This is a genomic window from Xanthobacter lutulentifluminis (genome assembly GCF_043194675.2).
Taxonomy (GTDB): domain Bacteria; phylum Pseudomonadota; class Alphaproteobacteria; order Rhizobiales; family Xanthobacteraceae; genus Xanthobacter.
In genome coordinates this window covers 2,337,960-2,792,657 of record NZ_CM195525.1, presented here as the reverse complement: position 1 = coordinate 2,792,657, position 454,698 = coordinate 2,337,960, and the positions used below count along the sequence as shown (strand labels likewise).

General features: G+C 70.3%; 405 protein-coding genes, 2 tRNA genes, 4 pseudogenes and 3 riboswitches (2 of these 414 running past the window's edge). Of the genes and pseudogenes, 215 read left to right on the top strand and 196 right to left on the bottom strand.

Annotated features, from left to right (window positions below):
- On the top strand, window positions 1-354 hold the 3' end of the coding sequence (locus V5F49_RS12725) for a Gfo/Idh/MocA family protein (protein WP_394115444.1). It extends 645 nt beyond the left edge of the window; 354 of the gene's 999 nt are visible here — the last part of the coding sequence; the start codon falls outside the window, past its left edge; it ends in the stop codon at window positions 352-354.
- Window positions 355-517: 163 nt separating this feature from the next.
- Entirely contained in the window at window positions 518-1,651 is a 1,134-nt protein-coding gene (locus V5F49_RS12720) for a DegT/DnrJ/EryC1/StrS family aminotransferase (RefSeq protein WP_394115445.1), read from the top strand.
- A 114-nt stretch (window positions 1,652-1,765) separates the two neighbouring features.
- Here the strand turns inward: V5F49_RS12720 and V5F49_RS12715 are convergent, their stop codons facing one another.
- On the bottom strand, window positions 1,766-2,872 hold the full coding sequence (locus V5F49_RS12715; RefSeq protein WP_394115446.1) for a polyamine ABC transporter substrate-binding protein: 1,107 nt from the start codon (window positions 2,870-2,872) through the stop codon (window positions 1,766-1,768).
- Window positions 2,873-2,969: 97 nt separating this feature from the next.
- A complete protein-coding gene (locus tag V5F49_RS12710; protein ID WP_394115447.1) occupies window positions 2,970-4,367 on the bottom strand; it encodes a glutamine synthetase family protein in 1,398 nt (465 codons plus the stop codon).
- Window positions 4,368-4,640: 273 nt separating this feature from the next.
- Between V5F49_RS12710 and V5F49_RS12705 the strand changes: the two genes are divergently transcribed.
- From V5F49_RS12705 to V5F49_RS12695, 3 genes are read left to right on the top strand one after another with little or no spacing between them, the layout of a single operon-like run.
- Window positions 4,641-6,083, top strand: a complete 1,443-nt coding sequence (locus tag V5F49_RS12705; protein ID WP_394115448.1) for a sensor histidine kinase — start codon at window positions 4,641-4,643, stop codon at window positions 6,081-6,083.
- The gene (locus V5F49_RS12700) at window positions 6,076-6,513 is read left to right on the top strand and encodes a response regulator (protein WP_394115449.1); all 438 of its coding nucleotides are present in this window, start codon (window positions 6,076-6,078) and stop codon (window positions 6,511-6,513) included. The genes V5F49_RS12705 and V5F49_RS12700 overlap by 8 nt, the downstream gene beginning before the upstream one ends.
- The gene (locus V5F49_RS12695) at window positions 6,513-7,673 is read left to right on the top strand and encodes a response regulator (protein WP_394115450.1); all 1,161 of its coding nucleotides are present in this window, start codon (window positions 6,513-6,515) and stop codon (window positions 7,671-7,673) included. Before V5F49_RS12700 ends, V5F49_RS12695 begins: the two co-directional genes overlap by 1 nt.
- 42 nt (window positions 7,674-7,715) lie before the next feature.
- Here V5F49_RS12695 and V5F49_RS12690 read toward each other — a convergent pair whose 3' ends face one another.
- The 3 genes from V5F49_RS12690 to V5F49_RS12680 all read right to left on the bottom strand — a co-directional run bounded on the left by V5F49_RS12690 (window position 7,716) and on the right by V5F49_RS12680 (window position 10,469).
- A complete protein-coding gene (locus V5F49_RS12690; protein WP_394115451.1) occupies window positions 7,716-8,069 on the bottom strand; it encodes a (2Fe-2S) ferredoxin domain-containing protein in 354 nt (117 codons plus the stop codon).
- Between the two features lie 229 nt (window positions 8,070-8,298).
- Window positions 8,299-9,315, bottom strand: coding sequence for a sulfate ABC transporter substrate-binding protein (locus tag V5F49_RS12685; protein WP_394115452.1), 1,017 nt, complete (start codon window positions 9,313-9,315; stop codon window positions 8,299-8,301).
- Window positions 9,316-9,482: 167 nt separating this feature from the next.
- Complete coding sequence (locus V5F49_RS12680; RefSeq protein WP_394115453.1) at window positions 9,483-10,469, bottom strand: aldo/keto reductase; 987 nt, start codon at window positions 10,467-10,469, stop codon at window positions 9,483-9,485.
- Window positions 10,470-10,599: 130 nt separating this feature from the next.
- Here V5F49_RS12680 and V5F49_RS12675 point away from each other — a divergent pair, with 130 nt between their 5' ends.
- From V5F49_RS12675 to V5F49_RS12655, 5 genes are all read left to right on the top strand, one after another.
- Window positions 10,600-11,226 (top strand): TetR/AcrR family transcriptional regulator, encoded by a 627-nt coding sequence (locus tag V5F49_RS12675; protein ID WP_394115454.1) that lies wholly within the window; start codon window positions 10,600-10,602, stop codon window positions 11,224-11,226.
- Window positions 11,227-11,349: 123 nt separating this feature from the next.
- The gene (ndk, locus tag V5F49_RS12670; protein ID WP_394115455.1) at window positions 11,350-11,772 is read left to right on the top strand and encodes a nucleoside-diphosphate kinase; all 423 of its coding nucleotides are present in this window, start codon (window positions 11,350-11,352) and stop codon (window positions 11,770-11,772) included.
- 159 nt (window positions 11,773-11,931) lie between these two features.
- Window positions 11,932-12,633, top strand: coding sequence for a TerC family protein (locus V5F49_RS12665; protein ID WP_394115456.1), 702 nt, complete (start codon window positions 11,932-11,934; stop codon window positions 12,631-12,633).
- A 151-nt stretch (window positions 12,634-12,784) separates the two neighbouring features.
- Entirely contained in the window at window positions 12,785-13,528 is a 744-nt protein-coding gene (locus tag V5F49_RS12660) for a TerC family protein (RefSeq protein WP_394115457.1), read from the top strand.
- 56 nt (window positions 13,529-13,584) lie between these two features.
- On the top strand, window positions 13,585-15,705 hold the full coding sequence (locus tag V5F49_RS12655; RefSeq protein WP_394115458.1) for a molybdopterin-containing oxidoreductase family protein: 2,121 nt from the start codon (window positions 13,585-13,587) through the stop codon (window positions 15,703-15,705).
- 285 nt (window positions 15,706-15,990) lie between these two features.
- Here the strand turns inward: V5F49_RS12655 and purN are convergent, their stop codons facing one another.
- From purN to V5F49_RS12640, 3 genes are all read right to left on the bottom strand, one after another.
- On the bottom strand, window positions 15,991-16,659 hold the full coding sequence (gene purN / locus V5F49_RS12650; protein ID WP_394115459.1) for a phosphoribosylglycinamide formyltransferase: 669 nt from the start codon (window positions 16,657-16,659) through the stop codon (window positions 15,991-15,993).
- Complete coding sequence (purM, locus tag V5F49_RS12645; protein ID WP_394115460.1) at window positions 16,656-17,741, bottom strand: phosphoribosylformylglycinamidine cyclo-ligase; 1,086 nt, start codon at window positions 17,739-17,741, stop codon at window positions 16,656-16,658. The genes purN and purM overlap by 4 nt, the downstream gene beginning before the upstream one ends.
- Window positions 17,742-17,805: 64 nt before the next feature.
- Complete coding sequence (locus V5F49_RS12640; protein ID WP_394115461.1) at window positions 17,806-18,699, bottom strand: hydrogen peroxide-inducible genes activator; 894 nt, start codon at window positions 18,697-18,699, stop codon at window positions 17,806-17,808.
- 305 nt (window positions 18,700-19,004) lie between these two features.
- Between V5F49_RS12640 and V5F49_RS12635 the strand changes: the two genes are divergently transcribed.
- On the top strand, window positions 19,005-20,510 hold the full coding sequence (locus V5F49_RS12635) for a catalase (protein WP_394115462.1): 1,506 nt from the start codon (window positions 19,005-19,007) through the stop codon (window positions 20,508-20,510).
- A gap of 137 nt (window positions 20,511-20,647) precedes the next feature.
- On the opposite strand, the gene aqpZ is transcribed toward V5F49_RS12635, so the two are convergent.
- Window positions 20,648-21,337: an aquaporin Z gene (aqpZ, locus tag V5F49_RS12630; RefSeq protein ID WP_394115463.1), complete on the bottom strand. Its 690-nt coding sequence runs from the start codon at window positions 21,335-21,337 to the stop codon at window positions 20,648-20,650.
- Between the two features lie 429 nt (window positions 21,338-21,766).
- On the opposite strand from aqpZ, the gene V5F49_RS12625 reads away from it, so the two are divergent.
- A complete protein-coding gene (locus V5F49_RS12625; protein ID WP_394115464.1) occupies window positions 21,767-22,021 on the top strand; it encodes a hypothetical protein in 255 nt (84 codons plus the stop codon).
- A gap of 95 nt (window positions 22,022-22,116) precedes the next feature.
- A complete protein-coding gene (locus V5F49_RS12620; RefSeq protein WP_394115465.1) occupies window positions 22,117-24,624 on the top strand; it encodes a carbohydrate-binding family V/XII in 2,508 nt (835 codons plus the stop codon).
- 583 nt (window positions 24,625-25,207) lie between these two features.
- Here the strand turns inward: V5F49_RS12620 and mdoH are convergent.
- Window positions 25,208-26,965 carry a glucans biosynthesis glucosyltransferase MdoH gene (gene mdoH / locus V5F49_RS12615; protein WP_509210680.1) on the bottom strand — a complete coding sequence of 586 codons (1,758 nt, stop codon included), beginning with the start codon at window positions 26,963-26,965 and terminating at the stop codon, window positions 25,208-25,210.
- Window positions 26,966-27,111: 146 nt separating this feature from the next.
- Here mdoH and V5F49_RS12610 point away from each other — a divergent pair, with 146 nt between their 5' ends.
- From V5F49_RS12610 to V5F49_RS12595, 4 genes are all read left to right on the top strand, one after another.
- On the top strand, window positions 27,112-28,116 hold the full coding sequence (locus tag V5F49_RS12610) for a zinc-dependent alcohol dehydrogenase (RefSeq protein WP_394115467.1): 1,005 nt from the start codon (window positions 27,112-27,114) through the stop codon (window positions 28,114-28,116).
- 30 nt (window positions 28,117-28,146) lie between these two features.
- Window positions 28,147-28,575: a 6-pyruvoyl trahydropterin synthase family protein gene (locus V5F49_RS12605; protein ID WP_394115468.1), complete on the top strand. Its 429-nt coding sequence runs from the start codon at window positions 28,147-28,149 to the stop codon at window positions 28,573-28,575.
- A gap of 9 nt (window positions 28,576-28,584) precedes the next feature.
- On the top strand, window positions 28,585-29,625 hold the full coding sequence (locus V5F49_RS12600; RefSeq protein WP_394115469.1) for a glycosyltransferase family 4 protein: 1,041 nt from the start codon (window positions 28,585-28,587) through the stop codon (window positions 29,623-29,625).
- 324 nt (window positions 29,626-29,949) lie between these two features.
- On the top strand, window positions 29,950-30,807 hold the full coding sequence (locus V5F49_RS12595) for a class I SAM-dependent methyltransferase (protein WP_394115470.1): 858 nt from the start codon (window positions 29,950-29,952) through the stop codon (window positions 30,805-30,807).
- Window positions 30,808-32,102: 1,295 nt separating this feature from the next.
- Here V5F49_RS12595 and ftsY read toward each other — a convergent pair.
- The 3 genes from ftsY to dapF all read right to left on the bottom strand — a co-directional run bounded on the left by ftsY (window position 32,103) and on the right by dapF (window position 36,035).
- Window positions 32,103-33,461, bottom strand: a complete 1,359-nt coding sequence (ftsY, locus tag V5F49_RS12590) for a signal recognition particle-docking protein FtsY (RefSeq protein WP_394115868.1) — start codon at window positions 33,459-33,461, stop codon at window positions 32,103-32,105.
- Window positions 33,462-33,906: 445 nt separating this feature from the next.
- The gene (mtaB, locus tag V5F49_RS12585) at window positions 33,907-35,178 is read right to left on the bottom strand and encodes a tRNA (N(6)-L-threonylcarbamoyladenosine(37)-C(2))-methylthiotransferase MtaB (RefSeq protein WP_394115471.1); all 1,272 of its coding nucleotides are present in this window, start codon (window positions 35,176-35,178) and stop codon (window positions 33,907-33,909) included.
- The gene (gene dapF, locus V5F49_RS12580) at window positions 35,178-36,035 is read right to left on the bottom strand and encodes a diaminopimelate epimerase (protein ID WP_394115472.1); all 858 of its coding nucleotides are present in this window, start codon (window positions 36,033-36,035) and stop codon (window positions 35,178-35,180) included. Before dapF ends, mtaB begins: the two co-directional genes overlap by 1 nt.
- Before the next feature lie 270 nt (window positions 36,036-36,305).
- Between dapF and V5F49_RS12575 the strand changes: the two genes are divergently transcribed.
- From V5F49_RS12575 to V5F49_RS12560, 4 genes are all read left to right on the top strand, one after another.
- Window positions 36,306-37,010: a GyrI-like domain-containing protein gene (locus tag V5F49_RS12575; RefSeq protein WP_394115473.1), complete on the top strand. Its 705-nt coding sequence runs from the start codon at window positions 36,306-36,308 to the stop codon at window positions 37,008-37,010.
- A gap of 108 nt (window positions 37,011-37,118) precedes the next feature.
- On the top strand, window positions 37,119-38,765 hold the full coding sequence (locus V5F49_RS12570) for a DUF3300 domain-containing protein (RefSeq protein WP_394115474.1): 1,647 nt from the start codon (window positions 37,119-37,121) through the stop codon (window positions 38,763-38,765).
- A 229-nt stretch (window positions 38,766-38,994) separates the two neighbouring features.
- A complete protein-coding gene (gene thpR / locus V5F49_RS12565; RefSeq protein ID WP_394115475.1) occupies window positions 38,995-39,528 on the top strand; it encodes an RNA 2',3'-cyclic phosphodiesterase in 534 nt (177 codons plus the stop codon).
- A 136-nt stretch (window positions 39,529-39,664) separates the two neighbouring features.
- Complete coding sequence (locus tag V5F49_RS12560) at window positions 39,665-40,060, top strand: YkvA family protein (RefSeq protein WP_394115476.1); 396 nt, start codon at window positions 39,665-39,667, stop codon at window positions 40,058-40,060.
- A 372-nt stretch (window positions 40,061-40,432) separates the two neighbouring features.
- Here the strand turns inward: V5F49_RS12560 and V5F49_RS12555 are convergent, their stop codons facing one another.
- Entirely contained in the window at window positions 40,433-41,410 is a 978-nt protein-coding gene (locus tag V5F49_RS12555) for an NADPH:quinone oxidoreductase family protein (protein ID WP_394115477.1), read from the bottom strand.
- 421 nt (window positions 41,411-41,831) lie between these two features.
- Between V5F49_RS12555 and V5F49_RS12550 the strand changes: the two genes are divergently transcribed.
- The 10 genes from V5F49_RS12550 (at window position 41,832) to V5F49_RS12505 (ending at window position 53,503) form a co-directional block, all read left to right on the top strand.
- Window positions 41,832-42,368, top strand: a complete 537-nt coding sequence (locus V5F49_RS12550) for an invasion associated locus B family protein (protein WP_394115478.1) — start codon at window positions 41,832-41,834, stop codon at window positions 42,366-42,368.
- Window positions 42,369-42,490: 122 nt separating this feature from the next.
- On the top strand, window positions 42,491-43,783 hold the full coding sequence (rlmN, locus tag V5F49_RS12545) for a dual-specificity RNA methyltransferase RlmN (protein ID WP_394115479.1): 1,293 nt from the start codon (window positions 42,491-42,493) through the stop codon (window positions 43,781-43,783).
- Between the two features lie 2 nt (window positions 43,784-43,785).
- Window positions 43,786-44,355, top strand: a complete 570-nt coding sequence (locus V5F49_RS12540) for a hypothetical protein (RefSeq protein ID WP_394115480.1) — start codon at window positions 43,786-43,788, stop codon at window positions 44,353-44,355.
- 111 nt (window positions 44,356-44,466) lie between these two features.
- A complete protein-coding gene (locus tag V5F49_RS12535) occupies window positions 44,467-44,946 on the top strand; it encodes a hypothetical protein (protein ID WP_394115481.1) in 480 nt (159 codons plus the stop codon).
- 70 nt (window positions 44,947-45,016) lie between these two features.
- Window positions 45,017-45,862, top strand: coding sequence for a chorismate mutase (locus V5F49_RS12530; protein ID WP_394115482.1), 846 nt, complete (start codon window positions 45,017-45,019; stop codon window positions 45,860-45,862).
- A gap of 45 nt (window positions 45,863-45,907) precedes the next feature.
- On the top strand, window positions 45,908-47,047 hold the full coding sequence (gene hisC, locus V5F49_RS12525) for a histidinol-phosphate transaminase (RefSeq protein WP_394115869.1): 1,140 nt from the start codon (window positions 45,908-45,910) through the stop codon (window positions 47,045-47,047).
- Window positions 47,044-47,985: a prephenate/arogenate dehydrogenase family protein gene (locus V5F49_RS12520; protein WP_394115483.1), complete on the top strand. Its 942-nt coding sequence runs from the start codon at window positions 47,044-47,046 to the stop codon at window positions 47,983-47,985. Before hisC ends, V5F49_RS12520 begins: the two co-directional genes overlap by 4 nt.
- A 33-nt stretch (window positions 47,986-48,018) precedes the next feature.
- Window positions 48,019-48,747 carry a DUF1007 family protein gene (locus V5F49_RS12515; protein WP_509210679.1) on the top strand — a complete coding sequence of 243 codons (729 nt, stop codon included), beginning with the start codon at window positions 48,019-48,021 and terminating at the stop codon, window positions 48,745-48,747.
- A complete protein-coding gene (locus V5F49_RS12510) occupies window positions 48,744-49,790 on the top strand; it encodes a nickel/cobalt transporter (protein ID WP_394115485.1) in 1,047 nt (348 codons plus the stop codon). The genes V5F49_RS12515 and V5F49_RS12510 overlap by 4 nt, the downstream gene beginning before the upstream one ends.
- A 233-nt stretch (window positions 49,791-50,023) precedes the next feature.
- Window positions 50,024-53,503, top strand: a complete 3,480-nt coding sequence (locus V5F49_RS12505; RefSeq protein ID WP_509210678.1) for an indolepyruvate ferredoxin oxidoreductase family protein — start codon at window positions 50,024-50,026, stop codon at window positions 53,501-53,503.
- Between the two features lie 62 nt (window positions 53,504-53,565).
- Here the strand turns inward: V5F49_RS12505 and galU are convergent, their stop codons facing one another.
- On the bottom strand, window positions 53,566-54,453 hold the full coding sequence (galU, locus tag V5F49_RS12500; RefSeq protein WP_394115486.1) for a UTP--glucose-1-phosphate uridylyltransferase GalU: 888 nt from the start codon (window positions 54,451-54,453) through the stop codon (window positions 53,566-53,568).
- A gap of 271 nt (window positions 54,454-54,724) precedes the next feature.
- Here galU and V5F49_RS12495 point away from each other — a divergent pair, with 271 nt between their 5' ends.
- Entirely contained in the window at window positions 54,725-56,041 is a 1,317-nt protein-coding gene (locus tag V5F49_RS12495) for a lytic murein transglycosylase (protein ID WP_394115487.1), read from the top strand.
- Window positions 56,042-56,156: 115 nt separating this feature from the next.
- Here V5F49_RS12495 and V5F49_RS12490 read toward each other — a convergent pair whose 3' ends face one another.
- From V5F49_RS12490 to V5F49_RS12475, 4 genes are all read right to left on the bottom strand, one after another.
- Window positions 56,157-57,044 carry a hypothetical protein gene (locus V5F49_RS12490; RefSeq protein ID WP_394115488.1) on the bottom strand — a complete coding sequence of 296 codons (888 nt, stop codon included), beginning with the start codon at window positions 57,042-57,044 and terminating at the stop codon, window positions 56,157-56,159.
- A gap of 18 nt (window positions 57,045-57,062) precedes the next feature.
- Complete coding sequence (locus V5F49_RS12485) at window positions 57,063-58,319, bottom strand: cytochrome P450 (RefSeq protein WP_394115489.1); 1,257 nt, start codon at window positions 58,317-58,319, stop codon at window positions 57,063-57,065.
- Window positions 58,303-60,042, bottom strand: coding sequence for a di-heme-cytochrome C peroxidase (locus tag V5F49_RS12480; RefSeq protein ID WP_394115490.1), 1,740 nt, complete (start codon window positions 60,040-60,042; stop codon window positions 58,303-58,305). The genes V5F49_RS12485 and V5F49_RS12480 overlap by 17 nt, the downstream gene beginning before the upstream one ends.
- A 117-nt stretch (window positions 60,043-60,159) precedes the next feature.
- Window positions 60,160-61,296, bottom strand: coding sequence for a helix-turn-helix transcriptional regulator (locus V5F49_RS12475; protein WP_394115491.1), 1,137 nt, complete (start codon window positions 61,294-61,296; stop codon window positions 60,160-60,162).
- A gap of 346 nt (window positions 61,297-61,642) precedes the next feature.
- Here V5F49_RS12475 and V5F49_RS12470 point away from each other — a divergent pair, with 346 nt between their 5' ends.
- The 5 genes from V5F49_RS12470 to V5F49_RS12450 all read left to right on the top strand — a co-directional run bounded on the left by V5F49_RS12470 (window position 61,643) and on the right by V5F49_RS12450 (window position 75,829).
- Window positions 61,643-63,136 carry a peroxidase family protein gene (locus V5F49_RS12470; protein ID WP_509210677.1) on the top strand — a complete coding sequence of 498 codons (1,494 nt, stop codon included), beginning with the start codon at window positions 61,643-61,645 and terminating at the stop codon, window positions 63,134-63,136.
- Between the two features lie 267 nt (window positions 63,137-63,403).
- Window positions 63,404-72,616 (top strand): SDR family NAD(P)-dependent oxidoreductase, encoded by a 9,213-nt coding sequence (locus V5F49_RS12465; RefSeq protein WP_394115493.1) that lies wholly within the window; start codon window positions 63,404-63,406, stop codon window positions 72,614-72,616.
- 28 nt (window positions 72,617-72,644) lie between these two features.
- Window positions 72,645-73,868, top strand: coding sequence for an efflux RND transporter periplasmic adaptor subunit (locus V5F49_RS12460; protein ID WP_509210676.1), 1,224 nt, complete (start codon window positions 72,645-72,647; stop codon window positions 73,866-73,868).
- Between the two features lie 78 nt (window positions 73,869-73,946).
- On the top strand, window positions 73,947-75,092 hold the full coding sequence (locus V5F49_RS12455; RefSeq protein WP_394115495.1) for an ABC transporter permease: 1,146 nt from the start codon (window positions 73,947-73,949) through the stop codon (window positions 75,090-75,092).
- Window positions 75,089-75,829 carry an ABC transporter ATP-binding protein gene (locus tag V5F49_RS12450; protein WP_394115496.1) on the top strand — a complete coding sequence of 247 codons (741 nt, stop codon included), beginning with the start codon at window positions 75,089-75,091 and terminating at the stop codon, window positions 75,827-75,829. The genes V5F49_RS12455 and V5F49_RS12450 overlap by 4 nt, the downstream gene beginning before the upstream one ends.
- 20 nt (window positions 75,830-75,849) lie before the next feature.
- Here the strand turns inward: V5F49_RS12450 and V5F49_RS12445 are convergent, their stop codons facing one another.
- The 4 genes from V5F49_RS12445 to V5F49_RS12430 form a co-directional block, all read right to left on the bottom strand.
- A complete protein-coding gene (locus V5F49_RS12445; RefSeq protein WP_394115497.1) occupies window positions 75,850-76,305 on the bottom strand; it encodes a MarR family winged helix-turn-helix transcriptional regulator in 456 nt (151 codons plus the stop codon).
- 435 nt (window positions 76,306-76,740) lie between these two features.
- Window positions 76,741-79,101 (bottom strand): cytochrome c3 family protein, encoded by a 2,361-nt coding sequence (locus V5F49_RS12440; RefSeq protein ID WP_394115498.1) that lies wholly within the window; start codon window positions 79,099-79,101, stop codon window positions 76,741-76,743.
- Window positions 79,102-79,299: 198 nt separating this feature from the next.
- A complete protein-coding gene (locus V5F49_RS12435; RefSeq protein ID WP_509210675.1) occupies window positions 79,300-79,488 on the bottom strand; it encodes a hypothetical protein in 189 nt (62 codons plus the stop codon).
- Window positions 79,489-79,772: 284 nt separating this feature from the next.
- The gene (locus tag V5F49_RS12430) at window positions 79,773-80,888 is read right to left on the bottom strand and encodes a helix-turn-helix transcriptional regulator (RefSeq protein ID WP_394115500.1); all 1,116 of its coding nucleotides are present in this window, start codon (window positions 80,886-80,888) and stop codon (window positions 79,773-79,775) included.
- Between the two features lie 427 nt (window positions 80,889-81,315).
- On the opposite strand from V5F49_RS12430, the gene V5F49_RS12425 reads away from it, so the two are divergent.
- A complete protein-coding gene (locus V5F49_RS12425; protein WP_394115501.1) occupies window positions 81,316-82,464 on the top strand; it encodes a GGDEF domain-containing protein in 1,149 nt (382 codons plus the stop codon).
- Window positions 82,465-82,530: 66 nt separating this feature from the next.
- On the opposite strand, the gene V5F49_RS12420 is transcribed toward V5F49_RS12425, so the two are convergent.
- A complete protein-coding gene (locus V5F49_RS12420) occupies window positions 82,531-83,763 on the bottom strand; it encodes an MFS transporter (RefSeq protein ID WP_394115502.1) in 1,233 nt (410 codons plus the stop codon).
- 3 nt (window positions 83,764-83,766) lie between these two features.
- On the bottom strand, window positions 83,767-84,621 hold the full coding sequence (locus tag V5F49_RS12415) for an alpha/beta fold hydrolase (protein ID WP_394115503.1): 855 nt from the start codon (window positions 84,619-84,621) through the stop codon (window positions 83,767-83,769).
- Between the two features lie 121 nt (window positions 84,622-84,742).
- On the opposite strand from V5F49_RS12415, the gene V5F49_RS12410 reads away from it, so the two are divergent.
- Complete coding sequence (locus V5F49_RS12410; RefSeq protein ID WP_394115504.1) at window positions 84,743-85,204, top strand: winged helix-turn-helix transcriptional regulator; 462 nt, start codon at window positions 84,743-84,745, stop codon at window positions 85,202-85,204.
- A 189-nt stretch (window positions 85,205-85,393) separates the two neighbouring features.
- Here V5F49_RS12410 and panE read toward each other — a convergent pair whose 3' ends face one another.
- From panE to biuH, 9 genes are all read right to left on the bottom strand, one after another.
- Window positions 85,394-86,374 (bottom strand): 2-dehydropantoate 2-reductase, encoded by a 981-nt coding sequence (gene panE / locus V5F49_RS12405; protein WP_394115505.1) that lies wholly within the window; start codon window positions 86,372-86,374, stop codon window positions 85,394-85,396.
- An 11-nt stretch (window positions 86,375-86,385) separates the two neighbouring features.
- Complete coding sequence (locus tag V5F49_RS12400; RefSeq protein ID WP_509210786.1) at window positions 86,386-87,285, bottom strand: 2-hydroxy-3-oxopropionate reductase; 900 nt, start codon at window positions 87,283-87,285, stop codon at window positions 86,386-86,388.
- An 80-nt stretch (window positions 87,286-87,365) separates the two neighbouring features.
- On the bottom strand, window positions 87,366-88,652 hold the full coding sequence (locus tag V5F49_RS12395; RefSeq protein ID WP_394115507.1) for a TRAP transporter large permease: 1,287 nt from the start codon (window positions 88,650-88,652) through the stop codon (window positions 87,366-87,368).
- A complete protein-coding gene (locus V5F49_RS12390; protein WP_394115508.1) occupies window positions 88,649-89,221 on the bottom strand; it encodes a TRAP transporter small permease in 573 nt (190 codons plus the stop codon). The genes V5F49_RS12395 and V5F49_RS12390 overlap by 4 nt, the downstream gene beginning before the upstream one ends.
- Window positions 89,218-90,180 (bottom strand): TRAP transporter substrate-binding protein, encoded by a 963-nt coding sequence (locus V5F49_RS12385; RefSeq protein WP_394115509.1) that lies wholly within the window; start codon window positions 90,178-90,180, stop codon window positions 89,218-89,220. The genes V5F49_RS12390 and V5F49_RS12385 overlap by 4 nt, the downstream gene beginning before the upstream one ends.
- 26 nt (window positions 90,181-90,206) lie before the next feature.
- Entirely contained in the window at window positions 90,207-91,061 is an 855-nt protein-coding gene (otnI, locus tag V5F49_RS12380; RefSeq protein WP_394115510.1) for a 2-oxo-tetronate isomerase, read from the bottom strand.
- Window positions 91,062-91,528: 467 nt separating this feature from the next.
- Window positions 91,529-92,842: an MFS transporter gene (locus tag V5F49_RS12375; RefSeq protein ID WP_394115511.1), complete on the bottom strand. Its 1,314-nt coding sequence runs from the start codon at window positions 92,840-92,842 to the stop codon at window positions 91,529-91,531.
- Between the two features lie 124 nt (window positions 92,843-92,966).
- Window positions 92,967-93,575: a helix-turn-helix domain-containing protein gene (locus tag V5F49_RS12370; RefSeq protein WP_509210674.1), complete on the bottom strand. Its 609-nt coding sequence runs from the start codon at window positions 93,573-93,575 to the stop codon at window positions 92,967-92,969.
- Between the two features lie 892 nt (window positions 93,576-94,467).
- Window positions 94,468-95,148, bottom strand: a complete 681-nt coding sequence (gene biuH, locus V5F49_RS12365; RefSeq protein WP_394115513.1) for a biuret amidohydrolase — start codon at window positions 95,146-95,148, stop codon at window positions 94,468-94,470.
- A 536-nt stretch (window positions 95,149-95,684) separates the two neighbouring features.
- Between biuH and V5F49_RS12360 the strand changes: the two genes are divergently transcribed.
- The 6 genes from V5F49_RS12360 to nthA are packed head-to-tail and all read left to right on the top strand — an operon-like array spanning window position 95,685 to window position 99,627.
- Window positions 95,685-96,413, top strand: coding sequence for an ABC transporter permease (locus V5F49_RS12360; protein ID WP_394115514.1), 729 nt, complete (start codon window positions 95,685-95,687; stop codon window positions 96,411-96,413).
- A gap of 38 nt (window positions 96,414-96,451) precedes the next feature.
- Window positions 96,452-97,450 carry an ABC transporter substrate-binding protein gene (locus V5F49_RS12355; protein WP_394115515.1) on the top strand — a complete coding sequence of 333 codons (999 nt, stop codon included), beginning with the start codon at window positions 96,452-96,454 and terminating at the stop codon, window positions 97,448-97,450.
- A complete protein-coding gene (locus V5F49_RS12350) occupies window positions 97,447-98,286 on the top strand; it encodes an ABC transporter ATP-binding protein (protein WP_394115516.1) in 840 nt (279 codons plus the stop codon). Before V5F49_RS12355 ends, V5F49_RS12350 begins: the two co-directional genes overlap by 4 nt.
- Window positions 98,283-98,702 carry a hypothetical protein gene (locus V5F49_RS12345; RefSeq protein ID WP_394115517.1) on the top strand — a complete coding sequence of 140 codons (420 nt, stop codon included), beginning with the start codon at window positions 98,283-98,285 and terminating at the stop codon, window positions 98,700-98,702. The genes V5F49_RS12350 and V5F49_RS12345 overlap by 4 nt, the downstream gene beginning before the upstream one ends.
- Window positions 98,699-99,001 (top strand): SH3-like domain-containing protein, encoded by a 303-nt coding sequence (locus V5F49_RS12340; RefSeq protein ID WP_394115518.1) that lies wholly within the window; start codon window positions 98,699-98,701, stop codon window positions 98,999-99,001. Before V5F49_RS12345 ends, V5F49_RS12340 begins: the two co-directional genes overlap by 4 nt.
- Window positions 98,998-99,627: a nitrile hydratase subunit alpha gene (gene nthA, locus V5F49_RS12335; RefSeq protein WP_394115519.1), complete on the top strand. Its 630-nt coding sequence runs from the start codon at window positions 98,998-99,000 to the stop codon at window positions 99,625-99,627. The genes V5F49_RS12340 and nthA overlap by 4 nt, the downstream gene beginning before the upstream one ends.
- 151 nt (window positions 99,628-99,778) lie before the next feature.
- Here nthA and V5F49_RS12330 read toward each other — a convergent pair.
- Window positions 99,779-99,855: transfer RNA gene (locus V5F49_RS12330), tRNA-Arg, on the bottom strand.
- Window positions 99,856-100,012: 157 nt separating this feature from the next.
- On the opposite strand from V5F49_RS12330, the gene V5F49_RS12325 reads away from it, so the two are divergent.
- Entirely contained in the window at window positions 100,013-101,284 is a 1,272-nt protein-coding gene (locus tag V5F49_RS12325; protein WP_394115520.1) for a tyrosine-type recombinase/integrase, read from the top strand.
- Between the two features lie 19 nt (window positions 101,285-101,303).
- On the opposite strand, the gene V5F49_RS12320 is transcribed toward V5F49_RS12325, so the two are convergent.
- On the bottom strand, window positions 101,304-102,080 hold the full coding sequence (locus tag V5F49_RS12320) for a hypothetical protein (protein WP_394115521.1): 777 nt from the start codon (window positions 102,078-102,080) through the stop codon (window positions 101,304-101,306).
- Window positions 102,081-102,693: 613 nt separating this feature from the next.
- On the opposite strand from V5F49_RS12320, the gene V5F49_RS12315 reads away from it, so the two are divergent.
- Window positions 102,694-102,867 carry a hypothetical protein gene (locus V5F49_RS12315; protein ID WP_394115522.1) on the top strand — a complete coding sequence of 58 codons (174 nt, stop codon included), beginning with the start codon at window positions 102,694-102,696 and terminating at the stop codon, window positions 102,865-102,867.
- 21 nt (window positions 102,868-102,888) lie between these two features.
- Here the strand turns inward: V5F49_RS12315 and V5F49_RS12310 are convergent, their stop codons facing one another.
- A complete protein-coding gene (locus V5F49_RS12310) occupies window positions 102,889-104,229 on the bottom strand; it encodes a DUF805 domain-containing protein (RefSeq protein ID WP_394115523.1) in 1,341 nt (446 codons plus the stop codon).
- 119 nt (window positions 104,230-104,348) lie between these two features.
- Here V5F49_RS12310 and V5F49_RS12305 point away from each other — a divergent pair, with 119 nt between their 5' ends.
- Window positions 104,349-104,606, top strand: a complete 258-nt coding sequence (locus V5F49_RS12305) for a helix-turn-helix domain-containing protein (protein WP_394115524.1) — start codon at window positions 104,349-104,351, stop codon at window positions 104,604-104,606.
- A 1,242-nt stretch (window positions 104,607-105,848) separates the two neighbouring features.
- On the opposite strand, the gene V5F49_RS12300 is transcribed toward V5F49_RS12305, so the two are convergent.
- From V5F49_RS12300 to V5F49_RS12285, 4 genes are all read right to left on the bottom strand, one after another.
- Complete coding sequence (locus V5F49_RS12300) at window positions 105,849-108,146, bottom strand: hypothetical protein (protein WP_394115525.1); 2,298 nt, start codon at window positions 108,144-108,146, stop codon at window positions 105,849-105,851.
- 633 nt (window positions 108,147-108,779) lie between these two features.
- A complete protein-coding gene (locus tag V5F49_RS12295; protein WP_394115526.1) occupies window positions 108,780-109,853 on the bottom strand; it encodes a DUF4238 domain-containing protein in 1,074 nt (357 codons plus the stop codon).
- 190 nt (window positions 109,854-110,043) lie between these two features.
- Window positions 110,044-110,352 carry a type II toxin-antitoxin system RelE/ParE family toxin gene (locus tag V5F49_RS12290; RefSeq protein ID WP_394115527.1) on the bottom strand — a complete coding sequence of 103 codons (309 nt, stop codon included), beginning with the start codon at window positions 110,350-110,352 and terminating at the stop codon, window positions 110,044-110,046.
- The gene (locus V5F49_RS12285) at window positions 110,340-110,618 is read right to left on the bottom strand and encodes a CopG family ribbon-helix-helix protein (protein WP_394115528.1); all 279 of its coding nucleotides are present in this window, start codon (window positions 110,616-110,618) and stop codon (window positions 110,340-110,342) included. The genes V5F49_RS12290 and V5F49_RS12285 overlap by 13 nt, the downstream gene beginning before the upstream one ends.
- Window positions 110,619-111,244: 626 nt before the next feature.
- On the opposite strand from V5F49_RS12285, the gene V5F49_RS12280 reads away from it, so the two are divergent.
- From V5F49_RS12280 to rpsA, 4 genes are all read left to right on the top strand, one after another.
- Window positions 111,245-112,297: a hypothetical protein gene (locus V5F49_RS12280; protein WP_394115529.1), complete on the top strand. Its 1,053-nt coding sequence runs from the start codon at window positions 111,245-111,247 to the stop codon at window positions 112,295-112,297.
- A 98-nt stretch (window positions 112,298-112,395) separates the two neighbouring features.
- Window positions 112,396-113,862, top strand: coding sequence for a M48 family metalloprotease (locus tag V5F49_RS12275; protein WP_394115530.1), 1,467 nt, complete (start codon window positions 112,396-112,398; stop codon window positions 113,860-113,862).
- A gap of 106 nt (window positions 113,863-113,968) precedes the next feature.
- Window positions 113,969-114,436, top strand: coding sequence for a universal stress protein (locus V5F49_RS12270; protein WP_394115531.1), 468 nt, complete (start codon window positions 113,969-113,971; stop codon window positions 114,434-114,436).
- 386 nt (window positions 114,437-114,822) lie between these two features.
- A complete protein-coding gene (gene rpsA, locus V5F49_RS12265; protein WP_394115532.1) occupies window positions 114,823-116,526 on the top strand; it encodes a 30S ribosomal protein S1 in 1,704 nt (567 codons plus the stop codon).
- Between the two features lie 166 nt (window positions 116,527-116,692).
- Here the strand turns inward: rpsA and V5F49_RS12260 are convergent, their stop codons facing one another.
- The 5 genes from V5F49_RS12260 to thiO form a co-directional block, all read right to left on the bottom strand.
- Window positions 116,693-117,430 carry a carbonic anhydrase gene (locus V5F49_RS12260; protein WP_394115533.1) on the bottom strand — a complete coding sequence of 246 codons (738 nt, stop codon included), beginning with the start codon at window positions 117,428-117,430 and terminating at the stop codon, window positions 116,693-116,695.
- Between the two features lie 130 nt (window positions 117,431-117,560).
- Window positions 117,561-118,196: a thiamine phosphate synthase gene (locus V5F49_RS12255; protein WP_394115534.1), complete on the bottom strand. Its 636-nt coding sequence runs from the start codon at window positions 118,194-118,196 to the stop codon at window positions 117,561-117,563.
- A 16-nt stretch (window positions 118,197-118,212) separates the two neighbouring features.
- Complete coding sequence (locus V5F49_RS12250; protein WP_394115535.1) at window positions 118,213-118,992, bottom strand: thiazole synthase; 780 nt, start codon at window positions 118,990-118,992, stop codon at window positions 118,213-118,215.
- Between the two features lie 267 nt (window positions 118,993-119,259).
- Window positions 119,260-119,472: a sulfur carrier protein ThiS gene (thiS, locus tag V5F49_RS12245; protein ID WP_394115536.1), complete on the bottom strand. Its 213-nt coding sequence runs from the start codon at window positions 119,470-119,472 to the stop codon at window positions 119,260-119,262.
- A gap of 5 nt (window positions 119,473-119,477) precedes the next feature.
- Window positions 119,478-120,680 carry a glycine oxidase ThiO gene (gene thiO, locus V5F49_RS12240; RefSeq protein ID WP_394115537.1) on the bottom strand — a complete coding sequence of 401 codons (1,203 nt, stop codon included), beginning with the start codon at window positions 120,678-120,680 and terminating at the stop codon, window positions 119,478-119,480.
- Window positions 120,669-120,768, bottom strand: a riboswitch (TPP riboswitch). It overlaps the preceding gene by 12 nt.
- Window positions 120,769-120,854: 86 nt before the next feature.
- Between thiO and V5F49_RS12235 the strand changes: the two genes are divergently transcribed.
- The 5 genes from V5F49_RS12235 (at window position 120,855) to V5F49_RS12215 (ending at window position 123,935) form a co-directional block, all read left to right on the top strand.
- Complete coding sequence (locus V5F49_RS12235) at window positions 120,855-121,472, top strand: glutathione S-transferase family protein (protein WP_394115538.1); 618 nt, start codon at window positions 120,855-120,857, stop codon at window positions 121,470-121,472.
- Between the two features lie 167 nt (window positions 121,473-121,639).
- A complete protein-coding gene (locus V5F49_RS12230; protein ID WP_394115539.1) occupies window positions 121,640-122,080 on the top strand; it encodes an NUDIX domain-containing protein in 441 nt (146 codons plus the stop codon).
- 153 nt (window positions 122,081-122,233) lie between these two features.
- Entirely contained in the window at window positions 122,234-123,205 is a 972-nt protein-coding gene (sppA, locus tag V5F49_RS12225) for a signal peptide peptidase SppA (protein ID WP_394115540.1), read from the top strand.
- Window positions 123,206-123,316: 111 nt separating this feature from the next.
- Window positions 123,317-123,601 (top strand): integration host factor subunit beta, encoded by a 285-nt coding sequence (gene ihfB / locus V5F49_RS12220; RefSeq protein ID WP_024277130.1) that lies wholly within the window; start codon window positions 123,317-123,319, stop codon window positions 123,599-123,601.
- A 7-nt stretch (window positions 123,602-123,608) separates the two neighbouring features.
- A complete protein-coding gene (locus tag V5F49_RS12215) occupies window positions 123,609-123,935 on the top strand; it encodes a lipopolysaccharide assembly protein LapA domain-containing protein (RefSeq protein WP_394115541.1) in 327 nt (108 codons plus the stop codon).
- A gap of 187 nt (window positions 123,936-124,122) precedes the next feature.
- Here V5F49_RS12215 and cysW read toward each other — a convergent pair whose 3' ends face one another.
- The 3 genes from cysW to V5F49_RS12200 all read right to left on the bottom strand — a co-directional run bounded on the left by cysW (window position 124,123) and on the right by V5F49_RS12200 (window position 126,434).
- A complete protein-coding gene (gene cysW, locus V5F49_RS12210; RefSeq protein ID WP_394115542.1) occupies window positions 124,123-124,995 on the bottom strand; it encodes a sulfate ABC transporter permease subunit CysW in 873 nt (290 codons plus the stop codon).
- A gap of 1 nt (window position 124,996) precedes the next feature.
- Window positions 124,997-125,860 (bottom strand): sulfate ABC transporter permease subunit CysT, encoded by an 864-nt coding sequence (gene cysT / locus V5F49_RS12205; RefSeq protein WP_394115543.1) that lies wholly within the window; start codon window positions 125,858-125,860, stop codon window positions 124,997-124,999.
- A gap of 238 nt (window positions 125,861-126,098) precedes the next feature.
- A complete protein-coding gene (locus V5F49_RS12200) occupies window positions 126,099-126,434 on the bottom strand; it encodes a hypothetical protein (protein WP_394115544.1) in 336 nt (111 codons plus the stop codon).
- Between the two features lie 265 nt (window positions 126,435-126,699).
- Here V5F49_RS12200 and V5F49_RS12195 point away from each other — a divergent pair, with 265 nt between their 5' ends.
- Window positions 126,700-127,734, top strand: a complete 1,035-nt coding sequence (locus tag V5F49_RS12195; RefSeq protein WP_394115545.1) for an aspartate-semialdehyde dehydrogenase — start codon at window positions 126,700-126,702, stop codon at window positions 127,732-127,734.
- Window positions 127,735-127,815: 81 nt separating this feature from the next.
- Here the strand turns inward: V5F49_RS12195 and V5F49_RS12190 are convergent, their stop codons facing one another.
- Entirely contained in the window at window positions 127,816-128,718 is a 903-nt protein-coding gene (locus tag V5F49_RS12190) for a DMT family transporter (RefSeq protein ID WP_394115546.1), read from the bottom strand.
- A gap of 281 nt (window positions 128,719-128,999) precedes the next feature.
- On the opposite strand from V5F49_RS12190, the gene V5F49_RS12185 reads away from it, so the two are divergent.
- The gene (locus V5F49_RS12185; protein WP_394115547.1) at window positions 129,000-129,212 is read left to right on the top strand and encodes a Trm112 family protein; all 213 of its coding nucleotides are present in this window, start codon (window positions 129,000-129,002) and stop codon (window positions 129,210-129,212) included.
- Window positions 129,213-129,423: 211 nt separating this feature from the next.
- On the opposite strand, the gene V5F49_RS12180 is transcribed toward V5F49_RS12185, so the two are convergent.
- Window positions 129,424-130,686 (bottom strand): ubiquinone biosynthesis hydroxylase, encoded by a 1,263-nt coding sequence (locus V5F49_RS12180; RefSeq protein ID WP_394115871.1) that lies wholly within the window; start codon window positions 130,684-130,686, stop codon window positions 129,424-129,426.
- 209 nt (window positions 130,687-130,895) lie between these two features.
- On the opposite strand from V5F49_RS12180, the gene tesB reads away from it, so the two are divergent.
- From tesB to V5F49_RS12105, 15 genes are all read left to right on the top strand, one after another.
- A complete protein-coding gene (gene tesB / locus V5F49_RS12175; protein WP_394115548.1) occupies window positions 130,896-131,768 on the top strand; it encodes an acyl-CoA thioesterase II in 873 nt (290 codons plus the stop codon).
- Between the two features lie 318 nt (window positions 131,769-132,086).
- Window positions 132,087-132,425, top strand: coding sequence for a P-II family nitrogen regulator (locus V5F49_RS12170; protein ID WP_394115549.1), 339 nt, complete (start codon window positions 132,087-132,089; stop codon window positions 132,423-132,425).
- A gap of 29 nt (window positions 132,426-132,454) precedes the next feature.
- A complete protein-coding gene (locus tag V5F49_RS12165) occupies window positions 132,455-133,951 on the top strand; it encodes an ammonium transporter (protein ID WP_394115550.1) in 1,497 nt (498 codons plus the stop codon).
- Between the two features lie 451 nt (window positions 133,952-134,402).
- Entirely contained in the window at window positions 134,403-137,414 is a 3,012-nt protein-coding gene (gene ileS, locus V5F49_RS12160; RefSeq protein ID WP_394115551.1) for an isoleucine--tRNA ligase, read from the top strand.
- Window positions 137,415-137,571: 157 nt separating this feature from the next.
- A complete protein-coding gene (lspA, locus tag V5F49_RS12155; RefSeq protein ID WP_394115552.1) occupies window positions 137,572-138,102 on the top strand; it encodes a signal peptidase II in 531 nt (176 codons plus the stop codon).
- Between the two features lie 91 nt (window positions 138,103-138,193).
- The gene (locus tag V5F49_RS12150; RefSeq protein WP_394115553.1) at window positions 138,194-138,865 is read left to right on the top strand and encodes a hypothetical protein; all 672 of its coding nucleotides are present in this window, start codon (window positions 138,194-138,196) and stop codon (window positions 138,863-138,865) included.
- Between the two features lie 330 nt (window positions 138,866-139,195).
- Complete coding sequence (locus V5F49_RS12145) at window positions 139,196-140,536, top strand: insulinase family protein (RefSeq protein WP_509210673.1); 1,341 nt, start codon at window positions 139,196-139,198, stop codon at window positions 140,534-140,536.
- A gap of 77 nt (window positions 140,537-140,613) precedes the next feature.
- On the top strand, window positions 140,614-141,906 hold the full coding sequence (locus V5F49_RS12140; RefSeq protein ID WP_394115555.1) for a M16 family metallopeptidase: 1,293 nt from the start codon (window positions 140,614-140,616) through the stop codon (window positions 141,904-141,906).
- A 135-nt stretch (window positions 141,907-142,041) separates the two neighbouring features.
- On the top strand, window positions 142,042-142,980 hold the full coding sequence (locus V5F49_RS12135; protein WP_509210672.1) for a hypothetical protein: 939 nt from the start codon (window positions 142,042-142,044) through the stop codon (window positions 142,978-142,980).
- A gap of 195 nt (window positions 142,981-143,175) precedes the next feature.
- A riboswitch (glycine riboswitch) is annotated at window positions 143,176-143,275 on the top strand.
- Window positions 143,276-143,278: 3 nt separating this feature from the next.
- Window positions 143,279-143,389: riboswitch (glycine riboswitch) on the top strand.
- Window positions 143,390-143,448: 59 nt separating this feature from the next.
- Complete coding sequence (gene gcvT, locus V5F49_RS12130; protein WP_394115557.1) at window positions 143,449-144,594, top strand: glycine cleavage system aminomethyltransferase GcvT; 1,146 nt, start codon at window positions 143,449-143,451, stop codon at window positions 144,592-144,594.
- A gap of 3 nt (window positions 144,595-144,597) precedes the next feature.
- A complete protein-coding gene (gene gcvH / locus V5F49_RS12125; protein ID WP_394115558.1) occupies window positions 144,598-144,975 on the top strand; it encodes a glycine cleavage system protein GcvH in 378 nt (125 codons plus the stop codon).
- 2 nt (window positions 144,976-144,977) lie between these two features.
- Window positions 144,978-145,451 carry an OsmC family protein gene (locus V5F49_RS12120; protein ID WP_394115559.1) on the top strand — a complete coding sequence of 158 codons (474 nt, stop codon included), beginning with the start codon at window positions 144,978-144,980 and terminating at the stop codon, window positions 145,449-145,451.
- A 17-nt stretch (window positions 145,452-145,468) separates the two neighbouring features.
- Window positions 145,469-146,824, top strand: a complete 1,356-nt coding sequence (gene gcvPA, locus V5F49_RS12115) for an aminomethyl-transferring glycine dehydrogenase subunit GcvPA (protein ID WP_394115560.1) — start codon at window positions 145,469-145,471, stop codon at window positions 146,822-146,824.
- Entirely contained in the window at window positions 146,824-148,389 is a 1,566-nt protein-coding gene (gene gcvPB, locus V5F49_RS12110) for an aminomethyl-transferring glycine dehydrogenase subunit GcvPB (RefSeq protein ID WP_394115561.1), read from the top strand. Before gcvPA ends, gcvPB begins: the two co-directional genes overlap by 1 nt.
- Window positions 148,390-148,485: 96 nt before the next feature.
- Window positions 148,486-150,366 (top strand): ABC-F family ATP-binding cassette domain-containing protein, encoded by a 1,881-nt coding sequence (locus tag V5F49_RS12105; RefSeq protein ID WP_394115562.1) that lies wholly within the window; start codon window positions 148,486-148,488, stop codon window positions 150,364-150,366.
- On the opposite strand, the gene V5F49_RS12100 is transcribed toward V5F49_RS12105, so the two are convergent.
- The 22 genes from V5F49_RS12100 to V5F49_RS11995 form a co-directional block, all read right to left on the bottom strand.
- Window positions 150,335-151,276, bottom strand: coding sequence for a LysR family transcriptional regulator (locus V5F49_RS12100; RefSeq protein ID WP_394115563.1), 942 nt, complete (start codon window positions 151,274-151,276; stop codon window positions 150,335-150,337). The two genes, V5F49_RS12105 and V5F49_RS12100, sit on opposite strands and share 32 nt — an antisense overlap.
- Before the next feature lie 28 nt (window positions 151,277-151,304).
- Window positions 151,305-152,375 (bottom strand): YeiH family protein, encoded by a 1,071-nt coding sequence (locus V5F49_RS12095; protein ID WP_394115564.1) that lies wholly within the window; start codon window positions 152,373-152,375, stop codon window positions 151,305-151,307.
- A gap of 88 nt (window positions 152,376-152,463) precedes the next feature.
- Complete coding sequence (locus V5F49_RS12090) at window positions 152,464-153,012, bottom strand: SH3 domain-containing protein (RefSeq protein WP_394115565.1); 549 nt, start codon at window positions 153,010-153,012, stop codon at window positions 152,464-152,466.
- A 71-nt stretch (window positions 153,013-153,083) separates the two neighbouring features.
- Entirely contained in the window at window positions 153,084-153,857 is a 774-nt protein-coding gene (locus V5F49_RS12085; protein ID WP_394115566.1) for a ferredoxin--NADP reductase, read from the bottom strand.
- 7 nt (window positions 153,858-153,864) lie between these two features.
- Window positions 153,865-154,200 carry a ferredoxin FdxA gene (gene fdxA, locus V5F49_RS12080; protein WP_394115567.1) on the bottom strand — a complete coding sequence of 112 codons (336 nt, stop codon included), beginning with the start codon at window positions 154,198-154,200 and terminating at the stop codon, window positions 153,865-153,867.
- A 246-nt stretch (window positions 154,201-154,446) separates the two neighbouring features.
- Window positions 154,447-155,322 carry an ABC transporter ATP-binding protein gene (locus V5F49_RS12075; RefSeq protein ID WP_394115568.1) on the bottom strand — a complete coding sequence of 292 codons (876 nt, stop codon included), beginning with the start codon at window positions 155,320-155,322 and terminating at the stop codon, window positions 154,447-154,449.
- Window positions 155,323-155,398: 76 nt separating this feature from the next.
- Window positions 155,399-156,214 carry an ABC transporter permease gene (locus tag V5F49_RS12070; RefSeq protein ID WP_394115872.1) on the bottom strand — a complete coding sequence of 272 codons (816 nt, stop codon included), beginning with the start codon at window positions 156,212-156,214 and terminating at the stop codon, window positions 155,399-155,401.
- Window positions 156,215-156,372: 158 nt separating this feature from the next.
- Window positions 156,373-157,824, bottom strand: coding sequence for an ABC transporter substrate-binding protein (locus V5F49_RS12065; protein WP_394115569.1), 1,452 nt, complete (start codon window positions 157,822-157,824; stop codon window positions 156,373-156,375).
- Window positions 157,825-157,998: 174 nt separating this feature from the next.
- Window positions 157,999-158,772, bottom strand: coding sequence for a Crp/Fnr family transcriptional regulator (locus V5F49_RS12060; protein ID WP_394115570.1), 774 nt, complete (start codon window positions 158,770-158,772; stop codon window positions 157,999-158,001).
- 307 nt (window positions 158,773-159,079) lie between these two features.
- Window positions 159,080-159,505 (bottom strand): F0F1 ATP synthase subunit epsilon, encoded by a 426-nt coding sequence (locus V5F49_RS12055; RefSeq protein WP_394115571.1) that lies wholly within the window; start codon window positions 159,503-159,505, stop codon window positions 159,080-159,082.
- 46 nt (window positions 159,506-159,551) lie between these two features.
- Window positions 159,552-159,785, bottom strand: coding sequence for a hypothetical protein (locus V5F49_RS12050; protein ID WP_394115572.1), 234 nt, complete (start codon window positions 159,783-159,785; stop codon window positions 159,552-159,554).
- A gap of 33 nt (window positions 159,786-159,818) precedes the next feature.
- On the bottom strand, window positions 159,819-161,255 hold the full coding sequence (gene atpD / locus V5F49_RS12045) for a F0F1 ATP synthase subunit beta (protein ID WP_394115573.1): 1,437 nt from the start codon (window positions 161,253-161,255) through the stop codon (window positions 159,819-159,821).
- A 33-nt stretch (window positions 161,256-161,288) separates the two neighbouring features.
- The gene (locus V5F49_RS12040) at window positions 161,289-162,164 is read right to left on the bottom strand and encodes a F0F1 ATP synthase subunit gamma (protein WP_394115574.1); all 876 of its coding nucleotides are present in this window, start codon (window positions 162,162-162,164) and stop codon (window positions 161,289-161,291) included.
- Between the two features lie 36 nt (window positions 162,165-162,200).
- On the bottom strand, window positions 162,201-163,733 hold the full coding sequence (atpA, locus tag V5F49_RS12035; RefSeq protein ID WP_394115575.1) for a F0F1 ATP synthase subunit alpha: 1,533 nt from the start codon (window positions 163,731-163,733) through the stop codon (window positions 162,201-162,203).
- Complete coding sequence (locus V5F49_RS12030; RefSeq protein ID WP_394115576.1) at window positions 163,733-164,320, bottom strand: F0F1 ATP synthase subunit delta; 588 nt, start codon at window positions 164,318-164,320, stop codon at window positions 163,733-163,735. The genes atpA and V5F49_RS12030 overlap by 1 nt, the downstream gene beginning before the upstream one ends.
- A gap of 207 nt (window positions 164,321-164,527) precedes the next feature.
- Window positions 164,528-165,253 (bottom strand): amino acid ABC transporter ATP-binding protein, encoded by a 726-nt coding sequence (locus V5F49_RS12025; protein WP_394115577.1) that lies wholly within the window; start codon window positions 165,251-165,253, stop codon window positions 164,528-164,530.
- A complete protein-coding gene (locus V5F49_RS12020) occupies window positions 165,231-165,890 on the bottom strand; it encodes an amino acid ABC transporter permease (RefSeq protein WP_394115578.1) in 660 nt (219 codons plus the stop codon). The genes V5F49_RS12025 and V5F49_RS12020 overlap by 23 nt, the downstream gene beginning before the upstream one ends.
- Window positions 165,887-166,561, bottom strand: coding sequence for an amino acid ABC transporter permease (locus V5F49_RS12015; RefSeq protein ID WP_394115579.1), 675 nt, complete (start codon window positions 166,559-166,561; stop codon window positions 165,887-165,889). Before V5F49_RS12015 ends, V5F49_RS12020 begins: the two co-directional genes overlap by 4 nt.
- A 203-nt stretch (window positions 166,562-166,764) precedes the next feature.
- A complete protein-coding gene (locus V5F49_RS12010) occupies window positions 166,765-167,568 on the bottom strand; it encodes a transporter substrate-binding domain-containing protein (protein WP_394115580.1) in 804 nt (267 codons plus the stop codon).
- A gap of 225 nt (window positions 167,569-167,793) precedes the next feature.
- A complete protein-coding gene (locus V5F49_RS12005; protein ID WP_394115581.1) occupies window positions 167,794-169,143 on the bottom strand; it encodes a S41 family peptidase in 1,350 nt (449 codons plus the stop codon).
- Complete coding sequence (locus tag V5F49_RS12000; RefSeq protein WP_394115582.1) at window positions 169,140-170,501, bottom strand: murein hydrolase activator EnvC family protein; 1,362 nt, start codon at window positions 170,499-170,501, stop codon at window positions 169,140-169,142. The genes V5F49_RS12005 and V5F49_RS12000 overlap by 4 nt, the downstream gene beginning before the upstream one ends.
- 73 nt (window positions 170,502-170,574) lie before the next feature.
- Window positions 170,575-172,365 (bottom strand): M3 family oligoendopeptidase, encoded by a 1,791-nt coding sequence (locus V5F49_RS11995; protein WP_394115583.1) that lies wholly within the window; start codon window positions 172,363-172,365, stop codon window positions 170,575-170,577.
- Between the two features lie 174 nt (window positions 172,366-172,539).
- Between V5F49_RS11995 and V5F49_RS11990 the strand changes: the two genes are divergently transcribed.
- The 3 genes from V5F49_RS11990 (at window position 172,540) to V5F49_RS11980 (ending at window position 177,193) form a co-directional block, all read left to right on the top strand.
- On the top strand, window positions 172,540-173,301 hold the full coding sequence (locus V5F49_RS11990) for a response regulator transcription factor (protein ID WP_394115584.1): 762 nt from the start codon (window positions 172,540-172,542) through the stop codon (window positions 173,299-173,301).
- Between the two features lie 95 nt (window positions 173,302-173,396).
- Window positions 173,397-175,346, top strand: a complete 1,950-nt coding sequence (locus V5F49_RS11985; protein WP_394115585.1) for a L,D-transpeptidase family protein — start codon at window positions 173,397-173,399, stop codon at window positions 175,344-175,346.
- Between the two features lie 371 nt (window positions 175,347-175,717).
- Window positions 175,718-177,193: a peptidoglycan L,D-endopeptidase MepK gene (locus V5F49_RS11980; protein WP_394115586.1), complete on the top strand. Its 1,476-nt coding sequence runs from the start codon at window positions 175,718-175,720 to the stop codon at window positions 177,191-177,193.
- A gap of 18 nt (window positions 177,194-177,211) precedes the next feature.
- On the opposite strand, the gene V5F49_RS11975 is transcribed toward V5F49_RS11980, so the two are convergent.
- Window positions 177,212-177,475 (bottom strand): DUF2312 domain-containing protein, encoded by a 264-nt coding sequence (locus tag V5F49_RS11975; protein ID WP_394115587.1) that lies wholly within the window; start codon window positions 177,473-177,475, stop codon window positions 177,212-177,214.
- Between the two features lie 243 nt (window positions 177,476-177,718).
- Between V5F49_RS11975 and V5F49_RS11970 the strand changes: the two genes are divergently transcribed.
- Together V5F49_RS11970 and V5F49_RS11965 are read left to right on the top strand one after the other, a co-directional pair.
- A complete protein-coding gene (locus V5F49_RS11970) occupies window positions 177,719-178,723 on the top strand; it encodes a DMT family transporter (protein ID WP_394115588.1) in 1,005 nt (334 codons plus the stop codon).
- Between the two features lie 35 nt (window positions 178,724-178,758).
- Window positions 178,759-179,292 carry a DUF1036 domain-containing protein gene (locus tag V5F49_RS11965; RefSeq protein ID WP_394115589.1) on the top strand — a complete coding sequence of 178 codons (534 nt, stop codon included), beginning with the start codon at window positions 178,759-178,761 and terminating at the stop codon, window positions 179,290-179,292.
- A 22-nt stretch (window positions 179,293-179,314) separates the two neighbouring features.
- Here the strand turns inward: V5F49_RS11965 and V5F49_RS11960 are convergent, their stop codons facing one another.
- From V5F49_RS11960 to V5F49_RS11935, 6 genes are all read right to left on the bottom strand, one after another.
- Window positions 179,315-180,040: a tetratricopeptide repeat protein gene (locus tag V5F49_RS11960; protein WP_394115590.1), complete on the bottom strand. Its 726-nt coding sequence runs from the start codon at window positions 180,038-180,040 to the stop codon at window positions 179,315-179,317.
- 171 nt (window positions 180,041-180,211) lie between these two features.
- Window positions 180,212-180,337 (bottom strand): type B 50S ribosomal protein L36, encoded by a 126-nt coding sequence (gene ykgO, locus V5F49_RS11955; RefSeq protein WP_012114086.1) that lies wholly within the window; start codon window positions 180,335-180,337, stop codon window positions 180,212-180,214.
- Between the two features lie 231 nt (window positions 180,338-180,568).
- Window positions 180,569-181,051 (bottom strand): 23S rRNA (pseudouridine(1915)-N(3))-methyltransferase RlmH, encoded by a 483-nt coding sequence (gene rlmH / locus V5F49_RS11950; RefSeq protein ID WP_394115591.1) that lies wholly within the window; start codon window positions 181,049-181,051, stop codon window positions 180,569-180,571.
- Window positions 181,052-181,085: 34 nt separating this feature from the next.
- Window positions 181,086-181,445 carry a ribosome silencing factor gene (gene rsfS / locus V5F49_RS11945; RefSeq protein WP_394115592.1) on the bottom strand — a complete coding sequence of 120 codons (360 nt, stop codon included), beginning with the start codon at window positions 181,443-181,445 and terminating at the stop codon, window positions 181,086-181,088.
- A 109-nt stretch (window positions 181,446-181,554) separates the two neighbouring features.
- Window positions 181,555-182,181, bottom strand: coding sequence for a nicotinate-nucleotide adenylyltransferase (locus V5F49_RS11940; protein ID WP_394115873.1), 627 nt, complete (start codon window positions 182,179-182,181; stop codon window positions 181,555-181,557).
- Between the two features lie 62 nt (window positions 182,182-182,243).
- A complete protein-coding gene (locus tag V5F49_RS11935; protein WP_394115874.1) occupies window positions 182,244-183,485 on the bottom strand; it encodes a glutamate-5-semialdehyde dehydrogenase in 1,242 nt (413 codons plus the stop codon).
- A 410-nt stretch (window positions 183,486-183,895) separates the two neighbouring features.
- Here V5F49_RS11935 and V5F49_RS11930 point away from each other — a divergent pair, with 410 nt between their 5' ends.
- Window positions 183,896-184,732, top strand: coding sequence for an FG-GAP-like repeat-containing protein (locus tag V5F49_RS11930; protein WP_394115593.1), 837 nt, complete (start codon window positions 183,896-183,898; stop codon window positions 184,730-184,732).
- 6 nt (window positions 184,733-184,738) lie between these two features.
- Here V5F49_RS11930 and V5F49_RS11925 read toward each other — a convergent pair whose 3' ends face one another.
- The 5 genes from V5F49_RS11925 to V5F49_RS11905 form a co-directional block, all read right to left on the bottom strand.
- On the bottom strand, window positions 184,739-184,915 hold the full coding sequence (locus V5F49_RS11925) for a hypothetical protein (RefSeq protein ID WP_394115594.1): 177 nt from the start codon (window positions 184,913-184,915) through the stop codon (window positions 184,739-184,741).
- A 94-nt stretch (window positions 184,916-185,009) separates the two neighbouring features.
- Complete coding sequence (locus tag V5F49_RS11920) at window positions 185,010-185,948, bottom strand: hypothetical protein (protein ID WP_394115595.1); 939 nt, start codon at window positions 185,946-185,948, stop codon at window positions 185,010-185,012.
- A gap of 163 nt (window positions 185,949-186,111) precedes the next feature.
- Window positions 186,112-187,272, bottom strand: a complete 1,161-nt coding sequence (proB, locus tag V5F49_RS11915) for a glutamate 5-kinase (RefSeq protein WP_394115596.1) — start codon at window positions 187,270-187,272, stop codon at window positions 186,112-186,114.
- A 185-nt stretch (window positions 187,273-187,457) separates the two neighbouring features.
- A complete protein-coding gene (gene obgE / locus V5F49_RS11910) occupies window positions 187,458-188,492 on the bottom strand; it encodes a GTPase ObgE (RefSeq protein WP_394115597.1) in 1,035 nt (344 codons plus the stop codon).
- 69 nt (window positions 188,493-188,561) lie between these two features.
- Window positions 188,562-189,296, bottom strand: a complete 735-nt coding sequence (locus V5F49_RS11905) for a CHAP domain-containing protein (protein ID WP_394115598.1) — start codon at window positions 189,294-189,296, stop codon at window positions 188,562-188,564.
- 306 nt (window positions 189,297-189,602) lie between these two features.
- Here V5F49_RS11905 and V5F49_RS11900 point away from each other — a divergent pair, with 306 nt between their 5' ends.
- From V5F49_RS11900 to pdeM, 3 genes are read left to right on the top strand one after another with little or no spacing between them, the layout of a single operon-like run.
- Entirely contained in the window at window positions 189,603-191,777 is a 2,175-nt protein-coding gene (locus tag V5F49_RS11900; RefSeq protein WP_394115599.1) for a primosomal protein N', read from the top strand.
- 2 nt (window positions 191,778-191,779) lie between these two features.
- Complete coding sequence (locus tag V5F49_RS11895) at window positions 191,780-192,253, top strand: NUDIX hydrolase (protein ID WP_394115600.1); 474 nt, start codon at window positions 191,780-191,782, stop codon at window positions 192,251-192,253.
- A gap of 51 nt (window positions 192,254-192,304) precedes the next feature.
- Window positions 192,305-193,012, top strand: coding sequence for a ligase-associated DNA damage response endonuclease PdeM (gene pdeM / locus V5F49_RS11890; protein WP_394115601.1), 708 nt, complete (start codon window positions 192,305-192,307; stop codon window positions 193,010-193,012).
- Window positions 193,013-193,084: 72 nt separating this feature from the next.
- Here pdeM and V5F49_RS11885 read toward each other — a convergent pair whose 3' ends face one another.
- The 3 genes from V5F49_RS11885 to V5F49_RS11875 all read right to left on the bottom strand — a co-directional run bounded on the left by V5F49_RS11885 (window position 193,085) and on the right by V5F49_RS11875 (window position 195,671).
- Window positions 193,085-193,663, bottom strand: coding sequence for a Smr/MutS family protein (locus V5F49_RS11885; protein ID WP_394115602.1), 579 nt, complete (start codon window positions 193,661-193,663; stop codon window positions 193,085-193,087).
- Window positions 193,660-194,874, bottom strand: coding sequence for a murein transglycosylase A (gene mltA, locus V5F49_RS11880; RefSeq protein WP_394115603.1), 1,215 nt, complete (start codon window positions 194,872-194,874; stop codon window positions 193,660-193,662). The genes V5F49_RS11885 and mltA overlap by 4 nt, the downstream gene beginning before the upstream one ends.
- 86 nt (window positions 194,875-194,960) lie before the next feature.
- Window positions 194,961-195,671 (bottom strand): Tim44/TimA family putative adaptor protein, encoded by a 711-nt coding sequence (locus V5F49_RS11875; RefSeq protein WP_394115875.1) that lies wholly within the window; start codon window positions 195,669-195,671, stop codon window positions 194,961-194,963.
- A gap of 366 nt (window positions 195,672-196,037) precedes the next feature.
- Between V5F49_RS11875 and V5F49_RS11870 the strand changes: the two genes are divergently transcribed.
- Window positions 196,038-196,979, top strand: a complete 942-nt coding sequence (locus V5F49_RS11870; RefSeq protein ID WP_394115604.1) for a glucokinase — start codon at window positions 196,038-196,040, stop codon at window positions 196,977-196,979.
- 39 nt (window positions 196,980-197,018) lie between these two features.
- On the opposite strand, the gene V5F49_RS11865 is transcribed toward V5F49_RS11870, so the two are convergent.
- On the bottom strand, window positions 197,019-197,882 hold the full coding sequence (locus V5F49_RS11865) for a LysR family transcriptional regulator (RefSeq protein WP_394115605.1): 864 nt from the start codon (window positions 197,880-197,882) through the stop codon (window positions 197,019-197,021).
- 97 nt (window positions 197,883-197,979) lie between these two features.
- Here V5F49_RS11865 and V5F49_RS11860 point away from each other — a divergent pair, with 97 nt between their 5' ends.
- Window positions 197,980-198,906 (top strand): DMT family transporter, encoded by a 927-nt coding sequence (locus V5F49_RS11860; RefSeq protein WP_394115606.1) that lies wholly within the window; start codon window positions 197,980-197,982, stop codon window positions 198,904-198,906.
- A 6-nt stretch (window positions 198,907-198,912) separates the two neighbouring features.
- Here V5F49_RS11860 and V5F49_RS11855 read toward each other — a convergent pair whose 3' ends face one another.
- Window positions 198,913-199,731 carry a hypothetical protein gene (locus V5F49_RS11855; RefSeq protein WP_394115607.1) on the bottom strand — a complete coding sequence of 273 codons (819 nt, stop codon included), beginning with the start codon at window positions 199,729-199,731 and terminating at the stop codon, window positions 198,913-198,915.
- Between the two features lie 298 nt (window positions 199,732-200,029).
- Between V5F49_RS11855 and V5F49_RS11850 the strand changes: the two genes are divergently transcribed.
- Window positions 200,030-200,818 (top strand): Bax inhibitor-1/YccA family protein, encoded by a 789-nt coding sequence (locus V5F49_RS11850; RefSeq protein ID WP_394115608.1) that lies wholly within the window; start codon window positions 200,030-200,032, stop codon window positions 200,816-200,818.
- Between the two features lie 228 nt (window positions 200,819-201,046).
- Here the strand turns inward: V5F49_RS11850 and V5F49_RS11845 are convergent, their stop codons facing one another.
- Window positions 201,047-201,799 carry an SDR family oxidoreductase gene (locus V5F49_RS11845; RefSeq protein ID WP_394115609.1) on the bottom strand — a complete coding sequence of 251 codons (753 nt, stop codon included), beginning with the start codon at window positions 201,797-201,799 and terminating at the stop codon, window positions 201,047-201,049.
- Between the two features lie 91 nt (window positions 201,800-201,890).
- Window positions 201,891-202,994, bottom strand: coding sequence for a GTP cyclohydrolase II RibA (ribA, locus tag V5F49_RS11840; protein WP_394115610.1), 1,104 nt, complete (start codon window positions 202,992-202,994; stop codon window positions 201,891-201,893).
- 158 nt (window positions 202,995-203,152) lie between these two features.
- On the opposite strand from ribA, the gene V5F49_RS11835 reads away from it, so the two are divergent.
- From V5F49_RS11835 to ptsN, 4 genes are all read left to right on the top strand, one after another.
- Window positions 203,153-203,932, top strand: coding sequence for a RibD family protein (locus V5F49_RS11835; RefSeq protein ID WP_394115611.1), 780 nt, complete (start codon window positions 203,153-203,155; stop codon window positions 203,930-203,932).
- A gap of 16 nt (window positions 203,933-203,948) precedes the next feature.
- Window positions 203,949-204,440 (top strand): cytochrome b/b6 domain-containing protein, encoded by a 492-nt coding sequence (locus V5F49_RS11830; protein WP_509210671.1) that lies wholly within the window; start codon window positions 203,949-203,951, stop codon window positions 204,438-204,440.
- Between the two features lie 159 nt (window positions 204,441-204,599).
- Complete coding sequence (gene hpf / locus V5F49_RS11825; protein WP_394115613.1) at window positions 204,600-205,178, top strand: ribosome hibernation-promoting factor, HPF/YfiA family; 579 nt, start codon at window positions 204,600-204,602, stop codon at window positions 205,176-205,178.
- Between the two features lie 214 nt (window positions 205,179-205,392).
- Window positions 205,393-205,857: a PTS IIA-like nitrogen regulatory protein PtsN gene (ptsN, locus tag V5F49_RS11820; protein WP_394115614.1), complete on the top strand. Its 465-nt coding sequence runs from the start codon at window positions 205,393-205,395 to the stop codon at window positions 205,855-205,857.
- Window positions 205,858-205,961: 104 nt separating this feature from the next.
- Here the strand turns inward: ptsN and V5F49_RS11815 are convergent, their stop codons facing one another.
- From V5F49_RS11815 to V5F49_RS11790, 6 genes are all read right to left on the bottom strand, one after another.
- Window positions 205,962-206,225, bottom strand: coding sequence for a BQ00720 family protein (locus V5F49_RS11815; protein ID WP_394115615.1), 264 nt, complete (start codon window positions 206,223-206,225; stop codon window positions 205,962-205,964).
- Between the two features lie 43 nt (window positions 206,226-206,268).
- On the bottom strand, window positions 206,269-206,694 hold the full coding sequence (locus V5F49_RS11810; RefSeq protein WP_394115616.1) for an Hsp20 family protein: 426 nt from the start codon (window positions 206,692-206,694) through the stop codon (window positions 206,269-206,271).
- Between the two features lie 157 nt (window positions 206,695-206,851).
- The gene (locus tag V5F49_RS11805) at window positions 206,852-208,564 is read right to left on the bottom strand and encodes an FMN-binding glutamate synthase family protein (protein WP_394115617.1); all 1,713 of its coding nucleotides are present in this window, start codon (window positions 208,562-208,564) and stop codon (window positions 206,852-206,854) included.
- Window positions 208,565-208,807: 243 nt separating this feature from the next.
- Window positions 208,808-209,740, bottom strand: a complete 933-nt coding sequence (locus tag V5F49_RS11800) for a sugar phosphate isomerase/epimerase family protein (RefSeq protein ID WP_394115618.1) — start codon at window positions 209,738-209,740, stop codon at window positions 208,808-208,810.
- Window positions 209,741-209,894: 154 nt separating this feature from the next.
- The gene (locus tag V5F49_RS11795) at window positions 209,895-210,614 is read right to left on the bottom strand and encodes a glutamine amidotransferase (protein ID WP_509210785.1); all 720 of its coding nucleotides are present in this window, start codon (window positions 210,612-210,614) and stop codon (window positions 209,895-209,897) included.
- Between the two features lie 67 nt (window positions 210,615-210,681).
- Complete coding sequence (locus V5F49_RS11790) at window positions 210,682-211,161, bottom strand: tellurite resistance TerB family protein (RefSeq protein WP_394115619.1); 480 nt, start codon at window positions 211,159-211,161, stop codon at window positions 210,682-210,684.
- Window positions 211,162-211,477: 316 nt separating this feature from the next.
- On the opposite strand from V5F49_RS11790, the gene V5F49_RS11785 reads away from it, so the two are divergent.
- Complete coding sequence (locus tag V5F49_RS11785; protein WP_394115620.1) at window positions 211,478-212,023, top strand: PRC-barrel domain-containing protein; 546 nt, start codon at window positions 211,478-211,480, stop codon at window positions 212,021-212,023.
- Between the two features lie 296 nt (window positions 212,024-212,319).
- Window positions 212,320-215,169 (top strand): hybrid sensor histidine kinase/response regulator, encoded by a 2,850-nt coding sequence (locus V5F49_RS11780; protein ID WP_394115621.1) that lies wholly within the window; start codon window positions 212,320-212,322, stop codon window positions 215,167-215,169.
- 500 nt (window positions 215,170-215,669) lie between these two features.
- On the opposite strand, the gene V5F49_RS11775 is transcribed toward V5F49_RS11780, so the two are convergent.
- A complete protein-coding gene (locus tag V5F49_RS11775) occupies window positions 215,670-215,969 on the bottom strand; it encodes a hypothetical protein (RefSeq protein WP_394115622.1) in 300 nt (99 codons plus the stop codon).
- A 226-nt stretch (window positions 215,970-216,195) separates the two neighbouring features.
- Window positions 216,196-216,981 (bottom strand): response regulator, encoded by a 786-nt coding sequence (locus tag V5F49_RS11770; RefSeq protein ID WP_394115623.1) that lies wholly within the window; start codon window positions 216,979-216,981, stop codon window positions 216,196-216,198.
- Between the two features lie 238 nt (window positions 216,982-217,219).
- On the opposite strand from V5F49_RS11770, the gene V5F49_RS11765 reads away from it, so the two are divergent.
- The 3 genes from V5F49_RS11765 to V5F49_RS11755 all read left to right on the top strand — a co-directional run bounded on the left by V5F49_RS11765 (window position 217,220) and on the right by V5F49_RS11755 (window position 220,135).
- Entirely contained in the window at window positions 217,220-218,983 is a 1,764-nt protein-coding gene (locus tag V5F49_RS11765; RefSeq protein WP_394115624.1) for a sensor histidine kinase, read from the top strand.
- Between the two features lie 95 nt (window positions 218,984-219,078).
- Entirely contained in the window at window positions 219,079-219,363 is a 285-nt protein-coding gene (locus tag V5F49_RS11760; RefSeq protein WP_394115625.1) for a con-10 family general stress protein, read from the top strand.
- A 232-nt stretch (window positions 219,364-219,595) separates the two neighbouring features.
- A complete protein-coding gene (locus V5F49_RS11755; RefSeq protein ID WP_394115626.1) occupies window positions 219,596-220,135 on the top strand; it encodes a sigma-70 family RNA polymerase sigma factor in 540 nt (179 codons plus the stop codon).
- A 69-nt stretch (window positions 220,136-220,204) separates the two neighbouring features.
- Here V5F49_RS11755 and V5F49_RS11750 read toward each other — a convergent pair whose 3' ends face one another.
- Both V5F49_RS11750 and gloB read right to left on the bottom strand, forming a co-directional pair.
- Window positions 220,205-220,636 carry a cupin domain-containing protein gene (locus V5F49_RS11750; RefSeq protein ID WP_394115627.1) on the bottom strand — a complete coding sequence of 144 codons (432 nt, stop codon included), beginning with the start codon at window positions 220,634-220,636 and terminating at the stop codon, window positions 220,205-220,207.
- A gap of 3 nt (window positions 220,637-220,639) precedes the next feature.
- The gene (gloB, locus tag V5F49_RS11745) at window positions 220,640-221,413 is read right to left on the bottom strand and encodes a hydroxyacylglutathione hydrolase (RefSeq protein ID WP_394115628.1); all 774 of its coding nucleotides are present in this window, start codon (window positions 221,411-221,413) and stop codon (window positions 220,640-220,642) included.
- Window positions 221,414-221,857: 444 nt separating this feature from the next.
- Here gloB and V5F49_RS11740 point away from each other — a divergent pair, with 444 nt between their 5' ends.
- On the top strand, window positions 221,858-222,595 hold the full coding sequence (locus V5F49_RS11740; protein ID WP_394115629.1) for a class I SAM-dependent methyltransferase: 738 nt from the start codon (window positions 221,858-221,860) through the stop codon (window positions 222,593-222,595).
- Window positions 222,596-223,006: 411 nt separating this feature from the next.
- On the opposite strand, the gene V5F49_RS11735 is transcribed toward V5F49_RS11740, so the two are convergent.
- A complete protein-coding gene (locus V5F49_RS11735) occupies window positions 223,007-224,743 on the bottom strand; it encodes a heparinase II/III family protein (RefSeq protein ID WP_394115630.1) in 1,737 nt (578 codons plus the stop codon).
- Window positions 224,744-224,989: 246 nt separating this feature from the next.
- Complete coding sequence (gene rsmB / locus V5F49_RS11730) at window positions 224,990-226,393, bottom strand: 16S rRNA (cytosine(967)-C(5))-methyltransferase RsmB (protein ID WP_394115631.1); 1,404 nt, start codon at window positions 226,391-226,393, stop codon at window positions 224,990-224,992.
- A gap of 176 nt (window positions 226,394-226,569) precedes the next feature.
- Between rsmB and V5F49_RS11725 the strand changes: the two genes are divergently transcribed.
- Both V5F49_RS11725 and V5F49_RS11720 read left to right on the top strand, forming a co-directional pair.
- A complete protein-coding gene (locus tag V5F49_RS11725) occupies window positions 226,570-227,865 on the top strand; it encodes an adenylosuccinate synthase (protein ID WP_394115632.1) in 1,296 nt (431 codons plus the stop codon).
- 39 nt (window positions 227,866-227,904) lie between these two features.
- Window positions 227,905-229,269 (top strand): hypothetical protein, encoded by a 1,365-nt coding sequence (locus V5F49_RS11720; protein WP_394115633.1) that lies wholly within the window; start codon window positions 227,905-227,907, stop codon window positions 229,267-229,269.
- 890 nt (window positions 229,270-230,159) lie between these two features.
- Here the strand turns inward: V5F49_RS11720 and V5F49_RS11715 are convergent.
- The 4 genes from V5F49_RS11715 to V5F49_RS11700 all read right to left on the bottom strand — a co-directional run bounded on the left by V5F49_RS11715 (window position 230,160) and on the right by V5F49_RS11700 (window position 234,971).
- Entirely contained in the window at window positions 230,160-230,234 is a 75-nt protein-coding gene (locus V5F49_RS11715; protein WP_509210784.1) for a hypothetical protein, read from the bottom strand.
- A gap of 214 nt (window positions 230,235-230,448) precedes the next feature.
- A complete protein-coding gene (mutS, locus tag V5F49_RS11710; RefSeq protein ID WP_394115877.1) occupies window positions 230,449-233,121 on the bottom strand; it encodes a DNA mismatch repair protein MutS in 2,673 nt (890 codons plus the stop codon).
- A gap of 544 nt (window positions 233,122-233,665) precedes the next feature.
- The gene (htpX, locus tag V5F49_RS11705) at window positions 233,666-234,652 is read right to left on the bottom strand and encodes a zinc metalloprotease HtpX (protein WP_394115634.1); all 987 of its coding nucleotides are present in this window, start codon (window positions 234,650-234,652) and stop codon (window positions 233,666-233,668) included.
- 112 nt (window positions 234,653-234,764) lie between these two features.
- Window positions 234,765-234,971 (bottom strand): hypothetical protein, encoded by a 207-nt coding sequence (locus tag V5F49_RS11700; RefSeq protein WP_394115635.1) that lies wholly within the window; start codon window positions 234,969-234,971, stop codon window positions 234,765-234,767.
- Between the two features lie 504 nt (window positions 234,972-235,475).
- Between V5F49_RS11700 and fae the strand changes: the two genes are divergently transcribed.
- Window positions 235,476-235,982, top strand: coding sequence for a formaldehyde-activating enzyme (gene fae, locus V5F49_RS11695; protein WP_394115636.1), 507 nt, complete (start codon window positions 235,476-235,478; stop codon window positions 235,980-235,982).
- 309 nt (window positions 235,983-236,291) lie between these two features.
- On the opposite strand, the gene V5F49_RS11690 is transcribed toward fae, so the two are convergent.
- From V5F49_RS11690 to V5F49_RS11680, 3 genes are all read right to left on the bottom strand, one after another.
- Entirely contained in the window at window positions 236,292-237,206 is a 915-nt protein-coding gene (locus tag V5F49_RS11690; protein WP_394115637.1) for a beta-propeller fold lactonase family protein, read from the bottom strand.
- Between the two features lie 116 nt (window positions 237,207-237,322).
- Window positions 237,323-237,859, bottom strand: a complete 537-nt coding sequence (locus V5F49_RS11685; RefSeq protein ID WP_394115638.1) for an SRPBCC family protein — start codon at window positions 237,857-237,859, stop codon at window positions 237,323-237,325.
- A 113-nt stretch (window positions 237,860-237,972) separates the two neighbouring features.
- Window positions 237,973-238,440 (bottom strand): DUF3280 domain-containing protein, encoded by a 468-nt coding sequence (locus tag V5F49_RS11680; protein WP_394115639.1) that lies wholly within the window; start codon window positions 238,438-238,440, stop codon window positions 237,973-237,975.
- Window positions 238,441-238,646: 206 nt separating this feature from the next.
- Here V5F49_RS11680 and pedA1 point away from each other — a divergent pair, with 206 nt between their 5' ends.
- From pedA1 to V5F49_RS11655, 5 genes are all read left to right on the top strand, one after another.
- Window positions 238,647-239,894, top strand: a complete 1,248-nt coding sequence (gene pedA1 / locus V5F49_RS11675) for a lanthanide ABC transporter ABC transporter substrate-binding protein PedA1 (RefSeq protein ID WP_394115640.1) — start codon at window positions 238,647-238,649, stop codon at window positions 239,892-239,894.
- 69 nt (window positions 239,895-239,963) lie between these two features.
- Window positions 239,964-240,944, top strand: coding sequence for a YVTN family beta-propeller repeat protein (locus V5F49_RS11670; RefSeq protein ID WP_394115641.1), 981 nt, complete (start codon window positions 239,964-239,966; stop codon window positions 240,942-240,944).
- Between the two features lie 41 nt (window positions 240,945-240,985).
- The gene (gene pedB, locus V5F49_RS11665; RefSeq protein WP_394115642.1) at window positions 240,986-241,783 is read left to right on the top strand and encodes a lanthanide ABC transporter ATP-binding protein PedB/LutE; all 798 of its coding nucleotides are present in this window, start codon (window positions 240,986-240,988) and stop codon (window positions 241,781-241,783) included.
- A 326-nt stretch (window positions 241,784-242,109) separates the two neighbouring features.
- Entirely contained in the window at window positions 242,110-242,940 is an 831-nt protein-coding gene (gene pedC / locus V5F49_RS11660) for a lanthanide ABC transporter permease protein PedC (protein ID WP_394115643.1), read from the top strand.
- Entirely contained in the window at window positions 242,937-243,548 is a 612-nt protein-coding gene (locus V5F49_RS11655) for a hypothetical protein (protein WP_394115644.1), read from the top strand. The genes pedC and V5F49_RS11655 overlap by 4 nt, the downstream gene beginning before the upstream one ends.
- Before the next feature lie 30 nt (window positions 243,549-243,578).
- Here V5F49_RS11655 and hpt read toward each other — a convergent pair whose 3' ends face one another.
- On the bottom strand, window positions 243,579-244,115 hold the full coding sequence (gene hpt, locus V5F49_RS11650; protein WP_394115645.1) for a hypoxanthine phosphoribosyltransferase: 537 nt from the start codon (window positions 244,113-244,115) through the stop codon (window positions 243,579-243,581).
- 161 nt (window positions 244,116-244,276) lie between these two features.
- Here hpt and ftsE point away from each other — a divergent pair, with 161 nt between their 5' ends.
- The 5 genes from ftsE to V5F49_RS11625 all read left to right on the top strand — a co-directional run bounded on the left by ftsE (window position 244,277) and on the right by V5F49_RS11625 (window position 248,199).
- Window positions 244,277-244,936 (top strand): cell division ATP-binding protein FtsE, encoded by a 660-nt coding sequence (gene ftsE, locus V5F49_RS11645; RefSeq protein ID WP_394115646.1) that lies wholly within the window; start codon window positions 244,277-244,279, stop codon window positions 244,934-244,936.
- Entirely contained in the window at window positions 244,923-245,897 is a 975-nt protein-coding gene (locus V5F49_RS11640; RefSeq protein ID WP_394115647.1) for a cell division protein FtsX, read from the top strand. The genes ftsE and V5F49_RS11640 overlap by 14 nt, the downstream gene beginning before the upstream one ends.
- A gap of 70 nt (window positions 245,898-245,967) precedes the next feature.
- Window positions 245,968-246,888, top strand: a complete 921-nt coding sequence (locus tag V5F49_RS11635) for a YdcF family protein (RefSeq protein WP_394115648.1) — start codon at window positions 245,968-245,970, stop codon at window positions 246,886-246,888.
- Window positions 246,889-246,897: 9 nt separating this feature from the next.
- The gene (locus V5F49_RS11630; RefSeq protein ID WP_394115649.1) at window positions 246,898-247,743 is read left to right on the top strand and encodes a lysophospholipid acyltransferase family protein; all 846 of its coding nucleotides are present in this window, start codon (window positions 246,898-246,900) and stop codon (window positions 247,741-247,743) included.
- A gap of 33 nt (window positions 247,744-247,776) precedes the next feature.
- Entirely contained in the window at window positions 247,777-248,199 is a 423-nt protein-coding gene (locus V5F49_RS11625) for a hypothetical protein (RefSeq protein ID WP_394115650.1), read from the top strand.
- Between the two features lie 1,142 nt (window positions 248,200-249,341).
- On the opposite strand, the gene V5F49_RS11620 is transcribed toward V5F49_RS11625, so the two are convergent.
- Entirely contained in the window at window positions 249,342-249,947 is a 606-nt protein-coding gene (locus V5F49_RS11620) for a gamma-glutamylcyclotransferase (protein WP_394115651.1), read from the bottom strand.
- 143 nt (window positions 249,948-250,090) lie between these two features.
- Here V5F49_RS11620 and V5F49_RS11615 point away from each other — a divergent pair, with 143 nt between their 5' ends.
- On the top strand, window positions 250,091-251,164 hold the full coding sequence (locus tag V5F49_RS11615; protein ID WP_394115652.1) for a DUF2125 domain-containing protein: 1,074 nt from the start codon (window positions 250,091-250,093) through the stop codon (window positions 251,162-251,164).
- Between the two features lie 233 nt (window positions 251,165-251,397).
- Here V5F49_RS11615 and V5F49_RS11610 read toward each other — a convergent pair whose 3' ends face one another.
- From V5F49_RS11610 to V5F49_RS11600, 3 genes are all read right to left on the bottom strand, one after another.
- Window positions 251,398-251,748 (bottom strand): SH3 domain-containing protein, encoded by a 351-nt coding sequence (locus V5F49_RS11610; protein ID WP_509210670.1) that lies wholly within the window; start codon window positions 251,746-251,748, stop codon window positions 251,398-251,400.
- Between the two features lie 437 nt (window positions 251,749-252,185).
- On the bottom strand, window positions 252,186-253,319 hold the full coding sequence (locus tag V5F49_RS11605) for an alpha-D-ribose 1-methylphosphonate 5-triphosphate diphosphatase (RefSeq protein ID WP_394115654.1): 1,134 nt from the start codon (window positions 253,317-253,319) through the stop codon (window positions 252,186-252,188).
- 68 nt (window positions 253,320-253,387) lie between these two features.
- Window positions 253,388-254,995: a hypothetical protein gene (locus V5F49_RS11600; RefSeq protein ID WP_394115655.1), complete on the bottom strand. Its 1,608-nt coding sequence runs from the start codon at window positions 254,993-254,995 to the stop codon at window positions 253,388-253,390.
- Window positions 254,996-255,364: 369 nt separating this feature from the next.
- Here V5F49_RS11600 and argB point away from each other — a divergent pair, with 369 nt between their 5' ends.
- On the top strand, window positions 255,365-256,264 hold the full coding sequence (argB, locus tag V5F49_RS11595) for an acetylglutamate kinase (protein WP_394115656.1): 900 nt from the start codon (window positions 255,365-255,367) through the stop codon (window positions 256,262-256,264).
- Here argB and V5F49_RS11590 read toward each other — a convergent pair.
- The 5 genes from V5F49_RS11590 to rpsT form a co-directional block, all read right to left on the bottom strand.
- Window positions 256,254-256,796, bottom strand: coding sequence for a GNAT family N-acetyltransferase (locus tag V5F49_RS11590; protein ID WP_394115657.1), 543 nt, complete (start codon window positions 256,794-256,796; stop codon window positions 256,254-256,256). The genes argB and V5F49_RS11590 overlap by 11 nt on opposite strands.
- Before the next feature lie 164 nt (window positions 256,797-256,960).
- Window positions 256,961-258,133, bottom strand: a complete 1,173-nt coding sequence (recF, locus tag V5F49_RS11585) for a DNA replication/repair protein RecF (RefSeq protein ID WP_394115658.1) — start codon at window positions 258,131-258,133, stop codon at window positions 256,961-256,963.
- Between the two features lie 372 nt (window positions 258,134-258,505).
- Window positions 258,506-259,627: a DNA polymerase III subunit beta gene (dnaN, locus tag V5F49_RS11580; RefSeq protein WP_394115659.1), complete on the bottom strand. Its 1,122-nt coding sequence runs from the start codon at window positions 259,625-259,627 to the stop codon at window positions 258,506-258,508.
- 307 nt (window positions 259,628-259,934) lie between these two features.
- On the bottom strand, window positions 259,935-261,485 hold the full coding sequence (gene dnaA / locus V5F49_RS11575; protein ID WP_394115660.1) for a chromosomal replication initiator protein DnaA: 1,551 nt from the start codon (window positions 261,483-261,485) through the stop codon (window positions 259,935-259,937).
- Window positions 261,486-262,570: 1,085 nt separating this feature from the next.
- Window positions 262,571-262,837, bottom strand: a complete 267-nt coding sequence (gene rpsT, locus V5F49_RS11570; protein ID WP_394115661.1) for a 30S ribosomal protein S20 — start codon at window positions 262,835-262,837, stop codon at window positions 262,571-262,573.
- Between the two features lie 268 nt (window positions 262,838-263,105).
- On the opposite strand from rpsT, the gene V5F49_RS11565 reads away from it, so the two are divergent.
- The 7 genes from V5F49_RS11565 to V5F49_RS11535 all read left to right on the top strand — a co-directional run bounded on the left by V5F49_RS11565 (window position 263,106) and on the right by V5F49_RS11535 (window position 269,825).
- Window positions 263,106-264,092: a complex I NDUFA9 subunit family protein gene (locus V5F49_RS11565; protein ID WP_394115662.1), complete on the top strand. Its 987-nt coding sequence runs from the start codon at window positions 263,106-263,108 to the stop codon at window positions 264,090-264,092.
- 96 nt (window positions 264,093-264,188) lie between these two features.
- The gene (locus V5F49_RS11560; RefSeq protein ID WP_394115663.1) at window positions 264,189-264,941 is read left to right on the top strand and encodes a phosphoribosylanthranilate isomerase; all 753 of its coding nucleotides are present in this window, start codon (window positions 264,189-264,191) and stop codon (window positions 264,939-264,941) included.
- Complete coding sequence (gene trpB, locus V5F49_RS11555; RefSeq protein ID WP_394115664.1) at window positions 264,938-266,149, top strand: tryptophan synthase subunit beta; 1,212 nt, start codon at window positions 264,938-264,940, stop codon at window positions 266,147-266,149. The genes V5F49_RS11560 and trpB overlap by 4 nt, the downstream gene beginning before the upstream one ends.
- Complete coding sequence (locus V5F49_RS11550; protein WP_394115665.1) at window positions 266,146-266,484, top strand: hypothetical protein; 339 nt, start codon at window positions 266,146-266,148, stop codon at window positions 266,482-266,484. Before trpB ends, V5F49_RS11550 begins: the two co-directional genes overlap by 4 nt.
- Before the next feature lie 36 nt (window positions 266,485-266,520).
- Window positions 266,521-267,348, top strand: coding sequence for a tryptophan synthase subunit alpha (gene trpA / locus V5F49_RS11545; protein ID WP_394115666.1), 828 nt, complete (start codon window positions 266,521-266,523; stop codon window positions 267,346-267,348).
- 180 nt (window positions 267,349-267,528) lie between these two features.
- Window positions 267,529-268,422 carry an acetyl-CoA carboxylase, carboxyltransferase subunit beta gene (accD, locus tag V5F49_RS11540; protein WP_394115667.1) on the top strand — a complete coding sequence of 298 codons (894 nt, stop codon included), beginning with the start codon at window positions 267,529-267,531 and terminating at the stop codon, window positions 268,420-268,422.
- A 38-nt stretch (window positions 268,423-268,460) separates the two neighbouring features.
- Window positions 268,461-269,825 (top strand): bifunctional folylpolyglutamate synthase/dihydrofolate synthase, encoded by a 1,365-nt coding sequence (locus V5F49_RS11535; RefSeq protein ID WP_394115668.1) that lies wholly within the window; start codon window positions 268,461-268,463, stop codon window positions 269,823-269,825.
- A 397-nt stretch (window positions 269,826-270,222) separates the two neighbouring features.
- On the opposite strand, the gene edd is transcribed toward V5F49_RS11535, so the two are convergent.
- On the bottom strand, window positions 270,223-272,055 hold the full coding sequence (gene edd, locus V5F49_RS11530) for a phosphogluconate dehydratase (protein ID WP_394115669.1): 1,833 nt from the start codon (window positions 272,053-272,055) through the stop codon (window positions 270,223-270,225).
- Window positions 272,056-272,194: 139 nt separating this feature from the next.
- Complete coding sequence (locus V5F49_RS11525) at window positions 272,195-272,656, bottom strand: Lrp/AsnC ligand binding domain-containing protein (protein ID WP_394115878.1); 462 nt, start codon at window positions 272,654-272,656, stop codon at window positions 272,195-272,197.
- A 279-nt stretch (window positions 272,657-272,935) separates the two neighbouring features.
- Between V5F49_RS11525 and putA the strand changes: the two genes are divergently transcribed.
- The 11 genes and pseudogenes from putA to V5F49_RS11470 all read left to right on the top strand — a co-directional run bounded on the left by putA (window position 272,936) and on the right by V5F49_RS11470 (window position 283,751).
- On the top strand, window positions 272,936-276,637 hold the full coding sequence (gene putA, locus V5F49_RS11520) for a trifunctional transcriptional regulator/proline dehydrogenase/L-glutamate gamma-semialdehyde dehydrogenase (RefSeq protein ID WP_394115670.1): 3,702 nt from the start codon (window positions 272,936-272,938) through the stop codon (window positions 276,635-276,637).
- 407 nt (window positions 276,638-277,044) lie between these two features.
- Window positions 277,045-278,227: pseudogene (locus V5F49_RS11515) on the top strand (tyrosine-type recombinase/integrase).
- Window positions 278,211-278,813, top strand: a complete 603-nt coding sequence (locus tag V5F49_RS11510; RefSeq protein ID WP_394115671.1) for a hypothetical protein — start codon at window positions 278,211-278,213, stop codon at window positions 278,811-278,813. The pseudogene V5F49_RS11515 and the gene V5F49_RS11510 overlap by 17 nt, the downstream one beginning before the upstream one ends.
- 54 nt (window positions 278,814-278,867) lie before the next feature.
- Window positions 278,868-279,143, top strand: coding sequence for a hypothetical protein (locus V5F49_RS11505; protein WP_394115672.1), 276 nt, complete (start codon window positions 278,868-278,870; stop codon window positions 279,141-279,143).
- A 180-nt stretch (window positions 279,144-279,323) separates the two neighbouring features.
- Entirely contained in the window at window positions 279,324-279,542 is a 219-nt protein-coding gene (locus tag V5F49_RS11500; protein WP_394115673.1) for a helix-turn-helix transcriptional regulator, read from the top strand.
- A 36-nt stretch (window positions 279,543-279,578) separates the two neighbouring features.
- Window positions 279,579-280,031 carry a RuvC family protein gene (locus V5F49_RS11495; RefSeq protein WP_138400628.1) on the top strand — a complete coding sequence of 151 codons (453 nt, stop codon included), beginning with the start codon at window positions 279,579-279,581 and terminating at the stop codon, window positions 280,029-280,031.
- On the top strand, window positions 280,028-280,240 hold the full coding sequence (locus tag V5F49_RS11490) for a hypothetical protein (RefSeq protein WP_394115674.1): 213 nt from the start codon (window positions 280,028-280,030) through the stop codon (window positions 280,238-280,240). The genes V5F49_RS11495 and V5F49_RS11490 overlap by 4 nt, the downstream gene beginning before the upstream one ends.
- Window positions 280,237-280,449 carry a hypothetical protein gene (locus V5F49_RS11485; RefSeq protein ID WP_394115675.1) on the top strand — a complete coding sequence of 71 codons (213 nt, stop codon included), beginning with the start codon at window positions 280,237-280,239 and terminating at the stop codon, window positions 280,447-280,449. The genes V5F49_RS11490 and V5F49_RS11485 overlap by 4 nt, the downstream gene beginning before the upstream one ends.
- A gap of 62 nt (window positions 280,450-280,511) precedes the next feature.
- Window positions 280,512-280,709, top strand: a pseudogene (locus tag V5F49_RS11480) (DnaB-like helicase N-terminal domain-containing protein); the annotation flags it as partial.
- 484 nt (window positions 280,710-281,193) lie between these two features.
- Window positions 281,194-282,858, top strand: a complete 1,665-nt coding sequence (locus V5F49_RS11475; protein ID WP_394115879.1) for a DnaB-like helicase C-terminal domain-containing protein — start codon at window positions 281,194-281,196, stop codon at window positions 282,856-282,858.
- Window positions 282,855-283,751, top strand: a complete 897-nt coding sequence (locus V5F49_RS11470) for a hypothetical protein (protein WP_394115676.1) — start codon at window positions 282,855-282,857, stop codon at window positions 283,749-283,751. The genes V5F49_RS11475 and V5F49_RS11470 overlap by 4 nt, the downstream gene beginning before the upstream one ends.
- A gap of 139 nt (window positions 283,752-283,890) precedes the next feature.
- Here the strand turns inward: V5F49_RS11470 and V5F49_RS11465 are convergent, their stop codons facing one another.
- Window positions 283,891-284,124 carry a hypothetical protein gene (locus V5F49_RS11465; RefSeq protein WP_394115677.1) on the bottom strand — a complete coding sequence of 78 codons (234 nt, stop codon included), beginning with the start codon at window positions 284,122-284,124 and terminating at the stop codon, window positions 283,891-283,893.
- A 291-nt stretch (window positions 284,125-284,415) separates the two neighbouring features.
- Here V5F49_RS11465 and V5F49_RS11460 point away from each other — a divergent pair.
- From V5F49_RS11460 to V5F49_RS11450, 3 genes and pseudogenes are all read left to right on the top strand, one after another.
- A pseudogene (locus V5F49_RS11460) lies at window positions 284,416-284,580 on the top strand (winged helix-turn-helix domain-containing protein); the annotation flags it as partial.
- Between the two features lie 4 nt (window positions 284,581-284,584).
- Entirely contained in the window at window positions 284,585-284,782 is a 198-nt protein-coding gene (locus V5F49_RS11455) for a hypothetical protein (RefSeq protein ID WP_394115678.1), read from the top strand.
- 90 nt (window positions 284,783-284,872) lie between these two features.
- Window positions 284,873-285,250 carry an HNH endonuclease gene (locus V5F49_RS11450; protein ID WP_394115679.1) on the top strand — a complete coding sequence of 126 codons (378 nt, stop codon included), beginning with the start codon at window positions 284,873-284,875 and terminating at the stop codon, window positions 285,248-285,250.
- A 105-nt stretch (window positions 285,251-285,355) separates the two neighbouring features.
- Here the strand turns inward: V5F49_RS11450 and V5F49_RS11445 are convergent, their stop codons facing one another.
- On the bottom strand, window positions 285,356-285,532 hold the full coding sequence (locus V5F49_RS11445; protein WP_394115680.1) for a hypothetical protein: 177 nt from the start codon (window positions 285,530-285,532) through the stop codon (window positions 285,356-285,358).
- A 166-nt stretch (window positions 285,533-285,698) separates the two neighbouring features.
- Here V5F49_RS11445 and V5F49_RS11440 point away from each other — a divergent pair, with 166 nt between their 5' ends.
- Both V5F49_RS11440 and V5F49_RS11435 read left to right on the top strand, forming a co-directional pair.
- Window positions 285,699-285,830 (top strand): hypothetical protein, encoded by a 132-nt coding sequence (locus tag V5F49_RS11440; RefSeq protein ID WP_394115681.1) that lies wholly within the window; start codon window positions 285,699-285,701, stop codon window positions 285,828-285,830.
- 84 nt (window positions 285,831-285,914) lie between these two features.
- Window positions 285,915-286,493, top strand: coding sequence for a sce7726 family protein (locus tag V5F49_RS11435; RefSeq protein ID WP_394115880.1), 579 nt, complete (start codon window positions 285,915-285,917; stop codon window positions 286,491-286,493).
- On the opposite strand, the gene V5F49_RS11430 is transcribed toward V5F49_RS11435, so the two are convergent.
- Window positions 286,467-287,495, bottom strand: a complete 1,029-nt coding sequence (locus tag V5F49_RS11430) for a beta family protein (protein ID WP_509210669.1) — start codon at window positions 287,493-287,495, stop codon at window positions 286,467-286,469. The genes V5F49_RS11435 and V5F49_RS11430 overlap by 27 nt on opposite strands.
- Before the next feature lie 753 nt (window positions 287,496-288,248).
- Here V5F49_RS11430 and V5F49_RS11425 point away from each other — a divergent pair.
- A complete protein-coding gene (locus V5F49_RS11425) occupies window positions 288,249-288,695 on the top strand; it encodes a Panacea domain-containing protein (protein ID WP_394115683.1) in 447 nt (148 codons plus the stop codon).
- A 502-nt stretch (window positions 288,696-289,197) separates the two neighbouring features.
- Here the strand turns inward: V5F49_RS11425 and V5F49_RS11420 are convergent.
- On the bottom strand, window positions 289,198-289,944 hold the full coding sequence (locus tag V5F49_RS11420) for a hypothetical protein (RefSeq protein ID WP_394115684.1): 747 nt from the start codon (window positions 289,942-289,944) through the stop codon (window positions 289,198-289,200).
- Window positions 289,941-290,423 carry a hypothetical protein gene (locus V5F49_RS11415; RefSeq protein WP_394115685.1) on the bottom strand — a complete coding sequence of 161 codons (483 nt, stop codon included), beginning with the start codon at window positions 290,421-290,423 and terminating at the stop codon, window positions 289,941-289,943. Before V5F49_RS11415 ends, V5F49_RS11420 begins: the two co-directional genes overlap by 4 nt.
- 254 nt (window positions 290,424-290,677) lie before the next feature.
- Here V5F49_RS11415 and V5F49_RS11410 point away from each other — a divergent pair, with 254 nt between their 5' ends.
- Entirely contained in the window at window positions 290,678-290,887 is a 210-nt protein-coding gene (locus V5F49_RS11410) for a hypothetical protein (protein WP_394115686.1), read from the top strand.
- A gap of 84 nt (window positions 290,888-290,971) precedes the next feature.
- Here V5F49_RS11410 and V5F49_RS11405 read toward each other — a convergent pair whose 3' ends face one another.
- Together V5F49_RS11405 and V5F49_RS11400 are read right to left on the bottom strand one after the other, a co-directional pair.
- Window positions 290,972-291,802, bottom strand: coding sequence for an NYN domain-containing protein (locus V5F49_RS11405; protein ID WP_394115687.1), 831 nt, complete (start codon window positions 291,800-291,802; stop codon window positions 290,972-290,974).
- Window positions 291,803-291,925: 123 nt separating this feature from the next.
- Window positions 291,926-292,141, bottom strand: a complete 216-nt coding sequence (locus V5F49_RS11400; protein WP_509210668.1) for a helix-turn-helix domain-containing protein — start codon at window positions 292,139-292,141, stop codon at window positions 291,926-291,928.
- 470 nt (window positions 292,142-292,611) lie between these two features.
- Between V5F49_RS11400 and V5F49_RS11395 the strand changes: the two genes are divergently transcribed.
- From V5F49_RS11395 to V5F49_RS11375, 5 genes are read left to right on the top strand one after another with little or no spacing between them, the layout of a single operon-like run.
- The gene (locus V5F49_RS11395; protein ID WP_394115689.1) at window positions 292,612-292,869 is read left to right on the top strand and encodes a hypothetical protein; all 258 of its coding nucleotides are present in this window, start codon (window positions 292,612-292,614) and stop codon (window positions 292,867-292,869) included.
- Between the two features lie 55 nt (window positions 292,870-292,924).
- Window positions 292,925-293,353 (top strand): hypothetical protein, encoded by a 429-nt coding sequence (locus V5F49_RS11390; RefSeq protein WP_394115690.1) that lies wholly within the window; start codon window positions 292,925-292,927, stop codon window positions 293,351-293,353.
- Between the two features lie 18 nt (window positions 293,354-293,371).
- The gene (locus tag V5F49_RS11385; RefSeq protein ID WP_394115691.1) at window positions 293,372-293,653 is read left to right on the top strand and encodes a hypothetical protein; all 282 of its coding nucleotides are present in this window, start codon (window positions 293,372-293,374) and stop codon (window positions 293,651-293,653) included.
- A complete protein-coding gene (locus tag V5F49_RS11380; protein ID WP_394115692.1) occupies window positions 293,653-293,841 on the top strand; it encodes a hypothetical protein in 189 nt (62 codons plus the stop codon). Before V5F49_RS11385 ends, V5F49_RS11380 begins: the two co-directional genes overlap by 1 nt.
- Window positions 293,838-294,134 (top strand): hypothetical protein, encoded by a 297-nt coding sequence (locus V5F49_RS11375; RefSeq protein WP_394115693.1) that lies wholly within the window; start codon window positions 293,838-293,840, stop codon window positions 294,132-294,134. The genes V5F49_RS11380 and V5F49_RS11375 overlap by 4 nt, the downstream gene beginning before the upstream one ends.
- 184 nt (window positions 294,135-294,318) lie before the next feature.
- Here V5F49_RS11375 and V5F49_RS11370 read toward each other — a convergent pair.
- The 3 genes from V5F49_RS11370 to otsB form a co-directional block, all read right to left on the bottom strand.
- Window positions 294,319-294,405, bottom strand: a tRNA-Leu gene (locus tag V5F49_RS11370).
- Between the two features lie 89 nt (window positions 294,406-294,494).
- Entirely contained in the window at window positions 294,495-295,970 is a 1,476-nt protein-coding gene (gene otsA, locus V5F49_RS11365; RefSeq protein ID WP_394115694.1) for an alpha,alpha-trehalose-phosphate synthase (UDP-forming), read from the bottom strand.
- 3 nt (window positions 295,971-295,973) lie between these two features.
- Window positions 295,974-296,771: a trehalose-phosphatase gene (gene otsB / locus V5F49_RS11360; protein WP_394115695.1), complete on the bottom strand. Its 798-nt coding sequence runs from the start codon at window positions 296,769-296,771 to the stop codon at window positions 295,974-295,976.
- A 154-nt stretch (window positions 296,772-296,925) separates the two neighbouring features.
- Here otsB and V5F49_RS11355 point away from each other — a divergent pair, with 154 nt between their 5' ends.
- Complete coding sequence (locus V5F49_RS11355) at window positions 296,926-297,291, top strand: hypothetical protein (RefSeq protein WP_394115696.1); 366 nt, start codon at window positions 296,926-296,928, stop codon at window positions 297,289-297,291.
- A 46-nt stretch (window positions 297,292-297,337) separates the two neighbouring features.
- A complete protein-coding gene (locus tag V5F49_RS11350; RefSeq protein WP_012113747.1) occupies window positions 297,338-297,607 on the top strand; it encodes a YMGG-like glycine zipper-containing protein in 270 nt (89 codons plus the stop codon).
- Between the two features lie 189 nt (window positions 297,608-297,796).
- Here V5F49_RS11350 and V5F49_RS11345 read toward each other — a convergent pair whose 3' ends face one another.
- Complete coding sequence (locus tag V5F49_RS11345) at window positions 297,797-297,976, bottom strand: DUF1328 domain-containing protein (RefSeq protein WP_394115697.1); 180 nt, start codon at window positions 297,974-297,976, stop codon at window positions 297,797-297,799.
- Between the two features lie 217 nt (window positions 297,977-298,193).
- Here V5F49_RS11345 and V5F49_RS11340 point away from each other — a divergent pair, with 217 nt between their 5' ends.
- The 6 genes from V5F49_RS11340 (at window position 298,194) to purH (ending at window position 304,443) form a co-directional block, all read left to right on the top strand.
- Window positions 298,194-298,475, top strand: a complete 282-nt coding sequence (locus V5F49_RS11340; RefSeq protein WP_394115698.1) for a hypothetical protein — start codon at window positions 298,194-298,196, stop codon at window positions 298,473-298,475.
- A gap of 163 nt (window positions 298,476-298,638) precedes the next feature.
- Window positions 298,639-298,905, top strand: a complete 267-nt coding sequence (locus tag V5F49_RS11335) for a NepR family anti-sigma factor (protein WP_509210667.1) — start codon at window positions 298,639-298,641, stop codon at window positions 298,903-298,905.
- A gap of 208 nt (window positions 298,906-299,113) precedes the next feature.
- Window positions 299,114-300,298, top strand: coding sequence for an extensin-like domain-containing protein (locus V5F49_RS11330; protein ID WP_394115700.1), 1,185 nt, complete (start codon window positions 299,114-299,116; stop codon window positions 300,296-300,298).
- An 8-nt stretch (window positions 300,299-300,306) separates the two neighbouring features.
- A complete protein-coding gene (locus tag V5F49_RS11325) occupies window positions 300,307-301,068 on the top strand; it encodes a DUF429 domain-containing protein (protein ID WP_394115701.1) in 762 nt (253 codons plus the stop codon).
- Window positions 301,069-301,169: 101 nt separating this feature from the next.
- The gene (gene scpC / locus V5F49_RS11320) at window positions 301,170-302,696 is read left to right on the top strand and encodes a succinyl-CoA:acetate CoA-transferase ScpC (protein ID WP_394115702.1); all 1,527 of its coding nucleotides are present in this window, start codon (window positions 301,170-301,172) and stop codon (window positions 302,694-302,696) included.
- A gap of 157 nt (window positions 302,697-302,853) precedes the next feature.
- Window positions 302,854-304,443: a bifunctional phosphoribosylaminoimidazolecarboxamide formyltransferase/IMP cyclohydrolase gene (gene purH, locus V5F49_RS11315; protein WP_394115703.1), complete on the top strand. Its 1,590-nt coding sequence runs from the start codon at window positions 302,854-302,856 to the stop codon at window positions 304,441-304,443.
- Between the two features lie 37 nt (window positions 304,444-304,480).
- Here purH and V5F49_RS11310 read toward each other — a convergent pair whose 3' ends face one another.
- The 5 genes from V5F49_RS11310 to tlpA all read right to left on the bottom strand — a co-directional run bounded on the left by V5F49_RS11310 (window position 304,481) and on the right by tlpA (window position 311,978).
- The gene (locus tag V5F49_RS11310) at window positions 304,481-305,386 is read right to left on the bottom strand and encodes an alpha-amylase family protein (protein WP_394115704.1); all 906 of its coding nucleotides are present in this window, start codon (window positions 305,384-305,386) and stop codon (window positions 304,481-304,483) included.
- Between the two features lie 7 nt (window positions 305,387-305,393).
- Complete coding sequence (locus V5F49_RS11305; RefSeq protein WP_394115705.1) at window positions 305,394-307,508, bottom strand: glycosyl transferase family protein; 2,115 nt, start codon at window positions 307,506-307,508, stop codon at window positions 305,394-305,396.
- A gap of 20 nt (window positions 307,509-307,528) precedes the next feature.
- Entirely contained in the window at window positions 307,529-309,772 is a 2,244-nt protein-coding gene (locus V5F49_RS11300) for a hypothetical protein (RefSeq protein ID WP_394115706.1), read from the bottom strand.
- A 1-nt stretch (window position 309,773) separates the two neighbouring features.
- The gene (wecB, locus tag V5F49_RS11295) at window positions 309,774-310,976 is read right to left on the bottom strand and encodes a non-hydrolyzing UDP-N-acetylglucosamine 2-epimerase (RefSeq protein WP_394115707.1); all 1,203 of its coding nucleotides are present in this window, start codon (window positions 310,974-310,976) and stop codon (window positions 309,774-309,776) included.
- A 201-nt stretch (window positions 310,977-311,177) separates the two neighbouring features.
- Window positions 311,178-311,978, bottom strand: coding sequence for a thiol:disulfide interchange protein TlpA (gene tlpA / locus V5F49_RS11290; RefSeq protein WP_394115708.1), 801 nt, complete (start codon window positions 311,976-311,978; stop codon window positions 311,178-311,180).
- 16 nt (window positions 311,979-311,994) lie between these two features.
- On the opposite strand from tlpA, the gene argH reads away from it, so the two are divergent.
- The 4 genes from argH to V5F49_RS11270 all read left to right on the top strand — a co-directional run bounded on the left by argH (window position 311,995) and on the right by V5F49_RS11270 (window position 316,246).
- The gene (argH, locus tag V5F49_RS11285; RefSeq protein WP_394115709.1) at window positions 311,995-313,380 is read left to right on the top strand and encodes an argininosuccinate lyase; all 1,386 of its coding nucleotides are present in this window, start codon (window positions 311,995-311,997) and stop codon (window positions 313,378-313,380) included.
- A 98-nt stretch (window positions 313,381-313,478) separates the two neighbouring features.
- Complete coding sequence (lptM, locus tag V5F49_RS11280) at window positions 313,479-313,805, top strand: LPS translocon maturation chaperone LptM (protein WP_394115710.1); 327 nt, start codon at window positions 313,479-313,481, stop codon at window positions 313,803-313,805.
- 777 nt (window positions 313,806-314,582) lie between these two features.
- Window positions 314,583-315,848: a diaminopimelate decarboxylase gene (gene lysA, locus V5F49_RS11275; RefSeq protein WP_394115711.1), complete on the top strand. Its 1,266-nt coding sequence runs from the start codon at window positions 314,583-314,585 to the stop codon at window positions 315,846-315,848.
- Between the two features lie 35 nt (window positions 315,849-315,883).
- The gene (locus V5F49_RS11270) at window positions 315,884-316,246 is read left to right on the top strand and encodes a hypothetical protein (RefSeq protein WP_394115712.1); all 363 of its coding nucleotides are present in this window, start codon (window positions 315,884-315,886) and stop codon (window positions 316,244-316,246) included.
- A gap of 37 nt (window positions 316,247-316,283) precedes the next feature.
- Here V5F49_RS11270 and V5F49_RS11265 read toward each other — a convergent pair whose 3' ends face one another.
- The 5 genes from V5F49_RS11265 to V5F49_RS11245 all read right to left on the bottom strand — a co-directional run bounded on the left by V5F49_RS11265 (window position 316,284) and on the right by V5F49_RS11245 (window position 323,281).
- Complete coding sequence (locus tag V5F49_RS11265) at window positions 316,284-317,618, bottom strand: putative bifunctional diguanylate cyclase/phosphodiesterase (protein WP_394115713.1); 1,335 nt, start codon at window positions 317,616-317,618, stop codon at window positions 316,284-316,286.
- Window positions 317,619-317,807: 189 nt separating this feature from the next.
- Window positions 317,808-320,525: a bifunctional acetate--CoA ligase family protein/GNAT family N-acetyltransferase gene (locus V5F49_RS11260; protein ID WP_394115714.1), complete on the bottom strand. Its 2,718-nt coding sequence runs from the start codon at window positions 320,523-320,525 to the stop codon at window positions 317,808-317,810.
- 116 nt (window positions 320,526-320,641) lie between these two features.
- Entirely contained in the window at window positions 320,642-321,031 is a 390-nt protein-coding gene (locus tag V5F49_RS11255; RefSeq protein ID WP_394115715.1) for a response regulator transcription factor, read from the bottom strand.
- A gap of 107 nt (window positions 321,032-321,138) precedes the next feature.
- The gene (gene fixJ, locus V5F49_RS11250) at window positions 321,139-321,780 is read right to left on the bottom strand and encodes a response regulator FixJ (RefSeq protein WP_394115716.1); all 642 of its coding nucleotides are present in this window, start codon (window positions 321,778-321,780) and stop codon (window positions 321,139-321,141) included.
- Window positions 321,773-323,281 (bottom strand): PAS domain S-box protein, encoded by a 1,509-nt coding sequence (locus tag V5F49_RS11245; protein ID WP_394115717.1) that lies wholly within the window; start codon window positions 323,279-323,281, stop codon window positions 321,773-321,775. Before V5F49_RS11245 ends, fixJ begins: the two co-directional genes overlap by 8 nt.
- Before the next feature lie 141 nt (window positions 323,282-323,422).
- Between V5F49_RS11245 and V5F49_RS11240 the strand changes: the two genes are divergently transcribed.
- Complete coding sequence (locus V5F49_RS11240; protein WP_394115718.1) at window positions 323,423-324,133, top strand: helix-turn-helix domain-containing protein; 711 nt, start codon at window positions 323,423-323,425, stop codon at window positions 324,131-324,133.
- Between the two features lie 221 nt (window positions 324,134-324,354).
- Here the strand turns inward: V5F49_RS11240 and hemN are convergent, their stop codons facing one another.
- The 6 genes from hemN to V5F49_RS11210 form a co-directional block, all read right to left on the bottom strand.
- The gene (gene hemN / locus V5F49_RS11235) at window positions 324,355-325,782 is read right to left on the bottom strand and encodes an oxygen-independent coproporphyrinogen III oxidase (protein ID WP_394115719.1); all 1,428 of its coding nucleotides are present in this window, start codon (window positions 325,780-325,782) and stop codon (window positions 324,355-324,357) included.
- An 81-nt stretch (window positions 325,783-325,863) separates the two neighbouring features.
- Window positions 325,864-329,340 carry a bacteriophage N4 adsorption protein A gene (locus tag V5F49_RS11230; protein WP_394115720.1) on the bottom strand — a complete coding sequence of 1,159 codons (3,477 nt, stop codon included), beginning with the start codon at window positions 329,338-329,340 and terminating at the stop codon, window positions 325,864-325,866.
- A 178-nt stretch (window positions 329,341-329,518) separates the two neighbouring features.
- Window positions 329,519-330,520, bottom strand: a complete 1,002-nt coding sequence (locus V5F49_RS11225) for an alginate O-acetyltransferase AlgX-related protein (protein ID WP_394115721.1) — start codon at window positions 330,518-330,520, stop codon at window positions 329,519-329,521.
- On the bottom strand, window positions 330,517-331,605 hold the full coding sequence (locus V5F49_RS11220; RefSeq protein ID WP_394115722.1) for an alginate O-acetyltransferase AlgX-related protein: 1,089 nt from the start codon (window positions 331,603-331,605) through the stop codon (window positions 330,517-330,519). Before V5F49_RS11220 ends, V5F49_RS11225 begins: the two co-directional genes overlap by 4 nt.
- A gap of 6 nt (window positions 331,606-331,611) precedes the next feature.
- Window positions 331,612-332,997: an MBOAT family O-acyltransferase gene (locus tag V5F49_RS11215; RefSeq protein ID WP_394115723.1), complete on the bottom strand. Its 1,386-nt coding sequence runs from the start codon at window positions 332,995-332,997 to the stop codon at window positions 331,612-331,614.
- A 22-nt stretch (window positions 332,998-333,019) separates the two neighbouring features.
- Window positions 333,020-333,778 carry an alginate O-acetyltransferase AlgF gene (locus tag V5F49_RS11210; protein ID WP_394115724.1) on the bottom strand — a complete coding sequence of 253 codons (759 nt, stop codon included), beginning with the start codon at window positions 333,776-333,778 and terminating at the stop codon, window positions 333,020-333,022.
- 258 nt (window positions 333,779-334,036) lie between these two features.
- On the opposite strand from V5F49_RS11210, the gene V5F49_RS11205 reads away from it, so the two are divergent.
- The 3 genes from V5F49_RS11205 to V5F49_RS11195 all read left to right on the top strand — a co-directional run bounded on the left by V5F49_RS11205 (window position 334,037) and on the right by V5F49_RS11195 (window position 339,409).
- Window positions 334,037-336,223: a CHASE2 domain-containing protein gene (locus V5F49_RS11205; RefSeq protein WP_394115725.1), complete on the top strand. Its 2,187-nt coding sequence runs from the start codon at window positions 334,037-334,039 to the stop codon at window positions 336,221-336,223.
- A gap of 64 nt (window positions 336,224-336,287) precedes the next feature.
- Complete coding sequence (locus V5F49_RS11200) at window positions 336,288-338,927, top strand: ABC transporter transmembrane domain-containing protein (RefSeq protein ID WP_394115726.1); 2,640 nt, start codon at window positions 336,288-336,290, stop codon at window positions 338,925-338,927.
- Between the two features lie 38 nt (window positions 338,928-338,965).
- Window positions 338,966-339,409, top strand: a complete 444-nt coding sequence (locus V5F49_RS11195) for a Crp/Fnr family transcriptional regulator (RefSeq protein WP_394115727.1) — start codon at window positions 338,966-338,968, stop codon at window positions 339,407-339,409.
- 185 nt (window positions 339,410-339,594) lie between these two features.
- On the opposite strand, the gene V5F49_RS11190 is transcribed toward V5F49_RS11195, so the two are convergent.
- The 4 genes from V5F49_RS11190 to V5F49_RS11175 form a co-directional block, all read right to left on the bottom strand.
- Entirely contained in the window at window positions 339,595-339,960 is a 366-nt protein-coding gene (locus V5F49_RS11190; RefSeq protein WP_394115728.1) for a helix-turn-helix domain-containing protein, read from the bottom strand.
- Between the two features lie 218 nt (window positions 339,961-340,178).
- Window positions 340,179-341,003, bottom strand: coding sequence for a DUF2076 domain-containing protein (locus tag V5F49_RS11185; RefSeq protein WP_394115729.1), 825 nt, complete (start codon window positions 341,001-341,003; stop codon window positions 340,179-340,181).
- 114 nt (window positions 341,004-341,117) lie between these two features.
- On the bottom strand, window positions 341,118-342,437 hold the full coding sequence (ispG, locus tag V5F49_RS11180; protein WP_394115730.1) for a flavodoxin-dependent (E)-4-hydroxy-3-methylbut-2-enyl-diphosphate synthase: 1,320 nt from the start codon (window positions 342,435-342,437) through the stop codon (window positions 341,118-341,120).
- Window positions 342,438-342,545: 108 nt separating this feature from the next.
- The gene (locus tag V5F49_RS11175; protein ID WP_394115881.1) at window positions 342,546-343,052 is read right to left on the bottom strand and encodes a Fur family transcriptional regulator; all 507 of its coding nucleotides are present in this window, start codon (window positions 343,050-343,052) and stop codon (window positions 342,546-342,548) included.
- Window positions 343,053-343,268: 216 nt separating this feature from the next.
- Between V5F49_RS11175 and V5F49_RS11170 the strand changes: the two genes are divergently transcribed.
- Together V5F49_RS11170 and V5F49_RS11165 are read left to right on the top strand one after the other, a co-directional pair.
- Entirely contained in the window at window positions 343,269-344,051 is a 783-nt protein-coding gene (locus V5F49_RS11170; protein ID WP_394115731.1) for a 3-hydroxybutyrate dehydrogenase, read from the top strand.
- A 22-nt stretch (window positions 344,052-344,073) separates the two neighbouring features.
- On the top strand, window positions 344,074-345,114 hold the full coding sequence (locus tag V5F49_RS11165) for a patatin-like phospholipase family protein (RefSeq protein WP_394115732.1): 1,041 nt from the start codon (window positions 344,074-344,076) through the stop codon (window positions 345,112-345,114).
- A gap of 45 nt (window positions 345,115-345,159) precedes the next feature.
- Here the strand turns inward: V5F49_RS11165 and V5F49_RS11160 are convergent, their stop codons facing one another.
- Window positions 345,160-345,726 (bottom strand): hypothetical protein, encoded by a 567-nt coding sequence (locus V5F49_RS11160; RefSeq protein ID WP_394115733.1) that lies wholly within the window; start codon window positions 345,724-345,726, stop codon window positions 345,160-345,162.
- Window positions 345,727-345,786: 60 nt separating this feature from the next.
- Between V5F49_RS11160 and V5F49_RS11155 the strand changes: the two genes are divergently transcribed.
- From V5F49_RS11155 to V5F49_RS11145, 3 genes are all read left to right on the top strand, one after another.
- Complete coding sequence (locus tag V5F49_RS11155) at window positions 345,787-346,353, top strand: O-acetyl-ADP-ribose deacetylase (protein ID WP_394115734.1); 567 nt, start codon at window positions 345,787-345,789, stop codon at window positions 346,351-346,353.
- On the top strand, window positions 346,295-347,089 hold the full coding sequence (locus V5F49_RS11150) for an RluA family pseudouridine synthase (RefSeq protein WP_394115735.1): 795 nt from the start codon (window positions 346,295-346,297) through the stop codon (window positions 347,087-347,089). Before V5F49_RS11155 ends, V5F49_RS11150 begins: the two co-directional genes overlap by 59 nt.
- A 232-nt stretch (window positions 347,090-347,321) precedes the next feature.
- Window positions 347,322-349,919, top strand: coding sequence for a TIGR02302 family protein (locus V5F49_RS11145; protein WP_394115736.1), 2,598 nt, complete (start codon window positions 347,322-347,324; stop codon window positions 349,917-349,919).
- Between the two features lie 753 nt (window positions 349,920-350,672).
- Here the strand turns inward: V5F49_RS11145 and V5F49_RS11140 are convergent.
- The 6 genes from V5F49_RS11140 to V5F49_RS11115 form a co-directional block, all read right to left on the bottom strand.
- Window positions 350,673-351,113 carry an NfeD family protein gene (locus tag V5F49_RS11140; RefSeq protein ID WP_394115737.1) on the bottom strand — a complete coding sequence of 147 codons (441 nt, stop codon included), beginning with the start codon at window positions 351,111-351,113 and terminating at the stop codon, window positions 350,673-350,675.
- Between the two features lie 10 nt (window positions 351,114-351,123).
- On the bottom strand, window positions 351,124-352,119 hold the full coding sequence (locus V5F49_RS11135) for an SPFH domain-containing protein (protein WP_394115738.1): 996 nt from the start codon (window positions 352,117-352,119) through the stop codon (window positions 351,124-351,126).
- Window positions 352,120-352,417: 298 nt separating this feature from the next.
- On the bottom strand, window positions 352,418-353,428 hold the full coding sequence (locus tag V5F49_RS11130) for an esterase-like activity of phytase family protein (protein ID WP_394115739.1): 1,011 nt from the start codon (window positions 353,426-353,428) through the stop codon (window positions 352,418-352,420).
- Entirely contained in the window at window positions 353,425-355,308 is a 1,884-nt protein-coding gene (gene cobT / locus V5F49_RS11125; RefSeq protein ID WP_394115740.1) for a cobaltochelatase subunit CobT, read from the bottom strand. Before cobT ends, V5F49_RS11130 begins: the two co-directional genes overlap by 4 nt.
- A gap of 148 nt (window positions 355,309-355,456) precedes the next feature.
- Window positions 355,457-356,440, bottom strand: coding sequence for a cobaltochelatase subunit CobS (cobS, locus tag V5F49_RS11120; protein ID WP_394115741.1), 984 nt, complete (start codon window positions 356,438-356,440; stop codon window positions 355,457-355,459).
- A gap of 101 nt (window positions 356,441-356,541) precedes the next feature.
- Window positions 356,542-357,162 (bottom strand): J domain-containing protein, encoded by a 621-nt coding sequence (locus V5F49_RS11115; protein WP_394115742.1) that lies wholly within the window; start codon window positions 357,160-357,162, stop codon window positions 356,542-356,544.
- A 195-nt stretch (window positions 357,163-357,357) separates the two neighbouring features.
- Between V5F49_RS11115 and V5F49_RS11110 the strand changes: the two genes are divergently transcribed.
- The 3 genes from V5F49_RS11110 to gyrB are packed head-to-tail and all read left to right on the top strand — an operon-like array spanning window position 357,358 to window position 360,941.
- Complete coding sequence (locus tag V5F49_RS11110; protein ID WP_394115743.1) at window positions 357,358-357,660, top strand: BolA family protein; 303 nt, start codon at window positions 357,358-357,360, stop codon at window positions 357,658-357,660.
- A gap of 51 nt (window positions 357,661-357,711) precedes the next feature.
- Window positions 357,712-358,461 carry a 7-cyano-7-deazaguanine synthase QueC gene (queC, locus tag V5F49_RS11105; RefSeq protein ID WP_394115744.1) on the top strand — a complete coding sequence of 250 codons (750 nt, stop codon included), beginning with the start codon at window positions 357,712-357,714 and terminating at the stop codon, window positions 358,459-358,461.
- Window positions 358,462-358,514: 53 nt separating this feature from the next.
- Entirely contained in the window at window positions 358,515-360,941 is a 2,427-nt protein-coding gene (gene gyrB / locus V5F49_RS11100; RefSeq protein ID WP_394115745.1) for a DNA topoisomerase (ATP-hydrolyzing) subunit B, read from the top strand.
- Window positions 360,942-360,959: 18 nt separating this feature from the next.
- On the opposite strand, the gene V5F49_RS11095 is transcribed toward gyrB, so the two are convergent.
- Entirely contained in the window at window positions 360,960-361,907 is a 948-nt protein-coding gene (locus V5F49_RS11095; RefSeq protein WP_394115746.1) for a LysR family transcriptional regulator, read from the bottom strand.
- Between the two features lie 156 nt (window positions 361,908-362,063).
- On the opposite strand from V5F49_RS11095, the gene V5F49_RS11090 reads away from it, so the two are divergent.
- From V5F49_RS11090 to thiE, 4 genes are all read left to right on the top strand, one after another.
- Window positions 362,064-363,572, top strand: a complete 1,509-nt coding sequence (locus V5F49_RS11090; RefSeq protein ID WP_394115747.1) for an FAD-linked oxidase C-terminal domain-containing protein — start codon at window positions 362,064-362,066, stop codon at window positions 363,570-363,572.
- A 19-nt stretch (window positions 363,573-363,591) separates the two neighbouring features.
- The gene (glcE, locus tag V5F49_RS11085) at window positions 363,592-364,803 is read left to right on the top strand and encodes a glycolate oxidase subunit GlcE (RefSeq protein ID WP_394115748.1); all 1,212 of its coding nucleotides are present in this window, start codon (window positions 363,592-363,594) and stop codon (window positions 364,801-364,803) included.
- 44 nt (window positions 364,804-364,847) lie between these two features.
- On the top strand, window positions 364,848-366,167 hold the full coding sequence (gene glcF / locus V5F49_RS11080; RefSeq protein WP_394115749.1) for a glycolate oxidase subunit GlcF: 1,320 nt from the start codon (window positions 364,848-364,850) through the stop codon (window positions 366,165-366,167).
- A 424-nt stretch (window positions 366,168-366,591) separates the two neighbouring features.
- Window positions 366,592-367,227 carry a thiamine phosphate synthase gene (thiE, locus tag V5F49_RS11075; protein WP_394115750.1) on the top strand — a complete coding sequence of 212 codons (636 nt, stop codon included), beginning with the start codon at window positions 366,592-366,594 and terminating at the stop codon, window positions 367,225-367,227.
- A gap of 103 nt (window positions 367,228-367,330) precedes the next feature.
- Here the strand turns inward: thiE and V5F49_RS11070 are convergent, their stop codons facing one another.
- The 7 genes from V5F49_RS11070 to V5F49_RS11040 all read right to left on the bottom strand — a co-directional run bounded on the left by V5F49_RS11070 (window position 367,331) and on the right by V5F49_RS11040 (window position 375,985).
- Entirely contained in the window at window positions 367,331-368,575 is a 1,245-nt protein-coding gene (locus tag V5F49_RS11070; protein ID WP_394115751.1) for a phenylacetate--CoA ligase family protein, read from the bottom strand.
- A 237-nt stretch (window positions 368,576-368,812) separates the two neighbouring features.
- A complete protein-coding gene (locus V5F49_RS11065; protein WP_394115752.1) occupies window positions 368,813-369,649 on the bottom strand; it encodes an ABC transporter ATP-binding protein in 837 nt (278 codons plus the stop codon).
- A gap of 93 nt (window positions 369,650-369,742) precedes the next feature.
- Window positions 369,743-371,023, bottom strand: a complete 1,281-nt coding sequence (locus tag V5F49_RS11060; RefSeq protein WP_394115753.1) for an ABC transporter substrate-binding protein — start codon at window positions 371,021-371,023, stop codon at window positions 369,743-369,745.
- A 119-nt stretch (window positions 371,024-371,142) separates the two neighbouring features.
- Window positions 371,143-372,213 carry a branched-chain amino acid ABC transporter permease gene (locus V5F49_RS11055; protein WP_394115754.1) on the bottom strand — a complete coding sequence of 357 codons (1,071 nt, stop codon included), beginning with the start codon at window positions 372,211-372,213 and terminating at the stop codon, window positions 371,143-371,145.
- 4 nt (window positions 372,214-372,217) lie between these two features.
- Window positions 372,218-373,111 (bottom strand): branched-chain amino acid ABC transporter permease, encoded by an 894-nt coding sequence (locus V5F49_RS11050; RefSeq protein WP_394115755.1) that lies wholly within the window; start codon window positions 373,109-373,111, stop codon window positions 372,218-372,220.
- Window positions 373,112-373,166: 55 nt separating this feature from the next.
- The gene (locus V5F49_RS11045; protein WP_394115756.1) at window positions 373,167-375,125 is read right to left on the bottom strand and encodes a long-chain fatty acid--CoA ligase; all 1,959 of its coding nucleotides are present in this window, start codon (window positions 375,123-375,125) and stop codon (window positions 373,167-373,169) included.
- 8 nt (window positions 375,126-375,133) lie between these two features.
- Window positions 375,134-375,985 (bottom strand): ABC transporter ATP-binding protein, encoded by an 852-nt coding sequence (locus V5F49_RS11040; RefSeq protein ID WP_394115757.1) that lies wholly within the window; start codon window positions 375,983-375,985, stop codon window positions 375,134-375,136.
- 168 nt (window positions 375,986-376,153) lie between these two features.
- Between V5F49_RS11040 and V5F49_RS11035 the strand changes: the two genes are divergently transcribed.
- The 13 genes from V5F49_RS11035 (at window position 376,154) to mraY (ending at window position 393,085) form a co-directional block, all read left to right on the top strand.
- Window positions 376,154-377,785 carry an AMP-binding protein gene (locus V5F49_RS11035; RefSeq protein ID WP_394115758.1) on the top strand — a complete coding sequence of 544 codons (1,632 nt, stop codon included), beginning with the start codon at window positions 376,154-376,156 and terminating at the stop codon, window positions 377,783-377,785.
- Window positions 377,786-378,063: 278 nt separating this feature from the next.
- The gene (locus tag V5F49_RS11030; RefSeq protein ID WP_394115759.1) at window positions 378,064-378,804 is read left to right on the top strand and encodes a TetR/AcrR family transcriptional regulator; all 741 of its coding nucleotides are present in this window, start codon (window positions 378,064-378,066) and stop codon (window positions 378,802-378,804) included.
- A 312-nt stretch (window positions 378,805-379,116) separates the two neighbouring features.
- Window positions 379,117-380,724 carry a carboxyl transferase domain-containing protein gene (locus V5F49_RS11025; RefSeq protein WP_394115760.1) on the top strand — a complete coding sequence of 536 codons (1,608 nt, stop codon included), beginning with the start codon at window positions 379,117-379,119 and terminating at the stop codon, window positions 380,722-380,724.
- A 52-nt stretch (window positions 380,725-380,776) separates the two neighbouring features.
- Window positions 380,777-381,583 (top strand): enoyl-CoA hydratase/isomerase family protein, encoded by an 807-nt coding sequence (locus V5F49_RS11020; protein WP_394115761.1) that lies wholly within the window; start codon window positions 380,777-380,779, stop codon window positions 381,581-381,583.
- Window positions 381,580-383,580: an acetyl/propionyl/methylcrotonyl-CoA carboxylase subunit alpha gene (locus V5F49_RS11015; RefSeq protein ID WP_394115762.1), complete on the top strand. Its 2,001-nt coding sequence runs from the start codon at window positions 381,580-381,582 to the stop codon at window positions 383,578-383,580. The genes V5F49_RS11020 and V5F49_RS11015 overlap by 4 nt, the downstream gene beginning before the upstream one ends.
- Window positions 383,580-384,485, top strand: coding sequence for a hydroxymethylglutaryl-CoA lyase (locus tag V5F49_RS11010; protein ID WP_394115882.1), 906 nt, complete (start codon window positions 383,580-383,582; stop codon window positions 384,483-384,485). Before V5F49_RS11015 ends, V5F49_RS11010 begins: the two co-directional genes overlap by 1 nt.
- 386 nt (window positions 384,486-384,871) lie before the next feature.
- Window positions 384,872-385,345: a division/cell wall cluster transcriptional repressor MraZ gene (locus V5F49_RS11005; protein WP_394115763.1), complete on the top strand. Its 474-nt coding sequence runs from the start codon at window positions 384,872-384,874 to the stop codon at window positions 385,343-385,345.
- Window positions 385,342-386,379: a 16S rRNA (cytosine(1402)-N(4))-methyltransferase RsmH gene (gene rsmH / locus V5F49_RS11000; protein ID WP_394115764.1), complete on the top strand. Its 1,038-nt coding sequence runs from the start codon at window positions 385,342-385,344 to the stop codon at window positions 386,377-386,379. Before V5F49_RS11005 ends, rsmH begins: the two co-directional genes overlap by 4 nt.
- 5 nt (window positions 386,380-386,384) lie before the next feature.
- On the top strand, window positions 386,385-387,017 hold the full coding sequence (ftsL, locus tag V5F49_RS10995; protein ID WP_394115765.1) for a cell division protein FtsL: 633 nt from the start codon (window positions 386,385-386,387) through the stop codon (window positions 387,015-387,017).
- A gap of 259 nt (window positions 387,018-387,276) precedes the next feature.
- Entirely contained in the window at window positions 387,277-388,974 is a 1,698-nt protein-coding gene (locus V5F49_RS10990; RefSeq protein WP_394115883.1) for a peptidoglycan D,D-transpeptidase FtsI family protein, read from the top strand.
- Between the two features lie 94 nt (window positions 388,975-389,068).
- Window positions 389,069-390,541, top strand: coding sequence for a UDP-N-acetylmuramoyl-L-alanyl-D-glutamate--2,6-diaminopimelate ligase (locus V5F49_RS10985; protein WP_394115766.1), 1,473 nt, complete (start codon window positions 389,069-389,071; stop codon window positions 390,539-390,541).
- A gap of 2 nt (window positions 390,542-390,543) precedes the next feature.
- The gene (locus tag V5F49_RS10980) at window positions 390,544-391,992 is read left to right on the top strand and encodes a UDP-N-acetylmuramoylalanyl-D-glutamyl-2,6-diaminopimelate--D-alanyl-D-alanine ligase (protein WP_394115884.1); all 1,449 of its coding nucleotides are present in this window, start codon (window positions 390,544-390,546) and stop codon (window positions 391,990-391,992) included.
- A gap of 7 nt (window positions 391,993-391,999) precedes the next feature.
- On the top strand, window positions 392,000-393,085 hold the full coding sequence (gene mraY, locus V5F49_RS10975; RefSeq protein ID WP_394115767.1) for a phospho-N-acetylmuramoyl-pentapeptide-transferase: 1,086 nt from the start codon (window positions 392,000-392,002) through the stop codon (window positions 393,083-393,085).
- A gap of 82 nt (window positions 393,086-393,167) precedes the next feature.
- Here mraY and V5F49_RS10970 read toward each other — a convergent pair whose 3' ends face one another.
- The gene (locus V5F49_RS10970; RefSeq protein WP_394115768.1) at window positions 393,168-393,389 is read right to left on the bottom strand and encodes a YgaP family membrane protein; all 222 of its coding nucleotides are present in this window, start codon (window positions 393,387-393,389) and stop codon (window positions 393,168-393,170) included.
- Between the two features lie 197 nt (window positions 393,390-393,586).
- Between V5F49_RS10970 and murD the strand changes: the two genes are divergently transcribed.
- The 7 genes from murD to V5F49_RS10935 all read left to right on the top strand — a co-directional run bounded on the left by murD (window position 393,587) and on the right by V5F49_RS10935 (window position 403,824).
- Entirely contained in the window at window positions 393,587-395,158 is a 1,572-nt protein-coding gene (murD, locus tag V5F49_RS10965) for a UDP-N-acetylmuramoyl-L-alanine--D-glutamate ligase (protein WP_394115769.1), read from the top strand.
- A gap of 326 nt (window positions 395,159-395,484) precedes the next feature.
- On the top strand, window positions 395,485-396,387 hold the full coding sequence (locus V5F49_RS10960) for a TIGR01459 family HAD-type hydrolase (RefSeq protein WP_394115770.1): 903 nt from the start codon (window positions 395,485-395,487) through the stop codon (window positions 396,385-396,387).
- A 214-nt stretch (window positions 396,388-396,601) separates the two neighbouring features.
- On the top strand, window positions 396,602-397,552 hold the full coding sequence (locus tag V5F49_RS10955) for a bifunctional riboflavin kinase/FAD synthetase (protein ID WP_394115771.1): 951 nt from the start codon (window positions 396,602-396,604) through the stop codon (window positions 397,550-397,552).
- Between the two features lie 105 nt (window positions 397,553-397,657).
- Window positions 397,658-398,908 carry an aminotransferase class I/II-fold pyridoxal phosphate-dependent enzyme gene (locus tag V5F49_RS10950; RefSeq protein WP_394115772.1) on the top strand — a complete coding sequence of 417 codons (1,251 nt, stop codon included), beginning with the start codon at window positions 397,658-397,660 and terminating at the stop codon, window positions 398,906-398,908.
- 15 nt (window positions 398,909-398,923) lie between these two features.
- Window positions 398,924-401,413: a DNA translocase FtsK gene (locus tag V5F49_RS10945; RefSeq protein ID WP_445329375.1), complete on the top strand. Its 2,490-nt coding sequence runs from the start codon at window positions 398,924-398,926 to the stop codon at window positions 401,411-401,413.
- A 195-nt stretch (window positions 401,414-401,608) separates the two neighbouring features.
- Entirely contained in the window at window positions 401,609-402,418 is an 810-nt protein-coding gene (locus V5F49_RS10940) for a LolA family protein (RefSeq protein WP_394115773.1), read from the top strand.
- A gap of 125 nt (window positions 402,419-402,543) precedes the next feature.
- Window positions 402,544-403,824 carry a cytochrome-c peroxidase gene (locus V5F49_RS10935; protein WP_394115774.1) on the top strand — a complete coding sequence of 427 codons (1,281 nt, stop codon included), beginning with the start codon at window positions 402,544-402,546 and terminating at the stop codon, window positions 403,822-403,824.
- Window positions 403,825-403,831: 7 nt separating this feature from the next.
- Here the strand turns inward: V5F49_RS10935 and recR are convergent, their stop codons facing one another.
- A complete protein-coding gene (gene recR, locus V5F49_RS10930) occupies window positions 403,832-404,437 on the bottom strand; it encodes a recombination mediator RecR (RefSeq protein WP_394115775.1) in 606 nt (201 codons plus the stop codon).
- Window positions 404,438-405,026: 589 nt separating this feature from the next.
- Between recR and V5F49_RS10925 the strand changes: the two genes are divergently transcribed.
- On the top strand, window positions 405,027-405,491 hold the full coding sequence (locus tag V5F49_RS10925) for a Ros/MucR family transcriptional regulator (protein ID WP_394115776.1): 465 nt from the start codon (window positions 405,027-405,029) through the stop codon (window positions 405,489-405,491).
- 69 nt (window positions 405,492-405,560) lie between these two features.
- On the opposite strand, the gene V5F49_RS10920 is transcribed toward V5F49_RS10925, so the two are convergent.
- The 5 genes from V5F49_RS10920 to mnmE all read right to left on the bottom strand — a co-directional run bounded on the left by V5F49_RS10920 (window position 405,561) and on the right by mnmE (window position 411,428).
- Window positions 405,561-406,463 carry a ParB/RepB/Spo0J family partition protein gene (locus V5F49_RS10920; protein WP_394115777.1) on the bottom strand — a complete coding sequence of 301 codons (903 nt, stop codon included), beginning with the start codon at window positions 406,461-406,463 and terminating at the stop codon, window positions 405,561-405,563.
- A 28-nt stretch (window positions 406,464-406,491) separates the two neighbouring features.
- A complete protein-coding gene (locus V5F49_RS10915) occupies window positions 406,492-407,355 on the bottom strand; it encodes a ParA family protein (protein WP_394115778.1) in 864 nt (287 codons plus the stop codon).
- Between the two features lie 7 nt (window positions 407,356-407,362).
- Window positions 407,363-408,094 carry a 16S rRNA (guanine(527)-N(7))-methyltransferase RsmG gene (gene rsmG / locus V5F49_RS10910; RefSeq protein ID WP_394115779.1) on the bottom strand — a complete coding sequence of 244 codons (732 nt, stop codon included), beginning with the start codon at window positions 408,092-408,094 and terminating at the stop codon, window positions 407,363-407,365.
- 48 nt (window positions 408,095-408,142) lie between these two features.
- Complete coding sequence (mnmG, locus tag V5F49_RS10905) at window positions 408,143-410,020, bottom strand: tRNA uridine-5-carboxymethylaminomethyl(34) synthesis enzyme MnmG (protein ID WP_394115780.1); 1,878 nt, start codon at window positions 410,018-410,020, stop codon at window positions 408,143-408,145.
- A gap of 112 nt (window positions 410,021-410,132) precedes the next feature.
- Window positions 410,133-411,428, bottom strand: a complete 1,296-nt coding sequence (gene mnmE / locus V5F49_RS10900) for a tRNA uridine-5-carboxymethylaminomethyl(34) synthesis GTPase MnmE (RefSeq protein WP_394115781.1) — start codon at window positions 411,426-411,428, stop codon at window positions 410,133-410,135.
- 206 nt (window positions 411,429-411,634) lie between these two features.
- Between mnmE and V5F49_RS10895 the strand changes: the two genes are divergently transcribed.
- Window positions 411,635-413,662: a thioredoxin domain-containing protein gene (locus V5F49_RS10895; RefSeq protein ID WP_394115782.1), complete on the top strand. Its 2,028-nt coding sequence runs from the start codon at window positions 411,635-411,637 to the stop codon at window positions 413,660-413,662.
- A 208-nt stretch (window positions 413,663-413,870) separates the two neighbouring features.
- Here the strand turns inward: V5F49_RS10895 and dnaQ are convergent, their stop codons facing one another.
- From dnaQ to V5F49_RS10870, 5 genes are all read right to left on the bottom strand, one after another.
- Window positions 413,871-414,593: a DNA polymerase III subunit epsilon gene (dnaQ, locus tag V5F49_RS10890; protein WP_394115783.1), complete on the bottom strand. Its 723-nt coding sequence runs from the start codon at window positions 414,591-414,593 to the stop codon at window positions 413,871-413,873.
- 11 nt (window positions 414,594-414,604) lie between these two features.
- Window positions 414,605-415,207, bottom strand: coding sequence for a dephospho-CoA kinase (gene coaE, locus V5F49_RS10885; protein WP_394115784.1), 603 nt, complete (start codon window positions 415,205-415,207; stop codon window positions 414,605-414,607).
- Between the two features lie 3 nt (window positions 415,208-415,210).
- Window positions 415,211-416,059: a shikimate dehydrogenase gene (locus V5F49_RS10880; protein WP_394115785.1), complete on the bottom strand. Its 849-nt coding sequence runs from the start codon at window positions 416,057-416,059 to the stop codon at window positions 415,211-415,213.
- Entirely contained in the window at window positions 416,056-416,655 is a 600-nt protein-coding gene (locus V5F49_RS10875; protein ID WP_394115886.1) for a Maf family protein, read from the bottom strand. The genes V5F49_RS10880 and V5F49_RS10875 overlap by 4 nt, the downstream gene beginning before the upstream one ends.
- A gap of 207 nt (window positions 416,656-416,862) precedes the next feature.
- A complete protein-coding gene (locus V5F49_RS10870) occupies window positions 416,863-417,717 on the bottom strand; it encodes a pyruvate, water dikinase regulatory protein (RefSeq protein WP_394115786.1) in 855 nt (284 codons plus the stop codon).
- 337 nt (window positions 417,718-418,054) lie between these two features.
- Between V5F49_RS10870 and hemE the strand changes: the two genes are divergently transcribed.
- From hemE to V5F49_RS10825, 9 genes are all read left to right on the top strand, one after another.
- The gene (hemE, locus tag V5F49_RS10865; RefSeq protein ID WP_394115787.1) at window positions 418,055-419,101 is read left to right on the top strand and encodes a uroporphyrinogen decarboxylase; all 1,047 of its coding nucleotides are present in this window, start codon (window positions 418,055-418,057) and stop codon (window positions 419,099-419,101) included.
- Window positions 419,102-419,123: 22 nt separating this feature from the next.
- On the top strand, window positions 419,124-419,558 hold the full coding sequence (gene hemJ / locus V5F49_RS10860; RefSeq protein ID WP_394115788.1) for a protoporphyrinogen oxidase HemJ: 435 nt from the start codon (window positions 419,124-419,126) through the stop codon (window positions 419,556-419,558).
- A 251-nt stretch (window positions 419,559-419,809) separates the two neighbouring features.
- A complete protein-coding gene (gene rho, locus V5F49_RS10855) occupies window positions 419,810-421,081 on the top strand; it encodes a transcription termination factor Rho (RefSeq protein ID WP_394115789.1) in 1,272 nt (423 codons plus the stop codon).
- A gap of 239 nt (window positions 421,082-421,320) precedes the next feature.
- Window positions 421,321-421,881, top strand: coding sequence for a NifU family protein (locus tag V5F49_RS10850; protein ID WP_394115790.1), 561 nt, complete (start codon window positions 421,321-421,323; stop codon window positions 421,879-421,881).
- 129 nt (window positions 421,882-422,010) lie between these two features.
- A complete protein-coding gene (gene tsaB / locus V5F49_RS10845; RefSeq protein ID WP_394115791.1) occupies window positions 422,011-422,694 on the top strand; it encodes a tRNA (adenosine(37)-N6)-threonylcarbamoyltransferase complex dimerization subunit type 1 TsaB in 684 nt (227 codons plus the stop codon).
- Window positions 422,691-423,167, top strand: a complete 477-nt coding sequence (gene rimI, locus V5F49_RS10840) for a ribosomal protein S18-alanine N-acetyltransferase (protein ID WP_394115792.1) — start codon at window positions 422,691-422,693, stop codon at window positions 423,165-423,167. The genes tsaB and rimI overlap by 4 nt, the downstream gene beginning before the upstream one ends.
- Before the next feature lie 146 nt (window positions 423,168-423,313).
- Window positions 423,314-423,697, top strand: coding sequence for a Fur family transcriptional regulator (locus tag V5F49_RS10835; RefSeq protein WP_394115887.1), 384 nt, complete (start codon window positions 423,314-423,316; stop codon window positions 423,695-423,697).
- Window positions 423,694-424,569 carry a lyso-ornithine lipid O-acyltransferase gene (gene olsA / locus V5F49_RS10830; protein ID WP_394115793.1) on the top strand — a complete coding sequence of 292 codons (876 nt, stop codon included), beginning with the start codon at window positions 423,694-423,696 and terminating at the stop codon, window positions 424,567-424,569. The genes V5F49_RS10835 and olsA overlap by 4 nt, the downstream gene beginning before the upstream one ends.
- Window positions 424,570-424,618: 49 nt before the next feature.
- Window positions 424,619-425,494, top strand: coding sequence for an SDR family oxidoreductase (locus V5F49_RS10825; protein WP_394115794.1), 876 nt, complete (start codon window positions 424,619-424,621; stop codon window positions 425,492-425,494).
- Between the two features lie 72 nt (window positions 425,495-425,566).
- Here V5F49_RS10825 and trmB read toward each other — a convergent pair whose 3' ends face one another.
- The 10 genes from trmB to V5F49_RS10775 form a co-directional block, all read right to left on the bottom strand.
- Window positions 425,567-426,253: a tRNA (guanine(46)-N(7))-methyltransferase TrmB gene (gene trmB / locus V5F49_RS10820; RefSeq protein WP_394115795.1), complete on the bottom strand. Its 687-nt coding sequence runs from the start codon at window positions 426,251-426,253 to the stop codon at window positions 425,567-425,569.
- A gap of 96 nt (window positions 426,254-426,349) precedes the next feature.
- Window positions 426,350-427,543 (bottom strand): methionine adenosyltransferase, encoded by a 1,194-nt coding sequence (gene metK, locus V5F49_RS10815; RefSeq protein ID WP_394115796.1) that lies wholly within the window; start codon window positions 427,541-427,543, stop codon window positions 426,350-426,352.
- Between the two features lie 108 nt (window positions 427,544-427,651).
- Entirely contained in the window at window positions 427,652-428,059 is a 408-nt protein-coding gene (locus V5F49_RS10810) for a helix-turn-helix domain-containing protein (protein ID WP_394115797.1), read from the bottom strand.
- A gap of 99 nt (window positions 428,060-428,158) precedes the next feature.
- Complete coding sequence (gene lnt, locus V5F49_RS10805; RefSeq protein ID WP_394115888.1) at window positions 428,159-429,736, bottom strand: apolipoprotein N-acyltransferase; 1,578 nt, start codon at window positions 429,734-429,736, stop codon at window positions 428,159-428,161.
- Window positions 429,737-429,893: 157 nt separating this feature from the next.
- The gene (locus V5F49_RS10800) at window positions 429,894-430,862 is read right to left on the bottom strand and encodes a hemolysin family protein (RefSeq protein ID WP_394115798.1); all 969 of its coding nucleotides are present in this window, start codon (window positions 430,860-430,862) and stop codon (window positions 429,894-429,896) included.
- Between the two features lie 23 nt (window positions 430,863-430,885).
- On the bottom strand, window positions 430,886-431,365 hold the full coding sequence (gene ybeY / locus V5F49_RS10795; protein WP_394115889.1) for an rRNA maturation RNase YbeY: 480 nt from the start codon (window positions 431,363-431,365) through the stop codon (window positions 430,886-430,888).
- Between the two features lie 64 nt (window positions 431,366-431,429).
- Window positions 431,430-432,536 carry a PhoH family protein gene (locus V5F49_RS10790; protein WP_394115799.1) on the bottom strand — a complete coding sequence of 369 codons (1,107 nt, stop codon included), beginning with the start codon at window positions 432,534-432,536 and terminating at the stop codon, window positions 431,430-431,432.
- Window positions 432,537-432,538: 2 nt separating this feature from the next.
- Window positions 432,539-433,933, bottom strand: coding sequence for a tRNA (N6-isopentenyl adenosine(37)-C2)-methylthiotransferase MiaB (miaB, locus tag V5F49_RS10785; RefSeq protein ID WP_394115800.1), 1,395 nt, complete (start codon window positions 433,931-433,933; stop codon window positions 432,539-432,541).
- A gap of 138 nt (window positions 433,934-434,071) precedes the next feature.
- A complete protein-coding gene (gene queG / locus V5F49_RS10780) occupies window positions 434,072-435,256 on the bottom strand; it encodes a tRNA epoxyqueuosine(34) reductase QueG (protein WP_394115890.1) in 1,185 nt (394 codons plus the stop codon).
- Window positions 435,235-435,924 carry a glutathione S-transferase family protein gene (locus tag V5F49_RS10775; protein ID WP_394115801.1) on the bottom strand — a complete coding sequence of 230 codons (690 nt, stop codon included), beginning with the start codon at window positions 435,922-435,924 and terminating at the stop codon, window positions 435,235-435,237. The genes queG and V5F49_RS10775 overlap by 22 nt, the downstream gene beginning before the upstream one ends.
- Window positions 435,925-436,300: 376 nt before the next feature.
- Here V5F49_RS10775 and V5F49_RS10770 point away from each other — a divergent pair, with 376 nt between their 5' ends.
- A complete protein-coding gene (locus V5F49_RS10770) occupies window positions 436,301-437,107 on the top strand; it encodes an undecaprenyl-diphosphate phosphatase (RefSeq protein WP_394115802.1) in 807 nt (268 codons plus the stop codon).
- Window positions 437,108-437,134: 27 nt separating this feature from the next.
- On the opposite strand, the gene V5F49_RS10765 is transcribed toward V5F49_RS10770, so the two are convergent.
- Entirely contained in the window at window positions 437,135-437,332 is a 198-nt protein-coding gene (locus tag V5F49_RS10765) for a DUF1674 domain-containing protein (protein ID WP_394115803.1), read from the bottom strand.
- A 150-nt stretch (window positions 437,333-437,482) separates the two neighbouring features.
- Between V5F49_RS10765 and secB the strand changes: the two genes are divergently transcribed.
- The 14 genes and pseudogenes from secB to V5F49_RS10695 all read left to right on the top strand — a co-directional run bounded on the left by secB (window position 437,483) and on the right by V5F49_RS10695 (window position 450,598).
- Complete coding sequence (gene secB / locus V5F49_RS10760; RefSeq protein WP_394115804.1) at window positions 437,483-437,962, top strand: protein-export chaperone SecB; 480 nt, start codon at window positions 437,483-437,485, stop codon at window positions 437,960-437,962.
- Between the two features lie 171 nt (window positions 437,963-438,133).
- Window positions 438,134-439,783 (top strand): sensor histidine kinase, encoded by a 1,650-nt coding sequence (locus V5F49_RS10755; RefSeq protein ID WP_394115805.1) that lies wholly within the window; start codon window positions 438,134-438,136, stop codon window positions 439,781-439,783.
- A complete protein-coding gene (locus V5F49_RS10750; RefSeq protein ID WP_394115806.1) occupies window positions 439,780-440,478 on the top strand; it encodes a response regulator transcription factor in 699 nt (232 codons plus the stop codon). The genes V5F49_RS10755 and V5F49_RS10750 overlap by 4 nt, the downstream gene beginning before the upstream one ends.
- A 151-nt stretch (window positions 440,479-440,629) precedes the next feature.
- The gene (gene pqqA, locus V5F49_RS10745; RefSeq protein WP_081437156.1) at window positions 440,630-440,707 is read left to right on the top strand and encodes a pyrroloquinoline quinone precursor peptide PqqA; all 78 of its coding nucleotides are present in this window, start codon (window positions 440,630-440,632) and stop codon (window positions 440,705-440,707) included.
- Window positions 440,708-440,758: 51 nt separating this feature from the next.
- On the top strand, window positions 440,759-441,658 hold the full coding sequence (pqqB, locus tag V5F49_RS10740; RefSeq protein ID WP_394115807.1) for a pyrroloquinoline quinone biosynthesis protein PqqB: 900 nt from the start codon (window positions 440,759-440,761) through the stop codon (window positions 441,656-441,658).
- Window positions 441,655-442,753 (top strand): annotated as a pseudogene (gene pqqC, locus V5F49_RS10735) (pyrroloquinoline-quinone synthase PqqC). Before pqqB ends, pqqC begins: the two are co-directional and overlap by 4 nt.
- Window positions 442,754-442,839: 86 nt before the next feature.
- Window positions 442,840-443,979, top strand: coding sequence for a pyrroloquinoline quinone biosynthesis protein PqqE (gene pqqE / locus V5F49_RS10730; protein ID WP_394115808.1), 1,140 nt, complete (start codon window positions 442,840-442,842; stop codon window positions 443,977-443,979).
- Complete coding sequence (locus V5F49_RS10725) at window positions 443,976-444,701, top strand: hypothetical protein (protein WP_394115809.1); 726 nt, start codon at window positions 443,976-443,978, stop codon at window positions 444,699-444,701. The genes pqqE and V5F49_RS10725 overlap by 4 nt, the downstream gene beginning before the upstream one ends.
- Window positions 444,682-445,026: a hypothetical protein gene (locus V5F49_RS10720; protein ID WP_394115810.1), complete on the top strand. Its 345-nt coding sequence runs from the start codon at window positions 444,682-444,684 to the stop codon at window positions 445,024-445,026. Before V5F49_RS10725 ends, V5F49_RS10720 begins: the two co-directional genes overlap by 20 nt.
- Before the next feature lie 354 nt (window positions 445,027-445,380).
- On the top strand, window positions 445,381-446,718 hold the full coding sequence (locus V5F49_RS10715; RefSeq protein ID WP_394115811.1) for a molybdopterin-binding domain-containing protein: 1,338 nt from the start codon (window positions 445,381-445,383) through the stop codon (window positions 446,716-446,718).
- Window positions 446,715-448,364: a formylmethanofuran dehydrogenase subunit A gene (locus V5F49_RS10710; protein ID WP_394115812.1), complete on the top strand. Its 1,650-nt coding sequence runs from the start codon at window positions 446,715-446,717 to the stop codon at window positions 448,362-448,364. The genes V5F49_RS10715 and V5F49_RS10710 overlap by 4 nt, the downstream gene beginning before the upstream one ends.
- On the top strand, window positions 448,361-449,320 hold the full coding sequence (gene fhcD, locus V5F49_RS10705) for a formylmethanofuran--tetrahydromethanopterin N-formyltransferase (protein WP_394115813.1): 960 nt from the start codon (window positions 448,361-448,363) through the stop codon (window positions 449,318-449,320). Before V5F49_RS10710 ends, fhcD begins: the two co-directional genes overlap by 4 nt.
- Entirely contained in the window at window positions 449,320-450,147 is an 828-nt protein-coding gene (locus V5F49_RS10700; protein ID WP_394115814.1) for a formylmethanofuran dehydrogenase subunit C, read from the top strand. The genes fhcD and V5F49_RS10700 overlap by 1 nt, the downstream gene beginning before the upstream one ends.
- A 58-nt stretch (window positions 450,148-450,205) precedes the next feature.
- A complete protein-coding gene (locus tag V5F49_RS10695) occupies window positions 450,206-450,598 on the top strand; it encodes a c-type cytochrome (protein WP_394115815.1) in 393 nt (130 codons plus the stop codon).
- A 224-nt stretch (window positions 450,599-450,822) separates the two neighbouring features.
- On the opposite strand, the gene V5F49_RS10690 is transcribed toward V5F49_RS10695, so the two are convergent.
- The 4 genes from V5F49_RS10690 to mch form a co-directional block, all read right to left on the bottom strand.
- Window positions 450,823-451,839 (bottom strand): hydantoinase/oxoprolinase family protein, encoded by a 1,017-nt coding sequence (locus V5F49_RS10690; protein ID WP_394115816.1) that lies wholly within the window; start codon window positions 451,837-451,839, stop codon window positions 450,823-450,825.
- A complete protein-coding gene (locus V5F49_RS10685) occupies window positions 451,836-452,783 on the bottom strand; it encodes an ATP-grasp domain-containing protein (protein WP_394115817.1) in 948 nt (315 codons plus the stop codon). Before V5F49_RS10685 ends, V5F49_RS10690 begins: the two co-directional genes overlap by 4 nt.
- An 886-nt stretch (window positions 452,784-453,669) precedes the next feature.
- Entirely contained in the window at window positions 453,670-454,560 is an 891-nt protein-coding gene (locus V5F49_RS10680; protein WP_394115818.1) for a RimK family alpha-L-glutamate ligase, read from the bottom strand.
- A 1-nt stretch (window position 454,561) separates the two neighbouring features.
- Window positions 454,562-454,698, bottom strand: partial view of a methenyltetrahydromethanopterin cyclohydrolase gene (gene mch / locus V5F49_RS10675; protein ID WP_394115819.1) — the 3' end only. 847 nt of this gene lie beyond the right edge of the window; the window shows 137 of its 984 coding nt (coding positions 848-984); the start codon falls outside the window, past its right edge; it ends in the stop codon at window positions 454,562-454,564.

Here is a 454,698-nt window from a genome sequence, read left to right as displayed (position 1 = left end):
TTCCGCACCGCCTCCGGCGTGCTGGCGCACATCAACACCAACTGGCTCACCCCCTTCAAGGCGCGCACGGTGCACGTGGCGACCTCGAAGAAGTACGTGATCGGCGATCTCCTCACCCGCCAGGTGACCGAGCATTTCGACTACCGGCCGGACGGCTCCTATTCCACCCGGCACCTGCCGGTGGCCTATGCCGAGCCGCTGCGGGCCGAGCTGGAGAATTTCCTCGCCGCCGTGCGCTCCGGCCGCTCGCCGGAGGTGACGGGCGAGGAAGGCGTCTCGAGCCTCGAGATCGCCATCTCCTGCCTGCCCGGCGCCGCGCCGGCCCAGGCCAAGCGCCGCCTCGCCGCCGGCTGAGCCGGCCCCGGCGCGGATCTGGCTTCCGCGCCGGCCCGCCTTCCGGCTCGACCTTCAGGGTCTTTGCCCCGGCCCTCCGCCCGGCCCCGCCCCCTTCCCGCCGGCCCGGCCGGCGCTGCGGCGCGGCCGCCCCCTCCTCCGGGACACCTGTCAGGGATCCGAGATGACCTCTCCCATCGCCTTCATCGACCTCGCCGCCCAGCGCGCGCGCATCGGCCGCCGCATCGACGACGCGGTCCAGTCCGTGCTCCAGTCCTGCCGCTTCATCAACGGGCCGGAGGTGACCCAGTTCGAGGAGAAGCTCGCCGCCTTCGCCGGCGCGAAATACGCCGTCTCCTGCTCCAGCGGCACCGATGCGCTGGCGCTGCTGCTGATGGCGTGGGGCGTGAAGCCCGGCGACGCGGTGTTCTGCCCCGCCTTCACCTTCTGCGCCACCGCCGAGGTGGTGCCGTATCTGGGTGCAAGCCCGGTGTTCGTGGACGTGCAGGAAGACACATTCAACATGGACCCGGAGAGCCTGGAACAGGCCATCCAGGTCGCGATCGAGCAGGGGCTGACCCCGCGCGTGGTGATCCCGGTGGACCTGTTCGGCCAGCCGGCGGACTATGACGCCATCCTGCCGATCGCCGAGAAGCATGGGCTGAAGGTGCTGTGCGACACCGCCCAGGGCTTCGGCGGCACCTGGAACAACAAGCGCACCGGCTCCATCGGCGATGCCACCGCCACCTCCTTCTTCCCGGCCAAGCCGCTCGGCTGCTACGGCGACGGCGGCGCCATCCTCACCGACGACGCCGAGCTCGTGACCGTGCTCAAGAGCCTGCGCGAGCACGGCCAGGGCGTGGACAAGTACCAGAACGTGCGCATCGGCATGACCGCGCGGCTCGACACCATCCAGGCCGCGGTGCTGCTGGAGAAGCTCGCCATCTTCGAGGAGGAGATCGCGGCGCGCGACCGCGTGGCCATGCGCTACAACGCGATGTTGCGCGATGTGGCCACCGTGCCGGTGGTGGACCCGCGCGCCACCTCGGTGTGGGCGCAATACACGCTCCGCCTCGCCCCCGGCGTGCGCGACGGCCTCGCCGAGAAGCTCAAGGCCGAGGGCGTGCCCACCGCCGTCTATTACCGCCTGCCCATGCACCTGCAGCCGGCCTACAAGCACTACCCGGCCGCCGGCGCCATCCTGCCGGTGTGCGAGACCCTGGCCGAGGAGGTCATCTCCCTGCCCATGCACGCCTATCTCGACGAGGCGACGCAGGACCGCATCGTCGATGCGGTGCGGCGGGGGCTGAAGGGCTGAGGGCAGCCAAGGCAACATACTGGTGTAAAATAAAAAACGGCGGGACCCCGAGGTCCCGCCGTTGGTGTTTCCGAGGCCCGGCGCCGGTCGCCCGGCCGCCATCCTCAGGTGGGCCTACTTCCCGCGCTTGAAGGTGTTCCAGGTCTTGGTGATGACCCGCTGCACCGGCGCGTCGTTGGTGGTGACGATGAACAGCCGGCTGAACGTCTCCTTGTCGGGGTAGATGTTCGGGTTGTTCAGGATCTCCTTGTCGATGAACTTCTGCGACTCCAGATTGCCGTTGGCATAGGAGATGTAGTTGGAGTTCTTCGCAGCAACCTCGGGCTTCATCATGTAGTTGATGAAGGTGAGGGCGTTGTCGATGTTCTTCGCATCCTTGGGGATGGCGAAGTTGTCGAACCACATGAGCGCGCCTTCCTTCGGAATGGCGTACTCCACGTTCACCGGCGGCTTCTTGGTCTTCTTGGCGGCTTCGGCGGCGCGGGTCTTCGCCTGGAAGACGTCACCCGACCAGCCCACCGCGATGCAGATGTCGCCGCGCGCCAGGGCGTTGATGTAGCCCGAGGAATCGAACTTCTTGATGAACGGGCGAACCTTCATCAGCAGCTCGCCGGCCTTGGCGATGTCTTCCGAGCTCTTGGAGTTGGGATCAAGCCCCAGATACTTCATGGCGGAGGGGATCACCTCCTCCGGGCCGTCGAGGAAGTAGACGCCGCAGTCCTTGAGCTTGGAGAGGTTCTCCGGCTTGAACACGATGTCCCAGGTGTTCATGGGCACGTCGCCGAGGCGTTCCTTCACCTTGTCGGCGTTGTAGCCGATGCCGGTGGTGCCCCACATGTAGTTCACGGCATGGGCGTTGCCGGGGTCGTACACGGCGAGGCGCGAGACCACTTCCGGCCAGGCGTACTGCAGGTTGGGGATCTTGGCCTTGTCGAACGGGATGAAGATGCCGGCCTTGATCTGGCGCTGCAGGAACGAGCCGGAGGGCACGACCACGTCATAGCCGGTCTTGCCGGCGAGCAGCTTCGTCTCCAGCACCTCGTTGCTGTCGAAGACGTCGTAGCGGACCTTGATGCCCGTTTCCTTGGTGAAATCCTCGAGCACCGTGGGGTCGATGTAATCGGACCAGTTGAAGACATTGACGACCTTCTCCTGCGCCGAAGCCGCGCCGGCAAAGCCGAACGTGGCGCACAGGAGTGCCGCTACGATATGACGACGCATCCGCCGTTCTCCTCTGAAGGGGGAGGATCTTGTGTCCGTCCCCTGAATAAAAAGGCTATTCGCTCGCGCCGATGCGCTCAACAGGAAACAGCTTTGCTCACAGGTAGGTTTCGTACTCCAGCGGCAGGACGACGCGGGTGAAGGCGGCCATCTCCTCGCGCTTCATGACGGCGTAGATGCGCCGGTAGTCCGCGCCGAAGGCCCGGCCGACGAACTCCGAGCGGGCGAAGCGCTCCACCGCCACCGCCATGTCGGGGGAGAGGAGCTCGGCGTCGTGGTCGTAGGCATTGCCGGTGAGGGGGGCGGGCGGCTCGATCTCCCGCTCCAGCCCCTCCAGCATGCCGGCGAGGATGGCGGCGAGCACGAGATGAGGATGAGCCTCCGCCCCGGCGATGCGATGCTCCAGCCGGCGGGCGGCCGGCGGCCCGTTGGGCACGCGCACCGCCACCGAGCGGTTGTCGTAGCCCCAGCTCACCGAGGTGGGCGCGTAGCTGCCGGGCACGAGGCGACGGTAGCCGTTGAAGCTCGGCACGAAGATCAGCGTCAGGTCGGCCATGGTGGCGAGCATGCCGCCGGCGGCGTGGCGCAGCGCGGTGTCGCCCACCCCGTCCGGGCGCCCGAACAGGTTGGTGTCGCCCTCCATCAGGCTCACGTGCACATGCATGCCGTTGCCGGCGAAGTCCGTCAGCGGCTTGGCCATGAAGGTGGCGCGCAGGCCGTGGCGACGCGCGACGCCGTCGATGAGCCGGCGCAGCAGTATGGCGTCGTCGGCCGCCGCCAAAGGATCGGCGCGGTGATAGAGGTTCACCTCGAACTGGCCGGGCGCGGCCTCAGAGATCACCGTGTCCGCCGGCAGGCCCTGGGCGGCGCAGGCGGCGCGCATGTCGTGCAGCACCTCGGCGAAGGCGTCGAGGTCGGACATGGCATACATGTTCTGCCGTGCCTGCCCGCTGGCGGGAAACACCGGCTCCGGCGGCGCCCCGGGCGTGGCGGATGGCTTCAGCAGGTAGAATTCCAGCTCGAAGGCGACGCACGGCGTCAGCCCACGGGCGGAGAAGCGGTCCACGATGGCGGCCAGCTGCTGGCGCGGATCGAGCTTCCACGGCGCGCCGCGGGCGGAGCCGTCGGGCTCGTGCATGGTGATGAGCACCTGCGCGGTGGGCCGCGGCGCCCACGGCACCGGCTTCAGCGTGCCCGGCACCGGCCAGCACAGGCCGTCCTTGTCGCCGGTCTCCAGATGGATTTCCGTTGCGTCAACTTCGCAGCCCCAGATATCCAGTCCGAAGATGGAGAGGGGGATCGCGACCCCGTCCTTCCAGATCTTGCGGATGGCGGTTCCGGGGATCCACTTGCCCCGGAGGACCGCCGACGTATCGGGCAGAAGGACTTCCACCACGTCCGGCTCACCGTACGTGGACAAATAGGCAGCGACCTCGTCCGCGGCCTCGGCCGGCGCGGTGTCCTCGGGTCTGCAGCCGGAAACTGAGGCCGGCATGATACTCCAATCAAAAAAGCGACGCACAAGCCACATCCAAGCGCGAAGCTCGGGAACCTTCAAGCGTGGCGATGATTATGACCCTGGTGGCGGGGTGCCCCGGCCGCCGGTCCCGCCATGTTTCGGCATGGCGCAGGCCATGCCGGAGCATGCCGGCGATCCCGGGGCGCGAGGGGAAGGAAGGGACCGGGAGCAGGCATGGAGCTGGCGATGACGGAGACGGCGGCGGGCGGCGCGAGGCGACGCGTCCGCGTTCCAGCGCCGACGCTTCTGATGGCTCTCGGCCTGGCAGTGCTGGTCATCATCAGCGGTGCCGCGGTCACGCTGGTGAACCGCGCGCAGGACGACGCCGCCGCCGTCGCCCACACCCTCAAGGTGATGAACGCCATCTCGCAGATGCAGATCATGATCCGCCGCGCCGAGAGCGCCGAGCGGGGCTATCTGATCGCCGGGACCGACGGCTACCTGCGCTTCTATGAAGAATCGAAGGCGCGCACGACACCGACGCTGGAGGAGATCGGCGCGCTCACCCTCGACAATCCCGCCCAGCAGGCCCGCGTGACCGAGGCCCGGCCACTGCTCGCCGCCCGGCTGGCGGATTTCGACGCCGCCATCGCCCAGCGCCGCTCCGGCGACGCGGAGGGCGCGCTCGCCGGCCTGCGCGCCGATCGCACCGAGGGCGCCATGTCGCGGCTCGGCATCCTGCTGATGGAGATGAAGGCGGCGGAGGGCCGCCTGCTGGAGGAGCGCACCGCCGCCTCGCAGGGCAGCGGCAACTGGCTGACCGCAGTGAGCGCGCTCGGCTTCGTGCTGGTGCTCGGGCTCGGGGTGGCGGCGGTGCAGATCAACCGCCGCACCATCGGCGCGCTGGAGGAGGCGCAGCGCGAGCTCGCCGCCGCCAACGCCGGGCTGGAGCGCCGCGTGGCCGAGCGTACCGCCGACCTGAAGGAAGCCAACGACGAGATCCAGAGCTTCGCCTACATCGTCAGCCACGACCTGCGCTCGCCGCTGGTGAACATCATGGGCTTCACCAGCGAGATCGAGACCATGCGCACCGAGCTGTTCGAGCGCCTGGCCCGGCTGCGCGCCTCGGCCGGCGAGGACACCGCGGCCGACGCCGCGCTGGCGGCGGAGTTCGAGGAGGCGCTCGGCTTCATCAAGACCTCCATCAACCGCATGGACCGCCTGATCCACGCCATCCTCGCCCTGTCGCGCGAGGGGCGGAAGGAGTTCCTGCCCACCGACGTCGACGTGACCGCGCTGGTGACCGCCATCCGCGATTCCATGGCCCACCAGCTGATCGAGCGTGGCGCCGAGATCGTCATCGGCCCGCTGCCGGTGATCCATTCCGACCGGCTGGCGCTGGAGCAGGTCTTCACCAACCTGCTCGACAACGCCCTGAAATACCTGCGCGACGAGGAGCCGGGGCGGATCGAGGTGAGCTGCGTGCCCACCCCCGGCTTCGTCACCTTCCAGGTGCGCGACAACGGCCGCGGCATCGATCCCAAGGACCGCGGCCGGGTGTTCGAGCTGTTCCGCCGCTCCGGGCGGCAGGATCGGCCGGGCGAGGGCATCGGCCTTGCCCACGTGCGGGCCACCGTGCGCCGCATGGGCGGCCTCATCTCGCTGGATTCCACGCTGGGCGCGGGCAGCACCTTCCGGGTGACGCTGCCCCGTCGCCTGCCCTCCCCCAACGGACTGAAGGACCATGACTGAGCACGTCACCATCGTGATGATCGAGGACGACGAAGGACACGCGCGCCTCATCGAGAAGAACATCCGCCGCGCCGGGGTGCGCAACGACATCCTCGCCTTCTCCGACGGCACCAGCGCGACCCAGTTCCTGTTCGGGCCGGACGGCTCCGGGTGCGAGCACAGCGGCCGCGCGCTGCTGGTGCTGCTCGACCTCAACCTGCCGGACATGGCCGGGGTGGACATCCTCGCCCGCATCAAGAGCAACGAGCACCTGCGCCGCTCCCCGGTGGTGGTGCTCACCACCACGGACGACAAGGTGGAGATCCAGCGGTGCTACGATCTGGGCGCCAACGTCTATGTGACGAAGCCGGTGAACTACGAGAGCTTCGCCAATGCGATCCGCCAGCTTGGCCTGTTCTTCTCGGTGATCCAGGTGCCGGAGGCCGACTGATGGACAGCGTCGGGGCCGAGCCGTCCGCACCCGTCCAGACGGCGCCCGGCGCGCCGCCGGTGCCGCTGCGCGTGCTCTATGTGGACGACGACCCCGCGCTCGGGCGCCTCGTCCAGCGCCAGCTCGGGCGGCTCGGCTTCGAGGTGGTGCTGGCCGCATCCGGCGAGGAGGGGCTGGCGCGCATCGCCGCGGAGCGCTTCGACGTGGTGGCCCTCGACCACTACATGCCGGGGCAGGACGGCATCACCACCCTGCGCGCCATCCGCGCCCTCGAGACGCCGCCGCCGGTGGTCTACGTCACCGGCGCGCAGGACGGCCGGCTCGCCGTCGCGGCGCTGAAGGCCGGGGCCGCCGACTATGTGGTGAAGGAGGTGCAGGCGGATTTCGTGGAGCTACTGCGCGCCGCCTTCGTCGCGGCGGTGGAGCAGGTGCGCATGCGCCGCGCCCACGAGGCGGCGGAGGCCGAGATCCGCGCCGCCCGCGACCGGTTCGAGGCGCTCGCGGCCGAGCGGGCGCTGCTGCTGCGCGAGATGAACCACCGGGTCGGCAACTCGCTGCAGATCATCGTCTCGCTGCTGAACGTGCAGGCCAGCGCCACCGGCGACGGGCAGGTCAAGGAGGCGCTGAACGCCGCGCGCAACCGCGTCTCGGCGGTGGCGCAGGTGCACCGGCGGCTCTACACCTCGGACCAGATCGCCACGGTGGCGCTGGACCAGTACATCAACTCCCTGCTCGACGACCTGCAGGTCTCCGCCCAGCGCGAGCACGGCGGCATCCGCCTTTCCGTCGATGCCGACCCGATCCACATCGACCCCGACCGGGCGGTGGCGGTGGGCATCATCGCCACCGAGCTGGTGATTAACGCCATGAAGTACGCCTATCCCGCCGGCGAGGGGCCGGTGCGGGTGGCGCTGAAGCGGCGCGGCGAGCGGGTGGACTTCACGGTGGAGGACGACGGCGCCGGCCTGCCCCGGCCGGTGGAAGGAAGCGCGGCGGCGCCGCCGGACGACTGGCCGCGGGCGGACGGCGCCGGCGGCCTCGGCACGCGCATCGTGCGCGCCATGGCCACCAAGCTCGGCACCGAGCCGACGCTGGACGCACGCCCTCAAGGCACCTGCGTGCGCCTCTCCTTCCGCCTCACCGAGGGCGGCGCGGCCTGACGGACGGGCCCGAGGGCCCGGCTCCCGCGCCGGCCCGGGAGCTCAGACGCGCGGAACGACGATGAGCCGCTCCACCGGCTTGCCGCCGAGGAGGTGGCTCTCCACGATCTCGTCGATGTCTTCGGGGGTACGGGGCGTGTACCAGATGCCCTGCGGATAGACGACCATGATGGGCCCGGCCTGGCAGAAGGAGAGGCAGCCCGAGGAGGTCATGGCGATGTCGCGCCGGCCGGAGGCCTCCAGCTTCTTGCCCAGGCGCTCCCACAGGGGCTGGGCGCCGTTGGCGCCGCACGAGCCGCGCGGATGCTGGGGCGGGCGCTGCGTGAAGCAGCAGAAGACGTGGTGGGTATAGACCTGCGGAATGTCGAGGACTTCGGCTTCGGCGGCTTCGGACATGACGGCTCGCGGCTGTTCGTGGGGCTGGTCCGCCGTCCTTTCAAGATGTGTGCCGTCGCCGCGTCTGGGCCTCAGACTGGAATGATTGCAAAGACTTGCTCCCGGCGCACCGGAATCGAGCGGGCGGACCGCCCTTGCCCATTCCCGGCCAAACCCGACAGGGGTCGCAAACGCGACACGGGCGCGGCAGCGTGAGTCACCGCGCCCGTGCGGGTCGGATCGGAACGCCTCAGCGGGCGACGAACAGGGTGTCCAGCTTGCCGCCGGAGGCGAAATGCTCCGCCTGCAGCTTCTGCCAGCCGCCGAACACGTCCTCCACCTTCACGAGGCGCACCGGCGGGAACTGGTCCTTGAACTCGGCCGCCACCTTGGGGTCCACCACCCGGTGGAACGACTTGGCGGCCACCGTCTGGCCGGCCGGGGAGTAGAGGAACTCGAGATAGGCGGTGGCGGCGGCGCGCGAGCCGCGCTTGTCCACCACCTTGTCCACCACCGCCACCGGGAACTCGGCGAGCAGGCTGACGGAAGGAACGAGGGTCTGAAGCTTGCGGTCGGGGTAGAGGCCCTCGATGGTGCGGGTCTCCGCCTCGAAGGTCACCAGAACGTCGCCGGTCTCGCGCTCCACGAAGGTGGTGGTGGCGGCGCGGCCGCCGGTGTCGAACACCGGCACGTTGGCGAGCAGCTTCTGCACGAAGGCATCGGCCTTGGCGCTGTCGCCCTTGTTCTGCTCCAGCGCGTAGGCGTAGGCGGCGAGATAGGTGTAGCGCGCGTTGCCGGAGGTCTTGGGATTGGGGAAGATGACCTTCACGTCGTCCCGCACCAGGTCCGACCAGTCCCTGATGTTCTTCGGGTTGCCGGCGCGCACCAGGAAGGCGGGGAAGGAATAGTAGGGCGAGGCGGCGTTGGGGAATTTCGACGCCCAGTCCTTGGCCACGTAGCCGGCCTTGGCGAGGGTATCCACGTCGATGACCTGGTTGAAGGTCACCACGTCCGCCTCCAGCCCCTCGATGATGGCGCGCGCCTGCCGCGAGGAGCCGGCGTGGCTCTGGTTCACGGTCAGCTCCTGGCCGGTCTTCTGCTTCCAGAAGGGGATGAACTCGGCATTCACGGCGGTGAACAGCTCGCGCGAGATGTCATAGGACACGTTCAGCAGCGAGTTCGGCCCCTGCTGGGCCAGCGCCGGCGCGGCGCCGAGGGCGGCCAGGCCGGCGAACGCGGTGGCAAGGAGGGCGCGGCGGGAGATCATGGGACCAGCTCCGATTTTCACATTTCACAAATGGTGAACTGTGTTTTCCACATGCACCTGTCCTAGCATGTGAAATCGGGCGTGTGAACCACCGCCGGCCAACATTCCGCGAGAAACTGACGGAACGGCATCCGGCCGCGCCCCAGGGTGGCGCGGCCGGTGTCCGCTCACAGGTTCAGCATGGCCATGCCGGCCTCGGGATAACGCGCGCCGGCCACCGCCCCGGGCGCGAACAGCGCGTCGAGGGTGGCGATCTCCTCGCCCGAGAGGCGGATGGCGGTCGCCGCCACATTCTCTTCAAGGTATTTCAGGCGCCGGGTGCCGGGGATCGGGATCACGTGGTCCTGCTTGTTGAGGATCCAGGCGAGCGCGATCTGGGCGCTGGTGGCGCCCTTGGTGGCGGCGAACTCCTTCAGGGCCTCCACCAGCGCAAGATTGTGCGCCAGCGCATCGCCGCTGAAGCGCGGGTTGGCGCGGCGGAAATCGTCGGGCGCCAGCGCGTCCGGGGCGGTGACCGCGCCGGTGAGGAAGGAGCGCCCGAGCGGGGAATAGGCGACGAAGGAAATGCCCAGCTCGCGGCAGGCTTCCAGCATCTCCACTTCCGGATCACGGCTCCACAGGGAGTACTCGATCTGCACCGCGGTGATGGGATGCACCGCGTGGGCGCGCCGCAGGGTCGCCACCGAGCATTCGGACAGGCCGAGGAAGCGGACCTTGCCCGCCTCCACCAGCCCCTTCATGGCGCCCACGGTCTCCTCGATGGGCGTGTTGGGGTCCACGCGGTGCTGGTAGTAGAGATCGATGGTGTCGATGCCGAGCCGCGACAGGCTGGCATCGCAGGCGGCGCGCACATAGTCCGGCGCGCCGTTGACGCCCAGGCGCTCGCCGTTGGGCCCGCGGACGTTGCCGAACTTGGTGGCGAGCACCACCTGATCGCGCCGGCCCTCGAGGAAGCGGCCGATGAGCCGCTCGTTGTGGCCCACGCCGTACATGTCGGCAGTGTCGAAGAAATTTATGCCGAGGTCGAGGGCGGCTGCTAGGGTTGCCAGCGACTGCTCGTCATCGCTGGGGCCGTAGAATTCGGACATGCCCATGCAGCCGAGGCCGATGGCGGACACGGACAGACCCGAGCGACCGAGGGAGCGGTGGTCCATGGGGGACCTCATATGAATGTTGGAGAACGGCCGGGCGCACCGTCGCCGGCCATGAATGTAAACTACACTGTATAGTTTACTTATGTCAAGCGAGAGCCCTTCCCCCCCGGGCCCGGCCGCGCGCCCAGACGTGTCCGCCGCCGCACAGCCCGGACCCGACGCGCCGCAGCCCCGCCCCGACCGCCGGGGCACGCAGCCCCGCATCCGCGCCGCCGCGCGCCGGCTGTTCATCGAGCGCGGCTACGGCGCCACCTCCATGGATGCGGTGGCGGCCGCCGCGCCGGTGTCGAAACGCACGCTCTACCAGCACTTTCCCGGCAAGGCGGAGCTGTTCTCGGCGGTCATCGACGAGGCCTGGTCGCATCTCACCCGCGCGCCGCTGCTGCCCGCCGCCACCGCGGGTGACCCGCGGACAGTGCTGCGCGCCTATGTGGCGGGGCTATCCGCCCACTGGGACCGGCCGGATGTCATCCCCCTGCTGCGGCTGGTGATCGCCGAGGCGCCGCGCTTTCCGGAGCTGTCGCAGGCCTATTTCGCCGTCGGCAAGGCACCGGCGCTGAAGGGGCTGACGGCGTATTTCACCGCGCTCGCCGCCGAGGGGCGGCTCGCCGTGGCGGACCCGGCGCTCGCCGCCGCGCAATTCCTCGGCGCCATCAAGGAGCCGCTGTTCTGGCCGCGCGTGCTCGGCGTGCCGGTGGCGTTCGATGCGGGGCAGACGGTGGAGCGGGCCATCGACGCGGTGCTGGGCCGGGCCTGATCCCTGCCCCGGGCGGCGCGGGGCCGCTTCCCTTGCCCCGCCCGGCAGCGGCTGCTAGGAACCGCGCCATCCGTGACCGAGGGTCGCGGCAATGCAATCCCCAGAACAGACAGGACGGTTCCCATGGCGATCGAGCGCACCTTCTCGATCATCAAGCCCGACGCCACGCGTCGCAACCTCACCGGCGCCATCAACGCGGTGATCGAGAGCGCTGGCCTGCGCATCGTGGCCCAGAAGCGCGTCCGCATGACCCGCGAGCAGGCCGAGACCTTCTACGGCGTGCACCGCGAGCGTCCCTTCTTCGGCGACCTCGTGGCCTTCATGACCTCCGGCCCGGTGGTGGTGCAGGTGCTGGAAGGCGAGAACGCGGTCGCGAAGTATCGCGACGTGATGGGCGCCACCAACCCCGCCAATGCGGCGGACGGCACCATCCGCAAGCTCTTCGCCGAGTCCATCGAGGCCAATTCGGCCCACGGCTCGGACAGCGTGGAGAACGCCGGCGTCGAGATCGCCCAGTTCTTCGCCGGCAACGAAATCGTCGGCTGACCGGTTTTCCGGTACGGATTCCGCGGCGCGCGAACGAATTGGTGCGCTGCGGTGTCCGGTTTTGCTTGAGAGCGGACCCTGCGTCAGGTTAGCGTTGCGTCAAAATCCAAAATACCGCGCACAAGACGCAGAATACAAAAACGGTCCGGGGTAGGAACCATGTCGCTCGAGTCCCCAGTCCTGTGGCTGGCGCTGCTCCAGATCATCTGGATCAACGTCCTGTTGTCCGGCGACAACGCGGTGGTCATCGCGCTTGCCTGCCGCTCGCTGCCCGAGAAGGCACGGCGCATGGGCATCGTGCTGGGGGCGGGCGTCGCCGTCGTGCTGCGCATTCTCTTTACCGGCGTCGTCGCCACGCTGCTGGCGCTGCCGTGGCTGAAGCTCGTCGGCTCGCTGGCGCTCATGTGGATCGCGGTGGATCTCGCCGCGCCCGCCGAGGGCGGCGACGAGGCGGTCGAGGCCTCCGACAGCCTGTGGAAGGCGGTCGGGACGGTGGCCATCGCCGACGTGGTGATGAGCCTCGACAATGTGGTGGCGGTCGCCGCCATCGCCGATGGCAACTGGATGCTGCTGGTGTTCGGGCTCGCCATCTCCATTCCGCTGATCGTCGCCGGCTCCTCGCTGGTGATGGCGCTGATCGACCGCTTCCCGCTGCTGGTCTGGGCCGGCGCCGCCCTGCTCGGCTGGGTGGCGGGGGAGATGCTGCTCGGCGACGTGGCCATCATCGAGCGGATCGGCGCCGAGACCACCGAGCACCTGCACCGCATCGTCTCGGCGGCCGGCGCGGTGCTGGTGGTCGGCATCGCCCTCGGGCTGCGCCGCCTGCGGCACGCCCGCGCGCAGGACGACGCCGCGGCCTGACAGCCGTGGGCAAAAAGGGGCCGTCGCAGGCCCCTTTTTCTTGCCTTTCAAATAACGTAACGTCATTGACGCATCGCCACATAAGCATCGGCTGGGGACCGTCACGCGGCCGCGTGGCCGGGCGATGCTCTGCGCAGCCGGGAGTGGACCTATGGATTTCACCGCGCCGACCTTCTGGGTTTCGCTTCTGCAGATCATCTGGATCGACCTGCTGCTGTCGGGCGACAACGCGGTGGTCATTGCCCTCGCCTGCCGCTCCCTGCCGCCGAGCCAGCGCAAGTGGGGCATCCTCCTGGGCGCGGGCGCCGCAGTGGGGCTGCGCATCCTGTTCGCGCTCGCGGTCACGGTGCTGCTGGGCGTGCCGTTCCTGAAGGTGGTGGGCGGCCTGCTCCTGTTCTGGATCGCCATCAAGCTCGTGACCGACAATGACGGCGAGGCCCATGAGGTCGCCGCCTCCGACAGCCTGTTCAAGGCGGTGCGCACCATCGCCATCGCCGATGCGGTGATGAGCCTCGACAATGTGGTGGCCATCGCCGCCGCCGCCCGCGGGCACTGGGAATTGTTCGTGTTCGGCCTGCTGCTCACCATCCCGCTCATCATCTTCGGCTCGCAGCTGCTGCTCACCCTGCTCACGCGCTTCCCGATCCTGATCTGGGCCGGGGCCGCGCTGCTGGGCTGGATCGCCGGCGAGATGCTGGTGGGCGACGTGATGGCCATGAACTACCTGCAGCACCTCGACCCGTCGCTGGTGAAGGTGGACGAGCACGGCATGCACCCGGCCGCCCTGCCTCATTATGTGGCGAGCGTGGTGGGCGCGGCGCTGGTGCTGGGCGCGGGATACCTGCTGCGCGGCCGCGCCCGGGCCCGTGACGCCGAGGCCGGGCACGGCGCCTGAGCCGCCCGCGAAAATGTGGGGCGACGCCCGCCGTCGCCCCCGTTATCTTCGCCGGCATGAACGTGCATGCCCCGAACACGTCCCCCGCCTCCCTCAAGGTGGTGGAGACCCGCGCCTCCGTCTGTCCCCACGACTGCCCCTCCACCTGCTCCCTGAAGGTGGACGTGATGTCCGACGGCCGCATCGGCCGGGTGCGCGGCGCGCGCGAGCAGACCTACACGGCCGGCGTCATCTGCGCGAAGGTGGCGCGCTATGCGGAGCGGGCCAACCATCCCGGCCGGATCACGCACCCCCTCCTGCGCACCGGACCCAAGGGCTCGGGCGCGTTCACCCGCATCTCCTGGGACGAGGCGCTCGACCGCGTGGCCGCGGGCCTGCTCACCGCAGAGCGGGAGCACGGGGCGCAGTCGGTCTGGCCCTATTACTACGCCGGCACCATGGGCCTGGTGATGCGCGACGGCATCAACCGGCTGACGAACGCCAAGGGCTATTCCCGCTTCTTCGCCACCATCTGCGTGAACCCGGCGTGGAGCGGCTACATGGCCGGGGCGGGGCGCATCTCCGGCGCCGACCCGCGCGAGATGGCGGCCTCCGACCTCATCACCCTGTGGGGCACCAACGCCGTCTCCACCCAAGTCAACGTGATGACCCACGCCGCCCGCGCCCGCAAGGAGCGCGGCGCCAGGGTCGCGGTGGTGGACGTCTATCGCACCCCCACCATGGAGCAGGCGGACATTCCCCTGCTGATCCGCCCGGGCACCGACGGGGCGCTGGCCTGCGCGGTGATGCATGTGCTGTTCCGCGACGGCCTCGCCGACCGCGCCTATCTGGAGCGCTACGCCCGCGATACCGAGGCGCTGGAGGCGCACCTGAAGGATCGCTCGCCGGCCTGGGCCTCGGCCATCTGCGGGCTGGAGACGACCCAGATCGAGGCCTATGCCCGCCTCGTCGGCACCACGCCGCGCGCCTTCTTCCGCATCGGCTACGGCTTCTCGCGCTCGCGCAACGGGGCGGTGAACATGCATGCCGTCGCCTCCATTCCGGTGGTGGCCGGCAGTTGGCAGCACGAGGGCGGCGGCGCGCTGCACTCCATGTCCGGCGGCTATGGCTGGCGCAAGGGCATGATCGAGGGGCTCGACGCCCTCGACCCGCGCGTGCGCCAGCTCGACCAGTCGCGCATCGGCCCGGTGCTGATGGGCGAGCAGGATGCGCTTGCCGGCGGGCCGAAGGTGGCCGCCCTGTTCATCCAGAACACCAATCCGGTGGCGATCGCGCCCGAGCAGGAGAAGGTGCGCGCCGGCTTTGCCCGCGACGACCTGTTCGTGGCGGTGCACGAGCAGTTCATGACCGACACCGCCCGCATGGCCGACGTGGTGCTGCCGGCCACCATGTTCACCGAGCATGACGACATCTACCAGTCCGGCGGGCACCCCCACATCCAGCTCGGCCCGAAGCTGGTGGAGCCGCCGGGCGAGTGCCGCTCCAACCATGATGTCGTCTGCGCGCTGGCCGAGCGCCTCGGCGCCAGCCACCCGGGCTTCGCCATGAGCGCGCGAGAGCTGATCGACTGGACGTTGCGCGAGAGCGGGCGGCCCGGCCTCGACGTGCTGGAGGAGACCGGCTTCATCGATGTGGCGAAGCCGTTCGAGGAAGCGCATTTCCTCACAGGCTTCGGCCATCGCGACAAGCGCTTCCACTTCGCGGTGGACTGGCCCGCCCTCGCCTTCCCCGCCCCGGCCAAGTTCGGCCCGGTGGCGGACATGCCGGCCCTGCCCGACCATTGGGCGGTGATCGAGGAGCCCACCGCCGCCCATCCGTTCCGGCTGGTGACGGCGCCGGCGCGCAACTTCCTCAATTCCTCCTTCACCGAGACCCCCACCTCGCAGGCGCGGGAGGGCGCTCCCTCGCTCCTCATCCATCCGGAGGACGCAGCAGGCCTCGGCATCGCCGAGGGCGACCTCGTGGCGGTGGAGAACCCGCGCGGGCGGGTGGAGCTGATCGCGCGCCTGTTCGACGGCGTGCGGCGCGGCGTGGTGGTGTCGGAGCAGATCCAGCCCGCCGGCGCCCATCGCGGCGGGCGCGGCATCAACACGCTGACCGGCGCCGACCCGGTTGCGCCGGTGGGCGGCGCGGCGTTTCATGACAACCGGGTGCGGGTGGAGCGGCTGGACCGCTGACGCCATGCCGCGCGCCGAAGATCCGACGGCGCGTCCCGACTGTCGCCCGCTCGAGACCGGCCAGATCGGGGCTGGCCAGATCGCGACTGGCGAGTTCGAGGCTGGCCAGGCGGCCACGGCCTGCGCCTCGCGGGAGCGGTGCCGCCATGGCAACGCGGCGTGCGCGCCGGAGATAGGACTGAGAGCCCCGGCGGTCTCCAGGCGGACTCACACAGCTCCTCCGCCTCGCACGCCGGGCGTGTACGAACTTCCCGGCACCTGCGCAATCAGAAGGGGGCTGCCCGCCTACACCGCCGGCGCCACCAGCGGCGTCAGCCCGCCCTTGGCGCCTTCGATCTCCACCCGCTCGTCGGCCACCGTGAGGCGGCCCGAGGCGAGGAGCTCCAGGCCCTTGGGATAGATGATGTGCTCCTGCGTGAGCACCCGGGCGGCGAGGTCGTCCGGCGTGTCGCCGGTCTCGATGGGCACCGCCGCCTGCAGGATGATCGGCCCCTCGTCCATCTCGGCGCGCACGAAATGGACGGTGCAGCCGTGGAAGCGCACCCCCGCCTCCAGCGCCCGCTCGTGGGTGTGCAGGCCCTTGAAGCTCGGCAGCAGCGAGGGGTGGACGTTGATCATGCGGTTGCGCCAGCGCTCCACCAGCCAGGGGGTGAGCAGGCGCATGAAGCCGGCGAGGCAGACGATCTCGATGCCCTCGGCCTTCAGGTGCGCATCCAGCGCCGCGTCGAAGGCGAGGCGGTCGGCATAGTCCCGATGGCTGAGCACCATGGTGGGGATGCCGTGCTCGCGCGCGAACTCGAGGCCGCCGGCATCGGCGCGGTTGGACAGCACCAGCGCGATCTCGGCCGGGAAGTCCGGCGCCTCGGCCGCCTTCACCAGCGCCGCCATGTTGGAGCCGCGCCCGGAAATGAGAACGGCGGTGCGCCGCGGGCTCGCGCCGGGAGCAAGCGTCATGACGAAAATCCGAAGTCCGTCGCGCCTTCATAGGCCACGTAGGCGGTGCCTTGCGCCGCGCCTGAGGCGGGCTCGATCACGCCGAGGCGGATGACGCATTCGCCCGCGTCGGCGAAGGCGTCGGCCACCTCCTCCTCCCGCTCCACCGGCACCACCACGGCCATGCCGACGCCGCAGTTGAAGGCGCGCAGCATCTCCTCCGGGGCGACGCCACCGGTGGTGGCGAGCCAGCGGAACACCGGCGGCACGATGAGGTTCGACAGATCGATGCGCGCCAGCGTGCCGGCGGGCAGAACACGGGGCAGGTTCTCGGTGATGCCGCCGCCGGTGATGTGGGCCAGCGCCTTCACCGCGCCGGTCAAGCGGATCACCGAGAGCACGCTCTTCACATAGAGCCGGGTCGGGGTGAGCAGCGCGGCGCCGAGGCTCTGGCCGGCGGCGAACGGGGCGTCGGCGTCCCACGGCAGGCCGGAGCGCTCGACGATGCGGCGCACCAGCGAATAGCCGTTGGAATGCACGCCGGCCGAGGCGAGGCCGAGGATGACGTCGCCCGGCGCCACGTCCTTGCGCGGCAGGAGGTCGGAGCGCTCCACCGCGCCGAGGGAGAAGCCGGCGAGGTCATAGTCGCCGTCCCGGTACATGCCGGGCATCTCCGCCGTCTCGCCGCCGATGAGCGCGCAACCGGCGTCCTTGCAGGCGCGGGCGATGCCGGCGACGATGTGGGCGCCCACGTCCGGGGCAAGGCGGCCGGTGGCGAAATAGTCGAGGAACAGCAGCGGCTCGGCGCCCTGCACCACCAGATCGTTCACGCACATGGCCACGAGATCGATGCCGATGGTGTCGTGCACGCCGGTGTCGATGGCGATCTTGAGCTTGGTGCCCACGCCGTCGGTGGTGGCGATCAGCAGCGGGTCTTGAAAGCCGGCCGCCTTCAGGTCGAACACGCCGCCGAAGCCGCCGATGTCCGCATCCGCGCCGGGACGCGCGGTGGCCTTCACCAGCGGCTTGATGAGATCCACGAGGCGGTTGCCCGCATCGATGTCGACGCCCGCGTCGCGGTAGGAAAGTCCGTCCTGAGCCATTGGGTCCTCGTTCCAGCGCGCGGCTTAGCTGCGAATGCCGGGCAAAGCAAGGCGGCGAGGCGCATCATGCCCCGGGACGGCAGGCGCGCACCATGGCGGCCACCGCCTCCACGTCGTCGCGGCGCGGCAGGGTGCGGCGGAAGGCAAGGCCCACCGTGCGCGCCGGGACGGGATCGGGAAACGCCAGCAGCCGCACCCGCGGGATGCGCCCGCCCTCCTGGGCCACGTACATCTGCGGCAGCAGGGTCACGCCCTGCCCGTTGGCCACCAGCTGCACCAGCGTGGACAGGCTGGAGGCGCCGAAGCGCCGCAGGCGGTTGCCGTCCACCGTGCGGCAGACGCTGAGCGCCTGGTCGCGGAAGCAGTGGCCGTCCTCCAGCAGCAGCAGGTCCTCGGCGCGGATGGCCTCGGGAGAAGCGGTGGCCGCCACCTCCGGCGAGGTCTCCGGCACCGCCAGCACGAACGGGTCCTCGAACAGCGCCATCACCTCGATGTCCGGATGCTCCACCGGCAGGCTGAGCACCACGAGGTCGAGCTCGCCATGAGCCAGCTCGGACACGAGCTGCGCGGTCTGGCTCTCGCGCAGGGCGATCTCCAGACCGGGATGGCGCCGGCCCATCTCCGGCAGGAGGCGCGGCAGCAGATAGGGCGCGATGGAAGGGATGACGCCCAGCCGCAGCCGGCCCTCCAGCAGGCTGCCGTGATCGCGCAGCGTGCGCTCCATGTCGGCGAGCGCCGCCAGCACGCCGCGCGCCCGCGTCGCCGCCTCCTCGCCCACCGGGGTGAGGCGGACCCCGCCGCGCCCGCGCTCCAGCAGGCGGACGCCGAGCAGCGCCTCCATCTCGCGGATCTGCATGGAGAGGGCGGGCTGGGTGACGGCGCATTCCTCCGCCGCGCGGCCGAAATGGCGGTGGCGGGACAAAGCCTCGAAATAGCGGAGCTGGCGGGTGGAGAGCATTCGATAATTTTATCTGATCGAATGCGCCAAGCAATATGATTTGCCCTTATCGCTGGCCCCGCTCATGCTGCGCCAACGTCGAGCGCGGGCCCAACGGGACGGACGGCGCGCGCCGACGCCCGCACGTTCAAGACCGCGGTCTTCGGGTGCAAGACCGGCGCGGCGCCGGGTGCGACCCTCGGCGTGTTCCGTGGCGCACCACCGGCCACGGCAGGACATTGGCACGAGCATCCGCGGCCGCCCGGACGAGCATCACCGGACGGGCGCGCCCCAGCGAGACCAGAGACGGTACAGGGAGCCCATTCATGACGCGACCCACCCTCACCACCACCGCCGGCAACCCCATCGCCGACAACCAGAACTCCCTCACCGCCGGCCCGCACGGCCCGGTGCTGATGCAGGACTACCAGCTGATCGAGAAGCTCGCCCACCAGAACCGCGAGCGCATTCCCGAGCGGGTGGTGCACGCCAAGGGCTGGGGCGCCTACGGCACCCTGAAGATCACCGGCGACATCTCCAAGTACACCAAGGCCAAGGCGCTCCAGCCCGGCGCCGAGACGCCGATGCTGGCGCGCTTCTCCACCGTGGCCGGCGAGCTCGGCGCGGCGGATGCCGAGCGCGACGTGCGCGGCTTCGCCCTCAAGTTCTACACGCCGGAAGGCAACTGGGACCTCGTGGGCAACAACACGCCGGTGTTCTTCGTGCGTGACCCCTACAAGTTCCCGGATTTCATCCACACCCAGAAGCGCCACCCCAAGACCAACATGCGCTCGCCCACCGCCATGTGGGACTTCTGGTCGCTCTCGCCGGAGAGCCTGCATCAGGTGACCATCCTGTTCTCCGACCGCGGCCTGCCGGTGGGCGTGCGGAACATGAACGGCTACGGCTCGCACACCTATTCCTTCATCAACGGCGCCGGCGAGCGGTTCTGGGTGAAGTTCCATTTCAAGACCCAGCAGGGCCACAGGCACTGGACCAACGGCGAGGCCAGCGAGGTGGTGGGCCGCAGCCGCGAGACCACGCAGGAAGACCTGTTCACCGCCATCGAGGCCGGCGACTTCCCGCGCTGGAAGATGCAGGTGCAGATCATGCCGGAGCTGGATGCGGAGAAGACCCCCTACAATCCGTTCGACCTCACCAAGGTGTGGCCGCACGCGGACTATCCGCCCATCGACCTCGGCATCCTGGAGCTGAACCGCAACCCGGAGAATTACTTCGCGGAGATCGAGCAGGCGGCGTTCTCGCCGTCCAACATCGTGCCCGGCATCTCCTTCTCGCCGGACAAGATGCTGCAGGCGCGCATCTTCTCCTATGCCGATGCCCATCGCTACCGGCTCGGCACCCATTACGAGCACCTGCCGGTGAACGCCGCCAAGTGCCCGGTGCACCACTATCACAAGGACGGCGCCATGCGCTTCTTCCCGCAGCTGACGGGGAGCACCGACGCCTATTACGAGCCCAACTCCTTCAACGGCGCCGCCGAGGATGCCAAGTACGCCGAGCCGCCGCTGAAGATCTCGGGTGACGGCCAGCGCTACAACCATCGCGTCGGCAACGACGACTTCTCCCAGCCGCGCGCCCTGTTCGAGCTGTTCGATGCCGGCCAGCGCGCGCGCCTGTTCACCAACCTCGCTGAGGCCATGTACGGCATTCCGCAGGCCATCGCGGACCGCCAGATCGCCCTGTTCGCGCAGGTCCACCCGGAATACGGGGCGGGCGTGAAGGCGGCGCTGGAGCACATGACGCTGGCCAAGGCCGCCGAGACCGCGCAGCAGCAGAAGAACCCGGCAGGGCCGTTCGCCGCCGAGTGAGGCGGCGGCGACCTGTCGCCCGAGGCGGGGGATGACGGCGCGCCGGGCATGGCCCCGGCGCGCCGGCATCAGGAAAGGGGGCGCACCGGCATCCCGGCGCGCCCCCTTTTTTCAGCTCCTGCCGGAGGCGGGAGGTATCAGTCCTCGAGCACCTTCAGGCGGAACAGCAGGCCGGCGAGGAACGCGCCCACCAGCGGCACCAGGATGAACAGCCAGAGCTGCGAGAGCGCCTTGCCGCCGGCGAACAGGGCCGGGCCGATGGAGCGGGCCGGGTTCACCGACACGCCGGTGACCGGGATGAAGACGATGTGGATCATCACCAGCGACAGGCCGATGGCGAGGCCCGCTGCCTGGGTGATGCCGGCCTTCGAGGTGGAGCCGAGAATCACCACCAGGAACACGAAGGTGCCCACCAGCTCGGCCATCACGGCCGCGCCGAGGCCGTAGCCGCCGATATAACCCTCGCCCCAGCCGTTCTGGCCGAGGCCGGCGGTGCCCACGTCGAAGCCCGCGAGCTTGCCGGAGGCGATCACGTACAGGATGGCGGCGCCGGCGATGCCGCCGAGCACCTGCGCGGCCCAGTAGAGCGGCAGGGAGGCGGTGGGCAGGCGGCCGGCGGCCCATACGCCGAGCGTCACCGCCGGATTGATGTGGCAGCCGGAGACGTGGCCGATGCCGTAGGCCATGGAGGTCACCGCGAGGCCGAACGCGAAGGCGATGGCCAGCATGCCGATCGGCGCCGAGCCGTAGCCCGTGAGCACCGCCGACCCGCACCCGAACAGCACCAGCACCGCGGTGCCGATGAACTCGGCGACGAACGTCTTCATTCCGCTTCCTCCCGGGAGCGACGGCCCGCCGCGCCTGGCGACCGGCCCTCACCCCTGCCCAGCATGGGGGACGGATTCGCCGACCCGGCCGTACGGCCCCGGTCGGATCCGGCCCCGGCAGCGCCCATCCCTGAGGGACGCCCAGCCGATGCAAGCACAGGCTGCAGGAGGGCGAGGGTCAAGCCTCATCTGCCGCTGCGGGCGCCTCCCTCCACCGCCGCGCGCGGTTTGGCGGTATTATAGGAAGGGTGACGCGCCTCGCGAAAAGATGAACGGCTGCTGACCGCCTTCATGGCGTGCGGTTCAGCAAGCCCGCCGTACATAGGGGCGTAGGCTTAAGGGAAAATTCATCCTCCGTTGAGGGGACGACGCGGCCGCCCCGCGCGTTCTAATTCGACAGCAGGATGCCTCCAGCGTTCGAGACCGATCATGAAAACGTCCACCATCCTCGCCATGGCCGGGGCCACCCTCATCGCCGGAAGCCTGTTCGGCGGCGATCTTGTGCGCGCCTTCCCCACCATCGCCCCCGCCGCATCCGAGAGCGTGCGCGCGCCCTACCAGTGGACCGGCGGCCGCGCCGTTTCCTCCCTGCCGGCCGGCACGCCCTGCCCGGCCCGGCGCAGCTTCTCCCTCGGCTGGGACGGCCCGCGCCTGAAGTGGCAGCGCGACTGCTCCGCCGGCTGACCCATCGGTGGCGCTGACGCTTGGCCGCGAAGCTGACGCTTGGCCGCGAACATGATAGTCCTGCGCCGGCCCGCGAGCGGGCAGGGAGGATTCTCATGATGCGACTTCGCACCGGCGCCCCGGCGGCCGTTCTTGCTGCGGTGGCGCTGCTGTTCGCCCCGGCTGTCCATGCGCAGCAGCCGCCCCCGGCGGCGCAGGCCGCAGGGCCCCAGGCGGAAACCGCGGCGCCCCCCACCTGGCCGCGCGACTTCCCGCTCGAAGGCGACCAGCTGCTGCAGCTCTACCAGCCGCAGGTCGACAGCTGGGAAGGCGACCAGATGTCCGGCCGCGCCGCGGTGGCCATCGGCCCCAAGTCGGGCACGCCCACCTACGGCATGGTGCGGTTCTCCACCCGCGTCGCCATCGACAAGCCGGCGGGGCTCGTCCACCTCGCCACCATCTCCATCGAGGGGGTGGAGGTGCCGACCGAGCCGGCCAAGGCCGCGCTGATCCGCTCCACCCTCCAGTCCCGCCTGCCCGCCGACGGCATGACCGTGCCGCTCGACCAGCTGCAGGCCAGCTACGCCGTCAACCAGGAGCTGGCGAAGCTGAAGACCCAGCCGGTGGACAACACCCCGCCGCAGATCCTGTTCGCCACCACCACCACCGTGCTGGTGCCGGTGGCCGGCACGCCGGCGCTGCGGCCCATCACCGGCGTCACCGGCTTCCAGCGGGTGGTGAACACCCGTCCGCTGCTGCTGGTGGACGAGACCGGCACCTATCACCTCGAGGCCGCCGGCCACTGGTACGAGACGCCGAACATCGCCGGCCCGTGGTTCGTGACGCCGCAGGTGTCGGACGCCCTCGCCTCCGCCGGTAAGGCCGCGGCGCAGGAGATCCCGGCCGACCCGCTGCTGGACGCCAAGGGCAAGCCCATCAATCCCGCCCCTGCCATCGTGGTCGCGACCCAGCCCACCGAGCTGATCCAGACCGAGGGCCAGCCGCAGATGCTGCCGGTGCCGGGCACCAACCTGCTGTCCATGAACAACGCCGACCATGCGGTGTTCATGGAGACCACCTCCAACACCTATTACGTGCTCATCTCCGGCCGCTGGTTCCGGGCGCCGGACCTGAAGGGTCCGTGGGCCTTCACCGCCAGCAACGCGCTGCCGAAGGACTTCGCCAAGATCCCGCCGCAGGACCCCAAGGCCAACGTGCTGGTCTCGGTGGCCGGCACGCCGCAGGCCAAGGAGGCGGCCATCGCCGCCACCATCCCGCAGACCGCCACCGTCAAGCGCACGGCGGAGCTGAAGGTGGCCTATGACGGCGCGCCGCGCTTCGAGCCCATCGCCGGCACCGCGCTCGCCTATGCGGTGAACACGCCGACCCCGGTGATCCGGCTGGATTCCCAGCGCTATTACGCGGTCAACAACGGCACCTGGTTCGTGGCGGAGACCCCCGCCGGCGCCTGGCGCGTGGCCGACGTGGTGCCGGACGTGATCTACACCATCCCGGTCTCCTCGCCGCTGCACTACGTCACCTACGTGCGCATCTACGGCTCCACGCCGGATGCGGTGGTGGTGGGCTATACGCCGGGCTACATGGGCGTCGTGGTGGCGCCGGGCGGCACGGTGGTCTACGGCACCGGCTATTCCTGCCCGGGCTATGTGGGCACCTACTGGTTCTCCTGCCCGGTCACCTACGGCCTCGGCGCGGGCTTCGCGCTCGGCGTGGCCGACGGGTTCGCCTTCGGCTTCGCCACCGGCTGGACCTGGGGCGCGGCGGTGTGGCCGGCGTGGGGTCCCTACTGGCATCCCTACGGTCCTTATGGACCCTACGGCCCCTACGGCCCGTGGGGCGGCCACTGGGGCTACACCAACGTCAACCAGACCAATCTCTATGGCCGCTGGGGTGGCGCCGCCACCGTGAACCACGCGTGGGGCACCACCTGGAACGGCACCGAATGGTCGGGCCGCGACTGGGCCGGCACCACAGCGCGCGGCACCGACTTCACCGGCCGCTCGGCGGCGGCGTTCAACCCCTACACGGGCAACTACGCCGCCGGCCGCGAGAACGCCCGTTACAACCCGGAAACGGGCGCCCGGGGCCAGTCCCGCGCAGGGGTGGAGGGCAATGCCTACACCGGCAACGCCGCCGCCGCGCGGGAATCCACCGGCTACAATCCCACCACCGGCACCGGCCACGCCTCGCAGACCGCCGTCACCGACACCAACGGCAAGATCGGCGTGGACAGCCGCGGCGTCGCCGGCAACGTCAAGACCGGCAACGGCGTGGCGTGGAACAACGGCAACGTGATGGTGGACCACGACGGCCACGTCTACCAGCACTCGGACACCGGCTGGAGCCAGCACACCCCCTCCGGCTGGCAGAACGTGGACCGCAACGCCGACACCGCCCGGCTCGACGAGGAGAACCGCGCCCGTTCGTGGGGCGAGCAGCGCACCTCCAGCTATGGCGGCGACCGTTATGGCGGCGATGGCGGCGGCGAGCGCTTCGGCGGTGACCGCTACGGCTCGGGCGGCTTCGACCGCGGCTTCGGCGGCTTCGGCGGTGGCGACCGCTTCGGCGGGGGCGGCGGCTTCCGGGGCGGCTTCCGCCGCTGAGCCTCTCACGACACGGAACAGGAAAGGCCGGGCCGCGGGCCCGGCCTTTTCATTTGGCGGCGGCAGGCCGGGCGGCGACGCGCGGGGCGCGGGCCCACGGTCGCGATCGGGACCGATGCTGGCGCTGCCGGCAGGACGCGCGTGCTTCCGCGCAATACGTTGGCGCGGCCGTTGATGCCTGTGCGTCCGAGGCACCGGTCGGGACACCTGCGGCCCGGCGCTCGCCGCGCACCGGGAGAGCGATCCGCCTCTCGCGCGATGCAGGCCGATGGCCGTGCCGCCGAGATCTTCCGGAGGACACGGGGCGGTGGCGTCCGCCGTCCCCCGCGACGGCGGCTCGACCCAGCGCTCCCGAGGCCACGGCCCCGGCAGGTTCGATGCCAGCACCGTTGCCCAGAGGGAGCGCGCGGTTGGTGATGGTCCTTCGGGTGCCGGCCAGCCGCCAGCCCCGGCCTTCCATAGGACGGGACGCAGCCACGCGGGCCTGCCGCTACGGAGGACGAGCCAGTCGGCTGCACCGCGCTGCCCTGTCCGCTGCCCCGCAAAGCGATCCGGCAACCAGCCGACCCACCACCCCGGCCGTTCAGGCGGCGCGGCGCAGCTCCGGCGCGGTCCCGGCCAGCCGCTGCTGCACCGGCGTCGGCGCCAGCTCCTCGGGCACCGCGCACAGGCCATGGCGCACCATCCAGCGGCCGAGGCGCGGATCGGCGGTGGCGATGGTGAAGGGAATGGCCAGCACATAGCCTGCCAGCACCGGCGCCGCCCACAGCGCCAGCACCGGCGCGACCGCGAGAAGCGCGCCCGTCACCGCGAGGCCGAACAGGGTCTGCGGCCAGAAGGCGCGCGCGGCGGCGGCGAGGGACACGCCGTGACCGTCGCGCGCCTGCGCCTGCCAGCCCGAATGGGCGCGGCCGAGCAGCAGGCGCCCCATCTCCAGCGTCACCGCCATGGCGGTGATGGCGCCGAGCAGGAAGGAGAAGACGAGCTCCACCGTCACCGCCAGCGCGAAGCGCCCGGCCCCGCCATAGGCCGCGACCCCGCCGCGCGTCAGCGCCACGTCGGCGACGCCGGCGAGCTTGGGAGCGAGCGCCAGCAGCATCATGCCGCCATAGAGCGCGAGGGCGAGGCCCACCGGATAGCCCGGCGCCGCCCCGGCCGCCGCCGCCGGCAGCGCCGCCAGCAGCAGCGGATGGGCCGGCACGGTCACGAACATCAGGATCGCCCACACCAGCTGGAAGCGGCTCATGGGCAGGAGGCTGGCGGCAAGGCCCGGCTGGGCCAGCAGCCGCAGATACTGGAGATTGCCGAGGCACCAGCGCAGGTCGCGCGCCACGAAATCGGTGGCGGCGGGCGGGTTCTCCTCATAGCTCTCGCTCTCCACCGGCAGCGCCCGCACCTCGTAGCCGGCGCGGCGCATCAGCACCGCCTCCACCTGATCGTGCGACAGGATGGGGCCGCCCAGCGGCGGCGTGCCGGGCAGATGCGGCAGGTGGCAGGCGGCGCGGAACGGAGCGATGCGGATGAACGCATTGTGGCCCCAGAACGGGCCGCACTCCCCCGCCCACCAGGTGGCGCCGAGGGTGTAGCAGCGCATGCCGTGGCGCATGCCGAACTGGAAGATGCGGCCGAACGCGCTCTGCGCCGGCAGGCCCACGACAAGGCTCTGCAGGATGCCGAGGCGCGGGTGCGCCTGCATCAGCCGCGCCATGCGCACGATGGTGGGCGCGCCCATGAGGCTGTCGGCATCCAGCGGCAGCATGAAATCGTAGCGATCGCCGGCGGCGCGGCAGAAGTCGCGGATGTTGCCGGCCTTGAAATCGGTGTTCTGCGCCCGGCGGCGATAGAACAGCTGCCCCGCCCCCGCCTCGGCGCGCCAGCGGGCCATGGCCGCCTCCTCCGCCGCCGCGATCTCGGGTCGGGAGGTGTCGGACAGCACGTGATAGTCGAACGCGCCGCCGAGGCCGGAGGCGTCGAGGTCGGCCTTCACCGCCTTCAGCCGGGCGAGGGCGCGGGCCGGGTCCTCGTTGCGGATGGTCATGAGGATGGCGGTGCGCGCGGTGAGCGGCCCGTCCGGTTCCGGCGCGGCGAGGAAGGGCGCCGCCGCCTCCACCCCGCGCCGGCGGCCGTGCAGCAGCCAGAGGCCGGCGAGCGCGTTCCAGAACCCGATGGCGTTCCACGGCGTTATGGCGAGCGCGCACAGGAGCAGCACGCCGTCCACCGGGGAAAAGCCGTCATGGGCGGCCAGCGTCACCATGCCCGCCAGCACCAGCGCCAGCGTGGCCCCGTTGGCCGCCAGCATCAGGCGCCGGCGGCGGCGCAGGGTGGCCAGCGGCTGGAGCAAGGCGGGCGTGAGATCCGCCGCGGGGCTTTGACCGGGGGGTGGACCGGACCTCGAAGACATGCCTAGCTCCCGCGCCGGTTCCGGCCCTCGACGCGTCGCCGGGGTCCACCCGCAACGCCACCGTGGCGCTATACGAAGGCCAAGGCATGTCCGCTCAGGATGCGTCAGAATGTCACAATGCCGGATCCGGCCGCGCGCTCTGGTACGCGGCTCCCGGCACCTGCGAGCTGCGCCCCGCCCCGCTGCCCCCGCCCGGCCCGGAGGAGGCGGTGGTGGCGACCCTGTGGAGCGCGGTGAGCCGGGGCACCGAGCGTCTCGTCCTCGCCGGCCTGACCGATCCGGTGCACGCTGACCGCATGCGCGCGCCGATGCAGGACGGGAATTTCCCGTTCCCGGTGAAGTACGGCTATTGCGCCGTCGGGCGGGTGGAGGCCGGCCCCGCCGCCCTCGCCGGCCGGACCGTGTTCGCCCTCGCCCCGCACCAGAGCCGCTTTCTGGCGCCGGCCGACGCCCTCGTCCCGGTGCCGGAGCGGGTGCCCGCCCGCCGGGCAACCCTCGCCGCCAACATGGAAACCGCCCTCAACGCCCTCTGGGACGGTGGCGCAGGCCCGGGCGACCGCATCGCCGTCATCGGCGCCGGGCTGGTGGGCCTGCTGGTGACGCGCCTTGCCGCCGGCCTGCCGGGAGCCGAGGTGACGGCCATCGACACGGACCCCGCCCGCGCCCCGCTGGCCGAGGCGTTCGGCGCCGCCTTCTCCACCGCGCCGGATGCGGTGCGCGATGCGGACGTGGTGTTCCACACCAGCGGCACCTCGGCCGGGCTTGCGGCGGCGCTCGCCTGCTGCGGCGAGGAGGGGCGCGTGGTGGAGATGAGCTGGTACGGCGACAGGCCCGTGCAGCTCTCCCTCGGCGGCGCCTTCCACCATCGCCGGCTTTCCATCGTCTCCTCGCAGGTGGGCATGGTGAGCCCCGCGCGCCGGCCGCGCTGGAGCCACGCGCGCCGCCTCGCCACCGCGCTCGCCCTGCTGGACGATGCGCGCCTCGACGCCCTCATCAGCGAGGAGGTGGCGTTCGACGATCTGCCGCGCGCCCTGCCGCGTATCCTTGCAGACGGCGCGCCCGGCATCGCCACCGTGGTGCGCTACACTTGAGCTTGGCCGACGCGCCGGAGGAGACAAGGCATGTACGCAGTGGAAGTGCGGGACCACATCATGATCGCCCACAGCTTCCGTGGCGCCCTGTTCGGGCCCGCGCAGGCGCTTCACGGGGCGACCTTCGTGGTGGACGTGGCCTTCTTCCGCCGCGATCTCACCGAGGAGGGGGTGGTGGTGGACATCGGCCGCGCCCATGATGCGCTGAAAGCCGTGCTCGGCCCGCTGAACTACCGCAACCTCGACGAGCTGCCCGAGTTCGCCGGCCGCAACACCACCACCGAGGTGCTGTGCCGCCACGTGTTCGACCGCATGGCCGAGGCCGCGCGCACGGGCAGCCTCGGTGCCGGCAGCGAGGCCCTCACCCGCATCCGCGTGACGCTGCACGAATCCCACGTGGCGCGCGCCTGGTACGAGGCCGACCTCGCGGCCGACGCCGGCCTCCAGATGATGTCCTGAGCGCGACCGGTGCAGGTCGCCTTCGTCCATCCCGGCCCGCTGGAGACCGAGACCGGCGGCTATGCCTATGACCGGCGCGTCATCGCCGAGCTCGGGGCCGCCGGGCACGCCATCGCCCCGCTGCGGCTCGATGGCGCCTTCCCCCTGCCCTCGGCGACGGAGGTGGAGGACGCCCTCGCGCGCCTCTCCACCACGCCGCCGGACACGGTGCTGCTGGCCGACGGCCTCGCCCTCGGCGCCCTGCCTGCGGAGGGCCTGAGGCGCCTTGGCCGGCGGATCGTGGCGCTGGTGCATCATCCGCTGGCGCTGGAGACCGGGCTCTCCGCCGCCGACACGGCCCGGCTGCATGCGAGCGAGCGCGCGGCGCTGGCCGCCTGCGCCGCCGTCGTCACCGTGAGCCCGGAGACCGCGCGCACACTGGTGACGGATTATGGCGTGCCGCCGGGCCGGCTCACCCTCGCCATCCCCGGCACCGAGCCCGCCGCCCGCGCGGCCGCGAACGGCGATCCGCCCCGCCTGATCGCGGTGGGATCGCTGACCCCGCGCAAGGGCTACGACATCCTGCTCGCGGCGGTGGAGCAGCTGGCCGACATCGCCTTCAGCCTCGCCATCGTCGGCTCGCCGGCGCTCGATCCCGCGACGGCGGAGCGCATCGCCGCCCGCGCGGCGGCTGTGCCGCACGGCAGGGTCCGCCTGCTCGGCCAGCTCGATCGCGCGCAGCTGGACGCGGCCTATGCGGACGCGGACCTGTTCGTCCATCCCTCGCTCTACGAGGGCTACGGCATGGTGCTGGCGGAAGCCATGCGGCGCGGCCTGCCGGTGATCTGCACCACCGGCGGGGCAGCGGCGCAGACGGTGCCGGACGGCGCCGGCATCAAGCTGCCGCCGGGCGACGCGGACGCCCTCGCCGCCGCCCTGCGCACGGTCCTCACGGATCCCGCCCGACGCCGGGTGCTGGCCGATGCCGCCTATGCCGCAGGCCAGCGCCTGCCCGCTTGGTGCGACACCGCTGCCGTCATCGCACGGGTGCTGACGGAGGCGGCCGCATGAGAGCGCCCGACGCGCCGGCGCTTCGCCCGCATCCGCGATTTTGCCGGCGCAGGCCGCAAGCCGACGCGGCCAGCGCGCGGGCCCACGCCGGCCGGAGCGCCGCAGCCCGCGACACCGGCCATCCGCGCCGACTGGAGTGGCCGGAGTGGCCGATCACCGAGCGGCGCCAGCCGAACGGCGCCGGCGCCGCCCCCGGAGAAGCGACGCCATGACCGCGCGCCCTGCCCTCGCCGGCACCGCGGATCTCCTCCTTGCCGGGCCGGCGCGACGGCGGGCGCGCGCCGCCGTCGCCCGCCGGCCCCTGCCGCATAGGTCAGCCCGATGATGACCGACGCCGTCCCCGCCGCCCTGTTCTCGGACGACTGGCTGGCCCTGCGCGAGCCGGCCGACCACCGCGCCCGCAGCGCCGCGATCGAGCAGCGCCTCGCCGCCCATCTGGCGGACATCGACGCGCAGCGCATCGTCGATCTCGGCGCCGGCACCGGATCGAACCTGCGCGCCCTCGCCCCGCGCCTCGGCATGCGCCAGCACTGGACGCTGCTCGACCACGACAGCACCCTCGCCGACGCCGCGCGGGCCCGGCTGAAGGCCTTCGCCGACCGCTGGCGCGAGGAGGGCGACAGCCTCGTGCTGGCCCTCGGCGCGCGCGAGGTCCGGGTGGATTTCGCCATCGCCGACCTCGCCGTGGACCCCGCCGCGCCGCTCGCCTTCGCGCCCCGCCTGGTCACGGCGTCCGCCTTCTACGATCTCGTCTCGGCGGCGTGGTGCGGGCGCCTCGCCCGCGCGCTCGGGCGCTGCGGCATCGCGCTTCACACCGCGCTCACCTGCGACGGGGGCGATGCGTGGAGCCCGCCGCACCCGGACGATGCCGCCATCGCCGCCGGCTTCCACGCCCATCAGGGCACCGACAAGGGCTTCGGCCCCGCCGCAGGACCGGACGCGACGGACGCGCTCGCGGCGGCGCTCGCCGATGCCGGCTTCAGGGTGGAGACGGCGCCGAGCCCATGGCGCCTCGGCCCCGATGACCGCACCCTCATCGCCCGCCTCGCCGAAGGCACCGCCGGAGCGGCAGCGGAGAGCGGACAGGTGGACGCCGCCACCGCCCATGCCTGGGCGCTGGCGCGGGTCGAGGCGGCCTCCTGCATCATCGGCCACAGGGATCTGCTCGCCCTGCCGCGCTGAGAGCGGCGGCGGCCGGGGATCCGGTTCGGCGGTGCCGGCGATCAGGTCATCCCCTCCGACGGCACGCGGCGCGCGGGCTCCTCGTATGCCACGGGCGCCAGCGCGTTGGCGGTCCCGGCCGGCGCGGTGGAGCGGCGCAGGCGCGCCGCCCTCGGCAGGCGCGCGCCCGGACAAACCCGAGGGCGCGTTCAGCCGCGTGGGTCTCATTGCCCCGCCCCGGAGGCGGAACCACGGCGGGGCGACAGGCGCGCTCCCTCGTCGGCCGAAGGCGCGGCGAGCCGGCGGCATCCGGCGGGCGCAGGGGCAGTCTCCCGACGCGGTGGAACGGGTGAAGCGCGCCGCCCTCGGCACGCGCGCCCGGACAAACCCGAGGGCGCGTTCAGCCGCGTGGATCTCATTGCCCCGCCCCTGCCCAGGGGGAGGCCGGACCGCAGCGGATGACAGGCGGGCTGCCTCGCATGCCGAAGGCGCGACAGCGCCGGTGGCATCGAGCGGGAGCGGACGCAGACTCCGGCTGCCGTGGAACGGCGAATGCGCACCGCCCTCGGCTCAGGCGGCCCGGCATCCCGATGGCGCGTTCAGCGACGCGGACCTCATTGTCCCGTCCCCGCCCGGGGGGCCCGGCAGCGGTGGGACGATGTACCGGCTGCCTCGCCGTACAAAAGCGCAACGGCGACGGTGGCATCAAGCGAGCGAGGGCAATCTCCCGGCCACGGTGGAACGGCGCAGGCGCACCGGCCTCGGCACATGCCCGCCCGGCCGTGTGGTCGCTGGCCAGGATCGGCATGGGCGCGTTTGCGACGCGCTGCGCGCCGCCATCCGGAGCCAGGCCGGCTTGAAGCCGGTCATCTTTCCACCACCCCCGCCGGGGAGCGGCGCACCACCGTGTCAAGCCGCGTCCGGTGCGGCGTCCAAGTCGGCACTGCCGGGCCGGCGGGGAACCGCACGGCGGCACCGGAAGGGGCAGCCCGCGCAGACGCCGGGACCAGCCTCTGCCCGCGGACCGGCACGCACTCCCCGATGCGGAGCGCGCCGATGGCTGCGGCGTTCCCTCTGTGCCCTTGCCCTCCGTGCCCTTGCCGTACCGTTGCCGCGCGCCCCGCGCGCGGGGCGATGCCCGGTCGGGGCCGGGACGGGCGATCACTCCCCGGCCTCCCCACCTCCCGCGCAGGCGCAGGCGCGGCCCGGGCGAGCCTGGCCAACACGGCACGTCAGTTTCCCTGCCCTCCCGCCCGCGCATGCGTCGGCGGGCGCGGGCACCGCTTCCCCCGGCGCCCTTGCGCCCGCCGATGGCCTCAGTCGAGGCCGGCGATGGCGCGGGCGAAGTCGCGGGCGGCGAAGGGCTGGAGATCGTCCGCCCCCTCGCCCACGCCGATGAGGTGCACCGGCAGCTTGTGCTTGGCAGCGATGGCGACGAGGATGCCGCCGCGCGCGGTGCCGTCCAGCTTGGTCATGACGAGGCCGGTGACCCCGGCGATGCGGGTGAAGGCTTCCACCTGCGAGAGCGCGTTCTGGCCGACGGTGGCATCCAGCACCAGCAGCACCGCATGGGGCGCGGTGGGCTCCAGCTTGCGGATGACGCGCACCACCTTCTCCAGCTCGGCCATCAGCTCGGCGCGGTTCTGGAGGCGGCCGGCGGTGTCCACCATGAGGATGTCGGCGCCCTCCGCGCGGGCCTCGGTGAGCGCGTCGTGGGCGACGCCGGCGGCATCCGCGCCCTGCTCGCGGGCGATGACATGGGCGCCGGTGCGCTGGCCCCACACCTTCAGCTGCTCGATGGCGGCGGCGCGGAAGGTATCGCCGGCGGCGAGCACCACCTTGCGGCCCTCGGCGCGCCACTGGGCGGCGAGCTTGCCGATGGTGGTGGTCTTGCCCGAGCCGTTGACGCCCACCATCAGCACCACGAACGGCTTGTGGGCGGCATCCACCACCAGGGGCTTCGCCACCGGGGCGAGGATGGTCTCCACCTCCTGCGCGATCAGGCCCTTCACCTCCTCGGGGGAGATCATCTTGTCGTGCCGGCCCTTGCCCACGGCGGCGACGATGCGGGCGGAGGTCTCGGTGCCGAGGTCGGCGCGGATCAGCACGTCCTCCAGCTCCTCCAGCGTGTCGGCATCGAGCTTGCGCTTGGAGACGAGGTCGGTGATGCCCTGCCCGAGATTGCCCGCGGTGCGCGCGAGGCCGGAGACGAGCCGGCTCCAGAAGCCCTTGCGCCCCGGCTCGGCGGCGGGTTCTGCAGGGATCTCGGCCGGCGAAGGCGCATCGGCGGCCACCGGCGACGCCGCGGCCGGCTCACCACCCCCGGCGGGGCTATCGGAGGCAGGACCATCGGAGGCTGTCGCGGTGGCGTCCACCGCCGGATGCGCGGGCGCTTCGGAAGCCGGGGCCCCGGCGGGCGGCGCGGGCGAAGCGACAGGCGCGCCCGCCGGTGACAGCGCGGCGGGCTGTGCCGCCGGCTCGGCGGCGGCAGGACCGCCCGGCGCCGCCGGAACGGCAGGCACCGGGGCGGGCGCTGGGGTCGGCTCGGGCAGGCCCGAGAGCGAGACCGGCGCGGCAGGCGGGGGCGCGACAAGGCCGGACGCAGTGGCCGGCGCCGCCGGCGAACCCAGAATGGGTGCCGAGGCCGTGGCCGCCGGAACATCGGTCTGCGGCATGGCGAGGGGCGGCCCGGCATCATCCGGACCAGCCGTCGGGACATCGGCCGAGGCCGCATCGGATGCCGGCACGGCGGGCGCGGGCGGAGCGGAGCCTTCAGCCGGCGCAGGGACTTCGCCGGCCGGCGCGGGCGTTGCCGCCTCGGCACGGGGTGAAGGCGCGCCCGAGGCGGCCTGCTCCGGCGCCGAAGGCGCGTCGGCCTCCGTGGAGGCGGCGCGCGCGGCGCCAGCAGCGTCAGACGGAGCGGCATCGCCGGCGGGCGCCGGAACCTCCGGGCTGTCGGCCGGAGCCGGCGGAGCGGCATCACCGGCCGGCGCGGGGGCGTCGTGATCGCCGGAGCCGGACAGCCAGCTCCAGAAGCCCTTCTTGCGCTTGGGCGCCTCGGGGGCCGGGGGCGTGGTGGGATCGTCCTGGCTCATGTCTGCCTGCCGTTCATGATGGAGGTCACGCCGCGATCAGGCGCGCGCCGTCGTGCCCGGCGATGCGCAGCGCGGCGAGGCTCCCGCGCGCCGCCGGTCGGGCGAGGCGCACGGGGGTGAAATGCTCGGTATGGCCGCGTCCGCCGGCCTCCACCAGAATATGGCGCTGCCGCCCCACCTCTCCCGCCAGATGCCGGCGCAGGAGGTCGGCGGCGGTCTCGCGCAGGCGGCGGGCGCGCTCGGCCACCACGGCGGCGGGCAGCTGCGGCATGCGCGCGGCGGCGGTGCCGGGGCGGGCGGAGAAGGGGAAGACGTGCAGGAAGGCGAGGCCCGCCTCCTCGGCGAAGGCGCGGGTGGCGCGGGCCTGCGCCTCGGTCTCGGTGGGAAAGCCGGCGATCATGTCGGCGCCCAGCACCATGTCCGGGCGGGCGCGCCGCAGCGCCGCGATCAGCTCCAGCGCCTGCGCGCGCGAATGGCGGCGCTTCATGCGCTTGAGGATGAGGTCGTCGCCGGACTGGAGCGAGAGGTGCAAATGCGGCATCAGCCGCTCCTCCTCGGCGAAGGCGCGCAGGAGCTGGTCGTCCGCCTCCACTGCGTCGATGGAGGACAGGCGCAGGCGCTCCAGCTCCGGCACCTGCGCGAGGACCGCGCGCACCAGCCGCCCGAGGGCGGGCGCGCCGGGCAGGTCGGCGCCATAGGCGGTGAGGTCGACGCCGGTGAGCACCACCTCGCGGTGGCCGCCGGCCACCAGCCGGCGCACCTGATCCACCACCGCGCCCATGGGCACGCTGCGCGAGGGGCCGCGGCCGAACGGGATGATGCAGAAGGTGCAGCGATGGTCGCAGCCGTTCTGCACCTCCACGAACGCGCGGGTGTGGCCGTCGAAGCTCGCCGCGAGGTGGGGCGTGGCGGCGCGCACGGTGGCGATGTCCTGCACCCGTGCCTTCTCGCCCTCGGCGATGCCCTGCTCCAGCGCGGCGCGGGCCTGGGCCCACAGGGCGGGCTCGGTCTTGCCCACATTGCCCAGCACGAGGCTCACCTCCGCCATGCGGGCGAAGGCGTCGGGGTCGGTCTGGGCGGCGCAGCCGGTGACGATGACGGGGCGCGCCGGGTCCTCGCGGCGGGCACGGCGGATGGCCTGGCGGGCCTGCCGCACGGCCTCGGCGGTGACGGCGCAGGTATTGACGACGAAGGCATGCTCCAGCCCCGCCTCCCGCGCGGCGCGGGCGATGCCGTCGCCCTCCAGCGCGTTCAGCCGGCAGCCGAAGCTGATGACGCGCGCCTCCGCGCCTGCCATCAGGCGGCCTCCCCCAGCATGGCCGGGGTGAGCATGCCGTCGAACTCGCGCTCGGAGGGGCCGGTCATCAGCACATGGCCGTCGCGCGCGCGCCAGGCGATGGAAAGATCGCCGCCCGGCAGGGTGACGGTGACGGCGCGACCCGCCCGCCCCGTGCGCACGGCGGCGACCCCGGTGGCGCAGGCGGCGGTGCCGCAGGCGCGGGTGCGGCCGGCGCCGCGTTCCCACACGTGGAGCAGGATGCGGTCCGGCGCGGTGAGGCTGGCGAACGAGATGTTGGCGCGCTCGGGAAACAGCGGGTGACGCTCCAGCGCCGCGCCGGTCGCCTCCACGTCCACGGCATCGGCGTCGGGCACGAAGAAGACGGCGTGCGGGTTGCCCATGCTGACGAGGCAGGCCGGCCCCAGCGCCTCGAAGCCGGGAATGGCGACGGCGGTGGTGTCGCCCACGTCGCGGGAGAGGGGAATGTCGCGCCAGCCGAGCCGGGGCGCGCCCATGTCCACCTCCACCTGCCCGCCGGCGAGCACCCGGCAGTCGAGCAGGCCGGCCTCGCTCTCGAACAGGATGTGGTCGGCGCCGGTGGCGGCGGCCTCCAGCGCGGCGATGCAGCGGGTGCCGTTGCCGCAGGCGGCGGAGAATGAGCCGTCGTTGTTGAGGATGCGCACGAACGCCGCGGTATCCGCCCGGCGCGGCGGATAGAGCACCATCGCCTGATCGAACGGCAGCACGTGCGGCCGGGCCAGCGCCCGCGCGGCGGCCGGGGGCACCTCCACCGGATCGGCGCGCAGGTCCAGCACGAGGATCTCGTTGCCGAGGCCGTTCATCTTCACAAAGGGGCGATGGGCGAGCGGGTTCACGATGGGCGCCAGCGACTTTCCAGGGATGCGTGCGCCTTATATGGCGCCGATCGGCGGCCGACACCACCCCCGCCCGGCGCAGGCCCGGCAACGCCCGGCCGCCGGCCGCCCCGCGCCGCCGCCGGCGGCCGCGTGTTCCGCGGCCCGGACCTGCCCCCGCAAGCCCTGCCATGGATCCGCCCGCATCCCGCCGAAACGCCGCCTCCCCGGCGTTCGAGAACATGCTAGAAGCGCAGTTCGACTGCTTCGGCGGCGCGCGGAGGATGAGCAATGGCCGGGTTCCGGTGGGTCAATGTCGAGACGATGACACGGGCCGCAGGTTGTGCCCTCCTGGGCGCGCAGCTCGCCCTCGCGCCCGCGCTCTCCGGGCCGGCCCTGGCGCAGGCCCAGCCGCAGACGCCCCCCGCTGCCCAGCCGCCTGCCGCCCAGCCGCCTGCCGAGGCGCCGCTGACCCCGCCGCCGGTGGTGGACCCCAAGCCGGTGGAGACCACGCCGGTCGCCCCCGGCGGCCGCGCCCTCGCGCCGCAGGAGATCACGCTTTCGCCGGTGCCGGTGCTCGCCCTGTCGGGCAACGCCACCTGGGAGGAGGCCTACGACAAGCTGGTGGCAGCGGTGAAGCAGGTGAACGAGGAGCTGGCGCGGCTCGGCCTCACCCGCGCCGGCGACACCTTCATCGTCTACACCTCCAGCGACGACCTGAGCTTCGAATACGAGGTGCAGGTGCCCTTCTCCGGCGCCACCACCCAGAAGCCGGGCGGCGGCATGAAGCTCGCAGGCTCCCACGCGGGCAAGGTGCTGAAATTCGCTCACACCGGCTCGTTCTCGGATATGGACAATACTTACGAGCAGATAGCCAATTATCTGGACGAGAAGAACGTCGACCAGAACGAGATGTACATTGAACAATATCGTACGGACATCGTCACAGCTTCGCCGGAATCTCTGGAGATCGACATACTCGTCCCGTTGCCGTAACGATTCCGGTTGCGGAGCGGGGACGGACACGTCCCGTGCCGCTTCGCCAACACCACCCGGCGCGGCGGCGCGAACCGCCCGCGGGAACGCCGCAGGCAGGAGAGCCGAATGGCAGGTTTTTCAGTAAGCACATGCGCATCGGGGCGCGCGGGCAACTGGTCGCGCGTCACCGTCGCGGCGGTGTTCGGCTGGGCGACGGCGGTCTATCCCGTCCTGGCCCAGACGCCGCCCGCCGATCCGCAGGTCCAGTCCGCGCCGCCGCCGGTCGGCCAGCCGCTGCCGCCGCCAGATGCCGCGGCCGCGCCGGTGGTCGTGCCGCAGTCCGCCCCGCCGCCCGCGCCGCAGCAGTCGCAGGTGCCGCTGCCGACCGCCCCGGCGGTCGATCCCGCCGCCGCCAGCGGTCCGGTCTATTCCCTGACCGATCTCGAGTACCTGCTCGGCCCGGTGGCGCTCTATCCCGATCCGCTGCTGGCCATCCTGTTCCCGGCCACCCTGTTCCCCGAGCAGCTCGTGGAGGCCTACAACTGGATCGAGGCGAATCCGCGCCTCGTGCAGGCGCGCAACTTCGCGCAGGTCGACGGCATGGGCTGGGATTCGTCGGTGAAGGCGCTGGTGCGCTTCCCGGACGTGGTCCGCCTGCTGCATGACCACATGGAATGGACCGAATCCCTCGGCCTCGCCTTCTCCACCCAGCCGCAGGACGTCTCCAACACCGTCCAGATGCTGCGCGCCAAGGCGCAGAGCGTGGGCAACCTCGCCAGCACCCCGCAGCAGGTGGTGACCACCCGCGAGGAAGGCGGCCAGCGCACCATCTACATCGCGCCGACCAATCCCGAGCGCATCTACGTTCCCACCTACGACAGCTCCTCCGTCTTCACCACCTTCGCCACCGGCGCCCTGCTGTTCGGCACCGGCGTGCTGGTGGGCTCGGCGTGGAACAACCGCTGGGGCTGGAACAACCGCGGCTGGAACTCGGTGTGGGTGGTGCCGCCCGCGTGGGTGCGCCCGCCCTATTGGGGACCCGGCTGGGGCGGACGTCCGCCGGCGTGGGGCCCCGGCCCGTGGCGGCCGGTGCCGCCGCCGCCCGGCGTGCGTCCCCCGCCGCCCGGTGGCGCGTGGCCCGGACAGCCCGGCGTGCGTCCCCCGCCCATGCGTCCCGGCGTTCCCGGCCGTCCCGGTGGACCGGGTGGTCCCGGTGGGCCCGGTGGTCCTGGACTGCCCGGCCGTCCTGGTGGTCCCGGTGGACCGGGCGGCCCCGGTGGTCCGGGTGGGCCCGGTGGTCCGGGTGGACCCGGTCGCCCCGGAATGCCCGGCATCCCCGGCCAGCCCGGTGGACCGGGAGGACCGGGTGGACCCGGCCGCCCCGGTATTCCCGATCGTCCCGGCCAGCCCGGCGGTCCCGGTGGTCCCAACCGGCCCGGCATCGTGCCCCCCGGCGGGGAGAACCGCCCCGGCACCGGCGGCCCGCAGCGTCCGCAGCTGCCGTCCGAGCGCCCCGGCGCCGGCAACCGGCCCAATGTGGAGCGGCCCTCCACCGGCAACCGGCCCGGCAACGTGCAGCGCCCGACCCAGCGCCCCAGCGGCGAGCAGGTGCGCAACCGCGCCCAGCAGGCCCGCCCGCAGCAGCGCCCGCAGGCAAGGCCGCAGCATCAGGCGCGGCCCCAGCAGCGCGCCCGGCCGCACCAGCAGGCCCGGCCGCAGCAGCGGGCGCGGCCCCAGCAGCAGCGCGCCCGGCCGCAGGGCCGCCGCAACTGAGGCACCGGCTCCGCCCCCCGGCGGAGCCGCACGCTCGCGGCAAGGCGGACGCCGCGCCTGACCGGAACCGGGTCACCCGGAGCCGGAGCGACGCGCGGCGGCGCAGCCGAAACCACGCGGGAGGCGGCCATGGCGCCGCCTCTCTTTCCTTCGGGGCGCGAATCTCCTTCACTGTGGGCTCAGCCGGGCCCGCCCGGCGCGCCGAAGCCGACCCATCGCGGAGAGCCGCATGCCGCGACTGTTCACCGCCATCGAAATTCCCCGGGAGGTGGGGCTCGGCCTCTCGATGCTGCGCGGCGGCCTTTCCGGCGCGCGCTGGATCGATCCCGAGAATTATCACGTCACCCTGCGCTTCGTCGGCGACGTGGACGACGCCACCGCCCGTGACATCATGCTGATGCTCGGACAGGTGCGGCGCCCGGCGTTCGACCTGATGCTGGACGGGCTGGACCAGTTCGGCGGCCACAAGCCGCGCGCGGTGTTCGCTGCGGTGCGCGCCACCCCCGCGCTCATGGAGCTGCAGTCCGAGCAGGAGCGCATCATGCAGCGCCTCGGCCTCGGCGCGGAGGGACGCAACTTCAAGCCGCACGTGACCCTCGCGCGCCTGCGCGACGCCTCGTCCCGGCAGGTGGCCGACTATCTCGCCACCCGCGGCCCCTACCGCAGCCAGACCTTCCACGTGCCGCGCTTCGTGCTGTTCTCCTCGCGCGATTCCGTGGGCGGCGGCCCCTATCTGGTGGAGGCGGCCTACCCGCTGCTGTGATCCGGCGGGCTCTGGCGCGCCGCGACAGGGCCTGCTGTTCCGTCCGGCGCCGGTGCTGACCGCGGGGACCGCACGCAGCGCGCCGTCCGACGCCCCCTGCCCTTGCGGGCGGGCGCGCCATCCCCATGTGATTTCCATGTTTGACAGCACATCCCCCTTCGACGCCTTCGACAGCCTGTCCGGCGATGAGGAGGCGCAGGCGACGCGTGACGCATCGAGCGTCCGGCGCAGCTTCTGGGACAAGATGCGGGCCAATGCGGCGCGCATTCCGTTCGCCGAGGACGCGGTGGCGAGCTACTACGCCGCCTTCGACCGGCAGACGCCGCTGAAGGTGCGGGCGACGCTGCTCGCCGCCCTCGCCTATTTCGTGCTGCCGGTAGACTTGACGCCGGATTTCCTGCCGCTCATCGGCTTCGGCGACGACGCAGCGGTGCTGGTGGGCGCGCTGCGGCTGCTGTCCGGCCATGTGCTGCCGCGCCATTACGACGCGGCGCGCGACGCGCTGGACCGCCTGCGCTCCGGCAAGGCCTGAGGCCGCGACCGGCGGAGAGCGCGGACGGCGCCGGGCGCGCGTCCCGCTGCACATTCGGGCAGGGCCGTCGCGTCGCCCCGCCCGGATCACCAGACACGGCCGCCTGCGCCGTCCCGCCGGCGCGAGAGGCACCAGCCCCGACCGGCTTCCGCCACCCGGAGCAATGCGCCCGGTCCGAACGCGGGGGCAACCTGCGCCGATACCGGCAGTGCAGCCGAGCCCACCCGCGACGGAGGCGGGGCACGCCCGGCCCGCCGGTACATGGCCCGCGACTGCCGGACGGCACATCTCCCGTCCGGCTCAAGGCGGGCATCGCTCCGTCGGTCGTCCGCCGCGCCGTGCGGCCGAGCGGCGACGGCGGCTCCGCGGACCTCAGTCCAGCGTCAGCACCACCTTGCCCTTGACCCGGCGGCCGGCGATCTCGCCCAGCGCCTCGACGCAGCGATCGAGGGGGAAGGTCTTGTCCACATGGGCGGAGATGCGGCCGTCGCGGGCATAGCCCACCAGCTCGGCCACCGCATCGCGCAGCCACAGCGGGTTGTCCCGCGCATGGAAGCCGAAGGCGACGCCGCGCGCGTCGCAATTCTTGATGAGCAGCAGGTTGAGCGGGATCTTCGGGATCTCGCCGGCGGCAAAGCCCACCACCAGGAAGCGGCCGAGCGGGCCGAGGGCGCGCAGCGCCTGCTCAGCCATGTCGCCGCCGACCGGGTCGTACACCATGTCGAGGCCGCGCGGGGCGCCGAACGCCTTCAGCGCGCCCTTGAGTTCGCCCTTGGCATAGTCGAAACCCTCGTCGGCCCCGTGGGCGATGGCGAACGCCACCTTCTCCGGCGAGGAGGCGCAGGCGAGGATGCGCGCGCCGAGGATGCGGCCGAGCTCCACCGCCGCAAGGCCCACGCCGCCCGCCGCGCCGAGCACGGCGAGGCTCTCGCCGGCCTTCAGCTCGCCCCGGTCGCGCAGCGCATAGAGCGAGGTGCCGTAGGTGACGATGAGGCCGGCCGCCTTCACGAGGTCGAGGTCGTCCGGCACGCGCGCCAGGTAGCACGCCTTCACCGTCACCTGCTCGCGCGCCGCGCCGTAGGTCATGTACCCGCAGACCCGGTCGCCGACGGCGAATTCCTCCACGCCCTCGCCCAGCGCCGCCACGTGCCCGGCGAACTCGGCGCCGGGGGAGAACGGCATCTCCGGCTTGATCTGATACATGTCGCGGATGATGAGCGTGTCGAAGAAGTTCAGCCCGACCGCCGCCACCTGCACCACCACCTCGCCGGGGCCGGCCACGGCATCGGGCAGCTCGCGGACCTCGAGGGCCTCGGGGGGACCATGGCGCACGCAGACGACCGCTTTCATCAGCTCTCCTTCCCTCGCGACGGACTGTGCCGAACGCCGCGCCGGCCGGGATGTGTCCCGCAGGCGTGGCGGATTACCAAAATTTAACCCTGCTCCGAGGAAGCTCCGGCTAGAGATTCGGTCCCGCTGCGGCAGTCCGGTCCTGCCCGGGGGCGCCCGCGCGGGTCAACCGGGGCCGGGCAGTCCGCGCAAAGCCGCTCGCAGCCTCGAATCGCCGGTGGACGGACCCGGCATCTGGTGTGGAGCGGAGCCTTTGGTTTAGGAAAACGCAAGACGTCCACGCCATTTTTTTGTCCGGCTGCGCGGCTACCGCAGGCGTGTGCCACGCTGATGTCTGCCACGCTGACGTCCGCTACCGGCCCGGCCCCGCGCCGCAAGGGCCGGGAACGGGCAACCGGGCCAGAGTGAAATAGGAGAAGCCATGACGCTTCCTCGTGTCCACCCGACTCGTGTCCTTCCGGCTCTGCTGGGCGCCGTCCTTGCCTGCGCCATGGCGACCTCCGCCGGCGCGCAGGGGCAGCCGCAGTCCAAGTCCGTGGCGCAGTTCGGGGATTGGAGCGTCTACGTCTCCACCACCAGCCCCAAGGTCTGCTACGCCATCTCCCAGCCCAAGACCCGCGCGCCGGAAGGGCTGAAGCGCGATCCCGCCTATTTCTTCGTCTCCACCCGCCCGGGCGAGAACGTGAAGAACGAGATCACCGTGACCATGGGCTTCCCGCTGAAGGAAGGCTCGGACGCGCAGCTGACGGTCGGCAGCATGCAGCTGCAGCTCTACACCAAGAACGAGGGCGCCTGGGTGCGCAACGTGGCCGACGAGGCCAAGCTGGTGGACGCCATGCGCCGGGGCAAGGACGTGACGGTGGTCTCCACCTCGCTGCGCGGCAACCCCACCACCGACAAGTATTCGCTTACCGGCCTCGGGCAGGCGCTCGACCGCGTGGCGCAGGAGTGCAAGTAGCGCCAGGCGCCGGACAGCGGCTCCGGGGCCGCGCCTGATCCCGCATGCCCCGGCCCCCGCCCTGCGCGCGGGGCGGATCTCTCCCGTGGAAAGGCGGGGCGAGAGGGATTATGTGTGACGCCATGATGTCCACACCCAGCCCCGCCGACGCCGCGCAGGCGAGCGCGCCCGCGCAAGACCCTGTGCCCGCGCAAGAGCCTGCGCCCGCGCATGACGCCGCGCCCGTGACCTCGTCGGACGCCGCGCCGGAGGCCGCGCGCCCGTCCCTGGTCGGCCTCGACCGCGCCCGCCTCTCCGCCGCCCTCGACGCCATCGGCGTGAAGGGGTCGGAGCGGCGCATGCGCGTCAACCAGCTCTGGCACTGGATCTATCTGCGCGGCGCCACCGACTTTGCGGAGATGACCAACGTCTCCAAGCACCTGCGCGCGCGTCTGGAGGAGGCCTACACGCTGGCCCGCCCCGAGATCGTGATGGAGCAGGTCTCGCAGGACGGCACCCGCAAGTGGCTGCTGCGCTTCCCCGCCGATCATCCGGGCGAGCGGCCCCACGACATCGAGACCGTCTACATCCCAGAGAGCGACCGCGGCACCCTGTGCGTCTCCTCGCAGGTGGGCTGCACCCTCAACTGCTCCTTCTGCCACACCGGCACGCAGCGCCTCGTGCGCAACCTCACCGCCGCCGAGATCGTCTCGCAGGTGATGGTGGCCCGCGACCGGCTGGGCGACTATCCCGGCCGCGACCGCGCGGTGGGTCCGGGCCTGCCCACCGAGGGCGACCGGCTCGTCACCAACATCGTCTTCATGGGCATGGGCGAGCCGCTCTATGCCTTCGACAGCGTGAAGGAAGCCATCGAGATCCTCTCCGACGGCGACGGCCTCGGCCTCGGCAAGAGGCGCATCACGGTGTCCACCTCCGGCGTGGTGCCGGAGATCGAGCGGCTCGGCGCGGAGGTGGGGCCCATGCTCGCCATCTCGCTGCACGCCGTGCGCGACGACCTGCGTGACGTGCTGGTGCCCATCAACAAGAAGTACCCCATCAGGGAGCTGATGGAGGCCTGCCGCACCTATCCCGCCGCCTCCAACGCCAAGCGCATCACCTTCGAGTACGTCATGCTCAAGGGCGTGAACGACAGTCCCGCCGACGCGCGGGCGCTGGTGAAGCTGCTGGAAGGCGTGCCGGCGAAGATCAACCTGATCCCGTTCAACCCGTGGCCGGGCACGCAGTACGAGTGCTCCGACTGGGAGACCATCGAGCGGTTCTCGGACATCGTGTTCCGCGCCGGCTACGCGAGCCCGGTGCGCACGCCGCGCGGGCGCGACATCCTCGCCGCCTGCGGCCAGCTGAAGAGCGAGAGCGAGAAGCTTTCCGCCCGCGAGCGCCTCGCCTATCGCGCCATGATGGCGCAGGAGGAGTAGGCGTGGACAACCTCGCCCGCCTGCTGCTGCGCTTCCTGCTGGTCCCGCTCGGCTATTTCGCGGCGGTGATCGCCGGGGCGTGCGTGATCCTCATCGGGGAATGGCGCATCGGCACCCTGCTCGAGACGAACCGGACGGAGGATGCGGCGCTCGGTTTCGTGGTGGCCATCGTCACCACGGTGACGGTGCTGTTCGTGCTGATGATGCTCATGTGGCTGGTGGCGGCGGTGGGCATCCTGTTCTCGGAGGCGTTCGCCATCCGCTCGTGGATGTTCCATGCGGGCAACGGCGTGGTCTCGGCGCTGATCGGGGCGCAGCTGTTCGCCCCGTCCCGCGGCGACGCCGCCGTGGCGGGCGACCCGTTCTACACGGTGGCCGCCGGCCTCGCGGGGGGCCTCGTCTATTGGGTGGTGGCCGGCTCCACCGCCGGCTTCTTCAAGCCGATCCTGCGCTCGGGCGCGGAGCTGGCGGGCCGGCTGCCGCCGCCCGGATCGCACACCCCGCCCGCGGCCCCTGCCGCGCCCCCTGCCCCGCCCGCGCCGCCCCGCCTCCCGCAGCCGCCCGCGCAATGAGCCCCCGCGCGCGCCAGGTGACCCGCGCGCGTCAAGCGAAACGCCCCATCGGCCGGGACGCGTCATGAGCCCGCGCGCCATGAGCCCGCACACGATGAGCCGGGACGCACCATGAGCCCGCCGGCCGAGCCGCAGCCGCGCGCCCGGTGGCGCCGGCTCGCCCGCCTCGCCCTCGCCTATCTCGCGGGCACCATCGCCATGGTCAGCGCGCTGCCGGCCATCGGCGGGGTGATGGACCTGATCGCGCTGCAGGTGGGCTGGCCCGCCGGCATGTCCCTGATCTACATGGTCGCCATCGTCTCCGGCGGACTGGGATACCTGGTGGCGGCCGTGTTCGGCTTTCTGCCCGCAGCCTTCTGGATGGCGGCCTCCGAGCGCCACGGACTGCGCCGGGCGTGGGCGCACGTGCTGGCCGGAGGCATCGGCGCCGTGCTCGGCTGGCTGCTGCTGTCCCTCGTCGCCGAGCATCTCGGCGATCCCATCCAGTGGCGCGTGGCCGGCGACCTGTTCCTGGCGGGGAGCCTCGGCGGGCTGGTCTACTGGGCGATTGCCGGCCGCACCGCCGGCCTGAGGCCCCCGGGCGCGGAGTGAGCGGCCCAACTATCCTTTGCGTCCCCGCTATCTTCCCGGTAAGCCTCGCCCCCAAAGCTGCGCGAACGCCATGACACACACTGACGCTCCCCCCTCCCTCTCCGACCTGCGGGCCGAGATCGACCGCATCGACGAGGCCATGCACCGCCTGCTCATGGAGCGGAGCGAGATCATCGACCGGCTGGTGCAGGTGAAGCGCACCGCCGGCGCCGAGGGCGGCTCCGCCTTCCGCCCGGCGCGCGAGGCGGACATGATGCGCCGGCTGGTGGAGCGCCACGCCGGCCTCCTGCCGCTCGACACGGTGGAGAGCATCTGGCGCGTCATCATCGCCACCTTCACCTATGTCCAGGCGCCCTATTCGGTCCACGCCGACCTTGCGGTGGGCGAGCCGGCCATGCGGGATTCCGCCCGCTTCCACTTCGGCTTCACCGTGCCGTTCGTGCCGCACATGGGCGCGCGCGGGGTGATCGACGCGGTGAAGGGCTCGCGCGGGGATCTCGGCCTCATCGCCGCCACCGCAGCCCCCAGCGCCGCCGATCCGTGGTGGACCGCGCTGGAGGGCGAGGGCGCGCCCAAGATCATCGCCCGCCTGCCGTTCGTGGAGCGGGCCGACCATCCCGCCGGCCTGCCGGTGTTCGTGGTCTCCCACCCCATCGCCGATGCGGCGGTGCGGGAGGTGCGCGTCTATTCGCTGCGCGTGAGCGGATGGAGCGCGGGGGCCGGGCGTGCCATACCCGCCTTCGCCGAGGTGGTGGTGGCCCCCGACGAGGCGCTGGACGGCGCCGCTCTGCTGGTCTCCGTGCCGCCCGGTCATGCGGTGGCAACGGTGACCGACGCCCTCGCCGAGGCCGGCGCCGGCATCCGGTCGCTGACCGAGGTGGGCAGCCATGCCGCCCTGCACCGGGTGGGGGGCTGACGCGGCGCGCGCCGCCGCGATGTTGAGGTTCTGGAGTTGATCAAGATGTCCGCCGTGCTGAAAGACACCCCCTCCGCCACCGGGTCCCTGCGGCCGCAGCCGCGCCCGGGCGTGCTCGCCATCGAGGCCTATGTGCCCGGCAAGAGCCATGCGCCGGGGGTGGAGAAGGTCTTCAAGCTCTCCTCCAACGAGACCCCGCTCGGCCCGAGCGAGAAGGCGGTCGCCGCCTTCACCGAGGCCGGCCGCAAGCTGGAGGATTATCCGGACGGCTCCGCCACCGTGCTGCGCGAGGCCATCGCCAAGGCCTACGGGCTCGATCCCGCGCGCATCATCTGCGGCGCCGGCTCGGACGAGATCCTCAATCTCGTGACCCACGTGTACGTGGGCGCGGGCGACGAGGTGATCTACAGCCAGCACGGCTTCCTCGTGTACAAGATCGCGACGCTGGCCGCCGGCGGCACCCCGGTGGTGGCTCCCGAGCGCGACCTGACCGCCGACGTGGACGCCATCCTCGCGCGCGTCACCGACAAGACGCGCCTCGTCTTCCTCGCCAATCCCAACAATCCGACCGGCACCTATCTGCCGTTCGACGAGGTGAAGCGCCTGCACGCCGGCCTGCCGGCCAACGTGCTGCTGGTGCTCGACGCCGCCTATGCGGAATACGTGCGCCGCAACGATTACGAGACCGGCCTCGAGCTGGCGCTGACCGCCGACAACGTGCTGATGACGCGGACCTTCTCCAAGATCCACGGCCTCGCCGCGCTACGCATCGGCTGGGCGGTGGGCCCGGCCCATGTGATCGACGCCATGAACCGGGTGCGCGGGCCGTTCAACATGAACAGCCCGGCGCTGCTGGCCGGCGCCGCCGCCATCGCCGATGCCGCCCACGTGGAGAAGGCGGTCGCCCACAACGCGCAGTGGCTGCCGTGGCTCACCGGCCAGATCGAGGCGCTGGGCCTGAAGGTCACGCCCTCGGTGGCCAATTTCGTGCTCATCCACTTCCCCGCCGCCCCCGGCCGCACGGCGAAGGAGGCGGACGCATTCCTCACCCGCCGCGGGCTGGTGCTGCGCTCGGTTGCGTCCTACGGCCTGCCCGATGCCCTGCGCATGACGGTGGGCACCGAGGAGGCCAACCGCCGCGTGGTGGAAGCGCTGACCGCGTTCATGGCGGGGGCGGACGCGTGATCCGACCGCTCGTGCCGCGCCTCGCCATCATCGGCGCGGGCCTCATCGGCTCCTCCCTCGCCCGCGCGGCGCGGGAGAAGCACATCGCCGGCACCATCGTGGTGGCCGACGCGGACCCGGCGGTGTGCGAGCGGGTCACCGCCCTCGGCTTCGCCGACGTGGTGACGACGAGCGCCGCCGAGGCCGCGCGCGATGCCGACGTGGTGGTGGTGGCTGTCCCCGTGGGCGCCTCCGCCGCCGTGGCCGAGGCGGTGGGGCCGAACCTGAAGCCAGGCGCCATCCTCTCCGACGTGGGATCGGTGAAGGGCTTCGTGGTGGAGGCCATGGCGCCCCACGTGCCGGCCCACGCCCACCTGGTGCCCGCCCATCCGGTGGCCGGCACCGAATTCTCCGGCCCCGACGCCGGCTTCGCCGCCCTGTTCGAGAACCGCTGGTGCATCGTCACCCCGCCCGAGGGCGCGGACCCGGCGGCGGTTGCCACCATCGTCGGACTGTGGCGCGCGGCGGGGGCGAACGTGGAGACCATGAGCGCGCAGCACCACGACCTGGTGCTGGCCATCACCAGCCACGTGCCGCACCTCATCGCCTACAACATCGTCGGCACCGCCGCGGAGCTGGAGGACACGCTGGCCTCCGAGGTCATCAAGTTCTCCGCCGGCGGCTTCCGCGACTTCACCCGCATCGCCGCCTCCGACCCCACCATGTGGCGCGACGTGTTCCTGACCAACCGCGAGGCGGTGCTGGAGATGCTGGGCCGCTTCACGGAAGACCTCACCGCGCTCCAGCGGGCCATCCGCTACGGCGACGGCGACGCCCTGTTCTCGCACTTCGCCCGCACCCGGGCGATCCGCCGCTCCATCATCGAGCAGGGGCAGGAGACGGCCGCGCCGGACTTCGGCCGCCGCGCCGCCGAGAAGCCGCGCCACGAGCAGAGCTGAGCGGCACCCCGCTCCGGCCGTCATCCAGCCACCATGGAGCCGTGCCACTATTCCGCCGAACTGCCGGGCGACGTGAAGGACGAACAAGGACCGATCCAGATGATCCGCCCCGCTTCGGCGCGCCCCGGCCCGATTGCCGCGCTGTTTTCCGTGGCGCTTCTCGCCGCCGTGCTCGCCCCGGCCCCGGCCTCGGCGCACCCGCACGTATGGGTGACCATGAAGTCCGAGCTCGTCTATGGCGCCGACGGGAAGCTGACCGCCGTCAAGCAGAGCTGGACCTTCGACGACGCCTTCTCCGCCTTCGCCCTGCAGGGCATGGAGAAGAAGAAGGACGGCACCTACGGCGACGACGTGCTGAAGCCGCTGGCCGAGGTGAACGTCACCTCGCTGAAGGAATACAACTACTTCGTCACCGGCAAGACGGCGACGCAGAAGCTGGCCTTCAAGGACCCGACCGACTATTTCCTCACCTATGACAACGAGGTGCTGACCCTGCACTTCACCCTGCCGCTGGAGAAGCCGGCGCCGGCCAAGGGCACCACCACGCTGGAGGTGTACGACCCCACCGTGTTCGTCTCCTTCGCCTTCGCCGAGAAGGACCCGGTGAAGCTGGTGTCGGCCCCCGCCGGCTGCGCGCAGGAGATCATCGCCGCCCAGCCGCCCACCTCCTCGCAGCTGAGCGAGGCGTTCTTCTCCAACCTCACCTCCGCCAGCACCTATGGCGCCCAGTTCGCCGACAAGATCACGGTGAAGTGCCCGTGAGCGCTCTCGCTGCGGAACGTGGGCTGCGCCTGCGCCGGGCTGCGCGCTGGCTGGCAGTGGGCGCGCTGGCGCTCGCGGCCGCCCTGGCGCTGGCGATGCTGCTGACGCTGGTGCTGTATCCCGACATCGCCTTCGCCCAGGGCTTCGGCCCGCCCGGCGGTCAGAAGGCGACGCCGTTCGGCCTCGGGGGGGCCGCCCCCGCGCCCACCGGCATCACCGGCTACATCCTGGCCCGGCAGGCGGAATTCTACCGCGCGCTGGTGCAGGCGGTGCGCGCCAGCAAGCAGGACGGCAACGCCACCTTCCTGCTGGCCGGCCTCTCTTTCGCCTATGGCGTGTTCCACGCCGCCGGGCCGGGCCACGGCAAGGCGGTCATCTCCTCCTACCTCCTTGCCGACGGCGGCACGCTGCGGCGCGGCGCGGTGCTGGCGCTGGCCTCGGGCATGGTGCAGGCGGTGGTGGCCATCGTGTTCGTGGGGGTGCTGGCGCTGGTGCTGAACGCCACCGCCGTCTCCATGGCGCGGGCCATGAACGTGATCGAGATCGCGGCCTATGGCGGCATCGGCCTGTTCGGCCTCTATCTCGCGATCGTGAAGGGCCGCACCCTCGTTGCTGCGGCGCGGGGAGAGAGCGGCCACGTGCATGGCGACGATTGCGGCTGCGGCGACACCCATGCGCCCGATCCGGCGCTTCTGAACGGCCGGGGCGGCTGGCGGCGGGCCGCCGTGGCGGTGGTCTCGGCCGGGGCCCGGCCGTGCTCCGGCGCCATCCTCGTGCTCACCTTCGCCCTGTCGCAGGGGGTGTTCGCGAGCGGCGTCGCCTCCGCCTTCGCCATGGGGCTGGGCACCGCGCTGATGGTGACGCTGATCGCCGGCGTGGCGGTCTATGGCAAGCGCCTCGCGGTGCGGCTCGCCAGCCGCGACGACCGGCGCGCGCGGATCTTCGGCCTCGGCATCGAGCTCGGCGCCGCCCTGCTGGTGATGGCCTTCGGCTTCGCCCTGCTGACCGGCTATCTGGAAAGCGAACGGCTGCTGCCGGGCTGACCGGCCCGCCGCAGCGCGGCACGTTTTGCGTGCAGTGCGCCAAAATTCGTCAGGCCCATGTTTTGGGCAATTTCGTTGCGCCTTGATCTGAAACAACGAAATTGCCGGGTGCGACACTCCGTGCCAGCCTAAGGTCCATCTGCTGCGGCGATCCGGCACGGGGCCCGCCCCTCGCCATCCGCCGCGCCCGTCCGGGCACAGCCCGGGCAAGCCGCGTCCCACCGGAGGCGCCGATGGCCCTGAAGCCTGTTTCGCTCGACGACAAGTACGACCTTTCCCAGGAGCGCGTGTTCGTCTCCGGCACCCAGGCGCTGGTGCGCCTGGCCCTGATGCAGAAGGAGCGCGACCGCCGCGCCGGGCTCAATACGGCGGGCTATGTCACCGGCTATCGCGGCTCGCCGCTCGGCGGGCTCGACCAGCAGTTCCTGCGCGCCGAGAAGATCCTGAAAGCCAACGACATCAAGTTCCAGCCGGGCCTGAACGAGGATCTGGCCGCCACCGCCATCTGGGGCTCCCAGCAGGCTGAGCTGCGCGGCGAGGGCAAGTACGATGGCGTGTTCGGCCTGTGGTACGGCAAGGGGCCGGGGGTGGACCGCTCCGGCGACGTGTTCCGCCACGCCAACAATGCCGGCACGTCCCGCCACGGCGGCGTGCTGGCGCTGATGGGCGACGACCACACCTGCGAATCGTCCACCACCGCCCACCAGAGCGAATTCCATTTCGTCGACGTGATGATCCCGGTGCTCAACCCCGCGGGCGTGCAGGAGATCATCGACTACGGCCTCTACGGCTGGGCCCTGTCCCGCTTCTCCGGCGCCTGGGTCGGGCTGAAGGCGGTGAAGGACACCATCGAATCCACCGGCATCGTGGACGGCCGCCTCGACCGGGTGCGCATCGAGCCGGCGCTGGGCTTCGAGATGCCCCCCGGCGGCCTCAGCATCCGCCTCGGCGACACCCCGCTGGCGCAGGAGGAGCGTCTCCAGGAGTTCAAGCGCGACGCGGTGCTGCACTTCCTGCGCGCCAATCATCTCAATCGTTTCATCACTTCCGGCGGACAGCGCCCGCGCATCGGCATCGCCACCGTGGGCAAGTCCTACCTCGACGTGCGCCTCGCGCTCGACGAGCTGGGCATCGACGAGGTGCGCGCCAACGATCTCGGCCTGCGCATCTGGAAGGTGGCCTGCCCCTGGCCGCTGGAGACGCAGGGCCTGCGGGAATTCGCCCGCGGCCTCGACCTCATCATGGTGGTGGAGGAAAAGCGCTCCCTCATCGAGGTGCAGGTGCGCGAGGAGCTGTACGGCACCGCCAACCAGCCGGTCTGCATCGGCAAGAAGGACGAGGAGGGCCGCTGGCTGTTCCCGGTCAAGGGCGCCCTCGACCCCAACGACATCGCCATCCAGTTGGGCCGGCGGCTTCTGGCCTACGGCCATATCCCCGACATCGCCGCGCGCGTCGCCGAGCTGGAGGAAGCCCAGCGCGTGCTCGCCTCAACCGGCGATGTGGCCACCCGCATCCCCTATTTCTGCTCCGGCTGCCCGCACAATACCTCCACCAAGGTGCCGGAGGGCATGCGCGCCTATGCCGGCATCGGCTGCCACTACATGGTGCAGTGGATGGACCGGGAGACCACCGGCTTCACCCAGATGGGCGGGGAAGGCGCCAACTGGATCGGCGAGGCGTCGTTCTCCAAGCGCGGCCACGTGTTCCAGAACCTCGGCGACGGCACCTACAACCACTCCGGCTACCTCGCCCTGCGCGCCTCGGTCGCGGCCAGGGTGAACGTCACCTACAAGATCCTGTTCAACGACGCCGTCGCCATGACCGGCGGCCAGAAGCACGAGGGCGACCTCACCGTCCCCGTCATCGCCCGGCAGGTGGCGGCGGAAGGGGTGGAGCGGGTGGTGGTCGTCGCCGACGATCCGGGCAAGTACCCGGCCAATACCCTCTGGCCCGCCGGCCTCACCATCCACCACCGCGACGAACTTGAACTCGTACAGCGTGAACTTGCCGAAGTTCAGGGCGTTTCGGTGCTCATCTTCGACCAGACCTGCGCCGCCGAGAAACGCCGCCGCAGGAAGCGCGGCCTCTACCCCGATCCGGACACGCGGGTGCTCATCAACGAGCGGGTGTGCGAGGGCTGCGGCGATTGCGGGGTGAAGTCCAACTGCGTCTCGGTGCAGCCGCTGGAAACGGAATGGGGCCGCAAGCGCACCATCGACCAGTCCTCCTGCAACAAGGATTTCTCCTGCGTGAAGGGCTTCTGCCCCTCCTTCGTCAGCGTCCATGGCGCCCGACCGAAGAAGAGCGCCGGAGCGGCGGGAGGCGCCGGCGAGTGGCCGCAGCTGCCGGAGCCGGCGCACCCGGAGATCCACGGCACCTACGGCATCATCGCCACCGGCGTGGGCGGCACCGGCGTCGTCACCATCGGCGCCATCCTGGGCATGGCGGCGCACCTGGAAGGCAAGGCCTGCGGCATGATCGACATGGCCGGCCTCGCCCAGAAGGGCGGCGCGGTCTACAGCCACATCCGCCTCGCCAACGATCCCGCCGACATCACCGCCATCCGCGTGCCGGCGCGCGGCGCCGACGTGGTGCTGGGCGGTGATCTGGTGGTGGCCGGAACCAAGAAGGTGCTGGCGGCGGTGAAGCCCGGCCAGACCATCGTGGTGGTGAACACCCACGAGGTGCTGCCGGGCGATTTCACCCGCAACGCCGACTACTCGCTCCCCACCGAGCGCATCCGCCGCACCATCCGCGAGGCGGTGGGCGCGGAGCAGACCCACTTCATCGAAGCCAGCCGCCTCGCCGAGCGGCTGTTCGGCAACGCATTGGCGCAGAACATCTTCATGGTCGGCTACGCCTACCAGTTCGGCGCCCTGCCCCTCTCCGCGGACGCCATCGAGCGGGCGATCGAGCTCAATGGCGAGGCGGTGGCCATGAACAAGGCCGCCTTCCTGTGGGGCCGCCGTGCCGCCCATGATCCGGCTGCGGTGGAAGCCGTCGCCGCCCCCGGCGGCGAGGTGACGAGCGAGGCGCGCCGCCTGTCGGAAAGCCTTGACGAGGTGATCGCCCGCCGGGTGGCGGAGCTAACCGCCTACCAGGACGCCGCCTATGCCTCCCGCTACAAGGCGCTGGTGGACAAGGTGAAAGCCGCCGAGGCGGCGCGTGCCCCCGGCCGCAGCGGGCTCACCGAGGCGGTGGCGCGCAACCTCTGCAAGCTGATGGCCTACAAGGACGAGTATGAGGTGTCCCGGCTCTATGCCGACGGCGCCTTCCTCGCCCAGGCGCGAGCGGCGTTCGACGGGGAGCTGAAGTTCGAGTTCCACCTCGCCCCACCGCTCCTCGCCCGCCCCGACCCGACGACCGGGGAGCCGCGCAAGATCACGCTCGGCCCCTGGATGCTCAAGGCGTTCGGCCTGCTGGCGAAGCTGAAGGGCCTGCGCGGCACCGCCTTCGACATCTTCGGCTACAGCGCCGAGCGCAAGACCGAGCGGGCGCTGATTTCCGAGTATGCGAGCACCGTCAGCGAGCTGGTGACTGCCCTCGACGCCGGCAACCATGCCGTGGCGGTGGCCATTGCCTCCATCCCCGAGAAGATCCGCGGCTTCGGGCCGGTGAAGGAACGCCACCTTACGGCGGCAAAGGCCGAGGAGGCAGCCCTCCTCGCCCGCTTCCGCGCCCCGCCGCAGAGCCCCGCCATCGCGGCGGAGTGAGGCGGGGCAAACGAAAAGGCCGGGCGCGCGCCCGGCCTTTCTGCACGCTGGATCGGATTAGCTCAGCGGACGCCGAGCAGGCCGGTCAGCTCGGCGCGGAATTCCGGCTCGATGTCCGGACGCGAGAGGGCGTAGGCCACGTTCGCCATCAGGAAGCCGATCTTGGAGCCGCAATCGTAGATCGCCCCGTCGAACGGCACGGCGAAGAACGGCTCGCTCTCCTTCAGCTTCAGCATGGAATCGGTGAGCTGGATCTCGTTGCCGGCGCCCCTCTCCTGCTTGGCGAGCAGGTCGAAGATGGTGGGCTGCAGGATGTAGCGGCCGGAGATGGCGAGGTTGCTCGGCGCGGTGCCGGACTTGGGCTTCTCGACCATCTGGGTGATGGCGCGGGCGCCGCGGGCCTTCTCCTCGCCCACGCCGACGATGCCGTACTGGTGGGTCTGGTCGTCGGGCACCTCGTAGACCGCGATCATGTTGCCGCCGGTCTCGTCATAGGCCTCGACCATCGAGGCGAGGCAGCCCTTGCCGGTCTTCGACATGTGCAGCATGTCCGGCAGCAGCAGCGCGAACGGCTCGTCGCCGATGATGTCGCGCGCGCACCACACGGCGTGGCCGAGGCCCAGCGGCAGCTGCTGGCGGGTGAAGGAGGTGGTGCCCGCCTTCGGCGTGTCGCGGTCGAGCTGCTCCAGCTCCTTCTTCTTGTTGCGCTCCTCGAGGGTGCGCTCCAGCTCGAACTGGCGGTCGAAATGGTCCTCGATCACCGCCTTGTTGCGGCCGGTGACGAACACGATGTGCTCGATGCCGGCGGCGCGGGCCTCGTCCACCACGTGCTGCACCACGGGCCGGTCGACCACGGTGAGCATCTCCTTGGGAACGGCCTTGGTGGCCGGGAGGAAGCGGGTGCCAAGGCCCGCGACGGGAAGGATCGCCTTGCGAATGGGTTGACGCATCAAATACCGCCCCTTGTGAATGCCGACGGGCCTGTAGCACAGCTTTGTCGCGCGCTCGTGTCCGTTGTTCGACATCCCGGTCTTGGCGCACCGGCGGCGAGCGCAAAGCAGCCCGCGGCTACCTAAGAACGCTCGCCACGCCCCGGCAAGGGCCGTGCTGCAAAAACTTGCCTTCCATTAACCGCGGCGCAACCATATTGACGCCCAGTAGAGGCCTAAACGGACAGGAGAAAGGGCCGGGCATGCCCGTGCCGAAATGAAAGGCTTCGCGATGGCTCCGAACACCCGCACGGGCGCCGTGTGCGCCATGCTCGCGCTGGCAGCGGCCTCGCTCATCACCCCGGCCCGCGCGCAGGCGCAGACCACCGGCTCCATCTTCGGCTTCCCGCCCCTGGGCCAGCAGGCCCCGGCTGCGGGCGGCGGTCATCCGCTGATGACGCCGCAGGCGCTGGCGCAGGCGCAGGCCAACTTCCCCCAGTGCATCGCCTCCATGTGGCCGCTGGCGCAGGCCAAGGGCGTCTCGCAGCGGACCTTCGAGCGCTACACCGCGCAGCTCGAGCCGCAGATGAAGCTCATGGAGTTCATGGAAGCCCAGCCGGAATTCTCCAAGCCCATCGGCGCCTACGTGAACATGCTGGTGACCGACTGGCGGGTGAAGAAGGGCCGGGAGGTGCTGGAGCGCTACAAGCCCATCTTCGAGAAGGTGGAGAAGGCCTATGGCGTGGACCGCTACGCCGTCGCCGCCATCTGGGGCATCGAATCGACCTATGGCGATCCCGACGGCATCGGCCGGCGCAACGTGCTGGAATCCACCGCCACCCTCGCCTGCATCGGCCGGCGGCAGGACTATTTCCGTGACGAGTTCATCGCCACGCTCCAGATCCTGGAGAAGGGCGACGTGCCCTACGACCACATGAAGGGCTCGTGGGCCGGCGCGTTCGGCCCCACCCAGTTCATGCCCACCTCGTTCCAGCGCTTCGCCGTGGACTTCGACGGCGACGGCAAGCGCAACGTGGTGGATTCCATCCCGGACATCATCGCCTCCACCGCCAACAACCTGAAGCTGGACGGCTGGGAGTTCGGCAAGGCCTGGGGCTATGAGGTGGTGATCCCGCAGGGGTTCGACTATCGCAACGCCAACCGCTCCATCAAGCGCACCCTCTCCGAGTGGAACGCCATGGGCCTGCGGCGTCCGGGCGGCACCGGCTTCCCGCGCGGCGGCGAGACCGCCTACCTGCTGCTGCCGGCGGGCGCCAACGGCCCGGCCTTCCTGATGACGAAGAATTTCGACGCCATCCTGAAGTACAACCCGGCCGACGCCTACGCCCTCGCCATCGGCCACCTTGCCGATCGGCTGCGCGGCGGCAACGCCTTTGCCCAGCCCTGGCCGAAGGAGGAGCGCGGCCTCTCCAAGGCCGAGCGCATCGAGATCCAGAGCCGGCTGGCGCAGATGGGCTACGACATCGGCAACGTGGACGGCATCCTCGGCACCAAGACCCGCGTCGCCATCCAGGACTACCAGGCCCGCGCCGGCGCGGTGCCGGACGGCTATCCCAACCTCGCTTTGCTGCAGCAGCTGCGGCGGTAGGCAGCCGACGCCCCCCGTTCCCCGACGCCCGCCGGTGCCCCCGGCGGGCGTTGTCGTTTCAGGCGTCGGATACGTGGGTAGCCAAGCGGGGCACTACTCGGGGCGACGTGGGCACCTACTTCGGCGGCGACTTACGGAAGGAGTTCCGCACCAGATGGACGGCCAGGAAGCGCTCGATGCCGGCATAGACCGCCTCCCAGCGGGAGGCCGCGCCGGCCGGCACCTCCACCACGGCGGACCACTCCTCGTTCTGGAACCGCATGTCCACCACCGCGCCCGGCGCCCCGGGGTCGGGCGGCAGGCTGAGGATGAGGCAGCGGTCTTCCGAGATCCGCACCAGCCGGTCGCCGGCCGGAGTGGGAAACCGCTCCAGCGCATAGACGAAGCCGCGCCGCGCCTCCTCCTTGCGGACGGCCGCGATGGCCCGCGTCATGCCCATGAAATCCGCGTGCCGGCCCACATGGAGGGCGACGACGCGGACGACCATGTCCTCCGGCCCCGCCCCCTGCACCGACCGGCCGGAGGCGGCGGATTGGGCCGCGTCACGCTGATCGCTTGCTGAGACGGCACGAGTCGCCCCCCCGGACGCGATGGCAGCCGCGCTGGTGGTTGCCTGCCCAGTGGAGTTCGCGACGTGCGATTGAGGAGCGTCGGATTTGGCGGTGCCCGCGATAGCCGCGCTGCCCTTTGACTCCGATCCGGGTGCCACCGGGGCGGGGCCACCGTTCGCGGCCGGCTCCGGCGCCCCCTCCCCCGCCGGAGCGAGATCGGAGAGGCGGAAGGCGAACGCCACTTCGCGGGTGCGGGCGACGCAGCCGAAGCGGGCGAGGTCCGGCACCGTGAGGGCGTAGGCGGCGGGGAAGGACAGGAGATCGTCCCCGGCGCGAAAATAGAGCGTCTCCCCGAGCCGGCCGCGGGCCGCCGCGCGGCGCTGCTCAAGCGTCGCCGGAGCGAGCCGGGCAAGGTCCACCGTCTGGCAGATGGCGGGGGGCGCATCCATCATCGCCGCTCCGGCCCTGCCTCAGTCCAGCCCGATGCGGTAGCTCTGCGGGAACGGCGTGCCGCCCATGTCCACCGGCGCCAGCGGCCGGGACGCGGGGCGGCGCAGCACGCGCTTGACGATCTCCGGGATCATGGTGCCGCCCACATAGCGGCCGAGGCATTCGTGGTGGCCGTAGCCGAAATGCAGGTAGGTGTTGAACGGCCGGTCGGGCCGGAACGCCTCCGGCTCCGGCACGAAATCCGGATCGAACATGGCGGAGAGGCTGAGCGGCAGCAGCACCGTGCCCTTGCCGATCACCTTCCGGCGCGCCGTGCCGCCGGCGATGGTGGCGGTTGAGGCCGCCTCGCGGAACATGAAGGCGACGATGGGCGAGAAGCGCAGCGCCTCCCACACATAGCCGTCGAACGCTGGATCGTCCGCCACCGCCGCCGCCCGCGCCGCGCCCAGCACGTCCGGACGGGAGAACAGCTCCGCCAGCGCATTGATGGCGGCTTCCGCCGTGGTCTCGATGGCGCCGATGAGCAGGCCACCGATGTTGATGACCACCCGGTCCATGCCGAAATGGTCCGCCGCCGGCAGGTTCAGCGAGAGGATGCGCGTCAGGCTGTCGTCCGGCGCGGTGCCGGCCTTGATGGCGGCGATGCGGGCGGGGATCAGCTGGGCGAACAGGGCCCGCAGCTTCACCCGGCTGTCCTCCGCCGCCTGATGGATGGCGTCGGCGTCGGGGCGGCCGTCATAGGGCAGGTTGTTGAACTGGTCCATCTGGTTGGCATAGGACCATTCGAGCAGGTCGGCGTCCGGGCCGGCGATGCCGAACACCTGCTGCACGATGCGCAGCGGCACCAGCCGGGCAAGGCCCTGCACCGCCTCGATTTCCGTCCCGGCGGCATCGAGCGCGGCATCGGCCGTAGCCGCGGCGAGGCTGCGGATGCGCGGCAGGTCGTCGAAGGCGAGGATGGCGCGCATCACCGCCTTGTCACGGTAGTTCACCACCGTCTCGTCCATGGCGAGCATGAAGTCGCCCATCTTGGGCTTGTAGAGATCCACGGTGAACACGCTGGGCGCGGACAGGACCTCGATCACGTCCGCGCGCTTGGCCAGGAGGGTCACGTCCGGCGTCTCGTAGACGGGGGCGTGGGCCCGGAGCTCGGCGAAGAAGGCGCGCGGCTCGCTGGAGATCCAGTCGCGCGCGAGCGGCCAGCGCTCGGCCGGACGCACGGCGGCGAGGCGGTCGAGATAGGGCGTCGTCGAGACGGCCTCAGTGGCGGCGGACATCCGGCCCCTCCAGGATCTTGAGATATTCGATGATGGCGTAGCGATCATCCGGCGAGAGCCGCGCCACCGCCGGATCGGGGAAGGCGTGGCCCCGGTTGGAGTTGCCGGGCAGGCTGGTGTCGAACAGGGAGAGGCTCGCCTTGTCCTTGTCCGACAGCTCGTCGGGCGTGGAGACGAAGCCCAGCCGCGCCGGATCAAGGCGTGTGCTGCCCACGTAGAAGCGGGCCGGCCGCTCGTTCTCCGGCGAGAGCAGGTCATAGATGGTCGGCACCGAGCCGTTGTGCAGGAACGGTCCGGTGGCCCACACGCCAGCGAGGGGGCCGGCCTTGTAGCCAGCGGGCGAGAGCCATCCCGACTGGGGCGCGCTGCTGCCGGGGGCGAACCGCCAGCCATAGGCGGCCTTGCGGGCATCGCCGGTGATGCCGCGGGCGCGCAGGTCGTTCTCGGTGATGACGTTGACCGCCGCCAGCAGCACGGCGCCGGCCGGCACCTGTCCGTCCGGCAGGTGCGGCGCGTTGGCGAGCAGCGGGGCGAGCAGGCCGGGCCGGGCGAAGCGGCCGGTGAAGTTGGCCAGCATCTTCGGGTCGGTCTGCACCTTGGCGAAGTCGACCATCGTCACCGCCAGCCACTGGCGCCCGCCCTCGGTCTCGGCCGCGGGGGTGTAGCGATACTCCGGCCCGCCGTGGCAGCCGGCGCAGTGGGCCGCGAACAGCTCGGCGCCGCGCTTCGCCTTGGTGGCGTCCACCTTGCCGAGCTCCTTCTCCGGCCACGGCGGCGGCTTCAGCGTGGCCACCCAGGCCTCCAGCGCCACCAGATTGTCGAGCAGCGCGGTGGAGGAGAAGGCGGGCACGTTGCCGCCGGCGAAGCTCGGATGCCCGAACACGCCGAGCACCTCGCCGAGATTGCGGCCGAGGGGATTGCCGGCGACGCCGTTCCACTGCACGTAGCGCTGGGCCGGCGTGCCCCACAGGAACGGATAGCTCACCGGCGCATCGGGAATGCGGAAGTTGGCGGGCTCGCCGAGCGCGTCGGCCGCGACCGCGTTGAGGATGTGGCCGAACGCGTCGAGCCGCCCGCGACCATAGGGCACCGGGCTCCAGGAGACGGCCTCGAGCCGCCGGATCTCGGCCGCCGTCGCCTCCAGCGCCGGGCGCACCTGCTTCTGGTCCGCCGCCACCAGCCGCGCCGCGAAGCGCTGGAACTTGGCGGGGTCGGCCAGCGTCGCGTCGAGCGCCTGGCTGAGGCGCCCCATGAACAGCTGGTAATCGGCCTGGGAGGCGCCGCCGTCGATGCGGATGCGCACGCCGCCGGCCTCGATGTCCGAGGTGTGGCAGGCGGCGCAGGTCATGCCCACCATCGGGCCGAAGGCGTCGCCCGGCCGCGGGTCACGGGCGAAGCCGACGGGCAGCGCGTCACGGTTCAGCGGCGAGGGACCATCCGCCGGCACGAAGCCCATCTGCGCCATGTGGGCGGGATCGAGGAAGGGCTTGTCGCCGAACGGCTGCTCCAGCGCCCGCAGGAAGGTGTAGGGCAGCAGCTGCGAGCCCTGGGGGGTATAATAGAACTGCTCGCGCATGGCCTGCGACCAGCCCTGGTCGAGCACCTTGGGCGGCCCCGCGGTCTGCGCCGCCTCGCGCCGCGCCATGATCGCGTCGGTCGCGGCGGCGAGGCCGATGAAGCCCGCCAGACCCGCGAGCAGGATGAAAGCCTTACGCCCCTGCATCGTCTCCCCCAAAAAGATCGTCCCCGGCCCCAACGCCCCGGCCATGATGCCCCGACGCCCCTGCGCCGGCCGGACGGCCGGCGCATGCTTCGTCAGCGAGCCTCGCCCGTCACCGTGTCAGACGAGCGACAGGTCGAGGCTCTCGCGCAGCCGGGCCACCAGCTCGCCCTGGCGATTCGTGTCGGTCTTCTCGTACAGCGCCTTGAGCTGGCTGCGAACCGTGGACATGGCCACGTTCCGCTGCTGGGCGAAATCGGCGAGCGAGGCGCCCACCGCCAGCGCCGAGGCCAGCGCCGCCTCGGACGGGGTGAGGCGGAAGGTGGTCTGCAGCCGGCGCGCCACGTCGGCCCCGCTGCGGCCGGGCGCGCGCACCACCACCGCGATCTGCGACCGGGTGGCGAGCCGCGCCGGCCCCTCGCCCGCCGGGAGGGGATGCAGCGAGACCCGGAACGGTCCGCTGTCGGCATCGTGGCGCGGCACCTCCATGTGCTCGGCATGGGGCAGGTTCGCCTCGCCGCGGGCGGCCGCGAGCGCCAGCGCGACGGCCGCCGCCACCTGCCGCGAGGACTTGTCGTCGCGGAACGCGAGGCGTCCGCCGCGCACCGCCACGTCGCCCTCGCGCACCATGGTCTCGCCGGCGCGGTTGATGTGGCCCACCTGCATGTCCGCATCCACCAGGAAGATGCCGGCATCGACGATGTCGAGGGCGGCGGCGATGTCGCCCACCTTGGCCTTCGCCTCGTCCAGCAGCGCGTAATATTCGAACGCGCGGCGCAGGTGCGGCACCACCAGTCCCAGCTTCTGCTTTTCCTGCGATGCGAACGGACCCTGCGAGCGGCCGCGCATGGCGCACACGGTGGCCATCACGTCGGCCTCCTGCGCAAAGTAGGAGACGAGCGAGTGCTCGATGTCCATGGGCTCCACCACCTCGCGGAACAGGGGCGAGGCGCGGAACTGCTCGGGGTCCACGCCGTCCTCGCCGCAGATCACGCGGCCGGGGTTGGAGAGGATGTAGCTGAGGCGCGGGTCCTCGGTGGCGTGGCGGTAGAGGAAGGTCTTGTAGGCATTGTGGTCGTGGCCCCAGACGCGCCACGTCGGCCGCGTCTGCTGCTTGAGGCTGAAGACCGCGAGCTGGCCCACGCGGCCATCCACGAAGCGGGTGACGCCCTCCAGCAGGATGCCCCACTGGGAGGGGTCGCCGCTGAGCTCGTACACGTCGCCGATGAGGCGGGAATATTGATCGAGTTCGCCCATAGTTCGCCCGGTTCCATGTCATTTCCGCGCGCTGCCGCCTCCGGACGGGCCGGAGCGCCGCAACGCCTGATCCGATGGACCGCCGAGGCTCATCCCCGCGAGAGCCGGCCGGCGCGATGGCAGCTCCGGAGCCCGCGGAAGGCGGAGCCCGGAGCCGGGTGCGGCGGGCCTTGCGACCCGTCCCTGCCGTGAACGCCGAAGCGGTCATCCACTCCGGCCGCAGCATTGCACAACCACCTCAGGCTGCAAGACACCGGCGCCGACCTCATCCCCCATTCGCAGGATGCTGCGCGATGGCGCGGCGTGCTGCCCTGATCGCAAGGGGCCAACAGGACACCGACACAGAATGCATTTCGAAAGGTCTTTGGACATGTGCGCCGGGGCGGACGAGCCGCGCGGACCGCTGCGGGCGAGCATCGGCGATCGTGTGCGCGCGCTTGCGCTCGAGGCCGGCGCGCGGCCCAGCGATCACGGGTTCGGCCGCATGTTCCCGGCGCTCACCGGCGAAGCGCACCGCCTGCCGGCAGAGCCGCGCACGCTGCGCGACCTCGCCCGCCTCGCCGCCGTCATGGCCGATCCGGCGCCCGCGCCGCCCCCCCGCGCGCGGTCCGATGGCGACGGCGACCTGCCGGCAGCCTACACCTACCTCGTCGAGTTCGTGCGCAACGATCTCATCTGGGAGCGCCGGGCCAACGACGGGCCGCGCCCCGGGGCGGAGGCCTACGCGCCGCTGCCGAGCCTCTCGGGCCTGCTCAACCGCCGCTCGGGCGGCCTCGACCTCGACAGCGTCTACGATGCCCCGCGCGATCCGGGGGCGGTGCGGCGCATGCTGGTGGGCGACGTCTCGCCGAAGCCCAGGGGCTGCGCGCACGCGCGCCCGCCGCGCAGGGGCCTGCGCAACGACCTGCCGCGCCACCCGCGCAGCGCCGATCCCGGCCGCGACCGGCTGCCCCGCGCCAGCGACGCGCGCTGCGACGACAGCCTGATGCTGGGCCAGCTGCACGTGGCCTTCCTGAAGGCGCACAACGCCCTCATCACCTCCGGCCAGGCGTTCGAGGCGGCGCGGCGCGCGCTGCGCCGGCGCTACCAGTGGATGGTTCTGCACGACCTCCTGCCCAAGCTGTGCGCGCCGGACGTGCTGGAGGAGGTGCTGGAGGACGGCCCCCGCCTGTGGCGGGTCGAACGGCCGGCTTCCCTGTTCATGCCGGTGGAGTTCGCCGCCGCCGCGTTCGAGCTGGCGCCGGTGATGGCGCGGCCGAGCTATGACTACAACGGCAATTTCCGCAATGCGGAGAAGGCCGCCCTTGCCACCCGCGCCGCGCTGGCGGGCGGTGGCCGGGCGAGCGGCTTGCCCGAGCACTATCTGATCGGCTGGGAAGGCTTCCTGCCGCTGGAGGCGGAAGCCCCGCAGCGCGCCCGCCGGCTGGATACCAACCTTGCCGGCGCGCCCGAGAGCGTGGAGGCGGCGGCGGCGCAGCGGCTGTTCCGCGGGTTCCGGCTGGGCCTGCCATCGGGACAGGCGGTGGCGCGGCACCTCGGCCTCAGGCCGCTGCGGGACGACACCCTGCTCGCCGCCCTGCCGGACCACCAGCGCGTGGCCGCCCTGCCGTTCTGCGAGGCGACCCCGCTGTGGTTCTACATCCTCGCCGAGGCGGGAAACCCGGAGGGACCGGCGGGCCGGCACCTAGGTCCCGTCGGCAGCCGGATCGTGGCTGAAACGCTGGTGACGCTGGCCCGGCACTCGGATGCCTCCATCCTCGTCCCCGGCACGCCGCCCGACTTCGAACGGTTCTCCCTGAGCGACCTGATCCTGCTGGCGGCGGAAGAAGACCACGCCTGATGCCGCCGCGCCCCACCGTCTCCGCGCGGGACCGGAGACGGCGGTGTGCGCTGCACCGGAGCCTTGGCCTTCCCCGTCACGCGCGCCAATTGCCAAGATGATGCCAACGATGAATATTGCAGATATTAGGTACAATAGTGCCTCAATCTGCCTAATTTGCCGGCATTTACTTAATTTTCTCGCGATCTGCATGCCAAAGCAGGTGACAGATCACCTGCGCTAAGCATAGTTTGCGCTGCGGCAATCTTGCGAACCAGGGCGCCTCCCATGGACAGCTTGGACCTTCTCGACGGCGGTGCGCGTGCGGTCGGAACCAGCCAGGACACGGAGGCCGTCGCAGTCATCGGAATCGGCTGCCGGTTTCCCGGCGGCATCACCAGCGCCGAGGGCTACTGGTCCTTCCTCCTGGGCAAGCGGTGCGGCATCCGCGAGATCCCGTCCGACCGCTGGAACATCAAGAACTACTACGATCCCGACCCGGAAAGCGCCGGGCGCTCCTATTCCAAGTGGGGCGGCTTCCTCGCCGGCGACGTCTTCCAGTTCGATCCCGCCTTCTTCGACATGGCCCCGCGCGAGGTCATCTCCATGGACCCGCAGCAGCGCCTGCTGCTGCAGGTGGCCTACGAGACCATCGAGGATTCCGGCGTGCCGCTGCGCACGCTGCAGCGCAACCGCACCGGCGTGTTCGTCGGCATCTCCACGTCCGACTTCAGCTACAGCCAGCGCTACCGGCGCGTCGCCACCGACATCTTCGCCGGCACCGGATCGGCCTATTCCATCGCCGCCAACCGCATCTCCCACCGGCTCGACCTGAAGGGCCCGAGCATCGCCCTCGACACCGCCTGCTCCTCGGCGCTGGTGGCGGTGGACCAGGCCATGCGCCACCTCGCCATGGGCACCTGCGACGTGGCGCTGGCCGGCGGCGTGAACCTGATGCTGGACCCCGGGCCGTTCATCGCCTTCTCCAGCGCCAACATGCTCTCGGCCACCGGCGCCATCTACACCTTCGACGCCCGCGCCGACGGCTTCGTGCGCGGCGAGGGCTGCGGCCTGATCATGCTCAAGCCGCTCGCCCGCGCGGTGGCGGACGGGGACCGCATCTACGCGGTGGTGCGCGGCTCCGCCGTGAACCAGGACGGCCGCACCCCCACCCTGACCGCCCCCAGCGACGTGGCCCAGACCGCCATGCTGGAGACGCTGGTGGCCCGCACCGGCATCGATCCGGAGGACGTGGGCTATGTGGAGGCGCACGGCACCGGCACGCCGGTGGGCGACCCCATCGAAGCCAGCGCCATCGGCCGCGTGTTCGGCGCCCACCGGGTGGACCGCCCGGTGCGGGTCGGCTCGTTCAAGCCCAACCTCGGCCACCTGGAATCGGCCTCCGGCATCGCCGGCCTGATCAAGATCGTGCTCTCCACCCACCACGGGGTGGTGCCGCCGAACCTGAACTTCGCCACGCCCAACCCGAACATCCCGTTCGACGCGCTAGGCCTCGCCGTGCCCGTCGAACCCATGCCCTACGACGTGGAGAACGAGGCGCGCCTCGCGGTGGTGAACTCGTTCGGCTTCGGCGGCACCAACGCCTCGGTGGCGGTGGAGGGCTGGCGCGGCAGCGGCAAGCGCCCCCGCGCCGATCAGCGCGCCCGCCCGGCGACCGACGAAGGACCGGTGTTCCTCCCGCTGTCCGCCAACGGCAAGGCCGCGCTCGGCCTGTGGGCGGAGGAGCTGGCCGACGCGGTGGACGAGGGCGGCCCGCTGGAGCGCGTGCCTTACGAAACCCTCTCCGGCGCCCTGAAGAACACCCGCGACCACCTGACGGAGCGGGCCGCCATCCTGGCCGATGCCGGGGCGCACGACCTGCCGCTGAAGCTGCGCATCCTCGCGCTCGGCGCGGACGCGCCCGTCGACGAGGCGATCGCGCCCTACATCATCACCGGCCGGGCCCGGCCGCGGCGCCTGGCCTTCACCTTCTCCGGCCAGGGCGGCCAATGGTGGGCCATGGCCCGCCGCCTGCTCACAGAGGACAGGACCTACCGCAGCTTCGTCGAGACCTTCGACGAGGCGCTGAAGCCCTACACCGGCTGGTCCGTGATCGAGGAGATCACCAGGGACGAGGCGTCGAGCCGGGTCAACGACGCGGACGTGACCCAGGCGGCCATCTTCTCCAACCAGGTCGGCCTCTACCGCATGTGGCGCGAGCGCGGGCTCACCCCCGAGCTGCTGGTGGGCCACAGCTTCGGCGAGGTGGCCGCCACCCACATCGCCGGCTGCATCGACCTCGATACCTGCGCGAAGATCATCTATCACCGCGGCCTGATCCCGCATCAGAGCACCCGGCGCGGCGCCATGGCGACGCTGGGCATCACCTACGACCAGCTCGCCCCTCTGCTGCCCGACGACGGCACCGTGGTGGTGGGCGCCTACAACGGCCCCACCGCCCAGACCATCACCGGCATGGAAGCCCCCGTGGAGGCCGTGCTGGACGAGGTGCGCCGCCTCTATCCGGACGTGACCGCCCGCCGCCTGACCATGGATTTTGGCTGGCACTCGCCCCACCTCGACGATTGCGAGGCGTATTTCCGCGCCGGCCTCGGCGAGATTTCCTGGAAGCCGCCGTCCCTGCCCATCGTCTCCACCGTGACGGGCGTGCTGGAGACCTGCTTCGACAGCGAATACTGGTGGCAGAACCTGCGCCAGCCGGTGAGCTACAAGAAGGCCATCGACTTCTGCCTGGATCTCGGCATCGACGCCTTCCTGGAGCTGGGGCCGCACCGCACCGTCACGCCGCTCATCCACGGCATCGCGCAGGAGCGCAACGCCTCCGTGGTGGCGGTGTCCTCGCTGGAACGGCAGGGCGATGACCGGCTCGTCATGTCCCGCTCCATGGCCACGCTCTATGTCAACGGCGTCTCCTTCGACTGGATGGAGGGCGCCACGCGCGACGAGCACCTGCCGCTGCCGCGCCGCCCCTGGGCCACCGAGCGGCTGGTGCAGCTGCCGCTGGAGGCGCGCCAGTTCCTGTTCGACGGCGACCGCCACCCGTTGCTCGGCTGGCGCGAGACCGGGCCGGAGCCCTCGTGGACCAACGAGATCACGCTCAAGAGCCTGAAGTTCCTGGCGGATCACCGTCCCGGCGGGGACTGCCTGTTCCCCACCGTCGGCTATGTTGAGATGATGGCGGGCGCCCTGCGCGAGCTGTTCGGCGAGGCGCCGGTGGAGCTGCGCGACTTCCGCATCTACGACGCCCTGTCCATCGGCTCGGACGACGTGGTGCTGATGCGCACCTCGTTCGACCCCATCACCAACCGGCTGCGCATCTCCTCCCTCAAGCGCGACACGGAGGAGGACTGGCGCCTGCGGGTGGAGGCCTATGGCTGGCAGCACCCCTTCACCTTGCCCGCCCCCCGCTTCGACCGCGCCATCCTCGACACCGCGCCGGCCATCGCGCGCGAGGACTTCTACCGGCTCACCGCCCGCCACGGGCTCGACTACGGGCCGAGCTTCCAGGCGGTGGAGGAATTGTGGCTGCCCGGCCCGCGCCATGCGGTGGCGCGCATCTCCAGCGCCGAGGCGGCCAAGCGTGACGGCTTCATCGCCTTCCCCGGCCTGTTCGATTCGGTGCTGCAGGCCGGACTGATCGTGGACGACGTCGAGGCCGGCCTGTGGATCCCGGGTGAGCCTTTACCAGAGGAAGACGCCGTCGCCGGCCAGTACAAGCTGATGCTGCCCATCGGCATCCGCAAGGTGATGGTGGCCGGCCCGCTGCCGCCGGAAGTGATCTGCGAGTTCTTCACCGACCCGCGTGACGACACCGGAATCTACCGCGTCTTCGCGCCGGATGGCACGCCGTTGCTGGCAGTGGAGAACCTGCAGGTGAAGACCCTCGGCGCGGTCAAGGCGGCCGGCGGCGAGGGCGGCTCGACGGTGATCGAGGAGACGTTCGAGCCGGCGCCGGCCAAGCCGGACACGCCGCTGCGCCTCGGTCATTGGCTCGTGATCTCGGGCGATGCCGGCGAGACCGCGCCGCTCGCCGCCGCGCTGGCCGGCCTGGGCGCGACCTCGGAGACCCTCGCGCCGGACATCTTCACCGCCATGCAGGCGGATGCCGTCACCGCGCTCGTCGAGCAGAGGCTCGCCGCGCCGCAGGGGCTCGCCGGCATCGTCTTCGCCGGCACCGCCGGCACCCGGCTCGGTGCCGAGGAGACCCTCTCCACCGAAGCGCTGGTGACCGCGGTGGAGGCTGCATCCTTCGGCCTCGTCACCCTGGGCCAGGCCATGGACCGCCTGCGCGCCGCGCCGCTGCACCCGGCGCTGGTGGTGCTGGGGCACGCCAGCCGGCGGGTGCCCGGCGACGGCCCCATGGCGCCGGAGGGCCTCGCGGATTCGGCGCTGCTGGGCGTCACCCGCACCATCGGCAACGAATGCCCCGAGTTCGTGGTCCGCCATGTGGATGCGGACGCTGCCGCCTTCGCGGAAAGCGCCGCCCTCGCCCGCGCGGTGCTGGAGGACAGCGACGAGACCGAGCTGGTCCTGCGCGGCACCGAGCGCTCGGCGCCGCGTCTCCGGCAGGGGCCCCTGTCGGGCCTCGCGCCGCGCCACCGGGTGATCGCCCCGGCCAGCGAGAAGGCCAACTTCACCGTCACCATGACCAGCCCCGGGCTGATCGACAACGTGGTGCTGCGCGAGTGCCCGATGCCCAAGCCCAAGGCGGGCGAGGTGGTGGTGGAAGTCGCGGCGGTGGGCCTCAACTTCCGCGACATCATGGCCGCCACCGGCATCCTGCCCGACGAGGCAGAAGGCCCCGGCGCGTGGTGGCGCAACCTCGGCCTGGAGTTCGCCGGCACGGTGCGGCAGGTGGGCGAGGGCATCAGCGGCTTCGCCCCGGGCGACCGCGTCATGGGCATGGGCAAGGGCTTCCTGCGCCGCTTCGCCGCCGCCGACGCGCGCTTCCTGATGCACGTTCCGGACAGTGTGCCGCTGGAGGACGCGGCCACCTTGCCCGCGGCCTTCATGACCGCCCATTACGCGCTGGTGGACATCGGCCGCCTCGCCGGCGACGAGCAGGTGCTGGTGCACCTCGCCACCGGCGGCGTGGGCCTCGCCGCGATCCAGGTGGCGCGGGACATCGGCGCCGAGATCCTCGCCTCGGCCGGATCGGACGCCAAGCGCGACTACCTGCGCGAGCTCGGCATCAGCCATGTGATGAACTCCCGCAGCCTGGAGTTCGCCGAAGGGGTACGCGCCGCCACCGGCGGGCGCGGCGTGGATGTGGTGCTGAACGCCCTCTCCGGCGCCGGCATCGACAAGGGGCTGGAATGCCTCGCGCCGTTCGGCCGGTTCGTGGAGATCGGCAAGCGCGACCTCGCGCAGGACAAGCCCATCGGGCTCAAGTCCCTGTATTACAACAACTCCTACTCGGTGATCGACCTCTCCACCATCGCCGACGAGCGTCCGGCCCGCCTCGCCGCCTTGCTCCGCGCGGTGGAAGCCAAGGTGGCGGAGGGCCGCTACGTGCCGCTGGTCGCCACCCGCTTCCCGGTGTCGCGCGCGGCGGAAGCCATGCGCCTGTTCTCCAAGGCCCAGCACATCGGCAAGGTGGTGCTCACCTTCGACGAGCCGGCGGTGGCGGTGGAGATCGACCTCGACCAGCCCATGCGCTTCTCCGCCGATGCGAGCTATCTCGTCACCGGCGGCCTGCGCGGCTTCGGCGTCACAGTCGCCGACTTCCTCAGCCGCAACGGCGCCGGCCGCCTGCTGCTCGCCGGCCGCAACGGCACGCCGGACGAGCCCGCCGAGCCCATCCTTGCCGCCATCGCCGCGCGCGGGACCGAGATCGTGCCGGTCGCCCTCGACGTGACGGACACCGCGGCCGTGGATGCGCTGATCGCGGCCCATGCCGCGTCCGACAAGCCGCTGAAGGGCATCGTCCATGGCGCGGCGGTGATCCAGGACGGCTTCGTCAGCCAGCTGGATGCCGGACAGATCTCCCGCGTCATCCGCCCGAAGGCGGGCGGCGCGTGGAACCTCCACCGCGCAGTCACGGCCCATGGCGCCGACCTCGACTTCTTCGTCGGTTTCTCCTCGCTGGCGCAGATCCTCGGCAGCCCGGGGCAGGCCAACTACACCGCCGCCAACTCGGTGCTGAACGCCATGGGCTCGTTCCGCCGCGGGCGCGGGCTCGCGGGCTCCGCCGCCGCCTGGGGCTCCATCGCCGGGTCGGGCTTCGTCGCCCGCTCGGAGGCGCTGGGCAACTACCTCGAGAGCATCGGCATGAAGCCGCTGCCCGATGTGGAGGCCGCCGCCGCGCTCGGCACCATGCTGCGGGCGGAGGAGGAGAATCTCGGCTTCGCCCGCGCCGACTGGGCCGCCATCGGCCGTGCCCTCTCCCGCACCGCCGGCAGCGCCCGCGTGAAGCCGCTGCTGGCGCAGCGGGCGGGCGGCCGCTCGCGCATCCAGGCCGAGCTGCTCGCCGCCCCGCGCGAGGCGTGGGAAGGCCTTCTGGCCGATCTCATCCGCTCCGAGGTGGCGAAGGTGCTGAAGGTGTCCCCCTCCGACATCCCGCCGGACCGGCGCCTGTCGGAGCTCGGCCTCGATTCGCTCTCCTCGTTCGAGCTGAAGAACCGCATCGAGGCCCATGTGGATGTGAACATCCCGGTGGCCAAGTTCCTGCAGACGCCCACCGTCACCGGCCTGTCCGGCGTGGTGGCGGCCACCTTCGAGGCGACGCAGAAGGCGCGCGCCGCCAGCGCCGCCGCCGCAGCGGACGGCTCCGCCGGGAGCGGATCCGCCGGTGCCGGCGCCACCTTCCGCCCGCTGGTGCGGCAGGAGACGCTGCTCGCGCTCGCCGCCCGGCCCATGACCTCGACCGTCGCCCGCGCGGGGCTGGAGGTGGCGGCTTCCCGTCCCTGCGATCCCGCGCTCGGCTTCGAAGCGCTGGCCCAGGCGCTGGCGAGCCTTGCCGCCGCGCAGGATGCCCTGCGCCTCACCGCCACCGCCGAGGGCGCGGTCGTCATCGGCGAGGCGCCGGACCTCGAATGGGTGAAGGACGCGGCGAGCCTCGCGCCCGTGACCCTGCCCGGCCCGCTCTGGCGCTTCGGTCTCTCCAAGGCCGAAGACGGAGCGCTGACGCTGCACGCCCGCGCCCACCGGGCAGCCGCGGATCCGCTCTCTGCGCACCTCGCCCTCGCGGCGCTGGTTGCCGCCACGGCCGCTGCGCCGCCCGCCGGCGCGCCCTTCACCGCCTTCGCGGCAGCGGAGCGCCCGGCCGAGGGCACCACCCTCCACTCCGGCCACATGTCGTTCTGGAAGGAAGTGCTGCGCCTGCCGCCGAAGGCGCTGCCGGCGCCCGGCCGCACCCTCGCCCTCGCCCCCGCGGGCTTCGGCATCAATCGCGGCGCGGTGGGCCATCTCGACGCGCGCATCGCCCTGCCCGGCTTCTCCGCCCTCTCCGGCGAGGAGCAGGAAGCGCTCCTGCTCGCCGCCCTGGCGCGGGCGCTGGCGGCGGTCACCGGCGCCGACCGGCTGGTGGTGGACTGCCACGACGCCGCCCGGCCCGCCGGCCTGATCGGCCCGGTCGCAACCAGCGTGCCGGTGCTGCTCGACACGCTGGACGCGCCGGCCGAGCGGCTGGTGCGCCGGGTGCGCCAGCGCCTTGCCATGATGCGCGACCACCGCGCCCTCGACACGGCGGCGGTTGAGGCGCTGATCACCCAGCGCCTGAATGCCGCCGGCGCGGCGCTCGGGCAGGTGGGCTTCGCCTTCCGCGACCGCGCGGCGCTGGAGGCGGCCTCCAGTCTCGGCATCGCCGATCCGCTCGCGGCGCTCAGCGATCCCTTCGCCGAGATCCGGCTCGACGCGGCGGCGGACCAGGCCGGCCTCGTCCTGCGGCTCGGCCTCGACACCGCGGCGTTCGGCGACGACACCGCCCGTGCGTTGGTCGCCGCCCTCGCCACCGCCCTCGCCGACCTCACCGGGGCCGCCGCCACCGTGGGCGGAACCGCGTGGCACGCTCCGGCGGCCTCCGCGCACCACGCGGCAAGCCGCGCCGCGCCCGCGGTGGCGCCGGCCAGCGCGCCGGTATCCGTCCCGGTGCGGGTCAGCGGCGAGCGCGAGGTGCCCGTCTCGCTGAAGCAGGGGCTGCTGCTGCGCTCGCTGGTGAAGCCGGAGACCAATCACGCCTACCGAGTGTTCTGGACCATCGGCCGCGCCTTCCGCATCTCGCCCCGCATGGACATCGACCGCCTGCGGCGTGCCCTGCGGCTGGTGGAGGGGCAGCAGGAGGCCCTGCGCACCCGCTTCGTGCTGGGTGACGACGGGCAGGCCCGCGCGCTCATCCTGCCCCCCGGCGAGCCCTCCATCGTGGTGGAGGAGCTGCCCGGCGCCGACGCCGCCGCCATCGACGCGCGCCTCGCCCGGCTGCTGGACGACGAGCTCGACCCGTTCTCCAACCCGCCCTATCGCATCACCGTGCTGCGCGGCGCGGACGACGGCGACGTGGTGGTGGCCCATGGGCACCACTCGGTGTTCGACGGCTGGTCGCTCGGCGTGTTCGTGGAGCAGTTGTTCCAGGCGTTCCTCGGCCTGCCGCTGCCGCAGGCGGAGATGGGCGTCGCCGAATATGTGAACGATTTCGAGCGCGCCACCGACGCCGCCTTCATGGCGGAGCGCAATGCCTACCTGCGCGACCTCTACGGCGACGACCCGCCCCAGCTGCCGGACTTCGGCCGCAAGGCCAAGGGCCTCGCCCCCAACCTGGACCTGACCCACGGCGGCCCGGCGGGCGAGATCTTCGCCTTCCTCACCGCCGAGGGGCAGCAGCGGATGCAGACCCGGGCCCGCGGCTCCGGCGTCACGGAGACATCCCTCCTTCTCGCCGCCTACACCCAGACCCTCGCCGCCCGCGGCGACCGGGAGGACGTGATGGTGGGCGTGCCGGTGGCCATGCGCACCGACCGCCGGCTGCAGAACTTCATCACCTGGGTCGCCGGCACCACCCTGCTGCGCGCCCCGGCCCGCCGCATGCCGAAGCTGGAGGATCTGGCGGCCAGCCTTTCCGACCAGATCAACCGCTCCATGCCCTACGTGCCGTTCGACTACACCTGCGGCGACGGGCCGCTGCACGACGAGCTGGTGGGCAAGGGCTCCTACCTCAGCCTCTACATGGTGGGCATGCAGGCGCCGGAGCGCTTCGCCCGCGGCGCCACCACCTCCACGCTGCAGCGGCAGGGCAAGGCGGAGGAGCTGGACCTCGGCCTCATCAAGGTGGCGCCGCTGTCCACGCGACTGCTGCGCTACATGATCAACGAGATCGACGTGCGCTCCTTCCAGAGCGCCGACGGCCTCGCCTACCGCATCGGCTTCGACCGCACCGCCTTGACGCAGGCGGAAGGGCGCGGCTTCCTCGAGGAGATCCTCGATCGCATGGGTGTGGGGGGCGACTGCGCCGTGATCGAGGAAACGCAAGAGGAGGAAACCGCGTGACCGGCACCCCCACCCCTTCCAGACGGGAATGCGCGGGCGCGGCGATGGCGGGGCGGCGGCGGTGAAGCCGCAGCCCCTGCCCCCCTCGCTCACCGAGACGGATCATTCCGCCGGCTGGCGGCGGTTCGCCGCGGTGATGGCCATCGTGATCCTCGCCGGCGGCTACGGCGCCTATTTCTACGTCTTCCCGGGCAAGGCGGCGTGGCACCGGGTGGAGCCGCGCCCCATGAGCCTGGAGATCAACGGCCCCGGCATCCTCGACGCCATCAACCGCGTGGTGGTGACGAGCCGCATCCAGGGCTTCCTGAAGGCCATCGAGGCCGACCGCAACGACGAGATCAAGCGCGGCCAGGTGCTGGCGCGCCTTGAGGCGGCGGACCTGCAGAACCAGCTGGCTGCCGCCCAGGCCGAGGCCACCGCCGCCTCCCGCGGCATCAACGAGGCGGAGAGCGAGCGCAACCGCGTGGTCGCCGCCTTCGACAAGGCCAAGATCGAGTTCGAGCGACGCACCACGCTCGCCCGCACCAACGCCATCTCCCCGGCCGAGCTGACCAACGCCGAGAGCGCCTTCCGGCAGGCGGAGGCGGACCTCGCGCGCGCCGAGGCCGGCATCGAGCGGGCGCGGGCGCAGCTCCTCGCCCAGCAGGCCAACGTGAAGGTGCTGGAGGCGCGCCTCGCCGAAGCCACCATCACCGCCCCGCTCGACGGCGTGGTGATCTCGCGCGAGCGCAATCCCGGCGACCTGCTGCTGCCGGGGGCCAACCTGATGCAGGTGGTGGAGCTGTCCTCCATCATCCTCTCGGCGCGGTTCGACGAATCCGCCCGCTCCTCCATCAAGCCGGGGCAGCCGGCGCGCATCCGCTTCGCCGCCGACCCCTCCCGGGTCTGGACCGGCCACGTGCTGCGCCTGTCGCGGCAGGTGGATCAGGAAACCCGGGAGTTCACCGCCGACATCACCCTCGATGCTCTTCCGGAAAGCTGGGCCATGGGCCAGCGCGCCAACGTGGCGGTGGAGGCCCAGTCGCCGGCGGTCGCCATCGGCGTGCCGGAAGGCTTCGTCAGCCGGCGCGACGGGCGGGCGGGCGTCTGGCTCGCGCGGCGCGGGCGGGCGGCGTGGACGCCGGTGTCGCTGGGCTACGTGAGCGGCACCAACATCGAGGTCACGCGCGGCCTCGCCGCCGGTGACGTGGTGCTGTCGCCGACGGGACGCTATCCGTTCGAGCCGGTCGAGCTCGGCACCGAGGTGAAGTGAGCAGATGATGACGTGACCCGAGGGTGACGCGGACGCCATGACCACGAGACGCCCGCCGGGGCGAGGAAGGCGCGGGGCATGAACATCGCCCTGAAGGACATGCGGTTCTCGATGCTGCGCTTCGCCCTGACGGCGGTGGGCATCGGGCTGCTGCTCGGCGCCACCATGGGGATGATCGGCCTCTATCGCGGCATCGTCCACGAGGCCCTGCTCATCATCAACGACATCGGCGCCGATCTGTGGGTGGTGGAAGGCGGCCGCGCCGGCCCGTTCGCGGAGACTTCCGCCGTGCCCTCCAGCCTCGACCGGCGGGTGGAGGGCGTGCCCGGCGTGCAGGCGTCGCGCCGCTTCATCCAATACAACCAGCAATACGAGATCAACGGCAAGAGCGTGCGCCTCGCCGTCACCGGCGTCGACTATCCGAAGGACAGCGCCAGCTGGATCCCGCTCATCGACGGCCGCCTGTTCCGCTCCACCCGCTACGAGGCCATCGCCGACCAGTCCACCGGCCTCCTGGTGGGCGACGTGATCCGCCTCGGCCACGACGACTACACCGTGGTGGGCCTCACCCGCGGGCAGGTGGACATGGGCGGCGACGGCATGTTCTTCGTCACCATCCCGGATGCGCAGGCCATCAACCGCGTGCTCCCTTCCGAAGCGGTGCTGCTCAACCGCGTCGCCAAGGGCCGCTCGCGCATGGGCCTCGGCGACGGCGGCGCGCTGGCGGCGGTGATGGTGGAGCTGAAGCCCAACGCCGACCCGCAGGTGGTGAAGAACAAGATCCGCGCCTGGGGCGACGTGGAGGTGCTGACCAAGGAAGAGGAGCAGCTGATGCTGCTGGACGGGCGGCTGTGGCGGCTGCGCGTGCAGATCCTCGCCTTCACCGCCATGACGCTGCTGGTGGCCGGCAGCATCATCGCCCTCACCATCTACATGCTGACTCTGGAGAAGATAAACCAGATCGCGCTCCTGAAGCTGATCGGCGCGCGCGATCGGGTCATCATCGGGCTCATCGTGCAGCAGGCGCTGTGGATCGGCGCGCTGGGCTTCTCGGTGGCGCTCGCTATCTCCTTCACGCTCTATCCGAACTTCCCGCGCACCGTGCTGCTGCTGCCGGAGGATCTGGCCGGCATCGGCCTGTCGCTGCTCGTCATCAGCCTCGGTGCCAGCTGGTTCGCCATCCGCCGCGCCATGCGGGTTCGGGCGCAGGAGGTGCTGGCGTGACCGCGCAATACTGGCCGAGCCATGTGGTGATGGAGGTGCGCGGCGCCTCGAAGACCTATCTTACAGGCGCCAATACCGTCACGGCCCTCGCCGACATGTCGCTGGCGCTGCGGGCGGGCGAGCTGACCGGCATCGTCGGCCCCTCCGGCTCGGGCAAGACCACCTTCCTGATGATCGCCGGCCTGCTGGAGCCGCCCAGCACCGGGCATGTGCTGTTCCGCGACACGCCCATCGCCGATGCCGGCACCCGCCTGAACAGCCTGCGCGACTTCCGCCGCACCCATGTGGGCTTCATCTTCCAGAAGGCGAACCTGATCCCCTTCCTCACCGCGCTGGAGAATGTGCAGGTGGCGCTGGAGATCAACGACGTGCGGCCCCGCGCAGCCCGGGCGAAGGCGCGCGAGCTGCTCGCCCGCTTCGGCCTCGACCACCGCGAGGACAATTACCCCACCCAGCTCTCCGGCGGCGAGCAGCAGCGCGTCTCCATCGCCCGCGCGCTCGCCAACGATCCGGTGCTGCTGCTGGCCGACGAGCCCACCGCCGCCCTCGACGGCGTGCGCGGCCGGCAGGTGATGGAGGCGTTCCGAAAGCTCGCGGACGAGCACCGGGTGGCGGTATGCGTCGTCACCCACGATCCGCGTTGGTCGGACATCTTCGACCGCATCGTGGAGATGAGCGACGGACGCGTGGTGGAGACCCGCCCCGGCGGCGCCATGAAGGCGCGCCTGACGCTGTAGGCGGCCCGGTCCCCGCCCGCTCAGCGCAGGGAATCGAGCGTCCCGTCCGGGGCCAGGTGCTCGATCAGCAGCAGCGTGCGGTCGCCGCCGGCGGCGAGGCGCGCCAGCAGGGTGCGCAGCATGCGGAACTCGTACGCGGTGAGATCGAAGAAAGTGTCGTTGGCCGGGCTCTGGATGCGCGTCAGCTCGGCGAGGCGCCGCACGGCCTCGTCGGTCACCCCCAGCACCACGCGGCGGCGATCCTTCGGGTTGACCGCCTTGGTGGCGAGGCCGGCCGCCACCAGCCGGTTCACCTCGTTGGTGACGAAGGTGCCGGACAGCCGGAGATAGCCCGCGAGCGCGTTGATGCCGAGGTCCGGCTGGCGCGTGCCGAGCCGGGCGATGGCATTGAGGATGAGGTATTGCGTGCCCGACACGCCGATCAGCGCGCCAAACCGGTTGCGCACCTCGAGCGCGGTGGAGACCAGGGACATCATGTCGGTGATCAGCGCGCGCAGCTCGCTGTCGGAGCCGTTCGGGAGCAGGGAGGGCCGGGACGCGGTCAGGGGGAGGTTCCGCCGGGGCCCGCCCGGGTGTGTCGAAGGCATCGAAGGTCGCGCTCCCTGACGGCGCGGTGCCCGATGGCCCCGCCCCCTTGTTCCGCTCCCGGGATGAAGCGCCGCCCCCCAGCCGCCTTCCCGCCGGGTTTCTAGCCACGGTTGTGCCGCGCGTCCATCCGGATGGCACGGCTGTGACGCCCCTGTGATCCACGCGTCCGGCATTCAGGCGGGAGGGCGCCGGCACCACGCGCCGCGCAACGTCCTCCGCGCGCGCCGCCGGCCATCGGCCGGACGGTCCCTCGATCCATCCCGGCCCGGTTCGCCGGGACTGCCAGTGACGCGCCCCCGTGCCGCCGGCCTGCCCTGTCTCGGCTAGCGCGGCCGCGGGTCGCCCTGCAGGCGGGCGGAGAGATCCCGCACCTCGCGGTCGTCCGGCCGCATGCGGGAGAGGCGATCCGCCGCGCCGCGCGCCGCCGGCAGGTCGCGGCGGCCCATGGCGTCGTTGAGCGCGAGGCCGAGCAGGCCCACGTCGTACGGATGGCGGGCGAGGGCCTCCGCCACCACCGCCCGGCTCTGCGCCTCGTCCCCGGCCGAGCGCAGCGCCACCGCCTCCACATAGGCAAAGCGCGGATTGCCCGGCGCGAGGCGCGCGGCCGCCGCCAGCTCCGGCATGGCCTCCGCCATGCGCTTCTGCCGCACCAGCGCGAGGCCGAGGGCATGGTGGATGGGCGCGGGATCGCCCGAGCGGGCCAGCGCCGCGCGCAGCACCGCCTCGGCATCGGCCTCCCGGCCCTGCAGGCGGTACAGATCGGCCAGGTTGACCGCCAGCGCGGACGCGCCGGGCTCCATGGCAAGCCCCGCCTTCAGCTCGCGCTCGGCGGACGCGACATCGCCCTGCGCCAGCCGGAAGGTGGCAAGGTTCGCCCGCCCCTCGGGACGATCGGCATTGAGCAGGAGCTCCGCCTCGTAGGCCGCGAGCGCGGTCGACAGGCGCTTCGCGTCCGGCTCCGGCAGGCGTCCGGCCGGCACGTCCGCCACCGCGCGGGCGGCGGCGAGGCGCACCGCGCGCACCGGATCGTCCAGCAGCCGGCCGGCGAGGCGCCAGCGCGCGGCCGGCGGCTCGCCCTGCACGGCGCGAAGGGCGGCCACGCGCACCAGCGGGTCCGGATCGGCCAGCCCTTTCTCCAGCGCCTCGGCGGTGGCACGGGAGGGGAAGCGCGCCAGCTCGTCGAGCGCCGTGGCCCGCGCCACCGCCGGCACGGCGCCGTCCCGGGCGATGGCGATCAGCTGCTCCCGCGCCGCGGGATCGCCCGCGCGCGCCGCGTGGAATGCCTCCGCATAGGTCTGGAACCCCTTGCGGGCCGGGCCGTGCCAGCGCGCGACGGCCTCGGCCGCCCATTCGGCCGTGCGGTCCACGTGGCAGGCGTTGCAGGTGTTGGGCGTGCCGAGCCGGGCGGAGAGATCCGGGCGCGGAATGCGGAAGGAATGGTCGTGCCGCCGGTCCACGCGCATGTAGGTGCGCTCGGGCATGTGGCAGGAGATGCAGTCCGGCGTCCCCGGACCGTCGGGATGGCCGGTGTGGGCGCGCGCGGCGAACGTGTCCGGCGCGTGGCACTGGGCGCAGACCTGCGCGCCTTCCGCCTTCAGCCGGCCGGAGTGGGGATCGTGGCAGTCGGTGCAGACGACGCCGCGGGCGTACATCTTGGACTGCTTGAACAGGTGGTCGTTGAACACCTCGTCGCGCATCTGGCCATCCGCCTCGAACAGCCCCTCGGACAGGAAGGTTGGCGCGTGGGTGTCCATGAGCGGGCGCCCCGGCCGCCAGTCCTCCGAGACGATGCCGCGGCGGGAATGGCAGCGCGCGCACATCTCCACCTCGTCGCCGGCCGGGCGCGCGGCGGAGGTGCGCGGACTGCCGGTGTCGGGCGCGGGGGTGAAATCCACCGGCTGGCGCCGGGCGAAGGCCGAGACGAAGCCCTTCAGCGGCACGTCCGGGCGCGGCGTGCCGCTGGCCCAGGCCAGGTGGCCGGCGCCGGGACCGTGGCAGCTCTCGCAGCCGATGCTCACCTCGGAGAAGCGGGTGGCGTAGGTGTCGGCGGCCGGATCATAGCCCTTGGTGAGCGCGGTGGAGTGGCACTCCGCGCACATGTGGTTCCAGGTCTGCAGCGGGCCGGTCCAGTGCAGCGGGTCGCCGGCGCGGATCTCCTGCTCGTAGACATGGATCCAGCGCTGCCCGCCGTCCGCCTTCGGACGGCTGTCCCAGGCCCAGGGCAGCACCTGCATCCGGCCGTCGGGAAAGGCGACGAGATATTGCTGGAGCGGCGTCAGCCCGAAGGTGTGCGTGACCTCGAAGGTGGCGGGCCGCCCGTCCCTGCCCTCCGCCTCCACGCGGAAGCGCTCGCCCTCCTTCAGGAATCGCGCCGAGCTGGCGCCGTGGGTTGCCGTCACGCCCGAGAAATCGCCCAGCACGGTTCGCGCGTCCGCCGGCGCCATCGCCCTGGCGTGGTGGGAAGCGGCCCAGGCTTGCGCTTCCGCAGCGTGGCAGGATGCGCAGGCGCGCGAGCCCACATAGCCTTCAGGTGCGGTGGCGGCACGCTCGCCCACCGCAGTCCGGGGCACGGGGGCGCCCTCACCCGCCGCCGCCGGCATCGTCAGAAGCAGGCAGAGAGCCACCGCCAGCGCTCCCCACACACGCTGCGTCACCGCCCCGGCCCGCACGCCTTTCGCGATCATCGGGCCGCCCCTCTGGGGGGCGCGCCGATGGTGGAGCTGGACATGGCTGGCATCCTGGAGGCTCCCGCTGACGGACCGAACCGGCTGCCGGCATCCTAATGCGCGATCCCGCCTGATTGAATCCATCCCGTGGGCATCCGCCCGCTGATTGTGACGGGATGCTTCGCGTCACGGAGCGACCACCCGATGGCAAGCTGCTCAGTCGCCGGGGGCATCCTGCTCGGACATCAGCCCCCGGGCGAGGAACCCGCCGCAGAAGCCCACGAGGCAGAACAGGAAACCGATGGCCGCAGCCGTGAGGCGGCCCGCCAGGACGAAGCCGCAGACCGCCCCCGAGAGCGACGCCAGGATCGCCACCAGAACGGGCGCGCGGGGCGGCGTCTCCATGTCCCCCTGCGGGGCTTCGGGACCCTCCTCCCGCGGATGCCAGCGTCCGCCCCCGGGCAGATGCCGGCCCATCAGGTACACCACCGAGGGCTCCCGATCGGGGACGCCAGGCGCGAGCGGGAGCAGGCGCTCCCGGCGCGGCCTCGCTCCACCGGCGGCATGTTTCGTGTGCGGCGACATGGCGATCCTCAAGCCCGGGCGAGCTGGCGGCGACGGTACACGCCAATCTAGCCCGCGCGCTGCGCTGCCACATGCCCCGACCGGGTGAGGCTCCGGCCAAGCTGTCAAAGTCGCGCCACCACGCCAACGCCGCCGATCAGCTGGGCGAGCAGGGACTGGGAGCGCATCCCGGTCTTGTCGTAGATGGCCTTCATCTGCTTGCGCACCGTTTCCCGCGACACGCCATGCTCGCGCGCGATCTGCTCCGGTGTCTTCATGCTGGCGATGGCCCCCGCCACCCGCGCCTCCGCCGGGGTCAGGTCGAACAGCACGCTCAGCAGCGTCGCGCGGGGCGCGGCGGCGACGCCGACGGCCGTGGCGATCACGATGCAGGAGCCCCCGACGAAGATGTCGTGCGCGGACCGTCGCACGGGCAGGAGATGCACCACATGCCCGCGCGCGCCGCCCTCCGCGCCCTTGATGGGAATGGACGCCACCTCGGCCAGCCCCTGCTTCAGCGACAGCCGCTCCAGCGCGGCGGCGAAGAGCCCGTCGGCCGCCTTGCTGGCGAGCATCAGCCGGTCGCGCCGGTCCTGGAAGATGTGCGGGATGAGCGCTTCCAGCTCCGCATTGGCGGCCAGCAGCCGGCCGCTGGGGCGGACCACCGCGGCGGCGGTGCCGACCGCGGACAGGGCCGCCGCCGTGGCCTGCGCGTGGGTCAGCTCCAGGCGCATGGACAGATAGGCGGCGCGCGCCAGATGCGGCCGCAGGCTGTCGAGCACGGCGATCTCGCGCGCGGGAAACGGGCCCTTCGCGTAGGCCCGCTCCATGGTGAAGAAGATGCTGTCGCCATCCGGCAGGTCGATGGCGGTCCCCGCTCCCCAGCCGGCGCCCATCTTGCGGAAGAACTCGGTATAGACCGGCTCGCGGTCGAGCTCCTCGAGCGTGAACAGGTCGAGGTCGTGGACCCAGCCGGTGTGATCGTGGCCCAGCAGGCGCGTGGCCCGGGCGTTCCGCTCCAGCCATCCTCCGGCGCGAAAGCCCTCCCACAGCTCGGCCGCCCCGGGCGAAGCCACCCAGCGGGTGCGGGCCTCCCGCAGCAGGAACAGCAATCCGCCGAACGACCCGACCCGCTCCGCCACCTGCTGGAGCGTATTCTCCCACACGGCGGGGTTGGCGGCGGATTCGTAGATCAGGTCCACCAGGTTTTCGAACGTGTTCGGACTGCTGGTGCTCGGCATCTGGGACGCGCTTGGCCTTGCTCGGCGGCTTTCCGGCGCGAGCGGGAGCAGCGCGCCGGAAGTGGGATCCTCGGGTTCATCGGCCCCTCCGGAACTGGCCGCATGCGGAATGCCGCTGCCGTTACCGGAAGGCTGGCCCTCACTTTAAGCCGTTCTAAACTGGAGCGCACGGGTGAATTGCATCCGGCGCCGGATGCACGGTCGTCGAAGCGGGGCGCCCGGCGACGCTCCCGGCGGTCCGCGGGCTCGCGATCCGCGCGCGGAATGGCCGCGCGGCTCCGGCCCGGGCCGGCGGGCGCACATCCCCGGCTGCGGCGTCCTGCCACCGGCCACACGTCGAGATTGCAGCACGGGCGGGCACCGGGTATTCCGTTCGGCAGGGGCATGCCGCATGGCGCCTCGATCCCCGATCGCATCGGAGGAAGGGGTGCTCGACTTTTCATCGCTCCTTCTCGCGATCTTCTTCTCCACGGCCGGCATCAGCGTCGTCCTGTTCGCCGCCTGGGCGACATCCCGGCAGGACGGGTTCCTGCTGACATGCGGGCTCGGGGCGCTGCTGGTGGCGATCAGCACGGTGCTCTCCGCCCTCTATGCGCACACCCCGCAGGTCTGGCTCGTCACCAGCGCCTATGTGTTCCTGCTCGGCGGCCTGTCCACCCTCCACGGCACAGCGTGGCAGTTCCGGCACGACGCGCCGCCCGCGCGCGTGGTCATCGCCGCCGCCGCCATCACCATCGGCCTGACCGCCCCGCCGCATGCGCTCGGCTACAATGGCGTGGGCTTCGTGGTCGGCTTCCTGTGCGCCGCGGCCCTGCTGTTTCTCGCCGCGTTCAACTTCTGGACCGCGCGCCGGGAGGCCCCGGGAACGCTCATCAGCCTCTCCGCCTTCTATTTCGTGATGGCCCTCTCGTTCCTGCCGCGGGCCGCGCTGGTGGCGCTGGACGGCAAGGCGGTGATGCCCGGCCCGCCGCAGAACTGGGCCCAGACCGCCGGCCTCGTTCTGATCGTGGCGTCCATTCCCGCCCTCGGCGCGCTGACGCTGGCGCTGAACCAGCAGCGTCTCGTCCGCGCCCACCGGCAGCAGGCGTTCACCGATCCGCTGACCGGGCTGCCCAACCGCCGCGCGCTGCTTGCCAGCATGGCGGAGCTGAGCGGGGAGGCCGGCGTCGCCGTGTTCGACATCGACCGCTTCAAGAGCATCAACGACACCCATGGCCACGCCTGCGGCGACCAGGTCATCGCCCTGTTCGCCGAGACGCTCTCGCGCCACCTCTGCCCCGGCCAGATCGCGGCGCGCATCGGCGGCGAGGAGTTCGTCCTCGTCTGTCCCGGCGGGAACCTGCCCGATCTGCGGCGCCTGTCGGATCGGCTGCGCCACGACTTCTCGGAGCGCGCCCGCGGCCAGCTCTCCCTCGTCATCACCGCCAGCGGAGGCCTCGCCCACGGCGACGTGGCCGGCGAACGCTTCACGCAAACCCTCGCCGCCGCCGACAAGGCGCTCTATCGCGCCAAGCAGCTCGGACGCGACCGGCTGGAATGTGCCGAGGACGAGCGACCGGACACCGCCAGGGCATGAGGGAGACGCGTCGTCCGGGGGCCGCAGCCCTCCGGCCCGGCCCGGCCTGCGCCGTGCTGCGGCAGCTTAGGGGCGCGCGCCGGCCTTCGGCGTCCGGCCGCGCAGGCGCACGCGCACGTCCGGCCGGGTCGCGATCACCCAGAACGCCAGCGCGACAAGGCTCATGACGCCACCGGCCGCGCAGACCCCGATCCATCCGCCCACGGCGAATATGACGGTGGAGAGGAGGGAGCCGACCGCGCATCCCACCGAATACAGCAGCATGTAGGCCGCCGTGAGCCGCCCGCGTGCCCCCGCCCCGGACTGGTGAAGGAGCGCCTGGTTGGAGACGTGGACGCTCTGCAGCGCGAAGTCGATGACCAGCACGCCGAGCAGGAACCCGGACAGCGAGCGGTCCAGCATCGCGATCGGCGTCCATGAGACCAGCATGAGGCCGAGGCCGATGCCGGTGACCCGGTTGGCGTGCCCCCGATCAGCCAGACGCCCGGCGAAGGTCGCGCCGAGCGCGCCCATGGCTCCCGCGAGCCCAACGAGGCCCACCTGCGTGTGGGAGAGCGACCACGGCGGCGCGCTCAGCGGCAGCACCATGGGCGCCCACAGCATGGTTATGGTGGCGAAGATCAGGCACCCGATGGTGGCGCGGATGCGCAGCTCCCGGCTGCGCACGAACAGCCCGAGGGTGGAGGTGACGAGCGCCCCGTAGCCGAGCGGCGCCGGTGGCCGCCTGTCCTGCGGGACGATCCGCGCGAGGACCAGCAGCAACCCCAGCGTGAGCGCGCCTGCGACGAGGAAGACGGAGCGCCACCCCGCATGGTCCGAGAGCGCGCCCGAAACCGTGCGCGCCAGGAGAATGCCGAGAATGATGCCGGTGGTGACGATGCCCACGGCGCGCCCGCGCGTGCGTTCCGAGGCGATGTCGGCCGCGTAGGCCACGAAGGTCTGGGCGATCACCGACAGCAGCCCGACCACGCCGAAGCCCGCCAGCAGGGTGGCGGCGTTCGGCGCGATCGCGGGTATGAACAGGGCCAGCCCCAGCAGCGCCGTCTGCCACAGCAGAAGCCGCCGCCGGTTCAGGATGTCGCCGAGCGGCACGATGAAGAGGAGGCCGAGGAAATAGCCGATCTGCGTCGCGCTGATGATGACGCCCGCGACGGCGCGGCTGATCTTGACCTCCTGGGCGATCGTGTCGATCAGCGGCTGCGCATAATAGACGTTGGCGACCGCAAGCCCGCTCGCCAGCGCGAACATCAATCTGCCGGCAGATGAAAGACCGTCCGGCTCGGTGAACGGGTGGCGCATCGCTCACGCTCCGACGAAGGCGCGGATGTGGCGGGCGATCAGGGCGCCGTCTTCCTCCAGGGCGAAATGGCCGGTGTCGAGCAGGTGCAACCGGGCGTCCGGCAGGTCCCGCAGGTAGGGATGCGCCCCGCTCGCTGGAAAGATGACGTCGTTCTCGCCCCAGACAATCAGCACCGGCGGACGATGCGTTCGGAAATACTGCTGCCAGATAGGGTAGAGCGGCGGATTGCTGCCGTAGTCGTACAGAAGATCGAGCATGATCTCGCGCGCGCCGGGCTTGTCCAGAAGCGCTTGCTGTAGCACCCAGCTGTCCGGGCTGATGGCCTCAATGTCGCGCACGCCGTGGGTGTAGTTCCAGGCCAGGGCGTCGTCGGAGATGGCCGCCTCGCGGATGCGCCGGGCGTTTTCCGCGCTGCGATCCGCCCACAACGCCTTTGCCGGGGCCCAGAAGCTGTCGGGAAGCCCCTCCTCGTAGGCGTTGGCATTCTGCACGATGAGGCCGAGCACCCGCTCGGGGTGCCGCGTGGCGAGGCGGAAGCCGACCGGGCCGCCGAAATCCTGCATGTACAGCCAGTAGCTGCCGATCCGCAGACGCTCGGTGAACGCCTCGATCACCTGCGCGAGGCGATCGAACGTGTAGCCGAACGCCGCGCGGTCGGGCGCGGCGCTGTAGCCGAACCCGGGATAGTCCGGCGCGATGAGGTGGAAGTCGCCCGCAAGCCGACCGATGAGATCGCGGAACATGAAGGAAGAGGCCGGGAACCCGTGCAGCAGCAGCAGGGTCGGCCGGTCGGGATCGCCGGCCTCGCGATAGAACAGGCGAAGGCCATCGAGATCGATGTGTCGGTGCAGCGTCATGGGGGGCTCCAGGCGGCTGGCCATGTGGTTTTGTATTGAAACCACGCCTCCCTACCGCTTGAAGTTTCACATTGCAACCGATATCTCCGTGAGGAACCAACGGGGCGAGCAGGAGCATTCCATGGCCGCGCGCAAGAGCCACAAATCCGCGTCGTGCCCCGTCGCGCGACCGCTCGACGCCATCGGCGACTGGTGGGCGCTTCTGATTGTCAGGGATGCGTTCGACGGGCTCAGCCGGTTCGGCGAGTTTCACAAGAATCTCGGACTTGCGAAGAACATCCTCTCAGATCGACTGCGCAACCTTGTCTCGCACAATATTCTCAAGATGGTGCCGGACGAGGACAGCCCCTATCACCGGTATGTCCTGACGGAAAAAGGCCGCGCCCTGTTTCCTCTCCTGGTCGCGCTGCGGCAATGGGGGGAGGATTATTGCTTCACCGCCGGGGAGGAACACGTGCGCCTCGTCGACAGGCGCGACGGACTGCCCGTGACACCTGTGGAGGTCCGCGCCCAGGACGGCCGCGTCCTGATGCCGGACGAGACGGTCGTCGTCAGGCAAGCCTCAGCGACACCGACGACCTGATCGGCTCCGCACCCGGGCGATCATCGCGGCATGCCGGCGCATGTGCATGGAGGCCGTCGATCATGGCGAGGGATGAGCGCGCGGCACCGTTCCGCGACCGGGGGCGGACGGCATCATCGGGGCCACGCACCCGCCGAAACCCCGGGCACATGCGGGCGCTTCGCACTCGGTCGCTTGGCGCCGCTCCGGTCATCCCTGACGTCGGTGATCGTAGGCCTGGAGGCTGGCATAGGCGACTGACAGCAGCGGCATGGATATGCCCGCTCTGCGGCCCCGTCGCAGCATGTCGCCGACGATGTGCTCGTGCTCGGTGCGGGCGCCCCGCAGCATGTCGCGCATCATGGATGATGTGCCAGACGACTTCCGGTCGCCGAGAGTCGCGCGGGATTCCTCCACGAACGCAGAGCGCAACGGGTGGCCGGCTGCGATGGCGACGCGCGCGCACTCCTCGAACATCGCCAGGGCGAGATCCCGCCCGTCCGTGGTGGCGCAGATCACGCCGATCGGCGCGCGCATCAGGCATGTGATGCCGGCGTAAGTGGCGAGAAAGGCGAACTTCTCCCACATGTCCTGCATGATCGAGGAGCTGAGCCGAGGCGCAAAGCCGCCCCGGCCCAGAATGTCGTGCAAGGCCTCGACCCGGGCCTGCTGGATCTCGTCGCGCGCGCCAAGGGCAAAGAATTCGAGCGAGTTCAGATGCTCGATGTGGCCGGCCTCATTCAGCACCACGCCGATGTGCGCAAGGCCGCCGAGCACCCTCGACCGGCCGAAGCGGCCATCGAGTGCGTCGAGATGGCATAGTCCATTCAGCAAGGGCAGGACCAGGCTGTCCGGACCGACCGCCGGAGCAATGGCGTCCATTGCGCTCTCAAGGTCATAGGCCTTGCAGGCGAGGATCACCACGTCGAACGGGCGATCCGCCGCGCGCAGCGTCGGGGCGTTGAGCTGGGTATCCCCCTTGGGGCTGCGGATGACGAGCCCGTCGCGCGCGATCTGCTCGGCTCGCTTTTCGCGCACGAGGAAGGCGACATCGCCACCCGCGGCCAGAACCCGACCGCCATAATAACCGCCAACGCCGCCGGCGCCGAGTATCAGTATTCGCATGTATCCCTGCCGTTCCGCATCATCCGCGACCGCGATCGCCGACGCGCTCGCTTGCGCGAAGGCCATGAACCGCGCTGTCAGGCGTTATCGAGCGCGTCGGGTGACACCGTGTGGTTCGCCATCAGCTCCAGCGCCTTCACGAGCGCCGAATGATCCCAGGCCGAGCCGCCGTGCGCTGCGCAGGCGCTGAACAGCTGCTGCGCGATCGCGGTGGCCGGCAGCGACATCTGCAGCTGGCGCGCCCCGGCAAGGGCGAGATTCAGATCCTTCTGGTGGAGCTCGACCCGGAAGCCGGGGGCGAAGGTCCGCTTCACCATGCGCTCGCCATGCACCTCGAGGATGCGCGAGCCGGCGAACCCGCCCATCAGCGCCTCGCGGACCTTGGCCGGATCGGCTCCCGCCCTGGACGCGAACAGCAGCGCCTCGCCCACCGCCTGGATGGTCAGCGCCACGATGATCTGGTTGGCGATCTTGGTGGTCTGGCCGTCGCCGTTGCCGCCGACCAGCGTGATGGTCTTGCCCATGCGCTCGAACAGCGGCCGCACCGTCGCGAATGCGCGCTCCGGCCCGCCGACCATGATGGTGAGGGAGGCCGCCTTGGCGCCGACTTCACCGCCGGACACCGGGGCATCGAGATAGTCGCAGCCGAGCGCATTGATCCGCGCTGCGAAGTCCTTGGTTTCGAACGGCGCGATCGAGCTCATGTCGACGACGATCTTGCCTGCCGAGAGACCCTCGGCGACGCCGCCCTCACCAAACAGCACCTTGGCGACATCCGGCGTGTCCGGAACCATGATGAAGATCACGTCGGCCCGACGCGCGACCTCCTCCGGGCTGGCGCAGGCGATCGCGCCCGCATCCGCCAGCGTCTGGGGCACGCCGCTGCGGGAGTAGGCGTGGAGCGTATGTCCGCCCGTCACGAGGTGGCCGGCCATGGGAGCGCCCATGATCCCGAGCCCGATAAATCCGACGTTCATGTTCGTTCTCGCCTGTTCTTTCGAATGTGACCTTCGACCGGCACGGGCAGCCATCGTTGCTGCGGGTGGCCGGCAGCGTGTCAATGGCTGCCCATCAGCGCCGGCAGACCGAGGCTCAGCGCCGGCACGAGCGTGATCAGCGCCAGCACAACGATCTGGACCGCCAGCATGGGCCATAGCTCGCGGTTCAGCTCCGACATGGAGACCTTCGCCACCAGGGCGGTGACGAACAGCAGCCCGCCCACCGGGGGCGTGATCATGCCGATGGTGAGGTTGACGATGACGATGATGGCGAAGTGCGTCGGGTCGATGCCGAGCGAGGCCGCCATGGGGGCGAGGATGGGCGCCAGAACCATCACCGCCGGCAGCGGCTCGATGAAGATGCCGAACAGCAGCAGGAAGATGTTGATGACCAGGAGGAAGCCCAGCGGCGGCAGCCCGAGCCCGCCGATCCACTGGGACAGCGCCTGTGGCACCTGGACCACCGTCAGCACCCAGGCGAAGGCCGAGGACATGGCGACGATGAGCAGCACGGCCGCGGAGAGAAAGGCGGCCCGGGCCAGGATCGCCGGCAGCATGGCGAGGGTGAGGGTGCGGTAGACGAGAAAGCCGCAGGCGAGCGCGTAGAACACCGCCGCCACGGATGCTTCAGTGGGGGTGAAGACCCCGCCATGGACGCCGCCCACGATCAGCGCGGGCAACAGCAGCGCCGGCAGCGCCCGCCACCCCTGCTGGAGGATGGTCCGGAGCGTGGGCGCGCAGCCTTCCGCCCGGAAATGGCGGCGCCGGCTTGCCCAGAAATTGTAGAGCACCAGCGAACCGGAGATCAGCAGGCCCGGGATGATCCCCGCCAGGAACAGGTTGAGCACGGAGACGCTCTCGTCCTGCAGGGCATAGATGATCATGATGATGGAGGGCGGGATGATCGGCCCGACCACGGAAGCGGTGGCGGTGAGCGCCGCCGCGTAGGCTGCCGGGTAGCCCTGCTGGCGCATCATGCGGATGAGGATGGCGCCGGGGCCGGCCGCGTCCGCCAGCGCCGAGCCGCTGATGCCGGAGAAGAAGGTGATGGTGAGGATGTTGGTGTAGCCGAGCCCGCCGCGCTTGTGCCCCACCAGCATGGCGGCGAAGCGCAGCAGCACTTCCGCCAGCGCGCCGCTGGTCATCAGCTCGGCGGCCAGAAGGAAGAAGGGGATGGCCATGAGCGGAAAGCTGTCCGCCCCCGCCAGCAGCTTCTGCGCCACCGCCACCAGCGGCATCCCCTGGGCCAGCACGGCCAGCAGCGTGGACATGCCGAGCGCGAACGCGATGGGCATGCCGAGGATGATGAGGGCGGTGAGCCCGCCGAAGAGCACGCCGGCAATCATAGGGAGGCCGCCTGTTCGGGATCGAGGTCGGCGGAGGTCTCCAGCCGGCCGCATGCGATGAAGCCGCCCGCCACCGCGCAGAGGTGCCAGAAGGCGAGCGCGAAGCCTACCGGCACGGCGGCCGCCACGAAGCTGAAGGAGATTTCCGTGATGGCCGTGGACTGCACCCAGGTGCGTTCCGTGTAGACCACGCCGAGCCGGACGAACGTGGCGATGAAGGCCCCCAGCAGCACGACGATGATCGCCCGCACGATCCGTGCCCCCGCTGGCGGCAGCTTCTGCTGAAGCGTGTCCACCGCCATGTGGCCGCCGAGCCGCAGCACCGGCCCGATGCCGAGGAACGTCATCCACAGCATCAGATAACGGCTCACCTCCTCGGCCCAGACGAGGCCGTCATGGGCGAGATAGCGCAGCAGCACGTTGGCGAAGATCAGCACCGCCATCACCGCGAGCGCGATGATCATGAGCGCGCGGTTGACCGCGAGCACCGCCCCGTCGATACGGCGCAGAAGTGGCCGGCTGGGTGCGGCCGCCGGCAAGGCCGGGCTCCCCGTGGCCCCGTCGCTCATTTCACGTCCTGAATCTGCTGGATGGCGCTGGCGCCGAACTGCTTGCCGAATTCCGCGAAGGCCGGCGCCAGCGCCTTCTGGAACGCGGCCGTGTCCACCGGGTCGATCACCGTCATGCCGCGCTGCTTGAGGGTGGCGATGCCGGAGGTCTCGTCCTCGTCCACCCGCGCCCGATTGGCTTTCACGGCCTCCCTGGCGGCGGCGGCGAACATCTCCTGATCCGCCTTGGGCAAGGCGTCGAAGGTCGCCTTGTTCATGATGATGACCGCGGCGGAATAGGCGTGGCGGCTGATCGAGAGATACTTCTGAACCTGGTCGAACTTGTTGGAGATGATGATGGAGAGGGGGTTCTCCTGACCATCCACGGTGCCCTGCTGGAGCGCGGTGAACACCTCCGTGATGGGCATCGGGGTGGGCGCCGCGCCGAGCGCGCGGAAGGCGGCGATGTGGATGGGATTTTCCTGCGTGCGCAGCTTCATCCCCTTGAGGTCGGCGGGCTCCTTGACCGGCTTGTTCGCGGTGATGTTGCGAAAGCCGTTCTCGCCCCAGACCAGCGCCACCATGCCCTTCTTCGGAAAGTTCTGGAGCAGCTTGTCGCCGATGGGCCCGTCCAGCACCGCGCGGGCGTGGGCGTAGTCGCGGAACAGGAACGGGATGTCGAGGATCTTGGTCTCCGGCACGAAGCTGGGCAGCGCCGCGGTGGTGGCGAATGCCAGCTCATGGGTGCCGAGCTGCACCGCCTCGATCTGCTCGCGCTCATTGCCCAGCGCGCCCGAATAGAAGGTGAGGATCTTGTATTTGCCCCCACTCTTCGTCTCCACCGCCTTGGCGAAGGCGTCGATGCCCACGCCGAGCTGCGAGGTTTGCGGCAGGGCGATGGAAATGCGCATCTCGGTCTGCGCGGCGGCGGGCGTGGCAAGGCCCAGGATGGCAGCAAGGACGAGGACGGGGCGGTGCATGTCGGGTCTCCTGCGGTTCTGGGGGCTCAGCTGTGGGAAACGCGCGCGGCCTGCGCGGCCGGAAGAAGACCGTAGGGGCGTGCCCAGCCGAGGCCTTCGAGCGTGGTGGTGAGGGGCTTGTATTCGCAGCCGACCCAGCCGTTGTAGCCAAGGCGGTCGATGAGATCGAACAGGAATGGATAGTTGATCTCGCCACGCGCCGGCTCATTGCGACCGGGAACACCGGCAATCTGGATGTGCTGAAGCAACGGCATGGTCTGTTGCAGCGTCTCGGCGAGATTTCCGTCGGTGAGCTGCATGTGGTAGACGTCGAGATGCAGGCGGAGATTGTCGCGCCCCGCCATCTCGATGATGCGAACCGCATCGCGCGTATGGTTCAGGAAGAAGCCGCGCATGCCGTAGGTGGTGTAGGTCTCCCCGCCGATGATGAGGTCGCGCCCGCCGTTGATGGGCTCGATGACCGCGGTGATGCCATGGGGAGCGAAGCGGTCCGCGGCATAGCGCAGGTTCTCCACGAAGGTCGCCTCCGCGGCCTCGCGGCTCACGCCGGGCGGCACCACGCCGGCGATGGTATGCACCGTGTCGCAGCCGAGGGCGCGGCAATAGTCGATGGTGGTTTCCAGCGCGAGGCGAAACTCGTCCTCCCGCCCCGGCAGGGCCGCGATGCCGCGCTCGCCCGCGTCCCAGTCGCCGGGCGTGGTATCCATCAGCACCATCGCCAGGTCGTTCTGCGCAAGCCGCTCCGCGAGCACTTCCGCGGGGAACCCGTAGGGCACCTGGAACTCGACACCCTTGAAGCCGGCCTGGGCGGCAGCCGCGAACCGGTCGAGGAAGGGCACCTCATTGAACATGTAGTGCAGGTTGGCAGCGAACTTGGGCATGGCTTCCTTCTCTGACAATGCGCGACGGCTGAAGGTGCGCGACGGCTACTCGCCACTTCTCCAAGCGAGAAGCGTGCCATTACGGTAGATCACGATTCCGAAATGATACAATAGGAGAATTTTTTGAGACCCGTGCCGAGTTGCGGGCGAGTTGCGCGCGCCTTCATCACCGGACCAAGGCAAATGCCATTATTTTGAGCGATTCTTGGGCGCCCCCCGGACACATCGAGCGCCGCTTCCGGATTTCTTTCATAGGAGAATATCGCGAAACGGCACGGGGGCGGCCGGGCACCGAACCGGGAGGACGCAGCACGCAGGAGTGGGCAGGCAAGAGTGGCAAGCAGGAGCGGGCACGCGAAACGGACGGGGGCGGAAAGGCTCATCGCCCTCCCGCCCCCGCCGGCCTTCATCCCCCTGCAACCCGACACCCTGCCCGGCTGGAACCGTCAGGCGTCAGGCACCCGATGTCATCGCTTCGCCTTGGCCATGCCGATGGCCGAAAGGGCAGATGCGACAGCCACGCCTGCAAGGTAGACACCCACCATCCGCGCATTGCCGAAGCTCGCGACGATGCCGGTCGCGATGACCGGCGCAAAGCCGCCGGCGACGGCGCTCGCGAGGCTCACGCCCAGGGAAATCCCGCTGTACCGGAGCTCCGCCGGAAACTGGGACGAATACAGGGCAGGCTGGGGCCCGAAGATGAACGGAAAGATGCAGCCGAGCGGCACGATCAGCGCAATCGCCACAAGCGAAGGACTGCCCGTCTCGATGAGCGCGAACATGGGGATGGCGACGGCCGCGAGCGCCGAACAGCCGAGAACGTAGATCCGCCGCGCGCCGAACCGATCGCTGATGGCGCCTGCGACCGGAATGAGGGCGAATGCAAGAGCCGCACCCGCCAGCACCATGTTCAGCACCGTGGACCGCGGCATGGAGAGTGAAGTCGATGCATAAGAGACGAGATAGACCGTCACGAGAAAGAACAGCGTGACCTCGCCGACCTTCCCGCCCGCGGCGAGAAGCACCTGCCTCCAATGATCGCGGACAAGAACGGTGAATGGAAGCCGGACGATCTTTCCAGAGACGCGGCTCTGCTCGAATTCGGGAGATTCATCGATGCGCCAACGCATGACGATGCCGAAAATGACCAGAACGGCGCTGGCAAGGAACGGCAGCCGCCAGCCATAGGCGAGAAAGTCCGCTTCGGGCAGCTGGCTGACCAGCGCGAACGCGCCGAGGGCGAGCAGCACGCCGCCCGGCACGCCGAGCTGCGGAAGGCTGCCGAACAGGCCGCGCTTGCCGGTCGGCGCATGCTCCACGGCCATCAGGACCGCTCCGCCCCATTCGCCGCCCAGCGCAAAGCCCTGGATGATGCGCAGGAGGACCAGGCAGACAGGCGCCCACACCCCGATCGAGCTATAGGTCGGAAGCAGGCCGATCAGGACGGTCGGCACGCCCATCAGAAGGAGGCTCAGCATCAGCATGGACTTGCGGCCGAGACGGTCGCCGAAATGGCCGAAGATGATGCTGCCGACCGGGCGCGCGAGGAGCCCGACCGCGAAGGTCAGAAGCGACGCGAGCGTGCCCACGGCGGGATCCGAGGCGGGAAAGAACAGGCGGCCGAACACCAGCGCGGCCGCGGTGCCGTAGATATAGAAATCATACCATTCGATAATGGAGCCGACTGCGGTGGAGACCAGCACCCAGCGGCGCATGGCGTTTTTTGAGCGGTCTTCGGCCGGCTGGGACAAGTTGGAAACGACGTCCACGGGATAGGTCATCGAGCAGTTCCTTCAAGCGAGGGTGCTGCTGGCCATGCAAAACGGATTCCACTTTTCGGCATGAAATGATAAAATAGTAGAAATTTGCCCGAGGCGCCCGCCCGGTCGAAGGGATCCGGGCCACCTACCGGGTGGCGGTGCTGTCGACGACGATGAAAAACTCGACGTCCGCATCGGTGGGGTTGTGGAACTCGTGCTTGACGTGACCATGGTAGAACAGCGACGCGCCCTCCGGCACGGTGAAGCGCTGGGTATCGACGACCACATCGAGGACGCCCCGGCTGACATAGAGATATTCCTCGACGCCGTGATGATGCGGCGGAAAGGACACCTTCGAGCGGGCCGGGAGGCTGTTGAGCGCGAAGTCGACGGACCGGTCGGGAAAGAGCGGGGACAGCGAACGCCGCTCGAGGCCCGATTCCGGGTCGCGAAAGATCGCCTGGTCGATGGGATGAAGCAGCGTCGGCTCGCGTGTCTGGTAGCCCCCGACGAGCACCGACAACCCGGTGCCCAAACCTGCCGCCAGCTTGCCGAGCACCGTGGCGGTCGGGGTGGCGACCCCGCGTTCGATCTTCGAGATCATGGCCCGGCTGACGCCGCACCGCTCGCTGAGGCTGTCCAGTGTAAAGCCGCGTTCCTTGCGCATGCGGCGCAGGTTGTCACCGAGCAAAGGCCCCTCGGACGTCATCGACATGCCGGGCCGAGCCTGTGGCCGGCGGAACAAGGCAACCATCGGTCCTACTTTCCAAAATGGGCGATCAGGGGATCAAAGCCGGATGCGCCCGCGCTCGCGCATAGGGTGCGTCGCTCTCGCGCTACTCTATTCAGCCTGCCGGGGGGGTTCAACGCTCCGCGCCAAGGCGGGATGGCAGGGCGCTGCCCGGCAATCCTCAATCCGGAGATCGCGGAGCGGTGAGCCCGATAGCCTGCATTTCGGCGTGAAGCTCCGGGCCCGACGGTGTCCGTATTCGGTGTCGATTCGCGCTGTGCGAACGGGCTGGCCGCGGCCCGGCCTCGCGGGAGGGAGCCGTGACAGGCAACGCCGGGCGCGCCGCCTCGCACCCTACCGCTCGCGACGGACGCCGGAGCAATAGCCGATGAGCCGCATGCGGATGACCCACTGGGGGCGATCGAGGCGCCTTCGGCTTCAGTGCAAAAAGGCCCTGATCGCATTCACATGCCCGCAGGCGAATGAACCTGTCCGCGGCCCGCACGGATCGGCGGGCCGGAACCCGGCGGAGCCTCCTGTTCGAGGATGCCCTCCGATCGACACATCCTCGCCCTGAAGGAGAGCCGCTTCAGGACGTCCTCCCCGTCGTGGCGACGCCGGCTTCTTCAGCGCAAGCGGCGCGGTGGCTTTCGGACCTCCGCGCTCGCGTTCGCCGCCCTCGGCCTGCCGGCGAGCGCGCGGTCCCTTCGGAGCGCACAGTGGGACGCTCGGCAGGGGAGGCCGCCCCCCCAACCCAGACCTTCGCGGGCGCGGATCTTGCTGCGTTCGCTCCGGCGATGCCGGCATGCCAGCCGCACGCCTGCCGGATGCTCGGGGCGGGGTCGCCGGGCTCGGACATGAGCTGCCGGGCTTGCCGCCGGAGAGCCCCCGCATGTCCGGTCGCCCGCGGTCCGGTTCAGGCGGACAGCCCGGCGATGAAGGCCTGCGAGCTGGAGACCGCGCCGAAGACGCCACCCTGCATCTTCACCATCTTCACCGCGGCCGCATGGTTGCCGGCATCGGTCGCGCCGCAGCAATCCTCCAGCAGAATGCACTCGAAGCCGCGGTCGTTGGCCTCGCGCATGGTGGTGTGCACGCATACATCCGTGGTGATGCCCGTGAGCACCAGGTTGCGGATGCCGCGCGTCCGCAGGATCATTTCCAGGTCGGTGGCGTAGAAGGAGCCCTTGCCGGGCTTGTCGATGACGATCTCGCCGGGCAGCGGAGCCAGCTCGGGTATGATCTCCCAGCCCGGCTCGCCGCGCACCAGCACCTTGCCGCACGGCCCCGGATCGCCGATGCCGGCTCCGATCTGACGCGAGCGCCAACGCTTGTTCTCCGGCAGGTCGGACAGATCCGGGCGATGCCCCTCGCGCGTGTGGATGATCCAGTAGCCCGCCGCGCGCATGGCCGCGAGCACGCTCGAGATGGGCTCCAGCGGCGCACGCGTGAGCGAGATGTCGTACCCCATTGCATCCACATAGCCGCCGGGACCGCAGAAGTCGGTCTGCATGTCGATGATGACCAGCGCGGTGTTCTCCTGGGAGAGACTGCCGTCGAAGGGCCAGGCGTAGGGATCGGCGTCGATGACGGGCACGGGTTCCTCCAGCGTGATACGGACACCGTGACCCGGCATCCGCCTCGCCCGCAGCAAGATGCGGGCCGCAGGCGGGCCGTACCTTGAAAACATCAAGTATATCATGTGCTTATATATACAGATCGCGGCGTCGTGGGCGTGAGCCGGGATGCCTAGGCACCACATTGCATACAGATTGTATGCAGATGATGATTATTTAGTCTGTTTTTGGTGCAGTCGCTCCAAAATTGGAACGATTCAAACCAGCTTTGCGGTCCTCAAAGAGCGCGCCCCCGCCGACAGATCGGCGGCATCATACTGATTTTCCGTTTGTTTTCGAAACGTAACGTAACGGGATCGACAAACCGTCCCGGTCAACGCCCCTCTGGCACCTCGCTTGCTACGACTGCCGAGACACTCGGGAGACGGCGGGGCTTTGCGCACCGGATCAACAGCCATCGTCCCGCCCCACCACAAGTATGCAACTGGCGATCATTGATCACTAAATAGGCAAACTCATGCAGTCCGACATTTCAGGATGGCGCCGCTGGGGGTTCATGGCCATCGGGCCGCTGGCCCTCTTTCTCATCTGGTACGGGGTGTTCGCCGCGGGCCTCGTCACGGCCAAGCTGCTGCCCTCCCCCGTCCGCACGCTCCAGGCCATTTGGGAGAACCTGGGCGCGGGCCTGGGGCAGGACTTTCTCTTCACCCTGGAGCGCACGCTCCATGCCTTCGGCCTCGCCGCCCTGCTGGGCGTGCCGCTGGGCATCGTGGTGGGCGCCAGCGAGAAGTTCTACCGCTCCATCGAATTCCTCATCGATTTCTTCCGCTCCACGCCAGCCACGGCCATGTTCCCCCTGTTCATGATCATTTTCGGCCTCGGGGACTTCTCCAAGATCTCGGTGGCGGCGTTCGCTGCCTTCCTCGTCATCCTGTTCAACGTGGCCTATGGCGTGATGCATGCGCGCCCCACCCGCATGCTCGCGGCCCGCGTGATGGGCGCCTCCCGGCTGCGCGTGTTCAAGGACGTGATGTTCTACGAGAGCCTTCCGCAGACCTTCATCGGCCTGCGCACCGGCGTGTCCATGGCGCTGGTGGTGATCGTGGTGGCGGAGATGTTCATCGGCTCCGACAACGGCCTCGGCAAGCGCATCATCGACAGCCAGATCACCTTCGACCTGCCGCAGCTCTACGGCACCATCCTGGTGTCCGGCATCCTCGGCTACGGCCTCAACCTTCTCTTCCTCGCCGCCGAGAAACTGCTGGTCCACTGGGCCGGCCGCTGATCGTCCGTCCTCATCCCTGCCCCGTGAAGGAACCGACCATGACCACCCGTCGCAACTTCGTCCTCGGCGCCGGCGCCGCGACGCTCGCAGCCGCCTCCTCCTTCCCACGGCCGCTCCGGGCCCAGCCGAAGGAGAAGGTGGTCGTCTCCTGGCTGCCCATCATGCAGTCCTTCGCCTATTACGTGGCGCTGGAGCAGAAGCTGTTCGAGAAGCGCGGCATCGAGATTGAGTCCGTCCGTTTCCAGGCGCCCAACCAGATCATCGATTCCCTCGTTTCCGGCCGGGCCGATGCCGGCGCGCCCGGGGCCGCCGCCGGCATCGCGGTGATCGCCGAGACGCAGTTTCCCGGCACCTTCAAGGTGTTCGGCCTGCAGGGCGGCGGCATCAAGGTGAACCGCATCAACGATGCGCTCATCGTCGCCAACACCTCCCCCATCGCCACCTTCGCCGACCTGAAGGGCAAGTCGCTTGGCCATCTGCCCGGCATCCAGTGGCGCACGCTCTCGCGCTACATGGTGCGCAAGGCGGGCCTCGACCCGGACAAGGACGTGCGCCTCGTGGAGCTGGCCGTGGGCCTTCAGGTGCAGGCGGTGGTGGCGGGCACGGTGGATGCGACGCTCTCGCTGGAGCCGGTGGGCTCCATCGCCGTGGCCCTGGGCGAGGCCAAGCGCGCCATCACCAACCCCATGTCCCTTGCGGTCTACGATCCCTTCTACTCGGGCGTGTCGCTGCTCACCACGAAGTTCATCAAGGAGCGGCCCAAGGTGGCCAGGGCCTTCGTGGAAGCCCTCGACGAGGCCACCATCATGGCCGAGAAGAACTACACCTCCCTGCGCTCCATCCTGCCCGCCTACACGGCGGTGAAGCCGGACCAGGTGGAGATCGTGGCCCAGCCCTACCTGCGGCCCTGGACCGAGCTGAACGAGACCGACCTCGCCTCCTACCAGACCTTCGTCAACGTGTTCCGCAGCGAGGGCGCGCTGAAGCAGGACTTCGACATCAAGCCCTTCATTCTCAAGCCGGCGGACCTCGCATGACCACGCTGGAGCGCATCGCCGCGCAGGAGCGGCAAGGGGACACCCCCTTGCCGGACCTCTCCTGGTTCTCGCCCGGCACGCACATCACCATCCGCGGGCTCACCAAGACCTTCCGCGGCAACCCGGTCTACACCGGCTTCGACATCGACTTCCCCCGCGGCGGCATCGTCTCCATTTTCGGGCCGAACGGCTGCGGGAAATCCACGCTCATCAACATGATCTCCGGCATCCTGCCCTATGATGCCGGGCAAATCCTGTTCGACGGCAAGACCATCGCCGAGACGCGCATCGGCTATGTGTTCCAGAACTATCGCGAGGCGCTGTTTCCCTGGCAGAGGGCCATCGACAACATTCATTATCCGCTGAAGATGATGGGCGTGCCCAAGGCGGAGCGGGAGCGGCGGATCGAGAAGCTGGCGGCGCAGTTCGACCTCAAGTTCGATCTCAACCGCTACCCCTATGAGATGTCCGGCGGCCAGCAGCAGACCGTCTCCATCATGCGCGCGCTGGTGGTGGACCCGGAGGTGCTGTTCCTCGACGAGCCGTTCTCCGCGCTCGACTACGAGATGACGCTGACCATGCGCGACCTCCTGCAGAAGGTGCTCACCGAGACCCGCACCACCACCCTGCTGGTCAGCCACGACCTGGAGGAGGCCGTGTGGCTCTCCGACAAGGTGCTCCTGCTCACCCGCCGGCCGTCGCGCATCGCCGAATACATGGACATCGACTTGCCCCGGCCGCGCAATTCCGAAACCATCTCGGACCCGCGTTTCGTGACGCTGAAGGCCCGTGCGCTGGAGGTGTTCCAGACGGCGGTGAGGAGCAGCGCCCCATGAGCAGCCCGGACGCGCCGGACGGCCAGGCGGAAGGCCCCTATCGGGGCTACCACGACATCGGTGGCCGGCCGGCCGGCGCGGTCGTGAAGGACGAATACGCCTTTGCCGACTGGCAGAAGCTGTCCGAGGCGATCCGTGGCGCGCTGGAGGCCAAGGGGCGCATCGTCTCCCTCGACGAGATCCGGCGCGTGTTCGAGAGCTTCGGCGAGGATCTCTACAACACCCTCGGCTTCTACGAGCGGCGGGCGGAAGCCCTCACCGTGCTCCTCGACGAGAAGGGCATCGTGCCCCGCGCCGCCGTTCTGGCGCGCATGGAGGCCATCGCCGCCATGGAATGCCGGCAGGTGGACCATGCCGCCAAGGCGGTCACCGGGAAGGCGACGAGCGCCGCGCCCGCCGGGAGCCCGGCACCGTGAGCCCGCCCCGCTTCGCCCCGGGCGATCGCGTCCTCATCCTCGATATCGGCAAGCCCGGCCACGTGCGCATTCCCTGGTATGTGCGGCACAAGGTGGGCGTGGTGGAGCGCCATTGCGGCGCCTATCCCAACCCCGAGGACTTGTCGTGCGCGCGGCCGGGGCTGCCCGCCATCGACCTTTATCGCGTGCGGCTCGAACAGCGTGACCTGTGGCCCGATTATGCTGGGGCGCCGGACGACACGCTGGAGATCGAGGTCTACGACCACTGGCTCGCGCAGGCACAGGACGACACCCCATGACCGCGACACCCGCCCCTGCCGAGATGAGCGCCATCCCCGTGGTGGAGGGCCATGAAGGCTCGGACTATTACGCCCTCATGACGCGGGCCCTGCACCAGATCCTGCTGGAGGAGGGCCTGCTCGCCCCCGAGGAGACGGACAAGGTGATCGCCGCCCTGGAGGCCCCCCGGCCGGAATGGGGCGCGCGCCTGGTAGCCCGCGCGTGGGTGGATCCGGGCTTCAAGGCCCGCCTGCTGGCCGATGGCGCAGGCGCCGCCGCCGAGCTGGGATTCACCATCAAGGAGGCCCAGCTGGTGGTGGTGGAGAATACGGACCACCTCCACAACCTGATCGTCTGCACCCTGTGCTCGTGCTATCCGCGCTCCCTGCTGGGCCAGCCGCCGTGGTGGTACATCTCCAAGGCCTACCGCTCCCGCGCCGTGCGCGAGCCGCGTGCGGTGCTGAAGGAATTCGGGGTGGATCTGCCCGACAGCGTTCACGTGCGCGTCCACGACAGCAATGCCGACATGCGCTACCTGGTGCTGCCCCGGCGCCCCGCGGGCACCGAAGGCGCGAGCGAGGAGCACCTCGCCCACCTCGTCACCCGCGACAGCATGATCGGCACGGCCTGCATCACCGCGCCTTAGGAGGCGGGCCGCGAAGAAGACCGCGCCGAGGCCCACGAGCATGTCGGCACGCGCGAGCGATTCTACCGGAGATCAGCGCACCCGGCCGGACAAGAGATGCGCCCTAATTATTTGATTCAGCGTATGAAATAGAGGTCTTCGGACGGTAAAATGGTGTCCCGGAAGGGATTCGAACCCCTGACCTGCGGTTTAGGAAACCGCTGCTCTATCCTGCTGAGCTACCGGGACATAAGCCATTCTTGCCTATAAATGCCTGATATTTTATTGTTTTTTATATTTTACGTTATAGAATTGTTATTTCCCATACCCTCTCTTGCGGCTGCCTTGTGTTACCCAGGCGTTACCCCCATATTAGGTGCGTTACCACCATCCTTCAGAGACGCCCATGGCTGCCCACCTTACCGTAAGGGGCATTGATGCGCTCAAGCCAACGATATCCCGTCAGGAAATTGCCGATGGATATCTAACCGGCCTCTATTTGATCGTCCAGCCTAGCGGCGCAAAGAGTTGGGCTGTCCGCTATCGCTCCAAGGGCAAGCCGAGGAAGCACACGCTCGGGGCATATCCGGGGGTCAAGCTCGCCGACGCCCGCATATTGGCAGCTCAGGTTATGACTGCCGTCGCCGATGGCCGCGATCCGAGCGCAGAGAAGAAGCAAGCCAAGCGCGAAGCCGCCGAAGGGTTCAAGGATGACGTGATGTCGGTCGTCGAGGCCTATCTGGAGCGCCAAGCCCAAAAGCACCTCAGGAAAAGCTCCCTGCGTCGCGTTGAAGGCCTCCTGTCAAATGATGTGATTGCCGCTTGGAAGGGCCGATCCATCAAGTCCATAACGAAGCGTGACGTGAACGAACTGCTGGATGCCGCCATCAAACGAGGGGCGACCGTAACAGCCAATCGCCTTCTCGCGGTGGTTCGCCACTTTTTCAACTGGTGCGTGGAGCGAGACCTTATCGAGAAGTCTCCTATCGCCGGCATCAAGGCACCCACCGCCGAGAAAAGCCGAGAGCGCATCCTAAGCGATGAGGAATTGGGCTTGGTATGGAAAGCCTCTGATCGCCTTGGCTGGCCCTTTGGCCCCTTCGTTCATCTCCTCATTCTGACAGGCCAGCGACGCGATGAAGTGGCGGGCATGAGGTGGAGCGAGCTTGATATCGCCAACGCCACTTGGACCATTCCCCGTGAACGAGTGAAGAACGATAAGGCGCATGTGGTGCCTCTGTCGCCTGAAGCCGTGGCCATCATTGAAGGGCTGCCGCGCATGAAGGATGGGGAGGCAGATTCCGCCTTCGTGTTCACCACCACCGGCAAAACGGCCATTTCCGGCTTCTCGAAGGCCAAGGCCTCGCTCGACAAGGCGATTACGAAGCTCCTCAAGAGAGAGGACGAGGAAACGAGCAAGAACGAGGAGGAGGAAGCGCCTTCCATTCCCGATTGGCGCCTTCACGACCTTCGTCGCACGATGACATCAGGAATGGCGAGGCTTGGCGTTCCGGTGCATGTGGTTGAAAAGCTACTCAATCACACGAGCGGCACATTCTCGGGCATCGTCAGCGTCTATCAGAGGCATGAGTACGCGGATGAGAAGCGGCAGGCGTCAGAGGCTTGGGGATCGCATGTCGCGCAACTGACGATGAGCGCGCCCTTTACGAGTGAATGAGGCCCAACCCGAGAAGGGCCTACTCGATTGGACGAGTTGAAAAATCGGGAGTGAGACAGCTGCTGTCAGGCGCGAGATCGTGGAAGAAAAGAGCCTGCGCGATACACGCTCTTGCCGAATTATAGCTCCCCTGACCCGGAAGGCCATTAAGGGCTCCATCCAAGAAAAGATATGGCGCCTGATTGTTGGCGTTGTACATTTGGAGTGGTAGGGGATTGTCGCGCCGCCCATTTTGGAAAAGAAGCAGGACCTTATTATAATTTCCGGAGGGGTACCGCTCCACGTTCTGGTCTAGATTATATTCTACACTAGATTCATCATATTCTTCTATTTCGTCTACATCGAATTTTGAAAAATATCCCTTGTCCATCCCCCATCTTATCGTCGGCCTCTTGTAGATCAGATACTCTCCAAGATAGATACCGGCATCCAAGAACAGATTGCACCCGATAAACCGGCCGGTCCAAGCTGGATCATAATCGTTGTAGGAGCGCCAGATCATACGCTGTCCATCCAAGACGATCGAACCATTATAAAACTTCGCCCATCGGTCAAACATATCGATCGATTCTGGCTTGAACGAAAGACGAATTCGAAAGTTGCGCCACATCCATTCAAGGAATATTTCAAGGCGCTCATCCTTCACTCGCATGAAATAATCACAATTCTCCTGCGCCTCATCATCGGTCAAATCAGATTCGCACTTCAAATGTGGCGGTGCGTAGATTGGATAATCAACAAGCGCGCGAGACATGCGCATATAAGGATACCAATAGCGCGGCTTGAGAATTCTCATGCTGCATTCCCTTCAGCGTCGGAATAGGCTCAGAATCCAAATGCTAATCTTAATATTTTAACATTTTCGGCTATCGCCACCAGGAGCGCGATTGCGCTCGCAGCCGCGAATCCGAGTCCGATATGCCTCCACATCCATACGAACTTCTCTTCGCCAATTTTGCGTATGAAGGCCGACTTTCGTTCGCACACGATCTGCCAATGGCTCCAGTGGAATTTGAAGCTTTTGGAGCAGAGAAAGAAAAAAATAGCAAAATAGACACTGTTATCAGGTAGTCGATCTATGTACCGGTAAGGCAAGTCAACTCTTCCACATCCAAAAATAACCATGCATAGCATCGACACAATGGACAAGATCGCAGCACTCATCCATGTTACGCTACAGGATATCAAACCATATCTGATTTCGATTGGCCGAGGAATATCAGAATAAGACATGCGGACCGACCTGATCATTTCCTCAGCTCAAAGCGATCAGGTCCGGAGACGCCACATCGGGAGCCGATTGCTGCATTATCGAGCGCGTACCGGAACGATGCAACCGAGATGAATGCTCGCGCGAATGGCGGATTCAGCTACCGCAAGGTAATCACAACGTAATAATGGAGATGAAAGTGGATCAGGTCCAAATTCAACGTCAACGGAATTCGGGCGAGTGGGTCACGGTAATGATGGTCCAGAACCTCGCGCCGAACATCACGAACGCCATGAAGGCCACCGCCCGCTCAAATCCTGGCTCTCGCGTCAGAGCAATCGACGGCAGCGGGCGCGTGGTCGATATCCTGTGACGGGCAGGTGTTCGCGTAGAGCTATCTCTGACCTTGCTGTGCTGCGGCCCTCGCCCTGATCTCTGCAAGGGTAGGCATGTTCCTGTTGCACGCCTTCGTCATCTCCATGAACTGCCGATCCTTGTAGGAAATGTGAAGGTCTATTGGATCGGTTTTCCCTAACGCATTGAAACGATAAATGATCCCATCGGTGCCATCGTCTGCGGCTTCACCGGCAAAGTCTGGCCTGTTGGATTTATCGAAATCAGCCGGAACAACGATCTCAATTGAATTATTATAAAATGTGTCTCCCGCCCTTTCCAATCCTGTGAATTTTCGCTCAATATCTCCATTCGGAGTCATTTTGCGCTCATAGGATACGGTTCTATCATTCCGCAAAAAATGCACAGGTTCATCATTTTTATCAAATAACGATACGTTCAGCTTCATATTTCTGATGAAATTGTCCGGACACATGAAGGCGTTCCCATCTTTTCCGCAATAGGTCGCCATAGATATCAGGTCTCCTATTATCTCATCCTTACTCGTGCACTTGAAGACAGCTTCAAGCTGGAGGCCCTCTCCATTCCGTATGCGCTGATATCCGACATACACGCGCTCGTTCGTCATTTTATCTTTTTCAGACGAGAGCTGGAATCCGGAGCTACCACCGCCTGCGATAGCCCCTGTCGTGACACTGGAAACGGTGCTTTGCAGGCGGCTGAAGATGTCCTTCAGAGCGCCACCATTGTTCTGCGCGTAATAGGCGACGACGAAGGCCGCGAACGCGATAAGAAATATCAGAATCAAAGGCATGCCTTTGGAGCCGGATTGGTCCTTCGGCTTGGCCTGCGTTTCGACTCCGGAAACAGGGGGAGTCTTCGTCCAATCCAGCATGCCCCTTGGGGCCTCGCGGCTTTCGATAGGCGGGGCTGAGGCAGGCGCGCTATGGGCTTCAGGGGCGCTTTGAGGGGCCGGCTGAGGATGAGCCACTGGCGGAATTGGCGATGCAGGAGGAGTGCCTTTGTCGGCCTCAGGTTCTTCGCCGTATCGATTGGAGCCGGGCTGCGACGGCAATATCCACCAGAAGATAAGCACCACAACACCCGCACCCGTGAACAAGAGAAGCTGCCACCATCCTGTCCGTCCGATATCGTGTAAGCGCCGGCTTCCAACAGCAAGCACAGGGCACAGAACCACCAGATTGAAGGCCAAGGGCCCGAAATCCGATAAAGGCGGACCTGCCCTTTCTGAAAAGTATGAGGCCCCGATGGTCATTAGGGCCACGGCAAGCTGGAACCACCAGAATTCCGAGCGTGAAGCACGTCCGCTGAAGACAGCGTATTTCGATCGGCACGTAATGAACGCGGCCGGAAGATCCATGATATCCCCCTTCCTTCGGTATCCATATGAATGCCGGAAGCATCTTATTTTATGGGCTATATCCCATAGATTGATACCTCGCAAGACGCTCGCTTTGCGGGATGAAAGCGAAGCGGCTTGTGGCATGGAACGTGCGGCGATTGAGGGTTGAGAGGGGCCTCACACAGGAGGGGCTCGCCCTGTCGGCTGACGTGGATATGTCCCACCTCGCGAACCTGGAAATCGAACGGGCGAACCCGACAATCGAGTTTCTGGAACAGCTCGCCGACGTGCTCGGCGTCCATATCTCCGAGCTGTTTCGGCCTTTCCCTGAAGGCGCAAAGAAGCCAGCGGCTTTGAAGAAGGGACGGAAAGCGTCGAGTGCATCACGCGGCTGACTCCACTACCCTATCCGCTCATTACCTACAGGCAGGATTGACCGAATGATGCCCAAGGTTGCAGTCTGCATCTGATTTAGTGCCAAATTTGGCAGGAAAGACAAGAAGTAGAGCCTTTTAGAAAAAGTGGCTTAGATGGCCTTCCGCTGAGATGAATATCTCTTCCATTTGAAGAAACACTTATGAATATTATATATTTCTTTTGCCTTGCAGCCCTTCCTATCGCCGGATGCGGGTTCGATGACACCGCTCCCCAATCGAATCCGAAGGCCAAAATACTTGGCGAGGCATCTTGTTCATCAATGCACGGCTATCAGCTGGAAATTCGATCCCATTTCGTGAACGGATTCCCCGCCTTCAACAGTCAGAATTTGTTTCATTTTTATCTCAAATACAACGACCATAGTCGAACGATTTTGGTCACTGAGGGCACCAATCCGGTAGATGTTGATTTGATATGCGATGGTGTAATCCCAGAGATTCAGCTGAGATACGTTCCTGATATTATCGAATACAATCTGAAATGTGACAAATTTTGCGTCAAAATTTCAACGACGGAGCTGCGCTCTTTCCGGGGGTGATCGGCGAAAGAAATGGATGAACAATGAGTTTGCCAATGGCCGAATGAGCAAGAGCCAGTACGATATATATGACAGCGGACTGCAATTGGGGAAGACAATGTATCGACGATTTGTTGATCTCATAAATCAGACATCATCCGAGCGGTCATCGGAATAGACTATTGAAATTATTTTGCAATTGGCAGACGCTCGTCTGACGCATCAATCGCGATCGAAACGAGCGAACCAAAGGAGGGCCTCTGAGAATGAGGGCTTCCCACGGATATTACACATTCGATTTACGTTATTTAGGATCACTCAGAACCCGTCTCTGTCCATTCTCCCTCAGCCATTTCAGGACGCGAGGAACCTGCCTCCTGCGATCGTCGGCGCTGTGAGCCTGCTCGGCGCTGGCTATCAACAAGGTCTCCACCTCCTCCTCTGGCACCCCGCTGTTCCATTCGGCGCAACCGAACCTGAACAAGCCTCTGTCGCCTTCTACAGGAACGCCACCGATGGTCTCCCATTCGTCGATGGCCTCCTCCACCCGACGCCGGAAGCCCAAGAAGCCGATCTTGGTGCTCCGCCGGATCGAACATATCGAAAGGGGACGTAGGGAGAAGTCAGCCCCAATCCCCTCTCTGTTTCGTCCCTGATATATCCTATCAGAGATCGTCCATCCTCAGCCGTTGGGCCAGCCCTTTATGAAGCGCTCGACCTGTTTGCGACGATGCGCAGGCGACGTGGTTCTGTCTGCGGCTTCGTCCAAGATTGGCTTCGCTTCCTCCGCTGGCAACCCGAGCTTCAACAGGTCTTTTGCAAGGCCCGAAATCGCATCATCGCCATGGCGTGCACGAGTGCCAGTCTTATCGAATATTGCCACCGCCTCTTTGACCGCTTCAGTGATCTCGGGAGGCCAGTCCTCGCCTTCGATGAGCAAGGGAACTAGAGGAGGAGAAGACACATGGTGAGGCACCATTTCTAGCCAATGATCGACATCCATGAGCTGGCGATCATCGCCCGTTAAGCCCTCGAAGAAGGATTCCCCTTCATCGGCTTGGCATGGCAGATAGTAGACGTGCACGATGGATTGCCCCGAGCGATCGAAGCCGTGGTTGGCGTATCCCAGATCCTCGACTTCCATCAAGATCGCCTTGTAGAGACGACGATATTCCTCGGGCGACACAACCCTAGATAGAAACACAATTGCGCGCCATTTTTCTCGATCCGGAGTCGAGCTAAATGTATTGGATATAATCATTTTTGCGCTTCCGAAAATGTCCGCAAAATCGCTCCACGATAGGCCGCCACTGTCATTGTCAAGAATGAGCACCCGGGAACCAATGGCGTTGACGGTGCGCCTTGCTTCCTCCAACGAGTTCTTGAACAACGTAAAGTTGTATAGGGGCGTATCTTCTTTTTTCGCGTAACGTTGGCCGTGCGCATCCTTCATGAAGGTGACGACATCTCCAATCGTATTGAAGGTGATAACATGGTTTGCACCTGTCGTTTTCAACGCCTCATACCAATTCATCTTATAAATGATTGATTCATTCGATGTCACGTTATCTCCTCTTATAGAGTTTTCGTGACATGTCATATTGGGGAAGAAAGCGTTATCTTCTACAGGTGCGCTATCCTGTTTCCTGATTTTGTCTCGTTCCCTCTGCGCTCTCTTTCTATCGGTCGCATCGACATGCTGCCTTGGCCTGCCTCTCTTTCCGATTCCCTTAGGTAGTGGTATATCGATACTAACGAGGGTAGCGCCCTGAAAGACCTCGGCCAACCAATCTGCAACTCGTTTATCCGGAACGATCACCATCTTCTTCGTCGTCGATTTCGCATCTCTCAAGGACGATCGCATAAGGGCCTGATAGATGCCGTTGCAATGCATGCCGACATCGATTTCGGGATTGGAGAGCCCAAGATATCGAAGAAAATTCTTATGATTATCATTCGGGTTCAGGGCCGGAAATATGAACGCATTGTCTATGTGGCTGTAGCAGTTGAGCCCGTGGACTGTCCCTCCCAACTTCTTGCCGCCGGCCGCAACGAGAGCGGATGTGTCCATCTCCTTTCCATCGATCATCTTATTTGACTGAAAGATAAATTCCTGCCTTTTGAAGCGCTCGATCGCATAGGCCATAAGAGCGTCGATCAGCTCGGGATATCGCTTGATGATGCCTTTGGAAAATCGCTCGATCGGTAGATAGTGAATCTCCAGTAGATGCCCATTTTGGTGTTGATCGAAATCGAAACCGACTTCGGGATCATTGCGCATAGATGCATAACAGCGGCCGCCATACTCGACGAAATCAACGCCTCGATTGGAAAGAATGAGATAGAAAAACGTTTCCTTGAAACGCGCGGAAAGCACCGTACACGTCTTGAACTTACTCATGACGCTCGTGTTGCGAACGGCATAGACCGAGAGAGTCTTCGTCTTCCCGTTCTTTTCCAGAATGTTGTTAAAATGATCGCGCTTCGCGAACGAGGTCCATCCCTTGGACATCAGTCGCTTTGCCACGTCACGAAAGACCTTCAGAACGTCATCTTCCCCTCCTTTCTTGACGATCGTCTCCAAGGAACGCCTGCCATTCACAGTCAACGGTGCAAAAATACCATTTCCGTAAAGCTCCACGTGATCCGTCAAAAACCCATGCTCTTCGGGCACGTTCAGATTGAACGCCTCTTCCACTTTAGGGCACTCATCGAAAATGAGGTCCCAAGTGTCTGCGCGATGAAAGTGAGGCACCATGTCGAAGGCGGCATGCGTGATCAGAAGCACCTGCCCCCTTTGATCGGCGGCCTTGAAGTGCCTCACGATCGCCGATGCGACATTGGTTCCGCTCGTGGTGTCCTCGTGGATTTTCGTGACGGGAAATGCCTTCCCACATGCATCAACCAGATCGTCGTATGTCTGATTAATCAAAGCCTTGCTCGGCTGAACCAAAAGCACCTTGTGATCCCAACGAACCATCTCGCCGATCTCGGCTCGTACAAATCGTGTCTTTCCAGAACCTGCCGGCTTATCAATATACCTAAACTTCAATTCAATTTCCTTTTTTATGAATTAGACAAATATCGTCGTTCGCGGCCCAATATGGCGACCGCGTTGACTTGGTGAGTTCTGTTCATGAACGCTACTTTTATATCTCGATCCGAGGCCCGGGTCAAGAGGCAATCTTCATAAGCCATTGATAATCAAAGAGACTTTTCTTTTGAAATGAATTTCGTTCCTTATGGTTGCATCGCCTTGGTAAACATATTTTTGGTAGCGCCTTGAATTCGATGGGAAATCGCTCTCGGAGCCTGCGCCATTAACCCTGCGCTGGGAGCTGATCCAGCCGCAGGCAGCGGAGGCCGCACCCAATCCGAGGCGAGCTTGCTGCTTGGTGCCGGATGGGACCCTATGCGAAAGGCCACCACCCGCTTCCTTGGTTTATTGGGCGGAGAGTGCTCATAAGGGACCCATTTTTAGAAAAAGTCAAAGTCGAATCTTATTTTCGTTACCGCCTATTAGTTCAATGGTGTGATTTTGTGGAATCTGTCCAAGTTATTCTTCTAGTTGGCATTACGCATTTCGCGCCAGTGGGCTGATATCGTGGCCTTCTCAACCTCTTTTCTTCTTCTTACCGTCGCTATTTTTCGCTTCCTGCATTGAAGCGGCGGAAATTTTTTCAATTATATCAAATGCCACTGAACCGATTATGGCAGAGAGGTTCTCTAGCTCGTTGGAATTGCTCGGAGCTATAATGAAATCCCATGCACAACGCGCCAGTTCTTTCCGGGGGTCAATTGGAACATCGGGAACGCTGCGAAACCCAATGACTGCTCGTTGTGAATTAACCGGAAAAAATATGCTTTCAACGCCCTCGGTTCCCACGAGTGTGAGCGGCAACCAATCATTTTTGGAATATGCGATTGCAATACAATCACTAAGTATGAGGTTGGGAGTGTCACGGACTTGCCATTCGAATTCTGTTAGTTTACTTGTTCGTATTTGGGGAGCAACCCCTTGCATAAGCGCCTTTCTATGACCCCTTGCCGCTACTTGCGGAATGTTGGGCGCTACCGCGTTCACAACGGACGAAACCATCGACAACAAATTTAGGTGAAGTTGAGGGAACTCCGCCTTAGCTAGGTCAGCTGCAAACTCAACAAAACCTTCCTCCTTGAATCCTCTCTCACGCAGCTCCCGCTCGTGTTCTTTCCAGAATTCCTCGACGGCTTCCCGAACGTGGAAACCGACCTCTGGCCCAGCCAAACCAAGCAGGCTCCGAGCTTCCGCTTGGGTTGCCATGCTATCCGCGAAGTTGGAAAGGGTGCGAGCCATAGCGTGGCCGGCAAAATTGCGGAACTGTGCGTTTCGTATGGTTAGGTGATTTACCGCTTCTGAAGCAAGATCACGGTCAATCGAAGCTCCGTCGACAGTAGATCGCATTGTAGATAGTGCGACACTTAGCTTTTCCTGCTCATAGCGCGTTATCGTGTCGTCGAGGCTCTCATTTGCGTCATTTCCTAACGACGAATAGAATTCTCTTTCCGCTGCTATTCCATCGGTCGGAACAGAAAAGGGAGATTGTCCTTTTTTATATACAAAAACTTTTCTTTTCTTTCCAATCCCCGCGCTCGAAAAACCTTTTAGAAGCATCTGCGGAATGTAGTGCTGCTTTCGACCTGACATGTCCGCGTTCCTCGTCCTCTGCCGATAGGCCCCGCTAGATGCTTCGATTGAGAAGGTTGCGCCGACCTATGACCGATGGAAAGCGGACTCTGATTGCGGCATCACGCCCGAGCAAATGGCGGAGCGTGTGCCCGGACCCGTCATGCAGTTCGTTAAAAGAAGGGAGCTTGAAGGGAAGTGCGCCCAAAGCTCACTCCTCGCCCTTGTCGCTCCACTCCATCTCCTTCTGGTGTCGCACGAGAAGGATCGTCACCCCATCGCCACCGAAGTGGTAACGAGCGACATAGCCGCTATCACCAAAGGGGATGAGCCAGTCCCGGAACTGCTCGGGAAGACCGTCGATCGTTCGGCCCATGTGTGGATGCGCACCAAGGGCACGCACTCCGTCTATGATGGCCTGACCGGCTCTCTTCGCAGCCATCGGATTCTTGGGCTTCAGAAACACCCGCAGCCGTTCAAGGTCGCGGATCGCGGCCGGGGAAAATCTCACTTGCGGCATTGAGGCGCCGGCAGCTCGCTTTCACTTCCCCAACTCGACAACCATTTTTCGACGTCCTCGGCACTCGCGTGCAGACCTGTCGTCTGGAACTCGTCCCATGCCTTGAGGGTGTCCTGTCGCAGGGCCTCGCGCTTTTCCTCGCGCTCCACGTACTGTGCAATCGCTTCCCGCATGATCCAATGGGACGAGCGTCGGCGGACTTCGGCGAGCCGCTGGATGCGCCCTTTCAACTCGTCGTCGAGTTTGATGGATGTTGCCGTTGCCATGCGCAGGCCTCATAGTCAAAGGTATTACCTCTCGCTACTGTAGCCGCTCGATCCCTGTTGTCCACCGCGAATACCCTTTGCCGGGTTTGGATGGGCCTGCCGTTGAGGCTCCACCTCCTGCTTCCTTGGTTTCTTGGAGGGGAGTGTCTTGGAGGGACCCATTGTTCCAAATGGGAAGGTCAAGAGCGGCCGGCATTCACCACCGCTCTTGCGGCATCTCCGGTTGGCGCCAGCACGGCAAGGCTCCAGCGAGGTCCGCGTGTTACCCTGGCGTTACCCGAAATAAGATTCAACAAATCCGCCAGAGCGCGATGCTTAGAAATAAGCAGTAATATCAACCTATTATGAGAGATGTCGGGCGAAAATCGAACCACTGACCTGCGGTTTAGGAAACCGCTGCTCTATCCTGCTGAGCTACCGGGACACGCCCTCCTTCTAGAACGTGCGCGGGCTGGTGGAAAGGGTGGGGCGGAGGGTGGTGGAAAGATCGTGTAAGCACAGTTGATCGGCCCGGACTTCAGGCCGGCGCCGGCTTTCGGTATCCTTGCGGCATGTGGCACAGGCGGCAGGATCGGGACGGGCCCACCGGGGCGGCGTGGGTGGCGGGAACGTCCGGTGCAGGGGGAGTGCCCCTCGGTGGCGCGGCACGCCATCAGGCGCCCCGCCGCGCGAAAGGGACGGCGCGGTCCATTGTCCCGCCGGGGGCGGCAAGCCGCCGCGAGACCATCTGTCCGGACACGATTGCACCCGCAAGGCCCGATTGCACGCCGGCGCGGCGGCCGGCGCCGGCGATGCGCGCCGCTTCTGCCGCTGGAGCCGTCGGCCTTCTCGCTGCGCTGCTCGTTTGCGCGACCCCGGGTTTTGCCGCACCGCCCGCGACCGAAAGCGCCGCCCCGTGCCCGGTGACGGGCGAGATGTCCACGAGCGCGACCTCGCCCGCCCCGGTTGCCGGTGCCTGGGTGCCCGCGGCGTGGACCGAGGCCGGCGCGCTGGCGCTTTCCGACGGCCGCCGGCTGGTGCCGGAGGGCATCGCCCTGCCCTCGCGCCTCTCGGCCGACGCCCAGATGGCACAGGCCGCGGCGCGGGCCGGGTCCGCAGCGCTGGACGGATGCGCGGTGCGCCTCGCGGATGGCCCGACCGACCGCCACGGACGGCGGGCGGCGGCGGCGGTTGCGCGCTGTCCGGGCGCGAGCGCGAGCGAGGACCTTGCCGTGGTGCTGCTGCGGGCGGGCGCCGGCTATGCGCGCCCGGCGGCGGGCGATGCGGCCTGCCGGGCGGAGCGGATGGCGGCGGAGGATGCGGCCCGGACGGCGCGGCGCGGCCTGTGGGCGGCGACGGGGGCGATCGCTCCGGCCAACGACGAGGCCGCCATGGCGATCCACGCCGGCCTGTTCACCGTAGCAGAGGGACGGGTGCTTGCCGCCGGCGGAACCCGGGAGCGGATCTACCTGAATTTCGGCGCAAGCTGGCGGCAAGATTTCACAGTCATGATCGCGAGGGAGGATTTCGCCACAATCTTGGGCGATAGCCTCGATCCGGCCCTGTTGCGCGGCACCCTGATGCGGGTGCGCGGCGTTGTCCGTACCGATGGCGGGCCTGCCATCACGGTACGGCAGGCAGGGGAGATCTCGCGGCTTTCCGATGCGGGCGCGTCCCGCCGGCGCCGCGGCGGCGAGTGAAACGGGTGCGCGAGGTGCGGGTGCACGAGGCGAGGCAGCAAGGCCCCGGAGGGGGTGCGGCAAGGCGACTGGCGGACGGGCGTGCGCGGCGCGCGCGCATGCGTGCCCTTGCCTGGCTGGCGCCGCTGCTGCTGCCGCTCTGGCTCGGCGCCTGCGCCGGCATCGACCTCGACCAAGCGAGCGTCCCGCTCACCTCCGCCTCCGCCGCCTCCGAGTTCGCCGACATGTCGCCGGCCCAGCGACGCGAGCATGAACGGCTGGTGGCGAGCTATGGCGGCGCCTATGACGACCGCGAGCTCAAGGCGCTGATCCAGCAGGTGGTGGAGCGCCTGGTCGCCGCCTCCGAGCGGCCGGACCTGAAATACCGCGTGACGGTGCTGAACTCGCCCGCCATCAACGCCTTCGCCCTGCCGGACGGCTCGCTGTACGTCACGCGCGGGCTCCTGGCGCTCGCCAACGACACGTCCGAGCTGTCCTCCGTGCTGGCGCACGAGATGGCCCACGTCATCGCCCGCCATGCCACCATCCGCGAGGATCAGGTGAAGCAGGCGGTGCTGGTGAGCCGGGTCATCTCCGACGTGGTGAACGATCCCGACCTCGGCGCGCTGGCCATGCAGAAGAGCCGGCGCACGCTGGCCTCGTTCTCCCGCGGGCAGGAGCTGGAGGCGGACGCCATCGGCGTGGGCATCGCCGCGCGCGCGGGCTTCGATCCCTATGGCGCCTCGCGCTTCCTGACCGACATGGGCCGATTCGGCGACATGAAGAGCGCGGCCCTGTCCGGCTCGTCCTCCACCACGCCGGACATGGACTTCCTCTCCTCCCATCCGGCCACGCCGGAACGCATCTCCATCGCCATCGCCAACGCCCGCCAGTATGCGGAGGGCGGCAAGGCCACCGACGGCGAGCGCGACCGCACCGCCTATCTCACCGCCATCGACGGCATGGTCTATGGCGACGATCCCAAGGAAGGCTTCGTCCGCGGGCGGCGCTTCTTCCATCCCAAGCTGGGCTTCACCTTCACCGCGCCCGAGGGCTTCTCGCTGGAGAACACCTCCCAGGCGGTGCTGGGCGCTACCTCCACCGGGCGCGAGGCGCTGCGGCTCGATGCGGTGCGCGTCGCGCCCGACCAGTCGCTGGCGCAGTATCTCTCCTCCGGCTGGGTCGAGGGGGTGGAGATCAACACGGTGGAGACCCTCACGGTGAACGGCTTCACCGCCGCCACCGCCATCGCGCGCGGCGACCAGTGGTCGTTCCGCATGTTCGCCATCCGCTTCGGCTCGGATGTCTACCGGCTGATCTTCGCCGCCCGCGAGCTGACCCCGGAGCTGGACAAGCAGTTCCGCACCGCCGCCGACACCTTCCGCCGCGTCTCCTCCGGCGAGGCGGAGACGGTGAAGCCGCTGCGCGTTCGCATCGTCCAGGTCGGCCTCGGCGACGGGGCGGACAAGCTTGCCGCCCGCATGCAGGTGCCCGACCGGCAGGTGGAGCGCTTCCTGATCCTGAACGGTCTCGAGCCCAACGCCCGGCTGAAGTACGGCGACAGGGTCAAGATCATCGCCGAATGAGCGGGCGCGCGCCGGCGCGGCGCGACCACGCGGGAAGTTGATCGCCCGCAAGCGGGCCGCGCCCGGCCCCCTGCTATGATGCCGCCTCCCGGAAGGGGAGGAGACGATGTACCGCAACATCCTCGTCGCCACCGACGGCTCGGCCTTGTCCGGCCTCGCGGTGGATCAGGCCGTCGATCTCGCCGCCGCCCTGCGTGCGCGCCTCGTGATCATGACCGTGTTCGAGCCGTTCCACCTGCTCACCACCGATGCCGAGGAGATCGCCGACACTGAGGAGGAATATGCCCGCCACATGAAGCACCGCGCCGACGGCATCCTTGCCGCCGCGGCCCAGAAGGCGGCGGTCCGCGGCGTGGAGGCGGCGCAGGTGCAGGTGGAGGCGAACCTGCCCCATGAGGCCATCGTCGCCACGGCCACGCGGCACGGCTGCGACCTCATCGTGATGGGGTCGCACGGACACAGCAGCCTGTCGGCGCTGGTGCTGGGCAGCGACACGCTGGAGGTGCTCAACCACTCCAGCCTACCCGTGCTGGTGGTGCGGGCGCCGGCGAACGCGGCGGCCTCCGCCGCCTGAGTCCCGGCCCGCCGCCTTCGCCCGCTACCGTCCCGTCGCCGCGGGCGCGGCGGAAGATGCGCGCCGCGGGGCGCGGGGCCTTGCTTTTCAGGACCTGCTGGACTATCTGAGCCCGGTCCGAGCCGCGCTCCCCAAAAGGTGGGAGCCGCCCGGGCGGGCCGGGGTAACGCGGGATACGCGACCCCTTTCGTCGGAGGCAGCCCGCCCTGGCTTTCGCTGAGCGCGCATCGCGACACCGAATTTCCTATGCCCGTACCGCCCGGCTCAGCGCCGGCCCGCCGGTCTTGCCGGCGGCCGTTCGCCGTTTCCATTGGAACGGCGGACACCCCGAGCGGCTGCGGGCCTCGCAACGCGAGACGCCGGCGCAACTGAAGTCTGGAGTGTGAATGTCCGCCGTAGAAACCACCCGTGAGGATTTCGCCGCCCTGCTCGACGAGAGCTTCGGCCGCGCCGACGTGAACGAGGGTGCCGTCGTCAAGGGCATCGTGGTCGCCATCGAGAAGGATCTGGCGATCATCGACATCGGCCTGAAGACGGAAGGCCGCGTGGCCCTGCGCGAGTTCGCCGGCCCGGGCCGCGAGAGCGCCATCAAGGTGGGCGACGAGGTCGAGGTCTATCTCGAGCGCGTCGAGAACGCCATGGGCGAAGCCGTCCTCTCGCGCGACAAGGCGCGCCGCGAGGAGAGCTGGATCAAGCTCGAGAAGGCCTTCACGGCCAACGAGAAGGTCTTCGGCGTGATCTTCAACCAGGTCAAGGGCGGCTTCACCGTCGACCTCGACGGCGCCGTGGCCTTCCTGCCGCGTTCGCAGGTGGACATCCGCCCGATCCGCGACGTCGGCCCGCTGATGCACAACCAGCAGCCGTTCCAGATCCTCAAGATGGACCGCCGCCGCGGCAACATCGTGGTCTCCCGCCGCACCGTGCTGGAAGAGACCCGCGCCGAGCAGCGCCACGAGCTGGTGCAGAACCTCGAGGAAGGCCAGGCCATCGACGGCGTGGTGAAGAACATCACCGATTACGGTGCGTTCGTTGACCTCGGCGGCATCGACGGCCTGCTGCACGTCACCGACATCGCCTGGCGCCGCGTGAACCACCCGACCGAGGTGCTCAACATCGGCCAGACGGTGAAGGTCAAGATCATCAAGATCAACCACGAGACCCACCGCATCTCGCTCGGCATGAAGCAGCTTCTGGGCGATCCCTGGGAGGGCATCGAGGCCAAGTATCCGGTGGAGGCCCGCTTCAAGGGTCGCGTCACCAACATCACCGACTACGGCGCGTTCGTGGAGCTGGAGCCCGGCATCGAGGGCCTCATCCACGTCTCCGAGATGTCGTGGACCAAGAAGAACGTCCACCCCGGCAAGATCGTCTCCACCTCCCAGGAGGTCGAGGTTCAGGTGCTGGAAGTGGATTCGGCCAAGCGCCGCATCTCCCTCGGCCTCAAGCAGACCCTCCAGAACCCCTGGGAGGCCTTCGCCGAGAAGTATGCCCCCGGCGCGGTGGTGGAAGGCGAGGTCAAGAACAAGACCGAGTTCGGCCTGTTCCTCGGCCTCGACGGCGACGTGGACGGCATGGTCCACCTCTCCGACCTCGACTGGAACCGTCCGGGCGAGCAGGTGATCGACGAGTACCGCAAGGGCGACATGGTCAAGGCCGTGGTGCTCGACGTGGACGTCGAGAAGGAGCGCATCTCCCTCGGCATCAAGCAGCTGGCCGGCGATCCCTTCGCCGAGGCTGGCGATGTCCGCAAGGGCGCTGTCGTTACCTGCGAAGTCACCGACGTGAAGGACGGCGGCATCGAGGTGAAGCTGACCGGCACCGACCTCTCGGCCTTCATCAAGCGCTCCGAGCTCGCCCGCGACCGCAACGACCAGCGCCCCGAGCGCTTCTCGGTGGGCGACAAGCTGGATGCCCGCGTCACCCTGTTCGACCGCAAGGCGCGCAAGGTGCAGGTCTCCGTCAAGGCGATGGAAATCGCCGAGGAGCGTGAGGCCGTGGCCCAGTTCGGCTCGCAGGATTCGGGCGCTTCGCTCGGCGACATCCTGGGCGCCGCGCTCAAGCAGCGCGCCGAGGCCGACAAGGAAGACTGATCGCCACGCCGGCCCCGGCCGGGCGGGAGATCCCTTCAGCAAAAGGAAAGGGCCGGTGCGCTGCACCGGCCCTTTTTTCGTGTGCCCGTCCGTTTCGTGTGCCCGTCCGTTTCGTGGGGCCGTCCGTTTCGTGGGTCCGTCGGCCGGCGGGGCCGGGGCGCGGGCCTCAGTTCAGCCGCAGCAGGAACCGCCGGTTCACCGCCTGGAGCGGCCGGGCATTCATGGGGAAGATGGCGCGGAAGGCCGCGATGTCCGCCTCCGCCACCTGGATCGGCTCGGCGAACACGTTCCAGTCCACCACTTCCGAGCAGGGCGGCGTGGTGAGCGAGCCTTCATAGCGGTAGGTCGCCGAGGAGGCCGGCAGGAAGGCGCTCGGATCGAGCTCCGCCTTGCCGTCGCCCTTGGCCGCCGCGGCCATCACCGTGGAAAACGCCGCGTTGGCCTTGCCGGGCACCATGAACACGCCCGCCACCAGGAGGCTGCCATCCGGAGCGGCATGGACGAAATGCGCTTCCATGGCCGTGCGCTGGCCGTTGACGGCGTGCTCGCTCGGCGCGTGGAAGTGGAACTGGCGCAGGGCGTACGTCTTGTCGCCCATGCGCGCGGTGCCGGCGTCCGCCCCGGCGTTGGCCTGGATGGTGTGGCCGTTGTTGACCACGGTGAACGCCTCCGGCTTCCACGACAGCTTCGGCCCGGAGCCGGCCGCCTGCACCGAGCCCTCAAGATTGATGGGCGATTGCTGGTTGCCGAGCGAGCAGGCCTTGAATTCGGTTTCCAGCGTGCCCCATTCCTCGGGCCCGCCGTGGCCCTCATAGCTCCAGTGGGCGCCGGCTGCGCGGGCGGCCCCGGCGCAGAGCGGGCACAAGGCAAGCCCGGCGAGCAACGAACGACGATTGAATTTCATGTTTTCCCCCTAGACTCGAACCGTCCGGTGGCGAGACGCTAGCAAATCGGCGTGACGCATCAATGCAGCACCGCATTTTGGCGCGCCTTGCTTGCATGAACCTCGCAGAGGGGACCGCCAGCAGCGGGACTCAGCCCTGTTGGACGGTATTCCAAGCCGCGACCAGCCCTGCCAGCTGCGCCGCCGGATCCTCCGCCCGCATCACCGGCCCCATCACCGCGAGCCCGGCCGCTCCTGCCTGCCGGCAGAGCGCGGCAGTGGTCGCGTCCACCCCGCCGAGCGCGATCACCGGCACCGGGGCGGCGGCAATGAAGGCGGCGAGGCCCTGCGGCCCAAGGGCCGGGCCGTAGCCGGGCTTGGAGGCGGTGAGGAATACCGGGCTGGCGGTGATGTAGTCCACATCCGCCGCATCCACCCGCGCCGCATCCGCCACGGCGTGGATGGACAGGCCCACCAGCGCGTCAGGCCCCAGCAGCGCCCGCGCCGCGCGTGCGTCCGCGCCATCGGGCAGATGGACGCCATCGGCGCCGGCAGCGCGGGCGAGACCCGCCGGGCCGTGAAGGGTCAGGATGGCGCCGAACGGACGGGCCGCGTCCCGCAGGCGCGCGAACAGGGCGATCTGCGCCTCGGGGGCAAGATCCTTCTCGCGCAGGCTCAGCCAGCGGCAGCCGCCGGCGCAGGCCGCCGCAACCACGTCCGCCAGATCGCCCCGCGCCTGCGTGCGATCGGTGATGACGAGGAGCGGCGGATCTGGCAGGCGGGGCACGGCCCGGCGCCCCGCCTCAGCTCCCCACCAGCCCGAATTCGGGGCTGGAAGCCTCGGCGTGCAGCTTCTTGGGAATGCGGCCGGACAGGCGGGCGAGGCGGCCGCCTTCCACGGCGTGACGGAACGCGGCCGCCATCCGCACCGGATCATGGGCCTTGGACACGGCGGTGTTGAGCAGCACCGCCGAACAGCCCAGCTCCATGGCGAGCGCGGCATCGGAGGCGGTGCCGATGCCGGCATCCAGCACCACCGGCACCGGCGAGCGGGCGCAGATCAGCTCGATCATGTGCGGGTTGGCGATCCCGAGGCCGGTGCCGATCATGGAGCCGAGCGGCATCACCGTGGCGGCGCCGAGATCGGCCAGCTTCTGGCAGGTGACGGGATCATCGTTGCAGTAGGGCAGCACCACGAAGCCGCGCGCCACCAGGTCTTCGGTGGCCTGCAGCAGCTCTTCCACATTGGGATAGAGCAGCTCGCGGTCGCCGATGACCTCCAGCTTCACCCAGTCCGTCTCCAGCGCCTCGCGCGCCAGCTCGGCGGTGAGCACGGCATCCTTCGCGGTCTGGCAGCCGGCGGTGTTGGGCAGGATGTGGACGCGACCCGAGAGGAGGTCCGTCAGGCTCTCCTCATAGCCGGCGAGGCTGATGCGGCGGATGGAGGCGGTGGCCATTTCGGACCCGGAGGCCTCCAGCGCATCCAGGAACACCTTCTGGTTGGGATAGCCCGCCGTGCCCAGGAACAGGCGCGACGTGAAGCTGCGCCCGGCGATGACGAGGGGATCGGACGATGCGGTCATTCTGCTTCTTCCCGGCGCACGATGCGGCGCCTTTCCGGTGTTTCTTCCCCGGCGCCGGCGCGGGCGCCCTGTTGGTGCCGCCGGATGCGGGGCGGCGGTGGTCCCTGTCCTGAGGCAAGGCGACGCCGGACCTTCCGGCTGCCCGAACGCCTGCTCCGATCCCGACGCCGGCACCGCCGGACCTTCGGGTACGGCGCCGTTGGCCCGACGCCGGCAGATGCAGGCGGGGCGGCCAGCCGCCCTTGCACCCGCCCTTTGCCGGGGCGCTCACCCGCCCTGCTTGGCCTCGATGATCTCCACCGCGTCACCGGCGGCGAGCGGCGCCTCGGCCCAGGTGCGGCGGGGAACCACAGCGCCGTTGACGGCGACGGCGATGCCCTTGCGCTCGGGATCGAGGCCCTTGGCGCGCAGCAGGTCGGCCACGCTCGCCGCAGCATGGGTCTCGGCGGCGCCATTCACCTTGAGCGGCAGCGTGTCCATGGGTCTCACTCCGCCGCCGCGCGCGGGCGGAAGCGGTCCGGCCCGAACGGGGCGGCCACCTGAGCCATGCGGCCGTTCAGGACGTAGTCGGCAATCACGTCGGTGGTCACCGGCAGCAGCAGGATGCCGTTGCGATGGTGGCCGGTGGCATGGACCAGACCGTCCACCTCGCCGCTGGGACCGAGAATGGGTGCGTCATCGCGGCTGCCGGGCCGGAAGCCGACCCACTGCTCGAGGATCGACAGCTCCTCCAGCGTCGGCAAGGCGCGCCACGCATTGGTGAGCAGCGCCAGCTGGCCGCCGGCGGTCAGGTCCGGGTCGAAGCCCTTCTCCTCGGTGGTGGCGCCGATGATGAGGCGGCCGTCGCGGCGCGGAACCAGATAGGCGCTCGGCGCCCACAGCACGTGGGAGAGAATCGGCGCGGCCGGGTCCATGCGCAGCGCCAGCATCTGCCCCTTGATGGGGCGCACCGGCAGCGGCGCGGCGGGGGCGATGTCCACCCCCCGGCTCCAGGCGCCGGCGGCCAGCACCACCACGTCGGCGGGATGCAGCGTCTCCCCCGCGAGAACGCCGCGCACGCGGCCTCCGGCCGTCTCCACCCGCGCCACCGGGGTGTGCTCGAAGATGCGCGCGCCGGCCTTGCGGGCGGCCACGTCGAGCGCCGCGGCCACCTTGCGGTTGTCCACCTGATGGTCTTCCGGCGTGAAGATGCCGCCGGCGAGGCGCGGCGCGAGATAGGGCTCGCGCCGGCGCACCTCGGCGGCCGAGAGCCATTCCACCGGGAGGCCGAGGCCGGTCTGGAAGGCGAACAGATGCTTGAGCCGCGCAAGGTCGTCGGCGGTGAGGGCGATGGTGAGGGTGCCCTCGGTGCGCAGGTCCACGCTCTGCCCGGAGGCCGCCTCCAGCCCGGCGGCGAAGGCCGGCCACAGGGTCTGGCTGGCGCGGTTGAGGGCGAGCAGGCCCTCCTCCCCCGGCTCGGCCTCGGCGCAGGCGGCGAGCATGCCGGCGGCGGCGCGGCTCGCGCCCTGCCCCACGGCGCCGGCGTCGAACAGCTCCACCGGGCAGCCCGCCTCCGCAAGGCGCCAGGCCAGCGCAAGGCCGATGACCCCGCCGCCGACGATGGCGACGCGCGGACGCGCCTTCCCCGCCGCAGCGACGCCGGAGGATGTGGAAGACGGTGACAGAACGGACGACAAGCTCTCGCTCATCGGCATCTCCCTACGCTGGCATGATCCAGACAGGTTCGATGGGTGTGATCTCAGCCGCGCATGATGCGTGGCACCCCAGGCCGTTCTGGTATTATCCATGCCTTGCACCGGATCGCAAGCATCCCGGCAAATCATCGGGCCGCGTCCCGCCGCCCGGAACACGGAGGAGACCTCATGCTGAAGCTCTATTGGGCGCCGCGCACGCGCGCCTTCCGCATCCTGTGGCTGCTGGAGGAGGCGGGCCTGCCCTACGAGCTCGAGCTGGTGGACATCCGCGCCGGAGCGCAGGACACGCAGGCGTTCCGCCGCATCAATCCCATGGGCAAGGTGCCGGCGCTGGCGGACGGCGACGCCCATGTGAGCGAAAGCGGCGCCATCTGCGCCTATGTGGCGGAAAAGGCGCCCCATCTCGCCCCGCCGGTGGGCGATCCGCTGCGCGCGCGCTATCTCACGCTCCTGTTCTTCTCCTCCGGCTGCGTCGAGGCGGCCTATGTGCAGCGCATGGCGGGGGTGAACCTGCCCAAGGTCTCGGCCGGCTGGGGCAGCTTCGATCTGGTGATGGATGTGATCGACCAGTCGCTTGCCAACGGCCCCTGGCTGCTGGGCGATCGCTTTTCCGCCGCCGACGCCATGCTCGGCCTCGACCTGTGGTACGGCATCCACCTGCTCAAGGCGGTCGAGCCAACCCCCCGCATGGCCGACTACGTGGCGCGCCTCGCCGCCCGCCCGGCCTTCCGGCGGGCCGAGGCCATCGAGGCGGAGACGCTCGCCGCCGCCCCGACTGCCAGCTAGAGCCTTTCCGAACGGGGCCGATGCCGGACTGCGCGAGCGAGGAGGCGGATCGCAAGCCCCGGGTGGCATTTGCGTGCATCGATGGAAATGCGGAAGCGCCGGCTCCGCCTGCCACGGATGCATCACGGATACATGGCGGGGCCGTCCGCTTCAGCTATGCTCGCGTCATGCGTCCGGTGTTCTCCTTCCTGCGCCGCGTCCGCCACGGCATGACGCTCGGCGTGCGCGTGCTTGCCCTCGATGGCGCGGGGCGGGTGCTGCTGGTACGCCATTCCTATGTGGCCGGCTGGCACCTGCCCGGCGGCGGCGTGGATCTGGGCGAGAGCGCGGAGACCGCCGCCCGCCGCGAGCTGCGCGAGGAGGCGAACGTGGAGGCCGAGGGGCCGCTCAGCCTCGCCGGCGTCTATTTCAATCCGCGCGTGGGCGGGCGCGACCATGTGGTGCTGTTCCGCGCCGAGCGCCTGGCCATCGGCCCGCGTCCGGAGCGGAACCTCGAAATCCTCGCCACCGGCTTCTTCGCGCCCGACGCCTTGCCGGAGGACGTTTCCCCCGCCACCATGCGCCGTCTGGCCGAATGGCGCGGCGCGCCGGCAAGCGACATGTGGTGAGCCTGCCCGGGATGCACCCGCGGCGGCGCTGTCCGGACGTACGCCTTGCCAAGGCGGCGGCGCCTGCTTAAGTCCGGCCCATCATCCCGTCCGCCCGGCGCGGGCGCCCCGCGCCCCGGTTCGCCGCGAACACCCGCGCCAAGGAGGCCCGTCATGTCGCTCGACGCCGAACAGATCGTCGAACGCCGCCGGCTGCGGCGGAAGATCACCTTCTGGCGCACGCTCGGCGTGCTCGCCGTCATCGCCGCGGTGGCGGTGGGCGTGGGCGCGGTGGTCGGCGGCGGCGTGCCGTCGAGCTCGCCGCACATCGCCCGCGTCACCATCGGCGGCATCATCCGCAACGATCGCGAGCGGGTGGAGCTGCTGGAGGAGATCGGCCGCTCGCGCGCCCGGGCGGTCATCCTCTCCATCGACAGCCCCGGGGGCACGGTCACCGGCTCCGAGCAGCTCTATGACGCGCTGCGCCGCCTCGCGGAGAAGAAGCCCGTGGTGGCGGTGGTGGAGGGCATCGCCGCCTCCGGCGCCTATATCGCGGCGCTCGGCGCCGACCACATCGTGGCCCGCCGCAACGCGCTGGTGGGTTCGGTGGGCGTCATCTACCAGTATCCCAACGTCACCGACCTGCTCAAAAGCGTGGGCGTGACGGTGGAGGACATCAAGTCCTCGCCCCTCAAGGCCTCGCCCAACCCCTACACGCCTACCACGCCGGAGGCCCGCGCCGCGGTGGATTCGCTGGTGCGCGACAGCTACGCCTGGTTCAGGGGGCTGGTGGGCGAGCGCCGCAAGCTCTCCGACGACAGGCTGACGCAGGTGGCCGATGGCCGCGTGTTCACCGGCCACCAGGGCCTGGAGCTGCAGCTGGTGGACGAGCTGGGTGACGAGCGCACCGCCCGCGCCTGGCTCGCCCGCGAGAAGGGCATCCCGGAGACGGTGCGCGTGCGCGCCTGGCGCAGCCGCGAGGTGGGCGACGAGTTCGGCTGGCTCATGGGCGCGGTGCGCGGAGCGGTGGCGGCCCTCGGCTTCCCGCAGGCCGCCGCCCTTCTGACCGATGCCGCCCGCAGCGCTCTGGAAAGCACCCAGCTTGACGGTCTTCTGGCCCTCTGGCACCCTCGCACCGGTGGGTGATAAATGCTCTCCTAAGAGCTTGGCGTTTCAGCAATAAACGCGCCCGCCGCGTCCGGGGCAACACTCCGGGCCGGGGTTCTGCGGACGGTTCTCGAGGGAAAAGCTGCCACCATGATCAAGTCCGAGCTCGTCCAGAAGATCGCCGAGGCGAACCCGCACCTCTACCAGCGGGACGTGGAAAACATCGTCAACGCCATCCTGGAGCAGATCGCCTCCGCGCTGGAGCGCGGCGACCGGGTGGAGCTGCGCGGCTTCGGCGCCTTCTCGGTGAAGAAGCGCGACGCCCGTGTCGGCCGCAACCCGCGCACCGGCAAGCAGGTGGACGTCTCCGAGAAGACCGTGCCCTATTTCAAGACCGGCAAGGAGATGCGCGAGCGTCTCAACACCGGAAAGTAGGCCCGCCGTGGGACGCTTCCTCACCCTCCTCATCGGCCTGCCGCTCTCCATCCTGGCGGTGGCGCTGGCGGTGGCGAACCGCAAGCCGGTGACGCTCTCCCTCGACCCGTTCAACCCCGAGGCGCCGGCCCTGGCGGTGAGCCTGCCGCTGTTCGCGGTGGTGTTCGGCGCGCTGATCGTCGGCGTCATCGCCGGCGGAACGGTGGTCTGGGTGCGTCAAGGCCGGGCGCGCCGGGAAGCGCGTGCCGCCCGCAAGGCGCTGAAGCAGGCCGCCGCCGCGGCTCCCCCCGCCTCGCCGGCCGTCGCCGGCCTGAGCCTGCCCGCGCCGCGCTGATCCACCTGCGCTGATCCACCTGCGTTGATCCACCTGCGCCGGTCCGCCTCGGAGCGCCACCGGCGGGTGCCGCGACAGCGTGCGGGCCGCTGGCTTCCGGCCATGGACCGCATCGTGCCTTCACCAGAGGGAGTTTTCGGCCCGTGAGGCGGCGGCGCTCCGCGTCCGGCTCGGCCGAGACGGGCGATCAGTGACCCGGCCGCCGAGCCGGAGCCCGCTCCTCCCGGATGCGCTCGGCACGCTCGATCAGATACTTCGCCACCAGCGTGAACAGCGCGACGCCCGCCAGAACAGTCGCGGCGGCGAAGGCGGCGAGCACGTGGCTGTCCTGGTAGAGCAGCTCGATCTGCAGCGGCAGGGTGGACGTCTTGCCGCGGATGTTGCCCGATACCACCGATACCGCCCCGAACTCGCCCATCACCCGCGCGTTGCACAGGGCCGCGCCGTAGAGCAGCGCGAACCGCACGTTGGGCAGAGTGACGAGGCGCAGCACGTCGAAGCCCGAGGCGCCAAGGCTCACCGCCGCCTCCTCCTCGTCGCGGCCCTGCGCCATCATCAGCGGCACCAGCTCGCGCACCACGAACGGGGCGGTGACGAACAGGCTCGCGAGGATGATGCCCGGCACCGCGAACATCACCTTGATGTCGTGCGCCTCGAGCCACGGGCCGAACAGGCCCTGCGCGCCATAGACGAACAGGTAGGCGACGCCGGCCACGATGGGCGACACCGAGAACGGCAGCTCCACCAGCGCCAGGAGCACGTTGCGGCCGGGGAAGGTGAACTTGGTGACGGCCCAGGCGGCGGCGATGCCGAAGGCGATGTTTACCGGCACGCACACCAGCGCCACCACCACGGTGAGATAGATGGCGTGCAGCGTGTCAGCGCGCACGAGCGCATCGAGATAGGCCGGAAGGCCGCGCGCGAAGGCTTCCGCGAAGATCACCGAGAGGGGCGCGATGAGCGCCACCGCCGTGGCGCCGAGCACCAGCGCGAGCAGCACCGTGCGCGTCGCCCGGCCGTCGCCGACCCGCACCCGGCGGCGATTGAGGGGAGCGGCCATGTCAGCCCTCCCCCATGGCGTAGCGCTGGTGCCAGGCCTGCACCGCATTCACCACCAGCAGCATCGCGAAGGCGAGCGCCAGCATGGTCACCGCGATGGCGGCGGCGGCCGCATAGTCATATTCCTCCAGCCGGATGAAGGTGAGCAGCGCCACGATCTCGGTGCGGAACGGCTGGTTGCCGGCGATGAACACCACCGCGCCGAACTCCCCCAGCGAGCGGGCGAAGGCAAGGGAGACGCCGGCGAGGAAGGCCGGGAAGATGGTGGGGAAGATCACCGACCGGAAGATGGTGAGGTCCGAGGCGCCGAGTGTCGCCGCCGCCTCCTCCAGCTCCGGCTCCATGTCCTCCAGCACCGGCTGCACGGTGCGCACCACGAACGGGATGGAGGTGAACGCCATGGCGCAGGCGATGCCGGCCGGCGCATAGGCCACCTGGATGCCCCACTGCGCCAGCGGCGCGCCGAACCAGCCGTTCTTGGCGAACAGGGTGGTGAGGGCGAGGCCAGCGACCGCCGTCGGCAGGGCGAAGGGCACGTCCACCAGCGCATCGAGCAGCCGCTTGCCGGGAAACTCGTAGCGCACCAGCACCCAGGCGAGGCCGAGGCCGTACACCGCATTGAACAGGGCGGCAGCGGCCGCGGTGGTCAGCGTCACCTGGAACGAGGCCAGGGTGCGCGGCGAGGTCATGATGGCGAAATAGCGCGCGAGGCCCACGTCCGCCGCCTTCAGCACCAGCGCCCCGAGGGGCAGCAGCACGATCAGGCCGAGATAGAGCAGCGTCAGGCCCAGCGACAGGCGGAAGCCGGGAATGACGCTGCGCGGGGTGCGGCCGACGCCGGCGGGCGAGGCGGTACGGGGGAACATATCGGCGGTCCTGTCGGGCCCCGCCTCCCCCGCCATGGCCGGACCGGCGGGCGAGGGAACGGGCCGGTCGGCACGTTCGGTCGCGGCACGGCCGCGGGGCGAGGAAACGTTATGGCGTGGATGACGCGAAATGTCATGCCGGCGGCGGGTAAAAACGAAACCACACGACATGCACGTTGATTGCGGACACAAAAAAGGGCCGCGCCGGCGGCCCTCTTCCCTCCCGCGGGAGCCGGGCTCAGAAGCCCGGCAGGTCGAACTGACCCGGCAGCGGCCAGCGGATGCCGGTGATGGGACCGGGACCGGCCGCGCCGCCCTGGCCGTAGCCCGGATAGAACCAGCCCGGCGGCAGCGCATAGTCGAGGTAGGAGCGCGAGCCGGGCTTCACCACATTGCCGGGGTCCAGATAGGAGCGGCGGGTGATCTCGACGCGGTTGCGCTTCTTCACGGTGGTCTGGGCTTCGGCGTGGTCCGCCGACGCGAGGGAGACGACACCCGTCACGGCCACGGCGGACGTCACCGCGAGCGCCACCCGGAACGCAGCAGCGAAGGTGATGTACGGCGCGAAACGCATGGCAACCTCCCGAAACGGCATAGCGGCCGCCCCTGCCTCAATTAGGACACTCTCCGCGCCCGTGCAAGAAAACGCGACCCGGCAGGAGGATGTTCCCCCCGCAACGCCTCCGACGCGTTGCGCTGGCGCAACAGTCCGTCGCCCGGCAAAGCCCCGGGGGCGCATCTGCGCGGGCGGGCGCGCGAATCATCCTTTGCATGGACGGACCATTCGGCCTAAAAGCTCCCCTCCGGTCACCAAGGGCCGGCAGATCCCGAGGAATATCATGGGTTACAAGGTCGCCGTCGTCGGCGCCACGGGCAACGTGGGCCGGGAGATCCTCTCGATCCTCTCCGAGCGGGGCTTCCCCGCGGATGAGGTTGTGGCGCTCGCCTCGCGCAAGTCGCAGGGCGTCGAGGTCTCTTACGGTGACAAAACCCTGAAGGTGAAGGCGCTGGAGACCTACGACTTCTCCGACACCGACATCTGCCTGATGTCGGCCGGCGGGTCCGTGTCGAAGGAGTGGTCGCCCAAGATCGGCGCGCAGGGCTGCGTCGTCATCGACAACTCGTCGCAGTGGCGCATGGACCCCGACGTGCCGCTCATCGTTCCGGAAGTGAACGCGGACGCCATCACCGGCTTCTCGAAGAAGAACATCATCGCCAATCCCAACTGCTCCACGGCGCAGCTGGTGGTGGCGCTGAAGCCGCTGCATGACGCGGCGACCATCAAGCGCGTGGTGGTCTCCACCTACCAGTCCGTCTCCGGCGCCGGCAAGGACGCCATGGACGAGCTGTTCACCCAGACCCGCGCCATCTTCGTCTCCGATCCGGTGGAGCCGAAGAAGTTCCCGAAGCGCATCGCCTTCAATCTCATTCCGCAGATCGACGTCTTCATGGACGACGGTTTCACCAAGGAAGAGTGGAAGATGGTGGCCGAGACCAAGAAGATTCTCGACCCCAAGATCAAGCTCACGGCCACCTGCGTCCGCGTGCCGGTCTTCATCTCCCATTCCGAGGCAGTGAACGTGGAGTTCGAGAAGGAGCTCTCGGCCGAGGACGCGCGCAAGATCCTGCGCGAGGCCCCCGGCATCCTCGTCATCGACACCCGTGAGCCGGGCGGCTACGCCACCCCCCACGAGGCCGCCGGCGAGGACGCGACCTTCATCTCGCGCCTGCGCGACGACCCGACCGTCGACAACGGCATCGCCTTCTGGTGCGTGTCGGACAACCTGCGCAAGGGCGCGGCGCTGAACGCGGTGCAGATCGCCGAGGTGCTGGTGAACCGCAAGCTCATCACCGCCCGCTCACGCGCCGCCTGACCGGCGTCCGGGCAAACCGACACGAACGGCCCTCCCCCGCGGAGGGCCGTTTGCGTTTCAGGACCGTGCGAAAAACCCGTCTCAGCCGCTCTCGGCCGGGGTCCGGCGCTTCCCGCGGCCGGAGCGCTGCGCCAGCGCCACCACCAGGGCCACCGCGGCGGCGAACCCCAGCGTCTCGAGGTCCGGCACCTCGCCATTGATGGGCCAGGCGAGGCCCACCGTCACGAAGGTCTGCAGCAGCTGCACCTGGCCCACCCGGGCGATGCCACCCAGCGCCAGTCCGGCATTCCAGAAGAAGAAGCCGATGAACTGGCTGAACAGCGCCAGATAGAGCAGGGCCGCCCACGAGGTGTCGCTCACCACGCGCTCCCACGGAAAGGTGAGGAGCGCCAGCGGCGCCGTGATGGGCAGGCTGAAGATGAGCATGAAGGCGATCACCTCCCACCCCGCCATCTGCCGCGACAGGCGCCCGCTGACGCCGTAGCCGGCGGCGCAGATCACCACCGCGAGGAACAGCAGGGCATCGCCGGCCCCGAGCCCGCCCGCCGCGCTGTTGCGGAGCGCGAACGTCACCACCAGCGCCCCGCCGGCCGCGCTGGCCACGAACAGGCCGAGGCTCGGCCGCTCGCCGGCGAACACCATGGCGGCGATGGCGGTGCACAGGGGCAACAGCCCGAGCACGATGCCGCCATGGGCCGCCGGCACGGTCTGGGTGGCAAGGCCGATGCAGATGGAAAAGCCGAAGATCAGCGTCGCGCTGGCAATCGCGAGGTCGCGCAGGGTGCGCGGCGAATCCACCGGCCACGGGCGGCCCATGGCCAGGATGACGGCGAGCGCCACGACCCCCGCCAGCGCCGCGCGCCCGAAGCTGATGAACCACGGACTGAGATCGGCGAGGGCGAGCCGCGTCATGGGCAGCGTGGCGCCGAACATGACCACGGCGACGAGGCCGAGCAGGATGCCCGTGTGGGCGCGACGATCCATGGCGCCTCTGGGGAGGGAGCGGGAGAGGCCCGACTTGTATGGGCTCGGCGCCCGCGCGAACAGCAAATCCGGCTGATGGGCCCATCAGCCGCCGTGATGGATGCGGCGCGCGGGCCGATCCCGCCGCGCGAAGCAGGACCCGCCGCGCGAAACAGGACCCGGGCGGGCGGGACCAGCGCCCCGCACCTGTGGAGAGGGCTCGCACAATCGGGGGTGAACTGGCGGCGGACCGCCGCTATGGTGGCGCGCGCCCGCTGGCGGGCGAGCCAACGAGTGATGCCATGACCCAATCCCAGCGCCCCGGCCACGACGTGGACCCGAAGCTGCTCGAAATCCTGGTGTGCCCCCTCACGAAGGCGCCGCTGGACTATGACCGCGAGCGGCAGGAGCTCGTCTCCCGCGCCGCCCGCCTCGCCTACCCCATCCGCGACGGCATCCCGATCATGCTCGCGGACGAGGCCCGCAAGCTCGACGAGAGCGAGCTGAACCGCTGAGGCGCGGTCCGGCGGGCCGCGCGCCGTCCGGTCGGCCGGCTTCGCAAAAGGGATCCGGGCCGGGACACTCCCACGGCAGCCCGGGTGCAACGGGCTGAATCGCATTCACGCCCGGCTGCCGATCCTGCGATCCGATGGCCCGCCCAATTGGCGGCCGCGGGACTGCGGCCGAGCGCCGGACGCGCGGCGGGCGTCCCGATCGCAGGCGGCCTCAGAGCGCCTCGCCGCGCAGCAGCTTCGGCACGGCGCCGGTGAGGCCGGCGGCATCCTTGATGAACAGGCCCTTCAGGCGCGGCAGGCGGTCGACGAGGCCGAGGCCCACGTCGCGGATCGCCCGAAGCGCGTCGGAATGGTTGGAGAACAGGCGGTTGAGGCCGTCCGTCGCCACCCCCATGGCCAGCGTGTCGAACCGCCGCCAGCGCTGGTAGCGCTCCAGCACGGCGGGGCCGGCGAAATCGAGGCCCACGCGGGCGGCGTCCGTCACCGCCTCCGCCAGCGCCGCCACGTCGCGCAGGCCCATGTTCAGCCCCTGGCCGGCGATGGGATGGATGAGGTGGGCGGCATCGCCCACCAGCGCGAGGCGCTCGCCGATGAAGCTGCGCGCCATGGCGAAGCCGAGCGGGTAGGCCTTGGGCTTGGTCACCGGCCGCACCCAGCCGAGGCGATGGCCGAAGCGCTGCTCCAGCTCCTCCTGGAACACCAGCGCGGGCAGCGCCACGATGCGGGCGGCATCCTCGGTCCGCTCGGTCCAGACGATGGACGAGCGGTTGCCGGGCAGCGGCAGCACCGCGAACGGGCCGGCGGGCAGGAAATGCTCCTCCGCGCGACCCTCGTGCGGGCGCTCGTGCTCGACGGTGAAGGTGATGCCGCTCTGCCCGTAGCCCCAGGCCACGTTGGCGATGCCGGCCATGCCGCGGATGCGCGATTTCGCGCCATCGCACGCCACCAGCAGCTGCGCGGCGAGCGGCAGGCCCGATGCCGCGGCGAGCGTGACCCCGTTGCGATCGGTGGTGAAGCCATCCACCGCCTCGGCCCGCAGATCGATGCCGGCGGAGCGGGCGGCGGCGAGCAGCGCCAGTTGCAGGTCGGCGTTGGGCACCATGTGGGCGAATGGCTCGCCCGGCTGCACGTCGCCGTCGAAGGTGAGGAAGGTGGGCCGCGCCATGTCGCGGGTGCGGCTGTCGGTCACCACCATGGTGCGCATGGGCTGCGCGCTGGCCGCCACATGGTCCCACACGCCGAGCACGGTCAGCATGCGCCGCGCGCCGGCGGCGATGGCCGAGCAGCGGCCGTCGTCCACGGTGCCGCGGGCGATGAACGGGTCGAACAGCACGATGTGGGCGTCGCCCCCCAGCCCCTGCCGGAGCGCCAGCGCGAGGCTGAGCCCGGCCAGCCCGCCGCCGACGATGGCGACATCGGCGCGCGGCGCGGTCCCGGCGGCGGCGAAGCCGTTCGCGGCCTCGGCCATCGACATGTTCACGGAGCCCATCCCTTCACTCCTCGCCCTGTGTCCGGCCCCGCGCAGCGCGCCATGGGGCCGCCGGGCGCCCCGGGCGCCCATCGTATACGGAAAGCATCTCACGAATTGGGGTTGACGCGAGCGGTTGCGCCGTGGCGTCCTCGCGCCTCCCGTCCGTTTCCGCCCGAGCGCCCCGCGCGCCGGCTTTCAGCGAGCCAAGCCGCATGACCGGTTCACCGTCCGACGTGGATACGCTTCTCGGCATCCTCGACCTGGAGCCCCTTGAGATCAACCTGTTCCGCGGTCGCACCGTCGCCTCGGACGGGGCCCGGGTGTTCGGCGGACAGGTGGTGGCGCAGGCGCTGGTGGCGGCGCAGCGCACGGTGGAGGCATCGCGCGGCGTCCACTCCCTGCACGGCTACTTCCTGCTGGGCGGCGATTCGCGCGTGCCCATCATCTACGACGTGGACCGCATCCGCGACGGGCGCTCCTTCACCACCCGGCGGGTGGTGGCGATCCAGCACGGGCAGGCCATCTTCAGCATGGCGGCGTCGTTCCAGGTGACGGAGGAGGGCCCGTTCCACCAGAGCACCATGCCGGACGTGCCGCCGCCGGAGGACCTTCCGGAGGACCACGTGTGGCGCGAGAAGCTGCTGCGCCGCTTCCCGAATGCCGCCAAGCGCGACTGGATGGCCCTGCGCCCGCTCGAGATCCGGCCCACCAGCCTCGACCCGGCCTATCTGGGCTCGCCGGGCGTGAAGCCGAGCATGTGGCTGCGCACCCGCGGCCGCCTGCCGGACGATCTGCCCACGCATCAGGCGGTTCTGGCCTATGCATCCGACCTGTCGCTGCTCCAGGCAGCGCTGTTGCCACACGGCCGCTCGGTGCTCGACCGCGACATGCAGGTGGCCAGCCTCGACCATGCGCTGTGGTTCCACCAGCCGTTCCGGGCCGACGAATGGATGCTCTACACGCAGGAAAGCCCTGCGGCATCAGGCGCCCGCGGCTTCTGCCGGGGCGAGCTGTTCACCCGCGACGGCACCCTCATCGCCTCCGCCACGCAGGAAGGCCTGATCCGTCCCGTGGTCCCGCGCTGAGCGCATCCAGCTGCAGCGCAACAGCACGATCACGCAGGCGCGAGACAGAAATGGCGCCCGCGTAGGCAGACCGCACAAAAAATAGGCTAAGAAAGCGGCCGGCCGGCGGCGAAGCCATGTCGTCGCGCGGCATGGCTGAAAAATATGCACGCGACTCCGTGGCTGGCCCCATTTGGCACGGTACTTGATTCCTGACTGCGCAGGCTTGCCAGCCGCGGCGTGGATCGCCCCCCGACCCGCTCGGCGAAGCCGCCGCGAGAACCACCGATCGCGTCCCTTCCCGGGGCGCCTCGGCATCAAGGGAACAGGGACCGATCCATGAAGATCGTCATGGCCATCATCAAGCCATTCAAGCTGGAGGAAGTGCGCGACGCCCTCACCGGAATCGGTGTGCACGGGCTGACCGTGACCGAGGTCAAGGGCTACGGGCGTCAGAAGGGCCACACCGAGATCTACCGCGGCGCCGAGTACGCGGTGAGCTTCCTGCCGAAGCTCAAGATCGAGGTCGCGGTCGCGGCCGACCAGGTCAGCAAGGTGGTGGAGGCGATCACCTCCTCCGCGAAGACCGGTCAGATCGGCGACGGCAAGATCTTCGTCCTGCCGATCGATCACGCCGTGCGCATCCGCACCGGCGAGACCGACGCCGACGCGCTTTGAGCCTTCCTTATTCGACGGAGCCATAATCCATGACGTTCAAGACGTGGACCCGCGCGGGCCTTCCCGCGCTCCTGCTGGCGACGGCCATCGCCGCGCCGGTGCTGGCCCAGACGGCCGCACCCGCCACCGATGCCACCACCACCGCCGCGGCCGCCGCGGCCGCCCCTGTCGTCAACAAGGGCGACGTGGCGTGGATGCTCACATCCGCCGCCCTCGTGCTGATGATGTCCATCCCCGGCCTGTTCCTGTTCTACGGCGGCCTCGTGCGCGCCAAGAACATGCTCTCCGTGCTCATGCAGGTGACGTACAGCGTCTGCGTCGTGGGCATCATCTGGGTTCTCTACGGCTACTCCATCGCCTTCACCGGCGGCTCGCCCTTCATCGGCGGCTTCTCCAAGGCCTTCCTCTCGGGCGTCACGGCCGAATCGCTGGTCGGCACCTTCTCCGTGGGCGTCGCCCTGCCGGAGTGGGTCTACATCGCGTTCCAGATGACCTTCGCGATGATCACCCCCGCCCTCATCTTCGGCGCCTTCGCCGAGCGCACGAAGTTCTCCGCCGTGGTGCTGTTCGTGCCGCTGTGGGTGACCTTCGTGTACTTCCCGGTGGCGCACATGGTGTGGTACTGGGCCGGCCCGGACGCGATCGACGCCGCCGCCAAGGCTGTCGCCGCCGCTGCTGACGGCGCCGCCAAGACCGCCGCCCAGACCGCGCTCGACGGCGTGCTCGCCGATGCCGGCTACATCTTCTCGCTGGGCGCGATCGACTTCGCGGGCGGCACCGTGGTGCACATCAACGCCGGTATCGCCGGCCTCGTGGCCTGCATCATGGTCGGCAAGCGCCTGGGCTACGGCAAGGAGGCGCTCTCGCCCCACTCGCTGACGCTCACCATGGTCGGCGCCTCCCTGCTGTGGGTCGGCTGGTTCGGCTTCAACGCCGGCTCCAACCTGGAAGCCAACGCGGTGACCGGCCTCGCCATGATGAACACCTTCATCGCTACCTGCGCCGCGGGCCTCTCGTGGATGCTCGTGGAGTGGCTGGTGAAGGGCAAGCCCTCCATGCTGGGCCTCGCCTCGGGCATCGTCGCCGGCCTCGTGGCCGTGACGCCGCCGTCGGGCTTCGCCGGCATCATGGGCTCTCTGGTCCTCGGCCTCATCGTGTCCCCGATCTGCTTCTTCTTCTGCACCGCCATCAAGAACGCGCTCGGCTATGACGACGCGCTCGACGTGTTCGGCGTGCACGGCATCGGCGGCATCGTGGGCGCCATCGCCACCGGCATCCTGGTGAGCCCCGCCCTCGGCGGCACCGGCATCTTCGACTACACCACCGGCAAGGTCGCCGATTACGACATGGCCACCCAGGTCATCGCCCAGGTCAAGGGCGTGCTGGTGACCGTGGCGTGGTCCGGCATCGGCACCGCCGTGATCCTCTTCGTGATCTCGGTGGTGGTGGGTCTGCGTCCCTCCACCGACGTGGAGCGCGAGGGTCTCGACATCAACGAGCACGGCGAGCGCGCCTACCACTCGTGAGCCGGAAGGGGCGGGAGCTTCCCGCCCCGTTCCGGTCGCATCGGGGCGGGCTGTCCCACCCCGGCGCACCGCATCAGGAGCGGGCCCGTCCCGTCTCCGAAGGTTCAAAAAAGAGGGGAACCGGGAAGACCCCGGCGCGCAGGCGCCGGGGTTTTTCTTTGCCCGCATGCGACGCCCGCATGCGAGGCCCGCGTGCGACCGCCGCGTCCCCGCACCGGCGCGCGACCCCGCCGACCCGCCGCCGCCTGCGGCACATGCGGGCTTTTCGCCGCCCGGCACGCCTGCTAGAAGCCGGGGCATGTACGGCTCTTTCCGGATCAATGGGCGAGACGCCCGCGGCTGCTGCGGCCCGGCGCGAATTATCGGCCCGGCCCCCCGCCGGCGCGCCTGAGCGCGCGGGGGGCGCCGGGTTTTCCTCGCCCCTGATCCGCCCCCCTTGCCCGAGCGATCCATGACCGAGACCGAGACGTCCGCCGCCACGGACTATTCCAAGACCCTGCTGCTGCCGGAAACGGCGTTCCCCATGCGCGCCGGCCTGCCCAAGCTGGAGCCGGAGCTGCTCGCCCGCTGGGCGCGCCTCAAGCTCTACGAGCGCCTGCGCGAGGCCGGCCGCGGCCGCGAGCGCTTCGTGCTGCACGACGGCCCGCCCTATGCCAACGGCAACATCCACATCGGCCACGCGCTCAACAAGATCCTCAAGGACGTGGTGACGCGCTCCCAGCAGATGCTGGGCTATGACTCGAACTACGTGCCCGGCTGGGATTGCCACGGCCTTCCCATCGAGTGGAAGATCGAGGAGGAGAACTACCGCAAGAAGGGCAAGCAGAAGCCCGACTTCTCCGACGCCGCCGCCATGGTCGCCTTCCGCCAGGAATGCCGCGCCTATGCCGAGGAGTGGGTGGGCAGGCAGCGCGAGGAGTTCAAGCGCCTCGGCGTCGAGGGCGACTGGGACCGCCCCTACACCACCATGGCGTTCATGGCCGAGGCGCAGATCGCCCGCGAGATCATGAAGTTCGCCGAGAACGGGCTGCTCTATCGCGGCTCGAAGCCGGTCATGTGGTCGGTGGTGGAGAAGACCGCTTTGGCCGAGGCGGAGGTGGAGTATCAGGACTTCACCTCGGATACGGTCTGGGTGAAGTTTCCGGTGGCCTCCGAGGGCGACCTGAACAGCGCCACCGTCGTCATCTGGACCACCACGCCCTGGACCATGCCCGGCAACCGGGCGGTGACCTATTCGCCGAAGATCGCCTATGGCCTCTATGAGGTCACCGACGCCCCCGCCGACAACTGGGCCAAGGCCGGCGATCGCCTGATCCTTGCCGACAAGCTGGCGGACGAGGTGTTCAAGTCGGCGCGTGTCACCGCCTTCGAGCGACGCGGCGACGTGCCGGCGCAGGTGCTGGCGAGGCTGGTCCTCGCCCATCCTCTCGCGCGCCTCGGCCTCGGCGGCTACGAGTTCCAGGTGCCGCTGCTGGAGGCCGACCACGTCACCGACGACGCCGGCACCGGCTTCGTCCACACCGCCCCCGGCCATGGCCGGGAGGACTTCGAGGCGTGGGTGAGCCACCGCCGCTGGCTGGAGGAGCGCGGCATCAATCCCGCCATCCCCTACACGGTGGACGAGGACAGCTTCTACACCTCCCAGGCCCCCGGCTTCGAGGGCCGGCGCGTCATCACCGAGAAGGGCGAGAAGGGCGATGCCAACGGCGCCGTCATCGCCGCGCTGATCGAGGCCGGCAACCTGCTCGCGCGCGGGCGGGTGAAGCACCAGTATCCCCACTCCTGGCGCTCCAAGAAGCCGGTGATCTTCCGCAACACGCCGCAATGGTTCATCGCCATGGACCAGGACATCCGCGACGCGGACGGCAAGGCCGCGCCGCGCCCGGAGACCCTGCCCGGCAATGCGCCCGACACCCTGCGCGCCCGCGCGCTCGCCGGCATCAAGACGGTGGAATGGGTGCCGGCGGCCGGCGAGAACCGCATCACCGGCATGATCGAGAACCGGCCGGACTGGGTGGTCTCGCGCCAGCGCGCCTGGGGCGTGCCCATCGCCGTGTTCGTGAAGGACAAGGGCGACGGCTCGGTGGAGATCCTGAAGGACGCCGGGGTGAATGCCCGCATCGCCGAGGCCTTCGCCGCCGAGGGCGCCGACGCCTGGTTCAAGGAAGGCGCCGCCGCGCGCTTCCTTGGCGAGCGCGCCGCGCAGGGCTGGCAGAAGGTGGACGACGTGCTGGACGTCTGGTTCGATTCAGGCTCCACCCACGCCTTCACGCTGGAGGTGCGGCCGGATCTCAAGGCCGCGCGCCCGCCGGAAGGCCATGACAAGGTGATGTACCTCGAGGGCTCGGACCAGCACCGCGGCTGGTTCCATTCCTCGCTGCTGGAGAGCTGCGGCACCCGCGGCCGCCCGCCCTACGACGTGGTGCTGACCCACGGCTTCGTCCTCGACGAGGACGGGCGCAAGATGTCCAAGTCGCTGGGCAACGTCACCTCGCCTCAGGATGTCATCAAGCAGTCGGGCGCGGACATCCTGCGCCTGTGGGTCTGCGCCTCCGACTATGCGGACGACCTCAGGATCGGCCCGGAGATCCTGAAGACCACCGCCGACACCTACCGCAAGCTGCGCAACACCATCCGCTGGCTGCTCGGCTCGCTGCACCATTACCGGCCGCAGGAGCGGGTGGCGGTGAGCGAGATGCCCTCGCTGGAGCGCTATGTGCTGCATCGCCTCGCGGAGCTCGACGGGGAGATCCGCGCCGCCTATCGCGCCTTCGACTACAAGAAGGTGCACGCGGCGCTGACCGCCTTCATGAACATCGAGCTCTCCGCCTTCTACTTCGACATCCGCAAGGATGCGCTCTACTGCGATCCCCTGTCCTCGGTGACGCGGCGCGCCTGCCTCACCGTGCTGGACGAGGTGTTCAACCGGCTCGTGACCTGGCTCGCGCCCATCCTGCCCTTCACCTGCGAGGAGGCGTACATCGCCCGCACCGGGGACCAGGAGGGCTCGGTGCACCTCCTCGCCTTCCCCGAGACGCCGGCGGCGTGGCGCGACGACGCCTTGGCCGAGCAGTGGCGCCGGGTGCGGCTCATCCGCCGCGTGGTGCTCGGGGCGCTGGAGGTGGAGCGCGCCGCCAAGCGCATGGGCTCCTCGCTGGAGGCGGCGCCGGAGGTGTTCATCTCCGACGACGCTCTGGCCGATGCCCTCGCCGGCCTCGATCTTGCGGAGATTTCCATCACCAGCGCGGCGCGCCTCGTGCGCGGGGAAGGCCCGGCGGACGCCTTCCGCCTGTCCGACGTGCCGGGCGTCGCCGTGGTGCCGACCCGCGCGGAGGGGCGCAAGTGCGCCCGCTCGTGGAAAATCTCGCCCGAGGTGGGCAGCGATCCCGAGTTCCCGGACGTGACCCCGCGCGATGCGGCGGCGCTGCGGGAATTCGCCGCCGCACGCGCAGCCGCGCAGTAAGCGGACGTCGTCGCGGCCGACCGCTTCCGGCCGGCCGCCTGCCCCTGCGATGCGTTGCCGGCGGCCGCCCGCTCCTCTATGACCGGAGCGCGGGCGGGCGCCATCGACCATCGCGGCGGCCGCCCGGATCGCGGACCGGACAGCCCCGAGAGGCACCTTGCAGCGACACGCCATCCGTTTCGGCCTTCTCATTGCCCTCGTCGTGCTGGTCGCCGACCAGGCGTCGAAGGTCGCCGTCCTGTCCTGGGCCGAGCGCTGGCCGCAGCAGCTGCACCCGGTCACGCCCTTCCTCGATTTCGTCGCCCTGTGGAACTACGGCATCAGCTACGGCCTGTTTCCCCAAGGGGAGACCGGCCGCTGGGTGCTGGTGGCCATCAAGGTGGCGGCGGCCCTGCTGTTCGGCGTCTGGCTGACGCGGGCGCACAACCGGCTGGAGGCGTTCGCCCTCGGGTTGCTGATCGGCGGCGCCATCGGCAACGCGGTGGACCGGGTGGTCTATGGCGCGGTGTTCGACTTCGTCTCCCTGCACGCCCTCGGCTACCGCTGGTACGTGTTCAACCTCGCTGATGTGGCGGTGGTTGTTGGGGTGGCGCTGCTTCTTTATGATGCCTTCTTCAGCCGTGCCTCAAAATCGCCGCCCTCGGCCGCGCCAATGGCGCCGAATTCCGACGGCCCGCGCGAGGGATGAGCGCGGCTCCGCTCGGGTACTGGCGCTGCCCGGCATGGGTTGCGCCGGCTAATGGTCACGCTCGGGAACGAAGAGAGACAACAGGATGCGCGTGAGCCCGAAACGTCTGCGCGGCGCGGCCGCCGGCCTTTGCGGCGCCCTCGGCGCCGGCTTCCTCCTCGCGGCGGCCCCGGTCGCCACGCCCGCGATGGCGCAGGGCATCGACGGCAGCACCAATGTGTTCGACACCGCCCTCCAGCTGTTCGGGCTGAAGGACGAGGAGCCCAAGCCCGAGATCGACTACCGCGAGCGCGCGCCGCTGGTGGTGCCGCCCAAGGTGCCCGACACCCTGCCCCCGCCCCAGGCGAGCGCGGCGGATGCCAACCCCAACTGGCCCAAGGACCCCGACGTGGCGCGCCGCAAGCGCGAGGCGGAGGCCTCCAGGACGCCGGTGGTGCGCGATGATCCGGGCCGGCCGCTGCTGCCGTCCGAGCTGAACAAGGGCAAGCGCAAGACCCTCGGGCAGGCGCCGTCCTCCCCCACCGAGCCGGTGGGCGCGGAATCCAAGCGCGATGTGCTGCTGCCCGACCAGCTCGGCTTCACCGGCTGGATGAACGGACTGACCGGCAAGCAGGACCAGCTGACCTTCAACGGCGAGCCGGAGCGCGAAAGCCTCGTCCAGCCGCCGCCCGGCTACCAGACGCCCGCCCCCAACGCGCCCTACGGCACGGTTGAGGCGAAGAAGGAGCCGTTCAAGTTCCCGACGCTGTTCGACAAGCAGTGACGGCACGCGGCTGACGTGGCCGCCGCGCGAGCGGCCGTGACGCATCGGCGCACGGCGGAGCGGCGCACGGTGGTACAGCACACGGTGGAACAGCGCACGGCGGAACAGCCCGCGCGGGATGACCGCGCGTCTGCTTTCATCGGACCGAGGCCCGCCGGCTGCGTCCGGTCCCCGGCGCTGCGCCGGCCGCTCCGGGCCGGGATCATGCGCCGCCGAACCGCGGGCGCGGGCCTTCCGGCGAGCGCCGCCGTGACTATCTATCCTTGACGTGCCGCCCCATCGGCGCGTCGAATGCCGAAAGATCGCCACGTGTTCATGAGCCGTCTTGCCATGGTTGCCATTCTTGCCGCCGGTGCGGCCACCGCTGCGCCGCGCATCGCCGACGCTGCGGGGCCGGAAGTCTCCCAGTTCCAGCTCCCCAACGGCCTTCAGGTCATGGTCATCCCCGACCACCGCACGCCGGTGGTCACCCACATGGTGTGGTACAAGGTGGGATCGGCCGACGAGCAGGCGGGCAAGTCGGGCATTGCCCACTTCCTCGAGCACCTGATGTTCAAGGGCACGGACGCCCACCCGCAGGGCGAGTTCTCGGCCGAGGTGGCGCGCCTCGGCGGGCAGGAGAACGCCTTCACCTCGCAGGACTACACCGCCTATTTCCAGCGGGTGGCCAAGGAGCACCTGGAAAAGGTGATGGGCTTCGAGGCCGATCGCATGACCGGGCTCAAGCTCTCCGACGAGGTGGTGCTGCCCGAGCGCGACGTGGTGCTGGAAGAGCGCCGCATGCGCACCGACAACGATCCCGGCGCGCGCCTGTCCGAGGTGCTGCAGGCCACGACGTACGTGAACCACCCCTACCAGCATCCCATCATCGGCTGGGAGCACGAGATCAAGGGGCTCAACCGCGAGGACGCCCTCGCCTTCTACCGCCGCTATTACGCGCCCAACAACGCGCTGCTGGTGGTGGCCGGCGACGTGGACCCGGCCGAGGTGAAGGCGCTGGCCGAGAAGACCTACGGCAAGGTCGCCCGCGCCGACACCCCGCCCCGCGCCCGCCCGCAGGAGCCCGAGCCCCGCGCCCACCGCCGGGTGGCGCTCGCCGATCCGCGCGTGGCCCAGCCGAGCCTGCAGCGCACCTATCTCGTGCCGTCCCTGCGCACCGCCCAGCCGGGCGAGGCGGAGGCGCTGGAGGTGCTGGCGCAGATCCTCGGCGGCGGCCAGACCAGCCGCCTCTACCGCACGCTCGTGGCGGAGAAGGGCGTCGCCGCCGGCGCCGGCTCCTGGTATCAGGGGACGGCGTATGACGCCACGCGCTTCGCCGCCTATGCCTCGCCCCGTCCGGGCGTGAGCCTCGACGACCTGGAAGCGGCGGTGGACGCGGTGATCGCCGAGCTGCAGGAGAAGGGCGTGGACGAGCTGGAGCTCGCTCGCGCCAAGACCCGCCTGACCGCCGACACCATCTACGCCCAGGACAACCAGTCGACGCTGGCGCGCATCTACGGCGCCTCGTGGGCCACCGGCGTCTCCGCCGACGACGTCCGCGCCTGGCCGGAGCGGATCAAGGCGGTCACCGCCGAGCAGGTGAAGGACGTGGCGCGCCGCTATCTGGTGACGGATCGCGCCGTCACGGGCCACCTGAAGCAGGCCGAGCCCCGCAAGGACAACCGCTCGTGAGGGCAGGCGCCGCCACCCTTCCCTTCCGCGCCGCGCGCCGCCCTGGCGCCGGCCGGCTCCTCATCATGATGGCAGCGATGGCTCTCTCCCTTCTTTCCGCCGGCACCGCGCACTCCCAGTCCAGCCGCATCACCGAAGTCACGAGCCCCGGCGGCATCAAGGCCTGGCTGGTGCATGACACCACCCTGCCCCTGGTCGCCATGGAGTTCGCCTTCCTCGGCGGCGCGGCACAGGACGGCAAGGAGCTGCCCGGCCTCGCCAACCTCACCTCCTCGCTGCTGGACGAAGGCGCCGGCCCGCTGGACGCCGCCCAGTTCCAGAGCGCGCTGGCCGACCACGCGGTGGAGCTGCATTTCGACGCCGGGCGCGACGAGATCCGCGGCTCGCTGCGCACGCTCTCCGAGAACCGGGAGAAGGCGTTCGAGCTGCTGCGCCTGTCGGTGAACGAGCCGCGCTTCGAGACCGAGGCCATAGAGCGCATCCGCGCCGCCCACATGGCCATGCTGCGCCGGCGCTCCACCGAGCCGAACTCCATCGCCAACGAGCGCTGGTTCGCCCTCGCCTTCCCGGACCACCCCTATGGCCGGCCGGTGGACGGCACGCTGGAAAGCCTGCCGCGCATCACCCGCGACGACATCTCCGGCTTCGTGCGCCGCACCTTCGCCCGCTCCAACCTGCGGGTGGCGGTGGTGGGCGACATCACCGCCGAGGAGCTGGGCAAGCGGCTCGATGCCGTGTTCGGCACCCTGCCCGCCACCGCCACGCTGACCCCGGTGGCCAACGTGACGCCGCAGAAGATCGGCACCGTGGACGTGGTCTCCCTCGACGTGCCGCAGTCGGTGGTGGTGATGGGCACCGGCGGGCTGGAGCGGCGCGATCCGGACTTCATCCCGGCCTACGTGCTCAACCACATCCTCGGCGGCAGCGCCTTTTCCTCGCGCCTGTTCAAGGAAGTGCGCGAGGCGCGCGGGCTCGCCTACTCGGTCTATTCCTACCAGGTGGCGCTGGCCCATACCGGCCTGTGGTTCGCCGGCACCGCCACCAAGAACGAGCGGGCGGGCGAATCCATCTCCATCATCACCGACGAGTTCCGCAAGATCCTGAAGGACGGCCCCTCCCAGAAGGAGCTGGACGAGGCGCGCAGCTATCTCATGGGCAGCTACGCCCTCAGGTTCGACACCTCGCTGAAGGTGGCGGGGCAGCTGCTGCAGATCCAGCTGGACGATCTCGGCATCGACTATATCGACAAGCGCAACGACCTGATTGCGGCCGTGACGCTGGATGACCTGAAGCGGGTGGCGGGCCGTCTCGCCGTCGCCCGCGATGCGCTGACGGTGGTGGTCGGCAAGCCGGCGGGCCTCGGCGGCTGAGGGGGATCGCCGGGTAACCATACTTTGGTGCAAATTGCCCGTTACCGCCCCCACGGGTCGGCGGGAGGTTCCGAAGCCATTGCCCGCTTTGCTATAACGGCGTCCGGGACCGGAAAGCCGACGGAGTTGATCGACATGGCGGGTGGACAGACGACCGCTCCTCACGATGCCCCTGCGCGCGGTTTCGCCGTGCGGCATCGTCGGGCATGCGCATCCCGGCTGATCGTTCCGGCCCTGCTGGCCCTGACGCTGGCCGGCTGCGGCGCCGGCGAGGGGCTGGACGGGGCGTTCGGCTCGCAGGACGTGGGCGTGGCGGGCGGGACGCGCGTCGCGAGCGGCGCCAGCGCCACCTCGGCCGGCGTGGTCAACAGCGGCACCACCGGCGCCCTCACGGTCGGCTCCGGCGCCAACACCGAGACCTATGACTGCCCGCTGCTGACCGTGCGCACCGGCGCCGCCACCTGGCAGGTCACCGACAAGCCGTCCGGCGCCCTGCGCTATCAGGGCACCATCGGCCGGCTGGCGCGCGAATGCTCCATCGCCGGCGGCACCATGCTGGTGAAGGTCGGCATCGAGGGCCGCATCCTGCTGGGCGAGAAGGGCTCGCCCGGGCAGGTGAAGGTTCCCATCCGCATCGCCGTGGTGAACGAGGGGCCTAACCCGAAGACCATCACCACCAAGTTCTTCGCCGTGGCGGTGGACGTGCCGGCCGATCCCGGCCACACCGCCTTCACCGTGGTGGAGGACCAGATCTCCTTCCCGCTGCTGAAGCCAGCGGACATGGAGCGCTATGTGATCTACGTGGGCTTCGATCCGCAGGGCACGCCCGAGCCGCGTGACCGGCCGAAGCCGGCTCCCTCGGCAGCCGCCAAGCCGAAGCCCAAGCCCAAGCCCGCGGCGGCCCCGGCCGAGCCGGCAGCGCCCGCGGCCTCGTCTTCGGGCGCCCCGGCGAGCGACGTGTTCGGCCCGCCGCCCTCCAGCGGCAGCAGCGGCGGCGGCTTCTCGGCACCGCCGTCGAGCGGAGGATTCTCGGCACCGCCGTCCACCAGCACCTTCTCCCCGCCGCCCAAGTAACGCCGCGCGTAACGCCGCGCGCCGTTTCAGGCGGCCTGCGGAGGCATCTCGGCACCGTTTGCCGGATGGACACAGCGCCGGTCGGGGAAAAGCCGGTCTCCGATCGCGTCGCCGGTGGCGCGGCGCGTTGACGCCCGCCGCCGTTCGCCTATGCTGCGGATGCGTTCGGGCTTCGGCTCGGCCGCAGCATATCGGACGATCCCTGCGGGAGAGACCGGCAGCCCTTTGAGGGTGAGCCGGCGCCGAAGGCGCAACCGCCCCGGAACCGCTCAGGCAAATGGACCGCAGGGGGACGAATCTCTGGAAAGCAGCGTCGGCTGCCGCGTTCGCGCGTCGCCACCGCTCACCGAAGGAGTAAGCCGGCCCTTCCACGAGGCGCGGTGAAATCTCTCAGGTCCGTGAGACAGAGGGGGCGCCGCGCGGATCCCACCGGATCCGGAATTTGGCGCTATCGTCCGGGAGCCCCTCGTGGATCAATCCGAGCCGCTGCTCGAAACCCCGCTCGCCGCTGCCCACGCCGCCCTCGGGGCGCGCATGGTGCCGTTCGCCGGCTATCTCATGCCGGTGCAATATCCCGAGGGCATCCTCGCGGAGCACGCCTGGACGCGCACCCACGCCGGCCTGTTCGACGTCTCGCACATGGGCCAGGCCCTGCTGCGCGGCCCCGACCACGCCACCACCGCCCGCGCGATCGAGGCCCTCGCCCCCGCCGACGTGCTGAATCTCGCGCCCGGCCGGCAGCGCTATTCCCAGCTCACGGCAGATGACGGCGGCATCCTCGACGACTTCATGGTCACCCGCCCGGCCGACCCGGCGGCGGACGGCACCTTGATTCTGGTGGTGAACGCCGCCTGCAAGGCCGCCGACTTCGCCCACATCGCCGCCCGCCTGCCCGAGGCGGTGGCGCTGGTGACGCGGCCGGAGCGCGCGCTCCTCGCTTTGCAGGGGCCGGAAGCGGCGACCGTGCTGGCCCGCCATTGCCCCGACGCGGCGGCGCTGGACTTCATGGCCGCCACCGCCTCCACCTTCGACGGCGAGCCGGTGGAGATTTCCCGCTCCGGCTACACCGGCGAGGACGGCTACGAGATTTCTGTTCCCGCCGAGGCCGCCCCGGCCGTCTGGGCCGCTTTGCTGGCGGAAGCGGAGGTGAAGCCCATCGGCCTGGGCGCCCGCGACAGCCTGCGCCTCGAGGCCGGGCTGTGCCTCTACGGCCACGACATCGACACCACCACCTCGCCGGTGGAGGCGGGACTGGTCTGGTCCATCCAGAAGCGCCGCCGCGCCGAGGGCGGCTTTCCGGGCGCCGCGCGCGTCCAGCGCGAGCTGGCCGAGGGAGCGTCCCGGCTGCGCGTGGGCCTGCGGCTGGACGGCCGCGCCCCGGGCCGCGAGGGTGCCGAGATCGCCCATGAGGGCACGGTGATCGGCCGGGTCACCTCCGGCGGCTTCGCCCCCACCCTCGCCGCGCCCATCGCCATGGGCTACGTGCCGCCGGCCCTCGCCGCACCCGGCACCCGCCTCGACATCCTGGTGCGCGGAAAGGCCCTGCCGGCCACCGTGACACCGCTTCCATTCGTGCCGGCGCGCTATGCGCGCAAACAGAAGACGGGGGTCTGATCCATGACGAGCGTCCGCTACACCAAGGACCACGAATACGTGCGCATGGAAGGCGACCTGGCCGTGGTCGGCATCTCCGACTACGCCCAGCAGCAGCTTGGCGACGTGGTGTTCGTGGAGCTGCCCGACGTGGGCAAGGCGGTGGAAAAGGGCAAGGAAGCCGCCGTGGTGGAGAGCGTGAAGGCGGCGAGCGAGGTCTACGCCCCCCTCTCCGGCGAGGTGGTGGAGGTGAACGCCAAGCTGGAAGGCGCCCCCGGCCTCGTCAACGAGGACGCGCAGGGCAAGGGCTGGTTCCTCAAGCTCAAGCTCTCCAACCCGGCCGAGTTCGACGAGCTCATGAACGAGCACGCCTACAAGGACTATCTGGACACGCTGGGCTGACCATGGGCCACGATTATCACGCCACCATCCGCTGGGCCCGGGGCGATGCGGCCTTCACCGACGGCCGCTATCCGCGCGGCCATGTCTGGGCATTCGACGGCATCGAGGTGCCCGGCTCCTCCGCGCCCGGCTCGGTGCGGGTGCCGCTCTCCCGCGAGGACGCGGTGGACCCCGAGGAGGCGCTGGTGGCCGCCGCTTCCAGCTGCCACATGCTGTTCGCCCTCGATCTCGCCCGCCGCGGCGGCTTCCGGGTGGACAGCTACGAGGACGCGGCCGTGGGCGAGATGACGCCCAACGAGAAGGGCAAGCTGTTCGTCTCGAAGATCACGCTGACCCCCGTCATGGTCTTCTCGGGCGACAAGCTGCCGACCGAGGCGGACGTGGCCGCCCTCCACCACCGGGCGCACGAGGAGTGCTACGTGGCCCATTCGCTGCGCGCGGAGATGATCATCCTGCCGCGCTTCACCCTCGCCTGACACCGCAAGGCGGATCCATGCGCTATCTTCCCCTCACCGCCGAGGACCGCGCCGAGATGCTCGCGCGCATCGGCGTTCCCGCGGTGGACGACCTGTTCGCCGACATCCCCCAGTCCGTCCGCGAGACCGAGCTGCCGCACCTCGACCTTGCCCAGGGCGAGATGGAGGTGGAGCGCGCGCTCGCCCGCCTCGCCGCGAAGAACGTGCCGGCGGGCGCGGTCCCCTTCTTCGTCGGCGCGGGGGCCTATCGCCACCACGTGCCGGCGAGCGTGGACCATTTGATCCAGCGCTCGGAATTCCTCACCTCCTACACGCCGTACCAGCCCGAGATCGCGCAGGGCACGCTGCAATACCTGTTCGAGTTCCAGACCCAGGTGGCGGAGCTGACCGCGATGGAGGTGGCCAACGCCTCCATGTACGACGGCTCCACGGCCGCCGCCGAGGCGGTGCTGATGGCGCATCGCGTCACCAGGCGGCGCAAGGCGCTCGTCGCCGGCAACCTGCACCCGCACTATCGCGCCACCATCGAGACCGTCTCGCGCTACGCCGCCGATCAGGTGGTGGCGCTGCCGCCGGTGCCCGCCGGCGGGGAGGACATCCTCGCCGCCATCGACGACAGCTGCTCCTGCGTGGTGGTGCAGTCGCCGGACGTGTTCGGCAACCTCGTGGACCTCAAACCCATCGCCGAGGCCGCCCACAAGGCGGGGGCGCTGCTGGTGGCGGTGTTCACGGAAGCGGTCGCGCTCGGCCTCGTGGAGCCGCCGGGCACGCAGGGCGCCGACATCGTGGTGGGCGAGGGCCAGTCCATCGGCAACGCGCTGAATTTCGGCGGGCCCTATGTGGGCCTGTTCGCCACCCGGCAGAAGTTCGTGCGGCAGATGCCCGGCCGCCTCGCCGGCGAGACCGTCGATGCGGAAGGCCGGCGCGGCTTCGTGCTCACCCTCTCCACCCGCGAGCAGCATATCCGGCGGGAGAAGGCCACCTCCAACATCTGCACCAATTCCGGCCTGTGCGCGCTGGCCTTCACCATCCACCTGTCGCTGCTGGGGCAGGCCGGGCTGACGCGGCTCGCCCGCCTCAACCACGCCGCCGCCTGCGACCTCGCCGACCGGCTGGCCTCGGTGCCGGGGGTGAGCGTCCTCAACGACACCTTCTTCAACGAGTTCACCCTGCGCGTGCCCGGCTCCGCCGCGGAGGTGGTGGAGAAGCTGGCCGCGCGCGGCATCCTCGCCGGCGTGCCCTATTCCCGCCTCGTACCCAAGATTTCGCAGGAGGTGCCCGGCCTCGACGACCTCATCCTCGTCGCCGCCACCGAGGTGACCACCGACGACGACCGCGCCGCCTATGCGGCCGCCCTGAAGGAGGTGCTGTGATGAACCGCGAAGGCCGCGGCGCCACCACGCCGCAATCCGCCGCCCCGTTCGCGCCCGAGACCTTCACCGGCAACCGCGCACTGGACCTGGAAGAGGGCCTGCTGTTCGAGATCGGCCGCACCGAGGTGACGGGCGTGGACATCCCCGAGCCCGCCCCGTTCAAGGACCGGCTCGGAGCCCACAGGCGCGCCGTTCCGCCGGAGCTGCCCGGCCTTTCCGAGCCCGAGGCCATGCGCCACTACGTGCGCCTCTCGCGCATGAATTACGGCATCGACAGCGGCCTGTTCCCGCTCGGCTCGTGCACCATGAAGCACAACCCGCGCCTCAACGAGAAGATGGCCCGCCTGCCCGGCTTTGCCGACATCCACCCGCTTCAGCCCCTCTCCACCGTGCCGGGCGCGCTGGAGCTGATGGCGGAGCTGTCGCGCTATCTGCTGGAGCTCACCGGCATGGCGGCGGTGGCGCTCACCCCCAAGGCCGGCGCCCATGGCGAATTGTGCGGCATGATGGCCATCAAGGCCGCGCACGCGGCCAGGGGCTCCACCCGCAACGTGGTGCTGGTGCCGGAAAGCGCCCACGGCACCAACCCGGCCACCGCCGCCCTCATCGGCTATCAGGTGCGCGCCATCCCCGCCCGCGCCGACGGCACGGTGGACCCGGAGGCGGTGCGCGCCGCTCTCGGCGACGACGTGGCGGCGCTGATGCTCACCAACCCGAACACCTGCGGGCTGTTCGAGCGCGACGTGGTGGCCATCGCCGAGCTGGTGCACGCGGCCGGCGCCTATTTCTACTGCGACGGCGCCAACTTCAACGCCATCCTCGGCAAGGTGCGCATCGCCGACCTCGGCGTCGACGCCATGCACATCAACCTGCACAAGACCTTCTCCACCCCGCACGGCGGCGGTGGTCCCGGCGCCGGGCCGGTGGTGCTCTCCGAGGCGCTCGCCCCCTTCGCCCCGGTGCCGGCCCTCCTCGCCACGGCGGACGGGCTTGCGCTGGTGGAGGAGGAAGGGACGGAAGGGGCCGAGCAGGCGCTCGGCCGCATGAGCGCCTTCCATGGCCAGATGGGCATGTTCGTGCGCGCCCTGTCGTGGATGCTCTCCCACGGCGCGGACGGCATGCGGCAGGCGTCCGAGGATGCGGTCCTCTCCGCCAACTACATCCGCGCCTCGCTGATGGACCTCATGAGCGCGCCGTTCGCCGAGCGGCCGGCCATGCACGAGGCCCTGTTCGACGACGCCTGGCTCGCCGGCACCGGCATCTCCACCCTCGACGTGGCGAAAGCGCTGATCGACGAGGGCTACCACCCCATGACGGTGTATTTCCCGCTGGTGGTGCACGGGGCCATGCTGATCGAGCCCACGGAGAGCGAGTCCAAGGCGTCGCTGGACCTGTTCATCGCCGCCTTGCGCGATCTCGCCATGGCGGCGAAGGCGGGGGATACGGCACGCTTCCTCGGCGCGCCCTATTATGCGCCGCGCCGCCGGCTCGACGAGACCCGCGCCGCCCGCACCCCGGTGCTGCGCTGGGTGAAGCCCGAGCCGATCCCCGACGCGGCGCAGTAGCCGCCCCTACGGCGAGGGGCCGCGTCCGCTGCTCCTCGCCGCTGCCCCCGCTGCTTTCCCTTGCCCCTCCGGGCCGTTGTTGCGAAAAGCGCGGGCATGATCGTTCTCGACGATATCTCGCTGCGCCTCGCCGGCCGCCTCCTCATCGACCATGCCTCCGTCGCCATCCCCGAGAATGCGCGCGTGGGCGTGGTGGGCCGCAACGGCTCGGGCAAGACCACCTTGTTCAAGGCGCTGGTGGGCGAGCTGGAGCTGGAGAGCGGCGCCATCCGCCTGCCCAGCCGCACCCGCATCGGCCGGGTGGCGCAGGAGGCGCCCGCCGGTCCCGACAGCCTGATCGAGCGCGTGCTCGCCGCCGATACCGAGCGCGCCGCGCTGCTGAGCGAGCGCGAGACCGTCACCGACCCCACCCGCATGGCGGAGATCGAGCTGCGGCTGGTGGACATCGGCGCCCATGCCGCGCCGGCGCGCGCCGCCACCATCCTCGCCGGCCTCGGCTTCGACGAGAGCGCGCAGAAGCGGCCCTGCGCCGAGTTCTCCGGCGGCTGGCGCATGCGCGTGGCGCTCGCCGCCCTGCTCTTCACCGAGCCGGACCTCCTGCTGCTCGACGAGCCCACCAACTATCTCGACCTCGAAGGCACCCTGTGGCTGCAGGATTACCTGGCGCATTACCCGCGCACGGTGATCCTCATCTCCCACGACCGCGACCTTCTGGACGAGAGCGTGGACCACATCCTCAACCTCACCGGCCAGAAGCTCACACTCTACAAGGGCGGCTTCTCCTCCTTCGACCGGCAGCGCCGCGAGCGCCTGCTGCTGGACCAGAAGGCCCGCAAGAAGCAGGAGGCCAAGCGCGCCCACATGGAGGCGTTCGTCGCCCGCTTCCGCGCCAAGGCCACCAAGGCCAAGCAGGCCCAGTCGCGCCTGAAGGCGCTGGCGCGGATGGAGCCACTGGCGGCGCAGGTGAGCGAGGAGGCGGCGGCCATCTCCATCCGCCATCCCGAGCGCCTGCTCTCCCCGCCCATCGTGGTGATGAACCGCGTCAGTGTCGGATATGAGCCGGGCAAGCCGATCCTGCGCAATCTCGATGTGCGCATCGACGAGGACGACCGCATCGCCCTGCTCGGCCCCAACGGCAACGGCAAGTCCACCTTCGCCAAGCTGCTCGCCGGCCGGCTGGAGGCGGAAAGCGGCGCCGTCATCCGCGCCGACAAGCTGGAGGTGGCCTATCTGGCCCAGCACCAGATCGACGAGCTGATCCCCGGCGACAGCCCGGCCCAGCATGTGCGCCGGCTGATGCCGGACGCGCCCGAGGCCCGGGTGCGCGCCCGCGCGGCGGAGATGGGCTTTTCCGGCGGCGCGGCCGACACCAAGGTCTCCTCCCTCTCCGGCGGCGAGAAGGCGCGGCTGCTGCTCGGCCTCGCCACCTTCCACGGGCCGCACCTGCTCATCCTCGACGAGCCCACCAACCACCTCGACATCGAGGCCCGCGCCGCCCTCATCGAGGCGCTGAACGATTTCCCCGGCGCGGTCATCCTCATCTCCCACGACCGCCACCTGCTGGAAGCCTGCGCCGAGCGGCTGTGGCGCGTCGCCGGCGGCACGGTGAAGGCCTACGAAGGCGATCTCGACCAGTATCGCGGCGAGGTGCTCGCCCGCGCCGACGGCGACCGCATGACCGACGCCGGACGCAAGGACAAGGCGGAGACCCGCAAGGAGGCCGAGGCCGAGCCGCGCAAACGCATCGCCACGGGGCCGCTCAAGAAGCGCATCCGCGAGCTGGAAAGCGCGGTGGCGAAGCTGGAAGCGGAGATCTCCGGGCTCGATGCCAAGCTCGCCGACCCGCAGCTGCACGCCAGGAAGCCCATGGATGCCGCCCGCTTCGCCAAGGCGCGCGCCGAGGCGTCGGACAAGCTGACCGCGGCCGAGGAGGAATGGCTCACCGTCAGCGCCGAGCTCGAGGCCGCGGACGGCTGAGCGGGGCAGAAGGCGCGGGGGCCGGCGCCTCGGGCGCGCGCACCATTCCCATCAGCGCCTGCGCGGCGCGGGAATGGTAGCGGTCCATGTGGCGCAGCACGTAGAAGCGCCGGGCGGGAAAGCCGAGCGGCAGCTGGCGCAGGGTGCCGAGGGCAAGGGCCGCGGCAACGGCGAGGTCGGAGATGACGGTCGCGCCCGCCCCCGCAGCCACCGCGCTGATGACGGCTTCGTTCGAGGGCAGCTCCAGCACCACCTTCAGCGCGGCGGGATCGAGCCCCGAGGCGCGCAGGGCATCCTCGAACACCTGCCGCGTGCCCGAGCCTTTCTCCCGCAGCACGAACGGCAGGGCGAAGAGATCTTCCGCCGTCAGCGCGGCGCGCCCCGCCTGCGGATGGTCCGCCGCCACCACCAGCACCAGCCGGTCGCCGGGCACGGGCACGCGGGCAAGCAGCGGTTCCTCCACCTCCCCCTCAACGAAGCCGAGATCCGCCTCCCCCGCGCGCACCGCCGCCGCCACCTCCGAGCTGTTGCCGATGGCGACCGAGAGGGCGATGTCGGGATAGGCCTGGTGGAAGCGGTTCAGCAGCGGGCCGAGCCAGTAATTGGCGATGGTCTGGCTCGCCATCAGCGCCAGCCGGCCGCGCCGGAGGCCGGAGAGATCGGCGAGCACCGTCTCGGCCGCCTCGGCCCGGGCGAGCACGGCTTCCGCCTCCGGCAGGAAGGCGCGGCCCGCCTCGGTCAACTCGATGCGCCGGCCCACCCGGTGGAACAGGCCGACGCCGCAGGAGGCCTCCAGCGCCGCCACCGAGGCGCTCACCGCCGATTGCGTCATGTGGAGCGCCGTGGCGGCGCGCGTCATGTGCAGCAGTCCGGCGACGGTGACGAACACCTTCAGCTGTTCCAGCGTCATGCTTTCCGCCGCCTGAAGCGCGCGCCGGTCAGGTCAGCGCGCGGATGAGGATAAGGCTCAGCGCCGAGATGAACAGCCAGGCGGCGGCGCCGAGCAGCAGCGGGCGGGCGCCCTTCAGCCGCAGCTTGGCGATGTCCGTCTCCAGCCCCATGGCGCCGAGGGCGACGGCGAGGAGGAAGGTGGTGGTGGTCGCCACAGGCATCTTCACCTCGGCCGGCACCCAGCCGCTGGAGGCCAGCATCACCATGCCGATGAAGCCGAACACGAACCACGGCATGGGCGGGCTGGCGTGGCCGGCCTCCCGGTCGCCGCGGGCGCGGATGATGGCGGCGGCGCCGAGGCCGATGACGAGCGGCGCCAGCAGCATCACCCGCGAGAGCTTGGCCACGGTGCCGAACTCGCCGGCCTGCTGGCCGCCCTGGAAGGCCGCCGCCACCACCTGCGCCACCTCGTGGATGGAGGCGCCGGTCCACAGGCCGAAGCCGTGGGCGTCGAGGCCGGTATAGGGCAGCAGCACCGGCATCAGCAGCATGGAGAGCGAGCCGAAGATGGTGACGCAGGCCACCGCATAGGCCACGTCCTCGTCGGACCCGCGCGTCACCGTGTTGGTGGCGATCACCGCCGAGGCGCCGCAGATGGCCGTTCCCGCCGCGATCAGCTCCGACAGCTGGCGGTCCACGCCCATGAGGCGGCCCATCCAGCGGGTGACGAAGAAGGTGGCGAACAGGGTGACCGCGACGATGGAAAAGCCGGTGAGCCCCACCGAGCGGACCTGCGCGAACGTGAGCTGGAGCCCGAGCAGCACGATGGCGAAGCGCAGGATGCGCCGGAGCGCGAACTTCACCCCCGGCTTCACCGCCGCCGGCGTGCCGAACACATTGTGCAGGGCCATGCCGATGACGATGGCGAGGATGAGCGGGCTGACCAGGCCGAGGCCGGGAATGAACCGCAGGCCATAGGCCGCCCCGGCGATGGCGCCGGTATAGGCGAGGCCCGGCAGGATGCCGCCGAAGGCGGTGGTGAGGGGATGGGGGCCGGCCTCGCCCCGCCCTTCCTGGGCGAGGCCATCGGCCGGTGTGGACGCTGTATTTTCGGTCATCGCGTTGCTCCGGAATTGGGCGGAGCATCGCGCGGCCTATTCCATCAATCAAACGAGTTATATTTCTACAATCAATCGAGATTGGCGATCAACGCACCACCACGCCGCGCCGCACCACCGTGTTGCCGGCGGGCCCGCGGGTGACGCCCACATGGCGGCAGGCGCCGTTGTAGCAGCGCGTCGCCCCCGCATGCCCCACCGGACCCCGTGCATAGGGGCCGTAATAGCGGTTCCACTGGCCGTACCACGGACGGCCCACGTAATGGGTGTTCCAGTAGGACTGGTTGAACGCCACCGCGGCGATGCCGAGGCCGGCGGCCACCGCGGCCGTCATCACCACCGGCGAGGCGCCGGGGCTCTGGATCACCTGGATGTACTGCGCCGCCATCCACCCGCGCATGCCGCCCACGCCCACGTCGCACCAGCTGTAGTCGGCGAGGCAGCCGTGGGTGGTCAACCCCGAGCCGGCCTGCACCTGCACCACCACCGGAAAGCTGGTGCTGGGGCCGGCACGGAGGTTGACGTTGGACACGGCCACCGCCTCGGCCGCCTGCGCGGTGCCGCCGAAGCCGACCCCAGCCGCCAGCGCCAGCGCCGCGACCGCCATCCGCATCTTCGATCCGATCCCCGTCACCATGGGTGACCTCTCCTTCTGAAATCGGGACGGACCATAGCGCCAGCCGCTTACGAAGAGGTTGCAGCAGCGGTTCAGCGCTCGGCGAACGCCTTCTCCACCACGAAGGTGTCGGGCCGGTGCCCGGCGCCCTCGGCAAAGCCGCGACGCTCCAGCAGGGCGCGGGTGTCGGCGATCATCTGCGGCGAGCCGCACAGCATCACCCGGTCGTGGGCGGGATCGAGATCCGGCAGGCCGAGGTCGGCGAACAGGCGGCCGTCCTCCATCAGGTCGGTGACGCGGCCGCGATTGCGGAACGGCTCGCGCGTCACGGTCGGGTAATGCAGCAGCTGGGCGGCGGCATATTCGCCGAGCAGGTCATGGCCCTTCAGCCCCGCCACCACCTCCTCGCCATAGGCCAGCTCCGCCACCTCGCGGCAGCCATGGACGAGGACGATGTGCTCGTAACGCTCATAGGTCTCCGGATCGCGCGCGATGGAGACGAAGGGGGCGAGGCCGGTGCCGGTGGCGAGCAGGTACAGCCGCTTGCCGGGCTTGAGGTTGTCGAGCAGCAGCGTGCCCGTGGGCCGGCGCCCCACCAGGATCGGATCGCCGGGCCGCAGGATCTGCAGGCGCGAGGTGAGCCGGCCGTCGGGCACCTTGATGGAAAAGAACTCCAGCGTCTCCTCGTGGGGCGCGCAGGCGAGCGAATAGGCCCGCAGCAGCGGCCTGTCCTCCACCGGCAGGCCGATCATGGTGAACTGGCCGCTCTTGAAGCGGAAGGAGGCATCCCGCGTGGCGGTGAAGGAGAACAGGCGGTCGGTCCAGTGGCGGACCTCGAGGACGGTCTCGGTGTTGAGATTGCTCATGGCCGCCTCACGCCTGTCCGGGGGCCGCGGAGAAGGCGCTGTCGAACTTGCCGTCCACCTCCATCCAGTCGGTGGCGTCGGCCGGCGGCTCCTTCTTCTCGGTGATGTTCGGCCACAGGGCGGCATACTGGGCGTTGAGCGCGATCCAGGGCGCCGCCTCGGGCGCGCTGTCGGCGGAGATGGCGGCGGCCGGGCATTCGGGCTCGCACACGCCGCAGTCGATGCACTCGTCGGGATTGATGACGAGCATGTTCTCGCCCTCATAGAAGCAGTCCACCGGGCAAACGGAGACGCAATCCATGAATTTGCAGCGGATGCACTTGTCGGTGACGACGTAAGTCATGGGGCAGATCCGGTTGTTTCTTCAGATCCAAGATTAACCGGACGACGCCCGGCGCCTGAGCCTCAAGTCCTTGCCGGGTCAATTAATTGCGGATTTTCGGGAGGCCGGCGGGACGCGCGGGGCGCCGCGCAGGCGTCATCCTCCGGCGCCGCCGGAGGCCCCATCCGGAGGCCCCATTGCGCCGTGCGGCCGGCAGTTGATCCGTAGAGTGCAACCCTCCCGGCCGAACCGGAGAAGGGCGCCGCCTCACACCACCTCGGCGAGGCTCGCCCCGTTGAGGTTCACGGCGAGGCCCTTCAGCGCGTCCTCGTTCAGCTCGCCGCCCATGGCCTTCAGGCTCTCCTCGCGGATCAGCGCGCCGAGATCCGCGCGGAGCTGCACGAACTCCGGCGAGAGCTGGAGCGCGGCATCGCGCGGACGCGGCAGCGGCACCGTCACCTCGGCCTTGATGCAGCCGGGGCGCGCGGTCATGACGTAGATGCGGTCCGAGAGATAGATCGCCTCGTCGATGTCGTGGGTCACGAACAGCACCGAGATGCCGAGCCGCTGCCAGAGGTTGGTGAGGATCTGCTGCATGATGACCCGCGTCTGCGCATCGAGCGCGCCGAACGGCTCGTCCAGCAGCAGCACCTTCGGCCCCGTCGCCAGCGCCCGCACGATGCCCACGCGCTGCTTCATGCCGCCGGAGAGGCGGTCCGGATAATGGTCCTCGAACGCGGAGAGGCCGGCGAGGCCGAGCAGGGTGCGCGCCGCCACCGCCCGCTCGGACTTGCCCATGCCGCGCATCTTGAGCCCGAATTCCACATTCTCGCGCACGGTCTTCCACGGGAACAGGGAATATTGCTGGAACACCATGCCCCGGTCGGCGGATGGCCCCTTCACCGCTTCCCCGTCCACGGTGACGCGGCCGGCGGTCGGCTTCAGGAAGCCCGCCACGGCGTTCAGCAGGGTGGACTTGCCGCAGCCCGACGGGCCGATGATGGAGACGAACTCGCCCGGATGGACCACCAGGTCGGCATCGCTCACCGCGATCACCGCGCCGTCCACCGTGTCATAGGCGAGCTCGAAGCCGGTGACCTCGATGAGGCCGGTCTGGACGGGGGGAGTGGCTGGAACGGCCATGGCGCGCCTCTCTCGGCTGGCTGGAACGGGCTTCGGGCGATGGTCTGGGGTCACGCGGGCACCGCCATCCCGCGCATCACTTGCTGCGGGACCACGGCGTCGCGGCCCGGCCGGCTGCGCGCAGCAGGAAGGACGAGCCGAGCCCGAGCACGCCGATGGTGATCATGCCCAGCGCGATGTCCGGGTACTGCACCAGGGAATAGGCCTCCCAGGTGAAGTAGCCGATGCCGAACTGGCCGGAGATCATCTCCGCCGCGATCAGCGACACCCACGCCACCCCCATGCCCACGGTGAGGCCGGTGAAGATCTGCGGCAGCACTGCGGGGAAATACACCTCGCGGAACACGGCGCGCTCCTTCGCCCCGAGGCAGCGCGCGGCGCGCACCAGCACCTCGTCCACATTGGCCATGCCGTGCAGCGTGTTGATGAGGATGGGAAAGAACGAGCCGAGGAAGGTGATGAAGACGATGCTTTCCTCATTGGTCGGCCACAGCATGATGGCCATGGGCACCCAGGCGATGGCGGGGATCGGCCGCAGCACCTCCGTGACCGGGAACACGAACTCCTTGAGCAGCTTGAACCGCCCCATCAGCAGCCCCAGCGGCACCGCCACGAGGGTGGCGATGGCAAAGCCCAGGAAGATGCGCCGGCAGGAAATGAGGATGTGATCCAGGAACGCGCCGGAGGAGAAGGCCGTGCGCGCGCTTTCCAGCACCTGTTCCGGGGACGGGACGTTGACGAACCGCACGTAGAAGCTCATGCGGTTGGTGGTCGCCACGTGCCAGGCGAGGATGAACAGGCCGATGGAGAGCGCCCCCAGCAAGGTGGCGCGGATGGCCGGGGCGTTCAGCCGCAGCCATCGCCGGGCCCGCGCCGGCAAGGACCGGCTCATGGGCGGCTGCGCGGCGCGCTCCACCCGTTCCGGCCGCAGCACGATGGGGCCGGGCGCACCCTCCCCCCGCGTGCCGGCGAGCTGCAGGGGCGCCACGCTCAGTCCCATGGAAACCCCCGCCTTCATGCCGCTCTTGGCCACTGCGCCCTGCATGGCCCTCACCCCTTCGCGCCGGTGGCGGCCTTCAGGGCCTCGCCAAGGCCCATGACCTTGCCGCCGGACTTGGCCGCGGACGCCTCGGCATCGGCCTTCAGGAGGAACGGCAGCACCTCGGTCTTCCCGTCCTTGGTGGAGACGGCGAAGAAGGCCTCGCTGGCGAACAGCTTGATGCCGCGGGCGGTGTCGAACAGGTAGGTCATGCTCGCCTTCTTGCCCTGCTGGGTCAGCTCGGCGAGCGCCCCGAGCGTGCAGGCGGGGCTGGAATAGGGCTTGATGCCCTCGCCCTCGATCCAGATCTCGCCGGCCTTGCGCGGCTCCGTCACGCTCACCTTGCAGAAGGTGTCCTCGCCGGAGACCTCGTAATTCTTCAGGCTGGCGAGCTGGGCCTCGTAATCAAGCCCGAGCTCCTTGTAGGCCTGGCGCAGGTAGCTGTCGTTCACCCAGGCCTTGACGTCGAACTCCTTCATGCGGCCGAGCTTCTGCAGCACGCCGGCGTCCTCCGCCGCGTCGGCGACGAGCTGCGGCTTGATGGTGGGGTCCATGGTCATGATGCCGCCGGGGCCAAGGAAGATGTAGACCACCTCCTTGTCGATGCCGGTCCACTTGGCGATCTGCTCGGCGGCGGTCTTCGGGTCCTTGCGCACCCAGTCGTTGGCGGCGACGACCGCCTTCAGATAGCCCACCACCACTTCCGGATACTTCTCGGCGAAGTCGGTGCGCACCACCACGCCGTGCCAGGTGGGGGCGTTGGTCTCTACGCCGTCGAAGATCTTGCGCGCGAAGCCGCGGAACGGCAGCAGCTCGGCGAACGGCACGAAGTCGGCGTGGGCGTCGATCTTCTTTTCCTGCAGGTTGGTGGAGCCCACCTCCGGCGACTGGCTGACCAGCTTGAGGTAATCGGCCGGCCAGCCCTTGTCCTGCATGGCCTTCAGCACCATGCCGTGGGCCGCCGAGCCGAACGGCACGCTCAGCACCTTGCCCTTCAGGTCGGAGAGCTCGAAATAGGGCGAGTCCTTGTGCACCACCACGCCGTTGCCGGAGCCGTGGATGTTGTAGGCCGCCACCGCGATCAGCTGGGACTTGGACTGCGGATTGGACTGGAAGGTGTAGCCGTTCACCACCAGCGGAAAGTCGCCCATGCCGCCGAACTGCAGCTTGTCGGCCATCATGCCGTTGGTGACCGGCGGGCCGGAGGTGAAGTTCTGCCAGTCGATGTTGTAGCTGACGCCGGCGTACTTGCCGTCCTTGGGCAGGTACGTGTCGAGGAGCTTCAGCTCCTTGATGACCACGCCGGTGGTGACGGTGTTGGTGGTGGTGTCCTGCGTGCCGATGCCGATGTTGATGGTTTCCGCTGCGGCGGGGAGCCCGGCGAGGGCGCTGGAGGCGGCAAGCCCCAGGGCGAGGCTGCGCAGGCGGGGAGAGCGGGAAAGCAGGCAGGAAAGCGTGGTCATCGGGTCCACCTCTCGGGGCAAAGACGGCTCGTGAGGCTGATCTTCAGGCGCCGGCTTCGATCCGTTCAAAGGAAGATGCGGTGGGGGTGTCGATTAGTTGCCTCCTTTGCGAACGCGCCCGTCTTTTGGGCAGAGCGTGCCTGCGCGACCGGCGCAGGCCATCCTGACAGTGGCTCAGCGGTCGCCGCGCATGGCGTGCAGGGCTTCGAGGTCGTAGATGACGAGCTTGGCCTTTTCCGCCTTCACCACCCCCTGCTCCTGAAGGCGCTTGAGGCTGATGGTGACCCACTGGCGCGTGGCGCCCACCATGTGGGCGAGGTCCGCGTGGGTGAAGGCGGAGCCGATGACCGTGGCGCCGTCCTCCTCCACGCCGTAGGAATCGGCCAGATGCAGCAGCAGGTGCGCCAGGCGCTCGGTGACGGAGCGGGTGCCCAGCATCTGGGCAAGGGCGGAATAGCACTTGCCCTTGAAGGTGAGGCCTTCGATCAAGCCGATGGCGAAGGCGGGGATCTGCGCGATCAGCCGCCGCAAGGTCTTGCCGGAGAGGTGCACCACTACGGAGTTGGTCGCCGCCACGCCGGACCACACATGCTGCCCCTGCCCGAACAGCTCCGGACCGCCGACGAAATTGCCCGGATTCCAATAGGCCAGCGTGATCTCGCGCCCGGACGGCGCAATGTAGAACACGCGGATGCGCCCGCTCTCCACCAGGAACAGGCCATCGTTGGGCGTGCCCTGCGAGAACAGCATCTTGCCGCGATAGACGACGCGGCGCTGCCCCTCCCGCAGCACCTCCTCGCGCTCCCGCGCGGTGAGGCGCTGGAACAGCTGCGGCGGGCCGTTGGCGAGCGCGGCGTTTTCCGTGAGGAGCAGCGCCTGCGCGGCGGCCGTCGCGAGCAAGGGTGAGCCGGCAGTGGGGAGCTGGCCCTGGGGCGGGGCGGAAATCATGGACGCTCTCTCCCGTTGGAGCCATTCCAACCGCAAGAAGCGTACCAGACAATTATATATTATGTCGATTTATTTAGTTTATTATTGCGGTAAAGGCCCTGCGGTCACCGACGCAACCACGCCGCCTGACCGACGGTTTCCCAGCCACCTGCCGCGCAGCAGCAAGGATTGGAACCTGCGGGGTCCGTACGCTCGCGCCCGCCGCCTCCCGATCACGACCCGCTCAAGCTGCGCGGCTGCCCCCCAAACGCAGAACGGCGGCCCTGCGGCCGCCGTTATGCTGTTCCGAACTTCGCAACGCGCCCGATCAGTGGCCGCCGGCGCCGCCGCTGCGGCCCTGCTCCAGCGCCGCATAAACCTGCTCGAGATCGGCGAGGTGCCGCGCGGCGCGCTGGCGGGTCTCGTCGGTGGAGGCGTCGGCCACGTCCTCGCGCGCGTCCTGGATCTGCTGCTGCAGGGCGCCGAGATCGAGCTCCTCCACCGGCTTCGCCTCTTCGGCGAGGATGGTGAGGCCCGACGGGTTCACCTCGGCGAAGCCGCCGCGGACGAAGAAGGCGCGCGGGGCGCCGTCGCCCTTGATGGTGAGGATGCCGGGCTTCAGCATGCCGATGAAGGGCGCATGGCCCGCCAGCACGCCGAACTCGCCTTCCGCGCCGGGGACGATCACCTCGGTCACGGCGCCCGAGAACACAAGCCGCTCGGGAGAGACCAGCTCAAAGGGTAAGGTCGCCATCTTTATCGTCTCCGGGTCGGGCGGCCGGCCATCGCGGCCGGGCCCGTCAGCGCCGGCGGTCGGCCACGAAGCCGACGCCGAGCCCGATGATCGCGCCCACCACTGCGGCGAGGCCGATGTGGCGGGACTGCTCCGAGGTCAGGCCGCCGCGCGGCCCTTCCCCCTGCACCTTGATATCGATGCCCGGCAGGCGGATTTCCGCCACCTGCGGGCGGGTCAGCCAGCCGACGATGCCGCCGGCCAGCAACCCGAGGACAAGGCAGAGGATCTTCACGTTCATCGCGTCGCCCCCGCCTCAGGTCCCGGTCCGGGATCAGGCCGCCTCGGCAGCCAGCTTCTTGCCCTTCTCGATGGCCTCTTCCATGGAGCCAACCATGTAGAAGGCCTGCTCGGGCAGGTAGTCGTACTTGCCTTCCACCAGGCCCTTGAAGCCGGAGATGGTGTCCTTCAGGTCCACGAGCTTGCCCGGGGAGCCGGTGAACACTTCCGCGACGTGGAAGGGCTGCGACAGGAAGCGCTCGATCTTGCGGGCGCGGGCCACGGTGAGCTTGTCCTCTTCGGAGAGCTCGTCCATGCCCAGGATCGCGATGATGTCCTGCAGCGCCTTGTAGCGCTGGAGGGTCTGCTGCACCTGGCGCGCCACGTTGTAGTGCTCCTCGCCGATGACCAGCGGGGACAGGATGCGCGAGGTGGAGTCGAGCGGGTCCACCGCCGGGTAGATGCCCTTCTCGGCGATGGAGCGCGAGAGCACGGTGGTCGCGTCGAGATGGGCGAAGGAGGCGGCCGGGGCCGGGTCGGTCAGGTCGTCGGCGGGCACGTAGATGGCCTGCACCGAGGTGATCGAGCCCTTGGTGGTGGTGGTGATGCGCTCCTGCAGCGCGCCCATGTCGGTGGCCAGCGTCGGCTGGTAGCCCACCGCCGAGGGAATGCGGCCGAGCAGCGCCGACACTTCCGAGCCGGCCTGGGTGAAGCGGAAGATGTTGTCCACGAAGAACAGCACGTCCTGGCCCTGGTCGCGGAAGTGCTCGGCGACGGTGAGGCCGGTGAGCGCGACGCGGGCGCGGGCGCCCGGGGGCTCGTTCATCTGGCCGTACACGAGGGCGCACTTGGAGCCGGCGGCCGAGCCGTTGTGCTCGTGGGGGTCCACGTTCACCTTGGACTCGATCATCTCGTGATAGAGGTCGTTGCCCTCGCGGGTGCGCTCACCCACGCCGGCGAACACGGAATAGCCGCCGTGCGCCTTCGCGATGTTGTTGATGAGCTCCATGATGAGCACGGTCTTGCCCACGCCGGCGCCGCCGAACAGGCCGATCTTGCCGCCCTTGGAGTAGGGCGCGAGCAGATCCACCACCTTGATGCCGGTGACGAGGATCTCGGCCTCGGTGGACTGGTCCGCATAGGACGGAGCCGGCTGGTGGATGGCGCGCCTGGTCTCGCCGACCACCGGACCGAGCTCGTCCACCGCCTCGCCGATCACGTTCATGATGCGGCCGAGGGTGGCGTCACCCACGGGCACCAGGATCGGCGCGCCGGTGTCGGTCACGGCCTGGCCACGCACGAGGCCCTCGGTGGCATCCATCGCGATGGCGCGAACGGTGTTCTCGCCGAGATGCTGGGCCACCTCGAGCACCAGGCGGTTGCCGTGGTTGGTGGTCTCGAGCGCGTTGAGGATTTCCGGCAGGTGGCTGTCGAACTGCACGTCGACAACGGCGCCGATGACCTGGGTGATGCGTCCGGTGGGGTTCGCCATGTTCGTCGTCCTTTGTCCTCGTCCAGGCCGCGGTCAGAGCGCTTCGGCGCCGGAGATGATTTCGATGAGTTCCTTCGTGATCATGGCCTGACGCGTCCGGTTGTAGATCAGCGTCTGCTTCTTGATCATGTCGCCCGCGTTCCGCGTCGCGTTGTCCATGGCGCTCATCTGCGAGCCGTAGAACGACGCCTGGTTCTCCAGGAGGGCGCGGAAGATCTGCACCGCGATGTTGCGGGGCAGGAGGTCGGCGAGGATGTCTTCCTCCGCCGGCTCATATTCATAGACGGGGCCCGCCTCGTCGGCGTCCTGCGCCTCGAAGGTGGCGGGGATGATCTGCTGGGCCGTGGGCACCTGCGAGATCACGCTCTTGAACTGGGAGTAGAAGAGCGTGCAGACGTCGAACGCGCCGGCGTCGAGCATGGCGAGGATCTTCGCGGCGATGTCACTGGCTTCCTTGAAGCCGATGGTACGCACCGCGCGCAGGTCCACGAGCTCGATGATGCGGTCGGGAAAGACCCGCTTGAGCTGGTCGTAGCCCTTGCGGCCGACGCAGAAGATCTTGACGTCCTTGCCTTCGCCGATCAGCTGCTGCGCCCGCTCGCGGGCGAGGCGGACGATCGAGGTGTTGAAGGCGCCGCACAGGCCGCGCTCGCCGGTGGCCACCAGAAGCAGGTGCTTCTGGGTGGAGCCGGTGCCGGCGATCAGGACGGGCGCTTCCCCGCCGCCGATGATGCCGGCGGCGAGATTGCCCAGCACCGTCTCCATGCGCTCGGCATAGGGACGGGCCGCTTCCGCCGCCATCTGGGCACGACGCAGCTTCGCCGCGGCGACCATCTGCATCGCCTTGGTGATCTTCTGCGTCGCCTTCACCGAGGCGATGCGGTTTCGTAGGTCTTTCAGGCTCGCCATCGTGCCCGTCCGTCAGGTTCGAGGAACAGGCGCCGTTCAGGCAAAGCTCTTGGCAAAGGCATCCAGGGCCTTCGTCAGCTTCTCGGCGGTGTCCTTGGACAGTTCCTTGGACGTGCGGATGGCTTCCAGGATCTCCGGGTGCTGGGAGCGCAGGGCCAGCAGGAGGCCCTGCTCGAACTCGCGCACCTTGGAGACCGGCAGCGGGTCCAGGTAGCCGTTGGTGCCGGCGAAGATCACCGCCACCTGCTCCTCGACCTTCAGGGGCGAGAACTGGCTCTGCTTCAGCAGCTCGGTGAGACGCGCGCCGCGGTTCAGCAGCTTCTGGGTGGAGGCGTCGAGGTCGGAGCCGAACTGGGCGAAGGCCGCGAGCTCACGGTACTGGGCGAGCTCGCCCTTGATCTTGCCCGCCACCTGCTTCATCGCCTTGATCTGGGCGGAGGAGCCGACGCGCGACACCGAGAGGCCGACGTTCACCGCCGGGCGGATGCCCTGGTAGAACAGGTCGGACTCCAGGAAGATCTGGCCGTCGGTGATGGAGATCACGTTGGTCGGGATGTAGGCCGACACGTCGTTGGCCTGGGTCTCGATCACCGGCAGGGCGGTCAGCGAGCCGGCGCCGTGGGCGTCGTTGAGCTTCGCGGCGCGCTCCAGCAGGCGGGAGTGCAGGTAGAACACGTCGCCGGGATAGGCCTCGCGGCCCGGCGGGCGGCGCAGCAGCAGCGACATCTGGCGGTAGGCCACGGCCTGCTTGGACAGGTCGTCGTGGATGATGAGCGCGTGCATGCCGTTGTCACGGAAGTACTCGCCCATGGCGGTGCCGGTGAACGGCGCCAGGAACTGCATCGGCGCGGCGTCCGAGGCGGTGGCGGCGACGACGATGGAATACTCCAGCGCGCCCTGCTCCTCGAGCACCTTCACGAACTGCGCGACGGTGGAGCGCTTCTGGCCCACGGCGACGTACACGCAGTAGAGCTTCTGGCTCTCCGGGGCGTCGCCGGCGTTCAGGGGCTTCTGGTTGAGGATCGAGTCGAGCGCGACGGCGGTCTTGCCGGTCTGGCGGTCGCCGATGATGAGCTCGCGCTGGCCGCGGCCGATCGGGATCAGCGCGTCGATGGCCTTGAGGCCGGTCTGCATCGGCTCATGCACCGACTTGCGCGGGATGATGCCGGGGGCCTTCACGTCGACGCGACGGCGCTCGGTGTAGACGATCGGGCCCTTGCCGTCGATCGGGTTGCCGAGGGCGTCGACCACGCGGCCGAGCAGGCCCTTGCCGACGGGGGCGTCCACGATGGCGCCGGTGCGCTTGACGGTCTGGCCTTCCTTGATCTCGCGGTCCGAGCCGAAGATCACGATGCCGACGTTGTCGATCTCGAGGTTCAGCGCCATGCCGCGCGTGCCGTTCTCGAACTCGACCATCTCGCCGGCCTGGACGTTGTCGAGGCCGTAGACGCGGGCGATGCCGTCACCGACGGAGAGGACCTGGCCTACCTCCGAAACCTCGGCCTCCTGGCCGAAGTTCTGGATCTGCTCCTTGAGGATGGCGGAGATTTCAGCGGCTCGAATGTCCATCAGCGGACCTCTTTCATCGCATGCCGGATAGAATTGAGTTTGGTCTTGAGCGAGGCGTCGACCATGCGGGAGCCGAGCTTCACGATGAGACCACCGAGGATGGACGGATCGACGGTGACGTCGAGATTCACGTCCTTGCCGGTCTTGTCAGCCAGCGTCGCCTTCAGCGCGGCGAAGTGGTCGTCGCTCAACGGCGAGGCCACCGTCACCTGCGCCGTCGTCTCGCCGCGCTGGGCGGCCACGAGCGCGGCATAATCGGAAATCATGCGCGGCAGCGCGAACAGCCGGCGGTTCTGCGCCACCAGCTTCACGAAGTTTCCGGCCAGGCCGGAAATGCCGACGCTCTGGATAATCGCGGAGACCGCCTTCAGCTGCTCCTCGGCCGTGAAGGCCGGGCTCTTCACCAGGCGGGAGAAATCCGCGCTCTCCGCAATGAGGAACGCCAGCTGATCGAGATCCGCCTTCACGGAATCGACGGCGCCAGCCTGTGTCGCCAGTTCGAACAGCGCGGTCGCGTAGCGCCCCGCCATGCCTGACACGATCGTATCCGCCACCCCGCACCTCTCTCGGACTTGCAGCCCAGGCATGGCGATCCAAACGCCACGACGACCCAAGCCCTTGATCTGTTGGGAATATTCTTGTGCGACCTCGCGAGGGGGCTGAACCCGCCCCTCGAAATCCCGGTGTGCCTAACACAGGCCGATCAAGGCGGCAACATGACCGAAGGATGGCACCTAGGCCGCATTGCCGCACCGGGAGCCGACTTTACCATCAAACTCCCCCGGGAGGGGGTGTCAGGCCACCCCCAGGAACTGCTTCAGCTCGGGGGTCTGCGGATGGGCGAAAACCTCCTCCGGCGGGCCGATCTCATGCACCCGGCCCTGATGCATGAACACCACGCGGTCACACACTTCGCGGGCAAACCGCATCTCGTGCGTGACCATCACCAGCGTCATGCCCTCCTCGGCCAGCTCCTTCACCACCGCCAGCACCTCGTTCACCAGTTCCGGATCGAGCGCGGAGGTGATCTCATCACATAGTAGGGCCAGCGGCTTCATGGCCAGCGCGCGGGCGATGGCGACGCGCTGCTGCTGGCCGCCGGAGAGCTGGTCGGGATAGGCGTCGAACTTGTGGGCGAGGCCCACCTGCTCCAGCCGCACCCGCGCCTCGGCCTCCGCCTCCTTCTGCGCCACCTTCTTCACCACCATGGGCGAGAGCATGACGTTGCGCCCGGCGGTGAGGTGCGGGAACAGGTTGAAGCCCTGGAAGATCATCCCGACCTTGAGCCGGAGCGCCCGCAGGTGCACCTCGTCCGGCGCCAGCTGGGCCCCGGCGACCGTGATGGCGCCGGCATTGATGGTCTCCAGCCCGTTGATGCAGCGCAGCAGGGTGGACTTGCCGGACCCGGACTTGCCGATGATGGCGATCACCTCGCCGGCGGCGATGTCGAGGTTGATTCCCTTCAGCACCTCGTTCGCGCCGAAGCTCTTGCGCACCTCAGTGATGGTGATGAGCGACATTGAGCTTCCTTTCCAGGATCTGGCTCGACTTGGAGAGCGGCCAGCACAGAGCGAAATAGATGAGCGCCGCGAAGCCGTAGACGGTGAACGGCTCGAACGTGGCGTTGGTGATGATGGTGGCGGCCTTGGAGAGCTCCACGAAGCCGATGATCGAGGTCAGCGCCGTGCCTTTGACCACCTGCACCGAGAAGCCCACCGTGGGCGGCACGGCGATGCGCAGCGCCTGCGGCAGGATCACGTAGCGCAACTGCTCGAAGAAGCTCATGGCGAGGGAGGTGGAGGCCTCCCACTGGCCCTTCGGGATCGCCTCCACGCAGCCGCGCCAGATCTCGGCGAGGAAGGCGGACGTCCACAGCGTGAGCGAGAGGATGGCTGCCGCCCAGGGCGACACCTCCACTCCCAGCAGCGGCAGGCCGAAGAAGATGAGGAACAGCTGCATCAGCAGCGGCGTGCCCTGGAACAGCTCGATGTGCAGCACCGCCGCCCGGCGCGCCCAGGCGCTCCGGCTGATGCGCGCATACAGCACCATGAGCCCCACCGCGCCGCCGCCGATGAAGGCGAGGAGCGACAGCAGCACGGTCCAGCGGGCCGCCAGAAGCAGGTTGGAGACGATATCCCAGGTGGTGAAGGCCATCATGGCGTCGCCCTCCGGCGGGGGAAGACCAGCAGGCCAACGCCGCGCATCACCTGCCGCACCAGCACCGCCAGCACGAGGTAGATGAGGGTGGCGACGATGTAGGCCTCGAACGCGCGGAAGGTGCGCGACTGGATGTAGTTGGCGGCGAAGGTCAGCTCCTCCACCGAGATCTGGGAGCACACCGCCGAGCCGAACATGACGATGACCACCTGCGAGGACAAAGCCGGCCAGATCTTCTGCAGAGCCGGCACCAGCACCACGTGGCGGAAGGTCTGCAGCCGGCTCATGGCCAGCGAGGCGCCGGCCTCGAACTGGCCGCGTGGAGTGGCCTCGATGCCGGCGCGGATGATCTCGCAGGCATAGGCGCCGAGGTTGATGACCATGGCGAGGATGGCCGCCTGCATCTCGGTGAGCGCGACGCCCGCCGCCGGCAGGCCGAAGAAGATGAAGAACAGCTGGATCAGGAACGGCGTGTTCCGGATCAGCTCCACATAGGCCGAGACCGGTGGCCTCAGCCACCTTGGTCCCAGCGCCCGCGCCCAGGCGCAGGCGATGCCGAGGGCGATGCCAGCCGCCCCGCCCACCACCGTGAGCTCGACGGTGATGGCGACGCCCTTGGCGATCACCGGCCCGTAGTCGGCGAGTGCCATGAAATCGAAGCTGTAGGCCATGAGCCGGCTCCCCCTGGCGTCCGGTCGCCGCGCGACCCGGTCCGCCCCCAAACCCGTTCACCGATCCGCTGCGCGCCTCCGGCGATGCCCCCCGGCGCGGACGCCCTGGCCCGTGCACGGGTCGCGGACGCCGCGGGTACGCGTCAGCCGGCACGCAGGCGGGCCGCCGTGCGGCCGCGCCCCTGCGCCGGCTCCGCGACCGCTCAGAGATCCTTCGGCAGCGACGTGCCGAGCCACTTCTCGGAGATCTTGTCGAGCGAGCCGTCCGCACGGGCGGCGGCGAGGATGGCGTTGACCTTCTCCAGCAGCTTGGGCTCGTCCTTGTTCAGGCCCACGTAGCAGGGGGAGTTCTTGATCAGCACCTTCACCTGCGGCTTCTTCGGCGGGTTGCGGGCGAGGATCGCCGCCGCCACCACGTTGCCGGTGGCCACCACCTTCACCTGGCCGGAGAGGAAGGCCGAGATGGTGGAGTTGTTGTCCTCGTAGCGCTTGATCTCGGCCGTGGGCGGGGCGACCTTGGTCAGCTCCAGGTCTTCCACCGAGCCGCGGGTGACGCCAACGGTCATGCCGGCGATGTCCTCGATCTTCTCCACCTTCACGTCGGCGGGGCCGAAGATGCCGTTGAAGAAGGGCGCGTAGGCCACTGAGAAGTCGATCACCTTCTCCCGCTCCGGGTTCTTGCCGAGGCTGGAGATGACCAGATCCACCTTCCTGGTCTGCAGGTAGGGGATGCGGTTGGCGCTGGTGACGGGCACCAGCTCGGCCTTCACGCCGAGGCCCTTGGCGATGAGGTTGGCCACGTCGATGTCATAGCCCAGCGGCTTCAGGTCCGGGCCCACCGAGCCGAACGGCGGGAAGTCCTGCGGCACGGCCACCTTCAGCACGCCCGACTTGAGGATGTCGTCCAGCGCCTCCGCCCGCGCCGCCGTGGGCAGGGCCGGCAGGGCCAGCGCCAGGGCAGCGGCGAGGAGGCTCGAGGTCAGGAGGGAACGGCGGGTGGGCTGCATGGACTTCTCCGGGTCGCGCCGGGCGGCGCCTCGTGAGGGTCAAATCAGCAAGGCCCGTGCCACCGCCCGCAACCCCGGCGATAGCTGCCACGGTGCTTGGCGCGCACCGGGATACTCCTGCGCGCACCCGTTGCGGCCGCACACGAAAATGCCCCGCCCGGAGGGTCCGGACGGGGCATTTGCACAATCTGAAGGCAGGCAAACTGAAGAGCTGAGGCGGACGCCTCAGTTCGCCTTGGATTCCTTGTTGGGGGTGGCCGGGAAGGCGGCGTTCTTCACCGTGCCCTTCATCAGCTCCACCGCCAGCTTCAGCTGGGTGTCGTCCTTCGGATCCGGCGGGACATAGGACGGAGAGCCGGTCTGCTCATCCTCGCCGTTCTTCAGGTGGCCCTTCAGCGAGGCCTCGCCGCGGGTGGTATCCGCGGTGACGCCGAGCTTCTGCTTCATCTCCTCGGGCAGGTCCTGCACCAGCACGATGTCGGGCTCGATGCCCTTGGCCTGGATGGAGCGGCCGGAGGGGGTGTAGTAGCGCGCGGTGGTCAGGCGCAGCGCGCCCTGCTGGCCGAGCGGGATGATGGTCTGCACCGAGGCCTTGCCGAAGCTGCGCGAGCCCAGCACCGTGGCGCGCTTGTGGTCCTGCAGCGCGCCGGCGACGATCTCCGACGCCGAGGCCGAGCCGCCGTTGACCATCACGATCACCGGCCGGCCCTTGGTGATGTCGCCGCCGCGCGCGTTGAAGCGCTGGGTCTCTTCCGGGTTGCGGCCGCGGGTGGAGACGATCTCGCCGCGGTCGAGGAAGGCGTCGGACACCGCCACCGCCTGGTCCAGCAGGCCGCCGGGGTTGTTCCGCAGGTCGAGGATGTAGCCCTTGATCTTGTCCGGGCCGATCTTCGCGGTCAGGTCGTCGACGGCCTTCTTCAGGCCCTCGTAGGTCTGCTCGTTGGTGAACGAGTTGAGGCGGATGTAGGCGATGTCGTCGGATTCGACGCGCGAGCGCACGGTCTGGATCTTGATGGTGTCGCGCACCAGCTTGACCTCGATCGGCTTCTCCACGCCCTTGCGCAGGATGGTCAGCGTGATCGGGGTGTTCACCGGGCCGCGCATCTTGTCGACGGCCTCGTTCAGGGTCATGCCCTGCACCTGGTCGTTGTCGAGCTTGGCGATGAGGTCGCCGGAGAGGATGCCGGCGCGGCTGGCGGGGGTGTCCTCCATGGGGGTCACGACCTTCACCAGGCCGTCCTCCATGATGACCTCGATGCCGAGGCCGCCGAACTCGCCGCGGGTCTGCACCTGCATGTCGCGGTGATTCTTCGCGTCCATGTAGGAGGAGTGCGGGTCGAGCGACTGCAGCATGCCGTTGATGGCCGCCTCGATCAGCTTGGCGTCGTCCGGCTTCTCCACGTAGTCGGCGCGCACGCGCTCGAACACGTCACCGAACAGGTTCAGCTGCTTGTAGGTATCCGAGGAGGCGGCTTCCGCGGCGGTGCCGAGGATCATGCGCGGCTGGACAGCCGCCACGGCCACAAGGGCGCCAGCCGCCACGCCGAAAAGAAATAGAGACGTCCGACGCATCATCCACGTACCTTCTGACTGTCCGTTGCCGCCCACCAGGGGGTCGGGTCGATCGAGACCCCGTCTTTGCGGAACTCGACATACAATTGGGGCTGTCCCGTGGCCGCCATGGTCACGGAAACCGGAGCAGGCGCCGCGCCCGGACCTGCCGCAGCGCGAGGGCCGGGACCGCGGGACAGGCCGCCCATGACCCCCACCGGCTCGCCCGCGAGGACGAACTGGCCGAGGTCCACGGTGATCCGCTCCATGCCCGCCATCAGGACATGGTATCCACCGCCCGCGTTGATAATCAAGAGTTGCCCGTAGCTTCGGAACGGTCCGGCATAGACCACCCAGCCATCCGCCGGCGCGCTCACCGGAGCACCGGCGCGGGTGGCGATCGTCATGCCCTTCTCGGTCCCGCCCACCCCGTCGGCCGCGCCGAAGGCGCGCACGGGAACCCCGGCGACCGGAAGCGGCAGCAAGCCCTTAGCCTGCGCGAAGGCGATCGCCGGCGTGATGCGGGCGGGGTCCTTCAGGGCCGTCAGGTCCGGCTTGCCCGGCTCCAGCGGGCGGGTCACCGATTGCGCGGCATCGGCGGCGCGGGCGGACGGGCCCACCTCCGTCTCCAGCCGCGTCACGAGATCGTGCACGTCGCTGGTGGCCTTGGCGACCGCCTCCGCCTGGGTCTTGTCCGCCGGCGGAACGGGATGCTCCTCCGACTGGCGGCGCTGGCGCTCGCTCACCAGCGCGGAGAGGCGGCGCCGGTCGTCGTCCGCCTCGGTCCGCAGCCGGGTGAGGGTATCGCGGGCGGCGGACAGCTCGGCCCGCACCCGCGCCTGCTCGGAAAGATCGGCGGCCAGTGTCTCGGCCTCCACCCGCAGCTCCGGCAGGAGCGCGCCCAGCAGGATGGCCGAGCGCACCGCGTCGAGCGCATCGTCCGGCCGCATCACGAGGGCGGGCGGGGGCTCGCGGCCCATGCGCATGAGGGCAGCGAGCACCTGCGCCAGCACGCCCCGCCGCTTGTCGAGCGAGCTCGACAGCTCCGCCGCCGAGCGGTCGAGCTGGGCGATGCGGGCTTCCACGTCGATGAGCTGCTGCTCCACGGCGCGGGAGCGGGTGGCGCTCTCCAGCAGCAGCTGGTTGAGCCGGGCGCGGTCGCCCCTGGCGGCGTCGAGCTCCGCCCGCAGGCGCTTCTGCGCCTCCTCGGCGCCGCGCACGTCGGACTTCAGGGCGTCGGTATCGAGCCCGGAGCGATTCGGCACCGGCGGCGGCAGCGGCACCGGCGCCGACGGCTGGGCCTGAGCGCGCGACGGCGGGCCGCCCGGCAGCAGCGCGCCGGCCAGCGCCGAGGACAGGAGCAGGACCGCCCTGAGGTTCATGCCGCCATCCTCCGCCGCGCGGGGTTGAGGACAGGTAAAGCCCCCGCCCCGGCGCAGCCTGCCGCCGGACGGCTCAGCCTTCCATCCCTTCCAGCTCGACGATCATGCGCTCGATGAGCGACAGGCCGGTCTGCCAGAAGGCCGGGTCGCGCGCGTCTAGGCCGAACGGGGCCAGCAGCTCCGCATGGTGCTTGGTGCCGCCGGCGGCCAGCATGTCGAGGTAGCGCTCGGCGAAGCCGTCCGCCGCCTTCTCGTAGACCGCATAGAGCGAGTTCACGAGGCAGTCGCCGAAGGCATAGGCGTAGACATAGAAGGGCGAGTGGATGAAGTGCGGGATGTAGGTCCAGAAGGTCTCGTAGCCGGCGCCGAGATGGATTGCCGGCCCGAGGCTCTCGCCCTGAACCTTGAGCCAGATCTCGCCGAGCTGCTCGGCGGTCAGCTCGCCCTGCCGGCGCTCGGTGTGGACGTGGCGCTCGAAGGTGTAGAAGGCGGTCTGGCGGACCACCGTGTTGATCATGTCCTCCACCTTCTGCGCCAGCATGATCTTGCGGGCGCGCGGGTTCTCGGCCGCGTTCAGCAGGCGGCGGAAGGTCAGCATCTCGCCGAACACCGAGGCGGTCTCCGCCAGGGTGAGCGGGGTCGGCGCCATCAGCGCGCCCTGCCGGGCCGCCAGCACCTGGTGGACGCCGTGGCCGAGCTCGTGGGCCAGCGTCATCACGTCCCGCGGCTTGCCCTGGTAGTTGAGCAGCACATAGGGATGCGCCGACGGCACGGTGGGATGGGCGAAGGCGCCGGGCGACTTGCCGGGGCGCACCGGCGCGTCGATCCAGGACTTGTCGAAGAAGGTGCGGGCGATGTCCGCCATCTTCGGCGAGAAGGTGCCGTAGGCGGAGAGCACCGTGTCCTTCGCCTCGGCCCAGGCGATGTCGCGCGTCTCCACCTTGGGCAGCGGCGCGTTGCGATCCCAGAACTCCAGCTTCTCCTTGCCGAACCACCGGGCCTTCAGCGCGTAATAGCGGTGCGACAGGCGCGGATAGGCCTCGCGGATGGCCGCCACCATGGCGTCCACCACCTCCTGCTCCACCCGGTTGGCGAGATGGCGCGAGGAGGCGACATCCGGGAAGCCGCGCCAGCGGTCGGAGATTTCCTTGTCCTTGGCCAGGGTGTTGGTGATGAGGGTGAACAGCCGCAGGTTCTTGCCGAAGGTGTCGGCAAGGGCGAGGCCGGCGGTGCGGCGCACCTCGTCCTTGGGGTCCTGCATCAGGTTCAAGGTGGGCTCGATGGCGAGCTCCTGCCCGTCCACGCTGAAGCGCAGGGACGAGATGGTCTCGTCGAACAGCCGGCTCCAGGCGCTGCGCGAGGGGCTCGACTTCTCGTGGAACAGCTGCTCGATCTTGTCGTCGAGCTGATAGGGCTTGTCCTTGCGCAGGTCCTCCAGCCACGGGCGGTAGTGGCCCAGCACCGGCGCCGCCATGGCGGCCTCCAGCGCCACGTCGTCCAGCCGGTTCAGCTCCAGCGTGAAGAACAGCAGGTGGGTGGAGGCCTCGGTCAGCTTCTCCTGGATGTCGCCGTAGAACTTGGCGCGCGCCGGGTCGGAGGTGTCGCCGGCATAGACGAGGCTGCCGTAGGAGGCGATGCGGCCGATGAGGTCGTCGATGGTCTCGTAGCGGCGCACCGCCTCGGCCAGCACCGCGCCGGCATCGGGGCCGGCGAGCATGTCGGCCAGCTTGCCCTTGTAGGCGGTCTCGAAGGCGACGCACTCGGCGTCCGCCTTCGCCATGTCGGCCTTCAGCTCGGGCGCGTCCATGCCGGCATAGAGGTCGGTCAGGTTCCATTCGGGCAGGCGGAAGGCGGCTTCGGACATGGGACCTCCGGAAGGGGAGCGCGCGGGCCACGGCCGCGGCGCGCGAGTCACCGACAAAATCGCCGCATTGCGCCCCCGCCGCAAGCCGGCGGCGCCGGGGCGGAGCTTAAGGGTTCTTAACCAAGGCAGGCGAAGCTGGCGGCGAATCTCTCCGCCGGACCCCGCGATTCCCTCATGAGCCTGTCCCTGCTTCTGGTCGAGGACGACCCGCTGGAGGCGCGCCGCCTCGAAGGCGCCCTCACCCACCTCGGTTACGACTGCACCCTCGCCTGCGACGGCGATGCCGCGCTGGCGCTGCTTCAGGAGCGCACGTTCGACGTGGTGCTGCTGGATCTGGTGCTGCCCGGCCTCGACGGGATGGGCGTGCTCTCCGCCATGGCGGCGCGGGGCATCGCGGTGCCGGCGGTGGTGCAGGTGACGCCGGCCGGGCTCGATGCCGCCGCCGGCGCCATCCGCGGCGGCGCGCGGGATTTCGTGGTGAAGCCGGCCGGCGCGCTGCGTCTCGAGGTGGCGCTCGCCAATGCCGTGGCCCTCGCCCGCGCCGCGCAGCCGGCCGGTTCGCGTGCGGTGGCCTCCCCTTCCTCCGCGCCGTTCCGCGGCGGCAACGTCATCGCGTTCCATCCGGCGGCTGCCCCCGCCCGCGTGCCCGAGAATGCGGAAGCCGAGGCGGCGCCACCCGCTATCGACCCTCCGGCCGTGGCGCGCCTCGAATCCTCCGGCCACGCCCGCCGCCTCGAGCAGATCGAGGCCGAGGCGATCCGCTTTGCCTGCCATCTCTATGGAGGCCGGATGGCGGAAGTCGCCCGCCGGCTCGGCATCGGCCGCTCGACCCTCTACCGCAAGCTGGCGGCGCTGGAGGACGGCAATCCAAGCGTGGCGGTAGGCTGCAACCTCGCTTTGGAACCAACGCCGATCCGGGTTGTTGCCGCTGAGTGACAAGGCCGTGAAAAGCCGGATCAGGAACGGGTTGTGAGTTGATCCGCGCGCGGGAGCACGGCACCAACGAGCGGGGCAGTGGCGAGGAGACGGCCATGTTGAGGGCCAGGCGGTTCCGGGGCGAAAATTCGGTGGCGGAGACTCTGGGCCGGTTGATGGCGGCAGGTCTCGTGGGCCTCGCCATGGCCGGCGCGCTGGCGCTGCCGGCATCGGCCGAGCAGCCCGACCCACCCGTGACCGCCAATGCCGGCGTCGGCACCGACGCCCCGCTCACCACTCCGCTGCCGCCGCGGACACCCCGCGTCGCCGCTCCTGCCCGCGCCGGCATTGATGCCGCAGGCGACCAGCCCGTGGCCCAGCCCGCCCCTGCCCGCGCCGCCGAGGCGCCGAAGCGCGGCGGCGTGGATTCGGCCGGCGACACGCCTGTCGCCCTGCCCGCCTCCCCCGCTCCGGCGTCTGCCGTGCCTGCGCAGGCCGCTCCGGCCAGCCCGCCCGCGCCGCAGCCCGTGATCGCCGCCGCCGATCCGCTGGCGCCGGTGGCCGAAGGCATCGCCGCCCTACTGGCGACGCCCGAGACCCTCACCACTTTCAAGAAGGACCAGGAAGCCCTGGTCACCTTCTACGGCGCCCGGCAGAACCTGCCGGTGTTCGTGACCGCCCAGGGGCTCGACGCGCGCGGCAAGGCCGTGGTCGCCCGGCTCGATGCCGCCGCCGAGGATGGTCTCGACCCCGCCGATTATGCCGTGCCGCTGCCGAAGCCCGGCGCCGGCGCGCAGGATCTGGCGCGCACCGAGCTCAAGCTGGCGCTCGCCGCCATCACCTATGCCCGCCACGCGCAGGCCGGCCGCTTCGATCCGGGCCGCATCTCCGCCCTGGTCACCCCGGTGCGCGAGATCCCCGATCCCACGGGCGCGCTCGCCAAGGTGGCCTATGCGCCGGACGCCAACGCCGCGCTCGCCGGCTTCAATCCGCCCCACGCCGGCTACAAGGCGCTGAAGGCGCTGCTGGCCAAGGCATCGGGCCAGTCGCCGGCGATCGCCGCGATTCCCGGCGGCCCGCAGATCAAGCCCGGCGGCAGCGACGCCCGCATTCCCGCCCTGCGCACCCGCCTCGGCGTGAGCGGCGCGGCCGCCACCGATCTCGTCTACGACCCGGCGCTGGTGGATGCGGTGAAGGCGTTCCAGGACGCCTCCGGCATCAAGCCCACCGGCATCGTCGGCCCGTCCACGCTCACCGCCCTCAACGCCGGCGCGACGCCGGGCGGCGGCAGCGTGAAGGCCGACGTGATCGCCAACATGGAGCGCTGGCGCTGGCTGCCGCGCGACCTCGGCGAGCAGTTCGTGATGGTGAACATCCCCGAGTTCCTGGTGCGGGTGTACCAGGGCGGGAAGGAGATCCACGAGACGCGCGTGGTGGTGGGCAAGCCGGAGACGCCGACCCCGCTGCTGACGCGCGACATGCAGTACATCGTCGTCAACCCGGCGTGGAACATCCCGCCGTCCATCGCCCGCAACGAGATGATGCCGCTGCTGCAGCGCGATCCCTCGGCGCTGGCGCGGCGCGGCATCCAGGTGGTGCGCAACGGCTCGGGCGGCTATTCCTTCCGTCAGTCCCCGGGCGAGCGCAACGCGCTGGGGCGCATCAAGTTCATGTTCCCCAACGACCACTCGGTCTACCTGCACGACACCCCGTCGCGCACCCTGTTCCAGAACGACCGGCGCGCCTACAGCCACGGCTGCGTGCGCGTCTACGAGCCGCTGAAGTTCGGCGAGGTCATCTTCAACATGGGGCTGCCGGGCGACAACTGGAGCGAAGGCCGCATCTCCAAGATGTTCGGTTCTTCCGAGCGCTACGTGAACCTGAAGCAGCGCTTCCCGGTGCACATCGTCTATTTCAACGCGGTGGTGGACGACGCAGGCCGGCTCTCGATGCGGGAGGATCTTTACGGCATCAACGCCGAGACCAAGTCCATCCTCGGCCTCACCGGCAAGCAGCGAATCGCCGATGGAGCGCCCGCCAGGTCCACCGCGCCGAAGACCCGGTGACGGCAGCGGAAACCTCGCGAGAGCAGTCAGGAGCAAGGGTGGCCTTCGCGCCACCCTTTTTCTTTTCAAATGGTTAACATGCCCGCCGCCACTTTATCCGCGTCAGCAGGCCGCACTTTTTCTCCCCTGTCAGATACCGCTGCTTCTTGCCTGATGCGCTGAAGCCACAGCCTCGGGCAAGACCCGGCACGTTTTCGCCACACTGCGCCGATAACTCACGGGACCGTGACTTCGGCCCAAAAGATGGGTCCGCGGCACGTGGGGGCGAGGGGTGTCAACGCACCCTTAACCGAACCCGACAAGACTCCTGGTGCATCGCGTCGCGGCAACAGTCGCGGCGTCCGTGAAATCTGAGCCTCGGGTTCGAGACATTGGCCAAACGTTCCGCGCTGCATTCCGTCCGATCCCTGGGCCGCAAGGCCAAGCCCGCGCTGCGCGCGGCGGCCGTGGGAGCGACCCTGCTGGTGGCGGGCACGTCGGGTCTGCAGAACGCGGTCGCCAACGGCGACACCCGCACCCTCACCATGCACCACACCCATTCCGGCGAGAGCGGCACCTTCACCTTCAAGAAGAACGGCCGCTACGACCCCGAGGTGCTGGCGCAGATCAACCATTTCCTGCGGGACTGGCGAAACCAGAAGTCCACGCAGATGGACCCCCAGCTGTTCGACATCGTCTGGGAGGTCTACCGCGAGACCAACGCCACCGCGCCGATCCAGATCGTCTCCTCGTTCCGCTCGCCCGAGACCAACGCCATGCTGCGCTCGCGCAGCCGCGGCGTCGCCAAGTTCTCCCAGCACATGCTGGGCAAGGCGATGGACTTCTACATTCCCGGCGTGAACCTCTCCGACCTGCGCGTCGCCGGCCTCAGGCTGCAGCGCGGCGGCGTCGGCTTCTATCCCACGTCCGGCTCGCCCTTCGTCCACATGGACACCGGCAACGTGCGGCACTGGCCGCGCATGACGCACGACCAGCTCGCCCGCGTGTTCCCGGACGGCAAGACCGTGCATGTGCCCACCGACGGGCGCCCGCTCGCCAACTACAACGCGGCCGTGGCCGAGCTTCAGGCGCGCGGCGCGAAGCCCGGCGTGGCCGTGGCCTCGGCCGACGGCAAGGGCGTGAAGAACTTCTTCTCCGGCCTGTTCGGCAAGAAGGATGCGGACGACGACGAGGGCGGCGAGGCTCCGGTCCAGGTGGCCGAGGAGACCCCGGCGCCGGCCCCCGCCGCGCGCGGTCGAGCCGCCCCCGCGCCGCAGACCGCCGACGCCATGCCGGTTCCGCCCTCCCGCCCGGCGGAGATCGCGGCCGGCGCCATCGTCACCGCGCAGGCCGGCGCCTTGGCGCCCCTGCCCATGCGCCGCCCCATCGAGGCGGACGCTGCCCGCAACACCCGCTCCGCCAGCCTCACGGCCGGCCCGGGCGTGCCGCTTCCGGCGGTCATCACCCGCGGCAGCGAGTCTGATGGCGCGGCCGCGGCGCTGGGCTATGCCTCGCCCGGCCCGCTGGCGGACCAGCGCGGCACGCTCTCCGGCGGCATGATGCCCCACGCGGCCGCGCCCGCCGCCGCTGCGGCGCACGCCGGCCAGGGGCGCCAGCGCACCCGTCTGTCGGAAGTGGCGTTCGGCCGGCTGTTCCTGTCGCCGAGCCTGTCGACGGAGCTCTACCTGCGTCCGCCGGAGCTGCGGCAGCTCGGCGCGTTCATGGCGCCGCCGCACGAGGTGGTGGCCTCGGCCTTCTCGCGGGACGGCTCGTTCGGCCTGCGCGCCCGCTTCGCCGGCACCGCCGTGGCGGATCTGCCGACCTTTGTGTTCCGCGCGCCCGCCATCGCCTATTCCCAGCGCATGTGAGGCGGGCGCGGCCGGCGTTCAGACGATGATGCCGAGCGCCTGAAGGTAGAGATCCACGATCGCCTCGTGCTCGCGGCGCTCGTCCACGTCTTCCTTGCGGATCTTAAGAATCGCCCTGAGCGCCTTCACGTCGAAGCCGTTGGCCTTGGCCTCGGCGAACACATCCTTGATGTCGTCGGCGATGGCCTTCTTTTCCTCCTCGAGGCGCTCGACACGCTCGATGAAGGACTTGAGCTGCTCCTTGGCAAAGCCCGCGGGGGCATCTGACACGTCTTCAGCCACCTGGCCGGTCTCCTTGAACGCGGCACGCTCCCGTGCAGGCCGGGGCGCGCGTGAATGGGGATGGAGCCTCGCCGGCTCCGGGGGAAGACGATAGACGCCGCGGCGATGGCCCGCGTCAAGGATGCGTCCCCGCTTTCCCCGTTCCCCCCTGCGGCGTGCCCGCCCGGGCGTGACGGGAATACCAGCGCCTCGCCCGGCCCCGGCGCAGATCGGCTCTGGCCCGCCCGCCCGGTTCGTGCGAGCGTGGCCGCCCTTCCGGACCTGCCCCGCCCGCGACCTGTGACAGCCACCCCGCCCCGCTCCTCTCCGCGCCTCGCCCTCGGCGTGACCAGCCTTGCCCTCGGCGCGCTGGCCATGGGCGCATCCGTGCTGTTCGTCCGACAGGCGGAAGTGGGGCCGTTCGCCAGCGCGTTCTGGCGCGTCGCCCTCGCGCTGCCGCCGCTCGCCGTCTGGGCCGCGCTCTCCGAGGGACGAAGCGCCTTCCGCGCCGATCGGGCCAGCGTGCTGGCCGGGGTATTTTTCGCCGGCGACCTCATCTTCTGGCACCTCGCCATCCTCAACACCACGGTGGCCAACGCCACCGTGCTCGCCACTACCGCTCCGGTCTGGATCACCGCGTTTGCCGTGCTCGTGCTGCGCCAGAGCGTGCCGGCGCGCGGCTGGGCCGGCCTCGGCCTGTGCGTGCTGGGCGCGGCGGCTTTGGTCGGGCGCAGCTGGACGTTCGCGCCCGAGAACCTGTCCGGCGACCTCGCCGGGCTCGTCACCGCCCTCTTTTTTGCCGGCTACTTTCTCGCTATTAGCCGGGCAAGGATCGGCCGTGGCGCCGCCGCCGTCACGTTGGTCTCGACAGCCGTCACCGCGACGATCCTGCTGGCCGTTGCGCTCCTCCTGGAGCCGACGCTGCGCCCCGCGGGACCGGGCGGAATGCTGTCGCTCACCGCCCTGGCGCTGGTCTCCCAGGTCGGCGGCCAGGGGCTGATGGCGGTGGGCCTCGCGTTCGTGCCGCCGGCATTCGGGGCGCTGGTGTTCTTCCTGGAGGTCGTCTCCGCCGCCGCGCTCGGCGCCCTGCTGCTGGACGAGGCGCTGGCGGGGCTGCAGATCCTCGGCGGCGGGCTCATCCTCGCTGGATTGATGGTGGCGCGGCCCCGTCAGCCGTCCCCGACGACGGCCCCGCCTCGCTCCTGCCCCGATCCGGCGTCAGATGCTTCGCAGAGCGGCCGCCGCCCGCCCCGGGGAGGGCACCATTGACGGGCCGGCGCCGGAAAGGCACACACCCTCCTGACATGGCCTTCATTTCCGACGGCATGACCCCATCCCCCTCGACGCGCCGGCGGCGCGCGCGCCGTTGCGCCCTCGCCCTCGCGGCCTGCCTCGCGGGCGCGACCCTGCTGCCGGAGACCGCGGCGGCGGAGTTCCGCCTGTGCAACCGCACCCAGAGCCGCGTCGGCATCGCCCTCGGCTACAAGGACGGTGACACCTGGACCACGGAAGGCTGGTGGAACGTGGCCGCCAACAGCTGCGAGACGCTGATGCGCGGCGACCTGATGGCGCGCTTCTACTATCTCTACGCGGTGGACTACGACCAGGGCGGCGAGTGGGCCGGCAAGGCCTACATGTGCACGCGGGAAAAGGAGTTCACCATCAAGGGCGCGGAGGATTGCCTCGCCCGCGGCCTCGACCGCACCGGCTTCTTCGAGGTCGACACCCAGGAGCGCAAGGCCTGGACCGTGCAGCTGACCGAATCGGGCCAGACCAAGCCGGCGCAGGCCACCGCGCCGGTGCCTCCCCCGGCGGCGCCACGCAGCGGGCGCCCCTGAGGCAGCCGGCGCGCCCGGGCGCTCAGATCTCCCGGCCCTCGACCTTGATGGACAGCTGGCGCTCCATGTCGTCCGCGCCGTCGATGCGCGGGTTCACCGCCCGCGCCCGGCGCACGGCATCGAGCGCGCGCTTTTCGTCGCCGAACTCACGGAAGATCAGCGCGAGGCCGTAGAGCATGGCGTAATGGCGCGGCTCGCGCAGCAGCACCTCCCGCATGTCGATGAGGGCGCCGCCATAGTCGTCGCGCATGTAGAGGATGGTCGCCCGCCGGCTGAGCGCGCCGATATAGTCGGGCTCGATCTGGATCACGCGATCCAGCATCTGCAAGGCGAGGTCGTAGTCCCGCGCCTCCACGGCCGCATTGGCGCGGGCCATCAGGAGATCGACGCCGGGGCTGCCGGAATCGGTGAAGATCTGATCCAGCCGGTCGGCGATCATCTTGGCGCTGCGCTCGTCCGGCGCCACCTTCAGCGCGGCGAACAGGCCCTCGACCTGGGTGCGCTTGTCGCGCGGCAGGCGCGGACGCGCGGGCTGGGTATCGGAAGAAGGCGGGGCCGCCTTGGGCATGGGCGGCGGCGGGGCCGGAAGCACGTCGACGCGCGGCGGCTCGGCCAGCGCGGCCGTTGCAAGAACCATCAGCAGGGGAGCCGAAAGAAGGGCCGCGACCGGCCGGGTGCGCACCCCTCCCCGACGAAGCCCCCGGTGGGCGGGCAGGTGCGGAATGGGTGGCGTGTCGTCCGAGGTCATGGGCGAAGTGTCCGCCGCGACGGCACGCACGTCAACACGCCCGCTGCCACGGGGGGCAGCCGGCGCGGTCACGTTGCAGAGATGAAATCGCCGGCAGGCTGTCGGCGCGGCGCGCATCGCAGCGGACGCGCGCGGGACGCAGGGCGCGGGTCTGTCGCCCGCGCCGGCGCCTCAGCCCTGACGCGCCTTGTAGCGCTTCTGGGTCTTGTTGATGATGTAGACGCGGCCCTTGCGGCGGACGAGACGGTTGTCCCGGTGGCGCCCGAGCAGCGACTTCAGGGAATTGCGGATCTTCATGACAAGCTCGCTTGGTGCCAAACAATCCGGGCCGCCGCGGCGCGCTGCCGCGCGGCCCCATCGACACCGGATCAAATCTCTAAGGTGCGGGGCAGGCCGGACAGGCAGATCGCAATCCGCCCGAGCCCAACCCCAGGATCGAGCCGGCGTGATAAGGGGCGGCGGCGCGGATGTCAACAAAGCCGGCGGCGGGACGGCACCGAATCGGCCATCGAAGACCCCGCGGGGCGTTCAGGCCCGGTGGTAGGGATGGCCGGCGAGGATGGTCACGGCGCGGTAGATCTGCTCGGCCAGCATGGCCCGCACCAGCTGGTGAGGGAAGGTGGCGGCGCCATAGGCGATCGTGAGAGCCGCGCGGGCCCGCACGGCGTCGCTCAGCCCGTCCGCCCCGCCGATGACGAAGGCAAGCGCCGGCACGCCGGCGTCGCGGTCAGCGGCGATGCGGCCGGCGAAATCCTCGCTGGAGAGGCTGCGCCCGCGCGGATCCAGCACCACCAGTCCGGCCCCGGCCGGAATGGCCGCGAGCAGCGCCGCGCCCTCCTCGGCCATGCGGTCCTCCGGACGGCGGGCGGCGGATTCGGCGATCTCGATCATGTCGCAGGGGCCCAGCCCCAAGGGGCGGCCGGCGGGACGTATGCGCTCCAGATAGCGCGTCACGAGTTCGCGCTCGGCACCGGCTTTCAGCCGGCCGACACAGGCGAGGACGAGGCGCACGTCGTCTAGAAGCCCGCCATGGCCGGGGCGCGCATCAGGCGCGCGTCCCGGTCCACATCTTCTCGATGTTGTAGAAGCTGCGGACCTCGGGCTGGAAGATGTGCACGATCACGTCGTTCGCGTCGATGAGCACCCAGTCGCAGGCCGGCTGGCCCTCCACCCGCACGTGCTTGATCCCCGCCGCCTTGAGCGCCTCCAGGAGGTGCTCGGCGATGGCGCCTACGTGCCGCTGCGAGCGGCCGGAGGCGATCACCATGTAATCGGCGATGGAGGTCTTGCCGCGCAGGTCGATGGAGACGATGTCCTCGGACTTGTCGTCTTCCAGCCGGGCAGTGACGAGGGCGAGAATCTCCGCAGCGTCGGGCGCTTCGGAGACCGTGGCGGGAACCGTCATCTCGGCTGCCGCCAATAGAGCCGTCGTGGACAGGGGTCCAAATCCTCTCGATTAGGGCGACGGGCCAAACCGTCGCACCCCCACAGAATGGCTGCAAATCAACGCATTTTCAAGACGATTGCGCATCGGGTCGCGATTCGGCGCCCGATTCCGGTGCCCGCGCGGCCCTTATCCCCGTGGAGGACATGGGCGATTTGAGCCCGTGCAGGAACACCCACGCGGGTGGAGACAGGCCCGCCAGCAAAGGCGCGTCGCGCTCATCGATGCGGTAGCGGGCAAGGGCCTGCGCGGCCGGGGAGGACGTGGCGGCAAGGCTGTTGCCCATGCGGTCCACCACCGCGATGGGCACGAGATCGGCGATGGCGCGCCAGCGCTGCCAGCGATCGAACCGGGCGAGATTGTCCGCCCCCATGATCCACACGAAACGGACATGGGGCAGCCGCCGCACCAGCCAGGCCACCGTCTCGTAGGTGTAGCGGATGCCGAGATCCGCCTCGAAGCCGGTCACGTCGATGCGCGGATGGCGGGCCACCGCCCGCGCGCAGGCGACGCGGGCCTCCAGCGACGGCAGGGCGCGATTGTCCTTCAGGGGATTGCCGGGCGTCACCAGCCACCACACCCGGTCGAGGCCGAGGCGGCGCAGGGCGAGCAGGCTCGCCGCCCGATGCGCGCCGTGGGCCGGATTGAAGCTGCCGCCGAACAGGCCGACGCGCAGGCCGGGCGTTGCGAACGGCAGCCGGCGTGCGGCCCGGCGTTCTCCCGGCCCGCAGGCGGCGCCGTCCCGTTCCGCGCCGGATGTCACGGGCGGGTCTGCCCCGAGCCGTGGATGCGGTACTTGAAGGACGTCAGCTGCTCCGCCCCGACCGGCCCGCGCGCATGCATGCGGCCGGTGGCGATGCCGATCTCCGCGCCGAAGCCGAACTCGCCGCCGTCGGCGAACTGGGTGGAGGCATTGTGCAGGACGATGGCCGAATCCACCTCCGCCAGGAAGCGGGCGGCGGCGGGCTCGTCCTGGGTGACGATGCTGTCGGTGTGGTGGGAGCCGTGCGCCTCGATATGGGCGATGGCGCCCTCAACGCCGTCCACCACCCGCGCGGCGATGATGGCGTCGAGATACTCGGTGTCCCAGTCGAGATCGTTCGCCGGCTTCACCCGCGCATCCACCGCCTGCACGGCAGCATCGCCGCGCACCTCGCAGCCGGCGTCGATGAGCATCTCCACCAGCGGCTTGAGGTGGGTGGCGGCGACCGCGCGATCCACCAGCAGGGTCTCGGCCGCGCCGCAGACGCCGGTGCGGCGCATCTTGGCGTTCAGCACCACGGTCTTCGCCATGTCGAGGTCGGCGGCGCCGTCCACATAGACGTGGTTGATGCCGTCGAGATGAGCGAAGACGGGCACGCGCGCATCGCTCTGCACCCGGGCGACGAGGCTCTTGCCGCCGCGCGGCACGATCACGTCCATGTTGCCGTCGAGGCCGGCGAGCATCAGCCCCACCGCCGCGCGGTCCGCAACGTCCACGAACTGCACCGCGTCCTGCGGCAGGCCGGCGGAGGCCAGCCCCTGGACGAAGGCGCGATGGATGGCGCCGGAGGAGTTCAGGCTGTCCGAGCCGCCGCGCAGGATCACCGCATTGCCGGCGCGCAGGCACAGCGCCGCGGCGTCCGCCGTCACATTGGGCCGGCTCTCGTAGATGACGCCGATGACGCCGAGGGGCGTGCGCACGCGCTCGATGATCATGCCGTTGGGGCGGGTCCAGCGCTCGGTCACCTTGCCCACGGGATCGGCGAGAGCGGCCACCTGCTCCACGCCCTCGGCCATGGCCTCGATGCGGGCGGGGGTGAGGGTGAGGCGGTCGAGGAACGAGCCGGTCATGCCCTCGGCCCCGGCCTTCGCCACGTCGATGGCATTGGCGGCGAGAATATCGGCGGCGGCGGCGCGGATGGCGGCAGCAGCAGCGGTGAGCGCCTGCGTCTTCGCCTCGGGCGCCGTCAGCGCCAAAGTGCGCGAGGCCGCGCGGGCGCGCTTGCCCATGGCCAGCATCGCCGCCGCCAGCTCCGCCGGCGGCACGGCCCGGCCCGCGGTGGCGGCGGCATCGGTGCGGGCGGCGGAAGCGGTGGACATGGCGCAGTCTCTCAAGCTGGTCAGAACGTGGGCTGATCAAGAACTTGCCCCCCATATGGGGGCGCGCCTTCTCCCTAGCACATCGCCCGGCCGGTGCGACAGGTGGGCGCGGCACCGGTTCGAGCGCCCCGGGCGGCGCTCGCGTTCCGCGACAAAGTGCCATCCTGCCGCGCGCAAGCGCGCTTTGGTGCGTCTTCGCCATTGGAACGGGACGGAAACCGGCGCCCGCCAGCCGGCACCTCTCGGAAAATTCACCGCCGGAGCCGTGTGGATTGGAGAGCGGCCGCGCTAGGCTGCGCCCATCCCCGCCCACCCCCGCAAGGTCCCCCATGCGCACCGCCGGCCTGCTGCTGTTCACCTGCCTGTCGCTCGCCCCCTGCCTCGCGCCCGGCGCCGCCGCGGCCGACGACGGCCCCCTGCCCCACGCCCGCGCCGGCCGCAGCTCCGGCACCATGAGCGAGGCGAGGCTGGTCGGTCCCACGGACCGGTACCGGCACTTCGTGCTCGGCGCGACGGTGGAGGCCTCCGGTATCGAGGTGCGCATGCGCGACGGGCGGGTGCTCACCCTCACCCTGCCGCCCGACCAGGTGTTCGAGGATCGCCGCCCCCGCATCGTCGATCTCGACGGCGACGGGCGGGACGAGGTGGTGCTGGTGCGCTCCTCCACCATGACCGGCTCGTCCATCGTGGTGGTGGGAGAGCGCGAGGGCGGCCTCGCCATCATCGCCCGCGGCCCGGAGACCGGCGCGCCGCAGCGCTGGCTGAACCCGGCCGGCATCGCCGACTTCGACGGCGACGGCCATCTCGACATCGCCTACGTGCAGCAGCCCCACGCTGTCGGGCAGCTCCGCGTGCTGACGTTGCGCAACGGCGCGCTGGTGGAGATCGCCCGGACCGGCAACGCCTCCAACCATGTGGCCGGCTCGTTCCAGATGGGCCTTGCCGCCGTGGCGGACTTCGACGGCGACGGCATCGCCGACCTGGCGGTGCCGAGCTTCGACAGGAAGGCCCTGCGCTTCCTGTCGTTCAAGGGCGGGGTGCACGAGATCGCCGCACGGCCGCTGCCGGCGGCGGCAGTGGGCGACTTCGCCCTCGTCACCGGCGCCCGCCCGCCCGCGGTGGACGTGGCGCTCGCCGGCGGACGGCACGAGACGGTGGCGCCCTGACCCGGCTCAGTCGGCGGCGGTGCGCGCCAGAGTCGTCGCGTCAGGCGCGGTTGGCACCCGGGTACGGGAGGCGGCTCGGGCGCGCTTGCCCATGGCCAGCATCACCGCCGCCAGCTCCGCCGGCGGCACGGTCCGCACCGCAGTGGCGGCAGCTTCGGTGCGGGCGGCGGAGGCCGGGGACATGGCAGGGCTCTCACAACAGGAAATGCAATTCCGTCATTTAAGGACGGGCGCCTTGATTGACAGTCCGTGCGTGAGACAGGCAGGCGCGTGCACTTCACACCATGGGCGGCAAATAGGGATCAGGCTCATCGAGAACCGGCAGCAACCGGCCGTACACAACAGATAGAAAGGCGCAGTAGACGACGATCTCGAATGTGGAAATTGCGCTGTAGAGAATTGATACCAGCGCCTGAACGACTGAAGGCATGACCGGCAGCGCCTCCATCGCCGCTGGAAAATGAGCGGAAAACGGCGGCCACCCGGAGGCGTAGAGGAACATCACCGGCAAGGTGACGAAGATCAGCGGCAGTAGAAATATGATCCAGACGATTACATTCGCCCCCACGAGGCGCCACGTGTTGCCCCGCCCCATCCGCTGAACCTCGGCCCAAGGCAGAACCTGCCCCAGCGCCCGCCCCGGCAGGCGGAGCTCCAGCCGGGCCTGGATCGCAGCCATGGCAAGCCAGAATGCACCCATGGCTGCGACGGCGAATAACCCGTCCGGAAGTCGCAGCGCACTGGCCACCGCGCCAAAAAGCATGATGCCGATCATGATCAGCACCACCGCGAGGAAGGTGACGACTATAATTCTCAACACATCGAGCAAGTAGCCGAGGATCCGCCCCGGCCCCCTGCCCAATGTCTCGGCATCAAGACCCGCCCGGCCCCGCAAAACTTCATTGTGCGAGATAAGGGCCAGCACGATCAGCGGCACCGCGATCAAGAGGATGAAAGCGAATGTCAGGGCGATGCCCAGCACAATCAACCAAGCCGGAGGCGACGGGATCGCGCCCATCGGAGCCGCGATTGCTGCCGGCCGCACAACATTCCAGAGATCAAACCGAAGCTGCGACGCCGTCCATGGGCCACCCAGAACCCACCCTGCCAGTACATAGACCGCCATCAGCCGCCAATGCCTCCGGCAAATCACGATGCTCCATTCGAAGGCAAGCCTGACCGATCCCCAAACGGGAAGCTTCACCCGTTCGCTCATGTCTCCGCCCCCGGCGAGGGCATGGTGGAGCATGTGCCGGCCCGCCCCACAACCGCCACGACCACAACCGCTACGCAACAGCCTGCAACCTGTCGAGTACAACCGATGCGGCAGTTTGGCCGATCACGCAGCGGAAGATGGAGAACACCAGATTGGAGCTTCCTCACTCCACCCCGAGCGCCAGGTCGTCGCGGTGGACCATCTCGGAGCGGCCCTTCATGCCCAGCATGGCCTCGATGTCCGGGGTGGAGCGGCCCATGATGCGGGCGGCGTGGGTGGAATCGTAGGCGACGAGGCCTCGGCCCACCTCCGCCCCGTCCGGGCCACGCAAGACCACGGCGTCGCCGCGGTCGAACGTGCCTTCCATGCGCTTCACCCCGGCCGGCAGCAGGCTCGCGCCCCGGCGCAGCGCCGCCACCGCGCCCTCGTCGAGGTGCAGGGTGCCGCGCGGCTCCAGCGCCCCGGCGATCCAGCTCTTGCGGGCGCGCACCGGATTGGCGGAGGTGAGGAACCAGGTGCAGCGCCCGCCTTCCATGATCCGGCGCAGCGGGTTCTTCACGTGGCCGGAGGCGATGACCATGTGGGTGCCGGCCGAGGTGGCGATCTTGCCGGCCTCGATCTTGGTGCGCATGCCCCCGCGTGACAGCTCCGAGCCGGCATCGCCCGCAATCGCCTCGATCTCGGCGCCGATGCGCGGCACCACGGGGATCAGGGTCGCGTCGGGGTCCTGCGCCGGCGGGGCGGTATAGAGCCCGTCGATGTCGGAGAGCAGCACCAGAAGGTCCGCGCTGGCCATGGTGGCGACGCGCGCCGCGAGGCGGTCGTTGTCGCCGTAGCGGATCTCGGTGGTGGCCACCGTGTCGTTCTCGTTGATGATGGGAACCGAGCGCAGCTCCATCAGACGGCCCAGCGTCGAGCGCGCATTGAGGTAGCGGCGGCGCTCCTCGGTGTCGCCCAGCGTCAGCAGCACCTGCCCGGCGGTGATGCCGTAGTGGCCGAGGATCTCGGCCCAGGTGCGCGACAAGGCGATCTGCCCCACGGCGGCGGCGGCCTGGCTGTCCTCCAGCTTCAGCGCCCCGGAGGGCAGGCCGAGCACGGTGCGCCCGAGCGCGATGGCGCCGGAGGAGACCACCAGCACCTCGCAGCCGCGCGCATGCAGCGCCGCGATGTCCTCCACCAGCGAGGTGAGCCAGGCGAGCCGCACCCGCCCGCCGGCCCGATCCACCAGCAGGGCGGAGCCCACCTTGATGACGATGCGGCGGAAATCGGCGAAGGCGGGCGCTACGGGCGCCGGAGCGTCGGGGGAAGACTCGAAGGAAGCCATGGAAGCCAGAACCGCAGGGCGCACGGGCGCTGGGCCGCGCCGGTGCGGGGGACATCATCCCCCGAAGGGGACGGGCGCGTCATGCGCTCCGGCCACGGCATAGGCCATCGGGTCGCCGCTGTTCAAGCCCGCCGGCGCGGGCCTCTCATGCGCTGACGCCGGACGGGACCGTCGCAACGGCGCCCTCAGGGCCGCCAGGCGTCGCGCGGGGCCTCGTCCTTCTCGATGCCGCGTGCGTCCTCGACCACCGCGAGGAGGGCGCGCAGCGCCTCCTGCACGCCCTGGCCCGAGGAGGCCGAGAGCAGCAGCGGCTTCTTCTTCGCCGCCCGCTGCAGGCGCTCCTTCTGCTGCTTCAGCAGCTCGGGGGAGAGCGCATCGACCTTGGAAAGCGCCACGATCTCCGGCTTCTCGTCGAGCCCGTTGCCATAGGCGGCGAGCTCGGCCCGCACGGTCTTGTAGGCCTTGCCGGCGTGCTCGGAGGTGCCGTCCACCAGATGCAGGAGCGCCCGGCAGCGTTCCACGTGACCAAGGAAGCGGTCGCCGATGCCGACCCCTTCGTGCGCGCCCTCGATCAGGCCGGGGATGTCGGCCAGCACGAACTCGCGCCCGTCCACCCGCACCACGCCGAGGCCGGGGTGGAGCGTGGTGAAAGGATAATCGGCGATCTTCGGCTTGGCCGCCGTGGTGGCGGCGAGGAAGGTGGACTTGCCGGCATTGGGCAGGCCCACGAGACCTGCGTCGGCGATCAGCTTCAGGCGCAGCCAGATCCACCGCTCCTGGCCCTCGAGGCCGGGATTGGCGCGGCGGGGGGCCTGATTGGTGGAGGTCTTGAACTGGGCGTTGCCGAAGCCGCCGTTGCCGCCCTCCAGCAGCCGGATGCGCTGGCCCACCTCGGTGAGGTCGGCGAGGATGGTCTCCTCGTCCTCGTCGAGGATCTGGGTGCCGGCGGGCACCTTCAGCACCACGTCGGAGCCCTTGGCGCCGGTGCGGTTGGCGCCCTTGCCGTGGTCGCCCTTCTTGGCCTTGAAATGCTGCTGGTAGCGATAGTCGATGAGCGTGTTCAGGCCGTCCACGCATTCGATCCACACGTCGCCGCCGCGCCCGCCGTCCCCGCCGTCGGGGCCGCCGAACTCGATGAACTTCTCGCGCCGGAACGAGACGCACCCCGCCCCGCCATCACCGGAGCGCACATAGACCTTGGCTTGATCGAGGAATTTCATGGGTTCGAGGTAGAGAGCCTTCGCGCACAAAGCAAGGGCGTTGCGGCATGCGGAAGGTTTCCGCCCATTTCAGGGGGCGCGGCCGAACCCGAGCAGTTTGTCTATGCGGCCGAGAACGTAATAGAAGGCCGACACCTTGGAGGGGTAGGGGCCACCATTGCCCTCGATCGTATGCACGAGGCCGTCCTCATAGGCCGAGACGATCCCGATATGTCCGAGCCAGCCCTCTCGTGCGCCGCGCCACCACACGATGATGTCGCCGGGCGCGGGCGGGGTGATGACGCTGGCCTGAAAATCCCACCCCTTCCGCTTGAAGCGCTTCAGAACCTCGCGCGCGCCCGCCGTGGGCTCAAACGGCATGGCGCCGGGATTTCCCTCGGCGAAGCAATAGCTGATGAAGGACGCGCACCAGCTGTCGCCCGCCGACGCGCCGGTGACGGCGTGATACTTCATCACGTCCGGCCCTGCATTGTCGGCACCCTTCTCGCCGGCGCCCGCCGCGAGTTCGCGCCGCGCGATGGCGAGCGCGTTCCAACCTGTCGCGGAGCTTCCTGCCGGCCGTGCGCCCGCTGACGGGGACTTTTTCGATGACCGGCGTCCGCGGGCGACGTCGAGGGCCCAGCGCGTCAGCGGACCGACCTGCCCATCCACCACCAGCGGCAGCTGATCGGGACCCACATATTGCGACTGGAAGGCCTTCACGGCGGCCTCCATGTCGCCGTTGAAATTCTCCCCGATGGCGCCCGTGTAGAAGCCGAGCGCGGAGAGATCCTGGGCAAGCTGCGCGACGTCTTGGTGGATCATTCCCCGTTTCAGCAGCATGGATGCGTCCCCCTTTTCGCGGCCAGGCATTGCCGCGTGGACAGGCGTCGGCGCTGTTGCATCCGGGCTCGGCCCGGAGCCGGATGGAGGCCGGAAACACTCTTAAAGAGAGTATTTAAATATTTATCTCTCTTAAGTTGTATTTCGGTCAAGCCCAATCTCGGGCCTGGAACATCCGGCCCCATCCACGGACTGCGCGACCGGAAAGACTGAGACCTAGCCCCTCGTTCCGGTGCGAACCGCGGTTCCGGCTTTGACCTTTCTCGCGCGCCGGACCAAAAGAGGAACATGAGCCCGCGCACCGTCGACGTCCTGCTCCCCCTCGGCCTCGACGCCGCCTATTCCTACCTCCTGCCCGACGGGATGGAGGTGGCCCCGGGCGATCTGGTGCACGTGCCGCTCGGCACGAAGAGCGTCATCGGCGTCGTCTGGCCGCGCCATGGCGCCGGGCGGCCTGTGGATGCGGCCAAGCTGAAGCCGGTGAAGGCGAAGCTCGACTACGCCCCCCTGCCGCACGATCTCCTGCGCCTCATCGACTGGATGGCCGACTACACCCTCGCGCCCCGCGGCATGGTGCTGCGCATGGCGCTCCGCCATGGGGAAAGCCCCGGCGTGGCGCGCGAGCGGGTGGGAGTGCGCCTTGCCGGCAGCGCGCCGCAACGCATGACGGCAGCGCGCGCCCGGCTCATGGAGCTGCTCGCCGACGGCTTCGTGCGCGGCAAGACCGAGGCGGCGCGCGAGGCCGGCGTCTCCCCGTCGGTGGTGGACGGGCTGGTGGACGACGGCACGCTGGAGGCCGTGGTGCTGCCGCCCGAGCCCGCCGCCTACCCGCCCGATCCCGGCCACGCCACCCCCACCCTCTCCGAACCGCAGCAAGCCGCCGCCGATGCCCTGCGCGAGGCGGTGGAGGCGCGCGCCTTCTCCACCTTCCTGCTGGATGGCGTCACAGGCTCCGGCAAGACGGAGGTGTATTTCGAGGCGGTGGCGGCGGCGATCCGCGCCGGGCGGCAGGCGCTGATCCTGCTCCCCGAGATCGCCCTCACCCAGGCCTTCCTCGACCGCTTCACCACACGCTTCGGGGTGAAGCCGGCGGAATGGCACTCCGGCGTCTCCAGCCGCCGGCGGGCGAAGGTGCTGAACGAGGTGGCCTCCGGCAAGGTGCAGGTGGTGGCGGGGGCGCGCTCGGCCCTGTTCCTGCCGTTCCGCGACCTCGGCCTCATCATCGTCGATGAGGAGCACGACCCCGCCTACAAGCAGGACGACGGCGTCTGCTATCACGCCCGCGACATGGCGGTGGTGCGGGCGCGGCTCGCCGGGGCGCCCATCGTGCTCGCCTCCGCCACCCCCTCCATCGAGACCGAGGTGAACGCCCGGCGCGGCCGCTATCGCCGCCTCGCCCTGCCGGTGCGCTTCGGCGGCGCCAAGGTGCCGGGCCTCGCCCCCATCGATCTGCGCAAGGAAGGCCCGCCCCGCGGCCGCTGGATCGCGCCGCGTCTCGAAGCCGAGATCGCCGACACGCTGGAGGCGGGCGGGCAGGCGCTCCTGTTCCTCAACCGGCGGGGCTATGCGCCGCTCACCCTGTGCCGCTCCTGCGGCCACCGCATGCGGTGCCCCTCCTGCACCGCATGGCTGGTGGAGCACCGCTACCGCCGCCGCCTCACCTGCCACCATTGCGGCTATCAGGCCCCGGTGCCGGAGGAATGCCCTGCCTGCCACGCCAAGGACAGCCTCGTCCCCGTCGGACCGGGCGTCGAGCGGCTGCAGGAAGAGGTGCAGGCGCTGTTCCCGGCGGCGCGCTCCCTCGTCCTGTCCTCGGACCTGCTCGGCGGGGTGGAGCGCATGCGGGCCGAGCTCGACGCCGTGGCCAAGGGCGAGGTGGACGTGGTGGTGGGCACCCAGCTGGTGGCCAAGGGCCACAATTTCCCCGGCCTCGCGCTGGTGGGCGTGGTGGACGCGGACGTGGGCCTCGGCCAGGGCGACCCGCGCGCCGCCGAGCGTACCTTCCAGCTGGTGCACCAGGTGGCGGGGCGCGCCGGGCGCGGCAAGACCGAGGGGCGCGGCTTCATCCAGACCCACATGCCCGAGCATCCGGTGATGCGCGCGCTCGTCACCGGCGACCGCGACGCCTTCTACGACGTGGAGATCGCCGCCCGCGAGGACGCGCGCCTGCCGCCGTTCGGGCGCATGGCGGGGCTCATCGTCTCGGCCAGCGAGGGCCATGCGGCGGAAGCCCATGCCCGACGGCTCGCCGCGTCCGCGCCGCCATCGCCCGAGGTGCGGGTGCTCGGCCCCGCCGAGGCGCCTCTCGCCGTGCTGCGCGGCCGGCATCGCTGGCGCCTGCTGGCGCGCGCGCCCCGCGCCTTCGACCTGTCGCGCTATCTGAGGGAATGGCGCGCGGTGGCGCCCAAGGCGACAGGCAACATCAAGGTCACCATCGACGTGGACCCGCAGAGCTTCCTGTGAGCATGGACACACCCGTCACCGACCGCCCCGCCGCCCGCCTTCTGGTGCTGGACGGGGAGGACCGGCTGTTGCTGTTCAACTTCATCCACCGTACCGGCGCGCTGGCGGGCGACAGCTATTGGGCGCCGCCCGGCGGCGGGCTGGAGCCCGGAGAGAGCTTCGAGGCCGCCGCCTGCCGCGAGCTGTTCGAGGAGACCGGCATCGCCATCGCCCATCCGGGACCGCAGATCGCCCGGCGGGAGGTGGTGTTCCGCATGCCGAACGGAGGCATGGTGCGTTCGGACGAGCGCTATTTCCTCATCCGCGTCGCCCGGCCGGAGCTTTCCACCGACGGCTGGTCCGCGCTGGAACGATCGACGCTCGCCGGCCACGACTGGTGGACGTTCGCCGCCCTCGTCCGCTTCACGGGGCGGGCCTGGCCGCAGGACATGGCGCAGATGCTGGCGCAGGCCGGCGTCTGGCCTGCCGGTGCGTGAGCCGCAACCTCCGCCTTGCCCCGCCCACCGCTTCAGGCACAATCCGCCGCCATGCTCGCCCGTGCCGAATCAGCTGCTCCCGTCCGCACCACCGTCGCCCTTGCCGGCGCGGAGCTGGAGCTCGACCCCTCCGGGGCGCTGCTGTGGCCGCGCGAGCGGATGATGGTGGTGGCGGACCTGCATCTGGAGAAGGGCTCCGCCTTCGCCCGGCGCGGCCAGATGCTGCCGCCCTACGACACGCTCGACACCCTGCGCCGGCTGGCGGCGGCCGTTGCGTTCCATCAGCCGCGCATCGTGGTGGCGCTGGGCGACAGCCTGCACGACCGCTGGGCCGGCGAGCGCATGGCCGATCCCCTGCGCGACGAGGTGCGGCGCATCCAGGCCGGACGCACCTTCGTGTGGATCGCCGGCAATCACGATCCCCTGCCGCACGATCTCGGCGGCGAGGGCACGGCCGAGCTGGCGGTGGGGCCGCTGCGGTTCCGCCACGAGCCGCAGGAAGGCCCCGTCTCCGGGGAAATCTGCGGCCACCTGCACCCCGCTGCCCGGGTTGCTGTCCGCGGACGCGCGGTGAGGCGCAGGTGCTTCGTCACAGACGGCAATCGCATGGTGCTGCCGGCCTTCGGCGCCTATGCGGGCGGCCTCAGCGTGCGTGACCCGGCCATCGCCGGCCTGTTCCCCCGGCGCGGCTTCCGCGTCCATTTGCTGGGCGCGGACCGCACCTACGAGCTGCCCGCCAGCGCCTGCCACCCGATCTGAGCGGGTCGTCGTCCCGGCACCTCCAACCCCATCCCCGCTGGCGAAGCGGGCCACACGCCGGCGGCGCATCCGTTACCTGCGGCGGCGGATGCGCACATAAAGCGCGCCCTCCCCGCCGTGGCGGCGGCCGGCGGATTCGAAACCCAGCACCACCGCGCGCAGGTCCGGCTCGGCGAGCCACAACGGCACCGCCCGGCGCAGCACGCCTCGGCCTTCGCCGAACGCCGGGCCATGGCTGCCAAGCCGCTCCGGGTCGCCCTTGCCGGTGATGACCAGCACCACCCCGTGCCCGCTCGCCTGCGCATCGAAAAGGAACATGCGCAGCCGGCGGTGGGCCGCAGCCTGGGTGAGGCCGTGGAGGTCTAGCCGCGCGTCCACCTCCGCGCCGCGCACCAGCCGGCGCCGCGCCTTCGGCTCCAGCCCGGCGAGCGGGGGCGCAAGCGGTGCGGCGGGAACGGCGGCAGCCTTGCGGCCGGCAGCGGATGGCGCGGCGGCAGCGGAAGCGGCAACGGGCGCCGGAGGAGGCTCCGGCGTGGGCGCGGGCGGCGGCTCGACGGCCTCGGGGCGCAGCGGCATCACCGAGCGGACCACATGGTGCCACAGCGCCCGCTCCTCGGCGGAAAGCTGGCGCCGGCGACCGCGCCGGTTCATGGCACGCGGTCTCCTGCCCCGACCGGGGCGAAGCGCGGCACCAGCAGCGTGAAGCGGCCCGGATGGCGGATGCGCCCGGCCACCTCGCCCGCTTCCCGGCCGGTGCCGAAATAGATGTCCGCCCGCGCCGGCCCAACGATGGCGGACCCGGTATCCTGCGCGATCACGAGGCGACGGAAGGGCTCGGCGCCGCCGGGGGTGGAGAGCGGCAGGTCCGCCTCCACGAACACCGGCGCGCCATAGGTGTGCAGCGTCCGGTCCACGGCGATGGAGCGCCCGGCCGTCAGCGGCACCCCCTGCGCGCCCATGGCACCGGCGTCGGCGCCCAGCTCCAGCGCCTTGAAGAACACATAGGAGCGGTTCTCCCGCCTCAGCGCCCGGCCGGCGGCGGGGTCCGCCTCCATGAAGGCGCGGATGCGGGCCATGGACATCTCCTCGCGCGGCACCAGCCCGCGCTGGATGAGGAGCCGGCCGACCGGGAGATAAGGATGGCCGTTGTAGCCGTCATAGTTGAGCCGCAGCACCCGCCCGTCCGGCAGGCGCACGCGGGCCGAACCCTGGATCTGCATGAAGAACAGGTCGATGGGATCGCGCAGCCACACCACTTCAAGCCCGCGGCCGGCGAGCGCGCCATCCTCGATGGCGGCGCGGTCATGATAGGGCACGAGGCCGTCGGCGGGGCGCCGCAGGGCGCCGCCGGAATTGGGCGCCGGCCCCGCCCCCTGCATCAGCAGATCGTCCGGCCGGCGATAGACCGGTACGTCGAACCCGTTGCCGGGGCCGAGCGCCCCCGCCACCTCGGGCTCGTAATAGCCGGTGTAGAAGGCGGCGCCGCTGCCGCCGGGCACGACGCGGAACGGCCGGAACGCGACCTCGAAGAACAGGCGGGCCACCGTGTCCGACGGCTTCGCCGTGCCGAGGCGTCGCGCAAGGGCGCAGGCCCGGACCAGCCCGGCCTTCAGCGTGGGCGCGGAGGCGGGACCGATCTCGGCCGGCGGCACGGCGAAGGCCGCGCAGCTGGCGAGGAAGGTGGCGAAGGCCGCGGCGTGGTCGTCCTGCGCCCAGCCGTCGAGGTCGGCATAGGACTGGGGCAGCAGGGTCGCCCCGGGGATGTCGGGAGGGGGCACGGGGACCAGGGCGGCACCTCCTGCGGCCGCGGGCGTGCCGGCGAAGGCGGGACCCGAGGGCGCGAGGGCAAGGGGCATCAGCATGCCGAGCCCGCTCGCCACAAGGAGCGCGCGTCCCCGCGCCCTGATCCGGTCTGTCCAGCGGGCGCGGGGCGCAGACATGGCCGGCCTCACTGCGCGGCTTCGGTCGCCACCAGCTTCCAGTTGGGATCGCGCGTCCCGAGCTCGCGGGCGAAGGTCCACACGTCGGTCACGTCGGCCACCGTGTCGGGGCTGCCGTCCACCACCGCGCCGTCGGGGCCGTGGGTGACGGAGATGAGCTTGGACACGAAGCGCACCGTGAGCTGGGCGGTGCGCCCGCGCACGGTCACGTCCTCAAGGTCGGCCTGCTCGATGGAGACGAAGCGCGATTCCATCGTCTCGCGCCGGCTCTCCCGGTCGGCGATGGCGGCGGCGAAGCTGTCGTAGACGTCCTTGGCAAGGAGGTCCTTCAGGGTGCGGCGATCCCCCGCGGCGAAGGCGGTCACGATCATCTCGTAGGCCGAGCGGGCGCCGGTGAGGAAGTGCCGGGCGTCGAAATCCGGCTCGACGCGGGCGATCTCGTCCAGAGCGGCCGCGGCGGGCGAGCCCTCGGCGGCGACGCCCTGCCAGCGGAAGGCCGGGGGCTCGTCATTGTCAGCCGGCGCAGGCACGGCCGGGCCCGGCGTGCGCTCGGGCAGGTTCACCACCTTGTCGGAGCCGGGCTGCGGCGGGCGCGCGGTATCGCGGGAATAGGGATCGTAAGGCGGACGCTCGCGCCCCGTCCTCTGCCCCAGCACGCTGCGCAGCCGCACGAAAATGAAGACCGCGAGGGCCAGGAAGATGATCGTGTAGATGTCCAGCACTGCGCTTCGCCATGCCTTTCGGGCGCCACGGCATGCCGTGGCACTCTGTTGCCCCTGTCCGGTCTTCCGCGAGGGCAGCTACCGGACCCGACGTTCCTTATGTACGTCGAAGCGGCGATCCCGCCAGCCCCCGCGCCGCCGCAACCCACATTTTCACCGGAAGCTTACGGCAGCCGGCAGCCGCGCGCCACCGGGCGGGCCGACACATCTTCGCGGCCGGAGGCTGCGCGGGGGAACCTGCGGGCGCCTGCGGCACTTGGCATTCAGGCGCGGGCGTCGCTTTGGCGCTGCAGCGCGGCCCGCGCTTGCGTCCGGTTCACGACTGGCGCAGTAGAGTCACCCCACCTTCCACGGGAATCAGACATGGCTCCCACCGTACTTCTCGCGGACATCGGCGGAACCACGACACGCATCGCCCGCGCCGGCGTCGACGGCGTTCCGTTCGACATCCGGCTCGAGGCCAACGATTCCTACGGCTCGATCGAGGACCTGCTGCGCACCTATCTGGCGTCGGTGAGCGGGGAGGCGCCGCGCTGCGCCGCCCTGGCCGTGGCCGGCCCCATCGATGGCGACGACGTGCGCCTGACCAACCGCGACTGGCGCTTTTCCACCGCCGCGCTGGCGCGGGAATTGTCTTTCGAGCACCTGTGCGTGCTCAACGATTTCGAGGCATTCGCCCACGGCCTGCCGCTGCTGACCCGCGACGACCTGCTCGAAGTGGGCACCGGCCGGGCGGTTCCGGGCGCGCCCATGCTGCTCAGCGGACCCGGCACCGGGCTCGGCACCGCCTTCATCATTCCGCGCGAGGCCGGCTACGAGGTGCTGCCGAGCGAGGCCGGGCACATGCGCCTCGGCGCCGTCACCACCGACGAGGCCCGCATCGTCGCCCATCTGGTGCGCGATCTGGGACCGGTCACGGTGGAGCATGTGCTGTCCGGACCGGGACTGGTGCGGCTGCACCGCATCCTGTCGGGCGAGCAGTTGTCGTCCCATGCCATCATCAAGGCCGCCCTCGACGGCCAGCGGATGGAGAAGGAGAGCTGCCACGTTTTCCTGCGCCTGCTCGGCCGGGTGCTGGGCGATCTCGCCCTCGCGTTCGACGCCAAGGGCGGCGTGTTCGTGGGCGGCGGCGTGGGCCGGGCCATGGCCCGGCTGTTCGCCGAAAGCCCGTTCCGCGCCGCGTTCGAGGAGCACCCGCCCTACCATGACCGGCTCGGGCTCATCCCCATCCATGTGGTGATGCACGCCACCCCCGGCCTCATCGGCATCGGCGAGATCGGCCGGCGCCTGCTGGTGGACGGCTGATCGCTCCGGCCACGGGGCACCGCGTGCCGCGATGACGCCTCATGCCGCCAGCAGGCGGGAGGCCTCCGCATCGCAGAACCCGGCGATCAGGCCGGCGAGGTCGCGTGTCGCCGCGCAGGCCGGCTCGGCCACCTGCAACGCCAGCTCGGTGGGCGGGATGGCCGGCCAGGCCGCGCCATCGGGCAGCACGCGCAGGCGCGGCGTCACCGCGAGGCTGCTCAGCACCGCGACCCCCAGCCCGCCGGCAAGCGCCGCCTCCACGCCGATCAGGCTGGCGCACTCATAGGCGATGCGCCAGCTGCGGCCGGCCTTCTCCAGCGCGTGGATCGCCCGGCCGCGATAGAGGCAGCCCTGGCGGAACGCCGCGAGCGCCACCATCTCCTCGTCCGGCGTCGTATCGGTTCCAGTCACCCACACGAGGCGCTCGGGCCAGACGGCGGCCGCGGGGCCGGTGCCCGGCTCACGCTTCAGCAGCACCAGATCAAGCTCGCCCCGCGCGAACGCGCCCGAGAGGTCGCAGCTCAGCCCGCACTCCACGGCGAGCCGCACTCCCGGCCGGGCGCGGGCGAAGCCGGCGATCACCGAGGTGAGCGCCGACAGCGCGAAATCGTCCGGAATTCCGAGCCGCACCATCCGCGCCGCCGTGGTGCCGGCCAGCGCGGCCTGTGCCTCGGCGCCGAGGGCCAGGATGCGGCGGGCATAGCCCAGCAGCCGCTCACCCTCCACGGTCGGCCGGACACCGCGGGCGTCGCGCAGCAGCAGGCGATGGCCCAGCTGGTCCTCCAGCCGCCGCACCTGCTGGCTCACGGTGGACTGGGTCCGGTGGACGCGCTCTCCCGCCCGGGTGAAGCCACCCGCATCCACCACGCTGACGAACGCCCTGAGCAGGTCCATGTCGAGCATCGCCCGGCTCCCATCTGTTTTGTGAATATCGAACATCCAAACATTCAATTTTTCAATGGCGCAAATTCATGGTCCCTGTGAGGCAAGGAGAAAGTCCATGCCCGCCACCCCTGCCCCGCCCGTTCCGATCGCCGGCGCCCAGCGCCTCGACGCGCTGCCGGTGCTGATCGCCCTGTTCTGCCTCATCTGGAGCTCGGCCTTCGCCGTGGCCAAGGTGGCGCTGGCCGATTGCCCGCCCTTGCTGCTGCTGGGCACCCGCTTCCTGCTTGCCGGCGCGCTCATGCTGGCGGTGACGGCGGTGGTGCTGCCGCGCGAGCACTTCACGCGGCTGACGCGGCGCGACATCCTCGCCCTCGCGGTCATGGGTGTCCTGAACAATGCCTGCTACCTGGGCCTCGGCTACATGGGCATGACGACCGTGTCGTCGGGCTTCACGGCGGTGCTCATCTCCGCCAATCCGCTGCTGGTGGCGCTGGTGGCGGCGCCGCTGCTGGGGGAACGGCTGGATGCGCGCAAGCTCGCCGGGCTCGTCCTCGGCATGGCCGGCGTCGCCTGGGTGGTGCGCTCGCGCATCTCCTCCGGCCACGAGGACCCGGTAGGCGTCGCCTATGTGGCGGTGGCGCTGGTGACGCTGACGGCCGCCACCCTCATCTTCAAGAAGGTGCGCACCTCCGCCTCGCTGTGGGTCGGCAGCGGCATCCAGTCGCTTTCGGGCGGGCTCGCGCTCATGCCGCTGGCGCTGATGTTCGAATCCACCGCCGACGTGCGTTTCACGCCGTCCCTCATCGCCTCCTTCGTCTACCTGACGCTGGCGGCCTCGGTGGGCGCGTTCAGCCTGTGGTTCTTCATCCTCGGGCGCACCAGCGCCACCCGCGCCAGCGCGCTGCACTTCCTGATGCCGCCGCTGGGGCTGATGTTCGGCTGGCTGCTCCTGGGCGAGCACGTGCCGGTGCTGGACATGCTCGGCATCCTGCCCATCGCCGCGGGCATCCGCCTCGTCACCACGACGCCGCGCCCCGCCTGAGGTGGATCAGAAGCGATAGGCGGCGGTGAGGGTGACGCCGTTTTCCTGCGGAGCGTTGCGGGCATAGACGGTGGAAACGACCGAAAACCCCACCGTCACCGCCGCGTTCCAGTCATAGAGGGCGCCGAGCTGGAGCTTGTAATAGGCGTAGCTGTCGCCGAAATACGGCCCCTCCCCGGCGCCCTCGGAGATCACGTTGAAGGATTGCATCAGCAGCTGCCAGCGCTCCGCCACCCGCACCCCGAGGGTGAGGTCCACGTGCACCTCGTCCGGCGGCGGGCCGAAGCGCATGCGCTGTGCCGCCTGGAGATCGAGGAAGGCGGCCTTGCCGAACAGGGTGAAGGCGTAGCCGGCGAGCAGACGCAGGTCGAGCTCGGCGTCCTCATAGCCCACCGCCGCCGCGCTCTGGGAATTCCCCGTGCCTGAAAAGCGCCCCACCACCTGCGCCGAGACCACCCACGCCTCGTCCCGCCACAGCCGCACCCGGGCGCCGGCATCGGTATAGCCCGGCCCGGAATAGGACGATGGGAACGGCTCGCCCAGGTTCACGGAGAGATACTGCGGCGCCACCAGCAGGGTCAGCCAGTCGGTCGCGCCATATTCGAAGGAGAGCGTCACCTCCACCTTGTCATACGGGCGGCTGGCGTAGAGATCCGAGGAAGGGCCGAACTCGGAGCTGGAAGCGGCGCCATAGCCCTGCAGCAGCACCTGTCCGTGGCCTTCCTCCTGCGTCCAGGCCCCGGCCCGCGCGGGGGTGGACGCCGCGAGGATCGCCACGAGGATCGCCACGGTGGCGCCGGCAAGGTGATACCACGCGCGCCGCAAGTCCTTCCATCGGAACCGGGAAAAGCGCGGCCGCGCTGAAGGTTGCCGCAGCGCAGCAAAACCTCCCCGTCCCGCCGCCGGCACCTGCCACCACGCGCCCATCGCGCCTGATCCCTCGCCCCGGTTGCAATTATATGCAGGTGCGAAGAATGGTCACCACCTGACGTAAAGTGACCTTGCGTAAATTTCATCCGCGCTCGGCTTGCCCGCTCACCGCCAACCCACCATATTGACGCCGGACACGGTGCGTCCGGCTGCGGCCGGAGCGGGTGTCACGCAGTTTCAAAGGGGAACGACGATGTCCGATTATGATCGCAACGTCGCCGGGCGTTTCAACCCGTCGGTGGCACGCTCGCAGGCCGCGATCGACCAGGGCCTCCGGGCGTACATGCTCAGCGTCTACAATTACATGGCGCTGGGCCTCGCCATCACGGGCGCAGCCGCGCTCGGCATCTATCTGCTGTCGGTGACCACCGATCCCGCGTCGGCCGCGGGCCGGGTCGCCGGCGGCATCATGCTGACGCAGTTCGGCTACGCGCTGTTCGTGAGCCCGCTGAAGTGGGTGGTGATGCTCGCGCCTCTGGCGGCGGTCTTCTTCCTGAGCTTCCGCATCGATCGCATGAGCGTATCGGCCGCGCAGATCACCTTCTGGGTGTATGCCGCGCTGGTGGGCGTGTCGCTGTCGACGATCTTCCTCGTGTACACCCACGAGAGCATCGTGCGGGTGTTCTTCATCACCGCGGCCTCCTTCGGCGCGCTGAGCCTCTACGGCTACACCACGCAGAAGGACCTGTCCGGCATGGGCTCCTTCCTGATGATGGGCCTGTTCGGCATCATCATCGCCTCGCTGGTGAACATCTTCCTCGGCTCGTCGATGCTGCAGTTCATCGTCTCCGTGGTGGGCGTTCTGGTGTTCGCGGGCCTCACCGCCTACGACACCCAGCGCATCAAGGAGATGTACTTCGCCGGCGACGACGTGGCCGTGGCGGGAAAGAAGGCCATCATGGGCGCGCTCGCGCTCTACCTGGACTTCATCAACCTGTTCATGATGCTGCTCCAGCTGTTCGGCAACCGCGGCAACGACTGACGCGCACGACCGACCCACTGAACGCGAAGGCCCCGGCATTGCCGGGGCCTTTTTTGCATTCGGTCCGATGCCGGAGCGGGTTGACGCCCGGCGGTGGCCGTCCGATCCCCTTGGGCTCGGCCGCGGCCGGACTGGTCCTGAGTGGGTCAGCCGCTCAGCCACGGCCCAGAGCCTTGGGTGGGTCGGCCGCTCAGCCGCGGCCGGACCGGTCCCAAGTGGGTCGGCCGCTCAGCCGCGGCCGACCAGCGGCATCTTGGTGGCCATCACCGTCATGAACTGCACGTTGGCCTCCAGCGGCAGGCTCGCCATGTAGAGCACGGCGCTCGCCACATGGGCCACGTCCATCACCGGCTCCACCTTGATGGAGCCGTCGGCCTGCGGCACGCCCTGCTTCATCTTCTGCGCCATGGGGGTGTCGGCATTGCCGATGTCGATCTGCCCGCAGGCGATGTCATAGGCGCGCCCGTCCAACGAGGTGGACTTGGTGAGGCCGGTCATGGCGTGCTTGGTGGCGGTGTAGGGCGCCGAGAACGGGCGCGGCGCGGTGGCCGAGATGGAGCCGTTGTTGATGATGCGGCCGCCGCGCGGCGACTGCGCCTTCATCACCCGGAAAGCCTCCTGCGTGCAAAGGAACGGGCCGGTGAGGTTGGTGTCCACCACCTGCTTCCACTGGGCGAAGGTGAGGTCTTCCATGGGCACGGCCGGCGCGCCGGTGCCGGCATTGTTGAACAGCACGTCGAGGCGGCCGAACTTCTCCACCGTGGCGGCGAACAGGGCCCGCACCGAATCCGGATCGGTCACGTCGGTGGGCACGCACAGGGCGTCGTCTCCCGCCTCCGCCGCCGTCTCCTGAAGGGCATCCAGCCGGCGTCCTGCGAGGGCCACGCCATAGCCAGCCTGCACCAGCGCCACGGCCACCGCCCGGCCGACGCCGGAGCCGGCCCCGGTGACGATGGCAACTTTTCTCATCTTGGTGTCCATGGCCTCTCCTCCCGCGCGGCGTCAAGCCGGAGCCGGAGCGGTTTTAAATCGTTTCGCGCCCGCTGGACAACCGGTTTCCACGCGCCCCGGCTCAGTCCGGGGCGCGGGCGGCGAGGGTGTCGAAATCGATGTAATGGCCGGCGCGGTCGCGCTTGGAGGCGAGATAGCGCACGTTCTCGGCGGTGGGCCGGCCGAGCACCCGCTGGTCGGCCACCACGTCGAGGCCGGCAGCCTTCAGGGCGGCGATCTTCTGCGGATTGTTGGTGAGCACGCGCACCGCATGCACCCCCAGCTGGCGCAGCATGCCGGCGGCGAAATCGAAGCGCCGCTGATCGAGATCGAAGCCCAGCGCGGCATCCGCGTCATACGTGTCATAGCCCTGCGCCTGCAGGGCATAGGCGCGCATCTTGTTGGAGATGCCGTTGCCGCGCCCCTCCTGGTCCAGATAGAGCAGGATGCCGCCCGCGCCATGCGCCATGCGCCGTACCGTGTCGCGCAGCTGGTCGCCGCAATCGCACTTCAGCGAGCCGAACAGGTCGCCGGTCAGGCAGGCGGAGTGGAGGCGCACCGCCACCGGCTGGCCGAGATCCGGCCGGCCGACGATGATGGCCACCTGGTCACGCAGCCCCTCCCCGCCCCGGAACACCACGAATTCCGTCTCCGGCGCCCCCTCGAGCGGCACCGGAGCGCGGCCGACGATGCGCAGCCGCGCCACCTGCGTCGCGCGATAGGCCATCACGTCCGCCGCAGCGACCGTGAGCGCGTCCGTCTGCGCCGGAGCCGACCACACCACCGCGGCCGGCAGCACCAGCGCGAGCCCGAGCAGTTCCAGCGCCGCGAGATCGAGCGGACAGGCGGGCCCCACCGGCGCATCCACGTGGGCATCGGCGCGCAGGGCCAGATGGGCGATGCGCGAAGCGTCCACGCGCGGCAGCGCGACCACCCCGGCCTGCGCCCGTGGCGCGCCGAGCTTCATCAGCCGGGGCGCCGGCAGCACCAGACGGGCCTCGGACACGCGAGCAGCGTCGAGCGCCGCCGCGACCTCCGCGTCCACCGCTTCCGCGCCGAGGACGAGAATGGACGCTCCGGCGCCTTCGATGCGCACCGGGCGTCCCGCCCGCACCTCCGCGAGCGCCCGCTCCACCGCCACCTCGCTGCTGCCGCGCCCAAGGACGCCGTCCGCCGCCGATGCCATCGCGACCTCTCAGACCGGGGGAGCGCGCCGCTGCGCTCCAAAAAAGACGATCCAACCTCCTGCCCCCAGCGTAACATCTGGCGGCGACAGGCGTTGTGGCTACAAACGCAACTTACGGCGGGCGAGATCCGATGGATGACACGAGACCCCGGGACGTCATGCGGGACGTACCGGCCGCCTCACCCGAGATGGCGCCGCCACGGCCCCAGGGCAAGGGCGCCCGCTATGTGGTGGCCCAGCTCGGCCAGTCGCTGGACGGGCGGATCGCCACGCCCTCGGGCGAGTCCAAGTACATCAACGGCCCGCACGCGCTCGATCACCTCCATGCCCTGCGCGCCAGCGTGGATGCGGTGCTGGTGGGGGTGGGAACGGTCTGCGCCGACGACCCCCTCCTGACCGTCCGCCGCGTCCCCGGACACAGCCCCGCGCGTGTGGTGATAGACCCTTCCGGCCGCGTGGACCCGCACGCCCGCTGCTTCGCCGCCGACGGCGCACGGCGTCTCGTGGTGCGCCGCCCGGGGGTGGAGGCGCCGCTGCCGGCCGGCGTGGAGCTGGTGGAAGGCGCCGCCGACGGCCCGTTCGCGCCGGGAACGATACTGGATGCCCTCGCCGCGCGGGGGCTCGCCCGCGTGCTGGTGGAAGGCGGCGCCCACACCCTCTCCGCCTTCCTCGAGGCGGGGTGCCTTGATGCCCTTCACGTTTTCGTGTCCCCGGTCATCCTCGGGGCGGGCCGCATCGGCCTGACACGCAAGGCGTGCGACACTCTGGCCGACGCCCTGCGGCCGTCCACGCGGGCGCACGTGTTTCCGGACGGGGACGTGCTGTTCGCGTGCGACCTCGCCGGCGCCGGCGCGCCGGCGGGCCTCGCACCCGCCAGCGAGCAGGAGGCCCGCGATGCCCACACCCGACCAACCCGCCGCCTACGCGCCGCCGGCTAGGCGCATCCACTGGATCATGGCCGCGCTGGTCATCGCCGTGATCCCGGCCGGCTTCGCCATGATGAACGTGCCCTCGGGCCCCACCCAGGACCGGTTGTTCGACCTGCACCGCTCCATCGGCTTCACCATCCTGTGCCTCGCGGTGGTGCGGGTGGTGATCCGCATCCTCCACCCGCCTCCCGGCCGCCCCGCCTCCATGCCGGTGGTGCTGTGGGTAGCCGCCGAGGCCGTGCATTACGCGCTCTACGTGCTCCTGCTGGTGATGCCGGTGCTCGGCTGGCTCGCCTCCAACGCGTTCGGCGCCTCGGTGAGCGTGTTCGGCCTGTTCACGCTGCCCAATCTCGTCGCCAAGGACGACGCCCTCGCCGACCTGTTCGGCAGCTGGCACCAGCGCCTCGGCTACCTGATCACGGCCCTCGTGCTGCTGCACATCGGCGCCGGCCTGTGGCACGGCATCATCAAGCGCGACGGGGTGTTGTCGCGGATGCTGCCGCATCTGTCGCGCTGAGACCTGCCGCTACGGCTGCGGATGGCCGGGACCGGCCGAGCAAAGCTTGAGCGTCCGCCGTTGACATGCCGGCGAAGCACTCCTACCACTTGTACGGCCGGCCGGTTTGTAATGCAGGATGGGTCGAGATCTGGACCCGTCCCAAGGGGATCAAATCGCATGGCCCTACGCGTGTCCGGAAAGAACATCGACGTCGGCGAAGCCCTTCGCCAGCGCCTCACCGAGCGGGTCTCCGAAGTCCTCGCCAAATATTTCGATGGCGGATGGTCGGGACACGTCACCGTCTCGCGGGACGGCTCCGGCTACCGCTCCGAATGCATGCTCCATCTCGATTCGGGCGTGAACCTGCAGGCGCATGGCAGCGCCCAGGACGCCAATTCCTGCGCCGATTCGGCGGTGGAGAAGATCGAGAAGCGCCTGCGCCGCTACAAGCAGCGCCTGAAGGACCGCCACGGCCATGGCGGCGCCAACGGCTATGCCGCGCAGAGCTACGTCCTCAGCGCCGCCCCCGAGGCGGACACGGAGGAGGAGCTCGAGGGCTGGAGCCCGACCGTCGTCGCCGAGCAGGTGACGCGGCTGCGCACCCTCTCCGTCGCCGATGCGGTGGTGGAGCTCGACATCACCGGAGCGCCCGTCGTGGTGTTCCGCCATGCCGGGCACGGGCGCGTCAGCGTCGTCTACCGTCGCCCGGACGGGCATGTGGGCTGGATCGACCCGGCGGCGGAAGATCTCCACTGAGGCGTGCGCCCCGAACGGGGTGCCGACTTGAGACTGGAGCGCGATCCCATTATGGAGGCCGGTAACGACCTCCTGGAGGGATGACCCTCCGCGAGTTGAAAAGAGACGGATGGAGCCGGGCGGGGAAGTCGGGTCGCGATCTCCCCGCCCGGCCTCCGGCTCTCGCGTCCGCCGCTTTCTCGAGCCTCGGCCGCTCGCCGCAGGGATCCGATCCATGCCTCTTGCCGACCTCCTCGCCCCTGAAGCGGTCTTCCCGATGCTGCGGGCGAGCAGCAAGAAACAGGCTCTGCAGGAGCTGTCGCACCAGGCGGCGCTGCTGATCGGCCGCGACCAGCGGGAAATTTTCGAAACCCTGCTCCAGCGCGAGCGGCTCGGGTCCACCGGCGTCGGCAACGGCATCGCCATTCCGCACGGCAAGCTGCCGGGCCTCGGAAAGCTGTTCGGGCTGTTCGCGCGACTGGAGAAGCCGATCGACTTCGAGGCGCTGGACGGCGCCCCGGTGGATCTCGTCTTCCTGCTGCTGGCGCCCGAGGCGGCCGGCGCGGATCACCTCAAGGCGCTGGCCCGCGTGGCGCGGATGCTGCGCGATCCTGATGTGGTGGAAAAGCTGCGGGCGACCCGCGATGCCGGCGCCATGCACGCGCTGCTGACGGCGGCGTCGGCCTCCAACGCCGCCTGAGCACGACTCTTCCGGCGAATCACCCGCACCTCATCCGGCGGCCAAGGCGGCCGCGAGGCGGAAGAAAGCCCCCGCCCGGGACGGGCGCGAGCCGCTGCGGGCTGTCAGTGCACGCTCACCGGCACGAGGTCGTGCTCCATGGCATTCGCCAGGGCAGCCTCGCGGCTGTCGGTCAGCATGATGGGCGTGCCGTCGGCCGCGTGGAGGGTGAACAGCTTCATCCCCGGCGCGATCTCGGGCGCCTGCGGAAACAGCGCGCGCACATCCTCGGACCGGATCGAGCGCACATAGGCGATCTCACCGCCGCCCAGAACCGCGAGGGCTTCCGGGGTGATGGGGGTGATCTGGTGGTCGGTCTCGTAGGTCATCTCGATACTCCTCACTCCTGGCCGTGCCGGCATCGCTCCCCCCTCACGGGCGTGAGACGATGTCGATGCGCTTGGCGTGGCGAGCGGGTTCCGGGCGAACCAGATCCACCGACAGCAGTCCGTTCCTCAGTTCGGCGCCGAGCACATTCATGCCCTCAGCGAGGACGAAGGTCCTCTGGAACTGCCGGGCGGCGATGCCACGGTGGAGAAAGACCCGATCCTGCCCATCCTCGACCTGGCGGCCCCGGATGGTCAGTTCCTTCTCCTCAATGACGACTTCCAGCTGGTCCGCCGTGAAGCCCGCCACCGCCAGGGTGATCCTGAGGCGGAGCGGCTCGCCGGCGGCCTCGATCCTCTCCACATTGTAGGGAGGATAGCCGTCCGCGCTCTTGGCAACGCGATCGAGCGCCCGCTCGACCTCGTCGAACCCCAAGAGGAACGGGGACGACAGGGAAGACATCCGCGACATCGGTCAAAGCCCTCGTCAAGCGACTTTGCATGGCCGGGCGCGCACCTCTCCGGCCGCGCCCGCCGGAGCCCTTACGGCGCTCCGACCGTCCGGATATGGGGATGGGGGCAGGCGCCCGCAAGCGCCGCCCCCGGTCCTGATCCCGTTGGACCCCGGCTCAGGCGGCGCGCGCGGGGCCCACCGCCGCGCGCGGGCTGAAGCTGTCGGCGTCGGCCGCGTGCCAGTCGGCGGCATAGGGGGTGTCGTCGGGGGCATCCAGCAGCGCGCCGGCGGCCAGGAACGGGTAGAGCCGGTCCAGCGGCTTCACCTCGATCGGGCTCACCCGGTGCCAGACGTGGTGCGGCAGCAGCTCGCGCGGGTGGGTCAGCCCCGCCGCCGCCACCAGCTCCGCCAGCGCATGGACAGTGTGGCGGTGGAAGCTCGTCACCCGCTCCGCCTTCTCCGGCACCACGAGGCCGCGCTGCAGGTGCGGATCATTGGTGGTGACACCCGTCGGGCATCCCCCGGTATGGCAGCGCATGGACATGACGCAGCCGAGCGAGAACATGAAGGCCCGTGCCGCGTTGCACCAGTCGGCGCCGATGGCCATGTTCGCCGCCATGGAGAAGCCCGAGGTGACCTTGCCGGACGCGGCAAGCCGCACCTCCGGCCGCAACCCGGTGCCCACCAGCGCGTTGCGCATGAGGATGAGGCCCTCGCGCAACGGCATTCCCAGATGGTCCGCCAGCTCGTGGGGCGCCGCGCCGGTGCCGCCCTCCGCCCCATCCACCACGATGAAGTCGGGGCGGATACCTGTCACCAGCATGGCCTTGGCGAGGGCGAACACCTCGCTGGGATGGCCCACGCACAGCTTCAGACCCACCGGCTTGCCGCCGGAAAGCTCGCGCAGGCGGGCCACGAACTCCATCATTTCGGCCGGGGTGGAGAAGGCCGAGTGGCGGGACGGCGAGATGCAGTCCTCGCCCATGGGCACGCCCCGGGTCTCGGCGATCTCCGCCGTCACCTTGGCCGCCGGCAGCACGCCGCCATGGCCGGGCTTGGCGCCCTGGGAGAGCTTGATCTCCACCATCTTCACCTGATCGTCGGCCGCCCGCTCGGCGAACCGCTCGGCGCTGAAGGTGCCGTCGCGGTTGCGGCAGCCGAAATAGCCGGAGCCCAGCTCCCACACGATGTCGCCGCCATGGATGCGGTGATAGGGCGAGAGCCCGCCCTCGCCGGTGTCGTGGTAGAAGCCGCCATCCCGGGCACCGAGATTGAGCGCCTCGATGGCGTTGCGGCCCAGCGAGCCGAAGCTCATGGCCGAGATGTTGAGCACCGAGGCCGAATAGGGCCGGGCGCAGGCCGGGCCGCCCACGGACAGGCGGAACGGCGCCGTCGCCACCGGCGCCGGGGCCAGCGAATGGGTCATCCACTCATACTCGGCGGAATAGGTATCGAGCTCGGTGCCGAACGGCTGGCGGTCCTCCTCGTTCTTGGCACGGGCATAGACTACCGAGCGCTCGTCGCGGCTGAAGGGGCGGCCGGAAAGGTCATCCTCCATCAGATACTGGCGCAGATAGGGGCGCAGGGCCTCGAACATCCAGCGCACCGAGCCGATGACCGGATAGTTGCGCAACAGCGAGTGCTCGGACTGGGTGATGTCGAGCACCCCTACCAGCACCAGCGGAAACACGATGCAGAACACCCACAGCCATGCCTGCCGCTCGGCGAAGGACAGCATGAGGCTGACTAGCGCCACGACCACGAGGGCAATGAACACCCCGTAGCGCTGGAGCAGCCCGGCAAGGCTCGGGGACAACAGGCGAAATGGCTTTTCCGCCGGATGACGGTACGCGGCGTTGGACGATGCTGGCTCTTCGGCTCTTGGCATGGCGTGTCCTCCCGACGCCAAGCTAGAGCCATTCGGCCTGCCGTGGATACCGGTCGCCGCACGTCGGCCCATGACCGCTGTGGATGGGACGTGCGGAAGGAGCCGGCCGGCTCACCCGCCGCCCCGGGGGGAATGACCCCAGCCGGGCGGCACCCCCGGCCCCGGCGGGGACAGGCGTTAGCCGCGCCGGACCGCGTCGCCGCACGCGGGCGCGAGACGGCGCAGGGTGCGTCGGGGTGGAGCTCAGAGCGCCGCGGCCGGGCGTGGCGCGCAGGCCGCAAAGGCTTGCGCCAGCTGGCGCAGCAGCGGGATCTGGGCCGGCAGCTCGGAACGGTAGCGGGCATTCAGCTCCAGGTTGACGACGGCGCCGGGGGCGAGGCGGCAACGGGCTGCCACGTCGTTCCAGTCGATACCGCCCCAGCCCAACGGCAGGTGCAGGTCGCCCTCGCCCAGCGCCAGCCGCTCGGCCTCGTCGATGGCCCAGCTCTCCACCGGCCGGCCGAAGCTGTCATGCACGTGGACGTGCCGGGCGTACGGAGCCAGCGCGCTGATCTCGTTCAGGAAATCGACCCGCGCCTCGGTGGCGCGGAGGAAGGCGTGGCTCACGTCCAGGGTGGCGCGCACGTGGGGATGGTCCACCGCGTCCAGCTCTGCCGCGAGGCGCGAGGGCAGCGCCGTCTCGCGCATGGGCTCGAAGCGGAAAATGTTTTCCACGCAAAGCGTTATGTCCGCAGCGGCAGCCCGGTCCCCGGCCCGGAAAAGCGCCTCCCGCTGGCGGGAATAGGCGACCTCGATATCGTCCTCGGACCGGACGCAGCCGGTGTGCAGGACCAGGGTGACGGCCCCGAGCGCTCCGGCGACCTCGATGGCGGCGTCCAGCGCCGCCGCATGGCGCGGCAGGCGGGCGCGGGGGGCCATGAGGTTGATGGCGAGCGGCCCGTGGACCGTATAGCCGAACGGCCGGTCGCGGGTGGCGCGCACCAGCCGGTCGAGCCGGTCCACCAGCACCCGCCCGTCCACGACCAGCGTCCAGGCGAAGGCGGGAAGCTCAACGAAATCAACGCCCAGCGCCTCGGCCTCATCGAGCAGGGCGGGCAGGTCCTCGAACTCCGGCGAGGTCGAGCGAAGGGAATATCCGATGCCGCGGATCGGCGCGGCGGGGGCTCGGGCGTCCATGGGGTCTCCTCCGGCGGCGTCTCCTCGGCCGGGGTCGTCGATGCAGCGCGCCCCGTGCCGGCAGGCATGCTACCGGCGGCACATGACAGCCGTGCGGAGGCCCGCGCGGTTCATGAAGTTCGGCAGGATCGGCAGGGTTCGGCGCGGTTCGGCTTCAGGCTTGCGCCACACCCGCGCCGGTGGCCTCCGCGGACGCCGCCGCCGGCGCGAGGAAGGCCGAGAGGAAGCGGTCCAGCCAGCAGCACACCGCACCGTCATACCGCGCCCATCCCTCCAGATGGGACGCCCCCGGCTGCGCCCCCGGCCGGCTGAGGTGGTGGGCGCCGCGCTCGGTCCAGGCGCACATCATCTCCCGCGTCACCTCCGGATGGAACTGGAGGCCGAAGGCGGTGCCGCCATAGCGGAACGCCTGGTTGGGGAAGGCCGCGCCGGTAGCCAGAAGGTCGGCCCCGCCCGGCAGGTCGAAGCCCTCCGAGTGCCAGTGGTAGACGTGGCTGGGCCAGGGCATCAGCGCCTCCCCGGCGGGGGTGGCGCTGAGCGGATAATAGCCGATCTCGCAGGCGCCCTCCCGGTGCGGCGCCACCCGCGCCCCCAGCACCCGGGCCATCAGCTGGGCCCCGAGGCAGATGCCAAGCGCCGGCGTGCCGGCGGCGAGGGCGCGCTCCAGCAGCCGCATCTCCTCGGCGATGAAGGGGCTGTCGTCATTGGCGCTCATGGGCCCGCCGAACACCACCACCCCGGCATGGCCGGCGAGGGTGTCGGGCAGGGGCTCGCCCAGCGCCGGGCGGCGCACGTCGAGGGCATAGCCGCGCGCCTGGAGGCGGGCGCCGATGCGGCCGGGGGTGGAACGGGCCTGGTGCAGCACCACCAGCATGGTGCCGGCGGACGGCTTCAGCCCCTCCGCCGTCTCGAGGCCCTCGCGTCGCAATCCCTGGCCTGGCCTATTCCGGTCGCTCACCGTCCTGTTCCGTCTCGTCGCGGACCTCGCGGCGGATGCGGATCCGGTCGCGCGAGCCCACGTTCAAAAGCTCGGCCGCGCGCCACACGAGGTTGTCCTCGAACTCGCTGAGGCCGCCATCGGCATAAGCGACCTCGAACATCATCTCCACGATGCGGCGGCGCCCTTCGTCGTCCAGCGCGCGATTCAGCACGCTGGTGAAGGCATAAAGATCCACCGCTTCGGCATCCTTGGCAATGGCGAGCTCCACCAGCGCCTCGCTCTCCTGCGCATCGAGCCCGAAGCGGCTGGCGAGGATGGACCGCAGCACCGCCTGCTCTTCCGCGGTCACGGCTCCGTCGATGGACATCACGTGGACGAGGAGGGCGGCCGCGGCGAGGCGGTAGTCGCTCTCGTCGAAGGCTGCCGCCTCCCGTTGGCCGCCGGTGATCTCGGTGATGAAGTCGGAGAGGGTGCGGAACATGCGCCTGTCCTGATTTCGGGGTCTTTCGGCTCTGCCACGGCACCCGCCGCCACGCAAGTGCGGCGCCCGCCCTGCAGCCGCAGCGACGGCCGGGGATGTCGCGCAGTCAAGCTGGAACCTCCCCGCCGGGTCCGAGTTTACCTTACGCAGGCGGCGTCGAAAGCCGATGCCACCGCCTGAGTTCTGAAGATCAGGATGTGATTTCGCCCCCATGCCGAAAGCTTGAGGCTCGTTTCGTGCGCCCGATAAGTCTCATCTGGAAGGCGAGAGGGTGACGACATTTCCATCCATGCACCACAAGAGAGAGGAACACGACATGAGGAAGATGCCGATCTACGCCGTGGCCGCCGCCGCTCTTCTGTCGACCGCCGCCATCGCCCAGCAGACCACGCCGACGACGCCCGGCACCACCGTGCCCCCGGCGGCGCAGATGACGCCGCCGGCCGCCCGCGCCTCCACAGCCTTCATCGCCCAGCAGAGCGCCGACCAGATGCTGGCGTCCGACCTCATCGGCATGACGGTGCGCGGCGGCGGCGATGAGAATCTGGGCGAGATCAACGATCTGGTGGTCGACCGCAGCGGCACCGTGATGGGCGCGCTGATCGGCGTCGGCGGCTTCCTCGGCATGGGCGAGAAGGACGTCGCCGTGCCGTTCCAGGCGGTCGAGATCACCCGCGGGACCGACGGCAAGGAGCGCCTCGTGCTGCGCAAGACCAAGGACGAGCTGAAGGCCGCCCCCGCCTTCACCAAGTATGAGCGTCCGGCCCCCGCCGCCACCGGCAGCGTGAACCCGAACCGTCCGGCCGCGACGCCGCCGGTGGGCACCACCCCCCAGGCGACCACCCCGCCGGCGAGCCGCTAAGCCGGGCCAGCCCGGCGCCGCGCACCGGCGATCAGGCTCCATCCGTCCCGGCGGCACGCCCGCCGGGACGATCACGTTCCGCCGCCGCGCCGCGATCCGGATCGCCTCCGCGCACGCCCGTTCGCGGCAAAGCATCCGCCGGGTGGGCGGCCTCGTCCAGCCCGCCCCGGCGCGGGCTCTGCCTCATTCCGTTCCGGGCCCGGCCCGGGGCCGCTGCCGCGCCGGGCGGCCGCGGGAGGTTGAACCCGCCGCCCCTCTGGGGGCATTGTGGCGGCCCGATCGCCGCAGGAGCGTGGATGGATCTGTCCCGCCGGGGCCTGGCCGGCCTCCTTCTCACCGTCATCTCCGAGCCGAGGACGCGAGGCTGGCGCCTCGGCTTCGCCGTCGCCGTGCTCGGCGTGGCGTTCGGCCTGCGCTTCGCGCTCAGCCTGTCCCTGCAGGGGCTCTCCCCGTTCCTGTTCCAGCTGCCCGCCGTCCTGCTGGTCACGCTCATCGCCGGCCCGCGCATCGGCCTTGCCGGCATCGCGGCGCTGGTGGGCGGCAACATGGCCCTCCTGCCGCCCGACATCTGGCCGGGTGGGCCGATCGCGGCGGCGCCGGCCGCGCTGCTCGGCTCGTTCCTGCTCAATGCGCTGTGCCTGTGGCTGATCGGCGCCCTGCTGCGGGTGAGCGTGCGCCGCATGAACGATGCCCACGCCGCCGCGCTGAGCGCCATCGCCGAGCAGACCAACGTGGTGGCGACGCTGGAGGCGCTGCTGGCCCATGCGCCGGTGGGCTTCGCCTTCTTCGACGACCGGCTGCGCTTCATGCGCGTCAACGAGATGCTGGCCCGCATGGTGGGCATTCCCGCCGGCGAGCACATGGGCCGCTCGCTCGCCGACATGCTGCCCCAGCTCTCTGGCGCGGTGACGCCGGGGCTGGAGCGGGTGCTGGCCACCGGCGAGGTGGTCGCCGACGTGGAGGTGGAGGGCGCGACCCCCGCCGCGCCCGGCGTGTGGCGGCATTTCCTCGTCAGCTATTTCCCGGTGCGGGCGGCAACCGGCGCGGTGACGCTCGTCGGGATGATCGTGGTGGAGATCACCGAGCGCAAGCGCGCCGAGCGGGCCATCGCCGAGAGCGAGCAGCGCTATCGCCTGCTGGCCGAGGCCCTGCCGAAGATGGTGTGGACCGCCACCCCCGCCGGCCGCGGCGATTATTACAACCGGCGCTGGCACGACTACACCGGCGTCAATCCCTCGCCGGATGACGGGGAATGGCACGCCTTCCTCCACCCCGACGATCGCGGCTCCGTCCTGTGCGCCTGGGACGCCTCCATCGCCTCGGGCGCGCCGTTCTCGCGCGAGTGCCGGTTCCGCGCCGCCGACGGCAGCTTCCGCTGGTTCCTGTGCCGGGCGGTGCCGGTGCGCGACGAGGACGGCCGCATCGACCGATGGTACGGCAGCTGCACCGACATTTCCGAGATCGTCGCCGCCCGCGAGGCGCTCTCGCGCACCAACGAGGACCTGGAGCGCCTCGCCGCCGCCCGCACCACCGAGCTCGCCGCCGCCAACGCCCTGCTCAAGCAGGAGATGGACGACCGCCTGAAGGCCGAGGCGCAGCTGCGGCAGGCGCAGAAGATGGAGGCGGTGGGCCAGCTGACTGGCGGCATCGCCCACGATTTCAACAACCTGCTCACCGTCATCATCGGCAATCTGGAGGCGGCCGAGCGGCGCCTGCCGCCGGATGCAGCCGAAATCCGCCGCTTCCTCGACTATGGCCGGCAGGGAGCCATGCGGGCGGCGAGCCTGACCCAGCGGCTGCTCGCCTTCTCCCGCCGCCAGCCGCTCGACCCGAGCCCGACCGACGTCAACCGGCTGGTGGCCGGCATGTCGCCCATGCTGCGCAGCGCGCTCGGCGAGCAGGTGATGGTGGAGACGGTGCTCGCCGGCGGGCTGTGGCGCACCGAGATCGACCACAACCAGCTGGAGAACGCCATCCTCAACCTCGCGGTGAACGCCCGCGACGCCATGCCGGAGGGTGGCAAGCTCACCATCGAGACCGCCAACGCCTATCTGGATGCCGCCTATTGCGCCGCCCACGAGGATCTGGCGCCGGGCCAGTATGTGGCGGTGTTCGTCAGCGATACCGGCACCGGCATGAGCGAGGAGGTGCGCGGCCACGCCTTCGAGCCCTTCTTCACCACCAAGGGCCCGCGCGACGGCACCGGCCTCGGGCTCAGCCAGGTCTACGGCTTCGTCAAGCAGTCCGGCGGGCACGTGATGATCTACAGCGAGCCCGGCCACGGCACGACGGTGAAGCTCTATCTGCCGCGCCTCGACGAGGACCGGCGCGGCCGCCAGCCGGCCGCCCGCTTCGAGCGCGCCCCCTCGCGCGCGCCGGCCACCGTGCTGCTGGTGGAGGACGACGACCGGCTGCGCGGGCTGGCCGCCGCCAGCCTCGCGAGCGCCGGCCATGCGGTGGAGGTGGCCGCCGACGCGCAGGCCGCCCTCGCCCGCCTCGACGCCGGGGTGCGGCCGGACCTGCTGCTGACCGACGTGCGCCTCGGCGCGGGGCCGGACGGGCGCCAGCTGGCGGAGGAGGTGCAGCGCCGGCTCGGCAATATCCGGGTGCTATTCACCACGGCCTATGCGAGAAATGCCGTCGTCCATCATGGACGGCTCGATCATGGCGCGCGCCTGCTGACCAAGCCGTTCACGCAGGCGGAGCTCGTCGAGAAGGTGAAGGACGTGCTGGAAGAGCCGGCCAACCGGGGCGCTGTCCTCCTGGTGGAGGACGAGCCCTTCGTCGCGCTGGTGGCGCGGCAGATCCTGGAGGATCACGGCTTCGAGGTGACGGTCGCGTCCCATGCCAGCGTCGCCCTCGCCCATGCCCGCGCCGCGCGCGACGACGTGGGCCGCGCCGCGCTGGTGCTGGCGGTGGTGGACGTGGGCCTGCCCGACATGCGCGGCGACGAGCTGGTGCACCAGCTGGTGGCGATCACCCCGCAGCTTCCGGTCATCATCGCCACCGGCTACGGCACGCAGGAGCTGGAAAGCCAGTTCGGCGCGATCGGCCACGTCGCACTCATCGGCAAGCCCTACGACGGCGCCACCCTGCGCGCCGCCCTGATCCGCCTCGGCTTCGACGTGAGCCTGATGGGGGACTGAGGGGGATTGCGGGCGCCTGCCCAGTGGCGGGCCACGGCCCGGTCACGCGCGGCCCGTCTTTCCGCCCCCCACGACCGCTGCCTGTCCCAGGCCCGTGGCTGGCCGGGCGGCCATGCCAGCATGCGGGCAGGGAGCGCGCGGGTGCCGGAATGGTCGGAGGCAGGCCCGGCCGAGGCCTCGGAACGCGCGTCAAGGCGCGGGCAGGGAACAGGCAAGAGACGGGCAAGAGAGGGAATTGGCCGGCCCCGGCCTGTCCGGGCGGGCGACCGCCGCGCGCCCCGTAGTCTTGGCCTGGACCCCGTAGTCTTGGCCCGGACCCGTAGTCTTGGCCCGGATATGCAGGCCGGACTCGGGACCCGCAGCGGCAGCCCGGACTTGCGGGCTCGAACCGGCGCCGCCCGGCAATGGCCCGCTCCCGGGGCCGATGAACCGCCGCGCGGATCGTCCGGACCACGCCGGCCGAAGCGCCGCCGCCCGTCGCCGGGGGCGGCGCAGGCACCTCACCGCCGCAGCAGGATCTGGCCGAGGATGACGCCGACGCCGGCGGCGATGGCGCAGGCGGTGATGGGCTGGGCGCGGATGGTCTCGCGCAGGGAGACATACTGGTCCTCGGCCCAGTCCACCGCCTCGCCGGCGGCGGCCTCGGCCTCGCCCTTGGCCCCCTTGGCGCCGGTGCGCGCGGTCTTGCCCAAGGTGTCCAGCAGGCGGTTGAAATCCTCACGCAGCTGCTGGAGGTCGGCTTTCACGTCGGTGATGCCGGGCTCCTCGGACGGGGTCACGGTCTGCGGCTTGTCGGCCATGGGATGGTCTCCGGGAATGAAAGAGGGCTCCGGCGCCGCATGCGCCGGGTGGGACTGTCGCGCGCCGGCGCGGGGACGGCGGGACGGCGGACCCGCCGTCGGCAGATCCACCGGCGGCGGGCCCCGGTCGGGCCTTGCCGCGTCGGGCTGGTCCATATCCGGAAAGTCGGCCACCGAGGCATCGGTTCCGGCCGGAGGGGATGGCGCGCGGCGGCGGGCCACCGCCTCACGCGCTCCGGGCGGCCGGCGGGGCGGCCTTGGCCTCGTGGAAGAACAGCGCCTGCGCGATGGTGGCCTTCACCGTCTCGGTCAGGAACGGCTTGGTGATGAGATAGGTCGGCTCGGGCCGCTCGCCGGTGAGCAGGCGATCGGGGAAGGCGGTGATGAAGATCACCGGCACGTTGAAGGTCTCGAGGATCTCCGTCACCGCATCGATTCCGGAGGAGCCGTCGGCGAGCTGGATGTCCGCCAGCACCAGGCCGAAATTGCCGCCCTTCGCCAGCTCCACCGCCTTGGCATGGGTGGGGGCGACGCCGATCACCTCGTGGCCGAGCTCGGCCACCAGCGTCTTCAGGTCGAGGGCGATCACCCATTCGTCCTCGATGATGAGGACGCGGGTGGCCAGCTGGCGGTCGATCTCGCGCTGCGCGGCGATGACCTGCGCCTCCACGTCGTCGACGGTGGTGCCGAGGATGTTGGCGGCCTCGGTGAAGGAGAAGCCCTCCATCGCCGTCAGCAGCAGCGCCACGCGGGAGGTGGCGTCCATGGCCTGCAGGCGGGCATCGGCGCGGAACGGCACCGCCTCGCCCGAGGGCTTGCGGTTCCATGTCTCGTGGAAGGCCTTGTAGAGCGCGACCCGCGGCGAGACCGCCTCGTCCACGGCCACCTGCCCGTCGAGGATGGCCTTGAGCGTATTCTGGACCAGGAGATCGCCGGCCGCCTGGGAGCCCACGAGCGCGCGCGTGTAGCGGCGCAGGAACGGAAGCTGCTTGACGAGCGAATTCGATGCCATGCGAAATCCCTTGGAATCTCTGCTGGAGGGAGTCAAAGGCCCATAACGTCTCCGGTGCCGGCCAAGTTCCCTTGCGGTGGAACTTCCCGCGACGCAAGGCATTATAGAGCCTGCGCAGCGCGCCCGCAGCGCCGATTTCCGCATCTGTGCCCGCCGCGCAGCCGTGCGGAGGGGTGCTCGGTCCGGGGGGATGTTCAGCCGCGTCCGCAGGGGGCGGCTGTGGTAGTGGCGGAGACGAATGGAACCAACGGAGGCGGAGGCCGCCCGGGCCCGCCAGCGGGAACGCAGCGCCCTGTTCGCCACGGCGGCCGGGCAGCCGCGCTCCCTGTTCGACAGCGTCCGGCGCCGGCTGGTGCTGGTCGTGCTGCTGGCGCTCACGCCCATCGCGCTGCTCAACGTCATCCAGGGCGCGGCGCAGCTCGCCGCGGCGGAGAGCGCCGCGCGCCAGCGGCTGCTGCAGCACGCGGTCACCGCCGCCGCCTCGCTGCAGAACATCCTCGTCTCCGCCGAGAACGTGCTCTACGCCCTCTCCAACGTGGAGGAGGTGCGCGCCGCCGGCCCGAGCTGCATCGCCACCCTGCGCGGCGCCACCGTCAGCCTGCCCTTCGCCGCCAACATCGGGGTGGTGGATGCCGCCGGCGTCGTCACCTGCACCGCCCTGCCGGCCTCGGTGCGCAACGTGTCGGACGAGCCGTGGTGGAGCACCGCCATCGCCCGGCCCGGCTTCAGCATCGGCGGGCCCATGCGCAGCCCCGGCGCCGACACCACCGTGCTGGTGGGCGCCCTGCCGCTGCGCCGCAGCGACGGCCGGCTGGAGGGTGCCTTGGCCATGGGCATCGAGCTCGGCTGGCTCGACAACCTGCTGAAGCAGCAGACGCCCCCCTCCGCCGGCATCGTCGCGGTGTTCTCCCAGGCCGGGGAGGAGCTGGTCTCCAACTCGCGCGCCATGAGCGCCGCCCTGTTCGACCGCGAGCTGTTCCGCGGCCCGCTGCTGCCGCGCGGCACCGCGCTGCATGAAAGCACCGATCCCTCCGGCACGCGCTGGACCTTCGCCACCGCCCCGCTCGACCGCGACGGCCTCACCGTCGCCTTCGCCCTGCCCTCCGAGCAGCTGTTCGGCTGGACCTTCGTGACCATCGCCGCGAGCCTCGCCCTGCCGGCGCTCATCATCGCCTTGTCGCTGGTGGCGCTGTGGGTGGCGGTGGACCGGGTGATCCTGCGCTGGCTGCTCTATCTGCGGCGGGTGACGGCGGTGTACGCCCAGGGCCATTACGGCTTCCGCCCCACGCGGCTCGATGCCGCCCCCTCCGAGTTCCGGGTGCTCGGCCACGCGGTGGAGAACATGGCCTTCGCCGTGCGCCAGCGCGACGCGCGCCTGCGCGAGAACCTCGCCGAGAAGACGGCGCTGGTGCGCGAGATCCACCACCGCATCAAGAACAGCCTGCAGGTGGTGGTGAGCCTGCTCAGCCTGTACGGCTCCGGCATCGCCCGCGGCGAGGACCGCCGCCGCTTCGACCAGCTCCGCCTGAGGGTCAACACCCTCGCCCTGGTCCACCGCATCCTCTACGAGGCGAGCGACGGCTCGCAGGTGCGTTTGCGCGAGCTGATGGGCGAGCTCGCCTCGCTGATCGAGGGCAACGCCGACACCAGCGTGCGCATCGCGGTGGACGCGGACGACGCCCGCCTGCCCACCGACATGGCGGTGCCGCTGGCGCTGATGATGGTGGAGGTGGTGCTGAACCTCGCCCTGCCGGCGGGCGGCGGCTCCACCGAGATGACCCTGAGCGGGCATCTCGCCGACCAGCGCCTGCACCTCGGCCTGCGCAGCGCCGCCGGCCGGGTGGACGAGGACGCCGCCGCCGCGGGCCTCGCCGCCGGCTTCGCCTCCCAGCTCGGCGGCAGCCTCGCCTGGCGCGAGGGGGCCGGGGGCAGCCTCATCATCTCCGGGGATTTTCCCTGCCGGACCCGCGGGATGGGCCAGCCCGCCCCGCCTTTTGCCTGAACGCGTGCAGCGCAATCGGAACCGGAGCCGCGCTGTGCCGTTGTCCACTGGGTATCGCCGTGACGATACGTGTCCCACTCGCAGGAGCGCAGCACATGGACAAGGCTCGATCCAAGAGCAGCTCGCCTCGCGGCTTCGCCGCCATGGACGCCGAGAAGCAGCGCGCCATCGCCCGCAAGGGCGGCGAAAGCGTGCCGGCTGAAAAGCGCAGCTTCTTCCAGAACCGGACGCTGGCCGCCGAGGCCGGCCGCAAGGGCGGCCAGAGCGTGGCCGACGAGCAGCGCAGCTTCTCGCGCGACCGCACGCTCGCCTCGCAGGCCGGCCAGAAAGGCGGGCAGAAGAGCTCGCATTCCGGCGGCTCGCCCGGCGGCCGCACCTGAGTTGCGTCCCGCCGCCGCGCCCCGGGGAACCGGGGGCGCGCGCGGACGTTGATGTCCTTATGGCGTGCCGCCGTGGCGGCGCCCATCCGGGTTGCGCCCGCTGCGCGGGCCTCCGCCCGGCAAGCCGTTCTGGTCCGAAACCGAATGCCCGAGAGATAGGCCGACGATGCACTTGCCCGCCGATCGCGCAGAGGACCGACAGGGGGACCGCCCGGAAAAGGAACGCGAAGCGATGGACGCCGCCGCCCTGCGCACGCAGGTGCTCGAATTCCTGCCCGCCCTGCGCGCCTTCGCGCGCTCGCTGACGCGCAACCGCACCGAGGCCGACGACCTGGTCCAGGAAACGCTGCTCAAGGCGCTCTCCAACATCGACAAGTTCGACCCCGGCACCAACCTGCGGGCCTGGCTGTTCACCATCCTGCGCAACACCTACTACACCGAGATCCGCAAGCGCCGGCGCGAGAACGAGGGCATGGGCGCCCTCGCCCAGCAGGACACGAACATCGGCCCGAGCCAGGAATGGTCGGCCACGCTCTCCTCGCTCAAGGATGCGCTGGCCCAGCTGCCGGACGACCAGCGCGAGGCGCTGGTGCTGGTGGGCGCCGCCGGCCTCTCCTACGAGGAGGCGGCCGAGGTGTGCGGCTGCGCGCTCGGCACCATCAAGAGCCGGGTGAACCGCGCCCGCGCCAAGCTATTGGTGCTCATGGGCGCCGAGCAGACCGCCGACGTGGTGGCCGGCGACGCCGTCGCCCTCTCCGCCGCCCGCAGCTGATCTTTTCCCGGCCGCAACAGTGTTCCCGGGTGGCCGCGCGCCGCCCCGGACTGTGATGCCGGTGCCGCCTCAGTCCGGCGACCAGCCGGGCGGGGCCAGCTCGAAGCCGGCGAAGTCGAAGGCGGGGGCAACCGTGCAGCCGACCAGCGTCCACGCGCCCTGGCTTTCCGCCGCCTGCCACGCGCCCGGCGGCACCACGCCCTGCGGCCGCTCGCCGGCCTTCAGGTCCGCCCCCAGCCCCAGATCGCGCCGGCCGCCGGCATCGGCGATGGAGAGCGTGAGCGGCGCGCCGGCATACCAGTGCCACACCTCGGCCGCGTCCACCCGGTGCCAGTGGGAGCGCTCGCCCGCGCGCAGCAGGAAATAGATGGCGGTGGACGCGCCGCGCCCGCCATCCCCCGCGCCATCGCGGAAGGTCTCGCGGAAGCGCCCGCCCTCGGGATGGGGGGCGAGGCCGAGCAGGTCGATCACCTCCTCGGCGGTGAGCAGCGGCGCAGCCACCGCTCAGCCCCGGAACGTGTTCTTGCGGCCGCGCAGCTCGGTGAAGACGGCGGCGGCATCCGCCCCGGCAAGGCCGAGGCGCTCGGCGATGGCCGGGTCGTCCGCGCGCATGAAGGGATTGGCGGCGATCTCGTCGCCGAGCCGCGAGGGCACGGTGGGCTCCCCGGCGGCGCGCCGCGCCTCCGCCTGCGCCACCTGGGCGGCGAGGGCGGCATTGTCCGGCTCCACGGTGAGGGCGAACCGGGCGTTGGAGAGGGTGTATTCGTGGCCGCTGTAGACCGCGAGATCCTCCGGCAGGCCGCGCAGGCGCTGCAGCGAGCCCCACAGCACGGAGGGATCGCACTCGATGGCGCGGCCGCAGCCCAGCGTGAACAGGGTATCGCCGGCGAACAGCAGCTTCTCCCCCTCGAACAGGTAGGAGACGTGGCCCGCCGTGTGGCCCGGCGTCTCCAGCACCCGGCCGATGAGCGAGCCCACCGCCACCGGATCGCCGTCCACCACCGCCACGTCGAGGCCGGGAATCTCCGCCGCCTCCGCCTTGGGGCCCACCACGGTGGCGCCATAGCGCGCCTTCACCGCGGGAATGCCCTGGGTGTGGTCGGCGTGATGGTGGGTGACGAGGATGTGGGTGAGGCTCCAGCCCTCCTTCTCCAGCGCCTCGATGACGGGCGTCGCCTCCGGCACGTCCACCACGGCGGTGACCTGGTTGACGGGATCGTGCAGCAGCACGGCGTAATTGTCGCTGAGGCAGGGAACGAGGCGGATCTGGGCCGGCACGGTCTCGGTCTCCGGGAGAGGGGGCAGCGGGGCAGGCCCGCCGGGCAGGATGCCGGACGTTGGGAGTTGCGCCCGGGGCGGCATGATCCTCTATTAGAAAGCGGAGCGGAAGTGCGGCACGCCGGAGCGGTGGGGGAAACATCCTTGCCGGCGCCGGGCCGACCTGCCGGGAGAGACCTGCCGGGAGGTTTGCCGGACGGGCCTTGCCGGGCCTGCGGCGGCGCGGGCGGAATCGGACGCGGGCGGGCGCATGACGGGTGGCGCGGCGGGGACGGGTGGCGCGGCGGGATCGTCGGGGCGGGCTCATCGGGCCGGGATCGGTCGGGCCGGCCTTCCACGCAAGACGTCCGGCCGCTGCGGCCGGTGGAGGTCGCCCCGCACCGGCGCCGCGCGAGGCGGGGCCGGGCGAGGCGAGGCCGGGCGGCCGCGGGGATGAGAGGGGCAATGTTTCTCGACGTCGTCGACCTGCGCAATTTCTACGCCCAGCCCATCGGCATCATGACCCGCCGCCTTCTGGGCCGGGCCATCCGCGGCCGGTTCGACAATGTGACCGGCCTGCGCGTGCTCGGGCTCGGCTACGCCACGCCCTATCTCGGCGTGTTCCGCGAGGAGGCGGAGCGCTGCATCGCGGTGATGCCGGCGGCGCAGGGCGTGGTGCGCTGGCCCTCGGCCGCCCCCACCCTCGCCACCCTCGCCGACGAGACCCTGCTGCCCCTGCCCACCGCCAGCATGGACCGGGTGGTGGCCGTGCATGCGCTGGAAATGACACCCAACGCCGCCGAGATGCTGGGCGAGGTGTGGCGCGTGCTGGCGCCCGGCGGCCGGCTCTTGGCGGTGGTGCCCAACCGGCGCGGGGTGTGGGCGCGGCTCGACACCACCCCGTTCGGCAATGGCCGCCCGTTCTCGCGCGGACAGGTGGTGTCCCTGCTGCGCGAGGCCATGTTCACCCCCGTGGGCTGGAACGAGGCGCTCTACGCGCCGCCCAGCCGCTGGTTCCTGCGCACGGCGGTGGCGTGGGAGCGCATCGGCGCGCGCCTCGCCTTGCCGTTCTCCGGCGTGCTGGTGGTGGAGGCGACCAAGCAGCTCCACCGCCCCGCCCCCATCCGCCGCCCCCGCCTCGCCCCGGCCCTGGAACCCGCGCTGGAAGGCCGCCTCGTGGGCGGCGCCGCACCGGCGGGGTGAGGGGGGAAGAGACCGCCTGCCCCCGTCGCCGGGCAGCTGCCCCCCGGCCGGAAGCCCTTTCGGGATGAGGCGGTACCGCCCGGTCGCGGCCGAAGGTCGGAGGCGCGGGGCGGGCGACCGCAACCGTCACCCCGGGACCGTCACCCGCCGGGTGCCACAGCAGGACGGGTCCCCATGCAGATCTTCAGGATACGAGTGGCGCGATCGCGGCCCGGTCGCGGGTCCGGTGCCACCCGCGCGCCGGCGCGGTGCGATCCTGCCGGCGCGACGGACCACCGAGCAGGCTCTTCTGGCCGGCAATTGCGGGACGGGTCCCGGACGCGGATGGAGGATGCACCGACGGTACCATGGGCGGCGCCGACGCCGTGCCGGGTTCCGGCGGGAGATTGGCCAGCCCCCGCCCGCTCCGCCCTACCGCCCCACAGGACGGCCCGGCGGCACGCCCTGCGCCTCGCGGGTGCGCACGAAGGTCCAGATGACGCGCGGCGTCTTCGAAAGCTCGCCGGCCAGCACCAGCTGGGAAGTGCGGCGGGGGCCGCCGGCGGCGGCGAGGTCCACGCTCTCCTCCACCGCGAGCGGCACATGCGGCGCGGCGAACGCCCAGGCCTCGCCGTTGGGCAGGCTGAGCAGGGCGGTGTGGGGATCGTCGAGCCGCTCCACCGTCACCGCCGGATGCAGGTGGAAGCGCACGGCGAAGGCCTCGGCCGGCAGCTTGCCGCCCTCGGCCGCGGGGCGGAACACGTCCTCCCCGTCCAGCCTGTTGCCCTCCTGCGCGAGCCGCCACGAGCGCTGGTGCAGCACGCCGAAGGCCTCCGCATAGCCGTCATGGCTGGCGCGCAGGAGGATGGCGTTGTTGCGGGTGCCGCGCTGCACCTCCACATGCTTCGGCCCGGCCACGATGGGCGCGCCGAAGATGCGCGTCATGGAGCCGCCCTGCAGGAAGCGGCAGGAGGAGGTATCGGCGATCACGGCGGTGGAATGGGCGGCGGACGAGCGCGCCACCTGCCGCCACATCTCCCGGTGCACCTCCGGCACGCCGCAATTGATGACGATGCGGTGCCGGCCGGAGGAGAATTCGAACGCGAGGCAGCTGGCATGCGCCTCCCAGCTCGCCACGGCCGGCGGCGGCGGGCCGGTGTCGGCGATCACCATCAGCGCGCGGGCATCGAGCCGCTGGTAGCCGGAATAAGGCGCGTTCGCCACCGGCGCGCCGCGCGCGTCGTCGAAGGCGAGAATGGTGGCGAGCTGGTCCGCCGCCGTGTGCCCCATGCCGTGGAAATGGGCGAAGGCGCCGTCCCCGTGCCGGAAGAAGCGCAGCATGGGCATCATCCGGTCCACCGCATTCATCAGCGCCGGCGGCGCCTGATGGTTGCGGGCGGTGAAGGCCTGGCGCAGGGGCAGAAGATCGAGCAGCAGCTCGATGAGCATGCCGGGATTGCGGGTGAGCGGGCCGCCGTCGGGCAGGATCTGCCGGTCGAGCTCCTCGGCGAGGCGCTTCTGCGCCGCCTTCAGGAGCCGGCCCTGGTCCGACATGCACAGGCCGGCGAACACCAGCGCGGTCACCGCCAGCATGCGCGGATAGCCGTCCGGCGCGTCATTGGCGGCGCGGCGCAGCTGGCGCACCTGCCGGGCCAGCGAGCGCATGAAGCGGCGGTAGAAATCGTGGTCGGCGTCCTGCAGCAGGAAGGTGGCCTGCGTGAGCCAGGAGATGATGCGCCGGGCCGCCACATCGGGCCGGGCCGCCACCGCGCGGGCGCGGCCGGGATCGCGCATGAAATCGCCCACCAGCGCGCGGGCGTTGGCGCGGGCGATGGTGGTGCCGGCGGCCTTCAGGTGCCTGAGCCAGCCGAAGCCGTGCAGCGCCTCGGCCCATTCCACGGAGGGTGGCACCAGCTCGAACGGGGTGCGCCCGTCCAGCATCATCACCTTTCCGGCGAAGGCGAATCGGCCGGCATAGATCTCGCTGGCGAGGGTGGCGTCGCCGGTGCGCAGGTCCTGCGGGGCGATCAGCAGCCGTTCGGGGACGGGAACCGGGACGTAGCCGAGGGCCATGGCCCGGCCGCCGATGCGCGCGAGCACCGTCTGCGACCAGAGCTCCGCCAGGAGGGCCGCAAGTCGCGTGCGCTCTGCGAGGCTGCCTCGGCTCACGGAACTCCCCGGTGTGCGGGCGAGGCCCTTCGCTACGGCCTGAAGGGCCCCCGCCGGTCCATTCCAAATCCGCATGCGTCCGTCTTCACTGCGCTGGAGCGCGATCCGACCAGATGGAACCCATCTGATGGGTAAATCGCCCTCTCACTCAAGGTGAGAGGCCGCGGTATCCGATCCGGTCGCGGCGCGATCCGATCGGCGCGGGCTCTCGTTGCCACACGGGGACGAGGGTGCGGCAACGGCAGGTCAGCTCCTGCGCCGCAGCCGGGCGGCGAAGAAGCCGTCGAGACCCGACCGCTCCGCCTCCCCCCGCATCCAGTGACTGGGTAGAGTGCGCACATCCCCTTGAGGAGTTATGAACGGATCGAAACCTTCCACCTCTCCGGGCGCGAGCGGCACCCGTTCGAAGTCGCTGCGGGCGGCCAGCAGCCGCTCCACCTGCATCTCGCCCTCTTCCGGCTCCAGCGAGCAGGTGGAGTAGACCATGAGCCCGCCCGGCTTCAGCAGGTCCGCCGCGTGATCGAGCAGGCGGGACTGCAGCGCCGCCAGCGTCACGATGTCGGCCGGGCGCTTGGAGACCGCGATGTCCGGATGGCGCCGGAGCGTGCCGGTGGCCGAGCAGGGGGCGTCCAGCAGGATGGCGTCGAACGGACCGCCGGCAAACTCGGCGACATCCGCCTCCACCACCCGCGCGGCGAGGTTGAGCCGCGCCAGGTTCTCCTTCAGCCGGGCGAGGCGCGGGGCGGAGCGGTCCACCGCCGTCACCTGCGCTCCCGCCGCCACCAGCTGCGCGGTCTTGCCGCCGGGAGCGGCGCACAGGTCGGCCACCGCGCGGCCGGTCACGTCGCCCAGCAGGCGGGCGGGAAGCGCGGCGGCGGCGTCCTGCACCCACCAGTCGCCCTCGGCGAAGCCCGGCAGAGCCCGCACCGGGCCCGCCTGCAGCACGCGCACGGTGCCGGTGGGCAGCACCTCGCCCGAGAGCTTGCCGGCCCAGCCTTCCGCGTCGGCCTTCACGGTGATGTCGAGCGGCGGCTCCACCTTGTGCATGGCGGCGATGGCGCGGGCGGTCTCGGCGCCATAGGCCTTCACCCAGCGGTCGCGCATCCAGTCCGGCGCGTCGGCGAAATCGGGATCGATGCCGGCGAGCAGCGCCTCGCCCTCCCGCGTCAGGCGGCGCAGCACCGCGTTCACCAGCCCGGCGAAGCCGGCGGTGGAGCGATCGGTGCGGGCGAGATCGACGCTGAGGCCCACCGCCGCATGGTTCGGCACGTCCATGAACAGGATCTGCGTCGCCCCGGCCAGCAGCACGGATTCCAGCCGCGGCGCGGACTTGGGCATGCCGCGCTCCATCAGCTTGCCCATCACCGCCCGCAGCGTGCCGAGCCGGCGCAGGGCGGTGGCGACGATGCGGTAGGACAGCGCCCGGTCGCGCGGGTCGAGGGACGCGGGCGCGCTCTCCAGCGCATCCTCCAGCGCGGCGCCATGGCGCAGCACCGCCTCCAGCCCCTCCACCGCGAGGGCGCGGGCGGCAAGGCCGGGGGCGCCGGCGGCCGGGGCCTTGCCGGCCTGCGGGCGTGCGCCGCCGCCCGGTCCGGACTGGCGCGGCGGGCGGGAGGAGGGGGCTCTGTGATCGCGATTGGGTGGTCTCATTGCGTCACGTAGAGCATGAACCGGCCCCGCGCGCCAACGCCTTTGCCTTGCCTCCCAAGCCTTGATCCCGTAAGACGCTTGGGTAACGCCCCGGACCCAAGCCGGGGCTTTCCTTTGTGCGCGCCGGCGTGCCCCGGTTTCCCGGGATCCGGCGCCGGTTGAGGAGGCACCTGAAGGTGGCCAATGTGGTCGTGGTCGGCTCCCAGTGGGGCGACGAAGGCAAGGGCAAGATCGTCGATTGGCTGTCCGAGCAGGCGGACGTGGTGGTCCGCTTCCAGGGCGGCCACAATGCGGGCCATACGCTGGTGGTCGGCGGCGTCACCTACAAGCTCTCGCTGCTTCCCTCGGGCGTGGTGCGGCCGGGCAAGCTGTCGGTGATCGGCAACGGCGTCGTGCTCGACCCGCAGGCGCTGGTGGACGAGCTCGCCCGCCTTGCCTCGCAGGGCGTCGTGATCGGCCCGGACCGGCTGCGCATCGCCGAGAACACCCCCCTCATCCTGCCGCTCCACCGCGAGCTGGACGCCCTGCGCGAGAACGCCTCCACCGAGAGCGCGCGCATCGGCACCACCAAGCGCGGCATCGGCCCGGCCTATGAGGACAAGGTGGGCCGCCGGGTGATCCGCCTGGTCGACCTCACCGATCCCGCCACCCTTCCCGCCAAGGTCGAGCGCCTGCTGGCCCACCACAACCTCATCCGCCGCGGCCTCGGCGTGGAGGAGGTGGACGGCGCGGCGCTGGTCAACGAGCTGATGGCCCTCGCCCCCAAGGTCCTGCCCTTCATGGACCGGGTGTGGGAGCTGCTCGACAAGGCCCGCAAGGACGGCAAGAGGATCCTGTTCGAGGGCGCGCAGGGCGCGCTGCTCGACATCGACCACGGCACCTATCCGTTCGTCACCTCCTCCAACACGGTGGCCGGTGCGGCCTCGGCCGGCTCGGGCATGGGCCCCGGCGCGCTCGACTACGTGCTCGGCATCACCAAGGCCTACACCACCCGCGTCGGCGGCGGCCCCTTCCCCACCGAGCTGACCGACGAAGTCGGCAAGACGCTGGGCGAGAAGGGCCGCGAGTTCGGCGTCGTCACCGGCCGGCCGCGCCGCTGCGGCTGGTTCGATGCGGTTCTGGTGCGCCAGACGGTCCGCACCAGCGGCATCACCGGCATCGCCCTCACCAAGCTCGACGTGCTCGACGGATTTACCGAACTGAAGGTGTGCGTCGGCTATCGGGTGGACGGGAAGGACATCGACTACCTGCCGGCCGAGAGCGGGGCCCAGGCGCGCGCCGAGCCCATCTACGAGACCATGGAAGGCTGGCAGGACTCCACCGCGGGCGCCCGTTCCTGGGCAGACCTGCCGGCGGAGGCGGTGAAGTATGTGCGGCGCGTGGAGGAGCTGATCGGCTGCCCGGTCGCGGTGCTGTCCACCAGCCCCGAGCGGGACGACACGATTCTCGTCCACAATCCGTTCCAGGCTTAACGGGGTCCCCCGGGGCCCAAGGCGAAGCGCACGTCTCAGATGGCTGACTACTACCCGCTCTTGGTCCGCGCGATCTCCAGCCTGCCCCAGAAGACCGGGGAGGGCCGGCGCGCCGTCTATGACCGCGCCCGCACCGCCCTGATGCGCCAGCTGCGCGGCGTGGACCCGCCCTTGCCCGAGGGCGAGATCACCCGCGAGCGCATGAGCCTCGAGGAGGCGATCCGCCGGGTCGAGGCGGAATACGCCCAGCAGGACAACGCCGCGCCGGAGCCGGACGAGGACGACGACGCGGTGGAGGAGGTGGCGGCCCCGGCCCCGGTTCCGCCCAGGCCGCCCGCCTTCGAGCCGCCGGCCCGTCCGTTCACGCCGCCGCGTCCCGCTGCCGAAGCCGAGCCCGCCCGCGCGCCCGAGCCCGCCGAGGCGGACGCCGCCGAGCCGCCCGCCCGCTCCGAGCGCCGCCTGCCGCCCCGCCCGCGCGATGCCGACGAGGACGCCGACGGCGAGGCCCGCCCGCCCCGCCGGGGCGAGGTGCGCAGCCGCGGCTCCGGTGGCCCCCGCCTGCCGGCGCGCGGGGAAACGACCCGCCCCTCGGTGAAGAAGTTCGTGCTGTGGACGGTCGCCGCGCTGCTGGTGCTGGGCGGCATCGCCTTCGCGGTGGTGAACCGGGACCTCATCCTCGGCGGCAGCGGCGACCAGCGCCCGGCCGCGCCCGCGGTCTCCGGCTCGGCCGAACAGCCCAAGAGCGCCGACCGTATCAGCGCCAATTCGGGCGATGCCGCCCGCCGCGCGCCCAGCCAGGCGCCGCGCGCCACCGGCAGCAACACCGCCCGCGCGGTGCTGATGGAGGAGACGCCCGGCGGCGCCCAGCCCCAGACCTTCGAGGGCACGGTGACCTGGAAGACCGAGACGGTGAACGCCGGCCCCGGCCTGCCGCCCGACATCGGCCTGCGCGGCGACGTGGTGATCCCCGAGCGCAAGATCGCCATGAGCTTCGTGCTCCGGCGCAACACCGACCAGACCCTGCCCGCCTCCCACACCATCGAGCTCGGCTTCAAGCTGCCGGACGACTTCCCGTTCGGCGGCATCGCCAATGTGGAAGGCGTGCGCATGAAGCCCAACCAGCAGGCCCTCGGCACCCCGCTCGCCGGCCTCGCGGTGCGGGTGAACCCCACCCTGTTCCTGGTGGGCCTCTCCGAGAAGACCGCCGACCGCCAGCGCAATGTGACGCTGCTGCAGGCCTATCCCTGGATGGACGTGCTCATCGCCTACACCAACAGCAAGAAGGCGCTGCTGGCGTTCGAGAAGGGACCGGCCGGCGAGCAGGCGTTCAACGACGCCTTCTCCGCCTGGGGCGAGCTGCTCCAGCGCCCGCCGGCCCAGCCCGCCACCCAGAACGGCGGCTGACGCAGCGGCCTTGCGTCTTGGTCGCCCGGATGCGCCAGCCATCCGGGTGCCGCCAGCGGAGCTGAAGCGCTCGCCTGCCGCGGGCGGTGTCCCGGCAGCTTTCGCCATTGCCGCCTTTTCACCCGCGCGGTGGCCCTGCATGCGCACGGGTTGCATGCGAACGGGTTCGTCGCGGCGCCCCCACGGCGCCGCGCGCTCCGCCGACACGCGGACCGAACCGGCGCACCCGGTACTTCCGGCCGACACCCGAATCCCCCGATACGCGCCGGCCCGCCTGCGCAGCGCCAAGCCCCCTCTCGGCCCCGATGGGCGCCTGCGCGCCGAAGCGGACCAACCCGACCGCGTGAAGCCGGGCCCTCTCTGTCGCCGATGGGGACGGATGCGGCGCTGCTGATTGCGACTACGTGCCGGCCCCGATCGCCCCGGCCGACGAAAGCACCGGGAACCCGGCCTCCACCGCCGTCTCCACCGCGGCGCAGCGGAGTGGAGCCATTCGCCGAATCACCCCGAGACGCCTGCGGCCATGCCGGCGCCTTTGCCCGGGCGCTCCCCGGCCGCACGCGGCGGAGTGGCACGGCCCGCCGGATCACGCGGGACTCGGCCGCGCCGGCGCCTCCGACGCGGCGCCACCTGCGCCACCTGCGCCACCGCGCGCGGGGTGAGCGAATGGGGCAAGGCTGTCGAGGGGCGCCAGCACCGTCTTCAGATCATCGGCGACGGCGCGGCCGCAAGCCTGGGGCGAACGGCGAAGGCGCCTCGGTCGTCGAGGAGCCTCGGCAGCGGCGCGGCATGATCGGCCGTCTCCACGTCCATCACCGCAGCACAGGCGCCGGCTTCCGCTGGCCGCCGGAGAAAGGCGCGGCCCGGCGCCTCCTGCTTCCGCCCCGCGCTCACCCGTCCCGGCGCAGGCCCTTGAGGCGGTAGAGGGCGTCCAGTGCCGCGCGCGGGCTGAGTGAATGGGGCAAGGCTGTACCGGAGCTACAGCACCGTCTTCAGATCATCGGCGGCGGCGCGGCCGCAAGCCTGGGGCGAACGGCGAAGGCGGTCCGGTCGTCGAGGAGCCTCGGCAGCGGCGCGGCGCGCTCGGCCGTCTCCACGCCCATCACCGCAGCACAGGCGCCGGCTTCCGCTGGCCGCCGGAGAAAGGCGCGGCCCGGCGCCTCCTGCTCCGCCCCGCGCTCACCCGTCCCGGCGCAGGCCCTTGAGGCGGTAGAGGGCGTCCAGCGCCGCGCGCGGGCTGAGCGCATCCGGGTCGAGGCCATCGAGCGCCTCCAGCACCGCCTCCGCCTTCGGATCGGCAGGGGCCGGAGCAGCCGCTGGTTTCGGGCGGGCGGCGAACAATGGCAGATCGTCGATGAGCCGCTGCACCGGAGAGGCGCGCTCGGCCGCCTCCAGCTCCGCCAGCACCGACTTCGCCCGCGCGATCACCGCCTCCGGCAGGCCGGCGAGCTTGGCCACCTGGATACCGTAGGAGCGATCGGCCGCGCCCGGCACCACCTCGTGCAGGAAGATCACGTCGCCATGCCATTCGGTGACCTTCACCGTGGCGTTGGAGAGGCGGGGGCAGCGCTGCGACAGCGCGGTGAGCTCATGGAAATGGGTGGCGAACAGCGCCCGGCAGCGGTTCACCTCGTGCAGGTGCTCCAGCGAGGCCCAGGCGATGGACATGCCGTCGAAGGTGGCGGTGCCGCGGCCGATCTCGTCGAGGATCACGAGGGAGCGCGGGGTCGCCTGGTTCAGGATGGCGGCGGTCTCCACCATCTCCACCATGAAGGTGGAACGCCCGCGGGCGAGGTCGTCCGCCGCGCCGACGCGGGAGAACAGCCGGTCCACCACGCCGATTCGCGCCGCGCGCGCCGGCACGAAGGCGCCGGCCTGGGCCAGCACGCAGATGAGCGCGTTCTGCCGCAGGAAGGTGGACTTGCCCGCCATGTTGGGGCCGGTGACGAGCACGATGCGGCCGCCCTGCGCTGCCCCGGCTTTGGCGCCTTCCGGCGGGGAGAGATCGCAATCGTTGGGCACGAACGGCCCGCCCTCCTTCGCCAGCGCCTGCTCCACCACCGGGTGGCGGCCGCCTGACACCGCGAAGGCGATGCCCTCTTCGATGTGCGGGCGCACGTGGTTTTCCGCCGCCGCCAGCTCGGCGAAGCCGGCGGAAACGTCCAGCTCGGCCAGCGCCTCGGCGGCGGCGCGCAGGGTCTCGGTGGCGGCCACGACGGCTGCGGCGAGGCGCTCGAACACCGCCTGCTCCAATGCCAGCGCCCGCTCGCCGGCGCTGGCGATGCGGCTTTCCAGCTCGCCCAGCTCGACGGAAGAGAAACGCATGGCCCCGGCCATGGTCTGGCGGTGGACGAAGACGGCGTCGTGGGGCGACTCCCGCAGCTTCTCGGCATTCTGGGCCGAGACCTCCACATAATAGCCGAGCACCGCATTGTGCCGGATCTTCAGGGCGCGCACGCCCGTCTCCTCCACATAGCGCCGCTCCAGCGCCGCCACCACGCGCCGGCTCTCGTCGCGCAGGGCGCGGGTGGCATCGAGCTCGCCGTCGTACCCCTCGCGCACGAAGCCGCCGTCGCGGCGGTGATGCGGCAGGGCGTCGGCGAGCGCGGAGGCAAGGTCGAGCGCCAGGGCCTGCGGCACGCGGGACAGGCGCGCCGCCGCGCGGGCGATCTCCTCCGGCGCGCCGGTGCCGAGCAGGGCGGCGATGGCGAGCGCGCCCTCGAGGCCGTCGCGCACGGCGGCAAGGTCGCGCGGGCCGCCGCGCTGGAGGGCGAGGCGGGTGACGGCGCGGGCCATGTCCGGCGCGCGGGCGAGGCGGGCGCGCAGATCGCGCCGCAGGGCCCCCTCCTCCACCAGCCAGCCCACCGCATCGTGGCGGGCGCGGATGGCGGCAAGGTCGGTGAGCGGCTCGGCGATGCGGCGGGCGGCAAGGCGGGCGCCGGCGGCGGTCACGGTGCGGTCCACGGCGGCGAGCAGGGAGCCGCGCCGCTCGCCGGAGGTGGTGCGCACCAGTTCCAGATTGGCGCGGGTGCCGGCATCGATGGCCATGATGCCGCCCTCCGCCTCCTTCACCGGGCGGGAGAGCAGCGGGCGGGCGCCAAGCTGGGTGCGGTCCACATAGGCGGCGATGGCGGCGGCGGCCACCAGCTCCACGCGGGAGAAGCTGCCGAAGGCATCGAGCGCGGCGACGCCGAAGAAATCCGCCAGCCGCTTCTCCGCCCCGGCGCCGTCGAAGGCCGCACGCGGCAAAGGGGTCACCGCCGGGAAGTCGCGCAGCAAAGCGCGCAGCTCTGCGTCGTCCAGCAGCGCGTCGGAGACGAGGATCTCCGCCGGCTCGATGCGGGCGAGGTCGCCGGAGAGCGCGGCGCGGCTGGTCGCCGCCACCCGGAAGGTGCCGGTGGACATGTCGGTGAAGGCGAGGGCATAGGCGAAATCGTCGCCGCCGGAGCCGGAGCGCACCCGGGCGAGGGCGGCGAGCACATTCTCCCGCCGCGCGTCGAGGAGCGCGTCCTCGGTGAGGGTACCGGGGGTGACGAGGCGCGTCACGTCGCGCTTCACCACGCTTTTCGCGCCGCGCTTCTTGGCCTCGGCGGGGTCCTCCAGCTGCTCGCACACCGCCACCCGGAAGCCGAGGGCGATGAGCTTGTGCAGGTACTCCTCGGCGCGCTCCAGCGGCACGCCGCACATGGGGATGTCCTCGCCCAGGTGCTTGCCGCGCTTGGTGAGCACGATGCCCAGCGCCTGCGAGGCGGCCTCCGCATCGGCGAAGAACAGCTCGTAGAAATCGCCCATCCGGTAGAACAAAAGGCTGTCCGGATTGGCGGCCTTGATCTCCAGATACTGCGCCATCATGGGCGTGACGCGGGCCTCTGCGGCCGGCGCGGGGGCGGGGGCGGCCGTGCCCGCGGGTGTCTCCCCGGCGGCGGCCGGCTGTTCGGAAGCGGGGGCGGTCTGGCTCGCGGGGGCGCTCTTCATGGCCGCAGGCTAACGGGCGCGGCGCGCCCTGTCAGGGCAGGCGGCGGCGGCATCGACAGGAAATGCGGGGATGGCGGCGCGGCGCGCCGTCTTCAAATCGCCGGCCTGCCCGGCGCACGGGTGCCGTCTGTGGCTCCAAGGGACCGGCCGTTCGGGCCGCCCCTCGATCCGAGGTCGGTCAGGCGCGGGCGATCCCGCCCCTTCCTCTCAGCCGGGAGGGCCGGCGGCCGTGGATGCCGCCGGGCGCGGCGCGCCGTCTTCAAATCGCCGGCCGGGCCCGGCGCGCGGGTGCCGCCCGCAACCCCACGGGCCGGCCGTTCGGGCCGCCCCTCGATCCGGGGTCGGTCAGGCGCGGGCGATCCCGCCTCTTCCTCTCAGCCGGAAGGGCCGGCGGCCGTGGATGCCGCCGGGCGCGGCGCGATCAGCCCCAGGGGCCGGCGCGGCGGCCGGGCGCCGGGCCACCCCAGGGATTGCCCGTCGGTCCCGCGCCATGGCCCGAACCATCGGGCGGCGCGCCGGCGGGCGGAGACGGCGGGGCCGCATGGCCGCCGCCGGACCCACCCATGCGGCCGGCGAGATCGCGCAGGGCGGCGATGCGGTTCTCCACATTGGGATGGGTGGAGAACAGATTGTCCATCCGCGCCCCGGAGAGCGGATTGATGATGAACATGTGGGCGGTGGCGGGGTTGGCCTCAGCCTCATAATTGGGCACGTGATGGGCCGCGCCGGAGATCTTCGCCAGCGCCGCGGCCAGCGCCATGGGCCGGCCGAGGATCTCGGCACCGCCCCGGTCGGCCTCGTATTCGCGCGAGCGGGAGATGGCCATCTGCACCAGCATGGCCGCCATTGGCGCGAGGATGACCATCAGGATGGTGCCGATGGCGCCGAACGGATTGTTGCCGTTGCGATTGCCGCCGCCGAACAGCAGGCCGAAGTTCGCCAGCATGGAGATGGCGCCGGCGATGGTGGCGGTAATGGTCATGGTGAGGGTGTCGTAATGCTTGATGTGCGCCAGCTCGTGCGCCATCACGCCGGCCACCTCGTCGGGCGTCAGGCTCTGCAAGAGGCCGGTGGTGGCGGCGACCGCGGCGTTCTGCGGGTTGCGGCCGGTGGCGAAGGCGTTGGGCTGCGGGTTGTCCATGATGAACACGCGCGGCATGGGCAGGTCCGCCCGGCGCGCCAGCTCGCGCACCATGCCCACGAACTCGGGAGCGGTGGTCTCGTCCACCTCGCGGGCCCCGTACATGCGGAGCACCATCTTGTCGGCGTTCCAGTAGCTGAACAGGTTCATGCCCGCCGCCACCACGAACGCGATCATCATGCCGCCGCGCCCGCCAAGCGCGAAGCCCACCGCCATGAACAGCGCGGTCATGCCCGCGAGCAGGATGGCGGTCTTCAGATGGTTCATCCCTCTCCTCCCGGCGCCGGCGCCGCATGACGCCAGGTCGCGGCCGCGCACGGCAAGAGGATGGGAACACGGCCCGGCCGGCGCAAGGGGGAGGCGCGGCCGGCGCCCCGCCTCAGGTATCCCGGGACAGGCGGTTCGCCGGCACGCACTTCCAGCGGCCCACCTGCCACTGGGGATGGCTCTCGCTCCACTGGGCGATGGCGGCCTGGGAGGACATCATGCAGGCCGTCGGGGCGGCGGCCTCCATGGAGAAATTGATGTGCTCCTCGCGGCAGGTGGCCGGAGCGCTGATGAGGCAGGCATAAAGCACGATGAACATGGGCTCGACTTTCCGCTCGGTTCGCTTCGCGTGCGCTCCCCTGGTTCCACTCCCCGGCCGTGCCGCCTGCGGCCTGTGCGCGACCGCGCCGGACGGGTCCGGCTGCGGTCACGCCTTGCATTGCGCGGCCTGATTTTCCTAGCAATTCCGGTGCCATGGGCACCTTTCCGGCCCCGAGCCTCCGCCTCCTCCGGACCCGCCGGAACCACCCGCTACCACCCTCCCCGAGCCTCCGTGACCCCGCCCGGCGCGGGAGCGCCGCGATACCGCCGGCTAACATTCCGGAATCGCTGCATCGCACGGCGGTCCGCGCTGCGACGCGGGATGGAAAGACCCGTGCGCCGCCTTGCTGTGGCCGGCGCGCCACGCTAGGCTCCGCCCGCTATCTGGTGAACCGGTTCGGCGACTGCCGGGCGCTGACAACAAGGGTAGGCGGCATAGGACCGCTATCCGGAATGTCTTCGGGGCGGTCATCCCTGGTCGATCTACGAGGGAGGACAGAAGGTGGCTAAGATCAGCAAGGTGCTCGTGGGCGAGGCGCTGGTGGGCGATGGCAACGAGGTCGCGCACATCGACCTCATCATCGGCCCGCGCGGCAGCGCGGCCGAGACCGCGTTCTGCAACAGCCTCACCAACAACAAGGACGGCTTCACGTCGCTCCTCGCGGTCATCGCGCCGAACATGCCCTGCAAGCCCAACACCATGATGTTCAACAAGGTGACCATCAAGGACGCGCGGCAGGCGGTGCAGATGTTCGGCCCCGCCCAGCACGGCGTCGCCAAGGCGGTGCAGGACTGCGTGGCCGAAGGCACCATTCCCATGGACGAGGCCGACGACCTCTACATCTGCGTGGGCGTCTTCATCCACTGGGAAGCGGCGGACGACGCCAAGATCCAGCAGTACAACTACGAGGCCACCAAGCTCTCCATCGAGCGCGCCGTGGCCGGCAAGCCCACCGCGAAGGAAGCGACCGATCAGCGCGATATCGTGAAGCATCCCTTCGCGGCCTAGAGCGCGATCCGAGCGGATTGGCAGAATTCGCTCGGTGAATCGCCCTCCATACTTAAAAACGAGACCGCGCGATCCGATCAGATTGCGAAACAATCTGATCGGCGCGTGATCGAGAGCGGAAACCACCCTGGACGGAGCGGCGGCCCTCGGCCCCCCAAGCCGCAGGGGCTGCTCCAGCGGTTGGCCGCCATCATCCTCGGGCGCTGAGATCCGGCGCCCGCGCCATCCGGCCGGCGGCACCCCCGCCGGCCGCTTGCATTTCGCGCCGGGCGCGGTCGGGGGCGTGATGGCAATGCGCATGGCCGGGCCTCACGGGTCGCGGCGGATGAAGGCGCCGAACGCGCGCGGGCCATCGCCCACGGGCAGTGTCGCCACCACCTTCAGCGCCCCGACGTCGATGACCGAGAGCGCGTTGTCGAACCAGTTCGCCACATAGACGTGGCCGCCGTCGCCCGCCGCGGCGATGCCCTCGGGATATTCGCCCACGGGGATGGTGGCGCGCGGCGCCAGCGTTCCGGCATCGAACACGCTCACCGTGCCGGCATACTGGTTGGTGACGAATGCCAGACCCTGCGCCAGCGCCACCGCATAGGGCCGCGATCCCACCTTCACCGTGCCGGCCACGCGACGGGCGGCGACATCGATGACGCTCACGTCGTCCGAGCCCACATTGGCGGTGAAGGCGCGCGTGCCGTCGGCCGAAAGGGTGATGCCGAACGGCCGCTTGCCGACGCCGATCACCGCCACCCGCTGCAGATGCGCGGCATCGATCACGGAGACGGTGTCGTCGTCGCGGTCGGCGGTGAGCACGAAGGCGCCGTCCGGCGTCACCGCGACGCCCGAAGGCGAGGCCCCCGCCGGAGCGATGCGCGGCGGGGCGGGATCGTCCGGGTCCACCACCAGAAGGCGCGCGCCGTACCAGTCGGCCACATAGACCGGCGATCCCGATGGCGCGACGGCGACACCCAAGGGTCCGCCGCCGACGGGAATGCGCGCGGTGACGCGGCGCGCGGCGGTGTCGATCACGCTCAGGGCCTTGCCGTCCGGCGCGGTGACGAAGGCCCGCCGGCCGTCCGCCGTCACGGCGATGCCGGCCGGGGCGCCGGGCACGGGAATGCGCGCCACCAGCCGCCCGCCCGCGCCCTCCAGCGCCACCACCGCCACCTCGTCGGCCGGCTGGTTGGTGATGAAGGCTTCCTCGGCGCGCGTCGGTGCCGCCGCCATCCAGGCACTCGCGAGCAGCAGCGCGCCGAGGCCGCGCCGGGATACGGCGCCGCCGGCCAGGGGCAGCCCCGGTCCGCCCGCCCGGACACCGGGCGCGGCGGCATCGGCCTTCGCGCTCAGGAGCCTTTCTCCAGCCTCGCCTTCAGCCCGTCGAGCCCCGCCCGGTAGACGCCGGTGACGGCGGCGATGGCGGCATCGTCGTTCAGCTCTGGCGGGGGATCATTGTTGGGGTAGCCGCGATAGAAGGCGCCGCGCCACTCCACGCGGGTATGGGTGTCGTCCACGGGAATGACGATGAGGGTGGAGGAATAATTGGTCACGGGAAGGACTTTCACGTCCACCTCGGTGATGCGGTAGGAATAGGACTTCTGCTCCGGCTCGAACTTGTAGAGCACCTCGTCGATGGTGCCGCCGCCCTTCAGGGTCAGCTTGCGGGTGGCGTCGATGGCGTTGCCGCCCTGGCCGGTGGTGGACGCCACCGCCGGATGCCAGCCCATGTCCTGGAAATCGCCCATGGCCGCCCACACCTTGTCGGCCGGCGCGTTGATCTCCACCGCCTCGGTGATCTTCTTGCGGGTGGGGCCGTGGGCATCGGCGGCGAGCGGCGCGAGCGCGAGCGTCACCGCCGCCAGCGTGGCGACAAGGAACCTCATGAACATCATCCTCCGTGTGCGGCCCTGTTCCGGGCCGTGTGATGCGGCGCCGCGGACCGGAGCGGGCGAGCGCTTTCGCGCGCGGCGCAGACCGGTTCGCGGGCGCGACGACCTTACGGCGCGAGCGGCGGCTGGCCGGGCGCGAATATGCGGTTCTTCACCAGATAGCGGGCGCCGCGCAGCCAGGCTTCATCGGTATTGCCGCGGATATCCACCTGTCCGGCGCGCAGCACCTTCTGCTCCCCCTCCACCTCGCGCACCTGCAGCGACAGGGAGAGGATGAGGTTGGAAATCTTGCGCACCACGCCCACCACTTCCAGCCGCGCCCCGGCCGCGCGGGCGATGTCCGCCTCGCAGCCGTTGCACTTGAAGAACGGCCCGTCGTCGGCGATCCGCGCCGCCTGGGGCGCGAGGTCCACCGGCGCCATCTCGCCCGAGGCGGACAGCAAGGCGACGAGCTCGCCGTTCACCAGCTTCAGCCGCTCAGCCTGCTCGGCGCGCATGCTCTCGCGGGTGTCGAGCGTGTCGTCGAAGAACTCGAAGCCGAACACCGCCGTCGGCACCGGCGCCGCAAAGGCCACGGTTCCGCACGCCGTCATCAGCATCAAGGACAATACGAGGCACGCGTCCCGCATGAGCAAAAACCTGTTGGCGCACGGAGCGTCTCACAGCTCCGCGCCAGGTGGCAAGGCGCGAACATCTTATTGTTTTCTTAGATCTATTCGATTGCCTCGCCCGCCTGATGGTGTCTAGATCTTGCCATCCGACGCGCCGGGAATGCCCGCCCATGCCGACCGTCCGCCCTCGCCTCCTGACCTGCGCCGCCCTGCCGGCGATGCTGCTCGCGGCGCTCGCGGCCACCCCCGCCATGGCGCAGCCGGCCGCCCCGCCCGCGGCCGAGGCGCAGGCCGCTCCCACCGCCCCGGCGGTGGAGGTGCGGATGGGCCTTCTCACCCGCGAGGTGCCGCCCCCGCCCCTCTATGACCTCCTCGCCGTTCCCCAGGACGAGGCGGTGGCCGGCGCCGATCTCGCGGTGAAGGACAACAACACCACCGGCCAGTTCACCGGCCAGAGCTTCGCGCTGGAGACCACCACCCTCGCCGAGGGCGACGACCCGGTGGCGGCCGCCCGCGCGCTGCTGGAGAATGGCGCCCGCCTCCTCGTCGCCAACCTGCCCGCTCCCGAGCTGCTGGCGGTGGCCGACGCGGCACGCAAAGCCGGCGGCGTGGTGTTCAACGTGGGCGCCACCGACGATGCCCTGCGCGGCGAGGACTGCCGGCTCAACCTGTTCCACGTTGCCCCGAGCCGCGCCATGCTGGCCGACGCGCTGGCCCAGTTCCTCGCCGCCAAGCGCTGGACCCGGCTGTTCCTGGTGGTGGGGCCGCAGCCGGCCGATCAGCTCTATGCCGAGGCGGTGCGCCGCTCCGCCAAGAAGTTCGGCCTGAAGATCGTCGCCGACAAGCCCTGGACCTTCGGGCCGCTGGCCCGCGACCGCTCCGACAGCATCACCCGCTCCGACGCCCTGGTGTTCAGCCGCGGGGTGGAGGCCGATGTGATCGTGGTGGCGGACGAGGCCAATGACTTCGGCAATTACATCCCCTTCCGCACCGCCGAGCCGCGGCTGGTGACGGGCACGCAGGGGCTCACCGCCGGCACCTGGCATCCGGCGCAGGATGCCTGGGGCTCGGCCCAGCTGCAGAGCCGCTTCCTGCGCGCCGCCAGCCGCCCCATGCGCCCGGCCGACTACCAGGCGTGGGTTGCGGTGCGCATGATCGGCGAGGCGGCGACCCGCACCCACGGCGCCGATGCCGCCGCCATCGCCCGCTTCCTCGCCTCGCCGGACTTCAGCCTCGCCGCCTTCAAGGGCGTGCCGGTGAGCGTGCGCGCGTGGGACCTGCAGCTGCGCCAGCCGCTGCTCATCGCCCAGCCGCTGGGGATCGTCTCGGTGGCGCCGGAAGACGGCTTCCTGCACCGCCGCACCCCCCTCGACACCCTCGGCACCGACGAGGGGGAAACCCGCTGCCGGCTGAAATAGCCGCCCCGACCACGCCGACCAACGCCAACGAACGCGCGCAAAGCGCCGCCGACCCGGAGGAAACGCCCCATGATCTTCACCCGAAGGCTCGCCCCCCTGCTTGCCGGCGCGGCCGCCCTCCTCGCGGCGGACGCAGCGGCGGCCTTCACGGTCTATGTCTCCAACGAGCGGGGCAACTCCATCAGCGTCATCGATTCCACCACGCTGGAGGTGACCCAGACCGCCAAGGTGGGCCGGCGCCCGCGCGGCATCACCACCAGTCCCGACGGCAAGGTGATCTATCTGTGCGCCAGCGATGACCATTCCGTGCAGGTCATCGACCCCGCCTCCCTCAAGGTGCTGCGCAAGCTGAAGTCCGGGCCGGACCCGGAGCTGTTCGCACTGCATCCCTCGGGCAATCCGCTCTATGTGGCCAACGAGGACGACAACCAGGTCACCGTGCTCGACGTGGAGGCCAACAAGATCATCGCCCAGGTGCCGGTGGGCACCGAGCCGGAAGGCATGGCGGTGAGCCCGGACGGCGCCATCCTCGTGGCCACCTCCGAGACCACCAACATGGCGCACTTCATCGACACCAAGACCCACAAGATCGTCGCCAACGTGCTGGTGGACGCGCGCCCGCGCTTCGCCGAATTCTCGCGGGACGGCAAGCGGCTGTGGGTGTCGGCGGAGGTCGGCGGCACGGTGTCGGTGATCGACCCGGAGACGCGCAAGATCATCACCAAGGTCTCCTTCAAGATCCCCGGCGTCTCCAAGGAGGCGATCCAGCCGGTGGGCGTGCGGCTGACGCAGGACGGCAAGACCGCCTTCGTGGCGCTCGGCCCCGCCAATCGCGTGGCGGTGGTGAATGCGGAGACGTTCGAGGTGCAGAAGTATCTGCTGGTGGGCCAGCGGGTGTGGCAGCTCGCTTTGACGCCGGACGAGAAGCTGCTGTTCACCACCAACGGCAATTCCAACGACGTGTCCGTGATCGACGTGCCGGAGCAGAAGGTGGTCAAATCCATCAAGGTGGGCGGCGCGCCGTGGGGCGTGGTGGTGTCGCCGAAATAGGGACATTCCCGCGTTCCGGCGCGGGGCGGAAGACCGACCGTATGGATGTGCGCGACCCGCCGGCCCCCGCGCCGGCCCTTCAGATCGAGGATGTCAGCCACGCCTTCGGGGCGCGGCGGGCGCTCGACCGTGTGTCGCTCAGTGTGCCGCAGGGCGGCTTCGTTGCCCTGCTGGGGCCGAACGGCGCCGGCAAGACCACCCTGTTCTCGCTGGCGACCCGGCTCTACGCCACCCGTGCCGGCCGGGTGCGCCTGTTCGGCCGCGACCTTGACGCCGATCCCTGCGGCGGCCTCGCGGAGCTGGGCGTGGTGTTCCAGAGCCGCACCCTCGACCTCGACCTGACCGTGCGCCAGAACCTCGCCTATCACGCCGCCCTGCACGGCCTCGCCGGGCGCGAGGCGAAGGCGCGCATCGCCGCCATGCTCGCCACCGTCGGGCTGGAAGAGCGCATGGACGACAAGGTGCGCACCCTCTCCGGCGGGCAGGCGCGGCGGGTGGAAATCGCCCGCGCGCTGGTGCATTCCCCGCGCCTCCTGCTGCTCGACGAGGCAACCGTGGGCCTCGACCTCGCCTCCCGCGCCGCCATCGTCGAGATCGTGCGCCGGCTGGTGGCGGAGGAAGGGCTGGCGGTGCTGTGGGCCACCCACATCTTCGACGAGGTGCGCCCGGACGATCAGGTCTATGTGCTCGATCGCGGCCGCATCATCGCCTCGGGCACGGCCGGCGCCATCGCCAGCGCCCATCCCGCCCCGCCGGCGCGGGAGGCGGAGGCCGGCACCGCCGCGCTGGAGGCGGCCTTCCGCGCGCTCACCGCCGGCCCGCCGGGAGCCGCCGCATGAGCGCGCCCGTGCCGCGGCCCGACGATCCGCCCGGCGATGGCCCCGGAGCCGATGCGCCGCGCCGCGACGCGGGGCAGCAAGGCGATGTCGCGCGGCAAGGCGCCCCGCAGGCCCAGCCCGCGCCCGCCGGTGCAGCCCGCCCGGCGTCGCCGCGCACCCACTCGCCGCACGCCGACGCCGGACGTCGCGACGCCCCGCCCCGGGAGCCCGTGCCTTCCGATCCCGTCCCCTCGGCTTCGCCGGACGCCGGTTCCCCGCGGCCCGGAACAGCACCGGCGCACCCCGACACCCCGCTCCGCCAGCTCCCACCCCGCCCGGCAGCGCCCGTGCCCCGTCCGCTGGGCGCGGCGGGGCATCTGGTGTGCCTCGCCGGCATCGTGGCGCGCGAGCTCACGCGCTTCGTGCAGCAGAAGGAACGCTTCCTCTCGGCGCTGGTGCGGCCGCTGGTCTGGCTGTTCATCTTCGCCGCCGGATTCCGCAGCGTGCTCGGCGTCTCGATCATCCCGCCCTACGAGACCTACGTGCTCTACGAGGTCTATGTGACGCCCGGCCTTGCGGTGATGATCCAGCTGTTCAACGGCATGCAGTCCTCCCTCTCCATGGTCTACGACCGGGAGGTGGGCTCCATGCGGGTGCTGCTGACGAGCCCGTTCCCGCGCTGGTTCCTCCTGTTCTCCAAGCTGGTGGCCGGGGTCGCGGTGTCGCTGGCGCAGGTCTATGTCTTCCTCGCCATCGCCCGGCTGTGGGAGGTGGAGATGCCGCCCCTCGGCTATCTCGCCGCGCTGCCCGCCTTCGTTCTGACGGGGCTGATGCTGGGGTCCATCGGGCTGGTCATCTCCTCGCTCATCCGCCAGCTGGAGAATTTCGCCAGCGTGATGAACTTCGTCATCTTCCCCATGTTCTTCGCCTCCTCCGCCCTCTACCCCCTGTGGCGGATCCGCGACGCGAGCGAGACGCTCTACATCGTCTGCCTCCTCAATCCCTTCACCCATGCGGTGGAGCTGGTGCGCCACGCGCTCTATGGCGCGTTCGAGCCCACCTCTTTCTGCGTGGTCCTCGGCACCACCGTCGTCTTCTTCGCCCTTGCCGTCGCCGCCTATGATCCCGGGCGCGGCGTGATGGGGCGGCGGGGCGGCCCTCCGGGAGAAGCCGCATGACGCCTGCCCGCCTCGCCCTCGCGGTTCTCGCCGCGCTTCTCGTTTCGCCTGCCGCCGCCCAGCCGGCGCAGGACCCCGACTGGCCGTGCGTGCAGCGGCGCACGCCGTCCATCGATCTCGCGCAGGTGTGGAACGGGCCGGACCCGGCCGCCGCCGGCAAGTGGACCGACGACCAGGACGCCGCCACCCTCGCCCAGCGCCTCGCCTCCCGCCGCACCCCTCTGGAGGACGTGGACGGCCTGCTGGATGCCTATTCGAGGCAGGCCGGCGCCGGCGCGCGCGACGGGCTGCTGCGGGTGATGGCGGGGGTGTACGAGATCCTCAACACCGAGCGCTCGCGCATCGTCAGCGGCATCGAGCGCTACGCGCGCGGCCAGCAGAAGCTCGCCGACCGCATCCGCGAGGAGGGCGACAAGGTGAGCGCGGCGAAAGCGTCAGGCGCCGCGACGCCGGAGGCGGCGAGCCTCGAAGAGCAGCTGAAATGGGACAGCCGCATCTTCGACGAGCGCGCCCGCTCGCTCACCTATGTCTGCGAGACGCCGGTGCTGCTGGAGCAGCGCGCCTACGCCATCGGCGAGAAGATCGCCGCGCGGCTGAACGGCAGGTAGGGCCGGCGCGGACGCGGCGGGGAAGCGCCGTCAGTCCAGACCCTGGATGTGGCCGATGAAGGGGAGCTGCCGGAAGGCGTGGGCGACGTCCATGCCGTAGCCCACCACGAACACGTCCGGGCAGGTGAAGCCGACGAAATCGGGATTGATGTGCACCGCCCGCTTGCCGGGCTTCTCCAGCAGCACGCACACCAGCACCCGCCGCGCGCCCCGCGCCATCAGCAGGTCCTTGGCGAAGGCGAGGGTGCGGCCGGATTCCAGGATGTCGTCGATGAGCAGCACGTCGCGGCCGCGCACGTCGCTCTCCACGTCCTTCAGGATCTCCACCTGACCGGAGGAGATGGTCGCCTCCCGGTAGGACGACAGGTGGACGAACTCCACCTCCGGCTCCAGCCCGGAGGTGTGCATGGCCCGCAGCAGGTCCGCCGCGAACATGAAGGACCCCTTCAGCACGGCCACCGCCAGGAGGCGCTCCGGCGCCGCGGCGGCGATCTCGGTCGCCAGCGCATGGTTGCGGGCGGCGATGCGGTTCTCGTCGTAGAGGACGGTAATATGGGGCGGGCTCATGATTCCTCTGTCGCAGGGCCGCCGAGAATGGACCTTCCCGCCCGGGGCGTCCAGATCGGGGCCGGATCGGCGAGCGGGACCGGCCGGCGGTGGCGGCCGGCCGCGCTTGGTCTATGTTGGGGCGCAGCTGTGCGCGCGCGATTCGAGGGAAGGGCGGGGCGTTGGTCCGGTTCGAGAATGTCGGCCTGAGATACGGAATGGGGCCCGAGGTGCTGAAGGATGTCTCCTTCGGCATCGAGCCCAATTCGTTCCAGTTCCTCACCGGCCCTTCGGGCGCGGGCAAGACCACGCTGATGCGCCTCCTGTTCCTCTCGCTGAAGCCGACGCGCGGGCTCATCACCCTGTTCGGCCGCGACGTCTCCTCGCTCGATCCCGACGAGGTGGCGGTGCTGCGCCGGCGCATCGGCATCGTGTTCCAGGACTTCCGCCTGCTCGACCACCTCACCACCTACGAGAACGTCGCCTTGCCCCTGCGCGTTCTCGGCAAGGAGGAAGCGAGCTATCGCGCGGAGGTCACCGAGATCCTGAGCTGGGTGGGGCTGGGCGAGCGCATGCACGTTCTGCCGCCGGTGCTCTCGGGCGGCGAGAAGCAGCGCGCCGCCATCGCCCGCGCCCTCATCGGCCGGCCCGAGTTCCTGCTCGCCGACGAGCCCACGGGCAATGTGGACCCCACCCTCGCCCGGCGCCTGCTGCGCCTGTTCATCGAGCTCAACAAGTCCGGCACGTCGGTCCTGCTCGCGACCCATGACATCGCGCTCATGGACCAGTACGACGCCCGCCGCCTCGTGATCGCCGACGGCCGCCTCTATGTCTACGACTGACGCCGCCCGCCCCGACCGCAAGCCCGCGACCGCCGCCGCGCCGGGCGAGGAGGCGCGGCCCGCCAAGGCGCGCGGGCAGACCTCCATCGTGCCCTCGGCCACCATCGCCGGGCGGGCGTTGGTGGCGGTGGTGGCCATCATGACCTTCCTCGCCGGCCTCACCATCGGCACTGCCGTGGCGGTGCGCGCCACCGCCGGGCAATGGCGCTCCGACGTGACGCGCGAGGTGACGATCCAGATCCGCGCCGGCGACAAGGCCACCACCGACGCCCAGGTGCAGGCCGCCGCCGACATTGCCCGCCGCTCCCCGGGCATCGCCGACGCCCACGTCCTCACCGCCGAGGAGACCGCCCGCCTGCTGGAGCCGTGGCTCGGCTCGGGGCTGGACCTCGGCGACCTGCCGGTGCCGCGCGTGGTGGTGCTGCGGCTCGACGGCGCCGGCCAGGTAGAGCTCGCCCGCCTGCGCCGCACCCTCACCGACAAGATCCCCACCGCCACCCTCGACGACCATCGCGGCTGGTCGCGCCGCCTGGTGGCGGTGACCGACGCGGTGATGCTGGTGGGCATCGTGCTCCTGGTGCTGGTGGGCCTCGCCACAGTGCTCTCGGTGGTGTTCGCCACCCGGGCGGCGGTGGCCACCAACCGGCAGGTGGTGGAGGTGCTGCACTTCGTGGGCGCGCGCGACGGCTTCATCGCCGCCCAGTTCCAGCGCCACTTCCTGAAGATCGGCGCCCAGGGCGGCGTCATCGGCGGGGTGGCGGCGGCGGCCGTGTTCGGCGTGCTGGCGGCGCTGCCCCGGCTCGGCCTCGCCGGCGATCCGGAGCTGCCGACGGTGGTGGCGTGGCTCAATCCCGGCATCGCCGGCTTCCTCGGCATCGCGCTGGCGGTGGGGATCGTGGCGCTCGCCACCGCGCTCACCTCGCGGGTGACCGTTTACCGGACGTTGAGGACGATCCAATGAAGCTGGGCGGGCCGGCGCGCGGCCGCTCCTTTCCTCGCCTCTGCCGCATTCCGCCGGCATGGTTAAGTCCATGACCATGTCCAACGCCGGCAGACCCGCGGCGCGACCGCAGCAACCCGCTACCGTGCGTCCCGCCACCGGCCGGACGCAGGCGGGAGCGCGCCCGCGCCGGTCCCGCACGCTGCGGCGGATCGCGGTGGGCCTGGTGCTGCTCGCCGGCCTCGGCGGGGTGGCGGCGGCGGCCGGCTTCATCGCCTTCACCGCCCAGATCGCCGCCCGCGAGCCGGTGGCCGTGAAGTCGGCGGACGCCATCGTCGTCCTCACCGGCGGCCCCTCGCGCATCGTCGATGCGGTGGGCCTGCTGGCGGAAGGACGCGGGCGGCGCCTGCTCATCACCGGCGTGAACCCCTCCACCTCCACCGAGGAGATGCGCCGCGCCCTGCCCGACGGCGAGCACCTGCTCGGCTGCTGCATCGATCTCGGCCACAAGGCGCTGAACACCCGCGGCAACGCGCTGGAGGCGGCGGAATGGGCACGCGACCGGCGCTTCCGCTCGCTGGTGGTGGTCACCTCCTCCTGGCACATGCCGCGCGCCATGATGGAGCTGGGCCGCGCCTTGCCGGAGGTGGAGCTGGTGGCCTATCCCGTGGTCACCACCCGCACCCAGCCCGAGCGCTGGTGGAGCGATCCCGGCACGCTGAAGCTGCTGGCGAAGGAATATGTGAAGTTCATCATGGCCACGGTGAAGATCCGCCCGGCGCAGGCCGTGGCGGGGGCCGGCGCACCGCCGCAGGCATCCCCCGCGCCCGGGCCGGCCACGCAGGCGCCGGCATCGCTCGCGCCCGCCGCCCAAATCCCTGCGGCCCAGATCCCGGCCTCCCGGCCCGGCGCGCCGGCGCAGGTGGAGGCGCTTTCCGCCATGGCGACGCCCGCCCGCCCACCGGCCTCGCACCCCGTGACGCGCCCCGCGGAGGCAAGCCTGTCGCGCTGAGCGGCGGCCATGGAGAAACCCGACGTGATTGTCCCGCGCGTGCTCGGCTCGCTCGCCTTCCAGGTCGCCTTCTACGCGGTGACCACGCTCTACATGCTGGCGTTCCTGCCGCTGCTGCCGTTCATCTCCCGCCACACCCTGTGGCGTACCGGCGTCATGTGGTGGGTGGCGACGAACAGCTGGCTGCTGCGCGTGCTGGTGGGCACGAAGGCGGAATTCCGCGGCCTCGAGAACATCCCGCCCGGCCCGCTGCTGATCGCCGCCAAGCACCAGTCGGCGTGGGAGACGTTCGCGCTGCTGCCGCTGTTCTCCGATCCCGCCTTCATCCTGAAACAGGAGCTGATGCGCATTCCGGTGTTCGGCTGGTTTGCCGCCAAGGCGCGGATGATCCCGGTGGACCGCAAGGGCGGCTCGGGCGCGCTGAAGGCCATGACCCGCCGCGCCAAGGCCGACATGGCCGAGGGCCGGCAAATCCTGATCTTCCCGGAAGGCACCCGCCGCGCCGCCGGAGCGCCGCCCGACTACAAGTTCGGCGTGGCGCACCTCTATTCCAGCCTCGGCGTGCCGTGCCTGCCGGTCGCGCTCAATTCCGGCCTCTACTGGCCGCGCCGCGCCCTGCTGCGGCGGCCCGGCACCATCCTGGTGGAAGTGCTGCCGCCCATCCCGCCCGGCCTCGGCCGCGCCGCCTTCATGGCCCGGCTGGAGCAGGACATCGAGACCGCCAGCGACCGGCTGCTGGAAGAGGGGCTGAAGGCGCTTGGAAAGAACGCGCCGGAGCACCTGCGGGAGCGCGCCGCAGGTGCCTCCGGAAGCACTCAGTCATCCCCGTTGTCCACCCCTGTGGAAAACTCTTGATCGAGGGCGGCGGATCGTTCTAGTTTCGTTCTCATGAACGCAACTGATTCGCTCCTCGTCCCCCTCGTTGATGCCGGCAACCTCAATGGTTTGAAGGTCGGCGGGCTCGGTGCGCGCTATCGTTTCTGGCGCGACGAGAACGGCGCGCGCCATGTGTTCTCGGTGTATCCGTCCACCGCCTGTCCCGATTATCCGGACGCGCTGGCGCTGGTCACCCGGCGCACGCCGGCGGGCTCCATCGCCATGTGGGCCGGCCCCGCCGGCGAGCCGGCACGCCTCGCCGCCGAGCGTATGCGCGCGGACGAGATCCACGTGCATGTCTTCGGCGAGGAGGATGCGCCGCTGCTGCGTCGGCTGCTGGAGCGCGGCTCCGCCCGGCTCTCGGCCCGCGCCGCCGGACTGCCGGTTCCCGTCGTCCCCCTCCGCTGCCGTCCGGACCGCCGCCACGCGGCCTGACAGGGGCCGATCACGCCCGCCCGACTGCCGGGGCAAACCCAGCGCGCGAGCCACCGCGCCGGCATGAAGGCTGGAGCCGAACCGCTTGAGGGGTGGAGCGCCTGAGGGCCGAATGCCTCGGGGGTGAAGGACCTCAGGGTGAAATGCCCGGGGCCAGATGTCGGGGCCAAATGCCTGCCTCTGGCGAACGCACCTCCCCTGAACTCCATTGATTCAGCGCCCACGCCAGGCGCCAGGCGCCGGATACTGGGTTACCCGCCCCCGGCACGAAAACCCCTCCTTGCTCCGACCGGTCACCGCTGAGCGTGCAAGCGCGCCCTCCGCTATGCCATCCTGCCTCGCGCCGCCGGTGCGCCCGGCACAGGCGGCCGCCCCCATCCGTATCGGCGGGTCAGTGGCCCGGCGCCGTCTGGATCAGCCCACGCCAAAGCGCGCCGGCATCGTCCACTCCGAAACCCCGGCCGCGTGCTGCCGTCGCACCGCTTGATCCGCCGGCCTCAGCCCGTGCGGCCCGCCGCATCGCCGCGGGGGCGGATCAAGTCTGCATCCTGGCTCGCGCCGCCGGTGCGCCCGGCACTGGGCTGTGCCCCCTATCCGGATCGGTTGGTCAGTCGCCCGGCGTCGTCCGGATCGGCCCACGCCAAGGCGCGCCGGCATCGTCCACTCCGAAACCCCGGCCGCGTGCTGCCGTCGCACCGCTTGATCCGCCGGCCTCAGCCCGTGCGGTCCGCCGCATCGCCGTGGGGCGGATCGAGTCTGCACCCAGGCTCGGGCCGCCGGTGCGCCCGGCACAGAGGGGTGCGCCCTCATCTGGATCGGTTGGTCAGTGGCCCGGCGCCGTCCGGATCGGCCCACGCCAAGGCGGCCGGCACCATCCGCTCAGAGCCCCGGCCGCGTGCTGCCGCCGCACCGCTTGATCCGCCGGCCTCAGCCCGTGCGGTCAGCTGCATCGCCGCGGGGGCGGATCGAGTATGCACCCTGCCTCGTGCCGCCGGTGCGCCCGGCACAGAGGTGCGCCCCCATCCGGATCGGCGGGTCAGCGGCCCGGCGCCGGCCGGATCGGCCCACCCCAAGGCCCGCCGGCATCGTCCACTCCGAAACCCCGCCCGCGTGCTGCCGCCGCGCTGCTTGATCCTCCGGCCTCAGCCCGTGCGGTCCGCCGCATCGCCGCCGGGCGGATCGAGATCGCCGGAGACGGCCGGTCCCGCCAGATGGCGGGCGATGAAGGCCAGCCCGCTGTCGTGGATGCCGAGGTTCTCCAGCGCCCGCACCGTGGCCAGCACATATTCCGTGTTCGGCCCCGACTTGCCGTGCGAGCGACGCACCAGATGCAGCTGGTGCTCGAGCGAGAGGCCGCGCGCGTACTGCGTGTGGGCACGGTTGACCAGATAGGCGACCGCCGGCGCGTCGCGGTCCGAGCCATCCAGCAGGCGGATGCGCCGGTGCACCTCGCGGTACACGCCGGAGATCTGCTCGCGCTCGGTGAGATAGGCGTGGGTCGCGGGCCAGTCCGCCGCCGCCACCCGATAGGCGATGCCGCGGCAGGCGCCGCCCAGATCCAGCCCCAGCACCAGCCCCGGCTGCTCCGGCGTGCCGCGATGGTGGAACGAATAGACGCACAGCGCCCGGTGCGCCCCCGTCAGGCGCGCCTCGCACCGTTCCGCGAAGGCGAAGCCGGGGTTCCACATGAGAGAGCCGTAGGCGAACACCCAGACATCGCCGCGCGCTGCCGCGCCATCTTCGCCCATCGCGTCCGATCCGCCTCCGGTTCAGGGCGGCCCGCCGCGCCGGACGCACCGCGCCGTTGACAGAACCGCCGGAGCGTCGCCTAACAGCCGGCACCGGCCACCGCAAGCCAGCGTGCAGCCGGCGCCCGAGACCGAGGACGTTCATGACCGCAGCCGAAGCCCCCTCGCCCCGCCGCAAGCCCTGGATCGTCATCGTGCCGCTCGCGCTGCTGGTGATCCTCGCGGTGCTCTGGTCCGGCCTGTGGTTCTATGCCGCCAACCGGGCCGAGCGCGAGATCGACGCCTGGATCGGCCGCGAGGCCCAACTGGGACGGGTATGGAGCTGCGGCGACCGCAGCCTCGCCGGCTTCCCCTTCCGCTTCGAGCTGCGCTGTCGCGCGCCGAGCCTACAGACGCGCGGCGGCGACGCCTTCCGCTTCACCGCGGTCTCCGCCCAGGCGGTGGCGCAGGTGTGGGCGCCGAGCCACATCGTGGCCGAGTTCACCGGCCCCGCGCGGGTGGAGGACCTCGTGACCGGCGAGGCCTATGCCGCCAACTGGGCTCTGCTGCAGATGAGCGGGGTGGGTGACCTCTCCGGCCAGCCGCAGCGCCTGTCGGTGCAGGCGCATGAGCCGCGGCTGGAGCTGTCGGGCGCCACCGGCGCTACCGGCGCAGCCGCCCGTCCGCTGCTGTCCGCGCACCTGTTCGAATTCCACGCCCGCCGCGCTCCCACCACCGACGGCAAGCCCGACGGGGTGGACTACGCCGCCGGCCTGAAGGGCGGGGAAAGCGCGCTGCTGGCCGCCCTCGGCGTCGCCGGCCCGGTGGACATGACGCTGCAGGGCACCGTCACCGCCTCCGCCGACCTGCGGCCCATGCCGGTGGCGCAGCGGCTGCGCGCCTGGGCGGCGGCCGGAGGCGTGGCCAAGCTGGACCGCTTCGTCATCACCGCGCCGAAGGTCGCGATCAGCGCCACCGGGGCCGTGGCCCTCGACGCGCAGGGACAGCTCAACGGCAAGCTGGATCTCGCCTTCGCCGGCATCAGCGACCTGGTGCAGGGGCTGGACAAGGCCGGCGTGATCCCCCGCGACGTGGCGCCCATCGTCTCCGCGCTCGCCATGGTGGGCAAGCCAACGCAGGTGGAAGGCCGCAAGGGCGCCCTGTTCGCCCTCGGCTTCGATGCCGGCGCGCTGAAGCTGGCCGGGTTCCCCGTGGGCTACGTGCCGCCGCTGTTCTGAGCAGCGCCGGGTGGCCCCGGGCGCCGGACGCGGGACTGGCGCGCGAGCCGGAACGTGAAGGCCCGGCGCGGCCTTTCGGCGCCGGAAGCCTGCCGTCCTCCGGGTCAAGCCCGGTCCGGACACATGTGTCGGAACCAGCGTCGGCAATCCGCCGATGAGGCCCCGGCACGGAACGGCGCCGCGCCATCCGGGCCTGTCGCCCCGCCCGGTGCGGGCGGGCACCGGCGGCGCCTTCACTCCCTCAGATAGCGGCCATAGGCCCAGCCGGTGACGCCGGCCATCGTGCGGACCTTGCACCAGCGGCCGGCCGAGGTGCGGCGACAGCCCAGATTGGCGAGCTGCGCGCCCTCCCCCGCCCGCGCGACCTCGGCATGGGACCGCCCCGGCGCGGCCCGCACGGCGAGCGTGTCGCCCGCCGATAGGCCCACGACCCGCCATTGATCGGGGCCGCCGGCATCGCCGTCGGCGAAATCCCCCGCCACGGCCGGCACCGCGAGCATCAGGGCCAGCAGGGTGCCGATGGCCCCGGCGCGCAGGCGCCTCTCGCTCCGGACCACGCGCGCCCGCATCCTCATCGACTGCATCATGCCTCTCCTCGCCGCTGCGGCGCCGCCCCGTGGCTGCTTCCGATGGCTGATGCGGGTGCCCGGCGATTGCGGCAACACGCGGGACGTCCGCAGGGGATCGGGGCGGCATCGGCAAGGGGCGCACCCCCCAGCCGTAAAGAAGCACCCATGCAGGGGCGACGCGAAAGAGGCGCGGCGTATCCGCTGATCGTTGGCGCGGCCTCAGGACCCTGAGCGCCCAGCGGCTACGGGGCAAGGCGATGACGACGCGACCCGGTCCCGCGCCGGGAACGCAGCAGCGCTGCCCTCTTCCGACGCCACGCCGAATCCGGGCCAGGGGCGGCGGACGCGCGGCCCAGCCGGCACCGCGGCCGACCGGGCTCCCGACGCCGCATCCAGTCCTGTGCGCGGGGGCCCGCCGGTGACGGCCGGGCGGGTCCGCGAGCCGCCCGCGGTCAGAACACCCGCGCGCCTTCCACCAGCACCTGGCGGACCACCGGCGTGGTCTCGACGATGCGGAAGCGCAGCAGGTCGGCCCGCAGGCCCTCGACGAGGCGGCCGCGATCATCGAGGCCGGCCATGCGGGCGGGATTGCGGGTGACGAGGGCCATGGCATCGGCCAGCGGCATGGCGTCGGCGAGGTGCAGCCGCGTCGCCGCCTGCAGCAGGCTGGCCGGCACGTAGTCGGAGGCGAGGGCGTCCACCAGCCCCTCCTGCGCCAGCGCGCCCATGGCGACGCCGCCCGAGTGGGAGCCGCCGCGCACCACGTTGGGCGCGCCGCCGATGGTGGCGAGGCCGGCGGCACGCGCCGCCACCGCCGCCTCGCGGGTGGTGGGGAACTCGCTCACGGTGCAGCCGGCGGCCACCGCCTGCTCCACATGGTCGTCGGTGGTGTCGTCGTGGCTCGCCATGATCAGCCCGGTCGCAGCCAGCATGTCGGCCAGCGGGGCGAAATTGCGCTCCACGTTGGCGCGGCCGCGGGCGGTGCGCTCGGCGATCTCGCGCTCGGCCTCCTCGGCTTCCTTGCCGATGCCCAGCAGGAAGTTGCGCAGCACCTCCACGTTGCGCCACTGGCGGGCGCCGGGGGTGTGGTCCATGAGCGAGGCGAAGGCGAGGGACCGCCGCTCCAGCGCCGGCTCCACCAGCTCGATGAGGTCGGGGTCGGTCATCTCGCAGCGCAGGTGGATGCGGTGGTCGGCGCGGAACAGGCCGCCGCCCGCCTCCACCGCGTCCAGCATCACCTGGAACAGCTCGCGCCGCTCGGCCTTCGCCTGGTCGAAGCCGCCGGCGCAGATGGCGTCGAACACGGTGGTGATGCCGCTCGCCACCGCCTGCCCGTCATGGGCGAGGGCGGCGGCGCGGGCATCGGGCCAGACCACGCGCGGGCGCGGCACGAAATGGCCTTCCAGCGCGTCGGTGTGCAGATCGATGATGCCGGGAGCGATGAAGTCGCCCTCGCAATCCACCGCCGCCGGCAGCTGGCTGCGCCCGCCGTCCACCGCGGCGATGCGGCCGTCCCGCACCGTGAGCGTGCCGGCGACGACGCCGTCGTCGAGGATGAGGCGCGCGTTGGTGAGGACGGTTTCCATCTTGGCTCCACGGATCGGCCGGGCCGGCCTGCCTTGCACCGAAGGATGACGCCGGCGTGACACCGCCCTCAGGAGGGCGGCGCGGCCGGCGGGATCACCTGGTAGAGCTGGAAGCGTTCGCCCTCGAACAGCAGCTTGAGGCGGTCGCTGTCGGGATTCGGCGCGCCCCGCTCGGTGAACAGCACATAGACATAATCGAAATGCTGGGGCCAGAGGTCCCAGTAGCGCGGACCGTCGGCGGTGGGCTCCTCCTCGGTGATGAGCAGCTGCTCGATCTGCGGCGGGGTGCCGTCCTCGGTGTCCACGTGGCTGCGGTAGGGCTGGTTGGTGCGCAGGATCTGCTTGCCCTTCACCGTGAAAGCGGTGGTGACCAGCGACGACTTCTCGATCATGGCGAGGCAGGCGGCGTGCACCAGGCCGAGATCGGAGGGGTCGTTGCCGCCCTGCACGTCGGCATAGGCGACGAGGATGCGCGAGCCGGGCTTGATGAGGTTCACCGACTGGCGGAACGCCACCGTCCACTGGGACAGGCGGTCCCACACCACCTGCACCTCGCCCACGCGCACCGCCACCATCAGGATCAGCACCACCGCGAAGCCGCGCCGGGCGAGGCGGTTGCGCAGGTCCACCCGCATGGCCGCGAGCACGAGGAAGGCGATGGCCACCGGCAAGCGCTGGTCCGCCATGTAGGTGGCGAACACCACGCGCGGCATGGCGAGATAGACCGCGCCAGCCACCAGCACCAGCGGCAGCATCATGGAATGGATGTGCAGCAGCCGGTGGCGCGCCGCCCACAGGCCGGCCAGCACCACCACGCTGGTGAGGGCGATGGCGACGTAATCGAAATAGAGGTTCACCACCATCTCGATGCCGGCGACCTTGCCCTGCGGCTCCCAGGAGTTCTCGCCGGACAGGCCCCAGGTGGGGCTGGCGATCAGCAGCGGCACGATCAGTGCGAACGGCAACCCCGCCGTGACGAACGCCACGAGCCGCGGCCCGAGCGGGCGGCCGCGGGTCTGGCGCAGGCGGTCGAGCTCGAACGCCAGGATGCCGACGCCGTACACGCCGGCGGCGAACAGGTGGCAGAAGAACAGGGCGATGATGAAGAGGATCGAGACCCCGTAGCGCCAAGGCCACGGCCGGTCGCGCAGGTAGACCCATGCGGCCAGCGCGCACAGCATCAGGCCGATGCCGAAGTAATAGTTCATCACCCCGATGAGGAAGATGCCGTTGTACAGCAGCGGGAACGCCAGCAGCGGCAGCGCCGACCACAGGCCGAACAGCGCCCGGTTCAGCGCCAGCGTGCCGCCGGTGATGAGCGCGAAGCACATCAGCGTGTAGATCTCGCCGGCGGCGTAGATGTTCACCACCCGGTCGATGACCGGCACCACCAGGTCCATCATCAGGTTGGGCAGGATCGACCAGCTGAGGTGGTAGAACCGCGCGATGTCCTTGTCCTCGGGCAGCACGGCGATGACGTGCATGCGCGCGAGGTGGTTCACGTAGTCCGACAGGGGCGGGATCGGATGAGTGACGATGGGGATCGCCACCAGCACCAGGCAGGCCACGAACAGCAACAGGATCGAGCGGCGCCGCAGGTCATGCGGGCGGCGTTCCGGCGGCGGGTGGTGAGGGCCGGAGGCGGCGGGATGTGCGGCGGGCAGAATGGCGGTCATGTGGGGCCGTGCTAGTCTCTGGCGATGGCTCGAGGGGCAGGCTGCAGCGGGCGGGGCCGGGGCCGCATCCGGTGGCGGAGGCTCTGGCGCCGCGAATGTGTTGGCCCGGTGGCCGCTTCAGATCACCTTTCCGCGACCGGGGGAAGACTAACCCTGCGGAATGTAGCGCGTTGCCGCGCCGACGGCACGCACTTCCTCCGGACCACGCTGCCGGCGCCCCGTGCCCGCCTCCGCCGGGATTCAAGGCAACGCCTAGGGGCTTGAGTTGTCGCATTTTCTTCATGGGATCCGGTTTCCCCTCCGCGCGAAAATGCTCTAGAAGGGCGCCGCCCCGGCGGCCAGCAACCGCCGACCACGAGCGAGCCCGTCATGACCGATTCCACCGCCGTTTCGGATGCCCAGCTGCAGGCCGAGGTTCTGGCCCGCGCATTGCCGCACATGCAGCGCTACGACGACGCCATCGTCGTGGTGAAGTACGGCGGCCATGCTATCAGCGGCGAGGAGGGCGCGCGCACCTTCGCGCAGGACATCGTGCTGCTCGAGCAGTCTGGCGTGAACCCGGTGGTGGTGCACGGCGGCGGGCCGCAGATCGGCGCCATGCTGCAGAAGCTCGGCATCAAGTCCGAGTTCGCCGCCGGCCTGCGCATCACCGACAAGGCCACGGTCGAGATCGTCGAGATGGTGCTGGCCGGCTCCATCAACAAGCAGATCGTCGGCTTCATCAACGAGGCCGGCGGCACCGCCATCGGCCTGTGCGGCAAGGATGGCAACATGGTGCGCGCCCGCAAGGCGCACCGCGTGCTCGTCTCCAACGGCGGCGACGACGCGCACGAGGTGGACCTCGGCTTCGTCGGCGAGCCCGACACGGTGGACACCACCGTGCTCGACCAGATCCTCGGCCGGGACCTCATCCCCGTGCTCGCCCCGGTGGCGGCGGCGGTGGATGGCGGCACCTACAACGTGAACGCCGACACCTTCGCTGGGGCCATCGCCGGCGCGCTCGGGGCCAAGCGCTTCCTGCTGCTCACCGACGTGCCGGGCGTGCTGGACAAGAACAAGCAGCTGATCCCCCGCCTCACCGTCACCGAGGCGCGGGCTCTGATCGCCGACGGCACCATCTCCGGCGGCATGATCCCGAAGGTGGAGACCTGCATCTATGCCCTGGAGAAGGGCGTGGAAGGCGTGGTCATCCTCGACGGCAAGGTGCCGCACGCGGTGCTGCTGGAGCTGCTCACCGACCACGGCGCGGGCACGCTGATCACCCGCTGAAGCCGAGATCCGCCTCCTCCGGCACGCCCGCCGCGCCGGAGCCGAGGGCGCGCTGCATCAGCACCGTGTCGATCCACCGGCCGAACTTGAGGCCGGTGGCGGCGAGCACCCCCACATGCGCGAAGCCGCACGCGGCGTGGAGCGCGATGGAGCCGGTGTTGGCGCTGTCGCCGATCACCGCCACCATCTGGCGGAAGCCGCGCGCGGCGCATTCCTCCACCAGCGCCTCCAGCAGCGCCCGGCCGATGCCGCGGCCCTGCGCCGCCGGCGCCACATAGATGGAATTCTCCACCGTGTGGCGATAGGCGATGCGCGGGCGGAAGGCGCCGGCATAGGCATAGCCGAGGATCGTGCCCGCCTCCTCCATCACCAGATAGGGATAGCCTCCCTCCACCAGCGCGGCGTGGCGGCGCGCCATCTCGGCGACGCCCGGGGGGGTCAGCTCGAACGATGCGGTGCCGGTGCGCACGGCCTCGTCATAGATGGCAGCGATGGCGGGGATGTCGTCGGGGGTGGCGGGGCGGATGGGCATGACGGCCTTTTAATTCAGCCGCGTCGCCACCGGAAGGGCCCGCGCGGGCGGCTCCCCGGTTCAGGCATCGGGGCGAACGCCCGGGCGTCCCGCGCCAACACGCTGTCCGGGCGCCGAGCGCAGCGCCGGTCACGCTCCGGCGCGCAGGACGGCACTGCCCCGCCTCAGGCGCGGGCGATGACGCCCGGCGCCACCGTGAACCGCTCCGCCCCCTCCAGCGCGGCGAAGGCGGCAGGGTCGGCCCCTGTCATCCACACCTGCGCGCCGAGACGCCGCAGCGCCTCGAACAGGCCGGCGCGGCGGTCGGCGTCGAGATAGGCCACCACGTCGTCCAGCAGCAGCACGGGGGAGAGGCCCTGCATGGCGCTCACGAGGCGTGCGTGGGACAGGGTCAGGCCGATCAGCAGCGACTTCTGCTCCCCGGTGGAGCAGCGCGCCGCCGGCAGCCCCTTCTCCGCGTGGCGCACGGCAAGATCGGTGAGGTGCGGCCCCTCCAGCGTGCGCCCGGCGGCGCGGTCGCGCCCGCGGCCCTCGCGCAGGATCGCGCGGTAGCGGTCTTCCACCTCCAGCGCAGGATGATCGGCAATGAGGCGCTCCACCGCCCCGTCCAGCGCCAGCTGGGCCGAAGGGAAGGGGGAGGCCCCGTCGCGATGGGCGGCGATCTCGGCGCCGAGGCGCGCCACCGTCTCCAGCCGCGCCGCCGCCACCGCCACCGCCAGCTCCGCCACCTCGTGCTCCACCGCATCGAGGAAGCGGGCCGAGCCGTTCTCCTCCAAGAGCCGGTTGCGCGACCGGAGCGCCCGCTCCAGCCCGTTGACGCGGGTGCCGTGGCTGCCGTCCACCGCCAGCACCAGCCGGTCCAGATAGCGCCGCCGCTCGCCGGGCGGACCAAGGAACAGGCCGTCCATCTCCGGGGTCAGCCACAGCACCTTGAGGTGATCGAGGAAGGCGTTGGCGGAGGGCGCCGGCTCGCCATCGATGCGGCAGCGCCGCTGGCCGCCTTCCTGCGCGGGATCGAACCCGGTGCCGAGGCGTGCCTCGCTCAGCGCCCCCTCCACCAGCGCCGAGACCGCCCAGGGCGTTGCCGGTCCGGAAGCGTCATCGCCATGGCGATCCCCGGCGCGATGGCCCACCTCGGCCAGCTGCGCCCGGCGCAGGCCGCGCCCGGGGGAGAGGAAGGAGATGGCCTCCAGCACATTGGTCTTGCCCGCGCCGTTCGGCCCGGTGAGCACCACCGGCCCCGCGTTCCCGCCCGCACCCGCGCCGACACTCACCTGCGCCGCGCCATAGGAGCGGAAGGCGGTGAGGGAGAGCTTCAGGACGGCGGCATGGGGCATGAGGTTCGGCCGCGATGCGGGACAGGGAGCGTGGGCCGCATGACCACGCCATGGCAGCGGAGGACCGCCACCGCAGCATCGGCCCGGCCCGAGGACAGATCCGGCCCGCGCTCAAGGCGCCGGTCCGGGGAGAGGAGAGCCTTGGGGCGAGATCCCCGCCGAGCGCCCGCGCGTCAGGATGGTCGCTTCCGGGCTGGGCTCGAAGCGCTGGCCCGAAGATTTGGCTCAATCCCGTGGCGTCCGGACGCGGACGAGCATCGGGCACGGAACCTCGGCGCGGGATCGAGGCATGCCCGACCGGTACACGCCGGCGGAGCCTCCGCCCCGCCGAATCGACCGGGACGGCGGAACGGCAACCGCGCGGCCGCCGCCTCACACCCGCATGGGCATGAGGACGTAGAGCGCGTCGGTCTTGGTGGAATCGCGCACCAGCGTGGGCGAGCCGGGATCGGCGAGCTTCAGCTCCGCCGTGTCGCCCTCGAGCTGCGAGGTGATGTCCAGCAGGTAGCGCGAGTTGAAACCGATATCGAGCGGCTCGGCGGAATACTCCACCTCCAGCTCCTCGGTGGCGCTGCCCGAATCCGGATTGGTCACGGACAGGGTCATCTTGCCCTCGGTGAGGGAGAGCTTCACCGCCCGTCCGCGCTCGCTGGACACGGTGGAGACGCGGTCCACCGCGGCGGCGAACTCGTCCTTGTCCACGTTGAGGGTCTTGTCGTTGCCCTGGGGGATCACCCGCCCATAATCCGGGAAGGTGCCGTCGATCAGCTTGGAGGTGAGCACGATGGCGCCCACCTGCACGCGGATCTTGGTGGCGGACAGGGAGACGGTGGCCTCCGCTTCCTTGTCCTCCAGCAGCTTCTGGATCTCGGCCACGGTCTTGCGCGGCACGATCACGCCCGGCAGGCCGGCCGCGCCCTGCGGCGCCTCCAGCTCGGCCTGGGCGAGGCGGTGGCCGTCGGTCGCCACCGCGCGCAGCATGGACTTGCCGCCCGCGCCCTCGGTGACGTGCAGGTAGATGCCGTTCAGATAGTAGCGCGTCTCCTCGGTGGAGATGGCGAACTGGGTCTTGTCCACCAGGCGGCGGAAGTCCGCGCCCTTCACCTTGAAGGTGTGGGAGAACTCGCCGGCGGCGAGGTCCGGGAAATCGGCCTCGGGCAGGGTCTGGAGCTGGAACCGGGCGCGGGAGGCGCGCACGGTGAGGGTGCCGCGGTCGCCGCCGGCCTCCAGCTGCACCTGCGCCCCCTCGGGCAGCTTGCGGACGATGTCGTAGAGCACGTGGGCCGGCACCGTGGTGGCGCCCGGCTGGCCGACCTCGGCCGTCACGCCCTCCACCACCTCGAGATCGAGGTCGGTGGCCTTCAGCTCGAGCCCGCCGGGGCCGGCCTTGATCAGCACGTTGGCGAGGATCGGGATGGTGTTGCGCCGCTCCACCACGCGATGCACGTGGCTGAGCGATTTGAGAAGCTCGGCGCGCTCGACGGTGACCTTCATGGTCCTGACCCGTTCACTCTTCGCTTCCGAGCCGGCCGGCCGCAGGATCTTGAACCCCGCAGGTCAGGTCCGCCTCGTCGTTCGGGAAAGGCGTCCGCCGCGCCCGCCGGAACCGACGGGGTGCGTTCACCGGGTGGCTGGCACGCGGAGGGACGGATGTCCCCTTGCGCGGGCGCCCGCCGGGACGGGCGCCGGGCCGCCGACATTGCCGCCCGCGGCGCGCCAAGGCAAGGCCCGCAGTGCGATTAAAGCGGGCATGGCGCCGGATTTCGCACAACGCCGCGCAGGCGCTGGCCCGGCGCGCGGCTCAGGCTTCCAGGGTGAGGCGCTTCAGCACCTCGATCTCGTCCGCCAGCGCCCGGTCGGTGGCGATCAGGCCGTCGATCTTGCGCACCGCGTGCAGCACGGTGGTGTGGTCGCGCCCGCCGAAGCGCCGGCCGATCTCCGGCAGCGAGCGCAGGGTGAGGGTCTTGGCCAGATACATGGCGATCTGGCGCGGCTTCACCACGGTGGCGGTGCGGCGCTGGGACAGCAGGTCGGCGCGCGACACGTTGTAGTGCTTGGAGACCACGCGCAGGATGTCGTCCACCCGCACCCGCTTGGGGTCGGCCGGGCGGACGAGGTCCTTCACCGCGTTCTCGGCCATCTCCAGGGTCACCGGCTCGCCGGTGAGCTGGTTGAAGGCGAGCAGCTTGTTCAGCGCGCCATCGAGGTCGCGCCCGCTCTGGCCGACGCTGCGGGCGAGGAACTCCAGCACCGGCGCCGGCACGGCGAAGCCCTGGTGCTGATCGGCCAGCGCCTGGTAGCGCGACTTGAGGATCTCGAGCCGCAGCTCCTCCTCCAGCTGGCCCAGCTCCACCACGAGGCCGCCGGCAAGGCGCGAGCGCACGCGCTCGTCCAGATGCTCCAGCTCGCCGGGCGGGCAGTCGGCCGCCACCACCACCTGCCGCCCGCCATCCAGCAGGGCATTGAGGGTGTGGCAGAATTCCTGCTGCAGGTTGTTGCCCTTCAGGAACTGCAGGTCATCGATCACCAGCGTGTCGATGGTGCGCAGGGCGTCCTTGAAGGCGATGGCCGAATGGGTCTTCAGCGCGGCGACGAAGCCGTACATGAAGCGCTCGGCGGTGAGATAGGTGGTGCGCCGCCCGCCGGTCACGCCGGCGCGCGCCACCGCCTGCAGCAGGTGGGTCTTGCCGAGGCCGACCGCCGCATGGAGATAGAGCGGGTTGAAGATGGGGGCGGCGCCGCTGGCCGCCTCGGCCACCTGGCGCGCGGCGGCGAACGCCAGCGAGTTGGACTTGCCCACCACGAAGGTCTCGAACGTCAAGCGCGGATCGAGCGGCGAGCCCGAGGCCACATCCGCCACGGCGCCGGAGAGCGCGGCGCCCGGCTGGGCGGCCTGCGTCTCGCGCGGCTCGGAGCGGGTCTCGGCGGCGCGGGCGGGAGCGCGCGGCTCGATGGCGCGCGGCTCGGTGCGCTCGCTCACCACCTCGCGCGGGGCGGACGCCTTCAGGGCCACCGGGCGGGCGAAGGCATTGCGCACGGCAAGGTCGACGCGACGGCGCGTGCCGCTCTCCTCGGCCCAGATGTCGGCGATGCGCGGGAGGTAATTCTCCTGGATCCAGGACTTGAGGAAGCGCGTGGGGACCGAGAGCTGCACCACGTCGGCGGTCAGCCCGTCGAGGTCCATGCGCGCGAACCAGCTGGTGAACTTCTCCTCGCCGATCTCCTCCCGCAGGCGCTGGCGCACCCGCTCCCACGGGGTGGTCGTCCCCTCGGCGTCGGCGGCCCCGGCGAGGGCCGGACGGAACGGGGCGGAACCGGAGCGCGGGGCTTCCGGGGAATGAGGCTTGAGCATAGAGCTCCCACCGCCTTTCAAAGCGGTTCCCTGGTTGGAGACGCCAAGGCCTGTCGCGCCCGTGAGGGCAGCGCGCGCCTTGCGGATGAGGTTGATTTCAGGTGCGCCGCCGGGGCGCCGTCACGGCCTTCAGCGCAACATCATGCGCACGTCCGGAAGCCGCTGGGGGAGGTGGCGCACAGGCGCCCGGAGCGGAGCTCTCCGGCGATCCGCGCAGAGCGCGCGAAAGCCGGAACTGAAGCTGGAACTGCTGCCGCGTCCGCTGCCGCCTGAGTGCCTGAAGTCATAGCCGCCCCATTTCCGCCGACGAAGAAACATCGGCGGCCGTTGGAATGAACCAGATTTTTGCTTGTTCTAAAAGGTGCCGGGAGATGGGATCAGATCACCACTCTCAGCATAGCGCCGATGAATGAAGGTCGTACGCATACAAAACACGGCGATGGCCAGGAGGGCGGAGAATGAATACTGGCACAGTACACCCCCTCCTCATCCACGAAGAGCCGTGAAAACTTCATTCTTTCGGTGAACCCCGGTGTCGCTCCCGGAGTGAGGTTGAACATACACAGGCCCCTTTGGGGGTGCAACGCCTTTCCCCCACCCAGTGGAATAGCGGGAAAAAGTGCCGCCCCCGCCGCTTCCGACCGACCGCTGACATCAGCCGGCAAACCTCTGTCGGGACAGTGAGATTCCATACGTCACCGCGCCACCCGGCCGGGCGCCCGGCTCTGCGCGGGACGGTCTTCCCATACCCCTGAAATGGGTCCGTTTCGGAGCTTTCGGACCTTTGGCCAGTAAGCCTTTCAGGAGGATGTCATTTTTCTGATCGGTCTCAGACCGGCCCTATTTTGCCGGTGCGGGAGGCGCCCGGGGGCCCTCTTGACGCTGCCGCAGAATCGGAGTCGCGCCCGTGGCCGGTCGCACGGCCCTGCCCGGCCCACTCCGGCGGGAGGCCACCTGCCGCCCCGCCCGCGCCCGTGGGCAAGTCGAGGCGCGTCGCCCGGCAGTGAAACCGGGGCGACGTCAAATCAAAAAGGCCCGGCAGTGCCGGGCCTTTTGATCTGGTCAGCAACCGCGTGGCGGCAGGATCAGGCGCTGAGGCTCTTCACCCGGGCCGCGAGACGCGAAACCTTGCGGGAGGCCGTGTTCTTGTGGATCACGCCCTTGGTCACCGCGCGCATGATCTCCGGCTCGACGGCCTTGAACGCGACGGTGGCAGCGGTGGCGTCGCCGGTGGCGATGGCATCCTCGAGCTTGCGCAGGAAGGTGCGCACGCGGGAGCGGCGAGACCGGTTCACTTCGGTGCGGCGCGCGATCTTGCGCACCGCCTTCTTGGCGGAAGGCGTATTGGCCATCGGCCGTCCTTGCTGGTTCGCGCCCGGCGTCACGGCCCGAATGGCCGATCCGCGTCGCGCATGAATGGCGGAACAAGCCGGCGGACATGCCGCCAGCGAAGTGCCGGGCTTATAGGGTCGGCGCGCGTCCGCGTCAATACGTCAGTTGCCGGAGCGCCCCGCGGCAGCGGCAAAGCGGCGGCTTTACGGACCGGTGCCGCATCGCGTATGTGCTCGACACATTCTATATAAGGCAGACCGGCAGAGCGCCGGCGAGCGGGGGTTCGGCATGAGCGAAGTGACGGTGACCGATCGTCCTGTAAGCGACAGCCTGGTGACGGTGTTCGGCGGATCGGGCTTTCTCGGCCGCCACGTGGTGCGCGCGCTGGCCATGCGCGGCTATCGCGTGCGGGTGGCGGTGCGGCGCCCCGAGCTCGCCGGCTTCCTCCAGCCCCTCGGCTTCGTCGGCCAGATCCAGCTGAGCCAGGCCAACGTCCGCTACCCCGACAGCGTCGCCCGCGCGGTGGACGGCGCCGAGGCGGTGGTGAACCTCGTGGGCGTGCTGGCCCAGTCCGGCCGCCAGAGCTTCGATGCGGTCCATGTGGCCGGCGCCCGCGCCATCGCGAAGGCGACCACCGCCCAGGGCGCGCCGCTGGTGCATGTCTCGGCCATCGGCGCCGACGCCGCCTCCCCCTCGGGCTACGGCCGCAGCAAGGCGGAAGGCGAGGCCGCGGTCCGCGCCGCCGTGCCCGACGCCGTCATCCTGCGCCCCTCGGTCGTGTTCGGCCCCGAGGACGACTTCTTCAACCGCTTCGCGGCGCTGGCGCGCTTCTCCCCGGTGCTGCCGCTGATCGGCGGCGGCGAGACCAAGTTCCAGCCGGTGTTCGTGGGCGACGTGGCCGCCGCCGTGCTGCGCGCGGTGGACGGCAAGGCCACCGCCGGCGCCACCTATGAGCTGGGCGGGCCGGAGGTGCGCACCTTCCGCGAGCTCATGGAGCTGACGCTGCGCGAGATCTGCGCCCGCCGCATCCTGCTGCCGGTGCCGTTCGGCCTCGCCAATCTCGGCGCCAAGCTGACCCAGTGGGCGCCCGGCGCGCCCTTGACCACCGATCAGGTGGCCATGCTGCGCGTGGACAATGTGGTGTCGCAGGCCGCCCAGGCCGAGGGCCGCACCTTCGCCGGGCTCGACGTGTCGCCGGCCGCGCTCTCCACGGTGCTGCCGACCTACCTCTGGCGCTTCCGCAAGGCGGGCCAGTTCACCCGCGTGGAGACCTGAGCGGCGCGGCCGCCCGGCGCTCCTCCCGCAGCGAGGATGGGCGCGGTCCGGCGGGCCGCGTTGCGCGCCGGACGGCCGGTGCTCTAGGTTGATACGATGGCAAGCGATCACAGCGGCCCCGGCGCGCGGCGCCTCGAGGTCAAGATCTGCGGCATCCGCACCGACGATGCGCTCGACGCGGCCCTGGAGGCCGGCGCGGACCTCGTCGGCTTCGTGCATTTCCCCAAGAGCCCGCGCCACCTGCACTTGGCGCTCGCGCCCGCGCTCGCCGCGCGGGTGGCGGGCCGGGCCGGCAAGGTGGCGCTGCTGGTGGACCCGGACGACGATCTCGTCGCCTCCGTCATCGCCGCGCTCTCGCCCGACATTCTCCAGCTGCACGGCCATGAGACGCCCGAGCGCGTCGCCGCCGTCCGCGCCCGCTTCCGCCTGCCGGTGATGAAGGCGCTGCCGGTGGGCCGGCGCGAGGATCTCGACGTGCTGCCGGCCTATGCCGCCGTCGCCGACCGCATCCTGTTCGACGCCCGGCCCGATCCCGGCGCGCTCCTGCCCGGCGGCAACGGCCGCCCGTTCGACTGGAGCCTGGTGGCCGGCCTTGACGTGGGGCGGCCACTCATGCTTTCCGGTGGCCTCAATGCCGACAATGTGTCGCAGGCGCTGCGCGAGGTCCGGATGGACGGTGTGGACGTATCGTCGGGCGTGGAGGATGCGCCCGGCGTGAAGTCGCCCGACAAGATCCGCGCCTTCGTCGCGGCGGCCCGCAAGGCGGCCGCCGGCGCTCCCGACCACCCGGCCCGCGCTGCGGCGGCGGACGGACCCGAAGATCTCTCACCGAAAGTTCCCGCGTCGTGACCGCTCTCAATTCCTATCGCACCGGACCCGACCATCGGGGCCACTTCGGCATCCACGGCGGGCGTTTCGTCGCCGAGACGCTGATGCCGCTGATCCTGGAGCTGGAGCAGGCCTACGAGGCGGCCAAGGCCGATCCCGCCTATCACGCGGAGATGGCCGGCTATCTCACCCACTACGTCGGCCGCCCCTCGCCGCTCTATTTCGCCGAGCGCCTCACAGAGCATCTGGGTGGCGCCAAGATCTATCTGAAGCGCGAGGAGCTGAACCACACCGGCTCCCACAAGGTGAACAACGTGCTCGGCCAGATCCTGCTGGCCCGCCGCATGGGCAAGGGCCGGGTGATCGCCGAGACCGGCGCCGGTCAGCACGGGGTCGCCACCGCCACCCTGTGCGCGCGCTTCGGCCTGAAGTGCGTGGTCTACATGGGCGCCGTCGACGTGGAGCGGCAGGCCCCCAACGTGTTCCGCATGAAGATGCTGGGCGCCGAAGTGGTGCCCGTGCAGTCCGGCTCGCGCACCCTGAAGGACGCCATGAACGAGGCGCTGCGCGACTGGGTGACCAACGTGCACGACACCTTCTATTGCATCGGCACCGTGGCCGGCCCGCACCCCTATCCCGCCATGGTGCGCGACTTCCAGTCGATCATCGGCCGCGAGACCCGCGAGCAGATGCTGGAGCTGGAAGGCCGCCTGCCGGACAGCCTGATCGCCTGCGTGGGCGGCGGCTCGAACGCCATGGGCCTGTTCCACCCGTTCCTGGATGATCCCTCGGTGGAGATCTACGGCGTGGAGGCGGCCGGGCGCGGCCTCGACACCCACGAGCACGCCGCCTCCATCGCCGGCGGACGCCCCGGCGTGCTGCACGGCAACCGCACCTACCTGCTGATGGACGACGACGGCCAGATCATCGAGGCCCATTCCATCTCGGCCGGCCTCGATTATCCCGGCATCGGGCCCGAGCATTCCTGGCTGAACGACGTGGGCCGGGTGACCTACCTCAGTTGCACCGACCAGGAGGCGCTCGACGCCTTCCAGCTCCTGACCCGGCTCGAGGGCATCATCCCGGCGCTGGAATCGGCCCATGCCATCGCCAAGGTCATCGAGCATGCGCCCAAGCGGGCGAAGGACCACCTGATGGTCGTGAACCTCTCCGGCCGCGGGGACAAGGACGTGCCCCAGGTGGCGGAGATACTGGGGACGAGACTATGACGCCCTTCCGCTCCGCGCTCACCGTCGCCTCTGCCGCCTGCGCCGTTCTGCTCCTTCCGGCCGCGGCATCGGCCGCCACGCTCGAGCTCACGCCCGGCAAGGTGCGCACCGACCCCGCCGGCGCCTATGTGACCGTGGCGGTGAAGAACAACGGCGCCGACGTGGTGGCGCAGACGCAGGTGACCTGCGCGTTCTTCGCCGGCAAGCGCGCGCTGGGCAAGTCGTCCACCGTGCTGTTCGCCATCGTTCCCGGCGTGACCGGCACCGATCAGGTGCGCATGCTCGGCGCCTCCTCGGCCACCCGCGCCGACTGCGCCATCGACGGCCAGAAGTAGGCCGTCGCCCTCCCCCTTCTCCAGCCAGGCAGGCTCATGACCACCCGCATCTCCGACCGTTTCGCCGCCCTGAAAGAGGAAGGCCGCCCCGGCCTCGTCACCTTCATCACGGCCGGCGACCCCGACGGGGAGACCTCGCTGGCCATCCTGAAGGCCCTGCCGGGGGCCGGCGCCGACGTGATCGAGCTGGGCGTGCCCTTCACCGATCCCATGGCCGACGGCCCCGCCATCCAGGCCGCCGGCCTGCGCGCGCTCAAGGCCGGGCAGACGCTGGCCAAGACCATCGCCATGGTCCGCGCCTTCCGCGAGGAGGACCACACCACCCCCGTGGTGCTGATGGGCTACTTCAACCCCATCTACGTCTACGGCGTGGAACGCTTCCTCACCGACGCCAAGGTGGCCGGGGTGGACGGGCTGATCGTGGTGGACCTGCCGCCGGAGGAAGACGAGGAGCTGTGCCTTCCCGCCCTCTCCGCCGGGCTCGACTTCATCCGCCTCGCCACCCCCACCACTGACGACAAGCGCCTGCCGACGGTGCTGAAGAACACGGCGGGCTTCGTCTATTACGTCTCCATCACCGGCATCACCGGCTCGGCCACCCCCGATGCCGGCGTGGTGGCGCAGGCGGTGGCGCGCATCAAGGGCCACACCCCGCTTCCCGTGGCCGTCGGCTTCGGCGTGAAGACGCCCGAGCAGGCGAAGGCCATCGCCGCCGGCGCCGATGCGGTGGTGGTGGGCTCGGCGCTGGTGGAAGTGGTCCGGCGCACCCTCGACACCGAGGGCAAGGCCACCGCCAACACCCTGCCGGGCGTCACGGCGCTGGCGGAGGAGCTGGCCGAGGCGGTGCGGTCCATCCGCCGCTGAGCGTCGCGCCGGCGCGTTCCGACGGGCCGGGCAGGACCGTTTCCGGCCGGACCGTGAGGCAAATGAAGCGTCACAGTGGCGATCGCCGCACTTTCGCCGTGTCGGACTTGCCATTAAGGCTGAGGGAGGACTATGTGCGCTGCAGCGCGGCGCCGCGTCCTCCGTGCCGGAGATGACCCCGTGAACTGGATTTCCAACGTCGTCCGCCCGAAGATCCGCGACTTCCTGGCGCGGCGCGAGGTCCCCGAGAACCTCTGGGTGAAGTGCCCGGAGACCGGGCAGATGGTGTTCCACAAGGATCTCGAGGCGAACCTCTACGTCATTCCGGCGTCGGGCTATCACATGCGCATGGACGCGGTGACCCGGCTGAAGTCCACCTTCGACGACGGCGCCTATGACGAGGTGCCCCTGCCCGAGGTCGCCACCGACCCGCTCAAGTTCCGCGACGAGCGCCGCTACATCGACCGCCTCAAGGACGCCCGCGCCAAGACCGGCTACCAGGACGCGGTGAAGGTGGCCACCGGCCTCCTCACCGAGCTGCCGGTGACCATCGCGGTGCAGGATTTCGGCTTCATGGGCGGCTCGCTCGGCATGGCCGCCGGCGAGGCGGTGGTGAAGGGGCTGGAGACGGCCGCCGCCAAGGGCACGCCCTTCATCATGTTCGCCGCCTCGGGCGGAGCCCGCATGCAGGAGGGCATCCTCTCCCTCATGCAGATGCCGCGCACCACCGCCGCCATCCAGGAGCTGCGCGAGGCGAAGAAGCCCTACATCGTGGTGCTCACCAACCCGACCACGGGCGGCGTCACCGCCTCCTACGCCATGCTCGGCGACATCCAGATCTCCGAGCCCGGCTCGCTCATCGGCTTCGCCGGCCCGCGCGTGATCGAGCAGACCATCCGCGAGAAGCTGCCCGACGGCTTCCAGCGCGCCGAATACCTGCGCGAGCACGGCATGCTCGACATGGTGGTCCACCGCCACGAGATGCGCGACACGCTCGGCCGGCTCTGCCGCCTGCTCATGAAGGCGCCGGCGCTGCCGCCCAAGGGCCGCCTGCCCCGCCCCGAAGCCGCCTGACGAGGGGACGAGAGCGGGCGCCCGGCGCCCGCGCCGGAATGACGATGCCGCTGCCCTCGACCCCGCCCCGGCCCGCGCGCGCCACCGACGAGATCCTGACCCGCCTCGCCGGGCTCCATCCCAAGAAGATCGACCTCACGCTCTCGCGGATGGAGCGTCTGCTCGACGCGCTCGGCCATCCCGAGCGGCGGCTGCCGCCGGTGATCCATGTGGCGGGCACCAACGGCAAGGGCTCCACCATCGCCTTCATGCGCGCCATGCTGGAGGCCGCCGGCCAGCGGGTGCACGTCTACACATCGCCCCATCTGGTGCGCTTCAACGAGCGCATCCGCCTCGCCGGGCGGCTGGTGGAGGACGCGCCCCTCGCCGATGCCCTCGACCGGGCGGAGGCGGCCAACGCCGGCGCGCCCATCACCCTGTTCGAGATCACCACCGCCGCCGCGCTGCTGCTGTTCGCCGAGCATCCGGCCGACGTGCTGCTGCTGGAGGTGGGGCTCGGCGGCCGGCTCGACGCCACCAATGTGGTGGACGCGCCGCTCGCGACCGTCATCACGCCCGTCTCCATCGACCACGTGGACTTCCTCGGCACGACGCTCGCGGCCATTGCCGGCGAGAAGGCCGGCATCATCAAGCCCCGCACCCCGGTCGTGGTGGGCGCGCAGGCGCCGGAGGCGCTGGAGGTGGTGGAGCGCGCAGCCGCCCGCAAGCTCGCCCCGCTGTTCGTGCGCGGCGAGCACTGGAACGTCGGAGAGGAGGCCGGGCGCCTCGTCTATGCCGACGAGAATGGCCTGATGGACCTGCCGCGCCCGCGCCTCGTGGGTCCGCACCAGATCGACAATGCCGGCCTCGCGGTGGCGGCGCTCCGGGCGGCGGGCCTTGCCGCCGGCAGCGATGCCACCGCGCTTCAGGCCGGGATTCTCGGCGCCGACTGGCCGGCGCGGCTGCAGCGCCTGCCGCCCGGCCCGCTGGTCGCGCGCGCCCCCGCCGGCGTCGAGGTGTGGCTGGACGGCGGGCACAATGCCGCCGGCGGCGCCGCCCTCGCCCATGCCCTGTGCGAGCTGGAGGAGCGCTATTCGCGGCCGCTGGTGCTGGTGCTCGGCATGCTCGGCACCAAGGACGTGACAGGCTTCCTCGCCCCGTTCGCGGGGCTGGTGCGCGAGGCCATCGCCGTGCCGGTCCCCGGCGACCATGCCGGCCTGAAGCCCGAGGACGTGGCCGCCGCCGCCGCCGGCCTCGGCATCGCCGCGCGGGTGGCGCCGGACGTGGCCAGCGCGCTGGACGCCATCTCCATCGCCCGCCCCGCCGATGGCATGCCGCAGGTGCCGCCGCCGCGCGTGCTCATCGCCGGCTCGCTCTATCTGGCCGGCGCCGTCCTCGCCGCCAACGGGACCGAGCCGGGCTGACCAAGCCGTCTGGACGCGCTCGGCGCTTCGCGAACGGGACCGACCGGACATCGAGCGATCATCGCCCCCTGCTCCGCCACGGCTCGGCGGCGGGCGAACGAGGACCGGCGTCGCGCCGGAGCCACAGGCCGCCCCCATCCTCCGGGCGCCTCAAACCCATCCACGGGCAAGACCCGACCCCGCCGTCTCCGGGCGCGCCGCCCACGCGGCGGCAGTCGCCCCTCGTCCGGAGGATGGCCACCAACCTCACGCGACGAGCAGAGGCATGGTCCAAGGCCATCGCCCACATGATCGATGCCGTCAGGGCACGGCGGCGGCCTGCCGGGGGTGGCGCCAGCATCGGCCTCACCCACCAAGGCTGCTTTCCCCGATCCGCCTGCCGCACGCGCGCCGCGCCTCAGCCTCCGAAGATGGCCGCCCCCCGGTCCGCCGGCCCCACCGCGGCGCGGAAGGGGGCGAACAGCTCGCGCCCCACGCCGGCATGGGAGGCGGAAAGGTCTGCTTCCGCCGGCGCGCGGGCGGCCCATTCGGCTTCCGGCACCAGCACTTCCAGCCGGCCGGTGACCGCATCGACCCGCACCATGTCGCCATCTCGGATGCAGGCGATGGCGCCGCCCTCCACCGCCTCGGGCGTGACGTGGATGGCGGCCGGCACCTTGCCGGAGGCGCCGGAGAGGCGCCCGTCGGTGACCAGCGCCACCCGGAGCCCGCGATCCTGCAGCACGCCCAGCGGCGGCATCAGCTTGTGCAGCTCAGGCATGCCGTTGGCCTTCGGCCCCTGGAAGCGCACCACCGCCACCATGTCGCCGGTGAGCTCGCCGGCCTTGAAGGCGGCCTGAAGCTCCTCCTGCGCGTGGAACACCCGCGCCGGGGCCTCCACCACATGCCGCTCCGGCGCCACCGCCGAGGTCTTGATGACCGCCCGGCCCAGATTGCCGTCCAGCACCTTCAGCCCGCCGGTGGGCTGGAACGGCGCAGCGACGCCGCGGAGCACCTTCTCGTCGCCCGAGGCCTCCGCTGCCTCCCGCCATGCGAGCGTGCCATCGTCGGCCAGCACCGGCTCGCGGGTGTAGGCCTCCAGCCCCTGCCCGAGAATGGTGCCGGCATCGCCATGCAGCAGCCCGGCGCCCAAGAGCTCGCGGATGACGTAGGGCACGCCGCCGGCCGCATGGAAATGGTTCACGTCCGCCGTGCCGTTGGGATAGACGCGGGCGAGCAGCGGCGTCATCTCGGCCAGCACCGAGAAGTCGTCCCAGGTCAAGGTGATGCCGGCCGCCGCCGCCATGGCCACCAGATGCAGCGTGTGGTTGGTGGAGCCGCCGGTGGCGTGCAGGCCGACGATGCCGTTCACGAAGGCCTTCTCGTCCAGCATCCGCCCGGCGGGGATGTAGTCGTTGCCGAGGGCGGTCATCGCCAAAGCGCGCTGGGCCGCCGCCCGCGTCAGCGCGTCCCGCAGCGGCGTGTCGGGGGTGACGAAGGACGCGCCGGGCAGGTGCAGGCCCATGATCTCCATGAGCATCTGGTTGGTGTTGGCGGTGCCGTAGAAGGTGCAGGTGCCGGGCCCGTGGTAGGACTGGCTCTCCGCCTCCAGCAGCGCGTCGCGGCCCAGCTTGCCCTCGGCATAGAGCTGGCGCACGCGGGATTTCTCCGCATTGGGCAGGCCGCTGGTCATGGGGCCGGAGGGGATGAACACCGCCGGCAGATGTCCGAACGCCAGCGCGCCGATGACGAGCCCCGGCACGATCTTGTCGCAGATGCCGAGGAACACCGCCGCATCGAACGTCTGGTGCGACAGGGCCACGGCGGTGGAGAGGGCGATCACGTCGCGCGAGAACAGGGACAATTCCATGCCCGCCTCGCCCTGGGTGATGCCGTCGCACATGGCCGGCACGCCGCCCGCCACCAGCGCCACGCCGCCGGCCTCCCGCGCGGCCTCGCGCAGAAGCTCGGGGTAGCGCTCGTAGGGCCGGTGGGCGGACAGCATGTCGTTGTAGGCGGTGACGATGCCGAGGCTCGGCCCCTGGCCCTCGCGCAGCATGGCCTTGTCGCCCGGACCGCAGGCAGCGAAGCCGTGGGCCTGGTTGGCGCAGCCCAGCGCCTGCCGGCGCGGATGGTGGTCGGCCGCCGCGGCGATGCGGTCGAGATAGCGGGCGCGGCCGTCCCGGCTGCGGCGGACAATGCGTTCGGTGACCTCGCCGACACGGGCGTCGAGGGGGGCGCGGACGGACATGGCGGTCTCCTGCCGAATTCAGATGCCGGGCGGACGTGCCGGAGACGTTCCGGAGGCCCCAGCCTAAACGAGCGCTCCCCGGCCGCGAACCTCCCGCGCGGGCAAAGCACCCGTGCGCGGCGGGCGAGGCCGTGGGGCCTCAGACCTTCTGGCGGCCGGCGAAGCCGGTCTCCTTCACCGTCTCCATGGCCACGTTGGTGGAAGTGGAGGCGACATAGGGCAAGGCGGAGATCTTCTCCCCCAGCACCAGCCGGTAGCGGCGGATGTCCCGGGTGCGGATCTTCAGAAGGTAGTCGAAGCGTCCGGCGATCATGTGGCACTCCTCCACCTCGCGGATCGCCTTCACCGCCGCGTTGAAGCTCTGCAGCGCCTGCTCATGGGTGTGGGTGAGCTTCACCTCGGCGAAGGCCACGTGGGCGAGGTCCATCTTTCCCGGATTCAGGATGGCCCGGAAGCCCTCGATGTAGCCCTCGGCGATGAGCTTGCGGAAGCGGGAAAGACACGGCGTCTTCGACAGGCCGACGCGGCTTGCGAGATCGGTGATGGAGATGCGCCCGTCCTGCGCCAGGACGCCGAGGATGCGCCGGTCGGCGGCGTCCATATGACCGTCCACCTCGTCATCTGCAGACACTCTGACCTCCATATGGCCTGAACAAAGAGCATATGACCTGCCAATTGCCCCCATCAAGTCGAAATGCCGTCCGGGCCGGTGCTAGCCTTTCGCGAGATGCCGAACAGGAGATGCACCATGGCCGCCGCGCCCGAAACCGCCCCCGCGCAGCCCGTCCAGCCGCCGGACGCCCTGCACGCGGCGCCGGCGGCATCCCGGGTGGAGGGATCGCCGGCGAATGGCCCGCGTTCTCCCCTCGAAGGAGCCGCGATGACCACCCCCACGGCCGCCGGGCCGGCCATTCCGCCCGCATTCACCTCTGAGCCGCCGTTCCGCCGGTTTGCCCCGCCGCCCGCGCCCCGCACCGCGCTGCGTGAGGCCATCACCGCCGCCTGCCGCCGGCCCGAGCCGGAGTGTCTGCCTCCGCTCATCGCCGCCGCGCGCGTGCCGGCGGACGCGAAGGCCGCCATCGCCGCCACCGCGCGCGATCTGGTGGAGGCGCTGCGGGACAGGCACCGGCCGGACGGCATCGAGGGGCTGGTGCACGAATATGCCCTCTCCAGCCAGGAGGGGGTGGCGCTCATGTGCCTTGCGGAGGCGCTGCTGCGCATTCCCGACACCGCCACCCGCGATGCCCTCATCCGCGACAAGATCGCCGGCGGCGATTGGGCGGCCCACATGGGCGGGGGGCGCTCGCTGTTCGTGAATGCGGCGAGCTGGGGTCTCGTGGTCACCGGCCGCCTCACCGGCGCCAGCGAGGAGCCGGGGCTTTCCGCCGCCCTCACCCGCCTCGTCGCCCGCTGCGGCGAGCCGGTGATCCGGCGCGGCATGGACATGGCCATGCGGCTGATGGGCGACCAGTTCGTCACCGGCGAGACCATCGCGGAGGCGCTGCGCCGCGCCCGGCCGCTGGAAGAGCGCGGCTTTCGCCACTCCTACGACATGCTCGGCGAGGCCGCGACCACCGCCGAGGATGCGGCGCGCTATCTGGCCGCCTACACGCAGGCCATCGACGCCATCGGCGCGGCAGCGGCCGGGCGCGGCATCCATGCGGGGCCGGGCATCTCGGTGAAGCTCTCCGCGCTCCACCCGCGCTATGGCCGGGCGCAGGCGGAGCGGGTGATGGGCGAGCTCCTGCCCCGCCTGCGCAGCCTCGCGCTGAGGGCGCGGGACTACGGCATCGGCCTCAACATCGACGCCGAGGAGGCCGACCGGCTGGACATCTCCCTCGATCTCCTGGAGGTACTGAGCCTCGATCCCGCCCTCGCCGGCTGGGACGGCCTCGGCTTCGTGGTGCAGGCCTACGGCCGGCGCTGCCCGTTCGTCATCGACTTCCTCATCGACCTCGCCCGGCGTTCCGGTCGGCGGCTCATGGTGCGGCTCGTGAAGGGGGCCTACTGGGACGCCGAGATCAAGCGCGCGCAGGTGGATGGGCTCGCCGATTTCCCCGTCTTCACCCGCAAGGCGCACACGGATGTCTCCTACCTCGCCTGCGCCCGCCGGATGCTGGCGGCGCCGGACGCGGTTTTCCCCCAGTTCGCCACCCACAATGCCCAGACGGTGGCGCGCATCCATCACATGGCCGGGCCGGATTTTCACCCCGGCCAGTATGAGTTCCAGTGCCTGCACGGCATGGGCGAGCCGCTCTACGAGGAGGTGATCGCCCGCCTGAACCGGCCCTGCCGCATCTATGCGCCGGTGGGCACCCACGAGACCCTGCTCGCCTATCTGGTGCGCCGCCTGCTGGAGAACGGGGCCAACGCCTCCTTCGTCAACCGGATCGCCGACCCGGCCGTGCCGGTTGAGGATCTGGTGGCCGATCCGGTGGACGTGGCGGAAGCGCTGCCCGTCCTCGGTGCGCCACACCCCGCCATCGCGGCGCCGGCGGCGCTTTATGGCGCGCGCGCCAACTCGCGGGGCATCGACCTTGCCGACGAGGCGAGCCTTGCCGCCCTGTCGGACGCGCTCGCCGCCTCAACCGCGCGGCCGCTCAGCGCCGGCCCGCTGCTGGCCGACGGCAGCACGCCGGGCACGGCCCGCCCGGTGCGCAATCCGGCCGATCATGCGGACGTGGTGGGTCATGTGACGGAAGTCCCGCCCGACGCCGTGGCCCGCATCGCCGCGCTGTCCGCCGAAGCGGCGGCGGACTGGACGGCGGTGCCGGTCGCGACGCGCGCAGCCTGCCTCGACCGCGCGGCGGACCTGATGCAGGCGCGCATGGCGCCGCTGATGGGCATCGTCATGCGCGAGGCCGGCAAGTCGGCGGCGAATGCGGTGGGCGAGGTGCGCGAGGCCATCGACTTCCTGCGCTACTACGCCGCCGAGGCCCGCGCCACGCTGGGTCCGCGCCAGCGCCCGCTGGGGCCGGTGGTGTGCATCAGCCCGTGGAACTTTCCCCTCGCCATCTTCACCGGACAGGTGGCGGCGGCGCTGGCGGCGGGCAACGTGGTGATGGCCAAGCCGGCGGAGGAAACCCCGCTGATCGCCCAGGCGGCGGTGGAGATGCTGCATGAAGCCGGCATCCCGCGCGGCGCGCTGCAGCTGGTGCCGGGCGATGGCGTGACCGGCGCGGCGCTGGTGGCCGCCCCGCAGACCGCCGGCGTCATGTTCACCGGCTCCACCGAGGTGGCGCGCCTCATCCAGGCGGAGCTGGCGCAGCGCATCTCCCCCACCGGCCGGCCCATTCCCCTCATCGCCGAGACCGGCGGGCAGAATGCCATGATCGTGGATTCCTCCGCCCTCGCCGAGCAGGTGGTGGGCGATGTCATCGCCTCCGCCTTCGACAGCGCCGGGCAGCGCTGCTCGGCCCTCAGGGTGCTGTGCCTGCAGGAGGAGGTGGCAGACCGCATCCTCGCCATGCTGCGCGGGGCGATGCGCGAGCTCACGGTGGGGCGCACGGACACACTTGCCACCGACATCGGCCCGCTCATCTCGGCGGAGGCGAAGGCCGGTATCGAGCGGCACATCGGCGGGATGCGCGCCCGCGGGCAGCGGGTGGAGCAGCTGGAGCTGCCGGCGGAGACGGCGCGAGGCACCTTCGTGCCGCCAACGCTGATCGAGATCGCGCGGATGGAGGACCTCGCCCGCGAGGTGTTCGGCCCGGTGCTGCATGTCATCCGATACCGGCGGGAGACCCTCGACCGGCTGGTCGACGCCATCAACGCGTCCGGCTACGGCCTCACCTTCGGCCTGCACACCCGCATCGACGAGACGGTGGCGCATGTGACGGCGCGGGTGAAGGCGGGCAATCTCTACGTCAACCGCAACATGATCGGCGCGGTGGTGGGGGTGCAGCCGTTCGGCGGGCGCGGGCTGTCGGGCACGGGCCCCAAGGCCGGCGGGCCGCTCTATCTCGGCCGGCTGGTGGAGACGCCGCCGCTGCCGCCCGGCGCGGGCACGGGCCGCGCCGATCCCGCCCTCGCCGCCTTCGCCGAATGGCTCGACGCGCGCGGCCTCTCGGCCGAGGCGGGTGCGGCGCGCGCCTGCGCCGCCCGCTCCGCGCTGGGGCACCGGCAGGAGCTGGCCGGGCCGGTGGGAGAGCGCAACCTCTATGCGCTCCATCCGCGCGGCCGCATCCTGCTCGTCCCCGCAACCCCGGCGGGCCTGTTGCGCCAGCTAGCGGCGGCGCTCGCCACCGGCAACACGGTCGTCATCGACACCGCCTGCGGCATTGCCGGCGCGCTCGACGGACTTCCCGATGCCGTCGCCCGGCGCGTCGCCTGGAGTTCGGACTGGGCGGCCGACGGTCCGTTCGCCGGCGCCCTGCTGGAAGGCGACGCGCAGGCGATCCGCGTCCTGAACCGACGCATCGCCGCGCTGCCGGGACCGCTGGTGCCGGTGCAGGCGGCGACATCCGCCGCGCTGGCATCCGACCCCGACGCCTATGCCCTCCCCCTGCTGCTGGAGGAGGTCTCGCTCTCCACCAACACCGCCGCCGCCGGCGGCAATGCCAGCCTGATGGCCATCGGCTGAGCGCGCGGCATGCGGAGGACGAAAGGGCGCACGGGACGGGGCGCGGCGACGGCCGAAGCCGGCCCACGTTGGCCGCGCGCGGTCAGGAAAGGCGAGCAGGAGCAGCAGCGGTGAAGCCCCGCATGGGGCTCCGCGAGGCCGGACGTTCCAGGATGCCGACGGGGCGGGGAGGGGGTCGCCGCAGCAGAGAGAGGGCGCCCCCCGCGCCGGGTTGGCGGGCGGCGGCGCGCAAGAAAAAATGGTGCGGGCGGTCTGCATCATATTGTAATATCATCGTAAATCGTACTCTCTCAGGCGAAATCTATCCTGTTGACGCACGGCTTCGTTCTTGTTTCGTTCGCCGTCATCCGCTATCGTCCGTGATCAACTCATCGCGGCTCAAAAGGTGGATTGGCGGGTGGATTGAAATGGGGCGCGGATTGAACCGTTTGTCGGCGATCGCCGTTCGATCAGCCCCCGCCGGGAAGCATGCCGACGGGGGCGGCCTGTGGCTCCACAAGCGGCTCGACGGTGGCGCCCAATGGTTCTTTCGCTTCACGGTGCACGGCCGGCGCCGGGAAATGGGGCTGGGGGCCGCAACTGACGTGTCCTTGAGGGAGGCGCGAGAGGCGGCCGACCGCTGGCGCGCCTTGGTGCGCCAGAGCCTCGACCCGATCAAGGAACGGGAGCGTGAAAGACGGGAGGCCGCGCGCACGCTGCACTATCTGAAGGACATCGCCCTCGATGCCTTCGAGAGCCGAAAGGCCGAACTGAAGGGCGACGGCAAGGCCGGCCGGTGGTTCACGCCGCTCGAATTGCACGTCCTGCCGAAGCTTGGAAGCGTGCCCGTCGCTGACATCGACCAGAAGGACATCCGCGACACCCTGGCGCCCATCTGGCACGCCAAGGCCGAAACTGCACAAAAGGCCCTGAGCCGGCTCGGCCTCTGCCTGAAGCACGCTGCGGCGCTCGGTCTCGACGTGGACCTGCAGGCGACCGAGAAGGCGCGCGCCTTGCTCGGACAGCAGCGACACAAGCCCGAGAACATCCCCGCCATGCCGTGGAGCGACGTTCCGGGCTTCTACGCCAGCCTGAACGAAGGAACGGTGACGCACCTGGCGCTGCGCCTTCTCATCCTGACGGGCGTGCGATCCAGACCGTTGCGGTTCATCCGGGAAGACCAGATCGCGGGTGACGTCTGGACCATTCCCGGCGAGGCGATGAAGGGCCGGAAGGACAAGACGCCCGATTTCCGGGTGCCCCTGACAGGCGCGGCCGCTCGCGCGCGGCGGCTACCTGCTCCCAAGCCAACGCAAGGGCGTCATCTCCGACATGACGATGGGCCGCTTCATGGAGCGCGCTGGCCTTGAGGCGCGGCCGCACGGCTTCCGCTCCAGTCTGCGGGATTGGATCGCTGAAGCGACTGAAACGCCCCACGACGTCGCCGAGACGGTACTCGGGCATACGGTAGGTGGTGCAGTCGAACGCGCCTATCGGCGGACAGACTTTCTCGACCAGCGCCGGGCCCTGATGGAGCGGTGGGCGCAGCATGTGACGAAGAGCAATGGAATGGCGCTCCAGGAGCGAGGTGGCAATGAAGACGAAGAGTGATCCTCGATGCCTCGATGAGCTTCCCAAAAAACGCGTGGGAGCCCAGCAGTTTGTGAAGGCCACACTCGGCTGGATGTTTCCGACGATGATAGACAAATTGCCGATCAATCCTTCGGATGAGATTTGGCTGCGCCATGAGCCACCGCATGAGCTTGAGGAGTTTCCAAGCAATCCGGACCTTGACGATTTTGGAACGTTCGTCAGCTCGGGGATCGCCTCATACTATTTGGACAATCAGCCCCAAGAGCCCTGCAAAGAAGGGGAGCCAAGACGCTTCTCAGCAAGGCAGATCGAGGTCTTCGACGAAGATACATGGCTTTGCGAATGCACCAGCGTTCTTGAAGAACATCGATGGATGTCCGGCGACCTCTGCGCAGCCCAACACCTGATCGAAAATCTCTCTGGAATTCTGGGGAGCAATTACATAGCTGACCTAAAGGCGTCTCATCCCCAAAATTGGAACATTGCTGTCTGCGAACTCGCGGCATTGCACTTTTCAACGCCTCTTAGCCGCGTATGGTACGTCGCGAATATGCTGGCACTCTATTATATTCATTGCGACTTTTTGAAAGTTAGCTTCCTCTGAAATGAATACAACACAAGAATTCGGTATGAAGTCTTTATTTTGAAATACATGGAGATGATGGAAAAGAACCGAGAGAATGGAGCGAAGGGTGGCCAAGCTGACCGGAAGGCGGACCGTTACCGTGTTCTCAATGAAATCGGCCGGCGCCGCTCCAACGAGATTGCCTTTGTCACGGACAACCAGGGCGTTCGCCTCGCCATGCGCTGGGCCGCAGAGTATGACGCCAAAGCCGAGGTTCCGCTATTCAGGCTGAACGGTCGGCCCCTGAGCAAGAAATGGTATGCCGAATGGCTTGCCGATTTCCGTATCAAGGCCAGGGGTGTCGAGTAGGATCAAGCGCTTAGGCGAACGCGAACCACCGGTTCGTGCCATTTACGTAACCGAACCACCGGTTCGCTGAGGAACGTTGGTCGAACCGGTGGTTCGAAACAAGATCGCGGGTGAACCGTCGGTTAGGCTCTGAATTCATTGATACCTTCACCTCGCATCACTCGACTGCGAGGCAATTCAATGAACCCTGTCGATCGCCTGCTCACCGTCCGCGAAGGCGCGGCGCTTCTCCACATCAGCGTGCCCACCTTCTGGCGGCAGGTGGCCGATGGCACCGTGCCGAAGGCGATCAAGATCGGTGCTCTTTCGCGCTGGTCGCAGGCCGAACTCGAAGCCGTGATCGAGCGCGCCAAGTCCCGCCGCGTGCCCGTGGCAACCGAGGCCGCGTGCCACGCGTGACCGGGCATCCGCTCCCCCTTCCCATGGAGACGCCGCGTGACCGTCCTCGGCATTGATCCGGGCATCTCGGGCGCATGGGCGCTGCTGCACACCGACGGCACGCTCGCCGCGGGCGACCTGCCGGTGGCCGGCGGCCAGATCGATGCCGCCACATTCTCGGCTTTGATCCGCAGCACCCGGCCGGTGGCGGCCTTCGTTGAGGCGGTGCACGCCATGCCCAAGCAAGGCGTCGCTTCCACCTTCAAGTTCGGGATGGCGCATGGGACCATCATCGGCGCCCTGTCCGCTCTGCAGGTGCCGACGAACCTCGTCGCGCCGACCTCATGGAAACGCCACTTCCGCCTCGATGCAGACAAGGAGAAGGCCCGCGCCCTCGCCTTGCGACTGTGGCCGGCGGCGGGGTGCTTCGCCCGCAAGAAGGACCATGGGCGCGCTGAAGCCGCCCTGATCGCCCGCTTCGGCTCCGAGGTGTGGGGAGGCGGGCGATGATCGACTTCGACGGCATCAACGATGCCGCCCGCCCTGCTTTGCCCGCCCTGGTGGCGCGATGGCTCCCCGCTGGCCACCGCGAAGGCCGCGAGTGGGTGGCCCGCAATCCGCGCCGCGCCGACCGGCATCCCGGCAGCTTCCGGGTGAACCTCACCACCGGGCGGTGGGCCGACTTCGCCACCGGTGACAAGGGCGGCGGGGCGCTATGATCCGCGTCAAGATCCTCCCCCCGGAAGGGAGCCGGCAGCTTCTCTTGAATGTGCGCTGGTGGACCTATTGCGCAGCGGTGGCCCGTGCGCAGGCCTCCAGTGACATGCGGGACGGCACCGCCGCGGGCGAGGCCTGGCGGAACTGGCTCGCGCCGTTCCTGCCCGACGAACACCAGACCGTACTCTCCGGCTTCGGGGGGCGCCAGTGACGGCGGTTCCCTCCGAAATCCACAACGTGGAGGCCGAGCAAGCTTTGCTCGGCGCCATCTTCATGGACAACACCGCCTTTGGGATTGCCCATTCCATCGTCCGCCCGGAACACTTCTACGAGCCGATCCATTCCCGCATCTTCGAGATGTGCGGGGAAATGATCCTCGAAGGCCGGGCGGCAACGCCCGTCACCCTGAAGACCAAGCTACCGGCGGATCTGGATATCGCCGGGATGACGCCCAGCCAGTACATGGCCCGGCTCATGGCGGAAGCCACTCCGGCCATCACCCTTCCGGACTACGCCCGGACGGTGCGCGACGCCTGGGCCGCCCGCTGCGTGGTGGAGGCCTCGCGCAACGTGGCCTCGGAAGTGGCGGCCCCCGGTGCCAACGTGAAGTCGGCCATTGCATCGCATTTTGCCGACCTCGATCGTATCCGGGCGGAAATCGACGACAGGCGGGTGGCGCGCCAGCCCCTAGCCACCTGCCTCTCGGACGTGCTCCTTCGGGTGGACGCGATCAGGGAAGGACGGATGGAGCCGGGGCGCCGCCACCGGCCTTTCCGATCTGGACCGCATGATGGGGGGCCTGCAGCCGGGTCGCCTCGTCATCGTCGCCGGTCGGCCGGGAATGGGGAAGGCGCAGCCTCTGACATCTCGTGTCAAACTCGCCAACGGATCTTGGGCGACGATGGGGGGTCTGAAGTTCGGCGACAGGATTGCCAGCATCGACGGCCGAGAGTCGATGGTCGCCGGCATCTTCGATCAGGGCGAGAAGGACATCTTTCGCATCACCTTCTCCGATGGCCGCAGCGCGGAAGCCTGTGCGGATCACCTGTGGGAGGTTGATAGCTGCAAGTTTTCCGGCCCGCGCGTGCTCGCCACCAGCGAGATTGCGGCACTGATCAGCCGCGAGCGGTACCAGAACCGACTTTATGTTCCGAGGGCCTCGGGACATTTCGGGCATAGCCGAGAGCTGCCACTTTCCCCTTGGCTGCTTGGGGTTCTGATCGGAAACGGTTGCCTCCTGTACAACCGCGTGTCCATCAGCACGGCGGACGCCGCGACCCTGTGGCGTGTTCAGCAGGTAGTGGGCACGACGGGCCGCGTCACGGCCGCAAACGGCTACGATTACGGCATCCGCGGGCTCAATGGCGAGAATGCCGTCATGCTCGCCCTGCGGTCGCTGGGCCTGATGGGAAAGCGGAGCGAAGAGAAGTTCATCCCCGAATTGTACCTGACCGCAAGCCGCGAAGCTCGCCTTGAACTGATGCGCGGCCTCATGGACACGGACGGGTGGGTGGAGGCCTTCGGTGTCGTGCGCTTCTCCACCAGCAGCCCGCGGCTGGCTCAGGATGCTGCCGAATTGGCCCGCTCCTTGGGCGGCCTGTGCACCATCGCGGAGAAGGTCCCGCATTACGAGCACAAGGGTGAGCGCCGAGAGGGCTTGCCGCACTTCGTCTGCACCATCCGCCACGACACGCCCAGCGAGTTGGTGACGCTCCTGCGGAAGAAAAGGCGATGCGTCCGCAAAAAGGTGCCGCGCCTCACGATCCAGACGGTTGAGTTTGTGGGGCGCCAGCAGGCGCGGTGCATCTCCGTCTCGCACCCCTCGCACCTTTATGTGACTGACGATTATATCGTCACGCACAACACCATCGTCGGGGCGAACATCGCCCGCGCGACCGCGGCGGCGGGCAACGGGTGCCTCCTGTTCTCGCTGGAAATGCCCGCCGAGGAAATCGGCGCCCGCATCCTGTCCGATCAGGCCTTCCGCCACGGCTCCCCCATCACCTCGAAGGCCATCTTCGAGGGGCATCTGGACGCCCACCAGATGCAGGAGGTGGAGAAGTCGGCATCCGACCTCGCCGGCCTCAACCTGCTGATCGATACGTCGGCGGGGCTCTCGGTCGGGGAGATCCTCGCCCGCACGCGCTCGGCGGCGGACGAGATGAAGGCCCGCGGTGCACGGTTGCGCGTGGTCGTGATCGACTATCTCAAGTTCGTCCGGGCTTCCGACCGCTACCGGGGCCAGCGCGTCTATGAGGTGGGCGAAATCACCGCCGGGCTGAAAGCCCTTGCGAAGGACCTCGGCGTCTGCGTGGTGCTGCTCGCCCAGCTCAGCCGGGCGGTGGAGCAGCGCGCCGACAAGCGCCCGGAACTCTCCGACCTTCGGGAGAGCGGGGATATCGAGGCCGACGCGGACGTAGTGCTGCTGCTGTTCCGCGAGGCCTATTACCTGAAGGACAAGACCGACCCGGATTCCATGGCGCGGCTGCTGGCCTGCGAGAACGCCCTGGAAATCATCATTGCGAAATGCCGCATGGGCGCGGTCGGCGTGGTGGAGACCTTCTGCCATCCCGGCGCCAGCACCGTGCGGGATCGCGGAACCCGAGGCTATGGCCGATGAAGGACCCGTGGTCGAAATTCTTCTGGTCGGATTGGGAAGCCGATCAGGGATTGCGCCTGTGCTCGCTAGCTGCACAGGGGCTTTGGATGCGTATGCTCTGCGTTTGCGCGAGGCACGAACCCAAAGGCTATCTCGCCATCAATGGCAACCCGCTCGTTGTTGAGGACATCGCCCGACTGGCCGGTGTCGCCGAAACCGAGGCGGGGATCCTGATGGAGGAGTTGGACCGAAACGGCGTGTTCTCCCGCAACCGTTCCGGCTGCATCTATTCGCGCCGCATGGTGCGTGATGAAAAGCGCTCGAAAGAAGGGCGTAAATGGAAGAAACAGGGACTTGCACAAGCTGCTGAAACAACAGGAGAAAAGTCCGGACCTTCAAGGGTCTCTGCAAGGAGACCTTCGCCCCATATTCCAGAAGCCAGAAGCCAGAATAGAGATATCCATTCGCTTCCTTCGGAAGCTCATTCCCAAACCACTGCGCGCGGGCGCTCGCTTCCAGATGATTGGAAGCCGAGCGACAAGCACCTGCAGGAAGCTGGCAGACTTGGCCGGAATGCGGAATGGGTATCCCGCCAAGCCGAGGCCATGCGTACGTGGGCCATGGCGAACCGCAACCGGCAGGTGGCCCGCAAGGCGGATTGGGATCTGACGTTCCTCGGCTGGATGCGGCGGGAGCACGAGAAAGGCCAGCCAGCACAGGCCCGCATGCCATCCCGGCCAGCCACGAGCACCGTGGACTGGCCCGTGCATGTCCGCAGGTTCCGGAACGGACATACCTGGCCTTCGAGCCTCGGCCCCCAGCCGGGTTATGCGGGATGCCGCGCCCCCGCCGAGGTGCTTCAGGCTCACGGCTTTGGCGAGGCCGGCGACCGGCAGGCGGGGGGCGCGTCATGAACGGCCTCCCCGATCCGGCCTCGCGTGCGTGCAGGCACACGCGTGCGAGACCAACGCCCGTCATGGGGATTCCCACAGCGCCCGAACCGGGAATTTCCGGTTCGCCTCCCGCCCTCGGTATGCCGAGGGCGCCAGACTTTCAGCTCACCAGCCGCACCGGGATCCGCATAGCACGGGTAAACGTCTCGAACGCCTGCCAGGCACGGCGTTCCATCTCCGGTTCGTCCGCAGCCTCCATCACGTCGATCAGCGGCTCGGTGTGCTCAGCGATGGGCAGGGTGCGCAGGAAGTCCACCGCCTCATCGAGGGAAGCTAGGACGACGGCCGGCTGGATGGTGCGGACCTGCATCGGGCGGGTGTTGGCGCATTGCATGGTTCGGTTCTCCTGCATGAACGGTCGCCCCCGTCATCGCGATCCTGGCGGCGAAACGCGCCCCCACTTTGGGGGAGATGTGACAATTCCGGGGAAGGCGGCCGTGGTCGTCATTTGTTGTCACCACCGAGCAACATCCGTGCCGGTGCTGCTGCGGCCAGTTTCGGCCAGTAGGCATTGGCCTGCGCCCTCCATGCTTGCGAGGCCCTGATGGCGAGGCTCGATATTGAGAAGCTGCGCAAGGTGCATGGCCTGATGACTTGCGGCGCGACCGAGGGCGAGCCTGCCGACGTGCTGTCCATGTTGGACACCCACCCCGAGCTTTCCGAACGGGAGATTGCCCGGCGGGTGGGTGTGTCTCCTCAGACCGTGAGCACCTGGCGAAGGAAAGCGGAAGGCGTCCGGCCCCGCCACCGCACCCCATCCGATCAGCGATCCCCCATCAGGAAAGAATGAGCCGATGAACGACCGCACGAATCTGCATGTGGAACCCAATGCCGAGGGCACCCACGACGTGATCGACGGGAAGGGCGAACCCATCGCCAAAGGCTTCAGCAGCAATGCGGCAGCCTGGGACTGGATCGACCGGCATAGCCCCGAGGGGCGGGCCGACACCGACCGTCACCACCGCATCCGCCAGTCGCCCGGCTTTGCCTGATGGGTACCTGATGAACCGGCGCTCCGCCCCCGGCTCCGGGTTTCGCGGAAACGAACGGATTTCACCAAGTTCGGAAGGAGAGACGAGACGATGCCGTTCCACGCCCCCTACATCTGCGGCTGCGGGAAGGAGGTCCCGCACGGTGTGAAGTGCGAATGCGCAATCAAGCGCAAGCGGGACTATGATCGCCATTATGATGCCCGCCGGCCGACCGCGAGCCAGCGCGGCTATACCGACAAGTGGCGCGCCGCCAGCAAGGCCTTCCTCGCCGAGCCCGGCCACGAGACCTGCGTATCCTGCGGCAAGCCTGCCACGATGGTAGACCACCGCATCCCCGCGAAGGGCGACATGGCCCTGTTCTGGGACAAGAGCAACTGGCAGCCTATGTGCCGCCGCTGCAACCTCTCGAAGAGCGCCAAGCACGAGGGAGGCTTCGGCCACCCCGTCAGGACGCCAGGAGGACGGTGAGGCAGCCGCGGCCTCTCTCCTGCGACTGGGAGGGCGACGCGAACGGCAGCCGCCCGGCGAGGCCCTGAAGCCATCGGCGGCACCGGCGGAGGGAGGGGGGTGGTTTCAGACTTTCCCCCTTCGTCGCAGCACCAGTGGGGGTCCACCGCGCGAGATGGAGCCTAATTGATGTTTTTTCCGTCGGGGGAATGGCGCAATGACGCCATTCTCGATCATCTCGGGCCTGAAATAGGCCTTCAGGCCCGACTGCATCGGGCCGCCCGGCGCATTGAAAAGCTCCATCCACCTTCTGTTGTTGCGATCAGACCCATGCGGAACGGAGCCGACAGAATGTCCGCCGCCACACCCTCCATCTTGGCGCTTATGCGGAAGTCGGCGGCGATTGTCGCCGCATCCACCGGCCGGAAATCCTAACCCCGCATGCAATCGCGGCCGACCTGAAGCGGACGTGGCGAAGCTCAACGGGCTGATGTTGGACAAGAACGAGAGCGTGAATTGCGACTACCACATCAGCGACGAGCCCATGTCGGATGAGAAATGGGCAGCGGAGTACGGGCCGGAGGCTGCCGGTGCTGCGTGACGGCTGAAGCCCAGCCGACGTCCTGCCACCCCTGAGGCGATATGATTCAGCGACTTTTATGAGGATCTGACTATCTTGCCACTTATGCGCGACCGGGATGTACGAGTGGCGGTGCGACGTTGGCTTGACATGCTTCATGCCGGCGACGAAAACACGCGAGTTGTCGAAGAAATGGGGATTTGGGCGGGATCTGTCCGTATAGATGTTGCTGTTATAAACGGAGAGCTGCACGGTTTCGAACTAAAGAGCGCTAGGGACACTCTCGGGCGTTTACCAGGCCAAGCCTCCCTCTACAGCGAGGTCTTTGATCGAGTGACTCTCGTGACCGCCGAAAAGCACTTGGAGAAAGCGGCAGGACTGGTCCCAAATTGGTGGGGTTTGTCGCGGGCAATAGGAGATTCCGAAGTTCAGATTGACCACGTTCGCGTGCCAGAGCGGAACCCGAACCCCAACCTGTTGCAGGTGGCTCGTCTCCTCTGGCGAGCCGAGATGGCAGATATCCTCGAATTGCACGGGCTCATCCGCGGGGTAAAAAGCAAACCAGCGGACATCCTGGCCCACCGGCTCGCCGCAGAGTTGCCCGCTGATCTACTTCGCTTCGAAGTTCGTGCCGCCCTGAAGGCAAGACAGAACTGGCTAAGGCAGGCGGTGGCACACCAATGAGATGTGACGGTTGACGCCGATTTGAACCCAAGTTTGGCGCCCGCCGGCCGCTCCCGCCCCGCCGCGGCTCGCAATCTGAGAAATCTCTGCATCTGCCCAACAGCCTGGCACTTGCCCAAATCCGGGATGGCGAACGATGGCCTGCGCGTGGCTATGGTATTGGGCTGTCATTGGCTGCCCCCTGACCCCCCTCGTGGAACGCCCCTTTCGGATGAGCCAATCGGCGTCAAGGGTGTAGCGAACACTGACGGTGGCGTTGGCCATCGCGTAGCCGGGCGGCTCCGTCAAATCGCGATGTGCGATTCCATAGTCGCCATAGTGGATGCCGGGGAACTGCATTACGACGGCTTGCCAGAGCTGCCAGTCTCGCCTCGGGATCATGTTCGGCCCCGTAGCGAGGGCGCTCGCGTCCTTTGGTGCCGCTGACGCCGTTAATGTAATAGAGCGCCACCCCACCAGTGGGACCGTACCAAAGACGTTTGTTACGAGTTGGAGAATGAGCTGCGGGTCGATGTCAGCGATGTGCCCACAGTCGACAAGCAAATCCGCATCAGTGGTGCTCCAACTGAGAGTGGTAAACCAACTTGCCGCGTTTTGCACGCTGTGCAGCGGCGCCCGGAGGATCAACCCGGGAGCATACTTGTTCACAACAGCTGCGACCGCACCGAGATACGGCTGTGCAGCCCCTATGTCGACGACCGGGATAATTGGCGATCCAGAATTGCCTAGCGCCGAGAAAAGAGAATTGAACCCTGCAGCCGTACCCGTATTCGCCGTTTCAATTGCCCCATCGAGCGCAATTGGAAGTAAATACCATGGATTAGCAAGATCTTCCGCAAATCTGGTAGACAGCCGTGGTGCCAGCTGAAAAATCGGGACAGTCCTCTGCTTGGTGAGCGGCTGTAAATTGCGCAACGCAACTACCTCCCCGGCTTTTGTACGGAGAGTAGGGACATATTGAAATTGGTGGCCTGTCGCCGCGAGGTTAGAGGTAACGCCCACAATACGACTCCCGTCCGGGTGATTCGAAGTTAATTGTACCACCTTGGGTTGGGCTACGGCGTGGCTGTTGATGCGGGAGGGTCCGAACCGGCTGCCGCTACCGCGTCGCCACGAAGATGACCGACGAGGAGTCGATGCGGATTGGGGCGGGCGGTTGACTACTGCACATCCGCTAGCTTGCGGCGGCGTCGGCCCTCACGTTCGGCGAGGGCGAGGTGGTGCATAGAGGGAGGGCCGGGCGACCCATGGGGGCAGATCGCTCGGCCCCCGTGCGCCCGGTCAGGGCTTGGGCCGGAGCCGCAGCGTATCATGGGCGGCAGCAAAAAAGGCCGGCGCCCGGCTCCCACGACGCCAGCCGCAGTGCTTCAGGCCATCTCTGCCTCGCGGATCGTACCCGCCATCGCCTGCGCACAGGCGACGTAGGTTCGGCGGCGCAAGTCGGCCTCTCTAGGGTGTTGCGGACCGGCGCGACGGCCTTCAGCTGCGAGCGGGAGGTGCAGCCGCCGCCCCGCATCGGGCCCCTGGCGGGAGGGCATCGAAGGGGCTACTCGCCGGCAACGAGGGAAAGCCGGCGCGGGTTAACAGGGGCGCGCGAAAGGAGTCGGGGGCTAGAGTTTGGGAGAGCATGATAACGAGTTTGTGATTGATCATTTCACGGCCTGACACGCCAACTTGTTGACAAACCCACCACGTATGAATCCATCCAACCTTAAAGACCGACCTATCAAGCGGCCGCAAATTGGAGGGTGAAAGATGGCTGCGAGGCTCGATTCCGTCGCCAAATATATATGTGAAAAAGGAAGGTGGAGACTATCTAATCTCCAGCTTCAGAAAATATTTTATATGGCACAGATGGTGTATATGGGCCAGCACTCCGGAGAAAGGCTAGCTGACGCCGATTTTGAGGCTTGGGATTACGGCCCTGTGGAGCCATCCCTCTATCGCAAAGTGAGGATGTTCGGATCGGCACCTATCGGTGACGTTTTTTATGAAGCTCTACCATTCAAAGAAAATGATCCTCGGCGGTCAGTGCTTGACGAAGTGTGTGAGGAGCTTGTTAAGCTAAGGCCGGGTGAACTTGTAGATATAACTCATTGGCCTGAGGGCGCGTGGGCAAAGAACTATGTCCCAGGAGCAAGAGGTATCCAAATCCCTGACGCCGACATCTTCGAAGAATATAACAAACGCGTTGATTCATAGTCGGATCAAGGCGGCTCTCAGGTCGAGGGATGGGCTACAGCCTGCCGAAAAAGCGGCTGCAGCCTTAGAGGCCGAATTGCAGAGAGTGAATGCCGAAAGAAAAATAGAACGTTTTTTTGGGCATTCTGCACGGTCGGTTTATTCAATCTTATGGTATCGGCCCTTCACGGCTGGTCGGAGGTATTGGTACTTCCGTTTTCTTTGATTCTACTTATCGGGTTAGCCCGATGGTGGGAGGTCCCCTTTGTCGTTCAGCATCTTGAGGGGTGGCTGGAGCGAACAAATACAACTAAGCCCAAAAAGGTTACAGAGGAGCCGATCCCCTCTGCGCCTTCTGCCAATAGCACTTCCACGAGCGACTAACCGGGTGCGCCAGCGCAGCGCCAGCCCTCATCAGATGCTGCGCGCCCTTGCTGGCGCGGCCCGATCCTCGCGCCACGCCATGTCGGCAGAGTATGCGGCTCGATGGCGCGGCCGAAGGTGTCTTGTCACGGGCCATGGTTCAGTTCTCGCCCTGAGTGGCCGGATAGAAGGTGGAAACCCACTGCCGCTTCATCTCGGCGAATGCCACGCTACTGGGCAATCGTCGCATTCGGTCCGTCGGGAGAAAGGCGTTGATTTGTTCACCGACTTGCACAGCAAGGCAACCGATCTCTGAGATGACCGCCTCGAGAGCGGTTGCCTCCATGAACGGACCGATGACAGCATCACAGTCCTTTTGCGGTCGCATCATCCAGTCCGATTTCATGGTGGGATGGCCGGCAAGCTCGGAAAAGAGTTCGTACATCTCAGCACGCCGCTTTGCGGTGAAGCCGTCACGGGCGTCTAACGCCTCACGGACTTTGACCGGCGAAAAATCCCTCATGCGCATCTTCCTGTCGGCGAGGCGCCATCGCTCGATGAGGGCCCGGTCACCGGCGAAAAGGTTGAGTAGAAAGACCGTCTCAAGCACGTCGCGGAGGATCAGGGCGCTATTCTGATGGTAGCCGGACAGTGCCAACTTGAGGCTTGCTCCGAACGCATTGAACGTCCGCATCGACAGGACCTGAGCGACCTTTAGGTCTTCATCGCTGGTGTCGAATTGGCGGAAGACGTCGGTGAGATCCATTGACGCTTCGACGACGGCAAGGTGCAGCTGGAGCCGCTGGTTACCTGCGACGATACCAAGTCCTTGCTCGCGAAGCAGTTCCTCCCCGCCGTGTAGGGCACTGAGATTTGCCGGGATGGCAGTTCGGCCCGCGTTGATCATTCCGCCCCCTCCAACCTCACGTCGGGCCCCTCGCCGTCCTCCGCCACGAAGATGACGCCTGCGGCTTGGAGGGCAACACGGATGGCCGGCTCATCCCGATCCCGATCCCGTAGGAGCCGCCTCTCGCCATTGTACCCAAGGTCTGAGCAGCAGATCACCACCAGCCTCAACCCCTGCTCTGGCAGCACCTGGCGCCGGCGCTCGTCATAGATCCGGCGCTGCTCGCCGCGCGGGATGCCAGCCGCTGTGATCCGGCGATCGAAGAACGGCACCGGCTCATCATGCTGGCGCTCGTGATACTCCACCACAAGGCCAAGCTCTGGATAGTAGGCATCCACCGGCAGGCGGGCGCGCCTCCCGCTCCGGCCGGGATCACCCAGGAGAAACGGGAAGCGCTGTTGCCGGCGCGCTTTCAATCCGAGGATGCGGTCGCATAGGTCGATCACATAGGCTTCGTCGCTGCGGCTACGTGATGCCATTTCCGCCCCCGTCCGCCCTACATCGCCCGCGCAGCGGCGCCGACGCCGAGCCCGCCTCAAACTTGATGGGGACTTGATGAAATTCGGCCGTGATGCAGTGTCAGGATGCCCCAAAAAGCTTGTATACACAATGCTTTGTGGCTGATGCACTGGCTCGCAGGCCGCTGAGACCATCAAGGGAACCCTACGCCGATCTGGTCTGGCAGGGGGCGGGCACCACCCATGCCATCACCTAAACCGAAATGCTCACGGCCATGGTGGAGGAAGTGTGTGCCCTCCAGCCCACGCCGAACCTGATCACGCGAGCGCTCAACGCCACGCTGGACCGAGGTGCCTTTCCCGAGGATCTGCCATCCTGGCTGTCCCGAGCGGACGGTGCAATCGTCGCGGAGGAGCACGCGGCCGATCGCGCAATCCTCACTATGGTTCGGCGGCTTGTCGAGGCGCTGGCGGATCAATCATGAGCGATGGGCTCACCTACGAGATGATCTGCTCAAGGCCGTGGCCGACGCGACGGCGCGAAAGATCTCCGCGGCGATGAAGGGGCGTTAATCGACCGACCGCCCCTCGGGCTCTTCGCCATCCTCCGGCGGACCAAGGCTTGCCGGAGCGTCAAGACCATCCTCATATTCTTCGAATGCTGCAACCTCAGGGGCAGGAGGAACAGAGATAAGCCGCTTGGCCTTTGGCCTTGGCGCATAGGGTGTTCGCACCCCATCGGTATGCTCGTGCAGATGGTCGTGAACTTTTTGACCGAGAGGATCAAGAATTATGTCAATACCTTCACGCCTTGCCAGCTTTGCTGCAGGTACAAAATCACTATCGCCCACTATCAACACAATCTGATCTACAAGTTTCTTATAAGACAAAGCCGCGACGTCCAAACCGAGCCGCATGTCTACACCTTTTTGTATTGTGTCTAAAGTGAAATCAGCGTCTGTCATTTCTTCAAATTTTCTCTCCCCCCGTAGAAGATTCTGCAAAGCGCTATTATTTAATTTCCAATACGACGTATCAAGAAGATGGCCAAGACGAAGAGCCACCTTTCTTTTCTTTCTCAATTCATCGTGCAGCGCGCTTCGGAAGAGCGCCTGCGGAGATTTAGAAAAATCTATAGCTTTCTTTGTTATTGGGTGATGCATTTTCTTGGAAAAAGGAGGGCAGTCATAATAAAAAATTCTATATAGATCGAAACTTTCGTATATTTTATGGCCCAACTCATCTCGGCCTGTTTGCTGGGAACGGTGGCGTATTGCGTGACCATGAATAAGACGCGCGACCTCTTGCGGATCCTCGGCGTTCCACCCTGGAAACTGATTGCGAACTCGCTTTAGGAAAAATCCGCCATCTACAAGGACCGCGACGCGTTGCCGATGCATGTGGACGCCCGATATGCAAAAGCCCCTGGGCTCGGCTTCCCATTTATAATCAGCGTGAGCTGATGGAAAGCGTACTGCCAGGGGCCTGTAAACGGTAGCGTTACCGTGTGAAACCTAACGCTGTCAAGAGGGGGAAGTTCCTGCCCCGCCCTTCCTCAGCCTCACACCCGGCCCCTCGCCGTTCTCAGCCACGAAGATGACACCGGCGGCTTCGAGAGCCTTCTGGATCGCTAGGAGGGTGGACGCTTTCGGGTCGGCCGAACCACGCTCGATATTGTTGAGGGCGGTCGCCGAGATACCGGCGGCTTTGGCAAGGTCAGCCTGCGTGAGGCCTAGCATGGCTCGGGCTCCGCGGATCTGCTGGGGCGTAATCATGGAGCTGGTATATCGCTGACTTGTTTTTTTCTCAAGCCCGCTTGACGATCATGCAAGTTGAGGTTAATCCAATCCTACTTGAGAAATTCTCAAGCGGAGACGATTATGCCCAACCTCTCCCACATCATGCGCCGCGCCTGGTCGCTCTTGCGGCAGTCCATGGCGCCCTTCAGCCGGCCCACCTTCGCGGCCCACCTTCGGCAGGCGTGGGAAGAGGCTCGCAACGCCCCGGTGACGGACTGGGCGGTGCTGCAGCGCTATGTGTCAGTGTCGCGCGGCTGCCATCGCGCCGAGGTTATCCGCCGCGCAGAGCACGCCCTGAACGCCGCCGTATCACGGCGGCGCGCTACCGGAACGCACCCGAGCCCCGCGACGCCTATGCGGCTCGCAAGCGCAGCGCCGACATCCAGCGGCTCAACGGCCTCGAATTGATCGTGCGCGATGAGAAGGCCGCAGCCGGCATCGCGGCAACCTACACCGCCAAGCGCGACGGGGCCGGCTTCGTCCTGAAGCGAAACGGAGTGGAGTTCGGCCGGCTGACTGGCCAAGCCGGCGCGCTCACCTTCACCACCACCGATACCGCCCTCGCCGAGCGGGCCCGCACTGCCTTCGCATCGTGGGAGGACCTCCCCGTCGCTCTCGCCAAGGTCCGGGCGGCTGACGAAGCCCTTCGCCTGTCCCGCATCGCCTAACCGTCGGGGCGGCGGGTCCGCCCCTCTGACCTTTCCACACCACCGGAGCCTACCAATGCCGAAGCCCACCGCGGCGGCAAACGCCACCGCTATGCCTGAACCCACCCGCCGGGCCTTCCTGAAAGCAGGTGGTGTGCTGGGTACCGTCGCCGCTCTGGCGGTGCCCGTAGCCATCCTGCCGAAGGCGGACGCGGCGGCGGCTGGGACCGCCATCGCCTCGCTCTGGCCCGAACGCCTGCAGTTGAAGGCCGAAGCCGAGAGGCTGAAGGCCATCCACGATGCCGCGAAGGCCCACTACAACGCCCTCAAGCCACCGCTCCCGAAGGAGGCGCGCGCCCATCCGGCCCTGTTCGGCTATGGCGTCGAGTGGCAGGAGACGCGGCAAGCGGACGGCTCCTGCATCATCTGGGGCGACGGCGCCGAGTGGCGCGAGATTGCCGCGAAGATCACCGGCGCGACGGCGGCGGCGTTCAAGGCGGGATGACTGCGCCGGGCGAAGGTGATGGACGCCTATAACTGCCACCTCTGCGACCTGTGGGAACAGTGCGGCATCGAAGAAGCATGGGACGCCTGGGATGTGGCAGACACCGCCCTCGCCGACATCGAACGGCGCATCCTCGCCCTGCCGGTGACTGACTTCAGCGTCGCCGCGCGCCAAGGCCAGATCCTGCGGCATTGGGGTTGCGGCGAAGACGACGAGCCGCTGACGGCCTTCTTCGATCAGATCGAGCAAGCGGCCGCCCGGGCCGGCGATCGTGCCTTCGCCGTCAGGGAGACTGCCTGATGCCCAAGCGTGCCACCGCGACACGCCTCGCGCCGTCTCCCCGCACCGCCCTGTTCAACATCCACGACTGCATCGTCCTGGCATTGGACATCCTGGACAGCCCTTCACCCTTCCCCGAGGAAGCTTGCGAGCTGCTGCGTGAGGCCCTGGCCGAAACGAAGGCCCTGCTTGATGGAAAGCGCCAATGAGCAGCGTCAGCCTCAAGGACGGCCGTGTCCTGCATGTGCCCGGCGCGCCGTTCATCCTCGATGCAGCGAGCGTCATCATCGCGCCAGCCGCCGGTGACCTCGCGGCCATCGTTCCCCTCATCCGCGACGATCAATTGCTGCTGTTCGCCAAGCGGCTGGTGGATGGCGCCCGCAAGCGGCGCTTCTCCGAGCGCCATCGGGAGGTCAACCGGGCGAAGCTGGAGCTGGCCCGCATGTGCATCGAGCGGGCGCTTGCCGAAGGACAGAAGACCCCGACCGATGAACATGGGTGAAATCTGCCAATTCGAGAGCGGTGCCAGGTCAATCAGCGCGGCTGGTTCGCACTTGGTACGCACCCCTACGCGCGAGGCGATAGCGGGGGCGGTCCACCGAACGACAAAAGGTGGACACCGGGGTGGATTGAAATCGATGCACTACGGTCAATATTTTGAAAATAAAGGTAAATTTCATAAAAAATGGTGCGGGCGGTCGGACTCGAACCGACATATCCGTGAGGACGGCGGATTTTGAGTCCGCTGCGTCTACCAATTCCGCCACGCCCGCACGCGGCGCGGCAGGCCTGGACATGCGGTCCAGCCTGCCGCCTGGCTGCTATAGCGGCAAGGCGGCAGCGCGGCAACCGAGGCCCGGCGTCAGGCGCCGCGCGGCATGAGGTCGGACCACGTGCCGGGCAGGCGCACGATGCTGCGGATGGCGGGACGCGGCAGCGGGCCGTCCCGGCGCTCGGACGCCGCTTCCGCCGGCGCGAGGGCGGCGAGGAACTCCTCGGCCCAGCGGTCGATATCGCGGGCCTGCAGCACCCGCATCATGCGCGCATGCCGCTCGCGCCGCTCGGCGAGCGGCATTTCCAGCGCCCGGCGCAGGGCGCCGGCGAGGCTCTCCGTGTCGTGCGGATTGACCATCAGCGCACCGGTGCCGAGCTCCGCCGCCGCCCCGGCGAACTGGGACAGCAGCAGCACGCCGGGATCGGAGGGGTCCTGCGCGGCGACGAACTCCTTGGCGACGAGGTTCATCCCGTCGCGCAGCGGCGTCACCATGGCCACGTTGGCGAGGCGGTAGAAGCCGGCCAGCTCGGAGCGGGAATAGGTGCGGTTCACATAGCGCAGCGGGGTCCAGGCCACGTCGCTGTAGGCGCCATTGATCTGCCCGGCCTTGAACGACACGTCCCGGTCCATGTCCTGGTATTCGGGCACGTCGGTGCGGCTCTTGGGCGTGATCTGCACGAACGACACGCGCTTGTGCCATTCCGGCGCGGTGCGCAGGAAATGGTCGTAAGCGTCGAGCCGGTTGGGGATGCCCTTGGAATAGTCCAGCCGGTCCACGCCGATGATGAGCTTGCCGCCGAGGAGGCTGTCCTCCAGCGTCTTCACCGCGGAGGTGCGGCGCGCATGGCGGGCGCGGCGGGCGAAGGTCGCCGTCTCGATGCCCACCGGGAAGGTGCCGAGCCGCACCCGGCGCCCGCCGATGTCCCAGCTCACGCCGTCCGGCGCCGGCTGGCCGCCGCGGGTTTCCAGGTAGCGGGCGAAATTGTCCCGGTCGCCCTCGGTCTGGAAGCCGACGAGGTCGTAGCTGGCGAGCGCGCCGACGATCTCGCCGTGCTGGGGCAGCGCCTGCACGATGTCGGCCGGCGGCATGGGAATGTGCAGGAAGAAGCCGATGCGGTTGCGATGGCCCCGCTCCCTCAGATGCCCCGCCAGCGGCATCATGTGGTAGTCGTGGATCCACAGCACGTCGTCGGGGCGGATGATCTTCTCCAGATGATCCGCGAACATCCGGTTTACCCGCATGTAGCCGGACAGGTCCGAGTGGACGAACTCCGACAGATCGAGCCGGTAGTGCAGCACCGGCCAGAGGACGCGGTTGGCGAAGCCGTTGTAATATTCCTGGTAGTCATCGGCCTTGAGATCGACCACCGCGTAGGTGACGCGCCCATGGCGGGTGACTTCAGGACGATCGGACGGCTCCTCGGCGATGCGCCCGCTCCATCCGAACCAGATGCCGCCCCGCTCCTTCAGGGCGGCGTTGACGGCGACCGCCAGACCGCCAGCCGCGCCGCCCGGCTTGCTCGGCAGGGCGACACGATTGGATACGACCACGATGCGTGACACGGGTCACCTCCAGTGTTGCCGCGGCTCAGCCGCGAGGTGGGAGAGATAGGCCCGGACCGCTTCGGGGCCGGGCAGGACCACGTCCGCGCCGGCCCGCGGCGCCCCGACGGCAATGGCCAATCCGCCGCGCGCCGTCGCCGCCCGGAAGCCCGCCTCGTCGGTGACGTCGTCGCCGATGAAGACGGGCGTGCGCCCGGCGAACGGCGCGCCGGCCATGAAGCTCTCGAGCGCCGTGCCTTTGTCGTGGCCGGCGCGCCGGACCTCGAACACGCAGTGCCCCGGCAGCAGGCGCACGTCCTCCCGGCCCGCCACCAGACGGTGCAGCGCCTCGGCCAGGCGGGGCGCAGCCTCGGGAACGGCGCGGTAATGCACCGCGATGGAGGTGCCCTTGTCCTCCGCGAAGACCCCGGCGATGGCGCCGGCCACCGCGCGGATGGCGGCGGCGAGATCCGGCGCGAGAGGGGCGGCGGACCAGCTGCCGGCGCCCGCGCGGATGCGCATCTGCGCGCCATGGCTGCCGGCGGCGGGAAAGCTCGAGCCGAACAGCGCGTCCAGAGAGGCCAGAGCCCGCCCGCTCACCAGCGCCAGCGCGCCGCCGGAACGGTGGAACAGGGCGTCGAGCGTGGCGGGCAGCCCCTCCGGCATCACCACCGCATCCGGGTGGGGCGCGAGGTCGAGCAGCGTGCCGTCCACATCCAGGAAGAAGGCATGGCTGGCCGCATTCACCCGGGCGCAGAGGTCCGGCAGCGTTCCCGCTGCATCTGCGTCCTGATATGGTCCGGTGACGGCGCGCACGGCCATGGGCACAGACGATCCCCTATCCAGTTACAGTCAGGAAACGCCAGAGACCCCGCCACGGTTCCCCCCCGAGGCGGACGCAATGCTGCCACAGACTCGGCAGCGACGGAACCGGAGCCGTCGTGACGCGTTCCGACGGGGACGAATGGAGACTGCGATGCTCGGATGGGACAGGCATTCCACCCCGGACGGAATGGCGCGGCGGCTCGCCTCGCTCAGGGAGGAGATCGACGACCTCCAGTCCGCCCTCGGCCGCAAGGCCGGCGGGCTGGAGCGGATGGCCTCCGACGCCCATGACTGGATCTCCGACCACGCCGGCGCGCTGCCCCGGCTCGACCTGAGCGTCTTTCGCGGCCATCGCCATGCCGCGCCGCGGGTGCCGACCCTGGCGGTGGCCCTTGCCGCCGTGGCGGTGGGCGTCGGGGTGGGCTGCGTGCTATATGCCGTTACGTCGGGCGGCCATCGCCGCGCGACCACGGCGCAGGACGGGGTCCGGCGTCCCGCGTCACGGGTTTCGGAGTGAATGGATGGCCCGGCGTGTCGCCGGGCATCGGGCAAGGGAGAACATGATGAAAGCGGCTCTCATTGTGTGCGCGCTGGCGCTCGGCCTCGCAGGCTGCAGCGAATATTCCCGCCAGGACCGCGCCGTCGGCGGCGCGGCGATCGGCGCCGGCACCGGCGCGTTGATCGGCGCGGCGGCGACCGGCACCGGCACGGGCGCGCTGGTGGGCGGCCTCATCGGTGCCGGCACGGGCGCCATCATCGGCGCCGAGACGACGCCGCGCGCCTGCTGGGCCCGCGACGCCTACGGCAACCGCTATCGCGTCCAGTGCCCCTGAGCATCGACGCATGCGTGCATGAGAGAAAGGGCGCCCCCGGGCGCCCTTTTTTTTCGGCGCGCGTTGCTCGTCGCACCGGACGGAAACCCGGCATTTACCCTGTTGGGCTCACAAGGAGGTCATCTCCAAGCGACTGCGGCGGGCCCGCCGAAACGGACCCGCCGCTTTTTTTATTGTTCCTCGACTGCGTCAGGGAACCCTGGGGCCGCGTCCGCGCACCAGTCCCATGACCGCCGAGATCAGGAACAGGATGATCGCCACGAAGAAGATGATCTTCGCGATCTCGATGGCGGTGCCGGCGATGCCGCCAAAGCCAAGCACCGCTGCGATCAGAGCCACAACGAGAAACGTAATCGCCCAACTCATCATCGCCCTTCTCCTTCCGGATGATTTCGGGCAAGGCGAAACAGCGTTCATCGCCTTCGCTTCGCCTCAGCTCGACAGTATTCGCACTCCGACATTCAAACCGCACAGCCCGGCCGCAGGTTCCGCACAGGTGGCAGGAAAGTCTTCATGCACGGCACGGGAACCAAAGCTGGCGGCCCGCGTTTCCATGCCGGTAAGACACACCTTGTGGAGAAGCAGCATGAGCGGACCGAGATACGAGGACGCTCCCGCGTCCGACGGCTGGCCTGCGGCAGCCGCCCCCCACGGCTATGACCGGACCGAGTTCCGCCCCGGCGAGAGCCGGCGGGACTATCCCTCCCGGCGGCCGCGCCAGCCCGACGAGGAGCGCCGCCTCCTGCGCGAGGCGGAGGCCGCGTTCGAGGGGCCGGACCGTCGATCCGACATGGACCACCACCCCCACGATGCCGGCGCCGACGACGCCCTGCCGCCCGATCCCCCCTCCCGGCTCTACCGGGACTGACGCCACCCCCGACCTGCCCGCGCCGCCACCCAAGATGGCGCGCGCGGCACGGTTCCATGTTGCAACGCACGCGGACGCAGTGTCACATGTGGATAACGCCCGCGACCGCATCCGAAGAACTGCCATGCGAACGGCACGCCCTGAAGGCCCCCTCGACAGCCCCATGACGACGCAGCACCAGAAAGAGGCAGGCGGCATGCGAACGCCTCACCGTCGCGACATCTCCGCCCGTCAGGATCTTCTGGGGCGGGAGCTGCGCCAGCTTTTCGACGACTACACGCAGGAAGACATGCCCGACGAGCTGAAGTCGCTCGCCGAGCAGCTTCAGGCGGCGTTCGAGGGCCGGGGCGAGCCAGAGCAGGCGCGCGACGGTGCCGCGGACGAGACGGATGCAGCGCCTGCGGAAGATGCCTCCGAGGTCGAGCGCTGAGCTGCCCCGCCGGCGGGCTGCGCCGGCACCGTGCACGCGCCGGCCTGGCGCGCTTTCGCTGAACCACAGGCCCGCGCGCCGGCGATGACCGGCGCCGCGGGCTTTTTGCTGCGCGCTGTCCGGCCGCCCCGCGGAAGACCGCACGGATCGGCCGTTTTCGACGGTGGCCTTTAACCGCTTCGCAAGCCGTTGCCGCCAAGGTGGCCCCATGGCCCGCGGCACCTCGTACGTCCTCCTCTCCCTCGCGCTCCTCGCGGGGGCCCTCACCGGCTGCAAGCTCAGCCTGGATTCGCGCGACCCCTGGCGGGTCGAGGCGGAGGAGAAGTGCATCGCGGAAAAGGGGGTGATCCCGTCCGCCTTCATGGAGCCCATGCCGCCCATCGAGGGCGCCGGCGCCTGCGGCATCGAGCACCCGTTCCGCGTCAGCGCGTTCGCGCAGGGCAATGTGGTGCTGGAGCCGGCGGGGCGTCTCGCCTGCCCGGTCATCCGCGAAACCGACCTGTGGCTGCAGGAGGTGGTCGAGCCGGCCTCGCTCGCCTGGTTCGGCCAGCCCGTGGTCGCCATCAGCCAGATGTCGGCCTATTCGTGCCGCGGCATGAACGGCAATCCCAACGCCAAGATCTCCGAGCATGCCTTCGGCAATGCGCTGGATGTCGGCGCCTTCCGCCTCGCCGACGGGCGGTGGGTCACGGTCAAGAACGGCTGGAAGGGCACGCCCGAGGAGCGCGGCTTCCTGCTCCAGGTGCAGGCCGGCGCCTGCGAGCGCTTCACCACCGTGCTCGCGCCCGGCTCCAACGTGTTCCACTACGACCACATCCATGTGGACCTGATGCGCCACGAGAAGGGGCGCACCATCTGCAAGCCGGCGCCGCGGCCCATGCCGGCGCCGCTCATCGCCAAGGCACCGGCTTCTCCGCCGCCGGTCGCGCCCGAGCCGCAGCCGGCGCCGGTGCCGGCGGTCTACGCGCCGCCGCCCGCAGCCGCGCCCCCGCAGGAGGAGCGCCCGTCCTTCCTCTCCACCCTGTTCGGCCCTCGCCCGGCGCAGGCCCGCCAGGAAGAGCCGCCCCCGCCCATGCCGGCCCCCGCCATGCAGGCCCCCATCGTCGCCTCCCCGGCGCCGCCGCCTCCGGTGGCCCATGCGGGGCCGCTGCCTCCGGCCGCCATGCCGTCCTCGGTCCCGCCGGCCGCAAGCCGCGCGCCCGCCCCGCAGCAGCGCGCGCCGGGTCCGCAGGGGCTTCCCCCCGGCTGGCAGGTGGGTCCGCAGGGCGTGCCGGTGTCGCAGGCCTCCGGCAGCAATCCGGAAACCGGCTCCATCAAGCGCAAATATTATTCCGCGCCCGTGCCGCAGGCCTCCACCCTGCCGCTGCCCAAGGCCAAGCCGGGCGAGGACTGAGCGGGGCCATGGCCGCGCCGCTCCCGTTCGCCGGCATCGACGGCTGTCGCGGCGGCTGGATCGTCGCCCGCTGGGACGGCGCATCGGACCTCCGCCTCTCCCGCATCACGGCGCTTGCCGAATTGTTCGACGGGCCCGACGCCCCCGCCCTCGTGGCCATCGACATGCCCATCGGCCTGCCGGAGCGGATCGGCCCCGGCGGACGGGCGCCCGAGCGTCTGGTGCGGCCATTGCTGGGTCAGCGCCAGTCGTCCGTCTTCTCGGTGCCCTCGCGCGCGGCGGTGATGGCCGGCCTCGGCCCGGGCGAGGAGGCCGAGCGCTACCGCGCCGCCTGCGCCGCAGCCCGCGCCACATCCGATCCGCCGCGGGCCGTCGCCAAGCAGTGCTTCCACATCTTCCCCAAGATCGCCGAGGTGGACACCCTGCTGCGCGCCCGGCCGGAGCTGGCGGACCGGCTGGTCGAGTGCCACCCGGAAGTGGCGTTCTGGGCGCTGAACGGCGGGGCCGCCCTTGCCCTGCCGAAGAAGGTGCGCAACCGCCCCAGCCCACCCGGCCTCGACCTCAGGCGCGGCCTTCTGGCGGCGGCCGGCCTGCCGGTGGATCTGCTGAATGAGCAGGACGCCCGTGCGCTCGGCGCAGGGCTCGACGATCTCATCGACGCCTGCGCCTGCGCCTGGAGCGCGAAAAGAGCGGCCTGCGGCAAGGCCTTGCGCTTTCCCGACCCGCCCGAGCAGGATGCCTTCGGCCTGCCCGTCTGCATCCTCGCGTGAAGCGGCTTTCTCTTTAGTCGAATTCCTGCGGGCGCCGCCCGGCCGCTATGCGCCAACGGATTGGCCCAATTCGATCGGCTCAACTCATGGACGGCCACGCCATGCCTCACGCCCGCATCCGCCTCTCCTCCCTGTGCGACAAGATCGTCTCCGCCGAGGAGGCGGCCGGGCACATCAAGAACGGCATGATCGTCGGCATGAGCGGCTTCACCCGCGCCGGCGAGGCGAAGGCCGTGCCCATGGCGCTGGCGGCGCGGGCGAACGCGGCCCATGCGGCCGGCGAGCCGCTGAAGATCACCCTCATCACCGGCGCCTCGCTGGGCAACGACCTCGACAAGCAGATGGCCGAAGCCCACCTGCTCTCGCGCCGCATCCCGTTCCAGTCCGACCCCGCCCTGCGCAAGGCCATCAATGCCGGCGAGGTGATGTTCGTCGACCAGCACCTGTCCGAGACGGTGGAGCACCTGCGCACCAACCAGCTCGGCCCCATCGATGTCGCGGTGATCGAGGCGGTGGGCATCACCGCGCAGGGCGGCATCATTCCCACCACCTCGGTGGGCAACTCGGCCACCTTCGCCATCCTGGCGGAGAAGGTGATCGTCGAGATCAACCTCACCCAGCCGATGGAGCTGGAAGGCCTGCACGACATCTACATCCCCACCCGCCGGCCGTTCCGCGAGCCGATCCCGGTGGTGGCGCCGGAAAGCCGGGTGGGCCTGCCCTTCATCCCGATCCCGCCGGAGAAGATCGCGGCCATCGTCATCACCCAGAAGCTGGATTCGGCTTCCACCGTGCTGCCGCCGGATGCCGAGACGGCGGCCATCGCCAGCCATCTCATGGAGTTCCTGAAGCACGAGGTGAAGCTCGGCCGCCTCACCAACCGGCTGCAGCCGCTGCAGGCCGGCATCGGCACCATCGCCAACGCGGTGATGCACGGCTTCATCGAGAGCCCGTTCTCCGACCTCACCATGTATTCGGAGGTGCTGCAGGATTCGACCTTCGACCTGTTCGACGCCGGCAAGCTGAACTTCGCCTCGGGCTCCTCCATCACCCTGTCCAAGACGAAGTACGAGGAGGTGATGCCCCGCATCACCGACTACAAGTCGCGCCTGATCCTGCGGCCGCAGGAAATCTCCAACCATCCGGAGATCATCCGCCGCCTCGGCCTCATCGGCATCAACACGGCGCTGGAGTTCGACATCTACGGCAACGTCAACTCCACCCACGTGGGCGGCACCCACATGATGAACGGCATCGGCGGCTCGGGGGATTTCGCCCGCAACGCCTATCTGTCGGTGTTCGTCACCAAGTCCATCGCCAAGGGCGGCGCCCTGTCCTCGGTGGTGCCCATGGTGAGCCATGTGGACCACACCGAGCACGACGTGGACATCCTCGTCACCGAGGTGGGCCTTGCCGATCTGCGCGAGCTCGCCCCCCGCGAGCGGGCGCGCATCATCATCGCCAACTGCGTCCACCCGCTCTACCGCGACGCCATGGCGGACTATCTCGACCGCGCCAGCGCCCGCGGCGGCCACACGCCGCATGTGATCGAGGAGGCGCTCTCCTGGCACGTGCGGGCGCGCGAGACCGGCTCCATGCTGCCGGACGCGGCGCGCAAGATCGCCTGAACCGCCCGCCCCCGCACGACGGGCGGTGCCGGGCCCATTCGCGCGCCGCCATGCGGCATGCTTATACCCGCTCCGCCCGCGCGCCTGCGCCGGGCGGCTGGCGATGGCGGCCCAATGGTGCTAGGCGAGCGGCAATTCTCTCACCCGGAGCCCATCGATGACCGCCGACATCCGTCCCGTGACCCGCGCCCTCCTCTCGGTGTCGGACAAGACGGGTCTCGTGCCGTTCGCCACCGCCCTCGTGTCCCACGGGGTGGAGTTGGTCTCCACCGGCGGCACCGCCAAGGCCATCGCCGATGCCGGCCTGCCGGTGAAGGACGTGAGCGAGCTCACCGGCTTTCCGGAGATGATGGACGGGCGGGTGAAGACCCTGCACCCCAAGGTGCACGGCGGCATCCTCGCCATCCGCGCCGATGCCGGGCACCAGGCCTCGCTGGCCGAGCACGCCATCGCCCCCATCGACCTCGTGGTGGTGAACCTCTATCCGTTCGAGGCCACCGTCGCCCGCAAGGCGGATTTCGAGGAGACCATCGAGAACATCGACATCGGCGGTCCCTCCATGATCCGCGGCGCGGCCAAGAACCACAATGACGTGGCCGTGGTGGTCGAGGCGGCGGACTATGAGGCGGTGCTGAAGGAGATCGCCGAGCATGGCGGCACCACGCTGCGCCTGCGCCGCTTCCTCGCCCAGAAGGCCTATGCCCGCACCGCCGCCTATGACGCGGCCATCTCCAACTGGTTCGCCCGCGAGCTGAAGGAGGAGGCGCCCGCCTTCCGCGCCTTCGGCGGCAAGCTCATCGAGGCGCTGCGCTACGGCGAGAACCCGCACCAGTCGGCCGCCTTCTACGCCTCCGACGAGATCCGCCCCGGCGTCGCCACGGCCCGGCAGGTGCAGGGCAAGCAGCTCTCCTACAACAACATCAACGACACCGACGCCGCCTTCGAGGCGGTGGCCGAGTTCCACCCCGCCCGCACCGCGGCGGTGGTGATCGTCAAGCACGCCAATCCCTGCGGCGTGGCCGAGGGTGCCGACCTCGCCGACGCCTACCGCCGGGCGCTGGCCTGCGATCCGGTCTCGGCCTTCGGCGGCATCATCGCCGTCAACCGGACGCTGGACGCCGATGCCGCCCGTGCCATGGTGGAGATCTTCACCGAGGTCATCGTCGCCCCCGACGCCACCGAGGAGGCCATCGCCGTGGTGGCCGCCAAGAAGAATTTGCGTCTGCTGCTCACCGGCGGCCTGCCCGACCCGCGCGCGCCGGGCCTCACGGTGAAGACGGTGGCCGGCGGCCTGCTCGTGCAGGGCCGCGACAACGCCAGCGCCGACGACCTGGAGCTGAAGGTCGTCACCAAGCGCGCCCCCACCGAGCGCGAGCTGACCGACCTGCGCTTCGCCTTCCGCGTGGCCAAGCACGTGAAGTCCAACACCATCATCTATGCGAAGGACCTCGCCACCGTGGGCATCGGCGCCGGGCAGATGAGCCGGGTCGATTCGGCCCGCATCGCCGCCCGCAAGGCGCTCGACGCCGCCGAGGCGGCGGGCCTCGCGGCGCCGCTGACCAAGGGATCGGTGGTCGCCTCCGACGCCTTCTTCCCCTTCGCCGACGGCCTGCTGGCGGCGGTGGAGGCGGGCGCCACGGCGGTGATCCAGCCGGGCGGCTCCATGCGCGACAACGAGGTGATCGCCGCCGCCGACGAGGCGGGGCTCGCCATGGTGTTCACCGGCGTGCGCCACTTCCGCCACTGAGGCGGGGCGCGGGCGGGGCGCTCCCGAGACGAGCGCCCTACCCCTCCATCAGCTTCTGCACCAGCAGGCGGTCCACATAGTGCGGACCGTCGAACACGAACACCTCGTACCCCGCATAGGCCTTGAGCTGCGGCAGCAGTTCGGCCGCCGTGGCGGGGCGGAAGCCGCCGCCCACCGCCGGCCGGAACGCCTCCGCGATCAGCTTGAAGCGCCGTGCGCCCAGCCGCGCCGACAGCACCTGCGCGTAGCCGGCGGCCGAGGCCGGGGTGCGGGTGTGGACACCCACCCCGTCCTGGAACATCAGCCCCACGTCGGACGGCAGCCAGCGCGCCACCCAGTCCGCCAGCGCGGCGGGGCCGACATTGGAATTGTCGTAGCAGCTGACCCACAGCGGGCGCGGGATGTCCGCCAGCGCGGCCGCCATCTGGCCGACGCCGGTCCAGGTGGGATCGCTCTCCACCGGGAAATAGAAGCCGTCCGGCCGGAACGGGAGCCGCGCCCGGGCGATGCGGGCGGAGAGGGCGCCGAGCGCCAGCACGTCGCGGCGCGCCTCGGGCTCGCTGAAGCCCCCGGCCAGGCCGGCGATGATGGATTGCGCCCACGGCTCGCGGGCGATGCGGGTCCAGTTGGGAGCGTCGGGCACGAGGGTGAGGCCGAGGCCCGGCAGCGGCACGAAGGCGGTGCCGTTGGCGGCCAGCCACTGCACCAGCAGGGTGCGGGCGCCGATGAAGTCCCAGTCCCCGCGCGGATCGAGCGCGCCGCCGTGCACCTGCCAGACCACGCCCTGCACCAGGCCGGGCGGCGGCGAGGCGCGCTGCAGCAGCCCATCCACCGCCGCAAGGCCGATGCCGGCGACGGCGGCCGCGCCGCCGATCAGCAGGGCGCGACGGCCGGCGCGGTTCACCGGCGCAGGCCCCGCCGGACCGGGCGTGCTGCGGAGCAAGGCGCCATCAGGCGCCGGCCATGGCGAGGCGGCGTTCCTGCTCGCGCACGGTGGCCACGATCGCCTCTTCCTTCACGATGCCGCAGCGCACGAGATATTCGCCGATGCGACCGTCCACGTCCGGGTGGTAGTGATCCATGGCGGCCTCGAACGCCTCGCGCTGCATCAGGCCCTTCTCCAGCAGCAGCTCGCCCAGCAGCGGCGGCGACTTCTGGCCTTCCATGCCCGGCGGCATGCCGCGCAGCAGGCGCAGGCCGTCGTTGATCTCGCTCTCGCGGGCGATGCGCTGGAGCGGCGTGTCGCCCACGGCGCCGCGCACCTCCTCCATGGCCTTCTCGCCCAGCGGCGAGGCCACGGCGATGACCAGCGTGCCGGTCTCGTCGCGGCCGATGGGCAGCACGCGGCGGCGGACCATCAGCTCGATGGGCAGCAGGTCGTTGAATTCGCGCACCATGTGCTCGGTCACATGGGTGCGGGGCAGGCTGGTCTGGAAGGCGATGGCCTCGGCCAGTGTCTCCTCGTCCAGCCAGCCGTTGGCGACGAGGATGCGGCCGAGCGGCTGCTGGCGCTCGTCCTGAAGGGCGAGAGCCTGCTCCACATGCTCGGGCAGCACCGCCTGCCAGGTCAAAAGCAGCTCGCCGAGGCGCTGGCGCTGCTGGCCGAGATCGGCCTGGTCGGGGAAGTCGTGGGCGGTCTTGTCCCAGACGATGCGCCGGCCGAACAGCAGATGCGCGAGGAACAGGTGCCAGGCGCGCACGGTGGCCGCGAAGTTCACGAAGTTGCTCATGACCACGCGCGGCACGGACATGAGCCCCTGCTCCCAGCCGTAGACGCGCGCCACGAAGTAGAAGCGCTGCACGAGGCGGAGCGCGAAGGCGACGGCGTTGCCGGTGAGCACCGCCAGCAGCCAGGTCTCGGTGGCGAAGATGGAGGGAAAGCGCATCGGCAGGTAGCCGAGCTTTTCCGCCGCGAGGAAGATCAGGAAGTGCGCCGCCACCACATAGGCCAGCACCGCCACGATGGAGGTGACGATGCCCTTGCGGTCGCGGAACAGGAAGTACTTGGTGGCGAGGTTGCCGCGCCAGCCCATGTGGCGCCAGCCCTGGAAGGCGATGCCCAGCGCCCAGCGCGCCTTCTGCCGGTACGAGGTGCGGAACGTGTCCGGGAAGAACTCGCGCACGCACAGCGGCATGGTGATGTGCAGTTCCTTGTCACGGCCGAAGCCGTACCAGCTCTCGCGCTTCACCCGGTATTCCACCGGCAGGCGGGCGATGATGGACTGCATGTGCGCCTCGGAGAGGCGGGCGCTGATGTCGTAATCCTCGGTGAGGCTCGCGGTGTTGAATACCTCGCCGTCGCCGTTCTCCATCAGGTGCAGCATGGCCTTGCGGGAGAAGCAGGTGCCCACGCCCGCCGACGGCACCTGCCCGGCGACGCTCTCGCGCACCACGAGGTCCTTGGCGTGCCACTCGGCGAACTCGTCCATGTAGATGCCGGCCACCAGTTCCGACCAGTGGCGCTCCAGGGAGAGCACCGGGATCTGGATCAGGTCCTTGCGCGGCAGCAGGTAGTTGAAGAAGCGCAGCTCCAGCGGGTGGAGCACGTCCTCGGCGTCGTGCAGCACCAGGCCGGCGAACTCCGTGCCGGTCATCTGCTCGTGCTGGAAGATGGTGCGCACGATGTGGTTGAGGCAGTCGGCCTTGTTGGTGGGGCCGGGGTTGCGCACCTCCACCCGCACCAGCTGCTTGTAGCGCCGGCGCATGCGCTCGACCTCGGCGATGGTGTCCGGGTCGTTCGGATAGGTGCCGACGAAGATCACGTAGCGCCGGTAGTCCAGCACGCTGACCATGTTCTCGATCATGGCCGCGATGACCGGGGATTCCAGCCACGCGGGGATCATGATGGCGAGCGGCTGCTCGTCCCGCTGGTAGAGCGCGGACGGGGTCAGCGGGCGGATGAACGGCTCGATGGCGAAGCGGCGGTAGATCCGCCGCACCCAGTACCAGGCATCGACGAACAGGTCGTCGAGCGAGGAGATGAGGATGATGACCGCCACGCCGGCCGCCACGTATTCAACGATGCGGACGTAATCAGCCAAGAGGTAGGGCCAATAGAGCGACATGGCGGTCAGGTCTCCCGGCGTCAGCCGCGGCGGCGGACGTACGAGGCGCGGATCAGCAGCAGGAAGAACAGCGCGGCGGCGCCGATGCCCAGCGGCAGGCCCCAGTCCGACGAGTTCTGCCAGAGCCGCTGCAGGGTGCCGGCCGGACCGTCGGTGTCGGCGACACGCACGGTGCCGGGCGCCGCGCCCGAGGCGGACAGCTCGGAGAGCGTGCCATCCACGCCCACCAGCGCCACGTCGCCGCGCGACAGGCGCACCGGCTTCTGCGGCGTCATGGGCACGGGGCCGATGCTCTGCCACAGGATGCCCTTGGCGTCGTCGCCGCGCACGGCCTGCACCAGCGCCACGTTCTTCAGGCCGGTGATGTCGAGCAGGCGGGCCTTCTCGTCGGTGCCGACGATGAGGCGGTCGCCTTCCACCCGGGCCTTGGGCGTGATGCCCTGCACCGGCACGTCGAGGGCGAGGAACGCCCCCGCGGCGCGGAACGACACGCCCGGGCCGGCCACGTCGAAGGCGCTGTTTCCGGCCGGCACGCCGGCGGCGGAGGCGGCGCGCACCACGCGCGGCAGGCTGGAGGCCGGGGCGGCGAGGTAGGCGTCCGGCACCACCAGGCGACCACCCGCGGCCATGGCCGAGATCACGCCCAGGAAGTCACCGGCGGGCGAGGGGCCGCCCAGCTCGAAATGGCTGGTGGGCAGCACCGAGACCGGGAACGCCTGGGGCGTCTCGCGGCAGCGGTCGCTCACCGGCTGGCGCTGGAAGGTCACGCGCAGCACGTTGCGGGCGGCCAGCGCATAGGGCGGCACCGCGGCGGAGAGGTGCTCCGGCTGGCCGTTGGCGTCGAGCCGCTTGGCGGCCAGCAGCACGTCGTTCAGGAACACCGCCACCACCGGCTCGGAGGTGGAGGCGCCGGGGGCGGCCGCCACGTCGAGGTTGAGGCGGCTCGGCAGGCTGCGGCCGCCGGTGGCCGCGGCGAGATCGAACGTCACCACCCAGTCGCCACGGGCGAGCACGTCGAGGTTGCCCTCGGCCGGGCCGAGGCTGGAGAGGGTCACCGAGGAGGGCTTCTGCGGCTGGGTGTCCACCGCGCGGATGGCCACCGTGCCGCTGGCGAGGGAGGTGCGCCAGAAGCTGTCGAACAGCTGGGTCGCCTTCCCGCCGGCCCCGCCGCCCACGGCGATGATCGGCCGTCCCCCGAGGGACTGCAGGCTCACCTCGTCGGCGGCGATGGTGGCGCCGCCGAGGCTCGCGGCGCGGGCGCGCCATTCGCTGAACGCCGTCCCGGCGGTGCCGAGGCGGGCGGCGAGCGCATCGAGCGCGCCGCGGATGCCGGAGACCAGCGCCGGATCGGCCACCGCCACGTCGGCGCCGAGCGGCGAGCCCGGCAGCACCAGCAGCGCGCCCACCTCGGCCGCGTCGCGGATGCGGTAGGTCTTGGCCCCGACGAAGTTGGAGAAGGGCGCCACCACGCGCAGGCTGGCGGGCACGTCGAGGGTGGAGAGGTCCACCTCGTCGCCCACCGCCGGCAGGGTCTTCACCTTCAGGCGCTTGCCGGCGGTCTCGAGCGCGAGGCCCAGCCGCCAGGCGGTGTCGTAGCTGTCCTTGGAGAGGGTGCCGCCGGACACCAGCAGCGAGCCCGAGCCGGGCATGGCGCTCCAGGCGGTGGCGAGGCTCTTCACCTCGCCGGCGTCGTAGGAATAGGTGAAGCGCGAGGCGGGGCTCAGCTTCAGCACGTTGCCGATGCCGCGCTCGTCGGCGCACAGATACTCGCCGATCACCGAGGACCAGGCGGTGCCGAAGCGCACGAAGCCGGTGGGACGCGGGCGTCCGTCCACCGCGATGGTGGCGGCGGCGCTGCCGCTGTCGCCTTCCAGCCGGCGGGAGAAGACGGGCGTGCCGTCCACCGACAGCACCATGGTGGTGCGGCCGCCGTCACCGCGCAGATATTCGCCGTCCACGACGATGCTGGCGTCCTGCAGCGGCACGCCGGCGGGCACCGGCAGGTAGAGGTCGCGCCGGGCGTCCATGCCCTGCAGCACCACCGGCCCCTCGACCCCGAGGTCGCCGAGGCTGAACGAGCGGGTGACGCGCGTATCCGCCGCCCGCTCCTGGATGGCGGAGAGCACCGGATCGGCGGTCTGCGCCCGGGCCGGCGCGGCGCCTGCGAGGGCGAGGAGGCCGGCGGGCAGCAGGGCTGCGGCCAGCCAGGCCGCGAGCCGCGGCACGGCGCGGCCCGTCGTCGGGAGGGCGATGTCCTGTCTCATGTCAGTCTCTCACGAGCATGGCGTCGAGGCCGGTGGCGCGCCGGGGCGCGGGCACGGCGGGCGGGGCGGAAAGGGGCGAGAACTCCTGCACCGGTCGTCCGCGGATGCAGTCGATGATGCGGCGGCAGGCATGCCCGTCGCCGTAGGGGTTGACGCGGTTGGCGTAGGCCGCATGGGCCTGCGGGTCGTCCAGCAGGCGGGATACGGCGGAAACGATGGCGGCGCGGGCGGTGCCCACCAGCAGCACGGTGCCGGCATCCACCGCCTCCGGCCGCTCGGTGACGTCGCGCATGACGAGCACCGGCTTGCCGAGGGCGGGTGCCTCTTCCTGCACCCCGCCGGAATCGGTGAGCACCAGATGGGCCCGCTGCATCAGCCGCTGGAACGGCAGATAGTCGAGCGGCGGCACCAGATGCACGTTGGCCCGGCCGCCGAGGGCCTCGGTCACCGGACCCTTCACGTTGGGATTGAGGTGGACCGGATAGACGATCTCCACGTCGGCGCGGGCCGCGAGCTCGCCCAGCGCCTCGCAGATGGAGCGGAAGCCGGCGCCGAAATTCTCGCGCCGGTGGCCGGTGACGAGCACCAGCCGGCGCGCCGGGTCGAGCGCCGGGAGCGCGGCGTCGAGGGCGGCGCGCAGGTCCGGGTCGGCCTCGATGCGCGCCTGGGTCTCGGCGAGGGCGTCGATCACCGTGTTGCCGGTCACCACCACCCGGCCCGCCAGCCGCTCGCCGGCAAGGTTGGCCCGCGAGCGCGCGGTGGGGGCGAACAGGAGGTCGCTGACGAGGTCCACCACCCGGCGGTTCATCTCCTCGGGGAACGGCTGGTCGAGGTGATAGGTGCGCAGCCCTGCCTCCACGTGGCCCACCGGAAGGCGGCGGTGGAAGGCGGCGAGCGCGGCGGCCATGGCGGTGGTGGTGTCGCCGTGGACCAGCACCCGGTCCGGCGCCACCTCGGCCAGCACGGCGTCGAGCGCGACGAGCGCGCCGCCGGCAAGCCCGTTCAATCCCTGATTGTGGGCCATCAGGCCGAGGTCGAAGTCCGGGCGGATCTCGAACAGGCGCAGCACCTGGTCCAGCATCTCCCGATGCTGCCCCGTGACGCAGACGAGCGAGGTTATTTCCGGCTCGCGCCCCAGCGCCCGCACCAGCGGCGCCATCTTGATGGCTTCCGGGCGCGTGCCGAAAATCGACAATATCTTCAACGCTCGCCCCCGGCGATTCGATTTCGGATCGGCGCCCACCACCAGTGTCAAGAATTAGTTTCTAGCACCGGGGCGAGATCCAACGCAATTTCCGCGTGCCGTCCCGCACGCCGGCCCGCCGGCAGGCAGGCGCCGCAGGGGTCGGACGCGTCACGCACTGTGCAGTGCGAAAGTTGCAGGAGGCTTAAGGGTGGCAATACGTCAGCGCGTCGATGCACCGACTTCAGCACGGGCCGAGGCGATCGCCGCGCGCACCAGCGCCTCCGCATCCGCGCCTCCCCATTCGGCCGGGCCGGCGAGATAGCCGAGCTCGCAACCGTCGCGGTCGATGAGCAGCGTGGTGGGCAGGCCGAAGCCCCGTCCCACGGAGCGCAGCGCCTGGAAGGTGCGGGTTGCCGGATCGGCATAGAAGGCGAGCGCCTTCACCCCGATCTCGGACAGGAACGCGCGCGGCTTCTCCGGATCGCGGGTGTCGAGATTGACCGCCACCACCTCGAACGCCGGTCCGCCCAGGGTGGACTGGAGGTGGTCGAGGGCCGGCATTTCCTTGCGGCAGGGCACGCACCAGGTGGCCCACAGGTTCAAGAGCACCACCCGGCCGCGGAAATCGGCAAGGGTCACCTCCTTGCCGGTCGCGTCGGTGAAGGCGAGCGGCGGCAGACGGCGTGGCTCGGTGGCGAGCGAGAAGGCGGCGACGTCGCCCTTCGCCAGCGCCGCGAAGGTGCGCGCACGGTCCACGCTGCCGCTGCAGGCAGGATCGGCGGCACCGGCCACGCGCGGCGATTCGGCCGCGGGAACGCCGGTGGACTGCGCCGGCGCATTGCCGGGAAGGCGGTTCATCCCGTATAGGGCGAGCGCGCCCGCGATGGCGCCCGCCAGCGTCGCCAGCGCGACGATCGCGACAGTCCGCAGCGCCGAGCCGCGCGCGCCCCTTCCGGGCGCGGGGGCGGCAGCGGCGGGATCGTCGGTTTCGGTCGCGCGGGACTGGTCGGCTTCGGTCATCACGAGAGGATCCGTCATGAGCAACAAGATGTGGGGCGGGCGCTTCAGCACTGCCCCCGACGCCATCATGGAGGAGATCAACGCCTCCATCGGCTTCGACCAGCGCCTCTATGCGCAGGACATCGCCGGCTCCAAGGCGCATGCGAAGATGCTCGCGGCCCAGGGCATCGTGGCGGCGAAAGATGCCGACAAGATTACCAAGGGTCTAGACACGATCCTGTCAGAGATCGAGGCGGGCAAGTTCAGCTTCCGGCGCGAGCTGGAGGACATCCACATGAACGTGGAGAGCCGCCTCGCGGAGCTGATCGGCGCGCCCGCCGGCCGCCTCCACACCGCCCGCTCGCGCAACGACCAGGTGGCGACCGACTTCCGCCTCTACGTGCGCGACACGGTGGACGCCCTCGACGCGCAGCTCGCCGACCTCCAGCGCGCGCTGGCGGAAAAGGCGCTGGCCCATGCCGCCACCGTCATGCCCGGCTTCACCCACCTGCAGACGGCCCAGCCGGTGACCTTCGGCCACCACCTGATGGCCTATGTGGAGATGACGGCGCGCGATCGCGGCCGGCTGGCGGATGCGCGCAAGCGCCTGAACGAGTGCCCGCTGGGCTCGGCGGCGCTCGCCGGCACCTCCTTCCCCATCGACCGGGAGGCGACCGCGACGGCGCTCGGCTTCAACCGCCCCACCGCCAATTCGCTCGACGCCGTGTCCGACCGCGACTTCGTGATGGAGACGCTCTCGGCCGCCTCCATCTGCGCCGTGCACCTCTCGCGCTTCGCCGAGGAGGTGGTGATCTGGACCTCGCCGTCGTTCGCGCTGGTGAAGCTGTCGGATGCCTTCACCACCGGCTCCTCCATCATGCCGCAGAAGCGCAATCCCGACGCCGCCGAGCTGGTGCGCGCCAAGGCCGGGCGCATCATCGGCGCGCTCACCGGCATCCTGGTGGTGATGAAGGGCCTGCCGCTGGCCTATGCCAAGGACATGCAGGAGGACAAGGAAGGCGCGTTCGATGCCTTCTCCGCCCTCTCCCTGGTGGTCGCCGCCACCGCCGGCATGGTGCGGGACCTCGTGCCCGACGAGAAGCGCATGGCTGCTGCCGCCGGCCAGGGCTATTCCACCGCCACCGACCTCGCCGACTGGCTGGTGCGGGCGCTGAACATCCCGTTCCGCGAGGCGCACCACATCACCGGCCGCATCGTCGCCCTCGCCTCGGAGAAGGGCGTGGCGCTGCACAAGGTGTCGCTGGAGGAGATGCAGGCGGTGGACAAGCGCATCACCGACGACGTGTTCTCCGTGCTGTCCGTGGTGCGCTCCGTGCGCAGCCGCACCAGCTACGGCGGTACCGCCCCGACGCGGGTGCGGGCACAGGCGAAGCGCTGGCTGAAGAAGCTGGGCGCGGCGTGACACCGCGCCGCTCCCCCACCCCGCGCGGGACGGGGGCTCGCGTTTGCCGCAGCGCGGGCTATAGTGGCGCCCGAATGTTCCCGAACGGCTGGGCCCTGATGCGACCCCTTCTCGTCCCCCTCGCCCTGTGCGGCGCCCTCGCCCTTGCGGCGTGCGGCGTGAAGGGCCCGCTTGAGCCGCCGCCCGGCGCGCAGGTTGCCGCGCCGCCGGCCACCGCGACCCCGCCGGCGCCGAAGCCCGGCACCAAGCCGGACCCCAACACGTATGTCCCACCGCGCACGGCCGCCGAGCTCTATGACAGCGCGACGCCCCATGCGGACTGGGAGAAGCAGAAGAAGCCCGCTGCCGGCACCACCGGCTCGCAGCAGCTGCTGCAGGGCGTGAACCGGCCGAACCAGCCGTTCGTGCTCGACGGGCTGCTCTGACCTCCGGCCGCTCCGGCGGCCGGGCGACGTGAGATCGCGGCAGCAACTTGGCCGCGGCGAGTTGGCCGCGTCGAGTTGGCCGCGTCGAGTTGGCCGCGTCGAGTTGGCGTGCGGCCCGCTGCGACGCCCCGGCGGGTGCGTCACCGGCGGGAACGGGGTCCGGGGGCGCGATCGAGATCGATCGTCCGGATGGGCGTTTCGAAGCTCCGGCCTTCCCGCCCTGACCCGCGCAATCATACGCCCTTCACAGAGCAGGATCGCTTGCACGCGCGCAAGCGACGACCGGGCGCGGCCCTCCGCGTGGCGTCCCGACCGTCGCGCCGCGGATCGTCGCCCGTCCCCGGTGGCCTGCCGGCATCGCCAACCAGGTTCCGCCATTCGCAGGAGCGCGGCCGCAGCGCACCCCCGCGCGTGGCGGGGCGCAGAAGCCGCTGCGTCAAGCGATACTGCGCCCCGGTGCAGTCCCGCGCGCGCTCCGGACGCATCAGGATCTCGACCCCGGCATCGGCGCGAGGGCCCTCAGGGTGCCCGCCCGCCGGTGCCGCAGCGACGCCCTCCGCGCCCGCGTGCCCCGCAACCAGGCCGGCGGCGCACACGGGCGTTGCCTCCGCCCCCGGTTTCGGCGCATTTTCCCGCCGGGCCGAACGGCCCATCACCCGACGCCGAGCCGGTGGCGCCCCGCAAGGCGGCCTTCCGGCTCCGGCCCATCCCAGGCTCCCGCCCGGATCCGCCCTCCGGGCCCCTCCGGCTCACGCGCGCACGGACCGCCCCGTTTCCATGCACCACTTCGACTATCGCAACGGCCGCCTCTTCGCCGAGGACGTGGACCTCACTCCCCTCGCCTCGGAGCTGCGCACCCCCTTCTATTGCTATTCCAGCGCCACGCTGGAGCGGCACTACCGGGTGTTCATGGAGGCCTTCGCCGGCCGCGACGTGCTTTTGTGCTACGCGCTCAAGGCCAACTCGAACCAGTCGGTCATCGCGACGCTCGCGCGCCTCGGCGCCGGGGCGGACATCGTCTCCGCGGGCGAGCTGATGCGGGCGCGGGCGGCGGGCGTGCCGGGCGAGCGCATCGTGTTCTCCGGCGTCGGCAAGACCCGGGACGAGATGGCGGCCGCGCTTTCCGCCGGCATCCTGTGCTTCAACGTGGAGAGCGAGCCCGAGCTTGCCGCCCTCTCCGAGGTGGCGACCGCCATGGGCGTCACCGCCCCGGTCTCCGTGCGCGTCAATCCGGACGTGGACGCCAAGACCCACAAGAAGATCTCCACCGGCAAGTCCGCCACCAAGTTCGGCATCCCCATCTCCCGCGCCCGCGAGGTGTACGACGCGGCGGCGCGCCTGCCCGGCCTCGCCATCACCGGCGTGGACATGCACATCGGCAGCCAGATCACCGACATGGCGCCGTTCGAGAATGCCGTGACCCTGCTGGCCGAGCTGGCGCGCGACCTCCTCGCCGCCGGCCACAAGCTGCACCACATGGATCTCGGCGGCGGGCTCGGCGTGCCCTATGCGGCGTCCGACCCGGTGCCCCCCGCCCCGTCCGCCTATGCCGAGGTGGTGGGCCGCGCGCTGGGCGACCTCAAGCTGCCGCTGGTGTTCGAGATGGGCCGGATGCTGGTGGCCAATGCCGGCATCCTCGTCACCCGCGTGATCTATGTGAAGCACGGCGAGGGCAAGACCTTCGTGGTGGTGGACGCCGCCATGAACGACCTGATCCGCCCCACTCTCTACGAGGCGCACCACGACATCATCCCCGTGGCCGAGCCGGCGCCGGACGCGCCCATGGTCATCGCCGACGTGGTGGGCCCGGTGTGCGAGACCGGCGATTTCCTCGCCCTCGACCGGCCGCTGCCGCAGCTGAAGGCGGGCGACCTGCTCGCCGTCATGACCGCCGGCGCCTATGGCGCCGTGCAGTCGGGCACCTACAACACCCGCCCGCTGGTGCCGGAGGTGCTGGTGCGCGGATCGGCTGCCGCGGTGGTGCGGCCGCGCGTCGAGGCCGAGGCGCTGATCGCGCTGGACCGGCCCGCGCCCTGGCTGTGACGCCACCGCCCGCCGCCCCTTTCGCCACCCGGCACATGCGCCTGCGCGCGGGCCTGCGCGGGCTCGCGCTGCTCGCGGGGGTGATGCTGGCGGCGACGGTGTTTTCGTGGACGGTGGCGCTCGCCGTCGTGAAGCCGCTCTGCGGCGCCGAAGGCGAGCGCCGCGGCCTCGCCTATGACGGCCTCCGTCTCAGCCTGTTCAGCCACGGCAACACGGTGGCCCCCTGCCGCTTCAGCCGGGCGGGCGGCACCCGCGATCTCAAGGTGAGATGGCGGGATCTCGAAGGTGCCAATGCCCTGATCCGGGTTGCCGTGCGTCCCGACCTGATGAGCTACGCCCTGGGCGCCGTCGGCGTCGCCGGCTGGCTGCTCCTCGCCCGGGCCGGACGACCGAAGTGACGCGCCCGCCGATCGAGGGTTCCGGCCGGAGCGGCGCTCAACTCGCCAGCCGGCGCTCCGCCACGAAGGCGAGCAGCGCCTCCTCGGTCATGGGGCGGCCGAGATAGAAGCCCTGCACCTCATCGCAGGAATCGGCGGTGAGCACGGCGAGCTGGCTCTCGGTCTCCACCCCCTCCGCCACCACCTGCATGCCCAGCGCCCGGCCGAGGCCGAGGATGGCCTGCACGATGGCGAGCGCGCCCTTGGAGTTGTCGAGGTCGCCGACGAACCGGCGGTCGATCTTCAGGGCGTCGAACGGGAAGGTCCGCAGGTAGCCGAGCGAGGAATAGCCGGTCCCGAAATCGTCCATGGACAGGCGCACGCCGATCTTCTTGAGGTTGGAGAGGATGTCGAGCGCCTTGTCGGTGTTCTCGATCAGCACGCTCTCGGTCACCTCCAGCTCCAGCCGGTGGGCCGGGAGCGCGGTGGCGGCGAGCACGGATTCCACCATGTCCACCAGCTCGCCGTCGCGGAACTGGACCACCGAGACGTTCACCGAGACGTTGAGCCCCGAGATCCGCGCGATGGTGGCGCACGCCTTGCGCATCACCCATTCGCCGATCGGCACCACGAGGCCGCTCTTCTCCGCCACCGGCACGAACTCGTCCGGCACCAGCAGGCCGAGCCGCGGGTGATTCCAGCGGATGAGGGCCTCCACCCCCAGCAGCTCCAGCGTGCGCGCATCGCAGCGCGGCTGGAACATGAGCACGAACTCGTCGCCGGCGATGGCGCGGCGCAGGTCGCTTTCCAGCGTGCGACGGCTGGCCTGGCCGTCGTTCATGCCGGTGGCGAAGTAGCAGCAGGCGCCGGGTCCCTCGCGGCGGGCGGCCTCCAGCGCCATCTCGGCGCAGCGGACCAGCGCCTCGGCCTCGTCGGCATCCAGCGGCGCCACCGCGATGCCGATGCTGGCCTGCGGATAGGCGACCGCGCCGGACGGCAGGGGAACGGGTCCGCCCAGCGCCGCCTGCAGCCGGCGTCCGAGCCCGTCGATGCCGCTGGCATCGGCGAGGCCGGTGGCCACCAGGGCGAAGGTGTTGGGCCCGGCCCGCGCCACCATGTCATGGTCGCGCACGCAGCGGCGGATGCGACGCGCGGTCTCGGCGAGGATGAGGTCGCCCGCCGTGGCGCCGTAGGTGTCGTTGAGCTGGCTGAAATTGTCGAGCGCGAAGCAGAATACGGCGAGCGCGCGCCGGCCCTCCTGCGGCGCACTGAGGGCGCCGGCCAGGAATTCCGTCATCAGCAGCCGGTTGGGCAGGCTGGTCACCGGGTCGTGCAGCGCAAGATATTCCGACGTCCAGGGGCCGTGAGCTGCTTCGTTGGCGTCGCTCACCATTCCGAAGTGCCGCTTCTTCTCATATCGTCCGCGCGCCGGCCTCGGCAAGCCGCAGCCGTCGGCGTCGTTCTTGTCTCCATCCCACCACCCGGGCCGGCGCGGTTCGCCGGGCCTGCGTCCGGAATCTCGCCATGGTGATACCTGCCCGCCCGAGAGGCAATAGCCATATCGCGTTGACCGCGCGCCCCGTCAAGCCGGAGCGGGGGCCGTTTCCGGAGGCGTCGCCGGCGCCCGGGCCGTGGCGGCGAGATCGATCACCACCCGCATCACGGTGGGGTCCTCGCTGTTCGAGACCTTGAATCCCAGGTCCTCGGCGAGGTGGAGCATGGGCCCGTTCTCGCGCAGCACGTCGCCGAACACCTTGCGCAGGCCGCGCCGGCGGGCGTAGTCGAGGATCTGGGTCATTAGCTGGTAGCCCAGTGCCTTGCCCTTCATGTCCGAGCGCACCATGACGGCGTACTCGGCCTCCTCGTTGTCGGGATCGGCGATGATGCGCACCACGCCGCAGATCTCGCCCGAGTCCTCCACCGCCACCAGCGCCATCTCGCGGTCATAGTCGATCTGCGACAGGCGGGCGGCCATGAGGTGGGGGAAGTCCTTCACCGAGCCGAGGAAGCGCATGCGCACGTCCTGCGGATCGGAGCGGTGGACGATGTCCACGAGGCCGGGCTCGTCCTCCGGACGGATCGGCCGCAGGATGACGCTGGAGCCGTCGGTCAGCGCCAGCTCGGTGGCGTCGTCCGCCGGATAGGGCTTGATCGCGAAGCGGTGGGTACCCTCCACCCGCGTCTCATGCACCACGATGCGGGCGTCGAGCGCAATCACCCCGTTCTCGTCGGCGAGCAGGGGGTTGATGTCGAGCTCGGCGATCTGCGGCAGGTCAGCCAGCAGCTCGGCGATCTTCACCAGCGTGCCCGCCACCGCGGTCATGTCGGCGGGAGGATGGTCGCGATAACCGGCGAGCAGGCGCGAGACGCGGGTGCGCTCGATCATCTCGCGGGCCAGCACGCCGTTGAGCGGCGGCAGCGCCACCGCCCGGTCGCCGATCACCTCCACCGCCGTGCCGCCCTGGCCGAACAGCACCACCGGGCCGAAGGTCTTGTCGTAGGCGATGCCGGCGATCAGCTCCTGCGCGTTGGGGCGGCGCACCATGGCCTGCACGGTGAAGCCCTGGATGCGCGCATCCGGCCGCTTCTCCGCCACCGAGGCGATGATGGCGCGGCACGCCTCCTCCACCGCCGCCGGGGAGCGCAGGTCGAGCCGCACGCCGCCCACGTCGGACTTGTGGGTGAGGTCGTGGGACAGCACCTTCACCACCACCGGGCAGCCGATGCAAGCGGCGAGCGCGCCGGCCTCCTCGGGGGTGGTGGCGATGCGGGTGTCCACCACCGGAATGTCATAGGCCGCGAGCACCGCCTTGGCCTCCACCTCGGTGAGGGCGCTGCGGCCTTCCGCCAGCACCTTCTCCACCAGCGTGCGGGCCTTCTGCCGGTCCGGCTCGTCGAAGGTGCGGGCCGGGGGCGTCTCCATCAGCAGGGTCTGGTTGCGCTGGTAGGAGACGAGATGGCCGAACGCGCGCACCGCCTCGTCGGGGGTCTCGTAGGTGGGGATGCGGCGGGCGGCGAAGCGACGCCGGGCGCCGGCCGCGGCGGTCTCACCCAGCCAGCAGGTGAGCACCGGGGCGCGCGAGCGGGTCTCCAGCACGGCCATCACCGCGTCCGCCGCCTGCCCGCTGTCGGCGAGGGCGGTCGGGGTGTTGAGCACCAGCACCGCATCCGAGCCCTTGTCCGCCAGAAGCAGCTTCAGCGTCTCGCCGTAGCGCGCGCCGTTGGCGTCGCCGGTGAGAATGACGGGATTGGAGCGCGAACCGGTGACCGGAACCACCTTGGCCAGCGCCTCCGTGGTCTCGGGGGTGAGGGTGGCGAGGCGGCCCGCCGCCGTCTCCACCGCGTCCACCGCCATCACCGCCGCGCCGCCGCCATTGCTGAGCACCGCGAGCCGGTCGCCAGTGAGGCGGATGCCGGCGGACAGGGTCGACACCGCCTCGAACAGCTCGCGCAGCTCGTGCACGCGCAGCATGCCGGCGCGGCGGAACGCGGCGTCATAGACGAGATCGCTGCCGGCGAGCACGCCGGTGTGGGACATGGCCGCCCGCTCGCCCGCCGCGCCGCGTCCCGCCTTGATGACGATGACCGGCTTGGCGCGGGCGGCGATGCGCCCGGCCGACATGAACTTGCGCGCGTCCTTCACGTGCTCGACGTAGAGCAGGATGGCGCGGGTGGTGTTGTCGAGGGCGAGATAGTCGAGCAGGTCGCCGAAATCCACGTCCGCGCTGTCGCCCAGCGACACCACGTGGGAGAAGCCGAAGCCGCGGGCGTGCGCCCAGTCCAGCACCGCCGCCGTCATGGCGCGGGACTGGCTGACGAACGCCACGTCGCCCTTGGCCGGCATCAGGTGGGCGAGACTGGCGTTGATGTTGGCGCGCGGCGAGATGAAGCCGAGCCCGTTGGGCCCGAGGATGCGCAGCAGGTGCGGGCGCGCCGCGTCGAGCACCGCCTGGCGCTGCTCCGGCTTGTCGATGCGGTCGTTCGGCCCGTAGCCCGCCGGCAGGATCACCGCGGCGCGACATCCCTTTTCGCCCAGCTGGGCGATGGCCTGCGGCACGCTGTCGGGCGCCGCGGCGATCACGGCGAGATCCACCGCGATGGGCAGGTCCGCCACCGAGGCGTAGTTCAGCGAGGAGCGGATGGCCCGCTCCTTGGGATTGACCGTGAGGATGGGGCCGTTGAACCCCGCCTCGAACAGGTTACGCGCCACCACGGCGCCGATGGTGTCGGGCCGGTTGCTGGCGCCCACCAGGGCGACGGAGGCGGGATGGAAGAGGGCGTCGAGATTGCGCGTGGTCATGGGCGGCCTCGCTGCTGCGGCGTCCGGCGCAGTCTAGCGCCGGACGATGACAAGTTGGGCCCGGAAACGAGAGGGAAGAAGACGAAGTGACGACGCAGCGGCGTCGCACCGCAGGCTCAGCAGGGTCGGAAGCGCGCGAAGCTGTCCCGAACCGCCTCGCTCAGCTGGTTGCCCAGCAGCGGCTTCTCGATGATGGCGACGCCCTGCGCCGTTGCGCGGCGGCGGACGTTGAGGGTGGGATTGGAGGTAATCAGAAACGCCGGCAGGTGAACGTCGCGCCGGTCGAGCTCCGTGAGGAGGTCGAGGCCGTTCAGGCCGGGTAGATTGTAGTCCACGATCATGCAGCCCTTGCGGGAGAGATCCGCCTCGAGCACCTCCTCCGAGCGCGCATAGGTCCGCACGCTGAAGCCATCGACCTCCAGCGCGAACTTCAGCGAGCTGCAGACGGCCGGATCATCATCCACCACATGGACGACGAAAGGCGGCGCCTCTTCGGACACGATCATCCCTGAATTCCTCCCACGACCCGTTCGTGGGTCCACGTGGTCGGTCAGACTTAAGTTAGGGCGCGATGGGGGTGGATGGCCTTGAGTTAGATCAAGCCCGACGCCGCTCAGGCCGCGCCGGGGGTGATGCCGGACAGGAGCGCCATGCGCACCAGCTCCGACAGGCTCTGTGCCTTCATCTTGGTCATCACGTTTGCGCGGTATACCTCTACCGTGCGAGGACTGATGCCCAGCTCATAGGCGATGGTCTTGTTGGCCTGACCGGCGACCAGGCACTCCAGCACCTGGCGCTCGCGCTGGGACAAGGCGGCGATGCGGTCCGCCACCTGCTCGCGCAGCGCATCCTGCTGGCTGGACCGCTGGCGCAGCGCCAGCGCGGACTTCACCGTGTCCAGGATGGCCACGTCGTCGAACGGCTTCTCCAGGAAGTCGGCGGCGCCGAGCTTCATGGCCTCCACCGCCAGCGGCACGTCGCCATGGCCGGTGACCACCACCACGGGCACGGTGGAGCCCTTCTCCTTCAGGAGGCGCAACAGGTCGATGCCGGTCATGTCCGGCATGCGCACATCGGTGATGATGCAGGCCGCATCCGGATCGGCGGCCGGCAGGCCGGCCTCCAGGAAGTGGCGCGCCGACGGGTGCTCGTGAACCGTGTGGCCGGCGGTGGCCAGAAGGAAGGCGAGCGACTGGCGCACGGCCTCGTCGTCGTCGATGACGTGGATCACCGCGGACATCCCTGCCTCAGTCATTCAGCGTCGCTTCCTCTCCCACCGCGCGCAGCGTGAACCGGAACACGGCGCCTCCCTGCGGGTTCGGCTCCGCCCAGATGCGGCCGCCGTGGGCCTCGATGATGGTGCGGGAGATGGACAGGCCAACCCCCATGCCGTGGCGCTTGGTCGTGACGAACGGCGTGAACAACTGTGGCGCGAACTCGGCCGAGATGCCATGCCCCGTGTCCGAGACGCTCACCATCACCATGTCGTCCTCCGCCGCCTCGGACTTCACCAGAAGCTGGCGCCGGGGCGCCTCCATCATTGCCTCCAGGGCGTTGCGCATCAAGTTCAGCAATACCTGCTGCACCTGCACCTTGTCGGCGAGCACGAGGTCGCACTTGGGATCGTACTGGAAGCGCACCTGGATGCCGTGCTCCTTGGCGCCCACCAGCGCCAGCGCGCTTGCCTCCTCCACCAGCTTGGAGAGGCTCTCCACCCGCCGCTCGCTCTCCCCGCGGGAGACGAAATCGCGCAGGCGGCGGATGATCTGGCCGGCACGCAGCGCCTGCTCGCCCGCCTTCTCCAGCGCCCCCTGCAGCATCTCCACCTTCACCGTCCCCGAATCGAGCAGGCGGCGCGAGCCCTTGATGTAGTTGGCGATGGCGGACAACGGCTGGTTCAGCTCGTGGGCGAGGGTGGAGGCCATCTCGCCCATGGCGGTGAGGCGGGAGATGTGGACCAGCTCGGCCTGCAGCTCCTGCAGGCGGGCCTCGGTCTCCTGCCGCTCGGTGAGGTCGCGGATGAAGCCGGTGAAGAAGCGCTCGGAGGCGGAGCGCATCTCGCCCACCGCCAGCTCCATGGGGAAGGTGGTGCCGTCCTTGCGCTCGCCCACCACCACCCGGCCGATGCCGATGATGCGGCGTTCGCCGGTGACAAGATACCGCATGATATAGCCGTCATGCGCCTCCCGGTGGGGCGAGGGCATCAGGACGGCGACATTCTTCCCCACCGCCTCGGCCGCGGTGTAGCCGAACAGGCGCTCGGCGGCGCTGGAGAAGGAGCGCATGATGCCGCGCTCATCGATCACCACCATGGCGTCGGGCACGGTGTCGAGGATGGAGGAGAGGTGCGCCTCGCGGGCGAGCAGGTCGCGATTGCGCGCGGCGGCGTCGAGCCGGGTCCGCCGCAGCCGCTCGCCCAGCACCGCGATGCCGAGCCCGACAGCAAGAAACAGCCCCAGCGCCGCGAGATCCGCCCCGCCCGGGCCGGGCGCGCCGCGCAGGAAGCCAAGCGCGGTGCCTGCCACGAGGCTGGTGGCGAGGGCGGCGCCGCCGGCGGAGAGCCCGCGCGCGCTCACCAGCATCACCGCCGCCAGCTGCAGCATGAGCCCCTCGGCGCGGAACGGCGCGAGGCCCACGGCGGCGCACAGGGCGGACGCCAGCAGCGCCGCGAGAACGCCGCCCGCCACGTCGCGCCAGTCCGCCCGCCCGCGCGCGGCGGCGGGGCGCGCCGGCGCGCCCGTGTCCTCGGGTTGCATCACGTTCCTGCCCGCCTCGCTCACCGCCTTGCCCGGCCTCCGTAAGACTACTTAAGGGCCCCGACTTAAGTGTTCGATCCGAATTTTTCCGGCGCCCACCGCCGGTTATCCCTTTCTCAACCTGGATGGAAGGGTCAACCGATGCCGAGCCCCGCTGCAGCGATCGCCCAAAAGGCCTATGGCCACCCCATGACCGCCCGCTGGAGCGAGGAGACGACCGAGGCCCGCCGCCCGGTGGACGTGGTCGCCCGTCTCGGCGTGGTGACGACCTATCCTCGCAACGCCGAGATCTTCGGCGAGGATCAGGCGGCCGAGCATCTCTACATCGTCCTGTCCGGCGCGGTGCGCATCTGCAAGCTGCTCGGTGACGGCCGCCGCCAGATCGAGACCTTCTGCCTCGCCGGCGACGTGTTCGGCTGGGAAACCGCGCCCCGCCACCGCTTCTCCGCCGAGGCGGTGAGCGAGTGCAAGGTGGTGCGGGTGAAGCGGACCATCCTGTTCTCCCGCGCCGCCGACGATGCCGAGCTGGCGCACGCCCTGTGGGCCCTGACCGCCGCCGAGCTCGGCCGCGCGCAGGATCACCTGCTGGTGCTGGGCCGCAAGACTGCGCAGGAGCGCGTCGCCACCTTCCTGCTGGACATGGCCAACCGCTCCGGCAACAGCCAGGCGACCGGCGGCATCGAGGTGACGCTGCCCATGTCGCGCCAGGACATCGCCGATTTCCTCGGCCTCACCATCGAGACCGTGTCGCGCACCCTGACCCATCTGGAAGAGATCTCCGCCATCGCCCTCCCCTCCTCGCGCCGCATCCTTCTGCGTGACGGGGCCGCGCTGAAGCGTCTCAATTCCTGAGTGTTTCCCCCGGCGTGCCGCGGCTGTCCGTCCGCGGTGCTCCCTCTCGGCCTGCGTTGTACCGCCCTCGGGCGGTCTGGCGCGGGCCTTTTCTTTTTCCGGCACCGGGGCCGGTTCGTTCGAGGACGCCAGGGAAGATCACGCGCAGCGCCCGAGGGGTCTGCCCCGGTCCCCCGCAGGCCGGGACAGGCCCCTCGGGCGCTTGCACATGTGCCGCGCCGTCACACGGCGGCGGCGTGGCGCTTCTGCTGCGGCGCCTCGGCCCGGCTGGCGGCGAGGCGGGCGTCGAACACCGCGCACACGACCCGCGTGAAGGGCCGCGCGGGTTCGGGGATCTCCACCACCGCGCCATGATGCAGCGCCAGCCCGTCGGCGATCAGCGGCTCCAGCGCCGCGAGCTCGTCCGCGAAGGTGCCGCGCGGAAAGCCGAAGCGGGCGCAGGCGGCATCGAGGTCCACCGCGAGGTCGCACATGAGCCGCTCGATGACGTGGCGGCGCAGCCGGTCCTCCGGCGTCAGGGCGATGCCGCGGGCGATGGGAAGCGTCCCGGCCTCGACCGCCTTGTGCCACTGGGGCGTCGCCGGCAGGTTCTGCACATAGCCTTGCGGCAGCGCGCCGATGGCGGAGGCGCCGAAGCCGATCAGCACCGGAGCGTCGTCCGTGGTGTAGCCCTGGAAATTGCGCTTCAGCGTGCCTTCGGCCGCCCGCTTGGCCATGGGGTCGCTTGCCCGGGCGAAATGGTCGAGCCCCACGGGCATGTAGCCGTGCCCGGCGAGGATGTCGCTCACCAGCTCCGCCTGCTCCAGCCGCTCCAGCGCGCCGGGGAGCGCCGCCTCGGGGATGAGCGCCTGGTGCTTCTTCATCCACGGCACATGGGCATAGCCGAACACGGCGATGCGGTCGGGATCGAGGCCCAGCGCCTCCTCCACCGTGCGGCGGACGCAGGCGGCGTCCTGGTGGGGCAGGCCATACATGAGGTCGAGGTTGATGGCGCTGATGCCGGCGGCGCGCAGGTCGTCGGCCACGGCCTGGGTTTCGGCGTAGGACTGGTGGCGGCCGATGGCCTCCTGCACCGCCGGATTGAAATCCTGCACCCCGAGGCTGGCGCGGTTGAAGCCCTCGCGGGCCAGCACCGCCACCTTGGCCGCGTCCATGGTGCGCGGATCGATCTCGATGGCCACCTCCGCATCGGCGGCGAAGGCGAACGCCTCGCGCAGCGCGCCCATGACGGCGGCGAAGTCCTCGTCCGCCAGCATGGTGGGCGTGCCGCCGCCGAAATGCAGGTGCGAGAGCGCGGGCCGGCCCGGCAGATGGGCCGCCACCATACGGATCTCGTCCACCAGCCGCTCGGCATAGGCCTTCACCGGCGCGCGGGTGCGCGCCACCGCGGTCTGGCAGCCGCAATAGAGGCACAGCTCGGCGCAGAACGGCACGTGGACATAGACCGACACCGCCGCATCGCGCGGCACGCCGGCGAGCCAGGAGGCGTAGGTCGATGCATCCACCGCCGGCGAGAAGTGCGGGGCGGTGGGATAGCTGGTGTAGCGCGGCACCGGCTGACCGTAGCGCGCCAGCAAAGCGGCGCGGTCGAGCAAGGACGCGGCAAAGGGCGCGGAATGGGGAAGGGGGCAGGTCGCGGGGCAGCTCATGGGCCGCACCCTGCGTCGCAACCCGTTCGGGCGCCTTGATTTGGCGCAAGAGGGAGCGGGGCGCGCCGGCGCCCCGCCTGCTCAGTAGGACAGGAAGGCGCCGGCGAAGATGCCCTCGGCCCGGTCGTCGCCCGCCAGCTTGAAGCGGTATTGCAGCGTCAGGTCGAGATAGGAGCGCGGCGCCGTGTATTCGTCCTCGTTGAACCAGTAGCGCAGGGTCATGCCCGGCCCGGCGCCGAGGGCGAAGGGGGTGGCGTAGCCCGTGTCGTAGCCGCCGCCGATGGCGAGGTACGGCCACAGCACCAGCCGGTCGGAGAGCGCGTCCAGCCGGAAGGCGTGGCCGTAGCGCGCCTCGAAGGTGGCCACCGTCTGCGGCTCCATCACGAAGTAGTTGTAGTCCGCGTAGATCTGCCAGGCGCGCCAGTTGTCCACGTCCACCCGAAGATCGGTGCCCTCGGCCTTGGAATAGGCGGCGCGCAGCAGCACGTCGTCGCGCGAGAACTGGCCCACCGGGAACAGGTAGGAGACCTCGAACACCAGATTCTCGGTCTTCAGCGGCTTCCAGCGCGCGCCGACGCTGCCCTGGATGGTGTCGACGCCGGTGGGGCCGCCGCCTTCGTCGTAGAGCGTGCCGAAGCCGCGCACGAACAGCTCGAAGATGGAGCCGTCGCGATAGCCGATGCCGGGCGGGCGCCAGTAGATCTCGCCGCCCGCCCCGACCGTGCGGTTCGCGCCGGGCGTCGGCGGCACCAGATAGGAGCCGGGGGCGACGCCCACCGGGCCGTAGGTGACCGAGGCATAGGCGCCCCACGTGCGCGTCAGCTCCGCCACCTCGCGCCTCAGGCCGAAGACATATTGCGGATCAAGCGGCAGCTTGCCCTCGCGGTTCTCGTCGATGGCGGCCTTGAAGTAGTCCACCGCCTCGGCGTTGTGATAGGTGCGCCGGGCGTTGTAGCCGGCGTTCACCAGATTGGTGCCGCGCAGCTGCATGCGGCTGTTGGCTTCCGAGAAGTAGTCGTAGGCGAGCTCGTCCTCGCCGGCCTGGCTGGCCATCACCGCGAGGTCCACCGGCTTCATGCCGCGCAGGGCGCCGCTGGTGTAGGCGGCGAGGAACAGCTGGCGCGCCTCCTCCTGCCGGCCGAGCTGGGAGAGAAGGCCGATGCGGGCGGTGAGCATGGCGCGCCGCTCCTCGCCGCTGCGGGCCTGTCCGGCGGCGATGGTGAAGGCCTGGAGCGCGGCCTCCTTGTCGCCGAGGGCGAGATAGGCGAAGCCGAGGCGCGCCTGCACCTCGTAGCTGGCCTCCCCGGCATAGGGCTCGAGCGCCGACAGCGCCAGCTCCGGCTGCTTGGCCGAGAGCGCGGCATCCGCCAGCGACAGGCGCACGATGCGCACCTGCGCGGCCGGCAGTCCGCGGGCGCCGAGCGCTGCCCGGTAATCGCGGATGGCGCCTCCGAAATCCTTCGCCTGCATGCGCAGATTGGCGCGCTGCACCAGCAGCGTCGCGTCGCGCGGGTTGCCGGCCAGCAGCCGGGTCGCCAGCGCTTCCGCCTCGCCGTAGCGGCCGGCGGAGGTGAGGGCGTTCAGCAGCAGCACCTGATAGCTGACGTTGCCGGGCTCGGCATCCACCGCGCGGCGGGCCTCGGCGATGGTGGTGGCATAGTCGCGCCGGGCGAAGGCGGCATAGGCCGCGCTCGCCGCCGCATAGCCGGGGGCGGCCGGGTTGAGCCCGGCGCCGGCCATCTGCATGGTCTGGCCGGCGAACACCGAGCAGATGACGCCGTAGCTGGTGGGCTGGCACAGCACCGCCGGCGCCACCAGCGCGGGGCGGGTGCCGCCCGGCGTCTTCACCAGCGCCTCCGCCTGCTTGCGCAGGGGCGCCACCTCCTTGTTGCGGGCAGCGTCCAGCGGCTCCAGCAGCTTCAGCGCATCGTGCGCCTGCCCCGCGGCCAGCGCCGCATTGGCGGCGATGAGGCGATAGTTCAGGTCCTCAAGGTCGGTCAGCACGTTGCTGGCGAGGGCGATGTCGAACTCGCGCACCGCATCGTCGCGCTGGCCCAGCTTCTGCAGCAGCCAGCCGCGCAGCACATGGGGCAGCGGCTCGCGCGGATTGTCGGCGACGGCGCCCGCCGCGGCCGTCTCCGCCTCGCGCGTCTGGCCGGCGGCCATCAGCGCATGGATGAGGACGATGCGGAACACCATGGCATCCGGAGCGCGCTCCACCGCCTGCCGGGCGAGGGCGACCGCCGCCGGCGCCTTGCCGCGACCGATCTCCTTGATGGCCTGTTCCGCCAGAGGCTCGGCGAGGCGCTTCTCGTTGGCGGCGCGCAGGGCGACCAGCGTCGGGTCGGCATCGCCCTGCTGGATGGCGTCGCGCACCGCGACGTCGAGGTCCTTGTACTTCTTGGCGCGCTCCAGCGTGTCCACCAGCAGGCGACGCCAGGCGGCGTTGCCGGGGTTCTCCTTCAGCGCCTCGCGGATGCGGGTCTCGGCCAGCGCGTCATTGCCCTCGCGATAGGCGTTGAACGCCTCCAGCGCGGCGTCGTAGCCGGGGGTGTCGCTCACCCCGCCGCCGGGGGGCGTGGTGGCGGGCACGAGGCTGCAGGACGGGCCATAGGGCGTGTCCACGCACTTCTGGTAGGGCACCGGCAGGGTCTGGAACGCCTTGTCCGGCACGATCTTCGGATTCTTCTCCTGGGCCCGGGCGACGCGCAGGCGCGCGCCCACCGCCGCATCGGCCGGCTGCACCGGCTCCAGCAGCTTGATGGCCCGCTGCGGGTGGCCGGCGGCGATGGCGGCATCCGCCATCACCAGCCGCACGTCGCGCGCCGTGGGGCCGGAGAGCACCTCATCCTTCAGGGCGGCGTCGAAATCCTGCTCCGCCTCGGCGGTGCGGCCCTGCCGCTGGCGCAGGTAGCCACGCATGGTGCGCGGGAGGAAGGACTGCGGGTCCACCTCCAGCGCCTCGCCCGCCGCCTTCTCGGCAGCGTCGATCTGGCCGTCGGCGATGAGGGCGTAGACCAGCAGCATGCGGTAGCTGAGATCGTCCGGCACCAGCGCGATGGCCTTGCGGGCGTAATCGATGGCGGCCTTGGGATTGGCCGCTTCCAGCGCCTTGTTGGCGGCGAGCGAGGGCGCCTGCGCCAGCAGCTTGCTCTGCGCCCTCAGGCGGGCGGTGAGGGTCTGGTCCTTGATGCCGGCGGCGAGGGCCTCGTTGCCGACGGCGACCGCCTCCGCCGTCTTGCCCTGCGCCTCCAGCGCATCCATCAGCAGCAGCCAGAGGCGCGGCACGTCGGGGCGCAGCTTCAGCGCCTCGCGGGCGTAGGTGACGGTCTCGGAATACTTCTTCTCGCGCTGGGCCACATAGGCCCGGTCGGCGGCGGCCCAGGCGGCGCCGGTGAGCTCGGGCGGCTCGGCGCGGGCGCTTCCCGCGCCCTGCAGGGTGAGCGCGCTGACCGAGACCGCGAGCATCAGCCCGAGGGCGATGCGCGCGAGGACGCGGGGGCGGCCCCGCGGGGCAGCGGGAGACTGAGGCGGGGGAAAGTGGATCGCGACGGTCATGCCACGACCGTCGCAGGGATTACTTAAATGGCGGTTAACCTTAACCCTTGTGGTAAATGAAAATTTTCGCTTAAGGATTGATTTACTTTATCGTCAGCTTTTCAGGATCGCCACCCTCAAGGAATTCGCGGGCCGGGAGAAAAGTGTTCACCCGGCCCAGCGGTCGTTAACCTTGCATTTACTTCCGCACGGCGGCCAGCATGCGGTCGCGCCAGGTCTGGGCGCTCATCAGCGAGGGTGCATCCCACTGGTCGGCGGCCTGCGGGCCGCTGTGGAAGGGGCCCTCGTTGAACTGCCACACCACCACCTGCGGCGGGGTCTTGGCGAAGTCGGGGGAGCCCACATACTGCAGGAAGGTCTGCCACGGCCCCACGTTGCCCGGGTTCCAGGTGAGCGACACCGGCCGGTCGAGGGCATTGGACAGCTTCTGCGGGAAGCCGAGATAGGGCTGGACGAAGCTGTTGCCCACCACATGCACCGGCGCCGGCCCGCCATCCAGCAGGCCCGCCTTCGCCGCCGGCGGGGTGCGCACGGTGTAGAGGTCGGGCCCCACCTGCTTCTGCTGGTCGGGGGTGAGGAAGCGCTCGGCGAGGTCGCCGAGATGGCGCTGGGTGACCCATTCGCCCAGCTTGTCGCCGCCGGGCGCCCCCGCGAGCTTCGGCACCTTGGCGCGGATCGCCTGCGCCACCGCATCCGCCGCCGCCTCGGCGGCCCAGGCGGTCCAGTGATAATCGGCGCGGTAGAAGCTGGTCTGCCGGCCCACCTGCACCGCCTTCAGCACCGGGCGCAGGTCCACCGTGTCGATGCCGGCCTTCTTCAGCTCGCCGAGAATCAGGTCGTACTGGCTGGCCACGTCGGCGGAGACGCGGGTGCCGTCGGGCAGCCTGTCGCCGTAGAAGGTGGCCTTCAGCGGCACCACCATGGTGACGAGGGTGATGCCGCGCGCCGCCAGCGCGGTCTTCGCCTCGGCAAGCAGGGCCACGTTGGCGGCGATGCCGGCGCGGTCGAGGGTAACGAGGCTCTCCCAGCCGGGGAACAGCCAGCCGTCGCGGCCGATGACGATGGCGGTGCCGCCCGGCGCCTGCGCGGCGGCAGGCAGCGGCGCCGCCAGCGCGGCGAGGCCGGCCAGGGCGAGCCCCGCGGCAGCGCGGCGGAAGCGGGCGAAGGGGCGCTCAATCATCGAGTGTCTCCCGGTGTCTGGCCGCCGAGGTGGCGGCGCTCGGCCTCGGTCAAAGGCAGGGTGAGGGCGCGGACGGGGAACTCCCATACCACGAGCTTGACGCCCTCGGGCAGGCGCTCCCCGGCGTCCAGCACGTCGAGCAGCGATCCGGCAAAGCCCGAGCCCTCGCGGCTCTTTTGCGCCACCTCGCGGCCGAGCGCGGCCTGAAGCTGCTCGAGGAAGCCGGAGTTGAGGGAATAGGACGAGCCGGCAAGCAGGACCGCCGGCGCCGCCACGTCGTCCAGCAGGCCGCCGGAGCGGGCGATGCTGGCGGAGACCGGCGCGACCCGGTCCGGCTCGGGTCCGGACCATGGCCAGGAGCGGGCGAGACCGGCGAGGCGCATGAGGTCGCCGGGGCGCAGCTCGGGCGCGCCGGTGCTGAGCGTCACCCGCGTCTCCCCGGGGCCGATGCGGCGGGTGATCGCCTGCGCGAGCCGGCCGGCGGCGAAGCCCGCGCCGGCCACGTTCCAGTGGGTGTCGGTGCGCAGCACCGCATCAGCCGGCCAGCCGGCGGCGATGTCCACCTGATCGAGCCCCAGCGGCGCGCTCGCGGCCGCCCAGTCGGCCCGCCGGGTGCGGGCCTGCGGCGACACGTCCTGCCCGCACAGGGCGCGGGCGGCCAGCTCCGCCTTGTCGGGCACCGGCAGCACCACCAGCGCGACGCCCCGCGCGGCCATGGCCTCGCGGATGCGCCCGGCGAGGCGCGCGCGGGCCGCAAGGTTTGCGGCGCCACCCTTCACCTCCGTCAGCTCCTCGGCGAGGAACAGCCAGCCCGGACAGCCGGCGCGCACCTGCGCCCCCGCATCGCCGAGCAGGCGATATGAAAGGCCCGAGGACAGGTCATCCAGCGCCGGCGTCTTCGGCAGCGCCGCCACCACCGACTTGTCCAGCCTCGCGGTGAAGCGGCCATCCAGCAGGTTGGCGGGCGTGAAGGCGCCGCCGAGGCCGGTGTCGTCCCGCGCGAGGTGCGCGGCGACGAAGCCGAGGCCCGTCAGCATGAGGGCGAGGAAGGCGAGGGTTGCGAGGGTGCGGGCGAGCTTCGTCATGGCCGCTCAGAACTGGAAATAGAGGAAGGGCACGACGATCCGCCCCTGAAGCACATAGACCGCGAACAGGAACAGCGGCAGCGCCGTCCACGCCCTGAGCGCATGCCCGGGATTGGGGGCGGAGGGGTCGATGCGCACGAGCTTCGGCAGATAGATGAGGCCGATGCCGAGAATGAGGATCGCGATCTCCAGCGGCCGGATCGCCGCGCCCATGGCATCCGAGAGCGCGCCCCCGTTGGCCCCGGACAGGCCGGAGAAGATCACGCCCGCCTCCTCCCAGCTCTGGGCGCGGAACAGCGCCCAGCCCACCAGCACGAAGGCGAGGGTGAGGATGTGGCCCGCCAGCGCCCCGGTGCCGGGCAGGCCGAAATGCTTCCACAGGCGCCCCACCATCAGGCCGAAGCCGTGCCACAGGCCCCAGGCGAGAAAGGTCCAGCTGGCCCCGTGCCACAGGCCGCCGAGGCCCATGGTGACGAGCAGGTTCATGGATACCCGCCCGGCCGAGCCGCGGTTTCCGCCCAGCGGGATGTAGAGATAGTCCCTGAGCCAGGTGGAGAGGGAGATGTGCCAGCGCCGCCAGAAGTCAGAGAGGGACGTGGCGAGATACGGATTGTCGAAGTTCTCGGGGAACTTCAGCCCCACCATCAGGCCGAGCCCGATGGCCATGGCGCTGTAACCGGAAAAGTCGAAATAGAGCTGCAGCGCGTAGCCCACCACGCACAGCGCCACGTCCACCGTGGTCGGCTCGGCCAGCGCGTAGCCGGCATCCACCAGCGGGGCCAGCGTGTCGGCGATCAGCACCTTCTGGGCGAAGCCGAGCATGAAGCGCTCCACCCCGAACATGAATTCGGCGCGGTGGAAGGTGCGCGCCTTCAGCCGCTGCGCCACCCACTCGTAGCGCACCACCGGGCCCGCCACGAGGTGGCCGAACATGGACTGGTAGGTGGCGTAGTTCACGAACGAGGGCTCGGCCTTCACCGTGCGCGTGAACACGTCGGCGGAATAGGAGATGGCGCCGAACACGAAGAAGCTGAGGCCGATGGGGAGCAGCACGTCCTGCCAGCCGGCCACCGGCGCGCCGAGCGCATCGGCCGAATGCACCAGCAGGTTGGCGTACTTGAACCAGACGAGGGCGGCGAGCGGCCACGCGATGCCGAAGACGAGCGCCCGCCGCCGCGCCGGCCCCTCCGCCCGCGCGATCCACAGGCCCGTGGCCCACGACCACACGGCGATGGAGACGATGAGCGGCAGGAAATCCGCCCGCCACCACGCGTAGAACAGCCAGGAGAAGGCGAGGATGGCGAAATTGCGCGCCACCCCCGGCGTCAGCGCGTAGACGATGAGGAACACCGGCAGGAACAGGAACAGGAAGCTGTCGGAGGCGAAGACCATGGGGCGGTGCGTCCGGGCCGGATCAGTTGGCGGGGCCGCGATACGGCTCCGTCTCGTCGCGCTGGCCGGTCAGAACCGGGCCGGCGGCGCCGGGCACGAGGAACAGGCTGTAATGGTCCCCGGCCTTCAGCGGCGGCAGGGTGAGCGGCGGCGCGGCGGCCTCCCCGCAGCGGGCCGAGAGCTTCGCCTCGATGGGATTGATGGCGCGCTGGCGGGTGTCGTTGGTGGCCACGGCGTCGAACACGGTGGGGCCGCCATCGGCCACCGCCACCGCGCCGGCGCAGCCCGGCACCAGATTGTAGAAGCGCAGCTGCGCCTTCAGGTCGTTGCGGCCCTCGGTGGGGTCGGTGATCACCACCGCCGGGCCGGACGGCGGCACCACGACCGTGGAGAAGGCATCTGCCGCCGGCACGATGGCGCCGGGCGCGGAGGCGCCGCCCACGGTGACGGCGAGCGGCGCGCCGCCCTTCACCACGCGGTAGATGGTGGCGGTGTCGCCCTGCGCCACCGGCGCGGGCGCGGCTGTGCCGATGCCGATCGCCGCGCCGGGCCGGGCGAGCGCAACCACCCGCACATAGGCCGAGCCGGCAGGCGGCTTCGGCGCGTAGAGCCGTGTCAGCTCCTGCGCCACGGCGGGAGAGGCGGCCCCCGCGGCCACGGCGCCCGCGACCACGACGGCCGTCAGCGCGAGCCGCGCTCCGCGGCCCGCCCTGGCGAGCCGGAAGACGGCGGCGGTCGGGCGCGCGGCAGGCACGCTCGTCGGTCGCTGGAATGCGGGCATGGCGCGAACCCCGGATGCGGCGTCCGGACCCTGGGTCCGGACCTGGATGGAACGACTGTTAGGGCGCTCGCCCTCCGGCGACAATGCAGCCTCCGGTCTGTGTTTCTGGTTAAGGTTACGCGGGGCTGCCGTGGCGGCACAATAGCGCGGGCGGTCGCGCGCAGCGTGCATCCGCCGGCCCGTGCGTGAAGCGGTACCCATCCTTCCCCGAAATGCTCTAGGCTGGGCGGCGTTTGACGCAATGGAACGCGCCGCCACATGTGGTCTCGCCTCTACTGGCTCGCCGTGGGCGGCCCGCTCGCCGCCGGCCTCGTCGTCATGGGGGCGGACCCCGGCCCGCTGGCCGACGCGCGCAACCGCCTGTTCGATCTCTACCAGCGCGCCGCGCCCCGCGCCTACGAGCCGGAGCTGCCGGTGCGGGTGGTGGACGTGGACGAGGCCTCCCTCGCCCGCATCGGCCAGTGGCCCTGGCCGCGCGCCACGGTCGCGCGGCTGGTGGAACGGCTGAACGGCCTCGGCGCCGGCGCCATCGCCTTCGACATGGTGTTCTCCGAACCGGACCGGCTCGATCCGGCGGCCGTGGTCCCCCTGCTGCCCGAGGCGGTGCGCGGCGAGGTGGAGGCGGCGCTGGCGGGCCAGCCCGGCACCGACGCGCAACTGGCGGCGGCGCTTTCCGCCAGCCCTTCCGTGCTCGGCGCGGTGCTGACCGGCGCGAAGACCGGCGGCGCCTATCCCGCCAAATGGGGGCTGGCGAGCGCGGGCGACGACCCGCTCGCCTTCGTGCCGCGCTTCTCCGGCGCGGTGGCGCCGTTGCCGGCGCTGGCGGCGGCGGCGCAGGGCATCGGCGCGCTCAACTGGCTGCCCGACCGCGACCAGGTGGTGCGGCGCGTGCCGATCCTGCTCGGGCTCGACGGCAAGCTCGTCCCCGGCCTCGCGGCGGAGGCGCTCCGGGTGGCGCAGGGGGCGAGCACCTATGTGGTGAAGGCCTCCAACGCCAGCGGCAACGAGGCGTTCGGCGCCCGCACCGGCATCACCGCCATCCGCATCGGCGCGGTGGAGGTGCCCACCGACGGCATGGGCGAGGTGCGCGTGCGCTTCACCCCCACCGATCCCCGCCGCTTCCTCTCCGCCGCCGCCGTGCTGGACGGCACCGTGGCGAAGGAGGAGGTGGAAGGGCGCATCATCCTTGTCGGCACCAGCGCGGCCGGCCTCATGGACACCCGGGCAACCCCGCTCGATGCCGCCGTTCCGGGCGTGGAGGTGCAGGCGCAGCTGATCGAGCACATCGTCGCCGGCGCCAATCTGGTGCGGCCGGACTGGGCGCGCGGAGCGGAGATGGTGCTCGCGGCCGTGCTCGGCCTCGCTTTGGCGCTGGTGCTGCCCCGCGTCTCGGCGCTGGCGGCGGGCATCGCCGGCGCGCTGGTGCTGGGCGCGCTGGCGGCGGGGGCGTGGCTCGCCTTCACCCGGCTCGACCTGCTGCTGGACCCCATGGGCCCCGGCGCGGCGGTGCTGGGCGTGTACATCATGGGCGTGCTCGCGCTTTACCGCGACGAGCAGCAGCAGAAGAAATGGGTGCGCTCGGTGTTCGGCCGCTTCGTCAGCCCCAAGGTGGTGGAACGCCTCGCCGAGCATCCCGAGCGGCTGGTGCTGGGCGGGGAGACGCGCGAGATCACCATCCTGTTCTGCGACCTGCGCGACTTCACCTCGCTCTCGGAGACCATGGACGCGCAGGCGCTCACCCGCTTCATGAACGCCTATCTGACGCCCATGACCGAGGTGGTGCTGGCCCACGGCGGCACCATCGACAAGTACATCGGCGACGCGATCATGGCCTTCTGGAACGCGCCCATGGACGATGCCGCCCACGCGCGCAACGCCGCCTTGTGCGCGCTCGCCATGTCGCGGCGGCTCGATGCCCTCAACGAGACCTGGCGGGCCGAGGCGGAAGCGGCGGGACGGCCGTTCGCGCCGGTGCGCTGCGGCATCGGCCTTGCCACCGGGCCGTGCTGCGTGGGCAACCTCGGCTCGGACCAGCGGCTCGAATATTCCTGCCTCGGCGACGACGTGAACCTCGCCTCGCGCATCGAGGGCGCCACCAAGTCGATGCGGGTGGACATCCTCGTCTCCGAGGCGACGCGGGAGGCCGCTTCCGATCTCGCCTTCCTGGAGGCGGACCTGCTCATGCTGAAGGGCAAGTCGCGCGCGAGCCAGCTCTACCTGCTGGCGGGGGACGAGACGTTCGCCGGCTCCGCGGCGTTCGACATCTTGCGCGCGCGGCACGATGCTCTGATGGCTGCCTACGGAACCGGTGGCTTCGGCGAGGCGCTGCCGCTGGCCGAGGCGCTCGCGGCAGAGGCCCCGGCCCGGCTCGGGCGCTTCTACGGACTCTATGCCGAGAGGTGCCAAGGTGCCTCCACCGAGCCGGCGGCGGCCGGACCGGCATGAAGGCGGAACGCCGCTTCCTCCCGCACCGCTTGCCAAGCGCCTGCCCCACCGGCAAGAAAAGGACATGAGCGGCGCCGTGGACACCTCTGCCCAGACCGGAACCGACGCCTCCGCCGGGCGACGCCCCCCGCCCGACGTGGCGTTGCCGCGCGACGTGCTGCGCTATCTGTGGCGGGCGGCCCCGCTGAGCCACATCAAGCTGTTCGGCCTCGTGCTGCTGCTGCTGCCGTTCAACTACGCCTCGCTCGAGCTGCCGCGCCTCATCGTCAACGGCGTCACCGACGCCATCGGCGGCACCGTCCCGCCGCTGCTGGACTTCGAGCTCTCGCTGCCCGATGCGCTGGGCGGCTACCAGCTGCTGCATTTCCCCGGCATCGCGGTGAGCGCGTTCGGGCTTCTGGCCGGCCTCGCGGCCGTGCTGTTCGCGCTGCAGCTGATCCAGCAGCACATCTCGCGCCTGATCGAGATGGACAAGGCGCGGCTCGGCGAGCGGATCATCGTCCGCCTGCGTCGCCAGCTGTTCGACGTCATCCAGCGCCTGCGGCCGGAAGCGCCGATGAAGAGCAAGGCGCTGGAAGTGGGCAACATGATGCGGTTCGAGGTGGGGCCCATCTCCCCCTTCGCCGGCATGGCATTCGCCCAGCCGCTGAAATCGGCCGGCCTGATCGGCTCGGCGACGCTGCTCATCTTCACCCAGAACGCCCTGCTCGGCCTGTTCGCCGTCGGTATCCTGGCCCTGAACCATATCCTGCTCGGGGTGCAGCGGCGCGACAATGCCCGCAAGCTGCAGACCTACCAGAACGAGGCCGTGGCGCTGGGCAAGCGCGTCATGTCCGGCATCGACCGGCTGCCGCTGGTGCATGGCTTCGCCACCAGCCCGTTCGAGCGCGGCGCGGTCGACCACCGCCTCGCCGTCGTCTCCGAGGCGAGCCTGGAGCTGAAGCGCCAGAACTTCACCGACCGGGTGCTGAACCTGCTCATGTCCGACGTGCCGACGCTGGTGTTCTACTTCGCCGGCGGCTGGCTGGCGCTGTCGGGCGCCATCAACATCGGCCAGCTGGTGGCGGTGGTGGCGGCCTACGGCCAGATCCCCGAGCCGCTGAAGGAGCTGATCGACTGGGACGAGAAGCGGGTGATCGCGCAGGTGCGCTACGATTTCGCCCGCTATTACCTGGAGACGCGGGAAGTCTGGCCGCAGGGCTCGCAGGACCCGGTGGACGGGCCGGACCTGCCGTTCGACGGCAGCATCAAGATCTCCGACCTCGACGTGGTGGACCCCGCCGGCAGCACCCTGCTCGATGGCGTCAGCCTCGCCATCGCCCCCGGCAGCGCGGTGGCGCTGAAGGGATCGGACGCCGGCGGCAAGCACGCGGTGGCGCGGGTGTGCGGGCGCGCCATCTCGATCTACAGCGGCACCGTACGCATGGGCGGCCATGACCTCGCCAGCGTGCCGGAGGCGGTGATCGGCCGGCACGTGGCCTATGCCGGCGGCGATCCCATCGTCGTCACCGGCACGCTCCGGGACAACCTGCTGCTGGCGTTGCAGCGGCGCCCGGGGCGCGCCGCCGACCCGGCCGGGGATGCCGCCGCCCTCGACCGGCGCGCCCTTGCCGCGCTCTCCGGCGCCGGGCTCGGCGACCTCGTGGTGCGCCTTGGGCTGGAGCGCAGGCTCGATCCGGACGCGACCCCCGCGCTGGCCGAGCGCATCGTCTCCCTGCGCGCGCAGGTCACCGACGCCATCGCCCGCCGCCAGTCCGACACCGGGCGCGTGCTGATCGAGCCGTTCCGCTTCGCCGCCTTCAACCGCTGGATGACGCTGGCGGAAAACATCCTGTTCGCCACCCCGGTGAACGACACGCGAGGCGCGGCCTCGCTGCTGTCCGATCCGGCGCTGGAGGCGCCGCTGGAGAAGAGCGGGCTGCGCCAGGCCCTCATCGGCCTCGGCCGCTCCGCGCTGATCACCCTCGCCGAGCTGGCGGGCGGGCCCGAGGACCTCGCGGGCATCGACACCAAGGGGCTGCTGCGCACCGGCGAGATGGACGCGGCGCGGGTGCTCGCCACCCATGCGGGCGAGGAGCTGTCCGGCGAGGAGGTTGCGCTGCTCATGCGCATCGCCGGACGCTATTGCGAGCCGCGCCACCGCTTCGGCCTCATCGATGCCGACTGGCAGGAACGCGCCCTCGCCGGCCGCGCCCAGCTCGCCCACCTGCGGGAGGTCTCGGGCATTCCGCTGGCCCGCTACCAGCCGGACAGCTACTGCCGGGCCCTCACCGTGCGCGACAACCTGCTGTTCGGCCGCATCGCCGCCGACCGGGCCGGCGCCGCCGCGGCGGTGGACGAGATGGTGCGCCAGTGCCTGGTGGACGACGGGCTGATCGCCCAGGTGGAGCGCCTGTGCCTCGACGTGGCGGTGGGCGAAGGCGGCCTGCCGCTGGCCGCCGCAGAGCGCGGCAAGCTCACCCTCGCCCGCTGCCTGGTGACCGACCCGGACATCCTCATCATCGACGACGCGCTGGTGCCGCTGGCCCCGGCCGAACAGAGCCGCCTGATGGAGGCGGTGCTGGCAGCCCGCTCCGGACGCACCACATTGGTGGTGCTGGATGCGGCAGAACCGCTCCACCTGTTCTCGCAGGTCATCGTTCTGGCCCATGGCCAGGTGGAGCGTATCGAAGCCGGCGCGGCCACTGCCGCAGCCGGCGCATGAAGGGGGAACGCCATGCCCCGTGTCAGGAGGGACGCCCCATGAGTATCGAGGACGAGGCGAGGACGCTCGCCCGCATCCCCATGTTCCGCGACCTGGAGCCGAGCCAGCTGCGTCTGCTCGCCTTCTCCGCGGCGCGGCTCGATGTCGCCGAGGGCGACGCGCTGTTCGAGCAGGGCGAGGCGCCCGACGCCGCCTATGTGGTGCTCGACGGCACCGCCGTGATCGAGGTATCGGCCGGCGGCGCCACCCACGAGGTGGCACGGCTCGGCCGCGACACCGTGGTGGGGGAGATGGGCGTGCTCACCGGCGAGCCCCGCACCGCCACCGTGCGCGCCGGCGCGCCCATGAGCGTGCTGCGCATGGAGACCGACCTGTTCCTGGACTTGCTGGACAAGACGCCCTCCCTCGCCCGCTCGGTGCTGCGCGATCTGGCGCTGCGCCTGCAGGAGACCACCCGGGCGCTGGTGCGCGCCCGGGGCTAGGGGGAGCCTGAGCTGAGAGAGGGGCTGGACTGGCGGCGCTCCGCCTCCCGTCCGGCGGCGCCCCCTCGCCGCCGGACGGCAGAAACGCGGGTCGGCGGACACGGGCGGCCCGGCCCCATCCCGGCGGGCGGCCCGGCGGTTGGCGTGGAAGACGCGTTCGGCCGCGAACCCGGAGGGGCGCGACCTCAGCCGCGCCGGCGCAGGATCTTGAGGCGTCCCAGGAGCTCGGCCACCGCCTCCTGCGGCAGGTGGCCGATTTCCCGCGCCAGCAGGTTGGCGAGCTCCGTGGCCTGCGGGCTGAGGTCAGCGGTGTCCACCACCACGCGCGGCTGGGACAGCTCGGCAAGGCGCTGCAGGTCCTCGGCCTCGTCCCAGATGACGTTGAAATAGGCGATGATGCGCTGGACCATGGCCCAGGTGGGCTTGCCGCGCTTGCCGGTCTCCAGCGCCGACAGATAGGTGGGCGAGACGCCGATGGCGTTGGCCATCTGCGTGAGCGTCACGCCCTTCTGCGCCCTGAGATCACGCACGCGGCGTCCGAACGGCGTCATGTCCTCGTCCCGCGCTCCCCCGGTTACCGTATCGTTCGGGCGAGGCTAGGCGCTCGCGGGGCGAAACGGAAGCCGGGCGCACGATGCCCGGGCGGCGACAAGAAGAGGCTGCCGGCATGAAAACGGCGGCGCAGGGCGCGCCGCCGTCGTGATGCAAAGTCGGTATCTCCGGGGCCTGACTGCCCCGGCCGCCGGCCACATTCAGGCGCGCAGGCGGCTCACGCCCACGAACCGTCGTCGTCGCTGCCCCAATCGCCGCCGTCGTCGAAGCTGGCTTCCTGGTGCTCGGCGCCGGGGTCGGAATTCCAGAAATTGTCCTGACCGGCCCCCTGCCCGGCATCCGCCGCCGCCTGCTGGCTGGCATCGCCGCCCAGCGCGGACTGGGCGTCACGGCCGAGATCGCCAGTGGAGGCGGGGGTGTGGCCCAGCTCCGCCGCCGCCTGCTGGCCGACTGCGCCACCGCCGCCGGCCATCATGCTCTTGATGCCGTCGAACAGAAGCGCGCCACCCGCGACGCCCGCCGCCGTGGCGAGGGCACCCTGAAGGAAGCCGCCGCCGCCGAAGCCGCCGCGCGGCTGGGCCTGCTGGCCCCACGGGCCACCCTGCGGGGGCGGCGGGGGATAGCCGCCCTGCTGGCCATAGCCCTGCTGGGGACCACCCTGCGGATAGCCACCCTGCGGATAGCCTTGGGAGGCATAGCCGCCGCCCTGCTGGCCGTAACCGGGGGGCAGGCCCATGGGCTCGCCCGCGCCGCGCGAACCGGCCGACGGCACGGACGAACGCCCGCCGCCGAACAGCCCGCCGAGGAAGCCGCCGCCGGACGCGGGGCGCGCCTGCGCCTCCAGTTCCTGGATGCGGCCATAGGCCTGCTGAAGCGCGTGCTCCTGCACGATCACGCTCTGGGCCAGGGCATAGGTTGCATGGGGTGCCTCGGTGACGCGCCGGGCGATCAGCGCCTCGGCCTCGGCGTCGCGCGGCTGGTTCGCGACACCGCGCATGCGGTCGAACAGGCCGTCGATGAGAGCACGTTCCTCGGGGGTCATATCCGCCTCCGGTGGGTTGGACGGGACGGATATGAGGCCACGACCACGGCGCCGGTAGGGCGTCGCGGCATGAATTTTTGGTAACCTTACGTAACGTCGGAGCCGGTGCGCCGGCTATTCGGCGGCGCTGGCGGAGGCGGCGTCCGCCGGGCTGGCGCCGGCCACGCCGAAGCGCTTCTCCACATAGGCTTCCACCATCTGGCGGAACTCCTCCTGGATGTTGGCGCCGCGCAGGGTGGCCGCCTTCTTCCCGTCGATGAAGACCGGGGCGGACGGGGTCTCGCCGGTACCGGGCAGCGAGATGCCGATGTCGGCATGCTTGCTCTCGCCCGGACCGTTCACGATGCAGCCCATGACCGCCACGTTCAGGGTCTCGACGCCGGGATACTTCGCCTTCCACACCGGCATGCGGGTGCGGATCATGTCCTGCACGCTCTGCGCCAGCTCCTGGAACACGGTGCTCGTGGTGCGGCCGCAGCCGGGGCAGGCGGCCACCAGCGGCACGAAGGTGCGCAGGCCCATGGTCTGCAGGATCTCCTGCGCCACCTGCACCTCGCGGGTGCGGTCGCCGTTGGGCTCGGGCGTCAGCGACACGCGGATGGTGTCGCCGATGCCCTGCTGCAGCACCACGCCCATGGCGGCGGTGGAGGCGACGATGCCTTTCGAGCCCATGCCCGCCTCGGTCAGGCCGAGGTGCAGGGCATAGTCGGAGCGACGGGCGAGCTCGGAATAGACCGCCACCAGATCCTGCACCGCCGACACCTTGGCGGAGAGGATGATGCGGCTGCGGGCAAGCCCGATCTCCTCGGCCAGCGCGGCGGAGAGCAGCGCCGAGCGCACCAGCGCCTCGCGCGTCACCGCCCGCGCCTCGGCCGGGTTGGGCAGGCGGGCGTTCTCGTCCATCAGGCGGGTGAGCAGCTCGCCGTCGAGCGAGCCCCAGTTGGCGCCGATGCGCACCGGCTTGTCGTGCGTGATGGCGGTCTCGACGATGGCGGCGAACTGCCGGTCCTTCTTGTCGCCGAAGCCCACGTTGCCGGGATTGATGCGGTATTTGTCCAGCGCCTCGGCGCAGGCGGGATGATCGGCGAGCAGCTTGTGGCCGATGTAATGGAAATCGCCCACCAGCGGCACGTCGATGCCCTGCGCCAGCAGCTTCTCCTTGATGTGCGGCACGGCGGCGGCGGCCTCGTCGCGGTCCACCGTGATGCGCACGATCTCCGAGCCGGCCCGCGCCAGCGCCGCCACCTGGCGGGTGGTTGCGTCCACGTCCGCGGTGTCGGTGTTGGTCATGGACTGCACCACCACCGGCGCCCCGCCACCCACCAGGATGCGCCCCACCGGCACGCCGACCGTGTGGCGCCGGGCGGCCGGGCCGGCCTCGAGCAGCTCGGTCGGGACGACGGGCGCGGAGGGGGTCATGGAAGAGGTGGTCATGGGCATTCGATCCTCGCCATGGGGACGCTTCCCCGCCAGCAATCCCGCCAGGAATACGGCGCGCGGCGGTCTGCGGACGGGTTCGAGTAGGCCGCCCGGCGCCGAGCGTCAACCGGCATCGGGAGCGGCGGCATCGGGGGCGGGGCGGCAGTGGGCGCAGGTGCCGGCCACCTCCAGCACCCGCTGGCGCGGCTCGAAACCCACGGCCCGCGCCGCCCAGGCGAGATCGCGCCCCACCGCGTGGGAAGCCACCTCCCGCGTCAGGCCGCAGCGCTCGCAGATGAGGAACACCACCACCTCGCCCGCCTCGTGCGGGCTGGTGCAGGCGAGGAAGGCGTTGCGGCTCTCGATGCGGTGGGCGAGCCCCTCCGCCACCAGGAAATCGAGCACGCGATAGACCGACATGGGGGGCGATGGCTCCCCGGCGGCGGCGAGCCGCTCGACGATCTCATAGGCCCCGAGCGGCGCGTGGGTCTCGGCCAGCAGCTTCATCACACCCCGGCGCAGCGGGGTGAGGCGCAGGCCCTTCGTCGCGCACAGCTGCTCCACGCGCGCCAAGGCGCCGGCCACGCATTGGCCGTGATCGTGGTCGCTGATGGAGGTCTCGGAACGCATCACGCGAGGAAATGTAGTCCAAGCCCTGCGGATCCGCCATGGCCGCATGGCAGGGGTCCGCGCCCCGCTCACGCTGCGCGTTGCGCCGCCGCACGGAGCGGGGCAATCTGCCGGCGCGGGTTCCCGCCCGCGCGTGACAGCATCGTCACACCGCTCCTTTACACCGTGGACCCCGGCCTTCCGCCGGGCCACGCCGTGCCTTTTTGGGGAATAGCCATGCTCAAGGGGAAGGTCGCCGTCGTCACCGGGTCCACCAGCGGTATCGGGCTCGCCTATGCGCGCGCTTTCGCGAAGGAGGGGACGAACGTCGTCATCAACGGCCTCGGCGACGCCGCCGCCATCGAGAAGGAGCGTGCCGCCATCGAGAGCGACTTCGGCGTGAAGGCGCTCTATTCCCCGGCCAACATGCTGAAGGCGGACGAGATCGCCGGCATGGTGCAGCTGGCCGAGACCCAGTTCGGCTCGTGCGACATCCTCGTCAACAACGCCGGCATCCAGCACGTGGCGCCGATCGAGGAATTCCCGATCGACACCTGGAACATGATCATCGCCATCAACCTGTCGGCCGCCTTCTTCGCCATGCGCGCCGCGATCCCCGGCATGAAGGCCCGCAAGTGGGGCCGCATCATCAACACCGCCTCGGCCCATGCGCTGGTGGCCTCGCCCTTCAAGTCGGCCTACGTCTCGGCCAAGCACGGCATCGCCGGCCTGACCAAGACCGCCGCGCTGGAGACCGCGACCTTCGGCATCACCGTGAACGCCATCTGCCCCGGCTACGTGTGGACCCCCCTCGTGGAGAAGCAGATCCCGGACACCGCCAAGGCCCGCGGCATGACCGAGGAGGAAGTGAAGAAGAACGTGCTGCTCGCCGCCCAGCCCACGAAGGAATTCGTGACGGTGGAAGAGGTGGCGGCCCTCGCCGTGTTCCTCGCCTCCGACAACGCCCGCTCGATCACCGGCTCCATGCAGCAGATCGACGGCGGCTGGGTCGCCGAGTGAGGCGCGGCCCGGGACGGCGCCCGTGAGCCGGCGCGACGGCGCGAAGGCGGTCAGCCTCGCGCTCCAGGGGGGAGGCGCCCACGGCGCCTTCACCTGGGGCGTGCTCGACCGGCTGCTGCAGGACGAGCGCCTCGTCATCACCGGCATCACCGGCACCAGCGCCGGCGCCATGAACGCGGTGGTGCTGGCCTCCGGGCTCGCCAAGGGCGATCCGCAGGAGGCCCGGCACGCCCTCACCCAGTTCTGGCGCGACGTCTCGCGGGACGGGCGCATGTCGCCGCTCCAGCGCACCGCCTTCGACCGGCTGCTCGGCAACTGGTCGCTGGCGCGCAACCCGGCCTATCTCGCCTTCGAGGTGGCCTCGCGCTTCTTCTCGCCCTACGACTTCAACCCGCTCAACATCAATCCGCTGCGCGAGATCCTGGAAGCGCACGTGGACTTCGAGGCCCTGCGCGCCTCGAAGGTGAAGGTGTTCGTCTCCGCCACCAACGTCCACACCGGGCGCGCGCGCATCTTCGGCCATGAGGAGATGACCGCCGACGCGGTGATGGCCTCGGCCTGCCTGCCGTTCCTGTTCCAGGCGGTGGAGATCGACGGCGTGCCCTACTGGGACGGCGGATACATGGGCAACCCGCCCCTGTTCCCGCTCTACGAGAAGGCGGACGCGGACGACATCATCCTGGTTCAGATCAACCCGGTCGCGCGCGAGACCACGCCGCGCACCGCATCGGAAATCCAGAACCGGATCAACGAGATCACCTTCAACGCCTCGCTGCTGGCCCAGCTGCGCGCCATCGACCATGCCGCCAAGCTCATCGAGCAGGGGCTGCTGACGCGCTGGACGCTGGGCGGGTCGAGCTTCCGCCGGGTGCGGCTGCACCGCGTGGGCGGCGAGCACCAGCTCGCGGCGCTGGACGCCACCTCGAAGCTCAATGCCGAATGGTCCTTCCTCCAGCACCTGCGCGATCTCGGGCGGGCGGCAGCGGAAGGCTTCCTCGAAGCCCATTTCGACGACCTCGGCCGCCGCTCCACCCTCGACCTGCGGCTGGAGCTGGCGGACTGAGAAACGGCGCCGCGAACGGGCGCCGCCTCCCGCGCCGCGGCGGGATCAGCCGCCGCGATTGTCCTTCCTCGCCTGCGCCACCGCCACGAACTTGGTGACCCGGCCGGCCTCGCCGGAGGACGAGCCGATGCGCTCCAGCCGGCGGCGCACCTTGGCCCGCATGCCGGTGTTGGCGGTGGGCTCGGTGGTCGGGCGGGTGGCGCGCTTGCCGTCGCGCTTCAGGGCGAAGGCGCGCTGGGCATTGTCCATCAGCTCGGCGAGAGCCGTCTCCGCCTGCCGGCGCTTCACCTCGCGCCGGACGCGCAGCAGCGCGTCGTTCAGCACGGCGGCCTTCTGCCGGTTGCCGGCATCCGCCTTCTCGAACGTCGCCTCGCCGCGCCCGCCCTTGCCGCGCAGGGCCCGGCGCTGGTTGTTGGCGATGGTCAGCGCCCGCTCGCGTCGGCCACGCAGATGGCCGAGCAGGTCCGCCAGCTCGGCGTCCGGGAGCGCCGTGAGGGCCGGGTGGCGGGTCTTTTCCACGAATGCGATCTCGTCGGCAGAGAGGAGGCGCTGTTCGGTCTTGCGCGTATGGGCCATGGCATCCACCTTGGGCTGAACCTGTGGGACAGCCATGGCTAAGCGCCTGAACATGAACATTGTAAGACCAACCGGCACCGCCGGAGACATATCCGCGTGACAGCGCCTGACCGTCGCCCGGCGCAACTGGAGGTGATGGTCGCGGACATCACCCGCCTCGCCGTGGACGCCATCGTGAACGCCGCCAACGGGTCCCTGCTCGGCGGCGGCGGGGTGGACGGGGCCATCCACCGCGCGGCGGGACAGGACCTGTTCGCCCATTGCCGCACCCTCGGCGGCTGCGAGACCGGCGGCGCGCGCATCACCCCCGGCTTCCGCCTGCCGGCGCGCCACGTCATCCACACGGTGGGGCCGGTGTGGCAGGGGGGCGGCGCGGGCGAAGACGGCCTCCTTGCCTCCTGCTACCGCGAGAGCCTCGCGCTGGCCGAGGCGGCCGGCCTCGCATCGGTGGCATTCCCCGCCGTCTCCACCGGCGTCTATCGCTTTCCCGCCGCGCGCGCCGCGCCACTGGCGGTCGGCGCCGTCCTCGCCCATCTTGAGCGGCCGGGCAGCGTCACCCGCGTGATATTCTGCTGCTTCTCACGAGACATCGCCGACCTGCATCATGACGCCCTCCGCGCCCAAGGCATCCGCCTCCCCGACGACGCCGGCACCCGCGGCTGAGCCGCCCCCGGCCCTGCCGCTGCTTCACCGCGACGGTCTGATGCTCATCATCGACAAGCCCCACGGACTGCCGGTCCATGCCGGCCCCAAGGGCGGGGAGACGCTGGCGGACCATCTCGACGCCCTGCGCTTCGGCCTGCCGCGCGCGCCCGAGCTCGCCCACCGGCTGGACAAGGACACTTCCGGTTGCCTGGTGCTGGGCCGCCATGGCAAGGCGCTGGCGCAGCTGGGCAAGCTGTTCGCCTCCGGCGCCGTGGGCAAGACCTATGTGGCCGTCACCCTCGGCGCGCCGGAGGCCGGGGCCGGGCGCATCGACCAGCCGCTCGCCAAGCGTTCCCCCCATCGCGGCTGGTGGATGCAGGCGGTGCCCAAGGGCACGCCGGGCGCGCAGGAGGCGATCACCGATTATCGCGTCCTCGCCCGCAGCGGCGGTCTCGCGGTGCTGGCGCTCTCCCCCCTCACCGGGCGCACCCACCAGCTGCGCGCGCACCTGATGAGCCTCGGACATCCCATCCTCGGCGATGCCATCTATGGCGGCGCCTCCCGCCTGCCGGGCGGGCCGAAGCTGCACCTGCACTCCCGCCGCATCGTGGTGCCGCTGGGGAAGAACAGCCCGCCGGTGGACGTGAGCGCCCCGTTGCCGCCGCATATGTGCGAGACGCTTGCGTCCCTCGGGCTCTCCCCGGACGAGATCGGCCGCGCTGCCGACGCCGCCTTCGCGGACAAGGGCGCGTGACGGCGGCCGCGAACGCGCGCGGGGCATCCTGACGGACGAGTGCAGCCAGCGGACACGAGGGCTCCCCCCTCCTTGCGGCATGCCGAAGCGCGGTCCGACAGGCCGCCCGCCCTGCGGGGCCGGAGGTAGAGAACGCGTGATCGGATCAGGTTGCGTTGCAAGCTGATCGGCCCGTGCACTAGGCTGGTCCATCCCGGCGCCGGTTTTGGGCGGCACCAGAAAGGGAGTGTGTGTGAGCGCATCTCGCGACAGGACACCGCCGCGCACGCCGGAAGGCGAGGCCCGCTTCCTCCTCGACCGTGCGGTGCGCCGGGCGCGGGTGGCGCTGTTCTGGGAACAGGCGTGGCCGGCGCTGGCGCGCGTGGGCGTGGTGCTGGCGCTGTTCCTCGCCGTCTCGTTCGCCGGGCTGTGGCTGTCGCTGCCGGTGGCGGCGCGCATCGCCGGCGTCGTCGTCTTCGCCGGGCTGCTGGTGTTCGCCGCGCGCCCGCTCCTCACCCTGCGCTGGCCCGACGAGGCGGCAGCGGTGGCGCGGCTCGATCGCCGCAGCGCCCTTGCCCATCGCCCCGCCACCGCCATCTCAGACAGCCTCGCCACCCGGCCGGACGATCCGGTGGGCGCCGCATTGTGGCGCGCTCACGTGGCCCGCGCGCTCGCGGCCGCCCGCAGCCTGCGCGCCGGAACGCCCAGTCCCGGCCTCGCCCGGCTCGACCCGCGTGCCGTGCGCGCGCTGGCGGTTCTGGCGCTGTTCGCCACCTTCTTCATGGCCCCCGGCGCCCATCTGTCGCGCATCGGCGCCGCCTTCGACTGGCGCAGCCTCGTGCCACCCGCCCCCTTCCGGCTGGATGCCTGGGTGGACCCGCCGGCCTATACCGGCCGCCCGCCCGTGGTGCTGCCCGGCCTGCGGTCCGACGACCCCACCTCGCTGAACGCCGCCGCCCTGCAGGTGCCCACGGGCAGCACGCTGGTGGTGCGTGGAGCCGGCATCGACGCCGCCACGCTCAAGCTGGAGGGCGGCATCGCCGAGGCGCAGCCGGAAGGCGACCAGCCCGGTCCCGCCGGCGAGCGGCGCTATGTGATCCGCGGTGACGCCGACGTCACCTTCCTCGGCCCTGACCAGCGCCGCCTGATGTGGCATTTCAAGGCGATCCCGGACGGCAAGCCCTCCATCGCCTTCGCCAAGGACCCGCAGCCCGGCCAGCGCAACAGCCTCGTCCTCGCCTATCGCATCGAGGACGACTACGGGGTGAAGGAGGCGGAGGCGAGCTTCGTCGCCGCCCCGCCCGAGCCGCCCCTGTTCCCGCGCCCTGGCGCCGTGCCGCCGAAGGTGGGCAAGCCGCTGGTGCCGCCGCCGGACTTCAAGCTGTCCCTGCCGCCGGGCGGGCGCACCGGCGCCGCCCAGACCACGAAGGATCTCGTCGCCCATCCGTGGGCCGGCGCCCGCGTGGAGGTGACCCTGAAGGCGCGCGACGAGGCCGGCAACGAGGGCACGAGCGAGACCCGCACCCTGCGCCTGCCGCAGCGCACCTTCACCAAGCCCATGGCCCGCGCCCTCATCGACGAGCGGCGCCGGCTGGCCCTCGATCCCGCGAACCGGTCGCGGCTGGTGCGGGTGCTGGACGGGCTGACCGCCACGCCGGAGCAGTTCTCGCCGGGCGCGGGCGAATATCTCGGCCTGCGCACCGCGCTCGCCCGGGCCCAGAACGCCCGCAACGACGACGACCTGCGCGCGCTCGTGGACTATCTGTGGGAGGTGGCGGTCCTGATCGAGGACGGCACCCTGTCCGAGGCCGAGCGCGAGCTGCGCGCCGCCCAGGAGGCGCTGCGGGAGGCGCTGGAGCGCGGGGCGAGCGAGGAGGAGATCCGCCGCCTGACGCAGGAGCTGCGCGCGGCCATGGACAAGATGATGCGCCAGCTGGCGGAGCAGGCGCAGCGCGACAGCGGCACCGATTCCCGCCCGCTCGATCCCTCCGCCCGCATCGTGCGGCCGCAGGATCTCCAGCGCATGCTGGACCGCATCGAGAACCTCGCCCGCTCCGGCAACCGCGATGCCGCCCGCCAGCTGCTCGACGAGCTGCAGGCCATGATGGAGAACATGCGCCCCGGCAGCCGCCAGGCCGGCCGCCAGCAGGGCCAGCAGCAGGGCGAGCTGGGCAACATGATCCAGGAGCAGCAGCGCCTGCGCGACCGCACCTATCGCCAGAACCGGCAGGGACAGCAGGGACAGCAAGGTCAAGGGCAGCAGGGTCAACAGGGTCAGGGCCAGCAGGGCGAGAACGGCTTCGGCGACCTGCAGCAGGGCCAGCAGGAGCTGCGCCGCCGGCTCGGCCGCATGCTCGACGAGATGCGCCGCCAGCAGGGGCAGCAAGGCCAACAGGGTCAGCAGGGCCAGAACGGCGAGGGCGGCGAGAGCGGCGAGAGCGGCGAGGCCATGGGCCGGGCCGGCGATGCCCTCGGCCGCGCCGATCAGGCCATGCGCGAGGCGGAGGAGGCGCTCGGCCGTGGCGACGGGCAGGGCGCGCTCGATGCCGAGGGACGCGCGCTCCAGTCGCTGCGGCAGGGCGCGCAGGCCATGGCCGAAGCGCAGCGCGGCAACCAGGACGGCCAGGGCCCCGGCGGCCCCGGCGAGGAAGCCGCCCAGCGCACCGATCCCCTCGGCCGGCCGCTCCGCAGCCAGGACTATGGCGACGACTTCACCGTGAAGGTGCCCGATGAGGTGGACGCCCAGCGCGCGCGCCGCGTGCTGGAGGAGTTGCGCCGCCGCCTCGAGCAGCCGGAGCGGCCCCAGCTGGAGCTGGACTATCTGGAACGCCTGCTGCGCGGGCTGAACTGAGCGAGGGGGCGGCGGTTCGCCCGCCGCCGGGCGTGAAGACCGGCCCGTGGGCTGAATGCGCCCCTCGCCCCGAGTCGGCCGAACGGGCAGTGGATGCTGCGCCGCTTGCGCGGCGCTTTCGGGCGCGCCACGGCGCACCTGACTGCCAATCCGGCAGAGGCACCACGCGGGGCCTCCTTGCGGCCGGTGGCGGTCTCCCGCGAGCCGAAAGAGCCACAAATCGGCCGTCGCTGAACCCGCCCGCCCCCGATGCGTGGCCCCATCGGCGCGACAGGGCGGGCGGTCCGCAGATCCGGCAGCGCCGGGCGCAAGGCCGCCCTGCTCAAGCGCGGTCCGCGCGAGCCCAATGGCCCATCGATTGGCCCACGCCGAGCCGACGCCCCAGCGGCTTGAGGCCGAGACGCACAAGGCCGCGCGGACGTGACGCCCTCTCCGCGATCCACTCGCGGCCGTCGCCGGCTGAGCGTGGCTGGATTCACGAGCTCGTTCGGTGTGTCCGCGGCGGTCAAGCCGCAGGCCGATCACGAGGAATGGTTTGGCGGGCGTGACCGCCAGCGCCCGGCACGGACCAAACTGCTGCCGTACCGCCTTCCCCGCCCGGCGGAGCCCCACAAGGGACCGGCGCAGCCTTGTCCGGTGTTGCAGACGGCCTTCAGCGGCCGACGCGGGCCGGGAAGAGGAGCTGTGCGGCGCATGATCCCCGACCGCGTCCGGCGCGACGGGGCACCCGGCAGGCCGGGCCGGCGGCGGCGCTCAGCCCTCGGCCGACGCCACCCGCAGGACGACGCCATCCACCGCCACCACCCGCACGTCATGGCCGGCCGCGATGTCCGGCCCCTCGATGCGCCAGACGGTATCATCGATGCGCACCCGGCCGACGCCCCCCACGATGGGCGTCTCCAGGGTGAAGACACGGCCGATGAAGCCTTCCGCGCGCCGGTTCAGGAACGGGCGGTCGGAGGCGCGGCCGGGGGCGGGGCTGATGCGCCGGCCCACCAGCACCGCCACCACCGCCAGCGCGGCGAAGGCGAGCACCTCGCCCTGCCACGACAGGTCCACCACATAGGCGAGCGCGCCGGTCACCAGCGCGGCGAGGCCCAGCCACAGCAGGAAGGCGCCGGGCGCCGCGATCTCCGCCACCAGCAGCACGCCGCCGAGGACGAACCAGGCCCAGGGCCCCAGATCGGCGAGCATCCCTGCCTCCTCAGCCTTCGCCCGGAGGCGGGGTGGCGGGCCCGGTGGGGCGGGCCCGGGCCGGGCGCGGCGCCGCCGGCACCGTCCCCTCGGCGAACGCCGCCCGCGCCAGCTCGCCGATGCCGGAGAGCGAGGCGAGCAGCGCCGTGCCCTCATAGGGCATCAGCACCACCTTCTGGTTGGGCGCGGCGCCCATGGTCTCGAACGCCTTCACGTACTTCTCGGCGATGTAGTAGTTGAGCGCGGCCGGGTCGCCGCTCGCCACCGCGGCGGAGAGCATCTGGGTGGCGCGGGCGTCGGCCTCGGCGAGGCGCTCGCGGGCCTCGGCGTCGCGGAAGGCGGCCTCGCGCCGGCCCTCCGCCTGCAGGATCTGGCCCTGCTTCTGGCCCTCGGCCTTCAGGATCTCCGACTGCCGCTGGCCCTCGGCCTCGAGGATGACGGCGCGCTTCTCGCGCTCGGCCTTCATCTGGCGCGCCATGGCGTTGACGAGATTGGCCGGCGGCACGATGTCCTTGATCTCGATGCGGTTGATCTTCACGCCCCAGGGCGCGGCGGCGGCATCCACCACGCGCAGCAGGCGCTCGTTGATCTCGTCGCGGTGGGAGAGCAGCTGGTCGAGGTCCATGGAGCCCATGACGGTGCGCACGTTGGTCATGGTCAGGGCCAGGATGGCGGGCTCCAGCTGCGCCACCTCATAGGAGGCGCGGGCCGCGTCGAACACCTGGAAGAAGGCGACGCCGTCCACCGAGACGGTGGCGTTGTCCTTGGTGATGACCTCCTGGGTGGGCACGTCCAGCACCTGCTCCATCACGTTCACGCGGTTGCCGATGCGGTCGATGAACGGGACGATGAGGTTGAGGCCGGGCTGCAAGGTCTTGGTGTAGCGGCGGAATCGCTCCACCGTGTACTGGTAGCCCTGCGGCACGGTCTTCACGCCGGCGAACACCACCGCCACCGCAAGCACCAGAAGGACGAGCACGAACAGGTTCGGACCGATCGCGATCATGGATGGGCGCCCCTAGCTCCCGCCGTCGAGGACGGGCGCGGCCATAAGGGCACGGCGGGTGCGGCGCGGCAAGACGGCTGCGGGCGCCGGCGCCGCCACCTGCCGGTTGCGGCGGTGGACAGGCGGGCGGCAGGAACCGGTGGCAGGAACGGGCGGCGAGAGCAGGCCGCAGGAGCGACAGGCGCGGAACGAACACGGATCATCGCCCCGCATCCGATTCGCGCCCGGTTCGTTCGCTTCCGGTTCCGCCGGACGGGCGGGCCTGTCCCGATCCGGGACGGGGCAAATGCCGGCCCGCTCAGTCCGGGACGACAGCGAAGCGCAGGAGGATGGTGCGCTGGAGCAGGCTGAAATTGTCGTCGGAGACGATGGTCAGCAACGTCTCGCCGGCCGCGTTGCGGGTCACGGCGAGGCCTTCCATGTTGTCGATCTCATAGCCCAGATCGAACGAGCCCAGCACCTCGCCGGTGAGCCGTGCGCCCGGCTTCACGTCGGCAAGGGCGAAGCGGCGGATCTGCATGAAGACCCCGGTGAGCGGTGAATAATGCCGCTCCAGCAGGTACATGGTGCCGTCCGGCGCAATCGCGAGGTCGGTGGCGGCGAAGGGCCCGCTGCGGGCGATGGCGAAGGTGCCCGGCACCGGCCCGCCGATGATGAAGCCGGGCAGGTCCGCGTCCTTCCCCGCGCCCTCCTCCCCCACCGCGATCAGCAGCCCCTTGTAGGGACCGGACGGCACATAGGCGAGGCTCTCCACCCCGAGGTTGCGCTTGAGCCCCTTGATGGCAGGCGCCGGCACCACCCGCCCCTTTTCGCCCAGCGGCGCGCGGGGATAGCGCCAGATCTCGTTGATGGTCTCCATGCCCACATAGACGGCATCCGGGCCGATGGCGATGGATTCCACGTCGCCCCGGTCGCGGGTGGCCTGGATGCGGCCCTGGTCGTCGAGCAGCGCGGCGGCGGTCACGTCGGAGAGGCCAACCGGCCGGTCGCCCTCGGTGTCGAGATGGCCGGAGAGGAACAGGCCGGCATCGGTGACGGCGAGGAAGCGCCCGTCATTCTCCAGCGCGAAGCCGGAGATGCCGCCGAAGCCGGCGAACTCGGAGGACAGCACCAGTCCGCCGCGGAATTCGAGCGGACCGAAGCGTCGGGTCTCGTCCTTCGGACGGAAGCTGGCGAGGGGCCGGGCCGAGGCCGTGATGGCCTCCGGCACCGGGGAGAGGGCCGCCGGCTTGGAGAAGGCCAGCGGGACAAGGGCGAGCGCGGCCGCGACGCCGGCGGCGGCGAGCGCGAGCCGCGTGCGCGTCCTCAATGCAGACGTCCGCCGGCGCGGGCAGCCTGCTCCTCGAACAGCTCGGCCAGCTTCTCCGTCATCACGCCTCCGAGCTCCTCGGCATCCACGATGGTGACGGCGCGGCGGTAATAGCGCGTCACGTCATGGCCGATGCCGATGGCGATCAGCTCCACCGGCGAGCGGGTCTCGATCTCGGAGATGATGTGCCGCAGGTGCCGTTCCAGATAGTTGCCGGCGTTCACCGAGAGGGTGCTGTCGTCCACCGGCGCGCCGTCGGAGATCATCATCAGGATGCGCCGCGCCTCGGGACGGGCGAGCAGGCGCTTGTGCGCCCAGTCCAGCGCCTCGCCGTCGATGTTCTCCTTCAGGAGGCCCTCGCGCATCATCAGGCCGAGATTGCGCCGGGCCCGCCGCCACGGGGCATCGGCCGACTTGTAGATGATGTGCCTGAGATCGTTGAGCCGGCCCGGGGTGGCGGGCTTGCCGGCGGCGAGCCAGGCCTCGCGCGACTGGCCGCCCTTCCATGCCTTGGTGGTGAAGCCCAGCACCTCCACCTTCACGCCGCAGCGCTCCAGCGTGCGGGCGAGGATGTCGGCGCAGGTGGCGGCGACCGTGATGGGCCGCCCGCGCATGGAGCCGGAATTGTCGATCAGCAGCGTCACCACCGTGTCGCGGAAGTCGGTGTCGCGCTCGCGCTTGAAGGAGAGCGCGGCCATGGGGTCCATGATGACGCGGGGCAGGCGCGCCGGGTCGAGCACGCCTTCCTCCAGGTCGAACTCCCAGGCGCGGTTCTGCTGCGCCAGCAGGCGCCGCTGCAGCCGGTTGGCAAGGCGCGCCACCACGCCCTGCAGGTGGGCGAGCTGCTTGTCGAGGTAGGACCGAAGGCGGGTCAGCTCCTCGGAATCGCACAGGTCCTCGGCCGAGACCTCCTCGTCGAACTTCTGGGTGAAGGCGTGATACTCCGGCCCCCGGTTGTCGTGGGTCACGGGGGGGCGCGGCTGCCAGGGCTCGGCCGGCTCCTCGCTGTCGCCCAGCTCGGTGCCGTCGGGGATCTCGGCAGGCGGGGCGGCGTCGCTCTCGGCGGCGCTGTCGGGCATCTCCTCCTCGGAGAGCTCGGCCTCCATCTCGCTGGCGCCCTGCTGGCGCTCGTCCTCCTGGGACTGGCCGGCCTCGCCGCCCTCCTCCTCCGAGCCGCCCTGGTTCTCGGCGTCCTCGGGCTCCTGCTCGGTGTCGAGCCCGCTCTCCTCGCCCATGTCGAGGGAAGCGAGCAGGTCGCGGGCGATCTCGCCGAACCGCTTCTGGTTCTCCAGGCTGCCGGAGAGGCGCGCGAGGTCGCCGGCGGCGCGGTCCTCGATGTAGGAACGCCACAGGTCGACGATCTTGCGCGCGTCCGGAGGCGGCGCCTCGCCGGTGAGGCGCTCGCGCACCATGAGGGCGATGGCGTCCTCGATGGGGGCGTCGGCGCGGTCGGTCACGTCGGCATAATTGCCGCGGTGGTAGCGGTCCTGCAGCATGGCCGCGAGGTTGCGCTTCACCCCCGGCATGCGGTTGCCGCCGATGGCCTCCACGCGCGCCTGCTCCACCGCCTCGAACACCGCGCGGGCGGTGTCGCCCTGCGGCAGCATCCTGCGATGCACCGAGGGATCATGGCAGGCGCGGCGCAGCGCCAGCGCATCGGCGTGGCCGCGGACGATGGCCGCGTCCTGCACGGTGAAGCGACGGGGCGGCTCGGGCAGGCGCACCCGGTCGGGCGCCAGCGCCGGCCGCTCGGAGGCGAAGGTCACCTCGAACTCGGCCACCCCGGCGATGGCCTTGAAGCAGCCCGCCACCGCCCGCTTGAACGGCTCGGCGGGAGCTTCCTTTGGCGCCTTCCCGGATGTGCGGTTGGTGGGGGCCATGCTGTGGTCTCGCGTCGATGGAAGCCAGGGTATTTTCGAGCGAGGCGGCAACCGGCCCGCGTGAAGAAAATGCGTCAACTCAAGGACCTGGTTCGTTACCCCGTTTCCGATGAACGGGATAACGAACCCAAGCCGGAACGCGCCCGGCTCAGGACAGGGCGACGTTCACGGTGCTCTCGGCCAGCTCCTGCCCGAAGCAGCGCTGGTAGAACTCCGCCACCAGCGGCCGCTCCAGCTCGTCGCACTTGTTGAGGAAGGTGACGCGCAGGGCAAAGGCGATGTCGCGGAAGATGTCCGCGTTCTCGGCCCAGGTGATGACCGTGCGCGGGCTCATCACCGTGGACAGATCGCCGTTCATGAACGCCTGCCGGGTGAGGTCGGCGAGGCGCACCATGCGGTTGACCGTGTCGCGGCCCTCGACGTTCTGGAAGTGCTTCGCCTTGGCGAGCACGATGTCCACTTCCTTGTCGTGGGCGAGATAGTTCAGGGTCGTGACGATGGACCAGCGGTCCATCTGCGCCTGGTTGATCTGCTGGGTGCCGTGATAGAGGCCGGTGGTGTCGCCGAGGCCGATGGTGTTGGCGGTGGCGAACAGGCGGAAGGCCGCGTGGGGGCGGATCACCCGGCTCTGGTCGAGCAGGGTGAGGCGGCCGGAGCTCTCCAGCACGCGCTGGATCACGAACATCACGTCCGGGCGGCCGGCATCATACTCGTCGAACACCAGGGCCACGTTGTTCTGGTAGGCCCAGGGCAGGATGCCGTCGCGGAATTCGGTGACCTGCAGGCCATCCTTCACCACGATCGCATCCTTGCCGATGAGATCGATGCGCGAGATGTGGCTGTCGAGGTTGATGCGCACGCACGGCCAGTTCAGCCGCGCGGCCACCTGCTCGATATGGGTGGACTTGCCGGTGCCATGGTAGCCAGTGACCATCACGCGGCGATTTCGGGCGAAGCCGGCGAGGATGGCGAGGGTGGTCGGCCGATCGAACAGATAGTCGGGGTCCAGCTCCGGCACGTGCGGATCCGCCTCGGAGAAGGCCGGAACCTCCATGTCGATGTCGATGCCGAACGTCTGGCGAACCGACACCTTCATGTCCGGGGTCGGGGCAATGGTCTCCGTGCCGCTCATAACTCCTCCGTCGCCGCGCCGCGCGCGCCTTTCCTGTGTCGTCCCGGTGCGGCGGCCGCCTGTGCCCGCCACCGCGTGAAGCCGGCCATCCTTCGGATCGGTCAGCAGAAACCCGCCTGTTTCAGGCTGTTGTAGGCCTGAATGACGCTGCGCAACCGGTCCTCGGACGAGCGGTCGCCGCCGTTCGCGTCCGGATGGTGCAGCTTCACCAGCTCCTTGTAGCGGGCCTTGATCTCGGCCGCGCCGGCGGACATCTCGAGGCCCATCACCTCCAGCGCCCGCCGCTCGGTGGTGCGCACGATGCGACCGTCCGGCTCGGGTCGGTCGGCGCTGAAGGCGGCGCCCATCTCGGCGGTGAAGCCGAAGGGGTCGCGCATGCCGCCGCGCGCTGCCTCGGAGAACGGATGCGGCCGCTCCTGCCCGCCGCCCTTGGCCCCCATCTTCCAGGTGGGGCGGTGGCCGGTCAGCGCGTCCTTCTGGTAGGCGTAGACCGCATCGTCGGTCATGCCCGCGAAATAATTGTAGGACTGGTTGTAGGCGCGCACATGGTCGAGGCAATACTGCCAGTACTGCCCTTCCCGGCCGCGGCCCTTGGGGGCGCGATGGGTGCCCTCCGCCGTGCACCCCGGCCACTGGCAGCCGTTGAGAACCGGGCTGCGCTGCTGCCGGTCCTCTGCGGGCTTCACCCGGATGCGGTCGAAGAAGGGGGAGTCGAGCTTCATGGTGCGTCGATTATGAGCGCCGTACCGCGGCGCGGCAAGAAACGAGGTTTGGCGAAAAACGGGCGGCGGCTGAGCCGGAACGCCCTGCCCGCCGGATGGTAGGCGGGCCGCGACAAGCCACATATAATGCGCCCCACGGGCCGGCGCCATCTGGGGCGCCATCAAACCCTTCCATTTCAGCCATTGGATTTCATGATGTCCGAAACTGCCCTTGCCGCCATCCGCCGCACCCTTGAGGAGGGATTGTCCCCGGTGCTCCTCGAGCTGGAGGACGAGAGCCACAAGCACGCCGGCCATGCCGGGGTGATGCATGACCTGAAGGGCGCGGGCCATCGCCACGACGGCGGGCTGACGCATCTGCGCGTGCGGGTGGTATCCGCGGGCTTTGCCGGCAAGAGCCGGCTGGAGCGCCACCGGATCGTGAACGGCCTGCTCCAGGGCGAGATCGCCCGCGGCCTGCACGCCCTCGCCATCGAGGCCCGGGCGCCCGGCGAATGAGCATCCACGCTGCGACCTTCCGCGCCGTCCTCCCCGGGGAGGCCCGCCCGCATGCCTGAGACGACGGTTCCCGCCGGGGAGGGCGCGCTCGTGCTGTTCTCCGGCGGGCAGGATTCCGCCACCTGCCTCGCCTATGCGCTGGAGCGGTTCGAGCGGGTGGAGACGCTCGGCTTCCACTATGGCCAGCGCCACGCCGTTGAGCTGGAGCGCCGGCCGGTGCTGCGGGAGGCGTTCGCCCGGCTCGATCCGTGCTGGGCGGCCCGGCTCGGCGCCGACCACATGCTGGACATGCCGGTGCTGGGCCAGATCTCCGACACGGCGCTGACCCGCGAGGTGGCGGTGGAGATGGCCGAAGGCGGCCTGCCGAACACCTTCGTGCCCGGCCGCAACCTGGTGTTCCTCACCTTCGCGGCGGCGCTTGCCTACCGTCGCGGGCTCCGGCACATCGTCGGCGGCATGTGCGAGACCGACTTTTCCGGTTATCCGGACTGCCGGGACGACACCATCAAGGCCATGCAGGTGGCGCTGAACCTCGGCATGGAAAAGCGCTTCGTGCTCCACACCCCGCTCATGTGGATCGACAAGGCCGACACCTGGCGGCTCGCCGAGGAGCTGGGCGGGACGGCGCTGGTGGACCTGATCGTCGAGGACACCCACACCTGCTACCTGGGCGAGCGCGGCCAGCGCCATGCCTGGGGCTATGGCTGCGGCGAATGCCCCGCCTGCAGGTTGCGGGCGGACGGATATGCACGCTTCCGCGCGGCCGGCACGGTGGAAAGCCGCGTCGCCGCCACCAAATAACCGCCACTTTGCGCTAGATTTTCGCCAAGTCGCTTAACGATTCGAGATTCACCATGGCCGAACCCGTGCCTGCCGCGTCCCCCGACGACTACGGCGCCCAGTCCATCCAGGTCCTCAAGGGCCTCGATGCCGTGCGCAAGCGCCCCGGCATGTACATCGGCGACACCGACGACGGCTCGGGCCTGCACCACATGGTGTACGAGGTGGTGGACAACGCCATCGACGAGGCGCTGGCCGGCTGGGCGAAGGAGGTGACCGTCACCCTCAACGCCGACGGCTCGGTGACCGTGACCGACGACGGCCGCGGCATTCCCACCGACCTCCACCCGGAGGAGGGCGTCTCCGCGGCCGAGGTCATCATGACCCAGCTGCACGCCGGCGGTAAGTTCAACCAGAACTCGTACAAGGTCTCCGGCGGCCTGCACGGGGTGGGCGTCTCGGTGGTCAACGCTTTGTCCACCACCCTCGACCTCGTCATCTGGCGCGACGGCAAGGAGCACTACATGCGCTTCCGCCACGGCGAGGCGGAGGCCCCGCTGAAGGTGGTGGGCGAGGTGCCGGCCGGCCGGCGCGGCACCAAGGTGACCTTCCTGCCCTCGCCCGAGACCTTCACCAAGATCGAATTCGACTACGCCACCCTGGAGCACCGCCTGCGCGAGCTGGCGTTCCTGAACTCCGGCGTGCTCATCGTGCTCACCGACGCGCGCGGCCCCGAGCCGAAGCGCGAGGAGCTGCACTACGAGGGCGGCGTCGAGGCGTTCGTGAAATATCTCGACCGCTCCAAGAGCGCCCTGATCCCCAAGCCGGTGGTGATCCGGGCGGAGAAGGACGGCATCGCCGTGGAAGCCGCGCTTTCGTGGAATGACGGCTACCACGAGAACGTCCTGTGCTTCACCAACAACATTCCCCAGCGTGATCGCGGCACCCATTTCACCGGCTTCGCCGCCGCCCTCACCCGGCAGGTGCTGGGCTATGCCAACACCTCCGGCATCTCCAAGAAGGAGAAGGTGGAGCCCACCGGCGAGGACTGCCGCGAGGGCCTTACCGCCGTGCTCTCGGTGAAGGTGCCGGACCCCAAGTTCTCGTCCCAGACCAAGGACAAGCTCGTGTCCTCCGAGGTCCGCCCGGTGGTGGAGAATTTGGTGGGCGAGGCGCTCTCCACCTGGTTCGAGGAGAATCCGGCCGAGGCGAAATCGGTCATCGGCAAGGTGGTGGAGGCCGCCGCCGCCCGCGAGGCCGCCCGCAAGGCGCGCGACCTCACCCGCCGCAAGAGCCCGCTGGACATCGCCTCCCTGCCCGGCAAGCTCGCCGACTGCCAGGAGCGCGACCCGGCCAAGTCCGAGATCTTCATCGTCGAGGGTGACTCGGCCGGCGGCTCCGCCAAGCAGGGCCGCGACCGCGCCTTCCAGGCGGTGCTGCCCCTGCGCGGCAAGATCCTGAACGTGGAGCGCGCGCGCTTCGACAAGATGCTCTCCTCCGAGCAGATCGGCACGCTCATCACCGCGCTCGGCACCGGCATCGGCCGCGACGACTTCGACATCTCGAAGCTGCGCTACCACAAGATCATCATCATGACGGACGCCGACGTGGACGGCGCCCACATCCGCACCCTGCTGCTCACCTTCTTCTTCCGCCAGATGCCGGAGATCGTGGACGCGGGCCATCTCTTCATCGCCCAGCCGCCGCTCTACAAGGTGACGCGCGGCAAGTCCGAGACCTACCTGAAGGACGAGAAGGCGCTGGAGGATTATCTGGTCACCGCCGGCCTCGACGACGCCTCGCTGCATCTCGCCTCGGGCGAGGTGCGGATGGGCGCCGACCTCGCCCATGTGGTGGAGGTGTCGCGCCAGCTGCGCGCGACGCTGGGCGGGCTGCACCCGCGCTACAACCGCGCCGTGGCCGAGCAGGCGGCGCTGGCCGGCGCCTTCGCCGCTCCCGCACTGCAGGACGAGGCCGCCGGGCAGGCGGCCGCCGCCGCGGTGGGCGGCCGGCTCGACGCGCTGGCCGAGGAGACCGAGCGCGGCTGGACCGGCACCTACGACGAGACCGGCTATGCCTTCACCCGCACCGTGCGCGGCGTCGCGGAGGTGGCCCGGCTCGACCACACCTTCGTCGCGTCCCCGGAAGCCCGCCGCCTCGACACGCTGGCCCGCGAGCTGGAGGCCGTGTTCACCACGGCCGCCACGCTCCGCCGCAAGAGCGACGAGCAGCCCCTGTTCGGCGCCGTGGACCTGTTCGACGCGGTGACGGACGCCGGCCGCAAGGGCCTCTCGCTGCAGCGCTACAAAGGCCTGGGCGAGATGAACCCCGAGCAGCTGTGGGAGACCACCCTCGACATCAACGCCCGCTCCCTGCTGCAGGTACGGGTGAAAGAGGTGGACGCGGCGGACGACCTGTTCAACCGCCTCATGGGCGACACAGTGGAGCCGCGCCGCGAGTTCATCCAGGAGAACGCCCTGCGCGCCAGCGTGGACGTCTGAGGCGCCTGAGCCCCGCCCTCACGCCGCCTGCTGGGCCTCCAGCAGGTGGGCGAGGCCCTCGTCCCATGGCGGCACGCCGCCATGTCCCTGTCCGTAGAGCGCGGCGAGGTGGTCGATGAACACCCGCACCTTCTGCGGCAGGAAGCGCCGCGAGGGATAGACCGCGAACAGCCCCACCCGGTGGGAGGCGCGCCAGCGCGGCAGCACCACCTTCAGCGCGCCGGACCTGAGCTCCGGCCCCACGTCCCAGGTCGACCTGAGGGCGATGCCCACCGAGGCCAGCACCGCCTCGCGCACCACCTCGTTGGAATTGGTGCGCAGCTGGGAATGCACCCTGAGCGTCACCGGCCCGTCCGGGCCCTCAAGCCGCCACGGGTCCTGCCCGTGGGTGGCGAGCAGCACGTGACCGGCGAGGTCGGCGATCTGGCGCGGCTCCCCGGCAGAGGCGAGATAGGCCGGGGTCGCGCACAGCACCCGGTGGACCGGCGCGAGGCGGCGGGCGACGAGGCTGGAATCGTTGAGGTCGGCGATGCGCACCGCCACGTCGAACCCCTCGCCGACGATGTCCACGAACGAGTCCGACAGCTCCAGATCGATCGTCATGTCCGGATTGGCGGCCAGCAGGGGCAGCAGGTGCGGGGCGATGTGCATGCGGCCGAACGAGGTCGGCGCCGACACCCTGAGCAGGCCGCGCGCCTCCGACGACTTGCGGGCGAGCTGGCTTTCCGCCTCCTCGATGGAGGCGAGGATGGCGACGACACGCTCGTAGAAGCCCTGCCCGGCCTCGGTCAGCGTCACCTTTCGCGTGGTGCGCTGGAACAGCCGCGCGCCGAGGCGCTCCTCCAGCCGCTGCACCCGTTTGGAGACCACGGGCGGCGACAGCCCCATCTCCCGCCCGGCCGCGGAGAGGCTGCCGGCCGTGACGATGCGCGCGAAGATTTCCAGATCACCCAGATTGCCGATCATCGCCGGCCCACTCCCTGCGCCGGTCCGGCCCCGCCGGCGGCGATTTTTCTGATTTGTGCCGACGACTTTATCCCCGACGGAAACAATCCGCGACTTCTTTTCCCGCTGAACCGATTATAGTTGCCGCCAACAAGATCGCGCGCGAGGGACGCCGCCATGACGGGAACAGCTCCGGGCCTCAGGCTGCCGGAAGCGAAGGGGGAAGTGCTCGCCCGCCGGGACCAGATCATCGCCGACCTCCGGGCCATCGTGCCCGGCGAGGGCGTGATCTCCCACGAGCGCGAGATGCGGCCCTACGAAAGCGACGCCCTCACCGCCTATCGCCAGCTGCCGCTGGTGGTGGTGCTGCCGTCCACCACCGCGCAGGTGGCGCAGGTCCTGAAATACTGCAGCGACAACGGCATCCGCGTGGTGCCGCGCGGCGCCGGCACCTCGCTCTCCGGCGGCGCCCTGCCGCTCGGGGACGCCGTGCTGCTGGGCATGGGCAAGTTCAACCGCATCCTCGAGGTGGACACCGCCAACCGCTGCGCCGTGGTGCAGCCCGGCGTCACCAACCTCGGCATCTCCAAGGCGGTGGACCATCTCGGCTTCTATTACGCGCCCGACCCCTCCTCGCAGATCGCCTGCACCATCGGCGGCAATGTCGGGGAGAATTCCGGCGGCGTGCACTGCCTGAAATACGGGCTGACCACCAACAACGTGCTGGGCGTGGAGCTGGTGCTGATCACCGGCGAGATCGTGCGGCTTGGCGGCAAGCATCTGGATGCCGGCGGCCTCGACCTGCTCTCGGTCATCATCGGCTCGGAGGGGCTGCTCGGCGTGGTCACCGAGGTCACCGTCCGCCTCCTCAAGAAGCCCGACACGGCCCGGGCGGTGCTGGTGGGCTTCCCGACCTCCGAGGATGCAGGCGCCTGCGTGGCGCAGATCATCGCCGGCGGCATCATTCCCGCCGGCATCGAGATGATGGACAGGGACGCCATCGCCGCCGCCGAGGCCTTCGTGCACGTGGGCTATCCGCTCGACGTGGAGGCCCTGCTGATCGTCGAGCTGGACGGGCCGGAGGCCGAATGCGCCCACCTGCTGGAAGAGGTCACGCGCATCGCCGAGGGCTGCAACGCCGTCACCCTGCGCGTCTCCACCAGCGAGCAGGAACGGCTCGGCTTCTGGGCCGGCCGCAAGGCCGCCTTCCCGGCGGTGGGCCGGCTCTCGCCCGATTACCTCTGCATGGACGGCACCATTCCCCGCCGCGAGCTGCCGTTCGTGCTGGCGCGCATGCGCGAGCTCTCCGCCAAGTACGGGCTTCGGGTGGCGAACGTGTTCCACGCCGGCGACGGCAACCTGCACCCGCTCATCCTCTATGACGCCAACGCCCCCGGCGAGCTGCACGCGGCGGAGAGCTTCGGCGCCGACATCCTGCGCCTGTGCGTGGAGGTGGGCGGCGTGCTCACCGGCGAGCACGGGGTGGGGGTGGAAAAGCGCGACCTCATGGACACCATGTTCAACGAGGTCGACCTCGCCCAGCAGCTCAGGCTGAAATGCGCCTTCGACGCGGACAGCCTGCTCAATCCCGGCAAGGTGTTCCCGACGCTCCACCGCTGCGCCGAGCTCGGCCGCATGCATGTGAGCGGCGGCGCCCTGCCCTTCCCCGACCTGCCGCGCTTCTGACGCGCCGGACGAGACAGCCATGAGCGAGACCATCGAAGCCCGCGACGAGGCGGAGGTGGCGGACACGGTCCGCGCCACCCTCGGCACCGGACGCACCATCGAGATCCGGGGCCAGGGCTCCATGCACGCGCTCGGCCGCCCGGCTGCGGCCGACATGGCCCTCGACCTGTCGGGCCTGACCGGCGTCACCCTCTACGAGCCCGAGGAGCTGGTGCTGTCCGCCCGCGCCGGCACCCCCCGCGCCGATATCGAGGACATGCTCGCCTCCAGCGGGCAGATGCTGGCGTTCGAGCCCATGGACGCGGGTCCCCTGCTCGGCGGCCCCGCGCGCACCGGCACGCTGGGAGGCATGTTCGCCGTCAACCTCGCCGGACCGCGCCGCATCAGCCACGGCGCGGCGCGCGACCATGCGCTGGGCATCCGCGCCGTCTCCGGCCGGGGCGAGGTGTTCAAGTCCGGCGGACGGGTGGTGAAGAATGTCACCGGCTACGACCTGCCGCGCCTGATGGCCGGGGCCTGGGGCACGCTCGGCGTCGTCACCGAGATCACCGTGAAGGTGCTGCCGCGCCCGCCGCTGGAAGCCACCGTGCTGGCGCCCGTGGACGGGCCGGAGACGGCGGCGCGGGCGCTGTCGGCGGCCATGGGCTCCTCCTGCGAGGTGTCCGGCGCCGCTTTCCTGCCGGAGACCATCACCGGCCGCCTGCCCCATCTTGCCGGCGCGCCGACCAGCGTGGCGCTGCGCATGGAGGGGTTCGGCCCCTCGGTCGCCGCCCGCCGTGCCATGCTGGCGCAGGTGCTCGCCGCCTGCGGGTCCCTCCAGACGCTGGAGACCGATGCCTCCCGCGACCTGTGGCGGGCGGTCCGCGACGTGGCGCCATTCCAGGGGCTGGGCGAGCGGGCGCTGTGGCGCATCTCCACCGCCCCCACCGCCGGTCCCGCGCTGGCGACGCGCCTCGCCGCCGATCTCGGGGGCGAGGCCTTCTGCGACTGGGCCGGCGGCCTCGTCTGGCTGAGCCTGCCCGGAGAGGGCTCCCACGCCCAGGAGGTGCGCGCGGCCCTCGCGCCCCACGGCGGCCACGCGACCCTGTTCCGCGCCAGCGCGGCCGAGCGCGCCCGCACCGCGGTGTTCCAGCCGCTCGACGGCGCCCTCGCCGCCCTGACCCAGCGCGTGAAGGAGAGCTTCGACCCCGCGCGCGTGCTCAACCCCGGCCGCATGCATCCGGGAATGTGAGATGACGTACCGCCCTCCCGCTCCTCCCGCGCACGGCTGAGCCCATGCAGACCCATTTCTCCCCCGCCCAGCTCGCCGATCCGCGCATCCAGGAGGCGGACAGGATCCTGCGCGCGTGCGTGCATTGCGGCTTCTGCACCGCCACCTGCCCCACCTACGTGCTGCTCGGCGACGAGCTCGATTCCCCGCGCGGGCGCATCTACCTCATCAAGGACATGCTGGAGAACGACCGCCCGGCCTCGGCCGAGGAGGTGAAGCACATCGACCGCTGCCTCTCCTGCCTCTCCTGCATGTCCACCTGCCCCTCCGGCGTGAACTACATGCACCTCGTGGATCAGGCGCGGGTGCATATCGAGAAGACCTATTCCCGTCCGCCGGCCGACCGGCTGGTGCGCGAGCTTCTGGCGCGCGTGCTGCCCTATCCGGCCCGCTTCCGCATGGCGCTGGTGGGCGCGCTCGCCGGCCGCCCGTTCGCCGGCCTGCTGGCCAAGGTGCCGGCGCTGAAGCCGCTCGCCGCCATGCTGCGCCTCGCCCCCGGCCTGCCCGCCGGCCCCTCGCCGGCCGAGGCCGCCGGCGTCCACCCGGCTCAGGGCACGCGGCGGGCGCGCATCGCGCTGCTGCGCGGCTGCGCCCAGCCGGTGCTGCGGCCGGAGATCGACGCCGCCGCCGTGCGGGTGCTGACGCGCCTCGGGGTTGAGGTGGTGCGGGTGGAAGGGGAAGGCTGCTGCGGCGCCATCGTCCACCACATGGGGCGCGAGGAGGAGGCGCTCGCCTTCGCCCGCACCAACGTCGACGCGTGGATCCGCGAGATGGACGGGCCGGGGCTCGATGCCATCGTCGTCACCACGTCCGGCTGCGGCACGCCCATCAAGGACTACGGCCACATGCTGCGGCTCGACCCCGCCTATGCCGAAAAGGCGGCGCGGGTCTCGGCCATCACGCGGGACATCACCGAGTTCCTCGCCACCCTCGACCTGCCGCGCGCGCCCGCGCCGCTGGGCCGGACGGTGGCCTATCACGCCGCCTGCTCGCTCCAGCACGGGCAGAAGGTGAAGGGCCCGCCGGTGGAGCTGCTGCGCGCCGTGGGCTTCACCGTCGCCGAGCCGTTCGACGCGCATCTGTGCTGCGGCTCCGCCGGCACCTACAACATGCTGCAGAGCGATCTCGCCGGCCAGCTGAAGGCCCGCAAGGTGGCGACGCTGGAGGCGCTGGGGGCGGACGTGATCGCCGCCGGCAACATCGGCTGCATGACGCAGATCGCCTCCGGAACCGGCGTGCCGGTGGCCCATACGGTGGAGCTGATCGATTGGGCCACCGGCGGCCCGCCGCCCCCCGGCATCACCTTCCCGGCCCGCGCGGCCTGAGCGCGGGCCCGGCGGGATCGGACCGCCTCACCGGCGGTCGGCGCTCGCCCTCATCGAAGAAGAGCGCGAGACCCCGGCCGCGCGGCGATGGGATCGCGCCGGCCACAGGCGCGCGGTCCGGGCCGGTCGACCCAACGCACCGGGGCAACCGCCTCTCGCGCCAGGCCGCAGAATGCCTCGGCCGAGCGGCTTGCCCGGGCTGTCGCCGCCCGGGCAAGGGCGCTGTGCACACGGGGCGCTTCTGTGCCGCCGCGCCGCGCGATAGACAGGGCGTGAAGAAACGGGGCGCGCGGCGCCGCAGCAGCCGGTGGCGCCCGCTCTTGCGGCGGTCGCGCGGGATCCGGTGCGGGGCGGCGGCTTTCACGGGCCGCGGTCTGCACGCATCGCAGGCCCGGCACAGAGGTTCCGCAAAGAGGTTCCCACCATGGCCCAGGCAGTCGACCTCACGCTCTATCTCGTCACCGATCCCCGCCTCGTCGCGGCGCGCGGGCTCGCGCCCGTGGTGGAGGCTGCGGTGCGGGGCGGCGCCACCATCGTCCAGCTGCGCGATCCCGACGCCCACGGCCGCGCGCTGGTGGAGCAGGCGCGGGTGCTGAAGGCGCTGCTTGCCCCGCTCGGCATCCCCCTGATCGTGAACGACCGGGTGGACGTCGCCGTCGCCGCCAGGGCCGATGGCGTCCACCTCGGGCAGGACGACATGGCGCCCGCCGACGCGCGGGCGCTGCTCGGCCCCGGCCGCATCCTCGGCCTGTCGGTGGGCAGCCCGGCCGAGCATGCCGGCTCCGACCTCTCGGTGGTGGATTATCTGGGCGTCGGCCCGGTGAAGGCCACCGGCACCAAGGCCAATGCGGGCTCGGCCATCGGGCCAGGCGGCGTCGCCGCCGTGCGCGCCCTCACGCGCCTGCCCATCGTCGGCATCGGCGGGCTGGATGCCGCCAGCGCGGCGGACGTGATCCGCGCCGGCGCGGACGGGGTCGCGGTGGTCTCGGCCATCTGCGCCGCGCCCGATCCGGAAGCCGCCGCCCGCACCCTGCGGCGGGCCATCGCCGCGGCGCGCTGATCGGCGCGGCTTCGTCCCCCGGACGGGAAACGGGCGCGGAGAGTTCTCCCCGCGCCCGTCGTCACATGACCGATGGAAGGTGCTGCTGGCCGGTGCTGTCGCCTCAGATCGGCCGGCGATCCTCGATGGTCTTGGCATCGGCCGGCAGGGTGCCCGGGGCGAGGATGGCGACGCGGCCGCGCAGCTTGGTGGTGGCGCGCAGGTCGTCGATCAGGGCCTCCTCCGCGAGCGCCGCGGCATCCGCCACCTCGACCTCCAGCAGCATGTCGTCCTGATCGCCCTTGCGGTCCACCACGAGCCGGGCCTTGGCCACCGCCGGATGCTTCTTCACCGCCGCCGCCACCTGCACGGGGTGGACGAACATGCCGCGGATCTTCGTCACCTGGTCGGCGCGGCCCAGCCAGCCCTTCAGCCGCACGTTGGTGCGCCCGCAGGGGCTCACCCCCGGCAGCACGGCGGACAGGTCGCCGGTGGCGAAGCGCACGAGGGGATAGTCCGGCTCGAACAGGGTGACGACCACCTCGCCCACCTCGCCCTCGGTCTCCACCGGATCGCCTGTACCGGGGCGCAGGATCTCCACGAGGCAGCCCTCATTGACGATCATGCCCTCCTCGGCCTCGCTCTCGTAGGCGACGAGGCCGAGGTCCGCGGTGCCGTAGCACTGGCGCGCGGTGATGCCGGCGGCCTTCAGCTCGGCCCGGTGGTGGGGCAGGAAGGCCTCGCCGGTCACCAGCGCCTTCTTCAGCGAGGAGATGTCGGCGCCGGTCTCGCGCGCCTTGTCCACCAGGATCTTGAGGAAGGAGGGCGTGCCGCCATAGCCCTGCGGGCGGATGTCGGCGATGGCGCGCAGCTGCAGGTCGGTCTGGCCGACGCCCGCCGGCACCACCGCGCAGCCGAGCGCATGGGCGCCGCTCTCCACCATCGAGCCGGCGGGGGTGAGGTGATAGGAGAAGGTGTTGTGGACGATGTCGCCGGCACGGAAGCCGGCCGCGAACAGGCCGCGGGCGAAGCGCCAGAAGTCCGGGCCGAGGCCCTCCACGTCATAGATCGGCCCGGGCGACATGAAGATGCGCGCGAGCTTGCCGGGAGGCGTCGCGTTGAGCCCGCCGAACGGGTAGCTCTTCGGCTGGATCTCCAGCAGGTCGGACTTGCGGGTGACCGGCAGCTGCGCCAGCGCCTGCCGGCTGGTGATGGCGGCCGGGTCCACGTCCCTGAACAGCGCGGAGAAATAGGGCGCCCTCGCCTTGGCGTGGGCCACCTGCGCGGACAGCGCCTGCAGCAGCGCCGCCTCGCGGGCTTCCGGAGCGCGGGTCTCGCGCGCGTCGTAATGGCGGTTCGGATCGGTCATGGTCGGGCTCGTGTCGCAAGCTGGCCGGTCGAATGCTCTGCTCCCCGGCCGTCTGGAGCGCGAGCGGAAGGAGAGCCGGGGCCCACGCCCCGGTTCGCCGAATGCGGCTCAATCGGTCCCGCCGGCCCCACCGGCCGGCCGCGCCGAAATCCTTCTCCTGGAACTCTTCTCCTGGACCCCGGATCGGCGCTGCGGCGGCGCCGTCGCCTGTCCGGGGCGTTGCCGTTCACGGACGCCTCACAGCCACCGCTTGCGGCGCTTGAAGCTCTTGAGGTTCTTGAAGGACTTGCGCTCCTCGCCGCCGCCCTGGCCGAGGTAGAATTCCTTCACGTCCTCGTTGGACTGGAGCGCGGTCGCGGTGCCGTCGAGCACGATCTTGCCCTGCTCCATGATGTAGCCGTAGTCCGCCACCGAGAGCGCCACGCGGGCATTCTGCTCCACCAGCAGGATGGTGACGCCGAGCTCCGCGTTGAGCTTCTTGATGATGGCGAACACCTCCTTCACCAGCAGCGGCGAGAGGCCCATGGACGGCTCGTCCATCAGGATGAGCTTGGGGCGGGACATGATGGCGCGGCCGATGGCCAGCATCTGCTGCTCGCCGCCGGAGAGATAGCCGGCGAGGCCGGTGCGCTCCTTGAGACGCGGGAAGTATTCGTAGACGCGCTCGATGTCGCTCTTCACCTGGTTGTCGCGCCGGGTGAAGGCGCCGAGGCGCAGGTTCTCGAGGCAGGTCATGTCGGCCACGATCTTGCGGCCCTCCATCACCTGGAAGATCCCGCGCCGCACGATCTGGTCCGGCTCGATGCCGTTGATCTTCTGGCCGAGGAAATTGACCTCGCCGCGGGTGATCTCGCCGTCCTCGGTCTTCAGGAGGCCGGAGATGGCTTTCAGCGTGGTGGACTTGCCGGCGCCGTTGGAGCCGAGCAGCGCCACGATCTTGCCCTGCGGCACCTTCAGCGACAGGCCGCGCAGCACCAGGATGACGTCGTTGTAGACCACCTCGATATTGTCCACCGACAGGAGCGGCGGCGCGGTCTCGGCGGCGGGTTCGAGCTTCAGGGCGGCCTCGGCCATGGCTGTCTCCGGATCGGGTCGCGAGGTGCCCCTCCCCCGCGCGGGGGGAGGGGGCGCATCGTCAGGCGCGCGGGATTGCGCGCGCGGTCGGGCTCACCAGCCCTGCAGCTCGGTCTTGCGCGGCAGGTCGACGGTGGCGACCTTCTCGAGCTTGATGGTGCCGCTCTTCACCAGATCGGCCACCGAGCCCTCGGTCGGGCCGGTCACCACGGCGCGATAGAGATCCACGCGGGTGGTGGGGCGGTGGTCCGTGGCGGTCCAGGTGGAGGGATTGCACACGCCCTCCATGCCCTTCGGCACCCAGTCCTTCTTCTGGTACATGCCGTCGCGGATCTTGATGCCGGTGACGCCGCCGTTCTTGTCCGCCCACTCCATCGCCTCCTTCATGTAGAGGGCGGTGCAGATGGCCGACAGATAGTGCACCGGGCGATAGGCGGTGCCGGAGGCGTCGGACATCTTGGAGATCTCCTTCGCGGTGGCGAGGCCCGGCGCCGAGCCGGACCAGGTGACGGCGGTGCGCACCGGGAACACCACGCCGTTCGCCGCCTCGCCGGCCGCCTTCATGGCGTTCTCGTCCATGCCCCACACATTGCCGAGGAACTGCGCCTCCACGCCGGCGGTCTTGCAGGCCTTCAGCACCGAGATGTTGGAGCCGGCGGTGTTGCCGAGATAGGCGTAGTTGGCGCCGGCCTGCTTCAGCGTCAGGCACTGGGGGGTGTAGTCGCCGGGGGTGAGGGCGAAGGTGATGGGATCGAGCACCTCGAAGCCGAGCTCCTTGGCGTACTCGGCCGCCGCCTCCTTGGGCGAGTTCGGATAGGGGTGGTTGGCGCCCATGTGCACCCACTTGGGCTTGCCGGGCTTGCCCTTGGCCTTCCAGTCGTCGGCGGCCCACTGCACCATGGCGCGGGCGGCGTCCGAATAGGACGGGCCGTAGAAGAAGTTGAACGGCGCGGCGCGCTCGCTCTTGGCGTTCACCTTGCCCACCGGGTCGGTCAGCGAGGCGGAGTAGGAGCCGGAATAGTAGGGGATCTGCTCCTTGGTCACCATCTGCACCAGCGCTTCGGTGTCGGCGGTGCCCCAGCCCTGGATGGCGACCACCTTGTCGGAGCCCACCCACTTCTTGAAGGCGGCCAGCGCGCGCGGCACCTGGTAGCCGTACTCGTTGAAGTCGGAGTTGATCGGCTTGCCGTTCACGCCGCCGTTCTTGTTGATCCAGGCGATGGTGTCCTGGATGCCCTGGCCGTAGGGCTGGCCCACGTCCGAGGTGCCGCCCGAATAGTCGGCGAGATGGCCGATGTTGATGGACTGGGCGACAGCCGGCGCGGCGGCGGCGAGCGCGAGCGCCGAGACGAGGGAGAAGGTGATCCGCTTCATGTACGTCTCCTTGGTTTTTCCTCCGGAGCCTGCCCCGTCCGCCTTCAGCGGCGGCAGGGCAGGTCTCCATCCCTGCGGGGACCGGGCGGTTCTGCGCCGCCTCGGCCGGTCTATTGGTATCAGAACGAGAAGGGGTAGAGCTTCCAGTAAGCCTTGATGAGGCGCCAGCGATGGGCGAGGCCGTCCGGCTCGAAGATCAGGAACAGGATGATCGTCGCGCCGATCAGCATCTCGCGCATGTAGGTGATGCCGTCCTTCAGGTGCAGCATCTGGTCGATGGCCGAGCCCTGGAGCGCGGCGGCGAGCCAGCCGGTGGCTTCCGGCAGCAGCACCATGAAGATGGTGCCCATGAGCGAGCCCATGATGGAGCCGAGCCCGCCGATGATGATCATGCCGAGGAACTGGATGGAGAACAGGATGTCCAGCCCTTCCACCGACATGAAGCCGACGTAGTGCGCATAGAGCGCCCCGCCGATGCCGGCATAGAAGGACGAGATGCCGAACGCCATGGTGCGGTACTTGGTGAGGTTCACGCCCATCATCTCGGCGGAGAGATAATGGTCGCGCACCGCGATCAGCGCCCGCCCGTCGCGGCTGCGCATCAGATTGGTGGCGCCGAGATACATCACCACCACGAAGAACAGCACCACGTAGAAGTATTTGTCGTCGCCCGACAGGTCATAGCCGAACAGGGTGAAGGGCGCGGCAATGGCGCCGTGGGTGCCGCCGGTGAACCACTCCGCCCGCACGAAGAAATCCTGCAGGATGAACTGGGCGGCCAGCGTGGCGATGGCGAGGTAGAGCCCCTTCACCCGCGCGGCCGGCAGGCCGAAGATGAGGCCGACGGCGGTGGTCCACACGCCCGCCAGCACGATGGCGAGCGGCACCGGCAGGCCCTTGTCGGCGAGGAAGGCCGAGGCGAAGCCGCCGAAGCCGAAGAACACCGCATGGCCGATGGAGATCTGGCCGGAGAAGCCGACCAGGATGTTCAGCCCCAGCGCGGCGATGCCGAGATATCCGATCTGGATCATCAGGCTCAGCACGTAGCGCGAGAAGAAGAACGGCGCGAAGCACAGGAGGACCACGGCGCCGACGCAGAACAGCCAGGTGAGCCGCGTCGCGAAGATGGTCTGGTCGGCCCGGTAGCTGGTGCGATAGTCCCCGCACGGGCGCATGGTGGAGATGGCCATGGCGTCAGACCCTTTCGATGTCGCGGGTGCCGAACAGCCCGTAGGGCTTGATCATGAGGATGATGATGAGGGCATAGAAGGGGATGATCTCGTAGAGGTTGCCCCACTTCAGGAACTGGCTGTCCACGTACTGGCCGAGGTTTTCCAGGAGGCCGACGATCAGGCCGCCCACCACCGCGCCGAACACGCTGTCGAGGCCGCCGAGGATCACCGCCGGGAACACCTTGATGCCGAAGTAGGACAAGGCCGAGGACACGCCGTTGACGATGCCCACCACCACGCCGGCGACCGCCGAGACCGCCGCCGAGATGCCCCACGACAGGGCGAACACCTGGCGCACCGAGATGCCGAGCGACTGCGCCACCTGCTGGGAGAAGGCGGTGGCCCGCATGGCGAGGCCGAGCCGCGAGTATTTGAAGAACCAGGCGAAGCCGGCCATGATCGCGAGGCTCACGCCGGTGGACATGAGATAGGCCGTCTGCACCTGCAGCCCGAGGATATCCACCTTGGCCACGCTGAAGATGGGCGGGAACGGCTGCGCGAACGTGCCGAACATCCACTTCATCAGCGCCTGGAAGAAGATGGAAAGGCCGATGGTCACCATGATGACCGAGATGATCGGCTCGCCGATGAGCGGCCGCAGCACCACCATCTGAACGGCGACGCCGAACACCATCATGAAGCAGACCGCGATGAGGAAGCCCCAGAAGAAGGGGATGTTCCAGGCGGTGAGCAGCCACCAGCAGGTCCAGGCGCCGATGAGCAGGAACTCGCCCTGGGCGAAGTTCACCACCTGCGAGGCCTTGTAGATGAGCACGAAGCACATGCCGACCACGCCGTAGAGCGTGCCGATGATGAGCCCGTTGATGATGAGCTGAAGAAGAAGCTGGGACTGCATCAGATGCACTCCGGCAGGAAGGGGAACCGGGGGACGGGACGGGAGGCGCAGGGTGTCATGCCGCCCTCCTCTCGCCGCCGCCCTTGGCCGGCGGCGGGGCGCCGAGGTCGATCACGTCCAGCTTGGTCTTCACGCGCTGGCGGGTGCCGTCCTGGAAGGTGATGGTGGTGTCCACGTCGATCACCTTCTGCCCCTCGTACATGGCATCGATGATCGAGCCGTAGCGCTCGTTGATGACGCCGCGGCGCACCTTGCGGGTACGGGTGAGCTCGCCGTCGTCGGCGTCGAGCTCCTTGTAGAGCAGCAGGAAGCGGCCGATGCGCTGCTTGTCCGCAAGGGTGCGGTTCACCGCCTCCACCTCCTTGGTGAGGAGCGCGATCACCTCCGGCTTGGCGGAGAGATCGGTGTAGGTGGTGAAGGCGATGCGGTTCTTCTCCGCCCACTTGGAGACGATGGAGAAGCGGATGCAGATGAGCGCGGCGAGGCTGTCACGTCCGTCGCCGAGCACCACCGCCTCGGCCACATAGGGCGAGAACTTCAGCTTGTTCTCGATGTATTGCGGCGAGAAGCGGTCGCCGAGCGCGGTCTTCGCCATGTCGCGCACGCGGTCGATGACCACCAGATGGCCCTTCTTGTTGAAGAAGCCGGCGTCGCCGGTGCGCATCCAGCCGCCCTCGTGGAACGACTTCTGCGTCTCCTCGTCGTTGCGGAAGTAGCCGGTGAAGACGTTGGGATGGCGGGTGACCACCTCGCCGAGGCCGTTCTGGTCGGGATCGTCGATGCGGATCTCCACGCCCTCGAACGGCACGCCGACCGTGTCGAAGTCCACGTCGTCGCCCTTGTGCAGGGTGTAGGCGCCGAGCAGCTCGGTCTGGCCGTAGAGCTGGCGCATGGGCACGCCGAGCGCGAGGAAGAAGCGGAAGGTGTCGGGCCCCAGAGCTGCGCCGCCGGTCGCGGCCGACTTGAGGTGCGAGAAGCCGAGCCGGTCGCGCAGGGCGCGGAACAGGATGAAGTCCGCCAGCGGCGAGCGCCGGCCCTGGTCCAGCGCCTTCAGGCCGAGCTTCATGCCGAGATCGAACATGGCGCGCTTGAAGGCGGAAGAATCCATCATCCGCGAGCGCACGTCGGCGGCGATCTGCTCCCACACGCGCGGGGCGAACAGCACGAACGAGGGGCCGATCTCGCGCATGTCGGCCATCAGCGTCTCCTGCTCCTCCACGAAGTTGACCTTCATGCGGGAGATGAGCGCCTGACCGAAGGCGTAGATCTGCTCCATGATCCACGGCATCTGCAGCACGCTGACATATTCCTCGTCAGGGCCGCGCGGGTCCATGTCGAGATACGCCCGGCAGTGGCTGAGCACCGCGCCGGCGGTGAGCATGGCGAGCTTGGGATGGGAGGTGGTGCCCGAGGTGGTGCACAGGATGGCGACCTCGGTGCCCTTGCCCGCCGCCACCAGCCGGTCGTAGGCGCCGGCATCGCTTGCAGCCAGGGCGGCGCCGCGCTTCTCCAGCTCCTTCAGGGAGATCAGGCGCGGATCGTCATATTTGCGGATGCCGCGCGGGTCGGAATAGACGATGTGCCGGACGGTGGGGATCTTCTCCTCGAGGGAGAGCAGCTTGTCGACCTGCTCCTCGTCCTCGGCGAACACCACGGCAACGTCGGCATAGGTGATGAGATAGGCCACCTCGTCCGCCAGCGCGTCGCGGTAGATGCCGAGGCTCATGCCGCCGAGCGCGTGGGTGGAGATCTCCGCCATCAGCCATTCGGGGCGGTTGTCGCCCAGAAGGCCCACCACGTCGCCCCGGGCGACGCCGAGCGTGGTGAGGCCGAGGGTGATGTCCCGCACCCGCTCGGCAACCTGCCGCCAGGTGTAGGAGATCCAGATGCCGAGGTCCTTCTCGCGCAGCCACACGTCGTCCGGATGGTTGCGGGCGTTGAGGGCGAGCAGCTTCGGCAGGGTGTCGTGGACGGTGACGTCCGGATAGGCGGCGGTGATGCGGGTCTCAGCCATGGGACGCCTCACGCGCTCAGGGCGGCGGGGGCCGCCTCGTCCTCGAGGAGGGGATCCTCCTCGCCCAGATAGGCCTTGCGCACATGCTCGTTGGCGAGCACGTCGGCCGGCAGGCCCTCGGCGATCTTGCGTCCGAAGTCGAGCACCATGACGCGGTGGGAAATGTCCATGACCACGCCCATGTCATGCTCGATCATGATGATCGTCATGCCCCATTCCTCGTTGAGATCGACGATGTAGCGGGCCATGTCCTCCTTCTCCTCGAGGTTCATGCCGGCCATGGGCTCGTCGAGCAGGATCAGCTTGGGCTCCAGCGCCACGGCGCGCGCCAGCTCCACCCGCTTGCGCAGGCCGTAGGAGAGGGTGCCGGCGGTGGCCTTGCGCACATGCTGGATGTCGAGGAAGTCGATCACCTCCTCCACCTTGCGGCGATGCTCCAGCTCTTCCTTCTGGGCGCCGCCGAACCAGTAGAGCGCGCCGGTGAGGAAGTTGTTCTTCAGGAGGTGATGCCGGCCGACCATGATGTTGTCGAGCACGCTCATGTGGCTGAACAGCGCGAGGTTCTGGAACGTGCGGCCGATGCCGATGGCGGCGCGCCGGTTGGGCTTCAGGCGCGTCACGTCCTGCCCGTCGAACCGCACCCGGCCCTCGGTGGGCGAGTAGCGGCCGGAGATGCAGTTCAGCATCGACGTCTTGCCTGCGCCGTTCGGGCCGATGATGGAGAACAGCTCGCCCGGACGCACATGGAAGCTCACGTCGGACAGGGCCTTGAGCCCGCCGAACCGCAGCGAGATGTTCTCGATGCTCAGGAGAGCGGCCGTGACCGGATCAGCCCCAGCCGAAGCTGCGGGTAGCGACATATTTCCCCTCCCTCAATCCCGTAACGGGGCGGCCTCTCTGGGCCATGTCTCATATTGTGAGACGATATTAGGCGACATTATCTAGCGTCATCTCACATCTTGCAAGAGCATCCCGCGAACTTCAGAAAAATATTGCGGGCGCCCCGAAATCATCTCACATTGTGAGACATGACTGTATCTCTGGACCTTGACACAAATTCCCCCAAGGGCGCGCAGAGCCTGTCCCGCGCCGTGGCCGTCCTGCGGGCCGTCGCCAGCGCGCCGCCGCTCGGCGCGCGGCTGGCAGATCTCGTGGAGGACACCGGCCTGTCCAAGCCCACGGCGCACCGGCTGGCCGCGGCGCTGGTGCACGAGGGCCTGCTCGCCTATGACCCGGCCGCGCGGCTGTATTCGCTCGGCGCCTTCTTCCTGAGCCTGAGCGATCGCGCCGGAAAGGCGGCGGAGCTGGCGGCGGAAGCGGATTCCACGGTTGATCCAAGCCTGTACCAGCGGCCGGAGTATCGGGGAGAGGCGATCCCCCTCGCCCACCTGCTGTGCGACCGGCACCTGCCCGGCAAGCGCTCGCATCCGGCCATGATCCACGAATCCGTGTCGGGCCAGACATCCGAACTGAGCTTTGGCAGGCTTGCTGACTATTCATCTCGCTTTGCTCGTGTATTGGCGACCATCGGCATCAGGAAAGGCGACTGCGTTGCCGTCATGCTGCCCAAGGGCGTCGAGCTCATCATCGCCGCGCTCGCGATCTGGCGGGTCGGCGCCGTCTACATGCCGCTGTTCTCCACCTATTCCGCATCGGCGGTGAATGCCCGCCTGGAAGCGAGCGGCGTGAAGGCCATCATTGCAAACCGGGTGCTGATCGAGCGGGCCCGGAAGTACATCAAGCCAACGACGCCGGTCTTTCTCGTCGAGGGAGACCACATCAACCGCATAGAAGGGCGCGTCACCCAGTTCTGGTCCTCGATCTACGAGGCGGAACCCATGACCGACGCCGCGACCTACGCGGAAAACGACCCCTTCATGATGACCTATTCAGCAAAGACGGTCGAACCTCGGCAGGGCCTGCTGACGCCGGTCCGCGCCCTCGCCGAGATCGAGCAATACATGCGCCACGGGCTCGATGTCCGGGACGAGGACGTGTTCTGGAACATGACCGACCAGGGCTGGGAATACGGGATCTTCTACGGTCTCGTCGGCCCGCTGCTGATCGGCAGCTCCATCCTGTTCTGCGACGGGCCCTACGATGTCTCGCAGGGCTACCGCGTCCTGTCGAAGTTCCGCGTCACCAACCTCACCGCCGCACCCTCCCAGATCCGGGCGTGGCGGCGGGGCGATCCGTCCACCGCATCGCACCAGCTGGCGCTGCGGATGGTGACGGTGGGCGGCGAGCCGCTGCCCCAGGACATCATCGCCTGGGTCACGCAGAAGCTCGGCGTCCCGCTGGTGAACCAGTATGGTCACCGCGAGGCGGGGATGATCGTCGGCATGAAGCATGACCCGCATGATCCCCGCTCCCTGAACCGTGTGTCGGTCGGCCGGGTCGCGCCCGGCTTCTCCCTCGTCGTTCTCGATGACACCGGCGCCGAGCTGGAGGCGGGCGCGGAGGGATTACTGGCGATCCACGTCCGCCGCTCGCCGCTGTTCTGGTTTCGCGCCTACAGGAAGGACGAGGCCGCGACGAAAGCCAGGTTCAGGTTCGGAAACGCCTATTACATCACCGGGGATACCGGGCACATCGACGCCGATGGATGGGTCCACTACAGCGGACAGGCATCCCACGCGATCTCGATGCACAAGGATTGATGTCTCGCCCTCAGGGTCGCCATGACGTCGTCTCCTCCTTGGGCGCCCCCGCTGTGCGGTTTGGCTCGGCGCCGCCGCCCGGTCGTTTCGCCGGGTTGTAGAAACAATCAAGCGTTCTTTTTTATTCTGGTCAAGCGGCATTTCCTGTCGCAGGATGATCTGGCGCGGCGGTGGAGGTAAGCTCGGCGGCGAATCTCCGCCCGCGCCGGATCCCGCATCCGAGGGTCACACGGTCCGGTCACGCCGCCGCGCGGCCGGACGCAACGTTCTGGAAGGCCATGGCCCGCACCATCGGTTCCAACGGCGCCCGCACCGCCGAAGCCATCCGGCAGGCGGGCGTGAAGCTCATCTACCGGCACGGCTACGAGGCCATGAGCCTGCGCCAGCTCGCCGCCGAGGTGGGCCTGCAGTCGGGCTCGCTCTACAAGTATTTCGAGAACAAGCAGAACCTCCTGTTCGACATCGTCCGCGACCACATGGAGGACCTGCTCGGCAAGGCCGAGGCGGACCTTGCCGGCATCACCGACCCCATGGCGCGGCTGAAGACCTTCGCCGCCTTCCACCTGCGCTACCACATGACGCGCATGGCGCACGTCTTCATCGCCAACATGGAGATCCGCAGCCTCGAGAACGAGCACCGCGCGGTGGTGATGGGCCTGCGCCGGCGCTACGAGGGGCTGCTGGAGGAGATCCTGCGCCAGGGCGCGGATGACGGGGCGTTCCAGGTGAGCGAGCCGAAGGTGGCCACCTACGCCATCATCTCCATGCTCACCGGCATCTGCATGTGGTACCGCCCCGGCGGCCGCCTCACCCAGGACGAGCTGGTGGAGATCTATACCGGCCTCGTGGTGTCGGGCGTCCTCGGGCAGGCCCAGCCCGCCGCGCCGCGCCTGCTCGCCGCCGATGCGGCGCCGCTCCAGCCGCACGAAACCGCTGAGCGCGAGGCTGCGCCACGCAAGGCCCGGATGCCGAAGGCACCGGCCGCCGCCGCCCCCGCCGAGCGCGGCCGGCGGCGCTGAAGCCCACGCGCCGGCAGCCTTCGCCTGGAGTTGCGGCGGTCGATCGATTTCCTCCACCAAAACGCTTGCACGACCCGGAAAAAAACGTACGATCGTTTCCAAGCCGGCGCTGACCGGCACCGGAGGAAGATCGCCGCCCACCGCCCGCGCCCGTGACGCGCCAGGCGGCGCATCCTGCTCCGGCCGGCCAGCCGCCCCGAGTCCAGTGCCCCCAAGTCCAGTGCCCATGTCGACCATTCCAAGGTCGGGCATGCCCAGGTCCGTCGTTTCCAAGTCCACTGTTTCCAAGTCCATTGGAGGGCGAGAGCGCTCATGGCGACCATCGAGGATGCGGTTGACCGCCGCTCCGACGCATTCCGCCGCAACCGGGAAGCCCTGGAGGCCTCCGTCGCCGATCTGAGGGCGACGGTGGAGAAGATCGCCGAAGGCGGCGGCGAGGTGGCGCGCGAACGCCACCTGAAGCGCGGCAAGCTGCTGCCGCGGGACCGCATCCGCACCCTGCTGGACACCGGCTCGCCGTTCCTGGAACTCTCCCAGCTCGCCGGCCACGGCATGTACGGCGACGAGGTGCCGGCGGCCGGCATCATCACCGGCATCGGCCGCGTGTCCGGCCGCGAATGCCTCATCGTCGCCAATGATGCGACGGTGAAGGGCGGCACCTACTTCCCCATGACGGTGAAGAAGCACCTGCGCGCCCAGGCCATCGCCCGGGAGAACCACCTGCCGTGCATCTACCTGGTGGATTCCGGCGGCGCCAACCTGCCGAATCAGGACGAGGTGTTCCCCGACCGCGAGCATTTCGGCCGCATCTTCTTCAACCAGGCCAACATGTCCGCCGAGGGCATTCCGCAGATCGCGGTGGTCATGGGCTCGTGCACTGCCGGCGGCGCCTATGTGCCGGCGATGGCCGACCAGTCCATCATGGTGAAGAACCAGGCCACCATCTTCCTCGGCGGCCCGCCGCTGGTGAAGGCAGCCACCGGCGAGGTCGTCACCGCCGAAGAGCTGGGCGGCGCGGACGTCCACACCCGCACCTCCGGCGTCGCCGACCACATGGCGGAGAACGACGCCCACGCGCTCGGCATCGCCCGCTCCATCGTCGCCGATCTCAACACCACCAAGGCGCATAGCCTCGACATCCGCGAGCCGCGCGCGCCGCTCTACGATCCGAAGGAAATCTACGGCATCGTCTCGGCCGATCCCAAGCAGCCGTTCGATGTGAGGCAGATCATCGCCCGCATCGTCGATGCGTCCGAGTTCGACGAGTTCAAGCCGCTCTACGGGCAGACGCTGGTGACCGGCTTCGCCCGCATCTTCGGCTATCCGGTGGGCATCATCGCCAACAACGGCATTCTCTTCTCCGAGAGCGCGCTGAAGGGCGCGCACTTCGTGGAATTGTGCTGCCAGCGCAATATTCCCCTGGTCTTCCTGCAGAACATCACCGGCTTCATGGTGGGGCGGAAGTATGAGGCGGGCGGCATCGCCAAGGACGGCGCCAAGTTCGTCACCGCCGTGTCGTGCGCCAGCGTGCCGAAGTTCACCGTGGTGATCGGCAACTCCTTCGGCGCCGGCAATTACGGCATGTGCGGCCGCGCCTTCGACCCGCGCTTCCTGTGGATGTGGCCCAACGCCCGCATCTCGGTGATGGGCGGCGAGCAGGCGGCCGGCGTGCTGGCGCAGGTGAAGCGCGACGGCATCGAGGGGCGCGGCGGCAAGTGGCCGGCCGAGGAGGAGGAGGCGTTCAAGGCGCCCATCCGCACCCAGTACGAGGTGCAGGGCCACCCCTATTATTCCTCGGCCCGGCTGTGGGACGACGGGGTGATCGACCCCGCCGACACCCGCATGGTGCTGGCCCTCGCCCTCTCCGCCGCCCTCAACGCCCCCGAGCAGGAGACGCGCTTCGGCGTGTTCCGCATGTGATGGCCGCGCCCGCCCTTCCGGCCTTCGCGGCCCCCGCGCGACGGAGCGCCCCATGAGCACGGCCACCATGAGCACGGCCAGCACCGGCCTCACCACCGCCATCGAGGATGGCGTCGCCATCCTCACCCTCGACCGGCCGGAGGTGCGCAACGCTTTCGACGACGCTCTCATCGCCGCCCTCACGGCGGCGTATGAGGCCGCCGGCACAGATCCGACCGTCAACGCGGTCCTGCTGCGCGCCAACGGCCCGGCCTTTTGCGCCGGCGCCGATCTCAACTGGATGCGGCGCATGGCCGGCTACTCGCGCGAGGAGAACCTCGCCGACGCCCGCGCGCTGGCGCGCCTCATGCGCACCATCGACCAGTGCCCCAAGCCGACGCTGGTCCGCGTCCATGGCGCGGCCTTCGCCGGGGCCACCGGACTGATCGCGGCGAGCGACATCGCGGTGGCGGTGCCGGAGGCCGAGTTCGCCATCACCGAAGTGCGCATCGGCCTGATCCCCTCCGTCATCAGCCCGTATCTGGTGCGGGCCATGGGCGAGCGGCAGGCGCGGCGCTATTTCCTCACCGCCGAGCGCTTCTCCGCCGCCACCGCGCTGGCGCTGGGCCTCGTCCACGAGGTGGTGCCGACCGAGGAGCTCGACGCCGCGCTCGCCCGGCACCTGAAGGCGCTCAAGACGGCGAGCCCCGCCGCCGTGACCGCCTGCAAGGACCTCATCGCCGCCGTGGCGCGGCCGCTCGACGACGCCGTGGTGGAGGACACCGCCCACCGCATCGCCGACCAGCGCGTCAGCGCCGACGGCCGCGAGGGTGTCACCGCCTTCCTTGAAAAAAGAAAGCCGAACTGGGGGGCTTCATGATCCGCCCGATCCGCACCCTGCTCGTCGCCAATCGCGGCGAGATCGCCGTGCGCGTGATGCGCACCGCGCGTGCCATGGGGATCCGCACTGTCGCCGTCTATTCCGATGCCGACGCGCACGCGCTGCACGTGGCGAGCGCCGATGAGGCCTATCCCATCGGCCCCGCCCCGGCGCGCGAGAGCTATCTGCGCATCGACGCCATCCTCGATGCCGCCCGCAGGAGCGGGGCGGACGCCATCCATCCCGGCTATGGCTTCCTCTCCGAGAATGCCGATTTCGCCGAGGCGTGCGAGAAGGCCGGCATCATCTTCGTCGGCCCGCCGGCGTCCGCCATCCGCGCCATGGGCTCCAAGAGCGCGGCCAAGGCGCTGATGGAGACGGCCGGCGTGCCGCTGGTGCCCGGCTATCACGGCGAGGACCAGGACGAGGCGCTTATCGCCCGCGAGGCGGATCGCATCGGCTATCCCGTGCTCATCAAGGCCTCCGCCGGCGGCGGCGGCAAGGGCATGAAGGTGGTGCGCGCCGCCGGCGAGTTCGCCGACGCCCTCGCCTCCGCCAAGCGCGAGGCGAAGAGCGCGTTCGGCGACGACCGGGTGCTGGTGGAGAAGTATCTCACCACCCCGCGCCACATCGAGGTGCAGGTGTTCGCCGACAGCCTCGGCGGGGCGGTCTACCTGCACGAGCGCGACTGCTCCATCCAGCGCCGGCACCAGAAGGTGGTGGAGGAGGCCCCCGCCCCCGGCATGACGCCGGAACGCCGCGCCGCCATGGGCAAGGCGGCGGTGGATGCCGCCCGCGCGGTGGGCTACGTGGGCGCCGGCACGGTGGAGTTCATCGCCGAGGGCGAGAATTTCTACTTCATGGAGATGAACACCCGCCTGCAGGTGGAGCATCCGGTGACGGAGGCCATCACCGGGCAGGATCTGGTGGAGTGGCAGGTCCGCGTGGCGCAGGGCGAGCCGCTGCCGCTGGCGCAGGCGGAGATCCCCCTCATCGGCCACGCCATGGAGGTGCGCCTCTATGCCGAGGACCCGGCGCGGGACTTCCTGCCCCAGGTCGGCCGGCTGGATCATCTGGTGCTGCCGTCGCACCTGCCGGGCACCCGCGTGGACACCGGCGTGCGCGCCGGCGACACCGTCTCCATCCATTACGACCCGATGATCGCCAAGATCATCGTCGCCGGCGCCGACCGGCTGGAAGCGGTGCGGCGGCTGGAGGCGGCGCTGGCCGCCACCGAGGTGGTGGGCCTCGCCACCAACCGCGTGTTCCTGAAAGCCATCGCCGCCCATCCTGCCTTCGCCGCGGCGGAGCTGGACACCAACTTCATCGCCCGGCACCACGACGCGCTGCTGCCGCCCCCCGCCCCGCTCGACGACACGGTGCTGGCGCTGGCCGCCCTGTCGATCCTGAAGGAGGAGGCCCGCCAGTCGGCCGAGACGGTGGACGCGGCGGACCCGTGGTCGCCCTGGGGCCTCGCCCCCGGCTGGCGGCTCAACCGCGACGCCCATGTGGACCTGACCTTCGCCGACCAGGAGCGCCGCATCATGGTGCGGGCGCACTTCCGGCCCTCGGGCTTCGTGCTCTCGCTTCCCGGCGGCGACATGCTGGTGGAAGGCGACGGCGAGGCCGACGGCTCCATCCGCGCCCGCCTCGAGGGAGTGGCGCTGACCGCGCGGGTGATCCGCACCGGCACCCGCCTCACCGTGTTCGTGCGCGGCGGGGAGCACGCGGTCGAGTTCGTCGACCCGCGCCTCGCCTCGCAGGCCGCCACCGGCACCGCCGGCCGCCTGGTCGCGCCCATGCCCGGCACCATCATCCGCATCGCGGTTCAGGAGGGGCAGGAGGTGACAAAGGGCGCCGCCCTGGTGGTGGTGGAAGCCATGAAGATGGAGCACACCGTGGCCGCCCCCCGCGACGGCCGCATCAAGGCGCTGAAGTTCGCCGTGGGCGACCTGGTGGACGAAGGCGCCGAGCTGCTCGTGCTGGAGGACGCATGATGGCCCGCCCCGCATCCGTGCGCATCGTCGAGGTCGGCCCGCGCGACGGGCTCCAGAACGAGCCGGGCCTCGTGCCCGTCGCGGCCAAGGTGGCGCTGATCGACGCCCTCGCCGACGCCGGCCTGAAGGTGATCGAGAGCGGCTCCTTCGTCTCGCCGAAATGGGTGCCGCAAATGGCCGACACCGCCGAGGTGCTGGCCGCCATCGGCCGGCGCGAGGGCGTGCGCTATCCCGTGCTCACCCCCAATCTCAAGGGGCTGGAGCTGGCGCTGGCGGCCGGGGTGGAGGAGGTGGCCGTGTTCACCGCCGCCTCCGAGGCGTTCGCGGCCAAGAACATCAACTGCACCATCGCCGAGAGCCTGGAGCGCTTCCGCCCGGTGGCGGACCTCGCCCGCGCCCGCGGCGTGGCGGTGCGCGGCTATGTGAGCTGCGTGCTGGGCTGCCCCTATCAGGGCGAGGTGCCGGTGGCCAAGGTGGTGGAGGTGTCCGAGGCGCTGGTGGCCATGGGCTGCTACGAGGTCTCGCTCGGCGACACCATCGGCGTCGGCACGCCCGACAAGGCGAAGGCCATGGCGCAGGCGGTGGCGCGCAACATCGGCACCGAACGCACCGCCCTGCACTTCCATGACACCTACGGGCAGGCGCTCGCCAACGTGCTGGCCTGCCTGGACCTCGGCATCGCCACAGTGGATGCGGCGGTGGCGGGCCTCGGTGGCTGCCCCTATGCCAAGGGCGCCTCGGGCAACCTCGCCACCGAGGATCTGGTCTACATGCTGGACGGGCTGGGCGTGGAGACCGGCGTCGACCTCGACGCCCTCGCCGCCGCCGGCCGCGCCATCACCGGCGCGCTGGGCCGCACCCCCGCCTCCAAGGTGGCTCAGGCGCTCGCCGCCAAGGCGGGCTGACCGGCCGCTCCGCTCTCCGGACCCTGCAAGCTGGCAGCGACATGAAGGCCCCGCCGTCCACCCGACGGCGGGGCCTTTCGCGTTTGTGGGCCGGCGACGCGTTGATGGCGCGCCGGCGGGGCGGGCGACGGCTCCCGGTTGGAGAAGGCTCGGACGAAGGGAAGCGCCTTCCCTCTCCGGCCGCCGGTCGCACGCGGGAGAAGGTTCCGCTGAGGCCCGGCGCCGCCCGCAGGCCGCCGTCGCGCGCCTCCGCCCATCCGCTTCCGTTTGACGCCCATGATTTCCCATGTTAGCCCATTGTTACCCATGAACAGGATGGACGGCGCTTGCCGTCGGGGGCTGGCGCGGCTCACCGCGCACGCCACAGGAAGGGGCACCCGGGCGCCATGGACCGCTTCGTGTCCACCTACACGATGCGGCTCGACGCCAAGGGCCGGGTTTCCATCCCCGCGCCCTTCCGCACGGTGCTGACCAAGGACGGCGCGGAGGGCCTCTACTGCCACCCGAGCCTGGCGGAACCCGCGCTCGATGCCGGCGGCAACCGGCTGATCGGCGAGATCGACGCGCTGATCGAGAGCTATCCGCCCTATTCCGAGGCGCGCGAGGAGCTGGCGGCCGCCCTCTACGGCACCAGCGAGACGCTGCGGATCGATCCGGAGGGGCGGGTGGTGCTGAGCGACACGTTGAAGGCTCATGCGGCGATCACCGACCAGGTGGCGTTCGTGGGCCTGGGGCACAAGTTCCGGATCTGGGAACCGGAGCGGCTGAAGGCACATCTCGCGGAGGCCACCCGTAGGGTGCGCGAGCTGCGCCAGGCCATCGGCTCCCGAGCGGAGAACCCGAGGGGCGACAGGACATGACGACGGGCCACGGGGTCGGCCCCGCCGACGCCGCTGGCGGACCGGCCCGTCATCTGCCGGTGATGCTCCGCGAGGTTCTCGCGCACCTCGCGCCGAAGGATGCCGGCCATTACGTGGACGGCACCTTCGGCGCGGGAGGCTACACCGCCGCTATCCTCGGCGCGGCCGGCTGCCGCGTGCTCGCCATCGACCGCGACCCCACCGCCATCGCCGGCGGGCAGGCGCTGGTCACGGCGTCTGGCGGGCGCCTGCTGCTGGTGCAGGACCGCTTCTCCCAGCTCGACGAGATCGCCGAGGCCCACGATTTCCTGCCGCTCGACGGCGTGGTGCTGGACATCGGCGTCTCCTCCATGCAGCTGGACGAGGCGGAGCGCGGCTTCTCCTTCCGCCGCGACGGTCCGCTCGACATGCGCATGGGCAGCGACGGGCTGTCGGCGGCCGATCTCGTCGCCACCCTCGATGAGGTGCGCCTCGCCCACATCATCTGGACCTTCGGCGAGGAGCGGCACTCGCGCGCCATCGCCCGCGCCATCGTCAAGGCGCGGGAGGAGGCGCCCATCACCCGCACCGCCCAGCTCGCCGAGATCGTCTCCCGCGTGGTGTGGGCGAAGCCGGGCGAGGTGCATCCCGCCACCCGCACCTTCCAGGCCCTGCGCATCGCGGTGAACGAGGAATTGTCCGAGCTGGTGGAGGCACTTGCCGCCGCCGAGCGGGCCTTGACCCCGGGCGGCCGGCTGGTGGTGGTCACCTTCCACTCGCTGGAAGACAGGATCGTTAAGACTTTTCTGTCAAACCGGTCCAAGGCACCGTCCGCGTCGCGCCACCTGCCGCAGGCGGAAGGTCCGGAGCCCTCCTTCCGCCTCCTGGCGAAGGGAGCGGTGGAACCCGGTCCCGACGAAGTGGCAGGCAACCCGCGCGCAAGGTCCGCGAAGCTTCGCGCGGCCGAACGTACGAACGCCCCGGCGCATCCGGGCGGTGACCTGATGGGGCTGCTTCCGCCCCCATCACCGCAACGCCAAGGGCGGAGACGCTAGACACCATGTTCCGGGTCGCCAACGTCGTGATGGTCATCGCGCTTCTGGTGACCGCAGCCGTGGTCTACCAGCTGAAATATGCCTCCACCTCCGAGGCCGAGCGGCTGGCATCCCTGCGCGTGCAGATCCGCAAGGAGCGCGACGCCATCTCCCTCATGCGGGCGGAATGGGCGCGGCGCACCTCGCCGATCTACATCCAGGGCCTCGCCGAGCGGCATCTGGACATGAAGCGGCTCGACGTCGATTCCATCTCCAGCCTCGACGATCTGCCCGAGAAGCCGGCCAACCCCGGCGACGGCATCGGCGGCATGATCGAGGCGCTGGTGGACGCGCCGCTGGTCACCTCGTCCACCAGTTCCAGGCCCACCGGCTCGTCCACCGCCCCCACCAGCTCCGGCGGCGCCACCGTGCCCGCCACATCGGCGCTGCGCCCGGCCAAGCCGCCGACCCCCGCCCCGCCCAAGCCGGTGGCGAGCGCCACGAGCCCCCGCCCGCCGGCGACCCGTCCCGCGCCCGGTCTTGCCGCGCCCGGCGCCGCCGCCCCTGTGGCCGAGGCCGCGCCGGCGCCGGAAGCCCCTCCCTCCAATCCGCTCGAGGCGCTCGCCCGCCTCCTGCCGCCTGGCATGCTCGGGCGCTGACGAGGTCGTCATGGTCGAAAACCCGTCCCTCTCCGCCCGCCTTTCCCGCATCGCCGGTGATCTCGCCGCCGCCGCCGGCCCCGAGATCGCGCGCGCCGATGCCGCCTGCGCCTCCCTGCTGGAGACGCTGGGCCGCCTCGCCCGCGCCGCCGGCCGCGCCACCCTCGCCGGGCTGAAGCGCGCCGCCATCGCCAGTTGGAACGTGCTGTGGCCGCTGACCGTCCGGCTCGGCCACCTCACCTACCGCGCCGGCCGCCACATGGTGCGCGGCCTGTTCGGGCTCGACCGCGGCGACGCGGAGACGGTGGCGCGCGGGCGAATCAAGATCGTCATGGGCGCGTTCTGCCTGGTGTTCGTGGCCATCGGCGCCCAACTCGCCCATCTCGCCATGAATTCCGACCCCGGGGCGACCCGCGGGCGCGGTGCCGACGCGGTGTCCTCCGCCCGGCCGGACATCATCGACCGCAACGGCGACATCGTCGCCATCGACGTGAAGTCCCCCTCCCTGTTCGCCGAGCCCAAGCGCCTGATCGACCCCGACGAGGCGCTCGAAGGCCTGCTGAAGGTCCTGCCCGACCTCGACGTCGAGGAAGCGCGCAAAAGGCTCAATTCCGGCAAGGGCTTCGCCTGGCTGAAGCGGGAGATCACGCCGGCGCAGATGCGCGCCATCCACCGGCTTGGCCTCCCCGGCATCGGCTTCCTCAAGGAAAACCGCCGCATCTATCCCGACGGCCCCATCCTGTCCCACGTCATCGGCGGCGTGAACGTGGACAACCAGGGCATCTCGGGCCTCGAGAAGTACATCGACGGCCGCGGCCTCGCCGAGCTGCACCTCGCCGGCTTCGCCACCGACCGCCAGCAGGAGCCGGTGCAGCTCTCCATGGACATGCGTGTGCAGCATGCCGTGCGTGACGAGCTGGTGCGCGCCAAGAACAAGTTCTCCGCCCTGCACGCCATGGCCGTGGTGACGGACGTGGATACCGGCGAGATCGTCTCCATGGTCTCGCTGCCGGACTTCGACCCCAATGTGCCCGGCAACCCGAAGGATGACGCCTACCTCAACCGCCTCACCACCGGCGTGTACGAGATGGGCTCCACCTTCAAGGCGCTGTCGTTCGCCATGGCGCTCGATTCGGGCAAGATCGGCCTGAACTCCACCTTCGACGCCCGCAGCGCCCTGCATTTCGGCCGCTTCAAGATCTCCGACTACCACGCCGAGAACCGGGTGCTGACCGTGCCCGAGATCTTCCTCGTCTCCTCCAACATCGGCACCGCCAAGATGGTGCTGGCGCTCGGCGTGGAGGCGCACAAGGCGTTCCTGAAGAAGATGGGCCAGCTCGACCGGCTGGTGACCGAGCTGCCGGAAAGCTCCTTCCCCATCGTGCCCCGGCGCTGGGGCGAGCTGAACTCGGCCACCATCGCCTTCGGCCACGGCCTCTCGGTCGCGCCGCTGCAGGCGGTGATGGCGGTGAACTCCATGGTCAACGGCGGCTATCTCATCCCGCCCACCTTCCTGAAGCGCACCCCCGAGGAGGCGCAGAAGGTGGCGGTGCGGGTGCTGAAGCCCGAGACCTCCGACAAGATGCGCTACATCATGCGCCTCAACGCCGAGAAGGGCACCGCCACCAAGGCGGAGGTGCCCGGCTATCTGGTGGGCGGCAAGACCGGCACGGCGGAAAAGGTCATCAACGGCCGCTACGCGAAGAACAAGCTGCTCACCTCCTTCACGGCGGTGTTCCCGATGGATAAGCCGCGCTACCTGGTGCTGGTCATGCTGGACGAGCCCAAGGCCACCTCGGAGACCTACGGCTTCGCCACCTCCGGCTGGAACGCGGCCCCCACCGCCGGCAAGATCGTGGAGCGCATCGCGCCCATGCTGAACATCGCGCCCCGCCAGAACCTGCCCAATGCCGAGCAGCTCCTGCGGATGCCCGTGAAGGTCGCCGACCGCCACTGATCCGGGGGCGGCAGACCGCGATACCGTCTACGTTCCGGCATGCGCCGGGGCGGGGTGGCAATCGGCGCGGGTGGATGCCAAAAGAGGTCCGATGATGACATTTCCCCTCGGACAGCTCCTCGACGGCCACGCCCGCATCCTCACGCCCGGCGGCGCGGACGAGGCCATCACCGGCCTGTCCGCCGACAGCCGGCGGATCACGCCCGGAGACCTGTTCGTCGCCATTCCCGGCACGCATGCCGACGGCGCCCGCTTCATCGCCGATGCGGTCTCGCGCGGCGCGGCGGCGGTGCTGATGGAGCCCGCCGCCCCCCGGCCGGTGCTGCCGCCGGGCGTCGCCCTCGCCTATTCGCTGGACGTGCGGCGCTCGCTCGCGCTGGCGGCGGCGCGGCGCTATCCACGCCAGCCGGCCACCATCGCCGCCGTCACCGGCACCGCCGGCAAGACCTCGGTGGCCTATTTCCTGCGGCAGATCTGGGCCCGGCTGGGCCACACCGCCGCTTATCTCGGCACCATCGGCCTCGTGGCCCCGGACGGCGCCACCTATGGCAGCCTCACGACGCCCGACCCGGTGGAGCTGCACGCCACCCTCGACCGCCTCGCCGGCGAGGGCGTGACCCACATGGCGCTGGAGGCCTCCTCCCACGGCCTCGACCAGAAGCGGCTCGACGGTGTGCGGCTCAAAGCCGGCGGCTTCACCAATCTCGGCCGCGACCATCTCGACTACCATCCCACCATCGACGCCTATTTCCGCGCCAAGCTGCGCCTGTTCACCCAGGTGCTGCCGGACGATGCCACCGCCGTGGCGGTGACCGGCGCCCCGTTCGCGGCCGCCGCCCTCGCCTGGGCGGAGACGCGCGGCCTCAGGCTGCTGCCCATCGGCGAGGGACAGAAGGCGGGGCTCGACCTGTTCGCCGTCACCGGCGCCGGCGCCGGGCAGAAGGTGATGTTCGCCGACGGCACCAGCGCCACGGTGCCGCTAGTGGGCCGGTTCCAGCTCGACAACGCGCTGCTGGCGGCCGGCCTTGCCATCGCCTGCGGAGCGGAGCGGCGGGCGGTGCTGGCCGCGCTTGCGGAGCTTCAGGGCGTGCCGGGACGGCTGGAACGCATCGGCAACGACCCGCGCCGCCTCGCCTTCGTGGACTATGCCCACAAGCCCGAGGCCCTCGCCACCGTGCTCGACACCCTGCGCGCCGCGGTGCCGGGGCGTCTCGTGGTGGTGTTCGGCTGCGGCGGCGACCGTGACCGGGGCAAGAGGCCCATCATGGGCGCCATCGCCGCCGCCAAGGCCGACGCGGTGATCGTCACCGACGACAACCCCCGCAGCGAGGTACCGGCCGAGATCCGCGCCGAGATCCTCGCCGGAACGCAGGGCGCAGGCGGCGGGGCGCGGGAAATCGGCGATCGCGCCGAGGCCATCCGCGCCGGCGTGGCGCTGCTTCAGCCGGGCGATGCGCTGCTGATTGCCGGCAAGGGTCACGAAACCGGCCAAATCATCGGCGACCGGACATATCCGTTCTCGGATGCGGCGGAGCTCTCCGCCGCTCTCAATGAGGTGGCGGCATGAGCATGGGCAGCCGGGTTCTGCACGACGTCGCGGAAATGCGCGAGGCCATGGATGCTTCGGGCCTGGGAGCCGAGGTGCGGGGTGAGCCCCGCCCGGCGACCGGCATCTCCATCGACACACGCACCCTCGCGCCGGGGGATGCCTTCTTCGCCATCGCCGGCGAGAACAGCGACGGCCATGCCTACGTCGCCAAGGCACTGGAGGCTGGCGCCGCCGTGGCGGTGGTGGCCCGCGAGAAGGCCGATACCTTCCCCGCCGATGCGCGCCTCTTGGTGGTGGACGACGTTCTCGCGGCCCTCGAGGCGCTCGGCCGCGCCGCCCGCGCGCGCTCGCAGGCCAAGATCGTCGCGGTGACGGGGTCGGTGGGCAAGACCACCACCAAGGAGGCGCTGCGCGTCGCGCTCGGCGCCGATGGCGAGACCCACGCCTCGGCCGCCTCCTACAACAATCACTGGGGCGTGCCCCTCTCCCTCGCCCGCTTCCCCCGCGAGGCGCGCTACGGCGTGTTCGAGATCGGCATGAACCATCCCGGCGAGATCACGCCGCTGGTGCGCATGGTGCGCCCGCACGTGGCCATCGTCACCACGGTGGAGCCGGTGCACATCGCCCAGTTCTCCTCCATCGAGGAGATCGCCGACGCCAAGGCCGAGATCTTCGACGGGGTGGAGCCGGGCGGGGCGGCGGTGCTGAACCTCGACAATCCCCTGTTCCCGCGGCTTGCCGCGGCGGCCCGCGCGCGCGGCATCGCGCGCATCGTCAGCTTCGGCGAGGCCCCCGGCGCCGATGTGCGCCTCACCGACGTGGCGCTGCAATCCTATTGCTCGGTCGGCGTCGCCGACGTTTTGGGCACGCCGGTCACCTTCAAGGTGGGCATGCCCGGCCGCCACATCGTGCAGAACATGCTGGCGGTGCTGGCGGCGGCGAAGCTCGCCGGTGCCGACCTCGCCCTGTCAGCCCTCGCCCTGTCCGCGCTGCGCCCGCCGCCGGGACGCGGCGTGCCGGTGCGGCTGCGGCTGAAGAGCGGCACGGCGACGCTGCTGGACGAGAGCTACAACGCCAACCCCGCCTCCATGCGCGCCGCCCTCGACGTGCTGAGCCGCACCCCGGTGGGGCCGCGCGGCCGGCGCATCGCGGTGCTCGGCGACATGCTGGAGCTGGGCCCGGACGGGGAAGCCCACCACGCCGGCCTCGCCGAGGCGATCAACGCCGCCCGCATCGATCAGGTGTTCTGCTGCGGGCCGCAGATGCACGCCCTGTGGCAGACCCTGCCCGCCGCGCGGCGCGGCGGCTATGCCGCCCATGCGAGCCACCTGGAGCCGCTGGTGGCGCAGGCGATCCGCGACGGCGACACGCTCATGGTCAAGGGATCGAACGGCAGCCGGATGGGGCCGCTGGTCAAAAGCCTCGCCGAGCGCTTCCGCGCCGGCGAGGACGCGCTGCTCGAAGGGTAAACGTCTCATGCTCCAGTGGCTTGCCGAACTCCACCAGTCGTTTTCCGCCTTCAACGTCTTCCGCTACATCACCTTCCGCACCGGCGGCGCCGTGGTCACGGCGCTGCTGTTCGTGTTCCTGTTCGGCCCCGGCATGATCTCCACCCTGCGGCTCAAGCAGGGCAAGGGCCAGCCGATCCGCACCGACGGGCCGCAGTCGCACCTGCTCACCAAGAAGGGCACGCCCACCATGGGCGGGCTGATGATCCTGTCGGGCATCGTGGTGGCGACGCTGCTGTGGGCCAACCTGTCCAACGTCTACGTCTGGTCGGTGCTGCTGGTGACGCTGGGCTTCGGCCTCATCGGCTTCTACGACGACTACCTGAAGGTGACGAAGCAGACCCACAACGGCCTGTCCGGCAAGGTGCGCCTCGCCATCGAGGCGGCCATCGCCGGGGTCGCGGTCGTCATCATCATGACGTTCGGCAAGAGCGGCCTGTCCACCTCGGTGGCCTTTCCCTTCTTCAAGGACCTGCTGCTGAACCTCGGCGTGTTCTTCGCCATCTTCGGCATGTTCGTCATCGTCGCGGCGGGCAATGCGGTGAACCTCACCGACGGGCTCGACGGCCTCGCCATCGTGCCGGTGATGATCGCGGCCGGCACCTTCGGCCTCATCGCCTATCTCTCCGGCAACGTGCGCTTCGCCGATTACCTGCAGATCCACTATGTGGCGAGCGTCGGCGAGCTGGCGGTGGTCTGCGGCGCGGTGATGGGCGCGGGCCTCGGCTTCCTGTGGTTCAACGCGCCGCCCGCGCAGGTGTTCATGGGCGATACCGGATCGCTGGCGCTGGGCGGCCTGCTCGGCACGGTGGCGGTGGCCACCAAGCATGAGATCGTGCTCGCCGTGGTGGGCGGCCTGTTCGTGCTGGAGGCGGTCTCGGTGATCGTGCAGGTGGTGTCGTTCAAGCTCACCGGCCGGCGCGTGTTCAAGATGGCGCCCATCCACCACCATTTCGAGCAGCTGGGCTGGACCGAGCCGCAGGTGGTCATCCGCTTCTGGATCATCGCCGTGGTGCTGGCGCTCGCCGGCCTCGCCACGCTGAAGCTCAGGTGAGAGCGACACGGCCCTGATATAAAAAGGCCCGCGGGAGCACTTCCCGCGGGCCTTTTTCATGCGGCGGGGCGCTGGAGCGCCCTCACCTCCGCCCGCAGGTGTTGATGCCCAGCAGCGGATAGGCCGGGCAGAAGCGGAAGACGGCGGTCAGCAGCATCACGAGGCCGACGGCGCCGATCAGCCACGCCCATTGGCCGAGCCCGCCCAGCGCCGGCACGGAGGGAGCCGCGAACGGCACCAGGATCAGCACGACCCCGGCAATGAACCGCAGCACCCGATCGATCCCACCCACGTTTGCAACCATTTCGCGCTCCCATCCTTCGGATCTCATGACATTCAATGTTATGAATGTAGCGCGCGGTCAACCACGGGATTTCCCGTATCGTCACGATCGGCGGCCGGACCGACCGGCGGGAGCCGACGAAAGAGCGTCGCACTTTTGCGTGTCATGCTCTAGACGGGTGGCTGGACCCGATTGCCCTAACGGACGATTTTACCGCCATGATCCCCGTCACCGTGTTCAAGGACCGGACCGTCGCCCTTTTCGGGCTCGGCGGCTCCGGGCTCGCCACCGCCGAGGCCCTGAAGGCCGGCGGCGCCACCGTCGTCGCCTATGACGATTCCGAGGCCTCGCGCCGCAAGGCCGGCGAGGCCGGCATCCTGGTGCAGGACCTGCGCTCCATCGACTGGACCATCGTCCAGGCGCTGATCCTCGCCCCCGGCGTGCCGTTGACCCATCCCGAGCCGCACTGGTCGGTGAAGCTGGCGCAGGCGGCGGGGGTCGAGATCATCGGCGACATCGAGCTGTTCTGCCGCGAGCGCCACGCCATCGCCCGCCGCTCACCGTTCATCGCCATCACCGGCACCAACGGCAAGTCCACCACCACGGCGCTGATCACCCACATCCTGCGGGTGGCGGGGCGCGACGTGCAGATGGGCGGCAACATCGGCACCGCCATCCTCTCGCTGGCCCCGCCCAAGCCGGGCCGCGTGCATGTGGTGGAATGCTCCTCCTACCAGATCGATCTGGCCCCCAGCCTCGACCCGTCGGTGGGGGTGATGCTGAACGTGACGCCGGATCATCTCGACCGCCACGGCACGCTCGAGAATTACGCCGCCGTCAAGGAGCGGCTGGTGACCGGGGTCGAGGGCGGCGGCACCGCCGTGGTGGGGGTGGACGACGACTTCTCCGCCGCCATGGCCGACCGCGCCGAGCGGGCCGGGACCCATGTGGTGCGCGTCTCCGTGCGCCGGCCGCTGCCCGACGGCATCTGGCGCGAGGGCGAGAGCCTGGTGGTGTCCGAGGGCGGGGCCGAGCGCTTCCGCCTGCCGCTGGGCGGCATCGGCTCGCTGCGCGGCGCGCACAATGCGCAGAACGCCGCCGCCGCCTTTGCCGCCTGCCGCGCGGTGGGCGTCGCGCCCGAGGTGATCGCCGTCGCCATGAAGCGCTTCCCCGGCCTCGCCCATCGCATGGAAGAGGTGGGCACCAAGGGCAAGGTGCTGTTCGTCAACGATTCCAAGGCCACCAATGCGGATGCGGCGGAGCGCGCCCTGTCGAGCTTCCGCGGCATCTTCTGGATCGCCGGCGGCAAGCCCAAGGCGGGCGGCATCGATCCGCTGGCGCCGTTGTTCGACCGGGTGGCGAAGGCCTATCTGATCGGCGAGGCGGCGGACGCCTTCGCCGGCACGCTCGCCAACGCGGTGCCGCATGAAGTGGTCGGCACGCTGGACAAGGCGGTGGACGCCGCCACCCGCGACGCCGAGGCCTCCGCCATCGCCGAGCCGGTGGTGCTGCTCTCGCCCGCCTGCGCCAGCTTCGACCAGTTCCCCAATTTCGAGGTGCGGGGCGATGCCTTCCGCGATCTGGTGAGCCAGGTGCCCGGCGTCACGGTGCGTCCGCGCCCCGCCCCGCCCAAGGAGCCGGCCCCCTCCGGCCATCCCGGCGGATCGCCCCACGGGCACCCGCACGGCAGCCCCCATGGCAATCCGCACGGTAATCCGCACGGCATGGGCCATCCGCACGGACACCCCGGCAAGCCACCCCATGGCATGCCCGGCAAGGGGCACCCCTGAGGCAGGGCCGGGCCGATGCCCGGCCGGCGCAATTGTGCCGGGTCCTAGTCGCGCCTGTGGTGGAGGCGCCGAAGCGCGGCGCCCCTTCCGGCTGGAGCGGATGGCGGAATGCGTCGGCGCTGATCGCAGGTCGGCCCGCCAGGCCACGCCGGAAGCGCGGCGCGGTCGAACCGCCATCGTGACCCTCTGCGCCGGTCGGCGGAAGTTCGGGTGATCCGCGCGTCTGCTCGCATCCATGCGCCCGGCGCGCGCCCCGCACCCCGCCGCCGGCCTTGTGGAACCCCGCCCGCCGTGGCACCTGTGCGCTGCACAACAGGAGAGGCACCATGGCCGACGCCAGCAACGGCACCCTCAGGATCCACCCCCATGCCCCCCCGCTGGTGCCGGGCCTCTCCGTCTATGCCGGCCAGTACGACCTGATCCTGTGCGATGTGTGGGGCGTGCTGCACAACGGCGTCGCGGCCTTCGCCTCGGCGGGCGAGGCGCTCACCCGCTATCGCGCGCAGGGGGCGACGGTGGTGCTGGTCTCCAATGCGCCGCGCCCCAACCCGTTCGTGGTGAAGATGCTCGACGGCCTCGGCGTGCCGCGCACCGCCTATGACGCCATCGTCACCTCCGGCGACGTGACGCGCGAGATGCTGGCCGCCCGCGCCGGCGCCCGCGTCTACCACCTCGGCCCGGAGCGCGACCTCTCCACCTATGACGGGCTCGACCTCACCCTCGCCGGGCTCGCGGACGCGAGCCTCGTGGTCTGCACCGGCCTGTTCGACGACGAGGTGGAGACCCCGGAGCACTACCGCGACACCCTCGCCGCCATGAAGGCGCGGGACCTCACGCTCATCTGCGCCAATCCCGACCTGGTGGTGGAGCGCGGCGACAAGCTGATCTTCTGCGCCGGCGCCATCGCCCAGGCCTATGAGGAGATCGGCGGCAAGGCGGTGTGGTGCGGCAAGCCCTACCGGCCCATCTACGACACCGCCTTCGCCCGCGCCGAGGTGATCCGCGGCGGCGCCATCGACCGCGAGAAGGTGCTCGGCATCGGCGATGCACTGCGCACCGACATCGCCGGCGCCAACGATGCCGGCTTCGACAGCCTGTTCATCTCCGGCGGCATCCACGCGCAGGAGCTGAAGTCCATCGACGGCGCGATCCCGGACACCGAATCCCTCGCCGAGCTGTTCACCGGCCACGCCCATCCGCGCGGCGTCATGGGCCGGCTGGTGTGGTGAGGCGGAGCTGACGGTCGCGGGCCGGCGGCTGACGCATTTTCTTGACGCGAAGCGGTTTCCACTTCGCACGAAAATGCTCTAGAGCGTCGGGGCGCGGGCCCCTCCGGCCCGCGACAGAAACATGCGTCGGCGCAAGGATACCGGCCGCCCCGCTCGCGCGGAGGCCGGGCTCCTAGGCCGGCCTCCCGAACGAAGGCAAGGCTGCCGCCCGCCGATGACACAGAGCCCCGTCCCCGATTTCGTCCTCGTGCGCGGCACCGAGCCGCTTCCGGCGGATCTGGCCCGGCCGGTGGTGGCCATCGGCAATTTCGACGGTGTGCATCGCGGTCACCGCGCGGTGTTCGACACCGCCCTGCGCATGGCCGCCGGTGCCGGCGTGCCCGCGGTCGCGCTCACCTTCGAGCCGCACCCGCGCACCTTCTTCAACGCCGCCACCGCCCCGTTCCGCCTCACGCCCGAGGCGCGCAAGCTGCGTCATATCGCCGAGGTGGGGCTTGCCGGCGCCATCGTGCTGCCGTTCGACGCGGCGCTCGCCTCCATGGAGGCGGAAGCCTTCGTGCGCGACATTCTGGTGGGGCGCTATGGCGTCACCGGCGTCGCGGTGGGCTTCGATTTCCACTTCGGCCGCGCCCGCGCCGGCTCCCCCGCCTTCCTGGAGGAGGCCGGCCGCCGGCATGGCTTCGCGGTGACGGTGGTGGAGCCCATGCGCGACGAGGGCGATGCCATCTCCTCCACCGCCGTGCGCCAGGCGCTGGCCTCCGGGCAGGTGGGCCATGCCGCGCACATGCTGGGCCGTCCGTTCGCGGTGGAGGCCGAGGTGATCCACGGCGAGAAGCGCGGCCGGCAGCTGGGCTATCCCACCGCCAACCTCGCCCTGCCGCCGGAGCTGGATCTCGCCTTCGGCATCTATGCGGTGCGCGCGGCGACGCCCCTCGGCCGCTTCGACGGGGTCGCGAGCTACGGCCGCCGGCCCACCTTCGACAACGGCCGCGCGCTGCTGGAGGTGCACCTGTTCGATTTCGCCGGCGACCTCTATGGCGCGACGCTGGAGGTGGAATTCCACGCCTACCTGCGGCCGGAGCTGAAGTTCGACGGCGTCGACGCCCTCGTGTCGCAGATCCACGAGGACGCCCGGCAGGCGCGCGAGGTGCTGGCGCAGTCCTGATCGTTCGCGCCCGGTGCTCGGCATCGCTCGCCGGGACGTGACCTGTCGCTTTCCCATTTGAGTTAGCCGCACCTTAACCCGGCGCGACGCATTCTGGCGGGGACCATGACCCGTGCCAGAAGAAGCCGCCCGCCCGTGCCAGCTCCCGTCGCCGCGCCTCCTGAAGACCGCCGCTCGCCCTTCATCCGCCTCGCCGACCTGCTGGCGGGGATCGAGCCCGGCCGCCAGCCGCTCAGCGCCGCGGTGGGCGAGCCGCAGCACGCCATGCCGGCCTTCGTCGGCCCGGTGCTGTCGCAGGCTTTGCCCGGCTTCGGCCGCTACCCGCGCGCCGAGGGCACGCCCACCTTCCGCGCCGCCGCCGCCCGCTGGCTGGAGCGCCGCTACGACCTCGCCCGCCCGGTGGACCCGGAGCGCGAGGTGCTGGCGCTCAACGGCTCGCGCGAGGGCCTGTTCTCCGCCGCCATCGTGGCGCAACGCCTCACCGATCCCGCCAAGGGCGCGAACGGGCGGCCGGCCATGCTGCTGCCCAACCCCTTCTATGCCGCCTATGCCGCCGGCGCCGAAGCGGCCGGCTGCGAGGCGGTGGTGGTGCCCACCACCCGCGAGAGCGGCTGGCTGCCCGACCTCGACGCCCTCGACCCCGCTCTGCTCGACCGCACGGTCGCCATCTATGTGGCCTCGCCCGCCAATCCGCAGGGCGCCATCGCCTCCGCCGCCTACCTCGGGCGCGCGCTGGAGCTGGCGCGGCGCCACGGCGCCTTCCTGTTCGCCGACGAATGCTATTCGGAGATCTATCTGGGCGCGGAGAAGCCGCCCGGCATCCTTGAGGTGGCAGGCAACGACTTCAGCCGCGCCGTGGCGTTCAACTCCCTGTCCAAGCGCTCGTCTTTGCCCGGCCTGCGCTGCGGCTTCTGCGCCGGCGATCCCGCCTTCCTGAAGGACTTCCTCGCCTTCCGCTGGGTGGCGGCGCCGCAGGTGCCCGAGCCCTTGCAGGCGGTGGCGGTGGCGGCGCTGGAGGACGAGGCGCACGTGGCCGCCTCGCGCGATCTCTACGCCGCCAAGTTCGATCTCGCCGACCGGCTGCTCGCCGGCCGCTTCGGCTATGAGCGCCCCGGCGGCGGCTTCTTCCTGTGGCTCGACGTGTCGCACCTCGCCTCGGAACGCCTGTCCGGCGGCGAGGCGGCGGCCGTGAAGCTCTGGCGCGAGCAGGGCCTGCGCACCGTTCCGGGCGGCTACCTCGCCCGGCGCGACCTCACCGGCGCCAATCCCAGCGCGGACTTCCTCCGCGTCGCCCTGGTCCAGGACCTGCCCGCCTGCGAGGAGGTGCTGACCCGCCTCGTCGCCGGGCTCAGCTGAAGGAGAGCCGTGCCGATGCCGACGGCCCGCCGCCGCCCCGCCGCCGATGCCGTGCTGCATACGCGCATGCAGCCACAGGCGCCGCGCCTCGACATCATTCCCGAAAGCGTGCGGCTCGCCGTGCGCCGGCGCGGGCGCGAGATCATCGGCACCGGGCTGGTGGTGGCGACGCTCACGGCCTTCGTGGCGCTGGGCACCTGGTCGGCCGCCGACCCGAGCCTCTCCAACGCCACCCACGCCCCCGTCACCAACCTGCTCGGCTGGCCGGGCGCGGTGGTGGCGGACCTTCTGGTGCAGCTGTTCGGCCTTGCCGCGCTCGCGGTTCTGCTGCCGCCGCTCTATTACGGCTGGCGGCTGATGACCCATCGCCCGTTCAGCCGCGAGAGCATGCGCGCCACCGCCTGGCTGCTCGGCGTGCTGGGCTGCACCGCCTTCCTTGGCGTGTTCCCGCGGCCGGACTTCTGGCCGGGGCTGACCGGCCTCGGCGGGGCGCTGGGCGACCTGTTCCCGCGCGCGGCCGGCGCCATCCGCGGCGGCCAGCCGGGCGTGCTCGATGCCATCGTGATCGGCGCCCTCGGCCTCGCGGTGGGCGTCAGCGGCCTGTTCTTCGCCGTCAGCGGCGGCCGGCGCACTCCCCTCACGCTCGCGCCCGAGACCGAGCTGCCCGGCGAGATGGGCGACGAGGACGAGGACGACGACGGCCATTCCATTTCGCTCGGCGCCCTCACCCACACCTTCCTGTCGTGGAAGGCCCGGCTTTCCGGGCGTGGCCTCATGGGCCGGCGTCCCGCGGCCGCCCGGGTGGCGGGCGAGGCGCCCGTGCGCGCCACAGGCGGCCGGGTCGAGCCCCGCATGAACGGCGAAGCCGGCACAAGCGACGCCGGAGAGGCGCACGCCCCCCTCGCCGCCACGACCGCGTCCGCCGCCGAGCCGCGCACCAGCCGCGCCAGCCGCCGCGAGGCCGGGCGCCGTGGCGCGCGCCGCGCCGGCTACCAGCATCCCTCTCTCGACCTGCTCGCCCCGCCCGCCGCCAGCAAGGCGCCGGCCATGAGCCCCGAGGCCCTCTCCGAGACCGCCCGGCACCTCGAGGCGACGCTTCAGGACTTCGGCGTGCGCGGCGAGATCGGCCAGGTGCGCCCCGGCCCGGTGGTGACGCTGTACGAGCTGGAGCCCGCCCCGGGCATCAAGTCCTCCCGCGTCATCGGCCTCGCCGACGACATCGCCCGCTCCATGAGCGCGGTCTCCGCCCGCGTGGCGGTGGTGCCGGGCCGCAACGCCATCGGCATCGAGCTGCCCAACCAGAAGCGCGACAAGGTGCTGCTGCGTGAGCTGCTCGCCACCCGCGACTTCGGCGACAGCGGCCACAAGCTGGCGATCGCGCTCGGCAAGACCATCGGCGGCGATCCGGTGATCGTGGACCTCGCCCGCATGCCGCACCTCCTGGTGGCCGGCACCACCGGCTCGGGCAAGTCGGTGGCCATCAACACCATGATCCTGTCCCTGCTCTACCGGATGAAGCCGGAGCAGTGCCGCCTGATCATGGTGGACCCGAAGATGCTGGAGCTCAGCGTCTACGACGGCATCCCCCACCTGCTCGCGCCCGTGGTCACCGATCCCAAGAAGGCGGTGGTTGCCCTCAAATGGGCGGTGAAGGAGATGGAGGACCGCTACAAGAAGATGTCGAAGCTCGGCGTCCGCAACATCGATGGCTTCAACGCCCGGGTGCGCGAGGCCACCGACCGGGGCGAGAGCCTCGCCCGCACGGTGCAGACCGGCTTCGACCACGACACCGGCGAGGCCATCTACGAGCGCGAGGAGATGAACCTCGAGCCCCTGCCCTACATCGTCGTCATCGTCGACGAGATGGCCGACCTGATGCTGGTGGCGGGCAAGGACATCGAAGGCGCCATCCAGCGCCTCGCCCAGATGGCGCGCGCCGCCGGCATCCATCTCGTCATGGCGACGCAGCGCCCGTCGGTGGACGTCATCACCGGCACCATCAAGGCCAATTTTCCCACCCGCATCTCGTTCCAGGTGACGAGCAAGATCGACAGCCGCACCATCCTCGGCGAGATGGGCGCCGAGCAGCTGCTGGGCCAGGGCGACATGCTCTACATGGCCGGCGGCGGGCGCATCTCCCGCGTGCACGGCCCCTTCGTCACCGACGAGGAGGTGGAGAGCGTGGTGAAGCACCTCAAGGCCCAGGGCGCCCCCGCCTATGTGGAGGCCGTCACCGCCGAGGACGACGCCGAGGGCGAGGACGAGGACGGCGCGGTGTTCGACAAGGGCGGGTTCGGCGAGGAGGGGCAGGACCTCTACTCGCAGGCGGTCGGCGTGGTGATGCGCGACCGCAAGTGCTCCACCTCCTACATCCAGCGCCGGCTGCAGATCGGCTACAATCGCGCCGCCTCGCTGGTGGAGCGGATGGAGAAGGAAGGCGTGGTGGGATCGCCCAACCATGCCGGCAAGCGGGAGATCCTGCTGCCGGAGGAGGCCGCCGAATAGCGGGGCGCCCGCCCCGGCCCCGCCGCCGTGCCCCCCTCTCGTTGCGGGATCGGGCCATACGTTCGCCATAGCGGGGCGGCAGAGAGTATGATGCACGAGCCGCAGACCGATCGCGCCGTTCACCGGCGGGGCCATGTCGCGAGCCAAGGTTCACCCCACCGCGCGCTTCCCGCCGAAGCCGCGCCAGAGAGCCCCATGATGCCGAGCCGCCATTTCGACGCCTCCCCCCGCTCCATCGGAGGCAGCTCCGCCCGCCGGCATCGTGGCGCTCACCGGCGCGGCCTCGCCCTCGCCGCGGGCCTTGGCCTCGCCGTCCTGTGGACCGGAGGCGCGCTGGCGCAGGCGATCCAGCCGCCCGGCGACCTGATGCGCCCGCAGGGCCAGGCGCAGAACGCGCCGCGCCCGGCGGCCAAGCCGGCCCCGCAGCAGGCGCCCGCGGCGGCACCGAACGCCGCCCCGGCGGACGGCAAGGCCACCCGCGCCACCATCGACCGGGTGACCGCCTATTACAATTCGGTGCAGGCCCTCAGCGGCCAGTTCACCCAGATCGACCCCGACGGCACCAAGCGCTCCGGCGACTTCTACATGCAGAAGCCGGGCCGCGTGCGCTTCGAGTATGACCCGCCGAGCCCGGTGGAGCTCATCTCCAACGGCCAGTCGGTGGCGGTGCGCGACCGCCGCCTGAACACGCAGGACGTGACGCCCCTGTCGCAGACCCCGCTGCGCTTCCTGCTGGCCGAGCACATCGACCTCGCCACCGATCCGCACGTGGCGGGCGTGTTCCAGGACGAGCGCTACGTCACGGTGGTGATGCAGGAGCAGGTGCCCATGCTCGGCACCTACCGCCTGCTGATCCTGTTCGACGCCAAGACCTCGGCGCTCAAGCAATGGGTGGTCACCGACCCGCAGGGCTACGACACGCAGGTCACCCTCTCCAACCTGCAGATCAACAAGCGGCCCGACCCGAAGCTGTTCGTCATCAATTTCGAGCGGATGCTGCAGTAATCGGCACATCTTTCCTGGATCTGGACCAGTTCCAATGAGCGCCGGAGCGTAATTCTCCGGATTGCCTCCCGCTGTTCGACGGTGCCTCATCTGCCGGTCCGGCGGTGCCGGCGGAGGCGAAGGTCGTGGTGCCGTCTTCAGGAAGATCCGGGCCGGGCCGCGCGGCAAAGGTCGCGCCGGCCATAACAACGCTTGCCCTTGCCGCGCTTTACCTTGCCGCACAGGCCGGCACGGGACCGGCGCGCGCCGCGGACACCGTTCCGCCAGCGGCCCCCCTCGCGGCGCCCGCCCCCGCCCTCCCTGCGCCCGCCGCGCCTGCGCTGGCAACGCGCGAGCAGCTCGGCGCGGCGCTGTTCTTCGATGCGAACCTCTCGCGCAACCGCACCCAGTCCTGCGCCACCTGCCACGCGCCGGAGCGGGCCTTCACCGACCCGCGCGAGACGCCGCAGGCGGGCGGGGCGGTCTCCCTCGGCGATGACGGCACCTCGCTCGGCACGCGCAACGCGCCGACCGCCGCCTATGCGCGCTTCACCCCGCCGTTCGGCCGCTCGCCCAAGCCCGGCATCCATCAGGGCGGCATGTTCCTCGACGGGCGCGCCGCCTCGCTCGCCGCGCAGGCCGGCGGCCCGCCGCTGAACCCGGTGGAGATGGGCATGCCCGACGCCGCGAGCGTGGTGGCCCGCCTGAAGGAGAATCCCGCCTATGTGGCCGCCTTCGAGGCGCTGTACGGCAAGGGCGTGCTGGATCGCCCCGCCCGCGGCTTCCGCGCCATGACGCAGGCCATCGCCGCCTATGAGGCGAGCGACGTGTTCGCCCCGTTCGATTCCAAATACGACCGCTCCCTGCGCGGCGAGGAAAAGCTGACCGACCAGGAAGAGCTCGGGCGCGTGCTGTTCTTCTCCAGGCAGTTCACCAATTGCAGCGAGTGCCACCAGCTCAACACGCAGGGCGGCACCGGGCGGGAGACCTTCACCTCCTACCAGTTCCACAATATCGGCGTGCCGAAGAATGCCACGGCGCGCGCCGCGGCCGGCCTGAAGGCGGACAGCCACGATCCGGGACTGGCCGACAACCCGGCCTTTCGCGGCAGGGCCAAGGCCGCGCAGGAGGGCCGGTTCAAGACCCCGACCCTGCGCAACGTGGCCGTCACCGGCCCCTACATGCACAACGGGGTGTTCAAGGACCTGCGAACGGTGATCCTGTTCTACAACACCTACAACACCACCAACCCGGAGCGGCACATCAATCCGGAGACCGGCCGGACGTTCGAGCCGCCGGAGGTGCCGGGCACCCTCTCGCGCACCGAGCTGGAGATCGGCCCGGCGCTGGACGACCGGCGCATCGACGCGCTGGTGGCATTCCTGAAGACCCTGACCGACCGGCGCTACGAGCCGCTGCTGAAATAACCCGCGCTCACAGGCCGGTGCGCGAGCGGATGGCGGCGGACAGCGTGCCCTCGTCCAGATAGTCGAGCTCGCCGCCCACGGGCACGCCCTGGGCGAGGCGGGTGATCTTCACCGGCAGGTCGCGCAGGAGGTCCGCGATGTAATGGGCGGTGGTCTGGCCATCCACCGTGGCGCCGAGCGCGAGGATCACCTCGCCCACCTCCTCCTCGTGGACGCGCGTGACCAGACGGGCGAGGTTGAGGTCGTCCGGCCCCACGCCGTCGAGCGGCGACAGCACGCCGCCGAGCACGTGATAGCGGGCGTTCAGCGCCCCGGCCCGCTCCAGCGCCCACAGGTCGCCCACGTCCGCCACCACCACAAGGGTGCGCCCGTCGCGCGTGGCGTCGGTGCAGATGGTGCAGGGGTCGCAGACGTCCACGTTGCCGCAGCGGCGGCATTCCACGATCCGGCCGTGCGCCTCGGTCAGCGCGGCGGCGAGCGGCGCCATCAGCGCCTCGCGCTTCTTGATGAGATGCAGCGCAACCCGCCGGGCCGAACGCGGCCCGAGGCCGGGCAGGCGGGCGAGGATCTGGATGAGGCGCTCGATCTCGGGGCCGGCGACGGCGCGCGGCATGGCAACTCCTCGGGCGGCGGGGGTGGGCGAACCGGCTTGCCCCCTGGCCGGCGATCCGGCGGGAGATCTACTACCCGCAGTTTCTCCGCGGCGCCAGCACGGCCCAATGGCCGGCTTTACCGTGACAGTGGCGACCCTCGCCGCGCATCGTCAGGTGATGCGCGGGACGGGGCGAGCCCTCACCCCTTTCGACCTCAAGTTGCGCGGAGCAGGCGGTGTACTTCGTCCCGTACGGCAAGAAGAAACCATCGCGTTGGCACCTTGGCACCATCTCCGGCAAGGCAGCGCCACCGGGTGCTCCGCCGTTCTGGGGCTCAAGACTACCCCGCCCCGATGTTTTCATCTGTCGATGCGGTCGATTCGCCGATCTGCAAAGATTCAAATGGCCTCGCGGGCCGGCCCGGATCGCACCGCAATCGGCGCACAAACCCGCACTATTGCTGGGTTTGAAAGAGTTTCAAGCAACAGGATTGTATTTGTTGGGGCAGGTGTTATAGATTATTTGCGAAAGTTCAAATTGCCGATGAGGCGCCGGCCGCAGGGTCCTCCCGCTCCGCCCATCGCCGCGACAAAGCAGAAAGGGACTACCGTGAGCGACAGCGCTTCCAATATTCCGTCGCCGAGCTTCATCGACTTCACGGCGGACATCGTGGCCGCTTACGTGAGCAACAACAGCGTCGCGGCTGCCGAGCTTCCGGCTCTCATCGAGTCCGTGTATCGCGCCCTCGGCCAGCTCGGCACCCCCGCCGCCCCGGTGGTGGAAGAGCAGAAGCCCGCCGTTCCGGTGAAGAAGTCCGTCACGCCCGAGTACATCATCTGCCTCGAGGACGGAAAGAAGTTCAAGTCGCTGAAGCGCCACCTGCGCACCAGCTATGGCATGACCCCCGAAGCCTATCGCGAGAAGTGGGGCCTGCCGAAGGACTATCCCATGGTCGCCCCGGCCTATGCCGCCGCGCGCTCCGAGCTCGCCAAGAACATGGGCCTCGGCCAGACCCGCAAGAAGGCCCCGGCCGCTCCCGCCAAGAAGCCGACCCGCCGCAAGGCCGCCGCCTGATCTTGTGAAAGACGAAGGCCGCGCAGCCGTCCCGGCGCGCGGCCTTTTTCTGTTTCCGCGCCCGTTTCCTCAGTCGAGGCCAAGGCGCCGGCAGATCTCGTCGAGCTGCTCGAAGCTGGCGTAGCTGATGCGCAGCTCGCCCGTCTCGCCCCTGCCCTCCAGGCTCACCCCAAGACCGAGCAGATCCGTCAGGCGCTTCTCCAGCGCCCGGATGTCGGCGCTCTTGCGCTCGGGCGCTGCCGGCTTGCTCCCCTTGGGCGCGGCGAGCGGCGCACCGCCGGTGAGGGCGGCGCGGGTCTTCGCGAGCGCTTCCACCTCGCGCACGCTCAATCCCTTCTCCACCACGTCCTTGGCCATGCGCTCGGGATCGGGGCTGCCGATGAGAGCGCGCGCGTGGCCGGCCGAAAGCCGCCCGTCGGCGAGGTAGGCCTTCACCCCCGCCGGCAGCTTCAGCAGGCGCAGGGTGTTGGCGACGTGGGAGCGGCTCTTGCCGATGACCTTCGACAGGTCGTTCTGGCTGTAGTCGAACTCCTGCATCAGGGCCTCGTAGCCCTGCGCCTCCTCCACCGGATTGAGATCGGCGCGCTGGACGTTCTCGATGATGGCGATTTCCAGCGCCTCACGATCCGTCAGCTCCAGCACCACCACCGGCACCTCGTACAGCGCGGCGCGCTGGGCCGCGCGCCAGCGACGCTCGCCGGCGACGATCTCGAAATTGTCCACGCCTTTCAGCGGGCGCACCACGATGGGCTGGATGATGCCCTTCTCGCGAATGGAGGCGGTGAGGTCCTCCAGGTCGTTCTCCAGGAAGGCGCGGCGCGGATTGCGCGGGTTCGGCCGCACGTGCTCGATGGGCACGCGCCGCGGCCCGCCCCGACCGGCCCCGGGGCGCGGCGCGGGGGCCTGGGGCTCCATCTCTCCGATGAGCGCGGCGAGGCCGCGACCGAGCCGGGAGCGCTGTTCATCCGCCATCGTCGTCGTCCGTCCGTGGTCTTGCGGCTCAGGCCGCCGCTGCCGCCCGCGCCGCGCGCTCGCGCTGGATCACTTCCGAGGCAAGGCGCAGATAGGCCTGCGATCCCAGGCACTTGAGATCATACAGCAGCACCGGCTTGCCATAGGACGGCGCCTCGGAGACCCGCACGTTGCGGGGGATCACCGTCTCGTACACCTTGTCGCCCATGAACTGGCGGACGTCCTGCACCACCTGCTCGGACAGGTTGTTGCGCCCGTCATACATGGTGAGCACGATGCCGTGGATGGTGAGGGTCGGGTTCAGGCTCACCCGCACCTGCTCCACCGTCTTCATCAGCTGCGACAGGCCCTCCAGCGCGAAGAACTCGCACTGCAGCGGCACCACGATGGCATCGGCGGCCGCCATGGCGTTCACCGTCAGCAGCGACAGCGAAGGCGGGCAGTCCACCAATACGTAGCTGAAGCGCGGCGCGTCCGGGTCGGCGGCCAGCGCGGCGAGGGCGTTGCGCAGGCGGAAGGCGCGGTCGCGCTCGCTGGCGATCTCCAGCTCCAGCCCGGACAGGTCGAGGGTGGAGGGCGCCACGTGCAGATGCGGCACACCGGTTTCCATCACCGTCTCGCGCAGCGTCGCCTCGCCCGCCAGCACGTCGTAGGTGGAGATGCTGCGGGCCCGCCGGTCGATGCCGAGGCCGGTGGAGGCGTTGCCCTGCGGGTCGAGGTCCACCACCAGCACGCTCTCGCCGATGGCCGCCAGGGCCGTGCCGAGATTGATGGCGGTGGTGGTCTTGCCGACACCGCCCTTCTGGTTCGCCAGCGCAAGCACGCGCGGCGCACCCGGGATACCCCCGGTGGGGGAGGGGACCTGGGGCTCAGTCGTCTGCGGAGCAGTCATGGCGCCTTCATCCTCGACGCTGTGATTCGGGGCTTCCACCCGCGGCGTCCGCTCCGGTCGGTGGAGCGGAAGGCGCTGGCGCGGCAGCGTTTGCGCGCCGCGCGCTCTTCACCAGAAGGATCCGGCCGTGCGCATCGCTCACGCTCGGGTGGAGTTCGAAATCGAGTGTCCAGCTTCCGAGGGCGTCGGTCAATTCTCGCTCGGCATCGCGCCCCTTGGGAAACAGGCCGATCGCCCCCGCAGCAAGGAACGGCGCGGCAAGGTCCAGCAGCTTCGGCAGCGGTGCCAGCGCTCGCGCCGACACCACATGGGTGCCCGGCGCGATCTGCGGCGCCACCTGCTCGATACGGGCGGCATGCACCGTCACCGGCAATCCGGCCAGGCGCGCCGCCTCGCGCAGGAAGGCGGCCTTGCGGGTGTCGCTCTCCACCAGATGCACGTCGGAGCCGGGCCGGTCCGCCAGCGCGGCCGCCACCACCAGCCCGGGGAAGCCGCCCCCGGACCCGAGATCGGCCCAGCGCAAGGGTTTTTCGGAAACGTGGTGAATGAGCTGTAAAGAATCGCCGATGTGCCGGCTCCACATCTCCGGCACCGTGGCCGGCGCCACCAGGTTGATGGTGCGCTGCCATTTCTCCAGCAGGCCGGCGATCAGCTCCAGCCGCTCGAATGTTTCACGTGAAACGCGCGCGCGGATGGCGGCCCGGGCCGCCGCGTCCGTCGCCGGCCGCTCCGCCCTCATGCCCGTCCTCCGCTGCCGCGTGTGACAATCCCCGTGATCCACATGGCGCTAGCGTCCCGCACCGCCGACGCGCCGCGCGTGGGTCGCGAGCAGGGCGAGGGCGGCGGGCGTCATGCCCTCCATCCGCCCGGCCTGCCCCACTGTGCGCGGCCGCACCCGCGCCAGCTTCTGCTTCAGCTCGTTGGAGAGGCCGGGCAGGTGGTCATAGGCAAGGTCGTCCGGCAGGGCGAGCTGCTCGTCGCGGCGGAGCATCGAGATGTCCGCTGCCTGCCGGTCGAGATACACGGCGTATTTCGCGTCGATCTCCACCTGCTCCGCCACCGCCGGCGCCAGCGCGCCGAGCTCCGGCCAGATGGCCGCGAGCCGGGCCATGTCGATGTCCGGATAGGCGAGCAGGTCGAACGCGCTGCGCCGCTGGCCGTCGCGGTTGAGGGAAAGGCCGTGCCGCGCGCCCTCGGTGGGCGTCAGCGAGAGGCTGCGGGCGAGGGCGCGGGCTGCCTCCAGCGCAGCGGTCCGGCGGGCGTGCACCCCGGCCCGTTCCGCGCCGACGAGGCCCAGCGACAGGCCACGCGCCGTGAGCCGCTGGTCGGCATTGTCGGCCCGAAGCGTCAGGCGATATTCCGCCCGCGAGGTGAACATGCGGTAGGGCTCGCTCACGCCGCGCGTCACGAGATCATCCACCATCACGCCCAGATAGGCCTCGGCCCGGTCGAGCACGACGCCTGCGCCGCCGCCGGCATGCCGCGCCGCATTGAGGCCGGCCAGCAGGCCCTGGGCCGCCGCCTCCTCGTAACCGGTGGTGCCGTTGATCTGCCCGGCGAGGAACAGGCCCGGCGCGCGCTTCGCCTCCAGCGTGGAGGCAAGCTCGCGCGGGTCCACGTGGTCGTACTCGATGGCATAGCCCGGCCGCAGCACCTCCACCTTCTCGAGCCCCGGAATGGTGCGCAGGAAGGCGGTCTGCACCTCGGCGGGCAGGGAGGTGGAAAGGCCGTTGGGATAGACGGTGTGATCGTCCAGCCCCTCGGGCTCGAGGAAGATCTGGTGGCCGTCGCGATCGCCGAAGCGGACGATCTTGTCCTCGATCGAGGGGCAGTAGCGCGGCCCCGTGCTCTCGATGCGGCCGGAATACATGGCCGAGCGGGACAGGTTCTCGCGGATCAGCGCGTGGGTCGCGTCCGTGGTGCGGGTGATGCCGCAGGCGATCTGCGGGTTCGGCAGGCGCGTCGTCAGCGCCGAGAACGGCTCGGGCGGATCATCGCCGGCCTGCATCTCCAGGCTCGCCCAGTCGATGGTGCGCCCGTCGAGGCGTGCCGGCGTGCCGGTCTTCAGCCGGCCGAGGGCGAGGCCCAGCCGCGCGAGGGCAGGGGAGAGGCCCAGAGCCGGCTTCTCGCCGATGCGTCCGGCGGGGAAGCTGGTTTCGCCCAGATGAATGAGGCCGTTGAGAAAGGTGCCGGTGGTGAGCACCAGCGCGCCACACGCCAGCCGACGCCCATCGGCGAGCCGCACGCCGGCGATGCGGCCATGGGCGAGAATGAGATCATCCGCCTCCCCCTCGATGATCGAGAGGTTCGGCTGGGCCGCGAGCGCGGCCTGCATGGCACGGGCGTAGAGCTTGCGGTCGGCCTGCGCCCGCGGACCGCGCACGGCCGGGCCCTTGCGGCGGTTCAGCATGCGGAACTGGATGCCGCCCTGGTCGGCCACGCGGCCCATCAGGCCATCGAGGGCATCGATCTCCCGCACCAGATGCCCCTTGCCGAGGCCGCCGATGGCGGGGTTGCAGGACATGGCGCCGATGGTGGCGCGGGCATGGGTGAGCAAAGCGGTCGTGGCGCCGGTGCGCGCCGCAGCTGCTGCCGCCTCGCAGCCCGCGTGGCCGCCGCCGACCACGATCACATCGAAACCATCCGGGAGTGTGAGCTCGTTCATTGCCGTCCGCGACACCAGCGCGGCCCGCGCCGCCCCTTCTGGAAACGCCGTCTTTCCGGCCGCGTCAAGGCACGCGGGCCTGTTTCACGTGAAACAGGGGCCGGGCCGGGGCCTATTTGCCGATGCAGAAGGTGCCGAACAGGGCGTCCAGCACATCCTCCACATCCACCCGGCCGATGAGCTGGTCGAGCGCGCGCACGGCGAGGCGCACCTCCTCGGCCCGCAGTTCCTCGTGCCCGCCGAATTCCCCGGCCGCGCGGCCGAGGTGATGGGTCGCCAGCTCCAGCGCCCGGCGCTGCCGTTCGCGGGTGACAAGCGCGGGACTTCCCCCGGCGAGGGCGTCGGCGCGCGCCTCCAGCAGAGCCACCAGATCCTCGATGCCGTCGCCGGCGGCGGCGGAGAGCCCGAGCCAGCCGACCGGCGGCGCCATGCCGCGATCGATCTTGGTGCGCACCCGCACGGCGCCCGCGAGGGCAGGGGGCGGCGGGGCGGCATCCTCGCTCAGCCACAGCACCACGTCGGCCGCCTCCGCCCGGGCGAGCGCGCGGCGCACGCCTTCCGCCTCCACCGCATCGGCGGTCTCCCGCAGGCCGGCCGTGTCGAGCAGGGTCACCGCCTGTCCCGCCAGCTCCAGATGCACCTCCAGCACATCGCGCGTGGTGCCGGGGATGTCGGAGACGATGGCCGCCTCCCGCCCCGCGAGGCGGTTCAGAAGGGTGGACTTTCCGGCGTTGGGCGGGCCGGCGATGGCCACCACGAGCCCGTCGCGCACGCGCTCGCCACGCGCCGCATCGCGCAGCGCCGTGGCAAGATCGGCCTCCAGCGCGCCCATGCGGCGGACCGCCTGATGGATCGCGTCGCCGGCCACATCGCCCTCGTCGGAAAAGTCGATGGCCGCCTCCAGCAGGGCCAGCACGGCGATCAACCCCTCCCGCCAGCCGCCCACCCGGCGGGAGAGCGCGCCGCCGGCCAGCGCGAGAGCCTGGCGCCGCTGCGCCTCGGTCTCGGCGGAAATCAGGTCGGCGAGGCCTTCCACCTCGGCCAGATCGAGCTTGCCGCTGGCATGGGCGCGACGCGTGAACTCGCCCGCCTCGGCGGGTCGCAGGCCCGGCAGCCGCCCCAGCGCCCGCAGCACCGCCGCCACCACGGCCCGTCCGCCATGCAGGTGGAGCTCGGCCACATCCTCGCCCGTCGCGCTGGCGGGGCCGGGAAAGAACAGCGCCAGCCCGCGGTCCAGCGGCTCGCCGGTCGCGGGATCATCGAGCCGCGCATAGCGGGCCACGCGCGCCGGAGGCAGCGCCCCGCATAGCGCCTTCAGCGCCGTGCCCGCGCCCGGCCCGGAAATGCGCACCACCGCCACGCCGGACGGAGGGCGGCCCGACGACAGGGCGAAGATTGTGTCGGTCATGACGCGGGTCCCGAACTGGCGATCAAATTGCAAGGAAAGGCGCGATACCGCCCGGCGCTTCCAGCTTTAGAGCGTTTCGGGAGGAAGGGGATAGCCGCCCGGATGAAGAACAGCGGCGCCTGCAACGCCTTGGGCTGATACCGGCCGGATCGGCGCAGGGCGGGGCCACCGGCAGGCGTGTCAGAGCGGGGAAGGATTTGCGACACATGAGCGAGACCATCGGCGAAAACCGCCTTTCCCGCGAGACCAGCCCCTATCTGCTTCAGCACCGGGACAACCCGGTCCACTGGTGGGCGTGGGGCCCCGAGGCGTTCGCCGAGGCGCGGGCCGCCGGCAAGCCGGTGCTGCTCTCGGTAGGCTATGCCGCCTGCCACTGGTGCCATGTGATGGCCCACGAGAGCTTCGAGGACGCCGACATCGCCGCGCGGATGAACGCGCTGTTCGTGAACATCAAGGTGGACCGGGAGGAGCGCCCGGACGTGGACGCGGTCTACATGGCCGCGCTCCAGCAGCTGGGGCAGAGCGGCGGGTGGCCGCTGACCATGTTCCTCGACGCGGACGGGAATCCGTTCTGGGGCGGCACCTATTTTCCCCCGAAGGCCGCCTACGGGCGCCCCGGCTTTGTCGAGGTGCTGGAGCAGGTGGCCACCGTCTATGCCAGCAACAAGGACACGGTGGCGAAGAACGCCGGCGTCATCCTCGCCCGCCTCAGGAAGGCGACGGCGCCGGTTGCCGGCGCGGCCCTCGGCCAGGAGGCGCTGGACGACGCCGCGCGGCGCGTGCCGGCGGTGTTCGATCCGGTGCATGGCGGTCTGAAGGGCGCGCCGAAATTCCCGCCGTGCGGGCTGCTGGAGTTTCTCTGGCGCATGGGCACCCGCCGGAACGACCCGGAGCTGAAGGCGCTGGTAGCCCTCACCCTCGACCGCATGAGCGAGGGCGGCATCTATGATCATCTCGGTGGCGGCTTCGCCCGCTATTCGGTGGACGGCATCTGGTTCGTCCCCCACTTCGAGAAGATGCTCTACGACAATGCCCAGCTGCTGGAGCTGCTGGCGCTGGCCTTCGCCGACACCGGCGCACCGCTGTTCCTCGCCCGCGCGCAGGAGACCGTGGGCTGGCTGGCGCGGGAGATGATGACCGCGGATGGTGCCTTCGCCGCCAGCCTCGATGCGGACAGCGAGGGCCACGAGGGGCGCTTCTATGTGTGGAGCGCCGCCGAGATCGAGGCCGTGCTGGGGACCGGGGACGCCGCCTGTTTCAACCGCTTCTACGACGTCACGCCGGCCGGCAACTGGGAGGCCGGGAACATCCTGAACCGCACCGCCGCCGGGCCCGTCACGGCCGAGGACGAGGCCCGCCTCGCGCCACTGCGGGCGCGTCTTCTCGCGGCGCGCGAGCAGCGGGTGCGGCCCGGGCGCGACGACAAGGTGCTGGCCGACTGGAACGGCCTCGCCATCGCCGCGCTGGCGAATGCGGGCGCTTTCCTGGGCCAGCCGGAATGGATCGCGCTGGCCCGGCGGGCGTTCGATGCCATCACCACCCACATGATGCCGGGCGGGCGGCTCGCCCATTCCTGGTGCGGCGGGCGCACGGTGAGCCCGGGCCTCGCGGCCGATCTTGCCACCATGGCCCGGGCCGCCGTGGCCCTGCACGAGGCCACCGGCGCGCCGGACGACCTCCGCTTCGCCCGCGCCTTTCTCGACACGCTGGAAGCGCATCACCTCGATCCGGCGACGGGCGCCTACTTCCTCACCGCCGACGACGGCGGCGACCTCATCGTGCGCCCGCTGACGACCCAGGATGACGCGGTGCCCAACGCCAATGCGGTGGCGGCGCAGGCGCTGGTGCGGCTGGCGGCGCTCTCCGGCGACGACATGCTGCGCACGCGGGCAGACCGCATCCTGGCCGGCCTGTCGGGCGCGGCGGCCGCCAACGTGCTGGTGCACGCCGCCACGCTGAATGCGCTCGACACCCGCCTCAACCTCGCGCAGATCGTGCCGGTGGGACCGCGCGAGGACGCTTTCGTGGCCGCCGCCCTCGCCGTTCCGTTCCCGTTGCGGACGGTGGTGCGACCACGCGCCGGAGACCCCGCACCGGAAGGCGGCATCCGCGCCGCCCGCGAGGCCGCCGCGCCTGCGGAGGGGGCCGCGTTCGTCTGTGTGGGCGAGCGCTGCTCGCTGCCGGTGACCGATCCGGCGGCTCTTGGTGCGGCCGTAACCGGATTCATGGCTTGATGTCGGTTATGATGTCAGTCTATCGCGCAGGGCGCGGCCTGAAACGGCCACGGAACGCCCAGGACGGCCCAGGATGGCCCGGATAGGGATAAGTTCGTCCCGGCGGGCTTTCAGCCGCCAGCGGCCTTCCCATTCGAACAACTTTTCCGAGTATTCTGGTTGTAACATCTCTCGAAAGATGTTCCGTCGCCCATCCCCGACAGACAGCTCACCCGGCAGCGGTGGTGCCGGGCTGCGTGTCCTCGTACTTCAGCCAGAGAGCCTTCTCGCCGAGCGCGGCGACGAAGGCCGCGTGCGCTGCCGCCTCTTCCGGCGAGACGAGGGAGGGCAGCGGGACCGGCCGGGCATGGGCGGCGCGGGCGGCGACCACCAGGCGCGGCGCCTCGGTCGTATCCTCCACCAGCCCGATCAGGCTGGCCTGCTTGCCGCCGAGCAGCTCGCCATAGACTTCCGCCAGCAGCTCTGCATCGAGCAGCGCCCCGTGCTTCACCCGGCGCGAGGAATCGATGCCGTACCGGTTCATCAGGTCGTCGAGGCGATTGCCTCCGCCCGGATGCTTGCGCCGCGCCAGCGCCAGCGTGTCCACCACCCGGTCGCGGGCGATCGCCGGCCGGCCGAGGCGCTCCAGCTCGGCATTGAGGAAGCCGATGTCGAACGCGGCGTTATGGATGACGAGCGTGTCTTCGGCGATGAAGCTCAGGAATTCATCAGCCACTTCCCGGAACTTCGGCTTGTCCGAAAGAAATTCCGCGGACAGGCCATGGACGTTGAACGCCTCCACCGGCATGTCCCGCTCGGGGTTGATGTAGACGTGATAGACATTGCCGGTGACGATGCGGTTGATGATCTCGACGCAGCCGATCTCCACCAGCCGGTCGCCGCCATAGGCCTCGAGGCCGGTGGTTTCGGTGTCGAGCACGATCTCGCGCATGTGTCCTCCGGTCAGCCCCGCATCGGGCGGCCGGGACCCGACAGCGCCCGCACCACCCCCGCCACCTGATGCGCGGCCGAGGAAAAGCCCCGGCCCGTATCGATGACGAAATGGGCGCGGCGGCGCTTCTCGGCATCCGGCATCTGCTTGGCGAGGATGGTCTCGAATTTGTCTTCCGTCATGCCCTGCCGGGCGAGAACGCGGGCGCGCTGCACATCTTTCGGCGCGCTGACCACAGCCACCGCATGGGTGCGCCCGACGCCGCCCGTCTCGAACAGCAGCGGGATGTCGAGCACCACGAGGCGCGCGCCGGAGGCACGGGCGCGGGCGAGAAAAGCCTGTTCCTCCGCATGCACCAGCGGGTGGACGATGGCTTCCAGCCGCGCCATGGCCTCAGGATCGCCCAGCACGCGCGCGCCGAGCGCCGCGCGATCGATGGCGCCGTCGCGCGCCACGCCCGGAAAGGCGGCCTCCACCGGTGCCACCGCCGCGCCGCGATAGAGGGCGTGGACCGCCGCATCGGCATCATGCACCGGCACGCCGAGCGCGCGGAACATGCGTGCGGTCGCCGACTTGCCCATGCCGATGGAGCCGGTGAGGCCGAGGATCCACATGGGTCAATCCTCCAGCTGGCCCTTGGCGCGCAGATCCTCGATGAGGAGCGCGCGCAGCTCTTCCGTCACGTCCGGCCGCACGCCGAACCAGCGCTCGAAGCCGGGAACACCCTGATGCAGCAGCATGCCGAGGCCATCCACCGTGCGGAAGCCGCGCGAGGCCGCCAGCTTCAGCAGCGGGGTCAGGAGCGGCACATAGACGATGTCGCTCACCACCGCCTCGGGCCGCAGCGAGGACAGATCGATGTCGAGCGGCGCCGCGCCCTTCATGCCGAGCGAGGTGCAGTTCACCAGAATGTCCGCGTCCGCCATGGCGGACTGGGCCTTGTCGAGCCCCACCGGCATCACGCGTGGTCCGAACAGGGCAGCGATCGCCTCGGCCCGCTCCAGCGTGCGGTTGGCGAGGACGACGCGCTCGAACCCGCGCTTTACCAGCGCATGGACGATGGCACGGGACGCCCCGCCGGCGCCGAGCACCAGCGCCAGCCGGCGCTCCCCGTCCCACCCCGGCACGGTGGCGTCGAGATTGGCGATGAAGCCGTAGCCGTCGGTGCTCGCGCCGCACAGGCGCCCGCCCTCCAGCCACAGAGTGTTGGCCGCGCCCAGCACCGCCGCGCTCTCGTCCGCCTCGTCGAGGACGGAGAAGGCGATCTCCTTGTTGGGCGCGGTGACGTTGCAGCCGGCATAGCCCCGCGCGGCAAGGCTGCGGTAGAAGTCCGCCGCCTCGGCCGGCGGCACCTCCTCGCGCCCGTAGGCGCCGTCGATGCCGTAACGCTTCAGCCAGTAGCCATGCAGCAGCGGCGAGCGGGAATAGCTCACCGGCTGGCCGGTGATGCAGACGCGCACGGTCAAGGCAGCAGGCCCTCGCCGCGGAAGAACGGCAGAAGCTGCAGCAGCGGCAGGCCGAGAATGGTGAAATGGTCACCGTCCACCCGCGTGAACAGGTGCACCCCGACCGATTCGAGCTGGTAGGCGCCCACCGAGGTGAGCACGCGCGGCCCGGCGGCGGCGATATAGGCGCCGAGCGCCTCCTCGGACAACGGCCGCATGGTGAGGAAGGCGCTCACCACCGTCTCGAAGCGGATCTGGCCATCGGTCGCCACGGCCACCGCCGAATGCAAAGCGTGGGTCTGGCCGGCGAGCTCGGAGAGCTGGTGGCGCGCGGCCTCGATGCTGGCGGGCTTGTGGTAGATCTTCGCGCCAAGCGCCAGGGTCTGGTCCGCGCCCAGAACCATGCGGCCCGGCGCGGCGCTGGCGCCGGACAACGCCTTGGCGCGGGCGAGGATGAGGGCGATGCTGGCCGGGTCCATGTCGCCGGCCGCGTCCTGGATGGCGCGTTCGTCCACGTCGGCCGCCACCGTTTCCACGGGCACGCCCGCATGCACGAGAAGGGTCAACCGCGTCGCGCTCTTGGACGCGAGCACGAGCGGCTGTTCACCACGCCACACGATCGTCACTCCCTTTCCCGTGCGCGCGTCCGCGACGGCGCCCCCTCTAGAGCGCGATCCGATCGGATTGAATCAATCTGATCGGTCAATCGCGCTCTCGCTCTCAGATAGAGAACGCGTTATCCGACCGGATCGCATCGCGATCTGGTCGGCGCGTGCTCTAGGGTTTCCCGCAATCCATGCTGCGATGCAACCCGGCCGGTGGTCTCATGTCTCGGCGATGGCCCGCCGGCGGCGCTCGCTGTAGAGCGCGTAGATGTTGGCCGCCGTCTCCTCCACCGAGCGGCGGGTGACGTCGATCAACGGCCAGCCGTTGCGGGCGCACAGGCGGCGGGAGAAGGTGATCTCCTCGGAGACCGCCTCCCGGTCGGTGTAGGAGCTGCCGAGGTCGCCGGCGTTGAGGCCCAGAAGCCGGTTCTGGCGGATCTCGACGATCCGCTCCGGCGTCGCCACCAGCCCTACCACCAGCGGCTTCTTCAGCTTCTCCACCGTCGGCGGCAACGGCACGTTGGGCACCAGGGGAATGTTGGCGGTCTTGATGCCCCGGTTGGCGAGATAGATGGAGGTCGGCGTCTTGGAGGTGCGCGAGACGCCCAGCAGCACCACGTCGGCGCTCTCCAAATCGTCGGTCAGGTGCCCGTCATCGTGCATGACCGTGTAGTTGAGAGCATCGATGCGCTTGAAATAGCTCGCATCCAGGGAGTGCTGGCCGCCGACGCGCGGGGTCGGCTCGCCGCCGAGATAGGACTGGAACAGCCGCACCACCGGCGCCATCACCGAGAGGAACGGCACCCCCAGCTCCTCGCAACGCGACTTCAGCCGCTCGCGAATATCCCGGTCCACCAGCGTGTAGAGCACGATGCCCGGATTGGTCTCGATCTCGCTCAGCACCCGCTCCAGCTGCTTCATGGAGCGCACCAGCGGATAGACATGCTCGATCGGCAGCACGTTGGCGTATTGCGAGCACGCCGCGCGGCCCACGTTGATAAGCGTCTCGCCCGTGGCGTCGGACACGAGATGGAGATGAAAGTAGCTGTCGGCCGGCGATTTCGAGGGTGACACGGGTTATCCACCGCTCCTGTGGAAGCCTGTTGAGGAAGGCACGCCCCGGCGCCCCGCGCAAGGTGCGCCTTTGGACAGCGGGGGGAACCGTCCACATGCAAGCCGTGCGGGACAGCTTTCGGGGGGTCCCTGTGCGTCCATGTGGACGGGGTTTGGCACCCACCCCGTTAATCCTTTGTTAACCGGCGTTTCGCCGGCTTCGCATCTGCGGCAAGTCGGCCCTTCCGGCAGGGGATGCCTGTGGATCGGTTGTCGAGGGTCCGGCAAATGGTTAATCAACCGTAAAGACACCAAAGACTCTCTCTCTTTAAAAATATCTCTTTGATTGAAGGACGGGATGGACCGCTCTGTCGCGACACGATCGCCTTTCCTGCGGGTGCTCGACGGCACGCCGCTCGACCCGCCGCCGTTCTGGATGATGCGGCAGGCCGGCCGCTATCTGCCCGAGTACCGGGCCGTGCGGGCTGAGGCCGGTGATTTCCTGACCCTGTGCTACACCCCCGAGCTCGCCGCCGAGGTGACGCTCCAGCCGATCCGCCGCTACGGCTTTGATGCGGCCATCATCTTCTCGGACATCCTGGTGGTGCCCCACGCGCTGGGCGTGGACCTGAGGTTCGAGACCGGCGAGGGCCCGCGCCTCGCGCCCGTGACCGATGCGGCCGGCATCGCGGCGCTCGCCGACACGCTGGACCCGGACAAGGTGAATCCGGTCTACGAGGCCATCTCCCGCGTGCGTGCGGCGCTGCCGGCGGAAACGGCGCTCATCGGCTTCTGCGGCGCGCCGTGGACGGTCGCGACCTACATGGTGGCCGGCCGCGGCACCGACGACCAGGCCCCCGCCCGGCTCCTCGCCCTGCGCGACGACCAGCTGTTCCAGCGCCTCATCGACCGGCTGGTGGAGGCCTCCATCACCCATCTGTCGGCGCAGGTGGAGGCCGGGGCGGATGCGGTGCAGATCTTCGACACCTGGGCCGGCGTGCTTGATCCCGCCTCGTTCGAGCGCTGGTGCGCCGACCCCCTGCGCCGCATCGTCGCGGGTGTGAAGGCGGCCCATCCCCATGTGCGCGTCATCGCCTTCCCCAAGGGCGCGACGCTGGAGGCGCTGGAGCGTCTCGCCGGCACCGGCATCGCCGCGGTGGGGCTCGACTGGTCGGCGGACCGCGCGGCGGCGCGGGCGCGGCTGTCCGGCACGGTGGCGCTGCAGGGCAATCTCGATCCGCTGCGGCTGATCGCCGGCGGCGCGGCGCTGGAGGAGGAGGTGGCGCGCATCCGCTCGGATTTCTCCGGCGTGCGCCACATCTTCAACCTCGGCCACGGCATCCGGCCCGAGACGCCGCTGGAGCATGTGGAAAAGCTGGTGGCGGCGGTGCGGCGCGCCCTCTGACAGGTGAGAAGGCGGACCCCCGATGGCTCACGATTTGTACAGCTGGATCAAGGCCCTGCACATCCTGGCGGTGATCTCCTGGATGGCCGGCATGCTCTATCTGCCGCGCCTCATGGTGTATCACGCCATGGCCGAGGCCGGCTCGGCCCAGTCCGAGACCTTCAAGGTGATGGAACGGCGCCTGCTGAAAGCCATCATCAACCCGGCCATGGCCGTGACCTGGCTGGCCGGGCTGTGGCTCGCCTGGTCGGGCGGCTGGTTCGCCGCCGGCTGGTTCCACGCCAAGCTGGCGCTGGTGCTGGTGCTGTCGGGCGTGCACGGCATGCTGAGCCGCTGGGTGCGGGATTTCGCGGCCGACAGAAATACCCGCAGCGCCAAATTTTACCGCATCGCCAACGAGGTACCGACCCTCCTGATGGTTGGAATCGTCATTCTGGTGGTGGTCAAACCGTTTTGATCGCGGCATCCGCCGAACGTGGGACTTGCGCGGCTCAGCGGGGCCGCTTATCTTCGCGATGCTTTCCTAAACGCAGGCGAACGCGCTTTAGCTAGTCCGGTGCCGTCATGGGTCCGGCCGGCGCGTCAGGTGGCAGGCTGCGTGCCCCGGCTTCCCCTGAAGACCTGCGATCCCGTCCCTCCCTCCCCCGCGCCGCGCGTGATCCTTCCGATCGGCTCCGGCGCCTCCAAGATTCATCGAGGCTTTCCCTTATGCGGGAAGTAAAACTCCAGGACCTCAAGTCGAAGACCCCCGTCGAGCTTCTCGCCTTTGCCGAGGAGACCGAGGTCGAGAACGCCAGCACCCTGCGCAAGCAGGAGCTGATGTTCGCCATTCTCAAGCAGCTGGCGGCGACCGAGACGGAGATCATCGGCGAAGGCGTCGTCGAGGTGCTCCAGGACGGCTTCGGCTTCCTGCGCTCGCCCGAGGCGAACTATCTGCCGGGTCCGGACGACATCTACGTCTCCCCCTCGCAGATCCGCCGCTTCGGCCTGCGCACCGGCGATACCGTCGAGGGCCAGATCCGCTCGCCGAAGGAAGGCGAGCGCTATTTCGCGCTTCTCAAGGTCAACACGATCAATTTCGAAGACCCCGAGAAGACCCGCCACAAGATCAATTTCGACAACCTCACGCCGCTCTACCCGGACGAGCGCCTCAAGCTCGAGCACGATGAGGTGACGGGGACGAAGAAGGACTTCTCCCCGAGGATCATCGACATCGTCGCCCCCATCGGCAAGGGCCAGCGCGGCCTGATCGTGGCGCCGCCGCGCACCGGCAAGACGGTGCTGCTGCAGAACATCGCCAAGTCCATCACCGCCAACCATCCGGAGTGCTTCCTGATCGTGCTGCTCATCGACGAGCGGCCGGAGGAAGTCACCGACATGCAGCGCTCGGTGAAGGGCGAGGTGGTTTCCTCCACCTTCGACGAGCCCGCCTCGCGCCACGTGCAGGTCGCCGAGATGGTGATCGAGAAGGCCAAGCGCCTCGTGGAGCATGGCCGCGACGTGGTGATCCTCCTGGATTCCATCACCCGCCTCGGCCGCGCCTACAACACGGTGGTGCCCTCCTCCGGCAAGGTGCTGACCGGCGGCGTGGACGCCAACGCCCTCCAGCGGCCCAAGCGCTTCTTCGGCGCGGCGCGCAACATCGAGGAAGGCGGCTCGCTGACCATCATCGCCACCGCGCTGATCGAGACCGGCTCGCGCATGGACGAGGTGATCTTCGAAGAGTTCAAGGGCACCGGCAACTCGGAAGTCATCCTTGACCGCAAGGTCTCCGACAAGCGCGTGTTCCCGGCCATCGACATCACCCGCTCCGGCACCCGCAAGGAAGAGCTGCTGGTTCCGGCCGACACGCTCAAGAAGATGTACGTGCTGCGCCGCATCCTCAATCCCATGGGCACGGTGGATGCCATCGAGTTCCTGCTCGACAAGCTGCGCCAGACGAAGACCAACCAGGACTTCTTCGATTCCATGAACACCTGAGGTTCCGCCCGCGCCGGCCACCCCCGAGGGGCCGGCGCGGGTCTTGGCTTTCCGGAACAAACCGGAAACATAAAGGCGCGTCCGATTCGCGCGCGTCCGTTCCGCCGGTGTTCGCGAACCGCGTGGATATCGTCCCGGATCGGGACAGGACGTCCCACCCTTTGCGGCGGGCGGGTGAGCTCCTATGTTTTCAGGGAACGGGCCGGCCGCCCCGAGCCGGATCTCAAGGACCAGGACCCATGTTCATCCAGACCGAAGCCACGCCGAACCCGGCCACCCTCAAGTTCCTGCCCGGCCGCCCGGTGCTGGGAGATGGAACGCTGGACGTGCGCTCCCCCGAGGATGCCGACCTCTCCCCCCTCGCCCAGCGCCTGTTCGACGTGCGCGGCGTTTCCGCCGTGTTCCTCGGCTCGGACTTCGTGACCGTCACCAAGGCGGATGCCGAGTGGCCGCAGATCAAGCCGGCGGTGCTCGGCGCCATCATGGAGCACTTCATGTCTGGCGCCCCGGTGCTGTCCGAGGGCGTGAAGGCCGATCCGGTGGATGCGGACGAATTCTTCGAGGCGAAGGACGCGGAGATCGTCGCCACCATCAAGGAGCTGCTGGACACCCGCGTGCGCCCGGCGGTGGCCAATGACGGTGGCGACATCACCTTCCGCGGCTTCCGGGACGGCACGGTGTTCCTCAACATGAAGGGCTCGTGCTCCGGCTGCCCCTCCTCCACCGCCACGCTGAAGAACGGCATCGAGAACCTGCTGCGGCACTTCGTGCCCGAGGTCTCGCAGGTCGAGGCGGTCTGAACGGTATCCGCCGGCAGGGACGGGCGCGGGCCGCCCGTCAGCGTTAACCTTTCGTGAAGTTCAGCGGGCCGGGTCGCTTCCCCTCGCCACGGTTTCGGTTGATCGTGGCGGCGATCCGGGGCCCCATTCATGTTCGTTCTTGCCATCGATACGGCGCTCGCCGCCTGTTCCGTCGCGGTGCTCGACACCGAGACCGACAGCATTGTGTCCGGCGATTCGCTGCTCATGGAGCGCGGGCATGCCGAGACGCTCATTCCGCTCGTGGAGCAGGTGATGGGCGCGGCCGGGCTCGATTTCACCCATCTCTCGCGCATCGCCGTCACGGTCGGGCCGGGCAGCTTCACCGGGCTGCGTGTGGGCCTGTCCGCCGCGCGCGGCTTCGGGCTCACGTCCAACCGGCCGGTGGTGGGCGTCACCACCCTCGCGGCGCTGGCGGCGCCCTATCTGGCGCAGGACGATGCGGTGCCGGTGGTCGCGGCCATCGATGCCCGCCACGGCCATGTCTACCTGCAGATGTTCGGGGTGGGCGCGCGCACCCTCATCGCCCCGCGCATCACCAGCGTGCGCGAGGCGGCGCGCTCGGTGGCCATCGGCGCGGTGCGGCTCGTGGGCTCGGGCGCGAGCCTTGTCGCCGAGGCCTGGCCGCCAGCCGAGCAGCCGCCTTTGCTGGTGGATGATGCGCCGGCGCCGGACGTGGCCTGGGTGGCCCGGCTCGGCTCCGTCGCCGATCCCGAGGCGGCCGAGCCGCGTCCCCTCTATCTGCGGCCGCCGGATGCCAAGCCGCAGGACAAGGCCCGCGTCGCCCGCCGATGATCCGCCTGCTCGACCGGCTCTTTCCGCCCCGCCCGCCGCTGTTGCGGCCGGCCGCGGCCGCCGACATCCCCCATCTCGCCGCGCTCCACGCCCGGGCCTTCGCCCGTGGCTGGGAGCCGGAGGAGTTCGAGCGCCTCCTCGCCGACCGGGCCGTGCGTGGCCATGTGGCGTGCGAAGGGCCGCGCCGGCCGCCGGCGGGCTTCATCCTGTCGCACGTGGTGGCGCCGGAGGCGGAGGTGCTGACCGTGGCGGTGGTGACGGACCGCCGCCGCCGGGGCATCGGCCGGGCGCTGCTGTCCCACCATCTGGCGCGGCTGGCGAGCGAGGGCGTCACCACCTCCTTCCTCGAGGTGGAGGAGGGCAACCGCCCTGCCCTCGCCCTCTACGAGCGCCTCGGCTACCGCGAGGTCGGCCGGCGACGGGGCTATTATGCCGGCGGCGCCGACGCCCTGCTGCTGCGGCTGGATTTCTGACGAGGATGGCGTCCGCCAGCCCGTCCGGCCCCCTTGCGGCGGGCGGGCGGCGGGGCGATAAGGCTGGCAGTTTCCGTGGGTGTGCGGAGGACCGCTTGAGCGGCACCAAGATCAGCGTCATCGAGGAAGCGTGCCTGGCCAAGGGCATGCGGATGACGGAACAGCGGCGGGTCATCGCCCGGGTGCTCTCCAGCGCCCAGGACCATCCCGACGTGGAGGAGCTGCACCGCCGCGCCGTCGCCATCGACGACAACATCTCCATCTCCACGGTCTACCGCACGGTGAAGATGCTGGAGGATGCCGGCATCATCGAGCGGCACGACTTCGGCGACGGCCGGGCGCGCTACGAGCAGATGCCCGACGAGCACCACGACCACCTCATCGACCTGCGATCCGGCCGCGTCATCGAGTTCCGCTCCGAGGAGATCGAGAAGCTGCAGGAGGAGATCGCCCGCCGCCTCGGCTTCCGCCTGTGCGGCCACCGGCTGGAGCTCTATGCCGTTCCCCTCGGGGAGGACGAGGAGCCGTGAGCCAGCCGGGCGGTGGCGGCGGCCCCGCGCCCGGCCCGGCCGCGGCGCTGGATGCGCTCGGGCCGGAGCGGCCCGCGGTCTCCCGCATTCTGGACCGTCTGCGGCTCGGTGGCGTGCTCGGCCTCGTGGGGCTGGCGACCGTGGTGGGCATTCCCCTGCAATGGGCCTCCCTCAAGCTCGGGTTGCCCACCCGCCGCACCATTCCCGCCACCTATCACCGCCTGCTGCTGCGCCTCATCGGCGTCAAGGTGAGCGTGCGCGGCGCGCCGGCGGCCGGCCGGCCGCTGCTCATCCTCTCCAACCACGCGTCCTGGCTGGACATTCCGGTGGTGGGCTCGCTCACCCCGCTGTTCTTCGTGGCCAAGAGCGAGGTGGCGGGCTGGCCGGTGATCGGCCTTCTGGCGCGGTTCCAGCGCACCGTCTTCGTGGATCGCCAGCGGCGCCATGCCACCGGCGACGTGAACCGAGAGATCGCCCATCGCCTCCAGCAGGGCGACCCGGTGGTGCTGTTCGCAGAAGGCACCTCCAGCGACGGCAACCGGGTGCTGCCGTTCCGCACCGCGCTGGTGGGAGCGGTGCGCGAGGTGTTCTCGACCAGCGAGGAGGTCACGGTACAGCCGCTCAGCGTCGCCTATGTGCGCCTGCAGGGCCTGCCCATGGGCCGCCTGCACCGCGCCGTCGCCGCTTGGTACGGCGACATGGATCTTGCCCCCCACCTGCTCGATGTGCTGCGCCACGGCGCCATCGACGTGGAGGTGACGTTCGGCCCGCCGGTGCCGCTCGACGCCGCCCATGACCGCAAGAGCGTGACCCGCCTTGCCGAGCAGACGGTGCGCAGCCTCAGCGCCCGCGCGCTGGCGGGGCGGGAATAATCGGCCCCGGGCCTTGCCTCGCGGCGGCGGCTCCGGCATCACCCGGGGCATGAGCGTGCTTGCTGCCATCGGCTTCGGCTATTGCGTCCGCGCCTTCGTCGCGCAGGACGGCTCCGCCTTCTCCCGCATCATCGGCACCGCCCGCACCCCGGCGCGCCTTGCCTCTATCCCGGAAGGCGTCGATCCCTTCCTGTTCGATGGCGAGACCCTTTCCGCTCCGCTTGCGGAGGCGCTGGCGCAGACGGACGTGCTGATCGCCTCCGCCCCGCCCGACGAGCGGGGCGATCCGATCCTGCGCTGCGCGGGCGAGGTGCTGGCGTCCGGCCGGTTGCGGCAGGTGGTCTATCTCACCACCCTCGGCGTCTATGGCGACCATGGCGGCGCATGGGTGGACGAGACCACGCCGCCCCGCGCCGGCAGCGCCCGGCTGGAGCGCCGGCTGGCCGCCGAGCGCGAATGGCAGGCCTTCGGCGCAGCCAACGGCGTCAAGGTGGCGGTGCTGCGGCTCGCCGGCATCTACGGGCCCGGCCGCAACGTGCTGGATCAGGTGCGCGACGGGGAAGCCCGGCGCATCGACCGGCCAGGTCAGGTGTTCAACCGCATCCATGTGGACGACATCTCGGCCGCTATCCGCGCGGTTGTGGAGCAGCGCTTTGACGGCATTGTGAACGTGACCGACGACCTGCCCGCCCCGCCCGGCGATCCCATCGCCTATGCGGCGGAGCTGCTCGGCCTGCCGGCTCCGGCGCCGATTCCGTTCGAGGAGGCCGCCCGCGCCATGAGCCCCATGGCGCTCACCTTCTGGGCCTCCAACAAGCGCGTCGCCAATCGGCGCCTGACCGGGGAGCTCGGCGTCCGGCTCGCGTATCCGACCTATCGCGAGGGCCTGCGGGCGCTGCTCGCGGCGGGCGCGGGAGCACGCTGAGGGGCGCTCTCACTCTCATATAGGGAACGCGTTATCCGATCAGATCGCGATGCGATCTCATCGGCGCGTGCCCTAGCGCCGTTCGAACGTGAGATAGGTGGGGGTGCGCCCCTCCTCGATCGCCTTGGCCTCGTAGCGCGTGCCGGTCCAGCCGGGATAGGGCGTACGCCAGTCGTCGGCCCGCTCGGCGGTCCAGCGGAACGCGCCATGGTCGCGCACGGCGGCCAGCGTCCAGCCCACGTAATGGGTCACGTCGGAGGCGAAGCGGAACACGCCGCCCGGGCGGATCACCCGCGCCAGACGGTCCAGATTGTCCGGCCTGACGAACCGCCGCTTCCAGTGCCGGCGCTTGGGCCAGGGGTCGGGATAGAACAGGTCCGCGCCCTCGAGGCTCGCCGTCGGCAGCCGATCCAGCAGCAGCGCCGCGTCGAGGTCGAACAGGCGGATGGTGTCGATATCGGTTTTGGCGAGGTCGACCAGCATCCGCGCCATGCCGTTCACGAACGGCTCCACCCCGATGAAGCCCAGCTCCGGCCGCCGCGCGGCATGGCCGAGAAGATGCTCGCCGCCGCCGAAGCCGATCTCCAGCCACACGCCTTCCACCGGGCGGGGGAACAGGGCGGCGGGGGTGGCGGCTTCCTCCAGCGTCATGCGGTGCAGCGGCAGCAGCCGCACCATGGCGTCCTGCTGCGCCACCCGGAGCGCCTTGCCCACGCGGCGGCCATAGAAGGCGCCCTGGCGGTCGGGATCGTCGGTCATCGCATGCATCGTAGCGCGGATCGAAAGAGCGTCATGAAACGGAACGGCGGCCGGCCCGCAAGGGCCAGCCGCCGTCCGGCGTTGCAGATGAATGGCTCAGGCCAGCGCCGACTTGAGCGCCGCGGCCAGGTCCGTCTTCTCCCAGGAGAAGCCGCCGTCGGCTTCCGGGGCGCGGCCGAAATGGCCGTAGGCGGAGGTGCGGGCGTAGATGGGCTTGGTGAGGCCGAGGTGCTCGCGGATGCCGCGGGGGCGGAGATTCATCACCTCGCGCAGCGTGGTCTCCAGCTTGGCCTCGTCCACCTGCCCGGTGCCGTGCAGGTCCACATACACCGCCAGCGGGTCCGAGACGCCGATGGCGTAGGCGAGCTGGATGGTGGCGCGATCGGCGAGGCCGGCGGCCACCACGTTCTTGGCGAGGTAGCGCGCGGCATAGGCGGCAGAGCGGTCCACCTTGGTGGGATCCTTGCCGGAGAAGGCGCCGCCGCCATGGGGCGCCGCGCCGCCGTAGGTGTCCACGATGATCTTGCGGCCGGTGAGGCCGGTGTCGCCGTCCGGACCGCCGATGACGAACTTGCCGGTGGGGTTCACGTGCCACACGGTGTCGCCGTTGACCCAGCCGTCGGGCAGGGTGCCGCGGATGTAGGGCTCCACGATCGACTTCACGTCGTGGGAGGAGAGGTTCTCGTCGAGGTGCTGGGTGGACAGCACGATCTGGGTGACGCCGACCGGCTTGCCGTCCTCGTAGCGCACGGTCACCTGGCTCTTGGCGTCCGGGCCGAGGGCGTGGGTCTCGCCGGAGTGGCGGGCATCCGCCAGCGTCTTCAGGATCTTGTGAGCGTAGAAGATCGGGGCCGGCATCAGCTCCGGCGTCTCGCGCACGGCGTAGCCGAACATGATGCCCTGGTCGCCGGCGCCTTCATCCTTGTTGCCGGCGATGTCCACGCCCTGGGCGATGTCGGCGGACTGGGCGTGCAGCAGCACGTCGATGTCCGCGTTCTCCCAGTGGAAGCCTTCCTGCTCGTAGCCGATGTCCTTGATGGCCAGGCGGGCGGCGTGGGAGATCAGGTCGCGGGTAATGGAGGAAGGGCCGCGGGTCTCGCCGGCGATGACCACCTTGTTGGTGGTGGCGAGGGTCTCGCACGCGACGCGGATCTGGCTCGGATCCCAGCCCTCGGTCTCGGCGGTGCGGAAGAAGATGTCCACCACCTCGTCGGAGATGCGGTCGCAGACCTTGTCCGGATGGCCTTCCGAAACGGATTCACTCGTGAACAGATAAGACTGACGCGCCATGTTCCGGTCCTCTTGCGCCCGTGCCGCGTTGCGTTGGTCTTTCTTGTGGCAACGCGGCAGCGAGCGGTCAAGGTCGGCATCGCGAAATCGTTCGTCAAAACGAACGCGTCAGGCTTCCGCATCTCCCGCGATGGCGATCACGAGATCGACGATCCGGCGGCGCACGCGGGGGTCGGTGATGCGCATGAAGTTGCGCGTCAGCGTCAGTCCGTCGGACGTGGCGAGGAAGTCGGAGACGTAGGCCGGGGACTGTTCCTCGGAGAAGCCTTCGCCCTCGGGGCCGACAGTGGGCGCGCCCTCGAAGAAGAAGGCGACGGGAACGCCCAGCACGATGGAGATCTGCTGCAGTCGGCTGGCGCCGATCCTGTTGGTGCCCTTCTCGTATTTCTGGATCTGCTGAAAGGTGATGCCGAGATGCTCGCCCAGCTTCTCCTGGCTCATGCCGACCATCATCCGCCGCATGCGGACGCGCGAGCCGACGTGCTTGTCAATAGGGTTCGGCGCCTTCTTGGCCATGGTCTCTCCGGCTATGTCGGAAAAGATTACTCGTTACTTCGCTGTGCGAAGGCTGCCCTGATTGCCGGCGAACATAGGCATACAATTTACGAGCGTCGATCAACCGTTGCGTGTAATGCAACCGCAAAGCGGTGCCGTCGCAAGCGCGAGCGCTGCCGCGAGGAGGGCGACGAGGATCAGCCCCCCGAAACGTGCCGCCGTGGGAACCGTTTCCATGGATTTCGGCAGCGGCCCGTCCACGAGAGCCGTTTCGCCGAGGTGCGTGCCTGCGACAATACGTCCCATAGGATCGACAATGGCGGAGATGCCGGTATTGGCGGCCCGCACCAGCGGAAGGCCTTCCTCAACCGCCCGCAACCGAGCCTGCGCAAAGTGCTGGTGGGGTCCGGGCGTGGTTCCGAACCAAGCGTCGTTGGTCAGATTCAGCATCCAGCCGACGCGTTCGCCATCCGGAATTACCTTCCCCGGAAAGATAACTTCGTAACATACCAGCGGCGCCGCCACCGGCAGGCCGGGCACGGTGAGGGGGGTCAATCGGAATCCGGACGAAAATCCGCCCCTTACCCGCGTAAGTTGCTCCAGTCCGAGGGACTCCAGGAACGACTGGAACGGCAGGTATTCGCCAAACGGAACAAGATGAACCTTGTCCGTGCTTTGCAGGACGTGGCCGCGGGCATTGATGACGCGGACCGAATTGAAGAAAGGTGAATGCTGCCCGGGCGGGGGCAGGTCGTGCCGCACCGCGCCCGTCACCAGGGTCACGTTGGGCGGCAGCGCCTCCGCGATGGCGGCGGCAGCCCACGGCTCGCGCTCATAGATGAAGGGAAAGGCTGATTCCGGCCAGATCAGCACGTCGACGTCCGCGAGCCCGCGCGGATAGGCGGCGCTCGGCCGCGCGCTCTGGGCGAGATAGTCGGCCAGCACCTCGTGCCGCCGGTCGTAGGCGAACTTCTTGTCCTGCGGCACGTTGGGCTGCATCACGCGCAGCCGCACGCCGGGCACGGTCTCGGCCGGCGTCGTGGCCAGCCGATAGGCGCCCCAGGCACCGGCCGCTGCCATCACCAGCGCGGCCCCCGCGAAGGCGGCCACGGCGCGCCGCGTCGGCGTGAGCAGCAGAACCGGTGTCGACAGCAGCAGCACGGCGAAGAAGGTGAGCCCCCAGACGCCCACCAGCGCGGCCGCCTGCATCAGCGCGCCGGATTCGGCGAAGGCATAGCCGTAGGTATTCCAGGGAAAGCCGGTGAGCACATGCCCGCGCAGCCACTCCGCAACGGTCAGGCCGAAGGCGAGGGCGAACAGACGCTGCCCGCCCTTCGACCACACCAGCCGCGCCAGCGCGGTGCCGAGGGCGGTGAACAGGGCAAGGCCCGCCGGCATGGCCACCACCGCCAGCGGCATCAGCCAGCCGAACACGTCCGCTTCCACAAGGAATGCGGCGCCGATCCACCACAGCGAGGCGAGGAAGTAGCCGAAGCCGAACCACCAGCCGACCCCGGCCGCGGCGCGCAGGCTCTGCCCCCGGCTGCCGCGGCAGCCATCCAGCAGCAGCACCAGCACCGGGAAGCTCACCGCCAGCGCCGGCCACAGGCCGAGGGGCGGCATGGCCAGCGCGCCGCCGATGGCGCCGGCTCCGCAGGCGATCAGGCGGCGGCGCCATCCGCTGGCGAAGCGCAGCATGAGGAGGCGCGCGCGCAGGCGCGCCGTCAGCGGGGCGGCGGTCACGCGGCGTCGCCCCGGGCGATTGCCGTTCTCGCGGGATCGGGGAAACACGCCGCGGCGTTGAGCTGTCGCATTTTCCTCACGCGAACCGGTGTCCACTGCGCTCGAAAATGCGCTAGGCGTCGTTCAGGTCGGCCGGCGGGACGGCGCCCACGGCGCCGGGCGGGATGATGCGCAGCTTCTTCACCCGGCGGGGATCGGCCTCCAGCACCTCCACCTCGAATCCGCCCGGCAGCGCGATCACCTCGCCCTGCCCCGGCACGCGCGAGGCCACCATCACCAGCAGGCCGCCAAGGCTGTCCACCTCCTCCATCGCCTCCTCGGAGGCGAAGTCCGGCCCCAGCACCTCCACCGCCGCTTCCAGCGGGGTGCGGGCATCGGCGAGAAAGCTGCCGTCCTCCTGCCGCGTGAGCAGGGTCTCGGCCGCCTCGTCGTGCTCGTCCTCGATCTCGCCGACGATCTCCTCCACCACGTCCTCGATGGAGACGAGGCCGTCGGTGCCGCCATATTCGTCGATGACGAGGGCGAGGTGGGTGCGGGCCGCCTGCATGGACACCAGCAGGTCCACCGCCGGCATGGAGGGCGGCACATAGAGCAGGCGCCGCACGAGGCCGGCGTCCTCGAGCGTGCGGTCCACGTTGACCGCGGCGAGGTTCAGCTTGCCGGATGCATCGCTGCCGAGATCACCGGCGAGCACCGCGATGAGGTCGCGGATGTGGACCATGCCCACGGGATCATCGAGCGTGTCGTCATAGACGACCAGCCGGGAGTGGCCGACCGAGACGAACACCTTCAGCAACTCGCCCAGCGACACGTCCTTGCGCACGGCGACGATCTCGGCGCGCGGCACCATGATGTCGCCGATGCCGACCTCCTTCAGGTGGAGGATGTTGCGCAGCATCTTGCGCTCGGCGGGGGTGAACTCCCCTTCCTCCTCGGGCGCTTCCGCGGCGTCCAGCACCTCCACGAGGTCGGTGCGGAGTGAGCCGTGAGGCCGGAACGTGCCGAGGAGGGCACGCAATCGATCGAGAAAACTCTGCGGCTCCGAGGAGCTGGTCTCGGTCGGCTGGTCGATGTTGGACATGGCTCTTTCTTCGCTGCGGATCGTCAGTCCTGCGGCAGGGCGTAGGGATCGTCGATCCCGAGGCCCGCGAGGATCTGCCGTTCCAGCGCCTCCATTTCCTCTGCTTCGGCGTCGTCGATGTGGTCGTAGCCCATGAGGTGCAGCGTGCCGTGCACCACCAGATGGGCGAGGTGGTGGCCCTCGGCCTTGCCTTCCTCGCGCGCCTCGGCGGCCAGCGTCTCGAAGGCGACGATGATGTCGCCGAGCGGCTGCGGCGCGTCCACGCCCTCGGGCAGGTCCGGCTGGGGGAAGGACAGGACGTTGGTGGGCTTGTCCTTCTCGCGCCATTCCCGGTTCAGAACCCGGATGCGCGCGTCGTCGGTGAGCGTGACGGAGACCTCGCAGGGCGCCGGCACGTCCTCGCCGCAGGCGATGAGCGCGGCGGTGGCGGCGCGCACGCAGATGGCCTCGGCGTCGGGCAGCGTCGCCCAGCCGTCGGCCTCCACCAGCACGTCGACGGCCATCTGCGGGGCAAGGTCCGGCGTGGGCGCGGCGGGGTCCGGGCGGGGCGCGGTGGCGGACACGGTCTCAGGCTCCGGTGCGACCGGCGCGGGCCGAGGCCTCGGCCTTCTTCTCGGCGTCGAACGTCTCGTAGGCGGCGACGATGCGCTGCACCAGCTCGTGGCGCACCACGTCCTCGGCCTTGAAGTGGCAGACGCCGACGCCCTCGACCCCCTCCAGCAGCCGCACCGCCTCGCCAAGGCCGGACACCTGTCCTTGCGGCAGGTCGGTCTGGCTGGAATCGCCGGTGACGATCATGTGGGAATTCTCGCCGAGGCGGGTCAGGAACATCTTCATCTGCATGGAGGTGGCGTTCTGCGCCTCGTCCAGGATGACCGCCGCGTTGGAGAGCGTGCGCCCGCGCATGAAGGCGAGTGGCGCGATTTCGATCTCGCCCGACTGCAGCGCCCGCTCCACGAAGGACTTGTCCATCAGGTCGTACAGCGCGTCGTAGATGGGGCGCAGGTAGGGGTCCACCTTGTCCTTCATGTCGCCGGGCAGGAAGCCGAGGCGCTCGCCCGCCTCCACCGCCGGACGCGAGAGGATGATGCGGTCCACCATGCGCCGCTCCAGCAGGTGCACCGCATAGGCCACCGCCAGCCAGGTCTTGCCGGTGCCGGCCGGGCCGGTGCCGAACACCAGCGTGTGCCGCTTTAGCGCGCGGATATAGGCATCCTGCGCCGGGGTGCGGGCGCGCACCGGGCGGCGGCGCAGCTGGATCTCGTCGAACGACTGGCGCTGCTCGGCGGGGTCGAAATCGAACAGGGAGCCCTGCGAGGTGACCTCGCGGATGGCGCCGTCCACGTCGCCCTGACCGATGTCGCGGCCCTTGCGGAGCGCGTCGTAAAGGTGCTCCAGCACGGCGCGGGCCTGCTCGCAGGCATCGCGGGCGCCTTCCAGCGTCACGTGGTTGCCGCGCGAATCCGCCTTCACGCCCAGCTTGCGCTCGATCAGGGCGAGGTTGCGCCCGTAATGGCCGAACAGCTGGGTGGCGAGGCGGTTGTCGTCGAAGGCGAGCACCACATGGGCGGGGGTCTCCGCCTCGAGGCTCGCCCACGGTGCGGTGACCGCCGCGCGCGCGGGGCCGGTGGGGGCCGGGGGACGTTCGCGGTCGCTGCTGCCGGATCTGCGCAAGCTCAGGCCTCCATGGCCGCGAGCGGCCGGGATCGGGCGGAAGAATGGGGCGGCTCGGCCTCGGCCGGCACGCCGGCAAGGCTGTTCGGTCCCACGTCGGTGATGGTGACGGTGAGAAGGTCGCCGATGGCGCCGGGCGGATCGTTGACCACCACGCTCTGCAAATAGGGCGAGCGGCCGATGAGCTGGCCGCTCTGGCGGCCGGGCTTCTCCAGCAGGATGTCGAAGGTGCGGCCGCGGCAGGTGGCGTCGAACGCGGCCTTGCCGGCCTCCAAGAGGCGCTGCAGCTCGGCGAGGCGCTCGGCCTTCACGGCTTCCGGCACCTGAGCCTCGTCGTCCGCCGCCGGCGTGCCCGGGCGGGGGCTGTACTTGAACGAATAGGCGCTGGCGAAGCCCACCCGGCGCACGAGGTCCAGCGTGTCCTCGAAATCGCGGTCGCTCTCGCCGGGGAAGCCGACGATGAAGTCCGACGACAGGGCCATGTCCGGCCGGGCGTGCCGCAGGCGGTCGATCAGCTCGAAATAGCTCTCCCGCCCATGCTTGCGGTTCATGGCGGCGAGGATCCGGTCCGATCCCGACTGCACCGGCAGGTGCAGGTAGGGCATCAGCTGCGGCAGGTCGCGATGGGCGGCGATGAGGTCGTCGCCCATGTCGCGCGGGTGGGAGGTGGTGTAGCGCAGCCGGGCGAGGCCATCCATGCGGGCCATCGCCTCCATCAGCCGGGCGAGGCTCCACGGGGCGCCGTCCGGCCCCTCGCCGTGGAAGGCGTTGACGTTCTGGCCGATGAGGGTGATCTCGCGCACGCCCTGGTCCACCAGCCGGCGGGCCTCGTCGAGGATCTTCGCCACCGGGCGCGAGACCTCGGCGCCGCGGGTGTAGGGCACCACGCAGAAGGTGCAGAACTTGTCGCAGCCTTCCTGCACCGTGACGAACGCGGCCGGCCCGCGGGTGCGCGTGGCCTCGCGCGTCGGCGCGGGCAGGTGGTCGAACTTGTCTTCCACCGGAAATTCGGTGTCCACCACCCGCCGTCCGGCCTTGGCCTCGGCCAGAAGCTCCGGCAGGCGATGGTAGTTCTGGGGGCCGACGACGAGATCCACCACCGGCGCGCGGCGCATGATCTCCGCGCCCTCGGCCTGGGCGACGCAGCCGGCGACCGCGATCACCGTGTCGGCGCCCGCCTCCTGCTTCTGCTTCCTGAGGCGCCCGAGCTCGGAATAGACCTTCTCGGCGGCTTTCTCGCGGATGTGGCAGGTGTTCAGGATGACGAGGTCAGCCTCGGCCGGGTCCTGCGTCTCGACGAAGCCCTCGCGCGCCAGCGTGTCCGCCATACGATTGGAATCGTAGACGTTCATCTGGCAACCGAAGGACTTCACGTAAAGCTTGCGGGGCTCGTGCATGTCGCGTGTTCTGTCGTCCCGATAATCGCGCGTGGGCGCGACGCGATCGTGACGCCAGCTCTTGTCGCCCCCCTCATTGGTTCGTGAGAGGTTGATCCTATCGGCAAAAGCGGGGTTTGGAAACAGGCGCCCGCCGCCTCAGGCCCCGGTCGCGGCAGGAGCGACGTGCAGAGCGGCCCATTCCGCACGCACGTCCGCGTCGGTCTCCGCATCGGCCATCCGGCCGGCGCTGGCGGCGGCTTCTTCCGCGGGTGCCAGCCGCCCCAGCGCCCACACCGCCGCCCCGCGCACCAGCGGTGCCTCGTCGGAAAGCCGCGCCTCCACCAGCGGCAGCAGCGCCGCGTCCGCGGAGTTTCCAATGGCGATCAGCACGTTGCGCACGAAGCGGTCGCGCCCCACACGCTTCACCGGGCTCTTGGGAAAGCGCGCGCGGAAGGCGGCATCGTCCAGCGCCACCAGCTCGGCCAGCGGGGGCGCGTCATTCTCGGACCGCGCCGCGAGCTTCGCCTCGCGCCCCAGCACCGCGAACTTGTTCCACGGGCAGGCGGCGAGGCAATCGTCGCAGCCGTAGATGCGGTTGCCCATGAGCGGGCGCAGCGCGGCCGGGATGGGCCCCTTGTGCTCGATGGTGAGGTAGGAGATGCAGCGCCGCGCATCGATGACGCTGGGGGCGGGAAACGCCGCCGTGGGGCAGGCGTCGAGGCACGCCCGGCAGGAGCCGCAATGATCCCGCTCCGGGGCGGAGGGCGCGAGCTCCAGCGTGGTGGCGATGGCGCCCAGCAGCAGCCAGGAGCCGAAATCGCGCGAGACCAGATTGGTGTGCCGCCCCTGCCAGCCGAGACCGGCGGCGGCGGCGAGCGGCTTCTCCATGAGGGGAGCGGTGTCCACGAACACCTTCACGTCGCCGGCCATCCCGCGCCGGCCGGCCTCGGCCAGCAGCGCCCGGGCGATGCGCTTCAGCTTCGGCTTGATGATGTCGTGGTAGTCCTCGGCCCGCGCATAGACCGAGATGGCGCCGGCGGACCGGTGCTGCAGCGCCGCGCGGGGGTCCTCAGCCGGTCCGTAGTTCAGCCCCAGCATGATGACGGAACGGATGTTCGGCCACAGCACGGCGGGGTCGGCGCGGCGGTCCAGCGTCTCGGCCATCCAGCCCATGTCGCCGTGGGCGCCCGTGGCCACCCATGCCCGCAGCCGCTCGCCCGCAGCGCCGGTGGCGTCCGGCCCGGTGATGCCGAGCGTGTCGAACCCCTCCTCGGCAGCAAGCCGGGCGACGACCGCCTCCAGCCCGCCGTCGCCCGTGCTCAGAAGTCGAGGTCCGCGTATGTCTTGGAGGGCGGCATGCCCGGAATGCTCTCGTTCAGCAGGGCGCGGAAGGTCGGCCGCGACTTGATCCGCGCGTACCAGTCCCTCGCGTGCTCGTCCTCGTCCCACGGCACATCGCCCAGATAGTCGGCCACCGAAAGATGTGCTGCGGCGGCAAGGTCGGCCTGGCTCAGCCGCTCGCCGGCGAGCCATTTGCGGGCCTTCGCCAGCCAGCCGATATATTTCAGATGATAGCGCAGATTGGCGCGCGAGGCGCGTAGCGCCGTGGCGTCGGGCGGGCCGCCGCCCTGCTCGCGGTTCATGTAGCGCTTGTGGATGCGCTCGCGCACGAGGGGCTCGGTGGCCTCCACATACATCTTCTCGTTGAACCACGAGGTCAGCCGCCGCACCTCCACCCGCCCGGCCGGATCATCCGGCAGGAGGCGGTGGTTGCCGAGGGCAAGGCCGCGCGTCTCGTCGAGATACTCGCAGATGATGCCCGCGCCGGGGACCGAGGCGGCCATCTCCTCCACGATCACCGGCGTCTCGCCCGCGGGATTGAGCGCGAGGAAGCCGGGCCGTCGCTCCCAGACCCGCTCTTCCACGAGTTCCGGCTCGAGGCCGTACTCGGCCAGCAGCAGGCGGACGAAACGGGAGTGGGGGCAGAAAGGATGATGATGCAGATACATGAGCGGAGGCTTCGCCGGGGGTGAGAGGAGGGCGCCAGACGCCCGGCTCCCCCTGTTGTAGAGGCCGATTCTTTCCGATTGGTTCCACCGCAGTGCAGCGTCGGCCGGTGGCGCGCTGTCTGGTCGCGGGCGGGCCGAACATCGTAAACGCAATGCCAACGCCCTGGCCCGGCGCAGGGCGGATTTCCTTGCCGCGCCAAGGCATAACGACATGACCTAGCGGCAGTCCGGCATGTGGCCGGTCCGCCACAGGGCGGCAGGAAATGGGCTCGGCCCGCCCCTCCCTCGGTGCCCTTCCGGAACGGCGCGATTGCACCTGCGAAGGCGAGGGAACAGGATGCGCCCGTCTTCATCGCCTTCCGGACGAAACCTGCCCATGACCCTCGGCGCCATGCTCGAAGCCCTTGTTCTCGGTCTCCTGGAAGGGCTGACGGAGTTCATCCCCGTCTCTTCCACCGCGCATCTGCTGCTGCTCGGCCATTTCCTCGGGTTCGAGAGCTCGGGCCACACCTTCGAGGTGCTGATCCAGCTCGGCGCGGTGCTCGCCATCCTCACGGTCTATTTCGAGCGCTTCCTGAAGGTGGCGCAGCAGCTGCCCACCAACCCCGGCGCCCGCCGGTTCGTGATGGGCATCGTCATCGCCTTCCTGCCGGCGGCGGTCATCGGCGCCTTCGCCCACGGCTTCATCAAGAGCGTGCTGTTCGAGTCCCCGGCGCTGATCTGCGGCACGCTGATCTTCGGCGGCATCATCCTGCTGTTCATCGACAAGGTGGTGCCGGAGCCGCGCTACAACAACGCCATGGGCTTCCCGCCGCTGCTGGCGCTGAAGATCGGCTTCTTCCAGTGCCTCGCCATGATCCCCGGCATGTCGCGCTCGGGCTCGACCATCGTCGGCGCCATGCTGATGGGCGTGGACAAGCGGGCGGCGGCGGAATTCTCCTTCTTCCTCGCCCTGCCCACCATGCTGGGGGCGTTCGTCTACGACCTCTACAAGAACCGCAACAACCTCTCGTTCGACGACGGGCTGCTGATCGTCATCGGCTTCATCGCCGCCTTCTGCGCCGCCGTGCTGGTGGTGCGCACCCTGCTCGACTTCGTGGCCAAGCACGGCTACGCGCCGTTCGGCTGGTGGCGCATCATCGTCGGCGTGCTCGGCCTGATCGGCCTCGCCCTGGTGGGCTGAGGCCGCGGCCGGCGCAAGGCGGCGACGTCAGAAGTCGGTGGCGATGCCGCCCACTTCCCAGTCGCCGTAGCGCACCGGTTCGGGACCGTCGCGGCCGTTGATCTCCTTCGGCCGGTCCTTCTGCGCGGCGTCGATGGCGGCGCGGCGCGCCTCGGCCTCGGCCAGCGCCCGCTTCGCGGCCTCGCTGAGCGGCTTGCGCGCCGGCAGGGGGGTGTCCTCGTCCATCTGGCGAACTCCTCACATCGTCGTCGTGCCGGCCCGGGCCGGCAGGTGTCCTTGCGCCCGCGTTGCAAAGCATGGTAGCAGCGCCGCGCCCAATTTTACGGTTCATCCTCCCTTTGGACCGGCAGATCAACGCTTGAGATGGAGACGCGCATGGCCACGCAGAATGGCGGCCCCAACCCGAATGCGGCGCCGTCGCTGAACGTGCTCGCGCAGTACATTAAGGATTTCTCGTTCGAGAACCCGAATGCGCCGCGCTCGCTCGCCGCCCCGCCGAGCCAGCCGGACGTGAACATCCAGATTCACGTGAACGCCAAGCCGGGCGGCCCCGGCGAGTTCGAGGTGGAGCTCAAGATCGACGGCGGCGCGAGCGTCGGCGGCGAGACGCTGTTCGCGTTCGAGCTGCTGTTTGCCGGCGTGTTCCGCATCCTCAACATCCCCGAGCAGAGCCTGCAGCCGGTGGTGCTCATCGAGTGCCCGCGCCTGCTGTTCCCGTTCGCCCGCCAGATCATCGCCGATGCGGTGCGCAACGGCGGCTTCCCGCCCCTGATGATCGACCCGGTGGACTTCGCCGCCCTCTACCAGCAGCGGATGCAGGCCGAGGCCCAGCGCATGCAGGCCGGCCAGGCCTGATCCGGCGGCCCGCCCAGGCGCCCGGTTCCAAAGAAACGCCGCCGGACACCCCAGCGTGTCCGGCGGCGTTCTTTTTTCCGGAGGGCGGGCATGCGACGCTGCGACGCGGCCATGTCGTGCCGCCGGCCGGCCGGGAGGCGGGCCTGAAGCGGGAGCGCGACCGGGACGGCGATGGGATCCATCAGGTTCAAGCTGGCGGCGCTTGCCGGCGCCGTCGCGGCGCTTGCCGCCCTCGCCGCGCTGGCGGTGCTGCTGGCGGTGGGCGCGGCGGAGCGGGCGCTGGAAGCCACGGTCGCCGCCCAGCAGCGGCTGGACCTGCTGACCGAGCTGTCCGCCCGCATGTCGGATTTCGGGCTGGCCGCGGTGGCTGCGGCCGACAGTCCGGGGAGCGGCCCGCGACGGCTGGACGAGGCGCGTGCCAGCGTCGCCGCCGTGCTGGAGGCGGTTGCGCAGGGCACCGCCGCCAGCGCGCCGGAGGGGCCGGCCGGCGTCAACCCGCGCGAGCGGATGCTGGCGCACCTGCGGGCCGACTTCACCGTCCTCGACCGTCAGCTGACCGCTGCCGCCGCCGCCGCCGATGCCGATGCGGCACGCCGGGGCGACCGGGTGCGCGGCGCGCTCAACGGTTTTGCCGCTGCCGCCGGGCCCACCCTGTCGCTCATGGTGGAGAGCGAACGGCGCGGCGTCACGGTCGCGCGGGAGGAGGCGCAGGCGCTGGCGTTCCGCCTGAGGGCGGGAGCGGTGGGGCTGGCGCTGGTGGCCCTCGCCGTGGCGGTGGCGCTCTACCGGGGCCTCGCCCGCCCTCTCCTCGCCCGTCTCAGCGAGATCGACCGCGCCGCCGCCGCCATCGGCCGCGGGCATCTCGACACCCGCCTCGCCATCGGTCCGCGCGACGAGCTCGGCGTGCTCATGGCGCGCTTCAACCGCATGGCGGCCCGGCTGGCGCGGCGGGAGGAGCGGGTGGCCGCCGACCGCGCGGGGCTGGAGCAGACCGTGGCCGCGCGCACCGCCGACCTCACCGCCGCCAACGCCCGGCTCGCCGCCATCGATGCCTCGCGCCGGCGCTTCTTCGCCGATGTCAGCCACGAGCTGCGCACGCCGCTCACCGTCATCATCGGCGAATGCGACGTCACCCAGCGCGCGCCGGTGATCGCGGATGCCGACGCGCGCGGCGCGCTCGCCACCATCCGCAAGCGCGCCGGGCGGATGCACCGGCGGGTGGAGGACCTGCTGCGCATCGCCCGATCGGAGAGCGGAGAGATCGCGCTGGTGTTCCAGGACGTCCCGCTCGGGCCGGTGCTGGCCGATGCCATCGCCGGGCTGGAGAACACCGCCCGCCGGCAGGGAGTGGCGCTGGTGCTGGACGCCGCGCAGCCCGGACCGGTGGTGCATGCCGATCGTGACTGGCTGCGGCAGGTGGTGGAGGGGCTGGTGGACAATGCCCTGCGCCACGGCGCGCCGCTCACCCGCATCACCGTCGCCGCCGAGACCATCGTGGCGGAGCCGGGAATGCCCCTGGAGCGCATCACCGTCACTGACGACGGGCGTGGCATTCCTCCGGAGGATCGCGCCGGCCTGTTCGCCCGCTTCGCCCGCGGCGATCGGCCGGGTCCCGGCTTCGGGGTCGGTCTGGCGCTGGCGGAATGGGTGGTGACGCGGCACGGCGGACGTATCACACTGGAGGACGCGGAGGGGGGCGGAACCCGCGCCGTGATCGTGCTGTTCCGCCCCGAAGCCCGGGACCATGCGCACGCAGATGCGCGTCCGCGGGCAGCCGGCCCGCCCTCCATCGAGGCGGCGCCCGGAGAGGAGGCAGGATGAACATTCTCCTGGTCGAGGACGACAGCGACATCGGCGCCATGCTCAGCCGCGGCCTCACCGCCGAGGGCTTCGACGTGACGGTCGTGGGGCGCGCCGACGAGGCGCTGGAAACCGCCCGCGCGTACAATCCGTGCGCGGTGGTGCTCGACATCATGCTGCCGGACGGCTCCGGCATCGACGTCTGCCGGGCCCTGCGCGACGGCGGCCACGCCGGCCCCATCCTTTTCCTGTCGGCCAAGGACGAGGTGCGGGACCGGGCCGAGGGGCTCGGCGCGGGTGCCGACGACTACATCGTCAAGCCGTTCGAGTTCGCCGAGCTGCTGGCGCGCCTGCGCGCCCACCTGCTGCACCGGCTGGGCGAGGGCCATTCCGGCCGCATCGTCGCGGGGCGGCTGGTGCTCGATCCTGCGACGCGAACCGTCCTGTTCGGCGAGACCCATGTGCGCCTCACCGAGCGCGAGGTGGAGCTTCTGGCCCTGCTGATGGGCAGCGCCAACCGGCCGATCCCGCGCGGCGAGATCTTCGACCGGCTGTGGGCGAGCCAGGGCGGCGCCTCGCTCAACGTGGTGGACGTCTATGTGGGCTACCTGCGCACCAAGCTCGCCCCGGTGAGCCGGGCCGGCGGCCCGCAGGTGGCGACCGTGCGTGGCCGTGGCTTCATGCTGGACCTGTCCGCGCCGAGCCCGGCGCACTGAACCGGCCGCGGTGTGCGGCGCAGCATGTTATTCCTCTTGCCGTGTGGCAAACCCGGTACAATATTCAAGTCATCTGCATTGAACTTCATCAATGCAGCGTCTTCTTATGATCTTCTTAGAAAGATCTGAAGCGACAGACGGAGGAAATCACATGCGCTGGAACAAGCCTCAGGTGTGCGAAGTCTGCGTCGGCATGGAAGTGACCGCCTACCTGCCGGCCGATTTCTGATCCGGAGCGGTCGGCAGCCGGGAGCGGGCAGGCAGGGGCGTCGGTCGCATCATGCAGGTGATCGTTCTCGGTTCGGCGGCCGGCGGCGGCGTTCCCCAGTGGAACTGCCGCTGCCCGGTGTGCCGTCTGGCCTGGGCGGGTGATCCGCGGGTTGAGCCGCGCACCCAGTCCAGTGTGGCGGTGTCGGCCGATGGCCGGTCGTTCGTGATCCTCAACGCCTCGCCGGACATCCGCAGCCAGATCGCGGCGACGCCCGCGCTGCACCCCCGCGATGGCAGCCGCGACAGTCCCATTGGCGCCGTCGTTCTCACCAACGCCGATGTGGATCACATCGCCGGTCTTCTTTCGCTGCGCGAGCAGCAGCCGTTCGACATCCACGGCACGGCGGAGACCATGGACCTGCTGGCGCAGAACCAGATTTTCGATGTGGTCTCCCGCGGTGTCGTGCGCCGGGAGACGGTCGGGTTCGCAACCCCGTTCAGCCCGGTGCCCGGTCTTTCCCTGGAGTTCTTCGCGGTGCCGGGAAAGGTGCCCCTCTGGCGCGAGGATGCCAGCCTCGTCATCGGCGAGGAGACCGGCTCCACCGTGGGCGTCATGATCATCGGCGGCGATCGCCGCATCGCCTATGTGCCGGGGTGCGCGGCGGTGACGCCGGCGCTGAAGGCTCGCATCGCCGGCGCCGACCTGCTGCTGTTCGACGGCACGCTGTTCCGCGACGACGAGATGATCGAAGCCGGCGTGGGCACCAAGACCGGCGCGCGCATGGGCCACCTCTCCATGTCCGGGCCGGAGGGCACCATGGCGCTGCTCGCCGAGGTGCCGGTCGCGCGGCGGGTGTTCATCCACATCAACAACACCAATCCGGCTCTCGTCGCCGGATCGGATGCGCGGCAGGCCGTGGAGGCCGCCGGCTGGTCCATCGCCCGCGATGGCATGGAGTTCATCCTATGACCGCCCGTCTTGCTCCCGTGCCGCCCGCCGATCCGGTTTTCCCCGCGGCCTTTCCGGAGCTGCCCGCGCCGGCCGAGGTGCTGTCTCCGGAGGGGCTCGAAGCGGCGCTGCGCGAGGTCGGCGCCACGCGCTATCACAATCTCCACCCGTTCCACCGGCTCCTGCACGGCGGCGCGCTGTCGCGCGATCAGGTGCGGGCCTGGGCGCTCAACCGCTTCTGCTATCAGGCCGCCATTCCCCGCAAGGATGCGGCGCTCATGAGCCGCTGCGAGGACCGCGAGCTGCGCCGCGCCTGGCTGCACCGCATCACCGACCATGACGGCGTGGGAACCGACGCCGGCGGCATCGCGCGCTGGCTCGTGCTCACCGATGGCCTCGGGCTCGACCGGGACTATGTGGTCTCCCGACGCGGCGCGCTGCCGGCGACGCGGTTCGCGGTGGAGGCCTATGTGCGCTTCGTGGCGGACCGCCCGCTGCTGGAGGCGGTGGCCTCCTCCCTCACCGAGCTGTTCGCCCCCGGCATCCATGCCGAGCGCATCTCCGGCATGCTGCAGAACTACGATTTCATCACCGAGGACGTGGTCGCCTATTTCCGCCGCCGGCTCGACCAGGCGCCGCGCGATGCGGACTTCGCCCTCGACTATGTGAAGCGCAACGCGGTGACCGCCGAGCAGCAGCGCGCGGTCATCCACGCCCTTGCCTTCAAGACCGAGGTGCTGTGGGCGCAGCTCGATGCGCTGTACTTCGCCTATGTGGAGCCGGGCTGGCCGGCGCCGGGCGCGTGGCGGCCGGGCGTCGCGGTGCGGGAGGGCGGCTGACATGCGCGCCGAGGAGAGCGACATCCCCCGCCTGCCGCGCGGCGTGAAGCTGAAATACGACCAGGTGCGCGCCCGCCACGTCCTGCTGGCGCCCGAGCGGGCCTTCGACATCGACGAGACCGCCGCTGCCGTGCTGGAGCTGGTGGACGGCGCCCGCACCTGTGGTGAGATCGTGGATGCGCTGGCGGCGCGCTACGACGAGAAGCGCGAGGTGATCGCCGACGACGTGCGCGACATGATCGGCGATCTCATTGCCCGCCGGGTGATCGAGCGATGAGCGCCACCCTTGCCCCCAACGCCCCTGCCCCAAGCACCCCTGTCCCCGGTGCCCTTGCCCCCGGTGCCCACCCGGCACCGACGCCCATGGCCGCGCCCGTCGTCGGCCATCCCATCGGCCATCCCATCGGCCTCCTGGCGGAGCTGACGCACCGCTGCCCGCTGCGCTGCCCGTATTGCTCCAACCCGCTGGAGCTGGACCGCCGCGAGCGCGAGCTCGATACCGCGGCCTGGAAGCGCGTGTTCAGCGAGGCGGCGGCGCTTGGGGTGCTGCATGTCCACCTCTCCGGCGGCGAGCCGACGGCCCGGCCGGATCTGGTGGAGCTCACCGCCCATTGCGCGGCCGAGGGGCTCTACACCAACCTCATCACCTCCGGCGTCGGCCGGGCGTCGGCCATGATCGAGGCGCTGTCCGATGCCGGGCTCGACCATGTGCAGCTTTCCGTGCAGGGCGCCTCGGCGCAGACGGGCGACCGCATCGGCGGCTATGCCGGCGGCCATGCCGCCAAGCTCGCCTTCGCCCGGCAGGTGACCGACCTCGGCCTGCCGCTCACCCTCAACGCCGTGATCCATCGCGGCAACATCCACGAGGTGGAAGACATCATCGCGCTGGCGGTGGCGCTCGGCGCCCGCCGGCTGGAGGTGGCGCACACCCAGTATTACGGCTGGGCGCTGGTGAACCGCGCCGCCCTGATGCCCGACCGGGACGAGGTGGAGCGCTCCCTGGCACTGGTGGAGGCGGCGCGGCGGCGGCTCGAGGGCGTGCTGGTGATCGACATGGTGATCCCGGATTACTACGCCCGCTATCCCAAGCCCTGCACCGGCGGCTGGGGGCGGCGCACGCTGAATGTGACGCCCACCGGCCGGGTGCTGCCCTGCCATGCGGCGGAAAGCATTCCGGGGCTGGAATTCTGGTCGGTGACCGACCATGGCCTCGCCGACATCTGGCGCGCCTCGCCCGCCTTCAACGCCTTCCGTGGCACGGAGTGGATGCGCGAGCCCTGCCGCAGCTGCGAGCGGCGGGAGATGGATTTCGGCGGCTGTCGCTGCCAGGCCATGGCGCTGGCCGGCGATGCCGCCGCCACCGATCCCGCCTGCTCGCTCTCGCCGCTTCATGCCCGCATGGAGGCGCTGGCCCGCGGGGAAGCGGCAGCCGAGGCGCCGGACTACATCTATCGCGCCATGGGCGGCGTCCCGCCCCGCGCCGGGGCGGAGGAACGGGGATGAACGCGCGCGGCAGCATCGGCCTTGCGACGGCGCTCGCCTGCGCCTTGTTCGCGGCCGGCTTCTTGATCCAGCCCCGCCCGGCAGGGGCGGCCGAGCCGCAGGCAACGGCGGCCGTGGTGCAGAAGCCGCCCGAGGCCGCCGATCTCCTGTTCGAGACGCCGCAGCTCGCCGGAACCGCCTCCGGCTCCGTGCTCTCCTACGCCTACAGCCGGGCGGTGACCGACCCGGAGCTTGGCCCCTCCTTCACCGACCGCATCCGCCTCACCATCGAGCCGAGCGCGGCCGGCGGCGACGCGCGCGACGTCAAGGTGGATTTCTTCACCGCCGAGCGCCACCGCGCCGCCGGCCCGTTCGAGAATGCGCTGACCAATCCGGTGCTGATGCTGTTCCTGGAGAACCACATCGCCGAGGTCTCAAAGGTGCTGAAGGGCAATCCGCGCTACTTCAAGAACGCGATCCGCGCCGCCCTGCGGGATGCCGCGCAGGTGGCGCCGGCGGACATCACCCTCGACGGGCGCGAGCTGCGCGGCTGGCGCGTCACCGTCGCCCCCTTCCGCGACGATGCCAACGCGGCCCGCATGCGCGGCCTCGCGGGCCTCGTCTACACCTTCGAGATCGCGCCCGACCTGCCGGGGCAGATCGCCCGGATCAGCGTGGTGGGCGAGGCCGCCGGCGGCCGCCTGTGGGAGGAGACGATCAGCCATGATCCGAAGGGCTCTTGAGGCGTTCGCCGTGCTGCTCGTGGCCGGCGGCGCGGCGCTGGCGAGCGAGAACGATTACCCCACCGCCGCCCGCGTGGACTATGTGATCGGCTGCATGGCGGCCAACGGACAGTCGCGCGAGGCGATGACGCGCTGCGCCTGCTCGGTGGATACGCTCGCCTCGATCCTGCCCTACGACCGCTATGTGGCGGCGGAGACCATCCTGTCCATGCGGCAGGGCGTGGGGCAGGCGGCGAGCATCTTCCGCAACACCCCTCAGTATGACGACAACATCGCCGAGCTGCGGCGCGCGCAGGCGGAGGCGGAGGTGCGCTGCTTCCGCTAGGGCGCGCGGGGGTGCGCCGAGACGCCGGGGCGCCGGATGGATCCCAGCCCTGTGGCAGCGCACAACGCATCGCCGCATCCGCCGCGCAGCAAACGGGTTTTCCGTCCCGGCCGGCTGTGCTAGCGTCATCGCCAAGAACAGACGCATGGCGCACGGAGATTTCCGAAGCGCACTGCAACGACAAGCGGGCAACCGCCGCGGCGTCTTGATCGGGACCTTCAACCCCCAAGGCTCAGCCATGGCCCCAGACCGCACGCCACCACCCTCATTTTCAGTCATCCGTCGTCCTGAGGCCGGCATCGGCGCCCCTTGCGGCGTCCGGCGTCCGGCGCCCCTCGCCGGCGGGTGACGGCCATGACATCGCTGGAACCGACTGCAGGCGATGCCCCCCGCATCGTCCGCGACGTGGTGTGCGGCTTCTGCGGCCTCGGCTGCGACGACCTCGAGGTCGAGGTTGCCGGCCGCCGGGTGATGCCCCGCGTCGCCTGCGCCGAGGCGACACGGCTGCTGGCCCGTGCCGATGCGCCCGCCCCCGCGCCGCGCGTCGGCGGGCAGCCCGCTTCGCTTGAAGCCGCTGCTGCCGCCGCCGCCCGCCACCTGTCCGCGTCCCGCGCCGCCGCCTTCAGCGGGCTGGGGGCGGATCTCGAAGGCCTGCGCCGCCTCTACGACCTCGCCATGGTCGCCGGCGCGAGCCTCGACCATGCCGCCTCCAACGGGCTGTTCGCCAACCTCGAGCGCCTGTCCCGCCGCGGCTGGATCGCCGCCACCCTCGCCGAGGTGCGCAACCGCTGCGACCTCATGGTGGTGCTGGGGCCGGACCCCTCCGCGACTTTCGAGCGCTTCTTTCCCCGTGCCCTGCCGGCCCGCCCGCCGGGGGCGGACGGCGACGCCGCCCCGGTGTTCGTCGCCGGAGGCGCGCGCCGCAAGGTGGTGGTGCTGGGCGGGCCGCTCTCCGGTACCTCGCGGCAGGCGCTGGCCGCCCTTGAGGTGACGGAAATCGAGCTTGCGCCCGATGAGGTCGCACCTGCCATGGAAGCGCTCGCGGCGCTGCTGGCGGGCCGAGCGGTGGGAGACCTGTCGGTCGCCGCAGGAGCCGATCTCCTCGCCCTGGCGGAAGCGCTGCGGATGGCGCGCTATGCGGTCTTCACCTGGAGCGCCGCGGCCCTTCCCGCCGCCGATGCGCCCCTGGTGGCGGAGGCCGCCGCCCAGGCGGTGGATGCGCTTTCCCGCACCACCCGCGCGGCGGTGTTTCCCCTCGGCGGGCGGGACAATGTGACGGGCGCGCACCAGCTTGCCCTGTGGCGCTTCGGCTGGCCGTTGCGCACGGTGGTGGGGGCGGGCACGGCGCGCCATGCACCGGAGCTCTATTCGACCCGCGCGGCGCTCGCCGACGCCGACCTGCTGCTGCACGCCAGCGCCTTCCGGCCCGATCCGCCGCCGGACTTTGCGCGCGGCCCGGTGATCGCCCTCGCCCATCCCGACACGGTGTTCGCGCGGGAGCCGGACGTGTTCATTCCGGTCGGCACGCCCGGCGTCGATCACGGGGGGCACGTCTTCCGCATGGATTCGGTGGTCTGCCTGCCGTTGCAGGCACTTCGCCCGGCCGAGCTGCCGAGCGTCGGCGCGGCCGCGCGGGCCATATTCGCCGCCTTCGCCGGCCTTGCCACCGACGCATCGGGGAGGGGCGCATGAGGACGCGCATCACCGGCGGGCGCGTGTTCGACCCCGCCAACGGCATCATCGACGAGATCCGCGACGTGCTCGTGGAGGATGGCCGCATCATTAGCGCCGCGCCGCCCGCCCCGGGCGAGGAGGTGGTGGACGCTACTGGCACGGTGGTGTTCGCCGGCGGCATCGACCTGCACAGCCACATCGCCGGCGGCAAGGTGAATCTCGGCCGCCTGCTCATGAGCGAGGACCGTCTGCTCAATCCCGAGCCGTCCGGCGCGTTCTGCGGCTGCGGCGGGGGGCGGGCGGCGCCCACCACCCACATGACCGGCTGCCGCTACTCGCAGATGGGCTACACCACCGTGTTCGAGCCGGCGGTGGTGGGGGCGAACGCCCGCCATGCCCATCTGGAGATGGCCGACATCCCGAACATCGACACCGGCGGCTTTCTCGTCCTCGGCAACGACGACTTCCTGCTGCGCCTCATCGCCGACGGCGAGGGCCAGCAGGCGGTGAACGACTATGTGGCGTGGATGCTCAAGGCCACCCAGTGCTGCGCCGTGAAGATCGTGAACCCCGGCGGGATCAACGCCTTCAAGTTCAACGGCCGCGCCCTCGATCTCGACGAGGCGGGCCCGTTCTACGGCCTCACGCCCCGGCGCATCCTGCACACCCTGCAGCGGGCGGTGACGGAGCTGGGCGTGCCGCACCCCATCCACCTGCACGGCTGCAATCTCGGCGTGCCGGGGAACGTGCGCACCACGCTCGACACCATCGGCGCGTCTGAGGGCTTCCCGCTGCACCTCACCCACATCCAGTTCCACGCCTATGGCACGGAGGGAGACCGGCACTTCTCCTCCGGCGCGGCGGAGATCGCGGAGGCGGTGAACGCTCATCCGCACATCTCGGTGGACGTGGGGCAGGTCATGTTCGGCCAGACGGTGACCGCCTCGGCCGATCTGATGTCGCAGTACCGCAACCACACCATCGCCGATCCGAAGAAATGGATCGGCATGGACATCGAGATGGATGCGGCCTGCGGCGTGGTGCCGTTCCGCTATCGCGACACCTCGTTCGTGAACGCGCTGCAATGGGCCATCGGGCTGGAGCTGTTCCTGCGCATCGAGGACCCCTGGCGGGTCTATCTCACCACCGACCATCCCAATGGCGGGCCCTTCACCTCCTACCCCCACCTCATCCGCCTGCTCATGGACAAGCCGTTCCGCGACGATCATCTCGGCCGCATCCACAAGGCGGCGCGGGCGCACACGAGGCTCGCCGACCTCTCGCGCGAATACACGCTGGAGGAGATCGCCATCGTCACCCGCGCCGCCCCCGCCCGGACCCTCGGACTGCGCGATCGCGGCCATCTCGGCCCGGGCGCCCGCGCCGACGTGGTGCTCTATGAGGACGCGGCGGACCGCGAGGCCATGTTCTCCGCTCCCCGGCTGGTGATGAAGGACGGGCAGGTGGTGGTGGTGAACGGCGAGGTGGTGGCGCTGGCGGAAGGCCGCACCTACGCGGTCCATCCCCCGTCCGATCCGCTGATGGACCGCCGGCTTGCCCGCTGGTTCGACGAGGCGGTGGGGCTGAAGTCCGCGCATTACCGCATCGCGGATTCGGAGATCCGCGACGGGCAGGGCCCCGAGCTGGTGGAGCTGGCGCCATGAGCCAGATTTCGCCCCAGCCGGCCCCTGCGTCCGCCCTCGTCATCAATGGTGTCGAGATCCGCGACAGCTTCGCGGAGGCCTTTCCCATGGCGGGGACGCGCCTCATCATCACCGCCGACACGCCGCGCTGGGCTCATACCGCCGCGGCCAGCCTCACCGGCTTTGCGACCTCGGTCATCGGCTGCGGCTGCGAGGCGGCGATCGAGCGTGAGCTGAGCCCCGCCGAGACCCCGGACGGGCGCCCCGGCTATGCCGTGCTGATCTTCGCCATGTCCCTGAAGGACCTGAAGAAGGTGGTGCCGCTCCGGGCCGGGCAATGCGTGCTCACGGCGCCCACCTCGGCCTGCTACGCCGGGCTTTCCGGCGGTGCCGCCGTGCCGCTGGGCAAGGCGCTGCGCTATTTCGGCGACGGCCACCAGATCGCCAAGGCGCTGGACGGCCGCCGCTTCTGGCGCGTGCCGGTGATGGAGGGCGAGTTCGTCTGCGACGACATCACCGGCTCCACCACGGCGGCGGTGGGCGGCGGCAATTTCCTCATCCTCGCGCGCTCGCGCCCGGCGGCTCTTGGGGCGGCCGAGGCGGCGGTGGCGGCCATGGCCAAGCTGGAAGGCGCCATCATGCCCTTCCCCGGCGGGGTGGTGCGCTCGGGCTCCAAGGTGGGCTCGAAATATGCCGGGCTCATCGCCTCCACCAACGATGCCTATTGCCCGACCCTGCGCGGCGTTTCCCAGAGCGCCCTGCCGGACGGGGTGGAGAGCGTGCTGGAGATCGTCATCGACGGCCTCACCGAGGCGGACGTGGCGGCCAGCATGCGCGCCGGCATCGCCGCCGTCTGCGGGCTCGGCGCGGCGTCAGGCGTGGTGGCGGTGGATGCGGGCAATTACGGCGGCAACCTCGGGCCGTTTCACTTCCATCTGCGTGCGCTGATGGCCGATCGAGCGGGGGAGGGGGCATGATGACCGTCACCGATATGGCCCCCCGCGGCTATCGCCTGTCCCTGCGCGCGCCGCTTTCCGCGCGACTCGACCTGAGCGGCATCGGCCCCGACGCGCTCGACGCGCTGGTGGCCGCCGAGGTCGCTGCCCTGCAGGTGCCGCTCGGCGCCGGCGTCGCGCCCCTCGGCGACCTGTTCACGGTGGAGGAGGGCGCGCCGGGCGTGCTGGTCATCTCCGGGGATGCGCGGCTCGACGGCGTCGGCGCCGGCCTTGCGGCGGGGGAAATCCGCGTCGAGGGGCCGGTGGGCGTGCGCGCCGGCGCGGGCATGAGCGGCGGCCTCCTGCGCATTCACGGGTCGGCGGGCGACAGCCTTGCGGCCGGATTGTCCGGTGGCCGCATCGAGGTCGCCGGCGATGCCGGCGCCGACGTCGGCGGCGCGCTGCCCGGCGAACGGCGGGGCATGAGCGGCGGCACCGTCTCCATCGCCGGCTCGGTGGGGCCGCGCCTCGGCGCGCGGTTGCGCGGCGGGCTGGTGCTGGTGGGCGGCGATGCCGGCCCGCGCGCGGCGGAAGGGCTCATCGCCGGCACGCTGGCGGTGGCGGGAAGGCTCGGCCCCGGTGCCGGGCGCGGCATGCGGCGCGGCACGCTCCTCCTCGCCACGCCGCCGGAGGCGCCCGCCCCCGGCTTCGTGGACGCCGGCCCGCAGGATTTCATCATGCTCGCCCTGCTGGCCCGGCGGGTGCCGGAGCTGGCCGCGGTGTTCGGCGGCCGCCTGTCCGGGCGCGCGGTGCGCCTTGTGGGCGACCGGCTCGCCGGGGGCGAGGGCGAGATGCTCGTGCTCCAGTGACCCCACCTGCCCGTACCACGATGTCGCCGGATCAACCGGCCTAGAAGAGGAACGCCTGATGCGCCTGCTGCTTGCTTCCCTCGCCCTCATCGCCGCCACCGGCAGCGCGTTCGCCGACCCGGACGTGGCGAAGGGCGAGACCGCGTTCAAGAAGTGCATGGCCTGCCACGCCATCGGCCCCGACGCCAAGGTGAAGGTGGGCCCGCCGCTGAACGGCATCGTCGGCGCCAAGTGGGCGCATTTCGAGGGCTTCTCCTACTCGCAGGACATCAAGGACGGCGCCGCCGCCGGCAAGGTGTGGGACGAGGCGACGCTGGACAATTACATCACCAACCCGAAGGTGCTGGCGCCCAAGGGCAAGATGGCCTTCGCCGGCATCAAGAACGAGGACGAGCGCAAGGATCTCATCGCCTTCCTCGCCCAGTTCAACGCCGACGGCTCCAAGAAGTAAAATCGGCGCGACCGGCTCGGGGCGGCGGCCTGAAGGGCCGACCGGCGCCCGCTCGCGATGCATCGGCCCCGGTGGGGCCGGCCGGCCGCCGGCTTCGCGCCGCGCGGTGGCGGGCCGTGGCGTTCCCGCGCGGGATGAAGCTTCGCCGGAAGTTGACGGGCCTCTCCCGGCGCCGCTCCGTCGTCCCCGCTGGCGCGTGAAGGCGGTGTCGCTCCCGTTCCCGCTCAGCGCGCGAGCCGCGCCACCGCCACGGCGGGCGCGCAATCGGCGGCGGGGCCAGCCAACGCAGGCGCGCCGGCCAGCAGCAGGCCGGCATCGGCATAGGGCCGGGCGGCGCGCGTCGCGAGGCGGGCGGCAAGGAAGCGGCCCACCCCGGCGCCGACCAGGGGCACCCCGGGAGGGATCGCGGTGGCCGATGCCACGAGATCGAGCGCGTCCGCAAGACGCTGCATCTGCGCCTCCGCGGCCGCCCGCGCGAGCGCTTCCGCCTCTTCCAGCGTCGCCGGTCCCAGATCCCGGCCCACCATGCGCAGAAGCCGGCGGGCGCTGGCTTCCCGCGTCTTCGGCCCGCCATCCGCCGCCGGGTGCAGGTCGGCGCCGTCCGGCAGGTCGCCCGTCAGGCGGTGGACATCCGCTGCGGTGGCGAAATGCTCCGCCATCAGCGGCACGCGCCGGCCCCGGAACGGCAGCGCTTGGGCCAGCGCCATCACCGGCGTGCGGGCCGCGCCGCTGTAGACCAGTTCACCAGTCTCCAGCCGCTCGGCATCGCTATAGCCGGCAAAGTGAATTGAATCGCCGGCAAAATACACCAGATCCGCGGTGGTGCTGCCGATGTCCACCAGGACGCCGGCCGGCAGCGCGCGGGCCAGAGCCGCCGCGGTTGCGTGCCAGTTGGCGGAGGCGATATCGGCCACATGGCCGCCCACCGCTTCCGGCGCCACGAAGCCGGCGCGGCCTGCGTACAGCAGCAGGTCCGCCCCGAGCCGCTCGGTGAGCGCGGCGGCAAGGGCGGTGACGCCGGTCGCGCGGTCCGGCCACAGGTCGGTCAGCTCGCCGGTCATGGTGGCGACGGACCGGCCCTCGACGGGCGGCAGCGCGGCCATGGCCTGATCCAGCCGGTCCAGCCCCTGCCACAGGGGGCAGGCGGTCATGTCCACAGCCAGCAGCGTGCCGTCCGGCGCCAGCACGGCGCGCTTGAGGTGGGCACCGCCCACGTCCCAGCCGAGGATGAGCTGGCTCATGCGAGGGCGACCTCCACCGGCCGGGCCGCGACCGCACCGGCGGCGTCGAGCCCCAGCGCCAGCCGCGCCGGATTGATCCCCAGCGCCCGGCGCAGGCCGGCATAGGCGGTGGTGAGCCGCGGGTTCACCTCCACCACCACCGGGCCTTCGGCGGTGAGCAGGATGTCGATGCCAAACAGGCCCTCGAGGCCGGGAATGGCCTCCGCCACGGCGGCGGCGAGCCGCCCGAGCCGCCCGTCCGGATCGTCCAGCGCCGCCACCGTCAGCCCGGCGAGGTGCAGCCGCCCGCCCTCCGCGCGGATGTGCTGGCGGTTGACCGCGAGCAGGCGGACGCCGCGGGCATCGGCGAGAACGGTCAGGCTCGCCGGCAGGCCCTCCACATAAGGCTGCGCCACCAGCCGCGCGGCGCCATCCGGTGCCGGAAGCGGCGTGCCGGCCGGCCACACGCGCGTGTCCTCGCATCCGGCGCCGTCATCCGGCTTGGTCACGCGCGGGCCGGGCCAGTCGGGCGCGGTCGCCAGCGGAAAGGTGGGGATGTGCGGCAGGCCCGCTGCAGCAAGGCGCCGGGCTGTTTCCATCTTGCTCGTTGCGATCTCGATGGCCTCGGGCGCGCTCGCGAGCACGCGGGCGCCGCTCTGCCGCAGGCGCCGCACCAGGTGGGCGAGGACGCCGCCGGTCTCCGGCGCCACCGGCCACACCACATCCGCCTGTCGCGCCATCTCGGACCACGCCGCCCACGGGTCGTCGGCCGCAGCGATCATCCGCGCGCCGGCGAGCGGGAGGCGATCGTCGGCGGCGAGGCGCACCGACGTCACCGCCGGGATGGCGGCAAGATCGGCGCGCATGGCGTCCCGCATCAGCGCCGCCTCGGCGACAAGGCAGGGCGGCAAGGCCTCTCCGCGCAGGCCGCCGCCGGTGACGAACTCAAGGACGAACACCCGCACCGGCCCCTCCCACCGCTCCCGCCGGCCGCCGGCCCGGCCCGCGTGCGGACAGCGGCCGAATGGCAACGGCGGGTCCGGATGAACGGGTCCGCCGGTTGATCTGTCGGGCGGGGCGCGGCGCTCGTCCGGCGCCATGTTCCTCGGCGGCTGTCACGACACGGGCCGTCCCCGGCCGGCGCAGGCCGGGATCGGTCGGATCCGGATGATGCCGCCGGCTCGGCCCGCGCGCGGACAGCGGTCGAATGGTAACGGCGGGCGTGCCTGGACGGGTCCGCCGGTTGATCTGCCGGGCGGGGCGCGGCGCTCGTCCGGCGCCACGTTCCTCGGCGGCTGTCACGACACGGGTCGTCCCTGGCCGGCGCAGGCCGGGGCCGGTCGGATCCGGATGATGCCGCCTTGTCCGCGGGGCGCGGCCCGCCACGCCCGTCGTGGGCGGGATGGCGGCTGGAGCCCGGGCGTGGCTGGTGCGCCTGCCGGCATTCGGTCGGGGGAGGCGCGGTGCGGGACAGGTCGCCGTCGGCGGAGGTGCAGCGTCGGCAGAGCAGATTTCCGGATGTGCCGGTCGCGCGGGGGCGTGCGCGCGGCGGGTGGTGTGATCCACCGCCGCGCCGCCGGTCGGCGGGAGCAAGGCAGAGCCATCGCCCCCGCCAGATGCGGGACGCCGCCGCCCGGATATCCGCGCGGGGCGTGGGGCCATGGCGGGCATGGGCGCCGGCCCGACGCAGGATGGCTCGGCGGGGTGGAGCGCGCGCGCAATCGCCGGCGTGCGGCGGGGCGCTGCCGGCCCAGCCGGGTCGCAGGGGACCGGGCGGCACCGGACGGCGCGGCGCCGCTCCTCGGGACGGGCAGGGGCGCGGGAGGGGATGAGCGGACGCATCGGGGCTCCTCAGGCCGCCACGGTCTCGCCCGCCAGCAGGGCGGCGAGCGGCTCGGCCATGGTGCGGCCGGTGGCGTCGAACAGGCCCCGCCATGCGGGCATGGAATTCACCTCCAGCACCATCAGGCGCCCGGCTGCGTCGGCGATCACGTCCACCCCCGCGTAAGCGGCGCCCACGGCGGTGGCGGCGCGCACCGCGAGGTCGGCCAGCGCGCCCTCGGCCGGCACCGCGACGCCGGTGGCGCCCTGGTGGATGTTGGTGATCCATGAGGCGCCGCGCCGGGCCATGGCGGCTTCGGCGCGCCCGCCCACCACGAACACGCGGAAATCCTCGTGCGGCGCATCCCCTCCGCCGCCGGCGCCGACGAAATCCTGCAGGTAATATACTCCGCCCACCGTGTCCGGCTCCGGAAGGGCGGCGCGGGGGGCGAGGCGGGCGAGGCCGCGGCCCTGCGCGCCGAACAGGGGTTTCAGCACCGTGTCGCCGGGCGCCTGATCCACCAGCAGGCGGGCGGTGGCTGCGTCCTCCAGCACCAGCGTGCGCGGCGTGGGCAGGCCGGCGCGGGCGAGGAGGAAGGTGGTGGCGCTCTTGTCCACGCAGCGCTCGATGGCGCGGGCATCGTTCATCACCCGCACCCCCAGCTCGCGCAGCGCATGCAGCACGCCGAGGCGGTGGGTCACCTGCTCCAGCGTTCCGGCGGGCACCGAGCGCACGAAGCAGGCTTCAGGCAGGGCATCGCCGAAGCCGGGCAGCAGCAGCCCATGGGCCGTCTCGCCCACGGCGAAGCCGCAGTCGCGCAGGGAGAGGACGCGCGCCTTGCGCCCGCGTGCCTTCAGGGCGGCAAGGAGGCCGCGCGTGTGCCAGTCCGCCCGCTCGGCGAAGATGACGAGGTCGTCCACCTCAGCCTCCGAACGAGCGGGCGATCAGCTCCGGCTCGAACGCGCCGGCGGTGAAGCTCACCCCATGGTCGAGGGCGCTCACGGTGACGCGGGCGGGCGAGAACAAGAGCGGGTCCACCTTGTAGAAATCGCAGTCAT

Bases quoted from the DNA above. Each gene is read 5' to 3' on its own strand.
- V5F49_RS10850 (WP_394115790.1), top strand. From the start codon at position 421,321: ATGTTCATCCAGACCGAAGCCACGCCGAACCCGGCCACCCTCAAGTTC.
- V5F49_RS12715 (WP_394115446.1), bottom strand. From the start codon at position 2,872: ATGCGTCGTCATATCGTAGCGGCACTCCTGTGCGCCACGTTCGGCTTT.
- V5F49_RS12230 (WP_394115539.1), top strand. From the start codon at position 121,640: ATGCGTCCGGTGTTCTCCTTCCTGCGCCGCGTCCGCCACGGCATGACG.
- V5F49_RS12165 (WP_394115550.1), top strand. From the start codon at position 132,455: ATGACGTTCAAGACGTGGACCCGCGCGGGCCTTCCCGCGCTCCTGCTG.
- rlmN (WP_394115479.1), top strand. From the start codon at position 42,491: ATGATGTCCACACCCAGCCCCGCCGACGCCGCGCAGGCGAGCGCGCCC.
- V5F49_RS11760 (WP_394115625.1), top strand. From the start codon at position 219,079: ATGGACAAGGCTCGATCCAAGAGCAGCTCGCCTCGCGGCTTCGCCGCC.
- V5F49_RS11860 (WP_394115606.1), top strand. From the start codon at position 197,980: ATGCCCGCCACCCCTGCCCCGCCCGTTCCGATCGCCGGCGCCCAGCGC.
- V5F49_RS12720 (WP_394115445.1), top strand. From the start codon at position 518: ATGACCTCTCCCATCGCCTTCATCGACCTCGCCGCCCAGCGCGCGCGC.
- V5F49_RS12300 (WP_394115525.1), bottom strand. From the start codon at position 108,146: ATGGTTCGTTGGGATCACAAGGTGCTTTTGGTTCAGCCGAGCAAGGCT.
- V5F49_RS11845 (WP_394115609.1), bottom strand. From the start codon at position 201,799: ATGGACACCAAGATGAGAAAAGTTGCCATCGTCACCGGGGCCGGCTCC.
- V5F49_RS12290 (WP_394115527.1), bottom strand. From the start codon at position 110,352: ATGCCGCAAGTGAGATTTTCCCCGGCCGCGATCCGCGACCTTGAACGG.
- V5F49_RS11605 (WP_394115654.1), bottom strand. From the start codon at position 253,319: ATGGAAACCGTCCTCACCAACGCGCGCCTCATCCTCGACGACGGCGTC.
- V5F49_RS11755 (WP_394115626.1), top strand. From the start codon at position 219,596: ATGGACGCCGCCGCCCTGCGCACGCAGGTGCTCGAATTCCTGCCCGCC.
- V5F49_RS11195 (WP_394115727.1), top strand. From the start codon at position 338,966: ATGAGTATCGAGGACGAGGCGAGGACGCTCGCCCGCATCCCCATGTTC.
- hemN (WP_394115719.1), bottom strand. From the start codon at position 325,782: ATGAGCTGCCCCGCGACCTGCCCCCTTCCCCATTCCGCGCCCTTTGCC.
- V5F49_RS12595 (WP_394115470.1), top strand. From the start codon at position 29,950: ATGACCGACGCCGTCCCCGCCGCCCTGTTCTCGGACGACTGGCTGGCC.
- ileS (WP_394115551.1), top strand. From the start codon at position 134,403: ATGACCGAGACCGAGACGTCCGCCGCCACGGACTATTCCAAGACCCTG.
- V5F49_RS11535 (WP_394115668.1), top strand. From the start codon at position 268,461: ATGACGATGCCGCTGCCCTCGACCCCGCCCCGGCCCGCGCGCGCCACC.
- V5F49_RS12275 (WP_394115530.1), top strand. From the start codon at position 112,396: ATGCGTGCCCTTGCCTGGCTGGCGCCGCTGCTGCTGCCGCTCTGGCTC.
- V5F49_RS12655 (WP_394115458.1), top strand. From the start codon at position 13,585: ATGAACGTGCATGCCCCGAACACGTCCCCCGCCTCCCTCAAGGTGGTG.
- V5F49_RS12385 (WP_394115509.1), bottom strand. From the start codon at position 90,180: ATGCACCGCCCCGTCCTCGTCCTTGCTGCCATCCTGGGCCTTGCCACG.
- V5F49_RS12030 (WP_394115576.1), bottom strand. From the start codon at position 164,320: ATGCCTGGGCTGCAAGTCCGAGAGAGGTGCGGGGTGGCGGATACGATC.
- V5F49_RS11690 (WP_394115637.1), bottom strand. From the start codon at position 237,206: ATGGCGGCGGCACCGACGCGCGCCGAGGAAGCCTTCATCACCAACCAG.
- V5F49_RS11445 (WP_394115680.1), bottom strand. From the start codon at position 285,532: ATGGAGCTTTTCAATGCGCCGGGCGGCCCGATGCAGTCGGGCCTGAAG.
- V5F49_RS11010 (WP_394115882.1), top strand. From the start codon at position 383,580: ATGGCCCGCCCCGCATCCGTGCGCATCGTCGAGGTCGGCCCGCGCGAC.
- V5F49_RS11835 (WP_394115611.1), top strand. From the start codon at position 203,153: ATGCGGGACGTACCGGCCGCCTCACCCGAGATGGCGCCGCCACGGCCC.
- ybeY (WP_394115889.1), bottom strand. From the start codon at position 431,365: ATGGCCGTCGACGTGCTGGTGGAGGCCGACGGCTGGGCGACGCTGCCC.
- V5F49_RS12375 (WP_394115511.1), bottom strand. From the start codon at position 92,842: ATGACCTATCCCGTGGACGTCGTTTCCAACTTGTCCCAGCCGGCCGAA.
- V5F49_RS11055 (WP_394115754.1), bottom strand. From the start codon at position 372,213: ATGGCCATCTCCACCATGCGCCCGTGCGGGGACTATCGCACCAGCTAC.
- V5F49_RS11455 (WP_394115678.1), top strand. From the start codon at position 284,585: ATGAACGACCGCACGAATCTGCATGTGGAACCCAATGCCGAGGGCACC.
- V5F49_RS12085 (WP_394115566.1), bottom strand. From the start codon at position 153,857: ATGAGCAATCTCAACACCGAGACCGTCCTCGAGGTCCGCCACTGGACC.
- V5F49_RS11990 (WP_394115584.1), top strand. From the start codon at position 172,540: ATGAGCCTGTCCCTGCTTCTGGTCGAGGACGACCCGCTGGAGGCGCGC.
- V5F49_RS11995 (WP_394115583.1), bottom strand. From the start codon at position 172,365: ATGTCCGAAGCCGCCTTCCGCCTGCCCGAATGGAACCTGACCGACCTC.
- atpA (WP_394115575.1), bottom strand. From the start codon at position 163,733: ATGGACATTCGAGCCGCTGAAATCTCCGCCATCCTCAAGGAGCAGATC.
- V5F49_RS12690 (WP_394115451.1), bottom strand. From the start codon at position 8,069: ATGTCCGAAGCCGCCGAAGCCGAAGTCCTCGACATTCCGCAGGTCTAT.
- V5F49_RS12360 (WP_394115514.1), top strand. From the start codon at position 95,685: ATGGCCATCGGGCCGCTGGCCCTCTTTCTCATCTGGTACGGGGTGTTC.
- V5F49_RS11305 (WP_394115705.1), bottom strand. From the start codon at position 307,508: ATGTCGCTCTATTGGCCCTACCTCTTGGCTGATTACGTCCGCATCGTT.
- pdeM (WP_394115601.1), top strand. From the start codon at position 192,305: ATGCTCGCCCGTGCCGAATCAGCTGCTCCCGTCCGCACCACCGTCGCC.
- V5F49_RS11335 (WP_509210667.1), top strand. From the start codon at position 298,639: ATGACGACGCAGCACCAGAAAGAGGCAGGCGGCATGCGAACGCCTCAC.
- pqqA (WP_081437156.1), top strand. From the start codon at position 440,630: ATGCGCTGGAACAAGCCTCAGGTGTGCGAAGTCTGCGTCGGCATGGAA.
- V5F49_RS11160 (WP_394115733.1), bottom strand. From the start codon at position 345,726: ATGGCTGTCCCACAGGTTCAGCCCAAGGTGGATGCCATGGCCCATACG.
- ftsY (WP_394115868.1), bottom strand. From the start codon at position 33,461: ATGCCGCAGACCGATGTTCCGGCGGCCACGGCCTCGGCACCCATTCTG.
- V5F49_RS12460 (WP_509210676.1), top strand. From the start codon at position 72,645: ATGCGCGGGCGCGGCGATGGCGGGGCGGCGGCGGTGAAGCCGCAGCCC.
- V5F49_RS10725 (WP_394115809.1), top strand. From the start codon at position 443,976: ATGAACGCGCGCGGCAGCATCGGCCTTGCGACGGCGCTCGCCTGCGCC.
- htpX (WP_394115634.1), bottom strand. From the start codon at position 234,652: ATGAACCATCTGAAGACCGCCATCCTGCTCGCGGGCATGACCGCGCTG.
- cysT (WP_394115543.1), bottom strand. From the start codon at position 125,860: ATGTTCCCCCGTACCGCCTCGCCCGCCGGCGTCGGCCGCACCCCGCGC.
- V5F49_RS12445 (WP_394115497.1), bottom strand. From the start codon at position 76,305: ATGATGTCCCTGGTCTCCACCGCGCTCGAGGTGCGCAACCGGTTTGGC.
- V5F49_RS11435 (WP_394115880.1), top strand. From the start codon at position 285,915: ATGCGCGACCGGGATGTACGAGTGGCGGTGCGACGTTGGCTTGACATG.
- V5F49_RS11780 (WP_394115621.1), top strand. From the start codon at position 212,320: ATGGATCTGTCCCGCCGGGGCCTGGCCGGCCTCCTTCTCACCGTCATC.
- putA (WP_394115670.1), top strand. From the start codon at position 272,936: ATGACCACCCCCACGGCCGCCGGGCCGGCCATTCCGCCCGCATTCACC.
- glcE (WP_394115748.1), top strand. From the start codon at position 363,592: ATGAGCGAGACCATCGAAGCCCGCGACGAGGCGGAGGTGGCGGACACG.
- V5F49_RS11230 (WP_394115720.1), bottom strand. From the start codon at position 329,340: ATGACCGTCGCGATCCACTTTCCCCCGCCTCAGTCTCCCGCTGCCCCG.
- V5F49_RS11655 (WP_394115644.1), top strand. From the start codon at position 242,937: ATGACGCCTGCCCGCCTCGCCCTCGCGGTTCTCGCCGCGCTTCTCGTT.
- mnmG (WP_394115780.1), bottom strand. From the start codon at position 410,020: ATGAACGAGCTCACACTCCCGGATGGTTTCGATGTGATCGTGGTCGGC.
- V5F49_RS11765 (WP_394115624.1), top strand. From the start codon at position 217,220: ATGGAACCAACGGAGGCGGAGGCCGCCCGGGCCCGCCAGCGGGAACGC.
- V5F49_RS10715 (WP_394115811.1), top strand. From the start codon at position 445,381: ATGACATCGCTGGAACCGACTGCAGGCGATGCCCCCCGCATCGTCCGC.
- V5F49_RS11035 (WP_394115758.1), top strand. From the start codon at position 376,154: ATGACTGTATCTCTGGACCTTGACACAAATTCCCCCAAGGGCGCGCAG.
- V5F49_RS11015 (WP_394115762.1), top strand. From the start codon at position 381,580: ATGATCCGCCCGATCCGCACCCTGCTCGTCGCCAATCGCGGCGAGATC.
- V5F49_RS12695 (WP_394115450.1), top strand. From the start codon at position 6,513: ATGGACAGCGTCGGGGCCGAGCCGTCCGCACCCGTCCAGACGGCGCCC.
- V5F49_RS12285 (WP_394115528.1), bottom strand. From the start codon at position 110,618: ATGGCAACGGCAACATCCATCAAACTCGACGACGAGTTGAAAGGGCGC.
- V5F49_RS11850 (WP_394115608.1), top strand. From the start codon at position 200,030: ATGTCCGATTATGATCGCAACGTCGCCGGGCGTTTCAACCCGTCGGTG.
- V5F49_RS12180 (WP_394115871.1), bottom strand. From the start codon at position 130,686: ATGTCGATGGCCGAGGCCGCGAACGGCTTCGCCGCCGCCGGGACCGCG.
- recR (WP_394115775.1), bottom strand. From the start codon at position 404,437: ATGCCGCGCGCCGTCGCCGGCCCCGAGATCGAGCGCCTCATCCAGATC.
- V5F49_RS12515 (WP_509210679.1), top strand. From the start codon at position 48,019: ATGGAGCCGTGCCACTATTCCGCCGAACTGCCGGGCGACGTGAAGGAC.
- V5F49_RS12465 (WP_394115493.1), top strand. From the start codon at position 63,404: ATGGACAGCTTGGACCTTCTCGACGGCGGTGCGCGTGCGGTCGGAACC.
- V5F49_RS11200 (WP_394115726.1), top strand. From the start codon at position 336,288: ATGAGCGGCGCCGTGGACACCTCTGCCCAGACCGGAACCGACGCCTCC.
- V5F49_RS11815 (WP_394115615.1), bottom strand. From the start codon at position 206,225: ATGACCTACGAGACCGACCACCAGATCACCCCCATCACCCCGGAAGCC.
- V5F49_RS11510 (WP_394115671.1), top strand. From the start codon at position 278,211: ATGAAGACGAAGAGTGATCCTCGATGCCTCGATGAGCTTCCCAAAAAA.
- argB (WP_394115656.1), top strand. From the start codon at position 255,365: ATGACCGATTCCACCGCCGTTTCGGATGCCCAGCTGCAGGCCGAGGTT.
- V5F49_RS12625 (WP_394115464.1), top strand. From the start codon at position 21,767: ATGAAAACGTCCACCATCCTCGCCATGGCCGGGGCCACCCTCATCGCC.
- pqqB (WP_394115807.1), top strand. From the start codon at position 440,759: ATGCAGGTGATCGTTCTCGGTTCGGCGGCCGGCGGCGGCGTTCCCCAG.
- V5F49_RS11425 (WP_394115683.1), top strand. From the start codon at position 288,249: ATGGCTGCGAGGCTCGATTCCGTCGCCAAATATATATGTGAAAAAGGA.
- V5F49_RS12350 (WP_394115516.1), top strand. From the start codon at position 97,447: ATGACCACGCTGGAGCGCATCGCCGCGCAGGAGCGGCAAGGGGACACC.
- purH (WP_394115703.1), top strand. From the start codon at position 302,854: ATGACCGCCGACATCCGTCCCGTGACCCGCGCCCTCCTCTCGGTGTCG.
- metK (WP_394115796.1), bottom strand. From the start codon at position 427,543: ATGGCGCGTCAGTCTTATCTGTTCACGAGTGAATCCGTTTCGGAAGGC.
- V5F49_RS10950 (WP_394115772.1), top strand. From the start codon at position 397,658: ATGACCCGTGCCAGAAGAAGCCGCCCGCCCGTGCCAGCTCCCGTCGCC.
- V5F49_RS12470 (WP_509210677.1), top strand. From the start codon at position 61,643: ATGCATTTCGAAAGGTCTTTGGACATGTGCGCCGGGGCGGACGAGCCG.
- V5F49_RS11565 (WP_394115662.1), top strand. From the start codon at position 263,106: ATGAGCGAAGTGACGGTGACCGATCGTCCTGTAAGCGACAGCCTGGTG.
- V5F49_RS11005 (WP_394115763.1), top strand. From the start codon at position 384,872: ATGGACCGCTTCGTGTCCACCTACACGATGCGGCTCGACGCCAAGGGC.
- proB (WP_394115596.1), bottom strand. From the start codon at position 187,272: ATGGCTTCCTTCGAGTCTTCCCCCGACGCTCCGGCGCCCGTAGCGCCC.
- V5F49_RS10835 (WP_394115887.1), top strand. From the start codon at position 423,314: ATGCGGATGACGGAACAGCGGCGGGTCATCGCCCGGGTGCTCTCCAGC.
- V5F49_RS12420 (WP_394115502.1), bottom strand. From the start codon at position 83,763: ATGCGCCACCCGTTCACCGAGCCGGACGGTCTTTCATCTGCCGGCAGA.
- V5F49_RS12325 (WP_394115520.1), top strand. From the start codon at position 100,013: ATGGCTGCCCACCTTACCGTAAGGGGCATTGATGCGCTCAAGCCAACG.
- V5F49_RS10985 (WP_394115766.1), top strand. From the start codon at position 389,069: ATGACATTTCCCCTCGGACAGCTCCTCGACGGCCACGCCCGCATCCTC.
- V5F49_RS11610 (WP_509210670.1), bottom strand. From the start codon at position 251,748: ATGCAGTCGATGAGGATGCGGGCGCGCGTGGTCCGGAGCGAGAGGCGC.
- V5F49_RS10960 (WP_394115770.1), top strand. From the start codon at position 395,485: ATGGCCGACGCCAGCAACGGCACCCTCAGGATCCACCCCCATGCCCCC.
- thiE (WP_394115750.1), top strand. From the start codon at position 366,592: ATGGCCCAGGCAGTCGACCTCACGCTCTATCTCGTCACCGATCCCCGC.
- V5F49_RS11900 (WP_394115599.1), top strand. From the start codon at position 189,603: ATGAGCCCGCGCACCGTCGACGTCCTGCTCCCCCTCGGCCTCGACGCC.
- V5F49_RS12015 (WP_394115579.1), bottom strand. From the start codon at position 166,561: ATGGCCTACAGCTTCGATTTCATGGCACTCGCCGACTACGGGCCGGTG.
- V5F49_RS11490 (WP_394115674.1), top strand. From the start codon at position 280,028: ATGATCGACTTCGACGGCATCAACGATGCCGCCCGCCCTGCTTTGCCC.
- V5F49_RS11325 (WP_394115701.1), top strand. From the start codon at position 300,307: ATGGCCGCGCCGCTCCCGTTCGCCGGCATCGACGGCTGTCGCGGCGGC.
- V5F49_RS11865 (WP_394115605.1), bottom strand. From the start codon at position 197,882: ATGCTCGACATGGACCTGCTCAGGGCGTTCGTCAGCGTGGTGGATGCG.
- panE (WP_394115505.1), bottom strand. From the start codon at position 86,374: ATGGCCTTCGCGCAAGCGAGCGCGTCGGCGATCGCGGTCGCGGATGAT.
- sppA (WP_394115540.1), top strand. From the start codon at position 122,234: ATGTCGCTCGACGCCGAACAGATCGTCGAACGCCGCCGGCTGCGGCGG.
- V5F49_RS12435 (WP_509210675.1), bottom strand. From the start codon at position 79,488: ATGGAGACGCCGCCCCGCGCGCCCGTTCTGGTGGCGATCCTGGCGTCG.
- V5F49_RS12170 (WP_394115549.1), top strand. From the start codon at position 132,087: ATGAAGATCGTCATGGCCATCATCAAGCCATTCAAGCTGGAGGAAGTG.
- V5F49_RS11270 (WP_394115712.1), top strand. From the start codon at position 315,884: ATGCGCCTGCGCGCGGGCCTGCGCGGGCTCGCGCTGCTCGCGGGGGTG.
- hpt (WP_394115645.1), bottom strand. From the start codon at position 244,115: ATGAGCCCGCCCCATATTACCGTCCTCTACGACGAGAACCGCATCGCC.
- V5F49_RS12005 (WP_394115581.1), bottom strand. From the start codon at position 169,143: ATGATGCGTCGGACGTCTCTATTTCTTTTCGGCGTGGCGGCTGGCGCC.
- V5F49_RS11885 (WP_394115602.1), bottom strand. From the start codon at position 193,663: ATGAACCGGCGCGGTCGCCGGCGCCAGCTTTCCGCCGAGGAGCGGGCG.
- V5F49_RS10720 (WP_394115810.1), top strand. From the start codon at position 444,682: ATGATCCGAAGGGCTCTTGAGGCGTTCGCCGTGCTGCTCGTGGCCGGC.
- dnaA (WP_394115660.1), bottom strand. From the start codon at position 261,485: ATGCTCAAGCCTCATTCCCCGGAAGCCCCGCGCTCCGGTTCCGCCCCG.
- trmB (WP_394115795.1), bottom strand. From the start codon at position 426,253: ATGACCGACGATCCCGACCGCCAGGGCGCCTTCTATGGCCGCCGCGTG.
- V5F49_RS12040 (WP_394115574.1), bottom strand. From the start codon at position 162,164: ATGGCGAGCCTGAAAGACCTACGAAACCGCATCGCCTCGGTGAAGGCG.
- V5F49_RS11810 (WP_394115616.1), bottom strand. From the start codon at position 206,694: ATGTCGCGGATGTCTTCCCTGTCGTCCCCGTTCCTCTTGGGGTTCGAC.
- V5F49_RS11625 (WP_394115650.1), top strand. From the start codon at position 247,777: ATGAACGCAACTGATTCGCTCCTCGTCCCCCTCGTTGATGCCGGCAAC.
- pqqE (WP_394115808.1), top strand. From the start codon at position 442,840: ATGGCCGCGCCCGTCGTCGGCCATCCCATCGGCCATCCCATCGGCCTC.
- V5F49_RS12610 (WP_394115467.1), top strand. From the start codon at position 27,112: ATGTCCGCTCAGGATGCGTCAGAATGTCACAATGCCGGATCCGGCCGC.
- V5F49_RS11930 (WP_394115593.1), top strand. From the start codon at position 183,896: ATGCGCACCGCCGGCCTGCTGCTGTTCACCTGCCTGTCGCTCGCCCCC.
- V5F49_RS11560 (WP_394115663.1), top strand. From the start codon at position 264,189: ATGGCAAGCGATCACAGCGGCCCCGGCGCGCGGCGCCTCGAGGTCAAG.
- V5F49_RS12100 (WP_394115563.1), bottom strand. From the start codon at position 151,276: ATGACGCTGGAACAGCTGAAGGTGTTCGTCACCGTCGCCGGACTGCTG.
- mltA (WP_394115603.1), bottom strand. From the start codon at position 194,874: ATGCTGATGCCCCTTGCCCTCGCGCCCTCGGGTCCCGCCTTCGCCGGC.
- V5F49_RS12535 (WP_394115481.1), top strand. From the start codon at position 44,467: ATGAGCCCGCCGGCCGAGCCGCAGCCGCGCGCCCGGTGGCGCCGGCTC.
- V5F49_RS12440 (WP_394115498.1), bottom strand. From the start codon at position 79,101: ATGATCGCGAAAGGCGTGCGGGCCGGGGCGGTGACGCAGCGTGTGTGG.
- obgE (WP_394115597.1), bottom strand. From the start codon at position 188,492: ATGAAATTCCTCGATCAAGCCAAGGTCTATGTGCGCTCCGGTGATGGC.
- edd (WP_394115669.1), bottom strand. From the start codon at position 272,055: ATGTCCGTCCGCGCCCCCCTCGACGCCCGTGTCGGCGAGGTCACCGAA.
- V5F49_RS11115 (WP_394115742.1), bottom strand. From the start codon at position 357,162: ATGAAGCTCGACTCCCCCTTCTTCGACCGCATCCGGGTGAAGCCCGCA.
- nthA (WP_394115519.1), top strand. From the start codon at position 98,998: ATGACCGCGACACCCGCCCCTGCCGAGATGAGCGCCATCCCCGTGGTG.
- V5F49_RS12390 (WP_394115508.1), bottom strand. From the start codon at position 89,221: ATGAGCGACGGGGCCACGGGGAGCCCGGCCTTGCCGGCGGCCGCACCC.
- V5F49_RS11020 (WP_394115761.1), top strand. From the start codon at position 380,777: ATGAGCACGGCCACCATGAGCACGGCCAGCACCGGCCTCACCACCGCC.
- dnaQ (WP_394115783.1), bottom strand. From the start codon at position 414,593: ATGCGCGAGATCGTGCTCGACACCGAAACCACCGGCCTCGAGGCCTAT.
- V5F49_RS11895 (WP_394115600.1), top strand. From the start codon at position 191,780: ATGGACACACCCGTCACCGACCGCCCCGCCGCCCGCCTTCTGGTGCTG.
- V5F49_RS12235 (WP_394115538.1), top strand. From the start codon at position 120,855: ATGCTGAAGCTCTATTGGGCGCCGCGCACGCGCGCCTTCCGCATCCTG.
- V5F49_RS10700 (WP_394115814.1), top strand. From the start codon at position 449,320: ATGACCGTCACCGATATGGCCCCCCGCGGCTATCGCCTGTCCCTGCGC.
- gyrB (WP_394115745.1), top strand. From the start codon at position 358,515: ATGGCCGAACCCGTGCCTGCCGCGTCCCCCGACGACTACGGCGCCCAG.
- V5F49_RS11045 (WP_394115756.1), bottom strand. From the start codon at position 375,125: ATGGCTGAGACCCGCATCACCGCCGCCTATCCGGACGTCACCGTCCAC.
- V5F49_RS11140 (WP_394115737.1), bottom strand. From the start codon at position 351,113: ATGCTCGCCGATCTGGGGCCCTGGGCCTGGTTCGTCCTCGGCGGCGTG.
- V5F49_RS11355 (WP_394115696.1), top strand. From the start codon at position 296,926: ATGCTCGGATGGGACAGGCATTCCACCCCGGACGGAATGGCGCGGCGG.
- V5F49_RS12395 (WP_394115507.1), bottom strand. From the start codon at position 88,652: ATGATTGCCGGCGTGCTCTTCGGCGGGCTCACCGCCCTCATCATCCTC.
- gcvPA (WP_394115560.1), top strand. From the start codon at position 145,469: ATGCGCTATCTTCCCCTCACCGCCGAGGACCGCGCCGAGATGCTCGCG.
- V5F49_RS11670 (WP_394115641.1), top strand. From the start codon at position 239,964: ATGATCTTCACCCGAAGGCTCGCCCCCCTGCTTGCCGGCGCGGCCGCC.
- V5F49_RS11245 (WP_394115717.1), bottom strand. From the start codon at position 323,281: ATGCAACCCGAGGACACGGGCGCGCCGGCGCGCCCCGCCGCCGCGCGC.
- tesB (WP_394115548.1), top strand. From the start codon at position 130,896: ATGACCGGTTCACCGTCCGACGTGGATACGCTTCTCGGCATCCTCGAC.
- V5F49_RS12185 (WP_394115547.1), top strand. From the start codon at position 129,000: ATGACCCAATCCCAGCGCCCCGGCCACGACGTGGACCCGAAGCTGCTC.
- rsmH (WP_394115764.1), top strand. From the start codon at position 385,342: ATGACGACGGGCCACGGGGTCGGCCCCGCCGACGCCGCTGGCGGACCG.
- V5F49_RS11070 (WP_394115751.1), bottom strand. From the start codon at position 368,575: ATGACCGATCCGAACCGCCATTACGACGCGCGCGAGACCCGCGCTCCG.
- secB (WP_394115804.1), top strand. From the start codon at position 437,483: ATGGCCACGCAGAATGGCGGCCCCAACCCGAATGCGGCGCCGTCGCTG.
- V5F49_RS11985 (WP_394115585.1), top strand. From the start codon at position 173,397: ATGTTGAGGGCCAGGCGGTTCCGGGGCGAAAATTCGGTGGCGGAGACT.
- ptsN (WP_394115614.1), top strand. From the start codon at position 205,393: ATGCCTCTTGCCGACCTCCTCGCCCCTGAAGCGGTCTTCCCGATGCTG.
- V5F49_RS11475 (WP_394115879.1), top strand. From the start codon at position 281,194: ATGGTCGCCGGCATCTTCGATCAGGGCGAGAAGGACATCTTTCGCATC.
- V5F49_RS12260 (WP_394115533.1), bottom strand. From the start codon at position 117,430: ATGAAATTCAATCGTCGTTCGTTGCTCGCCGGGCTTGCCTTGTGCCCG.
- V5F49_RS11465 (WP_394115677.1), bottom strand. From the start codon at position 284,124: ATGCAATGCGCCAACACCCGCCCGATGCAGGTCCGCACCATCCAGCCG.
- V5F49_RS11590 (WP_394115657.1), bottom strand. From the start codon at position 256,796: ATGCCCATCCGCCCCGCCACCCCCGACGACATCCCCGCCATCGCTGCC.
- V5F49_RS10755 (WP_394115805.1), top strand. From the start codon at position 438,134: ATGGGATCCATCAGGTTCAAGCTGGCGGCGCTTGCCGGCGCCGTCGCG.
- V5F49_RS11300 (WP_394115706.1), bottom strand. From the start codon at position 309,772: ATGAGACAGGACATCGCCCTCCCGACGACGGGCCGCGCCGTGCCGCGG.
- V5F49_RS12685 (WP_394115452.1), bottom strand. From the start codon at position 9,315: ATGATCTCCCGCCGCGCCCTCCTTGCCACCGCGTTCGCCGGCCTGGCC.
- V5F49_RS11110 (WP_394115743.1), top strand. From the start codon at position 357,358: ATGTCCGAAACTGCCCTTGCCGCCATCCGCCGCACCCTTGAGGAGGGA.
- V5F49_RS12370 (WP_509210674.1), bottom strand. From the start codon at position 93,575: ATGGTTGCCTTGTTCCGCCGGCCACAGGCTCGGCCCGGCATGTCGATG.
- V5F49_RS12400 (WP_509210786.1), bottom strand. From the start codon at position 87,285: ATGAACGTCGGATTTATCGGGCTCGGGATCATGGGCGCTCCCATGGCC.
- V5F49_RS11380 (WP_394115692.1), top strand. From the start codon at position 293,653: ATGCCCAAGCGTGCCACCGCGACACGCCTCGCGCCGTCTCCCCGCACC.
- V5F49_RS12560 (WP_394115476.1), top strand. From the start codon at position 39,665: ATGTTTGACAGCACATCCCCCTTCGACGCCTTCGACAGCCTGTCCGGC.
- V5F49_RS12065 (WP_394115569.1), bottom strand. From the start codon at position 157,824: ATGACCACGCTTTCCTGCCTGCTTTCCCGCTCTCCCCGCCTGCGCAGC.
- V5F49_RS11600 (WP_394115655.1), bottom strand. From the start codon at position 254,995: ATGACCGCCATTCTGCCCGCCGCACATCCCGCCGCCTCCGGCCCTCAC.
- V5F49_RS12060 (WP_394115570.1), bottom strand. From the start codon at position 158,772: ATGATTTCCGCCCCGCCCCAGGGCCAGCTCCCCACTGCCGGCTCACCC.
- thpR (WP_394115475.1), top strand. From the start codon at position 38,995: ATGCCGCGACTGTTCACCGCCATCGAAATTCCCCGGGAGGTGGGGCTC.
- V5F49_RS12665 (WP_394115456.1), top strand. From the start codon at position 11,932: ATGTCGCTCGAGTCCCCAGTCCTGTGGCTGGCGCTGCTCCAGATCATC.
- mnmE (WP_394115781.1), bottom strand. From the start codon at position 411,428: ATGACCGACACAATCTTCGCCCTGTCGTCGGGCCGCCCTCCGTCCGGC.
- V5F49_RS11185 (WP_394115729.1), bottom strand. From the start codon at position 341,003: ATGACCCCCGAGGAACGTGCTCTCATCGACGGCCTGTTCGACCGCATG.
- V5F49_RS12270 (WP_394115531.1), top strand. From the start codon at position 113,969: ATGTACCGCAACATCCTCGTCGCCACCGACGGCTCGGCCTTGTCCGGC.
- recF (WP_394115658.1), bottom strand. From the start codon at position 258,133: ATGCCCCATGCCGCCGTCCTGAAGCTCTCCCTCACCGCCTTCCGCTCC.
- V5F49_RS11135 (WP_394115738.1), bottom strand. From the start codon at position 352,119: ATGATCGCGATCGGTCCGAACCTGTTCGTGCTCGTCCTTCTGGTGCTT.
- V5F49_RS11620 (WP_394115651.1), bottom strand. From the start codon at position 249,947: ATGGGCGAAGATGGCGCGGCAGCGCGCGGCGATGTCTGGGTGTTCGCC.
- V5F49_RS11685 (WP_394115638.1), bottom strand. From the start codon at position 237,859: ATGAGGTTCCTTGTCGCCACGCTGGCGGCGGTGACGCTCGCGCTCGCG.
- V5F49_RS12000 (WP_394115582.1), bottom strand. From the start codon at position 170,501: ATGAACCTCAGGGCGGTCCTGCTCCTGTCCTCGGCGCTGGCCGGCGCG.
- V5F49_RS11210 (WP_394115724.1), bottom strand. From the start codon at position 333,778: ATGCCCGCATTCCAGCGACCGACGAGCGTGCCTGCCGCGCGCCCGACC.
- V5F49_RS11470 (WP_394115676.1), top strand. From the start codon at position 282,855: ATGAAGGACCCGTGGTCGAAATTCTTCTGGTCGGATTGGGAAGCCGAT.
- V5F49_RS11775 (WP_394115622.1), bottom strand. From the start codon at position 215,969: ATGGCCGACAAGCCGCAGACCGTGACCCCGTCCGAGGAGCCCGGCATC.
- rpsA (WP_394115532.1), top strand. From the start codon at position 114,823: ATGTCCGCCGTAGAAACCACCCGTGAGGATTTCGCCGCCCTGCTCGAC.
- V5F49_RS11400 (WP_509210668.1), bottom strand. From the start codon at position 292,141: ATGCTAGGCCTCACGCAGGCTGACCTTGCCAAAGCCGCCGGTATCTCG.
- V5F49_RS11905 (WP_394115598.1), bottom strand. From the start codon at position 189,296: ATGATCCACCAAGACGTCGCGCAGCTTGCCCAGGATCTCTCCGCGCTC.
- V5F49_RS11090 (WP_394115747.1), top strand. From the start codon at position 362,064: ATGACGGGAACAGCTCCGGGCCTCAGGCTGCCGGAAGCGAAGGGGGAA.
- V5F49_RS10770 (WP_394115802.1), top strand. From the start codon at position 436,301: ATGACCCTCGGCGCCATGCTCGAAGCCCTTGTTCTCGGTCTCCTGGAA.
- V5F49_RS11805 (WP_394115617.1), bottom strand. From the start codon at position 208,564: ATGCCAAGAGCCGAAGAGCCAGCATCGTCCAACGCCGCGTACCGTCAT.
- lnt (WP_394115888.1), bottom strand. From the start codon at position 429,736: ATGCTGCGCTTCGCCAGCGGATGGCGCCGCCGCCTGATCGCCTGCGGA.
- cysW (WP_394115542.1), bottom strand. From the start codon at position 124,995: ATGGCCGCTCCCCTCAATCGCCGCCGGGTGCGGGTCGGCGACGGCCGG.
- fhcD (WP_394115813.1), top strand. From the start codon at position 448,361: ATGAGCCAGATTTCGCCCCAGCCGGCCCCTGCGTCCGCCCTCGTCATC.
- V5F49_RS11960 (WP_394115590.1), bottom strand. From the start codon at position 180,040: ATGACCTCGGACGACACGCCACCCATTCCGCACCTGCCCGCCCACCGG.
- V5F49_RS11095 (WP_394115746.1), bottom strand. From the start codon at position 361,907: ATGATCGGCAATCTGGGTGATCTGGAAATCTTCGCGCGCATCGTCACG.
- V5F49_RS11220 (WP_394115722.1), bottom strand. From the start codon at position 331,605: ATGACGAAGCTCGCCCGCACCCTCGCAACCCTCGCCTTCCTCGCCCTC.
- V5F49_RS12140 (WP_394115555.1), top strand. From the start codon at position 140,614: ATGGCTCTCTCCCTTCTTTCCGCCGGCACCGCGCACTCCCAGTCCAGC.
- V5F49_RS11720 (WP_394115633.1), top strand. From the start codon at position 227,905: ATGGCTGACTACTACCCGCTCTTGGTCCGCGCGATCTCCAGCCTGCCC.
- fixJ (WP_394115716.1), bottom strand. From the start codon at position 321,780: ATGACTGAGGCAGGGATGTCCGCGGTGATCCACGTCATCGACGACGAC.
- V5F49_RS10940 (WP_394115773.1), top strand. From the start codon at position 401,609: ATGATGCCGAGCCGCCATTTCGACGCCTCCCCCCGCTCCATCGGAGGC.
- V5F49_RS12620 (WP_394115465.1), top strand. From the start codon at position 22,117: ATGATGCGACTTCGCACCGGCGCCCCGGCGGCCGTTCTTGCTGCGGTG.
- V5F49_RS10980 (WP_394115884.1), top strand. From the start codon at position 390,544: ATGGGCAGCCGGGTTCTGCACGACGTCGCGGAAATGCGCGAGGCCATG.
- tsaB (WP_394115791.1), top strand. From the start codon at position 422,011: ATGTTCGTTCTTGCCATCGATACGGCGCTCGCCGCCTGTTCCGTCGCG.
- V5F49_RS12680 (WP_394115453.1), bottom strand. From the start codon at position 10,469: ATGGACCACCGCTCCCTCGGTCGCTCGGGTCTGTCCGTGTCCGCCATC.
- V5F49_RS12475 (WP_394115491.1), bottom strand. From the start codon at position 61,296: ATGGGCGAACTCGATCAATATTCCCGCCTCATCGGCGACGTGTACGAG.
- V5F49_RS12705 (WP_394115448.1), top strand. From the start codon at position 4,641: ATGGCTCTCGGCCTGGCAGTGCTGGTCATCATCAGCGGTGCCGCGGTC.
- V5F49_RS10810 (WP_394115797.1), bottom strand. From the start codon at position 428,059: ATGGCCAAGAAGGCGCCGAACCCTATTGACAAGCACGTCGGCTCGCGC.
- ftsL (WP_394115765.1), top strand. From the start codon at position 386,385: ATGTTCCGGGTCGCCAACGTCGTGATGGTCATCGCGCTTCTGGTGACC.
- V5F49_RS10920 (WP_394115777.1), bottom strand. From the start codon at position 406,463: ATGGCGGATGAACAGCGCTCCCGGCTCGGTCGCGGCCTCGCCGCGCTC.
- hisC (WP_394115869.1), top strand. From the start codon at position 45,908: ATGTCCGCCGTGCTGAAAGACACCCCCTCCGCCACCGGGTCCCTGCGG.
- V5F49_RS11065 (WP_394115752.1), bottom strand. From the start codon at position 369,649: ATGGCCGAGGCCGCCCTGAAGCTCGAACCCGCCGCCGAGACCGCGCCG.
- mtaB (WP_394115471.1), bottom strand. From the start codon at position 35,178: ATGGCAGGCGCGGAGGCGCGCGTCATCAGCTTCGGCTGCCGGCTGAAC.
- V5F49_RS12200 (WP_394115544.1), bottom strand. From the start codon at position 126,434: ATGCGTTTCGCGCCGTACATCACCTTCGCTGCTGCGTTCCGGGTGGCG.
- V5F49_RS10990 (WP_394115883.1), top strand. From the start codon at position 387,277: ATGGTGCGCGGCCTGTTCGGGCTCGACCGCGGCGACGCGGAGACGGTG.
- V5F49_RS12320 (WP_394115521.1), bottom strand. From the start codon at position 102,080: ATGAGAATTCTCAAGCCGCGCTATTGGTATCCTTATATGCGCATGTCT.
- V5F49_RS12605 (WP_394115468.1), top strand. From the start codon at position 28,147: ATGTACGCAGTGGAAGTGCGGGACCACATCATGATCGCCCACAGCTTC.
- V5F49_RS12415 (WP_394115503.1), bottom strand. From the start codon at position 84,621: ATGACGCTGCACCGACACATCGATCTCGATGGCCTTCGCCTGTTCTAT.
- V5F49_RS11700 (WP_394115635.1), bottom strand. From the start codon at position 234,971: ATGTTCATCGTGCTTTATGCCTGCCTCATCAGCGCTCCGGCCACCTGC.
- V5F49_RS12700 (WP_394115449.1), top strand. From the start codon at position 6,076: ATGACTGAGCACGTCACCATCGTGATGATCGAGGACGACGAAGGACAC.
- ihfB (WP_024277130.1), top strand. From the start codon at position 123,317: ATGATCAAGTCCGAGCTCGTCCAGAAGATCGCCGAGGCGAACCCGCAC.
- V5F49_RS11225 (WP_394115721.1), bottom strand. From the start codon at position 330,520: ATGATTGAGCGCCCCTTCGCCCGCTTCCGCCGCGCTGCCGCGGGGCTC.
- V5F49_RS12550 (WP_394115478.1), top strand. From the start codon at position 41,832: ATGACGCTTCCTCGTGTCCACCCGACTCGTGTCCTTCCGGCTCTGCTG.
- V5F49_RS12105 (WP_394115562.1), top strand. From the start codon at position 148,486: ATGATCGTTCTCGACGATATCTCGCTGCGCCTCGCCGGCCGCCTCCTC.
- queC (WP_394115744.1), top strand. From the start codon at position 357,712: ATGCCTGAGACGACGGTTCCCGCCGGGGAGGGCGCGCTCGTGCTGTTC.
- V5F49_RS11500 (WP_394115673.1), top strand. From the start codon at position 279,324: ATGAACCCTGTCGATCGCCTGCTCACCGTCCGCGAAGGCGCGGCGCTT.
- V5F49_RS11920 (WP_394115595.1), bottom strand. From the start codon at position 185,948: ATGAGCGAACGGGTGAAGCTTCCCGTTTGGGGATCGGTCAGGCTTGCC.
- V5F49_RS11175 (WP_394115881.1), bottom strand. From the start codon at position 343,052: ATGCGTTCCGAGACCTCCATCAGCGACCACGATCACGGCCAATGCGTG.
- V5F49_RS12075 (WP_394115568.1), bottom strand. From the start codon at position 155,322: ATGGCCGTTCCAGCCACTCCCCCCGTCCAGACCGGCCTCATCGAGGTC.
- V5F49_RS11630 (WP_394115649.1), top strand. From the start codon at position 246,898: ATGGAGAAACCCGACGTGATTGTCCCGCGCGTGCTCGGCTCGCTCGCC.
- cobS (WP_394115741.1), bottom strand. From the start codon at position 356,440: ATGAGCGGCACGGAGACCATTGCCCCGACCCCGGACATGAAGGTGTCG.
- V5F49_RS10915 (WP_394115778.1), bottom strand. From the start codon at position 407,355: ATGACTGCTCCGCAGACGACTGAGCCCCAGGTCCCCTCCCCCACCGGG.
- V5F49_RS12660 (WP_394115457.1), top strand. From the start codon at position 12,785: ATGGATTTCACCGCGCCGACCTTCTGGGTTTCGCTTCTGCAGATCATC.
- rsmG (WP_394115779.1), bottom strand. From the start codon at position 408,094: ATGAGGGCGGAGCGGCCGGCGACGGACGCGGCGGCCCGGGCCGCCATC.
- V5F49_RS12490 (WP_394115488.1), bottom strand. From the start codon at position 57,044: ATGATGGATGCGCCCCCCGCCATCTGCCAGACGGTGGACCTTGCCCGG.
- V5F49_RS12190 (WP_394115546.1), bottom strand. From the start codon at position 128,718: ATGGATCGTCGCGCCCACACGGGCATCCTGCTCGGCCTCGTCGCCGTG.
- V5F49_RS11040 (WP_394115757.1), bottom strand. From the start codon at position 375,985: ATGTCGCTACCCGCAGCTTCGGCTGGGGCTGATCCGGTCACGGCCGCT.
- V5F49_RS11410 (WP_394115686.1), top strand. From the start codon at position 290,678: ATGGTGGAGGAAGTGTGTGCCCTCCAGCCCACGCCGAACCTGATCACG.
- ndk (WP_394115455.1), top strand. From the start codon at position 11,350: ATGGCGATCGAGCGCACCTTCTCGATCATCAAGCCCGACGCCACGCGT.
- lptM (WP_394115710.1), top strand. From the start codon at position 313,479: ATGCGACCCCTTCTCGTCCCCCTCGCCCTGTGCGGCGCCCTCGCCCTT.
- V5F49_RS10945 (WP_445329375.1), top strand. From the start codon at position 398,924: ATGCCGACGGCCCGCCGCCGCCCCGCCGCCGATGCCGTGCTGCATACG.
- V5F49_RS12055 (WP_394115571.1), bottom strand. From the start codon at position 159,505: ATGGCGACCTTACCCTTTGAGCTGGTCTCTCCCGAGCGGCTTGTGTTC.
- V5F49_RS12710 (WP_394115447.1), bottom strand. From the start codon at position 4,367: ATGCCGGCCTCAGTTTCCGGCTGCAGACCCGAGGACACCGCGCCGGCC.
- gcvPB (WP_394115561.1), top strand. From the start codon at position 146,824: ATGAACCGCGAAGGCCGCGGCGCCACCACGCCGCAATCCGCCGCCCCG.
- V5F49_RS10750 (WP_394115806.1), top strand. From the start codon at position 439,780: ATGAACATTCTCCTGGTCGAGGACGACAGCGACATCGGCGCCATGCTC.
- purN (WP_394115459.1), bottom strand. From the start codon at position 16,659: ATGACGCTTGCTCCCGGCGCGAGCCCGCGGCGCACCGCCGTTCTCATT.
- V5F49_RS11770 (WP_394115623.1), bottom strand. From the start codon at position 216,981: ATGGCATCGAATTCGCTCGTCAAGCAGCTTCCGTTCCTGCGCCGCTAC.
- hemE (WP_394115787.1), top strand. From the start codon at position 418,055: ATGGACCGCTCTGTCGCGACACGATCGCCTTTCCTGCGGGTGCTCGAC.
- V5F49_RS12295 (WP_394115526.1), bottom strand. From the start codon at position 109,853: ATGTCAGGTCGAAAGCAGCACTACATTCCGCAGATGCTTCTAAAAGGT.
- fdxA (WP_394115567.1), bottom strand. From the start codon at position 154,200: ATGACTTACGTCGTCACCGACAAGTGCATCCGCTGCAAATTCATGGAT.
- V5F49_RS12530 (WP_394115482.1), top strand. From the start codon at position 45,017: ATGACACACACTGACGCTCCCCCCTCCCTCTCCGACCTGCGGGCCGAG.
- V5F49_RS12555 (WP_394115477.1), bottom strand. From the start codon at position 41,410: ATGAAAGCGGTCGTCTGCGTGCGCCATGGTCCCCCCGAGGCCCTCGAG.
- V5F49_RS12070 (WP_394115872.1), bottom strand. From the start codon at position 156,214: ATGAGCCGGTCCTTGCCGGCGCGGGCCCGGCGATGGCTGCGGCTGAAC.
- V5F49_RS12495 (WP_394115487.1), top strand. From the start codon at position 54,725: ATGGCTCCGAACACCCGCACGGGCGCCGTGTGCGCCATGCTCGCGCTG.
- V5F49_RS11330 (WP_394115700.1), top strand. From the start codon at position 299,114: ATGGCCCGCGGCACCTCGTACGTCCTCCTCTCCCTCGCGCTCCTCGCG.
- V5F49_RS11340 (WP_394115698.1), top strand. From the start codon at position 298,194: ATGAGCGGACCGAGATACGAGGACGCTCCCGCGTCCGACGGCTGGCCT.
- V5F49_RS12025 (WP_394115577.1), bottom strand. From the start codon at position 165,253: ATGTCGCTCATCACCATCACTGAGGTGCGCAAGAGCTTCGGCGCGAAC.
- V5F49_RS11260 (WP_394115714.1), bottom strand. From the start codon at position 320,525: ATGACCACGCGCAATCTCGACGCCCTCTTCCATCCCGCCTCCGTCGCC.
- V5F49_RS11925 (WP_394115594.1), bottom strand. From the start codon at position 184,915: ATGTCCCCGGCCTCCGCCGCCCGCACCGAAGCTGCCGCCACTGCGGTG.
- V5F49_RS11420 (WP_394115684.1), bottom strand. From the start codon at position 289,944: ATGATCAACGCGGGCCGAACTGCCATCCCGGCAAATCTCAGTGCCCTA.
- V5F49_RS12640 (WP_394115461.1), bottom strand. From the start codon at position 18,699: ATGCTCTCCACCCGCCAGCTCCGCTATTTCGAGGCTTTGTCCCGCCAC.
- V5F49_RS12250 (WP_394115535.1), bottom strand. From the start codon at position 118,992: ATGACCGCATCGTCCGATCCCCTCGTCATCGCCGGGCGCAGCTTCACG.
- rsmB (WP_394115631.1), bottom strand. From the start codon at position 226,393: ATGAGACCACCCAATCGCGATCACAGAGCCCCCTCCTCCCGCCCGCCG.
- V5F49_RS11030 (WP_394115759.1), top strand. From the start codon at position 378,064: ATGGCCCGCACCATCGGTTCCAACGGCGCCCGCACCGCCGAAGCCATC.
- purM (WP_394115460.1), bottom strand. From the start codon at position 17,741: ATGGCTCAGGACGGACTTTCCTACCGCGACGCGGGCGTCGACATCGAT.
- V5F49_RS11740 (WP_394115629.1), top strand. From the start codon at position 221,858: ATGTTTCTCGACGTCGTCGACCTGCGCAATTTCTACGCCCAGCCCATC.
- V5F49_RS11240 (WP_394115718.1), top strand. From the start codon at position 323,423: ATGCCGAGCCCCGCTGCAGCGATCGCCCAAAAGGCCTATGGCCACCCC.
- V5F49_RS11390 (WP_394115690.1), top strand. From the start codon at position 292,925: ATGCCGAAGCCCACCGCGGCGGCAAACGCCACCGCTATGCCTGAACCC.
- V5F49_RS11150 (WP_394115735.1), top strand. From the start codon at position 346,295: ATGACGCCCTCCGCGCCCAAGGCATCCGCCTCCCCGACGACGCCGGCA.
- rimI (WP_394115792.1), top strand. From the start codon at position 422,691: ATGATCCGCCTGCTCGACCGGCTCTTTCCGCCCCGCCCGCCGCTGTTG.
- V5F49_RS12090 (WP_394115565.1), bottom strand. From the start codon at position 153,012: ATGGTGACGGGGATCGGATCGAAGATGCGGATGGCGGTCGCGGCGCTG.
- V5F49_RS11375 (WP_394115693.1), top strand. From the start codon at position 293,838: ATGAGCAGCGTCAGCCTCAAGGACGGCCGTGTCCTGCATGTGCCCGGC.
- V5F49_RS12345 (WP_394115517.1), top strand. From the start codon at position 98,283: ATGAGCAGCCCGGACGCGCCGGACGGCCAGGCGGAAGGCCCCTATCGG.
- V5F49_RS11505 (WP_394115672.1), top strand. From the start codon at position 278,868: ATGATGGAAAAGAACCGAGAGAATGGAGCGAAGGGTGGCCAAGCTGAC.
- atpD (WP_394115573.1), bottom strand. From the start codon at position 161,255: ATGGCGAACCCCACCGGACGCATCACCCAGGTCATCGGCGCCGTTGTC.
- V5F49_RS12355 (WP_394115515.1), top strand. From the start codon at position 96,452: ATGACCACCCGTCGCAACTTCGTCCTCGGCGCCGGCGCCGCGACGCTC.
- aqpZ (WP_394115463.1), bottom strand. From the start codon at position 21,337: ATGAAGACGTTCGTCGCCGAGTTCATCGGCACCGCGGTGCTGGTGCTG.
- V5F49_RS10955 (WP_394115771.1), top strand. From the start codon at position 396,602: ATGACACAGAGCCCCGTCCCCGATTTCGTCCTCGTGCGCGGCACCGAG.
- V5F49_RS12050 (WP_394115572.1), bottom strand. From the start codon at position 159,785: ATGAACGTGAAGATCCTCTGCCTTGTCCTCGGGTTGCTGGCCGGCGGC.
- lysA (WP_394115711.1), top strand. From the start codon at position 314,583: ATGCACCACTTCGACTATCGCAACGGCCGCCTCTTCGCCGAGGACGTG.
- V5F49_RS10690 (WP_394115816.1), bottom strand. From the start codon at position 451,839: ATGAGCCAGCTCATCCTCGGCTGGGACGTGGGCGGTGCCCACCTCAAG.
- coaE (WP_394115784.1), bottom strand. From the start codon at position 415,207: ATGTGGATCCTCGGCCTCACCGGCTCCATCGGCATGGGCAAGTCGGCG.
- V5F49_RS12195 (WP_394115545.1), top strand. From the start codon at position 126,700: ATGGGTTACAAGGTCGCCGTCGTCGGCGCCACGGGCAACGTGGGCCGG.
- V5F49_RS12310 (WP_394115523.1), bottom strand. From the start codon at position 104,229: ATGGATCTTCCGGCCGCGTTCATTACGTGCCGATCGAAATACGCTGTC.
- ykgO (WP_012114086.1), bottom strand. From the start codon at position 180,337: ATGAAGATCCGCAATTCCCTGAAGTCGCTGCTCGGGCGCCACCGGGAC.
- V5F49_RS11550 (WP_394115665.1), top strand. From the start codon at position 266,146: ATGACGCCCTTCCGCTCCGCGCTCACCGTCGCCTCTGCCGCCTGCGCC.
- V5F49_RS11350 (WP_012113747.1), top strand. From the start codon at position 297,338: ATGAAAGCGGCTCTCATTGTGTGCGCGCTGGCGCTCGGCCTCGCAGGC.
- V5F49_RS12095 (WP_394115564.1), bottom strand. From the start codon at position 152,375: ATGACCGAAAATACAGCGTCCACACCGGCCGATGGCCTCGCCCAGGAA.
- ribA (WP_394115610.1), bottom strand. From the start codon at position 202,994: ATGGCATCGGCGGCGGACGGCGTCCTTGGGCGCGGCAGCAGCGAGGTG.
- rsfS (WP_394115592.1), bottom strand. From the start codon at position 181,445: ATGACGGTTCCCGCCACGGTCTCCGAAGCGCCCGACGCTGCGGAGATT.
- V5F49_RS12020 (WP_394115578.1), bottom strand. From the start codon at position 165,890: ATGATGGCCTTCACCACCTGGGATATCGTCTCCAACCTGCTTCTGGCG.
- V5F49_RS11525 (WP_394115878.1), bottom strand. From the start codon at position 272,656: ATGGACGCCGCCGACCGGCGCATCCTCGGCGTCCTGGCGCAGGACGGG.
- trpA (WP_394115666.1), top strand. From the start codon at position 266,521: ATGACCACCCGCATCTCCGACCGTTTCGCCGCCCTGAAAGAGGAAGGC.
- V5F49_RS11415 (WP_394115685.1), bottom strand. From the start codon at position 290,423: ATGGCATCACGTAGCCGCAGCGACGAAGCCTATGTGATCGACCTATGC.
- V5F49_RS11170 (WP_394115731.1), top strand. From the start codon at position 343,269: ATGCTCAAGGGGAAGGTCGCCGTCGTCACCGGGTCCACCAGCGGTATC.
- gcvH (WP_394115558.1), top strand. From the start codon at position 144,598: ATGACGAGCGTCCGCTACACCAAGGACCACGAATACGTGCGCATGGAA.
- V5F49_RS11830 (WP_509210671.1), top strand. From the start codon at position 203,949: ATGGCCGCGCTGGTCATCGCCGTGATCCCGGCCGGCTTCGCCATGATG.
- V5F49_RS11800 (WP_394115618.1), bottom strand. From the start codon at position 209,740: ATGGACGCCCGAGCCCCCGCCGCGCCGATCCGCGGCATCGGATATTCC.
- V5F49_RS12570 (WP_394115474.1), top strand. From the start codon at position 37,119: ATGGCAGGTTTTTCAGTAAGCACATGCGCATCGGGGCGCGCGGGCAAC.
- V5F49_RS11190 (WP_394115728.1), bottom strand. From the start codon at position 339,960: ATGACGCCGTTCGGACGCCGCGTGCGTGATCTCAGGGCGCAGAAGGGC.
- V5F49_RS11935 (WP_394115874.1), bottom strand. From the start codon at position 183,485: ATGCTGGCCATGGGCAAGCGCGCCCGCGCGGCCTCGCGCACTTTGGCG.
- V5F49_RS11485 (WP_394115675.1), top strand. From the start codon at position 280,237: ATGATCCGCGTCAAGATCCTCCCCCCGGAAGGGAGCCGGCAGCTTCTC.
- V5F49_RS11615 (WP_394115652.1), top strand. From the start codon at position 250,091: ATGACCGCAGCCGAAGCCCCCTCGCCCCGCCGCAAGCCCTGGATCGTC.
- V5F49_RS12410 (WP_394115504.1), top strand. From the start codon at position 84,743: ATGGCCGCGCGCAAGAGCCACAAATCCGCGTCGTGCCCCGTCGCGCGA.
- pedB (WP_394115642.1), top strand. From the start codon at position 240,986: ATGGATGTGCGCGACCCGCCGGCCCCCGCGCCGGCCCTTCAGATCGAG.
- V5F49_RS12480 (WP_394115490.1), bottom strand. From the start codon at position 60,042: ATGCAGGGGCGTAAGGCTTTCATCCTGCTCGCGGGTCTGGCGGGCTTC.
- V5F49_RS12430 (WP_394115500.1), bottom strand. From the start codon at position 80,888: ATGCCGAGCACCAGCAGTCCGAACACGTTCGAAAACCTGGTGGACCTG.
- V5F49_RS12010 (WP_394115580.1), bottom strand. From the start codon at position 167,568: ATGCAGCCCACCCGCCGTTCCCTCCTGACCTCGAGCCTCCTCGCCGCT.
- V5F49_RS11450 (WP_394115679.1), top strand. From the start codon at position 284,873: ATGCCGTTCCACGCCCCCTACATCTGCGGCTGCGGGAAGGAGGTCCCG.
- hpf (WP_394115613.1), top strand. From the start codon at position 204,600: ATGGCCCTACGCGTGTCCGGAAAGAACATCGACGTCGGCGAAGCCCTT.
- V5F49_RS11265 (WP_394115713.1), bottom strand. From the start codon at position 317,618: ATGGTGAGCGACGCCAACGAAGCAGCTCACGGCCCCTGGACGTCGGAA.
- V5F49_RS12135 (WP_509210672.1), top strand. From the start codon at position 142,042: ATGGCGGGTGGACAGACGACCGCTCCTCACGATGCCCCTGCGCGCGGT.
- argH (WP_394115709.1), top strand. From the start codon at position 311,995: ATGAGCAACAAGATGTGGGGCGGGCGCTTCAGCACTGCCCCCGACGCC.
- V5F49_RS10825 (WP_394115794.1), top strand. From the start codon at position 424,619: ATGAGCGTGCTTGCTGCCATCGGCTTCGGCTATTGCGTCCGCGCCTTC.
- V5F49_RS10970 (WP_394115768.1), bottom strand. From the start codon at position 393,389: ATGGTTGCAAACGTGGGTGGGATCGATCGGGTGCTGCGGTTCATTGCC.
- V5F49_RS11405 (WP_394115687.1), bottom strand. From the start codon at position 291,802: ATGCATCGGCAACGCGTCGCGGTCCTTGTAGATGGCGGATTTTTCCTA.
- V5F49_RS11050 (WP_394115755.1), bottom strand. From the start codon at position 373,111: ATGCAGTCCCAGCTTCTTCTTCAGCTCATCATCAACGGGCTCATCATC.
- V5F49_RS10765 (WP_394115803.1), bottom strand. From the start codon at position 437,332: ATGGACGAGGACACCCCCCTGCCGGCGCGCAAGCCGCTCAGCGAGGCC.
- murD (WP_394115769.1), top strand. From the start codon at position 393,587: ATGATCCCCGTCACCGTGTTCAAGGACCGGACCGTCGCCCTTTTCGGG.
- V5F49_RS12145 (WP_509210673.1), top strand. From the start codon at position 139,196: ATGGTTGCCATTCTTGCCGCCGGTGCGGCCACCGCTGCGCCGCGCATC.
- V5F49_RS11060 (WP_394115753.1), bottom strand. From the start codon at position 371,023: ATGAAGCGGATCACCTTCTCCCTCGTCTCGGCGCTCGCGCTCGCCGCC.
- V5F49_RS11215 (WP_394115723.1), bottom strand. From the start codon at position 332,997: ATGGTCTTCGCCTCCGACAGCTTCCTGTTCCTGTTCCTGCCGGTGTTC.
- V5F49_RS11205 (WP_394115725.1), top strand. From the start codon at position 334,037: ATGTGGTCTCGCCTCTACTGGCTCGCCGTGGGCGGCCCGCTCGCCGCC.
- V5F49_RS12575 (WP_394115473.1), top strand. From the start codon at position 36,306: ATGGCCGGGTTCCGGTGGGTCAATGTCGAGACGATGACACGGGCCGCA.
- dnaN (WP_394115659.1), bottom strand. From the start codon at position 259,627: ATGAAGGTCACCGTCGAGCGCGCCGAGCTTCTCAAATCGCTCAGCCAC.
- cobT (WP_394115740.1), bottom strand. From the start codon at position 355,308: ATGGCCCCCACCAACCGCACATCCGGGAAGGCGCCAAAGGAAGCTCCC.
- mraY (WP_394115767.1), top strand. From the start codon at position 392,000: ATGCTCCAGTGGCTTGCCGAACTCCACCAGTCGTTTTCCGCCTTCAAC.
- galU (WP_394115486.1), bottom strand. From the start codon at position 54,453: ATGCGTCAACCCATTCGCAAGGCGATCCTTCCCGTCGCGGGCCTTGGC.
- V5F49_RS11795 (WP_509210785.1), bottom strand. From the start codon at position 210,614: ATGCTGGTGGTGCTGCACCAGGCCCGTTCCACCCCCGGCCGCATCGGC.
- V5F49_RS10800 (WP_394115798.1), bottom strand. From the start codon at position 430,862: ATGTCCAACATCGACCAGCCGACCGAGACCAGCTCCTCGGAGCCGCAG.
- V5F49_RS11025 (WP_394115760.1), top strand. From the start codon at position 379,117: ATGGCGACCATCGAGGATGCGGTTGACCGCCGCTCCGACGCATTCCGC.
- V5F49_RS10895 (WP_394115782.1), top strand. From the start codon at position 411,635: ATGAGCGAGACCATCGGCGAAAACCGCCTTTCCCGCGAGACCAGCCCC.
- V5F49_RS11385 (WP_394115691.1), top strand. From the start codon at position 293,372: ATGGACGCCTATAACTGCCACCTCTGCGACCTGTGGGAACAGTGCGGC.
- V5F49_RS10695 (WP_394115815.1), top strand. From the start codon at position 450,206: ATGCGCCTGCTGCTTGCTTCCCTCGCCCTCATCGCCGCCACCGGCAGC.
- ispG (WP_394115730.1), bottom strand. From the start codon at position 342,437: ATGACCACCTCTTCCATGACCCCCTCCGCGCCCGTCGTCCCGACCGAG.
- V5F49_RS12505 (WP_509210678.1), top strand. From the start codon at position 50,024: ATGGCCCTGAAGCCTGTTTCGCTCGACGACAAGTACGACCTTTCCCAG.
- V5F49_RS11635 (WP_394115648.1), top strand. From the start codon at position 245,968: ATGACCATGTCCAACGCCGGCAGACCCGCGGCGCGACCGCAGCAACCC.
- V5F49_RS12635 (WP_394115462.1), top strand. From the start codon at position 19,005: ATGACGCGACCCACCCTCACCACCACCGCCGGCAACCCCATCGCCGAC.
- glcF (WP_394115749.1), top strand. From the start codon at position 364,848: ATGCAGACCCATTTCTCCCCCGCCCAGCTCGCCGATCCGCGCATCCAG.
- mutS (WP_394115877.1), bottom strand. From the start codon at position 233,121: ATGATGGCGCAGTATCTGGAGATCAAGGCCGCCAATCCGGACAGCCTT.
- V5F49_RS11640 (WP_394115647.1), top strand. From the start codon at position 244,923: ATGTCTACGACTGACGCCGCCCGCCCCGACCGCAAGCCCGCGACCGCC.
- V5F49_RS11345 (WP_394115697.1), bottom strand. From the start codon at position 297,976: ATGATGAGTTGGGCGATTACGTTTCTCGTTGTGGCTCTGATCGCAGCG.
- hemJ (WP_394115788.1), top strand. From the start codon at position 419,124: ATGGCTCACGATTTGTACAGCTGGATCAAGGCCCTGCACATCCTGGCG.
- pedA1 (WP_394115640.1), top strand. From the start codon at position 238,647: ATGCCGACCGTCCGCCCTCGCCTCCTGACCTGCGCCGCCCTGCCGGCG.
- otnI (WP_394115510.1), bottom strand. From the start codon at position 91,061: ATGCCCAAGTTCGCTGCCAACCTGCACTACATGTTCAATGAGGTGCCC.
- V5F49_RS11870 (WP_394115604.1), top strand. From the start codon at position 196,038: ATGGCTCCCACCGTACTTCTCGCGGACATCGGCGGAACCACGACACGC.
- V5F49_RS11255 (WP_394115715.1), bottom strand. From the start codon at position 321,031: ATGATCGTGTCCGAAGAGGCGCCGCCTTTCGTCGTCCATGTGGTGGAT.
- V5F49_RS11965 (WP_394115589.1), top strand. From the start codon at position 178,759: ATGGCCTTCATTTCCGACGGCATGACCCCATCCCCCTCGACGCGCCGG.
- thiO (WP_394115537.1), bottom strand. From the start codon at position 120,680: ATGAGCGAGAGCTTGTCGTCCGTTCTGTCACCGTCTTCCACATCCTCC.
- rpsT (WP_394115661.1), bottom strand. From the start codon at position 262,837: ATGGCCAATACGCCTTCCGCCAAGAAGGCGGTGCGCAAGATCGCGCGC.
- V5F49_RS12120 (WP_394115559.1), top strand. From the start codon at position 144,978: ATGGGCCACGATTATCACGCCACCATCCGCTGGGCCCGGGGCGATGCG.
- V5F49_RS12455 (WP_394115495.1), top strand. From the start codon at position 73,947: ATGAACATCGCCCTGAAGGACATGCGGTTCTCGATGCTGCGCTTCGCC.
- rho (WP_394115789.1), top strand. From the start codon at position 419,810: ATGCGGGAAGTAAAACTCCAGGACCTCAAGTCGAAGACCCCCGTCGAG.
- tlpA (WP_394115708.1), bottom strand. From the start codon at position 311,978: ATGACCGAAGCCGACCAGTCCCGCGCGACCGAAACCGACGATCCCGCC.
- miaB (WP_394115800.1), bottom strand. From the start codon at position 433,933: ATGCACGAGCCCCGCAAGCTTTACGTGAAGTCCTTCGGTTGCCAGATG.
- V5F49_RS11790 (WP_394115619.1), bottom strand. From the start codon at position 211,161: ATGTTCCGCACCCTCTCCGACTTCATCACCGAGATCACCGGCGGCCAA.
- otsB (WP_394115695.1), bottom strand. From the start codon at position 296,771: ATGGCCGTGCGCGCCGTCACCGGACCATATCAGGACGCAGATGCAGCG.
- scpC (WP_394115702.1), top strand. From the start codon at position 301,170: ATGCCTCACGCCCGCATCCGCCTCTCCTCCCTGTGCGACAAGATCGTC.
- V5F49_RS10775 (WP_394115801.1), bottom strand. From the start codon at position 435,924: ATGTATCTGCATCATCATCCTTTCTGCCCCCACTCCCGTTTCGTCCGC.
- V5F49_RS10710 (WP_394115812.1), top strand. From the start codon at position 446,715: ATGAGGACGCGCATCACCGGCGGGCGCGTGTTCGACCCCGCCAACGGC.
- thiS (WP_394115536.1), bottom strand. From the start codon at position 119,472: ATGGACACGCTGCCGCTCAAGGTGAATGGCGCCGCCGAGACCCATGCT.
- V5F49_RS11785 (WP_394115620.1), top strand. From the start codon at position 211,478: ATGAGGAAGATGCCGATCTACGCCGTGGCCGCCGCCGCTCTTCTGTCG.
- V5F49_RS12485 (WP_394115489.1), bottom strand. From the start codon at position 58,319: ATGTCCGCCGCCACTGAGGCCGTCTCGACGACGCCCTATCTCGACCGC.